The 370,428-nt window shown below is 38.4% G+C and carries 314 protein-coding genes, 3 tRNA genes, 7 pseudogenes and 1 riboswitch; of the genes and pseudogenes, 145 read left to right on the forward strand and 179 right to left on the reverse strand.

Annotated elements, in window-relative coordinates:
• Nucleotides 1–85: 85 nt before the first annotated feature.
• The 4 genes and pseudogenes from PVK71_RS02505 to PVK71_RS02520 form a co-directional block, all read right to left on the reverse strand.
• A complete protein-coding gene (locus PVK71_RS02505) occupies nt 86–772 on the reverse strand; it encodes a hypothetical protein (RefSeq protein ID WP_274417876.1) in 687 nt (228 codons plus the stop codon).
• On the reverse strand, nt 769–2,361 hold the full coding sequence (locus PVK71_RS02510; RefSeq protein WP_338000250.1) for a lipase family protein: 1,593 nt from the start codon (nt 2,359–2,361) through the stop codon (nt 769–771). The genes PVK71_RS02505 and PVK71_RS02510 overlap by 4 nt, the downstream gene beginning before the upstream one ends.
• A gap of 300 nt (nt 2,362–2,661) precedes the next feature.
• A pseudogene (locus tag PVK71_RS02515) lies at nt 2,662–4,665 on the reverse strand (type VI secretion system Vgr family protein); the annotation flags it as partial.
• Between the two features lie 145 nt (nt 4,666–4,810).
• On the reverse strand, nt 4,811–5,329 hold the full coding sequence (locus PVK71_RS02520) for an Hcp family type VI secretion system effector (protein WP_045104268.1): 519 nt from the start codon (nt 5,327–5,329) through the stop codon (nt 4,811–4,813).
• A gap of 382 nt (nt 5,330–5,711) precedes the next feature.
• Here PVK71_RS02520 and PVK71_RS02525 point away from each other — a divergent pair, with 382 nt between their 5' ends.
• The 4 genes from PVK71_RS02525 to PVK71_RS02540 are packed head-to-tail and all read left to right on the forward strand — an operon-like array spanning nt 5,712 to nt 7,985.
• The gene (locus PVK71_RS02525) at nt 5,712–6,428 is read left to right on the forward strand and encodes a DUF1538 family protein (protein WP_443111707.1); all 717 of its coding nucleotides are present in this window, start codon (nt 5,712–5,714) and stop codon (nt 6,426–6,428) included.
• Complete coding sequence (locus tag PVK71_RS02530; protein WP_274417874.1) at nt 6,425–7,216, forward strand: DUF1538 domain-containing protein; 792 nt, start codon at nt 6,425–6,427, stop codon at nt 7,214–7,216. The genes PVK71_RS02525 and PVK71_RS02530 overlap by 4 nt, the downstream gene beginning before the upstream one ends.
• Before the next feature lie 23 nt (nt 7,217–7,239).
• On the forward strand, nt 7,240–7,590 hold the full coding sequence (locus tag PVK71_RS02535) for a P-II family nitrogen regulator (RefSeq protein WP_274417873.1): 351 nt from the start codon (nt 7,240–7,242) through the stop codon (nt 7,588–7,590).
• Nucleotides 7,587–7,985: a CBS domain-containing protein gene (locus tag PVK71_RS02540; RefSeq protein ID WP_274417872.1), complete on the forward strand. Its 399-nt coding sequence runs from the start codon at nt 7,587–7,589 to the stop codon at nt 7,983–7,985. Before PVK71_RS02535 ends, PVK71_RS02540 begins: the two co-directional genes overlap by 4 nt.
• Nucleotides 7,986–8,039: 54 nt before the next feature.
• Here the strand turns inward: PVK71_RS02540 and PVK71_RS02545 are convergent, their stop codons facing one another.
• Nucleotides 8,040–9,176: a DUF3103 domain-containing protein gene (locus tag PVK71_RS02545; RefSeq protein WP_274417871.1), complete on the reverse strand. Its 1,137-nt coding sequence runs from the start codon at nt 9,174–9,176 to the stop codon at nt 8,040–8,042.
• Between the two features lie 234 nt (nt 9,177–9,410).
• Here PVK71_RS02545 and PVK71_RS02550 point away from each other — a divergent pair, with 234 nt between their 5' ends.
• Entirely contained in the window at nt 9,411–9,887 is a 477-nt protein-coding gene (locus PVK71_RS02550; protein ID WP_274417870.1) for a transcriptional regulator, read from the forward strand.
• Between the two features lie 53 nt (nt 9,888–9,940).
• Here the strand turns inward: PVK71_RS02550 and PVK71_RS02555 are convergent, their stop codons facing one another.
• The 7 genes from PVK71_RS02555 to PVK71_RS02585 form a co-directional block, all read right to left on the reverse strand.
• Nucleotides 9,941–11,122 carry a hypothetical protein gene (locus tag PVK71_RS02555; RefSeq protein ID WP_274417869.1) on the reverse strand — a complete coding sequence of 394 codons (1,182 nt, stop codon included), beginning with the start codon at nt 11,120–11,122 and terminating at the stop codon, nt 9,941–9,943.
• Nucleotides 11,119–11,739 carry an energy transducer TonB gene (locus PVK71_RS02560; protein ID WP_274417868.1) on the reverse strand — a complete coding sequence of 207 codons (621 nt, stop codon included), beginning with the start codon at nt 11,737–11,739 and terminating at the stop codon, nt 11,119–11,121. Before PVK71_RS02560 ends, PVK71_RS02555 begins: the two co-directional genes overlap by 4 nt.
• Nucleotides 11,739–12,143 carry an ExbD/TolR family protein gene (locus PVK71_RS02565; RefSeq protein WP_130046686.1) on the reverse strand — a complete coding sequence of 135 codons (405 nt, stop codon included), beginning with the start codon at nt 12,141–12,143 and terminating at the stop codon, nt 11,739–11,741. The genes PVK71_RS02560 and PVK71_RS02565 overlap by 1 nt, the downstream gene beginning before the upstream one ends.
• The gene (locus PVK71_RS02570) at nt 12,140–12,649 is read right to left on the reverse strand and encodes a MotA/TolQ/ExbB proton channel family protein (RefSeq protein WP_130043539.1); all 510 of its coding nucleotides are present in this window, start codon (nt 12,647–12,649) and stop codon (nt 12,140–12,142) included. Before PVK71_RS02570 ends, PVK71_RS02565 begins: the two co-directional genes overlap by 4 nt.
• Entirely contained in the window at nt 12,649–14,004 is a 1,356-nt protein-coding gene (locus PVK71_RS02575) for a MotA/TolQ/ExbB proton channel family protein (protein WP_274417866.1), read from the reverse strand. The genes PVK71_RS02570 and PVK71_RS02575 overlap by 1 nt, the downstream gene beginning before the upstream one ends.
• A 1-nt stretch (nt 14,005) precedes the next feature.
• A complete protein-coding gene (locus PVK71_RS02580) occupies nt 14,006–14,773 on the reverse strand; it encodes a DUF3450 domain-containing protein (RefSeq protein ID WP_274417865.1) in 768 nt (255 codons plus the stop codon).
• A 101-nt stretch (nt 14,774–14,874) separates the two neighbouring features.
• On the reverse strand, nt 14,875–16,974 hold the full coding sequence (locus PVK71_RS02585; RefSeq protein WP_274417864.1) for a TonB-dependent siderophore receptor: 2,100 nt from the start codon (nt 16,972–16,974) through the stop codon (nt 14,875–14,877).
• A gap of 358 nt (nt 16,975–17,332) precedes the next feature.
• Here PVK71_RS02585 and PVK71_RS02590 point away from each other — a divergent pair, with 358 nt between their 5' ends.
• Together PVK71_RS02590 and PVK71_RS02595 are read left to right on the forward strand one after the other, a co-directional pair.
• A complete protein-coding gene (locus tag PVK71_RS02590; RefSeq protein WP_274421740.1) occupies nt 17,333–18,424 on the forward strand; it encodes a NapC/NirT family cytochrome c in 1,092 nt (363 codons plus the stop codon).
• A 10-nt stretch (nt 18,425–18,434) separates the two neighbouring features.
• Nucleotides 18,435–20,888: a molybdopterin guanine dinucleotide-containing S/N-oxide reductase gene (locus PVK71_RS02595; protein WP_274417861.1), complete on the forward strand. Its 2,454-nt coding sequence runs from the start codon at nt 18,435–18,437 to the stop codon at nt 20,886–20,888.
• Nucleotides 20,889–21,020: 132 nt separating this feature from the next.
• Here the strand turns inward: PVK71_RS02595 and PVK71_RS02600 are convergent, their stop codons facing one another.
• The 6 genes from PVK71_RS02600 to PVK71_RS02625 form a co-directional block, all read right to left on the reverse strand.
• Entirely contained in the window at nt 21,021–22,409 is a 1,389-nt protein-coding gene (locus tag PVK71_RS02600) for a sensor histidine kinase (protein WP_274417859.1), read from the reverse strand.
• Nucleotides 22,410–22,422: 13 nt separating this feature from the next.
• A complete protein-coding gene (locus PVK71_RS02605; protein WP_274417858.1) occupies nt 22,423–23,088 on the reverse strand; it encodes a response regulator transcription factor in 666 nt (221 codons plus the stop codon).
• A 91-nt stretch (nt 23,089–23,179) separates the two neighbouring features.
• Complete coding sequence (locus PVK71_RS02610; RefSeq protein WP_274417857.1) at nt 23,180–24,226, reverse strand: potassium channel family protein; 1,047 nt, start codon at nt 24,224–24,226, stop codon at nt 23,180–23,182.
• Nucleotides 24,227–24,276: 50 nt separating this feature from the next.
• Nucleotides 24,277–25,203, reverse strand: coding sequence for an aminoimidazole riboside kinase (locus PVK71_RS02615; RefSeq protein WP_274417888.1), 927 nt, complete (start codon nt 25,201–25,203; stop codon nt 24,277–24,279).
• 84 nt (nt 25,204–25,287) lie between these two features.
• Nucleotides 25,288–26,661, reverse strand: a complete 1,374-nt coding sequence (locus tag PVK71_RS02620) for a PTS transporter subunit EIIC (protein WP_274417855.1) — start codon at nt 26,659–26,661, stop codon at nt 25,288–25,290.
• Between the two features lie 10 nt (nt 26,662–26,671).
• On the reverse strand, nt 26,672–28,132 hold the full coding sequence (locus tag PVK71_RS02625; protein ID WP_274417854.1) for a glycoside hydrolase family 32 protein: 1,461 nt from the start codon (nt 28,130–28,132) through the stop codon (nt 26,672–26,674).
• Between the two features lie 198 nt (nt 28,133–28,330).
• Between PVK71_RS02625 and PVK71_RS02630 the strand changes: the two genes are divergently transcribed.
• Nucleotides 28,331–29,350, forward strand: a complete 1,020-nt coding sequence (locus tag PVK71_RS02630) for a LacI family DNA-binding transcriptional regulator (RefSeq protein ID WP_274417853.1) — start codon at nt 28,331–28,333, stop codon at nt 29,348–29,350.
• A gap of 14 nt (nt 29,351–29,364) precedes the next feature.
• Here the strand turns inward: PVK71_RS02630 and PVK71_RS02635 are convergent, their stop codons facing one another.
• Both PVK71_RS02635 and PVK71_RS02640 read right to left on the reverse strand, forming a co-directional pair.
• Nucleotides 29,365–29,838, reverse strand: coding sequence for a methylated-DNA--[protein]-cysteine S-methyltransferase (locus tag PVK71_RS02635; protein WP_274417851.1), 474 nt, complete (start codon nt 29,836–29,838; stop codon nt 29,365–29,367).
• Between the two features lie 14 nt (nt 29,839–29,852).
• Complete coding sequence (locus tag PVK71_RS02640) at nt 29,853–30,146, reverse strand: ArsR/SmtB family transcription factor (RefSeq protein WP_130086207.1); 294 nt, start codon at nt 30,144–30,146, stop codon at nt 29,853–29,855.
• 106 nt (nt 30,147–30,252) lie between these two features.
• On the opposite strand from PVK71_RS02640, the gene PVK71_RS02645 reads away from it, so the two are divergent.
• The 11 genes from PVK71_RS02645 (at nt 30,253) to PVK71_RS02695 (ending at nt 43,851) form a co-directional block, all read left to right on the forward strand.
• Nucleotides 30,253–31,173, forward strand: a complete 921-nt coding sequence (locus tag PVK71_RS02645) for a permease (protein ID WP_274417849.1) — start codon at nt 30,253–30,255, stop codon at nt 31,171–31,173.
• Between the two features lie 196 nt (nt 31,174–31,369).
• Nucleotides 31,370–31,897 carry a DUF3087 domain-containing protein gene (locus PVK71_RS02650; protein WP_274417848.1) on the forward strand — a complete coding sequence of 176 codons (528 nt, stop codon included), beginning with the start codon at nt 31,370–31,372 and terminating at the stop codon, nt 31,895–31,897.
• A 125-nt stretch (nt 31,898–32,022) separates the two neighbouring features.
• Complete coding sequence (locus tag PVK71_RS02655) at nt 32,023–32,901, forward strand: NAD(P)-dependent oxidoreductase (RefSeq protein WP_274417847.1); 879 nt, start codon at nt 32,023–32,025, stop codon at nt 32,899–32,901.
• A 493-nt stretch (nt 32,902–33,394) separates the two neighbouring features.
• Nucleotides 33,395–34,528 carry a sugar ABC transporter substrate-binding protein gene (locus PVK71_RS02660; RefSeq protein ID WP_130086204.1) on the forward strand — a complete coding sequence of 378 codons (1,134 nt, stop codon included), beginning with the start codon at nt 33,395–33,397 and terminating at the stop codon, nt 34,526–34,528.
• 111 nt (nt 34,529–34,639) lie between these two features.
• Entirely contained in the window at nt 34,640–35,938 is a 1,299-nt protein-coding gene (locus PVK71_RS02665; protein WP_274417844.1) for an ABC transporter permease subunit, read from the forward strand.
• Nucleotides 35,938–36,852 carry a sugar ABC transporter permease gene (locus PVK71_RS02670; protein WP_130046704.1) on the forward strand — a complete coding sequence of 305 codons (915 nt, stop codon included), beginning with the start codon at nt 35,938–35,940 and terminating at the stop codon, nt 36,850–36,852. The genes PVK71_RS02665 and PVK71_RS02670 overlap by 1 nt, the downstream gene beginning before the upstream one ends.
• Nucleotides 36,852–37,988: an ABC transporter ATP-binding protein gene (locus PVK71_RS02675; protein WP_274417843.1), complete on the forward strand. Its 1,137-nt coding sequence runs from the start codon at nt 36,852–36,854 to the stop codon at nt 37,986–37,988. The genes PVK71_RS02670 and PVK71_RS02675 overlap by 1 nt, the downstream gene beginning before the upstream one ends.
• A 91-nt stretch (nt 37,989–38,079) precedes the next feature.
• Complete coding sequence (locus PVK71_RS02680) at nt 38,080–38,703, forward strand: hypothetical protein (protein WP_274417842.1); 624 nt, start codon at nt 38,080–38,082, stop codon at nt 38,701–38,703.
• A gap of 85 nt (nt 38,704–38,788) precedes the next feature.
• Complete coding sequence (locus PVK71_RS02685) at nt 38,789–40,762, forward strand: amylo-alpha-1,6-glucosidase (protein ID WP_274417841.1); 1,974 nt, start codon at nt 38,789–38,791, stop codon at nt 40,760–40,762.
• A gap of 251 nt (nt 40,763–41,013) precedes the next feature.
• Nucleotides 41,014–42,852 carry a glycoside hydrolase family 13 protein gene (locus PVK71_RS02690; protein WP_274417839.1) on the forward strand — a complete coding sequence of 613 codons (1,839 nt, stop codon included), beginning with the start codon at nt 41,014–41,016 and terminating at the stop codon, nt 42,850–42,852.
• 63 nt (nt 42,853–42,915) lie between these two features.
• On the forward strand, nt 42,916–43,851 hold the full coding sequence (locus PVK71_RS02695; RefSeq protein ID WP_274421742.1) for a LysR family transcriptional regulator: 936 nt from the start codon (nt 42,916–42,918) through the stop codon (nt 43,849–43,851).
• 85 nt (nt 43,852–43,936) lie between these two features.
• On the opposite strand, the gene PVK71_RS02700 is transcribed toward PVK71_RS02695, so the two are convergent.
• The 3 genes from PVK71_RS02700 to PVK71_RS02710 all read right to left on the reverse strand — a co-directional run bounded on the left by PVK71_RS02700 (nt 43,937) and on the right by PVK71_RS02710 (nt 47,128).
• The gene (locus tag PVK71_RS02700; RefSeq protein ID WP_274417837.1) at nt 43,937–45,562 is read right to left on the reverse strand and encodes a methyl-accepting chemotaxis protein; all 1,626 of its coding nucleotides are present in this window, start codon (nt 45,560–45,562) and stop codon (nt 43,937–43,939) included.
• Nucleotides 45,563–45,742: 180 nt separating this feature from the next.
• Nucleotides 45,743–46,195, reverse strand: coding sequence for an NfeD family protein (locus PVK71_RS02705; RefSeq protein WP_274417836.1), 453 nt, complete (start codon nt 46,193–46,195; stop codon nt 45,743–45,745).
• Nucleotides 46,196–46,204: 9 nt separating this feature from the next.
• Entirely contained in the window at nt 46,205–47,128 is a 924-nt protein-coding gene (locus PVK71_RS02710; protein WP_130046712.1) for an SPFH domain-containing protein, read from the reverse strand.
• A gap of 468 nt (nt 47,129–47,596) precedes the next feature.
• Here PVK71_RS02710 and dbpA point away from each other — a divergent pair, with 468 nt between their 5' ends.
• Nucleotides 47,597–48,985 (forward strand): ATP-dependent RNA helicase DbpA, encoded by a 1,389-nt coding sequence (gene dbpA / locus PVK71_RS02715; RefSeq protein WP_274417835.1) that lies wholly within the window; start codon nt 47,597–47,599, stop codon nt 48,983–48,985.
• Between the two features lie 83 nt (nt 48,986–49,068).
• Here the strand turns inward: dbpA and emrD are convergent, their stop codons facing one another.
• The 7 genes from emrD to PVK71_RS02750 all read right to left on the reverse strand — a co-directional run bounded on the left by emrD (nt 49,069) and on the right by PVK71_RS02750 (nt 55,284).
• The gene (gene emrD, locus PVK71_RS02720) at nt 49,069–50,271 is read right to left on the reverse strand and encodes a multidrug efflux MFS transporter EmrD (RefSeq protein ID WP_274417834.1); all 1,203 of its coding nucleotides are present in this window, start codon (nt 50,269–50,271) and stop codon (nt 49,069–49,071) included.
• Between the two features lie 265 nt (nt 50,272–50,536).
• Nucleotides 50,537–51,205 carry a GGDEF domain-containing protein gene (locus PVK71_RS02725; RefSeq protein WP_274417832.1) on the reverse strand — a complete coding sequence of 223 codons (669 nt, stop codon included), beginning with the start codon at nt 51,203–51,205 and terminating at the stop codon, nt 50,537–50,539.
• The gene (locus tag PVK71_RS02730) at nt 51,175–51,987 is read right to left on the reverse strand and encodes a PDC sensor domain-containing protein (RefSeq protein WP_274417831.1); all 813 of its coding nucleotides are present in this window, start codon (nt 51,985–51,987) and stop codon (nt 51,175–51,177) included. The genes PVK71_RS02725 and PVK71_RS02730 overlap by 31 nt, the downstream gene beginning before the upstream one ends.
• Before the next feature lie 222 nt (nt 51,988–52,209).
• Complete coding sequence (locus PVK71_RS02735) at nt 52,210–53,736, reverse strand: DEAD/DEAH box helicase (RefSeq protein ID WP_274417830.1); 1,527 nt, start codon at nt 53,734–53,736, stop codon at nt 52,210–52,212.
• Between the two features lie 156 nt (nt 53,737–53,892).
• A complete protein-coding gene (locus PVK71_RS02740; protein WP_130043500.1) occupies nt 53,893–54,615 on the reverse strand; it encodes a YebC/PmpR family DNA-binding transcriptional regulator in 723 nt (240 codons plus the stop codon).
• Between the two features lie 90 nt (nt 54,616–54,705).
• Nucleotides 54,706–54,912, reverse strand: a complete 207-nt coding sequence (locus PVK71_RS02745; protein WP_130043499.1) for a DUF3283 family protein — start codon at nt 54,910–54,912, stop codon at nt 54,706–54,708.
• A 177-nt stretch (nt 54,913–55,089) separates the two neighbouring features.
• Complete coding sequence (locus PVK71_RS02750) at nt 55,090–55,284, reverse strand: PA3496 family putative envelope integrity protein (RefSeq protein WP_130043498.1); 195 nt, start codon at nt 55,282–55,284, stop codon at nt 55,090–55,092.
• Between the two features lie 294 nt (nt 55,285–55,578).
• Here PVK71_RS02750 and PVK71_RS02755 point away from each other — a divergent pair, with 294 nt between their 5' ends.
• Entirely contained in the window at nt 55,579–55,935 is a 357-nt protein-coding gene (locus PVK71_RS02755; protein ID WP_130043497.1) for a YkgJ family cysteine cluster protein, read from the forward strand.
• Between the two features lie 4 nt (nt 55,936–55,939).
• Here PVK71_RS02755 and PVK71_RS02760 read toward each other — a convergent pair whose 3' ends face one another.
• A complete protein-coding gene (locus PVK71_RS02760; protein WP_274417829.1) occupies nt 55,940–56,437 on the reverse strand; it encodes a M48 metallopeptidase family protein in 498 nt (165 codons plus the stop codon).
• A 115-nt stretch (nt 56,438–56,552) separates the two neighbouring features.
• Between PVK71_RS02760 and PVK71_RS02765 the strand changes: the two genes are divergently transcribed.
• Nucleotides 56,553–56,837 (forward strand): hypothetical protein, encoded by a 285-nt coding sequence (locus PVK71_RS02765; protein ID WP_274417828.1) that lies wholly within the window; start codon nt 56,553–56,555, stop codon nt 56,835–56,837.
• A 63-nt stretch (nt 56,838–56,900) separates the two neighbouring features.
• Here PVK71_RS02765 and gbpA read toward each other — a convergent pair whose 3' ends face one another.
• Nucleotides 56,901–58,376 carry an N-acetylglucosamine-binding protein GbpA gene (gbpA, locus tag PVK71_RS02770; RefSeq protein ID WP_274417887.1) on the reverse strand — a complete coding sequence of 492 codons (1,476 nt, stop codon included), beginning with the start codon at nt 58,374–58,376 and terminating at the stop codon, nt 56,901–56,903.
• 509 nt (nt 58,377–58,885) lie between these two features.
• On the opposite strand from gbpA, the gene PVK71_RS02775 reads away from it, so the two are divergent.
• Nucleotides 58,886–60,289, forward strand: a complete 1,404-nt coding sequence (locus PVK71_RS02775; RefSeq protein ID WP_443111703.1) for an SLC13 family permease — start codon at nt 58,886–58,888, stop codon at nt 60,287–60,289.
• Between the two features lie 78 nt (nt 60,290–60,367).
• On the opposite strand, the gene PVK71_RS02780 is transcribed toward PVK71_RS02775, so the two are convergent.
• The gene (locus PVK71_RS02780) at nt 60,368–61,321 is read right to left on the reverse strand and encodes a hypothetical protein (RefSeq protein WP_274417827.1); all 954 of its coding nucleotides are present in this window, start codon (nt 61,319–61,321) and stop codon (nt 60,368–60,370) included.
• A 553-nt stretch (nt 61,322–61,874) separates the two neighbouring features.
• On the opposite strand from PVK71_RS02780, the gene PVK71_RS02785 reads away from it, so the two are divergent.
• Nucleotides 61,875–62,921, forward strand: a complete 1,047-nt coding sequence (locus PVK71_RS02785; protein ID WP_274417826.1) for an alpha/beta hydrolase — start codon at nt 61,875–61,877, stop codon at nt 62,919–62,921.
• A 17-nt stretch (nt 62,922–62,938) separates the two neighbouring features.
• On the opposite strand, the gene PVK71_RS02790 is transcribed toward PVK71_RS02785, so the two are convergent.
• Both PVK71_RS02790 and PVK71_RS02795 read right to left on the reverse strand, forming a co-directional pair.
• Nucleotides 62,939–64,639: a class I SAM-dependent methyltransferase gene (locus tag PVK71_RS02790; RefSeq protein ID WP_274417825.1), complete on the reverse strand. Its 1,701-nt coding sequence runs from the start codon at nt 64,637–64,639 to the stop codon at nt 62,939–62,941.
• 69 nt (nt 64,640–64,708) lie between these two features.
• Nucleotides 64,709–65,836 (reverse strand): HNH endonuclease, encoded by a 1,128-nt coding sequence (locus PVK71_RS02795; protein ID WP_274417824.1) that lies wholly within the window; start codon nt 65,834–65,836, stop codon nt 64,709–64,711.
• Nucleotides 65,837–66,055: 219 nt separating this feature from the next.
• Here PVK71_RS02795 and PVK71_RS02800 point away from each other — a divergent pair, with 219 nt between their 5' ends.
• The gene (locus PVK71_RS02800) at nt 66,056–67,915 is read left to right on the forward strand and encodes a 3'-5' exonuclease (protein ID WP_274417823.1); all 1,860 of its coding nucleotides are present in this window, start codon (nt 66,056–66,058) and stop codon (nt 67,913–67,915) included.
• Between the two features lie 220 nt (nt 67,916–68,135).
• Here the strand turns inward: PVK71_RS02800 and PVK71_RS02805 are convergent, their stop codons facing one another.
• Nucleotides 68,136–68,372 (reverse strand): hypothetical protein, encoded by a 237-nt coding sequence (locus PVK71_RS02805; protein WP_130043487.1) that lies wholly within the window; start codon nt 68,370–68,372, stop codon nt 68,136–68,138.
• 217 nt (nt 68,373–68,589) lie between these two features.
• Here PVK71_RS02805 and PVK71_RS02810 point away from each other — a divergent pair, with 217 nt between their 5' ends.
• Nucleotides 68,590–69,396 carry a crotonase/enoyl-CoA hydratase family protein gene (locus tag PVK71_RS02810; protein ID WP_274417821.1) on the forward strand — a complete coding sequence of 269 codons (807 nt, stop codon included), beginning with the start codon at nt 68,590–68,592 and terminating at the stop codon, nt 69,394–69,396.
• 54 nt (nt 69,397–69,450) lie between these two features.
• On the opposite strand, the gene PVK71_RS02815 is transcribed toward PVK71_RS02810, so the two are convergent.
• The 7 genes and pseudogenes from PVK71_RS02815 to PVK71_RS20480 all read right to left on the reverse strand — a co-directional run.
• Nucleotides 69,451–69,597, reverse strand: a complete 147-nt coding sequence (locus tag PVK71_RS02815; protein WP_165366802.1) for a hypothetical protein — start codon at nt 69,595–69,597, stop codon at nt 69,451–69,453.
• 68 nt (nt 69,598–69,665) lie between these two features.
• Nucleotides 69,666–70,202 (reverse strand): hypothetical protein, encoded by a 537-nt coding sequence (locus PVK71_RS02820; RefSeq protein ID WP_274417819.1) that lies wholly within the window; start codon nt 70,200–70,202, stop codon nt 69,666–69,668.
• A 133-nt stretch (nt 70,203–70,335) separates the two neighbouring features.
• Nucleotides 70,336–70,680 (reverse strand): rhodanese-like domain-containing protein, encoded by a 345-nt coding sequence (locus PVK71_RS02825; RefSeq protein WP_274417817.1) that lies wholly within the window; start codon nt 70,678–70,680, stop codon nt 70,336–70,338.
• Nucleotides 70,681–70,853: 173 nt separating this feature from the next.
• Nucleotides 70,854–72,320: a peptide MFS transporter gene (locus tag PVK71_RS02830; protein ID WP_274417816.1), complete on the reverse strand. Its 1,467-nt coding sequence runs from the start codon at nt 72,318–72,320 to the stop codon at nt 70,854–70,856.
• A 487-nt stretch (nt 72,321–72,807) separates the two neighbouring features.
• Nucleotides 72,808–73,722 carry a hypothetical protein gene (locus tag PVK71_RS02835; protein WP_274417815.1) on the reverse strand — a complete coding sequence of 305 codons (915 nt, stop codon included), beginning with the start codon at nt 73,720–73,722 and terminating at the stop codon, nt 72,808–72,810.
• A gap of 2 nt (nt 73,723–73,724) precedes the next feature.
• Nucleotides 73,725–74,360, reverse strand: a complete 636-nt coding sequence (locus PVK71_RS02840; RefSeq protein WP_443111706.1) for a tetratricopeptide repeat protein — start codon at nt 74,358–74,360, stop codon at nt 73,725–73,727.
• A 15-nt stretch (nt 74,361–74,375) separates the two neighbouring features.
• Nucleotides 74,376–74,614, reverse strand: a pseudogene (locus PVK71_RS20480) (hypothetical protein); the annotation flags it as partial.
• 142 nt (nt 74,615–74,756) lie between these two features.
• Here PVK71_RS20480 and PVK71_RS02845 point away from each other — a divergent pair.
• The gene (locus tag PVK71_RS02845; RefSeq protein WP_274417813.1) at nt 74,757–75,869 is read left to right on the forward strand and encodes an NADH:flavin oxidoreductase; all 1,113 of its coding nucleotides are present in this window, start codon (nt 74,757–74,759) and stop codon (nt 75,867–75,869) included.
• Between the two features lie 84 nt (nt 75,870–75,953).
• Here the strand turns inward: PVK71_RS02845 and PVK71_RS02850 are convergent, their stop codons facing one another.
• From PVK71_RS02850 to PVK71_RS02865, 4 genes are all read right to left on the reverse strand, one after another.
• Nucleotides 75,954–76,403, reverse strand: a complete 450-nt coding sequence (locus tag PVK71_RS02850) for a PTS sugar transporter subunit IIA (protein WP_274417812.1) — start codon at nt 76,401–76,403, stop codon at nt 75,954–75,956.
• Nucleotides 76,400–77,656 (reverse strand): PTS ascorbate transporter subunit IIC, encoded by a 1,257-nt coding sequence (locus PVK71_RS02855; protein ID WP_130086183.1) that lies wholly within the window; start codon nt 77,654–77,656, stop codon nt 76,400–76,402. Before PVK71_RS02855 ends, PVK71_RS02850 begins: the two co-directional genes overlap by 4 nt.
• Nucleotides 77,657–77,668: 12 nt before the next feature.
• Complete coding sequence (locus PVK71_RS02860) at nt 77,669–77,938, reverse strand: PTS sugar transporter subunit IIB (protein ID WP_130043479.1); 270 nt, start codon at nt 77,936–77,938, stop codon at nt 77,669–77,671.
• A gap of 292 nt (nt 77,939–78,230) precedes the next feature.
• The gene (locus PVK71_RS02865) at nt 78,231–78,701 is read right to left on the reverse strand and encodes a hypothetical protein (protein ID WP_274417885.1); all 471 of its coding nucleotides are present in this window, start codon (nt 78,699–78,701) and stop codon (nt 78,231–78,233) included.
• 442 nt (nt 78,702–79,143) lie between these two features.
• On the opposite strand from PVK71_RS02865, the gene PVK71_RS02870 reads away from it, so the two are divergent.
• A complete protein-coding gene (locus tag PVK71_RS02870; RefSeq protein ID WP_274417811.1) occupies nt 79,144–79,803 on the forward strand; it encodes a nitroreductase family protein in 660 nt (219 codons plus the stop codon).
• Between the two features lie 96 nt (nt 79,804–79,899).
• On the opposite strand, the gene PVK71_RS02875 is transcribed toward PVK71_RS02870, so the two are convergent.
• From PVK71_RS02875 to PVK71_RS02895, 5 genes and pseudogenes are all read right to left on the reverse strand, one after another.
• Entirely contained in the window at nt 79,900–80,856 is a 957-nt protein-coding gene (locus tag PVK71_RS02875) for a LysR family transcriptional regulator (RefSeq protein ID WP_274417808.1), read from the reverse strand.
• 93 nt (nt 80,857–80,949) lie between these two features.
• Nucleotides 80,950–81,777 carry a CPBP family intramembrane glutamic endopeptidase gene (locus tag PVK71_RS02880; RefSeq protein ID WP_274417806.1) on the reverse strand — a complete coding sequence of 276 codons (828 nt, stop codon included), beginning with the start codon at nt 81,775–81,777 and terminating at the stop codon, nt 80,950–80,952.
• A 137-nt stretch (nt 81,778–81,914) separates the two neighbouring features.
• Entirely contained in the window at nt 81,915–82,844 is a 930-nt protein-coding gene (locus PVK71_RS02885; protein WP_274417805.1) for a Gfo/Idh/MocA family protein, read from the reverse strand.
• A 112-nt stretch (nt 82,845–82,956) separates the two neighbouring features.
• A complete protein-coding gene (locus PVK71_RS02890; RefSeq protein ID WP_274417804.1) occupies nt 82,957–83,493 on the reverse strand; it encodes a GNAT family N-acetyltransferase in 537 nt (178 codons plus the stop codon).
• A gap of 4 nt (nt 83,494–83,497) precedes the next feature.
• Nucleotides 83,498–84,676: pseudogene (locus PVK71_RS02895) on the reverse strand (MerR family transcriptional regulator).
• 206 nt (nt 84,677–84,882) lie between these two features.
• Here PVK71_RS02895 and PVK71_RS02900 point away from each other — a divergent pair.
• On the forward strand, nt 84,883–86,664 hold the full coding sequence (locus PVK71_RS02900) for a methyl-accepting chemotaxis protein (protein WP_274417803.1): 1,782 nt from the start codon (nt 84,883–84,885) through the stop codon (nt 86,662–86,664).
• 55 nt (nt 86,665–86,719) lie between these two features.
• Here the strand turns inward: PVK71_RS02900 and PVK71_RS02905 are convergent, their stop codons facing one another.
• Nucleotides 86,720–86,842: a hypothetical protein gene (locus PVK71_RS02905; RefSeq protein ID WP_274417802.1), complete on the reverse strand. Its 123-nt coding sequence runs from the start codon at nt 86,840–86,842 to the stop codon at nt 86,720–86,722.
• Nucleotides 86,843–87,296: 454 nt separating this feature from the next.
• On the opposite strand from PVK71_RS02905, the gene PVK71_RS02910 reads away from it, so the two are divergent.
• The gene (locus PVK71_RS02910) at nt 87,297–87,782 is read left to right on the forward strand and encodes a hypothetical protein (RefSeq protein WP_274417801.1); all 486 of its coding nucleotides are present in this window, start codon (nt 87,297–87,299) and stop codon (nt 87,780–87,782) included.
• Here the strand turns inward: PVK71_RS02910 and PVK71_RS02915 are convergent.
• The gene (locus PVK71_RS02915; RefSeq protein WP_274417800.1) at nt 87,774–88,202 is read right to left on the reverse strand and encodes a hypothetical protein; all 429 of its coding nucleotides are present in this window, start codon (nt 88,200–88,202) and stop codon (nt 87,774–87,776) included. The two genes, PVK71_RS02910 and PVK71_RS02915, sit on opposite strands and share 9 nt — an antisense overlap.
• Before the next feature lie 38 nt (nt 88,203–88,240).
• Nucleotides 88,241–88,528: a hypothetical protein gene (locus PVK71_RS02920; protein WP_274417799.1), complete on the reverse strand. Its 288-nt coding sequence runs from the start codon at nt 88,526–88,528 to the stop codon at nt 88,241–88,243.
• Between the two features lie 382 nt (nt 88,529–88,910).
• Between PVK71_RS02920 and PVK71_RS02925 the strand changes: the two genes are divergently transcribed.
• On the forward strand, nt 88,911–91,319 hold the full coding sequence (locus tag PVK71_RS02925; protein ID WP_274417798.1) for a beta-mannosidase: 2,409 nt from the start codon (nt 88,911–88,913) through the stop codon (nt 91,317–91,319).
• A gap of 54 nt (nt 91,320–91,373) precedes the next feature.
• Here PVK71_RS02925 and PVK71_RS02930 read toward each other — a convergent pair whose 3' ends face one another.
• The 3 genes from PVK71_RS02930 to PVK71_RS02940 all read right to left on the reverse strand — a co-directional run bounded on the left by PVK71_RS02930 (nt 91,374) and on the right by PVK71_RS02940 (nt 94,464).
• Nucleotides 91,374–92,048 (reverse strand): nucleoside-diphosphate sugar epimerase, encoded by a 675-nt coding sequence (locus PVK71_RS02930; RefSeq protein WP_274417797.1) that lies wholly within the window; start codon nt 92,046–92,048, stop codon nt 91,374–91,376.
• A 93-nt stretch (nt 92,049–92,141) separates the two neighbouring features.
• The gene (locus PVK71_RS02935; RefSeq protein WP_274417796.1) at nt 92,142–92,759 is read right to left on the reverse strand and encodes a response regulator transcription factor; all 618 of its coding nucleotides are present in this window, start codon (nt 92,757–92,759) and stop codon (nt 92,142–92,144) included.
• A 7-nt stretch (nt 92,760–92,766) separates the two neighbouring features.
• Entirely contained in the window at nt 92,767–94,464 is a 1,698-nt protein-coding gene (locus PVK71_RS02940) for a sensor histidine kinase (RefSeq protein WP_274417884.1), read from the reverse strand.
• A gap of 404 nt (nt 94,465–94,868) precedes the next feature.
• On the opposite strand from PVK71_RS02940, the gene PVK71_RS02945 reads away from it, so the two are divergent.
• The 7 genes from PVK71_RS02945 (at nt 94,869) to PVK71_RS02975 (ending at nt 102,276) form a co-directional block, all read left to right on the forward strand.
• Nucleotides 94,869–95,855, forward strand: a complete 987-nt coding sequence (locus PVK71_RS02945; protein WP_274417795.1) for a sulfurtransferase — start codon at nt 94,869–94,871, stop codon at nt 95,853–95,855.
• A gap of 29 nt (nt 95,856–95,884) precedes the next feature.
• On the forward strand, nt 95,885–97,681 hold the full coding sequence (locus PVK71_RS02950; RefSeq protein WP_274417794.1) for an FAD-dependent oxidoreductase: 1,797 nt from the start codon (nt 95,885–95,887) through the stop codon (nt 97,679–97,681).
• Nucleotides 97,678–98,448 carry a (Fe-S)-binding protein gene (locus tag PVK71_RS02955; protein WP_274417792.1) on the forward strand — a complete coding sequence of 257 codons (771 nt, stop codon included), beginning with the start codon at nt 97,678–97,680 and terminating at the stop codon, nt 98,446–98,448. Before PVK71_RS02950 ends, PVK71_RS02955 begins: the two co-directional genes overlap by 4 nt.
• Nucleotides 98,449–98,464: 16 nt before the next feature.
• Complete coding sequence (locus PVK71_RS02960; protein WP_274417791.1) at nt 98,465–99,142, forward strand: TVP38/TMEM64 family protein; 678 nt, start codon at nt 98,465–98,467, stop codon at nt 99,140–99,142.
• A 210-nt stretch (nt 99,143–99,352) separates the two neighbouring features.
• Nucleotides 99,353–101,014: an ABC transporter permease gene (locus PVK71_RS02965; RefSeq protein ID WP_274417790.1), complete on the forward strand. Its 1,662-nt coding sequence runs from the start codon at nt 99,353–99,355 to the stop codon at nt 101,012–101,014.
• A 13-nt stretch (nt 101,015–101,027) separates the two neighbouring features.
• Nucleotides 101,028–101,675 carry an ATP-binding cassette domain-containing protein gene (locus PVK71_RS02970; RefSeq protein ID WP_274417789.1) on the forward strand — a complete coding sequence of 216 codons (648 nt, stop codon included), beginning with the start codon at nt 101,028–101,030 and terminating at the stop codon, nt 101,673–101,675.
• Nucleotides 101,668–102,276: a CDP-alcohol phosphatidyltransferase family protein gene (locus PVK71_RS02975; protein ID WP_274417788.1), complete on the forward strand. Its 609-nt coding sequence runs from the start codon at nt 101,668–101,670 to the stop codon at nt 102,274–102,276. The genes PVK71_RS02970 and PVK71_RS02975 overlap by 8 nt, the downstream gene beginning before the upstream one ends.
• A gap of 95 nt (nt 102,277–102,371) precedes the next feature.
• Here the strand turns inward: PVK71_RS02975 and PVK71_RS02980 are convergent, their stop codons facing one another.
• Nucleotides 102,372–103,742: an NCS2 family permease gene (locus tag PVK71_RS02980; RefSeq protein WP_274417787.1), complete on the reverse strand. Its 1,371-nt coding sequence runs from the start codon at nt 103,740–103,742 to the stop codon at nt 102,372–102,374.
• Nucleotides 103,743–104,003: 261 nt separating this feature from the next.
• On the opposite strand from PVK71_RS02980, the gene PVK71_RS02985 reads away from it, so the two are divergent.
• Complete coding sequence (locus PVK71_RS02985) at nt 104,004–105,854, forward strand: M3 family metallopeptidase (protein ID WP_274417786.1); 1,851 nt, start codon at nt 104,004–104,006, stop codon at nt 105,852–105,854.
• Between the two features lie 62 nt (nt 105,855–105,916).
• On the opposite strand, the gene PVK71_RS02990 is transcribed toward PVK71_RS02985, so the two are convergent.
• Genes PVK71_RS02990 through PVK71_RS03005 form a run of 4 tightly spaced genes read right to left on the reverse strand, consistent with a single transcriptional unit; the run spans nt 105,917 to nt 108,287 of the window.
• A complete protein-coding gene (locus tag PVK71_RS02990; protein WP_130046755.1) occupies nt 105,917–106,750 on the reverse strand; it encodes a CsgG/HfaB family protein in 834 nt (277 codons plus the stop codon).
• A gap of 22 nt (nt 106,751–106,772) precedes the next feature.
• The gene (locus PVK71_RS02995) at nt 106,773–107,174 is read right to left on the reverse strand and encodes a curli assembly protein CsgF (protein WP_130043464.1); all 402 of its coding nucleotides are present in this window, start codon (nt 107,172–107,174) and stop codon (nt 106,773–106,775) included.
• Nucleotides 107,175–107,184: 10 nt separating this feature from the next.
• A complete protein-coding gene (locus tag PVK71_RS03000; RefSeq protein ID WP_274417785.1) occupies nt 107,185–107,646 on the reverse strand; it encodes a curli production assembly/transport protein CsgE in 462 nt (153 codons plus the stop codon).
• Nucleotides 107,643–108,287, reverse strand: a complete 645-nt coding sequence (locus tag PVK71_RS03005; protein WP_274417784.1) for a LuxR C-terminal-related transcriptional regulator — start codon at nt 108,285–108,287, stop codon at nt 107,643–107,645. Before PVK71_RS03005 ends, PVK71_RS03000 begins: the two co-directional genes overlap by 4 nt.
• A 262-nt stretch (nt 108,288–108,549) precedes the next feature.
• Here PVK71_RS03005 and PVK71_RS03010 point away from each other — a divergent pair, with 262 nt between their 5' ends.
• Together PVK71_RS03010 and PVK71_RS03015 are read left to right on the forward strand one after the other, a co-directional pair.
• Entirely contained in the window at nt 108,550–109,119 is a 570-nt protein-coding gene (locus PVK71_RS03010; protein WP_274417783.1) for a curlin subunit CsgB, read from the forward strand.
• A 21-nt stretch (nt 109,120–109,140) separates the two neighbouring features.
• Nucleotides 109,141–110,157, forward strand: a complete 1,017-nt coding sequence (locus tag PVK71_RS03015) for a curlin associated precursor, CsgA like protein (RefSeq protein WP_274417782.1) — start codon at nt 109,141–109,143, stop codon at nt 110,155–110,157.
• Between the two features lie 80 nt (nt 110,158–110,237).
• On the opposite strand, the gene PVK71_RS03020 is transcribed toward PVK71_RS03015, so the two are convergent.
• On the reverse strand, nt 110,238–111,209 hold the full coding sequence (locus PVK71_RS03020; RefSeq protein WP_274417781.1) for an esterase/lipase family protein: 972 nt from the start codon (nt 111,207–111,209) through the stop codon (nt 110,238–110,240).
• A gap of 427 nt (nt 111,210–111,636) precedes the next feature.
• On the opposite strand from PVK71_RS03020, the gene PVK71_RS03025 reads away from it, so the two are divergent.
• The 7 genes from PVK71_RS03025 to PVK71_RS03055 all read left to right on the forward strand — a co-directional run bounded on the left by PVK71_RS03025 (nt 111,637) and on the right by PVK71_RS03055 (nt 120,977).
• Complete coding sequence (locus tag PVK71_RS03025) at nt 111,637–112,161, forward strand: prepilin-type N-terminal cleavage/methylation domain-containing protein (RefSeq protein WP_274417780.1); 525 nt, start codon at nt 111,637–111,639, stop codon at nt 112,159–112,161.
• Nucleotides 112,151–112,690 carry a type IV pilus modification PilV family protein gene (locus PVK71_RS03030; protein ID WP_274417778.1) on the forward strand — a complete coding sequence of 180 codons (540 nt, stop codon included), beginning with the start codon at nt 112,151–112,153 and terminating at the stop codon, nt 112,688–112,690. The genes PVK71_RS03025 and PVK71_RS03030 overlap by 11 nt, the downstream gene beginning before the upstream one ends.
• A complete protein-coding gene (locus PVK71_RS03035; RefSeq protein WP_274417777.1) occupies nt 112,690–113,484 on the forward strand; it encodes a PulJ/GspJ family protein in 795 nt (264 codons plus the stop codon). The genes PVK71_RS03030 and PVK71_RS03035 overlap by 1 nt, the downstream gene beginning before the upstream one ends.
• Entirely contained in the window at nt 113,456–113,887 is a 432-nt protein-coding gene (locus PVK71_RS03040; RefSeq protein WP_274417776.1) for an MSHA biogenesis protein MshP, read from the forward strand. Before PVK71_RS03035 ends, PVK71_RS03040 begins: the two co-directional genes overlap by 29 nt.
• Nucleotides 113,880–118,280, forward strand: coding sequence for a DUF6701 domain-containing protein (locus tag PVK71_RS03045; protein WP_274417883.1), 4,401 nt, complete (start codon nt 113,880–113,882; stop codon nt 118,278–118,280). The genes PVK71_RS03040 and PVK71_RS03045 overlap by 8 nt, the downstream gene beginning before the upstream one ends.
• 36 nt (nt 118,281–118,316) lie before the next feature.
• The gene (locus tag PVK71_RS03050) at nt 118,317–119,237 is read left to right on the forward strand and encodes a M14 family metallopeptidase (protein WP_274417775.1); all 921 of its coding nucleotides are present in this window, start codon (nt 118,317–118,319) and stop codon (nt 119,235–119,237) included.
• A 264-nt stretch (nt 119,238–119,501) separates the two neighbouring features.
• A complete protein-coding gene (locus PVK71_RS03055) occupies nt 119,502–120,977 on the forward strand; it encodes a peptide MFS transporter (RefSeq protein WP_274417774.1) in 1,476 nt (491 codons plus the stop codon).
• A 68-nt stretch (nt 120,978–121,045) separates the two neighbouring features.
• Here the strand turns inward: PVK71_RS03055 and PVK71_RS03060 are convergent, their stop codons facing one another.
• Complete coding sequence (locus PVK71_RS03060) at nt 121,046–122,782, reverse strand: ATP-binding protein (RefSeq protein ID WP_274417773.1); 1,737 nt, start codon at nt 122,780–122,782, stop codon at nt 121,046–121,048.
• 19 nt (nt 122,783–122,801) lie between these two features.
• Nucleotides 122,802–123,335 (reverse strand): heme NO-binding domain-containing protein, encoded by a 534-nt coding sequence (locus tag PVK71_RS03065; protein WP_274417772.1) that lies wholly within the window; start codon nt 123,333–123,335, stop codon nt 122,802–122,804.
• 240 nt (nt 123,336–123,575) lie between these two features.
• Between PVK71_RS03065 and PVK71_RS03070 the strand changes: the two genes are divergently transcribed.
• The 6 genes from PVK71_RS03070 (at nt 123,576) to PVK71_RS03095 (ending at nt 130,596) form a co-directional block, all read left to right on the forward strand.
• Nucleotides 123,576–124,040 carry a hypothetical protein gene (locus PVK71_RS03070; protein WP_274417771.1) on the forward strand — a complete coding sequence of 155 codons (465 nt, stop codon included), beginning with the start codon at nt 123,576–123,578 and terminating at the stop codon, nt 124,038–124,040.
• A gap of 132 nt (nt 124,041–124,172) precedes the next feature.
• Nucleotides 124,173–124,355 carry a hypothetical protein gene (locus PVK71_RS03075; protein WP_146864443.1) on the forward strand — a complete coding sequence of 61 codons (183 nt, stop codon included), beginning with the start codon at nt 124,173–124,175 and terminating at the stop codon, nt 124,353–124,355.
• Between the two features lie 9 nt (nt 124,356–124,364).
• Nucleotides 124,365–125,573 (forward strand): MFS transporter, encoded by a 1,209-nt coding sequence (locus PVK71_RS03080; protein ID WP_274417769.1) that lies wholly within the window; start codon nt 124,365–124,367, stop codon nt 125,571–125,573.
• Between the two features lie 321 nt (nt 125,574–125,894).
• A complete protein-coding gene (locus tag PVK71_RS03085; protein ID WP_274417768.1) occupies nt 125,895–128,078 on the forward strand; it encodes a TonB-dependent receptor plug domain-containing protein in 2,184 nt (727 codons plus the stop codon).
• Nucleotides 128,079–128,080: 2 nt separating this feature from the next.
• Complete coding sequence (locus PVK71_RS03090; RefSeq protein ID WP_274417767.1) at nt 128,081–128,662, forward strand: YfiR family protein; 582 nt, start codon at nt 128,081–128,083, stop codon at nt 128,660–128,662.
• Entirely contained in the window at nt 128,659–130,596 is a 1,938-nt protein-coding gene (locus tag PVK71_RS03095; RefSeq protein ID WP_274417766.1) for a diguanylate cyclase domain-containing protein, read from the forward strand. Before PVK71_RS03090 ends, PVK71_RS03095 begins: the two co-directional genes overlap by 4 nt.
• 22 nt (nt 130,597–130,618) lie before the next feature.
• Here the strand turns inward: PVK71_RS03095 and PVK71_RS03100 are convergent, their stop codons facing one another.
• Nucleotides 130,619–131,920, reverse strand: coding sequence for a diguanylate cyclase domain-containing protein (locus PVK71_RS03100; protein ID WP_274417765.1), 1,302 nt, complete (start codon nt 131,918–131,920; stop codon nt 130,619–130,621).
• A 146-nt stretch (nt 131,921–132,066) separates the two neighbouring features.
• A complete protein-coding gene (locus tag PVK71_RS03105) occupies nt 132,067–132,957 on the reverse strand; it encodes a LysR family transcriptional regulator (protein ID WP_274417764.1) in 891 nt (296 codons plus the stop codon).
• A gap of 164 nt (nt 132,958–133,121) precedes the next feature.
• Between PVK71_RS03105 and PVK71_RS03110 the strand changes: the two genes are divergently transcribed.
• On the forward strand, nt 133,122–133,841 hold the full coding sequence (locus tag PVK71_RS03110) for an SDR family oxidoreductase (protein ID WP_274417763.1): 720 nt from the start codon (nt 133,122–133,124) through the stop codon (nt 133,839–133,841).
• Between the two features lie 144 nt (nt 133,842–133,985).
• Here PVK71_RS03110 and PVK71_RS03115 read toward each other — a convergent pair whose 3' ends face one another.
• From PVK71_RS03115 to PVK71_RS03130, 4 genes are all read right to left on the reverse strand, one after another.
• A complete protein-coding gene (locus tag PVK71_RS03115) occupies nt 133,986–134,402 on the reverse strand; it encodes a VF530 family DNA-binding protein (RefSeq protein ID WP_130046782.1) in 417 nt (138 codons plus the stop codon).
• A 198-nt stretch (nt 134,403–134,600) separates the two neighbouring features.
• On the reverse strand, nt 134,601–137,663 hold the full coding sequence (locus PVK71_RS03120) for an efflux RND transporter permease subunit (protein WP_274417761.1): 3,063 nt from the start codon (nt 137,661–137,663) through the stop codon (nt 134,601–134,603).
• On the reverse strand, nt 137,663–138,724 hold the full coding sequence (locus PVK71_RS03125) for an efflux RND transporter periplasmic adaptor subunit (RefSeq protein ID WP_274417760.1): 1,062 nt from the start codon (nt 138,722–138,724) through the stop codon (nt 137,663–137,665). Before PVK71_RS03125 ends, PVK71_RS03120 begins: the two co-directional genes overlap by 1 nt.
• Complete coding sequence (locus tag PVK71_RS03130) at nt 138,724–139,797, reverse strand: efflux RND transporter periplasmic adaptor subunit (protein WP_274417759.1); 1,074 nt, start codon at nt 139,795–139,797, stop codon at nt 138,724–138,726. The genes PVK71_RS03125 and PVK71_RS03130 overlap by 1 nt, the downstream gene beginning before the upstream one ends.
• A 242-nt stretch (nt 139,798–140,039) precedes the next feature.
• On the opposite strand from PVK71_RS03130, the gene PVK71_RS03135 reads away from it, so the two are divergent.
• Nucleotides 140,040–140,768: a TetR/AcrR family transcriptional regulator gene (locus tag PVK71_RS03135; protein WP_274417758.1), complete on the forward strand. Its 729-nt coding sequence runs from the start codon at nt 140,040–140,042 to the stop codon at nt 140,766–140,768.
• A 335-nt stretch (nt 140,769–141,103) separates the two neighbouring features.
• Here the strand turns inward: PVK71_RS03135 and PVK71_RS03140 are convergent, their stop codons facing one another.
• A complete protein-coding gene (locus tag PVK71_RS03140) occupies nt 141,104–141,943 on the reverse strand; it encodes a LysR family transcriptional regulator (protein WP_274417756.1) in 840 nt (279 codons plus the stop codon).
• Between the two features lie 255 nt (nt 141,944–142,198).
• On the opposite strand from PVK71_RS03140, the gene PVK71_RS03145 reads away from it, so the two are divergent.
• The gene (locus PVK71_RS03145; RefSeq protein WP_274417755.1) at nt 142,199–143,035 is read left to right on the forward strand and encodes a delta-class carbonic anhydrase; all 837 of its coding nucleotides are present in this window, start codon (nt 142,199–142,201) and stop codon (nt 143,033–143,035) included.
• A gap of 113 nt (nt 143,036–143,148) precedes the next feature.
• Here PVK71_RS03145 and PVK71_RS03150 read toward each other — a convergent pair whose 3' ends face one another.
• Complete coding sequence (locus PVK71_RS03150; RefSeq protein ID WP_274417754.1) at nt 143,149–144,036, reverse strand: helix-turn-helix transcriptional regulator; 888 nt, start codon at nt 144,034–144,036, stop codon at nt 143,149–143,151.
• A gap of 205 nt (nt 144,037–144,241) precedes the next feature.
• Between PVK71_RS03150 and PVK71_RS03155 the strand changes: the two genes are divergently transcribed.
• Nucleotides 144,242–145,444 carry a sugar efflux transporter gene (locus PVK71_RS03155; RefSeq protein ID WP_274417753.1) on the forward strand — a complete coding sequence of 401 codons (1,203 nt, stop codon included), beginning with the start codon at nt 144,242–144,244 and terminating at the stop codon, nt 145,442–145,444.
• 243 nt (nt 145,445–145,687) lie between these two features.
• The gene (locus PVK71_RS03160) at nt 145,688–147,628 is read left to right on the forward strand and encodes a DUF4365 domain-containing protein (RefSeq protein WP_274417752.1); all 1,941 of its coding nucleotides are present in this window, start codon (nt 145,688–145,690) and stop codon (nt 147,626–147,628) included.
• A 220-nt stretch (nt 147,629–147,848) separates the two neighbouring features.
• On the opposite strand, the pseudogene PVK71_RS03165 reads toward PVK71_RS03160, so the two are convergent.
• The 8 genes and pseudogenes from PVK71_RS03165 to PVK71_RS03200 all read right to left on the reverse strand — a co-directional run.
• Nucleotides 147,849–148,187, reverse strand: a pseudogene (locus tag PVK71_RS03165) (alkyl sulfatase C-terminal domain-containing protein); the annotation flags it as partial.
• A gap of 5 nt (nt 148,188–148,192) precedes the next feature.
• Complete coding sequence (ugpC, locus tag PVK71_RS03170; protein ID WP_274417751.1) at nt 148,193–149,275, reverse strand: sn-glycerol-3-phosphate ABC transporter ATP-binding protein UgpC; 1,083 nt, start codon at nt 149,273–149,275, stop codon at nt 148,193–148,195.
• Between the two features lie 60 nt (nt 149,276–149,335).
• Complete coding sequence (gene ugpE, locus PVK71_RS03175; protein ID WP_274417750.1) at nt 149,336–150,178, reverse strand: sn-glycerol-3-phosphate ABC transporter permease UgpE; 843 nt, start codon at nt 150,176–150,178, stop codon at nt 149,336–149,338.
• A 44-nt stretch (nt 150,179–150,222) separates the two neighbouring features.
• The gene (locus PVK71_RS03180; RefSeq protein WP_274417749.1) at nt 150,223–151,104 is read right to left on the reverse strand and encodes an ABC transporter permease subunit; all 882 of its coding nucleotides are present in this window, start codon (nt 151,102–151,104) and stop codon (nt 150,223–150,225) included.
• 71 nt (nt 151,105–151,175) lie between these two features.
• Nucleotides 151,176–152,468 carry an extracellular solute-binding protein gene (locus PVK71_RS03185; RefSeq protein ID WP_274417748.1) on the reverse strand — a complete coding sequence of 431 codons (1,293 nt, stop codon included), beginning with the start codon at nt 152,466–152,468 and terminating at the stop codon, nt 151,176–151,178.
• A 784-nt stretch (nt 152,469–153,252) separates the two neighbouring features.
• Entirely contained in the window at nt 153,253–154,506 is a 1,254-nt protein-coding gene (locus tag PVK71_RS03190; RefSeq protein ID WP_274417747.1) for a hypothetical protein, read from the reverse strand.
• A 400-nt stretch (nt 154,507–154,906) separates the two neighbouring features.
• Complete coding sequence (locus tag PVK71_RS03195) at nt 154,907–155,497, reverse strand: hypothetical protein (protein WP_274417746.1); 591 nt, start codon at nt 155,495–155,497, stop codon at nt 154,907–154,909.
• 218 nt (nt 155,498–155,715) lie between these two features.
• Entirely contained in the window at nt 155,716–155,976 is a 261-nt protein-coding gene (locus PVK71_RS03200) for a hypothetical protein (RefSeq protein WP_274421745.1), read from the reverse strand.
• A 311-nt stretch (nt 155,977–156,287) separates the two neighbouring features.
• On the opposite strand from PVK71_RS03200, the gene PVK71_RS03205 reads away from it, so the two are divergent.
• The 4 genes from PVK71_RS03205 to PVK71_RS03220 all read left to right on the forward strand — a co-directional run bounded on the left by PVK71_RS03205 (nt 156,288) and on the right by PVK71_RS03220 (nt 158,564).
• Nucleotides 156,288–156,644: a LuxR family transcriptional regulator gene (locus PVK71_RS03205; protein WP_274417743.1), complete on the forward strand. Its 357-nt coding sequence runs from the start codon at nt 156,288–156,290 to the stop codon at nt 156,642–156,644.
• 53 nt (nt 156,645–156,697) lie between these two features.
• Nucleotides 156,698–156,898 carry a hypothetical protein gene (locus PVK71_RS03210; RefSeq protein WP_274417742.1) on the forward strand — a complete coding sequence of 67 codons (201 nt, stop codon included), beginning with the start codon at nt 156,698–156,700 and terminating at the stop codon, nt 156,896–156,898.
• A gap of 401 nt (nt 156,899–157,299) precedes the next feature.
• On the forward strand, nt 157,300–157,674 hold the full coding sequence (locus PVK71_RS03215; protein WP_274417741.1) for a hypothetical protein: 375 nt from the start codon (nt 157,300–157,302) through the stop codon (nt 157,672–157,674).
• A 254-nt stretch (nt 157,675–157,928) separates the two neighbouring features.
• Entirely contained in the window at nt 157,929–158,564 is a 636-nt protein-coding gene (locus PVK71_RS03220) for a CatB-related O-acetyltransferase (RefSeq protein WP_274417740.1), read from the forward strand.
• Nucleotides 158,565–158,689: 125 nt separating this feature from the next.
• On the opposite strand, the gene PVK71_RS03225 is transcribed toward PVK71_RS03220, so the two are convergent.
• Nucleotides 158,690–159,223, reverse strand: coding sequence for a peroxiredoxin-like family protein (locus PVK71_RS03225; RefSeq protein WP_274417738.1), 534 nt, complete (start codon nt 159,221–159,223; stop codon nt 158,690–158,692).
• Between the two features lie 163 nt (nt 159,224–159,386).
• On the opposite strand from PVK71_RS03225, the gene PVK71_RS03230 reads away from it, so the two are divergent.
• On the forward strand, nt 159,387–160,274 hold the full coding sequence (locus PVK71_RS03230) for a LysR family transcriptional regulator (protein ID WP_274417737.1): 888 nt from the start codon (nt 159,387–159,389) through the stop codon (nt 160,272–160,274).
• On the opposite strand, the gene PVK71_RS03235 is transcribed toward PVK71_RS03230, so the two are convergent.
• Nucleotides 160,248–160,616 (reverse strand): DoxX family protein, encoded by a 369-nt coding sequence (locus tag PVK71_RS03235; RefSeq protein ID WP_274417736.1) that lies wholly within the window; start codon nt 160,614–160,616, stop codon nt 160,248–160,250. The two genes, PVK71_RS03230 and PVK71_RS03235, sit on opposite strands and share 27 nt — an antisense overlap.
• Nucleotides 160,617–160,715: 99 nt before the next feature.
• On the opposite strand from PVK71_RS03235, the gene PVK71_RS03240 reads away from it, so the two are divergent.
• Nucleotides 160,716–161,597: a LysR family transcriptional regulator gene (locus PVK71_RS03240; protein ID WP_274417735.1), complete on the forward strand. Its 882-nt coding sequence runs from the start codon at nt 160,716–160,718 to the stop codon at nt 161,595–161,597.
• Between the two features lie 155 nt (nt 161,598–161,752).
• Here PVK71_RS03240 and dsdA read toward each other — a convergent pair whose 3' ends face one another.
• Both dsdA and dsdX read right to left on the reverse strand, forming a co-directional pair.
• Complete coding sequence (gene dsdA / locus PVK71_RS03245) at nt 161,753–163,087, reverse strand: D-serine ammonia-lyase (RefSeq protein WP_274417734.1); 1,335 nt, start codon at nt 163,085–163,087, stop codon at nt 161,753–161,755.
• Between the two features lie 15 nt (nt 163,088–163,102).
• A complete protein-coding gene (dsdX, locus tag PVK71_RS03250) occupies nt 163,103–164,440 on the reverse strand; it encodes a D-serine transporter DsdX (RefSeq protein ID WP_274417733.1) in 1,338 nt (445 codons plus the stop codon).
• 222 nt (nt 164,441–164,662) lie between these two features.
• Here dsdX and dsdC point away from each other — a divergent pair, with 222 nt between their 5' ends.
• Entirely contained in the window at nt 164,663–165,622 is a 960-nt protein-coding gene (dsdC, locus tag PVK71_RS03255) for a DNA-binding transcriptional regulator DsdC (protein WP_274417732.1), read from the forward strand.
• Between the two features lie 51 nt (nt 165,623–165,673).
• Here dsdC and PVK71_RS03260 read toward each other — a convergent pair whose 3' ends face one another.
• Nucleotides 165,674–166,585: a DMT family transporter gene (locus PVK71_RS03260; protein WP_274417731.1), complete on the reverse strand. Its 912-nt coding sequence runs from the start codon at nt 166,583–166,585 to the stop codon at nt 165,674–165,676.
• A gap of 240 nt (nt 166,586–166,825) precedes the next feature.
• Between PVK71_RS03260 and PVK71_RS03265 the strand changes: the two genes are divergently transcribed.
• From PVK71_RS03265 to PVK71_RS03275, 3 genes and pseudogenes are all read left to right on the forward strand, one after another.
• The gene (locus PVK71_RS03265) at nt 166,826–167,923 is read left to right on the forward strand and encodes an alkene reductase (protein ID WP_274417730.1); all 1,098 of its coding nucleotides are present in this window, start codon (nt 166,826–166,828) and stop codon (nt 167,921–167,923) included.
• Nucleotides 167,924–168,039: 116 nt separating this feature from the next.
• Nucleotides 168,040–168,610 (forward strand): annotated as a pseudogene (locus tag PVK71_RS03270) (EamA family transporter).
• A gap of 422 nt (nt 168,611–169,032) precedes the next feature.
• Entirely contained in the window at nt 169,033–170,892 is a 1,860-nt protein-coding gene (locus tag PVK71_RS03275; RefSeq protein WP_274417729.1) for a methyl-accepting chemotaxis protein, read from the forward strand.
• A 162-nt stretch (nt 170,893–171,054) separates the two neighbouring features.
• Here the strand turns inward: PVK71_RS03275 and PVK71_RS03280 are convergent, their stop codons facing one another.
• Nucleotides 171,055–172,005, reverse strand: a complete 951-nt coding sequence (locus PVK71_RS03280) for a LysR family transcriptional regulator (RefSeq protein ID WP_274417728.1) — start codon at nt 172,003–172,005, stop codon at nt 171,055–171,057.
• A gap of 179 nt (nt 172,006–172,184) precedes the next feature.
• Between PVK71_RS03280 and PVK71_RS03285 the strand changes: the two genes are divergently transcribed.
• Both PVK71_RS03285 and PVK71_RS03290 read left to right on the forward strand, forming a co-directional pair.
• The gene (locus PVK71_RS03285; RefSeq protein WP_274417727.1) at nt 172,185–172,997 is read left to right on the forward strand and encodes an enoyl-CoA hydratase/isomerase family protein; all 813 of its coding nucleotides are present in this window, start codon (nt 172,185–172,187) and stop codon (nt 172,995–172,997) included.
• 80 nt (nt 172,998–173,077) lie between these two features.
• Nucleotides 173,078–173,722, forward strand: coding sequence for a radical SAM protein (locus PVK71_RS03290; RefSeq protein ID WP_274417726.1), 645 nt, complete (start codon nt 173,078–173,080; stop codon nt 173,720–173,722).
• Nucleotides 173,723–174,021: 299 nt separating this feature from the next.
• On the opposite strand, the gene PVK71_RS03295 is transcribed toward PVK71_RS03290, so the two are convergent.
• The 3 genes from PVK71_RS03295 to PVK71_RS03305 form a co-directional block, all read right to left on the reverse strand.
• Nucleotides 174,022–175,539, reverse strand: coding sequence for a peptide MFS transporter (locus PVK71_RS03295; RefSeq protein ID WP_274417725.1), 1,518 nt, complete (start codon nt 175,537–175,539; stop codon nt 174,022–174,024).
• A gap of 342 nt (nt 175,540–175,881) precedes the next feature.
• Nucleotides 175,882–176,067, reverse strand: coding sequence for a hypothetical protein (locus PVK71_RS03300; protein ID WP_045103419.1), 186 nt, complete (start codon nt 176,065–176,067; stop codon nt 175,882–175,884).
• Nucleotides 176,068–176,321: 254 nt separating this feature from the next.
• The gene (locus tag PVK71_RS03305; protein ID WP_274417724.1) at nt 176,322–177,320 is read right to left on the reverse strand and encodes an NADP-dependent oxidoreductase; all 999 of its coding nucleotides are present in this window, start codon (nt 177,318–177,320) and stop codon (nt 176,322–176,324) included.
• Between the two features lie 117 nt (nt 177,321–177,437).
• Between PVK71_RS03305 and PVK71_RS03310 the strand changes: the two genes are divergently transcribed.
• The 3 genes from PVK71_RS03310 (at nt 177,438) to PVK71_RS03320 (ending at nt 181,082) form a co-directional block, all read left to right on the forward strand.
• On the forward strand, nt 177,438–177,593 hold the full coding sequence (locus tag PVK71_RS03310; protein WP_274417722.1) for a hypothetical protein: 156 nt from the start codon (nt 177,438–177,440) through the stop codon (nt 177,591–177,593).
• 171 nt (nt 177,594–177,764) lie between these two features.
• Nucleotides 177,765–180,605 carry a M66 family metalloprotease gene (locus PVK71_RS03315; protein ID WP_274421747.1) on the forward strand — a complete coding sequence of 947 codons (2,841 nt, stop codon included), beginning with the start codon at nt 177,765–177,767 and terminating at the stop codon, nt 180,603–180,605.
• A gap of 228 nt (nt 180,606–180,833) precedes the next feature.
• Nucleotides 180,834–181,082 carry a D-fructose-6-phosphate amidotransferase gene (locus PVK71_RS03320; RefSeq protein WP_274417720.1) on the forward strand — a complete coding sequence of 83 codons (249 nt, stop codon included), beginning with the start codon at nt 180,834–180,836 and terminating at the stop codon, nt 181,080–181,082.
• Between the two features lie 146 nt (nt 181,083–181,228).
• Here PVK71_RS03320 and PVK71_RS03325 read toward each other — a convergent pair whose 3' ends face one another.
• From PVK71_RS03325 to PVK71_RS03375, 11 genes are all read right to left on the reverse strand, one after another.
• The gene (locus PVK71_RS03325) at nt 181,229–181,480 is read right to left on the reverse strand and encodes a hypothetical protein (protein ID WP_274417718.1); all 252 of its coding nucleotides are present in this window, start codon (nt 181,478–181,480) and stop codon (nt 181,229–181,231) included.
• Between the two features lie 121 nt (nt 181,481–181,601).
• The gene (soxR, locus tag PVK71_RS03330; RefSeq protein WP_274417717.1) at nt 181,602–182,048 is read right to left on the reverse strand and encodes a redox-sensitive transcriptional activator SoxR; all 447 of its coding nucleotides are present in this window, start codon (nt 182,046–182,048) and stop codon (nt 181,602–181,604) included.
• 129 nt (nt 182,049–182,177) lie between these two features.
• Complete coding sequence (locus PVK71_RS03335; RefSeq protein WP_274417716.1) at nt 182,178–182,720, reverse strand: porin family protein; 543 nt, start codon at nt 182,718–182,720, stop codon at nt 182,178–182,180.
• A gap of 81 nt (nt 182,721–182,801) precedes the next feature.
• On the reverse strand, nt 182,802–183,218 hold the full coding sequence (locus tag PVK71_RS03340) for a glycine zipper domain-containing protein (RefSeq protein WP_274417715.1): 417 nt from the start codon (nt 183,216–183,218) through the stop codon (nt 182,802–182,804).
• A gap of 192 nt (nt 183,219–183,410) precedes the next feature.
• The gene (gene rsgA / locus PVK71_RS03345; RefSeq protein WP_274417714.1) at nt 183,411–184,472 is read right to left on the reverse strand and encodes a ribosome small subunit-dependent GTPase A; all 1,062 of its coding nucleotides are present in this window, start codon (nt 184,470–184,472) and stop codon (nt 183,411–183,413) included.
• Nucleotides 184,473–184,891: 419 nt separating this feature from the next.
• Nucleotides 184,892–185,524, reverse strand: a complete 633-nt coding sequence (locus PVK71_RS03350; protein WP_443111705.1) for a 3'-5' exonuclease — start codon at nt 185,522–185,524, stop codon at nt 184,892–184,894.
• A 153-nt stretch (nt 185,525–185,677) separates the two neighbouring features.
• A complete protein-coding gene (locus PVK71_RS03355; protein ID WP_274417712.1) occupies nt 185,678–187,291 on the reverse strand; it encodes an ABC-F family ATPase in 1,614 nt (537 codons plus the stop codon).
• 200 nt (nt 187,292–187,491) lie between these two features.
• On the reverse strand, nt 187,492–189,030 hold the full coding sequence (locus PVK71_RS03360) for a methyl-accepting chemotaxis protein (protein ID WP_274417711.1): 1,539 nt from the start codon (nt 189,028–189,030) through the stop codon (nt 187,492–187,494).
• Nucleotides 189,031–189,275: 245 nt separating this feature from the next.
• Entirely contained in the window at nt 189,276–190,463 is a 1,188-nt protein-coding gene (locus PVK71_RS03365; protein WP_274417710.1) for a lytic polysaccharide monooxygenase, read from the reverse strand.
• A gap of 410 nt (nt 190,464–190,873) precedes the next feature.
• Complete coding sequence (locus PVK71_RS03370; protein WP_130047082.1) at nt 190,874–192,325, reverse strand: catalase; 1,452 nt, start codon at nt 192,323–192,325, stop codon at nt 190,874–190,876.
• 62 nt (nt 192,326–192,387) lie between these two features.
• Nucleotides 192,388–193,260 carry a patatin-like phospholipase family protein gene (locus tag PVK71_RS03375; RefSeq protein WP_274417709.1) on the reverse strand — a complete coding sequence of 291 codons (873 nt, stop codon included), beginning with the start codon at nt 193,258–193,260 and terminating at the stop codon, nt 192,388–192,390.
• A gap of 602 nt (nt 193,261–193,862) precedes the next feature.
• Here PVK71_RS03375 and gfa point away from each other — a divergent pair.
• The gene (gene gfa / locus PVK71_RS03380) at nt 193,863–194,426 is read left to right on the forward strand and encodes an S-(hydroxymethyl)glutathione synthase (protein WP_274417708.1); all 564 of its coding nucleotides are present in this window, start codon (nt 193,863–193,865) and stop codon (nt 194,424–194,426) included.
• 85 nt (nt 194,427–194,511) lie between these two features.
• On the opposite strand, the gene msrB is transcribed toward gfa, so the two are convergent.
• Nucleotides 194,512–195,651 carry a peptide-methionine (R)-S-oxide reductase MsrB gene (gene msrB / locus PVK71_RS03385; protein ID WP_274417706.1) on the reverse strand — a complete coding sequence of 380 codons (1,140 nt, stop codon included), beginning with the start codon at nt 195,649–195,651 and terminating at the stop codon, nt 194,512–194,514.
• A gap of 229 nt (nt 195,652–195,880) precedes the next feature.
• On the opposite strand from msrB, the gene PVK71_RS03390 reads away from it, so the two are divergent.
• On the forward strand, nt 195,881–196,987 hold the full coding sequence (locus PVK71_RS03390) for a M20/M25/M40 family metallo-hydrolase (RefSeq protein WP_274417705.1): 1,107 nt from the start codon (nt 195,881–195,883) through the stop codon (nt 196,985–196,987).
• Nucleotides 196,988–197,060: 73 nt separating this feature from the next.
• Here PVK71_RS03390 and PVK71_RS03395 read toward each other — a convergent pair whose 3' ends face one another.
• Nucleotides 197,061–198,971 carry an amidohydrolase gene (locus tag PVK71_RS03395; RefSeq protein ID WP_274417704.1) on the reverse strand — a complete coding sequence of 637 codons (1,911 nt, stop codon included), beginning with the start codon at nt 198,969–198,971 and terminating at the stop codon, nt 197,061–197,063.
• Nucleotides 198,972–199,112: 141 nt separating this feature from the next.
• Between PVK71_RS03395 and PVK71_RS03400 the strand changes: the two genes are divergently transcribed.
• The gene (locus tag PVK71_RS03400) at nt 199,113–200,003 is read left to right on the forward strand and encodes a LysR family transcriptional regulator (RefSeq protein WP_274417703.1); all 891 of its coding nucleotides are present in this window, start codon (nt 199,113–199,115) and stop codon (nt 200,001–200,003) included.
• A 46-nt stretch (nt 200,004–200,049) separates the two neighbouring features.
• Here PVK71_RS03400 and PVK71_RS03405 read toward each other — a convergent pair whose 3' ends face one another.
• A complete protein-coding gene (locus PVK71_RS03405; protein ID WP_274417702.1) occupies nt 200,050–200,841 on the reverse strand; it encodes a hypothetical protein in 792 nt (263 codons plus the stop codon).
• Nucleotides 200,842–201,063: 222 nt separating this feature from the next.
• Between PVK71_RS03405 and PVK71_RS03410 the strand changes: the two genes are divergently transcribed.
• A complete protein-coding gene (locus PVK71_RS03410; protein WP_274417701.1) occupies nt 201,064–201,234 on the forward strand; it encodes a hypothetical protein in 171 nt (56 codons plus the stop codon).
• Nucleotides 201,235–201,379: 145 nt separating this feature from the next.
• Complete coding sequence (gltS, locus tag PVK71_RS03415; protein WP_274417700.1) at nt 201,380–202,606, forward strand: sodium/glutamate symporter; 1,227 nt, start codon at nt 201,380–201,382, stop codon at nt 202,604–202,606.
• Nucleotides 202,607–202,710: 104 nt separating this feature from the next.
• Here the strand turns inward: gltS and PVK71_RS03420 are convergent, their stop codons facing one another.
• The 3 genes from PVK71_RS03420 to PVK71_RS03430 form a co-directional block, all read right to left on the reverse strand.
• Nucleotides 202,711–204,018: an alpha/beta fold hydrolase gene (locus tag PVK71_RS03420; protein WP_274417699.1), complete on the reverse strand. Its 1,308-nt coding sequence runs from the start codon at nt 204,016–204,018 to the stop codon at nt 202,711–202,713.
• Nucleotides 204,019–204,099: 81 nt separating this feature from the next.
• Nucleotides 204,100–204,447, reverse strand: a complete 348-nt coding sequence (locus PVK71_RS03425) for a RidA family protein (RefSeq protein WP_274417698.1) — start codon at nt 204,445–204,447, stop codon at nt 204,100–204,102.
• A gap of 354 nt (nt 204,448–204,801) precedes the next feature.
• A complete protein-coding gene (locus PVK71_RS03430; protein ID WP_274417697.1) occupies nt 204,802–206,787 on the reverse strand; it encodes a replication initiator protein RctB domain-containing protein in 1,986 nt (661 codons plus the stop codon).
• A gap of 1,080 nt (nt 206,788–207,867) precedes the next feature.
• Here PVK71_RS03430 and PVK71_RS03435 point away from each other — a divergent pair.
• Nucleotides 207,868–209,091, forward strand: a complete 1,224-nt coding sequence (locus tag PVK71_RS03435) for a ParA family protein (RefSeq protein ID WP_130046015.1) — start codon at nt 207,868–207,870, stop codon at nt 209,089–209,091.
• 3 nt (nt 209,092–209,094) lie between these two features.
• Entirely contained in the window at nt 209,095–210,069 is a 975-nt protein-coding gene (locus PVK71_RS03440) for a ParB/RepB/Spo0J family partition protein (protein ID WP_274417696.1), read from the forward strand.
• A 93-nt stretch (nt 210,070–210,162) separates the two neighbouring features.
• Here PVK71_RS03440 and PVK71_RS03445 read toward each other — a convergent pair whose 3' ends face one another.
• Entirely contained in the window at nt 210,163–210,735 is a 573-nt protein-coding gene (locus PVK71_RS03445; protein WP_274417695.1) for an SAM-dependent methyltransferase, read from the reverse strand.
• Between the two features lie 139 nt (nt 210,736–210,874).
• Here PVK71_RS03445 and PVK71_RS03450 point away from each other — a divergent pair, with 139 nt between their 5' ends.
• The 5 genes from PVK71_RS03450 to PVK71_RS03470 all read left to right on the forward strand — a co-directional run bounded on the left by PVK71_RS03450 (nt 210,875) and on the right by PVK71_RS03470 (nt 219,337).
• Nucleotides 210,875–212,995: a GNAT family N-acetyltransferase gene (locus PVK71_RS03450; protein WP_274421750.1), complete on the forward strand. Its 2,121-nt coding sequence runs from the start codon at nt 210,875–210,877 to the stop codon at nt 212,993–212,995.
• Between the two features lie 208 nt (nt 212,996–213,203).
• Nucleotides 213,204–214,595, forward strand: coding sequence for an HlyD family type I secretion periplasmic adaptor subunit (locus PVK71_RS03455; RefSeq protein ID WP_274417693.1), 1,392 nt, complete (start codon nt 213,204–213,206; stop codon nt 214,593–214,595).
• Nucleotides 214,596–214,622: 27 nt separating this feature from the next.
• The gene (locus PVK71_RS03460; protein ID WP_274417692.1) at nt 214,623–215,291 is read left to right on the forward strand and encodes a transglutaminase-like cysteine peptidase; all 669 of its coding nucleotides are present in this window, start codon (nt 214,623–214,625) and stop codon (nt 215,289–215,291) included.
• A gap of 4 nt (nt 215,292–215,295) precedes the next feature.
• Nucleotides 215,296–217,221, forward strand: a complete 1,926-nt coding sequence (locus PVK71_RS03465) for a bifunctional diguanylate cyclase/phosphodiesterase (protein WP_274417691.1) — start codon at nt 215,296–215,298, stop codon at nt 217,219–217,221.
• A 1-nt stretch (nt 217,222) separates the two neighbouring features.
• Nucleotides 217,223–219,337 carry a type I secretion system permease/ATPase gene (locus PVK71_RS03470; RefSeq protein WP_130047068.1) on the forward strand — a complete coding sequence of 705 codons (2,115 nt, stop codon included), beginning with the start codon at nt 217,223–217,225 and terminating at the stop codon, nt 219,335–219,337.
• Nucleotides 219,338–219,431: 94 nt separating this feature from the next.
• On the opposite strand, the gene PVK71_RS03475 is transcribed toward PVK71_RS03470, so the two are convergent.
• Both PVK71_RS03475 and PVK71_RS03480 read right to left on the reverse strand, forming a co-directional pair.
• Nucleotides 219,432–220,037, reverse strand: coding sequence for an OmpA family protein (locus PVK71_RS03475; RefSeq protein WP_274417690.1), 606 nt, complete (start codon nt 220,035–220,037; stop codon nt 219,432–219,434).
• Between the two features lie 2 nt (nt 220,038–220,039).
• Nucleotides 220,040–221,347, reverse strand: coding sequence for a TolC family outer membrane protein (locus PVK71_RS03480; RefSeq protein ID WP_274417882.1), 1,308 nt, complete (start codon nt 221,345–221,347; stop codon nt 220,040–220,042).
• A gap of 548 nt (nt 221,348–221,895) precedes the next feature.
• Here PVK71_RS03480 and PVK71_RS03485 point away from each other — a divergent pair.
• A complete protein-coding gene (locus tag PVK71_RS03485; protein WP_274417689.1) occupies nt 221,896–229,845 on the forward strand; it encodes a tandem-95 repeat protein in 7,950 nt (2,649 codons plus the stop codon).
• A gap of 113 nt (nt 229,846–229,958) precedes the next feature.
• The gene (pdxH, locus tag PVK71_RS03490) at nt 229,959–230,594 is read left to right on the forward strand and encodes a pyridoxamine 5'-phosphate oxidase (protein WP_130044904.1); all 636 of its coding nucleotides are present in this window, start codon (nt 229,959–229,961) and stop codon (nt 230,592–230,594) included.
• Between the two features lie 65 nt (nt 230,595–230,659).
• Here the strand turns inward: pdxH and punR are convergent, their stop codons facing one another.
• Nucleotides 230,660–231,568 carry a DNA-binding transcriptional activator PunR gene (gene punR / locus PVK71_RS03495; RefSeq protein WP_274417688.1) on the reverse strand — a complete coding sequence of 303 codons (909 nt, stop codon included), beginning with the start codon at nt 231,566–231,568 and terminating at the stop codon, nt 230,660–230,662.
• A 130-nt stretch (nt 231,569–231,698) separates the two neighbouring features.
• On the opposite strand from punR, the gene punC reads away from it, so the two are divergent.
• Nucleotides 231,699–232,892 (forward strand): purine nucleoside transporter PunC, encoded by a 1,194-nt coding sequence (punC, locus tag PVK71_RS03500; protein WP_130044902.1) that lies wholly within the window; start codon nt 231,699–231,701, stop codon nt 232,890–232,892.
• Nucleotides 232,893–232,974: 82 nt separating this feature from the next.
• Here punC and PVK71_RS03505 read toward each other — a convergent pair whose 3' ends face one another.
• The 3 genes from PVK71_RS03505 to arfB all read right to left on the reverse strand — a co-directional run bounded on the left by PVK71_RS03505 (nt 232,975) and on the right by arfB (nt 237,059).
• Nucleotides 232,975–234,615 carry a DUF342 domain-containing protein gene (locus PVK71_RS03505; RefSeq protein WP_274417687.1) on the reverse strand — a complete coding sequence of 547 codons (1,641 nt, stop codon included), beginning with the start codon at nt 234,613–234,615 and terminating at the stop codon, nt 232,975–232,977.
• A 111-nt stretch (nt 234,616–234,726) separates the two neighbouring features.
• Nucleotides 234,727–236,646 (reverse strand): RecQ family ATP-dependent DNA helicase, encoded by a 1,920-nt coding sequence (locus PVK71_RS03510; RefSeq protein WP_274417686.1) that lies wholly within the window; start codon nt 236,644–236,646, stop codon nt 234,727–234,729.
• Entirely contained in the window at nt 236,646–237,059 is a 414-nt protein-coding gene (gene arfB / locus PVK71_RS03515; protein WP_130044899.1) for an alternative ribosome rescue aminoacyl-tRNA hydrolase ArfB, read from the reverse strand. The genes PVK71_RS03510 and arfB overlap by 1 nt, the downstream gene beginning before the upstream one ends.
• 86 nt (nt 237,060–237,145) lie before the next feature.
• On the opposite strand from arfB, the gene PVK71_RS03520 reads away from it, so the two are divergent.
• The 5 genes from PVK71_RS03520 to PVK71_RS03540 all read left to right on the forward strand — a co-directional run bounded on the left by PVK71_RS03520 (nt 237,146) and on the right by PVK71_RS03540 (nt 244,216).
• Nucleotides 237,146–237,502 carry a YibL family ribosome-associated protein gene (locus PVK71_RS03520; protein ID WP_130047061.1) on the forward strand — a complete coding sequence of 119 codons (357 nt, stop codon included), beginning with the start codon at nt 237,146–237,148 and terminating at the stop codon, nt 237,500–237,502.
• A 306-nt stretch (nt 237,503–237,808) separates the two neighbouring features.
• A complete protein-coding gene (gene rlmF, locus PVK71_RS03525; RefSeq protein WP_274417685.1) occupies nt 237,809–238,771 on the forward strand; it encodes a 23S rRNA (adenine(1618)-N(6))-methyltransferase RlmF in 963 nt (320 codons plus the stop codon).
• A 177-nt stretch (nt 238,772–238,948) separates the two neighbouring features.
• Nucleotides 238,949–240,067 (forward strand): efflux RND transporter periplasmic adaptor subunit, encoded by a 1,119-nt coding sequence (locus PVK71_RS03530; protein ID WP_274417684.1) that lies wholly within the window; start codon nt 238,949–238,951, stop codon nt 240,065–240,067.
• Nucleotide 240,068: 1 nt separating this feature from the next.
• Nucleotides 240,069–243,221: an efflux RND transporter permease subunit gene (locus PVK71_RS03535; RefSeq protein ID WP_274417683.1), complete on the forward strand. Its 3,153-nt coding sequence runs from the start codon at nt 240,069–240,071 to the stop codon at nt 243,219–243,221.
• Nucleotides 243,222–243,418: 197 nt separating this feature from the next.
• On the forward strand, nt 243,419–244,216 hold the full coding sequence (locus PVK71_RS03540) for a Cof-type HAD-IIB family hydrolase (RefSeq protein ID WP_274417682.1): 798 nt from the start codon (nt 243,419–243,421) through the stop codon (nt 244,214–244,216).
• A 92-nt stretch (nt 244,217–244,308) separates the two neighbouring features.
• Here PVK71_RS03540 and PVK71_RS03545 read toward each other — a convergent pair whose 3' ends face one another.
• Nucleotides 244,309–245,292, reverse strand: a complete 984-nt coding sequence (locus tag PVK71_RS03545; protein WP_443111704.1) for a carbamate kinase — start codon at nt 245,290–245,292, stop codon at nt 244,309–244,311.
• A gap of 518 nt (nt 245,293–245,810) precedes the next feature.
• On the opposite strand from PVK71_RS03545, the gene PVK71_RS03550 reads away from it, so the two are divergent.
• Nucleotides 245,811–246,149 carry a cytosolic protein gene (locus PVK71_RS03550; RefSeq protein WP_274417680.1) on the forward strand — a complete coding sequence of 113 codons (339 nt, stop codon included), beginning with the start codon at nt 245,811–245,813 and terminating at the stop codon, nt 246,147–246,149.
• A gap of 343 nt (nt 246,150–246,492) precedes the next feature.
• Nucleotides 246,493–249,261, forward strand: a complete 2,769-nt coding sequence (locus tag PVK71_RS03555; protein ID WP_274417679.1) for a hypothetical protein — start codon at nt 246,493–246,495, stop codon at nt 249,259–249,261.
• A 160-nt stretch (nt 249,262–249,421) separates the two neighbouring features.
• Here PVK71_RS03555 and PVK71_RS03560 read toward each other — a convergent pair whose 3' ends face one another.
• The gene (locus PVK71_RS03560; RefSeq protein ID WP_274417678.1) at nt 249,422–249,859 is read right to left on the reverse strand and encodes a PACE efflux transporter; all 438 of its coding nucleotides are present in this window, start codon (nt 249,857–249,859) and stop codon (nt 249,422–249,424) included.
• Between the two features lie 139 nt (nt 249,860–249,998).
• On the opposite strand from PVK71_RS03560, the gene PVK71_RS03565 reads away from it, so the two are divergent.
• A complete protein-coding gene (locus PVK71_RS03565; protein ID WP_274417677.1) occupies nt 249,999–250,898 on the forward strand; it encodes a LysR family transcriptional regulator in 900 nt (299 codons plus the stop codon).
• 41 nt (nt 250,899–250,939) lie between these two features.
• Here the strand turns inward: PVK71_RS03565 and PVK71_RS03570 are convergent, their stop codons facing one another.
• The 6 genes from PVK71_RS03570 to PVK71_RS03595 form a co-directional block, all read right to left on the reverse strand.
• Nucleotides 250,940–252,367 (reverse strand): aspartate kinase, encoded by a 1,428-nt coding sequence (locus PVK71_RS03570; protein WP_274417676.1) that lies wholly within the window; start codon nt 252,365–252,367, stop codon nt 250,940–250,942.
• A gap of 102 nt (nt 252,368–252,469) precedes the next feature.
• Entirely contained in the window at nt 252,470–252,856 is a 387-nt protein-coding gene (locus PVK71_RS03575; RefSeq protein ID WP_105055616.1) for an ectoine synthase, read from the reverse strand.
• Nucleotides 252,857–252,870: 14 nt separating this feature from the next.
• Nucleotides 252,871–254,136, reverse strand: coding sequence for a diaminobutyrate--2-oxoglutarate transaminase (gene ectB / locus PVK71_RS03580; RefSeq protein ID WP_274417675.1), 1,266 nt, complete (start codon nt 254,134–254,136; stop codon nt 252,871–252,873).
• 25 nt (nt 254,137–254,161) lie between these two features.
• Nucleotides 254,162–254,695: a diaminobutyrate acetyltransferase gene (gene ectA / locus PVK71_RS03585; protein ID WP_165367175.1), complete on the reverse strand. Its 534-nt coding sequence runs from the start codon at nt 254,693–254,695 to the stop codon at nt 254,162–254,164.
• Between the two features lie 252 nt (nt 254,696–254,947).
• Complete coding sequence (locus PVK71_RS03590) at nt 254,948–255,373, reverse strand: MarR family winged helix-turn-helix transcriptional regulator (RefSeq protein ID WP_274417674.1); 426 nt, start codon at nt 255,371–255,373, stop codon at nt 254,948–254,950.
• A gap of 5 nt (nt 255,374–255,378) precedes the next feature.
• Entirely contained in the window at nt 255,379–256,017 is a 639-nt protein-coding gene (locus tag PVK71_RS03595) for a cytochrome b/b6 domain-containing protein (protein WP_274417673.1), read from the reverse strand.
• Between the two features lie 133 nt (nt 256,018–256,150).
• Between PVK71_RS03595 and PVK71_RS03600 the strand changes: the two genes are divergently transcribed.
• Genes PVK71_RS03600 through PVK71_RS03610 form a run of 3 tightly spaced genes read left to right on the forward strand, consistent with a single transcriptional unit; the run spans nt 256,151 to nt 257,794 of the window.
• Nucleotides 256,151–256,582 (forward strand): c-type cytochrome, encoded by a 432-nt coding sequence (locus tag PVK71_RS03600; RefSeq protein ID WP_274417671.1) that lies wholly within the window; start codon nt 256,151–256,153, stop codon nt 256,580–256,582.
• 53 nt (nt 256,583–256,635) lie between these two features.
• The gene (locus PVK71_RS03605) at nt 256,636–257,310 is read left to right on the forward strand and encodes a hypothetical protein (RefSeq protein WP_274417670.1); all 675 of its coding nucleotides are present in this window, start codon (nt 256,636–256,638) and stop codon (nt 257,308–257,310) included.
• Between the two features lies 1 nt (nt 257,311).
• Nucleotides 257,312–257,794, forward strand: coding sequence for an enoyl-CoA hydratase (locus PVK71_RS03610; RefSeq protein ID WP_274417669.1), 483 nt, complete (start codon nt 257,312–257,314; stop codon nt 257,792–257,794).
• A gap of 67 nt (nt 257,795–257,861) precedes the next feature.
• On the opposite strand, the gene PVK71_RS03615 is transcribed toward PVK71_RS03610, so the two are convergent.
• Both PVK71_RS03615 and PVK71_RS03620 read right to left on the reverse strand, forming a co-directional pair.
• Nucleotides 257,862–258,479 (reverse strand): LysE family translocator, encoded by a 618-nt coding sequence (locus tag PVK71_RS03615; protein ID WP_274417668.1) that lies wholly within the window; start codon nt 258,477–258,479, stop codon nt 257,862–257,864.
• A gap of 104 nt (nt 258,480–258,583) precedes the next feature.
• A complete protein-coding gene (locus PVK71_RS03620; protein ID WP_274417667.1) occupies nt 258,584–259,468 on the reverse strand; it encodes a LysR family transcriptional regulator in 885 nt (294 codons plus the stop codon).
• Nucleotides 259,469–259,608: 140 nt separating this feature from the next.
• On the opposite strand from PVK71_RS03620, the gene PVK71_RS03625 reads away from it, so the two are divergent.
• Entirely contained in the window at nt 259,609–260,292 is a 684-nt protein-coding gene (locus tag PVK71_RS03625; RefSeq protein WP_274417666.1) for a cation transporter, read from the forward strand.
• On the opposite strand, the gene PVK71_RS03630 is transcribed toward PVK71_RS03625, so the two are convergent.
• Nucleotides 260,289–260,732 (reverse strand): Lrp/AsnC family transcriptional regulator, encoded by a 444-nt coding sequence (locus PVK71_RS03630; protein ID WP_012535118.1) that lies wholly within the window; start codon nt 260,730–260,732, stop codon nt 260,289–260,291. The genes PVK71_RS03625 and PVK71_RS03630 overlap by 4 nt on opposite strands.
• Nucleotides 260,733–260,840: 108 nt before the next feature.
• On the opposite strand from PVK71_RS03630, the gene PVK71_RS03635 reads away from it, so the two are divergent.
• Both PVK71_RS03635 and PVK71_RS03640 read left to right on the forward strand, forming a co-directional pair.
• A complete protein-coding gene (locus PVK71_RS03635) occupies nt 260,841–261,428 on the forward strand; it encodes a LysE family translocator (protein ID WP_274417665.1) in 588 nt (195 codons plus the stop codon).
• A 91-nt stretch (nt 261,429–261,519) separates the two neighbouring features.
• Nucleotides 261,520–262,377: a TPR end-of-group domain-containing protein gene (locus PVK71_RS03640; RefSeq protein ID WP_274417881.1), complete on the forward strand. Its 858-nt coding sequence runs from the start codon at nt 261,520–261,522 to the stop codon at nt 262,375–262,377.
• An 11-nt stretch (nt 262,378–262,388) separates the two neighbouring features.
• On the opposite strand, the gene PVK71_RS03645 is transcribed toward PVK71_RS03640, so the two are convergent.
• Complete coding sequence (locus tag PVK71_RS03645; protein WP_274417664.1) at nt 262,389–263,291, reverse strand: LysR family transcriptional regulator; 903 nt, start codon at nt 263,289–263,291, stop codon at nt 262,389–262,391.
• A gap of 178 nt (nt 263,292–263,469) precedes the next feature.
• On the opposite strand from PVK71_RS03645, the gene PVK71_RS03650 reads away from it, so the two are divergent.
• Together PVK71_RS03650 and PVK71_RS03655 are read left to right on the forward strand one after the other, a co-directional pair.
• Complete coding sequence (locus PVK71_RS03650) at nt 263,470–263,991, forward strand: NADPH-dependent FMN reductase (protein WP_274417663.1); 522 nt, start codon at nt 263,470–263,472, stop codon at nt 263,989–263,991.
• Between the two features lie 238 nt (nt 263,992–264,229).
• Nucleotides 264,230–265,834, forward strand: a complete 1,605-nt coding sequence (locus PVK71_RS03655; protein ID WP_274417661.1) for a mechanosensitive ion channel family protein — start codon at nt 264,230–264,232, stop codon at nt 265,832–265,834.
• A 103-nt stretch (nt 265,835–265,937) separates the two neighbouring features.
• Here PVK71_RS03655 and PVK71_RS03660 read toward each other — a convergent pair whose 3' ends face one another.
• Nucleotides 265,938–266,153 (reverse strand): hypothetical protein, encoded by a 216-nt coding sequence (locus PVK71_RS03660; RefSeq protein ID WP_274417660.1) that lies wholly within the window; start codon nt 266,151–266,153, stop codon nt 265,938–265,940.
• Between the two features lie 501 nt (nt 266,154–266,654).
• Here PVK71_RS03660 and cspE point away from each other — a divergent pair.
• Together cspE and PVK71_RS03670 are read left to right on the forward strand one after the other, a co-directional pair.
• Nucleotides 266,655–266,864, forward strand: coding sequence for a transcription antiterminator/RNA stability regulator CspE (cspE, locus tag PVK71_RS03665; RefSeq protein ID WP_012552262.1), 210 nt, complete (start codon nt 266,655–266,657; stop codon nt 266,862–266,864).
• A gap of 240 nt (nt 266,865–267,104) precedes the next feature.
• A complete protein-coding gene (locus PVK71_RS03670; protein ID WP_130044867.1) occupies nt 267,105–267,314 on the forward strand; it encodes a hypothetical protein in 210 nt (69 codons plus the stop codon).
• 453 nt (nt 267,315–267,767) lie between these two features.
• Here PVK71_RS03670 and PVK71_RS03675 read toward each other — a convergent pair whose 3' ends face one another.
• Together PVK71_RS03675 and PVK71_RS03680 are read right to left on the reverse strand one after the other, a co-directional pair.
• A complete protein-coding gene (locus tag PVK71_RS03675; protein WP_274417658.1) occupies nt 267,768–268,307 on the reverse strand; it encodes an NAD(P)H-dependent oxidoreductase in 540 nt (179 codons plus the stop codon).
• An 86-nt stretch (nt 268,308–268,393) separates the two neighbouring features.
• Entirely contained in the window at nt 268,394–268,828 is a 435-nt protein-coding gene (locus PVK71_RS03680; RefSeq protein WP_274417657.1) for a carboxymuconolactone decarboxylase family protein, read from the reverse strand.
• 126 nt (nt 268,829–268,954) lie between these two features.
• Here PVK71_RS03680 and PVK71_RS03685 point away from each other — a divergent pair, with 126 nt between their 5' ends.
• The gene (locus PVK71_RS03685) at nt 268,955–269,851 is read left to right on the forward strand and encodes a LysR family transcriptional regulator (RefSeq protein ID WP_274417656.1); all 897 of its coding nucleotides are present in this window, start codon (nt 268,955–268,957) and stop codon (nt 269,849–269,851) included.
• Nucleotides 269,852–269,857: 6 nt separating this feature from the next.
• Here PVK71_RS03685 and PVK71_RS03690 read toward each other — a convergent pair whose 3' ends face one another.
• Nucleotides 269,858–270,745: a LysR family transcriptional regulator gene (locus PVK71_RS03690; RefSeq protein WP_274417655.1), complete on the reverse strand. Its 888-nt coding sequence runs from the start codon at nt 270,743–270,745 to the stop codon at nt 269,858–269,860.
• 173 nt (nt 270,746–270,918) lie between these two features.
• Between PVK71_RS03690 and PVK71_RS03695 the strand changes: the two genes are divergently transcribed.
• Nucleotides 270,919–271,089: a hypothetical protein gene (locus PVK71_RS03695; RefSeq protein ID WP_274417654.1), complete on the forward strand. Its 171-nt coding sequence runs from the start codon at nt 270,919–270,921 to the stop codon at nt 271,087–271,089.
• 27 nt (nt 271,090–271,116) lie between these two features.
• Here the strand turns inward: PVK71_RS03695 and PVK71_RS03700 are convergent, their stop codons facing one another.
• Nucleotides 271,117–273,003 carry a methyl-accepting chemotaxis protein gene (locus tag PVK71_RS03700; RefSeq protein ID WP_274417653.1) on the reverse strand — a complete coding sequence of 629 codons (1,887 nt, stop codon included), beginning with the start codon at nt 273,001–273,003 and terminating at the stop codon, nt 271,117–271,119.
• Nucleotides 273,004–273,258: 255 nt separating this feature from the next.
• Between PVK71_RS03700 and yddG the strand changes: the two genes are divergently transcribed.
• Nucleotides 273,259–274,146: an aromatic amino acid DMT transporter YddG gene (gene yddG, locus PVK71_RS03705; RefSeq protein ID WP_274417652.1), complete on the forward strand. Its 888-nt coding sequence runs from the start codon at nt 273,259–273,261 to the stop codon at nt 274,144–274,146.
• 132 nt (nt 274,147–274,278) lie between these two features.
• Nucleotides 274,279–274,920, forward strand: coding sequence for an alpha/beta fold hydrolase (locus PVK71_RS03710; RefSeq protein ID WP_274417650.1), 642 nt, complete (start codon nt 274,279–274,281; stop codon nt 274,918–274,920).
• Between the two features lie 50 nt (nt 274,921–274,970).
• Here PVK71_RS03710 and PVK71_RS03715 read toward each other — a convergent pair whose 3' ends face one another.
• Nucleotides 274,971–275,828 carry a PA4780 family RIO1-like protein kinase gene (locus PVK71_RS03715; RefSeq protein WP_274417649.1) on the reverse strand — a complete coding sequence of 286 codons (858 nt, stop codon included), beginning with the start codon at nt 275,826–275,828 and terminating at the stop codon, nt 274,971–274,973.
• A 321-nt stretch (nt 275,829–276,149) separates the two neighbouring features.
• On the opposite strand from PVK71_RS03715, the gene pepE reads away from it, so the two are divergent.
• On the forward strand, nt 276,150–276,887 hold the full coding sequence (pepE, locus tag PVK71_RS03720) for a dipeptidase PepE (RefSeq protein WP_274417647.1): 738 nt from the start codon (nt 276,150–276,152) through the stop codon (nt 276,885–276,887).
• Between the two features lie 68 nt (nt 276,888–276,955).
• On the opposite strand, the gene PVK71_RS03725 is transcribed toward pepE, so the two are convergent.
• Nucleotides 276,956–277,336: an FAD-dependent oxidoreductase gene (locus tag PVK71_RS03725; protein WP_274417646.1), complete on the reverse strand. Its 381-nt coding sequence runs from the start codon at nt 277,334–277,336 to the stop codon at nt 276,956–276,958.
• 10 nt (nt 277,337–277,346) lie between these two features.
• Nucleotides 277,347–278,012: pseudogene (locus tag PVK71_RS20465) on the reverse strand (cupin domain-containing protein); the annotation flags it as partial.
• 107 nt (nt 278,013–278,119) lie between these two features.
• Here PVK71_RS20465 and PVK71_RS03740 point away from each other — a divergent pair.
• Nucleotides 278,120–278,861: pseudogene (locus tag PVK71_RS03740) on the forward strand (LysR substrate-binding domain-containing protein).
• A gap of 33 nt (nt 278,862–278,894) precedes the next feature.
• Here the strand turns inward: PVK71_RS03740 and PVK71_RS03745 are convergent.
• From PVK71_RS03745 to PVK71_RS03755, 3 genes are all read right to left on the reverse strand, one after another.
• Nucleotides 278,895–279,848 carry an AEC family transporter gene (locus PVK71_RS03745; RefSeq protein WP_274417645.1) on the reverse strand — a complete coding sequence of 318 codons (954 nt, stop codon included), beginning with the start codon at nt 279,846–279,848 and terminating at the stop codon, nt 278,895–278,897.
• A 171-nt stretch (nt 279,849–280,019) separates the two neighbouring features.
• On the reverse strand, nt 280,020–280,493 hold the full coding sequence (locus PVK71_RS03750; protein ID WP_130044854.1) for a MarR family winged helix-turn-helix transcriptional regulator: 474 nt from the start codon (nt 280,491–280,493) through the stop codon (nt 280,020–280,022).
• A gap of 148 nt (nt 280,494–280,641) precedes the next feature.
• Nucleotides 280,642–280,839 carry a hypothetical protein gene (locus PVK71_RS03755; RefSeq protein WP_274417644.1) on the reverse strand — a complete coding sequence of 66 codons (198 nt, stop codon included), beginning with the start codon at nt 280,837–280,839 and terminating at the stop codon, nt 280,642–280,644.
• A gap of 257 nt (nt 280,840–281,096) precedes the next feature.
• On the opposite strand from PVK71_RS03755, the gene PVK71_RS03760 reads away from it, so the two are divergent.
• The gene (locus PVK71_RS03760) at nt 281,097–282,959 is read left to right on the forward strand and encodes a PhoX family protein (RefSeq protein WP_274417642.1); all 1,863 of its coding nucleotides are present in this window, start codon (nt 281,097–281,099) and stop codon (nt 282,957–282,959) included.
• A gap of 84 nt (nt 282,960–283,043) precedes the next feature.
• On the opposite strand, the gene PVK71_RS03765 is transcribed toward PVK71_RS03760, so the two are convergent.
• From PVK71_RS03765 to hdfR, 3 genes are all read right to left on the reverse strand, one after another.
• The gene (locus PVK71_RS03765; protein ID WP_274417641.1) at nt 283,044–283,436 is read right to left on the reverse strand and encodes a 3D domain-containing protein; all 393 of its coding nucleotides are present in this window, start codon (nt 283,434–283,436) and stop codon (nt 283,044–283,046) included.
• Nucleotides 283,437–283,711: 275 nt separating this feature from the next.
• Nucleotides 283,712–285,061, reverse strand: coding sequence for a magnesium transporter (locus PVK71_RS03770; RefSeq protein WP_274417640.1), 1,350 nt, complete (start codon nt 285,059–285,061; stop codon nt 283,712–283,714).
• A gap of 163 nt (nt 285,062–285,224) precedes the next feature.
• Nucleotides 285,225–286,085, reverse strand: a complete 861-nt coding sequence (hdfR, locus tag PVK71_RS03775; protein ID WP_167512746.1) for an HTH-type transcriptional regulator HdfR — start codon at nt 286,083–286,085, stop codon at nt 285,225–285,227.
• 130 nt (nt 286,086–286,215) lie between these two features.
• On the opposite strand from hdfR, the gene PVK71_RS03780 reads away from it, so the two are divergent.
• Nucleotides 286,216–286,557 (forward strand): DUF413 domain-containing protein, encoded by a 342-nt coding sequence (locus PVK71_RS03780; protein ID WP_130044846.1) that lies wholly within the window; start codon nt 286,216–286,218, stop codon nt 286,555–286,557.
• A gap of 68 nt (nt 286,558–286,625) precedes the next feature.
• Here PVK71_RS03780 and tesA read toward each other — a convergent pair whose 3' ends face one another.
• Entirely contained in the window at nt 286,626–287,243 is a 618-nt protein-coding gene (gene tesA, locus PVK71_RS03785; RefSeq protein ID WP_274417639.1) for a multifunctional acyl-CoA thioesterase I/protease I/lysophospholipase L1, read from the reverse strand.
• Between the two features lie 171 nt (nt 287,244–287,414).
• On the opposite strand from tesA, the gene PVK71_RS03790 reads away from it, so the two are divergent.
• The 4 genes from PVK71_RS03790 to PVK71_RS03805 all read left to right on the forward strand — a co-directional run bounded on the left by PVK71_RS03790 (nt 287,415) and on the right by PVK71_RS03805 (nt 291,837).
• Nucleotides 287,415–288,095 (forward strand): ABC transporter ATP-binding protein, encoded by a 681-nt coding sequence (locus PVK71_RS03790; protein WP_207215657.1) that lies wholly within the window; start codon nt 287,415–287,417, stop codon nt 288,093–288,095.
• A 1-nt stretch (nt 288,096) separates the two neighbouring features.
• Nucleotides 288,097–290,574, forward strand: coding sequence for an ABC transporter permease (locus tag PVK71_RS03795; protein ID WP_443111702.1), 2,478 nt, complete (start codon nt 288,097–288,099; stop codon nt 290,572–290,574).
• A 356-nt stretch (nt 290,575–290,930) separates the two neighbouring features.
• Nucleotides 290,931–291,302: a YgiW/YdeI family stress tolerance OB fold protein gene (locus PVK71_RS03800; protein WP_274417638.1), complete on the forward strand. Its 372-nt coding sequence runs from the start codon at nt 290,931–290,933 to the stop codon at nt 291,300–291,302.
• Nucleotides 291,303–291,399: 97 nt separating this feature from the next.
• The gene (locus PVK71_RS03805; protein WP_274417637.1) at nt 291,400–291,837 is read left to right on the forward strand and encodes a cytochrome b562; all 438 of its coding nucleotides are present in this window, start codon (nt 291,400–291,402) and stop codon (nt 291,835–291,837) included.
• A gap of 77 nt (nt 291,838–291,914) precedes the next feature.
• Here the strand turns inward: PVK71_RS03805 and PVK71_RS03810 are convergent, their stop codons facing one another.
• The 21 genes from PVK71_RS03810 to PVK71_RS03910 form a co-directional block, all read right to left on the reverse strand.
• Complete coding sequence (locus PVK71_RS03810; RefSeq protein ID WP_012551652.1) at nt 291,915–292,142, reverse strand: glutaredoxin family protein; 228 nt, start codon at nt 292,140–292,142, stop codon at nt 291,915–291,917.
• 41 nt (nt 292,143–292,183) lie between these two features.
• The gene (locus PVK71_RS03815; RefSeq protein ID WP_130047015.1) at nt 292,184–292,732 is read right to left on the reverse strand and encodes a DUF1415 domain-containing protein; all 549 of its coding nucleotides are present in this window, start codon (nt 292,730–292,732) and stop codon (nt 292,184–292,186) included.
• Between the two features lie 86 nt (nt 292,733–292,818).
• A complete protein-coding gene (locus tag PVK71_RS03820) occupies nt 292,819–294,711 on the reverse strand; it encodes a sensor domain-containing phosphodiesterase (protein ID WP_274417632.1) in 1,893 nt (630 codons plus the stop codon).
• A gap of 144 nt (nt 294,712–294,855) precedes the next feature.
• Nucleotides 294,856–295,500 carry a sugar transferase gene (locus tag PVK71_RS03825; RefSeq protein ID WP_274417630.1) on the reverse strand — a complete coding sequence of 215 codons (645 nt, stop codon included), beginning with the start codon at nt 295,498–295,500 and terminating at the stop codon, nt 294,856–294,858.
• Between the two features lie 15 nt (nt 295,501–295,515).
• Nucleotides 295,516–296,700: a glycosyltransferase family 2 protein gene (locus PVK71_RS03830; protein WP_274417628.1), complete on the reverse strand. Its 1,185-nt coding sequence runs from the start codon at nt 296,698–296,700 to the stop codon at nt 295,516–295,518.
• Nucleotides 296,697–297,785 (reverse strand): glycosyltransferase, encoded by a 1,089-nt coding sequence (locus PVK71_RS03835; protein WP_274417626.1) that lies wholly within the window; start codon nt 297,783–297,785, stop codon nt 296,697–296,699. The genes PVK71_RS03830 and PVK71_RS03835 overlap by 4 nt, the downstream gene beginning before the upstream one ends.
• Nucleotides 297,786–297,931: 146 nt before the next feature.
• Nucleotides 297,932–299,431 carry a GumC family protein gene (locus tag PVK71_RS03840; protein WP_274417625.1) on the reverse strand — a complete coding sequence of 500 codons (1,500 nt, stop codon included), beginning with the start codon at nt 299,429–299,431 and terminating at the stop codon, nt 297,932–297,934.
• A complete protein-coding gene (locus PVK71_RS03845) occupies nt 299,428–300,573 on the reverse strand; it encodes a glycosyltransferase (RefSeq protein ID WP_274417624.1) in 1,146 nt (381 codons plus the stop codon). Before PVK71_RS03845 ends, PVK71_RS03840 begins: the two co-directional genes overlap by 4 nt.
• On the reverse strand, nt 300,563–301,330 hold the full coding sequence (locus tag PVK71_RS03850) for an acyltransferase (RefSeq protein WP_274417623.1): 768 nt from the start codon (nt 301,328–301,330) through the stop codon (nt 300,563–300,565). Before PVK71_RS03850 ends, PVK71_RS03845 begins: the two co-directional genes overlap by 11 nt.
• Nucleotides 301,331–301,438: 108 nt before the next feature.
• Nucleotides 301,439–302,863 (reverse strand): O-antigen ligase family protein, encoded by a 1,425-nt coding sequence (locus PVK71_RS03855; protein WP_274417622.1) that lies wholly within the window; start codon nt 302,861–302,863, stop codon nt 301,439–301,441.
• Nucleotides 302,860–304,302: a lipopolysaccharide biosynthesis protein gene (locus tag PVK71_RS03860; protein WP_274417620.1), complete on the reverse strand. Its 1,443-nt coding sequence runs from the start codon at nt 304,300–304,302 to the stop codon at nt 302,860–302,862. The genes PVK71_RS03855 and PVK71_RS03860 overlap by 4 nt, the downstream gene beginning before the upstream one ends.
• The gene (locus PVK71_RS03865; protein WP_274417618.1) at nt 304,299–305,462 is read right to left on the reverse strand and encodes a glycosyltransferase family 4 protein; all 1,164 of its coding nucleotides are present in this window, start codon (nt 305,460–305,462) and stop codon (nt 304,299–304,301) included. The genes PVK71_RS03860 and PVK71_RS03865 overlap by 4 nt, the downstream gene beginning before the upstream one ends.
• Nucleotides 305,459–306,736, reverse strand: coding sequence for a glycosyltransferase family 4 protein (locus tag PVK71_RS03870; protein WP_274417617.1), 1,278 nt, complete (start codon nt 306,734–306,736; stop codon nt 305,459–305,461). Before PVK71_RS03870 ends, PVK71_RS03865 begins: the two co-directional genes overlap by 4 nt.
• 175 nt (nt 306,737–306,911) lie before the next feature.
• On the reverse strand, nt 306,912–307,940 hold the full coding sequence (locus PVK71_RS03875) for a glycosyltransferase family 4 protein (RefSeq protein WP_274417616.1): 1,029 nt from the start codon (nt 307,938–307,940) through the stop codon (nt 306,912–306,914).
• Nucleotides 307,921–309,405 (reverse strand): sigma-54-dependent transcriptional regulator, encoded by a 1,485-nt coding sequence (locus PVK71_RS03880; protein ID WP_274417614.1) that lies wholly within the window; start codon nt 309,403–309,405, stop codon nt 307,921–307,923. Before PVK71_RS03880 ends, PVK71_RS03875 begins: the two co-directional genes overlap by 20 nt.
• A gap of 70 nt (nt 309,406–309,475) precedes the next feature.
• Complete coding sequence (locus PVK71_RS03885) at nt 309,476–311,743, reverse strand: response regulator (RefSeq protein WP_274417613.1); 2,268 nt, start codon at nt 311,741–311,743, stop codon at nt 309,476–309,478.
• Nucleotides 311,744–311,790: 47 nt separating this feature from the next.
• The gene (locus tag PVK71_RS03890; protein ID WP_274417612.1) at nt 311,791–313,329 is read right to left on the reverse strand and encodes a SpoIIE family protein phosphatase; all 1,539 of its coding nucleotides are present in this window, start codon (nt 313,327–313,329) and stop codon (nt 311,791–311,793) included.
• Nucleotides 313,330–313,331: 2 nt separating this feature from the next.
• A complete protein-coding gene (locus PVK71_RS03895; RefSeq protein WP_274417611.1) occupies nt 313,332–314,039 on the reverse strand; it encodes a CpsD/CapB family tyrosine-protein kinase in 708 nt (235 codons plus the stop codon).
• Nucleotides 314,039–316,150: an SLBB domain-containing protein gene (locus PVK71_RS03900; RefSeq protein ID WP_274417610.1), complete on the reverse strand. Its 2,112-nt coding sequence runs from the start codon at nt 316,148–316,150 to the stop codon at nt 314,039–314,041. The genes PVK71_RS03895 and PVK71_RS03900 overlap by 1 nt, the downstream gene beginning before the upstream one ends.
• Nucleotide 316,151: 1 nt before the next feature.
• Nucleotides 316,152–316,985 carry an OmpA family protein gene (locus tag PVK71_RS03905; RefSeq protein WP_274417609.1) on the reverse strand — a complete coding sequence of 278 codons (834 nt, stop codon included), beginning with the start codon at nt 316,983–316,985 and terminating at the stop codon, nt 316,152–316,154.
• A gap of 36 nt (nt 316,986–317,021) precedes the next feature.
• Nucleotides 317,022–317,339: an STAS domain-containing protein gene (locus tag PVK71_RS03910; protein ID WP_274417608.1), complete on the reverse strand. Its 318-nt coding sequence runs from the start codon at nt 317,337–317,339 to the stop codon at nt 317,022–317,024.
• A gap of 414 nt (nt 317,340–317,753) precedes the next feature.
• On the opposite strand from PVK71_RS03910, the gene PVK71_RS03915 reads away from it, so the two are divergent.
• Entirely contained in the window at nt 317,754–319,865 is a 2,112-nt protein-coding gene (locus tag PVK71_RS03915; RefSeq protein WP_274417607.1) for an LruC domain-containing protein, read from the forward strand.
• Nucleotides 319,866–319,880: 15 nt separating this feature from the next.
• Nucleotides 319,881–320,336: a hypothetical protein gene (locus tag PVK71_RS03920; protein WP_274417606.1), complete on the forward strand. Its 456-nt coding sequence runs from the start codon at nt 319,881–319,883 to the stop codon at nt 320,334–320,336.
• A 74-nt stretch (nt 320,337–320,410) separates the two neighbouring features.
• On the opposite strand, the gene PVK71_RS03925 is transcribed toward PVK71_RS03920, so the two are convergent.
• Nucleotides 320,411–322,153, reverse strand: coding sequence for a response regulator (locus PVK71_RS03925; RefSeq protein ID WP_274417605.1), 1,743 nt, complete (start codon nt 322,151–322,153; stop codon nt 320,411–320,413).
• 11 nt (nt 322,154–322,164) lie between these two features.
• Entirely contained in the window at nt 322,165–324,837 is a 2,673-nt protein-coding gene (locus tag PVK71_RS03930; protein WP_274417604.1) for an ATP-binding protein, read from the reverse strand.
• A gap of 490 nt (nt 324,838–325,327) precedes the next feature.
• Between PVK71_RS03930 and PVK71_RS03935 the strand changes: the two genes are divergently transcribed.
• Together PVK71_RS03935 and PVK71_RS03940 are read left to right on the forward strand one after the other, a co-directional pair.
• Complete coding sequence (locus tag PVK71_RS03935) at nt 325,328–326,209, forward strand: sigma-70 family RNA polymerase sigma factor (RefSeq protein WP_274417603.1); 882 nt, start codon at nt 325,328–325,330, stop codon at nt 326,207–326,209.
• Nucleotides 326,210–326,264: 55 nt separating this feature from the next.
• Entirely contained in the window at nt 326,265–327,854 is a 1,590-nt protein-coding gene (locus PVK71_RS03940) for a GGDEF domain-containing phosphodiesterase (protein WP_274417602.1), read from the forward strand.
• Nucleotides 327,855–327,949: 95 nt separating this feature from the next.
• Here PVK71_RS03940 and PVK71_RS03945 read toward each other — a convergent pair whose 3' ends face one another.
• Nucleotides 327,950–328,276 (reverse strand): Hpt domain-containing protein, encoded by a 327-nt coding sequence (locus tag PVK71_RS03945; protein WP_274417601.1) that lies wholly within the window; start codon nt 328,274–328,276, stop codon nt 327,950–327,952.
• Nucleotides 328,277–328,594: 318 nt separating this feature from the next.
• On the opposite strand from PVK71_RS03945, the gene PVK71_RS03950 reads away from it, so the two are divergent.
• The 3 genes from PVK71_RS03950 (at nt 328,595) to PVK71_RS03960 (ending at nt 328,917) form a co-directional block, all read left to right on the forward strand.
• Nucleotides 328,595–328,685 (forward strand) — tRNA-Ser (locus PVK71_RS03950).
• Between the two features lie 50 nt (nt 328,686–328,735).
• A tRNA-Thr gene (locus PVK71_RS03955) sits at nt 328,736–328,811 on the forward strand.
• Between the two features lie 30 nt (nt 328,812–328,841).
• A tRNA-Asn gene (locus PVK71_RS03960) sits at nt 328,842–328,917 on the forward strand.
• Nucleotides 328,918–329,220: 303 nt separating this feature from the next.
• Here the strand turns inward: PVK71_RS03960 and PVK71_RS03965 are convergent.
• Nucleotides 329,221–329,700: a DUF1097 domain-containing protein gene (locus tag PVK71_RS03965; RefSeq protein WP_274417600.1), complete on the reverse strand. Its 480-nt coding sequence runs from the start codon at nt 329,698–329,700 to the stop codon at nt 329,221–329,223.
• Nucleotides 329,701–330,218: 518 nt separating this feature from the next.
• On the opposite strand from PVK71_RS03965, the gene PVK71_RS03970 reads away from it, so the two are divergent.
• From PVK71_RS03970 to PVK71_RS03980, 3 genes are all read left to right on the forward strand, one after another.
• A complete protein-coding gene (locus PVK71_RS03970) occupies nt 330,219–332,864 on the forward strand; it encodes a beta-N-acetylhexosaminidase (protein WP_274417599.1) in 2,646 nt (881 codons plus the stop codon).
• A gap of 327 nt (nt 332,865–333,191) precedes the next feature.
• Entirely contained in the window at nt 333,192–335,852 is a 2,661-nt protein-coding gene (locus PVK71_RS03975) for a molybdopterin-dependent oxidoreductase (protein WP_274417598.1), read from the forward strand.
• Nucleotides 335,853–336,004: 152 nt separating this feature from the next.
• Entirely contained in the window at nt 336,005–337,960 is a 1,956-nt protein-coding gene (locus PVK71_RS03980; RefSeq protein WP_274417597.1) for a CHASE3 domain-containing protein, read from the forward strand.
• A gap of 89 nt (nt 337,961–338,049) precedes the next feature.
• Here PVK71_RS03980 and PVK71_RS03985 read toward each other — a convergent pair whose 3' ends face one another.
• Both PVK71_RS03985 and PVK71_RS03990 read right to left on the reverse strand, forming a co-directional pair.
• Entirely contained in the window at nt 338,050–338,661 is a 612-nt protein-coding gene (locus PVK71_RS03985) for a toxin-antitoxin system YwqK family antitoxin (protein ID WP_274417596.1), read from the reverse strand.
• A 212-nt stretch (nt 338,662–338,873) separates the two neighbouring features.
• On the reverse strand, nt 338,874–339,743 hold the full coding sequence (locus tag PVK71_RS03990) for a LysR family transcriptional regulator (RefSeq protein ID WP_274417595.1): 870 nt from the start codon (nt 339,741–339,743) through the stop codon (nt 338,874–338,876).
• Nucleotides 339,744–339,857: 114 nt separating this feature from the next.
• On the opposite strand from PVK71_RS03990, the gene PVK71_RS03995 reads away from it, so the two are divergent.
• Complete coding sequence (locus PVK71_RS03995; protein ID WP_274417594.1) at nt 339,858–341,051, forward strand: MFS transporter; 1,194 nt, start codon at nt 339,858–339,860, stop codon at nt 341,049–341,051.
• A gap of 42 nt (nt 341,052–341,093) precedes the next feature.
• Here the strand turns inward: PVK71_RS03995 and PVK71_RS04000 are convergent, their stop codons facing one another.
• Both PVK71_RS04000 and PVK71_RS04005 read right to left on the reverse strand, forming a co-directional pair.
• A complete protein-coding gene (locus tag PVK71_RS04000) occupies nt 341,094–342,497 on the reverse strand; it encodes a sensor domain-containing diguanylate cyclase (RefSeq protein WP_274417593.1) in 1,404 nt (467 codons plus the stop codon).
• Between the two features lie 588 nt (nt 342,498–343,085).
• Complete coding sequence (locus tag PVK71_RS04005) at nt 343,086–343,622, reverse strand: cobalamin adenosyltransferase (RefSeq protein WP_274417592.1); 537 nt, start codon at nt 343,620–343,622, stop codon at nt 343,086–343,088.
• A 127-nt stretch (nt 343,623–343,749) separates the two neighbouring features.
• Nucleotides 343,750–343,816: riboswitch (cobalamin riboswitch) on the forward strand.
• Nucleotides 343,817–343,879: 63 nt separating this feature from the next.
• Between PVK71_RS04005 and PVK71_RS04010 the strand changes: the two genes are divergently transcribed.
• From PVK71_RS04010 to PVK71_RS04020, 3 genes are read left to right on the forward strand one after another with little or no spacing between them, the layout of a single operon-like run.
• Complete coding sequence (locus tag PVK71_RS04010) at nt 343,880–344,797, forward strand: ABC transporter substrate-binding protein (RefSeq protein WP_274417591.1); 918 nt, start codon at nt 343,880–343,882, stop codon at nt 344,795–344,797.
• Nucleotides 344,797–345,837 carry a FecCD family ABC transporter permease gene (locus PVK71_RS04015; RefSeq protein ID WP_274417590.1) on the forward strand — a complete coding sequence of 347 codons (1,041 nt, stop codon included), beginning with the start codon at nt 344,797–344,799 and terminating at the stop codon, nt 345,835–345,837. The genes PVK71_RS04010 and PVK71_RS04015 overlap by 1 nt, the downstream gene beginning before the upstream one ends.
• The gene (locus tag PVK71_RS04020) at nt 345,834–346,625 is read left to right on the forward strand and encodes an ABC transporter ATP-binding protein (RefSeq protein ID WP_443111701.1); all 792 of its coding nucleotides are present in this window, start codon (nt 345,834–345,836) and stop codon (nt 346,623–346,625) included. Before PVK71_RS04015 ends, PVK71_RS04020 begins: the two co-directional genes overlap by 4 nt.
• Before the next feature lie 82 nt (nt 346,626–346,707).
• On the opposite strand, the gene PVK71_RS04025 is transcribed toward PVK71_RS04020, so the two are convergent.
• Nucleotides 346,708–348,078: an L-serine ammonia-lyase gene (locus PVK71_RS04025; protein WP_274417589.1), complete on the reverse strand. Its 1,371-nt coding sequence runs from the start codon at nt 348,076–348,078 to the stop codon at nt 346,708–346,710.
• Between the two features lie 218 nt (nt 348,079–348,296).
• On the opposite strand from PVK71_RS04025, the gene PVK71_RS04030 reads away from it, so the two are divergent.
• Entirely contained in the window at nt 348,297–349,208 is a 912-nt protein-coding gene (locus PVK71_RS04030) for a LysR family transcriptional regulator (RefSeq protein WP_274417588.1), read from the forward strand.
• Between the two features lie 99 nt (nt 349,209–349,307).
• A complete protein-coding gene (locus PVK71_RS04035; protein WP_274417587.1) occupies nt 349,308–350,072 on the forward strand; it encodes a class I SAM-dependent methyltransferase in 765 nt (254 codons plus the stop codon).
• A 28-nt stretch (nt 350,073–350,100) separates the two neighbouring features.
• On the opposite strand, the gene PVK71_RS04040 is transcribed toward PVK71_RS04035, so the two are convergent.
• Together PVK71_RS04040 and PVK71_RS04045 are read right to left on the reverse strand one after the other, a co-directional pair.
• Nucleotides 350,101–351,012, reverse strand: a complete 912-nt coding sequence (locus PVK71_RS04040) for a YjjW family glycine radical enzyme activase (protein WP_274417586.1) — start codon at nt 351,010–351,012, stop codon at nt 350,101–350,103.
• 12 nt (nt 351,013–351,024) lie between these two features.
• Nucleotides 351,025–352,551 (reverse strand): YjjI family glycine radical enzyme, encoded by a 1,527-nt coding sequence (locus PVK71_RS04045; protein ID WP_274417585.1) that lies wholly within the window; start codon nt 352,549–352,551, stop codon nt 351,025–351,027.
• Between the two features lie 266 nt (nt 352,552–352,817).
• Here PVK71_RS04045 and PVK71_RS04050 point away from each other — a divergent pair, with 266 nt between their 5' ends.
• The 4 genes from PVK71_RS04050 (at nt 352,818) to PVK71_RS04065 (ending at nt 358,358) form a co-directional block, all read left to right on the forward strand.
• Nucleotides 352,818–353,981, forward strand: a complete 1,164-nt coding sequence (locus PVK71_RS04050; protein ID WP_274417584.1) for a sugar ABC transporter substrate-binding protein — start codon at nt 352,818–352,820, stop codon at nt 353,979–353,981.
• Nucleotides 353,978–355,945, forward strand: coding sequence for a GGDEF domain-containing protein (locus PVK71_RS04055; protein ID WP_274417583.1), 1,968 nt, complete (start codon nt 353,978–353,980; stop codon nt 355,943–355,945). Before PVK71_RS04050 ends, PVK71_RS04055 begins: the two co-directional genes overlap by 4 nt.
• 333 nt (nt 355,946–356,278) lie before the next feature.
• Complete coding sequence (locus tag PVK71_RS04060) at nt 356,279–357,022, forward strand: glycerophosphodiester phosphodiesterase family protein (RefSeq protein WP_274417582.1); 744 nt, start codon at nt 356,279–356,281, stop codon at nt 357,020–357,022.
• 40 nt (nt 357,023–357,062) lie between these two features.
• Nucleotides 357,063–358,358 (forward strand): MFS transporter, encoded by a 1,296-nt coding sequence (locus PVK71_RS04065; protein WP_274417581.1) that lies wholly within the window; start codon nt 357,063–357,065, stop codon nt 358,356–358,358.
• Between the two features lie 93 nt (nt 358,359–358,451).
• Here PVK71_RS04065 and yidA read toward each other — a convergent pair whose 3' ends face one another.
• Nucleotides 358,452–359,261, reverse strand: a complete 810-nt coding sequence (yidA, locus tag PVK71_RS04070; RefSeq protein WP_274417877.1) for a sugar-phosphatase — start codon at nt 359,259–359,261, stop codon at nt 358,452–358,454.
• Between the two features lie 101 nt (nt 359,262–359,362).
• On the opposite strand from yidA, the gene PVK71_RS04075 reads away from it, so the two are divergent.
• Nucleotides 359,363–360,016: a tRNA (adenine(22)-N(1))-methyltransferase gene (locus PVK71_RS04075; protein ID WP_274417580.1), complete on the forward strand. Its 654-nt coding sequence runs from the start codon at nt 359,363–359,365 to the stop codon at nt 360,014–360,016.
• Between the two features lie 57 nt (nt 360,017–360,073).
• Here the strand turns inward: PVK71_RS04075 and PVK71_RS04080 are convergent, their stop codons facing one another.
• On the reverse strand, nt 360,074–360,709 hold the full coding sequence (locus tag PVK71_RS04080) for a hypothetical protein (RefSeq protein ID WP_274417578.1): 636 nt from the start codon (nt 360,707–360,709) through the stop codon (nt 360,074–360,076).
• Nucleotides 360,710–360,825: 116 nt separating this feature from the next.
• The gene (locus PVK71_RS04085) at nt 360,826–361,767 is read right to left on the reverse strand and encodes a YeiH family protein (RefSeq protein ID WP_274417577.1); all 942 of its coding nucleotides are present in this window, start codon (nt 361,765–361,767) and stop codon (nt 360,826–360,828) included.
• Nucleotides 361,768–362,034: 267 nt separating this feature from the next.
• Here PVK71_RS04085 and PVK71_RS04090 point away from each other — a divergent pair, with 267 nt between their 5' ends.
• The 5 genes from PVK71_RS04090 to PVK71_RS04110 all read left to right on the forward strand — a co-directional run bounded on the left by PVK71_RS04090 (nt 362,035) and on the right by PVK71_RS04110 (nt 366,505).
• A complete protein-coding gene (locus PVK71_RS04090; RefSeq protein ID WP_274417576.1) occupies nt 362,035–363,315 on the forward strand; it encodes an MDR family MFS transporter in 1,281 nt (426 codons plus the stop codon).
• A gap of 154 nt (nt 363,316–363,469) precedes the next feature.
• Entirely contained in the window at nt 363,470–363,898 is a 429-nt protein-coding gene (locus PVK71_RS04095; RefSeq protein ID WP_274417575.1) for a MarR family winged helix-turn-helix transcriptional regulator, read from the forward strand.
• 141 nt (nt 363,899–364,039) lie between these two features.
• The gene (locus PVK71_RS04100; RefSeq protein ID WP_274417574.1) at nt 364,040–364,714 is read left to right on the forward strand and encodes a hypothetical protein; all 675 of its coding nucleotides are present in this window, start codon (nt 364,040–364,042) and stop codon (nt 364,712–364,714) included.
• A 194-nt stretch (nt 364,715–364,908) separates the two neighbouring features.
• On the forward strand, nt 364,909–365,970 hold the full coding sequence (locus tag PVK71_RS04105) for a hypothetical protein (RefSeq protein WP_274417572.1): 1,062 nt from the start codon (nt 364,909–364,911) through the stop codon (nt 365,968–365,970).
• The gene (locus tag PVK71_RS04110) at nt 365,963–366,505 is read left to right on the forward strand and encodes a hypothetical protein (RefSeq protein ID WP_274417571.1); all 543 of its coding nucleotides are present in this window, start codon (nt 365,963–365,965) and stop codon (nt 366,503–366,505) included. Before PVK71_RS04105 ends, PVK71_RS04110 begins: the two co-directional genes overlap by 8 nt.
• A 150-nt stretch (nt 366,506–366,655) precedes the next feature.
• On the opposite strand, the gene PVK71_RS04115 is transcribed toward PVK71_RS04110, so the two are convergent.
• Both PVK71_RS04115 and PVK71_RS04120 read right to left on the reverse strand, forming a co-directional pair.
• A complete protein-coding gene (locus PVK71_RS04115) occupies nt 366,656–367,351 on the reverse strand; it encodes a hypothetical protein (RefSeq protein ID WP_274417570.1) in 696 nt (231 codons plus the stop codon).
• A gap of 261 nt (nt 367,352–367,612) precedes the next feature.
• Nucleotides 367,613–370,428, reverse strand: a 2,816-nt coding sequence (locus tag PVK71_RS04120) for an EAL domain-containing protein (RefSeq protein WP_274417569.1), incomplete at its 5' end; no start/stop codon positions are given.

The following is a 370,428-nucleotide window of genomic DNA, read 5'->3' on the forward strand; positions in this document are numbered from 1 at the left end:
AAAGCTGCGCCCACACCTAATATTACAAGGAAAAGTACAGCTAATATGAGTTTTACGAGAAGTTTCATTTCAATAGCCTTAATGATTAAATTCCAGTCTCAGGATCCATAGGCTCTGATCGGTAATCTTTCCCTGCAATAATATCGTAACGAATAACAGTAGAATCATTAAATAAATCAAAATCCATATTTATAGAGTTTTGATCACCTTGTAATTTTTTATTATCAATATAGAAGTCGCACATAATATACCCAGTCCAATGCTCTCTTTTCCGTGATTTACTAATTTTTGCATTACAGTTTCGAGACTCTAAATGAACTGTTGATGGTAATGTCCTATATGAAACCTCAGCCCCCCGAGCAGTTCTAAAGCTTGCAAAAACTTCATCAAATTTATTATTTGCTTTAAAGCTTACTGAATATAATGTCATACCACAGTTTGTATTATAACCTTTATACGGTATGCGTAATTCATAACTATTTTCATTCTCTGAAAAGTCATGTTCGATCTTAATTACGTCTTTAGCAGCTTTCGTTACTTTTCCCGTGTCAGCACTAAAAGTCCAAGAGTTACAGTTTTCTCCCCCACCATAAAAAGTAGCCCAAGCTGTAACGTTAAGATCTTTTGGCTTTGAGCCTTTAATTGTAATGTACTCATCACCTTCATTACTTCCAAAAGGAGCGGGGTTGAATATTTTTGTAAAAAAAATTGCTCCAACGCCTAATATGACAAGAAAAATTACTGCTAATATGAATTTTATGGGTAGTTTCATTTCAATTGTTCCTTAATATCAACGGTAATACTTTCGTTCCCTGCGAGTAATGACTGTACAGAATATTGATTCGGTTTTTGTTGTAATAGCTGTAACTCTTTTCTCACTCTTTCTCTATTGAAGAGTAATTTATTTGTAATACTCATTTCAGTTTTTAATGCCGAGCGCTTTGCGTCCCCAACATGATATGGAATATCTTGACTGTTTTTTAACTCGACTTCTAGCATTTGATAGGTTTTATTTAAACTATTTTCAGCTTTTAATATTTCAGTTACGGCATCTTCATAAGAGTCAAACAGCGAATTACTTAAAAGAAGTTGTAATTGGTTTTGTATGTTAGGTACATATTCTGTCATCTTATGGTCTAAAGCTGAGCTTAAACCATTATGAATATAGCCATTAATTTGAGTCGATTCTTTACTCAACGAATCCGCTAAATAGAATGAGTCATTCTCTCGGTCACTGGCTAAAGTTAAGCTAGTAATATGAGTTTGTTTTGGCGCTAATAGCACTTGATCTACTGATTGAGGTCCATGTTTATTAACACTGTACGTTAATAATTGCACTAAGTTACCATGATGATGGTAGTTGTCGTCATCACTGTCAGTCACTGAATTTATAATATCCTCAACAACACCTGTAAATAACGAACCTTCATTTTCATCAGCAGTATTCATCCATTTCGATGGTATTTGTGGAACAATATCATGGTTATTAACATGGCGATAATGGACAATATCACTGTATGCAGATACAAATGAATGAGTCCCAGCTCTTGGCATACCATAAGTATATAAACGCAGTGATTTAGGTTGATAATCATTATGAATAAATGCACTTATAACCAAAGCCCCTGCGCCACCTAAGCTGTGCCCACAAACATAAATCGACTTATTTGCATGATATGTATCAATTACAGGTTCAATTAATAACCAAAATGCTGCCGCATACTCATAAAACCCTTGATGTACATAACTATTTTTTAAATCACTAACAGGTATTTGTGCGGCATCTAAATCCGTCATAACATCTTTATAGCCTTCAGAGCCAACTGAAGTTTGAGTACCTCTAGCGCCTACAATAGCTATATCTTGATTACTTAAAATGTAGCCCTCTACACCAATATCTTCATTTTCAAAAAAATTAACTTCAAGGTATTGCGAATACGGCACTTCTTTTAATAACCAATCCACTTTTGAAGAAGCGCTATATTCAGGACGTTGTTTCATTTTAAGTTTTGCTAATATTCGATTCAAACCACCTTCAGGTAATTTAGGTTGTTCAGGATTACTTAAATCACCAAATTTGTCATTTGCATAAGCCAACTGCGCCAATAATGCAAACGTATAACTGTTAATTAAACTGAATTCATCTGTATCTACTATCATTGGAATGTAGCTTCGCAGTGCTTTAAGCTCTACAACTACCGTTGAATTTGTTTTAACGTTAAAGCCAGCAATAGCTTCATTTTTCCCACTATCTATCGCTTTATGTTCTTGAGTAAGAAATTCATCTTCAGGCGCGGTATCCCATAAATCACCAATAGAAATATTATGGTATTTTTTCAACTTATTGCCTGACGCATCCATTTCTGAGTTTGCACGTAATTTAACAGGCGATGGCGTATTATCTTTACGACTTTCAAATTGCTCTACAATGAAGATAAGCTGCTCTTGCTTAACCGTTGCTCGCCAATCACCTTCACCTATATCTTCAAATAAAACAGAGCCATTTTGACTTATTTTAGATAATGTTAATCCTGAACTTTGATTCACAATAGTAACTTCTAATCCATCAATTGGCTCATCGTTTTCACTACGAATATCCAGCTCAAGCCAGTGAATAGTTGTCGGTTGCAATGTGTCATTATTAATTTGTTCTTTTAGTAAAATCGTATCTGTATGATAAGTTTTGTTCACCGCAGTATTCAGATTACTCCCTGCTTTTCCCAACTCCTTTCCCATTGGTAACACCGCAACTTTTCCAGCATAACCGCTGCCACTTCCTGCGCTACCGCCTGAGTTTAGGTTAATTGCAGAACCAATAAGATGAACGCCTGCTGGGTCGATTTTTACTACACTGCCACCGGCTTTAATGGTGATTTCAGTTCCAGCCTCTAACACTATTTTTTGCCCTGATTTTAAGTGCAATTCAGAACCAATCTCTTCTAAGCGTTTTTTACCTACTTTGCTATGAACAGAGCCATTAACTTGATGATGAGAATCTCCTTTAATGGTTTCAAACTGACTACCACCAACGGTCGTATTTCTATTGTTTTTTATCTCATTAAATTGATTGTTATGTACAAGCTTATGCTCATCGTTAAAGACTTCTATTGTGTGATCATTTTGGATCTGGCTATCCATGTCTTTTGCTGCATGAATATAAATTTGCTCGGCGTCTTTTTTATCTTCAAAACGCAGTTCATTGAAGTTTTCACCACCTAACGAACTTGAGGTTTTAAAAGTGCTGCGCGTCTTGTGTTCAGGCAATGTATATGGAGGCTTATTATCGCCATTATAAAGAGACCCGGTAATGATAGGTTTATCTGGATCACCATGGATAAAGCTAACAATGACCTCATGCCCTATTCTTGGCAAAATAAACTGTCCATATTGATTGCCCGCCCAGCCTTGAGAAGTTCGTAACCAACAACTGGTCTTTTCATTTCCTTGGCCGTTTCTATCCCAATGAAACTGCACTTTTACACGACCATGCTCATCACAATATATCTCTTCATTTTCAGGACCGGTTACGATTGCGGTGTCGACATTATGGATCAGTGGTTTTGGCTTTTGTATCGTCTTAAAAGGCATCATCCAAGGCGTACAGCTAAATGAGGCGTGGTATTCTGAGCCACCATCGGCTAATTCTTCAAGTACCTGCGGCTGCCTTCCTGAATGCGTCACGTGTGTTAATAACCAGATATCGTTCCATTCTGGATTTGGGTGTTCTTGAATAGGCTGGAAATAGCCAACGGTTAACTGCGCACAATCACTTTCGCCTAATAACTCAACAGTGCCTGTTCTTTGTTGCTTTAACCTTAATGACGCGTACTTTGTGGCTTTTTCTGATGACAGTTGGTTACTAGGGTATTGGTAATGCTCTAACGCTAATTCAGATGCACATTCACCTTGATCATCGTTCTGGCTTTTTCCAATTGGGGAGCGAGTTGGTGTTTCAAAATTATAGTCTTTTACTGAGACCTTACCTGTACTCACTTTTTGTTTTTTTATTAAGGAAGTAATGGTATTACTGTCTTTGGTCATTCCATTATTAGCCACAACACACAATGGCGTTAATTCTGTATGTATTTCTGGTCCATCAGAAATGATCAATTTTGAACCGATATCAGTATGCTCAAAATAACTAATAAGCCCTTCTTCAGACATCAATCGTTGAACAAAATCTAAATCAGATTCACCATATTGAACACAATACTCTCTCGGCTCATGGGCATTAAATAACTCAATATCAAAATGGTTAGTTAAAATTCCGGCTTGTTGATAAATCTCGGCAATAATGTCAGGAACCGTTTTGTGTTGAAATACTTGAAAATTGGTACGATAACTAAGTAATGAAAAAATAGGCACTAACGACAGTCGATAAGTACTATGGCGAAATGAAGTATTAAGCTGTTCAATTGATTCGATGATCCCATGAACATATCTAGGCGTATATTCTATCTTATTTTGGTTATTGTGATGTAAGGTTAAGCAAACAGGTAACTGCAACCACTCCTCTAATTTTAATGCAGGGTCCTCACACACAAAAGTGACATCAAATTGATACAATGAACCAAGTTGTTCATGACCAGAGAACTGATAGACCTGCAATGGAATATCAATGGTAGCGACGGCTATCTCAAATTGAGCTTGGTTTGCATCCTGCATAATGATTCATCCTGATACACACTTATTTAGTAATACCAACTGCTTAACTCATCAATAAATTGGTATCTCTTAAACACAAAAAGGGAGAGTCATCATAAACAGCTAGGGACGTTTATGATATTGACTCTCCCGAAAATGCGAGTGGTTACGCTTTCATTGCTGTACGCCAGTCATCATTACCAGAGGTACCTGCGACTTCGTGCGTCCAATCAATAGCACGATAAGTCATAAATACGTCTTCTAAGTGAGTAAAATGCGCTTGTGCTGGATCTTGACAGTTTGGCATTGAAGCCGTGATATCAACGATAATCGCATCATGCAGAACCGTCGTAAAATAATGCTCTTGCGTACCTGTTGCTGAAGTACGGTACCATTTGATTTCAACTTTTGGCAGCTTCTCACCAGAAGTTAATGCGTTATACATTAATGGTGACGCCTTATCGAATACCTTAGTAATACGTACTGGCTTATGCACACGCTGACCAGTAGGCTGACCTGATTGAGGGTCACGAGGTAATAGAACTTGATGCTCAAAACCTTGAACCAGTACTTCATCTTCATGGCCTTCTTGGTAAATGTTACCTACTGAATCTTCAGTAAATGTACCTGCTGTGATCAATCCTTGTTTTTCGCCTTCGATGCGCATATAAGCTGGAGTTGGCATACTATCTTCCTTTTAAATAAATATGAATTAATGTTCGCTAATCCTATTGCCAAAGGTATGCCATTTTTATTATTCAATTTAATCAATAAGTTAATATTATTATAAATAAAACCTCCTCATTTAAAGTTTGAAAAACAATCAATGAATCTTATATTTCAATCAAACTAAAAGTTGTGCCAATTTAATTCGACACTCATACCAAATAAAGTCTTTTGGATCTGTCTCGCAAAATCCGCCACTCTAACTTAGTTAACATTTTGAAACATTTTCTTTGAAAATAAATTGAAATCTACTTTTGATCACACTCTTATTTTAATTCGTACAGTATAAAGAATATACATACCGAGACTTAAATGGAGAATAAGTGGACGCCATTAAAGCAATGTTGATTGCCATGCTTGGAAGTTTTCGTGACCTTCTACCTATTATTTTAGTCGTCGCCTTCTTCCAATTAGTCGTACTTCAAGAGCCTCTGCCCAACTTAGGCTCTATACTCTTTGGTCTCGTACTCGTCGTTCTTGGGCTTACCTTCTTTATTTTTGGATTAGAAATGGGGTTGTTTCCTATTGGCGAATCAATGGCCCAAGCTTTTGCCAGAAAAGGGAGCGTTGCTTGGCTACTATTATTCGCTTTTTGCCTTGGCTTTGGCACCACCATCGCAGAGCCAGCCCTTACTGCCGTTGCTTCCGAGGCTGCTGAAGTCGCTGCCGAAGGAGGAATGATCCCGCATACAGAAAACGATATGGCTGATTATGCCAACGGGCTACGTTTGACCGTCGCACTCTCGGTTGGTTTTGCCATTGTGATTGGGGTGTTACGTATTTTAAAAGGCTGGCCAATCCATATTATGATTATCGGTGGTTATATTATGGTGGTTATTCTTACATGGTTCGCACCGGAGAACATTATTGGTATTGCTTATGATTCTGGTGGCGTGACGACATCTACCATTACCGTTCCCCTAGTTACCGCTCTTGGCGTTGGTCTTGCTTCTACCATTAAAGGGCGAAATCCTATGCTTGATGGTTTTGGTCTTATCGCTTTTGCTTCGTTACTACCTATGATTTTTGTCATGATCTATGGGATGGTATTAGCATGAACAGCCTGATTCTATTTTTTGAAACCTTCCTATCAACCATTCGTGATGTATTACCGATCATCGTTATTATTTTTGGCTTCCAATTTGCGGTATTGAAAAAACCAATAGCCAATTTACCTAAAGTCATTCTTGGCTTCTTTTACGTAATTTTAGGGCTATCTCTATTTTTAATGGGGTTAGAACTCGCGCTATTTCCACTTGGTGAATCAATGGCAGCTCAATTAACCGCACCTGATTTTATCTATGAAGGGAAAGATTTATTAATCCAAACCTTTGATTGGGTCGATTACTATTGGGTTTATATTTTTGCAGCGACGATTGGTTTTAGTACCACTATTGCTGAGCCATCACTCATTGCTGTTGCTATAAAAGCCAATGCAGTTTCTGGCGGCAGTATAAGTATTAATGGACTACGAATAGCCGTTGCTTTAGGTGTCGCCTTTGGTATCTCGCTAGGAAGTTATCGAATTGTCGTTGGGGACCCAATTCATTATTACATTATGGTGGGCTATGTCATTGTGGTTATTCAAACCTTTTATGCCCCTAAAATGATCATTCCATTGGCTTATGACTCAGGTGGAGTCACCACCTCTACTGTTACCGTTCCTTTAGTTACTGCTCTTGGACTTGGATTAGCTTCTACAGTTCCTGGACGAAATCCCATGATTGATGGCTTTGGATTAATCGCCTTTGCCAGTTTATTTCCCATAATTTCTGTTATGGCTTATGCACAAATTAGTGCTTATAGAGCCAAAACAAAGCCTATATCTCAAGAAAAATCGAATTAATTGATTCACTTAGGAGAAAGCCTATGCGCTTTAAATTGTTACTCGCTTTTGTAGAAGAAGCCAAAACAGATGCAGTCCTTGATGCGGCGCGGAATGCCGGAGCTACTGGTGCGACAGTTATTAATCATGCTCGGGGAGAAGGTCTCAATAAGAAGAAAACCTTTTTTGGCCTAACTCTTGAGGTTCAAAAGGATGTTTTATTGTTTGTCGTTGAGGAACACCTTGCTCGCTCTATTTTAGAAAAAATTAATGAGATAGGAGAATTTGATACTGAATCAGGTCAAGGCATTGCCGTTCAAATTGACATTGAAGATGCCGTCGGCGTTGCGCATCAAGTTGAAACATTAACCAAGGTTGTAGAGGAAAAGCTATGAATAAAGTAAAAGTAGAAAATGTTATGTCCAACACTTATGTCATGGTTGATGGACTAATGACCGTCGCTGAAGGCATTCAATTAGCTAAGCAGAAGCAAGTAAAAGCACTTATCGTAAAAAAACGTCATGATGATGATGAATACGGTATTGTCTTAATGAACGATATCGCCAAAAAAGTACTTGCTCAAAACCGTCCAACAGATCGTACTAATATCTATGAGATCATGACAAAGCCAGCACTTTCAGTATCACCTGACATGAACGTAAAATATTGCGCTCGATTGTTTGAACGTTTTGGAATAAGCCGAGCACCAGTGATTAAGCATGGTGAAATAGTAGGGATGGTGAGTTACAACAATATTGTGTTAAATGGCATGGCAGAACTTAGTCATTAATAAAAAGTGACTTAAAAACGTTAGCCTTTAAGTCACTGTTATTATAATAAATGACTATTCTGTTTTTTGAATAATTAACGGTGCAAAATCCGCGGTTGCGTTGTTTCCTGCACCTGAATGATCAGTATATTCCGTGTCTTTCATTATGGTATAAAACACATCAACAAAATCGTCATCGTTAACGAATAAATCATCAGGAAGTAATGCAATAATTGCACTCGTCATTTGAGGAATTATCAAATACGCTTGTGCTTCTTTATCTGGTATTGTTGCCAAGAAGTCACTGGCTGCTTTTAAGATGGTTTGTGCTAACTGTTTATAATCCGTTTTATCGTCTTGCTCCATTAAAATGATATCAGCAGCCCCCCAACGATAACGATCCCAAAAAACCATGATCTGATTTGCAGGGTATGATTGCTCTGCGTAATCCAAATAAGGCATTTCAATCACATCAATTGTTGGTTCGTCTCTTTCAGGGCTCACACCAGACACAATGGCGTATATCTCAGCCTTACCTGAGATCCAAGGTTCATGGTCATCTTTTAACTGAATTTTCTTTAAGATAGTGGTATTAATTTCAGTTGGTTCCACAGCAGATCTTAACATCGCATAAGGCGCTGGCTTCGTTTGTTGACTTGGCCCACTAGATTGCAATGCTTTAAATTCATCACGCATTAATGCTAGACCAGCTTTCAGCTCTTCACGGTTATTAGTATCAACCACTAATACTGGGCGCTCTGGAATATCGTAAACATCTAAATAGTGAAGATTACCATCAATATCATAAGCTTCAATGTATTGCCATTCGCTCTCTGCTCCTTCAGGTTCAAAAGCAAACAATGGGCTTTGTCCTGCTTGCCAACGAGCCAACATACTTGGATCAGCTAAACGTAACTCAAGCAATTCATCAGTATATTTTTCTAAACCACGCGCTTGGATCTCGCTTTTATTCGCAGTGGTCATTGCAGTCATAAAAGTTCGAACCTGCGGTTGAGGCTTAGTTTGAGTTGATAAATCAGATAATGAAGCGCTCATTTGATACTGATTAATGGTACTTTTTAAATTGTTTTCTAATTGTGGAAAAGCACGGCTTAACTCCTGTGCTAGAGCACGCTTAGATACATCATCTTGCGCCGTAGCCAAAGCTGGAGTCATCAAGCAAAATACGAGTAGCGCTGTTAATTTGTTCATACAGCATTCCTTATTTATAGTTATTGTATTGATTTTGAATCCATTCGAATTTGTCCTTACCCCAACCATACCAAAAATGAGATAAAATTAAAGTCAATACTCTAATTTATCTTTTTAATGAGCGGCATCAAAAATAAGACACCGTAAAATTACGAATACAGAGTGAACTCAACTTGGCATTTTGTACAAAAATAGACCAAACTATTTTATAAGTGCAGATGAAAAGAGGTTGGAATGACATTAAATACGTGGTTAGCTTCAATCTCAGATTGGTATCAAATGGGAAGAACAGGGTCAATAACCATGCTTGAATCACGACTCTATTCAGCTCCTGATTCTGTGTGGGGGCCACATTTGACAGAAAACCAAAGTAAAGCCATTGCTTGTTGGCTAGATGGTTGTTTAAGAGTGTTTGAATATGAAAAATACCAAGATCCAAACAAGGCATATCAAACACTGCAATATATTGCAGCGAAGTTAGAGATGACCGCCTTTTCTCCAACAACAGATATAGAAATAAAAGATTGGGGCTTGAAGCGATTACAACATATCACCGTATTACGTTTAGAGTTTTGTAATCAACAACAAGACCAATCTATTTGGGATAAAGAAGCACACACCTTAATTGATATGCATGTGAAGCTAATGGCAAGCATCTCGTGGAATGAAGCTTATAATGAAGTCAGTCAAGACAACTCAATAAGACACTAAAAAATCTAGATATCTTGTATCTTGACTAAAATTCGCCATCACTTTATCTTTTATCAACTTTCCATTTTTCTCAACTGCGACAGATATTGTATCCACCCTTTTGCTTCATTGGATGGTGTAAAGTCATTGGCTCGTTTTGCATTCACAAGGGCCAATTCTAATTGATTCAATTTATAATAAGCACGAGTTTTCGCTAATGCTACGTCATCGGTTTTATTGTAATCCTTTACTTTATCAAGGCTTTTTAGCCCTTGTTGATAATGACCTTCTTGGATTTGAAGCTGTGCTACCTGCCAATAATATTGATCATCAAACTTTGCTGCTTTTTGCCAAGCAGTAATTGCTTTATCCCACTCTTTTGCTGCCTGCCAATAAGTTGCTTGCGTAACTATGACTTCTTTATCTGTTTCATACTCTGCTAATTGCGCCATCACTTGCGCTGCTTTTTCAGGAATACCACGCTGTGCATACAATTGAGCCAAAATTTTCAACTCTGATTTGCTTAATTCTATTCCCTGTCGCTCTGCAAGAATTAACGTATCTAATGCATGTTTAGGCTGATTTAGTCGTAATTGAATGCTCGATAATTGCTGCCACCAACCCGCTTGATTTGGCTCTAATACGATCAACGCATTTAATGTTGGAATGGCTGATTTCCAATGCTTTAATTGCAGTTGAGCCCCAAGTTTTAAAACCAATAACTGGCGATCATTATTTCGCTCTTTATATTTACCCGTATGTTGATGCTGCTTTAATGCGCTAAGCACCTTTTTCCATTCAGATAATTGATAATGTGTTTGGGCAATTCGAAACCACAAATCCCCTACTTTTTGATTTTCGGGTACTGTTTTCGTTAATTGGTAGTAATGAGGTAATGCCTCTTTAAATCGTTGTTCTGTTAATAGTAAATCCGCCAACATTCGCTGTGTTACCCACGCTTGTTCATCGGCTAATTGCTGGCTGTTGACAGCGGTTGAAAGATATTTTACCGCCGCTTTACTGTTCCCATTTTGCCAATGAAAAACACCTAACATTCGCTGCACATAGGCTTTATCATAAGGCTGTGATGGCGAGAGCCCAGCCAGAACATCAATAGCTTGCATTATTTTATCTTGCTGCTGCAATTGAATGGCCCGCTGTACTTTTGCGGCATTATATTGAGTCAGTTGTTGTGCTTGTGCGAATTCACTAAACATCAAAACAACACTAAAAATAGAGGCTATTAATTTCATCATTTTGCTAACGTAAACTCCAATTTTACGGTTTGTCCAACTTGAGAAATGGCTTTTCCATCCAATACTTTTGGTTGATATTTCCACTTTTTCAATGCCTTAACCGCTTCTCTTTCAAACATTCTTCTAGGTTTTGCGTCCGTTACTTTTACATCGGTAGGGCGACCTTGCTCATCAATGGTAAATGACATCACAACAAAGCCCTCTGCACCTCTTTTCATCGCTTTTGAAGGATAGCGAGGTTCAACACGATACAACGGCATGGCCTGCTGATTACCCTTAAAGTCCGAAAAATTTGGCGCACTGATGGCTAAACCAGAAATACTTGAGTCCAAACCAATTAATGGCATTGAACTTTGCTGCGTCGCCATTGATGTTTGTGTTTGAACTGCCATTGGCGTTGCTTGTGGTGGCGGCTCTGGGCTCTCTGGTTTCTCAGGCACTCGACGTTGACGGCGCTGGACATCTTGTTCTTGCTCTGCTATCACCATATCAAAGCGGATCGTTTCACTGCTCTCTGGCTTACCCTGAACTCCGTTATCCACCATCCACGCCATGAAGGTGAATAAACCAACCGTCATAGATATCGCAATTGGCATGGCTAAAAATAAACGCCACATTAGTGTTTCTCCGCAGCCAACGCGATGCCTTTAACACCAGCGCCTTTCGCAGCATCCATCACTTTCACGACCGTACCGTTATATGCATGCTCATCGGCTTGAATCACTAATGATGCTTCTGGTTGTTCAAGCAATAAATGCTCTAACGTTGCTTGCACACGCTCCGCATCAACCATACGTTTATCAATAAAAATATCGTTGGAAGCTGTGATTGCGACAAATATCCCTGCGTCTTTTTGGCTTGATACGTTACTGGCTTGAGGACGATTTACTTCTACACCAGATTCGCGCACAAATGAGCTAGTAACAATAAAAAAGATCAGCATGATAAATACAATATCTAACATGGATGTTAAATCAATTTGTGCTTCTTCTTGATGTGAAGATCGACGGCCAAGTCTCATGACTGACTCCTTAATGCTTTTTCTAATTGATGTTCTTTACGACGACATACCTTTGCTAAACGGGCATGAACAAACATACCCGCTAACGCCGCAACCATTCCGGCCATCGTCGGTAATGTAGCGAGTGAAATTCCCGATGCCATCAGCTTAGGTTGACTACTGCCTTGGTTTGCCATTACATCAAATACGGAAATCATCCCAGTAACCGTGCCTAACAAACCGAGCATTGGGCATATTGCCACTAGCACCTTGATGAAATTTAAATATTGGTTTAATTGAAGGTGCGCTTCGCTTATCCATCCATCTCTAATGGTTTTTGCATACCAAGATTCATGATCATTACGTTGCTGCCATTTCTCTACCCAGACTTTTTTCTGTGCAGGAAAAGTAAAGGCCAAGAAAAACACACGTTCAACCACCAACAGCCAACACATGGCCACAATGGCAGCCAACCACCATAAAATGGGGCCGCCTTGTGTCATAAAATGTGAAAGAAAAGCCGTCATTACGCTGCCATATCCATTGCGTTAGGTTGCGCTACTTTTTCAGCCTGTTCAGCCACTAGCCCTAACCCTTGCTTTTCAAGAATAGTACGAATGCTTTCAGCTTGTGAGCTTAAGATATTGTGCGTCAATAACAGAGGCATTGCTGCAACCAGACCTAGTACCGTGGTTACTAGAGCCATTGATATACCGCCCGCCATCACTTTTGGATCTCCATTACCAAACTGAGTAATCACTTGGAATGTTTCGATCATGCCAGTAACCGTCCCTAAAAGCCCCAACATTGGTGCTAAAGCAGCTAATAGCTTAAGCATCGACAGGCCTTTTTCTAATCCTTGTTGTTCATCAACAATGGTTTCGAGTAAACGCAATTCCAGAGCTTCTACTGAACGCTGTTTTTCTGCATCATAAACAGCAAGTACACGGCCTAATGGGTTTTTACCCAGTTCTTGTGGCTGTTTTAATTGCTTTCTAATTTGTTGGCGAATAACAAACAATCTCACCCCATTAAAGAGTGAAATAATTAATCCAATCAGTAATAAACCAATAATGATTTTACCAACCACACCACCCGCTTGAAGGCGCTCTTTCATTGTTGGTGTATTAGCTAATTGCTCTAACATAATGCCACGAGACGGATCGCTTGCCATCATGATGGTTTGTTGCCCTTGCATTTCAGACAAAATAGCAAATGTTGGCATAAGTTCTGGCTGTTGAGCGTAGTAAGTAGCAACTTGCTTTTTATTGTCCCACTGCAAGAAACCATCGTCACCAACCAGTGCCATATTACCTAATCGATAAGCATTTATTGATTGACGATGACCAGAACCATTAATCATTGTTACCGTCGTCGATTCTAACTCTGAGCTCGCATTAACTTGTTGAGCCATGGTCTGCCATAAACCTGTTAATTGAGCCATTGAAGGCAAAGACTTAGCCGCAACAATGTCCGAAATTAACTGACGATGATCTACATTCACTGCTCCTGAAACCGAGCTTTTTAGCTCCGAATCCAAATCCTTTGCGGTTTGTCTTACCACACCAAACAACTCGCCTAAACTGCCCATTTCTAAATGCAGTTGCTGCTCTAGCGTCGCGAGTATTTTTTCATTTTTACTAAAGATAGCGCTTAATTCATCACTTTCCTTTTGCAGTTTTTTTCGCTCTGCAATCAATGCATTTCGTTGTGCTTTTAAGTTTTGTTCTGTTTGTTTAAAACCAGACTCTCTTTGTGCGTCATGCTGCTTTTGTGCATGACTTGCTTGTTGTGTCTCTTTCAACAATTCAGAGTTTGCTGTAGCGGCGTTAATAGAAAGACCAAACAGTGAAATCGCTAAAATCAATGGCTTAATAGTCATGTTATTGCACCTCTTTTAGTGATAAAGACACAGGAAGAACCAATAAACTTGGAGCAACTTGCTTATAAGCGACAGAGTAAGCTTTGGCTAACTCATCATTAAATTTAGAATCCAATGATTGCCATTGATGGGTGTACGTATTCCAACTCCAATATTGAGAAGCATCAAGGCGACGAGCGACTAACGAAACACGTCCTAAATGCAGCATATCCGCATCAATTTTCTCATTACTTTCAACCGTAATTTGTGTTTGGTATGTTCCTAACTTTGTACCGTAATCCATTTCTATTTGGTAAGCTTCAAGAAGTCGACGGTACTTTTCGGCATCGCTTACATCTGCTCTTGTCATCATATGTTCAAGCTTTGCAATACGCTGTAAACGCTCTTCTGTTTTAATTGGCTTATCTTGTTCAACTGCCGTGTTCAGACCAGATAACATTTTATACATTAAAGGAACAACGCCTTGTCTTGTCTCTTTAATAGTATCAATTTGGTCATCTAAACTCGTCATTTCTTGTTGCTGACTATTCACTAAACCAGTTAAGTGTTCACGGTATACTGCGAGGTTTTTCACTTCTTCTTGAAGCTGCTCAATCTCTGCTTTATAAGCTAAAGTTACTTCTGAGCTTTTATCAATTTTTGCTTGGCTCACAGCAGAGGCTGTATTCGATTTATTTTCGATAGATCGAGCTTGATCAAGCGTGGTTGCCTGAGCGGTTGTGATCACGGTAGCTAATGCAATACCGATACTGGTTTTTAGAATATTCATATTTATCAATTTCTTAGTTCTTTATTTCTTAAAAGAAAGTTTGTATTTGAATAAACGCACTAAAGGGAGACCGAAGCCTCCCTTATTTTTAATGCGCTAAATTAGTATTTAACTTGTAGTGTCGCCATGTAGTTTCGGCCCTCACCAATAACTACATTCTGTGCACCATTTTTTGCATAATCATCACCAGTTGAACCACCACCACCTAGGTAATCAGTATCAAACAAGTTTTCAACATTGAAACGCGCAACAAACGTTAAATCTTGGTCATATTTAACTGTATGAGATAGACCTAAATCAAAACGTGTGTAGCCGTCTTTCTTAAAGGTATTTGCTGCATCTCCGTAGCGCTCACCCACGTAAATCGCACCTAGGTTTGCATCGGTATTATTTGTGAATGCATAGCGAGACCATACGCTTGCCGAATATTCAGGCACATCTGCAGGACGATTTCCTTGGTAATCTTCATGCACAGTGTATTCTGCATCTAGATAAGTCGCTGAACCGCTCATAGAGAAACGCTCTGTGATAAAGCCTTGAACCGAAAGCTCTGCACCACGGTGAACTTGTTCACCTGCTTGAGTTTTCTCATCCATACCATTACTCAATTTCTTATCTACCGTTGAGTTTTCTTGCGTAATGTCAAACACTGCACCAGAGACAAATAATTGATTATCCATCAACTCCCATTTGGTGCCCAATTCATACAATCTTCCACGTAGCGGATCTAATTGTTGTCCATCATTTACATAATTATTACCTGACACTTCACCTTGCATTTCAAAGCTTTCAGAGTACGTTGCGTAGATAGAACCTGTATCTGCAGGGTGGAAAATTACCGCAAACTTAGGAGATACAGCATCTTCAGCTAACCCTTCTTTAAGTTGACGGTCATAACGAACACCAGCTAACACCTGCCAATAATCATTAAACGTGATCATATCCTGAGCATAGAATCCCCATGCATCGTATTCTGAATGAGTATCCTTAACTTTTTTTGCAGGGTCTATTTCAGGTGCTGGTGTTGAACCACCCACGCTTACTGTTGAGCCTTTCAATGAATACTCTAGACGATCATAGCTATAACCTAACCAGTTGCTACCAAACAACATTTGATGACTTACACCTAACGCATCAAACTCACCAATTAAATCAATGCTTGCTGTTTTAAATACCCAGTTATCTTTACGATCACTGCCACCTTGCTTATACGAACCATTTGAAGAGTCATACGTCTCTTCTTTAGGGAAGCTTTCTACATCATGACGATTAAAATCTTGATGATTAAAGCTAGCATTAACACGCCAGACATCAGTCAAATTGGCAGCAATATCAACACCGACATTTTCTACATCATTTTCGATACTTGACCACTGAGCATCCCAAATGAATTTATCACCACCAATCGTTTTTCCATCTTTAATATAAGCACCTGAATCAACACTGCCATCATCAATCGTACGGTCATAATGGAAAGAAACTGTCACATCTTCTGTTACATCATAATCAAGAAATAAACCACCGACAAAACGCTCTGTTGACGGTACCGTTCCATCACCGTATTGACGCCATGAGTTGTATGTTTGCTTAGATACAACAGCACGACCACGTAATGTTTGTTCATCATTTAACGAACCACTTACATCAGCGGTTGTACGAGAGTTATTATTTGAGCCAAGATCTTGGCTTACGCTAACTTGTGTTTCATAGGTCGGCTTCTTAGCAACCATGTTCACTAAACCGCCAGGTGCAGATTGACCGTAAAGTAACCCTGATGGGCCTTTTAAAATTTCAATACGGTCTAATAATTCAATTGGTTGACGATAATGAGACCAATGTTGTTTTCCATCACGTAAGAAACCAGTACTACTGCTTAATCCAAAACCACGCAAAGTAAATTGCTCACGGTTACGCGTTGTTGCACCAGCGCCAATACTTGCATCATTTTTCAGCACTTCACCAAGCGTGCTTGCGCGCTGCTCGTCAATAAGCTGCTCATCAATAACCGTTACTTGCCCTGGAGTTTCTAACTGAGTCGCTTCCATACGCATGGATGTTGAGTTTGTATCTGCTTTATAACCATAGTCACGGCCAGTAACAACCATGTGCTCATCAGTTGTTGATGCATCTGTCTCAGCGTAAGTAAAAGGCGTTGATAAAACGGCGCTAATAACAAGAGCTAACTGACTTTTAGAAAACATATTCCATTATCTCCAAACATTTATTTAAGGGTGATAAAAATCTGAGATGGAATATAAATGATAATTGTTACCATTTGCATTAAATTTACATTCTTTGCATTCGTAAAGAAAGGTAAAGATGGCGTTACGCATGAAAAAGACTTTTCAACAAAATCAAACTGAAGATTCAACAATTAATGAACAGATTTTCATAGGTATGGCAACGAAATATAAAACAGCTTATTAATAGAACTCTCATTTTTGAGCATTAGATTACATTTTTTGAAATATTTTATTTTTTACTTATATTCCATTAACCCCAAAGTGGTAATATTGCGATTGACCACACAAAGAATGTGGCTAATTAAAGGATCATATTATGAACAAACGCTATATCGCTTTAATCGCTGCCGTTGGTATTGCCATTGGTTGGATAACCTTGGGCGGTACACAAGCCGTACTCCACGCAACATCAACCACTGAATTTTGTGTTTCATGCCACACAATGGAAAAACCATTACATGAATATCAAGGTTCTGTTCATTTCAGTAACCAAAAAGGTATCCGTGCCGAATGTGCTGATTGTCATATTCCAGAAGAACCAATTGATTACCTAATTACGAAAATTCGTGCGTCTAAAGACATCTATCACGAATTTGTTACTGGCAAAATTGATACTGATGAGAAATACGAAGAACATCGTTTAGCGATGGCTGAAACCGTATGGGAACAAATGCGTGCAAACGATTCTGCTACTTGTCGTTCTTGTCACAGCTTTGATGCAATGGAAACTTACGACCAATCAGCAAGCGCACAAAAAATGCATGTTTACGGAAGAGAAAACAACCAAACTTGTATTGATTGTCACAAAGGCGTTGCTCACTTTGCACCACAAGCAACCTTAGATACGTCTGCATTTGACCATCTTTTCGATATGGCGAAAAACACCAAAGCTGATGCTGAAAAAGTTTACCCAATTGAAAGCATCAAAATGGCTGACCTTGCGACAATTAATCCTACCGTTGAACTAACGACTGTTAGTAACGATGAAGGCAAACGCACTGTTACCGTTTCTGGTTACCAAATGAAAGGCGCAGAATCGGTTATCTACATGGGTGAAGGCCAACGTTCAATCATTGCGACTCTTACTGATACTGGCATCAAAGCGCTGACATTAGGTGAAGCAAACACAGATGCTTATGGCAATGAATGGCGCACCGCTGAACTGACTGGCACAATCGAATCTCCTGTTCTTGCCTCTAATCAACCATTATGGGATTACGCAGAAGAGCTAGATAATGTCTACTGTGCAACGTGTCACGCGAAAATTCCGGCAAATCACTTCACAGTTAACTCTTGGGGCCCTGTTGCAAAAAGCATGGGTGCACGTACTGATATCTCTGAGCTAAATCTTGAGATCTTAACTAAATTCTTCCAAAACCACGCAAAAGACGTGGCAACTCATCAATAAGGGAGTGACTATGACTACTATTACTCGTCGCGGCTTTTTAAAAGGCGCAGGAGCATCTGCTGGTGCATTAGCGATCACGTCAATCGCTCCGTTATCTGTGAACGCCTCTACGCTTGGTCGTACAGATTCATTAATTCTAACCGCTGGTCGTATGGGTCCATTACTTTGTGAAGTCAAAGATGGGCAACTTATTTCAACCAAAAGTGGCTTAGCGCAAACCGTACCAAACAGCTTGCAACAAACTGGTCCATCACAGGTTTATACTAAAGCCCGTGTTAAATACCCAATGGTTCGTAAAGGCTATTTAGAGAACCCAAGTAACCCTCAAGGGGTTCGTGGTAGCGATGAGTTTGTGCAAGTATCATGGGATGACGCTTACAAATTAATTCATGAACAACATATGCGTATTCGTGAAAGCTACGGTCCTCAATCGATCTTTGCTGGTTCTTACGGTTGGCGTTCAAGTGGTGTGTTACATAAAGCTCAAACACTACTGCAACGTTACATGAGCATGTCTGGTGGTTATGCAGGTCACCTAGGTGATTACTCAACGGGTGCAGCTCAAGTTATCATGCCGCACGTTGTTGGCTCTATCGAAGTATACGAACAACAAACGACTTACCCGGTGATCTTAGAAAACAGTGAAGTAGTTGTGTTATGGGGCTTAAATCCACTAAACACATTAAAAATTGCTTGGTCTTCAACGGATGGTCAAGGCCTTGAGTTCTTCCATCAGCTGAAAAAATCAGGCAAAACCATCATCATTATTGACCCAATGCGTTCAGAAACGGCTGAATTCTTTGGTGATAAAGCAGAATGGATCGCACCTAACCCGCAATCTGATGTCGCGATGATGATGGGTATTGCTCATCAATTAGTTAAAACACAACAGCATGATTCTGAATTCCTAGCTAAATACACAGTAGGCTTCGAACAATTTGAAGCGTACTTGATGGGTAAAGAAGACGGCATCGAGAAAACCCCACAATGGGCTGAGGCTATCTGTGGCGTTCCTGCAAAACAGATGGAACTGCTGGCTAAGATCTTCAAAGAAAATCGCACCATGCTAATGGGTGGTTGGGGTATGCAGCGTCAACAATACGGCGAGCAACGTCACTGGATGCTTACCGTTTTAGCTTCTATGCTTGGTCAAGTTGGTCTGCCGGGCGGTGGTTTTGGTTACTCATACCACTACTCAAATGGCGGTAACCCAACACGTGATGCAGGCGTACTCCCAGCAATGTCTCCATCGCTAGGTGGAAGCTCGGCTGGTGGTAATGACTGGGCTGTTCAAGGTTCTGTTACGGCTTTCCCTGTTGCTCGCATTGTTGAATGTTTAGAAAAACCGGGAACAGAGTATCAACACAATGGACATACCCTAACTTTCCCAGAGCTGAAAATGATCTGGTGGGCGGGCGGTGCTAACTTTACGCATCACCAAGATACTAACCGTTTGATCAAAGCATGGCAGAAACCAGAGCTGATCGTGATCTCAGAACCGTACTGGACTGCAGCAGCTAAACACGCAGATATCGTTCTACCTATTACGACTTCATTTGAGCGTAATGATATGACGATGACGGGCGACTACTCTAACCAACATCTTGTTCCTATGAAGCAAGTAGTTGAACCACAGCATGAAGCTCGTAATGACCTTGATGTATTTGCAGATATAGCTGAACACCTAAAGCCGGGTGGCCGAAACGTTTATATGGAAAACAAAACGGAGATGGAATGGCTTCGTGATTTCTATAAAACAGCACAACAAGGCGGCCGTAACGCACGTATTCCTATGATGAATTTCTCTAAGTTCTGGGAAGCGAATAAACTTATCGAAATGAAATGGAATGCGAAAAACGCAGAGTTTGTACGTTTTGGTGATTTCCGTAAAGATCCAATCATGAATCCACTAGGTACGCCAAGTGGTAAAATTGAGATCTTCTCTAAAACCATCGAAAGTTACAAACTGGATGATTGTCCTCCACACCCAGTATGGATGGAGCCAACAGAGTGGATGTTTAACTACACTGATGGTGAATTGCAGTTAATGACATCGCACTCTGCGCACCGTTTGCACAGCCAATTTAACTATGCAGACCTTCGTAAAGAGTATGCGATTCAAGATCGTGAGCCTATTACTATTCACCCAGAAGATGCAAAAGCTCGTGGTATTAAAGATGGCGATTTAGTTCGCGCTTATAACCAACGTGGTCAAGTTTTGGTTGGTGCTTTTGTTTCTGATGGCATTAAAAAAGGCAGCGTATGTATCCACGAAGGGGCATGGCCTGATTTAGATCCTAAGACAGGTATGTGTAAAAACGGCGGACCAAACGTACTAACGATGGATATTCCAACCTCTCGTTTAGGTAATGGTAACTGTGGTAACTCTGGTGTTGTGAAAATTGAAAAATACACCGGTGTTGCACCAACATTAACCGCGTTTACACCACCAATGAATGGCTAATATGATTTAGTTCATACCATAAACAACAAACCCGAGCATATGATGTGCTCGGGTTTATTTTTATCTTCACTTCAATATTTCTTATAACTGTCGTAGTAATACCAATCTACATAGTAAAAATTCAAATACATCTTAAACAGAAAACAACAATGAGATCCTCAGTCCACCCTCTTTTCGATTCTCAGCCACCACTTTACCTTTCATCACTGACATGGCTTCTTTAACTATTGCAAGGCCTAATCCATAACCACCCGATTGCTTATCTCTAGCTGACTCTAAGCGGGTAAAAGGTGAGAATATATCTGACAATTGATGTTCAGGAATACCCAATCCATCATCTTCAACGATGACAGCAACATACTCTTTATTTTGATCGCTGTATGGCATAATTATCACCTGAATCATCGCTGTTTCTCCTGCATACTTAATTGCATTGCCAATCAAGTTACTAATAACGCGAGTCACCAAACGTGGGTCTGCCATCACCGTAGGAATAGATTGTGTGGTTGTCATTTCTAAGGTTTGATTAGATTTTAAATCGACACGACGTTGAACTACTTGAGCACTACAGTGACTCTCTAATATAACTGTTTCTAGTTTTGTGGAATAACGTGCGTTTTCTAAACGACTAAACTCTAAAATTTCACCCACTAATTCATTCATCTCATTGGATTCGTTTTCTAACCTATCCAATAAATGATGATGCTCACTGTCTACTTTCTTTCTTAGCAAGTGCAAGGCTAAGTTATGTCGAGCTAATGGCGTTCGTAACTCATGAGAAACATCACGGATCAAGCACTGCTGTTTTTCAGCCAAAGAGTGGATCTCATGCGTCATATTATCGAAATCATGAGCCAATTCGCTAAACTCTCGAACCGAATGCCCAATCTCTTCTCCCACTTTAACTTCAAAATCACCTTGCGCTAATTTATGACTTACTTCGCGTAATTTAGCTAATGGTTGTTGTAAATAGTGAGCAATAACCCAAGAGAATAATCCTAAAATCAGCCCTGAAATAACGAATTTTATAATGCCAAAATAAAGTGGAAAATCTTTTGCGGGATGATACTGATATGGCATTTGAATCACTATCGTCAAACCATCTTTTAATGGAATACCGATAATTGGACGATTTACTTCATTATCTAATTGCGTATCTAATGGACGTAAATATCTGAGTTTGAATGCAAAATGAGGATGCATATCACGGTGAGTGATCGGGCGCTTATTTTCATCAAGAACAAAAAGGTAATACTCTTGTGCTCTTGCCCAATCGGCTAATTCATCCATATCCCCATCTTCAATCATTACGTTTGCTTGGTCAGCCAAATCTAACATCTTAGTTTGTATCGATGCTGGGATACGCAACATTGATTTCATTAGTGCGATTTCAGCCAAGCTTTGTAACGATATGATCAAAAATAAGCTGACTGCGAACGCACTAAATAGACGAAACGCTAATCCATTCTTATGCTTACGAACAAAAGAGGGACAAGCATCAAACCAACGAAACATTTTCATTCAACGTCACCCATCAGCTATTAACCGTTTTGATAAAGCTATATCCACGCCCACGAACGGTTTTAATATGTTGTTTAGATAAACCAGATTGAAGTAATTTACGACGAATATTACTGATGTGCATATCTAGGTTACGATCAAATGGACACAGCTCTTTTTTAAGAATATTAATTTGAAGATCAGATTTAGACACCACAACATCAGCGTTCTTGATCAGATATTGGAGCAATTCAGACTCTGTTTCAGTGAGTGGTAAGCGTAAGAATTGCTCTGCCAGATCTTCGGTTGCACCCACATAGTTTTGACGCTGACGCTCTAAGCCTACACGACGTAAAATAGCGGTAATACGCGCCAATAACTCAGGGACATTGAAAGGTTTAGCGATAAAATGATCGGCACCAGCTTGCAAGCCATCAAGCATAGACGCTTCATCACCTAGAGCAGTGAGCATAAGAATAGGAGTAGCAAAGCGCTGACAAATACGGCGTGCCACCTGATATCCATCAAGCTTAGGAAGCATTACATCTAATAAAACAAGATCAACAGAATGGCTCTGAATAAACTCTAGAGCACTTTCACCACAATACACACAATCAACATCGTAGCCTTCATCTTGTAATACTTCTTGCAATAAATTGCACAACGCTATGTCGTCATCGACCACTAAAATACGGGACACGTTTACTCACCAGTTAAATGAAAATCGTTCGCATTCTAATCTTGAGTAAAGCCTTGTGCAATAGAACTTTTTACAAAACCCTCAGTAACCTTTAATTAAGTATGGTTTTCTGCCAATTTAGATCCACAATGCGCTCATCAGCAATGTAATAAATCACATCACCAGAAGCCAGTTGTGTTGCCAAGCTTGGGTTAACTTTACAGCCTTGTTCTTGCTGCTGAATCGCAATAATCGTCGCTTCATACTGCTTTTTAAACGGCGAATAAACAGATTCAAGAGTAAAATCATTAAGACCACTGGGTACTTTAATCGAATACTGCGTTTGTCCTTCGTGAGCACTAACTAATTCTGAGTGAATAAAGCTTGAGCCCTTATCCATCACTGACTTTGCAACTAATTCTGTTGATAGTGATGAAATACACTCAGAGTTTGGGCAATACTTATGTAATAAATCACGCTTAATCGGGTCTTCAAAATGAGCCACTAAGTGTGCGTCACTGTTTTGCTCGGCAACAAACAAACTGATAGTTAAGGTGGCATCATCCAAATCAGTATCAACAATCACCGCACTGGCTTTCGATAAATTTGAACGTCCCATCTCAGTCGCATCAGTGAATGAATTCACTCGAACAAAATGCACATCAGTATCAAATGGAGACTCTTCATATTCGCAAGAAACCACCACAACTTCACGGCGACCTTGTTCTTCACGCTTTAGCATTTCAATCAAATGAGGGGTTCTGGCACTGTTAATACCAATAACAATAATGTGATTCTCTAAGTTCAAATTTTGTTTCCCTCTTCGGTTTATACGCCAAAAATCAGTAAAAAACACCGCCATTCTACCTACAGACAATGCAAATAATCCCACACCACATGGAATAATAAACAAGGCTGAAAAGAGTCGACCATGATCGGTTGTTGGGCTTAAATCACCATACCCTACGGTACTACTGGTGGTAACGATATAGTAAAAAAAGCTAGCTAGGTTATCTGTTAGGTGAGGTTCATTGGCAACAGTTAATCCTAACCAACTTAACGCGACGTAACTGATAAGAAGAAACATCAGCGTATACATATTAATCGCCATAAAGTGCTTATTAATTAAGTTAGCAATGACTTTTAATATTGCGTGCATTGTTGTTCCTTCATCGTCCATAATTCCGTTCAGTGTAGCGTACTACAAAATTAACGTATACCTTCTAACTTTAATAATGCTTGTTGGGTCGGAAGTGCGGTCATCGCCCCTTTTTGGGTTGTCGCCAAAGCGCCGCAAATATTCCCCCACATCACCGCTTTTTCGATCACCGCTTGCTCTTTCCATTCAGTATGCAAAGAAAGCTGTGCTAAAAGACCACATACAAACGCATCACCGGCACCGGTTGTATCTACAACATCAACAGAGATGCCTGAGATAACTTGTTGCTTACCATCAAATACAACTAATGCGCCTTTAGCCCCTAAAGTGATCGCTACTAAAGGGATCTTCAGTGACTCAATAAACGCTAAACCTTGCTGTAAATCCGTTGTATCAGTTAAAAACAATAACTCTTCTTCAGAGAATTTAACCACATCTGCTAATGCGACCGCTTTCATCACGACATCTTTAATCTCTGATGGATTTTGCCACACTTCATCACGTAAATTAGGATCGAAACTGACAAAGCCACCCGCCGCTTTAATCGAAGACAACGCATATAATGTCGAGCTTCGGCTGGGTTCATTAGCCAGTGAAATTGAACAAGTGTGTAACCACTCACCCGATGAAAATGAAGGCACGTCCGATTTTTCAACAAACTGATCAGCACTCGGTTTTACCATAAAAGTAAAGGTTCTCTCACCTGTGTCATCTAGATCAACCAACACGGTAGAGGTTCGTTGCGCTTTATCAAGCTGAAGATGAGTGACATCTACCCCTTCAGAGCTTAGTGTTTCACGCATAAATCGGCCTAATGGATCTTCTCCAACACGGCCAAAGAAAGCACAATCACCACCTAAGCGAGCAACACCCACCGCCACATTCGCTGGAGCACCACCAGGGCATTTCAAATAGGTATTTGCTGTTTCTGGGATAAGATCCACCACGGCATCACCCGTTAACCAAACTTTATTCATATTCATCTTCACTCGTACAAAAAGGCCCCAACGGCAAACCATCGAGGCAAGTAATAACAGGATTATAAGGGGATTTATAATCTACTATTTTATTCTTCTAATCGGGTTATAAATTCTAGTTAATACGAAGGCAGTAACAAATGCACTCGCAATTACCGTTAAGTATCCTAATACCGCAGTCAGTGAGTGTGAGTACAATAAGATACCTGGAATAAAGGTAATGCCCATACCTGTTGCACTGATATTTAATACATAAGTAACCAAACCACCGACTGCACCACCAACCATCCCGAAGATAAAGACTTTGCCATATTGAAGGTTTACACCAAACAGTAGTGGCTCTGTAATACCAAACAGTGTCGACATTGATGCACCGTACGCATTGCTCTTTTTCTGTTTGTTCTTCAACAGTGTCGCTACCGCAATTGCTGCACCAAATTGACCAGCCATAGACGCTGTACCTAATGGTTGTAACGGGTTCAGTCCTGTGTCATTTAATAAACCAATTTCAATCACACCCAACGCGTGATGTAGGCCGGTGATTACAATCATTTGTTGGAAAGCACCATATAGGATGTAACCAATACCTAATGGAAGATCAAGCGCCAAACGTACCAATGATGTACAACCATGCTCAATACTTTGCAGTAAAGGACCAAAGCCAAACAAGATAACCACAATAGCGATGGTGATGGTCATAAATGGCGTAACAATCAAGTCCATACTCGTTGGAACAAACTTTCTCAGATTACGTTCAAGGTAAGATGTAAACCAACCAGCAAAAATAGCAGGTAAAACTGTGCCCTGATAACCGACTAATGGGAAAGAGAGTCCAAATAAAGTGACCATCATCGGTTCTGCGCCACCACTTGCTACTGCCCATGCGTTAGGCAGTTGCGGTGCAACCATCATCAAGCCAACCACTATCGCAATAACTGGGTTACCACCAAATTTTTTCGAGGCAGAAAAAGCAATCAATACTGGTAAGAAGGCAAAAGCAGTGTCAGTTAACATGCTAAACAGTGCCAATAGCTCAGGTGAGAATTCCACACCTGAATGCAGAAGCATGCCACGCAGCCCCATTAGCAAGCCTGTTGTCACGAGCGCTGGGATTAATGGAACCAAAATATCAGCTAAAGTACGAACCACTTTTTGGCTTGCAGTCATGTCCGAGAAAGCGTCTTGCTTAAAATCACCACCTTCAGCTGTACCACCCAGTCTCTGCTTCAGTACATTGTAAACGTGAGTAACTTTACCTGTGCCAATAATAAACTGGTGCTGGCCTGATTGATAAAAGTAACCGCTGATCTGTTCAATCGCTTTGGCTTCATCAACATTAACTTTATCATTGTCTTTTAAGATTAAACGTAAGCGTGTTGCACAATGCTCTGCGTTTTTTATGTTGTCAATTCCACCGATACTATCGAGTATCTCATTGGTAATAGCGTCATAATTCATAGTGTTATACCTAAATTCCATTCACATATTGTAGGGTTGCTTTTATTTCAGCAGGCTCATCAAAAGTTATTTTTAAGTATTGGTTTCCTTTTGATGGGAAAAACAGTGACGTAAATACATTACGTCCTTGGTCTGAAAATATTTCGATAATACTTTGATCACAAAATAGCGTCAGATTTTTACTTTTTTCAGTTAATGAACAAGATCGAACTGAGCCAAACTCATACTCTTTCTCATTATGATCATAATTTGTTCTATCCAGAATTAATTGTTTATTCTGATTATCAACGGTAAATAAAAATTCATTATTAAAATCGTCAAAAATAATCACTGATATATTTTCAGCTTGACTAAAATCAATATCTAATAAAAAGGACAATGACTCTAATTTGATTATTTTCTCAGTCTTTATATTTTCATTTATTAATACCGAATTCAGTTTACATTCATTAATCGGTTCTAATTCTTGATAAAGTTTATTTTCTTTAATCGACAGTTTTCTTGGTGCAGTTAAACAGTTAATCCAACCGTATTGTTCTGATGGTAAACCATCGTCTGTTCCAGCCCATGCGATCAATGTTGGCTCATTTGGGTTGTTGTTCATTGTTTGCGGAGCATAGAAATCAAATCCACAATCCAGTTCATCCCAATGAATTACAGTAAAGGTTAGTGATCCCCAATCAATGCGACCAATGCAATACACTACGTTATAACGATTATGAAACTTCTCTTGCTTTGGTGAAATACCTTGTGGAGAAAAAATAAGTACATCTTCGCCGTCTACCTTAAGTAAATCAGGACATTCAAACATATAAGCTTCATTAAAATCCGCATCAATATCAATTGATAATTCGCCTTTTAATACCCAATTAACTAAGTTATCAGAGTAATAAACAATGATAGAACCTTTTAAATCAGCCTCTCTTTGAGCCCCAAGTAGCATGTAGTAAACGTCACCGTCTTTAATGATTTTGGGATCTCTTACATGGCCCGTATACCCTTTAGGGAACGACTTTATAATTGGATTGTGCTCTGATTTTATTACTTGATTCTCTTTATCTAAAATAGCGACGCACTGATTTGCATCACGCTCTTCGCCATTTTTCACATTACCCGTATAAAATAAATACGCAGCAGAATCCTCAACAAAAGCCGCACCAGAATAAGCGCCATGTGATTCATAATTTTCTACTGGCGTTATTTTACTTCCGTGTTCATTCCAAGAATATAAATCGTTCGATGTTAAATGCATCCAATGCTTCATGCCATGAAAAGTACCAAATGGATACCACTGATAAAATAAATGATACTCACCATTAAAATAACAAAATCCATTTGGATCATTTAATAATCCATACGGTGGCGTAATATGTAATTGTGGTCGATATACTGTATTGCAACGAATAGCATTAAAATTTTCATTGTCTTGATCCGTTGCAGCGTTAATCGTTTTATATTTATCTAAATCCACGGTGATACCCAATCATTAACTTGTTGAGTTGATAATAGAGTCTCATCTTCACTTTAGAAACTATAAACAAGACCCAATAGATAAGTAAGTTATCATTTACGCATATTGACTAAATTTATGTGATGTAACACAAAAACTTGTTACACAAATAATCGTATGATGAGCGCCACCACCAAATCGCCTTTCAAGAGATAGAAAATGACCATCAGAGACATTGCAAAATATTCAGGCGTTTCTATCGCTACGGTATCAAGAGTGATCAATAACAATGGCAAGGTATCTGACGCCGCACGGCACTCAGTAGAAGCTGCTATTGCTAAATTAAATTACCAAAAACCAGAGCCTAAGAAAAAGAAAGCAACCAAGCTATTTGGTGTGATTGTACGTAATATGAGTAATCCGTTTTTCGCTAAATTGATTGATGTATTAGAAGAGGAAGCTTATAAGCACGGGCGCAGTATTCTATTGTTCAATAGTCGTAATAATTTAAAGCTTGAGCAGACTTTTTTAGAGGAGTGTAAACATCATAATGTGGATGGGGTATTTCTTATTCCTCGCTCGTTAAAAGATCAACATATTCGTCCTCTTCAGAACGCTTCCTTTCCTATTATTCTATTAACGGTAACTTCACCACTCTGCTTGAGCATTGGAACGCACCATAAGCATGGTGGCAACTTAGTAGCTCAACACTTTATCAAACAAGGTCATCAACGCATTGGGTTTATTGGCAGTACCAGCCAACAATCAGACCGATTTATTGGCTTCAAAAACACTTTATTAAGCAAAAATAGAGCGCTGAATGCCGAGTATATTCTTACTCCTTATACGACTGAATCTCTAAAAAATTTCGTACAAGAGCAAATACTGGATTCTGTCACACCATTAGAAGCTATCTTCTGCTCTGATGATATCTCTGCTAGCCATTTATATAGCCTACTCACTAATACTGATATAGGTAAGCTCGTTGAGGTTGTTGGTTTTGATGACACCTTTATTGCACAATCACTCGGCTTTTCTAGTGTTCACCAACCGATGCATCAAATTGCCCTTCGTGGCTTTGAATTAATGCTTGATGCTCTTAAAGGCGAATATATAGAACAGAATGGGGCCAAGAAATCATTAGAGCACTTATTAGAGCCCACATTAGTATTGCGATCTTCTCCAATGATAACGCTACAAGATCGCCCTAATGAGATCCTCAAAGAAGAGACAGAGTAAGTGATCTATTTTATTTACGATTTCGCCTCTAACTCCAATAATGTTTGCTTAATATCAACTCCACCAGCATAGCCCGTTAAGCTACCATTTTTACCAATAACACGATGGCATGGAACAATAATTGAAATTGGATTTTTACCATTAGCGCCGCCAACTGCTTGAGAGGCTTTTGGGTTCCCTACCGCAATAGCAAGATCTTTATAGCACCAGGTTTCACCGTAAGGGATTGTTGTTAATGCTTTCCATACCTTATTTTGAAACTCTGTGCCATTTGCCGCTAATGGAATAGAAAATTCACGACGTTCGCCGTTAAAATATTCCTGCAACTGAAGAACGGTCAATTTCAAAATAGGGTGCTCATCTGCTTGCGTTCCAAAATCACTTAATTCCATCTCATGACTTTCAAACCAAACACCAAGTAAGCCATCATCATTCGCGTTGGCAGTCACAAGACCTAACGGGCTTTCAAATTGAGTATACACATTCATTTCATTATTCCTTTTTAACATTCTTCATCAAAACAACATTCGTCTTGTAAAAAACCAATCACTGAGGTCAGCTTCTCATATTCCGCCACACAAAATAAGGTACGACCCTCACGGCGTTGTGAAATTAGCCCAGCAGACGCTAAACCCGACACATGGTGAGACAGCGTAGAACCCGGAATATCCAATTTTTCTTGAAGTCCGCCAACGGCTATTCCTTGGTATCCAGCTCTCACTACGCTTTTATAAATGGCTAAACGTGTGGGATGGCCTAATTCTTTCAGTGCTTTAGCAACAATCTCTATATCCATGATACGTCCTCATTAAATTTATATTTCGATAATACTAGAAATAACTTGATCACGCTAATCCTTAAGTGCATACTTCGACTATTCCAGAAATATAGAGATTTAAATTATGTTTACAATTACTCAAGATATGGTGATGGACACCTTAAACATGTTCGCGTTTTTAGCGGCAGAATTAACCGTACTGTTCCTATTAATTAGCTACCTTGTTGGTGTATTACAGGAATATATTCCACCAGCAAAGATCCAAAGTATTCTGAGTGGTAAAAATGGCCAAGGCTATATTGTTGCCGGTTTGCTTGGTGCAATTACCCCATTTTGCTCATGCTCAACTATTCCTTTCTTAAAGGGTCTACTACGAGCTAAAGCCGGTTTTGGTACGATGATGGTGTTCTTATTTGCAAGTCCACTATTAAACCCGATCATTATTGGTCTGTTTGCGGTAACGTTTGGCCTTAAAGTGACGGTGTTCTACTTTGCTATTGCAATGGGTGTATCAATTATTGCAGGCTACACGTTAGAAAAACTGGGCTTTGAAAAATACGTAAAAGAAAGCGCGTATATCGCACCTGAACCAAAATGTTGTGGTTCAACCTGTGGCGCTGCGAAAAAAGCACCTCAAAGTAAATGGATGAAAATTTGGAACAGTACTTGGACTGATTTTAAGAAAGTATTGCCTTATTTAATTGGTGGTATTGCTCTTGGCTCAATGATTTATGGTTTTATGCCAACAGAATTCGTTGCTAGCGTGGCAAGTGAAAATAACCCATTTGCGATTCCAGTCGCGGCAGTCATTGGTATTCCTCTTTACATTCGTGCTGAAGCGGTTATTCCACTAAGTGCAGCACTAGCAGCAAAAGGAATGAGTCTTGGCGCAGTAATGGCGTTAATCATTGGCAGTGCAGGAGCAAGTTTAACCGAAGTGATTTTGCTTAAATCTATCTTCAAGAATCAAATGATTGCAGCGTTCTTAGTGGTCATTCTAGGTATGGCAATTGGTGCGGGCTTCTTGTATCAATTTATCTTCTAAAGATTAAGTACCTTAAAAATAATCCGCAATACTAACAAAGCCATATCACTCAATTTGATATGGCTTTTTGTCTTTAACATCATCTATTTCTTGATAAAACTTTGATGACACTAACGGTTACTCTTTCTTAATTCCAATTTCATTTCGTTTTGCACTACACTTCGTCTTCTACTTACTTTAATCGAGAAGATATACCATGAAGATCTTAACTATAGACAAAGACACGTATCGTAAAAAAACTAACTTGGTCATGGTAGGTTTTGTTGGCTGCCTTGCCGTATTAGCCATTTTATTTGGTTCGATTCTTATTGCGTTATTTGGCTCAGAAGGCATTACTGAATCAGGTTCTACTGGCAATTTTCATCTAAATGTTCTTGGTGTTATCTTAGCGGTCATAGCAAGCTCTTTTATCATGAATAAAGTCAAAAGCCATCCCTATTTTGATGAGATAATGTATGTATGGAAATTAAAACAAGTCCATAATCGTATCTATCGTAAGCTGACAAAAATTAAAGAAAAAGCAGCAAGAAATGATCATACTTCCTTGTTAATTCTCGCTTTCTACTACACTACTCAACAACAAGTTTTCACCTTGGATAACAACACCCTTACCATTACAGCAGTTCAAAAAAGCTTAAATGAAGTATATGAACAAGCAACAGAAATGAACTTTACGCTTGATCTTGATGATTTTACTGTCGACTTGCTAAATAAATATCAGTAACAAACACAACGCATCATTAATTAATTTCATAACAAGATTACAAGCAATCTCAATATTGACCTATGTCAAATGGTTACAAGCTGTGTTTTAATCGCTAATAACAACAGCACATAATAAGGAATGACATGGAAATCACTAACGTTAGCTTCATTGGTTTGGGCGTAATGGGCTATCCAATGGCTCGCCATTTAAAAAATGCAGGCTTTTCAACCACGGTATATAACCGCACTGAAGAAAAAGCAAAGCAATGGGCTGCGGAATACCAAGGTCAGTCCGCCGCTACTCCTCGTGAAGCATCAGAAGGCTCAGACATCGTTTTTGTTTGTGTGGGTAATGATGACGATGTTCGTAGCGTGATTTATGGTGACGATGGCGTACTTGCAGGCCTAAAACCTGGCGCTATTTTAGTTGATAACACCACCACATCAGCCACTCTAGCGGTTGAACTGGCGAGAGCGTGTGAAGCACAAGGTAATCAATTTATTGATGCGCCAGTCTCTGGTGGTCAAGCCGGTGCTGAAAACGGTGTATTAACCGTGATGTGTGGCGGTAATGAAGCAGCATTCAATATCGCAAAACCTGTTATCCAAAGCTTTGCTAAAGCGATTACTCTTCTTGGTGAAAATGGTCAAGGGCAACGTTGTAAAATGGCAAACCAAATCTGTATCGCAGGTGTGTTAAAAGGCCTAAGTGAAGCACTAATTCTTGCTGAAAAAGCCAATCTAGATATCGATCTGGTGGTTGATACGCTAAAGCATGGCGCAGCGGGTTCATGGCAAATGGAAAACCGTGCAAGCACTATGGCACAAGATAAATTCGATTTTGGTTTTGCCATTGATTGGATGAGAAAAGATTTAGGCATTTGTCTAGATGAAGCAAAAGATCATGGTATTAAACTGCCATTAACTGAAGAAGTCGATCAAGAATATAAAAACCTGCAAGAACAAGGGTTAGGTCGAATGGATACGTCTGTACTAATCAAAGCGGTTAAAGCAAAAGTATAACCTCATAGAAAACCATAATAACGTAAAGGGTGAAGATAATTATCACCCTTTTTTATTGTAAGTCCGCCACTTAATCTCCCCTTATTTTTCTCTTTTTGTCATTAGCTAACCTGATCTTGTGATCTAAGATTACTTTTGTTTACCCTACTCATTTTTTTCTTTTCCACTCTCTCGTCCTACAGACTGTTATTGCCTTCACGTTTTTCACTTATCAAAGACCATGAATACCTTAGATATCGTTGCGGTAGATAACATTTATCTATGTGATATGCATTTTATCTATGGCTACCTAAGATAAATAGCATTTCACCGTATACCACCAAAGTCCTATGATTATCTCAATGACGTTAGCCTTATAAACAGGTCAACATGTATCGCAGGAAGCACTCTAGAGAGACCGCTTAATACTAAATATAAGCTGTTGATACCATTAAATTATATACCAACGTGATTTTATCGGTTTAAACCTCTACCCCTATTCAGGAGCAATAAAATGATTAAGAAGTTATCGCTTGCCGTTTCAGCTGCCCTATTACTAAGTAACACTGCAATGGCTGCAGAAAACATCGTTATTGGCGTTGAAAAAAGCTATGTCCCTTACTTCACAGAACTTGCAGAGCAGTTCAATAAAGGTAAAGACTTTAAGGTTGAAGTAGCAGCAACAAGCATGTTTGATTTACTGGCAGCGCTACCCACTCAAAAAGGCAACATTGCTGATATTTTCATGATCCCAAATGACCGAATCGGTGAGTTAGCGGATCAACATTTAATTGCTCCAACCAACTTTACCGTTAATGGTTATACCGATGCCGCTACCAATGCATCAATCTACAATGGTCAAACCTACATGCTACCAATGTCTACAGATACAACGTTATTTCTGTATAACAAAGACATGATAAAAGAAGCACCAAAAACACTGAAAGAAATCCCGCCATCAGAGTGGGCGGCAAAATTTACTGATTTCTACTTCACTGGCGGCCTATTTATGTCTAATGGCGGCTACATTTTCAAAGACAATAACCCACAAGATATCGGCTTAAATACGCCAGATGCCATCAAAGCAGGTTTAGCTGCTCAAGGGTTATATAAAAGTGGTGTGAGCCATTGGACTCTAATGCAAGATGATACCGTTGCTTATGACATCATGATGAAATACTTCATGGAAGGAAAAGTAAAAGCCATTATCAACGGTCCATGGGCAATTGCTGATATCGAAAAAGCGGGCGTTAATGTTGGCGCAGCACCTATCCCAAGTTGGGATGGCAGCCACCCATATAAAGCCCTAACAGGTACAAAAGGGATGACCGTTAACGGCTACAGTGACAACAAAGAAGGTGCTCGTGCCTTTATTGAATTCCTAGCAACGCCTGAGAATGCAAACAAATGGTATTCAGACACACGTGAAGTATCACCTAGCCTATCGGTTAATTACAAAGAAGGCTCTCTACACAAAGCTATCTTTGATGCGACCAATATCGGCCAACCTATGCCAAGCATTCCAGAGTTCATGAAAGTATGGGGACCAATGAAAACGGGTCTTGCTCAAATTGCACAAGGTCAAGATGTAAAAGCGGTACTAGATGCAGCCGTTGATACTATCGAAATTGATATCGAAGACATGTAATCCCCTCTTATTCGATTTCAATCTATCTGCACGGTGCCGAGCTACTCAGCATCGTGCAATACAAAGACATGACATATCTACACAACACTAATAAATAAGTAGGTTATTTACATGAGTCAACAGTTTGTATTCTGGCTCTCTATGCTGATTCCAGGTAGTGGACACTTTGCACTACGTCGAATGCGAGAGGCTTTATTTGGGTTCTCTATATTGGCTTTAGAGATATTGGTTTTTATTCAATTCACCCTTCCTAATTTCCGTCTGTTAGCTGTCGAACAACCGAATGGAAAAATCACTATTGGTGCAGAGCGCTTTGTGGATGATTCTTTTCTTATCATGGTGGGTTCAACCGTTGGCGCAATGATGATCTTAGTCTTTTTCGCATTGCACTACGCCTTTGCTCGCGATGCAAAAGACGTGAAACGACAAATAGATGAATCTGGTTTTGCGATTACCTTTACAGAAAAAGTGCGCGGATTATCACACGAAATCGTACCAAATCTAATTACCGCACCTAAATTCATATTGCTGTTTGTTTTTGCTTTATTACCAGCGATTGTTTCTATCGTTGTTGCTTTTACTAACTTCAAACGCCCTGTTTTACCACCAGCATTTCTTATTGAGTGGAAAGGCTTTACCAACTTTGAGCGTTTGTTTACGAACGAACGAACTGCTGCTGCATTCCAAGAAACCTTATCTTGGACATTAACTTGGACATTCTGCGCCTCTGCACTCACTATTGTATTAGGTACAGTTCTAGCGGTTGTCGCTAACAATAAACACATCAGAGGGAAGAAGTTCTTCCGAACTGTGTACATTTTACCTTGGGCAGTTCCTGCTTTCTTAACCATTCTTGTTTTCCAACTGTTCTTCTCAAAAGTTGGTGGCATGAACACCATGGTCATCCCATTTTTCACTGGTAACGAATACGACGTAAGCACAGCAATTGGTTTCTTCCTAAACGCAGATTACGCCAAAATTACCATCATCTTAATTCAAGCGTGGCTAGGATTCCCTTACGTATTTATCTTGGTGACAGGTGTATTACAAACCATTCCTGATGACTTATATGAAGCCAGTGCAATCGATGGTGGTAATGCATGGACAAACTTCTTCGACATCACTCTACCCTTGATATTAATAAGTGTTGCTCCGGTATTTATTACCCAATTTACCTTCAACTTTAACAACGTCACCATCGTATACATGTTGGGTGAAGCGACGGTTCAAACCGTAGGGTCTATCTACAAACCGCTCGATACTATTTCATCCCTTGGTTTCCGATTAATGATGGATGCGAAATACAACGAAGCGGCGGTATATACCTTAATCACCAGTACTGTTGTCGGTGCCGTGGTCTTGTATTCATGGCTAAAAGCGGGTGCCTTTAAAAATGAGGAAGTTATGTAATGGACAGAGCAATTCCTTTAGAACGCCAAATTAAAAAGAAACGTTTAAATCGTCACGTTATCACTAAAAATATGGGTGTTATCTTTAGTTACGCGTTTCTAATTTCAATGTCAGTGATCATTCTATACCCAATATTAGTGACATTAATGAGTGCGTTTAACGTCAGTAACTCACTGTACTCTACGTCGTTCTTCCCTGAAAATTTCAGTTTAACGGAGAACTTTGTTCAACTTTTTAATGATACGCCTTATTTAAGCTGGTACCGAAATACCTTCTTAGTGTCGATAATCACTATGATCCTTTCTACGTTTATCGTAACAATTTCGGGGTTTGTTTACTCTCGTTATCGTTACCAATCTCGTAAGAGTGCATTAATGTCATTATTGATCATTCAAATCATCCCATCAGGCAGTGGCTTAATTGCTCTGTATGCGATTGCGAACTCTATCGGTATTTACAGCTCTGCCAACGCCACACTTTATACGTATATCTTTATGATCCTCATCTACACCACAGGTGGCATCACAATGAATACGATTTTAATGAAAGGCTATTACGATTCGATTCCTCGTGCATTAGATGAATCAGCAAAAATTGATGGTGCAACTCAAATGCAGATCTTCAAAGAGATACTGCTGCCATTAGTTAAACCTATGATCATGGTTATCGCTATCTTCTGTTTCTTAGGTCCAATTGGCGACATCATCATGCCTAAGTTCCTGATTGCAAGTATGGATTCAGAAGCAAAAACGCTGGCAGTTGGCCTTATGGGTCTTATCAATAACATCAAAGAATCAAGCTACAACGTATTCGCAGCAGGCGCGGTCTTAGCAGCAATTCCGCCTGTTATCGTTTTCTATAAATTTCAAGATTATATCGTGGGCGGCTTAACGTCTGGTGGAGTAAAAGGCTAATGAGCAAAATTTCATTAAGAAACATCAATAAAAAATACCCAAATTCTGATACCTGCTCGGTACGTGATTTCAATCTCGATATTGAAGAAGGGGAATTCATTGTTCTTGTCGGCCCATCGGGTTGTGGGAAATCCACCACGCTACGCATGATTGCAGGCTTAGAAGACATTACTGATGGCGAATTCATCATCGATGGTGAAGTGGTAAACGATGTTAGCTCAAAAGATCGTGATATCGCTATGGTATTCCAAAGCTACGCGCTGTACCCACACATGTCGGTACGTGACAACATTGGTTACGGCTTAAAGTTGCGTAATTACCCAAGTGATGAGATCAAAAACTCGGTTGATAATATTTCTGACGATTTATTTTTAAAAGAGTACCTAGAGCGTAAACCAAAAGAGTTGTCAGGTGGACAGCGTCAACGTGTGGCTTTAGGCCGAGCCATGGTTCGCACACCTAAATTGTATCTAATGGATGAGCCGTTAAGTAACTTGGATGCGAAATTACGTACTACAACACGTACTGAAATTTCTCGTATGCACAGAGCTAAGGGCGCAATCACAATTTACGTAACTCATGATCAAGTTGAAGCAATGACCATGGCGGATCGCATCGTATTAATGTCGATGGGTGAAGTTCAGCAAATTGGTTCTCCAAAAGAGTTATTTACCAACCCTAAAAACTGTTTTGTAGCGACTTTCATGGGTATGCCATCAATGAACCTTATTGAAGGAACCTACGAAGGCGGCCAGTTCATGTGTCACTCTTTCACTATTACCTTAAATGAAAGTGACCAACAGATCTTAAACGACGCAGGTTACAACGGAAAATCAGTCACATTGGGCGCACGCTCTAGTGCCATTCGTTCTGGCAAGAAATACCGCGATGCATTCCCTGATTGTTGTTTTGAAGTCACCGCACTTAACAGCGAATACTTAGGCGATGCGATTAACGTATTCTTTAATGCCGCACCAATGAACATGTTTGTAGGCACATTGGGTACCGGCGAACCAGACGTTGATATCGATGAGAAAATCACCTTAGTTATCGATAATACCAAGCTGCATTTCTTTGATACTGAGACGGAAGAATCCATCAAGTACTCAATCAAATCGGCTGAATTTAAGAAATAGAACACAGCCATCTTTATTGCTCTCACCTCATCGAGGGCAATAAGCCATGCCTTATAGAGCATATTTACACCGTAAAGAAAGGAGTCACATTTTGAATTTTCGCGGCCAACTTCAACGCATTCACGACTATATGCTTCATATTGCTGTCGCTGTCGTTATTTTCATTACCGGCTTTATCATTGCTTACAGCAGTCTTCCTAAGCCATCGTTTGACTACTCAACCTTTACTGAGCAGCAGCAAAATTTTAAACAATGTGTGAATAATGATGAGTTATTTACCTCAGCACAACTGTTTGAAAATAACTATTTAAGCCTGCCGCTAGAAACCATTAATACCCAATACAAAGCACTGCGTGATCAGATCCCAAGTGATTGCGGATCGTTTCATGTAGAAAGCAGTTATGAACAACTGCAAGAAATGGCATTACCTGTATTAGCAGAAGCCCAGCGCTTTTATGGCACTCAAAACGTAAAAGCCGTGAATGCCGTGTATACCACGCCTTCTCAATACAACGCGCTGCTTACACAGCCTCAGCCTTATCTGTTTTTCATTTCTGATAATGAGCAAGAACGCATCGCGGCATTCAAAGTAACACCGACCAAAAATGACGTCCAAATTACCTCGCTGTGGGGATACGAAGAGAGCCAAGATCTCGCGTACACCCAAGGTGAAGTGCAAAAACTGTTACTCGTTTATAACGAAATTAAAAGCTAACTATAAACTCCCTCGTTAATTTACCACCTGCAGAGTGGGTAAGCTAAACACGGGATAACATTTGATATTTAATTGTAAGGTTCACATGAAAATCTCTCTTTCTAAAGCAAATTTTCGCGATATGGATCGCCTTGAAGAATCGAACTACCTGCTAACGAATGGACTAGGCGGTTATTCTTCTCTTACCCTTGCAGGCTCTTGCAGTCGAAGTGATCATGCGTTGTTTATGGCAAGCCTTGTTGCACCAAACAATCGCTTTAATTTTGTTCGTCATTTGGATGACCGCATTACATTACCAAGTGGCGAACCTTACCCACTCTCTTCACAGGCCAATGTAAATCCGTATGACACGGTAGACTCAACCCTACTGTTTGATAATTTTACCCAAACTCATCTTCCACAGTTTACTTATCGTATCCGTGGTATTGAAATCACCAAAACCATTGTGATGGCTCAAGGGGTAAACCGTCTTGCGGTTAACTATCAAATATTCAATCCATTGAAACAAGCATTTACATTGAATGTAACACCAAAGTATCACTTCTGTGCAAAAGGACAGAACCTATCAAGACAACAAGAATTTACGCATCAAGAGGGCAAAATCACCAGTAACGGTCAAGCACTTAATTATCGTCACAATGGTGCTGATTCAGCATTGGATACCCCTCGCTATGAGTCTGGTCTGTACTTTTCTTATGATGCTCGCGATGGCCGTCCTGCAACAGATGCTCAAATAGCGCTTCATACCATTGCTTTTGTTGGGACTGAAACGCACGAGCAGTTCTCGATAGTATTTGAAGCACAAGAAGATCGCGCCGTTTCTCTAGAAGCACAGACTGCCGATGAAATGATTAACGCAGAAATTAAGCGCCAACAAGAGTACATCAAGCTCGCTAATCTAAAGAGCTTATTTGGAAAACAATTGGTCCGTGCCAGTGAGCAGTTTGTGGTAGATCGTGACTCAACAGAATCCAAATCAATCATTGCGGGCTACCCATTCTTTGCCGATTGGGGCCGTGACACCATGATTGCCTTATGGGGTTGTAATTTATCAACCAATCAATTTGAAGACGCAAGACAGATCTTCCGTACTTTTATCCGTTACGAACGCCGTGGTGTACTTCCTAATCTTTTCCCTGAAGCTGGGGTTGAGCCAATGTATAACACCATTGATGCATCGCTACTCTTCATTGTTAGCTTATATGAATATTACCAAGCAAGCGGCGATCTGGAGTTTATCCGTGACGAAGCATACGAGTGCATGACTAACATTTATCAGCATTACCGTAACGGTACTGACTTTGAGATTAAGATGCTTGATAACGGCTTGATCAGCGGCGGCAGCGGTTTTGATCAACTTACTTGGATGGATATTCGTTACGGCGATATCGTACCAACCCCAAGACACGGTTGTGCAGTAGAAATTAATGCTCTTTGGTTTAATGCGCTCTCTATTCTTGATTTCTTTAATCAAAAACTGAATAAGCCGATGCCGGAATTACCAGCACTGGTAGAGCAAGTAAAAACCACCTTTAACGATGAGTTTTACAATGATGCTGGGTACTTAAATGATTGGATTAAAGAAGGGGAAGTAAACCAACAAATTCGCCCAAACCAAGCTTATGCCGTTGGCCTTCCTTTCCCAATATTAAGTCAAGAAAGAGCACGTTCGGTCATTCTTACCATTTATAAAGAGTTGTATTCACCGTTGGGTTTACGATCACTAGCAATGAGTGATTCTGAATTTAAAGCAGTATGTACAGGCTCGCATTTTGATCGAGACATGGCCTACCACCAAGGCACAGTTTGGGGCTTTATGATCGGTCAATTCTTAATGGGGATATTACGTCAGTTCCCACAGGATAAAGACTTACTTCGTATTGTTGAACAGTTTATTGAGCATAACCAAGATGGCCTATATGAAGGTTGTATTGGTCAATTGGCTGAAATCTATGATGGTTACGCACCAAGTCAATCTCGTGGTTGTTTCGCCCAAGCGTGGAGCGTCAGTGAAGTATTACGTGTCGTGAAATATTACGAACAAACACACCAAAAATAGAATTTCATATTTAAATATTATACCAATCACAGTAAGTAAGTGAACATAAATAGCACAGGAAAAATGCTTGAGAACAAGGCGAAATTTTTCGATAAGTAGTTATTCTACAATCAAAAATTTCAACACAGTTATCGAGCATTTTAACTAGCTAGGATGATCAGTTATTTACTACGATTGGTATTATCCCAACCTGAGTAACTATTACGTCAGATAGTTATTCGGGTTGGTACTTTCATTAAACGGTATTAATCATGATTACAAAAGCAGCGATCTATCATAGATCTCACTCAAGTTATTCTTATACTTATGATAAAGAAACGCTTCATTTACGCATTCGCACAGCAAAGGGCGAAGTCGATAACGCCACATTACGAATTGGTGACCCATACGATTGGACATCGGGTGGTGGCGGCGGCAACCTAAATGCAGAAGATGCCATGGGTTGGAGTGGCGGCGAAAACTTTGTGATGGAAAAAGAGTGTGAAACAGAATTGTTTGATTACTGGTTCTGCGAAGCACAGCCACGATTTTTCCGTGCTCGTTATGCTTTTATTCTTGAAGGCAAAGAAGACGAAACATTGCTCGTGACTGAAAAACAAATTTTCACCATCACCGATGATGCAGACCCAGTATTAAGCCAATTACTCAATTTTTATTGCTTCCCATACATGAACCCTATTGATGTATTTAGCCCGCCACAGTGGGTAAAAGAGACGGTTTGGTATCAAATATTTCCTGAGCGTTTTGCCAATGGTGATCCCTCAATTTCACCAAGCAATGCACTTCCTTGGGGCTCTGAAGATCCGAAAACCAACAGCTTCTTTGGTGGTGATTTACAAGGCGTTATTGACCACCTTGATTACCTACAAGATCTTGGTATTACTGGTTTATATTTCACCCCAATTACTGAAGGCAAAACGAATCATAAATACGACACCATTGACTATCTAAACGTTGACCCTGCTTTTGGTGACGACGACACGGTAAGAACACTAATTGCAGAAGCTCATAAACGTGGCATGAAAGTCATGTTAGATGCCGTATTCAATCATATTGGTGCCGATTCTCTTCAATGGCAAGATGTCATCAAACACGGCAAAGACTCAAAATACATTGATTGGTTCTATGTTGAGCAATTCCCACTGATAGACGAGTCTAAAAAAGATCAGCACAGTAAAGAGTATCTCAACTATCGCGCCTTTGCCTTTGCGCAAAACATGCCAAAGTTAAATACCGAAAATCCAGAAGTGATGGAATACTTACTTGAAGTTGGTCGCTACTGGGTGCGTAATTTCAATATCGATGCGTGGCGTTTAGATGTCGCCAACGAAGTTGATCAACGCTTCTGGCGACGCTTCCGTGATGAGTTAAAAACAATCAAACCTGAGATCTATATTTTGGGTGAAGCGTGGCATGACTCGATGAACTGGCTTGCTGGAGATCAATTTGATGCCGTAATGAATTACCCATTATCCGATGCAATGATAGGATTTTTTGCTCATGGAAACCTCAATGCAAATCAGTTCAAATATGCGGTAAATGATGTCAATACAAGCTACCCGATTGCGGTTAATGAAGTGGCGTTTTCCTTGTTAGATAGCCATGATACGGCTCGTATTCTTCACCGTTGTAATGGCAATAAAGAAAAGGTGAAACTGGCCTATTTATTCCAATTTACCCACAGTGGTACACCGTGTATTTATTATGGTAGTGAAATTGGCTTAGATGGCGGAGCCGATCCATTAAACCGTAAATGCATGATTTGGGATGAAACTAAGCATGATATGGACATGAAACATCATATTATGCAGATCATCAAATTACGTAAGCAGCACCCCGCACTGTGTGCTCATCGCATTAATTGGTTAATGAGTGATGATGAAAAACAATGTCTTATCTACCAAAAAGTCTTAAAAGACGAGTGTATTACTGTGGTTATGAATAACAGCGCCAACACGGTTGATATTACTCTACCTGATGTATTATCGAATCATAATGTCACTGATATTTATAACGATACTGCTTGCAAATTAGAAGAAACGTTAACATTGGCACCCTTTAGCTTCGCCATGTATCAAAACGAGAACTAATCGCTAGATATCAAATATTAAGCCACATAAAATAGCTCTTTCTTATTCAAGCAAAGAGCTATTATGTTTAAATTAATGATTCAATTCATTCAAGTAGCTAAAACTCAAAACGTCACCCAAGCCGCGAATAACCTCTGTTTAAGTCAACCGACATTGAGCCACAATATGCAGAAGTTAGAAGAGAAGCTGGGCAGTAAATTGTTTAATCGTAACTCAAAAGGGATCACCCTAACCTCTAGTGGCGAGTTACTTTACGAACAAGCAAAAATGATGCAAAACCTCTATGAAAACACCCTCAATAAATTAGAGAAGAATAAACTCAGACATCAAACCGAACTCAAAATTGGTTGTGGTGATGCATGGTGGCAGCTATTCATTAGAGATTGCGTGCAAGAGTTTAGAGAAACTTACCCTCACAGTAATATCTCTGTTGATGTAGGGAATCACCTGCAATTAATGAACTTATTGCTCAGTGATGAAATCAGTATTTTTGTTGGCCATGAGATATTAGGCTTAGCACAATATGAAGACATACTGTTTCATCCTCTTTTTCAATGCAGTGAAGAAGTCTACGTAAGAAAAGGTCACCCTTTACTAGAGATTGTCTGTAGCAATGAAGATATCGCTCGCTTTCCATCGGTTGATTTAGGGGCGGCAAAAAAACGATTTACGCATTTAGTTCAACAACAAAATGAAGAGTTAACCACCTTTCAAAAACGCCACTATTTGCAAGAAAAGGTTATCTACAATACCAACTCACTGTTAACTGCGATTGATTTATTACAAAACAGTGATGCGATCTTGCCTTATCCAATGACGATGAGAGATTACTTTGGTGGTTTTGATATTGTGCCTTTACAGATGAAAGAGTGTTTCAGTAAAGCAACGATTGGGGCTTACTTACATAAAGATGGTCAGCAAAATAAACAAAGTATTGAGCTGTTAGAACAATTCAAGATACTAATTAAAAATAATCCTCAAATTAATGGCGAGTTTTAATTCTAATCCTCATTATTTAAATAAAAAAAAGGAGATCAAATGATCTCCTTTTTTTATTTCTGTTTTTTACAATAACTAAATCAAATTATACTTTAAAGCGAGATAGCGACATTTGCAGTGTTGTTGCTAACTGCGCTAGCTCAACACTTGATTGTGCTGTTTGCTCTGCACCTAGTGCCACTTCACTTGCTGATAAGCTCATGCTTTGAATGTTACGACCAAGCTCTTCTGTTACTGAATCCTGTTGACTACATGCGCTTGCAATTTGAATACTGGTGTCAGTCACCTTCATCATGGTTTCTTCAATCATTTGGATTGATTGACCCGTTCGAACGCTTTGCTCTACACAAACACGGATCTTAGAACAACTTTGATCTGTTGCGGCTTTTGCATGTGTTGCACTTGCTTGCAGTTTCTCAATAATTTCAACAATCTCAGTAGTAGATGATTGAGTACGACCCGCAAGAGAGCGAACTTCATCAGCAACCACCGCAAAACCACGACCTTGCTCACCAGCACGCGCAGCTTCAATTGCCGCGTTTAATGCAAGTAAGTTGGTTTGGTCAGCAATACCGCGAATAACTTCAACCACAACACTGATGTTGTTTGACTCACGCTCTAACTCTTCAACTAGCTCACCCGCTTGCTCAATATCGCGAGATACCGTTTGGATTTGGTCAATATTCGATTGAACGTCACGGTTACCTTGTTTTGCTTCTTCAGATGCTTCTAAAGCAGACGTAGACGCGGTTTCAGTATTATTTGCTACTTCTGCTACCGTTGCTTTCATTTCTTCCATTGCAGCGGCTACCGTTGTAATGTCAGATTGTTGTTGTTGCATGCCACGAGCAGATTGCTCAGAAATCGCGCTCATTTCTTCTACAGCAGCAGAGAGTTGAGTTACTGCTGATATCGTATCTTCAATAAGAACACGTAACTGATCTTGCATTTCAATATTGGTATCGGCTAATTCACCTAACTCATCATTACCAATTTCGTTACGTGCAAGATTGAACGTTAAATCACCAGCAGCAATCGCTTTAGACTGCTCAACCACTAAATTTAATGGGCGACAAATTTGGCGAGCTAAAAAGAAAGTAATAAAGATCATAAAGCCAATAAGCGCAGTAAACGACACTTGAGTCGCTGTAGTTACATTATCAACACTACCCATAATTCTAGTGCGGTTATTAGTAATAAAACCTAGATTAATCTCAAGCAATGCATCCATTGCTGAACCAACTTCTTCAAATTGCTTAAATGAATCCAAAAGTTCAGCTTGTGCTTCTGCCTTAGCGCTGCTGTTTACTTTCTCATTAAAACCATTTAATAAACGTAAGTATTCTTTCCAGCCATTTAAAACACGATCAAACACACGGCGTTCGTTACCACTTGCTACCGTCGCCTCATACTGCGCTAATTTATTATTTATTTGATTTTTTTGTGCCGTTAACGTTGAAAATAAACTTGCTAACTCACTATCTCGATAAGTAAGTGCAGCATATTGATTACGACGATACGCATTCATCTCAAAGTAAATATCTTCAACCGACAATACACTTGGAACCGTCGAATCAGTAAAGTTAATGACCTCTGATTCTACTTTATTTAATTCTTGTAATAGGAAAACAGCAAACGCTATCATCACTAAACTAATCGCCGAAAACACAACGGCAATTTTATTACGTACTGCTAGATTTTTATAACTCATAGCCTTTATAACCCTGTCATACTATATAATAGCTCATCCATGAATAAATCTTGTTATTAAACTAAATAACTACACGCCCTTGTTAACGGCAGAGCAACAGAAAAATAAAGTAAAAAAAGGTGAATTACAAATTGCAATTACACGCAACATATAACTCACCCATGTTAACACAATGTAGGATTACTTTTTAAAAGGCTCAATAGTCAAAATAATACCGTCAACAGATACTACATGAACCAGTGTTCCCTTTGAAATATCTTGTAAACTTTTTGCCGACCATGTTGTGTCTCCGATAATAATACGACAAGGACCAGCAATAATATCCTCTTCCAAACGAGAAACTTGACCGATTAATTGCTTCTCTTTTTGATTTAATTGCCTATTAGAGTCAGATCTTTCATCTTTTTTATGCTGATAACGCCACCAAAGCCACGTCGTAAAAAGAGAAAATACAGCAAAGCTTAGCCACTGCATTTGCCAACTCATTGGTATTAATGCATACAACACACCCACAGCAACAGCTGATAACCCAATCCAAAGAAAGTACCCAGCGGTACCAAGTAACTCACCTGCTAGCAATAGCAAACCAAGCGTTAACCAATGCCAATGATTCATTTGTTCAAAAAATTCCATTATGAACTCCTATTTAGAACCCTCTTTATCTACTTTAAACATCTCCGCGATGCCAGCAACCGATCCCATTAAACCTGTCGCTTCTAACGGCAACATAATAATCTTACCGTTTTCAGCTTGGCCAATGGACTTAATAGCCTCAGTATAACCCTGTGCAATAAAGTAATTAACCGCTTGCATATCACCTTGAGCGATTGCATTTGATACCATTTCAGTCGCTTTTGCTTCTGCCTCTGCCGCACGCTCACGAGCTTCGGCTTGAAGAATTGCAGCTTGCTTATCACCCTCCGCTTTTAGGATCTCCGCTTGCTTGTGACCTTCGGCTTTTAGGATCTCAGCTTGACGAACCCCTTCAGCTTCTAAAACATCGGCACGCTTATTACGTTCTGCTTTCATTTGAGCATTCATCGCTGCGGTTAGATCTGCAGGTGGTTGAACATCTTTTATCTCAATACGAGTAACTTTAACTCCCCACGGATTGGTTGCTGAATCGACGATAGCTAATAACTTCACGTTAATCATATCTCGCTGGCTTAGCATTTCATCTAATTCCATTGAGCCTAACACCGTACGCATATTCGTTAAGGTTAAATTACGAATCGCATGTTGAAGATCACTCACTTCATAAGCGGCTTTTGCTGCATCAACAACTTGCACAAAACACACAGCATCAATGGTTACATTAGCGTTATCTTTTGAAATCACTTCTTGTGCAGGAATATCTAATACCTGCTCCATCATATTGATTTTTTGACCAATACTATCAATAAATGGAATGATTAAATTTAATCCGGGTTTTAATGTGTGTGTATAACGGCCAAATCGCTCTACCGTCCAATTGAAACCTTGGGGAACAGTCTTAACACCTAGTGCTATTAATACCAGAACTAAGAAAACCAGAACACCAATTGTTATTAATGTATCGTATGCCATTATTTGTCATCCTTCTCTAATTGATAATTACCTTAATATATTAAACATTTGTTAACCATCTATTGATTATATATGAATGGCACTCGTTTTTTTTACAAATATATGAACACAACAAACAATTACTCACAAAAGTCATCACAAAAATACAATTTAACTACATTTGACCTTAATTATTCTTAATCCAATTTCGCTCAAATTGTTAAGTATTAAATAATCGTATTTCCAACTAATAAGTTCGTTTTAGGTTCCAAAGAAAATAATTTAAAATTAGAGCTCAAAATTAAAACATCCATAGATTCGAACAAACTCAAATAATAGTTTTATCAATTTAAACATCACAGAGCCTTTAGTTGCTGTTTTTTTAAACAGAAAAAGTGTGATCTTCCTTGCTTTTTAGGCCTCTTCTCTTTACTCTGCTTTCCATTAGGCAAATCTTATTTTGCTTCTACTTGTTTATAGGAAATCACCTTGAGCCAAACATCTTTCTCATCATTAGATCTGAACCCATCTCTTCTTCAAAACCTAGAAACTTTAGGCTATAACGAGATGACTCCAATTCAAGCTCAAAGCTTACCATTCATGCTGAAAGGGAAAGATGTCATTGCCCAAGGAAAAACGGGCTCAGGTAAAACAGCTGCGTTTGGTTTAGGCTTATTGGCTAACCTAGATGTAAAACGTTTTCGTGTTCAATCACTAGTATTGTGTCCAACACGTGAACTTGCTGACCAAGTTGCGGTAGAAATCCGTAAGCTTGCTCGCTCTATCCACAACATCAAAGTTCTGACGTTATGTGGCGGTGTTCCATTTGGTCCACAAATTGGTTCACTTGAGCACGGTGCACACATCATCGTTGGTACACCTGGTCGTGTTGAAGAGCACCTACGTAAAGGTTACTTAAACCTAGACAACCTAAATACATTTGTTCTTGATGAAGCTGACCGTATGTTAGAAATGGGCTTCCAAGACGCGATTGATATGGTATTAGATCACGCACCTACTAAGCGTCAAAACTTACTGTTCAGTGCAACGTTCCCACCACAAATCAAATCTATTGCTGATCGCATCATGAACGATCCAATCATGGCAAAAGCAGAAGACAAAGTAGAAAATACCTCTATCGAGCAGCATTTCTACAAAGTTGATGATTTTGAAGATCGCCTACGTGCACTTCAAATTCTGCTTCTTAAACACCGTCCAGAATCAACCGTTATCTTCTGTAATACAAAACGTGTTACTCAAGAAGTTGCTGATGAATTACGCCACTTTGATTTCAGCGTAACCGCGCTTCATGGTGATTTAGAGCAACGTGACCGTGATAAAGCGTTAGTTCGTTTTGCTAATAAGAGTACATCTATCCTAGTTGCTACTGATGTTGCCGCTCGTGGTCTTGATATCGAATCTCTAGATGCAGTAATCAACTTTGAATTATCTCGTGATCCTGAAGTTCATGTTCACCGCATTGGTCGTACTGGCCGTGCTGGTAATAAAGGCATCGCATTAAGCCTATTTAGCAACAAAGAAACCAATAACATTGCTCAAATCGAAGATTACATGAGCATTACTATTAATGACGAGCCACTACCAAGTGAAGATTACCTAAGCGAGCAGCCACACTACCCAGAAATGGTAACGCTTTGGATTGATGGCGGTAAGAAAAACAAACTACGCCCTGGTGATATCCTTGGTGCATTAACTGGTAAAGATGGCGTTGACGGTAAAAAAGTAGGTAAAATCAACGTGTTTGATTTCCACGCTTACGTTGCCGTTCACAGCTCAATTGCTAAAGCTGCATTAGATAAGATTGCAACAGGTAAAATGAAAGGGCGTACATTCCGTGTAAGCCGTATGCGCGGTTAATAGCGAATACAAAACAAATAATACAAAAAAGGCCGAGTAGATGATTTCTACTCGGCCTTTTTTTGTTGCAATAAGTTTTAGCTTTACACCGCTAATGGCATCTCGCTTGATGGTGGAATTGAGTGCACTTTACGTAAACCATACACCGCAAGTAATGCCATTAAGAACATAATTAACCCTACTGGCATTTGGCTATTAGCAGGGATCATCGATGCCACCATTGTTGCTAAACCCGCGCCCAAATTTTGCATGCCGCCCAATAATGCACCGGCTGTTCCTGCGTGTTGTGGAAATGGTGATAAAGCACCTGTTGTTGCTGCAGGAAATAAAATGCCCGCGCCTAAGAAGTACAATACGGCACCACCTATCAGAGTTGGCGCAGTGGTTAATCCCATAACACCAGGAACCAATACAATCGCCGCACCTAAAACAATAGACACAAGACCTACATCTAACGATTTCTTCTCAGACCAACGCTTTGCAATCACACTTGATAAACCAGCACCTGCTAAATAGCCAGGGATAGGTAGAATAAACAGAATACTTACTGTTGTTGCTGCTAATTTAAGTTTACCACCCAGTAATACCCCTGCTGCCGCCTCAAACACAGCAACACCAGCAAAAGTCGCCACTAAGCAGATCAAATAGCCTTGAAATCGGTGCTCTGATAATACGTGACGGTAACTCTTTAATACGGGCTCTTTACGACGCACTTCTAATGGTAACGTCTCTTTCATTGACGTTGTCATTATGATCAATACAGCAATGCTAAACAGAGCCAAGAATAAGTAGCTTGAACGCCAACCAAATACTTCTGTTAAATAGCCACCTAACACTGGAGCCAAAAGTGGTGAAAACATCATACACATGCTAATGATACTATTGGTTCTGTGTAGTTCATCACCAGAGAAGCAATCACGAGGAAGTGTACGGCACATCACGCCTGCAGCACCAATACCTAGACCTTGCACAAAACAGCCCGCTAAAAATAACGAATAATCATGAGCAAATAACGCCAAAATAGTGCCAGCAATATATAAAGTAAGACCTGATAAGATCACCACACGACGGCCAATACGATCAGAAATTGGGCCGTAGAAAAATTGTGATAGACCATAAGGAATCAAATAAACAGCCATAACTGCTTGTAACGAAGCAGGACTTACTTTGAATTCACTTGCCATGTAGCCAATAGATGGCACATACATAGTTTGGCTCATTTGACCAACAGCAACTAAAATAACGATCAGGAAACTGAACGTCGCAAGTGAATACGACTTTTGCATGACTGCTCTCCGAAAAACAGCAAAGTATTAATAAGATATGTTAAGGGAATTAACGCCTGTTAATATTTAACAACAAAATTGATTAAGCTAACTATGAATATAGCTAAGCCTTTATAGGGCGAGATGATAAGGCGATTATATAAATCAGGCAATCTAATTTGCGCCTATTTCAGGAGAGATTTTTTATACTACTTGGATTAGTTTTCCTAATCCAAATCTAGTGCTTTTATTTCACTATATTTAGAATAATTGTAATGTTCATCCTCTATATAGAAATTGACACTTGGTTTCGCCCTAGCCGCTTTGCTTCATATAAAGCTTCATCAGCTTTATTAAGCAATTTGCATGAATCAAATATCGTATTATTTACCTCAGTAACACCAATGCTACTGGTCACTTTTACATGTTGTTCATTAATACTAATTTCAATATTTCGTATCGTGTTTAATAGGTAATTAAGTCGTAACTCTGCCTCTATTGCATTTGTATTGGCTAATAGCATCACAAACTCATCACCACCTAAACGAGCAAAGTGATCATCAAATGTACATAGCGCTTCACAAGCTTGGCTAAATAAACGTAATACTTCATCACCAGTATCATGCCCATAGGTGTCATTGATTTTCTTAAAGTAATCAATATCAAACAATGCGATAGAAAATGATTTTTGATTCAAATGATACTCTTCAATAAAACCATTAATTTTACTTTCAAAACAGCGACGGTTACACGACCCCGTTAGGTCATCAAATAAAGCTAACTTAGAATAGTGCTCGGCTTTGGTATTTAATTTATAAAAATAAACCGCGTTTTTCGTCAAAAAAAACAATAATGCTAAAAGCAAAGAAAGCACTGTAGCTATCGTGATATAAAGAGGGGTAAACCAATAATTTTTCGCTTTAGTCACCAAAATAATAAAAGGAAAATCAGACACTTTTTAACAAAAACGCCTTGATAAGCACCGTTATATTTTTTATTTGAATCAAACATAAATTCTTGGTTATATTTCAACCCATTGATTTTTTGATAAGGAACATAATCAAAATCCATCGTTTCGCCGATAGGAAAATACTTAGGTACACTGGTTGCAAGCACCGTAAAATCACGACTTAGTATCGTAATTGTCGATCCTTCCGATAAATCCGCGCTACGTAATGCTCTAGTAAAAAATGTAAAGTCCGTTAACAAGCCAACAATACCTGCAAACGCTCCTTTCTTATCCATAATTTTTACCCCTTGAACCATCACATTACGATTAAGTATATCTTTAAAAGGCCCAGTAATTACTGATGTTATCTCTTCATTGTTATTCTGTAATCGCTGACAATATTCACGAGATGAAAGATCAACCCCACCAATTGTTTTGGTTTTTAGTAATACGCACTCTTTATCTACCGCAAATACATGAATAGCATTCATTAAGGTTTGATAGTGTAACTCAAAAACTTCCGCTTGCTCTTGATAATGGTTGTCTGAAAGGGCTAATTGAGCAAAGCCATCTTGAGTTAAATCTTTAGATAATTGAGTTAATACAAAATTGGAATGATTAAACGCAGTTTGAAGCCAAATCGACACAAAATTTGCATTGAACTTTAATTCACTTTCAATAAGTCGACTTTGCTTTTGATGATTTTTCACTACATAAAAAACAGCACACGTTAGAGCGATACTCAGCAATAACAATGAGCCACTCAAAATAATTCGTTTTACCCTCATTTTTCCCCAATACATTCATAGCAGTGTTCAATGATGACACAGTACATGAATACATTTTGTATAAAAATAAATCACTGTTAATTTTAGTAACAGTATTATCAATGAGGCAGCGTCTTTAAATTAATACTTCTATCATCTAAAAAATAGGACAGTGCTGATACAACAAAGCCAGCTAACTTAGCTGGCTTCTTAATGATTTCTAATGAAGGCTAACAATCAAAACTATGATTGTGCCTGAGGCTTACGCGCTGGACGTGGGCCTTGACGACGTGGTTTTGTATTACTTGTTGCAGATGAACCACCTGTCTTTGGTTTGCCTGCCGCTTTTGGCTTACCACCACCAAAATTGCTGCCATTGCCACGGTTTTCACCATTGCCTTTGGTCTTTGGTTTACCGCCTTCCACAGGACGTTTTTTATTATTACCGCCCTCTTTCTTTGCGCCGCCAGCACTGTGTTCCGTGTTGCGTCTTTGGCTTGGTTTTGCACCTTGCTTATGACCATTACGGTTCTCACCAGAACGTTGACCATCTTTATGATCCACACGTGGTGCTTTTGCTTTCTTTGGTTTCTTCGCTTTGATTGGGCGAGTATCCAATTTAGACTCAGGCACTTTTAGTGTAGGTTCAAAACCTTCAAGCGTATGACGAGGTAATACTTTTTGAATTAGACGTTCAATTGCGAATAACTCTTTTGATTCATCTTCACTCACAAAAGAAACCGCTTTACCCGTTGCACCAGCACGACCAGTACGACCAATACGGTGAACGTAATCTTCCGGCACTTTTGGTAAATCAACGTTAATAACTTGAGGCAATTGCTCAATATCTAGACCACGAGCAGCAATATCTGTCGCCACTAACACACGAACTTGACCAGACTTAAAGTTAGCTAACGCTTTAGTACGTGCGCCTTGGCTCTTATTGCCATGAATGGCTGCCGCACTAACGCCTTTCTCTTCTAGCGTTTTAGCTAAACGGTTTGCACCATGCTTAGTTTTACTAAATACTAGTACTTGCTTCCAATCGTTATCTTTAATTAACTTAGTTAGCACGCGTGCTTTTTTCGTCTTATCAACAACGTAAACAGATTGCTCAACCGTCTCTGCTGTTGTATTACGTTGTGCAACCGAGATCTCAACTGGGTTATTCACCAAGCCTTTTGCTAATTGGCGGATCTCATCAGAAAACGTTGCAGAGAACAGTAAGTTTTGACGGTTCTTAGGCAATTTGTTTAAGATTTTTTTAATGTCATGAATAAAGCCCATATCTAACATACGGTCCGCTTCATCCAATACTAGAATTTCTAATTGGTCGAATTTTATCGCGTTTTGGTTCGCAAGATCCAATAAACGACCAGGTGTTGCCACTAAAACATCAACACCTTTACGCAGACGCTGCATTTGTGGGTTTGCTTTAACGCCACCAAATACTACATCAGACGTTAGTGGAAGGTTTACGCTGTATTTTTCAACACTCTCGTGCACCTGTGCAGCTAATTCACGTGTTGGTGTTAATACCAAAGCACGTACTTGGTTAAACTTACGCTTAGGACCATTTGATAAACGCTCAAGAAGAGGCAGTGTAAAGCCTGCTGTTTTACCTGTACCTGTTTGAGCCGCAGCCATAACATCCTTCCCTTCAATTACCGCAGGGATCGCTTGTAATTGGATAGGTGAAGGTGTGCTGTAACCTTGTGCTTCTACAGCTTTTAAAATAGGGGCAGATAAGCCCAAAGAGGTAAAACCCATACTAAAATGTTCTCTATATTGTTCATTAAGCGCAAAACTGCGAGCGCTGTAGCATACAGTAACTTCTAGATTACTCAATCCTAAAGCGCAGTTTAAAACGAAAAAGCCGAGCAACTAAGGCTCGGCTTTGATTCATTCTGTAAAATTAGGACTCTATTAGTCTTCTAATTCTGCGTTGTGATAAACCTGTTGTACGTCATCACAATCGTCTAGTAGATCTAAGAATTTTTGGAATTTCTCAGCATCTTCGCCTGTAACCGCCATTGGGTTTTGAGGTACAAACGTAATTTCTTCCACATCTACAACTAGATCTGGGAACTCAGCAGCCAGTGCTGTTTTCACTTTAAAGAACTCAGTGTGTGGTGCGAATACTGTGATCACGCCATCTTCAAGTTCGATATCAGAAACATCAGCATCTTGCATCATAAGCGCTTCAAGTACTGCTTCTTCGTCGTCGCCTTTAAACTGGAATACAGCTTGGTGATCGAACATGTGAGCACTTGTGCCTGGGCTACCAATTTTAGCACCAGTTTTAACGAAACATTGGCGAACGTCTTGGAAAGTACGGTTACCATTATCAGTTAAACAGTCAACGATTACGCTTGCGCCGCCTGGTGCAAAGCCTTCGTAACGTGCGTGTTGGTAATCTTCACCACCGCCGCCAGTCGCTTTATCAATTGCTTTATCAATGATGTGTGTAGGCACCTGATCTTTTTTCGCTTTCGAAATAAGATGCTTTAGAGACAAGTTCATGTCTGGATCAGGACCGCCATTCTTAGCACACATGTAAATTTCTTTACCGTATTTAGAATAAACTTTGATTTTTGCGCCTTGTGTTTTAGCCATTGAGGCCTTGCGCACTTCAAAACTTCTTCCCATCGGGATTCTCTCTTATGTTTGTGGACTTTAAAATTATCGGCAGATTCTACCAAATTACTTAGGGAATAGGCTAGTAAAGATCAAGGAACCTTACGCTACGCCCATTTTTGACTTGTATTTTTCAATAGATTGCTGAAAAAAGAGACGTTCTGCCTCATCTTCTATCTTCTCAGCCTCTACGATCCAAAGATCGGGACCTGCTTTTGCGTTTTTCACCTTCCACACAAAGAATGCCGCTTGTTTATCAAGTTCAATTTTATTTTTTTCTTTTGGAGGTAATAAGGACAGGTTTTGCATAACAAGCTCATTTAATTAATCACAACGAAAGTCTACTGTGTCACTGAGTTATTTTCTAGCACTGTTTAACAATAGCGAGCAAAGTTTGGGGTGCAGAAACAAAAATGCGCCAAACTGCTGTCTTTAGCAATGGCGCATTAGTAAAACACTTGAAGGTATGAAGGTAGAAATCAAAAATTAATGAATAAGACCCAAGTCTTTCGCTTCTTCTAGGGTGAGACCACTTTCTCTGATCTCACGCATCGCTTCAATACGACGACGCGCTGCTGCTTTTTTCTGACACTCCGTAATGTTTGTTATCACTTCATCGTTTATTTCGTACTTGCCTTTCATGTCGGTGATTTCACCGTGATCAATAGAATTAATAGACATAATAACCTCCTAAATCCATACCCTTCAGACGTATGTTTAGCAAAGCCAATTGAGCTTGTTAAATCTATTTATTCCAGAGTGTGAGCTAAGTTAGATTTGTGATTTATTTTATCAAAAATACTATCTTTAATAGTATCAATTAACTACATTTAAACGTTCAGCTTCAAAGAAAAATCCTGCGTAACATCACTTTTTTATCTCCCTATTTTCTTGCCTCTACGCTTTATTGTTCGTGCTATCTGTTAATGTGCGCTATGCTAGCCTTAAATTATATTGATATAAATAATGATAACTATGACCATCAACAAAATCGACATTACGGTTCATACCGACTCGCCATCATCAGAATCTCTGTTAACAAGTGCTTCATTAACCAAAGATTCAGGTATAACCTGTGACACCTGTCGAGCTTGTTGCTGTCGATTAGAAGTCATGCTTATTACCGATACAGGCGTACCTGAAGAGTTTATCGATACTGATGACTGGGGAAGCGAAGTAATGCTGCGTTTGGATGATGGTTGGTGTGCCGCCGTAGATCGCGACACACTAATGTGCACTATTTATGAGAATCGTCCGTGGATCTGCCGTGAATTTGAAATGGCCTCTTACGAGTGCGAAGTCGAGCGCAAAGAAAACGGCATCGATAAATAAAACATTAAGACGATTGTGTCTCTAAGTAAGTCAAATACAAACGCGCATCAAACTCAAGCTGATGGTAATCTGGCTCCATGTGACAGCACAACGCATAAAATGCCTTGTTGTGCTCCTTCTCTTTGATGTGCGCCAACTCATGCACCACGAGCATACGCAGCAAGGGCTCTGGCGCCTTCCGAAACACACTCGAAATTCTAATCTCATTTTTAGCTTTTAATTTATTGCCATGAATGCGTGACACAAACGTATGCAGGCCAAGTGCATTATTCACAATGTGTATTTTAGGATCATACACGACCTTACTAAGAGGAGATGATTTCTTAATGTACTTGTTCTTTAATGCTTGAGTGTAATCAAACAACGCCTTTTCAGACGTAATATCATGCATAGTCGGGTATTTATTCTTTACCCATTCCGCCAACTTTCCATTGGTTACCATTGGCTCAACTTGTGCCAAAATATGCTCTGGATAGCCTTTTAAATAACGTAACTTAGTCATGCTTTATACTCATGATCTCATTTTACTCATAATGCGCTATTGTACCCTACTTTCTTTATCGCTACTCTACTCTCTCTTCTTTCTTCACTTTTCTATTTTTAACCAAAGAGATTTTATGAACTTTCGTCACTCACTTTCTAACACTATTAATCAAATAAAAGAGACTATTGGTGAAGTCATCGAGTTTCAATCTCGTATCTGGGTGATCAATATTCATGAAGGTACGCTTAACGACGAATCATTCATTATTAATGAAGATAGCTTCCAAGAACCAATGCAGTGGATGGTAAAACGACAATACAGCACTGAAATGATCGAAAAAGTCGATGCGATGAAACGCTCCCAAATAGTGGTACTGACGCATAATAATGTAGAGCATCGATTAATAAGAGTAAAATAAAAAAGGCCTACTCATTACTGAATAGGCCTGATTATTATCTAAGTGATAATGATAGTGAGGTAATTACTTCACTTTATCCCATGCCATTGACCAATCAGAGCCAACGCCAGGTGCAAAACTTGTCGCGGTTTCAGTCCACTGAACACAGTAACCAGAATAAGGGAATGGCTTACATTGGTAGATAGCGCCATCTTCAGCCAGTACTTTTGTACCTGCTGTGTAGTTTTTTACGTTCTCTGGGAACACGAAATCATAATCACCTGCTGGTGGCGGTGTTTGCTCTTCCATCAAATGGAAATCAGATGTAGTTTGCTCAATTAACTCACCCTCTGTATTTTTGATACGAGAAACAAGCATATGATGACCTTTTTCTGATTTAGATAATGTCATTAATACTGACTTAACATCACCATCTTTTAGATCAACAACCGCGTTCGATAACGCTTCTTTTGCATGGTTATAAACCGTTAGCTCTACATTCATATCGCCCACAGCGTATAAGCTAAGATCTAACTCTGTCGCCGTATCACCAATGGTATACATAGACGCTAGGCCTTGAATATCTAACTCATAGCTTGGCTCTGGCGTTTCGATTTGGTAACCAATCTCAACACTCTTTAGACCGCTACCTGCTTTTAAATACACCGGGTTTGAACCAAAGGCTGGGACAAACTCCCCTTTATCATTTAGCTGACCCGCAGCGATGTTTGATTGTTCTTGGTTAATCTTTGCTGCTAATGCGTGTGTCCAGTTATTTGCTTGACCTTGAGTTGCATTTTCAATCGTCACGCTTGTCGACAAACGGCTGTTTTCGCCAGAAGCATCGAACACGCGAGTAAACACACGGTCACCCACATTAAGATCACGCGTAGGGTTAATTTGACCACCTTGAGTCCAAGTTGGGTCAACCACACCACCGTCACCTTCAAATTTCACATCAATAACGTTATAGAATGCCGCAGCCGTATCGCCCACATCCCAAACAGCCAAAATCACTTGGTAGCCTTCACGCTCAGGAACCACACACTCATGAGAGAATGTTTGTGGGTATAGCGGCGGTTTTTCCATGTTGTATTCAAGCTCACAGAACGGCGTCAAATCAAAAGAATCACGCGTTAATACTGCGTTTTGATTCCAGTTCTGTTTTGTCATGTAGTACTTCCACGTTCTTGTTACGTGGTTAGCCGTAAATGTCCATTCAAACGTTTGTGCGCCAGCAGTCATTGGACGCTTAACCCAACGATCAGACGTTTGTTCGTTTAACTCAGAGAACTGAACTAAACCTGCACCTGCGATTTGACCATCTGCTGGGCCATTTTCAGGAAAACCTTCAGGGCCTTCAACACTCTGAGGCTCCCACTGCACAGAGCCACAGTTAGTATTTTTTTCTTGAGTATCAGAGGTTGGGAATTTACATAAAGCAGCACGAGAGCCAGCGATGCCACCGTTTGTTTCAGAAACATAACCGTGGGCAGACACACCAACACTAGTAGCCATTAGCGATAATGCTAATATTGTTTTTGTTGAGCAGTTGTTCATCATTTTTCCTTTAGAATTATAATTTTATTAGCACACAGACTGAAGGTTTACGTCCTATTTTCTCGAATGGTTTATCGATAAAATTGTGCGCGCAGGAATGTAGTTGAAAATAAACATCTAAACGAGAAACATAATGCGTTACTGGAAGTCAAATCACGAAATAAAAAGCGGGTACAAACTTGCTTACAATTGGTTCATAGCTTTATTCATAACTGCATTTTATTTGCTTTATAAAACTAACCAGATTGCAAAAAAAAACATTAAAACACACAGTTAAATAAACGAAAATACAGATAACAATTAACACAAAAACAACAACTTTACGTTCAATTCTGTTTAAAAGGTGAGCACTCACATAATTATGAAATCGTCCAAATGATCAAAACGACACTCTTGATAACCTTTTATTTACTGAGGTTAATATTCTGTAACAATAGTGCGTAGAAAAACCAATAACTACAATAACTATAAAGTTAAGTCTAAAATTCATCGTTAGAATGGAGCTCATCATGCACAAAAATGAAATAGACAAAAACGAACATATTCCATTACCCACCAACACCAAGGAATGGTTCTTAAGTAAAAACAGTTTTATTATTCTCGCCGATATTGTTCTTTTTGCTCTTTTATACAAATTTTTACCCTTTGAGCAAAACGTCGTTCTCGGTTTAAGTATCTTAGTCTTTGTTGCTATTTTATGGTTAACCGAAGCCTTACACGTTAGTGTTACCGCCCTATTGGTTCCCATTTTAGCCGTGGGTTTTGAGATTTTTGATACCACCAAAGCACTGAGTAACTTCGCAAACCCAATCATCTTCTTATTTTTGGGAGGATTTGCATTAGCCGCCGCTTTGCACAGACAAGAGCTTGATAAAGTCATTGCAGATAAAGTATTAATCTTAGCCAATGGTAAAATGAGCACCGCTGTCTATATGCTATTTGGCGTTACCGCAGGCTTATCCATGTGGATCAGTAACACTGCCACTACAGCAATGATGTTGCCATTAGTATTGGGCGTTCTTAGTAAAGTCAACGCGAAAACAGGCCACAATACCTATGTCTTTGTGCTACTTGGTATCGCTTATTGTGCCAGTATTGGCGGGATCTCAACCATTGTTGGTAGCCCACCAAATGCCATTGCAGCAGCAGAAGTTGGGTTAAGCTTTACAGAGTGGATGTTGTTTGGTGTACCAATTACTCTCATTCTTTTACCTGTCACAGTTGGCCTATTATATGTGATGCTAAAACCCAACCTTAACGAGCTATTTGAGCTGAACCACGAGCCTGTTACTTGGGATAAAGGCAAAGTCGTAACCTTAATGATCTTTGGTCTCACCGTTACGCTATGGATTTTCAGTAAACCAATCAATGCCATGTTAGGTGGATTTTCTAAATTTGATACCTTAGTAGCGCTAATGGCCATTGTGCTGCTTGGTTTTGCTCGCGTAGTACAGTGGAAAGACATTGAAAAAACCACCGATTGGGGCGTACTGCTGCTGTTTGGTGGTGGTATCTGTCTAAGTAACATCCTAAAAGCAACAGGCACAAGTAGCTTCTTAGCATACAGCCTGAGTGATATTTTATCGCAAGCAGGGATTATATTTACCATTTTAACGGTTGCCGCGTTCGTTGTGTTTTTAACCGAATTTGCCAGTAACACCGCCAGTGCTGCGCTGCTTATTCCGGTATTTGCCAGTGTCGCCGAGGCATTAGGGATCTCCCCTGTGGTGCTTTCAGCTATGATTGCTATCTCAGCCTCTTGTGCCTTTATGTTGCCAGTAGCCACGCCACCAAACGCGATTGTGTTTGGCTCGGGTCACATAAAACAATCTGAGATGATGCGCGTAGGTATTTATCTAAACCTAGTGTGTATTGTTATCTTAACGGTGTTTGCTTCCATCTTCTGGGCATAAAACGCTATATAAAAAAATACGGCCTCTGTAATTACAGGGGCCGTATCATATCGTTAAATATCAATTGATGATGCAGAGCTAAACTTGACGCCAAAACTCATCATTAGGATCACTCTCTTCACACCATACCGCATCTCGACGCGCCGCCAAATACCACTGTAAACCATCGAACAAGGCAAAGGCCGTAGGTCCACCTAAATGCTCGAACGCATCAAAAAACGCATCTTCTTGCTCAATTAAACTCTCTAATGTAGTGCATGAATGGGTAATCGCCCACTCGATAGCTTCTGGCTGAGCAGTTGCTTCATCCATCACAACAGCCACAAGAGGAAGCGTTGTACTTAGTTTTTCGGCCTCGTTCAATTCACGAAGATCGTCCTTATCTTGCTCTTGGTTTTTTATCTCATCAATAATAGCTAAACGCTCTTTATAAGACACATCGCGGTTTAACTCAGCAATACGCAGCGCATAAGCAAAACGCTCAGAGCCGACAATTTCAATCAAGGTCTCTAGCAACACCAAATCCAACGACATCGCTTTTACATGGTACTCAATACACGCCTGAATACTTAAATAACGCACGCCATTAAATTCGTAACCACAGCTTTCGTCATACCCATCTAAAGGCTCGCCATCTACCGCTAAATCCCACCCTGTGTATTCAACACGCGCTTTAGCAATTTCATACATAGGCCATGCACTTTTACCAAAGCCTTCAAGTATCGCTCCATGAAACTCAGACGCCTCTAGCTCTTCTTTGGTCCATTGCAAACCAATGCCCAGATGCTTAGCGTACTTGTTCATTAACGCGTGTTTAATTTGATCACGGAACGACCAGATAGATTCAGATACCCCAGCCGATGGCAATGCCAAACACTCTTTACATGCAGGCAACTCAATAGGTTGATGGGTTATCTGACGAACTTGATGCGACAATTTAGGAAAAGAGAGGAGATCGAACGAAGGCTCACCACAAAACCAACAGGTATGTCTGAGGTTAAAAGGAATATCGATAAGTGAATAGTGAGACATTAGGGCTTCCGATCTAAAAAAGAAAGCCCTAGTTTAACTGATACTGCGTATTAAGAAATTACTCTTTTTCTCTTAATATACGAAACGTGTGTATTGCCATTGGAATGATGATTACCGCCAACCCTACGATTAAGAATCCCATAAATATCATGAATGAACTCTGCCCACTCAAATTAAGCATTCTGCTACCCTTTCTATTTAATTAAGCCATGTCACCCAGCCCAGTAATACTATTTTGTATTTTTTCTGGGTTATTATTATTATTTTTAAAGTATTGACTCTACCTTCTTTATAAACGGCATTATGCTGTATCACTTTTCAAAATTAAATATTTTACTTACAAATACGCGATCTCAGATCACAAACCCAACCATTTTTTAACCTAATGATATTTATAACAATAAAAATGAATAGGTGACTCTTAAAAATAAGACAATTGCACATTTTATTTCCTCTCAATTAATACTCATTCGCAACTTTTTGTTACCAGACTATCTTGATAAAAGAAAACACCTATTCTGTAACTCCCGATAGAATGCAATAAGGATGTTAAGTGATATTCATATTAAGTACGCGACACATTGAAACCACTCCCACCCAAAAGCGCCATACCAACGAGCCCGGCGATGATCATTATTTGATCTTGCCTGATTATGCCAAAACCCCCGATATTAACAGCCATCAATATTCACAAGCAGAGTGGATAACCAAGCTAACCCAAAACGCCACCAATGGACACCACCCAAGTGAGCACCCACTTGCAGACTTTAAAACTGGCAATATTTTGTTCTTTGCACATGGTTATAACAACAGCCAAGAAGAGGTTATTCAACGTCATAAATTGTTGGATATGCACCTTAAACAGCATGGGTTTACAGGCACTATTGTCAGCTTTGATTGGCCCTGCGCTACTTATACACTTAACTACCTTGAAGACAGAATGGACGCCTACCAAAGCGCACTGAAATTGGTAACGGCTGGTATTACCCCACTGGCGATAAATCAACTTAAAGAGCACCAAAACCAATGTGATATTGATGTGCATTTACTGGGTCACTCGACAGGCGCTTATGTGATACGAGAGGCCTTTTACCAAGCCAGTAAAAACCGCAGCCTACAGCGCATTCACTGGAACGTAAGCCAAGTGTGTTTTATAGGTGGAGACATTGCCAGACAATCACTCAGCCATGATGATAACAAATCAAAACCTCTGTTTGCCCAAGCCAGTCGCATAACCAATTACCAAAGCCCTTTTGATAACGCCTTAAAAATATCAAACATAAAGCGAGCAGGCTTAGCCCCACGCTGCGGACGCGTTGGCCTACCCGATGATGCACCAAGTAATGTGGTTAACGTAAACTGTGGCGACCATTGGCAAGCGTTAATACAACCGAATGAAGATAAGCACATAGGTAACTGGACACACTCTTGGCACTTTCACTGCACGCATTTTGCCGAAGATTTAGCCCACACCCTACAAGGTGATATCGATAGATTAGCCATACCGACAAGAGAGCGAGTAGATGGAGAGCTAAGATTAACAGTAAAGAAGACAGGTATACCCAAGAAGGAAAGACGTAGGATTAAAGAGTGGGAGTAAGTTGCTCCCACTGAGTATTACCATTCTCTAACTAATAAGCGACTCTGAACCCCTTTGATTTGAAATCCCATTGCATCAAATACCTCCTCAAAATCTCTGCATTGAGGGGGGATATTTGGTAATGACAGCGAGGCTTCATTAAAGAATCGTTGCTGATCACTAGGCTCATCCCACGCTTGTTGCCACCATTCTATAATTGCTGGTTTGGCTTTATCTAATCTCGATAACGAAGGGACTCTATCTCGCTTCTCTAAATTTGACTTACTGCATGTCGGTAATAAATTCCAATGATCGTTATTCGGCCAATGAGCAAAAGGCAAACAGTGATCAACATGATACTCACCTTTCAACGCTTGATGACTCCAAACACAATTAATTACCTGGTTATTATTTCTCAGTTTTTCAACCTTAGTGCGCACCCTATTGGTATCATGCTTTTTATCTAACCAAACTAAACAATCATGGTACGTTTGTAGCGTTATATTATTCTCTCTGTTCGCCTCAAATCGCTGCATTTCAGAAATCCACTGATTCACAACTAATGGCTCAATCCAAGAATAATAAAGACGGAAACATTCCCAAAGGTTTTGCTTTAACACAAACGAACCAAAGCTTTCAAAGAAGGTAGAATCAAGCACAATACTGGATTCTATTTGACGTCTTTTAGGTGGCGCAACAGTTAAAAATTCATGCTTTTTGTCTTTTGAAGAGCCCGAATAAATAAAATTAATTGGCCCATCTTTCATGGTTTTTATCGTTGCTTGCATTGCTTTTTGTAAGGCTTTCGCTTCTTCCCCACAAAATACAGCACCAATCGCTAAATCATCAGCCGATAAATGAGCCAGTTTTTTCCATCCATCTTCAGTGATAAATGCTAAGCCTTTTTGGGTATTACTATTTTGTTGGATATTACCGACATCAATTAACCGCTTATACGCTTTAATCCAATACAGTGCGACTAACCCTAATGGAATGGAGACTTCACCATCAGTGCGATCCAACACACAGCCTGAATGAGCATCTGCAATACGCAATAACACACGCAGTAGCGCTAGTTTATAGGTTGAGCTTTTGCTGTCATTAACAATGATACGACGAACTTTATTAAGATCACCAAAACCATCATCAGGTAAACTCATCACAACCGTTTGCCATTTAACCTCGCTACGCTTTAATGCATCAGGCTCAGCTTCGGTAACTAATCGCGTGTGTAAACAAGCATCTTTTGAAAATTGAGCTAACTCATCAATTGAACATGAATACGAACTTCTACCATCAGTGAAATCACCATGACGTAAACTGATCACCAAGCGTCCATTTGGAGCAAGAAGATTTGAGAGTTTTCTAAAAGCGCGAGCACGTGAACTTGGTGGAATGTGCATCCAAACAGCACTAACCAAAATGACATCAAAGCGCATGCCTAATCCGATGGTGTGACTCAATTCAGGTAATGAATCATCCAACCATTGCACTTGTTCACCTGTGTGTTTTTTGCCTAAATCTCGCATTTCCTTTGCGGGTTCTAAAGCAATAACCGTACACTTTTGATCTAAAAACCATTTGGAATCTCGACCAATACCGGCCCCGACATCCAGAATTTTCTCACCAGAAAATGGCCAAAATAACTTCCAACTGGCATGAACTTTCTCAAACGTTACTGATGTGTAATTTTGAAGTAGTTCTTCTGAATGTTGATTATAAAATTGAATGTTTTTCATAAGTGCTATGTACTGCCTTGTTAGCCTATTGAGAGTTTCAATTTGAAAATATTTCTAGTATAGGCTCTATTATCGCCCTTTAAATAAAGTCATTCGATGATGCTTTAAATATTTTTCATGTTCTCGATTTACATGAAAAGACATTCCGTCAGTAATACCTAATATTTCTGGTTTTTCCAAGTGACTAGAAACCATTACTTTTCCTGAATTTTCAAACGAAATAAATCCAAGATCAAAAGCTTTATCTAAATTAGCAAGCAATAACAAACCGTTAAATTTATCTAGCCGTTCATCATTATTAGCGTCTCGCCAAGGTTTAATATGCGACGCAACCAACATCTGTGTATTTTTATATCCAGTTACTGAGCATCCTTTCCACATCTCTATAAGTTGTTTTCTAAATGTTCCCTGTCCCATTCTGGTGTTGACCATTATTGATTTTTCAGTTTGGGTTAATTTTGTATTCTCAAAAATCTCTTGAATATCTGCTTTTACATCTATTTGGGATAAATCAGAAAGAAAATGTTGATATGAGTTTAATGCTGCACTGTACATACTGTTCCCTCTAGCATTAAATTCTTTAAATTTTTCAAGCGAACGAGCACTTTCTGAAAGACGGCAAAACTCTCGAAAAGACTTCACCTCAGTTAATGGCGCATCTATAAGCCCCTCTTGTACCATCCAATTAGAAATAGACCCACGAATCGCTTGAGAGTAATTCTTCGCTGTTTTCTCAGATTTACCAATATCAATAAGCCATTGAATATAAAGCTCAGTTAAGTCTGATAAATTTTCTACTAACGCATCTTTAAAATCATTAACTACTATTGAACTTTTTAAGTAATCAAAAAGCTCACAATCCAAATAAGCATAATCAACTGCTTTATTTGAATACCCTTTAATCAGGGAAACATCAATACCTTCTTGGTAAGATAAATGCCAAAAACCTTCACTTTTTAAATGATAAAAAGGGTTTTCTGGAGTATCTCTATCTTGACCTTGTTTACGTTCATTAAAAAAATATGTGAACCGATTTTTCAAAGTAGTATCAAGTTTAATTTTATTCTCATAGATGTAGCCCGCTTGTATTAAATCCATAACAGCAAGTAACATGCATACTTTATGAGGGCTTTTCTTTCCCTTACTACTATTCATGTTTAAATTACGGAACTTGTCTACATAATACTCAACAGACATACTTCATCCTATAAAGAGATTTAAGTTAGATTAAAAGCATAAGATTAATAATCCTATATATTCTAAACTTATTAATAATGTACTGATTTTATCGTAAATAAACAAAAAAAACATGAAAAGCATCACTAAATCAAAAAGTTACTTTATTTGGTTATTCATCACTTTTCTTAATAGAATATTACCCTATAATCAGGCCAAAATTCTTATTCTGAGTAGTACATGGCTGAGTTAATACCAACATTAAATACCTGTTTATCAAAAATGACATCAGGCGAAAAACGTTTAGCACAACGGCTAGAGAGCTTGTTAGAGGATGATTATATATGTTGGTATGATATTCCTGTAGGGCGTCTGCGTCGCTACCCAGACTTTATCATTTTGCATCCTGCTCGTGGGTTACTATTTCTTGAAGTTAAAGACTGGAAGCTCGATACTATAAAAAGTATTGATGCTGCTCGGGTTGAATTGCTAACTCCTAAAGGCATTGAAACAACCAGTAATCCTATTGAGCAAGTTCGTCAATGCAGCTACCAAGTAATTGATAAACTTAAACGCGATAAATTACTCATTAACCAAGAAGGGAAATACAAAGGCAACTTATGCCTTCCTTACGGTTATGGTGTTGTATTGACCAATATTACTCGAATGCAATTAGACAGAGCTATTCCATTAGAGGCGCAAGACTCGATACTCCCTCATCATTTGGTTATCTGTAAAGATGAAATGATAAGCACAATAGATCCTGAGCTTTTTCAATCGAAGCTGTGGCATATGTTTAATTATCAGTTTGGGAACAAATTAACATTACCTCAAGTAGATCGAATCCGTTGGCACCTTTTCCCTGAAATTCGTATTTCAAGCCCTGAGCAACAAACTCTATTACCTTTAGACAGTGATGACGAATCAGTAAACACCAATGCCTATATTCCCGACATCATTAAAATTATGGATATTCAACAAGAGCAATTGGCTCGAAGTTTAGGCGACGGACACCGTGTTATTCATGGCGTAGCTGGCTCTGGAAAAACACTGATCTTAGGCTACCGCTGTTTACATTTAGCTGAACAGTTAAAAAAGCCAATTCTTGTCCTCTGTTTTAATATTACGTTAGCGGCAAGATTACGCAGTTTCATTGATGAAAAGGGTATTTCAGGACAAGTTCAGGTTTATCATTTTCACGATTGGTGTGGGCAACAGATCAAAACCTATCATTTAGATGTCATTAAAGGTGATGCACCCTATTGGGAACGACAAGTAGAGACCGTTATTAATGGTGTTGAAAAAGGAGATATTCCAAAAGGACAATACGGAGCATTATTAATTGATGAGGGGCATGATTTTGAAGCTGAATGGCTTACGTTAGTTACTCAAATGATTGATCCTGATACTAATTCTCTATTACTGCTTTATGATGATGCTCAATCAATCTATAAAAAGAAAAATAATTTAGATTTTAGCCTAGCAAGCGTTGGTATTCAGGCTCAAGGTCGAACAACTGTACTACGTTTAAATTATCGTAATACAAGAGAGATCCTGTCTTTCTCATATAATTTTGCTAAGCAATATTTTGAAAATTCAGACGCCAAAGAAATCCCATTAATTCACCCCGAATCAGCTGGAATTACTGGTACGCATCCTGTTGTTAAAAAGTTTTCAACAATGGACCAAGAAGTTGAATATGCAATAAAATGTTTAGTCCATTGGCAGAAAAATGGTTATGCGTGGAGTGATATTGCCATTATTTATCCTTGTAAACACATTGGACAAAAAGTATCTGAAGCATTACAAGCTAAAAATATTCCTTATATTTTGCTCGCTAAATCTGAATATAAGAAAAAATACAACCCAAGCACAAATGTTGTTAATGTTCTACCGATACCAAGTAGTAAAGGGCTTGAGTTTAAAACAGTTGTCATTCTAAACTCATCAAATATTCCTAAAAAAAGCAGCGATAGATCAGAAGATATTCGTCGTCTATATGTGGGTATGACCCGCGCAACTCATAATTTATTAACTACTTATCATAAAGAAAATGAGTTAAGTGAAAGCCTTGAGGCTGCCGCTACTATAAATGCATAACCCCTAGCCCTGATTGTGACCCGTAGGGCCAAGACACAGCGAAGCGTTTTGTGGCTTGGTTGAGCCATTGGTGTGTAGCGAAGTATGAGCGTAATGCCAATTCGCGAGATAAAGCAGGTTGCCCGAAGGGTGCTTCTTTGCAAGATGCTTAGATTGAGATAAGAGTTGTGATGGTTAATTTAATGACTAAGAACGAGAGATTGTTTCTTAGTCATTAAGATTAGGCGATATTGTTTAGCGCTCGCTGTTGATCCATGTAAACTTTTAATCGATTAGCTCTGGATTCGATTTCTTTCTCTCTTAATTCTCCACGCTTCATGGCGAAGTTGATGGCTTGTTGATCATACACGCCTTCGTTCTGCATTTTCATGTTACTTATGCTGTTTTTTAGCTCTTCTTGGCTTCTGTCTCTTTCTATTGATTCAGTTTGAATTTTACCAATTGCTTCTACTTTCATATCGCCTCTGACCCCGTATTTATACCAGATGGGCTTTCCTTTTTTCTAAATTTAGTTGTAAGCGCTAATCTGGTCAAGCAATAGTGAAGCAACTTTCACAACTTTATGGCAAAGATCAATGCTTCGTGCTCTATCTCTTATATCTATCACGCTTATCCTGCTCTTTTTGGCTTTTTAACTATACTGGTGGTGGGATTGAAACATTAAAAGGATTTGTATGAACTACCAGCATCTTCAGGTTGAACAAGAGGATAATATTCTGATTGTTCGCTTGCACCGCCCTGAGAAACTAAATGCAGTCAATTATCTTATGTTTGAGGAGTTAATTGATGTTAGCCGCAAAGTTAAGCGTGATCACACCATTAGGGCGGTAATTTTAACCGGCAGTGGTGATAATTTTAGTTCGGGTTTGGATTTTAAGTCGATCATGAAACAAAAATCTCAAGCGATTAAATTACTGTTAAAAGTCTGGCCGGGCAATGCGAATAAGGCACAGCAAGTGAGTGCCAATTGGCGTGGGCTTTCGGTGCCTGTGATTGCGGCGATTGATGGGTATTGTTGGGGTGCTGGGCTTCAAATTGCACTTGGGGCTGATTTTAGAATTGCGTCTTCTCGCGCTAACTTGTCGATTATGGAGTCAAAAATGGGCCTAACCTCTGATATGGCAGGGTCTTTAACGCTTAGGGAGATTATGCCTAAAGACCAAGCAATGAGGCTCAGTATGTGTGCGACGCAGTTAGATGCAAAAACGGCGTTGCATCATGGGCTTATTACTGAGATTAACGACAAACCATTAGAGGCGGCAATTGAGTTAAGTAAACAGTTTGCGCAGACGTCGCCTGATGCGATTGCGGCAATTAAGCATATTTACAACCGTTATTGGACGGCGCCTAGATGGAAGCTTTTGGCTTATGAGACTTATAGCCAAGTGCGTATTTTAGTAGGTAAGAATTTTATGCAGGCGCAATATGCATTAAAGAAAAAAGCGCTGCCTATGTTTAAAAACAGACAACGCTTTTGGTGAGTTAGCTAAACGTAGCATATTTAACTCTCCACATAAGTTTGTATATACATTTAATTATGAGCAAACTACTTGTTGTTTCTTCTCACCAGATAACTCTGGTGCAGAGGTTCTATACTTATCAGACATCAATGTCTTAGCATTTTTTAGGAGTAACTTGCGCATATCCTGAGCAGATAAACGTTTAGTATTTTTTTTGTTCATGGCTCCTCCAGAGAACTTCTATATGGTTATATTATAGCCTAAGTACATTTAGGAATGAAGATTTAAGTTTAGCCTAACAACTCAGTCATTATTCGCTGCTGAGCATCTTGCAAAGATTCATAACTCGCATACATTGCTAAATCTTCACCTGATGTTACTTCAAAACCAAACTGCTCATAGTGTTGAATCAAATCTCTATGTGGTTGGACTACATATACACCAATACTCTCTTCTCTTAATGCTAGAAAGTAAGTTGCTGCAATAACAACTAGAGTTGTCAATCTTCCATTCAAGGGATGCTTTCTATTTTCTCTGACTAGCGATTCAATAAGGAAAATATATAAATGTCCATCTAAAGCAGCATAAACACCAAGCATTGCTCCATCAATTTGCGATTCAGAAACTAATCGAAAACCTAAATGAAAAGAGTCTTTATGTAAGTAATGTCCATGCTTGCCAAGCCAATTAAGTACTGTTCTGTTATCTCGAACAATACTCTCAAAATCATCATCACTTAAAGCTTGTACACTAAGACCCAAATCTACTTGATCAATAAATTGCTGTAAAAATAAAACCGTATCTTGAAGATCTTGCTGTATGTCCACTAACTTTACCCCAAATGTAAAATCTCTTAACAAAATCATCGTACCATACTAAAGGTACAATCTTCATTAAAGAAAAAAGCGCTGCCTATGTTTAAAAACAGACAACGCTTTTGGTGAGGGTGGTAGCTGAGGTTTACGGCTTAGTCGATAACATTTCGTCTAGGCCACCACCATTATATATTTGGGTATAGCCTTCTTGTTGTAAGTAGCTCATCGCTCTACCTGAGCGCGCACCACTGCGGCAATACACCACAATAGGCGTGTCTTTATCGATATTAGCAAAGGCGGTTTCAACGGTGCTTAATGGCAAGTTTGCGGCGTCGGTTAGGTGTCCTTGGCTAAATTCACCTGGGGTGCGTACGTCTATTAATAATGCGCCTTGCTCGATAAGAGCCCACGCTTGTTCACTGCGCTCTGATGCCCAACAGGTAAAAGACAGCATTGATAGTAGTAGACATAATCCCGCTTTAATTTTCATTTATTGTCCTTTTAAAATGCTCAGTAAAATTTGCCTTTATTTTAATCTGGATTGTGTGTTTTCACATAGATTGCTCATCGTATTTATAGGCTAGATCAAAAAAGCCAGCGTATTCTCTTTAATCAAAAGGAATAACACTGGCTTTTATATCCATAGAGTAAAATGGCTATAAGTTACATTGCTGCTTGTTTACGGTGTTTGAAATCCACAATCAAACCTAATACAAATACACCGACAGTCACAAATAGGATACTTTGGAATACGTGGTGGTATTGCGTTGCAGAGACAATCAGATCTAATGCATCTGCGTTAGTGCTTGTGTTGGTTGAAGTGAACTGTGCGATATCTGCTGCTAAGTAGTTGGCCACAGAGCCCCCTGCAAGCATATAGATACCCGCTAATGTGCCTGTTGCGCCTTGTGGATTTAAGCGAGTAATGGCAGCAAGGGCAACTGGGTCAATAAACAGTTCTGCAACACCAATACACAATAAGCCAACCATTAACCAAACAAAGGTTGTCTCGCCGCTTGCCATTGCTAGTTTTGACGACAAGGTAATTAAGCTAAAGCCTGCGGTTAATAACAAAAGGCCCATATTCAATTTAGTGAGCGTTCTTACTGAAATGCTTTTTGAGTCTAATATTTTCCATAACCATGCGACGGCGGTACCACCAATAATCACCGCGACAGGGTTAATGGCTTGGAAGAACGCAGTTGGAATGGTGAAACCGCCAATATTGGTGTTGATGTTGCGCTCGATGAATAAGCTGATTGAGCTACCACCTTGTTGATCAAAGGCCCAAAACACGGTACCAAAGAGCATGAAGTACATGATGGAGTTTAGTTTTTGGCGATCTTCTGCATCACTTTTACGATACAGGCCAATGATATGCAGCACTGACATAAAACAAATCACGAACAAGATGTAGCCTGCCCATAGATTTTTAAGTACAAATACCAAACCTAATGTGGCGACGGCAATGGCGATGATCAGTAAAGACCAGTGCGGAATGCCTGCGCTTTTTTGTTGTAGTGCAGTAAAGTTTGGTTGGCTTACATGGGCAAAGTTTTTATGCCCTGAGATAAATACGCCCAAACCAATAAGCATTCCTACCCCTGCCAATGAAAAGCCGATGTGCCAGCCCCATTTCATGGCGGCAAAACCACATAAGATAGGGGCAATCATTGAGCCGATGTTGCCACCAATATAAGAGATAGAGAAGCCAGCTTCACGTCCGTGCTCTTGTTCTTTGGTTTGGTATAGCTCGCCCAGTAAGCAGCTTGAGTTGGTTTTAAAGAATCCATAGCCACAGATAATTAATGATAGTGCGATATAAAGTGTGGTGTGATCGCCACTTGGAATGCTGAGAACAAAGTGTCCCCCGACCATTAATAAGCCACCTAAGATCACTGACCAATAGTTACCTAAATATTTATCTGCTAAGTAACCACCTATGATTGGCGTTACGTATACCAGTGAGGTATAGGCTCCATATAAGGCGTAAGCATGTTGATCTGACATTAATAGCTTTTCGGTTAAGAAAAGGATCAATAAAGAGCGCATGCCGTAATAGCTGAAAAACTCCCACATTTGTATCGCAATAATGTGGAATAGCCCTTTAGGTTGTTTGATCGTGTTCATCTGCTGCCCTATGACGGTTGCCCAAATAAATATCAATTATTTATCTATTGGTACTTATTCACTAATATTGGCTAAACATACACAGCAACCATAAAAACACCAAGATATTTGCGGCAAATCCCGTGTAACATAAGTTTTCAAATATGATAGTCATGTTGGGACGGAGTTCATATCGAACATTTCGTCCACCTTAACAGCGCAATTTTTCTCTATTGCCTTTAACAGCAGGTTCCTGTTGAGCATCGATGGATGTCTATATGCTTGCCGCTATTATCAGAGCTAGAAATGACTTTTTGTTAATGATGGTACTTATCTTTAGTAAAACAAGAAAATTTTGGAATACTTAACTGAAATTACATTAATGCCGAGGGAGTGTTGGGTATTTGTTATTCAAAAATATAATATTTTAGACTCACTCTCTAATAACATTGATTATTTATATCATCACCCAATGGGGTTACGTTTTTTCAACTCCATCTTTGTACTATTATTTCAGTTCAATCGCTTCAAAATCAAAACCAATTGGTGATAGCTGTCCAGTAGCTTTCGCTTGAGTACCTTGTTTAATGACTTGCCAATAGGCTTTATTTTCTAAACAAATCGATCCTGAAAATGTATCTATACTCACCGAGCCTTTGCAGTTTTTACTGTAGTAATCACGTGCTTTATCGGAAAAAATAATATCAATTTGGGCAGGTTTTGCGTATAAGAAGTGCCAAACATTCGCGCCACCCAACATCAAACTAAGCGTTAGTAATAAATTTCCTATCGTTAAACTAAATATTTGCTTCGGCAAGCCTTGCCCCATCATTCTGGCTCGTTCTCGGGTCTGTTTAGAAAGCATTTTTGGCAGCAACATTACACCACTAATAAGATAAACCAGCGCCACAACTGACCACATTCTGTCTATCACTTCATCATGCCACATTAGATCAGAGAAAAAGAACATCGAACCCACACCGAATATTCCGAAAACAAACAAACTGATGGCCATTACATTAGCCACTTTCTCTAATAACACTACGGGCGGAAAGTATTGCTCAATAAAAGCCCTTTTTCCTAATATCAATACTTGCTCGAGATGTTCTTCAAGCTCACTACGTGTTACTTGTCCGAACTCTTTCTTACGAATTTTCCCCTTACTGTTTTGATAGAAAAGAGTGAGAAGACCACTCTCAGTATCAATAAGATCATAACTGACCTTAATTTTTCCATTACTAACTTTCACCTCTGCTATAAGTAAAGGCAGTACAATTCCCTGCTCACCGATAGCTGAAAAATCAACATCAACGCCTGACAAAAAGTCATTGAGAGCTACTTTTAATTCTCGTTTACTCGTAATAACGCCAGGGTAACATTTTTGGTCATCGTCTACATGTAAGGTTAGAGACTGGATATACATAGTTAAAATTCCCCTTCTAACAAGGCACTGAATGAATTACTGCTTTCGCCCTGCCAAATGTGTTTACTTTTGTTTACATTATATTGCTGTTGGGCAAGCGCTTTTTGCTGAGGAGTCAGGTGTCCTTCAGATTGTTTCACTAAGTCATGTGCTCTTGAGAAGTTGTTATTTCTGGCATAGCTTGCCCAAATAAATGCTTCAGCGTACTGCTGATTATTTGAATACATCACCGCTTGGTTATATTGCGCGACAGGCAAAGATTGATAGGCCGCTTTTTGTTGCCAATACAGTGCAAGTTGAGGGTTCTTAGTGACATAGTCCCCCATATGATACATAAGGCTAAGGTAATACTGCGCTATTGGATGATCTGAATTTTTGCTAAACCATTGATAAGCAATTTTAAAGTGTTGCTCAACAGTCGTATCATAATAATAAAGCGTCGCTAAGGTCACTTGGCTAGGAATATCGCCTTTATTGGCAGCCTGTTCAAAAAACGCTCGCGCTTGGGTATATTGTTTATTCCTTAATAGAGTAAAACCAACTTTCCGAGATTCTTGTGTTGATATTTCTTCTGCATAGCGTTCAATACCAGAAAGCTTAATGCCTTCCGATTTAAATAATGAAAAGAAAAATGCCACGACAAGCGTGCCTACGATGGTTATTCCAGCACTTTTAAGCTTATTTATCATGAGTTCAATAGTCCAAAAGTTTAATGCCTTTCTAGGTTTCGAATAAATCAAAAACTCTGCCTATTTAACCTCTTTTGCAGTTTGGCAAAATAAATACCACAGTTCAGATGCTTAGCTATCTTAGCATGACCCGTAGACTCTCCGCTATTATCACATGTGATTGTTTTGCAAAGCCATTTAAAGGGCTTCATCATGCGATTTATCGCACAAATTGAGACAAACATCTTTCTTCATAAATTATATGCTCACTTCTTAATATAGATTAAGGTTTTGCTCTTTTCTTAGCGCTACTATTGCCGCCCTTTTATCCCAACGACATGACAGAACACTTCTAGAGGATTGCACTTGAGCACTTTGTTTACACAAACCCAGATTGGCAACATGACACTAAAAAACCGCTTTGTTCGAAGTGCAACGTGGGAAAATATGGCGACTGAAGATGGCCATATGACAGACAAACTTTACGATATCTATGAAGAGCTAGCAAAAGGTGAAGTTGGCTTAATAGTGACAGGTTATGCAAATATCGTTGAGGAAGAAAAACCTAACGCAGGCATGATGGGTATGTACAACGACTCTTTTATTACTGAATACCAAAAGCTGACTGAGTTAGTGCATAAGTATGATTCTAAGATTGCGATGCAGCTGGCGTATGGTGGCACAAAGACCACGTATAACGTCGGCGAGCGTGTGATCTTTGCACCAAGTGACGTATGCGAAAGAGGCACGCAAACTCTTGGTAAAGCGATGACTAAAGATGAGATTGATTACATTGTTGATGCCTTTGCTCAAGCAAGCCGTCGAGCGCAAGAATCTGGTTTTGATGGTGTTGAAATTCACGCGGCGCACACTTATTTAATCAATCAATTTTTAAGCCCATATTACAACCGTCGTGAAGATGAATACGGCGGTAGCTTAGAGAACCGCATGAGATTCTTAATTGATATTTATGTCAAAATCAGAGAATTAGTGGGTAATGAATTCCCTATCTTAGTTAAGCTAACGGCCACGGAGTTTTTTGAAGGCGGTTTAACCTTTGATGACACTCGCCTTATCTGTAAAAAACTGGAAGAGATTGGGGTTGATGCCATTATCGTTTCAGGCAATATTCACGGCAATGCGAGCACCATGATTGGCGAATCGTTTGATGGTTATACGTTGCAAGACGAAGGCTATTTCCGTGAATATGGTGCAGTAATCAGTGAAGACATTACTATCCCTGTAATTACTGTGGGTGGTCTTAACGATATTTGTGCGATTGAAGCGATTGCTGAGAACACCAATATTCAATATTTTGCTTTATCACGCCCTTTGCTTGCTGAGCCTCAGTTAATCAAGCGTTGGAAAGAAGGCAGCAGAGCAGAAGTGGATTGTGAACGTTGCTCTAAGTGTCGCACCAAACGCGGTAATTTCTGCGTGGTGTATAAAAAGAGAAAGCCAAAGAAAATGCAAGCGTAAATTTACTTTCTTTAGAGTGACAAATATAAAAACGCCGCAGGTATTAACTGCGGCGTTTTAGTTTGATTTACTAGAGGGGGAATTCTAGTATTTTTTTAGGATCTCAACGATGTCATTTTGGCTATCTGAATTGATGATTGCCTCGATATCTTCATCGTTTTGGAACAACTCAGATAACGCCATAATGGTATTGATGTGGCTGTCTGAATCCATGGCGGCTAATGTCACTGAGAAGTACACATCGCCATTGTCTTCTGACTCTAGGTTCACTCCATTCTTAAACACGGTAATTTGAAGCGCCGCTTCGTTTACACCATCTTCAGGTCTTGCATGTGGCATCGCTATTTTAGGAGCAAGCACATAGTAAGCACCAATTTCATTATGTTTCTGTTTGATGGCTTCTAGGTAACTTGGTTCAATCTTTCCATTTTTTAGCAATACTGAACACGTTAGCGCTAACGCTGAATCGACACTTAAATTGCTTTCAGATGTGATAACAATACCGTCGTCACCAATTAATTCTAATAAACTCATGATACAAACCATCCAAGTAGTAGACCAACCACACCAAAGTCAAAATCAGAGAAGGTTGTTGCTTCTAATCCTAAACCACCAAGTACTGGAAGCAGTAACATTGGTAAGATTGAGATACAGATACCTTGTGTAAATGAACCTAAGATAGCGCCACGTAAACCACCCGTTGCATTACCGTACACACCAGAAGCGCCACCCACGAAGAAGTGAGGAACAACACCAGCAACAATAATCGTCCATCCCATCATGCCTTGTACACCCATCATTAATAGGCCAGCAGAGAATGAAGATAAGAAGCCAATTAATACCGCGTTAGGAGCAACAGGGAATACCATTGGGCAATCTAGTGCAGGTTTTGCACCTGGAACTAATGTGTCTGAAATGCCTTTAAACGCAGGAACAATCTCAGCAATCAACATTTTTACACCTTGAAGTACGATGTAAACACCGCCAGCAAAAGTAAGTGATTGCATAAAGGTGAATACCACCCAGTTTTGTCCACCAGATACGCTCTCAACAAACTCACCACCAGCAAAGCTAGAAGCCAATAAGAAGAACAATGCCATAGTTACCGCAACCGCTACTGGCGTATCACGTAAGAACATTAGGCTTTTTGGTACGTTAATGTCTTCTGTTGATTTTGATGTGTCACCAAACTTGCTGCCAATATAGCCTGAAACCACATAAGAAAGTGTTGAGAAGTGACCCATTGCAAGTTGGTCTGTGCCCATTACTTTTTCAGTATATTTTTGAGCAATCGCTGGCATGATAACCATCAGCGAACCAACAATGATAGAGCCTACTGCAACTAACGTTGTACCTGTAATGTCTGCTGTTGATAAAATTACTGCAACAAGCATCGACATAAACATGGTGTGGTGACCCGTTAAAAATATATATTTTAAAGGAGTAATGCGAGCCAGTACGATATTCACAATAAATGAGAAGAACATAATTAGTGCCATTTCATAACCAAACGCTTCTTGTGCTAATGCCACAATCGCTTCGTTATTTGGAATAACACCACTTACACCAAAGGCTTCTGTAAATACGGTTGAGAAGTTATTTAATGCGCCAACCAAAGCGCCAGCACCAAAACCTAGAATTAAAAATCCCATTACGGTTTTAATAGTGCCTTTTAAAATGGTGGATATATCTGACTTTTGAGCAACAAGGCCAATAAAGGCAATTAAACCTACCATTATTGCTGGCTCTTTTAATAAGCCAAGCATAAATTCAAAGAAATTAACCATAATAATAAAACCTTACATGAATGCTTTTAGTTGCTCTTCAATAGACACTTTATCAAAAATATTTTTAAGACTAATAATATTTTGCTTACCAGCAGCTTCTAATTGAGTGGCTACATCTGTTGCTGCAACCCAAATATCAGCGGTGCTTGATGCTGCTGATGATAAATCTTCGTGATCAACTTCGGCTTCAAAACCAATTTTTTTAGCCACTTCTTTAACTGCCATTTCCATCATTAATGAAGTGCCTAAACCGTTACCACATACAACTAAGATCTTTTTCATTTTATATACTCTCTGTAGGATTAAGTGGAATGTATATTTCATTCCCTAGTAATTATGTTGAGAATCTTAATGGGTAAATTGAAGATTTAAATAGATCTAAATCACAAAGCCAAAATGAGATTGTGATGCAGATCTGCTTAACACGGTCTTATTAATAAAAAGCTTTGTTAATTTTTTCTGAGGAATTTGAAACTGTGATGGGTGTTGTATTTATAAATAGATGAGTTAGAAACTATTCATTTCGCATCTTTTTTAATTCGGTGCGTGAAAATAATCAATAAGTATTAGTCGATTATTTCCCGTAATCTGTCAGCATTTTTTTCAATAGATTATTTACGTCTTTGGTCTTTTTATTTCGTTTTGTTAGCGCGCTTAATGACATTGGCATTTTCGGCTCTTCTTTTTGTATCTCACCTTCACCTGCTTTGAGTTTCATTTTTTGCACAGCAGGTAATAGCATTCGTACTTCGTCACCTTTTTCATCGGTTAAAAGTACAATATTTTCTGACTCCACTTGAACAATGGTGAGTAAGCCATGCTTTACTGACTCTATTTTCTCTCCTACCATTATAGATTCTGGTGGTACTGAACGATCAGCCAATTGCCCACTTCTTAATTTGGCAGCACTAATCGCACGAACGTTCCCTGTATTCTCAAACGCTACAATCACGGTATGCGTATTGTAGTATTCGATCACGGTAACATAGCCGTGCTTTTTGGTTTTAAATTTTGCACCATTTTGCATATCGTGTGGCGCATCCATTTTCTTTGCTAACATCTGTCCTTCCTATCTCACACACTTTAACCAATCAAAGCACACTCTTTTGTACCTAGTTCGGTTTAGCCCGCAGAGAGTATATACATATAAAACATCAAGATAAATCTATCATTTGGGTTACAACTAATACCAATCACAGTAAGTGAGCACTTATTTACTACGATTGGTATAATGCTTATATATAAAGCATAATCTAAAATATTGTATTTATCTTATTCTTAAAAACAGCTCGAATCTTATAGAAAAATACGTGCCCTGATGAACAAGAAACATTACTCTCCCGTTATCATTATGGAACTTTTCTTCCATAGTTATTGGGTAATTACGCTATTTCCCTCTTAGCGAGTTTTGTTTATCTTACTCCCATCAACAGCGCGTGGATTGGATGTTCCTCTACGCTTTTGTTCACCGAATTTAGGAAATAGATATGACTCACCCAATTATTGCTGATTTAAACTCTCGTTACACAGCTAAAAAATACGATGCAACTAAACGTATCTCAGCAGAAGATATGGATGTGATTAAAGAAGCAATCCGCTTATCTGCTTCTTCAATCAACTCTCAACCATGGAAATTCATTGTTCTTGAGAGTGATGAAGCAAAAGAGCGTTTCCACGGTACGTTTGCGAATATGTTCCAGTTTAACCAACCGCACGCAAAAGAAGCGTCTCATACTATTTTATTTGCACACAACCCTAAATTTGATAAAGACCAATACCGTAAAGTGGTTGACGCTGAAGTAAGTTCTGGTCACCTTCCAGCTGAGCGTTACAACGACATGCTTGATGGTGCTTACGGTTTTGTTGAATTGAATACTGATGAAAATGGCTTTAATGGCAACTGGACTAAAGCACAATCTTACATCGCTCTAGGTAACACATTGCATACGCTTGCTCGTATGGGTATTGCTTCTACTTCTATGGAAGGTGTTGATGCTCAATTAATTGGCGAAGAGTTTAAAAACGAACTTGGTGGTTATGTGTGTGATTTTGCACTTGCGCTGGGTTACCACAAAGAAGTTGAAGATTATAACCACGGTCTTCCAAAAGCTCGTTTAGCGATGGAAGATGTGATTACGGTTCTTTAAGAGCTAATACCAATCTACATAAGTATTTGATCATTCTTGCTTGTTAAAACAACCCTGCTCTTTTGAGTGGGGTTGTTTTTATTTATTGAGCTGTTTCTATTTATTGATTTGATACATGGTATCGAAGTTTGGGATATGTTGCTCCCAACGAGGTGGTTCGCCTATATGCTCCTTCACGGCTGCAATAAACTCTCTCACTAACGCGGTCTGCTTTCTATGCGGGTATAAGGCATAAACCGCAAGCCCCTTATTGCAAATGGCATAGTTTGTTAATAATGGTTTTAGATTCATCTCTTCAATTGAACATGCCAAATTAGAAGACGCAATTGCGGCATAACCTAACCCATCTTTTACCCCTTCCAATAGCGTTCTTACGTCATTCACTTTGTAGTTACCCTTCATCTTGTAGTTTTTAAACTGCTTTGAATCAGGGCTTTCACTAAACCTAAGTGTATCCACAGTTAACGTGCCATTGCTATAGATAACAGAAGGCAAACTGACAAGCTCTTCTGGTGTAGTTGGCTCGCCATATTGCTCAATGAATTCATGCGAGGCTAAGACAACAGCACGAATATCTGCTATTTTTTTTGCTATTAAGCTAGAGTCATCTAATTGGCCTAAGCGAAAAGCAACATCGAAGTGATCGGTAATAATATCAGAGCGTTTGTCGTCCATTAGCAGCACAATCTCTACATCTGGGTACGATTTCATGAATTTACTGATCACAGGTTGCAGATATTGTTGCCCAATATGTACGGGAGCGGTGATCCGAATACGACCTTTTGGCTCTGCATGGTAAGAGTCTGCAATGGTTTGTACATGACCGATGGTGTTAACCAGTTGATGAGCTTGCTCTAAGATCTCTTCACCGGCTGGAGTTAAAGAAAAGGAACGGGTCGAACGGTTGAGTAGTTGCACTCCAAGCTCTGTCTCTAATTTTTTGATCTGTTTGGAAAGCGTTGAATTGTCCATATCATGCAGCGCAGCGGCTTTGGTAAACGAGCCTTGTTGTACAACATCAATAAAGAGTGAAAGCTGATTAACCAGAGACATGACGAATCCTTTGTTTAAATAGAGAGGCGTTAACTAATGACATTATAAATCATTAACTAAAGCCTATTATACTGGTCTAAATGTAAGATGATATCAACGCATTAGCGGATAAGTAAAAAACACTAGATGTAAAAAGTTAAACAAGAAGTGGAAGCCGACCGCGACCCATAAACGATTGCTGTAATGAAACGCTAAACCATATCCAACACCAGCTAAGGTAGCAAAAGCAACCAGTAACCAACCACCGCCAATATGGGCTAAGCCAAACAATACACTTGCTACTGCTATACCTAAAACCCAACCAAAACGTTTCCCTAACTCTTGTTGAATAAAACCACGGAAAAAGGCCTCTTCTGCAACACAAGTCAGTAATAAGTTATTTAATGCAAATACCCACCACCAACTTGGGATTGTAAACTCTGGCTTTAATGCTCCTAATCCCCACGCAAGAGGCAGCAAAGCAAATAGGGGAACAGCAATAAGCATTAATGCTTGTTTGTTGAAGGTGTCTTTTTTACCTAATAGAGCAGGATAAGCCAGTAACAATCCAAAAAATATAAGCGGCTTATCTAAATTCAAATACATCGTAAATGGAATACTTAACGGTCCAGAAACGACAGAATCTAAAACTTTAGCATTATTAAAACCGGGGATAAAATGTAGGAATAACGCAATCGACCAAATAAAAATAAAAGCATAAGCGCCATATTGCCACTTACGCTCTAAACTTGGTGTTTTATAAGCAATGACTAAGCCAGCTATCACCCCTGTTAATCCTATAAAATTTAATCTCTGCTCTATAATTGCACCGATTAAACTTATTCCTAGTAAAATAAAGCTCGCTTTCATTTGTTGGACAAAAGCCAGAACAATAGCTAAAGCAAGTGATACCCAGACCCACATCGAAAAATCAAAAACCATAACAATTCCTACAACACAGCAATAACAATTAGTAAGAATAATACAAGGTAATGGAAGCTATAGATAGACAAATGAGTATCATTATCATCAATATATTTAACTATTAATATATGTTTATAATTATCTTTTTCTTTATGCTACTTGTACTTACCAAGGATCTTTTGATAAATGCGTTCTGCCAATTGGTGACTGGCAATATTACGATCTACCGTTGTTGTGGCTAACTTCCCTTTCTCTACAACACTAATCCAATCTTGGATCATATTCTCAAACCCTTTACTGGTAAGCATTGGAGTCCAATCTTTAAGGGAAAGCTTTTGCTCAGTACTGTTATGCCAAATTTTACCTTCAACAAAAGAACCAAACTCGAAAGCTTGATTCTCATAACTTGCAGATACTCGCTCTGTCGTAATACCAAAATGACGATCCATTGAGGCATGCAGTAAAGTTTCTCCAACTTGCCATTGCACATCTAATCTTGCTAGTTGGTTGCCTTGCATTTGATGGGTGATATACAGATCATCTATCGTTGACTGGGCGTTTAGATTGATGCTGTCTAACGGATGGATAAAATCATCAAAAATAAAGGTGCGAAGATCACCCGGTAAAGCATGGCGGTGTTTTTCCCAGCGCAGTGAGCGTAGTTGACCAACTTCTCCGTTTGCCAACTCAGGTAAATATTGATTATATAACGGGATGTGGCGACGATTAAAACCAACATAAAGTGGTTGGTTATGCTTAGCTGCGATAGTGTAAAGTTGCTCAACCTCTTCTGCTGAATCAGCCAACGGCTTATCTACAAAGGTAGGTACTCCGTTTTTAAGAAAAAAGGAGGCGATGTCAAAATGCACGCGAGTGGCCGCATGGATCATTACCGCATCAACCCCCAAGGTTAATAGCTCTTGGTAATTTTCACAATATTGATCCACACGATATTTCTGTGCCAATTGTTTAAGTACCTCTGGATTACGAGTACAAAAAACCGGCTGAACATTTTCAAGCTGCGTGATGATAGGCAGGTACGCTTTTTGAGCAATATCACCCAAACCAATAATTCCAATTTTCATGACGATCCTTGTTTAAACGCGATAGGTATACTGCAACGCTATCACAACTTTATAAGGCTGCCATCATTTATCACATAAGAAAATTAACGCTAACGAATAACAAAAACTACAATCACCAAAGTTCAGGTTTATTAAACGCAGGAACGCATGATGAATCACCATCAATCCCTACTAGCTCTTGACCATTTAGAGACTGTGCTAACCATCCATGAGGGAAACTTAACGTTAGTGGCGCTTTAAATTGCGCTTCTGTTACTGGTTGGAAAGCCACTTTTGTGTAAAAGCTTGGATCACCATAAGTAAACGCTAATTCGACACCCTCTTTTTTCATTTCTTGAAGGCCAAAATTAATCAGTTCCTGACCAAACCCTTTACCTTGATAATCAGTATGAACAGCAACAGGTGCAAGTAAGAAGACAGTGATATCAGCCTCAAATGTCAGCCTAGTGAATAAAATACTGCCTATAATTTTCTCGTTTTCTGTTGCGACAAATACGTATAAGTCTTCTGCTTTAGTAGTTCCAATAAGATCTTCTACTAACTGACCAATTAACTCACCTTCTTTCTCTCCTTCTGAGTCAGAAAAAGTTTTGGTAAATAGTGTTTTAATCTCGTTTGTTTGTGTTGTTGTATATAAAGAATATTTCATTGTCTTATCCTATCTTTGAATTTTTTAATATAAACATTTGGTAATCATACTCACCGGCTCTTTGGTGAAAGATTGCGATTTCGCGCTCGATATCAGCCAACACAGAAGAACCATATAATTCTTCTTTTAGCTCGTTTAATCTTGCTTCTAATGGACGGTAATAAGCTTGCCAAGCTTCTTCACTGAGTGAGAAAGTATCAATCAATTCATAACCCGCATCTTCTGCCTGCTTAATGCGTATTTCTACCGTCGTCATATCTGGATATTCGTTTTGCCAAAATGCTAACGTCTCTTTATGTGGGTTATCTACACTCCACACGGCATCACTTAACACAAGGACTCCGTCTTCTTTCAATAATGGTTTCCACGCTTTTAGTGCCGCTTCAACTCCCATGATATAAGCACTGCCCTCTGACCAAATAAGATCAAAACTTGCAGACTCACAAGGCAGGCTTGTCATGTTGGCGCAAAGAGTAGAGATTCTATTATCCAGCCCTTTTGCTTTCATTTTTTGCATTAACGCGTCTAGGGCAAACTCTTCATTATCTGCCGCTGTAATTGTCGCTTGAGTATTCTCCGCTAATATCTGAGTCGCGATACCTTGTCCGCAACCAATTTCCAGTATGGTATCAATTTGGTTCGGTACTATATTTAATGCTTTCAACCTGTCAGCTTTACTGCCTGGCCCCCACGTTTCTAACGCTTCAAATACCAAGTTAAAATCTTTCATATAACGATCGTGTTCATTCATATCTTTTGATAACTACTTTAATCTCATGGCTTGCTTTTCATCAAACCCTTGTTTTATTAGCCATTCTAAATGCGCTGAAGGCGCTTGTTGTTCAATGGTTTGATGCCACTCTCTCATTGAATTCATACCAAGCATTGAGGATAGAAGCTCTCTCGCTTTTTGTTTCTTTGCTATTTCATCATCCAGTACATCTAATCTATGCAGCAACTTCTCTCTGTCTATTTTGGCTTCTAAACAAGCCTGACACTCCTTTAATGATAAGCCTCCTGCTTGTAGTTGCTGCAATAGCACTAGACGCTGGAGATCGTTTTCTGAATAGCTGCGATAGCCATTGGCTTGTCGCTTGGCTGAAATCAGGCCTAGCTTTTCGTAATACAACAGGGTTGAACGGCTTAACCCTACGTGCTGCGCTAACTCAGAAATACGATACATAGACTCTTTCCTCTTGGTTGATAACAAATACTATAAACTATGAAGCTTTAGACAGGTCAAGTAGAAAAACTCTATCTATTAATTTCCTTTCCCACCCATACACATCAACAAATCTGATTAGTTTAAATCTACCATTCACGCTATTGATAATTCATAAAATAGTCGGTATGGTCGCAAAGTAATCGACATTATGGATAGCAAATTAAATGAAAATTAAACACATACTTTACTCTTTATGCCTAGTCGGCGTACTAGGCATGATCTTTACCCTTGGGTATGCTTACAAGATAAGCCAAGATGCAAACCAATTAAACCAAGCCCGTTTAGATTTAGCAGAATTAGAAATTAATTTGCTTAATATGCGTCGAAATGAAAAAGATTTCATGGCAAGAATGGATTTAAAATACCTTGCTAAATTTGATAAAAACGCTCAAAAATTCATGAAAAAAAGCCAAAATATATCTCAAACATTTGATGAATTTGACATTAAACTTGAGCGTAATGATCTGATAAAAAAAGAGTTAGAAGAGTATCAAACTACTTTTCAGCAGTTAGTGAGCACCTACCAAGTATTGGGGTTAACTCAGCAAGATGGGTTGCTTGCAAATTATCATAAAAATCGAAAGGCATTATTCTCTAAAGCGTTTCGTCAACAAAACATCAGTTTATTAGAAGGGATTCTACGCTTTGATGAAAGTGTTGCTAACGGTAACCCTATTACTTTAAATAATTATACGGGTGAGCTATTTTCATTGGCTTCTAATGCGAACGCTGTTATCCAACAAAAAATCACATTAGGCTTAAAATACGATCAAGGATTAAAAGGCGAAACTCGTACAGAGTCTTCTGAAGTTGAAAGTAATTTCTCTCTGTTAGCTAAAGAGTTAAACGAGAAAGTGAATGAACATATTGCCTATTTAAATTGGCAAAAATACTTTGTATCAGGCCTTTTAATCATCATATTAATTGCTCTGTCTATTTCTCTCTCTTTGATGATTGTTCGCCGTATTTCAAACCAAGCTAATGTCATTAAAGAAATTACTAATACTAATAATATTTCATTACGAGCTCAAAATATGGGCAATGATGAGATCAGCCAAATAGGGTTAAGTTTTAATCAATTATTAGATAAAATTCACTCTCTCGTCGGTGATACACAACTAAAATCAGTTCACTTAGCAGGCAGCGCGTCTGCAATGAGAACTCAATTGGAGGGAGTACTGCGCGATTTTGACCAACAGTCACAACATACAATGATGATGGCTACGGCAGTCAATGAAATGAGCCTAACTGTCGCTGAAATTGCAAACAATACTGAGGCAGCAGCAAGCAACGCTACCCAATCACATCAGCATGCAACAGAAGGCCAAGAGACCTTGCATGCCGCATCGCAAGAGATCACTCAGTTATCGAGCACTCTGATCTTAAGCCAAACAGACATTTCGCGCTTAAGTGGCTTAGTTGGTCAAGTAGGTAGTGTGGTTGAGATGATTCAAAGCATTGCAGAGCAAACTAATCTTCTAGCCCTTAACGCCGCAATTGAAGCGGCTCGTGCAGGTGGACAAGGCCGTGGATTTGCAGTTGTTGCTGACGAAGTTCGTTCTTTAGCAACAAGAACCCAATCATCAACAGAAGAGATAAGATCAATCATTGAATCTATTCAAACTCAAACTGATAAAGTGGTTACTAATATTGAGAAGTGCAGCGAACAAGGTGAAAGCTCTGTCGAGAAAGCCCGTAGTGCAGAAGCAATATTAAATAAGATCATCGTAGATATGTCGACCATTTCTGACTCATCAATTCAAATAGCCTCAGCCATTGAAGAGCAGAACACAACAACCAACGAAGTAAGCCAAACTATCACTGAACTTAATGATTTAACTGACAGTAACATTCACTCAGCACAAGCTTGTTTAACTGAACTGCAACAGGTAGCTGAGCAAGCTGAGGAGATGAAAGAACAAGTGTCACAATTTAAGACCAATTAAAAATTAATTTTAAACTAAAAAAGACAGCCATATATAAATATCGCTGTCTTTTGTTTTATTCTTTCTTATTAAATTCGAGTAATATACCAACAGCCAATACTGCTATCACTATCGTCACGGCATAACTCATCCATATAACAAGCTCTGTTAGCGGGCTTAACCCATCTGAGATAATCATCACTCCTCCTTGAGTAATATCTGTTTCAGAATTCTATTCTACTCTTATTTCTTACATTCAAAATGTGACGTTAGCCAAAAACATGACTAAATACCGAGTATTAATAACTCGTTTTTCAAGCCCTTGCTATTGATAGTTCTGGCAATTACATAAAAACACAAGTTAACTCTAAATGAGTCTCATGAGCTCACCTTTTGATTTGCTAAACTAAAATTTAATTCCATAATTAAATACAAGAATAAAAACAACGAACGAGAAGATGATGGATAAACTAATTTGCCCATGCTGTCGCCAGCAAAAAGAATGGTTTTATAGTGAAACAAGCTGTATTTGGTACTGTATTTGTGGTTATGTCATTTTTATAGCCTGACCCCAATAATTTATAAATAAACAAGAAAAATCAATATTATCAGACTACCATTACATCTTACCCTCTCACTTTTTAGGAGTCTGAATGAAATGGATTTCACTGCCTGGTTTACTTTTTATTTTTGTTACAACAAACGCCTTTTCAACCTCTCTAGAGGTCGCTTTTTTAGGTTACAGTAATCACTATGTTGATAGAGAATATGATTATAATGAAAACCATCAACTGATAGGTTTAAGCATTAATAATGGGTTTAGTGTTGCTCATTTTGTTAATTCTTACCACAACAAATCCACTTTGGTCGGCTGGAAGTTTCGAATGGAAGATGAGATAAAAGTATACGATCTCTCCGTTCATTTAGGGGCTGTCGCTGGTGTAGTTACAGGCTATGAACAAGACCAAATCATCACTTACATCAATGAAGACATTAGCTTGTATTTAATACCTCAGTTAATATTTACTTACCCTATTACCGACACAATCGCCCTTTCTGTTGTAAATGGTATTGTGCCAGATTCAAAAGGCATCATCTTGATGCACCACCTGCAATTGTCTTTTGATGATTTATTTTAACTTTTTTGCTCTTACAAAAGCTGTTAATAATTTATCAAAGTCTAACCGATGAGTACTTTTTCCTATGGTTCCTTTATTTCCATTCATTTTCTCTATCTCTAATGTGTATCCCTTACGAGAAAGGTAACCTAACACGCTAAAAAAGATGAAAACCAATGAAGTAACCGCTTCAACTAAATAATCAGACAACTCATTCCCACTTAACGCATCAAGGATTGGCAATATTAAAAACCAGCCAATAGTATAGAACATGATCACACTGAATATGCCTAGCCCCATTCCATACTTAATACGCTCTTTTCTCCCCCACTGAATTATATTAAGACCTAAAATATTTTCTATTTTTTCCTTGTGCCCTTGATAGGTAAAACTGCTTTCTGTGAGCTGATATTTCTTCGAATCAAATAATACCTTGTCCATGCTTTTTCCTTTTCATGCATTGTTATTATTACGATAAGTTATTTAATCTTTTTAGAAAAAAACATTTTATAGATAGATTGAAGAAAGACGACAAAGCCATAACTAACATCAGCTTTTCCATACTCATCAACTGCATAAATAAAGTTTGATTGGAATTTTTCTACCGCTTCTTTGGAAGAGTCTGCATAGATAACATCATCCTCGACTTCAAAGCCTTGATCTAAGATCGCAGACTTCTCTTGTAAGAACGAACTTGATGCCATATCAAGAAAGGTGTATTGCTTACGATTGCTATTGGGAATGCAAAAGAATTGATATTTAGCCATAGCTAGTTTCCTCTATTAAATAAAACGTCTCAAAAATGATTTAAAATTGGATGTGATATTTTATTATTTAGAGTTAACAAAACTTTATAAAACTCATGAATGAATCTATTTACTTACAGTGAAACAATCAATCAATAAATCAGTAAAAATTGATCTAACTCTCACAATACTCAGTTTATGTATACAAAAATGCCTCCATTAAATCTTATTAACAAATGACATTATTAATAACTATAAAATAATTGTGGTTACACTCTAATTTATAAAAATTAATAATAAAATTTCCATCCTATCCGAGAATATAGTCACATATTTTCTTTTATTACAGACATACACTCCTTGGCATTCTCACTTAATTAATACGGCATCAGAAGGATTTTTTATGTCGCAAGTTTCTCTCAATGGCGATTGGACACTAACCTCTCCCGCGCACCCAACGATTTGTATTCCTATGGTCATTCCTGGTGATAATTATCAAGCGCTTTATTACGCTAATATCATCCCTCACCCTTACCAAGAAACCAATGAACAAGATGTCCAATGGGTAAGTCAATGTGATTGGCACTTATCTCGTACGTTTTCTTTATCTCAATCCAACCTAAACGCCTCTTCGTTACTTTTGAATTTAAGCCGTTTAGATACCCTTGCTGATGTTTTCATTAACGATGAACTCGTATTACGCAGCTCTAATATGTTTCAATTGCATCGTATTGATATCACTCCATTTGCTGTCTTAGGTGAAAATAGGATCTCGATTCATTTACATCGAGTTGATGAAGAAGCAAAGAAACGAGCAGAAAGCTTACCAATGCCAATTCCATGGGCTGTCGGTAATAATCAGATCCCACATATGAATTTAATCCGTAAAACACAATGCCACTCTGGTTGGGATTGGGGGATCTGTTTATTGGTTTCTGGAGTCTATGACCCCATTACGATTGATGTGATTAACTCTATCGCCTTACATTCTGTGCACACAGAACAAATTTGGCATCAAGGCAGTGTCGATATTGTGGTTTCTATTAGGCATGAACCCATTGCAGATCACGAATTGACAATAACTTTTGCAGAACAAACTCAAACGCTACTTAGCAATAGTAGTGGCGAAAGTAGCACGATTTTTCATATTGAAGATCCAAAGCTTTGGTGGCCAGCAGGCTATGGAGAACAACCGCTTTATACACTGAATGTTGAACTTGATAACCAATCCATATCTAAGAAAATTGGGCTTCGTCAATTAGAGTTAAATAATAAAGCCGACCACATTGGTTCTGCGATGGAGTTTGTTATTAATGGGTTTCCTATTAATTCAAAAGGGGCTAATTGGATCCCGATGGATGCAATGCCGGGCCTCGAATCAGAAGATCGCTATCGTGAATTATTAAGCAGCGCAAAAGACGCGAATATGAATATGATCCGCGTGTGGGGTGGTGGGCAATATGAATCGGATATGTTCTATAATATCTGTGATGAGTTAGGGCTAATGATTTGGCAAGACATGATGTTTGCTTGCTCACTATACCCATCAACTGAAACTTTTATAAATGATGTCGAACCCGAGATCCGCCAACAAATTCAGCGTTTAAAAGATCACCCCTCTATTGTGCTTTGGTGTGGCGATAACGAAGTGATTGGTGCCATTGGTTGGTACGATGAATCCAAAAATAACAAAACCACCTACACGGTTAATTATGACCGTCTAAACCGCAATATTGCTCAATGGATTGCTGAAGAAGACCCTAGCCGTCGCTTCTGGACTAGCTCACCTTGCAATGGAGACATGGATTTTGGTGACGCATGGCACAATGATAACCGGGGCGATATGCACTTTTGGGATGTTTGGCACTCTGGTAAATCCTTTAATGCGTATTTAGATATCAAGCCTCGTTTTTGCTCTGAGTTTGGTTTTCAGTCATGGCCTTCTTTTGCGGAAGTAAAACGTTTTGTTCCAGAGCAAGATTGGAATGTCACCTCTCCAACCTTTGAGAGCCATCAAAAGAACGGACGCGGGAATAGCATTATCACCGAAATGTTTACTCGTTATTTTCGCTTCCCATCTAGCTTCGAAAATATGCTGTATTTAAGCCAAGTTCAGCAATCTATTGCGATCAAAACAGGTTGCGAATATTGGAGAGCTATCAGTCCTATATGTCGTGGAATGCTGTATTGGCAACTTAACGACAACTGGCCTGTCAGTTCATGGTCTAGTATTGAATACAGCGGACGATGGAAGCAACTTCATTACCATGCGAAACGTTTTTTCGCACCAACCTATGTGCCTTTTGAAGAAACTGACACAGAATTACGTATTCGAGCAGTTAATGATAGCCGTAATGAAAACCACCTTGATGGCACCGTTTATTGGATGGATTTTAATGGTGAGATATTAGGGCAATGGTCTATCAATTATACTATTGAAGCGGATGGTAACGATGTAATTTGGTCATTATGTAAACAAAAATTCCATGTAAGTGCAACAAATAGCTTTTTCTTTACTGAGATACAAGTAAACGGTGAATATCTTCAAAATACGTGGTTTACAACCTCTCAGCTAAAACAGTTATCGATGAAAAAAGCGAACATTAGCTTCACTCAAGAAGGCTCAATGATTACTCTTAATACTGATAATCCCGCTTTCTTTGTTCATTTAGAACATGACGGCAAAGGACGATTTAGTGATTCTAGCTTTACTTTATTGCCTGAAAAACCAGTAACAATTGAATATCTTGGCGGTGATATTGATACCTTAAAAAATACACTTCGAGTATATGATCTATCAAATAGTTACTAATTAAATCAGTAAATAACCATTCTTAATATGTTTATACCAAAGCCAATGACAGTCTCATTGGCTTTTTTCAAACATCGCTTTTGAAGTATAACGATGAACACCTGATACTTGATGGGTGCTTAACGCTAAATCAAGCATACATTGAGCAACCACTTCACCCTCTATCGGCTTATAATTTAATAAAAAGCCTTTCATTATTGGATTAATAACACTCATGACCCCTTGCAGTAGTACTTCATCTTTTCGTGTTTCACTTCGTTCACCAGACAATGGTCCAGGTTGCATAAAAGTCACACTAGAGAATCCTAACAGCGATACGCTGTCTTCCATTTCTCCTTTGCACTTTAAATAATACGAGAATGCAGAAGAAGACGCTCCAATACACGAAACCACATAAATGTGTCGTACACCAACCTCTCGCATTGATTGGGCAACAGAAACAACAAGATCCGTATCTATCGCTTTTAATGCGGCTTTACTGCCTGCTTTTTTGATGGTTGTACCTAAAGCAATAAAACCAATTTCAGGGGGGCTTTCTTCTATCTGCTGCTTATCTATAGATAAATCATCACTCACCATCTGAACTAATTTTGAACTTGTTTCATCAAGTGCTCGACGAGATAAACTATAAACTCGATCAACAGATTCATTTTTTAATGAGAAATTTAATAAATGGTGGCCAATCAATCCTGTCGAACCTGCGATTATGATCGATGCTGAATCAAACATAACTTACTCCTGAGTATTTTTTCTTATCATTGTAATTTTAGCTTAATAACATAAATGAAGGCATAAGTTGTCCATTAATTATTATTTACTTGTTTAATTACTAATACTATTTCCGTAACGCATGATCAAATCTACCACGCTTTTTACGTCTAATTTTTTCATCAAATTAGAACGATGAACTTCAATGGTACGCAAGGATACACACATTGAATCGGCCATTTGTTGGTTTTTCATTCCTTGAACAATCAATTTAAGCACCTCTTGCTCTCTGGCTGTTAACGTAAAATAGGCTCGATGAACATCTTGGCTTTTATAACGTTTGTCAGAAGCCGCTAATCCATTTTGAATAGCAGTAAATATCACCTCCCCATCAACTGGTTTTTGAAAAAAATCTACCGCGCCAGCTTTTAGGGCATCAACTGCCATTGGAATATCACCATGTCCAGTGAGGAAAATTACACTTAAAGGGCTGCTCTGTTGATTAAGCAATTCATGTACATCTTGACCTCTTAAATCAGGCATTCGGCTGTCTAAAATCACACAACCTGGTGCCAATACATCAACAGAATCTAAAAACGCTCGACCACTACTGAATTCAGACACAGAGAAGCCGTAGCCTTCAAGCATGAAAACTAATGATTCTCGTACTGAGTGTTCATCATCAACCACGTACACTTTTGAAGTACTTAAATCGGTATATTCCGTATCCATTACCTTTTTATCCCTTTTGATAAGGCAAAATCACCTCTACACTGCACCCTCTTGGTTTAACTGAGCTGTATTTCATAATTCCATCATGGTTTTCAATCACATCTCGACAAATCGCTAAACCTAATCCCAAACCGTCTTTTTTAGTGGTATAAAATGCTTGTTCTAACGGTGTTGTTTCGTCTTCAATACCAATTCCATTATCTATGATCATAATACGCACTTGATCAGGCAAATAAATTAACTCAATTCTCACAACAAGAGGGGCTGTTATTTTACCCATTTTGATGCAAGCGTCTTTGGCGTTATTTAGCAGATTAAGCAGTAATTGCTGCAACCCCGTATAATCTGCGGACACCATATTAGGCTCACCATTACTATTAATCTCTATCGTTATATTACTTCTGTGAAAATCAGGTTCAATCAAGCGATAAGTATCATTAACTAGAGTTCCTAACCAAAAGCGTCGCTTCTCTATCGGTTTTTTATGGATAAGATCTCTTAGACGCTGAATGATATCACTGGCAACCGTCACTTGTTGTTGGATCTTTTCCATCACAGGAAGAAGGTCTTCTGACTTATTGCCTTTTTCAATACGTAGCTTGACCCCTTGGCTGTAATTTTTAATCGCTGACAACGGTTGATTTATCTCATGCGCTAAACTACTCCCTAGCTCGCCTACAATCATAATTCGTTGTGCGTGTTCAAGCATGGTGCTTTTTTCTCGCAAATCTTCTAACGTTTTGCGTAACGCCTTTTTACTGCGTTTAAAACGCAACTCAAGCAATACATGGTAGATATTTAACCCGAATAATACTGCGATCAACATTAATGCCAAATACGGATTACGGTGTAGCCAATCTTCCATCTGCTGTGTCCATGGTTTTTGCAATGGGTGCATATCAAAATGTTGGTATACCTTATCTACATTTAAACTGCTCTCTGGAAGAGTCCAGCCTACGTTGTTTGCTGATTCCGCAGCAATAGCATTAGCAGGCATGGCTAATAGGGCTTGAGTTACTTTTTTACCAATTTCATTAGAGGCACGATCCGTCTTTGCAAAGGTCCAATTTGGATACAATGGTGTACTGACAGCGCAAGTGAATCCATCGTGCTCTTGTTGGCCTAAAACACGAAAATCAGAACGATCAATAAATCCTTCTTCTACCATCTCTTCCAACGTACAAGCTGGGGCTATAGCAACATCCAACTCTCCATTGTCTACCAAGCGGATCAAGTTATCTGTTGGTGGGCCAGTGAATTGGATACGATCAAAAAAAGACGAATTAAAATAACCGAGTTTATCCATTTCAAAGTGAAAGGCGATGAAGCCTCCAAACGCTTTTTCTGACACCGCCGCTATTCTTGCATATTCAATATCTTGTAAAGAATTATAAGGCGAATCAGCTCTTACGATCACAGAAGAAGCAATGGCTTTACTCAAAGGAAGTTCATGCTCTTTTTTCTGAGTCGCTAACCAATTAATAGGTAATCGTCTTGCAAATGTGGTTGCTTGCCCTGGACTGGTTAATAAAAAATCTAACTCGCCATTTTGGAATGCATTTTCTAACCCATCAAAATTATAAGAGTGCAATACAAACTTACTGCTTGGGATTTGTGACTCCAACCATTTCATCGTTGGCTCCCACGCAATATTACAGTGGTAATGCCCTCTTAATGCCAATACACCAACATCATATTGCTTTATTTTTACTGAATTCGCATAGCAAACCGTAGGACAAATCAGTAAGACAAATAAACAACTGCATAAAAGAAATGAGAGTCGTTTTTGGTAATGGTTATCACTCAATGAAAAGGGCCTTATACATCACATTTAGGAATGCAGTTATCATCGATTTTCACAATAAATTTATTGTTTTAGATCAAGTCATTATCATTATTGTGGTTTACCACAATAGTGACAATTTAATGAATAACTCAAAATTCCACTACTACCTTAGAGGTAAGTGGGATAACACCCTTTTGTGCCACTTCTAACATCAAACTAAAATAAAAAAGTTAGCAGCCACTTCCTCCAGTTTTAGGTTCAAAAATTCAATCTGTTTTGTTTTTACAAAACACAAAAACTTTAAACTTACTGGAAAATACACAATGAAAAAATCAACGATTGCCATCAGCGTTTTAGTCGCTGCAGTAGCAATAGGGTATCCAACTTACAAATCTATGTTTTCTGCTCCTTCTTTTAAGATCAGCGAACAACACCTAACTGAAAAATTCTCTCATTATGCTCACCCTGAACACTTCATTGCAGCTCAAGATCTAAAAGAAATGATGGATAATGGCGACAATGTTGTGGTTATTGGTGCATTAAATCCAATGAAACCAGACGCACCAATCGAAGGCTCTTTTACCATGTGGCGTGATGGTTACTCAGCAAAAGAAGGCACTTATGAGTTCGATGGCATGAGTAACACAACCGAAGAGATGGAAAAAATTCTAAGCTCTTACGGTGCAACGCCTGAATCAACTATCGTTGTTTATGCAGCAACATCACACCACGATGCAGCTCGTCTGTTTTGGCAAATTGAAGCACTAGGCCACAGCGATATTCGCTACCTAGATGGCGGCTTAAACGCTTGGGTTGGTGCTGATTTACCAACAGGCAATGCAAATCCATCGGTTGAACAAAGTGATTATCAGACATCTCAGCCAGCTCATAAGCACACAGCACTTGCTACGTTAGATATGGTGATTCAAGCACAAAACAGTGACGAGTGGGTCATCATCGATACGCGTGGTAACGACGAATTTAATGGCACAACAACGGTTGGTGGTGCATTTGGCCCAGGAACAATCCCAAACAGTATTCACATTAACTGGACTAAAGCGGTAAACGAAGACACCACACTGAAATCAGCAGAAGAATTACAAGCTTTATACGGCAATGTAATCAAAGGCAAAAAAGTCATTGCCTACTGTCAATCAGGCGTTCGCTCTGCACACACCACAATGATCTTACAAAATGTTCTAGGTGCAGAAGAAGTGTACAACTACGACGGCTCATGGATTGAGTACAGCCACGCTCACTATGAAGAAAAACAGCCGAACGTTACCGTTATCAACGGTCAACAAAGCTAATTCGATCTTAATTTGGAATCATAATAAAAATGAGCAATGTAATTTTTAGTCAAAAACTCTACGACACAGCTCAGCTGATTGTAGATGGCTGTATGGGTGATGCCGACCCGGCATGTCAAACTGCATGCCCAATGCACACGGATGTAAAACAGTATGTACGTTTAGCAGGAGAAGGAAATTATCAAGAAGCCTTAGATTTAATTCGCGGCAAACTTTTCTTACCTCAAACGCTTGGTCGTATTTGTGCTCACCCATGTGAAGCCGCATGTCGTCGTAATGCTGAATTTAACCAACCAATCAGTGTTGCTGGGATCAAACGCTTTGTTGCTGAAAAAATGGATAAGCAAAGCAACTGGGATCTAACCGTTGCCAATGACAGTGGTAAAAAAATCGCTATCGTTGGCGCAGGCCCTGCTGGTGCGCAAGCGGCGATTGAACTTCGTCGTAGCGGTCACCAAGTTACGATCTATGAAAAGCTGAATGTTTACGGTGGCATGATGCGTGTCGGTATTCCTGAATATCGTTTACCACGTGATGTTATCGATTTTGAATACGGCTATTTAGATATGCTGGGCATTGAAACGAAATTCGGTGTAGAAATAGGTAAAGATATCTCTTTTAATGAACTTCGCCTTTCTCATGACGCTATTGTATTAGCTCATGGGGCTCACGTAGGCTCGATTATTCCGCTTCCAGGTCACAAAGCCCAAGGTGTATTCTCTGCAGTTGAGTACTTAAAAGAAGTTTCAGAAACGCGAGACTTCCCTCGTGCGGGTAAACGTATCATGGTTATTGGTGGCGGCGACGTTGCTATGGATTGTGCTCGTTCATCTTGGCGTATCGGTGCTGATGAAGTACACCAATGTTCATTAGAAGAAATGACAAAACTTCCTGCAAGCCAAATTGAAATCGATGAATCTCTAGAAGAAGGTGTGCTATTTAATGCCGGATGGGGACCAATTTCAATTGAAGAAACAGATGGAAAAGTAACTGGAATCGTTCTTAAAAAAGTCATTTCTATTTTTGATGAAAATGGCAACTTTGCACCAAGTTACTCAGATGAAAGCCGCACAATCGCTGTAGATACCGTTATTTTTGCAACAGGACAAGTAGTCGCAGACATCACTGATGGTGCTCTGGAGCAAACTCGCGGCGGTCGTTATGTGGTTGATAAGCAAACCTTAGCGTCTTCCGTTGATGGTGTTTACGTTGCTGGTGATGCTTGTGGTGGCAACATTGTTGTTGAGGCAATGGCACTAGGCCATAAAGCGGCACTTAGTATTGAACGTCAGTTTGCTAAACGTCCTTTAACTGAAGACCGTAATTTCGAACAAGAATACAATTACACTTCTCGTCTTGATGTCCCTTTACCAAAAGGCACAACAGATATTCCTCGCTTACATGGCCAATTACGTGACATTGAAGAGCGTAAACAAGATTTTAAGCAAGTTGACCTTGGTTTTTCTGAAGAACAAATCAAACAAGAAGCCTCTCGCTGCCTGCAGTGTTCTTGTAAATTATGCATGAACGAATGTGTGATGATGAATGACTTTGGAGATTGTCCTAAGACACTGTTTAGTGATTTCATCGACAACAAAACGATGGACCCATTACTGGCTTATTCATGTAATGCCTGTGACCAATGTACGATTGTTTGTCCTAAAGATTATCCAATGAAAGAGATGTTCTTAAGCGCTCGTGTGGATTTTGTTAATGCCAATGGCGGTAACTCTCCAATTCCAGGACACAAAGCAATCAATATGCACCAGAAGCTTGGCTTCTCTAAATTCTTCACTATGGCTAAACGTACGGTGGGTTCAAAATGAGTAAAGTATTTATGCCAGGATGCAGTCTGCCATCCTACTCGCCTGAAGGCGTTGCGAGCATCGCAAAATATCTAAAAGAAGTGTATCCAGACATGGGCGCAGTTCAAAAATGTTGTGGTAAACCAACTTCAGCAATTGGTCAAACGGAACTATTTAAAGAGCGTTACGGCCAACTGCAAGCAGATTTCAATAAGCTTGATGCACAAGAAGTGATTGTGGCTTGTCAAAGCTGCTATGCCGTCATTAAAAAATCGGGTGGCAGTCAAAAACCAGTATCACTATGGAAATTGCTACCTCAAATCGGCCTTCCTGCTAAATTAATTGGTAAAGCAAAAAACAGTGATGTGGTGTTCACCATTCATGATTCTTGTTCTACACGTTATGAAAGTGAGCTTCAAGCTGGTATTCGCTGGATCTTAACTGAGCTTGGTTATCAAATTGCAGAGCCAGAATACACTAAAGAAAACACACGCTGTTGTGGCTTTGGTGGCATGGTGGTTCCTGCAAACCCTGATGTGGCTAAACGTGTTATTCAACGTCGTGTTGAAGAGTTTAAAACAGGTCACGTTGTGGTGTACTGCTCTGCATGTCGCGCTTCAATGATGGGTGTGGGTACTAAAGCATGGCATATCCTTGATTTAATGTTTGGTCCAGTCGTAATGAATGGTGATGAACCACCAGTTAACGTATTGGCAAGTCCTGTTAAATCATGGTTCAACCGCTATAAATCGAAAGCGGGTCTAATCAAGTGTATGTCTGTTAACTAATTTAAAGGGATGTAAAATGAAATTCGTAAAAATTGCTCTTATCATTGCGGTAATTGCACTGGCATTATTCGCCGCTAAACAAACAGGTATTCTTGAGATCATCACGGATATTAAGAGCCTTCAAGAGTGGATTGCAGGCTTTGGTGCGTGGGGCTATGCCGTATTTGTCATCGCATTTGTCTTCGCTTGTGTTTTCTTACTTCCTGGTAGTGCATTTACCATAGTTGCAGGTATTGTGTTTGGCCCTATCAAAGGTGGGATCTTAGCGCTGTTTTCTGCGACATTAGGTGCTGTTGTTGCATTTATCGTTGCTCGTTTTCTACTTCGCAGTACTATTATGAAGAAGTTTGGCGACAATCCAATGTTCAAAAAAATTGATGATGGTGTAGCAAAGAACGGAACAAGTTTCTTAATTTTGACGCGTTTAGTTCCTGTGTTCCCATTTAGCTTACAAAACTATGCTTACGGCTTAACTAGTTTGAACTTAAGCACTTATGCGTTGGTCTCACTTGTAACAATGGCTCCAGGTGCATTCATTTTCGCTTATATGGCTGGTGATATTGCAACTAACGGAGTCTCTGCAATGTTGTTGGTTAAATTTGCAGTTGCAGGTTTAATCCTATTTGGTATGTCTCTTATTCCAAAATACATTGCAAAGAAAAAAGGCATCAACATGGAAGAATTAGCGAAGTAATATCGCTCCATTCTACTAAATTTAACGTTAGATATGTTGATATAGCAGGGATAGTAATTGTTTAAATCTATTATCAAATTAAGATGCATAATAGAGATAGATAACTTACTATCCCTTTATTGTTACTTCGACGTAACAAATTCTTTTTACTGTATGATTACACGGGAAAATTTATGATATACCGCACAAGCCGATCTAAAGTTAATTAAGATGTTACGAGTTCTATATATCCTCATTATTGTAATTTGCATTCTACCAACTTTACCTGGCTTACTGGGTGTGGCACTGTCTGCGTTTGGTTATATTCCTCCGCTTGGTATGCATAATTTTTCCCTTTCAGGCTTTGCTATGGTGTTTGATTGGCAAGGTGTATGGCGATCAATAAGTCTTACGGTTTACTCAGCTATTGCTAGTAGCTATCTCGCATGCTTAATCTCGTTTTCTATTTTACAAGCAACATGGGGTACTCGACTTTGGCGTAAAATCGAACTCTCCCTTTCCCCTTTATTAGCTATGCCACATATCGCTTTTGCAATCGGCTTTGCCTTCTTATTTGCTCCAACCGGCATGGGCATAAGGGCACTGCACAGTTTATTTGGCTATGATCCTGGCATGCAAGGCGTCAATGATGCCGTTCTATTAATTAAAGACCCTCACGCGCTTGGTCTAATTATTATGCTGGCTCTAAAAGAAGTACCATTTTTACTCTTAATGAGCATTTCTATATTAGCGCAACTTAAAGTCACTCAAATAGAGAAAGTCAGTGCTTCATTAGGTTACAGTAAAAACCAAATGTGGTGGAAATGCATCTTGCCACAATGGTTTGCAAAACTTCGCTTTCCAATGTTAGCGGTGATAGCTTATAGCCTATCCGTTGTGGATGTTGCTCTGATCATTGGCCCTACAAATCCACCAACCTTTGCCGTGTTAGTTTGGCAATGGTTTAGTGATCCTGACTTAACTTTATTACCACGAGCTGCTGCTGGAGCTGTGATTCTATTTGCTATTGCTTCGCTCTTAATTGCATTTGCTCGTTTAGTTGAATGGACACTTACCAAAGGAATAAAGTGTTGGCAATTTTCAGGTCGATACGGGATATCACTACCTGGTAAATCTTTATTTATCACCCTAATTTCACTAACCATTTTGATGGTCCCACTGATAATAATGTGGAGCTTTGCACAACGTTGGCGCTTTCCCGATCTTTTACCAAGTAGATATAGCAATCATTTTTGGCAACTCGAATGGGGCAGTATTGTAAGTACGATTAATCAAAGTCTAATTATCGCAGTGGTCACCGCTACGATTACACTGGTACTTGCACTGTTAGCTCATGAATATCGTATCAAATACAAATGGCAAATTCCGGGCTATGTTATTGCGATTCCAATGCTTATTCCGCAGCTTTCCATTTTATTTGGCTTACAAGTCGTTACGCTATACTTAAGCAGTGATTCATATTTACTTTGGGTTTGTTGGGCTCATGTCTTTTTCGCTTTCCCATTTGTTTACCTTGCACTTGATGGACCTTGGCGAAGTTTCGATACAAGGCTTACTCGCGCAGCCCTCAGTCTTGGAAAGTCACCACTGCAAGCGTGGTTAAAAGTTAAAATGCCAATTCTTCTGCCTGCAATCGTATTTGCGTGGGCGGTAGGTGTTAGTGTCAGTCTAGCTCAATATTTACCGACACTTATGCTAGGAGCTGGACGAATTAATACTATAACAACCGAAGCGGTGGCTCTTTCAAGTGGATTTGATCGCAGAGTCACTGCTATTTATGCAATTTGGCAGGCTTTATTACCGTTAATTTTCTTTTCCATTGCGATTATTTTCAGCCGTGTACAAGGCAAATATCGCCGTATTTCAACCTAAAGGTTACTCACAAATGTGTCTTGTTCTCGACAATCTCACTATTACAAAAAACAATAGTGACGCCTTATTTACTTCACTTAACATGAGCGTGAGAAGAGGTGAAATTCTGACTCTTATGGGGCCTAGTGGCTGTGGAAAATCAACCCTGCTAGATGTTATTGCAGGTCATCTTTCTGAAGAATTTTCTTACTCAGGTAGTGTGATGCTCGACAGTGTTGATTTAAGCCAACTACCGGCCCACAAGCGTAATGTAGGAATACTGTTTCAAGATGACTTACTTTTTCCTCACCTATGCGTATGGGAGAACTTGGCTTTTGCTTTACCAAACTCAATTAAAGGCAGTGAGCGAAAAATACAAGCTATGCAAGCGCTAGAACATATCTCTCTCGTTAAACTGGCTGAGTCATTTCCTGATCAAATTTCAGGAGGCCAACGAGCTCGGATTAGCCTTACTCGAATGTTACTTGCTAAGCCCAAAGTCGCTTTACTTGATGAACCATTCAGTAAACTTGATAAAGACTTACGTATTCAATTTAGAGATTGGGTGGTAGAGCAACTTAAAGAGGCCAATATTCCAGCCTTAATGGTAACTCATGACAAAGAAGATGTTCCACAAGGAAGCCGAGTATTAACTTGGCCATGGAAGATGAATCATGCTTGATAGTTTTAGTATAAAAGTGATCCGCTGGCCACTTGCGCAAAGTGCCAAACTGGTTGATAAATTAGGTGTTACTGCCAATCAAACCACCTTATTTGGCTTCTTTTTAGGCTGTTTGGCGTTTCCTGCGCTAATTACAGAGCATTACCTAGTAGCCTTGGTGTTTATTGTACTCAATAGAGTGTGTGATGGATTAGATGGTGCATTAGCGCGGATTCAAGGCATTACTGATGCGGGAGGTTTTTTAGATATTAGCCTCGATTTTCTGTTCTATTCTTTAATTCCTTTTGGTTTCGTATTAGCTAATCCAGAACAAAATGCGGTGGCTGGTGCTTTTTTAATTTTCTCCTTTATTGGTAGCGGCAGTAGTTTTCTTGCTTTTGCAGTTATGGCAAGTAAACAAGGCATTGATAATCCAGTTTATAAGCATAAATCACTTTACTATATGAGTGGCTTAACCGAGGGAACAGAGACTATTGGCTGCTTTATCGCTATTTGTTTGTTCCCTGCTCATTTCGCCATTATTGCTTATATCTTTGGTGCTGCTTGTTGGTTTACTACCTTTACTCGGATCTACTCTGGTTTCCACACCTTGAAATCCTAGTTCAGTAAATATTCTAAAAAAATAATAAAAAACGGATGGTATCACTACCATCCGTTTTTATTTTACTCTGATTTTTAGTGGTGTTTTAACGCAGACTAGATAGCCCAACCACCAACATAAAATACAATCAAAGCAATCGTAATTGAAACAATACCCACGTTTAATTTCTTAAACTCACCTGCAAAAATACGGCCAACAACTAGAGTAGTAAAGCCAATCATAATGCCTGTTACGATGTTTGCTGAAAGAATAATAAATACCGCACAAACTAAGCCAGAAAGCGCATCAACAGAGTCTTCAAAATCTAACTTCGACACGTTACTTAGCATCAGTAAGCCAACGTACATCAATGCAGGTGCCGTTGCGTAAGTAGGTACTAAGTAACTCACTGGCGATAAGAAGATCATCACTAAGAACAACACACCAACAACTGTCGCAGTTAAACCTGTTTTACCGCCCGCAGCCGTGCCAGCTGCTGATTCGATGTAAACTGCCGCAGGTGCACCACCAACAAGACCAGCCACCATTGAGCTTGCAGAGTCTGCCGTCAAAGCTTTACCGCCATCAATGATCTTACCGTCTTTATCTAATAAGTTCGCTTGGCCTGCTAACGCACGAATTGTACCTGTCGCATCAAATACGGCCGTCATAACCAAAGCAATAACAACAGGAAGAATCGCAGGTGTTAATGCTCCCATGATGTCCATAGAACCGATTAATGAGCTGCCATCTGCTGTTTCTAAACTTGGTAGCGCAAAGAACCCGTTGTAGGTTACGCTTGGATCAAAAATCAAACCGATAATTGAGATAGCGACAATCACCAATAAAATACCACCGGGTACACGCTTTTTCTCTAAACCAAAGATAGCAGCAAGACCTAGTACCGACATAATTACAGAGAATGACTTAATATCTCCCAACATGATAGGAAGACCTGCGTGTGCATTTTTAACAATCAGACCAGTACCATCCGCTGCAATAAGCAATAAGAAAAGACCAATACCAATACCTGTACCGTGAGCAATACCTGATGGTAAGTTATTTAGAATCCACTGACGAACACCTGTTACCGTAATAAGCGTAAACAAAGCACCCATAATAAATACAGCACCAAGCGCAACCGGAATACTTACGCCTTGCCCTAATACCAGACTAAACGCAGTAAATGCCGTTAATGAAATAGCACAGCCAATCGCCATTGGAAGATTTACCCATAACCCCATTAGCAATGAACCAAATGCCGCCACTAAACAGGTAGCAACAAATACAGCACCGGTATCAAACCCTGCGGCACCTAACATGCTTGGCACAACGATAACCGAGTAAACCATCGCTAAAAATGTCGTTAGACCTGCGATCATTTCAGTTTTCACGCTGCTTCCACGTTCAGAAATTTTAAAAAAGCCATCAAGTTTTTTATCTAAATTAGATTGTGGTGCCGTACTCTGTACATTGTCCTGCGACATTAGAACATTCCTTAAAATAGGTAACCGTAAGTGGAGTTAATTTTCTGCGCGCATTTTTGCATAAACTGAGAGAAATATAAATAAGCAATCGTTACCGTCTCAGTATTGCAATGAATTCCTGTAAAATATTCTAATTTTTTATAACATCTTAAAATCTGATCCTAACCTTCAAATAAACGAGCTTTTTAAAGCCCACTTATAACTTCTATCTTATCTGTGTCATAATTCATCTCCTACAAGTCTGTATTTAAAGGGAAGAAAATGACTGCTACTGCTTATCTTAATGACTTAAACCAACGTTATTTATCAATTCATCGCACCAAAGAAAACTTCTTTTGGGACACCTATATGGGCCTAAGTGATGATCATCAGGGCTCAACAGAAGCCGAGACTGCATGGACTAAATTTTTAAGTAATGCAGAGCAAATTACTGCAATTAAAGAACAAATCGCTCTTGTTGACACAATAGAAAATATCGAAGAAAAAAAACAAACTCTTATTGGGTTAACGGGGTGGTTAGCAACGTTTGAATCTCATGCAATTGAATCTGAACAAGCTCAAACTCTAAAGTCAGAATTAATTAAGTTTGAAGCTGGGCTGTTTGAGAAAAAACAAAAACACACCATGACGTATGTAAACGAAGAAGGCAAAACGGTTGAAGGCTCTCTTCCTGTGCTCGCTTCTGTTGTTCGCACTAGCTCTGATGAAAATACCCGCCAGTCTGCACACCAAGCGTTTCTTGGCTTAGAGCAATGGCTATTACAAAACGGATTTATTGAATTAATTAAACTTCGTAATCAATTCGCACGATCTCAAGGTTTTAATACTTTTTTTGATTACTCGGTAACCAAAAAAGAAAAAATGAACGCAGATGAATTATTTTCCATCTTAGATGATTTTGAAATCCGAACTCGTGATTGCAACCAAGCCAGCTTAAATCAATTAGCTGCAGATAAAGGCGATAATGCGTTACTGGCTCATAATTTTGTATTCTCGTTTGCTGGCGATGTTATGCGTGAGCTAGATCCTTATGTTCCGTTCTCAAAATCATTACGTCGTTGGGTAGAATCCTTTGGCCGTTTGAACATTGAATTCTCAGACGCAGAGTTAACCCTTGATTTATTGGATCGTAAAGGCAAATACCCAAATGGTTTCTGTCATGGTCCTATCCCTTCTTTTTACGATGAAAAAGGTGAATGGGTTGCTGCAAAAGTTAACTTCACGAGTAACGCTAAACCAGACCAAATAGGCAGTGGTTATGATGGTATGAACACCTTATTCCATGAGGGCGGGCATGCTGCACATTTCTCTAATGTAAAAATGAATGCACCGTGTTTCTCACAAGAGTTTGCACCAACATCAATGGCGTATGCTGAGACGCAATCCATGTTCTGTGACAGCCTACTAGAAGATGCTGATTGGTTAAAGCAATATGCGCTCGATGCCAATGGTAATTCAGTTCCTGATTCAATCATCAAAGCGATGATCGACAGCAAGCAACCTTTCCGAGCATATCAAGAACGCAGCATTCTCGTTGTTCCTTATTTTGAGCGAGCGCTTTATCAATTAACAGATGAAGAGTTAACACCAGAAAACATTACAGCACTGGCTCGTGCAACAGAGAAGAAAATTCTTGGCCTAGCGTGCAGCCCACGCCCATTAATGGCGATCCCACACTTGGTTTCTGATGAAGCCGCTTGTGCGTACCACGGTTACTTACTCGCGCACATGGCGGTATATCAAACTCGTGCTTATTTCACTGAGAAGTTTGGCTACTTAACCGATAACCCTAAGATTGGTCCATTATTAGCAAAACATTATTGGAATGCCGGTAACAGCGTTAGCCATAATGAGTCAATTATTGCTTTAACTGGTGAAGGTTTTAACGCAAAGTATCTCGCTGATAAGTGTAATTTATCGGTTGAAGATGCATGGAAATCGGAGCAAGAGAAGATCGCAGAATTAGCTTCTCGAAGTCAAGCTGAGGTAGCACCACTAAACGCCTCTATCACTATTATTGATGGCGCTAAAACACTAGCAAGTAATACAGATTCAAACGCAAAAATGTGTGATGAATTTGAGGCCTATATTATGGAAACATACGGTCGTTAATATAGATAAGTAATCCGTTTATCATCACATCATGGTAAACGGATTATCTCACAATACCGGCATTATAATACTTGGTGAGTTTCTGAAGCGTATTTAATGAAAATAGGATTGTCTTTACTGTCTTGATTTTCTGGACGCCACAGTCCTTCTTCTATCCCTTTCACAATTAAGTGAATAACAGCAGAATCAATCGCTGACATTAAGGCGATATTTACAGGCTCGTTATTGGTATAACCTAGCTCAACCTCTAACAGCTCTTTGTAATCTACAAATCGAAAAGCACCTGCTGATACTTCATAAGACAATATGGTTTTACTCGTTGTAACACTCGTTAAAATTTTACCACTACGAACATCAACAGCTCGAATATTTACGGTAACTTGATCCGCTCTATATTGTCCTGAACCTCCAATACCTAAGTATCTAGCCCCTGCACCACCTGTTTTTATATTTGAATCATACGCTACGATTCCTCCCTCAATCATGACATTTGCAGATAATAAAGATGGAAGCGTAGAACCATGATTAGAAATAGATTCTTGCTTTTTTTGAGCCGCTCTAATAATTTTCCTTTCCGTTAATAAGTTTTGCAATCCTTGACGTTCTAGCGGATGAAACCATTCAGAATCCAGTAGTGCCATTGTTAAAAGCGCTGTCCCACCTTGCGGTACCGCCGTTGAGAAGTTACTGTTTGGTTGCGGTTTATACTGTCCCGTTTGATCTCTAAAATCATATACGGAGACAAAAATTTTCCCTCTTGGTTTAGGTAAAGAAATAAGATCTACATAGCTTGCACCACGCTGCATTAATGTTGGCGATTCTGACGTTTCAGGCACGTCAATAGAATTAGAACAACCCGAAATAATAAAAAGTAATAATAATATTGAATATTTCATTGCTGATTCCTTAGCTTAGAAATTAATCGGGAGTAAGACCACTCACTTGTATTTCTGAGGTTTCACCGGTTTCTTTGTCTACAATCTGAATCAGTAAAGCGCCAGAGTCATCAACAATGTTTAATATAAAATCATCAGTAATAAGCTGTCCTGTATTACCATTACCTACATCCGCTAATAGCTGACTTATTAAACGAGACTCCAAACTAGAAGTTAGGCGATCTAGCGCCGATTCTTGCTCAAATAATGAATCATCTTGTGGACCTTTATAATCATTAATCGCATTAGCACCAGCAAAAAGGTGCGATGTATTTAATGGATTTCCACCAAAATTAGGATTTACAGGTGTATACACTAATTCACTGGCTTGGCTTAATGGTATAAAACTAGCTATTATGATGAAAAATATATTCCTTATGGCCATGCTTAACCCCTTAGATCTCAGGAAGTTCAAGATCATATGTGTCTCTAAATAATTTCTCGGTTTGCCATTTTATGATGTATTGATTTACGGCCTCTATCGCTTGCTCCGCTTTTTCATCTGCTTGTCTTTGCCCTGGAGAAAGCGCTCCTCTATAAACCACTTTATCAAAATGATAAACCCCTATAATGCTGCCAGATAAGGCCGTTGGCCTCTCTTTTACTGTCAAATTAACATCTATATCGTCATATTTGCTGTTCATTTTCATGGAAAAAGCAAAATAAAAATCTCGGCCTAATCGAGTTAATGTTCGGTCAATGATCAACCCTTCAATCTCAATTAAGTCATCAGACTCATCCACCTTATTGGTTTCTAATGGTGTTTTGGATTCGAGAGTATCTTGATCGTTTGATGCATTAGAAAACAATGACGTAAAGAACAACAACATGATTAAGAATATCGAGAAAAATCTCATAAAAAATCCTCTTTAAAATCAAATCCTTTGGCCCACATCATTGCTTGTAATCTGTTTTTCACATTTAATTTTCTAAATATATTATAAAGGTGTGTTTTAACGGTATTTTCACTAACATAAAGTTCCGTTGCTATATCTATATTTGATGCACCTAATGATAATAATTTTAATATCTCTTTTTCCCGTCCAGTTAAAGATACCGATGTCGCTAATATTCCATTTTGTTTTTCTCGATATGAAAATATAATTTCCTTAGTAATTTCTCTACTAAGCCATATTTCACCGTCCATTATTTTCCTAACACCTTGCGAAATAACATCAATATTATCAGTTTCATAAAAGGCGCCTACCACATTCGGATACTTCATTATATCTTTAGATATATTTGAACTTATCACATTAAAAAGAATTTCTTTAAAATTAAACTTTTTTTGAGAAATAATAGATAAATAATGCTTATATTTTTTATCTGTTTGATTTTTTAAATCTAAGATAATAAAAACATCATCATTAGACTCTTCCATCGTACTTAATTCATCAAAACTTAGCGATACTATATTCATACAAGATGATTTTTCTATTAAATCAACAAGTAATGAGGAATATAAAGTTTGGCATGATGATAGATAATAAAAGTTCATATCTAACCTCCCCGATGAATGTTATTTAAAACTAGTTCTACAGATTAAATATATCCAGTAAATAAGTAGTAAACTAATGATTATTTCCACCACTGTCTCAGTTCTAAGATAACAATAAGAGCAATAAAAGCAGGGGTCCTAATACTTTAGTTTGCTTTTATTTATTCAAAATATCATGAAAAAGTTCATGGTTGTTATTTCTTTAAAACCCATACTTTTTAGGTAACAAAAAATACATTCATAAAAAGAGAGGGATACTGATATGATAAAATTATCAGTAAGTTATCTCTATTTATTACTAGCTGTAAGTAGTTATACCTATGCAAATGGTGATCTAGGAATTAATGAATTTAATGCTCCAGATGAATTGACTCTATTATCTGAACTAAACACTGGTCACGATAATAATGCCATCGTTGAGCTTACCAATTCGACTAATTCTCGGGTAATTATTTTACAGCATAACGTGAATGGAGCAGGAAGTAACAAAGCTAAAGTACAACAAGCAGGTTACAACAATAATGCCAATATAGTACAGCTTGGAAGCAATAACACAGGCCTAATCTCCCAAAATGGAACAAATAATAGTGCTTCTCTTGAGCAATGGGGTACAAACCATGAAGGCGCTATTTTACAAAATGGGAATGACAATATAGCTCATTTAACACAAACGGGTAACGGTAAACAAAATGTAGTAAATCAGACAGGTGATTCAAACATTGCAGCGGCAGTAAATAAAAATAATGGAGCAGGTTTTTCCATTAATCAAACTGGCAATCAAGGAATTATCTTAGTCAATGGTATGGATAGATTTATATCCATCATAAATTAAAGTATTTCAAGGAAGTTTATTATGAAAAATCTAGCTATCGCAATCTCAACCATCTTACTTTCTGGTGCGGTATATGCCGGAAACACTGCCGATGTTGAATTAGTTAACGCTGATGATAACACTGTGAATATTTTCCAAATGTCACCAGCACTAGGTAATGATGCTGACGTATTAATTAAAAACTCAGATGATAATAACGTTGATGTTTATCAAATGGGCCGTCATAACGATGCTGTCGTTAGAGCTCGTAATAACAGTGATGACAATACATTACTTGTCGAACAACAAGGTCGACACAACGATGCTGTAGTAAAAGCTCGTCGTCATAGTGATGACAACAACCTTGCTGTAGAGCAACAAGGTCGTCGTAATTTCGGTAAAATTGAAGCATACGACAGTGATGATAACATGGCACTGATTGACCAAGATGGACGCCATAACGATGCTCTAATTGATATGGATTACTCTGATGGCAATATGGTTAATACTATTGAACAAGATGGTCGTCGAAATGATGCGGCTATTTATCTAGATGGTGCCGATGATAATGCGAGTAATACCATTGTACAAGATGGTCGTCGAAATGATGCAACCATTGGTATTTATGGTGGCTCTAATAATGATTCTCTTGCCATTGTACAAGATGGTCGCCGAAATGACTCAACGATTAGTGTTTATGGTGGTTCAGGGAATACTGCTTTAACTAACATCGATGGTCATGATAACGAGACTTATACTGCCTTTTATGGTGGTGCATCGAATAATGACACTGAAATCCTACTAGAAAATGGAGCACTAGAAAATACAGTTTACGCCGTTGTTGTTGGCGGAAATGATAATGAGGTAGATGTACTGATTGATGCCAGCCACGATAACTTCGCGATGGTTAATCAATGGGGTAATGATTCTGATGCAACCATTAACCTAGTTAATGATTCTAACAGTAACTTCATTATGATTAATCAAACTAACAACGATTCAGCGACTGTTATGGCAGACAATAGTAGTGGTAACGGCGTGTTTATTACACAATTCTAATTCCATGTTGATAAGTTAATATAATTAAAATCCCTATCTATTTTTGATAGGGATTTTTATTGTAGAAGCATTAATGATGTTTAATCCAAATACAATTGGTGAATTAAACGAGCCTGTTCTAATTGATCAATAGTTCCATTATCGGTCAACAATTGCTGCTCTTTTAATATATTAATTAAATCTGCCGGCACAGAATCTCCATTACCAATAATTTCTACGTGACCTGCCTGTACCGTTACCAAATCCGTATTAACACTATTATCTACCTGATTATTTGATTGCTCATTGACGCTGAATACATAATCATCTTCAAGGCAAACACCTTCATCATTGGTTCTTCGGCACGAATTACGTTCATCTGTTTTGATAACTAAATGTTGAGATACAGAAGAGACAAGCTCTCCCGGTTTTTCAATAAAGTCAGCATTAGGTGGGATCTGTTGGTACTTCTCTCCAGTCACTGCATAACATATTAAATCAACAATCCCCAAAGACAAGATCCGTAAAGAAGTCATACCGCAATGCGACGATATTTCAATGCCATTAAATGGGGAAGAGACGGTGGTAAGTTGCAGCTGTTTTGTGATGACTTTTTTCTCATCTTCTCTATCTACTGTAAGTGCTCTACGAGCTACCAATCCACCTTGGCTATGGCCAATAATATGCAGAGGTTGTTCAGGGTTTTCATCTGATAATTGATTTAAAGCAGAAACAAGCTCGCCAGAGGTTTCTTCTAAACTCTTTCTGTCATCATATTCAAAACAGATAGCTTGTTGATCATATAAACCATAAACATCCGCTAAGGTTTTAAATTGGCCAGCAGAAGCGAAACAACCATGAACAATAACCGTTAATGGCTCATCTGGATTCAAGTGAATACTATTATCACTCGTATTGTTACAATGCTTTAAGCCGTCAATCTGTAAGGTTTGTTTGGTCAACATGGTTGATTCTTTAACCCTATCAATATCATTGACTAAAGCTGACGAACAACCAACAAGGCCGAAGAGTACTCCAACGCTGGCACATCGTAAAAAGTCCATTTGATTCATTAAGTTCATCCATAAACACAATATAAAAATATAATAGAGTATTTCTCGTTCCATTATTACCCTTATATAAAGAACATTGACAAACTATTCGACTCCTCTCTCTTGTTATTACCACTGATCCACGCCAATGAAGACCAGCTAATAGCACAACAATTCTAAGTTAGGGTGCTAAAGTCACCCTATTTTTTATTCCCCCTCTTTAAATGATAAATATCCATTGACAGATTGTAAAAAACGAGTATTTTCAGTGAGGTAAATTATTTGAAGTTAATCGCAAATAAATATAGTAGAAACAATACTTTTTTACATTAAAAAGTCATAAATCACACAAAATACCTATTTAACTAGCGCTTATTTCACTTCCATTAAAAACTTTTATCCGTACACTAACCGACCTATTTACAGTTAATGTTTTGTAACATAAAAAATGACTCGAAACCATACATCAGGATTCACTTTAATTGAGCTAATTGCTGTCATTATTTTGCTCTCAATCATATCAATTAGCGCAAGTAGCTATTTCTCTGGAATTAGTAGCGTTTCGGCACACACATTACAAACTGAATTACTACGTTCATTACGCTTAACTCAAACTCGCGCCATGAATAGAAACGGTTACTGTAACCGGTGGCTAATTAATTCAAACCGAGCTCAACAAGTTAGCCTTGATAAAGAAGAACAATGCTCTACATCATTCCCTAATGCTCAAGGTAACACTGAGTATCTTGAAAACGAAGACATCACCTACGTTGCTATTTTAGAAAAACAAAATGCCTACTTCGCCTTACAGATAGGGAATCAATACAATGCACTAGCAACACCTTTTGCTTTTGATTTTGATGTAATGGGACGAGTAATGCAGTGCAAAAACACAACTTGTGAAATTTTCATTAATGCTAAGTCACAAACTAAAATCTGCATTGAAAAAGAAGGATATATTCATGCTTGCTAAACACCAAAAAGGATTTAGCCTGGTTTCAATTGTTCTCTCAATTGTTCTAATGAGTTTTGCCTTAATTATCATAACCACCTCACTCGTTCCTCGTTCACAACATAATGCTGAACTAATGTATTCAACAAAAGCCGCTGAACTTGGTGCTGCGGTAATGGATGAAATTGTAGGTCGCCAATTTGACCAGAATAGTGGCCCTAATGGGGGCTTGCCTGTATGTGAACCTACTACTTCTTGTACCCCTCCAGGCGACCGTCTTGGTGAAGACGGAGATAAAGAAAAAGGCAATCGAACACTCTACAACGATGTTGATGACTTTAACCGCTTAACTGGATCTGTAAAAGATGTGTTAGGCAATGATTTAGCAGGTATCTACCCTAACTTTTCTATTTCTATTGAGGTTTTCTACGACGCTAATTTAGATGGAAAACCGGATGCTATCAGCGGAAACTTAAAGCGTATAGTTGTCGATGTAATAGACCCATCTGGTCAGCATTACGCTTTTTCAGTAATTCGAGGTAATTTTTAATGAAACGCTCCCTTGGATTTACTCTACTTGAAATGATTGTTTCAATTGTCTTATTGGCCGTCGTTGGGCTTTCTCTCAGCGCGATTATTCAGCACAGCATGTCTATTTATGCCGATACCACTACCCGTGAAGAGTTGCTATTACAAGGCCGTTTTGTCACAGAGCGTATGCACAAAGAAATTCGTGATGCCGTACCAAACAGCGTACAAATCAACCAAACAACACAATGCATTGAATGGTTACCAATCACCAATACCGCGGTCTATGAGGCATTACCGTTAGCACCAGAATCTGCAAATACGATGAGAGTATTACCAGAGCATGGTTTTGTTCAATCAGAGCGCGTGGTTATTATGCCAATCAATGCTCAAGACTTACTTGATGATATACCAAGCAATGGCGTAGATCGTGTCGCTGAGATTAAAAATAACATCGACTTTACTCCAGCTCCTGAAGCTACAACCGTAGAAATTGAGTTTACTCAAGAAACCAGTTTTACGGCAAACTCCCCTGCCCATCGCTTATTTGCTTACAAAACCCCTGTGGCTTATTGCTTAGAGGGGAGTCAATTATATCGTTATGCAAATTATCCGCTGTCTCGCAGTGAACTTTCTCCTGCTGAATTAAGCATAGGAGATCGTGAAATAATGGCTGAAAATATCAAAAGTGTGCAATTTGATGTTGAGCAAGCTTCTCTCGTGCGTAATGGCTTAGTAAAACTGCAATTTATCTTTAGTGATAATAATGAAGAAGTGAGGTTGGATCATGATGTCCTTATCGCAAACACGCCTTAGTCGTCATAATGGCTCAGCACTTATTCTTACTATTTTCGTTATCGTTATTGTTGGTTTTCTGGCTCTTATGGCAGCGAAAAACCAACAGAAAATGAGTACGCACATTGTGACTTCTATTATGGGTACGCGAACTAATATGGCGGCACAATCTGGTTCTCAAATTGAAATCAGCCGTTTCTACATGGATAAATCAGGTAGTTGTTTTACTACTGATAATCCAGCAAGTACTTATACATTTAAAGGCGAAGGCTTATCGCAATGTACAGCAAAAGTAAAATGTACACCTATTGGCAAACTAGATTCAGGCAGAGCTGTATATAACCTAACAAGTACAGCAACATGTAAATTTGGAACCACCACCTTACAACGTATTATTGAAGTAGGTATTCGCAGTGATGACTAAACTTTTCTCTCGCTCACTCATTATTTCAGCTTTTAGCTTATGTTTGATGCCACTGAGTGCATTTGCTTTTCCGACCATTAATCCAAATACTTACTTTCCGGGGATTGCACAAGGGCACTCAATGAAATGCTCTAATCCAAAGCAGTTAACCATGTATAACGATGCCAAAATCGAGGGTACTCAAGGCCATAGCTTAGATTTTTGTTCAAGTATTAGTCATTACGAATTACCTGATGATAGTTGCGATAATGGTAATGGAGGCTATCATCAATGCTCAATCACAGGAAACAATGTTCCAGCCCTACCGTTACCTTCTTTTCAATTAGGTAATTCAAAAAAGGATCAAACGTGTGACTCTGGAGTACTGACTCTTAATAATAGAAAATATAGAAATATAACAATCCGAAACACCTGTGATGCCAATATACCAACTCATAGTGGTACAACGTATATCCATAAACTAACGCTTGAAAGTACAACTATTACACTAAATGCTGGTGACTATTGGGTCGAAAATTTATATATGTTTGGATTTGCAAACATTAACGTGACAGGCAATGCACGTTTATTTGTAAAAAATGACATTGAATTAAACAACGATGCAAAAATAACAAAAACAGGAAACGGCTCACTTTTCGTTGTTGGCTATGATGATATTTCCCTCCACGATAATAGCTATATCGAAGGCTATGTTTATGCGAATGATAAACTCACATTAAACAACCAATCTCATATTGATGGTCGAGCTTCTAGCCGAAGTTTATTTATGGAAGGTGATGCCTATATAAATAAAACACTAACGCCTCCACCAACACTTCCATCCGCAGCGTTATCCCTGCGCTTAGACGAAGACTCGTGGAACGGTTCGATTGGCGAAGTGAAAGACAGTTCTGGCAACGGCTATGACGGTATCGCTATCAATAACCTTGTTCCTCAAAAAGGCAACCCCGCCCTGCCTATTGATGTAGCTAAGATGGGAACCTGTGGCTATGGCGCATTTAATAAATCACAGCAACAATACATTGAAGTTCCTAATAACAATAAGCTGTCTAATGAAGATACCATTACGGTCGGCGCATGGATAAACCCAAGCTCATACCCTTCTAGCAATCACCTTAATACCATTGTCTCGAAAAATGGTAACTATGAATTTCATTTAAACTCATATGGCCAAATAAATTGGTATTGGGAGTTAAAAAACTCTCGCTATCCTATGAATCTAACAACGACACAAAGCATTCCAAAAAACCAATGGTCGCATGTTGCTATTCGTTATAACGCTCATGATAGAAATAAAGCCTCGATTTTTATTAATGGCGAAAAAGTAAAATCCATTACTGAAGACATCTCTCCACTAAAGCACTTACAGGTAAATAATCAGCCACTACAGGTAGGTAATGATTATGATTTAACTCGTACTTTTAATGGCTTAATTGATGAAGTAAACGTATTTGATCAAGCCTTATCAGACGACCAAATTGAGCAGTTATATGAACTACGTCATCCATGTCCTGATGTAGTTTTACCTACCTGTTATGAAGATAATTTTAATAACGGTAATTTAGATAGCAATTGGGTAACTAGCTCTAGTAGTGGCAGTTATATTCCTAAAATAATCAATGGTCGATTACAATTAACTCAAGCAAGAAGAGCACAATCAACAGCTTCTTCTTATCAATATTTATACCCTGCTCTTGGTAACAAGATAGAGGTGGAGTTCGATTACATGGCATATGGTGGCAATGGTGCAGATGGCCTTGCTATTGTATTTTCTGATGCTGAAATAACACCACAAGCAGGCGCTTTTGGTGGTCCTCTAGGTTATGGATTTAAGAAAAATTCTGAAGCGGTAAAACCTGGTTTTACTGGTGGTTGGCTTGGTATTGGTTTAGATGAATACGGTAACTATTCAAAAGAAGGTGGTTCAAAAAACCACAACTCTTACTCTACCGCTCAATCCGTTGTACTTCGTGGCTCAGGTCAGCAATATTCGGGCTACAACTACATTGATGGTAATAAGGTCACTCCTGATATTGATAAGAATACAGGAAACAGTAAAACACACCGCTACCGTATTACCATCGATTCAAGGAGTAGTAATACAGCCAATGTAACCGTTGAACGAAGTGTTGAGAATAAAGGAAGTTCTCCTCGGTTTAAAAAAATAATTGGGCCAATCAATATGTTAAGCCCTCAATACAATCAAGATGAAACCCCTGAAAACTTCATCATGTCTTTAACCGGTTCAACAGGGCAGTCGTATAATACTCATGAGATAGATAATTTCAAAGTATGTGCTCTGTATTCAAAACCGATTGGAGAGCAAATTGACCATTTTGAATTTGACCACTCAGGGCAAGGCTCTACTTGCGATGTGTCTAACGTGACATTGCGAGCGTGTGCTGATGCCTCTTGCTCAAGCTTATTTACCGATGAGATTGATGTCACTCTTAATACAAGTAACTTAGGTGCGGATGGTTATTGGCTTGGTGGAAACAATATCACAATGAAAAATGGTATTGCGAACCTGTCCATAGGTAAGCCAACTCAAGGGAATGTGAGATTGAATGTTGATAGCTCATCTCCCTCAACAAAACCATTCAGCAACACCTTATGCAGTATCAATGGTGGTTCATTGAATAGCCAAAACTGTACTATCAATTTCAAATCTGAGGGATTAACCGTTACTGTTCCTGATAAATTAGCCAATAAACCCGTGACAGCAACCATTAAAGGCTGTGGTAATTCCTTCACGGGCACAAAGAACATTCAATTATGGTCTGATTATATTTCACCAAGTAAACAGAATATTATTGGTTCGCCAAGCCTATATGGCCTTGTTAATAATTCATGGAATGAGATAGGAAAACAAGAAGCGTCTCCGACTACATTTACGTTAAATTTTGTCAATAATGAGGCTCAAATTACGTTAAATTATATCGATGCTGGGCAACTGCAACTCAATGCTAAATACGCAAAATCGTATAACCAAGATATTGAAGGCAGCGATCAATTTGTCAGTTTTCCTGTTGGCTTAAGTGCGTCAGTAAGCGATAAAAACAATTCCAGTTCTAACAGTCTTTGTCAATCAGAAGACACGAATTGCTCTATTTTTGCTCATGCGGGTGAAGAGTTTAACTTAAACATTAAGGCTCACGCATGGGAGAAGGATAACGATATCAATTTAACTAATAATCCAGTAACTCCAAACTATGCTCAAAATAATTTAATACTAGAGCACGCACTTATTGCACCAGCCCAAAATATTGGTGGCAATACAGGGAATTTATTGGTTAATACTTATGATCATGCTGCAAAACAAGGCAGCACAAATACGTTTAAGCAAAGTATTAGTGAGGTCGGTGTTTTTGATATATCTGTCACGCCACCACCCGGATATCTAGGCAGTAATGCATACCATATTAAAGCAGCGAATACGGGAACTATTGGTCGATTTATTCCGGCGTATTTTAGCTTATCTGCCGAGCAACCTACCATCAAAAATGCCTGTGGTGACTTTACTTACATGGGACAAACATTTGAGTTTGATACCTTACCAACATTAGAGTTAACGCCACTGTCTTACACTGGCGGTCGTTTACAAAACTACAGTATCGGCCAATGGTGGCGCTATAACAAAGAGTGGGATTTTAGAACCTATTCAACTTCACCCTCCAATATTGAGGTGATAGACAGTGACTCACTCTCTATCCTTGGGCTACGCGCAGGCTTTGCTTCTTCTGGTAATGTCGTTAAATTGCCTCTACAGAATAAGGTACAACTGCAAAATGCCAAACTGCGTTATAACAAACCGTTTGATCCGATATCACCAACCAATGACACCATCACTTTAGCGCTTACTGCTGAAGACATCGAAGATCAAGATGGCGTTTGTTATAAGTTAAATGCCACAGGAAATTGCCTGGAGTATGACTTCCCTGCCACGCCAGAACACCGCCAAGAGTGGGGAAGAATAACAATGGAAGATGCCTATGGCTCAGAGTTAAATGCACTTCAATCGAGAATCGAAACTGAATCTTATATTGGTGGCCGTTTCGTACGTAACAGCGACTCTTGTACAAAGCTTAGCTTGTCTGATTTTAGCTTTGATGTCGGTAAAGATCCAAATGCTCTTCCTGTAGGAAAGGGAACAACAGCTGCAAGTTTAACTAGTACCAATATAAATGATGGACTTACAAGCATGGACTTCACGGCACCTGGAAATGGAAATCAAGGGCAAGTTATTCCTACCTTGTCATTAGTTAACCTGCCTTGGCTACAGCAAGACCAAGACAACAATGATTCTTTTGAAAATTTCATTAAAGCAACCATACATTTTGGGATTTATCGCGGAAGTGATCGTATTATATGGAGCCATGAACAAACCAACTAAGTTCATACAGCTAGCCATAATGAATAAGGAAACATCATGAAAGACGATTACAGCTACCCAATTGGAACAAAAGGCCAACCTTGGGGCGAAGCAGAAAAAGCAGCTTGGCTTGCAAGCATGACAGTAAAACGTTCATACCAAGAAGAAGTAGCAACCAAAATTCATGCGCTTTCTGATCGCTTCGATGTCTCTCAATATGGTGCGCTATCGTATGACGAAACACGCTTTCCATTGCTCTGCATTAAAACTCGCCAATGGGATAATGCTAAACCAACGCTATTAATTAGCGGTGGTGTTCATGGCTATGAAACTTCAGGCGTTCATGGCGCACTGCAATTTGTGGACACCAAAGCTGAGCATTACAGCCAATGGTTTAATATTGTCGTTGCCCCTTGTGTTAGCCCGTGGGGTTATGAAGTGATTAATCGTTGGAACCCAACAGCGACCGATCCAAACCGCTCTTTTTATGCTGATAGCCCAGCAGAAGAATCCGCAGGATTAATGGCATTAGTTGCATCACTTGGAACACCTATTTTTGCGCACATTGATCTGCATGAAACGACAGACAGTGATGAAACAGAATTTCGTCCTGCATTAGCTGCACGCGATGGCCTAGAATATATTGAAGGTTACATTCCTGATGGTTTCTACACGGTAGGTGATACAGAAAAGCCAGCAACGGCATTTCAAACAGCAATCATTGATTCTGTTCGTACCGTGACACACATTGCACCACCAGATGAGAATAACCAGATTATTGGCTCTGATGTGGTTCAAGAAGGCGTAATTGAATACCCAACAAAGAAACTAGGTCTATGCGCTGGTCTAACCGATGCAGATTTTGTATCGACAACAGAAGTGTACCCGGACAGCGACAAAGTAACTGCACAAGAGTGTAATGATGCACAAGTTGCCGCCATTGTTGGTGGTATTGAGTATCTATTAGCCCAAAAGTAATAATCTTCCCTCCTAGTTTAGCAAATAGATGATTCGGATCAAAAAGGACACCTTTTGAATGATTCATCTATTTCCTATCAGAATATCGTACACTTAGTAATCACAAGAAAATTAATATATAGAATTATTAATAAATTGTAATACATCCCACTAAAAAACACCCTTACTTACAATATTTATACGATGTAAAAATAAAAAATTCGTATTTTGTTACATTCTCTTAATGGTAAAATGCTTTAAGTAATTATCTAAAAGAGAATCCTTATGTGGAACAAATTAAATAAGTCCATGATGTTTTGCCAAATGATGTTTGGCTTATCATTTTATGGCGTAATGGTTATATTAACTCGCTTTTTCTTAGAAGAACTAAACTACAGCGAAGCTGATACCATGATGGTAGTCGGTGCATTTTCATCAATAGGCCCTTTGTTTGCTATCGCCGGTGGCTTTATTGCCGATAAATTTTTAGGCGCTTACCGCTCATTAACCATTAGCTACCTTGGTTTCTCTGTGGGTTACGCTTTACTTGTCTTAGGCTCATACACCACCAATGTTCCAATGGCATTATGCGGTATTGCATTAGCAAGTTACGGCCGTGGTTTAATGTCTCCTTCTTATCCAAGTCTTTATAAGCGCACCTTTGATACCCAAGAACATTTTGAAAACTGCTACCCTGTAAACTACTCAGTAAATAATGTAGGTGCACTATTGGGCCAGTACTTATTCCCTATGTTTGTACTAGTGCTTGGTTTCCACGGAAGCTTCATGTTATCTGCTATTCTTGCTTTCTTTGCATTAGCGACATTAGTGATTTTCCGTAAATCACTATTAACAGTTGGTGCGGATATTGACCAGCAACCAGTAAGCTCTAAAAAGTGGGCTGCATTTTTAGTTACCTCTACTGCTATGATTGCATTGGTATTCTTCATGTTCTCAAATATGGACATTGGCCAAAACATTGTTTACGCCATTGGCCTTGCCGCTATTGGTTACTTCATTTTCTTGATGATCAAATCTGAGAAATCAGACGCATTAAAAATGGGGACTATCCTTATTGTTACAGCACTGACCACTGCTTTCTTTGTTTACTACGGTCAAATGATGACATCAATGACCATGGTAACCATCAATACGATGCGTGGTGACCTATTCAACCTAATCCCTATCGCACCAGAAGCGTCAATGGCGATGAATCCATTATGGTGTATTGTCGCTGGCCCAATCATTGCGATGACATTTTCTGCGCTTGAGAAACGTGATATTCATTTCTCAACAGCAACTAAAATTGGATTTGCCTTCATTCTAACAGCGATTGCTTTTGGTATTTTAACCATGGCGGTAATGAGCGTGGGCGAAGATGTAATCATTCGTCCTGAAGTGTTCCTATTAATTCACTTCTTCCAAGCGTTTGCTGAAGTTATCGTAGGCAGCTTAGTGGTTGCATTCATCCTGTCTGTAGCACCAAAACACATCGAAGGCTTTTCTGTCAGTCTATTCTCTGTTGCGATGGCGTTAAGTGGCATTATTGGTGCGGTATTCTCAACCTCTATCGCTCAAGAAAAAGGTCAAGTGATCACTCAAGAGTTTGTGCAAACGGTTTATGGCGGTTATTTCCAACTATTAACCATTCTAGCGGTTGTAATGGTTGCTGTTGCTTTTATTGCTTCATTCATTATTCGTAAGATGCTTGAAAGTAGCAAACATGCTGAAACAGCAGAACTAAAAGAACAAGAAGTATAATCTCACCTCTTTTTGAATATTATGGCCTTACTCTGTTCTTTAATAGAGTAAGGCTTTTTTATATCGAGCTACCTATTCAACAATTGCGGGCCCCATCGTTTCAACATTGCTTGAAGTTCTTTTAATTTATAAGGCTTATTCAACGCATCGTCCATTCCTGCTGTAATACACTGCTCTACTTCCATCGACGTCGTCCCCGCTGTAAGCGCAATGATCGGCTTATTATACCCGCTATCTCTTAATTGTTTTGTCGCTTCAAAGCCATCCATTATTGGCATCCGACAATCCATAAATATAACATCAACTTCATTCTTATTTAAAAAATCAATCGCTTGCTGACCATTATCGGCAAACTCAGGAATAATTCCGATTTTGGCTAACATCATCTTTAAAATCGTCTGATTCATCTTAATATCTTCTACTGCCAAAATAGAAAGTTGCTCAATTGAAAAAGAAGAACCAACCTCGTTATCATTAATCCCTTCTTGAACCACTGACTCCTTCAGGGGGATTAATATCAAAAATTCAGAGCCAACGCCTTCCTCACTTGAAAACGAAATATCCCCATGCATAACCGAGACCAAAAACTGACAAATAGATAATCCAAGACCAGTCCCTTCAAACTGCCTGTTGCTCGAATTATCCACCTGAATAAAAGGATCAAAAAGACTCGTTTGCTTATCTTTAGGGATACCACACCCAGTATCTGAAACAATTATCTGTAAAGAATTATCAACCCAAGCAACCGTTAAGATTATCTTTCCTTCTTTGGTAAATTTAATCGCATTACCAATTAGATTTACAATAATTTGTTGAATTCGATCTATATCACCTTGCAACATTTCAGGGAGATTTGGAGTCACATTTACTTCAAAGGCCAGTCTTTTTTCTTCAATTTGGCGAGTGAAAATTTTCTGAATAGTCGATATAAGTCGGCTTGATGCAAAGTTGTCCACTTTAAGATCTAACATTCCAGCACTCATTTTACTGAAATCAAGTAAGTCATTAATAATAACTCTAAGCATCTCACCAGACTGATGTACTGTCTCAAGCAAAGTGCGCTGATATGGGGTAATAACGGTATCTTCCATTAACTCTGCTGACCCTAGCAATCCATTAAGCGGTGTTCTTAGTTCATGGTTTATCATGGCAACAAAGTCACGAGTTGCTTGTTCTGATTTCTCTGCTCTTTGCTTCTCTTTAAGAGTTTCCTCTAATAATTTTTGCCTTTCAAAAGCGGCACTGAGCATCTCTGAAAACAAACCAAACTGATTCTCAATGGTGTCATACCATGTAGAGCTAGGAGGCAGAGTAAACATAACTTGCAACGATCCACATTGCACATCATCTTGATGAAGGTAAACAATCAACTGAGTACACTCGGCATTCCAATCTAAAGAGTGCTTAGATACAGTGAAATCACTAAATTGAATGCTATTATCGGTATAGAAAACACTAATATCATGCTCTTGCGTCACTAGGCTTGAAGAGAGATGAATTGCTTGTATTGGCTCAATATTAACGAGATCTTCAAGTAACTCTTTCAATAGGCCTTTGGTTAATTTTTCTTGCAGTAATCGCTGGCTATACTCCAAAAAAAGAGCCTCAAGATAGCTTTTAAATTTTAATAGAACTACATCATTTTCTGCCTGCTTTTGCACCATAAGTAACGTATCTTCAACCAACTTTTTGGCGCTATAAAGCTCATTACTTTTCTTTTCAAGTAAGGTTTCTGCGGCTTTACGAGCTTGCTTTTCTCTCTGAATTTTCCGATTTAACAGCTCTATCATTTTCTCGCTATCCATCTTTATCTCCTTAATGAAATTACACTTTCAATAAAGTAAAACGAACTTGAGAACCATCTTGCTGTATCGCTTGCATATGAATATCTATATTTTCATTGAAGTGCTCAGCACACCCTTGGATCAATCCAAAACACACATTAGAAAAACAGCGTGCAGAAATGTAATCCATCACCATTTCTGATTCCGTATTAGAGATAAAAACAAACTCTGGCGGGCTTGCTTGTGCATACAACTTCTTCACTTCAAGATGAATATAACTTTCTACTTGTTTAATAAAATCAAACGTATTGGACGACTTACCTTCCAAACTTGGCATACTGTTATAAAGAGTAAGAAAAACAGACTTTCCATACACTTGTTGTAAATCTTCAATACTAATATTGGTTAATTTGCTTAATGACACAATCAACTTAACTAAGTCTTTATGATCATAAGTACCGACAGCGGTATACACACCCTCATCACAGTTGTCATCCAGCATTTTCTGACAGACTTCTAAGCCAAAAGTATCTTCAACTAACTCTAAAAACTCTGAAAATATAATCCCTTTCATATTTAATCCTATTTACAAACTAGCTTTATCTAAGTGTAGGAAGTAATAACTAAATAAGGTAGGTTTATCTTTGATTAGTAAACGGGAAATCAAACAGGATGTGATAACTACTCCTTCTCTTTTAAATGAATTTTCTGCTTCTGTTTCTACATTTATCAAAATAAAGACACGACATTTATCTTTGAGGCTATACACTAGTCTCAATATTTATAAAAAATTAGTATATAGAGCCCTCCTCTTATGAAGTCAACACTTCCATTAATGTCATTACTTACTCTTCTTAGTGGTTGCCAGTTAGAAACCACTCTAGAACCAGTGGCTATTCAATGCAGTAACAATGAGTTCTTATTGTCATTACCAGAAGACATTCCTGATTATCGTCACGCCATGGCTGAGTTTTCACAAATTGGTGGCGAAAACCCTCTTAATTCAATGAGTTTTGTCAGCCAATGCATACCTAAAACGTCTTTTAAAGACCTTGCCGAGAACAGCGCTAAAGAGATCTTATCTGCGAACTATAAAAGCGCAGGTCAAGTCGTTCATTTTAGAATTAAAAGCAATGTCGCGTACGTAGAGCTCGCCGCCCATACCAACCATTGGGCGGGCTCTTCCGCTGCACTGGCTGCGGTAGATCCTATAATTAAACGTAATCTGTTTTTAAACAGTAAAGTTGAAGACGTTATCGTTGGTGAAATTACCGACTAATTTAGCTAGTACCTTCCTTTATTGATAATACTATGCATAAAAATCATAGAGTCTTTGAAAAATAGTCATTTGCCTCATAGGCAGCCTTTCTCTACTATGCGCGCTCTTCTTTTTTAACCCTAAGAGCGCAGCATGTTTTCACAATCCATTTTCGCTCAATTGGTCAGAATGAGTGTGTTATTAGTTTTATCCCTTATTGCCGTTCATAACTCACCTGCTTTGTTGAATTTATTAGCTCAACAAGCCGTAAATAGTGGATGCCACCAGCAAACAGGTCAAGACGATAGCCATCACCATTCTCATCATCACCATTAAGAGCACATTATGAGTATTTTTCGTTTTCCACCACTAGTATGGCTTGGGATCGGGATTTTAATTATCAGTCTAGGGGTCAGACAATCATTCGGCATTTTCATGATGCCAATATCAGAGCACTTCCAAACAGGTCGTGAGTTTTTCAGTTTTGCTATTGCTCTACAAAACCTTTTGTTTGGTATTTTCCAACCATTTATAGGCATGGCATCTGACAAATGGGGATCTAAACGTATCATTATTATTGGGGCTATCGCTTATGCTGCAGGCCTTGCTTTAACGTCTATAGCAACTGAATCAAGTATGCTTTATGTCTCTCTTGGGGCATTAGTTGGCCTTGGATTAAGTGCGACAAGTTATGTGATCATTTTAGGCGCAGTGGCTAAAGTAGTACCTGCTGAGCACGCAGCCAAAGCCTTTGGCTTAACTACTGCCGCAGGTTCATTTGGTATGTTTGCCATGATCCCAGGCGCACAAACGTTATTGCATGACTTTAACTGGCAAATCGCGATGCAAGTATTTGCGATGTTATGTGCATTGATGGTGGCTTTTGCGCTATTTATGAAAACCGCAAAACCATCATCACAAGGCACGACAGTAGAAGACACTCAAACTCTAACAGAGGCATTAAAAGAAGCCTTTTCACACAAGGGCTACTGGTTAATACACGCCGGTTTCTTTGTGTGTGGTTTTCATGTGATGTTTATTGCAACGCATTTACCGAGTTATTTGGCAGATAAAGACTTACCCACTTCAAGCGCGGCAATGGCATTAGCTTATGTGGGTATTTTTAATATCTTTGGATCTTACTTTTGGGGGGTAATGGGTGACAAATTCAACAAGCGTCATGTGATGTCTGCGTTGTATTTTGTCCGTACCATTGTGATTGGTGCATTCGTCACTTTACCGGTAACAGAACATACAGCGGCTATCTTTGGTGGTGCCATTGGTTTCTGTTGGTTAGGTACTGTGCCATTAACCTCTGGTTTAGTACGCCAAATCTTCGGGGCTCGCTATTTATCGACCTTGTATGGCTTAGTATTCTTTACTCACCAAATTGGCAGCTTCTTAGGTGCTTGGGCTGGTGGTCGTATTTACGATTACTACGGGTCATATGAGCCAATCTGGTGGTCTACCGTTGTGCTTGCTTTCTGTGCTGCATTAATTCATTTGCCTATTAATGATAAGCCTGTAGAAAGACTAAGATTACAAACCGCTTAGATACGCTTTAAGAACAAGTCAACGCTATACAACAAAGTCGATACTCTTCATGTGTATCGGCTTTTTTCTGTCTGTTCACTTCAACGATTAATACAAGCGTTTAAATTTAGAGATCATTGGTTTCCGCTTAACAAGCGGCTTTTTTCTTAACAAGAGAAATCACAATGCAACAAAAAACGAAATAAATTACACAAATATAGAGTTAAGTCGTAAATTTCCTTCTCATTATTATCTTAAATATAAGAATTAAATCAAAATATACGAAATGGGTATTTACTTAGTGCCGTTCATTCATTCTTTATATGTAGTGTGTTAGATATTATGTTGATTCTTCCTAGAGCCTCACTCCTATATGCTGTATGTGTCTTTATGTCTTTTTCCACAGTTGCAAACATAGAGCAAGAATTTGATGAACTTGATGCGCTGTTAAATATGCCTTTAGATTCACTCACTGAAACAAAAGTCGTTACCGCAACCAAAACCTCCTTAAGTTTATCGGATGTCCCTGCATCTGTTCATGTAATTACCTCAAAAGAAATTGAACGCTCTAGTGCACGCTCGATTGCCGATGTCCTTATTCTTGCACCCGGCCTTCATGTCGCTAAATTCTCAGACTATGATTGGACAGTCTCTGCTCGTAGTAAAAACCAAGGTGAAAACAACACACTACTAGTAATGATTGATGGAAGAAGTACCGTCAACCCGATGTACTCTGGTGTTAACTGGGATACCTTGCCTGTAAGCCTAGATAATATTGACCGTATTGAAGTAGTCTTAGGATCAGTGGGCACCATATGGGGAGGAAATGCGGTTAATGGTGTTGTTAATATCATTACAAAAGATGCCGAAAACTCTCCAAAAGCTCAAGTAAGTACAGCGGTAGGTAATTTCGACTATAAAGAATTTAAAGCGCATCACAGTGGCCAGATAAATGACTATGCCCATTTATCTGGCTATATCGAATCTTTACAACACTCTCCTTTTACCGATAAAGATCCTATCTTTAATGAACTTCGTCACTTAAAAGTATTAACTGAACGTTTTGGAATGCGTGCTGACTACCAAAACCAACAAAACACCGTCTCAATGCAATTTGGTGGGATCCGCTCTCGTGAAGATTATCAATGGTTGCAATACACACCTGCTTTTTTAGACCCGGCATCACATCAAAGTGATTACGACGCTTTCTTTACTGAAATGAACTCTCAAGAGGTGTTTGTAGGCTTTCAATATCTACATGACAAGCTGGATGGTGACCAATGGGAAAATCAACTTTGGCTCACTCACAGTGAATCAGACGGCACCAATGAACCCGCCAGTTTTACACGTTTAGATTTAGATACTCGATACACGTTTAATACCCAAGATTTTGGGGCGCTAACTATCGGAGTCAACGCCCGTATTATTGATGAGGAATACGCTCAATTCACAGAAGAAGAACAATACTTTTCACCTTATATACGCACAGTTGAAGATTATGAATTCTTGAACCAAAGTTATGGTATATACGCGAACTGGACGATTAATGTAACCGATACCACCGAAATCACACTGGGAAATCGTATTCAATATGCAAACATTACCGAAGAGTGGTATTCACAACCACAAGTGCGTGCACTGCAAAAATTAACTGATAATCAACGTCTATGGATGGGCTGGGGTCGCGCAGTGATTACGCCTTCTCGCTTAGAGTTAGATACTCAATTTCAAGAAAACAGCTATTGCAGTAGTTGTGCTTATACCGTCAACCCTGATGGCAGTTTGAATTACTATGACTATATGATGTCATATCACTACCTCGGCAACCGCGATCTAAAACTAGAATCTATCGACACTTATGAACTAGGTTACCGCTATTGGCAAGATAACCAGTTCCAGTTAAGTGTGAGCCTCTTCTACAGCCAACATAAGAATGTTCGAGCCTATCAAGGGTTAGGTGGTTATCGCTACTTTACCCCTGAAAGTTCGGGGGGCTCTAACGGCACCATCATTGATGATATGTTCGCGCAGTTAATCGACCCACTCTCCCAAGAAACCATGGGGGGAGAAATCAGCGCTCAGTGGAGACCTATTGATGTGCTGCAAGTTAACGCAAATTACAGCTATAAAACCATAGAAGGAGATTGTTCAGGCTCTATTTGTGGAACAAATAAACTACCTATCGTAGAGCTAGAAAATACTCCAAGCCATTATGCCACTTTGCATATTATGTGGGATATCCATCCAACCGTTTGGGTCTCCTCTGTTGTTAACTATGTTTCAGCATCTGAACCTGATGAAGCACTTATTGAAGCCTATAAAGACTATGGTGATGACTACTTAGTATGGCCAGAGATCATCACTCTTGATATGTCGGTTAACTGGCAACACAAACCAACATGGCCAAGCATAAAAGTCAGCGCAGAAAACCTAGGCAGCGATCAACTAAAAGAATACCCAGAGCAATATGGCCCCTTTGCTAATGGTACCCAATACTACGCTGAAATCAGCTGGAATTTCATATAGCTATGCTAAATACAAAAGCACAGGCAAGTTCATTTAGCTCTTTGTTTTACAGCTTACGTTGTAAAATAATGGGCTGCCTGTTGCTTTTACTTATCGGTTTTCCTCTAAAAGCAAATGATAACAACATTCAAGATCACAACCTAAAAGCGGTTTATTTATTTCGTTTCGCTTTTTTAACCTCTTGGGGTGAGTTTGCACCAGCTAATAAACAATTCAATTTTTGCTCAGCAGCAGAATTAGAGACTAGTAATACCTTACAAACACTCATAGAAAAAAAACCTGAACGAGCAAAATTCACACCGTACATTTCCATAAAAGAACTAGAGAAAGAAACTTGCCATATCATTTATCTTTCAAGTCAAAACTCTAGTGTCATTCAGCAATTAAAAACGACGCAACCACACGCACTGCTTATCGGTGACGGCAAGCCATTTGTTCAATCTGGCGGAATGATTGCATTTATTAAAGTAAACAACAGAATTAAACCTTTGATCAGTTTAAATAATATTAAGCCAACCGGGCTATCTATTCGTTCGCAACTGCTTTCAGTATCAGAAATAGCAACTAATGAGGATAAATTATGATTCATCATTGGTTTAGTGCATTACCGTTGCGTAAAAAAGTCATTTATCCAATTTGGACGTTATTAACACTAAGTAGCCTTATTCTTGGTGCTAGTGTCGCGCATTTTGTTGGTATTACTCATAGTGCTAATTTATATACAAGAACGTCCATTCTTGCCCAGGGGATCGCGAGCAACCTATCTGGTGCTTTAATTTTTAATGATCAAGAAACGGGGTTAGACCAAATGAACGCCCTCTCTTTTGATCCCGAAATTATTGCTGCTCACGTTGAACATATAAATAATGAGCCTTTTGCAAAACTGGATAATTTACCAGAAAGCTGTCAGTGGAAAGATAAGGCTATTCATTGCTCTGACTCTGTTTTCTTTGCAGTGACCCACCCAATTACACTAGATAATGAACACCTTGGAAACCTAACAGTATGGGCATCCAAAGATAATATGTTTAAACAGCGTAATCAGATCATCGTCATTTTCTTAATTACCTCAATAATACTGTCTGTTTTAGCGCTTATTTTTGCTCATGGATTACATCGATTAATTGCCACACCTTTATTGTCTTTATTTCATTCGATGCAAGGTGTTATTAGAAAAGGGGTTACCAATAAACGCCTTGATGTTTTACACCCAGATGAAATAGGTATGGTGACTCTCTGCTTTAATGACATGCTCGATAACCTGAGTCATCGAGATGATTTATTAACTCAAGCATTCCAAAGTTTAGAGGATAGAAATCACTATATTAATCAAGTTCTTGAATCTATAGAGCAAGGTTTATTAGTCATTTCACCAAATAAAGAAATCACCTATTACAACCCAGCTGCCCATCTACTTTTTCCTGAGATTAAAAATCAAAGCAATCATATTGATGGTTCTTCAACGCCTAACTGTGTACTGCATGAGTTTGAACCAAGCGCACGCATTAACGAGCTATTAGAACATATTGAACAGCACAAACGTTTGTTACCCGTTATTATCCGTCATCAAATTACTGGCGTACGCTATCAAATTTCATCATACCCAATTTCAGGTGAACAACACTCATTATTGCATATTGAAGACATCACTACACGCTATGCCGCAGAGCAACGTCAACGATTAGCCGAAACCATTTTTGACCAGAACCCAAGCTCTGTTGTCGTTCTTTTACGCGACATGAGCGTTGAAACAAAAAATACTGCCTTTATTCGTTATTTTGGTGATATCAATAAATTAGACCAATTAGTTGTTCACCACCCTGTTAAATTTTCTTATCGCATCTTAAAGCAATTACTCACTCGTGGTTCTTTTCAAATCAAAACCGATGTGTCTAGCAACGGAGAATGGCTACCTTGCTTAATCACAATTAAAATCATTAAAAATAGCGAAAACAAAGTGGAATCTTTTGTTGTCTCCATTAATGATAAAACACAAGATGTAAAATTAAAGCAATTGAGATTTGAAGCGAATCATGATGCATTAACGCATTTAGCCAATAGGCAGAATGCTCATCAAACTCTTCTTAAATATCAACAAAGTAACACGCCGGTTTATATTTTATTTCTTGATTTAGATGGCTTTAAAGCCGTGAATGATACTTATGGTCACCAGTGTGGTGATGACCTACTTAAGATAATTGCACAACGATTAAAAAATAGTGTCTCTAAAGATGATTTAGTGGCCCGTTTAGCGGGTGATGAATTCTTATTAGCATTTACTTTGACAAATGATGAAGAACAAACGCATAACCACATACATACCGTTTTAAATCGAATTTTGGATGCGATAAATCAACCAATCATAATTGGACATTGTGAACCGGTAATCTCAGCAAGTATTGGGGTGTATTATTGGAAAGCAGATGAAAACGTAAGTGTCAAAGCGGCACTTAATAAAGCAGATAAAGCCATGTATTGCGCAAAAGTATCAGGAAAAAATCGATACCATATCGCTTAATGGTATCGATATCATTGACTCTTTAATCACTCTCTCTTTTAAGCATGGAGGGAGTGAATTCAGAACATGTTGTCCCTTCCTCTTTTTTCGCTTCATACATGGCAATATCTGCGTACTTAATCAGCTCCTCTCCATGCTTCCCATGATCAGGATAAATAGCGACACCAATACTCAATGATATATCCATAGGTTCAGATCCTATAATAACTGGAGAGGCAAACTGGTCTTGTAACTTTGATGATAATCTCTTCACACCAGAATGTTGAGCAATCTCTTGACCTATAATTAAAAACTCATCACCACCTAGTCGATATACATTATCTCTTCGTCTTACCGCTTTAACTAATAATTGTGATGTTTTAACCAAAACTTCATCGCCAACATCATGACCAAGCATATCATTAATGTTTTTAAATTTATTTAAATCAATGAAATAGATAGCAACCTTAGAATGAGTTCGTTCGGCGTGCTGCAACGCATACTGAAGATCTTCATTCACCATTGTTCGATTTTTAAGTCCCGTCAATTCATCATGGTGTGCTTTATAGGTTAACGCTTCAGTCTTTTCATGAACGATTTCATTCATTTTAAAGAAAGCAGATAATAGGTTGCCCATCTCATTTTTTTCAACAATATCGGAAATGTCTAATTTTTCACCTTGTTGCATTTTTTTAGTACTAGAAAGTAATAAATGAAGGGGATCGAACAAATTTCGCTTCATAAAAAAGAGAGTCGCAATGGCTAAAAAAGCCAAAAACACCATTTGTAGTTTAATGAAGGTCACCAACTTACTGCGATTTTCTTTATAATCACCCTTACGCTTTTCTAATAATAAAAGCTCAATATTAATGAACTGAGTTAAGTCTTTTCTCAGATCATCCATATACGCATTGCCTTTGTCTTCTTTGACAATAGCTAATGCTTGAGCCTGTTGGTTATTTTGCACTAATTCAATGGTTGATTTTAACTCATTGAACTTCAATTGCATCACTTCGGAAAGATGATCAAGGGCCGCTTGTTGCTCTTTGTTATCACTCGTTAGTTGATATAAATGATCTAAGATGTTTCGAGCTTCTACTTCTCCAGTATAATAAGGCTTAAGATAGCTAACCTCCTGAGTTAATAAAAATCCCCTTTGACCAGTCTCAGCATCTTTAAGGCAACTGAGTAATCTTTCTGAATTGGTTATCACATCATGAGTATGATTTACCCATTCAAGTTTTTTATTACCATAAGCCTCTAACTTAAATGTCAGAATTGAACTGCTAATAGATACTGAAAACAGCACCAATAAATATAATGCTAACTTTAATCGAACGCTCATATTATCCATAACCTTTTACTGCAACCCACTATAGTGAATAGTAGTCGATATAATAAAAAATGACAAAACTCTTTTTAATAAATGACTCAATATCAATCTTTAGAGGTAATAAATTTATTAATCACTCAGTTAACGCATTAAAGTGACTAAGCTTGACAAGCTTTCGCTATAAACTTAATAAAGGTTCTTAATCGTTTTGGTTGATAGCGATCACGATGATAAAGGGCTGAAAAGTCGACACTTGGTATCCCCCACCCCTCAAATACTTGCTCAAGCTTATTATCATCTAACTCTTGCTGACAATAAATCAATGGAACACGAATAATCCCATTCCCCGCTAACGCACCAGACACCAATACGCGACCATTTTTACACTGTAAATTACCTTTCACGGTAACGTCATAATGCTCTTTATTTTTAAGAGATTGAAAATGCCACTTTCGTACTGACCCCGTTAAACAGTAATGTTGATTCAACTCCTTTGGGTGAACGGGTCTTCCATATTGAGCCAAATAAGAGGGACTTGCTAGCGTTCCCATTTCAATATTCAACAGCTTTTTAGCGACAAATCCTGAATCTTCAAGCGCTCCCATACGAAACGCAATATCAAACTCTTCTTCTATCAAATCGACACGGTTGCTACTAAAATCTAAACTCACCGATACATCAGGGTATTGCTGCATAAAATCATTCACTAACTCAGCTAGAAACACTTCACCTAAATAACCACCAACACAGTTTATCTTTATCTCTCCTTGCACTTTTTCGACATCATCTACAGCAGATAACAAAGCTTGGTCTATAGTATGAAGAGCTTGTTCACATTGATGATAAAAATGCTTTCCGGCCTCTGTTAAACGAAGCGTGCGTGTTGTTCGTATTAATAAGGTCACGCCCATCTGTTTTTCTAAGCTACTTATTTGACGTGATACGTGCGAACGAGAAACATCGAGCGTTTCAGCGGCTTTAGTAAAGTTACCTAAACGAGCAATAAGAACAAACGAGCGAATATCAGTAAGGTTAATGTGATTAATCATAATAGTGGTTCAATAATTATCGATGCCCTATTGTTGCAGTACAACAACAGAGTTTCAAGTAAATGACTATATATCAACAATACAAGTCGTAGTAATATACCTCCATCGCAACGAAGCAGGGCTCTGACTTCGATTGTTCATTGAATTTATTAAGGAAATAGAAGATGAAAAAATTAGTTGTTATTACAGGTGCAAGCTCTGGTATTGGTGAAGCAATCGCACGTCGTTTAAGCGATGAAGGTCATCCTCTGCTGCTTCTTGCTCGTCGTATTGACCATCTTGAAGCGCTTAACTTACCAAACTCTCTATCTGTAAAAGTAGATGTAACAGACAAAGCCTCTTTTGATGCAGCAATCGCTCAGGGTGAAGCAAAATTCGGCCCTGTTGATGCGCTAATAAACAATGCAGGCGCTATGCTTCTTGGTCAAATTGACACACAAGATGCACAAGAGTGGAAGAGAATGTTTGATGTGAACGTTATTGGCCTTCTAAATGGTATGCAAGCGGTTTTAGCACCTATGATGGCGCGTAACACGGGTACTATTATCAATATCAGCTCTATTGCTGGTAAGAAGACATTCCCAAACCATGCGGCTTACTGCGGTACTAAGTTTGCGGTTCACGCTATCTCTGAAAACGTACGTGAAGAAGTGGCTTTATCAAACGTCCGTGTTACAACTATTGCACCGGGTGCAGTTGAAACTGAACTTCTGTCTCACACCTCTTCTCAAGAGATTAAAGACGGCTACGGTGAGTGGAAAGAAAGCATGGGCGGCGTATTAGCTGCTGACGATATCGCACGCGCAGTGTCTTTTGCTTACCAACAGCCTCAAAACGTGTGTATTCGTGAGATTGCTTTAGCACCAACTAAGCAACAACCATAGTAGGTACTGACTTACTCGATACAATAATCATTAAATAATAAGCACAAAAAAGCCAAACTTGGATTACCCAGCTTGGCTTTTTTTATTTTATATCTAATTAGAAATCAACTTAAATTAACAACCGTTTACTTAGCTGTGGTTCTCTTAACGACGGTAGTTACCACCACGGTTAGAAGTACGTTCTTTATGAGCAGATGCTGCTTTTGCTTGCGATTTTAAAATCGAATCAACCGTCAATTCCATAGGCTCTTTTGGCTCAAGACCGTGTGGGAAAGTACGTGAACGTGGCGGCTTATCAAACTCAAGGTTAGACGCACGTGGCATACGCTTAAAACGGTATAAGTAGAAGTTTTCTAGCTTCTCTCTCGCCCATTCTGTTTTCTTTAAGTATTTAACACTACTTGCAATCGACGGGTTGGTGTTAAAGCAATTTAAACGCATTGCTGTATCTAGAATTTCCCAGCCGTAAAAATCAACCAACTCTTGCAGTAAGATTTCTAACTTAAGACCGTGTAATGGGTTGTTTTGTTGCAGTTCAATTCTTTCTTCATCAGTCATCATAACGAATATCCTAAGTGTTAGTTGTTCAAACAGGGTGAATAGGCGGCGGATTATACAGGGTTATCACTCAAAATATAGTATTAAGCAGCGAAATGTAAGTATCTATCTTTAAGGTGATTATAACGTAAAAAACCAACCACAATAACCCTAAGGCCATTGTGATTGGTGAGTAAAAATAAACTCAAAGACAGTGTTAGTTTATACGTGGTTTGGTGTTGGCTTAATCTTAAATAAAATCGCGTACATTACTGGCACTACAATCAAGGTCAGAATGGTCGCAAAACCTAAACCCGCCATGATCGTGATTGCCATCGAACTAAAGAAGGCATCAAACAATAATGGAATAAGCCCTAATATGGTCGTTAACGCCGCCATACTCACAGGACGAACACGGCTGATCGCACTGTCCACTATCGCAATGTACGGATCTTTACCTGATGACAATTCAATGTTGATTTGATCAAGCAATACGATACCGTTTTTCAAAATCATACCGCTTAGACTCAATAAGCCTAAGAACGCGGTAAAGCTAAACGGTATATTGGTACTCAACAAACCAAACGCCACACCAATGATGGATAACGGAACCGTAAACCAAATCACTAACGGCTTTTTAAACGAATTAAACAGCAACATAGTAATGATAAACATGAACAAGTAACCCATTGGCAGCGAACCAAATAGAGACTCTTGTGCATCTTTTGATGATTCATATTCGCCACCCCAAGTAATTTCATACCCTTCTGGTAACGGCATCTCCAACACTTTTGGTTGAACACGCGCTAACAAACTTGCAGGCGTATCATCACTTAATAGATCGTGATCTGCCATTACCGTAATCGTACGTTTTCTGTCGCGACGCTGGATAAGAGGCTCACTCCAATCTAGGTTCACACCATCAATCACTTGATCTACTGGAATGTAGCTTTGCAATGATGGACTCCAGATCTTCACGTTTTGCAGTGATTCAAAATCCACACGTTCTACTTCTGGCAAACGCGCCACAATTGGCAGAGTATGTGTGCCATCACGAAGCATTCCTAATGTGTTACCACCAAATGCCATTTGCAGCGTATTTGATAAGTCTTCTTTTGAGATCCCTAAACGACGCGCTTTTGATTCATTAAATACGGGCGTTAACTCCTTAGTGCGTTCACGCCAATCATGTCGAATGTTTCTTGAACCTGAATCTGTCGCTAGAATGTCTTCAACATCGGTTGCTAAATCACGCAGAATTTGAGGATCAGGCCCTGAAATACGAACTTCGATCTTAGACGCAGGAGAAGGGCCAAATTCCATCATTTTGAACTGAAAGGTCGGCTTCTCAAAACGTTTATCTAATGAGTTGGTTAGATTTTCTAATAAGCTAAACATTGATTCGCGATCCGTGGTTCGGATCTGAAATTGCGCATACGCTTCATAGCTTTTTTCTGGTTGGTAAGTTAGCGCAAAACGCTGCATACCTTGACCAATCGATGCTGATACAAACTCAATATTGTCTTGCTTATTAATATAGCTCTCAACCGCTTCTGATTGCTTAATTGTTTCACGAATATCTGTACCTTCTGGCATCCACATATCGACGTAGAACATTGGCGTGTTTGAGGCTGGGAAGAATTGCTGCTTTACATTACCAAAAGCAATCACAGCCACCACCAGTAAACCTACTAGCGAAACAACCGTTACCCAACGGAAGCGTAACGCTAATTTAAGTGATGAACCAAACGCGGTAAATAAGAACCCTTTGTAAGCGTCTTCTTCTTCACCCGTGTTTTTATCTTCTTCTTTCAATAGCAAGTCAGCTAAGAATGGCGTGATTGTAATAGCCGTTACCCAACTTAAAAACAATGAGTAACACAACACCCAATACAAATCGCCCATGAACTCGCCAGTGGCATCTTCAGACAGACCAATCGGAGCAAATGCGGCAATCGCGATCACTGTTGCGCCCAATAAAGGCCACTGAGTTTGTTTTACAATGTCAGCTGCTGCTTGAACTTTGGTTCGCCCTTTTTTCAGGCCAACTAAAATCCCTTCAACCACTACAATGGCATTATCAACCAGCATCCCTAGCGCAATAATTAATGCACCCAATGAGATACGGTGAAGGTCAATGTTGTTGTAGCTCATTAAGATAAACGTGCCGAATACGGTCAGTAGTAACACCACACCAATAATTAGGCCGCTTCGCATCCCCATAGCAAACAGTAAAACCACAATAACAATCGCAACTGCTTCACCTAAGCTGATGATAAAATCACGAACTGACGTATCAACTTCCTGAGCTTGATTGTAAAAGTAACTTAACTCAAGTCCCGCAGGTTTGATCGATTCTAAATACGCGAGTTCTTCTTGAACACGTTGACCAACTTCGACCACGTTCACACCAGAAGCGAACGATAAACCGATATTTAGCGCATCTTTTCCGTTAAATCGGATCACATTGCTCGGTTTCTCTTGTGTGCCGCGGCTAATCGTTGCTACGTCTTTTAGGCGGATTAAATTGCCCGTATCACGACCATGAATAATCAAATCTTCTAACGATTCAATCGTGGTTAATGTACCGCTTGGACGAATGGTTAAGCTCTCGCCATTCACCAATACTTCACCCGCCTGCACCACGTTATTTTGTTGGTTTAATAGGCCAGCCACGGTGTTCATGTCTAGGTTCAGTGCCGCTAAGCGATCTAGAGAGATCTCAACAAACAGCATTTCTTGTTGATCGCCCGCGATAGAGACTTTACCTACCCCATCAATCAGTTCTAATTCGCGCGTTAATGTATCGGCATAACGTTTTAACTCTACATAGTTATAATCGTCACCCGTCAGCATCATCATTACGCCAAACACGTCACCAAAATCATCAATGATCTGTAAAGATTGAACCCCTTGAGGCAAAGTTGGTTTCAAATCATTAATTTTACGACGCATTTCATCCCAGATCTGTGGCAACTCATCTGGACCGTAATCCATCTTCATACTCACCATTATCTGTGACATTCCATTAGAGGAGGTCGATGTGATTTTATCAATATAAGGTAATTTACGGATCGCTTTTTCTAACGGATACGTTAACTCTTCTTCGACTTCTTTTGAGGTTGCCCCCGGATAAGTCGAGATGATCATCGCATCTTTAATCGTAAAGGCAGGGTCTTCTAAACGGCCTAAATCTAAAAATGAGGTGATACCACCAACGGTTAAAATAACAATGAATAGCCAACTAATGACTTTGTTTTTTATTGAATATTCAGCAATGTTCATTATTGTTGATTCTCCACTAACGTTACCTTTTTGCCTTCACGTAATTTTCGTAAACTTGAGTTGGCAAGAACATCACCTTGAGTAATACCAGAAGCCACAATTGCCCCTTCACCATTAATTTGGCGAATAGACACTGGAACTTTAACCGCTTGTCCATCACGTATGATCCAGACATAAAACAGACCTGCTTTTTGACCCGCTTGCAATACCGTCACGGGTACATGGTAACCATCAATTGAAGTGATCCCTGCTTCTACCATGTCCACATTCACCGTAGCACTGGTACCCGGTAAAATCTCAGTACTCGGTTGAGGCATGGTTAAGTACATCTCGTAAGTTTGAGTTTGTTCACTCGGCTCGCTGGTGTGCTCCAAGTACTCCATAGAATAAGAATCTGATAAACCAAAAAATGTGGTCATTGGATGATAAGAGTCTCGATTGCTTTCAGGATTTATCATGGCTAACACGTTATCTGAAAGATCAATACGTACGTACACTTTATCATTTTGATACAAATTCAGAATGGGCTCGCCTGCTGCTGCACGTTCAAACTGCTCTTTATAAACATCAAGCACTTTGCCGCTAAATGGCGCGATAAGATGGGTATAAGTTAATTGATTATTTGCTGAACGATACGTCGCTTGTGCCAATTCTCTGTTCGCAAATAACTCATCAAGTTCCGCTTTTGAAATCATAGCGCGACGGTTCAATTCTTTACCGCGTTGGTACTGTTTTGACGCTAACGAATACTGTGCTTTAGCATCATTAACCGCTTGTTGTACCTTGCTATCTTCTAGTTTTGCAATGAGTTGACCTTGTTTAACCACATCTCCGGCTTTAACTAAGACCTCTTGGATCTCACCTGTTACTCGAAACGCAATAGGGGTTTGCTCAGCAGGAACCACTTGGCCTTTAAAAGAGCGAAATTGTTGAGTCACAGGCGCATCAACCGTAAAGCCAGAGATATAAAGTGGCTCACTGGTTTCTGTTACTACTTCTTCTTGGCAACCCGTTAACATAAAAAGGCTCAGTACCAATAATGAATATAATGAACGCTTCATTAAATACCTTCCTCACGCTGCCATGCTTTTACTGTTTGACCTTCAACAAGGCTATCAACGCCGGCAATCACAACATAATCATTCGCGTTTAAACCAGATATCACCAACCCTTGCTCGTTTAACGGTAACGTCGCTTTAGTGACGGTGTTTGTTTCTTCATTCATTAACCACACTTGCCCTTGGTTGGTGTTTTTACTTACCCACGCACTTTGGGGAAGTTGCAAATAATCAGAGTTTTTCTGTTTGGGAATATGAACTTGTCCCGTCATGCCCGTTAATAAATTGCGTCCTTCTGGCAAGGCCATCGTTACAATCGCTTCATAACTGTTCGTGTCTAAATTAGGCTGCGTTGAGATCTCTTTAAATCGACCATTAATTTGATTGTTAGGTTCATTATCCATGGTTACCCACATATCACTGCTAATTAATGCCGGAATAGAAACTGAGTCTACGTAGCTAATAGGTAAGGTTACCGACACATCCAATGTTGAGTTATCAATCAGATTTAAAATCTCTTGCTTCTCACCCACAATTTGATGTGGTTTTACGTAGGTATACGAAATAATGCCAGAGAACGGCGCATGAATTTCGGTATAACTTAAATCCGTTTTTGCTTGTTCGTAATTTGCCAATGCTGCTTGATATTGTGTTTCACGCTGATCGTAATCGTTGGTACTAATGAGCTTCTTACTGTACAAACTTTTAGCGCGACTCCATTGTGTCTTCGCTAGTGAGAACTGTGCTTTCGCTGCATCCAATGCCAGTTGTAAATCGTTTGGATCTAATAACGCCAATAACTCACCTTTAGTTACCGCTTGTCCCATTTTAACTTTGATATCAGAGACTTCACCACCCACTTGGAATGACAGTTGTGCTCGATATGTCGCATCAATACGCGCAAGAAACGCATCAGAATCAGCAACAGCGAGATCTTTTACCGATAATAGTTTTACAGGCTTAACTGTCATATCTGTGGTTTCAGATATCGCTTTATTGCATCCCGTCAACATACCCGACAAGCTTAATACAACAACAGCTCCTAGGAATGTGCGCTTTATATTTTGTTTTCGCACAAGTATCTCCACTCATATTATTTACTACACACCTGTGCAGTATAGTTTTAATTTGAAGTAGATCAATATATTTTACACCCGTGCAGTAAAATAGTTGAAAAGTGCATTTTTAAGTACGCGTTAGGCGCTGAACTTGGTATGCTTAAGCCATAAATACGCATTCGGCTGCTCAGAAATCAAAGCGATTAGCAACAATTAATGCGTATATATTGGTAATTAAGAGCACAAACTAAGGGTGAATAATGACAGAGAAAAAGCAGGGAAAAAGAAGTACCGAAGCTGCTGAACAAACAAAATGTCAAATCTTAATGGTTGCGGCAACGATGTTTGGCGAGCTAGGTTACGAGCGTGTATCACTGCGTAACATCAGTGAGAAAGCGGGCGTTTCCCATAGTCTTATTCGTCATCACTTTGGCAGTAAAGATATGATTTGGAAGGAAATAAGTGATGCTTGTGATGCTCACATGCAAAGCTATCTTCATGCGATTATTGCCTCACTTCCAGAAGATAAAACACCCAGCTATCGCATTTATCTTTTCATTGTTAAGTTGTCTGCGTTTACGCTGATGAATCCACAGCCCATCAAAATGATTGCTGATGCCATTCGCCAAGATGACAATGCTCTGCTTGAGTACTTCTTAAAAACCAAATGTGAGTTTGAAGCGATATTTCAAGATCTTTTTGAAGAGTACAATGAAGCCAACCCTGATGGAAAGCTCGATATTTGGGAAACTAAATGGCAAATGCTGATTTTTTCTCATGGCGCATCAAGCTTAACCCCAATGATGTCTGAAACCTGGCCACAATTTGCAGATAACCATGAAAAACTGTTACTGCAACATTGGAATCTATTTAACCAAATCATGGCTTCAAAGTTTTCAGTCGTAAAAGAAGAGATGCTTTGTCCAACTCAACTTAGTGAATTATTACTTGATGTTGAATGTCCGTTAGAGAATAAGATTGAGATTTGATTATTTTGGGAAAGAAAACGCAAAAAAGATAATAAAAAGAAGGTTTTTTATTATCTTAATTCAGAAACAACATCAAATTTATGTCTTACTACGGCTTCCCTCTTACACATTAGGGGCAATAATTAAAACAGCGATAATAGTTGCGATCAGTGTGCGAGGAATAAGAACATCTTTATCAAATTTCATCAAATAACTCCGGTTTACCTATAATTCAAATAAATCTAATTTTTCATTAAAGATGAATGAATTAGACTCTAATCAGGTAATACTATGATGCTTGATAACGAGAAACTATCGGTCACTGACTATTCGATACATAGTTTTTATCTATGCATTTATTGATGCCGTTCACTTAGTCTAGCTTTAATCTGCTCACGTATATATTGATGCGTTTTATTGCTTATATTACGGCGATGATAAATAAGCTTTATCTCATAAGGTTGAAGTGGAAAAGGCGACTCTAATACCTTTAGCCCGAGCTCTTGGGCCAAACCAAACATACTTTCAGCCACAATACAGATCGCATCCGTGTGTCTAACACTTAACAATAGATTAGATGGACCACTCACTTCACGAACAATGTTACGCTCAAATATCTCATCAGGACGGGTTTCAAATGCGCCCATGTTCTCATTTTTCAATTTAAGCATGACATGCTCAGCTTGATTAAATTGCTCTAAACTTAATGAATTCCCAGTAATGGTTGGGTGATCGCATCGACAGGCAAAGGCAATATCCAATTTACCTAAACTCTCACTCACAAAGGTGTAGTCAGTCACAGTAATATCATCAATCAAAATATCAACTTCACCTGAGCGAATTTTATCGAGCATTTGATATTCAACCGCAGGGCTTTCTGTCAGCAACGCATCGTCCATATCAGGCAAAGATTGCAATACGATTTCTGGCGCGCTGATTATCAAACGACGTGGAGATTCCAACGCCACCACCAATTGCTCCATTATCGGACGCACTTGATAGGCTAATGAATGGGCTGCATCGGTTGGCTCTAGAGATCGTCCTATTTTTAGAAATAACGGTTGCCCGTAACTCTCTTCAAATTTTTTAATCGCACTGCTCATTGAAGGCTGAGTAATATTCAAATGATCCGCGGCTTTTGTCACGCTACCAAAGTCATACACCGCTAGAAAATGTTTGATAAAATTTAAGTTCATTTCGCTTCCCTACTCGATATCTCGATTTAATCGACATCAGCACTCTATTAGCATTGGTATTTTTTGTAAGATAATGAACTATTTACAACAAAGTATGTATTTTATATAGAAATATATTTGTAAATAATAGATAACCATCAAATCACTTACATCTGTAACATTGTGTACACCAATGTTACATTCTTTTCGTTTTATAATATCTAATTATTATGTAAATTTATTTTGATAATGTTATCACGATAAGGTATCTATTTTATGAAAGCAAAACTACTGGTTACTTCACTTGTTTTTATGAGCACTACTGCCGCAGCGTTTACAGACACGAATAAAACCGTTAATGATAATATCATTACTGAACAGAGAGCAGCTCTAGCAAAGAATACTGATGGTAAAGGATTTGGTCCTCAATCTCCTAGAGATATCGATAACTTAACTGGCAATAATCAACGTTTATTTGGATTAGCGCCAGAATATACTCAAATGAATTTATGTAATATTCATTTCCATAAAAATGCGGAACATAAAGGTGGCGAATTTACTACCTACGTTGGCAATGGCGATGGAAAAGGCAGCAATACTGGCTATGCGTATAGCGGCAAGCTAAGTAAAGCAGAGCTAAAACCATTTAATCACAAAAATAGTACACTGCAATCTGGTGACACCATTGAAGTGCATTATGTTCATACCACGGCTAACGTTAAGCCAGGCCCAACACTTGGTGCATGTTTATCTGACTCAATTGGCAACCCACAATTACGTGTAGAAACACAAGTGTATGTTTTAGTTAATGATAACTCAGCTCAGGATTTTGAGTATTTAACTGAATACGCTAAAAAGTCGGGGTATTACCAAGCAGTGAACATTCCAGTTAATACAGGAAAGCCAATTCAATACGCAGGTTCAACAACAGGGCCTAGCTATAATGAGCAAGGATCACCTTTACAAGTAACTTGGAGCGTTAGACCGCAAGTAACTAAAGTTAATATTAGTTCTGTCGCTGAATGGTTAACAGAAAATGACTTTAAAGAAGATCACGCACATGGTGTAAGAAACCTAGTGACTAATCCAGATCTACTCTCTTCTGGACACTAACTTTTACCCTATCTATTCAAAGGTCGCTACTTGCGGCCTTTTTTAAATATTAATTTAATCATGCTGAAGATAATCAAGACGCGCCGTTTACCTACTGCGTCCAACGCTCTTATCTAATTAAATCGACGTCGAAACTCGGTTGGCGTCATCATTTTTAACTCTTTAAATTGGCGATTAAAGTTAGATATATTTTTAAATCCCGTTTTTTCTGCCACTAATGCGATAGAAAAGTTAGTACTCGCTAACAGCTCACACGCTTTACCAATACGGTATTGCTTTAGATGATCAGAAAAACTCATTCCATAATGCTTCTCAAACATTCTATAAGCCGAGCTTTCACTCATATGAAGTCGCTTACATAAATCGGAGATCTTAATTGCATCACCATAATACGTTTCTATGTAACGAGTTGCTCGCTCAATTCGATGGTTTAATTCTGAATCATCGGAAAGCGGCTTAATTCGATAAGGCGTGGTTGATAGCTTTTTTGCCTTCGTATCATCAGAAAGACTGACTAATATCTCAATCACTTTTATCGCCTGCAAATGACGCTCTAACGTATTAGCCTGTTTTAATAATTCCGACATCTTTTGTGCGGTTTCTGGGCTAAACGATAAGCCATAAGCAGAATTATCTAATAACCGCTTGAGGTTTCTCGCTTCAGGGATCAGTGTCATTAAGCGCTCAACCCAATGGTGAGCAAACCAAATAATTAAAGTGTGATGTTTTGACTGCTCTAATTTTACGCTTCGTCCCGCCACCATATGAGGTAAGCCTGGCCCATAAAGAAGCAGAGAATTATGATGGATATCGCCAATCGCATCTCCTGCAAAATAACTGCCTTGAAATGCTTCATCAGGGTCTAGATACAACACCAATTCATATTCAGAATGATAATGCCAAGAACACGCAAACTCATTGTCTTCTACACGACAATGAAATTCTCTTACTATCCAATCAAAACTAGGTACATTTTGCACATGTTCTTTAAATGGTTTCATTCTTGGCCTTAACGGTTAACACCACTCGAAATAAGTCACTCTCAGGCTAATCGTGTAAGCGTCACCTGTCAAAGAAAGATAGTAAAATGACTGAATAGTATTAGAGGTAGCTCGAATAACATCACTCCCCCTCCCTTTCATTGAGTAGACTACGCCTAAATAAAACGGTTCAACCACATTCTCTTTCGTACACTGGAGCTTCACTATGCCGCAAAACAAGAAGACATTTTTGTTTATTTTTATCGCCTTTATTACTGGGCTTTGTAGTGCGTTTTTTTACCCACTATCAAGCTTGTTTATTGTAGAGGAGTTGGGCGCATCACCAATGATGTTAAGCCTGTATATGACGCTCGCTGTCAGCAGTTCTGTGATCGTATCTCAGTTTATTGCCAAACGCTCAGACACGCATTGGAACCGTAAAACCATTCTTATTGTCTCTTTAGCAAGTTACTTAATTTTGGTCGCCAGTTTTACCGTTATTCGTGATTATTGGTTAGCGATTACCATGGCAGTGGTCTTTGGTAGCATCAGTGGCGCATCTTTTGGTCAACTGTTTGCTCTAGGTCGAGAATATGGTGACAGACACGTCGCCAACAGCACCAGTTTTTTAGCGAAGATGCGTGCAGGTCTTGCGATTGCGTGGGTATTTGGTCCGCCTGCCGCGTTCATGCTTAAAGCACAATTTGGTTTTAGCGCAGCGTTTGCGGTGTCTGCTATTACTGTCTCTGTCGCAATACTCATCATCGCTAAATTTATTCCTGATAATGTGGTGACAAAAGAAGAACGAACTGCGGCAACAGTTGAGAATAAACCGTTAGGACGTATGGTTGTATTTTATTGCTTTATCATTGTTTGTGCTTTCTCTGCCAACAACTTGTATATCACCAGTATGCCTCTATATCTTTCACAAGAGCTGCAAGTTGATGTGAGTTGGTTGGGGTTAATGTTTGGTATGGCGGCAGCTTGCGAGATCCCAGTGATGCTTGGGGCAGGTAAAATGGCTGACAAACTAGGTACAACCAGAGTAATGACTCTTGGCGTGATATCTGGTGCCATGTTCTTTCTTGTTATGCTATCAACCACCAGTTTTACAGGGATGCTGATTGCCCAAATACTTAATGGATTGTTCATTGGTGTATGTGCCACGCTTGGCATGGTCGCATTGCAAGATATGATGAAAGACCGTTTAGGCACAGCCTCTACCCTGTTCTCTAACATGCTGAACATCAGTGTCTTGGTATCAAGTGTTTTGGTTGGTGTTGTGGGTGAGTTATACAACTACTACAGCGCGCTGTATTTGTGCTTTGTTGGTGCTGTTATAGCTGCTGTGTTGTTGATTGTGTTTGAGATGCTAGAGAAGAAACAGAAGGTAATGATTGAAGGCCAATGCGCGGTAGGAGAGGTGTAGGGTTAACACTATTTAAAGCGCAGGGGTAATAGCTGATTTGCTATTGCCCCATTGTTTGTTAGGTTACTTTTCTACATAACATTCAGTTTGGTTTTTGGCTTACTTTTTTATAACAAATGTTCTAGCTATGTGGCCAGATTTTTAATCCGCTACACGAATTCATCAGTGTGATGTGCTGCATGGCATAAGATACGGTTTGTCTGTACTATAAACTTTATTGAATGATGAGTCGAAAATGCACAGATGCGATTACCGAAAAGAACCAGAGCCCACATATTAGAAGAATTATCTGTAGACAAATTTAAATCTCTACTTCCTCATGAGTGGGTGTACCGCATACCGACACACGACTACGGGATAGATGGAGAAGTTGAAGTCTTTGATAACGATGGCCTTAGTACAGGGATTAAGTTTCTCGTACAACTCAAGGCGACCGATGAGAAAAATAGTATTAAAGCGCTAAAGCTTCGCATGAACATAGAAAAATTAAACTACTTTAAACAACTCGATTGCCCTGTATTGGTTGTACGCTATTTGGCTCATTCGGATACAATTTATAGTCGCTGGTTCCACTCGCTAAATCTAACCACAGATACCCTAGCTGAAAACAGTTTTTGCATGCAGTTCTCTTCTTCGAACGAATGGAAAGAACATTCAACAGAGCTACTTTTCGAAGGGCTGAAAGCTTATAACAACTTCAAAAGTAAAACCCTTCAAAAGCCTATAAAAATAAATGCATCAATAAAATCATACAAGGGATTATCCACACACTCTGCGCTATTAGCTTCTAACCTAATCAATTCAACAAAAGAGAATGAAAACACGTTTACATTCGAATTTAAACCGACCAAATCCTCCCCTTCCATCTTGGAAATTGATGAAAATGACTACTACATAAATCTTGGTGGAGTCGGAAGCAGTCGAGGTTCATTTGACAATTTGAGTAATATTACTGACGCTTTAACGTTAGTTGCCGACATAAACGTAACTATCGGATTGTTACTACAGCACTTGGGGCATACTAAGGAAGCTGAGGTTCATTTCGATAATTACATACAGGCGTCAAAAATAAAAAGCCATGGATTAACTCTCATCAGCTATACGCAGTGCAAAATAGCTACAAGAACACCCTCCGATGCATTGCTCCTTATCGAAAGCATTGTTAATACAACTAATATATTCGAACACGACTTGGTAAATGAAATCCAAGTTTGTTTAAGTTTAATCACTAGCTTATCTATTAAAGCCGATGTAGAAAGCGTAATAAAAACATACAAGTGTATCGACCAATCAATTCCGTCAGACCACAAAGACTTGAAGGCAACTTTACACTACAACCTCGGTAATTTTTTATCTGCAAGAAGTGAACTAAGCAAAGCGATACATCAATACAATAAAGCTGCAAAGATGAACCCAGATTACAAAAAAAGGGCATACTGGCTAAAAGAAGTCGCTGGGTTATTATTCAGCGCAAGTAAGTACACAACAGCCTCCAAGTTTTATACAACCGCTATTGACATCGAAGATACAGCAGAGAATGCGGTGTTACTGGCAGATAGTCTAATCTTTTGTGGACGTTTTGAGGAGGCATCTGATTTGTTCGAAATCTCCATTCCGAAACTTAAAGTAAGAAGCTCTATCTGGTGCCTAAAAAAATGGACTCTTGATCTATTAGTGAATGACTTAGGCATAAAGAAACAACTTATAGGTAAAGTTGCTACTGCTAAGTTTATCGAAAATGCTAACGAAGACGAAATAATAGAATACTTAGTCAAGACAAATGCTACATGTCCAGAATGCTGGTACTCATTGGCTCAAAAGTTTGTTATTGCTCAAGACTACAATAAAGCATGTATTAGCTACTTACTTTCAGCATTTTCAGATGAACGTTACAGAAATACATGGATGAACGCATTGCAGTGTGCCTACAACATCGAAGACCTAACGGCATTTTCTCATTTAATAGAAGTCATTGGTAATAAATTTGGAAGTGAAGTCATTGGTGAGTTCTTCTCTAACTTCCCTGTAGATGCAAATGATGATTTCCATCAAAAATTAAGTGACGCTGCATTACAAGCAATACAGTACTGTGAAGACTATAACAATGAACAAAAAAACAACATTTATGAAATTAGGTTTGGAGATAGCAACTCAATCAATACAGTTGCTTTAAAACGCCATTGATGTAATGGATTAGTATAGTTGGTCTAAGCAAGAAGCTCTGCTTTAACTCTAGTAATTCACGAAATACTAATTTAGCAATATCACTGACTCACTTATGTCCAAAAACAAGCTAACCTAATACTACTTTTATTGAGTCCCCTCTCCACCAAACTAAAAATGCCAGTCAACTTAACTGACTGGCATTGCATTACCCACTGAGGGGAGGTTTTATCATTAAATGTTATTTGCTTGGCATTGGTAGAATCTCAAACATGCCATCAAACTTATCTAGTGAACTAGCCTGTTGATCTAACAGTGATGCATCGCCTTTAACACCCGCTTGACCAGATTTGAATAATGCCTCTAAAGTTGTCTCACCAAAAACCACTTTTGTGAAATCTGCTTTGTTGATAATTAATTCAAAATCAACCTTTGGTAGTTTATCGACTTCAATGTTAGCCATATTCGCATTAGACACTTCACCATAGTAACGCTCTCCAAGGTCTGGGTGGTAAACACCGAAGTTGAAGTCAAGACCTGCGGCTTCCGCTTTTGGTGCGTTCAAACTCACAGCAATAAAGTGAGCTAGCTTGCTTGCGCTAACACATTGGTATCAGCCAATAAGCGCTTCCCCGCCTCATCAAACAAATGCAAGTGCTGTTTTGCTACGTTAAGCGTCAGAGCTTCTTGAGTGGCAAAGTCTAACTCTGGCGTTAACGCGGTAAATGTTTTACCACCCACCAAACCATGCACTAATTGGTTCGGCCCTAACGGTTCAACCGCTTGCACGCTTAATGGAAAACTTAACCCTGTATTTACTGGCTCTAATAAGGCGTGTTCAGGTCTAATTCCAAGCTGTATTGTCTGAGCAGGTAAATGTGCGTATTCAGCCAGAAACACACTTTGCTGATCAAACTTAATCACCCCATTCACAATCTCGGCTTGATGAAAGTTCATCGCAGGGCTGCCAATAAAACTCGCCACAAACGTACTCGCAGGTTGGTGGTACACCTCTGATGGCGTACCTATTTGCTCAATCTCCCCTTGGTTTAACACGATAATGCGATCCGCCAAAGTCATCGCCTCCACTTGATCATGAGTCACATACACACTGGTTACACCTAGCTCACGTTGCAGTTTTTTAATTTCTAAACGCATGTGGGCGCGCAGTGAAGCATCTAGATTAGATAACGGCTCATCAAACAAGAACAACTGTGGATCACGCACAATCGCACGTCCCATTGCAACACGTTGACGCTGCCCACCGGATAACTTTGCAGGCTTTCTGTCGAGATAATCTGCGATCTTGAGGGTTTCTGCGACTTTTTCAATTTTTGCTGCAATGGTTTGCTTATCAACACCACGGTTTTTTAACCCATAAGCCAAGTTGTCATACACTGTCATGTGTGGGTATAGCGCGTAGTTTTGAAACACCATCGCAATATCACGACTGGCTGGTTTTTCTGTATCAATACGACGATGATTTAGCTCAATTTCGCCACCAGTGATCGACTCTAACCCTGCAATAGAGCGCAAGATGGATGATTTACCACAGCCCGACGGACCAACCAATACAATGAACTCACCTTGCTTAATATCAACAGAAACACCTTTTACCGCTTGGTGACCATTGTCGTAGGTTTTTACTAAATTTTTAAGTGCTAACATAGTTCTATCTCTTCACAAATTTGGGATTGGCAATGCGGTTTCATCACCGCGTTTGCACAATTATTTCTCTGTTTCAACAAGGCCTTTAACAAACCAACGCTGAAAAATAATAACTATTAAAATTGGTGGCAACATAGCGAAGATAACCAGAGCAAAGGCTTGGTCGTAACGCGGTTGACTACTTTGGCTTATGTCACTCAATAACTGTTTCACACCCATTACGATAGTGTTGTAACTCTCATCGGTGGTCATCATGATTGGCCATAAATATTGGTTCCAACCCACCACAAACATGATAATGAAAATCGCAGCGATCATGGTTTTAGATAACGGTAATAAAATATCGATAAAAAAGCGAATTGGCCCTGCGTTATCAAGTTGCGCCGCCTCCACCAATTCATTCGGGATGGTTCTAAAAAATTGGCGAAAGAAAAACGTCGCGGTCGCCGAGGCAATCAAAGGTAAAATTAACCCTGAAAAGCTATTCAACATTCCTAAGTTCGCAACCACTTCATAAGAAGGAATGATACGAACTTCTAATGGCAACAATAGCGTGACAAAAATCAGCCAAAACCACAGCGAAGCAAAAGGCATACGAAAATAGACCAACGCATAAGCGGCCATCATCGAAATAATAATCTTGCCAATGGCAAAGCCAAGTCCCATCACCATTGAGTTAATGATCATCGATTTGGCATTCACATCCGTACTAAAACCGACGCTCTTATCCCAGACCTCCCCGTAAACCTCAAAGAAGTTACCGCCCGGCCACCACTGCAATCCATCACTAATAATGGTGTTTGGGTTGTGGGTAGAGCTGGCGAAAATTAGCCAAATAGGGATGATCATAAAAAGCGCCCCTAATATCAGGATGACATGATCGAACCATTGATTCTGTTTCATAATAAAATTCTCATCATTGCTGTGTACCAATACATCTCTTTGAATTAATAGTGCACACGCTTTTCAATAAACTTAAATTGCACCCAAGTCAGCATTAAGACTAAAACCAGTAACACTACCGATTGCGCCGCACTACCACCAATGTCTGTCCCAATGAAGCCATCACGATAAATCTTATAAACCAATGAGGTCGTTCCCCCACCCGGACCGCCTGACGTTAAGGTGTCAATAACGCCGAAGGTTTCAAAAAAGGCATAGGTTAAGTTGATGACTAATAAGAAAAAGCCTGTAGGAGCAAGCAATGGGAAAGTGATGGTCCAGAAGCGACGGCGATCACTCTCACAATCCAACATTGCCGCTTCATTCACCGCAAATGAAATAGACTGTAGTCCTGCAAGAAAGTAGATAAAGTTAACCGAGACTTGCTTCCACACCGAGACTAAAACCAAGGTTAGCGTTGCATCAAAAGGACTGGTGTATAAACTAAAATCCCAACCAAGGCTGGAAAAAATATCGGTAAAAACACCAATATGAGGATTAAAAATAAAGCCGCCCATAATACCAGCCACCGCAGGAGCAACCGCATACACCCAAGTGAGCGTGATTTTATAAGCACTCTTACCATGCAAAATATTATTGGCTTTCACCGCCAATAAAAGAGCAATGGCTAATGATAAAAAAGACACCACAATGGCAAAGCCAACCGTAAAAAAGATCGATCTTAAATACTCTGCCGAGCTAAAAATAATGTCGTAATTCTCTAAACCAACAAAGGTTGATGACAACCCCCAAGGGTCTTCTAGCATAAAGGAGAGATAAACCGCTTCTGCTGCGGGATAGAAAAAGAACACAGCAATAATGGCGATTTGGGGCACTAAAAGCGCATAAGGCAACGCCGAGTGGGTAAATTGTTGTCGTTGTTCCACTGTTATAACCTACTACATTAAAAAGAAAAAAATCACTGTGGCTAACCTAAATCGGCCACAGTGAAACCTTGTTATTGCACCGAGCGTGCGAAACGGTTTAACATTACTTTGCTTTCTTTATCGATATTGGCGAGTGCTTTTTCTACCGTAATTCGGTCTGCAAATACGTTATCAAACTCTCTATGCATTACCTCTTGGATTTGTGAGTAAAAACCTAAACGGTAACCACGCGTCCACTCGCCACCCGGTAAGCTCAACTGTTTTACGCCCACTTCTGCATCTGGCTGTTCTTGGTAGTAGCCTGATTGTTTTGTCATGTCGTAAGCCGCTTTGGTAACCGTCACATAACCGGTCGATTTATGCCAAAACATTTGTGTCTCAGGACTTGTTAAGAAATTAAAGAAAGCAGCAACGGCTTGCTCTTCTTCTTTTGGCTTACCATCAATGGCAAATAAGGCAGCGCCACCAATAAAGGTACGGCCGGCCTCTTTATTGACTGATTTCCAATATGGTAGATAGGTTGTACCTAACTCAAAATCAACACGGTTACGTAACCCACCAAACGAGCCTGATGAGCCTAACCACATTGCTACTTTTTGTTGCTCAAACGGTTGTTGGTTTGCATCCCAATCAGAGCCGTAATACTTGTAGTACCCTTTGTCTGACCACTCTTTTAGCTTGTTAAAGTGCATTGCCATGTCAGGCGTATTAATCATGATATTGGTCGCTGGCGCATCAAAGCCATTGTTTTTGTTAGCAACAGGAAGGTTATGGCGAGACTTGAAGTTTTCGAACATGATCCAAGGCGTTAAAGATTGTGAGAAAGTAGCGTAGCCTTGCGCTTTTAATTTTTGTGCGACTTGTTCTAGCTCTTCGTAGGTTTTAGGCGCTTCTACCCCTGCTTTTGCAAGAATGTCTTTGTTGTAATAAAGCACAGGCGTTGAACTGTTAAATGGCATACCAATCATTTTTCCATTGCTGTCTGCGTAGAAGTTACGAACCCCTGCAATGTAGTCTTTATTATTAAATGAATAGCCAGATTGAACCAGAATATCTTCGACAGGTTTTGCAACCCCTGGGGCATTGATGATGGTTGCTGCCCCCACATCAGCCACTTGCAGAATGTTCGGCGCTTGGTCGGCACGATAAGCAGCAATGCCTGCGGTAAGGGTTTCTACGTATGAGCCTTTAAACACTGGGGTAATTTTGTATTCATCTTGTGACGCATTAAAATCACGAGCAATAGTATTGACTGTTTCGCCTAGCTGACCACTCATTGCATGCCACCAAGTGATGTTGGTTTCAGCCATGGCTGTCGTTGAAAGTAATGACGCTAGAACACCTGTTATCAATTGCTTTTTCATCTTATTCCCTAATGATTTAGTATGAGTAACCGTTTATGTGATGCTCATAGTAGGGATTGAAGATGACAATTATGCTTCAGTTTTATTGTGTTCTTGTGATGATTTGGGGGGAATGTTTTTTGGTGCTCTCGCTTAGAACTACGAGTTAAAGAGAAATTTTGGCATGAAATATCCATTGGTCAAAAGGTTGCATTAACCGCACAAAAAAATGTACTAGGATTATCTGTAGTCGATAAATATGAGCATATTGCAAAAAGTCATAAATAAATAACCTATTCACACTTTATTTAACACCGTATTAATGAACGAATAAGCCTCATCAATCAGGCAGATTTAGTGTAAATCAGCGAGTTTCTCTACGTTGCTAGGTTTCTAGCCATTGAAAATGTTTAGAGTTTTAGATATATCCATAAAAAATCCAAGTGCATAAAATACACTTGGATTTTGACATCTAAAAGGTCCTACCAACCAATCCAATTACCCTTAATGGTCGATATTACTACGGAAGTAAGCTTTTCACTTTTAAACAATTACAGGAAATCAGTAAGACAGTCTTTTATAAATGCTTTTAAAATTGCTCTTTTAAATATCTTACTCTTTACAATCTTAGTAGTTGTATTGATTAAAATATTACTCATATCATTCCTTCTATTGCTTTCTTAAAACCACAAAAAAGGTTACCCTCTCGGATAGCCCTAATTTTATAATTTGTTCTGCTTAAACATCTTTAATTTTCGCTGTTGTATAAAGTACTAACGAACCAAACGAAGGGAACTATTGTTGTTTATTTTAAATAAATGGCCGAAGGAATATAGCCCCCATTATCGGCGATCTCCGCTTTTATTCCTGACGTGATAACACCCCCACTAATTTTAAAAAATGCAAAGAGCATCTCTAACGTTGTAAAAAGGTGCTTCATATTACTTATTCGTACGATCAGCGTTCTCATCGTTAAACCGTTATTTTCTCCCAGCTTTAAATTTACTTCTAAGTAGTATTCGTAGTTTTCAGAAAACAATAAAGCCATACTTACGCTTTTAAACTGCCTTTGTCTGTAAATACCTTCTTCGCTCGATATTGGATCCACGCCCATTTCACCTAGTATGCTCTTTTCAATCCACTTCTCATTCACTTGAAGATGATCAGATGATTGCCATACAACTTTACCCACTATGACATATTCCCGCTGTGGAAAGGCATTTTCAATTAACTCAATTTGATACTCACGCTTCCACGCTTTGGGTGCCTTTACCAGGTGAGAATATCGGCCAGATTCGACTAACGTTTTAACCTTGTTTAATAGATGAAGATGTCGCACTAGCTTTTCTGTCTGGTCTGAATATATGCTAATGCCTCGGCCTTGGTTGACATGTTTCAGTATGTCGTAAATACGTTGCTCTTTCAGAACACGCGAATTGCCAATTTCGATGTCTATTTTGGTTGTTGAGAGTAGGTTTTTAAAATATTGATGTTTAGACGGTATATCTTGAGTTGACACCTCAGAAAGAATGCTTTCGATAACGTCACACCATGCTGAAAAATAAGGGGAGTTAATAAGTGCATTTATTGCCTCCAACTTAAAATCACGCATCAAGCGAGCATTTTTATGCTCTATACCTTTACGCTTGTTTTCATCCACAACATTTTGGGCTTCATAATCAGGAACTAATGAGTCGTGAACATCCAAACTTTCGAGTATAAAAGCTCTGGTCTCTTCGTTATTCCAAGCCTGAATTATCCTAAGTAAATGCAATTCTTTGCTATGAGTATCAAATTTCTTTGTATCTCTCATTTCCTCTGAAGTGAATAACTCGGCTTCTATATAGTAACCTTTGGAGGTTTCCGGCAATCCAAATTCCTGTTGTAAGATGTCCGCCTCTTTGAAAGTTAGCTTACGACGCCCTCCCTTCAATTCACTAACACGTGAAGGTTCTAGCTCCAGTAACTCCCCAACTAAATTGTTTCCCCCAATATTGCATGCGTGGTTCACATATAACATTGACTGTTGTTTATTATATTTCTCGGCTTTCTGGTCCATAGCACTCTCCTTGTTTCAAAAAACAATCTTATTACGGCACACCTTACAAATAAAGCGTAATTGATGCGTAATAATTACACTTCCAGTAAGGAGTAGAGGACCGAATGTTTTTTCTCTGGGCTTTCATCAACCGATAAACCAATTTATTAATGCCGATGGTTGACGCACTTTGTTTGCGCTGTTTGCAAACAAGGTGCGCCGAAAATAGCTGGCACGAAGTGCGAGCGCCCCAAGCGGATAATAGAGAGCAACCCACGCTTTTGCGCCTCTTTGGAATGACGAATAAACAGGGACCATTGCTTTGCAAGCTGTCGCCTGTGTGCTTGCACACGTTATTAGGCGATGGCTGTTTTGCAATGCAATGGTGGTGACGGGAATGGAAAAGTGCCGCAGTGGGTGATTAAGCAAAGAGCTCAGGTCTAAGTTTCCCAATAACTTGCCACACTTTTTTATTATTTGGAGTTCGAGCGATTAACTCTTTCTTAACCAATGCATTTAATGCCTTAGTTGCTTCAGTTTGTTCGAGCTTTACGGTATTGAATAATTCAGTCACAATCATACTTTTTGCTTTTAACGTATTATAAAGCAAAGCAATATTGTTCAAATCTTTAGCTGTATATTCTTGTATCTCCGTGGCCTGTACTAATACTGGTTTAGTATTTACAATTTCACTAGCAATTGAAGCATGTTGACATTGAAATTCAAAAGCTTGGCACAATGGATTGTCGTTTGAATATAATATAAAGGTGAGTTTCTTTTTCTCATCATAACGAACCTGAGATATAGCTTTACTTAAATGAGCAATGAGATAAAAATCTGCTTGATTCTTACCAACTGGATACCCATCCATCACAATAAACATTAAATCATGACATAACGTTTTAATCTGTTCATTATTAGAAAACACAAAAACCTTATCTGTGATCCTTGCATCTATCTCTTGAATCGATGGTAACCCTATATTTTCTGCATCAACAAAAATGATGTTCATAACCTAGCCTTAATATTTTATTTTTATGTAAATATAACTCCAATAGTCATACTCTAAATTTTGAAATTTAATTAGTTCCAATTTAATCAAACTTATATGGATTTTTATTGGGTTCTGAGCAGAGACGTATTGGATGACAGTACGATATCAAATTCAATTATTACATAATGTGAAACAAGTAATGATATTTTCTCTGAACTATTAGCATCATCAGAACTTTATTGCTGAATGCCGATGGTTGACGCACTTTGTTTGCGCTGTTTGCAAACAAGGTGCGCGGTAAAATAGCTGGCACGAAGTGCGAGCGCCCCAAGCTTAGGGAAGGGGTTGGTAATAAAAAGCAACCCACGCTTTTGCGCCTCTTTGGAATGACGAATAAACAGGGACCATTGCTTTGCAAGCTGTGGGTGGCTATCTTGTTTATTGTCAATTTTTACCATAACAGGATGACTTTCACCCGAAATGAATCTAGATTTCATCTTACGAAAATCAACCTAAAATCGTCATAAAATTTCAACCATATTTATGGATATGTTTGTATAATTTACATCTAAAAAACGAGCCTTAAAAGAGCAACTCAGGGCCATAAATCCAGTACTTATTGACCCTCAATCTTTCAAAGCTTCAAGCACTAACTTCCATTAACCAACTAGAGGGACATTTCTATCTGGCTAAAACAAGGACATTTTAAAATGGGATTAACAGAATTGCGGGAATAAAAAATAATTATGTATATGTAGTTGAGTGAGGGTATATTTACGTCTTATATTTTAATTCTAGGGTCGTTGTTATGAACATATTTAATATAAAAAAGTCATTATTTATTGGTTTGCTAATATCTTTATCTACCCCAGCCTTTTCTTCTGAGGTAAAACCAATTGGGGCACTTGTAGGAATTAAACATGTACCTGAGATAGGTTCTAAATACCGTATTGATGAAACGTCTTATGGAGCTGCCCCCGTTACTCTTTCTTGCGAATTAGAGGGTAGATTTAGATCTTTTTCAGCATGTGAGCTAGATGCAAATGTTCGCAGTCTGTATTTAGATATGACAAAAGATAATTTTACTGGTCGTAATGTTTCAGGAAGAACAATTGAGTTTACAGGGATAAAATATGGACAATTATTTTTTAAACTAATGGATTAAATATTGTGACAAATTGGCCACCTATGTCGAAATTTTTTATTTAAAGAGATCATATGTACGAGTTGATAGATGGTATTATTTCAATTTTTGGTGGTGTACTTATATACCTTATTGGTAGTGGTAAAGTACGTATTACTTCAAATCAAGATAAAAATGAATCATTAAAAAATAGGTTTAGAAGTATTTCAAAAGTTGTTACTCCGATACTAATAATTTTTGGGGTGATTCAATTAGGCACTGTATTTTTAACATAACGTCCGTTATCTGCCCTGACAGCTAGCAACACAAAGGTCGCCTATATTGGTGACCTTTTTTATACAGTGATATATCCATTCATTAATTTGATACACTTGTTTAACAATCTTCTTGATCTTCGCTCGATATTGCGTTGGATTTCAAACCTATTCATGACAGATACCCTTTAATTGTGACACTTTCTTGAATGAAAGTGTCACACTTATGGCGCATTTATCCTTTAGTGACAATAAGAGTGTCACAGTAAAATATAGGCATCTTTGGATTAAGGCCCTAGAGATTCACTTACTTATCTTTGATCCACAGAAAATTAGTTTCGGAGTAATAACCGAATTTAAGATAGTATTTTGCCCCAAAATACGCATAATCTTGCTATACAACACTCAAAGAGAAATTACCTATGACTAATTTTCAATATTACTTTCATAAACTGCCTTGTTTTGACTGTAAAAAAACCAAAGTGAACACTGATCTTGGTTGGTTAACAGCGACAATGAAAGACGATGTTCAAGCACAATTGACTGCAATTATCGAGCAAGGTAACGTTGAAGCTGATCTTTCAGTAAACGTGACTTGTACTAAAGCTGAAGCTCGTGATTACTTATTGCTGAATTTCTACGGTTACTCTGAAGAAGAGCTAGAAGGTCAAATTGAAGCTGACGATGAGAAAGAAGTTGCAGATGAAATCGCAGAGTTGCTAAAAGACGGTAGCGATGTAGCGGTATTTGAGCACGAAATCGCTCTACAATGCTGTACTGATTGCGACGTTGAATAAGCGTTAATAAAGTTCAATATACTAATTCTAGGCATTAGCAGAGTTAAATTTGCTAATGCCTTTTTTGTTTTTACTTCTCGATATTTCTAAATATCAGAAGTAACCCATAAAACAACTCAATGTGTTATTATCCCCTCAAACTGTAAGGACAATAATCATGAAGCTTATCCCCCTACTGAAACAGCCTAGAATCCACTGACTTATTTTAAATTAATGCCAACCCCATTATTTTTATATAAGTTTAAAGGTTTATTATGCAAGAAAAGCACTGGTCAAAGTTTCAGTTACTTCATGAAGTTGTAACCAACAAAAACATTCATATTAAAGGCACCCATAGTTATTACAGCGATTGCTGGGATAACGGTTTTGAAGACTCTGTTGTTCGGTATTTACACGGAGATAAAATCAGCCGTCAATGGGAGCCAAGATGGGAAATCGATAAGCTTCATATTGGTGATTACGTCTGTATCGCCGCTGAAGTTATTATCTTAATGGGCGGAAACCATAATCACAGAACAGATTGGTTTTGTTTATACCCATTTATGGACTTTATCGATGACTCTTATGCGAGCAAAGGGGACACTCACATTCATGACGGCGCTTGGTTAGGCATGAGATCAATGATCATGCCCAGCGTAACGATTGGAGAAGGAGCCGTTATTGCCGCAAATAGTGTCGTCACCAAAGATGTAGAGCCATATAGCGTGGTTGCAGGCTCTCCAGCAAAACATGTGAAATATCGCTTTGAGCCTTCCGTGATAGAAGAGCTGTTGTCTTTTAAAGTTTACGATTGGCCTACAGATAAGTTCAATGCACTCAAACCGCATTTATGCAGCCCTGATTTTGAGCAACTAAAGCAAGCAATCGCTTCATATGACGAGCTTAATTAGAGCGTCACTATTAGTGAATATCATCAAGTAATTCTCCCAAATAGTTCAAACGACTCAAAAAAAGGTTAATTGATTGAGTTCAATTAACCTTTTTTGTTTATAAATCTATTACCTGCCGCCAGCGCTTAATTATACATACCACGGATAGGGTAATTGTTTTCTGGATTACGGATAAACTCAAGACCAGAGAGTAATACATTCAAATCAGGGCGCACAAAAGGTCCATTTGAAATATCAATTACTTGTACCTGCCCTTTCTCATTAATAACAAAAAGGCCCGGCTCAGCAAATAAATGGTCAGTTTCTTGCTCAGAACGAGGTTCTGAAATATACAATCCCAACGTTTGCATTTGCTCTACACTCAAGCCATAAGCAATCGGAAAACTCACTGATAATTGTGTCATATGAGTCGTTAATTGGGCTTCACTGTCAGCCGATACTGCAACAATATCCACTCCCAGTTCAAGAAAGCGGCTTTTTAGTGTTTCTAGCTCATTTAAGTAACGAGTACACAACGGACAATGCTTACCACGATAAACCACCACCAATTTCCAATCAGCCCCATTTTGTGGCACAGAAATATCAATAATATTGTTATCTAAAGTAGGTAGTTGGATTGCAGGAAATACATCACCAGCGATAAATTTATGTGTTGTCATGGTTCGCTCCTTGAGCACTATTCTCTTTTAGAATAGTTACTCACAATTAATGTAAATAGATAGGCTTTTATTGCTTGAAAGAGAGTATAGACACAAACAAATCAGACTAGAACCATGCTAAAATGACTACCAAGTATGCGTTTTTGGAATAATTGAGAGACCTATGGATCAGTTAAGTGCAATGAGAGCCTTTGTTCGAGTCGTCGAAACAGGCAGCTTTTCAGCTACAGGTAAAGAGATGAATACCTCTCAAACCACCATAAGTAAAAAAGTCGCTGCGCTTGAAAAACAAATAGGAGTAAAGCTGTTAACTCGAAGCAGCCGAGATCATTCATTAACCTCAGCAGGAAGCGATTATTATGATACTTGCGTTAATATCCTAAGTGAACTTGATGAAGCTGAAGCTAAGGTCCGTACTAAAACAACACAACCTCAAGGAATTATCAGAGTCGCAGCACCCGTTGCCTTTGGTCGCTTTCTTCTGGCTCCTATCGTTGCTGAGTTTTTCCAACAATACCCCGATATAAAGATCGATCTCCTTCTCAATGACAAACACGTCAATCTCATCAGCGAAGGAATTGATGTCGCTATCAGAGTAAAAAAGCTCGAAGATTCCTCTTTAGTTGCCCGTCATCTTTTTGATAATCCTATGTACCTATTCGCTTCACCAGATTACTTAGAACAACATGGTGAACCTGAACATCCAAACGATCTCGCCACACATAACTGCTTAATTTATTCTGGTCTACAAGAAGCACATATATGGAATTTTAATCATGGAGATAAAGAATATTCAGTGCCTGTAAAGGGTAATTTTCAAAGCGATAATGGCGATGTATTATTAGATGTGGCACTTACAGGAGTGGGCATTGTTTCTTTACCGATTTGGATGGCTAAAGCGCACTTAACATCGGGACATTTACGCCAGATAATAACCACGTATTCAGGTCAAAACTTACCCATCAATGCCATCTATCCACAACGTCGTTATACGCCATTAAAAGTCCGTTGTTTTGTTGATTTTTTAAAACAAAAACTGTCTCTCCAATAACGGTAACGCAATAATAAGCGACAACAATAACGTCACCATTGATGGGACTGCATCTTTCCAAGTATCAAATCGAAAATGAAAGAACATCGCCCCAATGGAAGTTAGCGTGATCAAACTAGCACCCATCGCACTTAATACTGGGTTTGCTGTAAACATCCCAACTAACATAACAACAGCACCAGTGGCTTCAATAACACCCACAGCGAACATTGCCGCACGGTTCAGGCCATAACGATGAAAGAAGGCAAGTTGTGGCTCAAATATCGCCTTTACCCAGCCAAACATTTTAATTGAACTAGCAAACAAGAAAATCGCGATTAATAACCCTTGAATAAGCAACATAATTTAACTCCTCTATAAACAATAGAGCCATTAAAGCATTCCAATTAGAATAGAAGGATACTAAGATTAGGCTTATTACTATTCCAAATAGGAATGGCTATGGATAAGTTTGATTGTTTAAAGGTCTTTACTCGTGTTGCTAGCTTAGGCACATTTACCGCAGCTGAAAATGAACTCAATACTACCCAAAGTGCGGTCAGTAAAAAGATTGCATGGCTTGAAAAACAAATAGGCATTACTTTATTTCACCGTCATGCTCGTGCTATTAGCCTAACAACAGGTGGTAAACAATATTTACATTTAGCGCTGAAACTTATTGACGAAATGGGCCTCATTGAATCTCAATTACGGCAGGAACAAACGTCCATCTCTGGTACTTTAAAGCTGTCTGTTCCTAGTGCTTTTAGTGTTCAGAAACTCTCTAAACCGCTCAATGAGTTTCTGAATTTACATCCAGAACTTTCTGTTGATGTGTCGGTTTCAGATAAGTTTGTTGATTTGGTTGAGAGCGACATAGACATCGCTATTCGAGCGGCCTACCTCAAGGATTCAGGGTTAAAAGCAAAATGGTTTATGGATAATGAACTGGTCTATTTTGCGTCGCCAGAATATTTAGCACAGCATCCAAGCATTACAGATGCCCATGCATTAACCCAACACCAATGCTTAACCTACTCATTATTTACCCCATCAAACCTATGGCGTTTTTCAGAGGGTAATACTGAGCTAAAGATTAAAGTGAAAGAGCAACTGCGAAGTGACAGCCCTGAAATGCTCGTTAAAATGGCAACGTTAGGGCAAGGCATTGCGGCGATGCCAAAATGGATGGTGGAACACGAATTAAAATCGGGCTCACTAACGCAAATATTAGAACAATATAAAACGGTGAAGTTACCTATGTATATGGTCTATAAAGATAGTGAGCACCAACCCCAACGCATTCGTGCATTTATTGATTTTATTTCTAATTACTTTTCTTAGGAATAGAATGTAAGGCGATTAATTAAATACAAAAAGGCGAACCATCCGGATCGCCTTTGAATATAAATAGTTACAGTACCAAGTACTAAAATGAGCAAACTACATAATGAAATACCACGTTGATTCCTGTTCAATAGCCATCATGTAGATGCTCGTTATTTAATACCAGACTTCTCCAAGTAAGAATTCATTTCCAACTCTGGCACCATGCCACCGCCAGTAGCCCAAACTAAGTGCGTTGCATTTTTCATTTTCGCATCATCAAACTGCATACGATCTTGGTATTGTTGATCTTTCGATACGATAACAGCACCCATCATACCAGCTAAGGCTGATGGCTCTAGCTTAATGCCTTCTTGTTGATTCAATATACCTAATTGCAGATACATTGCTTCGTCTGTCATCGTGTAATAGCCATCAAGTAAGCGCTCCATTGCTCGCCCCACAAAGCCCGAAGCTCGGCCTACCGCTAACCCATCAGCCGCTGTAATGTTATCAATACCAATATCTTGCACTGAGATTTCATCATGTAAACCTGTATGAACGCCAAGCAACATACATGGAGAATGCGTCGGCTCGGCAAAAATACAGTGAACGTTATCACCAAATGCCATTTTCAAACCGAATGCTACGCCACCAGGGCCACCACCCACACCACACGGTAAATAAACAAACAGTGGATGTTCATCATCAACCAAGATGTTTTTCTCTTCAAATTGTTTCTTTAGACGTTCACCTGCAACCGAGTAACCAAGGAATAACGTTTGAGAATTTTCATCATCGATAAAAAAGCACATCGGATCTTTCTCTGCTTCTTTACGCCCTTGCTCTACAGCTACGCCGTAATCTTGCTCATATTCGACAACATTAACGCCATGAGAACGCAATGTATTTTTCTTCCATTCGCGCGCATCAGCTGACATATGCACTGATACCGAAAAGCCTAGTTTTGCGCTCATGATACCAATAGACATGCCTAGGTTTCCTGTTGATCCTACCGCAATGCTGTATTGACTAAAGAACTGTTTAAAGTCATCACTCATCAACTTGCTATAATCATCTGACTCGTTTAATAATCCCGCTTCTATCGCAAGTTTTTCAGCATGAGTTAACACCTCATAAATGCCCCCTCTCGCTTTAATAGATCCTGAAATCGGCAAGTGGCTATCTTTTTTCAACATTAGTCGACCTAAAATTGGTGTTGAAAATTGCTGTTCTAAACTCGCTTTCATTTTTTCAATCTCGAATACTTCTGATTCGATAATCCCTTTCATCGCGGCGGTTTCAGGAAAAGCTTCGACCAAATACGGAGCAAAACGACTCAAACGCTGACTTGCATCTTCAATATTTTTCGCACCAAGACCAACATAAGGCAACGCTTCTTCTAGGCTTGTTATCTTTGGGTTAAACCAACTAATTTCTTCTAGCGCGATCAATTTATTTACTAATGGGAAATCAGTTTTTAATTTTTGTATATTTAATGTAGTCATTTTTAATTACCTTGTTTAAATCATGTACGACAGAAGAAATGTGCCTGCTAGCGCAACGAATGAAGCAATGAAGGTTGCCGTTGTATAATACTTAAACGTTTCACTCATCGACGCCCCGCAATATTGCTTCACTAACCAAAAGAGGGAATCAGTTACGATGGTGCAACCAATGGCACCAGAGCCAATTGCTAATGTAATAATTTCAGGGCTAACGTCTGGATAAAGTGGCATCAGTGGAGCAACAATAGCTGTCGCGCCCATCATAGCAACCGTTGCAGAGCCCACCGCAGCATGTAAAATAATAGCGACAAGCCATGCTAATAAAATTGGGTGCATATCTAAGTTAGATAAAAGTTGAGCCAATACATCCGCTAAACCACTTCCTTTTAAAACACCGTTAAATGCACCGCCAGCACCGATAATCAGTAGGATATTAGCGATAGATGCAAATGCGCCTTCTGTTTTTTCAAGCAGGGTTGCCATTCCCATATTTTGCTTAATACCCAGCATGTAGTACGCAACAAATGCAGCAATAAACATCGCAGTTATTGGGTTACCAATAAATTCCAACGTGGTATACAGCGCGCTACCGTGATCCATATTTAGCTCAGCAGTTGTCTTTAACAACATTAAGCCAATTGGTAATAGTACCGTAAATAACGTTGCAGCCAGTGACGGTAGATCTGCTTCATTTTTCACTTCAAGTGAAGTAAATTCATGTGGCACCGATTTAAACGGTAAGCGCGATCCAATTACTTTAAGGAAAAGTGGCCCACCCACTAGCGATGCCGTTAGGCCAATCAATAAGCCATAAAAAATAACTGAACCAATATCTGCACCTAATTCATTCGTTACAAAAAGTGCGGCAGGGTGTGGTGGCACGATACAGTGCACTGCCATCAAAGCAGTACACAGAGGAATAGCTAGATTAAGTAATGATGTATTTGTTTTCTTCGCAATAGAAAAAGCCAGAGGGATAAGCAGTACAACACCCACTTCGACAAAAAGGGTAATACCACAAACCAAACCAATCAAAACCATAATCACTTCTGGTGATAACCAACGGATTTTTTGCAGTGTTAAACCAATACGTTCAGCGGCACCAGAAACTTCCATCATTTTGCCTAGGATCGTACCAAGACCTATCACTACGGCAAGAAAACCAAGCGTACCGCCGATGCCCCCTTCAATAGCACTAACCATTTCCAAAGGTTGCATACCCATCATGCCACCAACGTAGAAGCTCGCCATCAGCAAAGCTAAAAATGGATGCAATTTAAATTTCACGATCGAAAATACGATCAGTAGGATACTTGTAAGTAACGTCGTTATAACCCAGATTTGTGATTCCATGTTCAAACCTAATATAATTGTTTTAATTGCGTTAATTAAACGAGGAATCACCTCGGCTGACAAACGATTAATACTCACCTTCACATGAGCTAAATTAAAACAAGTACGTGATCTAAACGTGATAATTTAAATTTAACAGCTTATGATTAATTAAATTTCATCCAAAGAATCTATAATACCAAGTTCTACTACTCTCCAACCTCACTAGTCAGAACAAAAATAATGTATACAAAAGATAATATCTTCACTCGAAACAAGCGAATAAATAGCTTTCAACTATCAAAATTACATACTTTTGAAGTGGCAGCTCGTCATTCTTCCTTCTCATTAGCGGCTGATGAATTATCAATAACGCCAAGTGCCGTCTCTCATAGAATCAACAAACTTGAATTGGATCTTGGAATAGAGTTATTTCATCGAACACATAGAAAAATAACATTAACTGAAGAAGGGGAACGAATTTTTCACTCATTAACACGTAGTTTGAATGAAATTAATCAAGAAATATTAGATGTGAAAAGTGGCGATATATCTGGAAGCTTAACCATTTATTCTCGCCCTTCATTTGCACAATGCTGGCTAGTGCCTAGATTGTACGAATTTAACCAACGCTACCCATTCATTGAGTTAAAATTACTCACAGGCAACGAAAATATTAACTTCCAAGGCTACGGAATTGATGCCGCCATTTATTTTGATGAAGGAAAACCAGATAATCTCTGGAGCCAAGAAATAATGACCGAAACAAATATTCCCGTCTGCACTAAACAATATGTTAAACAACATGATTTATTCAATAAACCTGAAAACCTCGTCAATACAACATTATTGCATGACAACCAAGCATGGGATTACAACTCACACCATGATGAATGGGAAGTATGGGCAAGAGCAAATCAATTGCCGTCTATTGATCATATTTCAAGTATTGCTTTTGATAGATCTGACTTAGCGGTCATCGCTGCAATGAATCATGCAGGAATCGCAATGGGACGCTATAACTTGATCAAAAAAAGATTAGATTCAGGTGAGTTAGTAGCTCCATTTCCAAATACAGAAGTCACATGCCAACAAAAATACTATTTAGTTACGCCAAATAAAAAACACTCTCGAAAATTAGCACTATTTATTGATTGGTTAATGGAGGGGATAAACATCGATATGCCAAAAATGAATATATGAACAAAAAATCTAGCAAATTAATTCATATTTGACCGGTACAAATAGCCCCGTTTAGTTAAGTGAACTATTTTTCTTAGGAATAGAGACTAATTGCTTGCCAAATACGTTAATGAGCGCACCTGTCACAATCAAACCACCACCGATATAAGTCCACATTGATGGGATCTCATTAAATATCCAAACACCTAATAACGCAGAAAAGACGATCTGTACATAAGAGTAAGCAGAGGCTTTACCTGCCGCTTGAGTTTGCATGGCTTTGGTTAGTCCATATTGTCCAATTTGCGTGAAGATGCCGATTAAAATCAAGATCATGGTAAGGAACAGACTTGGCCATACAAAGTTATTCCAAATCAGTACGCTTGAGATAGGTAATGCCACTAATGGGAAATAAAAGATAATCACAGAGCTGTCTTCTGTTTGGCTAAGTTTTCTTACTATCACATAGGCAATCGAACTTCCTAATGCACCACACAACGCAACAAGGATACTAAAAATAGGCAATTCACTTGTACTACCACTGTTCATACTTGGTTGAACCATAACAAACAAGCCAACAAGGCAAAACACAATGCATATCATGGTTGATTTTTGAATGTGCTCTTTAAGAAACAGGACGCCGAGCAATGCAGTAAAGATAGGATGGACATATTGTAAGATAGTGGCTTCAGCCAAAGGTAAGGTCGTCACTGCGTAGTAAACACACATCAGCGCTGCGGTACCTACTGCCCCACGGGCAAGAAGTAAGGGCTTGTTGTTTCCCCATATCGAAATGCCTTTTCGCTTCACATCGGCATAGCTAATGATCAAAGAGACTAATGCCCTTGCTGCAACAATTTCAAATACTGGAATGCCGTAATTGCTCACGTATTTTACGCACGCCGACATGAGCGCAAATCCAAGCGCAGAAAGAAACATAAACCTAACCCCTGTCGGGATCAGTGAAAAAGAAAAAGTAGGCATGACAACATCAACCAAGTTTAGAAGGTAATGAATGATAGCCTAATTTACTCGCAGCCCACAAAGCTCTTGTATTAATCACATCGACATTCAGGCTCTATTCCAAATATCTGCTCTCCCCACAATGTATTATTACACTTTGTTATTAAAATAATAAATAATCATAATTTCATGTAACTCTCTTTTTTGTATATATTACTCCCATACAAAATAACAACAGTTAGTTAGGCAAGGGGAAGTACCATGACAAATGCACTATTTCAACCAATGCAACTGGGTAACCTTACGCTTAAAAACCGTATTGTTATGCCACCAATGACTCGCTCTCGTGCTACCCAACCAGGTAACTTGGCAAACGACATGATGGCACAATATTACGCACAACGAGCAAGTGCGGGGCTTATCATTGCAGAGGGTACTCAAATTTCAGAGATGGGCCAAGGTTATGCATGGACTCCGGGTATTTACTCTCAAGAACAAATTGCAGATTGGAAAAAAGTCACTGACGCTGTACACGCAAAAGACGGTGCTATTTTTGCTCAGCTTTGGCACGTTGGCCGTGTTACTCACCCTGATAATATTGGTGGGCAACAGCCTATTTCATCGTCTGCACTAAAAGCAGAAAACGTAAAAGTATTTATTGATAATGGCACTGACGCACCGGGCTTTGTAGATGTAGTTGAGCCTCGTGAAATGACAAAACAAGACATTACTGATGTTGTTGCAGAGTATCGTCAAGCGGCACTAAATGCAGTAGAAGCCGGTTTTGATGGCATTGAGCTTCATGCTGCAAATGGCTATTTAATTAACCAATTTATTGATTCTGAAGCCAATAATCGTACCGATGAATATGGTGGCTCTATCGAAAATCGTCTGCGCTTTTTAGGCGAAGTGGTTGAGGCAATGACTGACGCTATTGGTCATGACCGTGTCGGCGTTCGTCTTGCTCCGTTTACCTCATTAAATGGTACGGTTGATAAGACGCCAACAGAAACCTACACCGCTGCCGCTGTGTTGTTAAATAAACTCAATGTGGTTTATATGCACATTGCTGAAGTCGATTGGGACGATGCACCAGATACACCTGCAGAATTTAAAGAAGCGATTCGTGATGCGTTTAAAGGCACTATTATTTATGCCGGTCGTTACAATACAGAGAAAGCAGAGCACGCATTAACCAGCGGTTTAGCAAATATGGTCAGCTTTGGCCGTCCATTTATTTCTAATCCTGATTTACCGGCTCGCATTAAACACGGTTACCCTCTAGCACAACATGATCCAAATACCTTATTTGGCGGTGCAGAGCAAGGCTTAACAGATTACCCTGAGTATCAAGCGTAATTGCCTTACTATTGAAGCACCAAAAATAAATTATATAACCCTGCTTATTTAAGTGGGGTTATTTTTTATATCACGTAATATTGCCTTTCTTCTTTTTATATTCAGAGTATACGTCTATGCGTGGAGTCCTTTATCTGGTTATCGCTACCATTCTTGCCGCTATTGGTTGGGGTGCATCAAAAATGGTCGTCATGACGATTCCCGGCGATATTTTTATTGGCACACGATTTCTGCTCGCAAGTTTGGTGCTATCGCTTGCGCTGCAAGTCTGGGTGTATGCTCTCTTCTCTTTTATTGTCATTACACTTTGTATTAAACAAGCGTGTTATTGGTTCTATCACACCGTTATTATCTATTTGCGTTCAAATGTTTGTTGTGGGAATTAGCGGCTGTTTATATGCATCATTCAATTCACATGCGCCATTTGAACTCACAGAGCATGCTATTTTTTGGTTTTTAATCTCAACCATTGTGGCAACGGCCATTCGTTACCTAGCTCAAACCCTTGGGCAATTTTCGGTAGAGATAGAAACCGCCTCTCTGATTATGATCTTAGAGCCTATCTGGACATTACTGATCAGTGTTACCTTACTTAATGAAGTGCTAGAAACGCAAAAAATGCTCGGTTGTGGTGCCATTATTTTATCTCTGTTGCTTTATATCAAACTGTCACGAAGGCTCAGGTAGGTGATTCATTGATAATTTATCGATGAATTGACCAGCAGCGATATGCGGTGGTACTGCCACAAGCGTGCATCATTAAAGAACCAAACCCTAAAGATAAACGTAGTCACAATACCGATAATAATGAGTACAGTTGAAATAATATATCGTACTCTTTAATAAGTCCGTTAATAATATCAATTAATCCATATTCTTGTTATCTACGTAATACTCTCTAAATACACCTTTTAGTGTCAAAAAATGGTGTGTTTATCAATTTTTTGTCGTGTTGATTTTGTGATTTCGATCTCAAATATATAATTATCCCATTCTATATTAATTTAGTTTCTTTGTTCATAAAAAGCAGGTATGCTCCGCGCGCTAAAAATCGAACTAACCAATACGGTTTTTAAGTAGTTATATTTAATTTGGAATAAACATAAATCATGATAAAAAAAATTGTTGCTCTATTCTTTGTTATTATTAGCATTTTGCTTGCTTTTACTTTAGTTATTTCTAAACCATTTTTGGATGACTTTAAAAAAGATAATATGGATCACGCCAATGTATTAGCGTTGAATGTGATCACCGCCAGTTACAACACCATCACGGAGGGGTTAATTAATGGTTTAAAATCATTATCTTACTCTGTATACACAGACCCAAATAAAGGGTTTGATGAAGAACACATTCTGCGTGATTTAAAAAATATTGTTGCTACTAACTCCGCTTATAAAGACATCATCATCACAACTCTTGATGGTCGTGCATTTGCTGCATCAAGTAATGGATGGAACAAAGGATTCAACGCTCGCACGAGTCAAAGAGAATGGTTTACTGCTATCATTGATGGCAAAAAAAGTGCTCATATTGCTCAGCCTTATAGATCCAATACTGGTGAATATGATTTCACCGTTAGTGCGCCTATTTTATTAGATGGTAAAGTCGTTGGTGTTTTAGCTATTGTTGCAAACCTAAATGTATTAATGCCAAAAAATGGGGTTGAATTTGGTATTACCACGCAAGATGGTTATGTGGTTGCTATCGACGAGAGTTCACAAGATTGGTTAGGCCAAAACCTATTTGAAGTAAGACCAACGTATAAAAACATCAGCAATGAGCCAACCTTACTGGTTTCACCATCAGGCAGTACATACAGTTTATTTAAAACACCATTAAATCATGGCTTAGTCGGTTACATTTTTACCAACCAAAATAAAACCGTTGATAACGCTGATATGATCCGAAACGCATTAATTATCGTATTAGTCGTAATTGGTACCGTATTAACTACTGCTCAATTTATTGTGGTTCGTGGTGAATTATCACAAATTGATACGGTTGTGAATAGTATTAAACAGATGGCAGATGGTAACTTCCAAACGGTCAATATTCCAAAAACGGGCAATGAAATTGATTTAATTTCAACATCATTACACCAATTGCAACAACGTATTTGGAGCGTAATGTCCTCCACAACAGACATTATGTCTCAATTGTCTGCTCACCAACAAAGTATTACATCAAGCACAGCAAATAATATTAAGAGCTCTGAATCTGAGCTGAATCATATTGATTTAGTCTCTATTGAGATCAATGACATGGCTACAACGGCTAATGAAATTGCAACCAATGCTCAATCAGCAGAAGAGAATACAAGTTCTACATTAATGCTTTCATCAAGCAGCTTAGCGACGCTACAACAATCATCAACGATTGTGGATCAAGTTACGGATTCGGTACAAGAATCGGCATCTATCTTTGGTGAGTTGAAAACATTATCTGACAACATCAGTTCGGTTGTAGATGTGATTGGTAATATTTCAGATCAAACCAACCTACTGGCATTAAATGCGGCAATTGAAGCGGCACGAGCTGGTGAACAAGGACGAGGCTTCTCTGTGGTTGCAGATGAAGTTCGAGCACTTGCGGTAAAAACTCAAGATTCCACAGCAGATATCCAACGCATTATTGTGACGCTTCAAGCGGGTGTAACAAAAGCAACGAATGCGATGGGGACCAACTTACAGTTGACCGAGAAGCTATCGGTTATTTCACAAGATATTGAACAAGCCTTTACGGATATTTCTGAAAAAGTGTCTTTACTTTCTGATATCAATTCCTTTGTTGCAACGTCATCAGAGGCACAGTTTGTAGTGAACCAGAGAGTGACGCAAAATATTGACGAAATAAAGAAAATGGTAAGTGATAATGTTTCTGGTGTGCGGAATACCATTGATGCTAACCGTGAAATGACTTTATTGGTTAATAATTTAAATGAAGAAATTCGCTTCTTTAAAATATAAATAAAACAAATAGAGTAAATAACATATACCGCTCCGATGATTATTCGAGAGCGGTACTTTATCCATCAGGCAACTTTATAATGGATAAGTAATCAAATAGTTTATTAACAAAGCGTCACTCTACTTCCCTTTCGCGTTACTCTTAAAGCTCTACATAAACGTTTATTTCTTACTAGAATACATAACCTCAAAGTTCGGTATATTTTTCTCCCAAACCGGGGAATCCTCTCCAATAATTGATTTTAAAACATCGATAAATAACTTAGTTTTGATGGGCGCATCTCGGTGTGGGTACACAGCATAAAAAGTGCCAAAATCTTCAAGATTCAAATGCGTCATTATTGGGATAAGCTTTCCTTCAATAATTTCATTCTCAATCATTTGGGCTGTTACCACTGCAAGCGTATTACCTGCTACCGCGCTTTTTACTACCATCTCAACATCATTTACTTTATACACAACATTCAAATGGAACTGCTGTTCAACCTTGTTTTCATCAAGGTAAGTAAATTTATCAATAAATAAACCGGGAGCCGCATAAATCGTCGCTGGCAGTGATTCTAATTTTTCAATCGTCTCTATTTTACCATGCTGTTGAATGAAATCAGGCGATGTGACAATTAACAAACGACTTCGGGCAATCTTACGAGAGATCAAACTGGAGTTCTTTGGTCTGCCAATACGAAAACCAATATCAAAGCCTTCCTGCACAATATCAACCACTCTGTCTTCTAATCTCAGCTCGCATTTCACATCAGGATATTGCTTCTGAAAAACAGAGATCGCATCTTGAACGAACTGACGACCAAACATCATAGAACTCGTAATTCGTAATATCCCTCTTGGCTCTGAATGGTAGTTCTGCGCTAAACGATGGGTGTTATTCAATAAGTCACGTAACAGTTTTGCTTGGCTCACCATTTCATTACCTGCTGCTGTTAATGATAACGAGCGCGTGGTGCGGTTAAGTAAGCGAACCCCTAACTCTTCTTCTAAGCGACTGATCTGCTTTGATATGACAGAGCGATCTAGGTTCTTTTGCTCGGCAACATTAGTAAAAGAGCCAAGTTCAGTAACTTCTAGCAATAAAAGTAATCGATTAGAAAAATCCATTTGAACCTCATGAGAATAAATAAAAACAGTATTGGTGCAATATTAGCATCAATCTTATGCCATTAACGGTATTTTTTCTCACCTAATGGATTGCTTATAGTTATCTCACTGACGGAGAGGACACCTTCTCAACGTAGCTATATTTAACTAGCCAATAGGCGATTTAGAGGAAGTACATTATGAAAACATTATTAATCACTAATCAAAATGGTATCGCAACAGTTGCTATTAACAACCCACCAGTGAATGTATTAACCATTAATCTAATCAACGAAATTAATGAATATGTACTTTCTTTAAAAGATGACCGAGAAACTAAAGTGGTGGTGTTTAAATCACTGCATGAAACCTTCTTTTTAGCGCATCTTGATCTGAACGTGATTAACGGCACGCAAGGCGGTCAAGCAGCGTCTATTGAGTTCAACCACATGATCATGAACATCAAGGCGATGAAACAAGTGTCTGTTGCTTTGGTTGATGGCGTGGCTCGTGGGGGCGGTAATGAGTTTGTTATGGCGTGTGACCTTGCTTACGGCACTGAGAATGCAGCGTTTGCTCAACCAGAAGTTCACGTAAATATTCCTACGGGTGGTCAAGGTGCTGTTCAGTTCGCAAGAAGAATGGGTAAAAACAAAGCATTACAGGCTCTACTATTGGGTAACGATTTTACAGCGCAACAAGCTGAGAATTTAAACATCATTACCCAATTTGTACCTAAAGCAGAAATGGATAACTTTTTAGCGATGACTTTAGGTGTGATTAGTACATTAGAAGTGCGTGATATTGTGATGTACAAAGAGATCATTGCCGCTTCAATTAAAGATGAAGACGCTGGTGCAGAGTTAGAATTACGTTACTTTTTAGAGCGTGCTAAAGAGCAAAAAACAGCCGCTATTATCTCTGCATTTTTAAAACATGGCGGACAAACAGAGCGCGAAGCAAAAGACATCCAAGGTATTTTTGTTGATACCGCGGCTGAGCTGTCTAAATAAAATTAAATCACCCCATAATTAGCCGTCGTATTGACGGCTAATTGTAGATGACCACTAAAATAATACTGTGAAGGTAACTCATGAGATACGAAGGTGATATTTATCGTCCGCCGCCAGAGGCTGACGCTTATATTTTGCAATGTACGATTGGTTGTTCTTACAATAAATGTACCTATTGCTCAATGTACAAAGATGTTCGTTATAGAGTTCGTCCTATTGAGGACTTAAAAGAAGATATCCGTATGGCGAAAGCGGCATTCGGGAATAAAGTCGAAAAAGTATTCTTAAGTGATGGTGATGCAATTTCATTACCTACCGAGATGCTGTTAGAGATTTTATCTGAACTTTATACGAGTTTTCCAAAGTTGACGCATGTTAGTACTTACGCAGGGCCACAAAGCACGCTTGATAAAACACTGAATGAATTCAAACAACTGAAAAAAGCAGGGTTAAGCATGACTTACCTTGGCGTTGAATCGGGCTCTGATGAAGTTTTAAAAGCGGTACGTAAAGGGGTTAACTCGGAAGAAATGCTCGCAGCAGGTCAGAATATTGTAGATGCAGGTATTAAACTTGTGGCTATGGTGATGATTGGTCTTGGTGGTAGTTCAGAACTATCTAAACGTCATGCGCAAGAAACGGCTCAGTTAATTAACCAAATGAACCCGTATTTATTAGGTTTATTAACCACTGTGCCAATGGAAGGAACAGCACTGTTTAGATAAGTCACTAAGGGTGATTTCAAGTTACTCGACCCTTATGAGGTACTTGAGGAACTTAAAATTCTGTTAGATAATTTAGACAATGATAATTTGTTGATTGATAGCACTCACGGTTCAAATTTATTATCTATAAAAGGAACCTTGAGCGAGGTTAAATCAAGTACCTTAGATCATATTAATCGTCATTTACTAACGAAAGATAATGATCTTATTGGCAAGGCGTACCTTGGTCAATTTTAATGGTAAATAAAAAGGGCGACACTCGCCCTTTTCAATTATAAATATCTATGTCGTGAGTTACATTAACTTTGAACTTCTGGTTTCATTGACACTTCTTCTTTCTCTTCAGCTTCTAATGCTTCACCGCGAGCGATGAGATTTTGAATCACTTTAGATAAACCTAAGGTCAATACCGCCATAAATGCAGCCACTTGCGCTAGCATATAGAAATAGCTGGTATATACCGTTTCAACAACTTCTGGTGTAAATACAATATCTTTAGGTAAAGCGATTTTGGTTGCTATGACCGCAGCTAGAATCCCGCTTAACGAAATAGCGACAGCACGTAAACCAATTGAAAATGCAGCAAGGTAACGTGGCACCATTTCAAAAATAAACCCAGCACCTAATGCTCCAACGATAAGCTCAGCGCCTGATTGGAAAAAGTGAACAAATAAAATCCAATCCGCTGAAATTTTTCCATTTTCTCCCATTGTACCCGCCGAAAATCCCAATAAACCAAATGCAATAGTAGTGAGCATAAATGCCCCTGCAATTTTGGTTGGGATGGTTGGTGAGTAGCCTTTACGATCTAACCATGCATACAATTGGATCATTGGCCCACCAAGCACAAAGCACCATAGCGGGTTAAATGCCATGTTCGATTCAGGATGAATAGGAATAAAGCCAAGTAAGGTATCGTCCATTAGGTTAATAGCGTACATGTTCATAGAGGTAAACATTTGACCATAAAAGAAATAGAACACGATTAAAATACAAACGGTGATCAGCACTGCGACCATTTTGTATTGGAAAGCACGCGTTGCTTTTGTTATTTCATAAATGAAGTAGCCAATAGCACCAAAACCTAGTGCATAAAGAATGTATTTACCCGTTTCAAGATTTGAGAAAATCCAGAATATTAAAGCAAGCATTGCTGCTGAACCGGCAAAGAATGATCCCCATGTTTTTAGTGATAATGGTGCTTTATCTAAATCATTACCCACACTTGCCAGCTCTTTACGATACTTATAAAAGAGAACCAAGTTGATCGCCATTAATATTGCCGAGACAAAGAAAACACCTTGGTATGCCAGATAAGTGATTAAAAAAGGAAAAAGGTATTTAGCAGAGAAAGAACCAAGATTATTAATTGAATAGTTCACCGTAAGACCTTGTTGGAAAGCCTCGCGGTTCGTCTCTGAATATGAGTTTCCAAACAGTACTGTTGGACACGTCGCGGATAAACCACGAGCAAAACCAATTAATGCGATAGATAAAATACTCATTGGGATATTAAGCTGGCTTGCTCCAATACCGAGTAATAAGAAACCGACTAAGTAAGTGGCATAACCAATGTAAACAGCACGAAACGCACCGATAAATTTATCCGCTAAAAAACCGCCTACCGCCGAGAATACTGGGCCAACCGCACCAAAGGCGCCCATCATCATAATGGTATCGGCTTCACTATAATTAAGATCATTAAGAAAAAACTTAGTCAAAAGAACAAAGGCACCATAAAAGGCGGCACCCCATAAAAACTGTCTAAGAATGAGAATTTTTGCTATCGTGGGAAATCGTGCATTACTGTCTTGCATACTACTACTCCAGAATCATAATGACATAATTAACACCTACTTTTTGTAGGTGTATTTTTGCCTTTATATCATCTGTTTACTTCACCATTTGATACGCAAGTCCCAAACTTAAGTGTCAATTGATTCTCTTTTGTAGAATGAGAACTCGCTCTTGATTCTATTTATTTATAACTGTTAATAGTATTAATTAAAGATATTCTAATTAAATTTAATTCAGTTAATGGTTTTATTAACTAATAATAAAAATCCATTTAGATTTTTATATTTAAACTTTTATCAAAAAAAAGGACAACCATTAAATGTATGATTGTCCTTACGTTTGCAACACTGTATTTCTTGTTTTTACTCAACAGGCAGTAATTCAATAGAATCCTGATTAAGAGATTGCCTAAAGAAGTCAGGCATGGATTCCATCGTAAATACAACCGCATCTTCAAAAATGGTTGTGGAGCCGCTAAGTGTCCAATAAGAACTTCCTTTATGAGTGTTCACTTTCACCTTAAAACGCGTTGGAGTGGTCGTAACCATTTTTCTATTCCTTAAATAACATACTAGATCATGCTACCACTTCCATTTTATGAAACCAGACTTTTACCTTATAAATAGTAAGGTTTTTCCGTTTGTAATCATAGTGAAAACTCAACCACATCAAGTTGTTAATTCATTGTTCATTGATTGTATTGAATTTCACTTATTCTTCTATATTTACGTTTATATCGCTATAAAAAATCCGAGAGCATGATCACTCTCGGATTTTTTATTCAAACAAGATAACCGTTGCCTTACAGCTTAACGAGCAACTTGCCTTTGTTTTCACCAGTAAAGAACATATTCAAACCAGACATTGCGCTTTCTAAGCCATCCAATTGGTGAATTCGGTATTTCACTTTTCCTTGCATTACATACGGAGTTAACTTTTCTAATAACGCAGGAACATTACCTAGATGATCTGGCATAGCGAAGCCTTGGATCATCACGCGTTTCTTAATTAGGTTAATCCAGTTTGGTCCTAGTGCCGGCTCTGCTGCGGTGTAATCCGCTATCATGCCACATACAACGATTCGCCCGTGCGTGTTCATGCGATTAAAAATATGATGCTGAATTGGTCCGCCTGTATTTTCAAAGAACACATCTACACCCTCTGGCGTAAGTTCTGCCAATTTTACTTCTAAATCATCTGTTTTGTAGTTGATAGCGCCATCAAAACCGAGTTCATTCACTACCCAATCGGCTTTTTCATCACTGCCTACGACACCAATAACACGTAAACCATCGGCTTTGGCTAATTGACCAACAATAGAGCCAACAGACCCCGCAGCACCAGTAACAACGAGGGTTTCACCTGCTTGTGGCTTAGCAATATTAAACAAGCCTTGTGTTGCGGTTAAACCCGGAAGTGCAAACACGGCCAGTGCCATTTCTGCGCTTACGCCAGCTTGAACTTTATTGATGCCTTGACCATTAGAGACTAGATATTCAGTCCACCCCATCATACCCATCACTGAGTCTCCAACCACAAAATCAGGATGGTTTGATTCTACGACTTCACCGAAACCGCTTGAACGCATCACTTGACCTAACTCAACACGTGGAATGTAACTATTGGTGTCAGGGCTCATCCACCCCATCATGGCAGGGTCAAGTGACATATAGGTTTGCTTAATCAAAATTTGTCCTGGGCCAGCGGTTGGGATCTCTTTTTTTACCACCTCAAACAGCTGTGGGCCGATTGGGTTTCCATCTGGACGTTGGCTCAATTGAATCTCAGTGTACTGACTCATAACATTTCCTTTTTATTATCTGTATTCGTGCAAGTCATTACAGTATTACTTATGTTTTCCATTAGATATAGAGGGGAGTATAAGAAAGTCTATTGTTAAAAAGGCAATAATAAAATTATGGATCAATTACGATCGTTAAAATATTTTACAGCAATGGTAGAGGTAGAGGACTTCTCTTCAGCAGTCAAAGATTATCAAACAACCCCAACAGGCACGCTTAAAATAAGTTCTATGGTTGGTTTTATTGTGGCCAAAATTAAAGGTGGAAAATAGCGATATTACTGCCTAAATTTTCTTTTACCGCACTTACATATGGAATAAATATCTCACTTTAAAAACATTTGAATATCTTATTTTTACCTTTGAATTATAAGTCTCACAAATAATAAGAGAGTGTAAAACCACTCTTACTTATTAATCAAAAATAATCAAAAATCGAGAGTTATGATGAAAAAGAAAATATTGGGCCTGATCATAGGGACAACCTTAGCCACCAATGCATATGCAGTAAATCATCCATTAGAAGATGCAAGTACCCAAGTAATGAATAAAATGGCAGAGCTTGCCATGCTGGCAAGTAATCCTGAAAATGTAATCCAAGATGGTGAACAAAAATATCTTGAATACAAAGGAAAAAAACTAAGAATTAATTTTGATGGCAACGTGAAATTTGGGATCTCCGATTTCCAATCCGAATTTGAAACCGTATTCGATTTTCTTCCGACTAAATGGGAAAAATATTGGTACGACGGCGGTTTTGATATTTATCCAGAAACCTTTGATGTTGCTGAAAAATGTATCTTCAGTCTTTATGCTGCAGCAAGAGGCTCTAAAGACAACGAAGGCAATTATATTTGGGAACGCGATATGTCGACCGAAATCGACACTTCAGAATGTGCCTCTGTTATTGAAAAACCAGCGATGTTCTTCAATACCAATCAATTAGAAAATGTATTAGCTGGCGATCTTTCTGGTGGCGTATTATTTGCTCAGGCACATATCATTCCAGCAAAAGCGACTGAACAAGAAAAACGCATGCACCTTGTTGCTCAACGTGCAACAAAAGTTATGTTTAAGCCAACAGAAGCCTTTGCTTCATACGCAGAAGTTGCTCTAACAGCAATGGATAGTAATGGTAAAACATTAGGTACGTTAGAGATGAAACGTCCTGATGCGCTGGCTCAAAATGTAATGGCTATTCCTGAAATCACTAATCCGAATATTGATTTTAGCTACGACGAAACTGCTGCATTCAATGTGCGTGAAGTATCAAGTGAAGCCATTTCTGCGGCACTAGCTGATCACAATGTAGTAAAACTAAGTACATGGAATGGTCATTGGATCCGAGACATTGTACTTGAGAAAAACAACCCTAAATTAGATGGTAAAACCTTCGTATTTACTTCAAGCGCAGGTTATAACTCAAACGTAAGTTACTATCCTGAACGTTCTAAAACAATTGTTAACGGCACAACTACCGTGTTTAAAAACGTTAATGGTGCATGGGTACTAGAAGACGATTTGATTTTTAATGAAATCGGCTATGCTGATGGTTTTTGGTCTGCTGAGCTACCAAAAGAGTGGCTTAATACAGGTCTTCAATTGTCATTTGAAAACCAAGGTAAAAAAGGCACATTAGCTCAAATTAAAGTAGGCGCTCCAACTGAGCTACTGCTTCATACCATTGATGTAGGTATGCTTGTTGAGCCTCGTGGTGCTTTCCATTTCCAAACCGACAAAGCGGCACAGCGCGAATATTTCGAAACTGCTCCAATCAGTAAAATGGTGGTAAATGAATATGAACCGGTACACTTTACTGAAGTAATGCTGCCAGATGGCACGCTATTAACAGATCTTGACCCAAGTGACGGCGGCTGGCACTCAGGTACGATGCGTCAACGTATTGGTAAAGAGTTAATCTCTATCGGTATCAACAACGCAAACTACGGTATTAACTCAAGCGTAGGTGTTGGTGAAAGTGAAAATCCTTATGTAGCAGCTCAATTAACTGCTCATAACACTCGTGGTAACTACAACAATGGCGTACAAACTCACGGTGGTTCTGGTGGCGCAGGGATGGTGACACTTGATAGCTCTATCGGTAATGAGTTTAGTCATGAAGTGGGTCATAATTACGGTTTAGGCCACTACCCTGGTGGATTTGAAGGGTCTATTCATAAACCAGCCAACATGACTAACTCTACATGGGGTTGGGATTCTTCACGTGATGTATTTATTCCAAACTTTTCACCATCAAACAATGGTGGTCAAAGCTGTCTTGATGATCAATGTGTTGAACCATTTAAGGGCATGTTCAGCTTTGGTTCTGATTCTATGGCGGGTGGCTGGGCAATGTATGGCGCACAACGATTTACGCTGTACACGCCGTATTCAATGCACTTTATCCAGAAGAATTTAGAAAGCAAAATTGTATTTGATGAAACCTCATCAACAGGCTTTAAAAAGTGGGATGAAGCAACAGAGAGCATGGTTGAGTACACACATTCAATCGATGATTTAGAAACAACATCAGTTAACCCATGGGACGCTAATGCAAGCCATATCGCTACGCTATTAACTGATTTCGATAAAGTAGACCTTTCAACTTGGAATGGTCATTGGGCACGAGACATGTCTGTTCCTGCTGCATCTACAATAAACAAAGGTAAAGTATTCACCTTTAATTCTGATGCTGGTTACAACTCTAATCTTGAAATAAATGGTGAACATATTACCGTTAACTACGGTAGTCGTTTAACGTTTGTATCTGATGGTCAAACATGGATTCAAGATGGCGAATATGAGCAAAACAGAGTGATCCGCCCAACGTCATTTGGTATTCCTGTTACAACATTAGTGGGTTACTACGATCCTCAAGGAAAACTGGATAGCTATATCTTCCCTGCACTGCACGGCTCTTATGGTTATGTTTATCCTGATGATTCAGCAAACTTAACAGTAAGTGAGTGTGCATTAGAAGTCAGCATGAAAAATGGCGATGTTCAGAAGTTTGCACTGAAGAATAACCGTCGTAACGCGGATAATATGAACAAGTTCCATGTAAACGTGGCACGTTCTGAAAATCCAACATCAGCCTCTGTTATCTGTGATGGAAAAGTACTGAATTCAACGGTAATTAGCAGTCCAAAACTTGAACCTGTATATACAGTACAAGGGGGCAATAAAGCAGTACGTTCAGTATCAATGCCAACAAATAATACGCCAAGAGTTCTAGCTGAACGCTATGAGCCCAAACATTGTGACAATGCTGAGCACAATCACTAATTAAGGTTCTACAGGTGTCTTAACGATTTCTGTATAGATAAAAATAAAAAGGGTTAAGGTCTTTCTTAGTAAAGCACCTTAACCCTTTTACTCTTAAATACTCTTTATTTATCAAATAATAAATCTTATTTCTCATACTCAAAAAACTATTATTTGATACAACTCAAAAAAACATCGAACAACTAGGCGTAAGTTGGATCGACATTACCATTTTTTGAGGGAATAAAAATGACGATAACAAGTGTTTACCGTAGAGATATTCTAGGTTTAGTTTTACTCATTTCCATTGTTTTAGCCACGCTTTATCTTCTTTTGGATCTGTTGGCTTTGTTTGCTTACCTAAACCATGAGAAAGAAATCGCATCAATCTTCTTTCATCAATCCTTTTATTTTCTGGTGTTTTTCATCCCACCATATTTTATCGCTAAGTACATCAAACAAATGGATATCACAACACGACAACTGATCACAGGCTAATGGACAGAAAAATTAAAATGCTTGGTTAGGATGACAAAGAATAGATTGTGGAGGATATAACATTTACTTTTTTTATTTGCATGATACTTATCTCTATTGTTTCTAATTGCCTTTAAGCACTAATTAGAACAATAGAGATAATATAATTAATGCGTGGTACGGCTTGACCCATTACGCACTAAATCTTGACCCGTTTGGAACACTTCTTCCGTTACCCAACGAGACAATAATAATTGGTGCTTATCATCTAATACTGCAACAAAACGACGACCATCTTTATTATTTGTTGCCATGGCAATACCAGCAACATTAGTTAATCCGAAACCACCATTTTCAGCAGCAACGATAAATGTTTCTAGATCTTCTAGATTCGAGATCATCTCTAATTCTTGGCTCATATGACTATTCTCTTGTAAGCTAAATCGTTAATCGCAGAATGGTACGGTTTTTATCTTATCAAGGCAATAATTGCTGCTACACGAATGTATTCTTTTCTATTGAAAATACCTCAAATGTCCTTTATTCCATTACAATTCGTTGAGCTCCACAGCCCTCTTCGTGCAAAATATCATCGGGATTTAATAGCTGACACTTATCCATGCTTAAACAGCCACAACCAATGCAACCTGTAAGGTTCTCTTTCAAGGATTGGATCTGGTGTAATTTAGCATCGAGATCTTTTTGCCATTTACTAGCTACCTTTTCCCAATCACGTTTAGTGGCCGTCTTTTGCATTGGTAAGTCTTCAAGCTCTTTGGTTATTTCTTCTAATGTGAAACCAACAAGTTGTGCCACTTGAATCAAAGCAATTCGGCGGAGCATTGAGGGGTGATAACGACGTTGATTTCCAGAAGTACGAATAGATGCGATCAGCTCCTTTGTCTCATAAAAACGCAATGCAGAATGGGCGACTCCGCTACGCTCAGAAAGCATACCTATAGTCAGTAACGTTTTTTCATTTAGCATTTGTCACTCCCTGACTTGCCATAAAGATAATGTTAACTTTACGTTTATACACACTATTACAGATAAAAAAACAGCCCTTACTAAAAAGTAAGAGCTGCTTCTAATCAAAAACTAGAGGATCTATGCTAACTAAAAACGGTAACCTACAGTAAGAGATAGCTGATCTTGGTCTTGATGATCTACATTGAAGAAGTCATAGCGTAAATCCGTATATAGTCCTATATCTAAATTAGCACGAACCCCCATACCACCCATCAGTGACATTTCTTTAAAAGAGTCGCTATAGCCATCATATGATACTTTTTCATTAACTCTAGCTAAGCCAACCGCACCATATGGTTTTACCGACCACTCTTCAAACTGAAATGTATAACCGATATCAGAATCTACTTTTAAAGTACTACCATCAAGGTCAATACCATGTTTGCTACCGTTATTATTCTGATATGAGGCATTGATACCGACGATTTGGTTAATGTCATAACCATACTCTAACTTAATACCATCCCCCCAATCTAAAGCTCGGTTATCAAGAATCAAATCGGTATTCGAATAACCACCACCGACACGGTGACCACTAAACTCATTGGCTTCAAAAATAGAAGCAGATACAGAAGGAGTTAATGCTAAAGTAAATAGGCTGGCTAATAACAATTTAGGTGTGTTGTTCATAATAAATCTCACTTAATTGGTCATCGAATCCATTCAATAAATTGGTTTAAATTAATTATTTTTAAATTGGATAAGATAAAATTAGCTATCTTCATTATCTTGTTTGTTTTGCTCTTCTAGATCCGCAAGTTGTTGCTCTAACTCACGAATTTTAATTTCGGCTTCAAGCTCTGCTAGGCGTTTTTCAGCATCACTACGATTATCTTGAGAATGCCCATCCGCTAAAACTTGAGTATCTTTACTGTTACGGGAATCTTCCAGATCTTTCATTGAGCCTGCAACTCCGCCTGTTACACCACCAACAGCTGCACCTTTCGCTGCAAGTCTTGCATCACCTGTTAATGCACCTAAGGTTACACCAACTAACGCTCCGCCAACTGCACCTCGGTTTCTTGCTGCATTTTCATTTTCTGCATCCATCGCTGGTGACGCACATCCTGTGACAACAAATGTAGAGGCAATCAGTACTGCTTTTAATTTATTGTTGAGGAAGAACATAAATAAACTCTCTCTGTTTTGTGGGGACAGGAGAATAATAAGAGAGATCGAGATGATTGAGAATTGAACATTAGTTATAGCGCTGATAACCACCGTTTATCACGCTATGATCTTTACCAAAAAATAAGCACAAAAAAACCGCCAATCAAAGATGGGCGGTTTATTAGATAAACTTGATGTTATATCGCCAAATTAGTAGGCGTTTAAGTCATAATCTTTTTTACGAGAACGAGCATCAGCAATAGCGCCATGCACCATTTTGCCAAATGCTTTGTCTTTTGCACGTTGTTCTGCCAGAGTTGCTCCATTAATCGCCTGCTCACGCATCAATTTTTGGTAGCTCACTAAACGACGTTCTTCAAGTTCCCCTGACTCAACCGCTTTTAGTACGGCACAACCTGGCTCTGAAATATGAGTACAATCACCAAAACGACACTTTTCAGCAAGATCGGTAATCTCACTGAATGTAGCACTTACGCCTTGCTCGCAATCACTTAACTGAAGCTCACGCATTCCAGGAGTGTCCATTAACAGGCCACCTTGCGGCATTAACTTAAGCGCTCGATACGTTGTTGTATGACGACCTTTACTGTCGTCTTCACGTATATCTCCAGTCTCTTGAGCTTCAAAGCCAAGTAAACCATTTACCAATGTTGATTTACCAACACCAGATGAACCAAGGAAAGCGATAGTCTGTCCATTTTTACAGTAGCTATGTAGAGCAACTAAATCATTCGAATCAAGTGCATTTACACTGTAAACACTCATCATTCGATTCAGCTTTTGAACTTGATCTTGCTTGTCATCTGCATCATCACATAAGTCAGCTTTAGTTAGTACCACAACTGGCTCTACTTCGGCTTCTTTTGCAATAGCAAGGTAACGTTCTATACGACTTAGATTAAAGTCATTATTTAACGAACACACGATCATGACGCTATCTACGTTTGCTGCGATTAATTGTGTTGCAACTTTTGATCCCGGCGCTTTACGATCAAACAAAGATTGTCTATCTAGTACGCGTTGAATTCGTAGATTTTCATCAAACAATACCCAATCACCGACACAAACACGATCATCCCCTGATGGTGGTAATAAGCTTGCTTGGCCTTGCTCACTCAAAACAATAATACTGCTTCGATGCTGCTCAATAACTCGACCTGTCTGAAGGTCTGTTAAGTCATCTAGAGTCAGTTGCTGTTGAAAATAAGGACGCCAGCCTAGTTGTGATAGTGTGAGAATTTGCTCACTCATTTGTTGCTCCATACATATGGTAGATTGTTTACCATTGATAACCGTTAACACATCAATGGTAAACACTCTTAAACTGTAAATTAACGCTGTTTTAAGTGGCTTTTAACGAAACGAATAGTAGCACCATACATTTAAAAAAGAGCAATAATACTTTTTCTATTAATGCTTATTTTCATCATTTTAAGATCTTGGTAGCAATTATTTGACTTAACTTCTATTACCTCAATGCGTTTACTATTATTATCGAATACTCAACGCCATAAAATATGGTCCTATCCCTCGCTGATGTAAAACAAGTTAGCCTTGTCATTACGATAAAAATAATTAATGAACCATATAGTCATTTATAACAAAAAAACCCCATTGAATATTTTCATTCAATGGGGCTTGGTCACTTTTAAAACAGACCGGTAATCTTCTTAGTAAGCGTGCTTTTTAAAGAAATTCTCAATAGAAGCTTTTGGCGTTTTTCCGATTTTCATCATTAAATCAAAGCTTGGATTTATAATGCCATGATCACGCTCTAACGCTTCTAGCTGTACTAACCATAGTGAAGCGGTCACCTCGGCATCGGCTAATGCTCGGTGAAACACGCCTTCGTTTTCAATTTGATGATACGCGACTAAGTCACCCAATTTATGTGATGGGGCCTCTTGAGTGAGTCGTCTTGATACTAGTAATGAACAAGCAAAATCACCATCGTAACTGCGCTGGATTAGATCTAATTCACCATCTAAAAAACGCTTATCGAATGAGGCGTTATGTGCGACTAAATTACAGCCTTGAATAAAATCAGCAAACTCACTCATTACGACATCACAACTTGCAGCATCGACTAACATTCGATTTGAAATACCGGTGTAATTTTCGATGAATGAACTCACTCTAAAACCCGGGTTCATTAGACCTTGAAAGCGATCAACCACCACCCCATTTTCTAATTTAACCGCACCAATCTCAATGGCACGATCGCCTTGGTTAGGTGATAAGCCTGTGGTTTCAAAATCGAGTACAACGACGGTATTTGCTGGGGCGGTTTTGTTAGCGCTAATTACTGACACAAATGATTTCCAAATAATAAATAAAAAGTGAAAGAGAGATTAATCGTAATGGAACAAAAGCATATAGAATTCGATCAAAAAACGCGAGCTGATATCCAGTCTCGCGTTTTTATCTATGCTTAATTCTACCGAGTTAAAATACGCTTATTTAGCAATATTAACCTGTAGCATTTTAACTTGGTGGTCTAAATACTCGTCATAAGTACCTTGGAAACTCACTAGTTTTTTCTCATTAATATCAATAATATGAGTTGCTAGTGATGATACGAACTCACGGTCGTGACTTACGAAAATTAAAGTACCTGTGTACACTTTTAATGCTTCGTTAAGTGCTTCAATCGCTTCCATATCCATGTGGTTGGTTGGTTCATCCATAACAAGTACGTTGATGTCTTGCATCATTAACTTGCCAAACAATAGACGGTTTTTCTCACCACCTGAGCAGCTTTTCGCTTTTTTATTTGCGTCGTCAGCAGTAAACAGTAAACGACCCAAAATACCACGAACCATCAAGTCATCGTGCTTAACGGTACGCCACTGAGAAATCCAATCAAAGATGCTTAAATCGTTGTCAAAATCAGCCGTGCTGTCTTGTGGGCAGTAACCAAAAGACGCATTTTCAGACCACTTAACAATACCTTCGTTTTGTTGTAAGTCTTGAACTAAGCAACGTAGGAAAGTTGTTTTACCTACACCATTCTCACCAATAACAGCTAAGCGAGTGCCCGCTTCTAGTAATAAATTACCACCTTCAAACAGAACTTCACCATCAAAGCCGTGGCCTAGGTTTTCAAGCTCTAGTGCTTGACGGTGCAGTTTTTTACCTTCACCAAAGTTAATTGATGGGCTCATACGACTTGATGATTTCACTTCATCTAGCGTGATTTTATCCATTTTCTTTGCACGAGAACTTGCTTGTTTCGCTTTCGATGCGTTAGCACCAAAACGGTTTACGAAGTCTTGTAATTCACTGATCTCTGCTTCTTTTTTCGCGTTACCCGCTAATAGTTGTTCACGGATCAAGCTTGATGCTTCTAAGAAGTACTCGTAGTTACCTGGGTAAATACGTAATTCACCGTAGTCGATATCAACCATGTGCGTACATACAGAGTTTAAGAAGTGTCTGTCGTGCGAGATAATGATCATGGTACATTTACGCTTGTTTAGCTCTTCTGCTAACCAGTTAATCGTATGAATGTCCAAGTTGTTGGTTGGTTCATCAAGTAACAAGATATCTGGGTTTGCAAACAGTGCCTGTGCTAATAACACACGCAATTTCCAGCCCGGAGCCACTTGTTGCATTAAACCAAAATGAAGCGCTTCATCAATACCAGCTTGGATTAAGATATCACCCGCGCGGCTCTCTGCACTGTAACCGTCCATTTCTGCGAATTCACTTTCAAGCTCGGCGACTTTCATGCCATCTTCTTCACTCATTTCTGGCAATGAATAGATGCGGTCACGTTCTTGTTTGATTTCCCATAGTTTTTTGTCACCCATGATCACAACATCAATTACGTTATATTGTTCAAACGCAAACTGATCTTGGCTTAATACACCTAATTTTTGTCCCGGCGTCATTGATACGTTGCCAGAACTAGGAGTTAATGCACCACTAAGAATCTTCATGAACGTTGATTTTCCGCAACCATTTGCGCCGATTAAACCATAACGGTTACCGTTACCAAATTTTGCTGAAATGTTTTCAAATAAAGGCTCTGCGCCAAATTGCATTGTGATATTGTTTGATTGTATCAACGAAATAATTCCTAGGGTTTACTGACAAGTCATGATTTGGCTATAGAGAGCCACAAGATGAAGGACGAAAGTATGATGAATGAGAAAATCTAGGCGCGGATTATACAGAGATCTTGATCACAATGTCGAGGAATATGATGTTTTAATACACAATAAAAAAGCCTTAACTCTCATTAAGGCTTTAGCTTATTAGTCTGTTATTACTTCTCTTCAAAACGCTGCGCTAATTGATAAAATTCATTCACTTGATTTTTTAGCTTCTTAGATGTGCTATTTACCGAATAAGTGGTCTTTAAATTTTGCTCTGCCGTTGAAGCAATAGATTGAATATAAGTATTCACATCACCAGACAGTTGACGTTGTTGGTCTGCTACATTTTCTATTGACGTCATTAATTGATTCATTGATTGCATCATTGAATCAACTTCAGATAATCGTTGCATGCTCACCTCTCCCATGTCATTGCATAGTTCAGTTTGCTGTCGGTTAGACATAATCTCTAATTGCCAAGATTCAATCATCAAAAGCATGGCAGCGACACTCTCTTTTATCTGAATTGTTGCATTAGAAGTACGGCTAGATAATGCTCTAACTTCATCGGCAACGACTGCGAAACCCCTTCCTTGCTCTCCCGACCTTGCTGATTCAATCGCTGCATTTAACGCGAGAAGGTTAGTTTGATTAGCAATACTACCTATCTCTTCCATAAGTTGATTGACTTCTTTTGCTTGTGTACTCAATTGCTCAGTCATTTGTGTGGCAGATTTCGCTTGGATCGTTAATTGTTCTAAATTTACATTGGTTTGAGTAATACTCTCTTTTGTTAATCCGCATGACTTAATCGTCATATTAATGAGCTCATGTGCCTCATTAGTACTAAGTGATACATCATCAGCAGACGATTTAACCCGCTCTGTTGCTATGCGAACGTGATGAATATCTTTTGTTTGCTGTTCTAATTCCTGCGTTACCAATATTGCCGTTGAGCTTAAATTATCAGCCAATTCTTGAAGCGGTTTTGCTGAGTCCGTCATTCTGCCTAAGACGGTTCTAATCCGAGATGAGGATAATTTCAAATGAAAATCAGCAATTGAAAACTTATTATTACCAGAAAAAATAAGACGGCTAACACTGTCATATTTCACATGTAATTTTTTTAATTGACGCGGTGTATCAATGAGTTCTTGGCGAAAAAGTAGGATTACGACACACATAGGAAGAGCGCTACATAACAATGCCATCACTCCATTTAAATTGAATAATGTCGATAAAACGGGAACGGTCAATGCCACTAGTAATAACAAATAACGAAAAGTATCATTTATTGAAAATGACCACCCTTGTCCACTGTTCTCTGCTTTTAAAAGATCCGCGTAAGCTTTTTCAGCAATAACAACCCATTCACGTTTAGGTTTCACACGTACAGACTGATAACCAATTACAGTATCATGTTCATAAATAGGCGTAACGTAGGCATCTACCCAATAAAATCGACCTGATTTTGCTTTATTTTTTACTATTCCTCGCCATGCTTTTCCCTGTTGTAAGTTTCTCCACATGTCTGCAAACGCTGCTTTAGGCATTACTTCATGACGAATTATATTATGATTTTTACCTTCAAGCTCTTCCTTGCTGTATTCCGCAATACGACAGAACGCTTCATTACAATAAGTAATAACACCTTTAAGATCAGTAGTAGATACAAGCTGCTCGTCATCACTTAAAAAAGTTTCAATCATTTTTGCCTACAATATAAAAAAGAAATTAATAAATTTCCTTTATCATAGATGCATTTCACTATTTACCACAATAAAAACCACATTTAATGACGAAAAGAAGGTATTTATTTATCCAAACCACTGTTCAGATCATTGCATTATAATTGATTTCATAATACTGACCTGTGTTAATATTTCTTTAAGCCCTAAATGAACTTTAGAACTTTAGAGCTTAAAAGATAACACGTTTTTAATATGCCTCTATATTAACGCCAGACCCCCCACTCTCCAGTCGTTCCCGGTTCTTCCCCTTTTGTCCACCACTGTGCTGTCCACTCTTTACTGTTATAGCTAACAACATCCCCTGTGTTATAAATTAAACCTGCTTGCCATGTGTTTGTTGGCTCAACTGGCGGCTCTACCGGTGGTGTTGTATCTGCTTTAATTAAAGAAAGTTGGTAACTTAAATCAGCACTTGGTGCAAACACTCGGTTAGCGTAAATATTAGTAGTGTCATACATATAATGATTCATTTCTTGGTGCCAAATACCAATAAACCATTCTTTATTTTTCAATTGGTTAAATTGTCCTGCCAGTTCCGCTGACCATGTCGCCGTATTGTTCACAGTAATGGCTAAACTGATGTCTGTTGTTTCTGCACCTGTCGCATCAAACGTTCTGAATCGAACCGTATCGCCTGATTCTACTGGCCCAAATCCTTGGCTAATGTAATACCCTAAATCAGAATATGATGGCAGTGGGTCGACTGGATCTGTCGGTCCTGGAGGTGTCGTTCCCGTTCCGTCAAATGAAATATCGCTGCAGTTATAAAAGCCTTCACCAGCGGCATCTTCACGCTGCCAACGAGTATAAAGGACGGCCGAATCAACTCTATCCGCAGGAAGAGTAATATTAATACGGTATTTCTTATCCTCACCTACAGGCACATTGCCCGCGGTATCAATTAGATCTAAGTCACCCCATGTTAGTGGAACGGTTGGATCGTAATTAGAATTAGATAAATAGAACTGCCAGTAAGAAGGGTTGTGAGGTGCAGTGGCATTAAAGATAAGTTCAATCTGGCTATTATTATCTAAGGTAACTGCCGTTTTTTGCCAATGAGAAGAACCTACGTTTAAGCCTGTTTTTGCATTATCGCCCGCTGAACATAAGTTACCATCACGAACAATGGCTTGAACATGTGCCATGTCTTTATAGTTTGGTACATTGGCAGCAACCTCATTACGTTGAACAAAAGGAAACGCTCCTGATTCATCATATGCTGCCTGACATGCCTGATTGGGAATGGTATTATCCCAAAAACCACCATCTAAATAACAGGTGTTTTGTCTTGCGCTAGGGTACTCAACCCAACCATGAGCTTGCGCTCCCATTGATGATAGTGCACCAATAAAAGCAATACTGAGCGAACTGATTTTTATTTTATTTGTCATGATTTCATCCTTGTTTATAAACAATAAAAGCGAGACGTTAACGCCTCACTTTTGTTTATAAAACTAGCAAGAATTCATAAATTGGCGATAAGTTCGGGGATAAATCGATGCTTTATTTACGCATTTGTTATCTACCTTGCATCTAAGAATGAGCAAAATGAAAGCGTATTATATTCTTTCGAGTCAGTTCATTCTTTATGGCTCACATCTGCATAAAGTGCGGTTTACTTCTTTTATTGGCCAGCTGCACTTGCTTTTCACACTCACGGAAATGAGACTTTTGCTTATCACTGTGCTGAACAATACATTTAAAATAACAAGAGAACTAGAATTTACAATGTAAACAGACATAAAAAAAGCGTTAAATATAATACTCAACGCTTTGATTTATAGTTACTTAATAGAATAAATTACGAGTTAAATTCACTCACATCTATATCAAGTAATTTACCGATGCCTTCACCATAAGCAGGATCGGCTTTATAACAATGTCTTAAGTGACGTAGTTGAATCTCTTTTGGCACACCATTTAAATTACGCGCGGTGTTGTCAAACAAGATCGCTTGTTTCTCAGCGGTCATTAGACGGAATAGATCGCCCGGTTGTGAGAAGTAATCTTCATCTTCACGGTGATCCCAATGTGCTGCTGCGCCATCTAAGTTTAGTGGTGGCTCAGAAAAATCTGGCTGCTCTGCCCATTGGCCTTCGTTGTTTGGCTCATAGCCTAATGTGCTACCGAAGTTTCCATCAACACGCATTGCGCCATCACGGTGGTAACTATGCACAGGACAACGAGGTGCGTTTACAGGGATATGCTGGTGGTTTACACCTAAACGGTAGCGTTGTGCATCACCATATGCAAATAAACGGCCTTGTAACATCTTATCTGGAGAGAAGCTGATACCCGGAACCACGTTTGCAGGGTTAAATGCCGACTGCTCTACTTCTGCGAAGAAGTTTTGTGGGTTACGGTTTAGCTCAAATTCACCCACTTCAATTAATGGGTAATCTTTGTGTGGCCATACTTTGGTTAGATCAAACGGGTTATAAGAAACCGTCGCCGCTTCTGCTTCTGGCATGATCTGAACTTTCAATGTCCATTTAGGGAAATCTTGGTTATCAATGCTTTCTAGCAAATCACGTTGATGACTTTCACGATCATTACCAATCACTGCACCCGCTTCAGCATCAGACAAGTTTTTAATGCCTTGCTGAGATACAAAGTGGAATTTCACCCAGTAACGCTCGTTATCACTATTGATAAAGCTAAACGTGTGGCTACCAAAACCATGCATATGACGGTAAGTAGCAGGAATACCACGATCACTCATTACGATCGTTACTTGGTGAAGCGCTTCAGGTAATGATGTCCAAAAATCCCAGTTGTTTTTCGCGCTTCGCATATTTGTGCGAGGATCGCGTTTAACCGCGTGGTTTAAATCAGGGAATTTTAGAGGATCACGTAAGAAGAATACAGGTGTGTTGTTACCCACTAAATCCCAGTTACCTTCTTCTGTGTAGAATTTTAGCGCAAAACCACGGATATCACGCTCTGCATCTGCTGCACCACGCTCACCAGCTACGGTAGTAAAACGTGCAAATAGCTCAGTTTGTTTACCAATTTCAGAGAACAATTTTGCTTTTGTGTACTTTGTGATGTCATGAGTAACCGTAAATGTACCGTAAGCACCAGACCCTTTTGCGTGCATGCGACGCTCAGGGATCACTTCACGATCAAAATGCGCCAGTTTTTCTAAAAACCACACATCTTGCAATAATTGAGGACCACGTTTACCCGCAGTTTGAACATTTTGGTTATGTGCAACAGGACAACCTGCCGCTGTGGTTAGCTTTTTAGTCATGTTTATTAATCCTTTAGTGCAATGGTTAAGCGATAAAATGTAAATAAAAACTGTTAAAAGTATTAAACGCAAAAATGACAGTTTTCAGTATTTAAACCAAAGGTTCCATCACGGCTAGATAAATGATTTAAGCCAGATGATTCCCCCATTTTGTAACCTTCAATGAGTGTAGTCGATTTCATCGTAAGTCGTTTTACTGCAAAGTCTTCTGGTGGTGCTATCACTCGAATCGTCGTTCCTTCAGGCGGATTACGAATAAATTCCAATGACTGATTATAGTTCTCAGCACGAACAAGCATGGCTTGCGCTATTTGTGGGTAACGAGCTAATATTTTAGTCATTAACCAAGGCGATCGTGCTGGTTTCATTTCATAACTTAAAGGGTGAGACAAAATTACGGTAATGTCTCTCGCCCCTCGACGGTATGCTTCTTTTACTGGTATTGAATCAGCTACTCCACCATCGGTATAACAACCACCAGAAAAGCAAGGTGTTGATTTATAAGCGATAGGTAAAGCAGTTGTTGCTTCAAGAACATTATTTAAATTACTTTCTTTTACTTGATAATAGTCAGCGTTACCACTATCAATATTAGTTACTGCCGCATACATAGGAATAGAAGAAAATAAACGTTCAGAATCTAAGGGATGTCTTCTGTTCGACTCCTCAATTAACCATTTCACATCAACAAGATCACCGCCGCGAGCAAATCGTGTGGGATTAAAAAAGCGCTTGTGGGTTGCAAGTTTCGTAATGACATCAAAGCTACGTTGAGGTGCATAAGAAAGATACCCTATTAGATTCGATGCTCCGGCAGAGACTCCAATGGCGAAATCATAAGGCATAAATTCTTTCTTCATAAAAGTGTCCAAAACACCGCTAGCAAAAATGCCACGCATTGCTCCACCTTCTACGACTAATGCACTCTTGACCATACTCTCTATTTAACCCCTAAAATACTGTGGGGATAGAATAAACACTTTAGAGAATAAGAGATAATCGCTTGTAGTTATAGCTGTGATTCGTAAAACCTATCAAAAATTAGATTTACATCATGAACTCGATTTATAACTTACCTTTCAGCAAAGAATAGATTGAACCTTTAAATTAAAAGGTTTAATAAACATAAAATTATAGTATTTATTCTAAATGAAATAACTTTCTTCCTATTCACCTTCATTTAATGAAATGCATTTCGCTGCAAGATCTATTTTTTATTCTCCTTTTCTTTCCTGTTCTCTCAGCATAAAAACTACACATTTACTATTTTTATCATTAAATATTAATAAGTTACCAAATAATTCAACCTGATTTACGATTACATAAAACACAATTAAGCACTAAATTAAAACAGGATTATTACAATACAGTAATAATCATTTACTGTTTTTAGTATTGTTTGAAGAGCAAGAAAGGCGAAAAATGCCTCCCATCGTTTGAGCAATCAAATCATCAAACTAATTAAGAGATCTCCATGGCTACAAGCTGTTTGAATAAACAAATAACAAAAATATTAAAATTAATTAAGAGAGATAAAATGACTATTACAAAACTACACCCAGCTATTGATAACGGCTTTGCGGCAACTGACGAAAACTTCCAAGGCGGAACATTACACTGCCAATGTAAAGAGAATAAAGTAGCAGTAAAACTTACGGCGCAAACAGCTCATAACCATGCTTGTGGCTGTTCTAAATGTTGGAAACCTAAAGGAGCTATCTTCTCTCAAGTAGCGGTAATTTCACGTGATAACGTTGAAGTCATTGCGAACGCAGATAAATTAGTGGTTATCGATGAAGCGGCAACAATCAAACGTCACGCTTGTAAAGAGTGTGGTACTCACATGTACGGCCGTATTGATAACCAAGATCACCCATTCTTTGGTTTAGATTTCGTTCACACTGAATTGTCTGAAGATGCAGGTTTCTCTGCGCCACAATTCGCTGCATTTGTTTCATCTATTATCGAAACGGGTACTGATCCTAAAGACATGGATGCTATCCGTGCTCGCTTTGTTGAACTAGGTCTTCCAACTTACGATTGCCTATCTCCTGCGTTAATGGATGCAATTGCAACTCACATTGCTGCACAAAATAAATAAGTTTATTGCTATTTATAATTGATAAATAAAAAATCCGGATCACCCACTGAATGATCCGGATTTTTATTACTATTTTATGTATTTATTAAGACTCAAATAATGAAAGATATTCACCATAACCTTCTTTCTCTAAATCCGCTTTTGGAACAAAACGCATTGCAGCTGAGTTCATACAGTAACGTAATCCTGTAGGCTTAGGTCCATCACTAAATACATGACCTAAATGTGAATCTGCAAATTTACTGCGGATCTCGGTACGTTTACTGAATAATGAAAAATCATCTTCTTCAGTTATATATGCTTTATTGATTGGTTTGGTAAAACTTGGCCAACCCGTTCCTGATTTGTATTTGTCTGTTGATGAGAATAACGGCTCACCACTGACGATATCAACATAAATCCCCTCCGCTTTATTATCCCAATACGCGTTGTCAAATGGACGTTCAGTGCCTTCTTTTTGTGTTACGTAATATTGTTGCTCAGTCAGCATCTTCTTAATGTCTGATTCTGATGGCTTAGCATACGGCTTAACATTTTGAGCCATTTTTTGCTCATCAATGTACTGACGTAGCGTTTTCGGCTTTTCTTCTCTATCTTCACCAAATACCGAATCTAAGTATTTATCACGACCTGAACCATTACGGTAATACTTATAACGAATTGGATTACGTTTGTAATAATCTTGATGATAATCTTCTGCTGGCCAAAACTGTTTAAATTCAATTAACTCTGTCGCTAATGGTTTTGGATAGATCTTAGCAGCATCAATCTCATTCATGAACTCTTGAGCAATCACTTGCTGCTCTTCATTATGGAAAAAGATAGCAGGACGATACTGTGGACCTCTATCAACAAATGAGCCTTTGCTATCCGTTGGGTCGATATGTCTAAACAGCTGATCAAGCACTTGCTCATAACTTACGATCTTTGGATCAAACGTCACTTGGATCACTTCTATATGACCTGACTTTCCTGATGACACTTGCTTATAGGTTGGATTTTCAAGATCTCCCCCTGAATAGCCTGAAATGACATCCACCACTCCATCTAATTTTTCTAAATCAGATTCAGTGCACCAAAAGCATCCTCCTGCGAGAGTGGCTACCTCATAGTCCCCTTCCATGGGCTTACTCATATCTTCAGCGGTAGAAAAGAAACTTGTTATAACAGCAAAAAATGAAGCGAACAGTAGAGCAACTGTTGTGATTTTTAATCGTGATTTCATGGTAACCTCTTTATGGTTTCTTATTAATATAGTTATCAGAGTGATATGAATCTAGAAAGTTGCAAAATGTTATCAACTATTAATTATGTGTTATAACTTTTAATTATTAAGATATAACGCATGGCTATGCTAGATAAGTCGGACGATTTATTGATTCAGTGCATCTTTTTCTGCACTTTCTTTCGTTAGAGTGATCTTATTATTCCCTATCAATGAAAGAAGAGAAGTCATGACTCAAGTAAATCAAGAACGTTTAGTAAATCACTTCCTAGATATTATTCAGATCGACAGTGAATCAAAAAATGAAAAAGCGATTGCAGAAGCATTAGCAGAGCAGTTGGGAGAGCTAGGCTTTACGGTATCAAAACTACCTGTACCTGAGCATGTATCAAATGGCTTTAATATTTACGCAAAATTAGAAGGTTCATTAGAGGGCAGCATTGTATTTAGCTCTCACATGGACACTGTAACTCCGGGTAATGGTATTGAGCCAATTATTGAAGATGGTGTGATCCGCTCTAAAGGTAACACTATCCTTGGCGGTGATGATAAATCAGGTATTGCTGCTGTAATGGAAGCGGTACGTGTGATTAAAGAAAACAATCAAGCACACAAAACACTAGAACTTGCGTTTACAGTTTATGAAGAAGGAGGTTTACACGGCTCTAAAAACTTTGATATGAGCTACATTCAATCTAACCACGCTATCGTATTAGATTCAGGTGGCCCTATCGGGACTATCATTACTTCTGCTCCTGGCCAACAAAACCTAAAAGTAACTATTACTGGCCGTCCAGCACACGCAGGTTTAGCGCCAGAAGAAGGCATCAATGCCCTAACAGTTGCTGCAGACGCCATTACTAATATGACACTGTCTCGCATTGACGAAGAAACAACAGCTAACATAGGTGTTGTCCGTGGTGGTCAAGCAACAAACATTGTAATGCCAGAGTTGTACATTGAAGGTGAAGCTCGCTCTCTAGATGATGAAAAGTTAGCGAAACAAGTTGAGCATATGGAATCAACCTTTAAAGCGGCAGCTGATAAGCACGGTGCTGAAATCGAGATTATCTCAACGCGTGCTTATAATGCTTACAAAATTTCAGACGACAATGCACACGTAGCGAGTATTAAAGAAGCGTTTGAAAGCATTAACATTAGCCCATTCACTAAACCAACGGGTGGTGGCTCTGATGCAAACGTATTTAATGAAAAAGGCTTAACAACGGTTAATCTTTCTACAGGTATGTCTAAAGTACACACCACTGAAGAGTTTATTAAAGTCTCTGACATGGTTGATATTACGCGCTTTGTTGCGGCGTATTTAACTCGTTAATCTGAATTCGTTTTAATTCAACATAAATAAAAAGAGCCACTCTAATTAAGGTGGCTCTTTTCTATATATGATTTTATTTCCCAGTCATTATTTGTTGGAACAACAAGCTGGTTTCACAAATATCATGATCATGCGAATGCCCTTCATGTTGGTTCAAATAATTCATTACCACTTGGCTTTTCGCCGTTAGTTGCATCCCAACATTACCATTATCAATCATTTTTGGTACGCCTCGATATACTGTGGCTGCAATATTGATATCATTAATTACTTCAGGTTTTACGGTGTAAGGATTCTCATCTAGCACAGTGAAATCTGCAAATTTACCGATTTCAATCGATCCTACCGTCTCTTCTAGTCTGGCAGTATAAGCAGCGTTAATAGTGATTGCTTTCATCGCTTCATCAACCGTAATGCGCTCTTGCGGGCCTTGAACCGTTTCACCTGATAAACCAATACGATTCACGGCAGCCCACACTAAACTTAATGGTTGAGCTGGTGCCATCGGTGCATCTGAATGTAAAGATAACACCCCTCCAGCATCAATAAATGAGCGTCCTCTCGACATCACTTCTGCTCGCTCTTTACCGATCCCTTTCTCGCTATATAACTCAGCCAAAATATGGGTGTAATACGGATTAACACTAAAGTTTGATCCCGTTTCAACCGCTCTTGGGATATCATCTTTATCTGTAATACCTAGATGATGAAACCCCGTTCTATGATCGCAACGCGGCACCTCCGAATTTAATGTTTCAACAATATCAACAGCGGTTTCAAATCCAACATCACCATTCGCGTGTATTACAACCGTATAACCATCTTTCCAATAGGGGCGCATGCTGTCTTCAAGCTCTTGTGGGGTTTGTAACCACTCACCTTCATGTCCATCAATATAACCCTCTTTTAAATGCATCAATTGGCTATACATCGCACCATCCGTAAATAACTTAACGTATTTTGGTAACCAACGGATTTGTTCATTCTCACTGTAAGTTTGAGTTTGACTCTCTGCAATTACTTTGCCTTTTTCTGCGTCATATCCTCCCATGGCATAAGTAAAGTTACCCGCAGGGATCAACCAATAATCCAAAGCAAGCGTATCTTCCATTAGGATATCAATCATTTGATCATACATTTCAGGAGTAACAACCACACCGGGATCAATAGCTGTTGTGATCCCCCCCGCCTGAACATAATCACGAGTACGCTCCATACCTGTGGCAAATAAACCACTTTCCACCATAAACTCTAACACGTCATTCAAGATTACTTTGGCACCATTTTCATAGGCATGCCCTTTATCCCAATCCAATTGCGCGTAACCTTGTCCTTCCCCCGTCCATGAGACTTCACTCCAGCCAAACATTTCCATTGCTGCGTCATTAAAATACAACTCGTGAAAACTTCGGTGCCAAACAATTATTGGTCGAGTATCAGAGATCGCATTCAATTTCTCTTTACTCATTTCACTGCCATGAAAGTAATTATGGTAACCCCATGTCAATAAAGAAGTTTCTTTATCTTTCATTTCAGATTCGATTTCTGTTAAGCGAGCGAAATAAGCATCATTACCTTGTGTCCCTTCAACATCTCCCCATGGAAAATTCCAATCTGCAGGCGTAATAAATTCAGAACCTAATAAAATAGCACTGAGCCATAAATGAATGTGTGGCTCAACAAAACCGGGGGTGATTACTTTATCTTCAAATTGATCATCAATCGTAAAGCTTGGATGCGATTGATATTTTGTAATCAATGTTTCTTTTTCTCCTAAATCAACAATTTTGCCCTCTTGAACCACCACAGAATTTGCACCTATTGGCGTCTTGTCTGACATGGTAAGTAATTCATTTGAAGAATAGAGAATTATCGGATTTTGACTAACAGCAGAAGCATCATAAGTCGGTGTATTCGTTTGTGTGCAACCGACCAGAGCAGAGAGCGCAATGGCAATAGAAGAAACTTTAAATAATCGATTCATAATTTTTGCCTTTCATAATAAATTTCAACTTGTGAGCCACGGCATACTTCAGCGTGATGCTCTGTAATAAAGCCATATTACTTATGAATCGACGTTCTAAATAATGCATTATGATGGGAGATACCCAACATTGGAGTGACTATGTTTTCTTATGAACACCTAACCTCATTTTGCGCTACGGTTGAAGAGGGAAGCTATAGCCAAGCGGCTCGAAAACTAGGAAAAGATCGCACAACGATTAGAGAACAAATCAAAGCATTAGAAGATAGCTATGCAATTGAATTGTTTGATATTCAAGGAAAAAAAGCCATTGCTTCACCGGCAGGACTTGCTATCTATAAGCAAGCAAAATTATTGGTTAAAAACAGTGAAAAACTCAATTTACGTATGATGAATAATTACCAACAACCGATCACTCAGTTGGATATATTTCACGATATTATTGTACCGAATTCTTTAATTTTATTAGTGGAAGAATTTATAACCAATGCATTCCCTCATATTAAAATTCATTGGCTTCACCGTAACAGAGATCAGGCGTTGGCATCTCTGGTTGAAGGTAAGCATCAGTTAGCTATCATGCAAAATAAACCATCGAATGAAACACAATTCCCAATTGGTTTTTTGAATTTAGGTACACATAGTTTCTCAGCTTACTGCAACCCCATGCATCCTATAACTCAGTTATCAAACTTATCATTATATGATTTGCAGCTAGAAAAACAGTATATTAGTGAAAATCATTACAACACCATGCCTGAAATTTTTGCAGTATCCACCGATTTACGTTTGGTCAGCAACAATGATGTCCTACTTAAGCTTGTTAGACATGATGGCTGGGCATTAATGAGTAAAGGGTTAGCTCAACCTTATATTGATAACAAGGAGTTGATTGAAATTAAGATCAAAGAACTATCAAATGATCTTCAAATTGGCATTTCTTTTTTTTACCCTCTTACGCTTGAACTAAATGACGAAATACAGCAGTTAATGACATTTTTACGTCAATATGCTCAACAGCATTTAAATTAAAAAAGCCCCCTTATCATTATTGATAAGAGGGCTAATTTTCAGAGACCTAAAAGAACCATTTCACACCAATCTCTGCTTTAAGCTCTGCATCACCTTCTATCGCATATCCATTTGGTAAAACGACATCTGCACTGCCATATTCTAACTTTGTCATTAGCCACTGAGTTCGATTCGATTTCATTGGGGCATTGAACATGACATTAAACGAACTTGATTCCATCTCCACCACATCACCCGTTGCTTTAAAGTATTCCGGCCATAGTTGTAAAAAGGCACCGCTATCACCAACGGGTTGAGTCACAAACATATTAATCATATAACCATCGGCAGATTCATCAAACACGTCACCCACAGTATAAGCAAGGTTTGGAAACACCATTGTCCCTGCTGTGTAAGCGGGGTTAATCAAAGCGATAGCTCCTAATGAAAGCAGCGTTGTGTCTTTTAACCCTTCTCCTTTCGTGGTTCCAGTATTACCATTTTGATGAATTAAATCGGCTGAAAAACCAACCCGTGGCATTAATGGATTATCCATCGCATGAACTTGAAAGTATTGTGCTCGGCCCCGTTGGTAATCAAACCCAAATTGATCTTTTCCTTCTTGTTTGGCTTTATCGTTACCAAAAACACCTTCTACAAAACCCGCAAATTGTATGTCTTCACTCCATGCCCCAGTAAACATCGATGACACCCTAACATCAGCATCAGATGTGACAAACATAGCCGCTTGGGTATAAACACGAGTTAAATCGGATGGGTCAATCACTTCATTCTCTTCAGCCAACACAAAATTTGGAAACATCATCAATACGGAAATACTAGCCACTATTTTTTTCATGCAATCACCCGCCGTTACTTATTCGATATCAGCAACTATAAGTCCAATAAATCAAACTAAAAAAGGCATTATGAGGGGAGAATTCAATCATATGAAACAGGAGTAAATGATAAAAATAAGATGTTGGATTTATCCCATCATGATGCATTAGTAAATAAACCATAATTATACTATGGTTATTTCAGCGGTCATTATCATTGTTTTTTAATAAGGTGGTGCAGCATGAACATATCAACTAATGGCATTATTTATGTCGTCGCATTTGTTCTTATTTTGGTTGTTGGTTTTCGAATCTATACGATTAAACAACAATTAATCCAAATAAATGAACACGTCCCTACCCAATTAGAAGCAACTCATATCTATGACTATTTACTCTTTAATCAACGTTAATGTATTTATTCATTGGATGATGATTACAATTAAAGACCAAGATAAAAATTAGAAACAGTTCACGGAATTACCTCATAGAAGAAAAGCCGTTATCAAACCCAGTTATGATGAGTTTTTACGATATTTTCATATTAAAGGATTATTTATGAACTTCGTTGACGGTGTATTACACATCGAGTCGTTTCTTGCTATTACACTTGGGATAATTGTTCTTTTCTTAGGTCGTCGACTAACACAGATGAGCTACTGGCTAAAAGAATTTAGCATTCCAGAACCCGTTTCTGGCGGTATTCTTGTTTCTGTTCTTTTCGCCATTCTCCACTACGTAACGCAGATTGATGTCTCTTTTGATTTAGCTACTCGAGATCTTCTACTGGTTTACTTCTTCACTACTATTGGCATTAACGCTAGTCTGAAAGATCTCTTTAAAGGTGGCAAACCTCTCATCATTTTATTAACCATCACCATCGGGTACATGTTTATTCAAAACCTCACAGGGATAGGGTTTGCTTTGATGCTTGATCAACCCGCTGTTTTTGGTTTGTTAAGTGGCTCAGTCTCTTTAATTGGAGGTCATGGAACCGCTATCGCATGGGCACCAAAGATTGGAGAGCAGTTCGATTTAAACACCGCCATGGAGATAGGCATAGCAAGTGCAACCTTTGGACTTATTCTTGCCAGTTTAATGGGTGGACCAATCGCAAAATACTTAATTAATAAACACAATTTAAAAGCGACTGAAGGCGAAAAGGTTGATGTTGGAACTCAGCAAGATTCTAAACAAACTCACATTACTTCTTATGATTTCTTAGATGCTATACTCGCGATTCACATCTGTATTATCTTAGGAGCTATCTTAAATGAAGTTGTGTCTGGGCTTGGGTTAGATCTTCCTTTGTTCGTAAGTTGCTTGTTTGCTGGTATTTTAATTTCTAATCTAATTCCTAGCTCTTACCCTCGTTTAACCGGTACTCGTTGGCCTGCACGTAAACCTGCGGTTGCTCTGATAGCAGATATGGCTTTAGGGGCGTTTTTATCGATGTCTTTAATGAGTATGCAATTATGGGCTTTAGTGGATTTAGCTGGCCCTATCTTTATTATTTTGGCTGCTCAGTTCTTTATTGCTATATGTATTGCCATCTTTGTTGTCTTCCCTCTTATGGGAAAAACGTACGATGCTGCGGTCGTGTGTGCAGGGTTTGGAGGTATATCACTAGGGTCGACCCCAACAGCGATGGCAAATATGTCAGCAGTGGCGCAGAAGTATGGTAATTCACATCAAGCTTTTATTATCGTGCCTTTAGTTTGTGCCTTTTTTATCGATCTCGCTAACGCGCTGATTATCCCTTATTTTATTAAAATAATCGGATAGCCGCATATCTAGAAAGCGCTTCACTGAAAAATAGATCTCAAAAACAGAAGCATGATCAAGAGGCCAAATCCTTCTTGATCATGCTTCTGGATCAACAAATAATCTTATTGAATTGCTTTAATATCTTCAGTCATTGATATTAGGGTTGATAAGATCTTCTCCCCATCCACTCGTAAACCATTATGCTCATACTCACTGGTCATCCATGCTCTAGAGTTAGGAATAGATGTTAGCGTTTCACGAGAGAAATCAAACTCAACAAACATATCATTGACATACGTTACTGCCGCCACGGGAACCGTATTCTTTGCTAATTGTTCAGTATTGTATAAATTTGGCCAATCAGACTTTTCCGCCAAAAGCTCTGCAGCAGATTTTAAAGGCTTTAACGTTTCAAGTTGGTCAAAGAACCATGGATAAACCATTTCACCGGTAAAACGCAATGGAGCGCCTTTCTGATGGTTAAATTGAGGGTAACTCTCCCTAACACGGTGTGCAGACCACTTTGAAGCGTTATGTTGACAATAAATCGACTCATGTAAAATCGCATAAAGTGGATTAGTTAAGTGCGCTTGTTGTGAAAGTACATAATTCAAAAAGCCATAACCTAACTCTTGTTGGCCATTTACATCTACAAAAGCTGTTTCTAATTGAAAATAGAGCTCTTCTGGTCCACCCGCCATACCAAAACAGATCCCCATTTGTTGAAACTGCTCAACGGTAAAGATCTGGCCATTAGGCAAAGTAACCGAGTGATCTAGTAAGCTGTTCGCAATGCGATCACACAGCTCTTGCGCTCGTGGGAATCGAGCAAAGAATTCATTATTTTTATCTAGTGTTCGCTTGTATGTCGCATGGTAAACATCATCTATATTGCGTGAGATAGAAGGAATTCCACCAGTAATATACGAAGCCAGTAAGCTTTCCGGAAACAATGATAAGTAAGTAAGTGAACAGAACCCACCAAAACTCTGGCCAATGATGGCCCATTTATCAACGCTAAAATGCTTTCTAATCGCTTCAGCATCACGAACAATATTATCTGCTCGAAAGTGGCTTAAATATTCTGCTTGTTTTATCGGATCTAAGTGTTGGATCGTTTGAGTTGTGATCGGAGAGCTTAATCCTGTACCACGCTGATCCAATAAGATCACACGATATTGATCTAAGGCACGCTTTAACCAACCAGAATTACTGAGTGGACGAGCAGCAGGGAAACCTGGTCCACCTTGAAAATAAACTAAATATGGAAGATCAAGATCGCTGTTTTCTGCTTTTACTAATTCTCGAACATAAACGGAAACATGATCAGGGGTAGATGTGTAATCATCGTAATTAAGTGGCAAAGTAAAATGATGAGATTGATACTTTACACCATCAAGATAAAAAGCGGGTTCAGAATAATTGAGCATGACACTTCCTTATATCAAAGTTACCTAACAAACCAGAGATAATATTGCTAAGTAAGTTATTATTTTAGTTATCTATTTTTATTATTTTTCAGCCGCGACTACTGATATTTCAACAAGCAGTGCTTCACGAGCCATACTTGCTTCAATACATGCGCGTGCAGGAGCGTGACCTTCCGGTACCCATGCATCCCAAATCGCATTCATTTCAGCAAAGTCTTTCATATCTTTAATGTAGATCGTGGCTGATAACATGTGCTCACGAGAGCTGCCTGCTTGATCTAGTAGTAGATCTACTTTATCAAGCATGGTTTGCGTTTGCTCTGCTATGCCTTTGGTTGCATCAGCACAAACTTGACCACACAGATAAACCGTTCCGTTATGCTTAACGATACGACTCATGCGCTGTTTTGTTTCTTGACGTTCAATCATGCTTACCTACTTCTAAAATATTAAGGTGGAATTTAGAGTATTAGGGTAATAAAAAATGAAAGAAAATACGAGGACTCTTCGCGTTAAAGCCTTATTTCATAATGGAAGAATGATCATGGCCTCATAAGATACGGGGAATGTGATGAGGATTTATTGATAGATAAAAAAACGGCGAGCACTAGGCTCGCCAATACGATTATTGAAACCAATAAAAGTAAGATGTGTAACAATATGAGCCAATCTTTCGATTGGTAAAGGACAAAGGTTGTCTATTCGTTAGAGATAATAACCTTCAGCCACATTCATTTGTCATCACTATGTCAGAGTAAAGCTATAACGTTGTCAATGATTTAATTACCCTGCCATTTCATCTAAAGCACGCAATACATCTTGATCATAGTTCTGTAGAAAAACCAATTTACAGATCTTTCTTCGAACAGCAAGTCCAGCGATCAGGTTTTCAATAGATAAGTGTTTACCTTGATCTTGGCTATTATAAAACTCGATCGTTTTACTCAAGGTTTCGTAGGGTAGAACTTCACCAGCAACGTGTAAATAATCTAGCTTTTCAAGCAGTTCTTTACATTCTTCAGAAATAGACGAAGAACTGTGTCCTGTCATTGCTGATAATGCAGTAATACTTCTCTCTAAAGCCTGTTCTGAGGTGTATTTCGTTAATGTTATCGTTAATTCATCCGCATTGATTTCTGCTGAATGTTTACGAAGTTTAACTCTTCGTCCTAAACGGCCAGATTTATTTGGGCTATTTCGTTTAATTGGGGCAAATTCACCATCTATAATTGTGGAAAGCTGATCAAGCTCTTGCTTAGGCATGATCTCATTACGTAATGGATTAGGCATTGTTGGAGCCATGTTACGTTTGCCTGCATTTGTGGTTCGTGCTCGAGAATAACGGATCACTTCCTCTGGATCACAACGAATATCAACTTGATAATCAGGCAATTTTTCATTGTTATCTAGCATAGAGATCGTCAAATGATACCCCCATAAATTCACAATAAATAATTCATCCGTTACTTTATCTTTCGCTAATTTCTTTAGTTCACGAATCAGATCTAGAGAAAAACGTCTCCAATCGACGTTACGAGCGAGTTTTTGATTTATTTCGCTTAGGAGTAGGTTATCTGTCATTCGGCGCGCTAGACGGCTTCTGAAGAAGCTATAGAGCTGAAATACCAAGGTGTGTTGCTTTAAAATCTCAGGTGGAAACAAAAAGAAGTAATCTTTGGTCAGTAATTCATCATAAAACGAAGGTTCCCATACCAAGATATACAAATTAGGCTTGATCTTAATTTCACCATCTTTGCCTTCTTTTGGTGCTTCATCAGACGCTGTAATGGTTCTTGCTAGGAAACGAAAGCGATCACTTTTAAATCCTTTAGGCATATTTTCACTTAACCAACGTCCAGTTAATTCATGTAACTGAAAGTCAGTAAATTCAATACGATCAATACTTTCACGAATAGAATCACGGGCTGGTCCGGAGTCTTTTTTACCACGTAAAGTTAAAATATCCGTAATATAAATTGGAGTTTTATTCCCCATGGTTTTAGTTTGGATATGGTAGTCGTCTTGGTTATGATCGTGGTATTGAACGGTCAACGTAAACAGAGCGAACAGTGTCATAAGATCATCCACTGTCATTATGTTTTTTGATGATCTAGTTTCAATGATCGCTTTGGTTCCAGAGATCGCAACCATTGCTTTTTGATAATTTTTACGCGTACGTGGTGGCGCTAAAGCTTGATCTATAATACCTGCCCAATTTGTTGGTGATACGACAAATTGATCGGCTTCATCACGCATACTTGGTGGAATGCTTAATCCATGCTCTGTTAAAAATTGGCGATTAACTTGTGTTTGAGCTAGAGCTTTTGAACGTTTTTGTTTTTCTTGTTCATGACTTTGTTCAGATTTTAAGCTTGTAATTCCTAAAGTAGAAATTAAATGAGATGGATTGATAAATTTATGAAGCATGGTTTTTCCAGCAAGCCCTTGTTCAAATCGAACAGGGGATTGTTCGAATAAACCAATACTTACTGCTGTTCTTAATCGTTGTTGAATAGCCGCTCTGGTTAAATGTCCATCTGTTGCTTCAATGATTTCAGTTGTGGAAACTAAACCGTCAGGTGAAGAAAAACCTTTTAATGAAATTAGATTCATTAATTCTAAGATACTTTTTGTGACACCTTTAAAATGTTGGTATTGGGCGATCCAATCAACTAGATTTGTTGGTATTTCAAATAAGTGCCCCCCCTTGTGATCTCTAGGAAGAGGGATATAGATCTTTTTGTTATCTGTTGTTTTTATATGATTCATTTTCAACTGACATTCATTGTATTTTAATCATTCTTTCGCATAGATTAAATGAATTGGATCTTTAAAGAAAGAAAAAATTATTATTCTTTTAAACTGATCTTTATGATTATTATTGATCTATATGATTATATTGATCTATGATCTGGTCAGTAAATTGCTCGCAAGTTACTGTTTATAAACGAGTAAAAAAATACAAACTTGAAAGCATGATCAAGACTTTAATGAAAGCATGATCAATATATGAATGGATCAATGATCATTAAAAGATAAAAGCATGATCATAGTGTTTCTGAATCAATGATCATCTATTTTACTGAAGAATGATCATGAACTAATCACAAGTTATCCACAGTTATAGCGCTTATAAGCTGATTTTGCCTTTAAAAAAGAAGATAAATTATTTTTTGATCTTGAATTAGATCTAAATGAGCTGTTATTTGGTTTTTTTATTAAATCACCTGTTGTAAATATCCATTTTTTTAATTGCAGTTGGTTTATTTTAGATCCAGAAGAATGATCAAGTTGGTTTATTTGTTTGATCTACTTTTATTTCGATGTCTCGATCTTCTATGAAGCCTTATTGAATATACATTCCATGTAAGTTAAGTGTCCCATTTCATGCTTCCGTTATCTTGAAGTTCTTGATCATGCTTCTTATTATAGGTTTTCAATTTACAGTCAATATTACCGTTATTATTGCTATTTTTACCCTTGATCATGCTTTAATTTGTATATTTTGTATTGAACCATGTGTTAATTATTGAGCGCATTTTTCTTATTTTATTTTTGCTTTTTTTTATTGAAAGTACATAAGCCGTAATTTAGCTATTTAATATCACGCTTCCGTAAAATTTACACTGTAAATTACCAGTTAGTGACGCTGTAACACTTTTTATGATTAGTTTATTCTTGGTAATTATCGCTGTAAATTGGTATTTAAATTTAACATAAATGACAGCTTTGTTAGTTATTTTTTCTTTTTAATGAATATCACATAATTAAATATATGTTCAGCAATTTGTTGATATAAACCTTTATTGCTGTACAATTCTTTTTATAGTTACATTACTGGCGAATATTATGAATAGAGAAAAAACCATTGCCAATTTGGCTGCATTGGCCGAGCAGACGCAACAAGTTCAGTCTGATCGTATTGAATTGGTTCTTGAAGAAAGAAATAACGAACATTTCCCTCCAATGTCGAAAGCTATGATGGAAACTCGTTCTGGGTTAACAAGAAGAAAATTGGATGAAGCAATTACTCGATTAGAATCTGAGGGACACCAATTTACTAAAAATAATGCTAACCATTATTCTATCTCATTAACAGAAGCGCATATGTTGATGGATGCAGCTGGAATGCCTGCGTTTCATGAACAGAAAAAAAATGCAGGTAATAAGCCTTGGGTTGTAAATGTTCAAAACCAAAAAGGTGGTACTGGTAAGTCAATGAGTGCAGTACATCTTGCTGCTTGTTTGGCGCTAAATTTGGAAAAGCGTTACCGTATTTGTTTAATCGATTTGGATCCTCAAGGGTCACTACGTCTTTTCTTAAACCCTCAAATTAGCGTTTCAGAGCAAGATACCATCTATTCAGCTGTTGATATTATGCTGGATAATGTTCCTGAAAATGAAGTTATTGATGGTCAGTTTATGGCTAAAAATGTACTTCTAAATACACAATATCCAAACTTAAAAACCATTTCTGCATTTCCAGAAGATGCGATGTTTAACGCAGAAGCGTGGCAGGATCTATCAACAAATGGTTCATTAGATATTGTTAAGTTATTAAAAGAAAAGGTTATAGACCCAATTGCAGATCAGTTTGATGTGATCATGATTGACACTGGTCCACATGTTGACCCATTAGTTTGGAATGCAATGTATGCATCGAATTCACTGTTAATTCCATGTGCAGCAAAGCGTTTAGACTGGGCATCGACAGTTAACTTTTTCCAACATCTACCAACTGTATATGAAATGTTCCCTGAAGATTGGCATGGACTAGAATTTGTTCGCCTAATGCCAACGATGTTTGAAGATGATAATAAAAAACAAGTTTCGGTTTTAACTGAAATGAATTATTTATTGGCGGATCAAGTGATGATGGCGACAATTCCAAGAAGTCGTGCATTTGAAATTTGTGCAGATACTTACAGTACTGTTTTTGATTTAACCGCGGCTGACTTTGAAGGTGGTAAGAAAACGTTAGCTGTTGCTCAAGATGCAGTGAAGAAAAGTGCATTAGAGTTTGAGCGCGTCCTTCATAGTCACTGGAATTCGTTGAATAAAGGGGAGTACTAATCCATGGCAATTAAAACTTCTGATCTAAACGCAAAGCTGTTTGGTAAAACAAATAAACGCCGAGCAACAACACCAGTTGAAGCACAAAAAGCAGCAAAATCTCAAGCTCAAGTAATTGAACTTGCGGTTGCTGGTGAAGATATGGTGACATTTGAATTACGTAAAATTCCAGCAAAAGATGTGCGTGATTCTACGGTTGTTTTTGCTGAAAATGCTCGTGAGCAATCATTTCTAACTGAGCATGCTTTATCAGATATTTTAACTACACTTCGTGATCGTGGTCAGCAATATCCAGCTGTGGGCCGTATTGTCGAAGGTGGAAAAATTGAAGTTCTTGACGGTAGTCGTCGTCGTATGTCATGTATTTTGGCAGAGCAGGACTTCTTAATTTATGTTGCTGAAGGCATTAATACTAAGCATGCTAAGTTTCTTTCTGATGTAGCCAATGCGCATAAACCGTTATCATTGTATGAGCGCGGTAAAGAGATGCATGCAATGCTTTCTCGAGGCGATGTTGCTGATCAAAAAGAGCTAGCAAAAGTATGTCAGTGTAGTGAAGCATTAGTGAGTGGGGCATTAAAGGCCGCAACATTACCGTTAGAGCTTCTTCAAGCGTATCCAAGTGTTAGCGAAATTGGTCGCCCTACCGTAGTTAAGCTTCATAAGCTCTATAATACGCTCTCTGAAGAAGATAAAAAAACCTTACTTGAGCAATGTGCTGGTGAGCAAGGGGCTGTTTGGACACGTTCTGCGGCGCTTGGCGTTAGTAGAATGACTAAAGAAGTGACAGAACTTATTGAGGTTTGGGTTGAAGACTTATTGCCAAAAAGAGAAGTGGCTAAGCCATTAAGCACTGAATTGGTAAAAGGTCGTGCATCATATAAGCGTAAAGGCTCTGCTTTAACACTTAACCTGAAAAAAGTTGATGACGCATTGATGGAAGACATCCTTGCCTATATCAGCCAAAAAGTATCTTAATAGTTTTTATTCGCTATTAATTGTTTAATAAAAAACGCCGGATTTAGTTAACTAAGTCCGGCGTTTTTTTATATTTGAATCTTTAGTTTCAAATTAAACTAATGGCGCAAGATCCGCTGGACGGTAGTTTACTGATTTTAAAACCTTACCCTGCTTAATTACTTTGCTGTCTAGCTCTACATTTTTTGCACATTTAGCAATGATAAATCCGCCTTTTTCAGTCGACATCAATTCAATTCCTTGCTCTGCGTAGAATGCTTTTGTTGCCTGGTATTCATCTTCTGTTTTGCATACTTTGCTCATGTTGCTTGAATGAACTTCATCCCAACACGGTACAAAATCGATATTTAAGTTTTTTGCTACGTTTAATAGAAGATCAATTAAGTATGAGATACTTAAATTATCTTCAAGATCCTTAGTTCCTAAATGTACAGCACGACCCATTAATACATAAACCGTATCGACAATCGCATCAGCTTGTTCAATCTTACTGTCTGCTTCTGCTAATTCGGTCAGTTCTTCAATTGCTAAAGAGGTATGCAGAAGATCATTTTTTTCATCTAATGATTCAGGTGCTTCTACTGCTAAGTCAAAGGTACTTCTAAATTGTTCGATATCTTGATATAGCTTTTGGTAAATTGGTTGAGTAAGTTGACTTAAATGCATGGTCATTCCTAAATGATGAAGGCTTAAATATAGCAAGCATTATACCTTTTCTCGATTTGTATCGTCATACTTTCTTTTCTTAATAGATAGAAAATATTCATCTCATGCTACAATTTACGCATAATATCTTCTTATGTTAATGGACTTTTCTGCAATGCTTTCTGCGCTGTCATTTCTAAATACACTATCTTCTTATGCTGCGAATGGTTATATCCGTTATCCCATTTTGCTTGAAGGTTCAAAGCAATGGTGTGAATCATTACTAGACTCTTTTTTTATTCAGCAAAGTTCTCGATTTACCAAAATTGAATTGTACGGTGATTTGACTATTTCGAAGTATGCGGCTTTTCCTATTAAGTCAGCGTTAAAGAAGTTAGGACAAGAAACCGATTGTTTGGTGATTGATATTTCCCATGAGTTTAATGCGAATGCGATTAACGCAGTTTGTGGAACCGTCATTGGTGGAGGACTAGTTTTTTTCATTCGTACTGACGATTCTTCGCTTCCTACTGTTGTTGATCAATGGTTTTCCCAATATATAGAGCAAATGGTAAGTTTAAAGGAAACAGAAACTAGTTATGAATTACCTTTAATTCCGCGCTTAAAAGATGAAGCGTTTAAATCTGATGCAGGTATTCACCGCTCATCAGATCAAGAACGCGCAGTAAAAGCCATTCAAAAAGTGGTTACTGGCCATTCAAAACGACCGCTTGTTATAACTGCCGATCGTGGAAGAGGTAAGTCGTCAGCCATTGGTATTGCAATTGCAGAGTTAGCGATGGAGCGCTCTTTAATCATTGGTGTGACAGCACCACTACGAAACAGTATTGATGAAATATTTAAACATGCAGAGCGTGTTGCGTCTCTTAATGGTTTAAAAGTAGAGAGTCAAAAAAATCAGTTAATGATTAATGAGTCTCAGATCATTTATATTGCTCCAGATGAATTACTTAGAAACCCACAAGCTTTAGATTTATTGTGCGTAGATGAAGCCGCGGCAATTCCTGCTCCTATGCTACTTTCATTCGTAGACCAATATTCACGTATGGTTTTTTCTACTACGATTAATGGTTATGAAGGGACGGGACGTGGTTTTGAAGTTAAATTTAAAAAACAGCTTTACAAGAAAAGACCAAACACTCGTTCGCTTGAAATGAAACATCCAATTCGTTGGAGTAATAATGATCCACTAGAAGCATGGCTTTCTTCTGTTTTTCTACTTAATCACGAGGAACAGTCAAACTCTTTATCAATCGATACGCCAATGACTACTATTGATTATCGTTGCATATCGGTGTCTCAATTAGTGAATCAAGATGATCTTGCTCAATCTCTCTTTTCTCTTTTAGTATCGGCTCATTATCAAACCTCTCCAAATGATTGGATTTCATTATTAACCGATCCCACGTTGCGTTGTTGGATTGGAATAGAAAAGTCGACTAATAAGTTAGTTTGTTGCGCCTTGCTTTCTAAAGAGGGAGAGTTAGACCTTGATATTATTAATGCAGCTCAACTTGGTAAGCGACGTCCAAAAGGTCATTTAGCAGCAATATCATTAACTCAAACATTATGTATTGATGAACCAGCATTTCAATCGAGTATTCGTGTTATGCGTATTGCTGTCGACCCGAGTTATCAGCAGCGTGGTATTGGGTCCAAATTTATTAATGCGATAGAAAATAATTACAAAGCCAAAGGTGTCGATTATCTTAGCACTAGTTTTGGCTCTACTGCGGAGTTAAACCATTTTTGGTATAAACTAAATTTTCATTTTGTACGTTTAGGAATATCGAAAGATAAAGCAAGTGGCACCCATTCCTTATTAGCAATAAAACCATTAAGCCATCGTGCATTTTCTTGGGTATCTATAGGAAATGATTATTTTACTACTTCGTTTCCTGAACAATTAATGTCGACATTTTCAAGTCTTGATTATAACGACGTTCTTAGTCTTTTGAAGGGCGTATCATTTAAAGAGAAATTTTCGCCTCTTATTAATAAAAGACTGGAGATTTTTGCTTTAGGTGGGCTTGGGTATGAGTTACTACAATATGAGCTTCGTTATTTCATTTTAAGTCATCTATCTGCTCTTGCTCTTTTATCTGAGGCACAGAAGAAGCTTGCGGTAACTAAGATTCTTCAAGTTAAACAGTGGTCAGTAGTTATAGAAGAGTGCAACTTAATAGGAAAGAAAAACGCAGAGTTACAACTAAGAGAACTCGTTAAATCTTTGCTAACCAATTTACAGTGTAAATCGTAAACCCTCTATATCCTATTACTATGATTTACAGTGTAAATTGAAGATGTCATCTCTACTCAATTTACACTGTAAATTCACAGCACCGAATACCTCATAATGCTTTAGACTTCAAAATATAATTAATAAACCTTAGTGACTTGCGATGAAATACGATATTCTAATGTAATCGAAATGTTATTCATTGACGTTGTAATCTAGGGAATTGGAAATGAATGAGAAGGGATTAAACCGCCTTAATAAAGAAGAGCTTGAGTTCGTTGATGATAAAACAGCTGCGCTACTTCTTAATACCCCAACAAACGCTAAAGTTATCTTATGGATTATTGTTGTTTTCTTTTGCATCGCAGTTGCTTGGGCTTCTTGGGCAGAAATAGATAAGGTCACTGTTGGCCAAGGAAAAGTTATCCCATCATCTCAGTTGCAAGTAGTTCAAAACCTCGAAGGTGGGTTAGTCAAAGAGATGTTGGTTAAAGAAGGTGATCAAGTTACCAAAGGTCAACAGTTATTATTAATTGATGATACTCGTTTTCGTTCTGATTTTAGAGAAAGAAAAAAACAGCTGATTAACCTTACTGCAAGTGCGATGCAATTATCTGCATCAATGGACAGTATTTTAATTCAAGAAGTGAACAGTAAAAAGCGTTGGAAAGACTCTGTAATTATAACTACAGACAAATTAAAGTTTGATGATGCGTTTGCAAAAGAAAATCCAATTGTAGTCAGACGTCAAATCGCTGAATACAAAGCGGATATGAATAACTTAAAAAACCGTATTTATGTATTCGATCAACAAGTAAATCAAAAGCAACAAGATTTAGTCGAAATTAAAGCTCGTACGAGAAATTTGCAAGCAAGCTATGGACTGGCAAAAAAAGAGTTAGATATTACTAAACCACTCGCTGATGAAGGGGTTGTTCCTCGTATTGAGTTATTGAAACTTCAAAGACAAGTGAACGATACCAAACGTGAGTTAACTTCTACGCAATTAAAAATTCCAGTTTTAACATCCGCGATTCAAGAGGCAGTATTAAATCGTATTGATGCAGCACTTAAGTTTCGTTCAGAGCAACAAGAAAAATTAAATACGACTCAAGATAAATTGTCAGCATTAACTGAATCTCAAGTTGGGTTAAAAGATAAAGTGAATCGAACGGTTGTGCTGTCTCCTGTAACGGGAACGATTAAAAAAATATACATCAATACGGTGGGGGGAGTGATTCAGCCTGGTATGGATCTCATTGAAATAGTACCAACCGAAGATACTCTTTTAATTGAAGCTAAAATTGCACCACAAGATATTGCTTTTTTAAGACCTGGATTACCGGCGATTGTAAAATTCAGTGCGTATGATTTTACTCGTTATGGTGGATTAAAGGGGACATTAGAACACATCAGTGCAGATACGATTCAAGATGAAGAAGGCAATAGCTTTTATTTAGTTCGTGTTAGAACATCACAAGAAGACTTAGCAAAGAAAACTCAGTTTTATATTATTCCTGGAATGACAACTACGGTTGATATTATTACAGGAAAACGAACAATTTTGGATTATTTAGTAAAACCAATAGTTCAAGTTAAAGGTTCAGCGCTAAAAGAGTAATGTGCAACATAGGGAGTGTACGAAATAGTGAAAACAAGATGGTTATTCATTATTCCTTTTGCCATATTTTCTCTAACTTCTATTGCTTTAACAAAACAAGATAATATTTGGATTAAAGCAGTAAAAAAAGAATATGGCGACAGGGCAGCAAGGCGAGTGAATGCATGGCGTGAACTCATTTCAGAATTAGATGGAAAAAAAGAAAAAAAGCAATTAGCTGAAGTTAATCAGTTTTTTAATCAATTGTATTTTGTTAATGATATTGATTTATGGGGAAAGGCTGATTACTGGGCAACGCCTCTTGAATTCTTAGGAAGTAACGCGGGTGATTGTGAAGATTTTACGATAGCAAAATATTTTTCGCTTTTAGAGTTAGGTGTACCAGATAAAAAATTGCGATTGATTTATCTTAAAGCATTGGAGCTTAATCAGTTTCACATGGTACTGGCATATTATCCAACCCCCTCATCAGTACCGTTGATCTTAGATAATATCGACAAAGAAATTAAACCAGCGACAGAACGAACCGATCTATTACCTATTTATAGTTTTAATGGTCAGCATCTATGGCTAATGAAAGGTAAAGGAAACGGGCAACAGGCAGGAGAATCATCTCGATTAAGTTTATGGAATGATTTAAGAGCAAGAAATAAAGGCCTGAGATTAAACCACCCAATTATAAATTATGATGAGTAGTGATATGACATTATATAAACAGCTAGTTTCATGGATGACAGCCGTCTTTTTACTATTGATGATTTCTGTCTTTGCAATAGAGTTTAGCAATACACAAACATTTTTAGAAAATCAACAGCGTTCGGAGGTGAACAATACTATAAATACAGTTGGCTTAGCTCTTGCTCCATATCTAGAAAATGAAGATAAAGTAGCTGCTGAGTCGGTAATTAATGCTTTATTTGATGGCAGCTATTATTCAGCAGTACGTTTAACTTTATTTAATACTGATGACGAAATAGTTCGTGTTTACCCTATCACTATAGACAGTGTACCTAAGTGGTTTTCAGACTTACACTTATTTAGAACCATTTCAGAAAGTCGTATTATCACGAGTGGTTGGTTACAATTAGCTGAAGTCGAGATTGTGACTCACCCTGGTTATGCGTATCAACAACTCTGGAATGCGTTAACGCAATTAGCGACGACCTTTCTTATCGTTATTGCCTTAGGGATTATTATTATTTCTATTGTTGTAAAGCGAGCGTTATCACCTTTGCAATCTATCATCATTAAAATGAAACAGGTTGCTGAAAATAATTTTAGTGGCGAATTACAACAACCGAAAACAAAAGATCTTGAAGCTGTTATTAATGGTATTAATTCAATGTCTGCCCAAATAGCACAAAGCTTTCAATCACAAGCAAAAGAAGCTGAAAAATTAAGAGACAAGGTCTACCTTGATCCTATCTCTGGATTAGGTAACCGTGCTTTTTTTATGGCTCAATTAAATACATGGTTATCAGAGTCTGCTGAAGGTGGTGTTGCGTTATTTCGAGTAAACTTTATTCATAAAGTTTATGAAGAAGAAGGTTATGAAGCGGGTGATGCTAAAGTTAAAGAACTGTCTGATTTGTTAAAAGCTACTTTACCATCAAAAAATGTGATTCTTACTCGATTAAACACTTGCGAGTTCGCTTTTATCTTTCCAAGCATAGAGGAAGAAGAATTAAAAGTAGCGGCAGATAATATTATTGCTTATACACAAGACATAAAGGGAGATCCAACCGCAACTGCGCCTATTGATGCTGATTTAGGGGTTGTTTTTAATGAATCAAGAAAGACAACAACCGAGATATTATCTTTAGCAGATAATGCATTAACTCAAGCACATTCACATCCTGAGTTATCTTACGGCTATATTGCTGATGAAAGTGCACATGAACTAATGGGTAAGCAGCAATGGAAACAGTTTGTCGATGAAGCGATTAATGAACATTTGTTTGATTTCACATTGCAACTAGCGACAACTCATCTTGGGGTCGTTTTTCATCAAGAAGTTTTTTCTGCTATCGAGAAAGACAACCAACGTTACTCGGCTAATCAATATCTCCTTGCTTTAGATCAACTGAACGAGACAACGCCGTTTGATCAATTTGTCATTAGAACCATGATTGAACGAATTCTTGCAGAAGAGATCACACAACCTGTTGCAATAAACTTAGCGAATAGAAGTATAGAGAATCCAAGTTTTGTTCGTTGGTTAACGAATACGTTAAGAAAAAATAAATCGATTGCTTCTTTATTACATTTTGAAATTCAAGAAATGTCTTTTATCGAAAATGAAGATCATACGGCGTTGCTATGTAATGTTATTCGCTCTTTTGGTGCCGAATTTGGTGTTGATAACTTTGGTCGAAATTTTGAATCACTTGAATATCTTAAAGTATTTAGACCTAAATATGTGAAGTTAGATTACTTATTTACTCATCAGTTAAATGATGAAAAACAACGTTACATTTTAGCGTCAATTTCAAGAACAGCGCAAAATTTAGGAATTACTACAATAGCATCACGAGTTGAAAATAAAGAGCAATTAGAATTGCTTTCAGAGCATAACGTAGATGTTTTCCAAGGCTTTTTTATCAATGAAAAAGTAAAAGGTAAATAGAATGAAAGATCCCTTGCTGCATTCATTGTGCTATGTCGGCCGTTATTACGGCCAAGTTAACTCACCAGAAGCCTTGATTAATGGTTTACCTTTGCAAGACGGTAAGCTAACGCCTTTTCTCTTTTCTCGAGCAGCAGAGAGAGCGGGTTTAGTTGCGAAAGAGAATCAAGCAGAATTACTGAGAATACCTAAGCTTGTATTGCCTGCAGTACTTTTGCTTAAAGGAGGTGAGTCTTGTGTTTTGATTGGGTTTGATGCTGAAAACACTCAAGCTGAAATTATCTCTGCAAATTCAGACATGATGCCTATCTCTATTTCTACTGAAGAATTAGAGTCTCAATATATTGGGCGTTATTTCTTACTAAAAAAGCAATTTAGATATGATGCTCGTTCACCGGAGATCTTAAAAAAACGCGAAGGACATTGGTTCTGGAGTACACTATTTGAGTCGAAACATATTTATCGAGATGTGTTTATAGCATCTATCCTGATTAATATATTTGCTATCGCGACACCTATGTTTACCCGTCTAGTATACGATAAAGTGGTGCCAAATTTGGCATTTGAATCACTATGGGTTTTAGCTTCTGGTATTTTTGTCGTTTTTGTTTTTGACTTCATATTAAAGTATGTACGAGGCTACTTTATTGATGTCGCCGGGAAAAAGTCCGATGTATTGATCTCTGCTAAGTTGTTTCAAAAAGTACTGGGGATCCGAATGGAGGCAAGACCTCCCTCTGTAGGAGCCTTTGCAAGGCATCTTCAAGAGTTTGAATCAATAAGGGAGTTTTTTACGTCCGCTACAATAGCGTCATTGATTGATTTACCCTTTGCGTTGCTCTTTTTATTCGTTATTTACTTAGTAGCAGGTCCAATTGTTTTGGTTCCTATTGTTGGTATTGTTTTATTACTTATTCATGCCGCAATCATACAAGGACCATTAAAGAAAACAATTGAAGAAGGCTCAAGACTGGCATCCCAGAAATACGCGAATTTAATTGAAAGTTTAGTAGGTCTAGAAACATTAAAGCTATTTAATGCACAAAGTCAGTTTCAGTATCGATGGGAAGAAGCCGTCACTCATATTTCTAATTGGAGTATCAAAAGTCGTCGTATTACAGATTCAATTCAAAATATGGCTGGCTTTGTACAACAAGCAGTAAATATAGGGATGATTATCGTTGGTGTTTATCTTATTGCTAATGGTGATTTAACGATGGGTGCTTTAATTGCTTCAACAATGTTGAGTGGTAAGGCAATAGGACCATTAGTGCAAATATCTTTGCTATCAACAAGATACAACCAAGCTAAATCGTCAATGACTATCATCGAAGAGCTAATGGCTATGCCTGATGAGCAAGAAGAAGATAAGCGTTATATCCATCGGCCTGTTTTACAAGGGAAGATTGAACTTGATAAAGTGAGTTTTAATTATCCAGAATCACAGGTAGCTGCAGTTCGAGATATAAGCCTTACGATTAATCCGGGAGAGAAAGTTGCAATCATAGGAAGAATTGGCTCAGGAAAAACAACATTAGAACGTCTCATAATGGGCCTATATCAAGCGACAGCAGGTTCTGTTCGAATAGATGATACAGATATCTCCCAACTTCACCACGTGGACGTGAGACGTAATATAGGCTGTGTGCCGCAAGATATTACTCTGTTTTATGGTTCCATCAGAGATAATATTACGTTGGGCCGTGAGCTGTCCGATGATGCTGAAATGATGGATGCAGCCAACCGTGCTGGAGTAACAGCATTTACTCAACAAGACCCTGCGGGATTAGAGCGTCAGGTGGGTGAGGGTGGTTTATTATTATCTGGTGGCCAGCGTCAATCGGTAGCTATTGCTCGAGCGTTAATAGGTCGCCCTCCTGTGCTATTAATGGATGAACCGACGAGCAGTATGGATAATCGCTCAGAAATGCTGTTTAAAAACCAGTTGTCACATTTGAAGCCATCAGAAACCTTGATACTGATAACACATAAAACATCAATGCTAGATATTGTTGATCGTATTATTGTTATGGAGAAGGGGCATATTATTGCTGATGGGCCTAAAAATCAGGTTCTAAATGAATTGAAAACAGGCAAAGTAAAAGCAGCAAGTTGATAGTATTTATTTTTTAATGAAAAGGCAGCCAGTGAAATGGCTGCCTTTTTTCTATTTAATCAAAAATTTATTCAGATGAGTATGAACCGTAATATTATTTTTTCTTACGAGTGAATATGTTCCATTCGTTAATTACATCCCCTTTAAATCCCACAACGCTAGCAATAACACGGCGATTTAGAGCGTGGCTTACTGCTGAATCTCCTTTTGCCGTTAATTGTGTATCACCAAAACCGACAGTTTCAATTCTATCTGGGTCGACACCGTATTCGATTAACGCGATACGTACAGCAGAAGCGCGTAATTTTGATAAGTGGATATTATATTCGGCGTTTCCTTGTTGACTCGCAAAGCCCTGTAGCTGAATTGAGGTATCAGGATACTCACCGAGAAATTCAGCCATGGTTCTGATCTCTGTTTTAAAGATCGGAGAGATCTCTGAGGAGTCATTCGCAAACAGGATTTTAAGATCTTTCTTATTTGAATGCTCTACATACTCAGCACAGCCATCATTATCAATCTGAGCACCAACGGGGGTCCCTGGACAAATATCTCGAGCATTAATAACACCATCATAATCATCATCTCTAAGATCTGCGATTTGATCTGATTTTGGTGTTTCCATGTAATCTTTATCACCTGATACGCAGGCTGTTAAGAAAAGGCTTGCAATAAGTACGGGGTAAATTGAAGTTTTCATGCTTATTTGTCCTCTTCTTCAGATTGTTTAGAGTCCCATTCTTTTGGTGTATCTATGAGTAATGAAGGTAGAAGCGTTCCTGTTGCATGCAATACTCTATATTTAGCGAATTGTTCTGCGTAGTGAGCATCTAAATAAGACTTACGTGCTTCAAATAATTCGTTCTCTGTGTTTAATAGATCAAGTAACGTTCGCTTACCGATTCGGTATTGCTTCTCATACGCTATGACAGTATCTGAGGCAGCATCAACGTGATCGGCTAAAAATTCTTTTTGTTGTAACGTAAGATCAAGCGCGCTCCATGAAAGACGGAATCCTTCTTCTACATTACGATAAGCACTATCTCTAAGATCTTTTGCCATATTTAGTTGGTAAGCACTTTTATCAGACTGAGCACTATCGCTTCCGCCATTATATAAGTTATAGCGCATACGTATCATGGCAGAGAACTCATCACTATTGCCCTCTATACCGCCAGCATCATCCCGCCATGTTTGAGCCGCTTCAAAAGAGAATGTTGGATAATTGGTGCTTTTAGATTGAGCGTATTGATATTTTGCCGCTTTAATATCAGATTGAGCAGTCAAGATCACTGGGTGATATTCAAAAGCACGTTCGATACCTTCTTGCTGACTTAAAGGCAGCGTATTAGCATCTGCTCTTGGGTAGATTAGAGCTTGAGGAGGTGAACCTACAATTTGGGTAAACACTGTGTGTGTATCAAACAGGTTGTTTTGAGCAGCAAGTAAATTGCCATGTGCTCGAGCGATACGAGCTTCTACTTGAGATACATCGGCTGTTGAGCCGATACCTGATGCAGCTCTTTTTTTAATGTCTTTATATATCTTTTTATGGATAGCTAAATTGCTTTCTGACAGTGCTAAGATTTCAGTGGCTTTTACTGCATCTAAATATACTTGTGATACATCAAGTGCTTTATTTTCAGCTAGAGACATAAGTTGTAAACGCGCAGATTCTGATTCAGCTTCTGTTCGGTCCATGTCATTAATTGTATTAGAACCATCCCAAATTAATTGGGTTAAGGATAGGGTCGCATCTTTACGCGTGAGATCAGTATCATTTCCATCCGCAGGGTTGATCTGTTCATAACCGATGCCGGCATCTAAATCAATCGATGGTAGGTAATTACCTGACACACTCTCGCTATCAGCAACAAAACTTAAATATGAGTTATATGCTTTTTTTACTTCTGGGTTTGTTGTTAGTGTTTGAGATATGGCTTGCTCTAAGGTTTGAGCTTGAGTCGATACGCTCAAAACAAGCAAGCTACTGTAAGTTGCCAGTTTCATCCATTTCAAAGTTGTTCTCCTTGTTATCGTACTCTTATAAACCACAAATTAAGACGATATGTAATTGTATAAACAATTTAACGATAACGAAATGTCATGGGTTTGTGGCGTTGTTGTTTATTTGCTGGAAATGCTACGTTATTAAAATATAAAAAGCAAAAATTAACCTATTGAAATATGGCAAATAACACTCTGTCATAAGTTAAATAAAAAAAAATTGACGAGCTTTGAAAAATGAAAATAAAAAAGCAAACATATACCGTCTCATAAGTGAGATTAATTTAAGTTTATTTTTATAAAAAAATTTTTTTGTTGTTTTTTGTCGATTATATTTACAAATTTTATGGAATGAGTATCACATTTGTGATTCGGTGCATAAAAATGAAAACAAATAAGGAATAGGACAATTTTGTTACGTCATTTTCACGTTTTTCGTTGCTTTCGCATTGTGGTGATATTGTTATTAATGTGATAAATTTACTGCAATATATTACTGATTGTTACGTAATGGGTAATCAGTGTGAATAAATGGATTTGGAGATTTTGTCATGGCTGAAAATACATCAATAAACGCAGAGCAGATAATTGTTATTGATAAAAATGGTAACTTAAAGCTAATTACTCCAGGTGAAAAGGTGCCACCCGGCGAAATCGTTGTTGAAGGTTCTTCTGGTAGCTTAGTGGTTAACAGTATTGATTTACCAGAAGAAAGTGATGACATTGATGCAATACTAAGTGCAATTGTTGATGGCCAAGATCCTAGTCTTATCGCAGATGCTCCCGCTGCTGGTGAAGATAACGGTTCAAGTTTGACTACATCAACAGAGATTGAACGTATTGGAAAAAGTACTATTGCTGAAACAAGTTTTGATACTTCTTCATTAGAGTCTCTTGGGCTATCGAAAACACAAAGTTTAACATTATTAGAACAATATAAAGTATATAGAGAGACTGGAGAGTTTCAAATTCCGGATCCAAGCAATGGCTTAATTAAAACCGCGCCGACGTTATTCATTCAAGAAATCGATGAAAACGGTGTTATTAATGAAGAACGCGCAGAAAACGGCATTCAAGTAGAGGTAACTCTACCAATAGGCACAGAAGAAGGTGACAAAGTTGAGTTACGCGATGGTGATGGTGAGGTAGTTGGTGAGCATCTAATTACTGAAGATGATATTACAAATGGCAAGGTAGAAATCACTGTACCAACACCTACGCCAGATGGAAGTTATGAATACGTAGCCGATATTACAGATCCAAGTGGTGATAAGGGCCCAAGCTCTAATGAAGTGGAGTTTGAGCTTGATACGACGGCGCCTGGTGATGGCGAAGGCGACAACGGCAGTGATGTTGCACCAACGGTTCTTATCGATTCTGGCGAAGATGACATAATCAATGCAGCGGAAAAAGACGCGGGTGTTACGGCGAGTATTGAGCTACCTGAAGGTACAGATCTGACCACAGATAGCCTAGTTATTTCAATTAATGGCGGTGAGCCACAAACAATCAAACTGTCGGATGCGACGTTTGATGAGAGTGGTAAAGTTGTGGTTTCTATTCCAGCAAGTGCCATTGTAGATGGTACGCCAGTGAAGGTTGACGCGATTGCTGTTGATGTCGCTGGTAATGAATCAGCTACGGGCAGCGATACGGCAGACGCGGATTTGGTGGCGCCTGGTGATGGTGAAGGTGACAACGGCAGTAACGCAGCACCAACGGTCGTGATTAACTCAGGCGATGATGACACCATTAACGCTGATGAAAAAGACGCGGGTGTTACGGCGAGTATTGAGCTACCTGAAGGTACAGATCTGACCGCAGATAGCCTAGTTATTTCAATTAATGGCGGTGAGCCACAAACAATCAAACTGTCGGATGCGACGTTTGATGAGAGTGGTAAAGTTGTGGTTTCTATTCCAGCAAGTGCCATCGTAGATAGTACGCCAGTGAAGGTTGACGCGATTGCTGTTGATGTCGCTGGCAATGAATCAGCTACGGGCAGCGATACGGCAGACGTTGATTTGGTGGCGCCTGGTGATGGCGAAGGCGACAACGGCGGTGATGTAGCACCAACAGTCGTGATTAACTCAGGCGATGATGACATCATCAATGCCGATGAAAAAGACGCGGGTATTACGGCAACAATTACGCTGCCAGAAGGTACGAACATTGCAGAAGACAGTGTGGTTGTAACCTTCTCAGATGGCACAACAGAGACTATTAAACTGTCAGAGATTGCCGTCACCGACGGTAAGTTCAGCGTAGCGATCCCAGCGGCAGCGATAGTGGATGGTCAAACAACAGAAGTGAGTGCGATCGTTGTTGATGGGGCAGACAATAAGTCGGCTACAGGCAGCGATACGGCGAGCGTGGATTTGGTGGCGCCTGGTGATGGCGAAGGCGACAACGGCAGTAACGCAGCACCAACAGTCGTGATTAACTCAGGCGATGATGACACCATTAACGCTGATGAAAAAGACGCGGGTGTTACGGCGAGTATTGAGCTACCTGAAGGTACAGATCTGACCGCAGACAGCCTCATTATTTCAATTAATGGTGGTGATCCACAAACAATCAAACTGTCGGATGCGACGTTCGATGAGAGTGGTAAAGTTGTGGTTTCTATTCCAGCAAGTGCCATCGTAGATGGTACGCCAGTGAAGGTTGACGCGATTGCTGTTGATGTCGCTGGCAATGAATCAGCTACGGGCAGCGATACGGCGAGCGTGGATTTGGTGGCGCCTGGTGATGGCGAAGGCGACAACGGCGGTGATGTAGCACCAACAGTCGTGATTAACTCAGGCGATGATGACACCATTAACGCTGATGAAAAAGACGCGGGTGTTACGGCAACAATCACGCTACCAGAAGGTACGAACATTGCCGAAGACAGTGTGGTTGTAACCTTCTCAGATGGCACAACAGACACCATTAAACTGTCAGAGATTACCGTCACCGACGGTAAGTTCAGCGTAGCGATCCCAGCGGCAGCGATAGTGGATGGTCAAACAACAGAAGTGAGTGCGATCGTTGTTGACGCGGCAGGTAATAAGTCGGTTACAGGCAGCGATACGGCAGGCGTTGATTTGGTGGCACCAGGTGATGGCGAAGGCGACAACGGCAGTGATGTTGCACCAACGGTCGTGATTAACTCAGGCGATGATGACATCATCAATGCGGCGGAAAAAGACGCGGGTGTTACGGCGAGTATTGAGCTACCTGAAGGTACAGATCTGACCACAGATAGCCTAGTTATTTCAATTAATGGCGGTGAGCCACAAACAATCAAACTGTCGGATGCGACGTTCGATGAGAGTGGCAAAGTTGTGGTTTCTATCCCAGCAAGTGCCATCGTAGATGGTACGCCAGTGAAGGTTGACGCGATTGTTGTTGATGTAGCTGGCAATAAGTCAGCGACGGGCAGCGATACGGCAGGCGTTGATTTGGTGGCGCCTGGTGATGGCGAAGGCGACAACGGCAGTGATGTTGCACCAACGGTCGTGATTAACTCAGGCGATGATGACACCATTAACGCTGATGAAAAAGACGTGGGTGTTACGGCGAGTATTGAGCTGCCAGAAGGCACAGATCTGACCGCAGATAGCCTCGTTATTTCAATTAATGGCGGTGAGCCACAAACAATCAAACTGTCGGATGCGACGTTCGATGAGAGTGGCAAAGTTGTGGTTTCTATCCCAGCAAGTGCCATCGTAGATGGTACGCCAGTGAAGGTTGACGCGATTGTTGTTGATGCCGCTGGCAATGAGTCAGCGACGGGCAGCGATACGGCAGACGTTGATTTGGTGGCGCCTGGTGATGGCGAAGGTGACAACGGCGGTGATGTTGCTCCAACAGTTCTTATCGATTCTGGCGAAGATGACATCATCAATGCAGCGGAGAAAGACGCGGGTGTTACGGCAACAATTACGCTGCCAGAAGGTACGAACATTGCAGAAGACAGTGTGGTTGTAACCTTCTCAGATGGCACAATAGACACCATTAAACTGTCAGAGATTACCGTCACCGACGGTAAGTTCAGCGTAGCGATCCCAGTAGCAGCGATAGTGGATGGCCAAACAACAGAAGTGAGTGCGATCGTTGTTGACGCGGCAGGCAATGAGTCAGCGACGGGTAGCGATACTGCGGGCGTGGATTTGGTGGCGCCTGGTGATGGTGAAGGTGACAACGGCAGTGATGTTGCTCCAACAGTTCTTATCGATTCTGGCGAAGATGACATCATCAATGCAGCGGAGAAAGACGCGGGTGTTACGGCAACAATCACGCTGCCAGAAGGTACGAACATTACAGAAGACAGTGTGGTTGTAACCTTCTCAGATGGCACAACAGACACCATTAAACTGTCAGAGATTACCGTCACCGACGGTAAGTTCAGCGTAACTATCCCAGTAGCAGCGATAGTGGATGGCCAAACAACAGAAGTGAGTGCGATCGTTGTTGACGCAGCAGGCAATGAGTCCGTGGAAGGTTCAGACCGTGCTGAGGTTGATACGACTTATGGTGAAGAGACTGATGAGCCAGATAATGGGATCATTCAACCAACGGTGAGCATCTCGGACAATACGGATGATCAGGCAGAGCTCATCAGTGGCACAGAAAACGCAGACATCACGGTGAGCTTCGGTGAGGGCGTGAGTTCAGGCACAGCGCAAGTGGTTATTAGTGATGAAGATGGAGACACTGCAAACGACATCACGTTGAATGTGACGTTGAACAGTAATGGCACGGCCACGGTCGATGGTGGTTATACGGTGACGCAGAACGACGATGGCACTTACACTATTAATGACGTAGACGTGAAAACGCTGGCGGATGGCACCTTAACGGCAAATGCGACATTCACCGACAGCGATGGCAACGTGGCGACCGCGAAAGATGATGTGGTGAAAGATACAGTCGCCCCAAACCCTCCAGCAATCACAAACATAACCGACGACTCAGCAGAGAGTGATTACTCAACGGTGACATTACACGGTACTGGTGAGCCGGGAGCAACAATTACTATTTATGATGAAGATAATAACGTTGTCAATTCTTCTACAGCTATAACCGTAGATAGTGATGGTAACTGGACATTTGATATTTCTGACTTATCAGAAACCCCAGTCGGTGATAATGAATTCTTTAGCGTCACGCAAACAGATGAGAATGGTAATGTAAGCCTTCCTTCTGAACAAACTCATTATGCTCACGGTGAATTTAGTGGTACAGATGATTATGATGATTACGTATTACTAGGTAAGGGAGATGACACTTTCAATTTAAACGATGATGATAAAAATGATCGAGTGGTTGTTGATGGTGGTGCAGGAACAGATACCGCTGTACTAGATTCGAATTTATCTGATTGTAAAGTTAGCCTTAATGAAAACGGTGAAATTGTTATTGTTGATAAAGAGGGAGATACAAACATCTTCCGCGACTTCGAACAATTTGAATTTAAAGATAAAGAAGATCCTCAGTCTGTATCAGATTTATTCAAACCAGTAGTTACAATTATTGATGATAAAAACAATGATGGCGTGATTAATAAATCAGAGCTAGAAGGAAAAGTAACCGCAACATTTACTTTGCCTCCAGCAGCTGTAGCTGGAATGATTTTATTGATCACTATTGATGGTAATGCAGAACCTTACGCGTTAACGGAAGCTGACATAGAGTTAGGTACTGTAACACGTGACGTTGATGTGCCAGAACATGGAGAAAGCATTAACGCAGATGCAAGCATGAGCTATGAGGGACAAAGTTTCTCGGACTCTGATAATGCAGTTATGGATTCAAACTCAGCCCCAGATGCAGTAAATGACACCCTTATTTTTGATGGTTTAGCTGGAAGTTACTATGGTTATAACGACAGAGGACCTGATAAAGATGGTAATGATTTATCATCAATAGAACAGGTACTTGAGTTTATTAATGGTAATGATCCTGATGCCAGTTTTATAGCGAAAGAATTAGATTATGAGCGTGAAGCTAATGATCTTGGCGAAGATGATACATTGCAAGATTTCTTAGGTGATGATGCTGACTCTTTATCGAGTGATCCAGGCGATTCTACTGATGCAATTTTGCATATTGAAGGTCAAGTCGAACTAGAGCCAGGAAGATATGGCTTTAAAGTAACTGCAGATGATGGTTATTTAATTAAAATCGATGGCGTTATTGTTGCTCAGTATGATGGAAATCAAAGTTCTTCAACAACAACTCCTGGAGAAGATGGTCATATTTATTTTGACATAGATACTCCTGGATTCCATGAGATTGAAATTGTTTATTGGGATCACGGTGGTGCTTGTGAGCTTTCTATTGAGCTAGGAAAGTTTGATGAAAATAATCAATTAATCGAATATAAAGATTTAGGTGATTATCCGTTATCACATCAAGGTAGTTTGGCAACAGAAGATAACATTGTCACTATTACGCCAGAAGACTTATTAGGAAATGATACCGATGTTGATGGAGACGAATTAACAATCGTAGGTGTATCAAACCCAACTAATGGGACGGTTTCGATTAATGATGATGGTGAAATTGAATTTAAGCCATCAGAAAACTTTAGCGGTGAAGTTACTTTTGATTACACCATCAGTGATGGAAATGGTGGCACAGATACAGCAACAGTAACAATTAATATTGATGCTGTTGCTGATGTTCCTGAGTTAACAGTTATATCTAAAACAGAGACTATATTTACTTCAAGCTTTGAGGACCAAGCTCAAGATGATAAGAAACAATTCTCATTAGAAGTTGATGGATGGACTCCGATAAATGGCGAAGAAGCGATTGAAACTTGGGAGAGTGGTGTAGATATGAGTGATGGAGGTACCGTTCATGCGAGTGATGGTAATCAATTTATCGAACTAAACTCAGCTTCTCATTTTGAATCAGCTAAAGGGGTAGAAAGAGAGATAAATACTGAAGAGGGAACTCTTTATACTCTTACTTTAGATGTTGCACCAAGACCTGGCTTTGGCGAAGAATATAACTCATTTGATATTGTTGTTGATGGGGTTGTTGTTGGTTCGTGGAGCGGTTCTAGTCCGAAAGATCAAGGCTTAGATTGGAACTCAATTGAAGTGAATTTTTATGGTTCATCAGAACCGCAGAATATTCAGTTAGTATCGACAGGTACACATCATAATTCCGGTCGAGGTGTATTAGTTGATAATCTAGTTATTGAAGAAGTTAATGGTATTGAGCTTGGTAATAATGGATTTGTTACAGATATCATATTAAGCGAATACATTGGTGGCGAGCTAACAGATACAGATAGCTCAGAGACATTAAGTTATGAATTATCAAACCTACCATCGGATGCGGTGATCTTAGTGGGTGACGAACTAATTCCAATTAATAATGGAATAGTAGAGCTAACAGCAGATCAATTATCAACAGCTAAAATCCAATTGCCATTGAGTTATACCGGTAAGCTTTCGGTGTCAATTGTTGCTATTTCTACAGAGGCGAGTAATGGAGACCAAGCTAGAAGTGAAGCTCAAATCATTGACTGGGTAGTAACAGATATTCCAAATGTTGATGAAGACGTCAACTCAGAAGGTGATTTAGTTGACTCTGTTCAAGTTGTTCATGCTGGGACGGAACATGAATATACCATATGGGCTTCTTCAGGGTCAGGGAAGCCAAATGTAATGTTTGACAAAAATGACACACAGTCTGGATTAATTGTAGACGCTGGTGCTGCTGGTGATGATATATACTTAGGCTCTGGTGACGATACAATTTACCTAGGAGATAGTCATGCAGGGGGATTTGATGTTAACCCTGATGATCCTAAGCTTATAAATGCTCAAAATGTAGTTGAAAATATTTTTAGTAAAGGGAGTGATTTAAATCATCTTCAGGATGGGGTTGAATCAGGATCATTTAAAAACATATCTGCTGACAGTAATGCTTATCTTGATCTTGGGCATGGTGGTGACGGTAATGACAAGATCTTTGGTCAAAATGGCGTTGATATTATGTTTGGTGGTAAAGGCGACGATTACCTAAGCGGAGGTAATGATAATGATGGTCTTCGCGGTGGTAGCGGTAATGATATTCTTGACGGTGGCTCAGGCAACGATATCTTAATAGGTGGACTTGGTGATGATATTCTTACTGGTGGAACAGGGGAAGATATCTTTAAGTGGGTTGATCAAGGTGTCGATAATAGTTTAGATAACGGTACAGACACCATCAAAGACTTTGTTGTAGGTGAGGACTTAATTGATTTAACTGAAATTATCGGTGGCGATGATGATGTTATAAATATGGGTGATTTACTCTCTCATATTAGAGTATCAGAGGATGGGGACGATTTAACATTATCGATTACAGATGACAGTGGAAATGAGCATGACATCGTAGTTGAAGGAGCTGTGACTTCATTTGGTCTTGAGAATGCAGATTTCTCTAATCAATCAGAAGTACTAACAAAACTATTGAACGATCAGATGTTTAAATTAGATGATATTACTTAATTAGTGGATCTAACCTTCAATTAAGGGCCTATTTTAGGCCCTTTTTATTTTTCCCTTGTTTAAGGGCGCTCAAAAGAGCACAATTTCAACAAACAAGTCGAAGTGAGATTTACATGGAATTAGAAGATATTCGTCGTGATTATAGCCTTGGAGGCTTACGTAGAGCTGATTTACCACAAGAGCCAGTAGATCTATTTGAACTCTGGTTAAAACAAGCGGTAGAAGCAAAATTGACTGATCCAACCGCGATGACCGTTGCTACTGTGGATAAAAATGGACAACCATTTCAACGTATCGTGTTATTGAAGCATTTTGATAAGACAGGGTTTGTTTTTTATACCAACCTTGCATCTCGTAAAGCACAGCATTTGGAAGACCATAGTAAAATTTCTCTGCACTTTCCTTGGCACACTCTTGAACGTCAAGTTCACATTACAGGGACGGCTGAGAAACTAAGCGCACTTGAGAATATGAAATATTTCACCTCAAGGCCAAAAGAAAGTCAAATCGCAGCATGGGCAAGTAAACAAAGCAGCCGCTTAACGGCACGTTCAGCCCTTGAAGGTAAATATCTAGAGCTTAAACAGAAGTTTGCTAAAGGGGAGATCCCTGTTCCTAAGTTTTGGGGAGGCTTTAGAGTGAATATTGAATCAATTGAATTTTGGCAAGGTGGAGATCACCGACTTCATGATCGATTCCTATACAGTAAAGATCAAGATAACTGGGAGATCGACCGATTAGCGCCATGATCTTGGCTTGATCTTAATGAATAAATAAAAATGAAATGCCGATGATTATAAGATCATCGGCATTTTTATGTCTCTTTTAGCCACTCAGTATTAAGTTTCTCTGTATCACCGAGATAATCTAACAACCACTGAATGGCTATAGATTGATTATTATTATTCCAAGCAAGGCAACATGGACTCGGGTCAATATGGTTTTCTATCTTCTTACTAATTACTTGACCGGTTTCTAATAATCTTTTGGCTCTATGAGCTGGCATAACACCAACGCCTAAACCATCAATAAAACACTGTTCAGCACTGTGCCAATTGGGAACGATAAGGCGACGTTGATTATCTAACTGCCATGTCGAGCGTTTTGGTAATATCTGAGAGGTGTCTTCCAAGCAAATTACTGGATATTTAATTAACTCGGAATGTGGGATTTGGTCTTCATAACCCGCTAATGGATGATTAAGGCCAACCACAAATTCCCAGGCGAGTTCTCCCATAGGACGGTATGAGAAATCGCCACCAATCGGAATGGTTGCAGTTGCACCAATACCAATATCGGCACGACCCGTCATTAAGGCATCCCACACACCGTTAAACACTTCCATGGTTAGTTGAAGCTCAATGTCGGGAAAGGTGGCGTAAAAGTCTCGAACGAGCTGGTTTACCCCATTTTCACGAACGACATTATCTAAAGCTACTGACACACTTTGTTGCCAGCCGTTTGCCACTCGTTGAGTGTTGAATCGAATGTCTTCCATTTCTTTAAGGAGTTTTCTTGTTTGCTCGACAAAATAGGTTCCGGCGGCAGTCAGTTCGACTTTACGGTGTAAGCGAGTAAATAAGCATACATTTAAACGCTCTTCTACAGACTTAATGGTGTAGCTGATCGCGCTAGGTACTTTATGTAACTCATCTGCAGCATGGCTAAAACTGCCTAATCGTGCAACGGACTCAATCGTGATTAATTCATGGTATGAAAACATAAAAGACCTGATGTTTATTTATTCACATCAAATTATTTGATGTAAAGTGCAAATTATATCGTTTCACAAGAGTAGCAACTAGCACATAGAATGCAACGAATTTTAAAAATGTTCAGCTTTGGAGAAGAACATGGAAAACAAAAAACAATCTATCCCGTACATTTGGCTAGCGGGCTTAAGTATGCTGGGCTTCTTAGCTACTGATATGTATTTACCTGCATTCGATATTATTCGTGGCGATTTAGCAACAACAGAAAATATGATTGGATTAACCCTAAGTATTTTCTTGTTAGGTATGGCGATTGGTCAACTTTTTTACGGACGATTGACTCAAAAGTTAGGAACGAAAAAATCACTGATCATTGGTTTAAGCATTTTTGCAGTCAGTAGTTTAGCTGCTTCATTTTCAACCAGTGTCGAAATGCTATTAGTTGCCCGTTTCTTCCAAGCGCTGGGTGCTTGTAGTGCTAATGTTATTTGGCAAGCAATGGTTATTCAGCGTTACGATGCGAAAACATCACAGCGTATTTTTGCGACAATTATGCCATTAGTTGCTCTTTCTCCTGCATTGGCTCCTTTATTAGGTGCTGCGATTGAAAAGTTCTACGGTTGGTCAATGATATTCGTAACATTAACAATTATTGGTGTTGGCTTAGCAGTAAGAACGTTTGCAGATAAAGAACCAAAACAAGAGCAAGCAACATCAGGAAAAACCATTACTTTTCGTGATGTTATCAAGTCAAAAAAATTCACAGGAAATATGTTAATTTACGCAGCAAGCTCAGCGATCTTCTTTGCGTGGTTAACGGGGTCACCGTTTGTAATGACTCAAATGGGCTATTCAGGTTCTGATATCGGTTTAAGTTATGTTCCACAAACTATTGCCTTTATCGTTGGTGGTTACGGTTGTCGTTGGGCATTAGAACGCTTTAATGCACAGCAAGTACTGCCATGGATTTTAAAATTATCTATCGCGAGTGTGGTTACGGTTTTCTTAGTGTCATGGAGAATGGATGTATCATCAATCATTCCAATGCTCATTCCGTTCTGCTTCTTAGCGGCGGCAAATGGTGCGGTGTACCCAATTGTAGTGAATAACGCATTAATTGATTTTAAAGAAGGCAGTGCTGTTGCTTCTGGTCTACTTAATTTCTTACAGATGCTTTTCTGTGTAGCGGCAAGTGCAATGGTATCGAGCATTAGTTACATGGGCGCAATCTCTATGGGGAGCATCATGTTATTGCAATTAGTTTTCTTATTCATCGGTGCAGTCATGGTGTTTAAAGCGAACAAAGAAGAAAATATGGAATTAGCAGAGCAATAATCTGTATAAAATGATGTGATAAAAATAGCATTGAGCGTAACTGCCAATGCTATTTTTTTGCTTATAAGAAACAAAAATCCATTTATTTTTTCTTTATCAGTACAGGTTCAATATCGATCTCATAACCAGAATAAAAAACCTTACTTGGACTGTATTCTCTTTTTGTCACTAAATGTTCCGTATTAAATTGAATATCAACTCGTGGAAAAATTTTATTAGTCACAAATATATGATTTTGTTTAAGGTTTAAATTAAACGTGATTTGTTCTTTTTTTAGTGTCGCTTTTAAAGTGAGTAAATCTTGGTTAGATTTCTCTTTTGAGCGAAGGATTTTTTCAGCTAATTCAGGTGATTGTCGTTCAATATTTATCTGCTCAATTTTAATGATTTGTGCATTGATATCATCACAGTGCTTTTGTAGTGAGTGAAGTGTTTCTTTTTGATTACTGAAATCGTGAAAAGCGTGAACTTTTGTATAAGCGCCTCCTTCAATACCGAGATTCGCTGTTTTAATTAGGCCATTTGCCGTAGCGCTTCCGCCACTAATTGTTCCGTGTTTTTCTGATTTATCGATAACAAAAATAGAGCCTAGAGATTCAAGTTCGCAGTGATTTGAATGCAATGCAATATGAATATCGTTGTGTGCCATTATATGTGCATTTTGAGCGAGTTTTGTGGTCACTCTACCTTCTGCTGTTATGCGGCAAATTAAGGCTTCTCCATCAGCGACAGGGCGTCCAATGATCCCGTTCATCACAGTGACATCTCCCTTAGCATTGACTTCTGCATTCTCGATAAAGCCACCAACGGTAATATTTCCTTCTGCTGATACTTTCATACCCGGTTCAATGTTTTCTTGAACAAAAATACTGCCATTAAATGAAACGTGACCTGATGTCGCATTCACATTTTTTAGGGCTAGAAGATTATCAACCGTAACGCCAGAAGAATGAATTAAAGGCGAACCATCGATATCGGCAATCAATATATTTGAATCAGAAGAAGAGATTGAAGAGCCTGGGTAAAGCTGAAAATCAGAATCAATGCCAGAAGCTGCAATGATACTTTTCCCTGTTATAGTAAGGCCGTTTGTTCCTGGTGTAGCAGGGATTTTTTCCATCAATGGTGTATTTTTTTTAACACTAATTACTTCCCCTAGATCTCGCATATCAACATGGCCATCATCCATTTCTTGTGGCTGTAATACACGCTCTAGAATATTAGGTACAAGAGATTTGAACTGCGCATCTTGTCCTGCTATTGGTTCTTGACCAACAGCAATGATATTTGAAATTGTTTCCCCAGGCTTAAGAACTTGGCTTTTTAACAATAGATTTTTAAGGTTATCTTTATTTATACCCTTCAAAATATGTTTATTTGTTAATGCTTCTATTATTAATGGGCCGCGTAATGGTATGCCGCCATAAGCACCTGTTACTGTCATGGTCGCAGTCATTTCATCTTCTTGCATATTGATAGATAACTGCGCATCTAAGCGTTGTGAAATGAGAGTGCCATTTAACTCAGACACACTTCCTTTTTTTATCGATGTGACAATATTTTCTATTTCATTATCAAATAGATAGTATTTTTCGGCCCCAATTTTTTTTAAAGCTTGATGGATATGATGCACTTCAATTAGGTGGGGTAATTCGATGTTTTCAGGAATAACAAAATGTACGGTATATTTGTCATCTGATAAGATTAAGAACTGCTCAATCATATTCTCTCCAAAGAAACTTTTTATAGCATATTGGAGAGGATATTATCACTTATAGCGTATAGGGTTTACATTAAGTGTTGTAAGTGTAAACCGATTCACAATTATATAAAATTATCCATTAAGTTTTCCAACTAATTCAAGAACTTCAAAATAAGGTTGGGATTCAAATTTGGCAAAACCAGCCATTTTGTTGGCTTTTATTTTTGTGGTTAATGGTGTGGGAATACCACATAAAAAACGAGCAAAAACGGCGTTGGCTAACGGTTCTTTACTGTTATTTTGTAGCTCTTGGCACCACCATTTTACTTGTTCATCATCTGCAATGAAATGCGTATAGCCTCTTGGTAAGACTGCCGCTTCAGAGCGACAAGCTGAACAGTGGCCACATTTCTCTGGTGCATTAAAATCGGCAAAATAGCCTGCTAACTCATGGCTAAGGCAAGTTTTTGTTTCAAAGAAATCGAGCATTGCATGAATTCTGTTTATCTCATTCAGCTCTTTATTTTTAAACAGTTGGTGCTGTTCTTGAGCTAAAACATGGGTGCTTTCTACCTTGTCTAGAATTTGATAAACCTCTGTAACTTGTTTACTTTCAAGTTCAATCCAACCTTGCTCATGAAAATAATCCAATGCCGCAACGACACGTTTACGTTCACCTCGATAACCCATCCACAATGCATCAAAATCAACCGTGTGCCATGTTTTGGCTTTTGGAGAGCATTGAAAAATTGTAGATACAAATTGCTGACGCTCAGTTTGAAATTTAGCAATAATGTCATTAATAGAGATTAGTGTTTTAAAGCGATAATCAGCATAGTAGCTGTATTTGGCTTGAATGATGTGTTTTAGCTCTAAGTACACCAGTAAGGTTTTTAAAGGCAATTGACGAACATTGCTGTCTTTAGATAAACGTAGTAATTGAGTCTCCCACGTTTCTGATGACTTATAGATGTCGTCCAACACATATTGAATCGCTTCTCTATCAGGGGTATCACCATAAACAAAGTTTTCTAATACATTTAAACCTGAGGTATTGGCAAGAACGGTACAAAATGAGAGCTTGCCATCTCGCCCGGCACGACCAATTTCTTGCGAGTAGTTTTCAATGGATTTAGGTAAATCAAAGTGAATGACTTGGCGAATATCTGATTTATCTACCCCCATACCAAAAGCAATGGTAGCGACAATACAGTTAATGTCGCCATTCATAAATTGGTGCTGTATCGTCTCTCTGATATCGTGTTTTAGTCCGGCATGATAGGCTTTTGCTTCAATACCATTAGATTGTAACCATTGAGCCACGTTTTCAGCCGTTTGCTGAAGAGTAACGTAAACAATACTTGCCTGATCTGGCTTTTGTTTTAAGGTGGCAAACAGTGCTGAACGTTTCTGCTCTTCTTCTACAGGTATAATTGAGATATCTAAGTTGGAGCGATAGAAGCCTGTGATAACCACATTTTCTTTTGTAATGTTAAACTTTTTGCCCATGTCTTCAATAACCGTTGGTGTTGCTGTTGCGGTTAATAGGAGTACTTGAGGTATATTCAGCTCTTTACAATCTTGTGGCAACTTTAAATAATCAGGTCGAAAGTTATGGCCCCACTCTGAAATACAGTGTGCCTCATCGACAACAAGTAAAGATATATTGATTTGAGCGATAAACTGGCGGAAGCGTTCGTTTTTTAATCGCTCAACAGAGATCATTAAAATCTTAATCTCCCCATTTCTTACCCCTTGTAAGATCGCTTGAGTCTCTTCACGAGTTTGAGTTGAATCAATCGATGCAGCAGCAATGCCTTTGCTTTTAAGAAACGTAATTTGGTCTTTCATTAAGGCAAGCAAAGGGGAAATTACGAGGGTTAGATTAGGCAATAAAAGAGCAGGCAGCTGATAGCATAATGATTTACCTGAACCGGTAGGAAAAATAGCCGCAGACGAGTGGCCATCGAGCACCTTCTCGATAACTTGTTGTTGACCACCTCTTAGAGAGTCAAAGCCAAATACCTCTTTTAATGTCTGCTGATAATTCATTAATAATCTACCTTTTTTCTCATGCTTTTAGTTTGGCCACGTTGGGTTTTGTTATCCACTCGTTTGCGTTGGGAGCTGCGTGTTGGTTTTGTTTCTCGGCGCGCTTTTTGAGTTTCTGCTGCTGATAATATTAACGCTTTTAGACGCTCAAGCGCATCATCTCGATTTTTTTCTTGAGTTCTAAATTGTTGTGCTTTGAGAACGATAATACCTTCTTTAGTGATACGGCTATCTTTCATTTTTAATAGACGCTCTTTATAGAAGGCAGGTAACGTTGATTTTGCAATATCAAAACGAAGATGAATGGCACTTGAGACCTTATTCACATTCTGTCCACCCGCACCTTGAGCTCGAATCGCAGTCAGTTCAATTTCCCAATCGGCTAATTGGACTTGGTTTGAAATGGTTAGCATGTAATAAACCTATGATCGTTGTTCTAATAGAGGGTATACTATCAGTTAGCGTCAATGCGCACCATTTTCAATACAAAGGTAATTTCATGAGTGTAAAAGAAGAACTGCAAAAAATTCATCACCGTCTAGATCGTTGTAAGAACCGTTTAGCGGCAGCAGAAAAGCGCGATGATAAGCCTGTCGTTAAGCAATTCTTGCAGGAAATTCAAACACTAGAAAAGAAAATCACTAAGCTAAAAGGTAAGCAGCAATACGAAATGGGCAACAAGGGTACTGAAGTTCGTAACCTTGAGTTCAAGCGTGCTATTACTAAAGCTGAGCAAGCTGATATGGGTAAACTGAAAAAATCGGTTCGCGGTTTAGTCGTTGTTCACCCAATGACAGCGCTTGGCAAAGAGCTAGGACTTAAAGAAATGACAGGATTCGCACCACAAGCGTTCTAAGAATACCAATCGTAGTAAATAACTGATCATCCTAGCTGGTTAAAATGCTCGATAACTGTGTTGAAATTTTTGATTGTAGAATAACTACTTATCGAAAAATTTCGCCTTGTTCTCAAGCATTTCTCCTGCGCTATTTCTGTTCACTTACTTACTGTGATTGGTATAACTTTTCATTTCAAACTAAAAACACAAGTACGTGTTGAAATATAAATAGCCATGATATCGATAAGAGCATGGCTATTTTTTTAAGTAATTCATTCATACATCAGCTATGATGTCCGCTATTATTCATTATCAGAAAATCACATGACACACTCTAAATCTGCTCCTACGAAAACACCGATGCACCCTCGCAATAAACATAATGAAAATTATGATTTTCCTGCGTTGATCGCAACGTCGCCTGAACTGAAAGCATTTGTTGAAACGAATCAATATGGTAATGAATCAATCAACTTTTCAGATCCTCTTGCTGTTAAAGCGCTAAACAAAGCATTATTAGCACATTTCTATGATGTACCATTTTGGGATATTCCAGAAGGTTACTTATGCCCACCAATTCCAGGTCGTGCAGATTACATTCATAACATTGCTGATTTACTTGCAATCACTAATGACGGTGAGATCCCAACAGGTAAAAACGTGCGTGGTTTAGATATCGGTGTGGGTGCTAACTGTGTGTACCCAATCATTGGTCATCGTGAATATAAGTGGAATTTCGTTGGTTCTGATATTGATCTTCAAGCGCTTAAAATGGCGTCGTTTATTGCAAACAATAACCCAAGTCTGAAGAAGGGTATTGAGTGTCGTCAGCAGAAAAATGAAGAGAATATCTTTAGAGGTATTATCAAGCCACAAGATGAATTTGCGTTCACCATGTGTAACCCTCCGTTCCATGCATCAGAAGCAGAAGCAACAGCAGGATCTGAGCGTAAACAACAGAATCTAGCGACAAATAAATCGAAGAAAGGTCACGCTTACAATGAATTAAAAGGCGTGAAAAAACTGAATTTCGGTGGCCAAAAAGCAGAGCTTTGGTGTGAAGGTGGTGAATTAGCATTCATTACTAAAATGGCAAAAGAGAGTTGTGAATTTGCACTGCAAGTTCAATGGTTTACGACATTGATTTCTAAGAAAGAAAACGTAGAAGCTTTACATCAAGAGCTTGCACGATTAGGTGTTAAAACGATTAAGACAGTTGATATGGCTCAAGGTCAGAAAATCAGCCGTTTTGTGGCATGGACATTCCAAGCTAATGTAAATTTGTAAGCTTTTAGATACTGATTTTATTCTTTAGCTATCAATGGGTTAGTTATAAAATGTTTCTAAATTTGACTAAACGTAAATTACAGACACATTCAGTAACAATCTCTGCGATTTAACATTAATAATTTCAATCATTTAGCTGTCAGAATACACAGAATTCGACAGTTAAATGGTTATTTTATGAAATCAAAAACTCTTCTTGCTTCTTTAATTAGTGCAGCCTTCCTTGTCGGTTGCAGTGATGAAGCGGCGACAAAAACAGCACCTCCTGCTCCTCTTGTAGCAACCCATACCGTAGAGTCTATTCAATACCAACAAGGTAAAACTTATATTGGCCGTATTGAAGCGATGGAAGATGCGTCTATTGTTGCTCATGTTTCTGGTTATATTCAGTCTCGTTCATTTAAAGAAGGCCAAATGGTTGAGAAAGGCGATGTACTTTTTCAGATCGATCCTTCTACCTTTGAAGCGCAAGTAGCCAATGCCAAAGCGGGCATCACTCAAGCGAATGCAGCATTAAAAAAAGCACAACTTGATTTCCAGCGTGGTAAAAACCTACTTCCTAAAGGCAACATTAGCCAAGCTGAATTTGATGGCTTAACCGCACAATTATTAAGTGGTGAAGCACAAGTTGAGTCGGCTCAAGCGCAATTAAAATTGGCGGAAGTTAACCTTTCTTACACTACTATTACCGCCCCATTTTCAGGACGTATTAGCGACAGTAAAGTCAGTCTTGGTGATTTGGTTTCACCGGCTTCAGGTGTATTGACTACTTTGGTGAGTTTAAACCCAATTCACACCCGTTTTACCATTAGTGAGCGCGAACGTTTATTAATGGGGATCGATCAAGTAAAAGGCGATGGTGATGGTGCATCAAGCCAAGTTGAAGTCGTTCTAAATCTTGAGAATGGTAAAGAATATAATCATCTAGGTAAGATAGATTACATTGGTAACCGTATCGACCAAACCACAGGTACGTTAACGCTTCGTGCATTGGTTCAAAATCCTGATTTCACCTTGCTTCCGGGTCAGCATATCAACGTAAATCTACGAGAAAAGAAACCAACGGACGTTATTGTTACGCCTCGTCGTGCGGTGCAAAGTGACTTAGAAGGCAGCTTTGTGATGGTACTGACGGAAGGAAATATTGTTGAACGACGCAATGTTACCTTGGGTAAGCAATTGCCAGAAGGGGTGATTATCAGCTCTGGTCTAGAAGCGAATGAGCAAGTGCTAGTGAAAGGATTACAACGTGTAAGAAATGGCGTTCAGGTTCGTCTAGAGAACGCGGAGTCTTAATATGCTAAGTCGATTTTTTATACAGCGTCCAAAGTTTGCTCTGGTTATTTCTATTATTCTCACTCTTGCCGGAGCCATTTCTTTAGCGATTCTTCCTGTGGCGGAATACCCTAAAATAAGCCCACCTTCAGTAAGCGTTAATGCGTACTACACAGGGGCGAGTGCAGAGGTTGTTGAGCAAGCCATTGCCGATCCAATAGAGACCTCGGTCAATGGGGTTGAGGATATGATTTATATGTCCTCAAAAAGTGCCAATGATGGCTCGTATTCATTGAACGTTACCTTTGATGTGGGCACCGATCCTGACATGGCTCAGGTTAACGTTCAGAACCGGGTTGCGCAAATAGAATCTAAACTGCCACAAGAAGTACGCATGGTAGGTGTCACCGTTAAAAAGCGCTCTCCTGATCTTTTGATGGTACTGAACTTCTACTCGCCTGATGGTAAGTATGATGACCAATTTTTAATTAACTATGTAAACCTAAACATTAAAGATCAGCTGGCTCGTGTCACGGGTATTAGTGAAGTTGGTGTACTTGGTGGTGGTGAATATGCAATGCGTGTTTGGCTCGACCCAGATAAAATGACCAACTTAGGGTTAACTACCTCTGATGTTCATGCCGCATTAGCTGAACAAAACGTACAAGTTGCAGCAGGTAAAATTGGTGCAGCACCATACGCCAGCGCGCAAGATGTGCAGTTTAACCTAGTAACTAAAGGACGTTTAGAGTCGGTTGAAGAGTTTGAAAATGTGGTGCTTCGTGCAAATAACGATGGGTCATCAGTTTATCTAAAAGACATTGCGCGTGTTGAGTTAGGTAAGAAATTCTACGACGGTAATGGCCAATTTAGAGGAAAAGACGCCTCTATCGTAACGCTGTCTCTGCAATCGGATGCCAACGCATTAGAGAGTGGAAAAGCAGTAATGGAGATGCTTGAAAAGCTCAGTGCGACTTTCCCTGAAGGCTTGGCGTATGAAACCAGTTATGACACCACATTGTTTGTTGCAGAATCCATTAAAGGGGTAGTAAAAACCTTAATTGAAGCAATTTTATTGGTAATCGCGGTAACGTATCTGTTCTTAGGCAGTGCGCGTGCAACGTTAATTCCAGTTGTCGCAATTCCAGTATCGTTAATTGGTACCTTTGCTGTCATGCTGATGACCGGGTTTACCATTAATACCGTAACCTTGTTTGGCCTTATCTTGGCCATTGGTATCGTGGTGGATGACGCCATTTTGGTTATCGAAAACGTCGATACAATTATGAAGCGTGATCCGTCATTAAGCCCAAGAAAAGCCACGTTAATTGCGATGAAAGAAGTAACAGGCCCAATCATTACCTCTACTTTGGTTCTGCTTGCGGTGTTTATTCCTGTTGCAATGCTTCCGGGTATTACTGGAATCATGTATCGCCAGTTCGCATTAACCATTTGTATTGCGGTAATTATCTCATCAATTAATGCGTTAACGCTTTCTCCTGCATTGTGTTCTTTGGTGCTAAAGCAAGGGGGAGATAATACGGCTCGTTGGTTTAAAGCCTTCAACCGTGGTTTAGATAAAGTTACTAATAAATACGGTGAAATTGCAGGCTTCTTTGTTCGAAAAACAACGATCTTGATGGTATTTTTTGCCGTAGCGCTTGGCTCGGTGACTTACCTTGCGAAAAATACGTCAACGGCATTCGTTCCTCAAGAAGATAAAGGGATCTTGCTGGTTAACGTGCAGTTGCCAGATTCAGCATCACTTTCTCGTACTGAAGAAGTGTCAGCCAAAGTGCTTGAGATCTTGAATCAAGAGCAAGGTGTTGATGGCGTTACTATTGCCAACGGTTATGCGTTTTTAACAGGGGCGGCAGCTTCTAACGGCGCGTCATTGTTTGTGAAATTAAAACCTTGGGATGTTCGTAATGAGATGGAGGGTGATAACTCGTCATTCGCCATTACTAATCGCATTAATGGCCGTGCTGCAATGGAATTACCAGAAGCGGTGATTTTCGCGATGGGTGCGCCAGCGGTTCCGGGTATGGGCGCAGCCTCTGGTTTTGAATTTGTATTAGAAGACACGCTAGGTCGTAATCGCACAGATTTAGCAAATGTGATGAACCAAGTGATTCAAACGGCAAATCAGCAGCCTGAAATCCAATATACATTCAGTACGTTCCGTGCCAATGTTCCGCACTACTATGTGGATATTGACCGTGAAAAAGCCAAACAACTGGGTGTATCGCTTGGCTCTATTTTCCAAACGCTGCAAGGCAACTTGGGCTCGATGTACGTGAATGATTTCACCATGTTTGGTAAGAACTTCCGCGTAACCATGCAAGCGGATGGTCAGTATCGTAGCAGTATGGATGATTTGGATAAATTCCACGTTCGTGCAAACTCTGGTCAAATGGTGCCACTAAGTACACTGGTGACTTATGACACGGTATTTGAGCCTGATGTAGCGTGGCGTTACAACATGTATCGTTCAGCCGTTATTCAAGGTCAACCTGCTGCAGGCTATTCAAGTGGTGATGCGATTGCTGCCATGGAACGTGTTGCAGCCGAAGTGCTTCCTCATGGTTACCAATACGAGTGGACAGGCATGGCTTACCAAGAAGTGAAAGCGGGTAACCAAGCGATTTATGCGTTTGCTTTAGCGCTGATCTTTATTTATCTATTCATGGTGGCACAGTACGAGAGTTGGAGTATTCCTCTGGCGATTATCCTTGTGGTTCCTGTGGCGACATTAGGCTCCTTTGTGGCCTTAAATTTAGCCGGAATGCCATTGAATCTATACGCTCAAATTGGTTTGGTTCTCTTAATCGCACTGGCCGCAAAAAATGCCATCTTGATTGTAGAGTTTGCGAAAAACGAACGTGAAGAGAAAGAGACAGATTTAGATAACGCATCGGTGAATGGTGGTCGTTTACGATTCCGCGCGGTAAACATGACATCGTGGTCATTCATCTTAGGTATTTTGCCATTGGTGTTTGCATCAGGTGCCGGTTACATCAGCCAAAACTCTCTGGGTGTGTCACTGATTGGCGGTTTACTGTGTGTGTTATTGGTAGGTACATTACTTATCCCTGGTTTCTATGCCATGGTGCAACGTCGTCGTGAGAAACTGCACGGTGGAAGTACCAAGCTTGTTCACATTGATGATGAGTGATTGACAAGAAGCTAATACGTTAAGCAATTTAACTAAAAGGAGCCTTCGTGGCTCCTTTTTTATTTACAAAAAGAGTGACATTAACCTCTCATTTTGTACTAGAGTGGTTCGGATCCCATAATGCTAAGGTATATACTCTTTTGTCATTACCACGCTTCAGCGCATTCAATTTTCCAATTTATTCTGAGTATTAATCAATGCAAAAACACAACGTAAAATTTATTGCTGCCGATATGGATGGCACATTACTTAATGAGCACAGCCAGTTAGACCCAAGTTTTTTTGATCTTTATCAGCAACTAGAAGACAAAGGTATCATGTTTGCCGCGGCGTCTGGACGTCAGTACTACAGCTTATTAGAAACGTTTGAACCAGTGAAAGATCGCATGATGTTCATTGCAGAGAATGGCACGTTAGTGATGCATAAAGGCCAAGAGCTTTACAGTTGCACGATAGATACACCATCAATCAAAAACATTATTCAAACCGCGCGTTCTATAGATGGAGCACACATTGTATTGTGCGGAAAACAATCGGCTTATATTGAAACTCAAGACCCACAAGCATTAGCCGAGTTCTCTAAATATTATCAACGTTGCCAATACGTAGAAGATTTATTAGCAGTGAATGATGAGTTCATTAAAGTCGCTCTTTGTCATTTTTCTGGTTCAGCAGAGCATATTAATCCTGTAATAAATGCAGAGTTTGGTTATACACATCAAGTGGTGGTCAGTGCTAAGATCTGGCTCGATGTAATGAATGCCGTCGCTTCTAAAGGGGCGGCGATCAAACATCTACAAAACACGCTTGGCTTTAGCTTCGAAGAGACGATGAGCTTTGGTGATTACTTAAATGATTTAGAAATGCTGCAAGAGAGCTACTACTCTTACGCGATGGAAAACGCACATCAGCAGGTGAAAGAGACAGCTCGTTTTATCGCGCCAAGTAATAAAGAAGCAGGGGTATTTACCGTGATTAAAGAGCAAGTATTATAAAATTATCACGTATCATTTGATATTAAAAAGCCCTAACAGCGCGTTAGGGCTTTTGTTTTTCTAGTGCATTGAAATAGCATTAGAGCGGTTGGTTAAGCAGGGGTTAACTCGCCATCATTTTGTTGGTGAGGAACAGAATCCACATAGAACTTATCTTTTACGATTTTTGTACCTGCGGTGCCATTAAGCGCATCTAAAGCCAAATGCAAATCGGTAATGATACCAATTGAAATATCGACATTTTCAACATAATTAATCATCGCATCAATTTTTGGCTGCATAGAGCCTTTATCAAACGCATAGCCTTTTAATTCTTCGGTTGTCGCAATGTCTAATTTGATTTGGTTTGGCTTACCGTAATGGAAGAATACCCCATCACCATCGGTCAAAATTAAGAAAAAGTCGGCTGAAATTTGTTGAGAAAGTAATGATGCCGTTGAGTCTTTATCAATAACACAATCAATATTTGAAGTGATGCCATTCTCATCAGTGCAAACTGGAATGCCGCCACCGCCACAACAAATAACGATGTTATCGTGCTGCAAAGCTAATGAGATCAATTCACTTTCACGAATATTTTTAGGAGCAGGAGAAGCAACAACGCGTCTAAAGTAGTCTCCATCTTGGCGAATAGACCAATTAAACTCTTCAGCAAGCGCTTTGGCTTCTGCTTCTGAATAGACTTGACCAATAAACTTCATCGGATCGTTAAATGCAGGATCGGCTTTATCAACATCAACATGAGTAAGAATTGTTGATACGTTACAATCAACGCGATTACGTAATTCTTGTGCAAGCATGGTTGCTATCATCCCTTGAGACTCGGCAACTAAACAACTAAGAGGATAAGAAGGAACAGCATCAAAGGCATCATTTTGTTGGCTTAATAAACCAACTTGTGGGCCATTTCCATGAACAATAGCAATACGGTAATCTTCACTTAATTTAGCAATAGATTCTGCCGCTACCTTTACGTTTTCAAGTTGATTTTCATAAGAAAGAACCTGACCACGACGCAATAGTGCATTGCCGCCTAGGGCAATAACAATTGTTGGTTTCATTGTTGTACGACTCATTTTAAATTTTATCAATGCCACATCAGTGCTGTTATCACCAAATAGAGATTCATTTTTCTCTGTATTTAGCCAGCGTCTATTTATCACAAATCTACCGTGTTCAGCATCACCTTATTTAGAAAGCAAGGGCTGCGAAGACATAGACTGGACATTGAGCGGGGATTCTATACTGGAAATATCAGCAACGCACCGTATTTATTTTATAAATAGAGAATATATGTAAGTAGGTGTTTCTTTGTATATAACTTATCATCTGATGTTAAATTAGTGTAATGAGCTAAAGTGAGGGCCTCTGGAGAGATATATTCTATTGTGTTTTTTGAAAGTAGAGTTCTTGTGCGAGGGAGTTTGAGGATATAAGGAGTGATGTCGAAAATAAGTGATTGGTTTAGGAAATGAACAAAACGCATTTCAAGTTGGATCTAATGAATCTTAGGAAATAATTTAACAACTAAATATCTACTACGCTCTCCCCTAATAGTGATAAAATCTCCGCACTAGAATAACCGAGAAACGCTATGTTTATCCATCATGTTAACGATATCGACTGGCTGGTGATTACCGCTTTTGAAGAACTTAAAACGATGTTTATCGAAGAAGCCGGTGCGATCCCCTCTTGCTTTTCTATTGCCAGCGAATTGAGCTTGATTGATCAAGCTAAGCGCACTTATGGGTATTTGCCTACATTCAGCGGTGTAATCACGGATACTGGCACGTTTCAAAGTCAGGATAACGAAGAAGATTTGCTTCCACAGCTTGCTTGCCTAGTTGAGGGGCGTGGTCGAGTGTTTATCTATCACGGTAGCTTTGTGGCTTTTGTGGATGACGAGCAAACCTTTATTACCAGAATGGATTGAAAATTATTCAGTATGATTACGCGATTAAATTCTGGCGTGATGTAGAGGGCACTTACTCTACAGAGAATTATATTAAATAAGGCGACCAAGAAGACACATTAGGCGACCCATAATGGGGTATGGTGACAAGACAGTGTTTTGGTCACGAGTAAGGCGTCACTAGAAGTAAGCAAGTGCCATAGGTGAATCTTAACTTATGACATGTCTTTTTGTGAATTTTTATTGCGTAAGTTATTGTTTTGATGTTGCTTCTAGTGTTTAGAGATACTTTACTTTCGGTGTCTTTTAATGGACTATAATTATTGATTTAGTTAAAATTAAAAAAAATAATGTGGCTTTGACTATGGAAGATAACCAGAAAGATAAATATTTTTTAGCAATGCAAGCGTATAAAGAAGATGATTTTACAAAAGAAATTTTAACTCCTTTATTTAAGTCTATGGGTTATGATCGTGTAGAGTTTCATGGTGGGCCGAGTGAACGAGGTAGAGATTTGATTGCGACAGCTATATTACCTCCACCGAAACGCGGTGAATATGTAGTATATATTCAAGCAAAAAAGCTTAATAAAAATAAAATGTTAGCTAGAAATGATTTATCTCGACTTTGTAGGCAATTAAGACAGGCAAAATCTAAAGGTTTTACAAAGGGAAACGGAGATCGAGTCAAGCCAGATCATATCTACATAGCAACACCGCATGCAATAACTCAACGATTTATAGAAGATCTGGAAGATGAGTTGTTTGATGATGGTTACCGTGGTTGGCTAGAGTTGTACGATTGTGTGCGGATTTTGAAGGATATTGAAGAGTTTTGCCCTGACCTTTTAGAAAAACTAGAACCATTTGAAGAAAAAATTTGGAATGCTAAAAGTGAAAATATTGTTGACAGAAATCATGAGCTATTAGGGGCACTTTGCTCAGTTCGTGATTCTATTGATATTAGTAAATTTTATAGTGATTTATCATTCTTTGTAGGGTCAATTGACAGTAGAGTTCTTGTTACATATAAAGCACATATAACAAAAAAACGTTTTAGGCTCATTAATAAAAAGCAATGGGAAAGTCTTAAATTAGAGCGTGAAAAAATCATTGATTTGGTTGGTTTAGATATTTTAAAAGAAGATACAAAAGTTAGCGAAGATAGATATAAAGAGCATTACAATCAATATAACTCAAAAGAGAATAAAGCTAACCAATTAGCTTATAATTCATCTGTTTCGCATTTATCTTCTCTTGTTGAAGAATTTGACTCAAGGGCGTTTTTACTTTTAGGGCGACTAGAATTTGAAGCGAAAAAACAGTCTCGCTCTAATAAACTTACGTTGGAACTTATTACGGATAAATTGAGAAATGTTCGCTCAAAAGTTAAAAATGATAATTTTAAATTGGAGAGGTCCTGTCGTGGGTTTGATACATCAGAATTGAGCAAAGAATCTGTTGATTTAGCTGAAAAGGCTTTTGAGCTTATTAATGACTTTTCAAGCAAAATTGTAGAACAACAAAGATATGTGAAATTATTAAAAGAGGATATCATTCCTGAGCCCTACTACGATGTGTGTTTAAATTCTTCTCAACTTGAAAAAGAAATTTCACAACGTGTAGAAGAATATCGTTCTTGTGTTAAATTTTTAAATAGTGATGATCGCCCAAATATGGCAGGCGTTCGTCGCTTGCTTGATTCAGTTGAAATTAGCCTTAGATTTTTTGGATGTATTTATACTGATGAATCGGTTCTTAGTTCTATAATTGAATTGAAAGAGTTAGAAGCTTGTTCTGATAGAGTGTCAATATCTGCACATGATGTATTTTATACCGGCAAGGATGTTGCTATTTATGGTGGTGCTGGTGTAGGTAAGACTACCACACTAGAAATGTTTTTTAAGTCTTACGAAGAAACTATTAATGGAAGAAAAATAATATTTTGTAGCTTGAATCGAGTCGTTCAAGGTTTATCCAACTTAGGTATAGAAAAGAGAAATACGAAAGACACTAAATCAACTTATTTGGATAAGGTAATCTATTCAATTATTTTATTATCGTATGGACTAGCAGTTAATTCTGATAATATTGATAGAATTAAACCATATTTAGATGATGGAGTAGTACTTGTTTTTGATGGATTGGACGAAATAATAACTGAGTATCCTATTGTTTTAGATGCTATGAATAATTTCAAAAAAAACTATGAAAAAATTCAATGGATTATTTCAAGTAGGGATTGTGTTAGCTATCTTAAGGAAATAAATTTTTTAGGAATTACGTTGTTGCCGTTTACGCCTGAACAGCTTCGAAGCTTCATTTGTGGTTGGTTTAATGATGAATGCATAGGAATGAAGCTTTGGAATGAAATTTCAGGGACGGAACTTCATGAAAACCTCTTAACTCCATTAGTCGCGACAATTCTTTGTACATTGGTTGAAAAAGGAATAAAAGCCCCTTCTAATGAATCTGAAATATATAGCGAGCGTTTAAGTCTTTTGCTTGGTAAGTATGATACAAATAAAAGAATACGACGACAGGAACAGGGCAGCGAAGAATTATTTTCCTGTGCTAAAGCTCTTGCTTGGAGCATGCATTCTCAGGGTATCCGTAATATAAGTTATAGAGAAGCTATTCAAAACTTACAAATTAAAGTCGGATCGAAGTATACGACAAGACTTATTTCAAAGTGCGTAAAAGAGTTAGAAGATCCATGCACTGTATTGGTTCGAGACAAAGTATCAGGAAAGCTGTCATTTGGTCACTTTAGATTTCAAGAACATCTTGCATCATTAGAGTTGAGAGATAATAGGTCGATTGATCTTAGTACTATTATTATTCGCGACTGGTGGCGAGGAGCATTTAGTTTGTTTGCTCAAAGTTTAGATGATATTGAGTCTACAATAGAAGAATTAATTAGAGGTGATAAGTTGATTTCTGAGGATGCCTTCACGACATTATATACAATGTGTGATGTGTTGAGTTCTAAAAAGAGGGGAAATATGAGGTTATTGCTCGATCATCTGAAACAGGATAATTTTTATTGTTATGAAACTGATAATTATGATTTTTCAGATAATTATGATGGTGATTATCATAGCTATGCTCCAGTTTTAAGGACCGATTGGTGAGCTATACAATTATAAAAATGAAGAAATATATGATGACTTCAGTATCTCACTACCAGTGAATAAATAATTCAATTTGTAATAGATTATAAATATCTCTAATAAACAACCCGCCAATCAGCGGGTTGTTTACTATCAGGGGCTCTATATTATATCTAATGCATTACGCAGCAACCGACTTATCTCTCGCCATTCTTCTTACCAATATCGCTCGCACATTGTCGTATACCCAGTTAAAGGTAAATGCGTAAATGGTGATAAAGATAGTCACGCCAATATCCATCACAAACGCTTCCCAGATGCCTACGTTTAATAAGTAAGCCATCACAGGTACAGTTACGAACAGTAACCCTAATTCAAACAAAACAACGTGGAAAATGCGTAATGAAAGGGTGCGCTGTGTTTTCTCGCCAGTGAAGAATTGATCGAAAATCCAATTATAAATAAAATTCCAGATCATCGCGATAGTGGCAACGACTATCATGGTTCCTGATAGGGCAGTAACATCGTGATTAGTAAAAATAGTTAACCCAAGAATAGACAGTGATACCGCCAATACCTCAAATAATACGGCGTGGAAAATACGTTCAGTGGTTTTCATAGCGATGACTCTTAATGATTATTGATACATTTAAAAATAATGAATCAGCAATTATAGAGAGGGAATAAAAGAGATAAAGTTAACAGCTATCACAAATCGTGATAGTTTGGGTGTTTAATCCAATAACTAAACCAATGCCATGTACAGTTTTGAGCAATTAAAAATCTTTGTCACCGTGTGTGAGTGCGGTTCATTCTCTGCCGCAGCTCGTCAGTTAAAGCGCGCTCAATCAGGCGTGAGTCAGGCCATTGCCAATTTAGAGATCTCAATTAACCAAGAGCTGTTTAATCGAGAGAAAAATACGCCAGTACTAACAGAGAAAGGCAAAGCGTTATTGCCGATTGCTCAATCTATTTTGCATCAACAAAAGTACTTTGATCAAAAGGTCGAATCGTTAGAGAGAGAGCATGAATATGAGTTAGTCATCGCCATTGATGAGAGCTTAATGAATGACGATGTATTACAAATATTGGCGGCATTGGCAGATAAGTTTCCTGTGACGGATTTTGAGATCATCACAACCTCAACGTTTGATGTTGAAGAGTTAGTAAAAAAAGGCAAAGCCCAAGTAGGGATTGTCTATGCAGATGGCGAGCTAAAAGTAGATATGGATTTCTTTACTCTAGGCCATGTGCGCTTTCTGACCGTTGTGTCTCCAGAGCATGAGTTAGCCAGTTTGCCTGTTGTGAATGATGCCGCATTGAAAGGGCACAGACAGTTAGTTCATCGCAGCTCAAAGCGTAAAGAGTTGTGGTTCAGCTATGGGATAAGTTCAAAGTTGTGGTACGCCAATACGCATCAAACCTTGATGGATCTTGCTTGTAAAGGAGTGGGTTGGACAATAGTGCCTGAGCATAGTGTAGTGAGCTTATTAGAGCAGAATAAACTTGTGGCACTGCCTATTGCGCATGAATTTGATGGCTGGCTTACCCCAATGGGCTGTTTGGTATCGCGTAGCCATGTTTTTGGCCCTGTATTAGAAGAGTTATTGTCCTCTTTACAAACGATTAGCCAAAAAAAACCGCTAGCTCATCATTAATGAACTAACGGTTGATGGTTTATTTACACTGTAAAACGGAACTAAGCGACCTGTTCAGTTTTTGCTTGTGTGGTGGCTGTATTTTCACAAAACTCGTGGTGTAGCGCTCGAATAGCGTTTTGATAGTCTTGATCGCTTACTACAAATTGCACGTTTACGTTACGCATAGACGCATGCAGAGCAACAGGGGTGACGTCATTATTCATCAATGATAAAACCCCTTTTGCCAATGCTTTGTTGGTATCAATCTGCGAGCCAATCACCGAAATTAATGCCACCATACGACCTTTAATAGAGGCGTTTGGATAGCGTTTTTCTGCTTTATATAACAGTTTATTAAGATTTTCAGTACTGCCACCAAGGTAATAAGTAATTGAATTAGCGTTCATTTCTTTACCAATTAAACTCACTTGGGCGTCTGAGATAATTTCCATTAACTCATAGCCGACGTTATCCACTTGGCCTACCATTGCTTGATCAAATAGATGTAAGGCAAACACTTTTTCTTTGCCTGCAATGATCTCGACTTTATTAGTTTCTGGCTGGTAATCTGATGAGATTAACGTGCCTTTGTGTTCTGGCTCAAAAGTGTTTTTAATCTGGATTTCAATGTCACTTTCACGAAGCCCTGCCGCAGCATTAGGGTGAATCGCTTCCATTCCTAAGCTTGCTAATTGGTCAGCAACATCGTAATTAGTACGTCCAATCGGGAATACCTTATCGGTGCCTACAACACGCGGATCAGCTGAGCTTAGGTGATATTCTTTATGGATAATCGCTAAATCAGCATGAGTAAGTGATGCGATGCGGCTAAAGGTCATTTCACTGTAACCACGATCATACGTACCCATTAGACCTTCTTTGCAATATGCATAGCCAGTAACAATTGGCAGCTCTGTGGTGACATCTATATCTTTAAATACATCAGTAATAGTTTCATCTAATGTTCTTGGAGTTTGGTTGTCCCAACCAGAAAGATCGACGAATTTTGCGTTAATTCCAACGGTTTTTAGCTTTAATGCCGTGTTAAAGGCGCTGTGTGCTTCACCAATAGAAGATAGAAATTCACGCACTTGAGGTAAATAACGACGCAGTGAAAACTGGCCGTATTGACAGGTTTCAAGAATATTAGAAATACAGGTTTTGGCTTCATCAATTCGTGAGCAAATGAACTTATCTGCTCTTAAACGATTTAAAGGATCAATAAAGAGGTGTTCATTGGTTAATAGCATGCGATTTTTCACATACTCTAATGCTTCATCCCAACTGTCATCACGCTTAGCGATAAGTTTATAAACACCCGGTTTGCCTGTTTTTTTACACTCAAGCAGTGAGTCGGTAATTCCGCCATAGGCAGATACCACAAAAACACGATTATATGGGTTTTTAGGGCGAAGAAATATGTTGTCTAAAACAGCATCAAACGCCGTCATAGAAGTACCGCCGATTTTTTCTACGGTATAAGTCATGGGTAAATCCTTTTTGACTTTGAGAGGGAGAATCCACTAGAGTCACCTTGAACCCAAGTGGATTTACTACTAACTTAAATAAGCACTAGGGGGAATGAGTGTTTAATCTAAGATAGGGTAGACACCGTTTTCATCATGAACTTCGGCACCTGTGATTGGTGGATTGAACACGCACGCCATCACCATTTCTTTATCTTTATAAGCACGCAAGTAGTGTTCATCATGCTTATCAAGAATGTACAAGGTGCCCGGTTTGATTGGGTAGGTTTCACCGCCAATGACTTCAATTTCACCTTCGCCACTCATGCAATAGACTGACTCTAGGTGGTTCTTGTAGTGAATATGCGTTTCTGTATCTTGGTAAATTGTGGTGATGTGGAAAGAGAAGCCCATATTGTCATCTTTCAACAACATTCTTACGCTTTCCCATGTTTCAGATGCTACGCGTCGTTCGCTATCACGACATTCGTCTAGTGTTCTAACAATCATTGTATCGTCCCTGATTAAGATGCTTTTTTGAAGTGTTTTTCTGCAATATTATCAATTGCGTTTTCAAAGATGGTTAGGCCTTCTTCTAGCTCAGATTCTGTGATCGTTAACGGACAGAAGAATTTCACTACTTCATCAGATGGACCTGCGGTTTCAATGATCATACCGTTTTTAAAACAATCTTTAGCGATATCACTTGAGATAATGCCATCTTTACACTCAATACCAATCATCATGCCGCGACCTTTTTGCTGAACAAACAGTTTAGGGTAGCGTTTTACTGCACGAAGAATGACATCACTGACTTTCTGAGAGGTCTGTTTAATATGCTCTTCAAAGTTAGTATTTGACCAGTAGATCTCAAGTGCTTTTGCTGCAGTAACGAAAGCGTGATTGTTACCACGGAAAGTACCGTTGTGCTCACCCGGTTTCCATTCATCTAATTCTGGTTTTAGTAAGACAACCGCCATTGGTAAGCCGTAGCCACCAATGGATTTAGATAATGTAACCATATCTGGTTTAATACCTGATGGTTCAAAACTGAAGAATGTACCAGTGCGACCACAGCCTGCTTGGATATCATCAACAATCATTAGAATGTCGTTGGCTTTACAAATTTTGTTTAAACGCTGTAGCCATTCATTGGACGCAACATTTAAACCACCTTCGCCTTGTACGGTTTCTAAAAGTACCGCAGCTGGTTTATCTAAACCGCTTGAATTATCAGATAGCATGGTTTCAAACAGATTAAGACCATCGATGTCGGCATAACCTTCAAAAGGAATGCGAGTGATGTTGTTTAAACTAAAACCTGCACCTTGGCGGTGGTGTTGATTACCTGTTGCTGCAAGTGCACCAGCAGTACAACCGTGGAAGCCATTAGTGAAGGCGACAATGTTAGTTCGGTTAGTGACTTTACGTGCCAGTTTTAAAGCGGCCTCAACGGCATTGGTTCCGGTAGGACCGGTAAATTGAACTTTATAATCTAGATCTCTAGGTTCTAGGATGTAATTATTCAATGCATTCAAGAAAGTGGCTTTTGCACTTGAGTGCATATCTAAGCCATGCGTAATGCCATCATTTTCGATGTATTCAAGTAAAGCTTGCTTTAAGACTGGGTTGTTGTGACCGTAGTTGAGTGATCCGGCTCCAGCAAGGAAGTCTAGGTAACGTTCGCCGCTTTCGGTTTCTAGCCAACATCCTTTTGCTTTTTGGAAGACAACTGGAAAACTGTTTGAGTATGAACGTACTTGTGATTCTTGCTTCTTGAAAATATTCATGATGAGTCCGTTTATGATTCCTATTTTATTTTAGAGCGATACGATACAAATATTCAGTATCGTGTTTGCCTTTGAAATGGGCTTCTTTGTCTAGAAACGTGGTTACCTTACCTTGGTCACCATGTTCGGCATCCAGCTTTTTAAATAGCGACCATGAAGCGGTATTGGCTTTGGTGATGGTTGTTTCTACGAATTCGGTATGTTTGATGTTTTTGCGCTGTAAAAGCTCATTTAGCATTGAGTAAGCTAAACCTTTACCTCGGTAGCGAGGAGAGACAGCGACTTGCCAGATGAATAATGTTTTTGGGTCATCAGGCTTATGGTAACCAGAGATAAAACCAGCAAGGTTGCCGTCTTTCTCTGCTAAAACGCAGGTCTTACTGAAATGGGTAGATTGGAGAAAATTGCAGTATGAAGAGTTGATATCAAGAGGAGGACACTCGGTGATCAATGCGTAAACATCGTCACCGTCTGTCCTTGAAGGTTCTCTAAATGTCCATTTTTTGCTGGGTTCAATATCCATGCTTGAACACAAGATTCTGGGCGCTGCAATAGTCATATGTAAATACATATCCTTTGTACTCTAATTAAATTCCTCTTTATTATTGGCATTTATAGAGACCTAAAGGCAAGTTAATCACAAAAAAAGAGCATTTCTTAGCCATTTAATGCGACATTGATCTCGTTTTTATGCTTTTATTTAGTTAGGGTTCTATGCATTTAGTTGTGTGAAATAGAACAATTACATGTTTTTTTTATAAAAAAATAGCCCATTCTAGTGGGCTATTTTTTGTGTTCTTTTAGAGATAATTTATACAGCAGCGACCATTTTCTGTAGTAGTCGAATCATCTCTTTTTGCTCGTTTAGATCAAGAGAGCTAAGCGCTTCTTTATTCACCTTCATTGGGATCGGTAAAAGTGTTTCTTTTAATGCTCGACCTTCATCTGTGAGGTAAATTCGAAATGAACGACGACTATTGGGATCCGCTTGTCGCTCAACAAGGCCTAACTTTTCTAATTTGTCTAATGTTCTTGTGGTAGTGGAGTTTTCCACTTTTGATTTTTCAGCAATATCACGTTGAGTTATTCCTTCCCCTTCCCATAAACACATTAAGGTCGGCCACAGCGCAACGGTTAAACCATGCTGTTTTAATTCAGCTTCGAAACTTTTTGATGCTTTATTAGCAATAACGTTCATCATCCAACCAAAGCTGCTTTGACGATCAAATTCTTCCATTGTGTTCAAACTCCTGCGCTTACAACTATTGCAATGGTAACTAATCCAGTTGCAATTAGCACCACTAATGCACGTTTATTTGATACAAACATCAGGTTCGATGATGTTTGATTTTCTGTGAGTTTCTTTTGTATACCAGTAACCATTGCCCAAACAAGCGGCTTTGAGCGTAATTTATAAAAAAGAATGGCAACTAAATGCAGTATGACTAATACCGGTAACAAACGTGCACATATTCCATGCAGGGTAACGAAAATATCGAAGACATCATCATTTAAGACGATATCAGAGTAAGGGATGTGATCGAATAACCCTGCTAACGCGATACCGGTAATACATTGAATAAATAAAGTGAAAATTAACCCGATAACCATCCAAGATCCTGCTGGATTATGGCCCGCTTTTGATGGTTCTTTTCCTAATAAATAACGAATGGTACGTTTTGGGGAAGCAATAAATTTTTTAAAACGGCTCGTATCACTGCCAATAAATCCCCATACAATGCGCCACATAATAAGAGTAAACAGGATTAAACCTAAGTAGATATGCGGTCCTTCTCCATTAAAGCCACTTGCGGCTAATCCGATAAAAAGCAGTGCTTGAAGCCAGTGATATAAACGTGTTGGTAAATCCCAAATCTTCATTTTATTGTTCCTAATTGATAAATTGTTTAACTAACCGAGAAATGATTTACATCACAACAGTTGCATATGCAACAGTTGTGATGTAAATTAAATGCAACTTGAAGTGAGTCAGACATTAATCAGAGAGACACCAATGAAAAAATTAGTACTTAGCTTATGTGTTTTATTACCAAATATTGTATTTGCTCAATCGAGTGCTGAGCTAATTAACGCAAGACAACAGGCCTTTGTGAATATTGAAAATCAATTAGAGCAAGTCGAAGACATGATTGATGAAGATGCACCTAATTGGAACGAAATTGAATTGATCAGTCATGAGCTTTCTAAACATAGCCAATTACTAACCACAGCATTTCCTGAAGGTAGCCAAGACGGCAGTAAAGCAAAAGAAGCAGTATGGAATAAACCTGAAAAGTTTAATCAATTGATGCAAGAGATGGATAGTGGCTTTGTTCAACTTTATCAAGCAAGCCAACAACAAGATAAAGAATTAGCAGAAGCAGGTTTAGAGCAAGCAAAAGATACGTGTAACGCGTGTCACCGCTCTTATCGTTCACGTTTTTAAGTAACCCCTGATTAGAACAATACAAAAATAATTAAATTAGAGAGAATAACGTCATGAAAAAATTAATTAAATCAACATTATTGATCGCATCACTATTTGGATTTTCAACGCTAACACAAGCAGCTGATTATGGTGTTTCATTAAATTGGAATACTAATAATGCTGAAAAAGTACTGGAGTTAATGAATGCTCAACGTTCAGCGTTTGGAGAATTAATTAAGCAAAAAGAAATTAAAGATATGTTTATTTCTGAAAGTGATATTGACGGAAAACCAATGGGTATCCTTCGATTTGTTATCCAAGCGGATAGTGAAAAAGAGGTTGAAAATAAACTAGCATCACTTCCTTTTTATAAAGAAAACATAGTTAAAATTTCTAATATCCAATTGTTAGGCGGTAAGTGGTTGGATAATACACCGATAAATAAAAATTATGCATTGATGTTTAAGTGGGATGCAGATATTGATGTAATGGAAATGGATCGTGTTATTGGAGTTGACTTACAGCGCGTGGTTTCTTTGAATGCATCGGGATTAGTGACGTCATCGTATATTAATACTCAAACAGTGAAAGATGGTTCTACTCGTCCAACTTATTCTGTATCTATCATGGCAAAAGATGAAGCACATGCTCGAGAGTTAAGCCAGCAGTTTGAAGTTGTAGCATTAGGATACGCAAAGGTGGACGTTATGTACTTAGGTCATAAAATTAATATGGCAGGGCTATAAGATGAAAGTATCAAAAGAGAATATGACTAATTTAATGTTTCTGGTTGGTGTTATTATGTATGTTGGTGGGATTTTATCTCACATTGTGATTGGAAATGTATTTAATCATGATGATATGCATGCTCTTTATTATATGTCGGTATATAAAGAACAAAGTGCTTATATTTTGATTGTGCCAGGTTTGATTTTAAAATTGTTAGCTACTTTTATGGAATCTAAGCAGTATAAAGTTAAGCCTGTTTGGTTAAAAGTCCAATATGCTTGCATGACATTTTTAGCCATAAATGCACTTGTATTTTTAGTTCCTATGATGCCCGAGTTAACGGCACTTTCTGCACAAAACATTGCTCTTGGACAGATAACAAGTATCTATCAAGAAACCGCACATAGAGAAATGTTGATCGGTATATCAAATGCATTACCTTTGCTAATCATGGTGGTTTTAAGTGGATTAAGCCTTAAAGATAACGATGATAGAAAGTAGATATTAAAAATAGAAAAAAGGGTTGAAGACATGCTCATTTCAACCCTTTTAACGTTTTATAACGGTATTAGTTAGTCATTGCTAACTTAGCGCCAAAGCCCATTAATAAAGAGCTTAATCCGTATTTTAGTAGATTAGAAAAAGCTTTGCTTTCTGCGATTACAGTTCTGAATTTTCCTGCAAAAATAGCAATACAAATAAACCATAGCAAAGCGATAATAGCGGTTGTGATACCAAGCATTCCGAGCATTAAAGGTGATGAGGTCTCTGGAGTTAAAAATTGAGGAATAAAGGCAACAAAAGTCAAACACACTTTTGGGTTGAGGGCATTGGTCAAAATACCTTGACGGAAAACTTTTATATCAGATGTACGATTGGTGGTTTCTACTTGGCCAAAACCCCCTTTTGCTGTGAACATTTTAAATCCGATATAACACAGGTAAGCGGCACCGATGTATTTAATTACCATAAAAGCGGTTGCAGAAGAGAGTAATAGTGCACTTAAACCAACGACAGCTAAAAAGGTATGAAAAAGAACACCAGTAGCGATACCCACTGCGGCATAAATTCCTGTTTTTGCACCACCGCCTAAGGCTTTTGAAAGAACGTAAAAGAAATCAGCGCCAGGCATCGCACAAAAGGCGAACATTCCAGCGATAAAAAGAAGGTAAGTTTCAATGCTCATAAATAATTCCATGTACTGCTGCATTTGATATTAAGGACTATGATTAAGCCCTTTTCATATGGGATTAGGAGTAATTTACTGTTTATTTTGAACGAAAGAAATCATTATTCTGAGACTTCTAATAAATAGTCTTCAACTTGTTCAGATAGCCAGTCAATAATAACGCCGCGAGGCATGTTCGTTTTGGTCATTTCTGCGAAAGATTGCCAGTTCATCGCTCGATTATGTTTAAGAACCTTTAAGGTGCCATCGCGTAAATGCTCATTGATTAATAATGCGGGAACGGATGACCAGCCTGTTTTATCCAAAACAGCATCACGCAGGTGCTCATAGAAAGTAAGTGCAATGTATTTACTGGATGTTGGTTCAAACACCATCAATTCATCATCATCAATGTAGTTCAGAATGATTTCAGTGTGGCTTTCTAGATCTGTTGGGCTTACTTTTCTTAGCTGACTTAATGGGTGTTCTCTATGTGCGACCGACATCATACGAATTTGGCCTAACTCATTTTGTTGAACATGCAGAAGTTGGCTATTAATAGGTAATATTCCATACGCTACATCAACGACATTTTGTTCTACCATTTCTTCAAGTTCTGGCGATGGAGCAACATAAATAGAGATGCTGGTGTTTGGAAATTTTCGACTCATGCGAGTTAAAATATCACGCCAAATGGGTTCAGGCAGTGAGTCATCTCGAACCACGCGAATGGTTGAAGCTATGCCTTCGTTATATTGTAAGCACTTACTAACAATGTCATTACTAATGACCATCATACGTTGGCAATCATTCACAATCGACTCGCCAATTTCTGTTGGAGTAATACGGTTACCTGTGCGGACCAATAAAGTCACTCCAAGTTCATCTTCAAGCGTACTTAACGCAGCACTGACGGTGGTTCGACTTTTTTGAAGTTTACGAGCTGCTTCTGCAATAGAACCCAATTCAACCGTATATAAGAGCATTTCAATTTGACTGGTTTTCATGATCTTTTTCTCGTTAATTTATGTCGTTTAATCTTAAGCGACGAATTAGTTGACGCTGACTGATTATCCTATCACCAATTTTCTCTATATGATGATCTGTATACATAAAAAAGACGAAAAATAAGTCGATGGAGGAAAATATGTCGTATTCAATTAGAAAAGAAAGGCAATTATTACTGGTTTCAACGTTTTCAGCTTTACTGTTTGCAATGTTAGGTATTGTATTAGGTACGCTGATTCATTCATTAGTTATTATTTTTGATGGTGTTTACTCATTAGTGAGTTTAGGTCTAACCCTAGTTTCGCTAGTGGCAGTGCTGTACATTCGAAAAGAAGATGTTTCGAAGAATATCAAGCGTGTTAAGGTAATTGAGTCTTCAGTAATTTTGCTTAAAGGGATCGCAATTACCTTAATGTGTGTACTTTCATTTGTTGCTGCTGTTCAAGCAATAATGGAAGGTGGCCGAGAAGTGAATACCGGTATTGCATTAGCCTTTGGTGTTTTTAGCATGATAGGTTGTTATACAAGTTATTGGGTCATGAAAACCCAAGGTCGTGAAGTCAACTCGGCTCTTGTTGATGCAGAAGCAAAACAATGGTTAATGGATACCGTAATTAGTGCTGCTGTATTTGTAGGCTTTATGATTGCAAAAGTATTGCTACTAACATCATATGCGCATTATGCACAACTTGCTGACCCAATTATGGTTGTAATGGCATCTATCTATTTTATTATTGTGCCAGTTAAAATGATCATTAGTTCATCAAAACAGTTACACCAATTAAATCGAGATGGTGTTTTAGCAAAGTATTCACACGCCTAAGTTCTTTCATCTTTAGGCGTGTCCATCACCACTAAGGTGCCAATTGAGTTGACCTGAGAGATCTCTCCAAGTACGTTTGAATGAAACTGCTTATATGAGGATAGACTCTCAGTCTCAACCCGCAATAGATACTCATTCGCTCCCGTAATATTGTGGCATTCTGTTACTTCATTTGATTCCATTATCTGTGCTTCGAAATCTTTTTGTGATTTTTTACTGTGATCCGATAATCCGATCGTCACATAAGCAACAAATCCTATTCCACACTTATTTGGATTTAATACCGCACGATAGCCTTGAATCGTTCCATTCCGCTCTAATTCTTGTACACGACGTAATGTTGCTGAAGGTGATAATCCAATGCGTTCAGATAACTCAACATTGGTTAATCGTCCATTTAATTTCAGTTCTTGCAATATTCTTTCGTCAAACCTATCCATAGTGACAATACCTTGCGAATTATTTTAATTTTAAACAAATATAGACAGAAAATTTACTCAGTCTCGCATTAAGATACAAGCAGAATTTATTTTTATAAGATACTTATTATGGACTACACCTATTTACTTGCTTTAACCACATTTGCTTTTGTTGGAGCGTTTACGCCAGGGCCAAATAACATTATGTTGATGACTTCAGGAGCGAACGTTGGTTTTGTTCGTACTATTCCACACATGCTTGGGGTGATATTTGGTTTTGCATTTATGTTGGTGTTAGTTGGGTTTGGTTTAGTTCAAATTTTTCATACCTACCCTAAATTAGAAATGGCATTGCAGATCATCAGTGCGGTGTATTTACTTTATCTGGCGTATAAAATTGCGAGCAGTAAACCCGTTGATAATATTAATGGTGACTACAAACCGATGTCGTTCCTACAAGCTGCGAGCTTTCAATGGGTTAACCCAAAAGGGTGGTCAATGGCATTATCGGTTATGAGTATTTACGCGACCAGTGCAGATATATTTAGTGTGCTTCTAATCGCATTGGTCTTTATTTGTATTAATGTTCCGACTGTGAGTTTTTGGACGGTTGCAGGTAAAGAATTACAAAAGAGATTAAAAACACCGAAGCATTTAAAGTTTTTTAACTACAGTATGGCAGGTTTACTTGTCGGCTCTATGGTGATGGGATTTTAATTGGTTTTCTTTGTTAATCGGGTGTTGCTGTCTTGGATGTGTTATCTTTATGTATATCACTTCTAAATACACGATTAACAAGGGTATCCCTATGTATCGACACTTCTTTTTGCTTCTCATCACTCTTTTTACTTCACTGTCATTACACGCAGAGGAAGTGACCTATTCAGAACAAGAGTATTTAGATCGTCCATTAATGGAACGTTATATTTTAGATGAGCTGAAGGCTTTGCGTACCGAACAACAAGACCTAGAGCGACGTTTAACTATTCAAATTACCGACCGTGAGTTAGCGGTTGCAGATAAATCATTAAATTATTCTAATACAACGGTAACGTACTTTTTCTATGTCATTGCGGCGGTGGCTTCTTTGATTGCATTGATTGGTTGGCAATCATTAAGAGAAATGAAACAAAACACCAAAGAAATGGCAGACAAGCAACTCAATAAAATCGCCCAAGATTATGAGAAAAAATTTGTAGCATTAGAGCGTGATTTAAAACGTAAAACGCGAATTATTACTGAGAATAACCGTGAAATCGAGATCATCAATGAAGTGCATAATTTGTGGCTTCGAGCTCAAAGTGTACAAACGCCTGAGCAAAAAATGGATATTTATGATGAGATTTTAAAAGTAAGACCGGGTGATTTAGAAGCGTTAACGTATAAAGCGGATGCAGCAATGGAGATGCGTGAATTCCATTGGGCACTGAATTTATGTAATCGTGTTTTAGAAGTGGATGATCAAAATGCACACGCACTATTCCAACGTGCTTGTGCGTATGCGCAATTAGGGGCTGAAGTGCAAGCCATTGATGACTTGCAACGTTCTATTGAGGCAAGTACTTCTATGCGTGAACTTGTATTAGAAGAGACAGACTTTGACCCATTAAGAGGTTTAGAGCGTTTTGAAACACTATTAGAAGAATATGCCAATAACGTATCTTAAATAAGTATCATTTATTCGCCAAGGTGCTCGAAAATAAAATCCATAAAGCAACGTACCTTGGCTGACATATGTTTACGACTAGGATAAACCATAAATATATCAATGGTTAATTTTGGGTAGTCCGCAAACAACTCAACTAACTTACCGGTTTCTAATTCATCTGTTAAATGAAAGTGAGGGATGCGTGTTATCCCTTGCCCTGCCAAACATAACGATAACTCCATAAATGAATTGTTAGTGATGACCTGACACTGCAATGGTACAGCAATAGGGTGATTGTCTTTATCTACAAAATCCCAAACAGCGCCTTGTTTTACATACGCATAACCAATGGTTTTATGTTCTGAGAGTTCATTAGGATGCAATGGTGCCCCGTATTTTTTTAAATAGTCTGGTGACGCAATAGTGATGGCTCTTGACCGTAAAAATCGACGGCTGATCAAGCTAGAATCTTCAAGTTGATGTGATGCACGGAGCGCCATATCAAACCCTTCTGCAACGATATCAATTTTTCTGTCATTTAAGTCTAACTCAAGTGTGATGTCTGGGTATAAATCCGTAAATTTACCAAGAATTGGACGTAAGCGTGAAAGTGCAAAGCCAACAGGACAGCTGACTTTTAATCGACCTTTAGGTTTTTCTTGTTGTCTTGTAATCGAATTTTCAGCCATTTGAGCATCTTCAATGAGTTGTTGGCATTGCTGAAAATAAAGTTCGCCTTCAGGGGTTAGACGTAGCGTTCGAGTTGTGCGGTGAAGAAGGCGAACACCCAAACGCTCTTCTAATTTTCCGATCTCTTTACTGATATAAGAAGTTGAGTGGCCACTATTAAGAGCAGCTTGCGTAAAACTGCCACTAGTGACGACCTCAACAAAAATTACCATCCCATCAAATAACGTTGAACTAAAGGCCATAATCTACTTCTTTACACTTCTATTGCGAGTCATATGGAAATAATCATTGCACATTTAGGCTATTAATCAATATTCGTGAATGAATTATAGTTATTCCATCGCAAACAAGAACAATAAATTTGAAAAGAGCAGAGCATTAACTACTCTTTCTACTTAAATAGAATATGAAGGTATCCCTATGAAAATTTTAGCATTAGCAGCAAGCAGTAGTTCAACATCAATTAACAAGCGCTTAGCAACGTATGCAGCAGGCCTTGCGGCAAATGCTGAAGTTGAGGTTCTTGATTTAAATAATTTTGAAATGCCTATCTTCAATGAAGACAAAGAAAAAGAGTTAGGACAGCCAGAGCAAGCAAAGCGTTTTTTCCAAAAAATTGGTGAAGCCGATGCTGTTGTTATTTCTTATGCTGAACACAATGGCTCTTATGCTGCAGCATTTAAAAACGTATTTGATTGGACTTCTCGTATCGATATGAAAGTCTACCAAGGTAAACCTGTTGTAATGCTAGCTACGTCTCCTGGCCCTGGTGGTGCAGCAACGGTATTAGCAGCGGCTACTGGTTCTGCTCCTTACTTTGCAGCAGATGTTAAGGGCTCACTTTCTGTACCTAGTTTTTATGATAACTTTGATATGGAAAAAGGTGAGTTACGTAACGAAGAGTTGAATGCTGAACTAAAAACGATCATGTCGGCATTATAAAATTTCAGAGAAAGACAGAGGCGTATTCACTTTGTGGCTGCGCCTTTTTTTATACAATAAATTCTCAGAGTAAAAACAAAAAAGTGAATATATAAAATCAAGCAGATACTTTTTATGTCACAAATCCTCAACAAATGAGCAAGCTTTCATCATTCAATACTATTATTTGCAATTGTTATGAATGAGAATGGATAGGCATCAATTATTATATGGTCATGATTTATATAGGACGTTTTTTATGATTAAGAAGTATTTTGCCGCTTTGTTATTAATGATGAGTATGATGGCTTCAGCCTACGCTCAATCAGTTGATAGCATGGTTACAGTTCAACAAGAGTTAAAAGAAAGATTAGTACAGTTATCTACCGCTGATCCTGCCGATAAATTGTTTTTTGAAGATGTATTACGTCGTAAAAATGACAAAGTTCGAGCGGATATTGAATTACAGCTGCAAGAAAATCCAAGTGCTAAAGGACTTGATGGTGTTGTTCGTTCTGAAATGCTCCTTATGGGCGAGTTATTGCAACTGAGTCATCAAAATTTGGTTGAATTGACTAAAGCTGTTCGTAAAGCGAAAGGCGATGAAAAAGACGATTTAGAATTTGCTGCGCAAAAACGTCTTGGCATCATGGATATGTATTATGAAGAAGCGTTCAAAACATTATCATGGGGTGAAACACTAAATATTGATTTCACCAAAGAAAAAACAGCCATTTTAAAAGAACTAACAAATCGTGCTGATTTATTGGCAAACATTATTCATTATCTTGAATCACAAAAATCAGATATTGCAAAACGTATGCAATATGCGTCAGTAGAGAAGAAAGATCTGCTAACGCAAGATGCGACGAACTTGTCTGAACGAGTTTCATTAATGATTGCGAGTTTAGAAGTAACAACGGCATTAATGGAGCAAAACAATATTGATATTACAGAGTATAAACAGCTTATTTTCTCTGTAACTGGCGATATCAACAGCGATGTATTGGACATCGGCGTTGCTTATGGTTTAACAGAAGAGTGGGTTACTCGTTTTAAAGATTGGGCGGTAGAGAATGCGCCATCAATTATTGTTAAATTAGTTATTTTCTCGCTTATTCTTTGGGTGACAAGTTTCCTTTCTCGACTTGCTAAAACAGCAATTAAGAAAAGTGTTTCTCACTCTAAAATGAAGTTCAGTAAGTTAATGCAAGAGTTCTTTGTGTCTATGGGCTCAAAGTTCATCATGATGATCGGTATCTTGATTGCGTTATCTCAAATTGGCATTAATTTGGGTCCACTGTTAACTGGTTTTGGTGTTGCAGGTGTGGTTATTGGTTTTGCATTAAAAGACACGCTATCTAACTTTGCTTCTGGCATGATGATTCTGATTTATCGTCCATTTGATGTGGGTGATTTGGTTGATCTTGGTGGTATCGTAGGTAAAGTTAACCGAATGAATCTTGTATCTACTACAATCAAAACGGTAGATAACCAGAACTTAATTTTCCCAAACAATAAGATTTGGGGTGATGTGATTAAGAACGTAACTATCGAAACTGAGCGTCGTGTAGATATGGTATTTGGTATTGGTTATCAAGATGATATTGAAAAAGCAAAAGCCATCTTTACTGATATCCTAGAAAGCCACCCATCGGTACTAAAAACACCAGAACCTATGGTGAAATTGCATACATTAAATGAATCGTCAGTGGACTTCATTGTTCGCCCTTGGGTTAAAACAGATGATTACTGGGATGTATACTGGGAAGTAACTGAAACGGTTAAGAAACGTTTAGATGCAGAAGGTGTGAGTATTCCATTCCCACAACGTGATGTGCATATTTATAAGCATGAAGCGTAATACCAATCTACATAAGTATTTGAACAACTACTTATCCAGAATGGTATAAGTAGAAAACGGTGAATGTAAAAGAGTGACTTAAATGGTCACTCTTTTTTTTGCATTAATTTATGTCGTCTTCAGATTTTATCGCTATTGGGGTAGGTTTCTTAAACTTTTTAATAATCAATGACACAATAAAACAGAGTGCGCCTACAATAAGTGCAGAACGTAAAATAGTGAAGCTATCATGTTCTAACTGTTGAATATGAGGGCCGACAGAAGCAAATAAACGCAAGCTAAAAAAGGCGAGAAGGATGAATGGGACAATTTTTTTCATGCGTAAATACTCCGTGAAATAGGATTATAATGACTAATTAATAACATCATCATATCTAAAGAGAGTCCCAGTTTAATCGCTTTTATCCGTAATGTTAGATTACGATTATAAGAGTATCTAGGCATTATGTGGCAATACGAAGACAGCTAGATGGCAGTGAATGGGCGAGTAAATTGGAACTATGATCTTTGATATAAATGATGCTAATCAAGTTGATAGTTTAATTTATTTATCTAAAAGTGTGGCTGGTACCTCTTTGTTTGTATAAATTTTGACCAATTTATAAAGAAATACCTTTACAATGCTCGGTTCTAGGGTATTATCTCTCTCGCTCTGTTGCTCAGAGTTGTTAATGAACATCAAGTAAAGTAAGCCTTAGTATTTCTTCGTAATGTCGTTATTCTCAGTGTTTCCCTTATCTTTTCGTCACATTTAATAATTCAAGCTCTAAGCGTATCGCATTATGCGATTTTTTATGAATTTAAATATAAGGGACATTACATGTCTAAAACAACTGGTATCGTTAAGTGGTTTAACGAAGAAAAAGGTTTCGGTTTTATCACTCAAGATAACGGCGGCGCTGACGTATTCGTACATTTCCGTGCTATCGCTTCAGAGGGTTTCAAAACTCTTGCTGAAGGCCAAAAAGTTTCTTTTGAAGTTGAGCAAGGCCAAAAAGGCCCTCAAGCTGCTAACGTTGTAGCTGCTTAATTTCAAATAAGTTGCGCAAAGGGTATTCGTACCGTTTGCGCTACTTTTAAATGTTTTATTAATACTCGATTTAGTTCTACTTTGTAAGATATCAACATTTCAAACATCTGCTCCTGTTTTGTACTTGTCATAACATCTCTTAGTTACCTCTACCATCCTAGTTTTAATCCAATCATTTTTCTGTAACATTAATCTATTACTCTATCTATAAATAATTTTTATAAAACTTAAAGGTACTTAATGAAAGTAAATTTTACTATTTTCAAAAATAATGTTTCATGGGACGCGTTAATTCACCAACTAAACAGTGATGTTTTATTACGTAACATACTAATGAAAGGTGAGCTAGACTCACTTGATATTGATTTTTCATATTGTGAAGAGACAGGGAAAGGAAGTATTACCAATAGTTATAATCAGCGCATTGGTGATTTTTCAATTTCGTTTTAATTTGTATCACGCTTTTTAAACATAAATATTATTGGCTTTCCCCCTAAGACATCGGCCAATTTTTTCTTTGCTCAGACCTCACTAGATAACGAATAACTATAAAAATGTTACTTATCTCATAAAAATTAAGTAAAAACACGAAGTACGTTTAAATATTCGTGATCTTGATCCTCGCAAATATCTCGCCTCTACTATAGATTGAATAGGTCATTAAGAATTATGACTGCAGCTCAAAGATGAGCGAGTGATTTAAGGAAGTATCTTATGAAAAGAACAAGAAAAGCCCAATTGCAACGTGCGCGAATTCAATATTGGAAAGACACTGCAAAAGACACGGCTAAAAAGTGGTAAAAATAGAAAACTCCTGACTGTCAGGAGTTTTTTGGTTTTAGGGCGTTGTAAGGTATTAGTGCACTGCTGAAATACCCACACTCGATACAATAAACCTTTCTTTTATTCTTCAGACAACAACGCATTTATTTTATCCATACAATAAGTAACGTGAGGGGCTAATCGATCTTCTTCTACTGCTGTTCTTGAACCGTACAGCGTAATTGGTTCGAGATAATTTAGCCCGGTATCTTGAGCCATTTTTTCAATAGGCATTAATAAGGCTTTCATGATTGACTCTTGGCTGTCATCTGCTTGATAAGCTGAAAGCGGACTGCCAGTACTTGTCATGCATAATAACGTTTTACCGTGAAGCTTATTGCCTTTAGACCCATAAGCAAACCCATATTCTAAAACGCAATCTTGCCACTCTTTTAATAAAGACGGACTAGAGTACCAATAGATTGGGAATACAAACACGATAATGTCATGACAAAGCAGCAATTCCTTCTCTTTCTCAGCATCAATCTGGAAATCTGGATAGGTTTGGTACAAGTTATGTGTTGTCACTTGTTCATGTTTAGATAATGCTTCTACCAGCGCGCGGTTAATCGTAGAGCTTTCAATTAAAGGGTGGGCAAGTAAGACTAAAATACGTTTCATTATGTTCTCATTTTGTGGTGAAAAAGCTAGCCATGTTCATTGTAATAGCTAACGAGGATGGCTAGAAAGGCAGTTAATGTGGCTGATTAGTGCGTCATTTGTGTTGCTAATGCAAAGCGGTTCCAAGCATTAATCATGATCACTTGCATCATTGCTTGTGCTAGTTGTTCTTCACCCAGAACCTCTAAAGCTTCTTGATAGACTGTATCTGAAACACCATCATGAGCGATTAATGTCATGTCATCGGTTAATGCCAATACAGCACGCTCTGTTGCACTGAATAGTGGTGACTCCTTCCATGCGGCTAGAGCAAACAGTTTTTGTGCTTCTACACCTGCTTTTTCTGCCTCTGGCACATGCATTTGAATACAGTAAGCACACTTGTTGATCATTGAAGCGCGGATCTTAATTAGCTCTTTTAATTCAACAGATAGCGTTACACCTGATAGGTAAGATTCAATAGAAAGCATTGCATTTAGGGCTTTTGGTTGGATTTTTGCAATATCAATACGTGAAGTCATAATTAATCTCTCTTTATGTTTTTTGTTAGCGCTTTATTGCGATGTGTGCATTGTGCATAATTCGATAAAGAGAGAGAATAACCATTAAAGCTGAAATAATTTTGCATAAAACGCAAAGGTGGGAGTGTGTTAGACTTAATTCGAATATTTGACCAGGTGGTAGAGTCAGGTAGTTTTTCTCAAGCCGGCCATGCGTTACATATGGCGCCATCATCGGTTGCGAGAAACATAGATAACCTTGAAAACAAAGTGCAGACGACATTATTTAAAAGAAGTACACGCCAGTTAATTTTGACTGAGGAGGGACTTTATTTTCACCAACAATCAATTAAGTTGCTGCAAGAGAGTGATAAGTTATTGAGTGAAATGAAGGGCCATAATGAAGAGCCTGAAGGCATGTTACGTATCTCGGTCTTTGAAAGTTTTGGTAATTTAATTTTAGCGTCTTTAATTCCTGAGTTTTTAGCTTTATACCCAAAAATAAAGATAGAGTTAGAGCTTGATAATAATGTGGTGGATCTTAATAGTGAAAATATCGATATAGCGATACGTATTGGAACACCTCAAGACAGCTGTTTAAAAGCTCGTAAATTAATGCTGAATAACACCTCTTTAGTTGCTTCTTCTGATTATCTAGCGAGTCATGAGAAAATTGAGAAACCAGATGATTTGGTTCATCATAATTGCTTGCTTATTAGTCATGAACGACAGAGAAACCACTGGTACTTTAAAAAGGGAAATGTGGCGAAAAAGGTGTCAGTCTCTGGGAATTTAATTTCAAAAGGAGGCTCACCACTATTGAACGCGGCCCTGAAAGGCTCTGGGGTACTGCTGCTCTCCGATTGGATGACGGCAGAATATATTGAAAGTGGCCTATTAACTCCTGTGTTACCTAAGTGGACTGCGACTCATGGTGAAAACGGCAGTGGTGAGATTTTTGCGATTTATAAAAGCACTCAATACCCTAAACCATATATTCGTGCTTTTTTGGACTTTATTATTGAAAAAATGAAAGAAAACTAATTCAATTTATCTCAGTGTTTCTTTAAGATTTTTAATCAGAGTTTGATATCTCTGCGGCAAATCTCTATTTCTTTTTTGAACTAAAAACAAACTCTCATACACAGGATTTTTTGGTTTATGTATGTGTAGTTCGTGTTTATAAGGAAAGGCATCAATAGCGCTTTGTGGAAGCACGGTGAAGCCAATTCCTTGGGCGATAGGCAGTAAAATTTGGCTTAATTGATTAATGTAACTTGCCGTAGGAACATCATTAGCATTGCCTTTTTCTAGGGCTGCATCTTGGCAAAGATCAAAATAAAGTGACAGGTAATGCTCTGCATCAGGGTGCTTTATTAACCCTAATTCGGTTAACGTATCCCTAGTTATGGATGTTTTTTTATAGTGTTTCGGTAACACTAGGCAGAGTGATTCTTTGGTGATCTCTTCACTACGAAATAGGTTCGGTGCTGGTTGGTGAGTCACTATCCCTATATCAATATTTCCTCGTTGGATGTCTTCTAATATCTTATGGTTTGGTGCAACCTCTACGTGAGTCACTAAATTAGGGTGTTTTTTTTGCAAGGTAATACATTCTGGATAGAGAGATAAAGCTAACGCTCCAGAGCAGGCGAATTTACATAAGCCTTTGTATGGGTCATCAAAACTTAATGCTTCATTAAGGCTATCCGCATTGCGTTGTTGTTGCTTGGCATAATCATAGACTATCCGGCCTTGCTCGGTGAGTTCGACACTTTTTCCTTCCCGCTTTAATAAATCATACCCACACGCCAGTTCTAATTTTTTAATGTGTTGGCTGACTCCTGGTTGAGTCATAAAAAGTTTTTCAGCTGTGTGAGTAAAGTGGCCGACATCAACAAGAGTACAAAACGTATTGAGCCATAGAGGGTTAAGCATAAATCACCAAGAAAAAATGAACCTAAGAAGAGATAACAAAAGATTACTAGATGAAGAGTAATTGATAATTTCTTGTTTGATAAGGGGGTGGTGCGATTTATTTTTCCTGCGAGATGATGACTTTTGCTTTTAGGTTATTTACACTCGCCGAAAATAGTTAATAGGAATAAAAAATGGACTGTCCAAGTTGTGAAGAACATATTGGTTGGGAATGGATTGATGATGAAGCTATTGAACCCAATGAGATCTTTGAGTGTCCAGAGTGTGAAGAATCACTACGTTACTTGATTGATGAAGGTACGTATTTAGGCCCTCAACATAAAACAGTGGAGGTAGTGGACTAAACACCACCTCCACTATAATTATAGATATTATGATAGTTTAAATGTCGCTACTTTTTCACTTAAATCAAGAGCTTGTTCTTTGAGTGCGTTAGATTGAGTTAAGCTGTCTGTTGAATCAATCACAAGTAAATCTGTCACATCTTTAATTGATGTGACATTTTGAGTTATTTCTCCTGTAACATGAGTTTGCTCTTCAGCGGCGGTCGCAATTTGAGTCGCCATATCGCTGATTAAAGTGACTGATGAACTAATCTCTTCTAGTGCCAGTGTTGCTCTGTCTACGTCTTCTACTGAGCTATTTGCTAGCTCAGAGCTGCTTTGCATTAAGTTAACGGCACGACTTGTTGTTTGTTGAAGGATATCAATCGTTGATTTAATCTCTTCAGTTGAAGTATGAGTGCGTTGGGATAACACACGAACTTCATCGGCAACAACAGCAAAGCCTCGCCCTTGCTCTCCTGCTCGTGCTGCTTCAATAGCGGCATTTAGTGCTAATAAATTCGTTTGTTCAGCAATACCTTGAATCGTTGCCAATACGGTATTGATCTCTTGAGAGTGCTGCTGAAGCTCACTGATTACCATGCTTGCTTCATTCACTTCATTCGCTAGATTATTGATTGATGCTTTTGTTTCAATAACAAGAGAATGGCCTTTTTGAGTACTGCTCGATGAGTTTTGAGCTGCTTCTGCAGTCAGCTCTGCATGAGAGGCTATTTCACGAGTGGCTGATGCCATTTCAGTTACTGCGGTCGCAACCATAGTAATTTCTTGTTGTTGCATGTTTAATTCTTTCACTGAATTATTAGCACGGTTAGTACTTTGTTCTGATCCGGCTGTAAGTTGTTGTGATTGTTGGCGTATATGCTGAATGAGCTGCTGTAAACTATCTACAAAAGTATTGAAGTTATTCGCTAGTTCGCCCACTTCATCTTTATTTTCAACATGGATTCGTTGAGTTAAATCACCACTGCCATTTGCAATTTGTGCAAGTGCTTGAGATACATTGTTTAACGGGCGGAATAAGATATTACACAGTAAGTTGAATAATAACGTACAGATAATGACAACAATCGCGGTTACTAGAACCTGTCCTGATACGGCATCAAATAGAGGGGCAACTAGCGAGTCATAATTAATGACGCTCACTGTAATTAAACTCGTACCATCAATTTTTTGAGCATACATAATGTATTTCTCACCATCTAATTCAATAGATATGTCAGAGTTACTGTTTGTTGCTTGCTGGATTGTTGAAAAATCTAAGCCTAAAGTGGAGACTGATTTATTCAGCAGCTTTGTATTTGGATGAGTAAAAATATTGCCTTTATTATTAGCAATAAACATAAATCCGTCACCTGGAATAATCACTTTTTCCATACTGTTTAGGATATCGGTGATCTCAACATCTGCGCCAAGAACCACTTGTTGGCCATGAAGGTTCAATGCTTTACCTAAAGAGACAACATTTGCCCCTGTTGCTGCAGCAACGGTTGGATTGTCCATAAATACTTTTGAAGGAGCCGCAACTGCATTTGTGTACCACCCCCATTTTCTTGGGTCATCATTACCAGGTGGAAGGATCACACCATTTGCATTAGCTTGGGAACCGTCTGGGTAAGCAAGGAAGACATTATCAAATTTTGCAGAGTCGCGAACTTGTTTTAAGTGAACAACGATAGCATCTGCATTTGCTTCTTGAGGCAATGAGGTTAGTGCTCGTTCTTTAGATAAAATCCAATCAGTAACGTATTGATTATATGATGCTGTCGTACTTTCTAAGCGTTGCTCTATTTCTGTATCTAAGCGCCCTAAAGAGGCATTAAACGATAAGGCTTCCACTAATACTCCCCCGAGTATAATTGCAGCGCTAGCTGATATTGCTAGTTTGTTTTTAAGCGATAAATTTTTTAGCATGCGGGTCCATTTTTTAGTTATGTAATGATGATTTGGTGAATAGTAATATTCAAACGTTATCATGATAATTTTAAGTTCCGAAATAAATCATGCCATAAATATTACATTGAAGATAATAATAGGGATGAAAGAAGTATTTGACTTGTGCGTTTATTAAGCATTATCCATGCTGTTTTTTATCTATATTATGAATATAATTTATTATTTAAATGATAAAATAGTGCAGCTGCTTTTTATTGTTAGGAAACGCTTAAATTGAACACCTCATATAAATATACGATCGCTGGTTGTGCTGCCATTTTACTCTGGAGCTTAATTGTTGGGCTTATCCGTAACGTAACTGAACAATTAGGCCCGATTGGTGGCGCTGCAATGATATACAGTGTTGGCTCACTGTTTCTGATTATAGTGGTTGGGTTGCCAAAACTACGTTTATTTTCAATTCGTTATTTATTAATTGGTGGTGGGTTGTTCGTCACTTATGAAATATGCCTATCGTTAGCGCTTGGGATGGCAAACAGCCGTAATCAAGCGGTTGAAATGAGTATTATTAATTATCTATGGCCTTCATTGACGGTTCTTTTTGCTGTGCTTGCTAGTAATAAGCCTGTAAGTAAGGTGATTTACCCTGCAATACTCTTGTCCTTTTTTGGTGTTGCATGGACATTGAGTGGGGATGAAGGTCTTTCTATTTCTCAGCTAATGGATAATGCAGCAACTAACCCTATTAGTTATTTATTGGCATTTACTGGGGCGTTTCTTTGGGCTATTTATTGTAATGTCACCAAAAAATTAGCTAATGGTAAAAATGCAATTACTTGGTTTTTTATCGCCACTGCTATATCGCTATGGGGTAAATATACAATTAGTGATGAAGCGTCGATAGTGATGACCAGTGATGCAGTAATCGATTTATTGCTGGCTGGGATAGTGATGGGTAGTGGCTATGCCTTATGGAATATCGGAATTATTGGCGGCAACATGGTATTGCTTGCGACGTTTTCTTATTTTACACCGATCTTTTCAACTTTCTTTTCTGCATGGATTTTAGATATTGAGCTAACCATGCAGTTTTGGCAAGGGGTTATAATGGTGACATTAGCCTCACTGATATGTTGGTGGTTCACTCGAGAAAAAGAGTAAATATAAACTATACATTGATGATCACAGTTATCTGTATGATTTATTGTTAATTGTAATAAATCATATTTATAGACTATGAGAACTATTTCCTCCTGATATAGTCTTATAAAGAGTGAATTTTAGGAGTAGATAATGGCGAATATAGTGGTATTGCATGGGTTATATATGCATGGCGTGGTAATGAAGCCTCTTGCTGACCGATTAAAAAAGAAAGGTCATACGGTACAAGTCATTAGCTATAATTCACTTCGTATTAATGAAATAGTCCTTTTTAAGCGCATTCATAGCTGTTTATCTGTATCTAAAAAAAATGTCGTTCTTGGGCATAGTTTAGGTGGCATTTTAGCCGTACATTTTGCTAATTATCACCAAGATATTAATACACCAATAGATTCCATTGTGACGATTGGATCTCCGCTTCAAGGTGCTTCTATTGCTAAAGAACTTCAAAGTAAAAAATTGGGTTTTATATTAGGAAGCTCAAAGACACAGGGATTGGTCGATGTTGCTAAATTAACAGCTAATTATCCTATTGGTTCTATTGCAGGGACATTACCGATTGGTTTACGTCCACCAATGATTCGAGATCATCAACCTTCAGATGGAACCGTAACGGTTAAAGAAACCCTACTGCCAGAGCTGACAGATCACTTGTGTTTAAACTATTCCCACACGAGTTTGCTTTATGCGACAGAAACAGCAAAGCAAGTGGATTACTTTATTGAGAATCATAAGTTTAAAAAAGAAGATAAATCAGAGGAAGAGGTGGTATAAGAAAGTAGATAGTCCGTTATCTACTTCTATAATGTTTGATAAAGTATGGATTAATCCAATTCTTGATCTTCAAGTAGGCGTTCTTTACGTAATCGAGCTTCTTCCATTACGGCGTTGATTTCAGCCATTAAGCCATCAACATCGGCATCTTTGCCATCATCAATAAATACACCTGTAAGCTTTGTATTTGGTGTTAATTCACCACTTTCATACAGTGCCCACATTTCTTTTGCGTATTCTGAACCAAGCAGTTCAGGAGCATATTGACCGTAGTAAGTAGTCATGTTGTTTACATCACGCTCAAGCATCCATTTTGCATTGTTATTTGCCGAAGCATCTACTGCTTGAGGTAAATCAATAATTACAGGACCGAGATGATCGACCAATACGTTAAATTCAGATAAATCCCCATGTACAATACCGGCACACAGCATGCGAGTGACATATTGGATCATTAAATCATGATCTCGCATTGCTTGTTCTTTGGTTAAAGTTACGTCATTTAAACGAGGTGCGACAGAGCCCTCATCATTGGTAACCAACTCCATGAGTAAGACACCATCAAAGCAACCATAAGGGGTCGGTACACGAACATCAGCTTCTGATAGCTTATATAACGCATCAATCTCTGCGTTTTGCCATACTTTCTCTTGTTCGTCACGGCCAAATTTAGAGCCTTTTTCCATCGCACGGGCACGACGACTATTTTTTACTTTTCGCCCTTCACGATACGCTACCGCTTGTTTAAAGCTACGTTGTTCAATCTCTTTGTAAACTTTGGCACACTGAATATTATCGCCACTACGTACAATGTAGACCGAGGCTTCTTTACCACTCATTAATTGGGTTAGAACTTCATCTATTAAACCATCTTCAACTAATGGTAGTAATCTGTTTGGTATTTTCATTGCACCTCATATGAGCGTAGATAGACGTCGAAAAGAATGACGTTTTTTTGAGCTGTGTATAAATTTATGTAGGGCATTATGCCTATATTTTCCTTGGTCACAAGTTTTGATGAACAGTTATTTTCTGCCTTGTTTGTAATGATGCTGAGATTTCTTTTTGTTTTGCCATAATTTATAGACTATAGATTCGATCTAACACAAGTTTTTAGCCAATCATTTCTGATATGTTTTTATCTCTTTCGTTATCGTATTGCTTAATTTTCTTTAAATAAGAGAAGAGAGCTATAACGATGTGTTCAATAGACATAAGGCAGTAAGAAGATGGATATTTTATTATTAAGTAATGGCAAGATTGCAGGTAACAATTTTTTGATGGAATTTGCAAGTGAAGCGATTGTTGAGCAAATTCAACGAACAAAAGCCAAGAATCTGGTGCTTATTCCTTATGCGGTTATTCGCTCTAGCCATGATGATCGTGTTGCCTTGGTTCAACAAACCTTTGATCATCTTGGGTTAGATTGTAAAGTTACCGGTCTACATCGCTCAGAAGATCCTGTAAAAACTATTCAAGAAGCGGATGGTATTTTGGTGAGTGGCGGTAATACCTGGGTGTTAAATAAAACACTGCATGATTTAGGCTTAGTTGGTCCTATTCGTAAAGCGGTATTAGATAATGGAGTTCCATATATAGGTTGGAGTGCGGGTACGAACATCGGTTGTCCAACTATTCGTACCACCAATGATATGCCTATTGTTACGGGGGCAATTCTGCCTTCGTTAAATTTGGTACCATTCCAAATCAATCCGCATTATCTAGAAGCATCAGTTGAAGGGCATTTTGGTGAAACGCGTGATGAGCGCATTCAAGAGTTTTTAGAAGTGAATAAACATGAGCCAGTGGTAGGGATCCCAGAAGGCACATGGTTGCATGTTCTTGATGGTAAGTTGAGCTACTATACAGCCAATGAGAAACCACTTAAGTTGTTCTCTCACGGTAAAGACCCTGTTTATTATACTGCTGAAGACGATGTACAGTTCTTAATGGAACACAGCTGCTAAGTAATGAGCTTATAGAGTGATAAATTAAGAGGAGGCCAAGTTATCAAATGACTTGGCCTTTGTATTTTTTAGCTGTCACGGAGACTTGCAAGTACCACATCGGCTGCCTCTAATGCACCTTCTAAATAGCCACCATTTTCTCGTGCGGCTTCTGTTCCTACAAAATACCAATGAAATTTATTTAATGCTTTTGCTGATGCCGGTAATCCATTGTGAGGGTGAGCGCTAGGAGCTTGGTGATCAGCTTCTGCTGCCGTTAATGCTTCTTGGCTCCAATCTAACAGTTTTATATCAATAGGAGAGTTCACTTTCTCACCAAAGATCCTCGTTAGTTGCTCAATGGCTGCTTGTTTGATTAATGCCTCACCTGCTTTTGCACGAGTCGCAGCATCAATGCCGACAAAGCCAAATAAAGCACCAACGCCAACAATAAGGTTTTTGGTTTTCATTATTCGTCTCCTACGCTTGTTGCTGATGTAAGTGGTGACCTGTTTTTATCCATACGAAACACTCTGTTTGAGCAGTCGTAGCATTTAATGAATCTCCAATAGGTAGACGTAACCAATCAAATTTTTGATAGCGAATACCTTGATGAGTAAATTCGCCCTCTACGACAAGAATTTCTATTCCACCGTGGTTTTCTAGCACAATACTTTGGTCCTCTTTCCATTTTTCAAGGCGAATGCTCTCTTGCTTAAAGTGGTGCAGTAGCTGAAATAATACTCCTAGACGATTATCATCTTTAACAAACTCTTGTTCTTGAGTTTTGATATGTACCGGTGTGATATCACCTTCTTGATATTGACCTAGTTTTACTAAAATCATGCAGCCATCTTTTACTATTGGCGCGTGAGACGTGCCGATAGGGTTACGCATATAAGTACCAACAGGATAGCTGCCATGTTCGTCAGCAAATATCCCCTCAAGTACTAAAAATTCTTCACCGCCAGTATGGATGTGTGATGAGAAATAGCTGTTTGGTTCGTAATTTACCAAGGTTGTTGCGGTTGCAATTTCACCGCCATCACGCTCTAACATTTTTCGTGATACTTCTTTAATAGGTGATGGGACCCATGTTGATTCCGTGAAAAAAGCATTCGCTTGTAGCGATAAGTCAGTATGTAATTATCATGATAAACCTGCGTGAATGGCGAGTAATGAAGTCTATTGTGTAATGTTTATCTAGGCGTAACAAATCAGAACTTCTATACTATTAATAAAGTTTTTCTTTAGTGGCGAAAGAGTTGAATGTCACTCCTGCTGCAATAGGGCAACAAGTGAAATTACTAGAAGAGTGGCTTGAAATCTCTTTGTTTGAACGACGTTCCTCTGGGGTATCTCGCTTAGTATTAACTAAAGAAGCGCTTCAAGGTTTACCTGATATTACTCGTGGATTTGAGTCTTTATCGCAAGGACTCAATCGGTTAAAACCTGTAGATCTTAATCCTATTTTAACAGTAGCTGTTAGTCCTGCCTTTGCTGCTAAATGGCTATTAATGCGTATTGATGACTTTCAAACATCACACCCTGAATGGGATCTCCGGTTAGATACCAATATTCGAACGCTTGATTACCTTGCTGAGAGCATCGATATTGGCGTCCGATATGGAAAAGGGAATTGGGAAGGGTTAGAAAAATCATTACTAATGACGGAATCTGTCTTTACCCAAAGATAGTGGGTTTCCTTCTTGGTCGAGTTGGGCGAAGCAGAATAATATCCATAATATAAATACAGAAAAGGGATTAAAAATTAATAATTCGGCGTCTGTTATTCAAGCGGCGATTAGTGGCCAAGGCGTGGCATTAGGCCGAAGTGTATTAGTGCAAGAGGATTTAGATTGTGGCCGATTGGTTAAGCCATTTCCTGATTTGAAATGTCATATAGAATTGGCGTATTACATTGTCTGGAAACCAAATGGACTTGAACATGAAAAAATCAAGGCGTTTAAAGATTGGTTGCAGTATCTACAATGAAAAGGAATAAAACCAAAGCACGGACATGTAGAGTTAGATCAAACCAAACGAAGATAAAATGAAGATCCCAAGCGTACAAGTGACTAAGGATGCTACTGTCGTTTGAGCTATGATGTTTGCAGCCAGTGTAGCGTTACCACCCATTGCGCGTGCCATTACATAACTTGCAGCAGCGGTTGGCGCCGCACTCATAAAGAATAAAAGTCCTAAATCTAGCCCTCTAAAGCCTAACAATATACCTCCAATGGTAATAAATACTGGACTTAATATCAGTTTGTAACTAGTCGCAAACCATGTAGCTAGATTATCTTTTTTCATTGAAGTTAGGTTGAGTGATCCTCCTGCGCATAATAGTGCTAATGGTAAGGTCATATTAGCGAAATATTGTCCCGCTTGAGTAATAATTTTAGGAATTGGGACAGAGAGAGAAGAACAAGCTATCCCTAATATAATTGAAATGATTAATGGGTTCTTAGTCAGTGTTTTCACTATTACGCCAAATGCTTGTTTGTCATTATCATCTTTCGGAGTTAGTGCGATCACAGCTTGAATATTATATAAAATGGTTGTGGCTGCGACATAAATAGCTGCCAATGCAACACCTGCGTTTCCATAGGCATTTGCCACATAAGCCAAAGCAATGATTGCCGTGTTGGATCTAAATCCCCCTTGAATAATGACACCGTGATCTTGTTTATTTTTAAAGGTAAACCGAGTGGAGTAAATAGTAAAAATAAAGAACAAGAAGTTAGCGACAAGTCCGTAAATAATTAAATGGCTGCTAGATGCGAAATCATGGTTAGCATTTACGATACTTAAAAAAAGCATTGCAGGTAATGTGACTTGGAAAACAAGTTTAGAAGAGACTTCAATAAAGTTATCATTGATTAGATGAGTGCGTTTAAGTAAAACGCCCAAAAATAGCATTAAGCAGATTGGGCCAGTAATTGAAGCGGAGAACAGCAATTGAGTAATGAAATTATCCATTGTGATTTTCTTATAAGTCTTCCCTATGTAGGTGCCTATTTTACACAATAAACTAAATTACAGTTATGGATTGATGCATATAGTATTAATGTTATTCAATTAAATACGTAGTAATAGAACAAGCCTCTAATGGTTAGAGGCTTTTATTTGAAATAGGCAATATAAAAAGGTTTAAATCTTTGCAATGCTTTCGAGTTGTAAAACAGGCGCGGCATCAATGTCTTCCGCATTCATCATAGAAGATACACGCTGCATTGAAGATAACAGCAAGCTTTGTTCCCATGATTCTAATTTATGGAATTTGTTGACAAAGTTATCTTGCAAAGAAAGGGGCGCATTATTGAGGAGTTCTTCCCCTCTCTCAGTTAAATGCGCGTGAACCTTACGGCGATCGGATTCACTTCTAATGCGCTGAACGTAACCATTATGCTCTAAGCGGTCAATGATAGTTGTGGTGGTTGCTTGGCTTACATTGGTGTGATTTGATAGCTCTTTGATCGTTACGTTATGCATACTTTGAATCGCACGCATTAAAATGAGTTGAGGGCCCGTTAATCCATATTCTTTATTCAGTTTTTTCGATTGTAAATCGATAGCTCGAATTATCTGACGAATAGCGACTAAAACTTCTTCATGTTTATCCACGTAACAGGCCTTTGTATAAATGCAAAATTGAATGGTTTACAACGTTGTTGATTTTGCATTGTACTGATGTTGGCACTATTCTCAATCTTTTATCTAAAGGATAGGTTGTTAACGTTAAAAATTTCTTTAAATTGAGCTATGAAAGGGATTATGGCTCATTTGCCCACTCTCCTTTATCTAATTCTGCTTTAACTGATTTAGCCGCATCTCGCGAAGCGTGCCCAATAGCTGTGGTAACATCACGTGTAGTATGTCCGATGGTTCTGCCTGCATCTTTAAGATCAGCACAACCGTTTGTTATAAATAATGAACTTAAAAATAAACATAATAGAGTTTGTTTTAGCATGATTTTCCTTGATATCTACGTTAGATGAATCGATACAGACTGAAATAATGGCTAAGCGTTATATCAGATAAACCATAAAGAAAGAATTAGCGCCATAACGAATGTTGTCATTCTGGGATGAGTGCCTAGATTTTGATTTTAATACGCGCAATAAAACCGTCATAAGCCTTCAATAATTTTGTCATAAAACCCCTTTACGCTACTTCTGATTATATAAAAAGTAGTTATAAAAATAACAATTTCAAAAGGGAAGTAGGATGAGCAATTTTGTAGAGAAAGAATCAGATTTTAGCAATATGGTGAGTGCACGTTTATCTCGTCGAGGTTTTTTGATGGGAGCAGCGGCTGCAGGTGCCGGCGCTTTTTTAGCGTTAAACCCAGTAGCAAAAGCCATTGCTGGTAGTATGGATAGCTCATTATTAAACTTTGAGTCTATCCCAACATCTACTAGTGATTCCATTATTCTTCCTAAAGGTTATAGCTCTAGTTCGTTGATGTCGTGGGGCGATCCTATCTTTGTTAACGCACCGCAATTTAATCCAGATGGAAAGCAGAATTCAAAAGCACAGGCGCTGCAATTTGGAGATAATACTGATGGTATGAGTATATTCCCTTTATCAAAAGATCGTGCCATTCTTGCGGTCAATAATGAATACACCAATTATGAGTACTTGTTTGCGCATCAAGGTAAAGCGATGACCGCAGATGATGTTGTCAAAGCACAAGCCGCTGTTGGTATTACGATAGTTGAGATAGTGAAGGAAAATGGCCATTGGATTATGGATGTTAATGGTGGAGCAAATCGCCGTATTACCGCAAATACAGAAATGGAAGTGACTGGTCCTGCTGCTGGTCATGATTTATTGAAAACCAAGGCAGATCCAACAGGTAAGAAAGTATTAGGAACATTCAATAACTGCGCAAATGGAGAAACACCATGGGGTACTTATCTAACTTGCGAAGAAAACTTTAATGACTTTTTTGGCTCAGAAACGAAAGCTGCATTAACGGCAGATGATAAACGTTATGGAATTGAAGCTGAACAAAGTGATTATCAATGGCATAATTTTGATGAGCGTTTTGATATTTCGAAGAATCCCAATGAACCAAATCGTTTTGGTTGGGTGGTTGAAATTGATCCGAATGATCCAACCTCAATCCCATTAAAAAGAACCGCATTAGGTCGATTTAAACATGAAAATGCCGCGTTAGTCGTAAACGATGATGGCCATGTAGTGGTGTATCTTGGTGATGATGAGCGTGGCGAGCATCTTTATAAGTTCGTATCAAAAAACAAATACCAAGAAGACAATAACGCTGCCAATCGCAATCTTCTTGAAGAAGGCACCTTGTACGTTGCTAAATTTGCAATGAAAGACGATAAGTTAGAAGGCGATGGTCAGTGGCTAGAACTTACTTATGGTAAGAATGGATTAACCAAAGAAAATGGGTTTAACAGCCAAGCTGAAGTGATGATTTTTGCTCGTCGTGCAGCAACACAAGTGGGCGCAACCACAATGGACAGACCTGAATGGGTAGCCATTCATCCTGATAAAAAGCACGTATTTTGTACACTAACCAATAATAAATATCGTGGGGTTAAAGAAGGGCAAGATGTCGATGGCGTTAACCCACGAGCTGAAAACCATTACGGTCAAATCGTGCGTTGGGAGCCTACAAATGGCGATCATGTGAGTGATACATTCCAATGGGACTTGTACCTAATAGCAGGGAATCCAATGGTTCATAAAGGCAATTTGTACGCAGGTAGTGACAACATCAATAAAGACAATATGTTTAATAGCCCTGATGGTATTGGTTTTGATAAAGCAGGACGCCTATGGATTCAAACCGATGGCAATTACTCAAACAAAGGGGACTTTGCAGGGCAAGGTAATAATCAAATGTTATGTGGTGATCCTAAGACTGGAGAAGTACGTCGTTTCTTAACTGGGCCGATTGGCTGTGAAATTACCGGACTTACTTTTTCTGAAGATCAAAAAACCATGTTTGTTGGTGTGCAGCATCCATCGGGGCATTTTCCACAAGGGGGGAATCACAAACCTCGCTCAACAATTGTGATGGTAACTAAAGATAATGGTGGCGTGATCGGCAGTTAGGATCGCTATATTTAGATACAAAAAAAGTGGCTTTATAATGAGGCCACTTTAATTGAAAGTGTTGAAGTGATAGTTATTAAGTGTCTACTTATTTTCTTCTTCTACAGTCCAATGGATAACGACTTCTTTTTTACCCCACTGTCTTGCTTTCTCAACATCTTCACCCATGTAAATATCAATCTTCTTTTTCCAGCGCTTATTCATCTTATCTAGCACTAGGTATGTGCCATCAAGTCCTTCGATTCTTACTTCTTGGTTATGCGTAAGCCCCATATCGATAAGATCTCTTGATACGGCAATGGATTTCATTCCTGGTTTAAGGGTATCACCCCAAGCAGCAAGGTTTGGTGTGTCATCGGTTTCACCAACATTTGATGTGTATGCACTTGCGGTTACTTTTAGAGATTGTTCTCCTCCCCCACAGCCAAAAAGTGATGTCATAGTGAGTGCTGCAAGAAGATAAAAACGAATTTTCATAATTTTTTCCTTTGGATATAAAGGGTTAATGCGTGATAAATGTATCCGTACATAATACCTTTTTCTTTGGTTGGTGCTTTGCTAAATATTGAGACAACACATGATTCAATAAATAAAATGAAGTGTATAGGTCGATAACTAGGCTAATGCCCTTTCAATTGCATCAATTGCCATTCTTACACTAATCGATGCTTTTTAGGTTGCGCGATAAGCGAAAGGTTTAGCAAAAGAAGCGCATTGAGCTATTGAGTTAGCTCAGTGCTTGAAGAGGAAGTTTACATCATCACCAAACTCGCCGTTCCTAAGAACGCAAAGAAGCCGACCACATCAGTTACAGTAGTTAAAATAACAGAACCAGCAAGCGCAGGATCTAACTTAAACTTATCTAGCGTGATAGGAATAAGCACTCCAAACAGAGCCGCCGTAATAATGTTTACAATAATCGCGAGTGAAATTGTGGCGCCTAAAGCTAATGATTGGAACCAAGCTCCAGCAATACCGCCGATGATTAATGACCATAACAAACCATTGATTGAACCAATCCCTAATTCATTTTTTAATAACGCAAAGCGGTTACCAGGGGTGATTTGATTGAGAGCCATCGCACGAACCATTAAGGTTAATGTTTGGCTACCAGCAATACCACCCATAGAAGCCACAATCGGCATTAATACTGCCAGTGCAACCACTTGCGTGATCACATCTTCAAATAAGCCAATTGTCACAGAGGCTAGGATAGCAGTAAGTAAATTAATCCCAAGCCAAACCCCACGTTTTTTCGAACTCTTAATGATAGGAGAGAAAAGATCGTCCCCTTCATCCATACCAGTACCGGCCATCAAGCGAGTTTCGTAAATTTCACGTTGAGTATTAATAGCAAACTGCCAATCTAATTGACCAATTAAGATATTTTCGTCATCAACGATTGCAACACTAGGTACGGCAGAATGCTCAATCGCCTCAATACTTTCATTTAATGGCTGATGAACATTTAACACTAAGCAATCTTCTAGTTTTAGAGTATTAATCTTAACAGAATCATCAGCGGTCAAAATATCTGTGTATTGCACGATACCGTGAAACTTATGCGCTCGGTTAATTAAGTGCATGTATTGATGTGATTGAAATAAATTGGTTTTTAAGAGTTTTTTAGCTCGCCCAACACTGACATTAAAAGGTAATGTTGCAATTTTACGGTCAGCCCAGTGACCGACTTCATCATCTTCGTATTGTTTTGCATCATCATATAAATCTAACTCATCACGGCTGATAAGTTGTAAAGCGAGGCTGAATATTTCATCAGGCAGAGACTCCGCCCACTCGATTAACGATAAGTTATCCAGTTTTGCTAAGGTGAAGTTTAATTCTGCCTCTGACAGTTCTTCTAGAATTGCCACACGAGCATCAGCACGCATTTCAGTTAATACTTCAATGTGCATTTCTAATGGCAAGTGTCGCCATAATTGCACACGGTCATCAACGGGGAAAGATTCTAAAATACGCGCAATAGAACCCGTATCTAACCCATTTTCTACAAATTCACCCAGTAAGCTTATTTGTTGCTGTTGGTCGTCGGCATTGAATAGCGTTTCGAGTTGGAATGATAAATCTTGATGTTCGTTCAATGTCGTACTCCATAGATGGAAGCCTGTTTTCAAAAGGATATATGATTATAGTAATTAGATTTATTTTATTAAACCCTTTAATACAATGATTTATCTGAATGGCTGATAAAATTAAGGACTCCTTAGAGCCCCTAATTGTGTTGTTGTATTTTATAGCGAGAAATTAGACGCTTTTCGTTACCATATTAGGGTTAATTGCCGTGATTTGTTCAATAAGATCGGCTTTGTCGCTTTTTTCTTGCCACACTAAATATAGGGCTTGCTCCATAATTGGTGCGTTTTCAACCACATAAAGCTCACCATTTTCAACACTTTGATTAATCACAGGTGCAGGTAAATAGCCAACGCTTGGGTGGGCTATTAAATAATCTAGTGCCATTCTTGATGAATGAGTGTGCAGAATAGGTGTTTTCTGCAATTCATTTATTTTACTGTGTTGAATAGAAAAACGTGCTCCCCAATCTAAATAAACTAAAGGAAGAGGCTGAATACTGCTAATAGTACAATCGATTTGATTGGAGACTAATTGCAATTGATAATCACGAATTTTACATACACGGATACCATCAATTTTTGGTGGTTCACTGGTAATAAAAAGATCGACACTTTTATCAAGTAATGATTTAGCAAGTTCTTGTCGAGGTATGGATTCTAATCGAAGAGCCAATCCTTGAACGGCATCGTAAATACCGTTTATCCAATCAGAAATGCCATCAAATTCCCAAATGAGCGCACTTGCTCCAATAGTGATCTGAGAGTTGTATTCTTCGGTTAATGCAACATCCTGCTTTGCTCGGCCCCATGTTTGTAAAATAGCTTCAGCATAAGGAAGAAGGCGCTCACCCGCAGCCGTTAATTGAACATTATGGCGCTGGCGAGTAAATAAAGGATTCCCTAGCTGTGATTCTAACTGACGCACACGGAAGCTCACGGCAGATTGTGTAAGAAATAAATGCTCTGCAGCACGTCCAAAATGACGCGTTTTTGTGACTTCTAAGAAGGTTTTAAGCAGATCAGTATCCAATGTTTTCATCTCTTTGATGGTGGTATTGGCCACAATAAAATATTTTAATTGAAAGCGCTAATATTTTTTGTTTTACAAGAGCCTCACTCTGATTTACATATACGTTTTTTGTGGTCACGAAGAAGCATCAATGAGAATAACAGCGAAATTTTATGATGATAAAAACTTCAAGAGAGGTTTTAGCCGTAGTGGTTTTACAATCCGTGAAGCAACGATTCTAGAAACGTATGGTCGAACCATGCAATCTTTGCTAAACGGTGTGTTTACGCCTGAATCAGACGCTGAGCACCGCTTTGTTGAACAGGTAAAGGATCAACCTACGGAGATCTCTGAATTTGCTCAGTGTTGGTTAAAGTATCAAAACAAGATTAACTTTAAACCGAAATTCTATACATTATGTGGTACACAGCGTTCGTCAGGAGACAATTCTGATGATAGTTCTGATGATTCACCATCAGATGATCTTGATTAAGTAACGCTTCAAAACACAATAAAAAAACCGGATATGTTGTATCCGGTTTTTTTGTAACTGAATTTTTCCTATTTCAAGTAAGGCAATAACTCTTTCGCCATAAACGTTGCAATCCATGGTTGCGCTTCAGGTTTTGGATGCAGCCCATCTTTCATCATCCATTCTGGTTTTATGATCACTTCTTCTAAGAAAAACGGCAGAAGAGGAATGTCATGTTTCTCACTTAATGCGGGGTATAGTGATCCAAATGCTTGGCTATAGCGTTTTCCATAGTTAGGTGGCACTTGAATTTGCATGAGTAACGGTTTTGCATTGGCTGCGTTAATTTGAGTAAACATACTCTCTAAATTGGCGTTAATTCTTTGTGGTGGAAAACCTCTCAAGCCATCATTAGCGCCCAATTCGATTAGGACGTAGTTAGGCTGATGCTGCTTCAGAAGGGTAGGTAATCGATCTAAGCCATTTCCTGTTGTATCACCTGAAATACTACCATTAACAACCTTGGTTATTTTACCTAGTTTTTCTAGTTGTAGAGGCAGCAGTGAAGGCCAACTTTGCTCAATTGGCATGTTATAGCCAGCACTCAAGCTATCACCAAGGATAAGTAAGGTTTCGCTATAGGCTTGCTTAACAATAAATAATTGACTGCTCAGTAGAGCAATGAAAAGAGTGAGGATTTTACGCATGTTCAACCTTTAATTAATCGAGTCACAATAGAATAACAGAGTTCACGATTTTGACGTATAAGGATTAGTTAAAGAAGTGTAAAGGAAATTGATGATCGCGAGTCTATTGGGTATACAATACGCGTAATAGCATAAGAACTTAGATAGTAAGAACAACTTCAAAAGGAAAGGATAATGACCACAGCCATAAAAGTGAGTTCAGTAGGAAAATCAGTGATTTCAAATGATGCAGAACTCATCATTTTAAAAAATATCTCTTTTGACGTTCAGTCAGGTCAAAGTGTGGCGATTGTTGGTACATCTGGTGCCGGAAAATCAACCTTAATGACTTTGCTTGCAGGGCTAGATGTTCCGAGCTCTGGTGATATTGAGTTACTAGGACAAAGTTTATCTCAATTGGATGATGAGGCCCGCGCTCAAATTCGCAGTGAATCGATTGGTTTTGTTTTCCAAAGTTTCTTACTTATCCCTTCTTTAACTGCTCTTGAAAATGTCACCTTACCCGCAATTTTGCGTGGTGAAGGCGAGGACATTAACAAAGCAAAACAGTTACTTGCTTCTGTTGGACTTTCTGGACGAGAAACGCATTTGCCATCTCAACTTTCAGGCGGAGAGCAACAACGTGTGGCACTAGCGAGAGCGTTCATGACTCAGCCTCGTATTCTTTTTGCAGATGAACCAACAGGTAACTTAGATCAATCCACTGCGGAACATATTATTGAACTCTTATTTGAGATGAACCAAAAACATGGCACCACATTGGTTCTTATCACTCATGATCCCAAATTGGCAGAGCGATGTGAGCGAACACTTACCATCAATGCAGGGCAGATCCACGAAGAGGTGAAGTGAAATGAAGGAAAAATCATTAGCGCCAAGCTCTTCTCGAAATAGAAAGTCTTCGGGGAAAAATCGAGCGTCTGGCAACAAAATGATATTACGTTGGAGTTGGCGTGAGATCTGGCAAGGACAGTTGTGGCCTGTAATGGCAGCATTAACCTTGATCGTTGCTTGTGTTGTCGCCTTGTCTGCATTAGCGATTCGAGTAGAAAAAGTCATGACAGACCAAGGTCGCTCCATGATGGCGGCAGATCTGGTGTTTAGTTCAGCTAATCCAATCCCTGAACTGATTTTGCAACAAGCGCATGACCAAAATTTAGTGTTATCTTCTCAAGTGCGTTTTCAAACCATGGCATTCAGTGATTCAGGAATGCAGTTGGTGAGTGTAAAATCGGTAGAGAGTAATTACCCACTTCGCGGTGAACTCTTATTAAATGGGGCTGATAACCAAATCCATAGCCAAGTTAAACCGGGAGAAGTGTGGATAGCTGATCGCCTTTTATCGTTACTTGAACTCAATATTGGTGATGTTATTGCCATTGGTGATGCTGAACTGCCAATAAGCGGTGTGATTGAATCAGAACCTGAGTTAGCGTTTAACCCATTTCGTACCATGCCAAGTGTGTTTATTCATCAGGCAGATTTAGATAAAACAGGCGCTATTCAACTGGGCAGTCGTGTTAAATATCGCACCTTATTTAAAGGTAGTGATAGTGCGATATCATTATTGCAAAGTGACTATGAGTTGCAAGCAGGAGAGCGTTGGATAAGCGAAGAGACTCAAGGTCGAACCGCTGATCTAATGCAAAAAGCCAAACAGTATTTGTCACTGACTATCTTGATGGTGATATTAATGGCTTCCGTCACCTTGGTATTAACGTGTCAGCATTATGCGACCAGTCGTGCCAATACGGTAGCAATGTTAAAAAGCATGGGCGCAAGCAAGCAGTGGTTGAAACGTTGGTTATTAAGCCAAGTGGGTTTAATGTTCTTTACTGGTGTGGTTGCAGGCTCGTTAATTGGTCTGGGACTAGAGTTATTATTGCGTATTCCACTGGCAGGGATCTTACCTGAGAATCTACCAAGTTACGGTTGGCAGCCATTTGCGTTTGGTTCTGTCGTTGCGCTGCTTATTGGTTTACCTGCTTTAGGCATCCCACTACTGCGCTTATTAGACACTCCTGCGATAGCGGTACTCCAATCTCAAATAACCGCACCGTCTAAAAAAGGCTTATGGCTAATTGCGGTGCCAGTAGTCGCTTTCTTATTTATGTACGGAAATAACAGCCTAGTCTGGATGGTATCAGTTGGTTTAGTCGTACTGTTTGTCTTACTTGCTGGTATTAGCTATGGTTTAGTGCATCTGTTTGGACGCTTTAAATGGGGTGCAGCGATGACCTTAGCGCTTAGTCGCATTAAACGTTCTCCAAAAAACAGCATGATGCAATTAGCCGCATTGTCGGGTTCATTGATGTTAGTTGCCGTGATCTGGCTAGTAAGAACCGATTTATTGGGCGATTGGCAACAAACGCTTCCACCTGATGCTCCGAATGTATTTGCGATGAACATTGCGCCTTATGAGCAACAAGAATACTTACAAGCATTAGATAATGAAAAGCTAGATAGGTCGGATGGTTATCCAATTATTCGTGGGCGTTTAACTGAAATTAACGGTGAAAGTACTAAAGAGAAAATGAAAGGCGAAGGCCAAGGCTCAGATGCATTACGTCGTGAAATAAACTTCACTTGGCGTGATGAATTGCCTGTTCACAACGAAGTCACAGCAGGTGCATGGACGAAAGAAAATGGAGTATCTGTTGAGCAAGACGTTGCTAATGATTTAGATATTCAAATTGGCGATACGTTGAGTTTTTCGGTAAACAGCCAACTCTTTTCTGCTGAGGTGAACTCTATTCGTGTTGTGGATTGGCAGAGCATGAAACCGAACTTCTATTTTATCTTTACGCCTGATGTGATTGCTGATTTACCTGCCACTTGGTTAGTGAGCTTTAAAGTCGATGGCAACGAAAATACACTATTAAATCAATTAGCCCGTGATTATCCAACCGTGAGTTTGTTGGATTTTAGAACCATGGGTGGAAAAATCCAAGCGATGCTTGCTCAAATCACGTGGTCATTGAGCGTTTTAGCTGGTTTAGGTGTGGTTAGTGGCGTGTTGTTAATATTCACTTTACTGCGTTTGAGTTTGTATCAGCGTCAACGTGAAATTACCCTTTATAGAACCCTTGGAGCAAGCCGTCAGCGTATTAGCCAGACATTATGGAGTGAATATGGGGTCATGGCATTAGCCGCAGGCTTTGTTGCGGTAATGGGCGCAGAGGCAATCGTATTTAGCTTAGTGAAATTGGGCTTTAAACTTGAGCCAACATTGCACATAGGTATGTGGATTGTGTTGCCATTACTTGCCATGATGATTGTATTTATGAGTTTGGTCAGTGTGATAAAACAGTTACTAAAACCGTTAAAGTGAGTATTTATTTCAAGTTATCATATTCAGGTTTTAATTTATATTAAAGCCTGAATTTATTCTTTTATTATGTTTGATTTTTTAAGTGAATCTTTAAATTAATATATACGTAATACCCATCATGTTAATTAAGGCGTTAATGGTTGCGTATTTATTGGTTGCAGTAATGTTTTTTTGTGATAAATTAAAAATAAATCTAGGGGTTGATATAACTAAAAACTAGGCGTAATCTCTAAATGGAAGTTTATTAAACCTACTATATATTTATAACTTTTTTTGAAGTTAGTAATAAAATAAAGTTACAAATATTAATGTAGTTTAAATTTCCATTGGTCTAATTACATTAAAGGTATTTAATTATGAAAAAGAGACATTTTCTATTTACACTAATATTAGCTTGTTCATCAACTTTTGCATTGGCTAACGATCAAGCAGCGAATTATCAAGATGAGTTTTCAAAACCTGTTGATGGGATAAATACGGTAGAGTCAGTATTGAATGCCAGTACTGTTCTTGATGATACGCCAATCTTACTTACAGGGTATTTAGTGGAGTCTTTAGGAAAAGAAGTCTATGTATTTAAAGATGATACTGGTACATTAAATGTCAAAATTGATGGTGATAAAATGCCAACCTTACAAGTGAAACCAAACGACAAAGTGACGCTTAAAGGCGAGATAAATAAAGAACAGAATTACATTATTTATGTAGATAGCATTACTGTTGATTAATAAAAATATGGGCCATTATGGTATTGAAACATATTAGTCCTGTGAGTATGAGAGGCAATACATTACACTGCCTCTCTTGCTTATTTAAAGGATTATTATGAAAACTTTATTTTTAACACTAGCCCTGACTTTTTCTGCGGGCGTTGCTGCAAATACAACGACTGAACCAACGAATATGATTGATGACCAATCAACGGTTGCAAGCACACCTGTAGATATGAAAGCCGTCATGAAAGAGATGAGATTAGAGTATAAGTTAGGTGAGCGAGCGACCTCTATTGAGGAGATGGCTAAAGCCGTTTCTAAATTAGAAGCGTTGATCAAACAGTTAAAGCAAGGCGAATATACCCCAGAAAAACAAGCGATGTACCAAGAAGGGTTTAATAAGTTATCGGCTTCTGTTGCGTTAGTTAAAACAGAGTTAGATGCGGGTGATTTAGAGAAAGCACAAGCGGCACTTGAGCAAGTTGATGAGCTGCGAGTTGAGTATCACAAAAAGCGTAACCCAAGTATTTGGAGTAAGATATTTGGGTAGAAAAGCACTCTTGTGAGTAAAAAAATGGAGCTAATCAGCTCCATTTTTGTTATTTACTATTCTGCGAGATAGAGCGACTAACTATTATACATCTTATCGAAATTCTTCTGATTCCAACCAACCATCACTTGATCACCAATCTTAAGAACAGGGATAGAACGAGCACCCATAGCTTGTAATTCCTTGCGCCCTCGTTGCATTTTTGCATTGGTCAATCTATATGCAATTTTTTTAGAATCAAGGTAACGCTGCGCATCTTTGCAATGCGGGCATTTGTCAGCGACATATAAAACAATGCGTTTCATTATAATCTCTCAGTTAAATCTAGTGATATAAATAGCGTAGCTTACACAAATAGGTATGGGAAGAGTTTACGTCGCTCTTCTGCTGTTAACGCTTCTACTCGTGCAATGTTTGTATCTGGAATAGCTTCAGGGTTAGGGTAGTGTTTTAATACCTTTTCCATGCTCTCTTCACGAATAAGGTGAAGAACTGGATATGGAGAGCGATTTGTTAAATTCTCATCATCTTCAGGTTCAGCACCGCCAAAGCAGTAATCAGGGTGGAAAGTGGCGATTTGGTAAATACCTTCCCATTCTTGTTGTTTGATAAGCGCATCAACCCAATCTAAGAAGAAGTTATAATCCATAAAATCTTGCAGCATATTAGGGATAGCAACTAGGGTTGTTTCTAACTCTTCAGCAGTTTTAGAATCTAAGTTCATCAGTTCTTGTAGAATATCTTCAAGCAAGACCTCTTCTGTTGTTGCCTCAGATACAAAAATTTTGATTTGTTTATTACGGTTTGGTTTTGCGGCAAAAGGACAAAGATTAAGGCCGATAACCACATCTTCCAACCATTGTTGAACGTCTTGCTCGATTTTTTGAATACTCATATCTGACTTATTACTACTCTTGTTATTTTCAGCAAGAATAACAGATTATTCATTTATTTTCTGTAATTAGAAAGACTAAAATTTATCTACATAAATCGAAAATAAGGAGTTCCAATTGAGGTTTGATTGAATAAACCTTCCTCAAATTTATCTGCAGTGATTGGTTTTGAATATAGGTAACCTTGAATTGAGTCGACACCTTCAAGCGTCACAAATCGTTCTTGATTATGATTTTCAATACCTTCAACAACCACTTTTAGCTTCAGTTTTTTAGCAATATTAATCATCGCACACACAATATTTTGATCGTTAGCGCAATACTCAACATTTTCAATAAAACTCTTGTCAATCTTGAGTGTATCAAAAGGGTATTTTTTAAGGTATTGAAATGAGGCATAACCTGTCCCAAAATCATCAAGTGCGATAGATACACCCATATTATGAAGTTGAGTTAATGTCTCAATAGCCAAAGCTTCGTCGGCAATTAATCCGCTTTCCGTGACTTCTAATTCAAGGTTTTTAGGTGGTAATTTATAAAGGTTTAATAATTGTTTAACGTGTTGTACAAAATGGGGATCTTTTAGTTGAACGGCAGAAATGTTCACTGCGGTTACTAAATTTGGAGAATGCAAAACCCATTCTGAAGTTTGTTGAATCGCGTTTCTTAATGCAAAGTTACCGAGCTCATAAATGAGGCCATTTCGTTCAGCAAGTTGAATTAATACTTCATTAGAAATGGCCCCTAATTGAGGATGATTCCAACGTAATAAGGCCTCACTACCTACCCAACGTTTTGTATAGGGACACACTTTTGGCTGGTAGCTCAAAAAGAGATCATTATTACGTACTGCTTCTAGCAGATAGGTTTCAATTTTATGCTCAGATAAACTTGATTTAATAGGCAAAGAACGGTCTGAAATAGTAAATGTTTTACCTAAACTTTGGCATTCAATAACCGTATTGTAGGCACATTTAAGCAAGTCGTTTCTAGACGTATTCTCTTTAGAGTGAACCGCACCGATATAACTTTGTAAATGTATTTTAGCCTCATTATTTGAAAAGCAAGCTTTACCAATTTCGGACAGATGTTGACAAAGTTTCGGTAACTTTTTCTTATCAGCATGGATAATTAACAGAATGTCTGAAGAGTCCAAACGGCCAGTGACTGAGGTGTCTGTTATCTTGGTTAATTTAGAACGATATTCTGTCAATAAGTGATCAAATGTAGAGTGCCCATGCTCTTGTTGTATCGTTCTGCTGTTCGCAAAGTGGATATGTAATAAAACAAATTTTTGATTATTGTTAATGAGTTTATCTATATGGCGGTATAAAGCGAAAGCATTAAGGAAACCAGTCCCAACATCATGATTTTTATGGTATTTGACTTTTTGCTCAGCCGCTCGTCGGCAATCAATTTCATTCGCAAGTTGGCTATTTATTTCATTGATGCGTTTATTGTTCTCTGTAATTTCTAGTTGCAGTTTCTTATGGTTATGCAGAAGTTCAGTATGTTGGAATAAAATATTGAGTTGAGCTTCAATGGATTTTTGATAGGTTTCTAATAAATTTTGATACTCAGGAGCAAATGTATTTTCTTTGCTATCAAGGATACAGATGGTGCCAAAAGGCGTATCGTCAGGCCAAAAAAGAGGCAAGCCACAATACGCAATCATGTTTAATGCTAAGTCAGGGTTATTATCCCAATTAGGGTCGTTAAGTGCATTAGGAATGATCAGCTTTTGTCTGTGCTCCAAAACATGTTTGCAGTATAAGTTTTGATGTAATGCTTCTTTATCACCGACTGAATATGGGTTTTCTAACGACGCATTGGCTGCGAATACTTCAATTTCCTGTTCATGAATACGCATAACAAGAGCAACAGGTACCTGAGCAAGTTCAGCAAGAACATTTAGCATGGTTTGCCAATCTTGCTGAATTTTTTCAGGAATAATAATCGAAGACGTTAAAGGCTTCTGCATTGTCTAAGGTACCTAGCAACCAGTAAATAATATAGTGTTCATATTATCAGCTAACGATAGGCTCTGTAGGTCTCATTTTTAATACTGTGATCTCTTACATTTATTGTCATTCTTAATTGATGTGATTATTCAGCCAACTTAACATCATTGACCACGAGCAAAAAACATCACTTTTACAGTCATTAGTAGGATATACATGTCTGATTTTATCCAACTGGAAATTGAGCTAAGAGAAAGTGCATAGCTATGATCAAATCCCACTTTAGATCGTACATCTTCTATGCATGTATCATAACCCTGGTTTACTTGGGCAAGCCCTGTAATTCCAGGTAAAACGCCATAGGTACGTTCACTAAAATAAGGGATTTCTTGCTCAAGTTTATTATAAAATGTCGGTCTTTCTGGCCTTGGCCCAACAAGAGACATGTCACCATTTAATACATTAAAAAACTGTGGCAATTCATCTAACCGTGTTTTTCTTAAAAATTTACCAACGAGAGTTACTCTTGCGTCCCCTTTAGTTGCTAATGTTGCTCCTGTTACTACTTCGGCATCCTGGATCATGCTTCTGAATTTAATCATTTCAAACACATCCACTTGGTCTGGCATTGCTTTGCCAACTCGTAATTGGCGGTAAAATACGGGGCCTTTTGAATTTAGTTTGATAGCCAAGGCAATAAAAGGAAATAAAGGAAGAGTAAGTAATAATCCAATCAGCGATAAACTCACATCAAAAATGCGTTTAGCGCGAATAATCGGTTGGTTAACTGTGTAATAAGAATCCATCATGATCAGCTCCTTTTATTATTTGCGTACACGAGTCCAAGAAGATTTTGGTTTATTGAACAGATAGTTAAGACCGCCAAGAAAATTAGCAGTATGGCCAATGACAAAATAAGTTAAGGTTTGGCAATATTTATTGGAGAAAATACGAGGGAATATAAAGCCCATAAGAGCGATACCATACCCAAGAGTTTGCCCAATAAATGCGATAAAAAATAGTGGATTGGATAATAGCAAGACTGAACCAATATAGGCTGATACCATAAAGTAAGGCATGGTAAATCGAAGCCCTTTGCCTGAGAAAAAGGTAAAGGCAGTCCCCTTATATTTTGGGCTAAGTAAAGGAAATAAACGCAATAGTTGTTGAAAATTTCCTGCTGATATTCTTAGTCGTCGCGCAAAGTCTTCTTCTTGCATTACATGCTCAAGTTCTAATGCTCGAATACTCGGTTCGTAAATCGCACGGTAACCTTGTTCTACGATTTTCATTGGTAAAATAAAGTCATCATTAATCGTATCGTCATCTAAAGTGACAAATAATTCAGATCTAAAGAGATAAAATGCGCCGTGTGATCCTAGACTTGAGCCTAGTGTCGCCTCTTGTTGTTTAATTCTGGTTTGGTATTCCCAATAATTCTTTTCGCCTTCAGAACTTGGAACCAGTAAATGATAGGTTGGGTTAACCACACCAACGCTTGGGTTTTCAAAGTGTGTTGCTGCAATTAATAGTGCGTCGTAAGAAAGCAGTGCAGAAACATCACTGAGCGCAATAATATCGCTACTGTATTGAGGAATTAATTGGTTAAGTAATGCCACTTTTCCTTGGTTATTTTCAAATGATAATATTTCGATATGCACATCCGAACAAATAGCCTCTTGTATCGTATTTTGAGCAATAGATACTGTATTATCTGTACAACCATCACAAGCAATAATAATGGTGAGCTTGCTGGATGGGTAATCGATGCATGCGATGTTTCTAATTTTATCGGCTATCCATTCTTGCTCATTGTAGGCAGGAATAATCATCGTAATTGTTGGCAGTATGCGATCTTTATTCGATTGATGAAACCCTCTTGGCGTTATTTTTACACGGTTATGTGGGTGCTTTTTTGAAAACCAATATAAGAATACTGGATACAAAGCATGATGATATATAACAGCAATAATACTGATAGAGGTTACGATGATAAGAAAGTTATTCATATAGTCGCTCCTGGAAAGTAAAGGGCTTCATACGCACTTGCCATAGATTTTGCATTGTTATGTTTGAGAATAAATTCTCGTGGGCTGCCCTGGAAAGCTCTTTTGGTTATATCATTGATAGCGCAAGTTAAAGTTATAGGTAAATTACTGTTTACTAATTGGCTGTGTTGGGGGCATAGAGTTTCAGATACTCCACCGACATTATTGGCCACGCAAGGAATGCCACAGGATTGCGCTTCTAAGGTTGATAGTGGAAAGCCTTCGTTATTTGAAGGTAGGCAAAATAGATCTAATGCTTGATAGAAGGTTGGCATATGGTCTATATGACCAAGAAAATGAACTCTGTCTTCTAGTTTGTACTGTATGACTAAATTGTGTAAATATTCTTTTTCCCCTCCTGAGCCAGCAAGAAGTAAATGATATTTTTTATCAAGAAAAGCCATAGCCTCAATGAGGTTTGATTGCCCTTTAATTAATTCTAAACGAGCGGCATTACCCACAACAATAGCGTTACTTGGTAGGTATACACCTAGTGCTTTCCGTGCTTCTATTTTATTTCCAATATTGAATTTATAAGGGTCAATTCCGTTTTTTATCGTATAAATAGGGTAGCTTTGGAAGACAGTGTTTAAGGTTTTTTTTACAAAATCAGCATCAGCGACCAATGTCGGTTTAGACAAAAAGAGAATTAGCTTTTGTATGTAACGATCTTTTTTTTCATTTAAATGCCAAGCATCATGTTCTGTATGAATATGTTGAACTTTAGTATTTAGTTTCGCTGCCAAGCCAGAATATAGCATAGGGCCAATATGGTGAGAATGGACTACATCGACATTATATCGAGTAAAAATACGGACGAGTTGTTTTATTACTTTTACTGATATACCTGGAGCTTTATCTAAACAGATTATCTGCTCTTGATATTGAACCAATCTTGGCCAGCGTTTAATTGTGCTAAGGAGTTCACCTTCTAAGCTCACTACCATAATGCGGTAATTTGGATTAGTAAATGCCAACATATCTAACACCATAGTTTCTAGCCCTCCAGGGGAAAGATGCTGAACAACATGAACAATTGTTTTCATAGTAAGCTCCTTATTCTTATTTGTTTTAATAGAATTGCAGAGTTTGTGCCATAAGTTTTAGTGTTAATTTTCAATCTGTTATGTGTTTATTTTTATTGATTTGCAAATTGAGAATGAATATAGAAATCGTTTTGATGAAATTACAATTAATTTGAAAATGGACGTGACGTATAGTTGCTATTGAGTGTCGGCTGTTTATCTTTGAATAGGTGAAAGCATTTAACTGGTTGAGGTGGAATACGACTTAAGACAGGTGCATCACTTAACTTCTGTATTTCATCTCTTCTTCGTATTGTGGTATCACATAGTTCAGCAATAACGGCCATTCCTATGCCAAGGCCAATACCTCCAATTAACCCAGCAATAGCAAAGAGAATATTAGGTAAGTTTGACGGACTGTTTGGTTTATAGGGCCTATCTATTATTTTTACCCGCTTTTCTTGCTCAAAGACACCAAGAGACCGAGTGAGTTTTGCCATCTCAAATCGTTCTACTAAGTCGTTGTATAGTTCTCGCTTTAAAACAAGATCTCGTTGTAACTGATATAACTCTTTTTCATTCTCACCAAATTGCGAGGCTTGTTCTTCAATATCCTTGATCATGCTTTCAAGAACTCGTGTTTCTTCACTTAAGGCATCGACTTTACTAGTGGCTTTTTGTAGCTCCTCAAGTTGAGAGAGTAAAATGGGTGGCGCTTTGGCTAGATCTTCAACGCTGTTGCTGCTGGCGATATCCCACAGCTGTTCGCTACTTAAACCGGGTTGAGTTTGAGAGAGTAGACGAGCTCGTTCTTCTTCTAATCGATTTAGGTTTCTTAGTTTTCCTTGAACTTTACTGTGTTGAGGCGTGTATTTGGCTTGAAGTAGTGTTAACTCTCCACGAATTCGAATGATTTGTTCTTCTATTTTCCCAATAACTGGATTGGTTTTTGATAATTGTAAGTCAATAGAGCCTAAACGTTTTTCTGCACCAGCAAGTTCTGCTTTGCGTTCATATAAACGCTGTTTTAGTTTAGTTAAGCGATCTAAACTGGTGATTTGCATTTCAGGAAGAATGGTATTTTCTCGGCTCTTAAATTCCGCTAATCTTCCTTCTGCAAGGTCTAATTCTGCTCGGCGTTGATTTATATTGTCTGATAGGAATTGACTTGAGTCTGCCATAGATGATCGCTCTGGCGCTAATAATTGCTCGGTAAAATGACGACTTACGGCTTCTAAGGTCTCTTTCATACCTTCAGGGTGGTTAGATTGATAATCAATGCGAATTAAATCCTTCCCCGCCATGTTGACCGATAAGCTATTAGATAGGCGAGCAATGGCATTATCAATGGCTTGAGGTGACATTGATTCATGAACGTAGCCTCTTTCTTTAGCGACGAGTCCTAAAATATGTCGACTATGCAATAAGGTTTGTAGTGAGCTTAAACGTTCTTTTAACATGGTTGATACTGCTAAATCCTCAAGAAAAGGATTCATTTTTGCGGTTTCTTGAATAAGCATACTGGTGTGAGAGTCGTAGTATTTTGGCGCTAATTTACCAATGACGAATCCGATGAGTGGCATCAATAAAATAGGAATAGCGATCAGATAGCGACGACGCCATGCTGATTCAAACATAATAAGAAAACGTTGGCTTAATGTGATCATAATGCCTCCAACCAAGTCTCAAGTTGCTTAGCTTTTGCTTGCCATGTATGTAACTTGATGAGCTGAGCTTGCTGTTGTATTTGTTTGCTACGTGCCTCTGTATTGTATTTTAACCATTCTTGCTGAATTGAATTTAATGCTAAGTTGAATTCAGCCACCGAATTTACAGTGTGAATCGCTGATTTATAAGGGCGTAACGCCGGAAAATCAGTACTGATAATGGGTGTTCCTGTTGCTAGATATTCTAATAATTTTAATGGATTACAGGCTCTTATTTGCTCGTTATCGACAAATGGCAATAGACTCACTTGCCAATGTTGGCTGTAACGTGGCAATTGGCTATGAGGTTTTGGTCCCATAAGATGTACATTTTCACGTAGTGTTATTGGGTTATAAGCTAATTCATTTTGCCCTATAAAAACAAAGTGCCAATCTGGATTAATTTCAGTGACTTGGTTAATTAACTCATAGTCGAGCCACTTTGATAAGCTGCCATAAAATCCAGCAATGGGTCTGCTATCTTTAGGTAAGTCTTTTGCTCGAAAAACGGGTTGGTTAAATAAAGTAAAATCGACACCATGAGGTAAGAATTGTACTTTTTCTTCAGGAAATTTATGGCATAGCGTTGGGCTCGCCGCGAGAATTAGGTCTGATTTTTGTATGAGTTTTTGTTCATGTTGAAGAACAATGTCATGATCAACACCAGCCAATGCACCAAAATCATCTCCGCAGTAATAGACAATGCCTGATTCCCCTAAACTGCCACAAACATCAGCAACAGTAGGAAGAGAAGTCCATAAGATTGGACGGTGAAGCTGGGCTTTTTTTATGATCGGTTTTAATTGTTTAACGATTAATTTTTTGGCTACCCATCGAGCAAACTTTCCTTTTGGTGCTGGAATGGTTTTGATATTAATCGTTTGAAATGGCGCAGAATGAGTTTCTTCTTCAGTATTTGTGCTCGCTTGTGTCAGTTTAGTCCAGACACGTTTAATATCATGTAAAGACCAATTAGGTTGACGCAACCCAATGGAGTTTATCCAAATCACTTTACGAGTCAGTGACAGTTGTTTAATTAAATGTTGGGTACTAGAGGGTAATCCCCCCCAATCTTCGCCAAAAACAATAAGATCACGCTTCATAATTAACTTCCTCTTTGTTAGTACTTGAGGTTGTTATTGACGAGCTTATATCTAGAGGTTTAATGACTTTTGCCGGATTTCCTCCAGCTAACACAAAGGGGGGAAGACTTTTGGTTACCACGCTGCCAGAGGCAACAATGGTACCTTCACCCACCGTCACATTACCAATGATGCTAACTCGAGAACCAAGCCAGACGTCTTTTTCTAAAATAATGTCACCGACTTGGCTGTCTAAATCGGCTTTACCACGTGCTCGTTCTATAGGATCAATAGGGTGACCTGGGTATCCACATAGGAAACCTTGTCCTGCAATACGTACATTATCGCCAATCACCACTTTATTGCCAACCGCAATGGTGGTTTGCCAACAAATATCGACATTATTACCTACGGTGAGAGTGGGGTTAGCTGAGTTTGTACGACCACTAAAGGTAGTTTGCCCTGAGATGCGGCAATCATTACCAATGCTCATGGTGAGAGGACCACTAAAAAATGGTAGACCGCCGTATAGCAGAGTTCGTTTACCATAGCTATTTAATCGCCCTTTAAATGCAGGAACATAAAATACCAGATGAGTAAAAGCTTGCCATTGAGTAATGATGGTTTTATGTAGCCCATAAAAGAGCTTATTAAGTATTTGAGGCGTTGGTAGCTCAAAGTGACGAATGGCTTTAGCAATGTGAAATAGCGTTGTTGCTAATGGACTCTCACCATTTTTTAGCCATTGCTTTAGGCGATAGACAGATAATGTACTCATAATGGCATTCCTTTTTTTGATAACTCTTATTAAGAGTGTTTCATGGATTGTGCCAATTATTTTTTTATTGTTTTTCAGTGCCTTATCAGTTTGTTCTTTTGATTTTTCTCATTTTGAGAATCGTTTTGATGTATTAATTTTTTCCTGTTTTGATTCTATTTTTGTTAGCGCTATTTCACTGGTTTTTGTCACAGCAACCACTAGGGCTGCGAGGATATAAATAGGCCAATTAAAACCTTGAGTTAAAAATGTCCCTGATACAATAGTGCCAATTAAACCTGCAAATATAGCTTGAGCACTGGCGTAAATGGCTGGATTTATTTCATTTTTTACCGCTTTTACTGTTTGAAGTGTACGGTTAGCACTCTTAATCAAGACGACAATTAAACTAACAAAGACAGAAAGACCAAGAAAACCTGTTTCAGCAAGTACGCCAAACCAAGTACTATGAACTGCATGATTTAAGCCATCCCAATGAGGGCTGTAATAAAAGTAGTTAGAGTAAAAATTATCTAATCCAACTCCTGTAAAAGGATTGCTCACTGCCATTTTAAAAGCGGCTTCCCATGCGTATAAACGTCCCATTGCAGATGCATCAACCCCTGCTTCTGCTGCACCTCCAGATGCTCTATCTGAGATCCCAGCAACCACAAATAAAATTCCACCAGCAATCACAGCTATCGTCATTAATAGCACTTTTGATTTGATTCTTTGTAATCCATAGATCCCAAAGACAGCAATCATGCCTAATAATCCACCTCGACTTTGCGTGGCTATGATGGCCCAAAAGAGAATAGGGATAGCGATAAAGCCGATTATACGTTGACGCCAAGGCAACTGATGAGTCACTAATAAACCAACAGCAAATGAGGTAGGGAACATCAATACAAGAGCAAGATCATTGGGGTCACCAAGCATAGAGCCAAACTCTCGTCCAATAGTGACACGAGTTCCCTCTACTAGTCCAATACCTCCAAGTTTGTTTTGAATAGCAACGATACCAACTAATGCTCCTGCAATGGTGATGGCTTTTAAGGTGAATGCAATTTGTTGTGGCGTTCTTACTAATATAGCGATAGCAAATGTCATTAATATAATCTTCCAATAGATATTTTTAAAATACTCAATGGCAAGAGGGCGATTGCTAGAAAATACGACACCAACAATAACTATTAATAAGAAGAAAGTAAGAAAAGTGAACTCTTTACACCAAAACAGTTTAATTTGACGAGTGACTCCAACTTGCCAGATAAGAGCTGTGAGTGATCCGAGTGAAAGAAATAATGGGATCTTTAAAGAGTAAAGCTGTGGAAAAACTTCATGTATGCGGAAAAAAGAAAAAATCACAAAAAAAAGCACAATAATAAATGGACGATTAAGAGTGTAAAGTGCGGCAAGTGCAAGGATACTTAAACTAATAATCCAAGAAGGATGAGGATAAAAGTACCATATCCCCCCTATAAGTAGTGAGCAGACAATTGCTGCAAACCATTGTAGAGGTTTTGATTGAAGTGGTGCGTCATTTATATTCATAAGTATTTTTCGCTTTCTTCACATTCAGCCAGTGTAATTAACTTCAATTGAGAAGCAAAAATGACAATAGATGCTGTGCATAAGACTGCCATCATTAGCTGAATACCAACAGAGAACGAAGAAAGACTAAGTGCAATGGACACGCTGGTAATCAGCAATAACACGCTTAATTTTCCCAATGAGTAAGGTAATGGATGAGCGCTCTGAGAGAGTATAAAGGTGAGGATTACTCGTATCGTTTGAGCTAAGATTAGGGAGGTAATGACGCCACTCACGCCGTAAATAGGAGTAAGAATTAGAATAGCAATCATGCCAAGCCCTGTGGCTAAACTATTAATCCATAATAATTTTTTAGTCTGTTTTTCAGCTAATGCACCAAGGTTGATTAATTCGTTTAATTCCTTAATTGCTGAAACGATGATCAAGGCAACGGCGATAGTTTTGGCTTGTTGGTAGCTTGCTGGCATTAACGACTCAATTAATATTGGAGCTAGGTAGCAAACTAAAACGGTTAATCCACACAGTAAAACAAGGCTGCTTTGGGTCATTTTAGCGGTAATTGCTTTTCCGCGTGATTGTAAATAGTCAAAACGTTTAGGCATCCACCACATACAAAAGGGCTGCATTAATAAGGTTAATGCTAAGGCAAATTTTAGGGCAACAGCATACAGAGCAAGCTCAGAAAGGCTTGTGTTCTCAGCTAACACCCATCGTTCAAATCCATTTAATCCAAAAGCGACTAAGCCACTGGTCATCAGAGGTAAGCAGTAAGGAATACAAAGAGTCATCATTTCTTTGTTAAATAGATAAGCAGTATTATGTACTTTTTTGTTCTGTTTGGTTTGTAGATAGACAAGTACAACGACTTGCATAGCAGCACTGATAAAACCAGCGAATAGAATAGCAGTAACGCCATAACCCTGATAAAGCACAATTACGGTTAATGCAGCTTGAAGCAAAGCTCGGCCAGTGGTTAAGTAAAAGAACAGTTTGGCTTTTTCTCGCATTCTAAATGAAGCAAGTACAACGGCAACCATGCCTTCAAAAGCCAATGGCATTAATAACAACTCTAACTCAATGGTATCGGCGTATTCTGGTTTCCATTCACTGATAAAGGGGCTAAATAACCAAATGATAGGTAAAGCAATTGCACCGACAATCATAGTAAGGGTAAATATTTCACCTGTGATCCGTCGTTTTTGATGTGGATCTTGCTCTGCACCAGCAAAGCGATACAGTGCTTCATGTAGCGATAATCCTAAAACTACGCTTAATATCATTGCAAAGGTTGATAATAACTCTAAGCGTCCTAGCTCATGTTGAGATATGTGATTAGCAATATAAGGCAGCATAAAAAGAGAAACCCCTTTCATTAATACAATGCTGCTGCCATAAAGTGCCATGTTCTTTAATGCGGGTGATAAAGAAAGTAATTTCATTGTTTCACCTCATTTAAAGCCAGTGAGGTAATCGAGCGTTTTTCCATGGCTAATTTAATTGGTAAATAGCACTTTTCTGCTTGATAGCCTTGAGATAGGTGTGCACCTGATTGACCTAATTGTGTAATGAGATTTAGATTACCATTTGCTATTGATAGCTGATGCTGTAAGGAGCTCATGTCATTAGGTTTGTATTTAAGGCAATTTTTATTGTGAGTTAATATTAAATCCCAAAACGCACCATCAGAAGGAATTACCACACACATCCCAGCCATAAGCGCCTCTAAAATTGAAAGTCCAAAAGGTTCTTGATGACTGGTAGAGACAAATATATTGGCCTCAGAGCGTAAGGTGTCTAAGTTTGTTGGTTGGTGGTGCCAAGTTATTCCTTCTATATCTCTTGGTGCTTGAGTTGTCGGTAGTGCGTTGTTTTCAGGAATTAAATAACAAATAGTGGTTGGAGCGCGCAGTTCAAGGTTTGTGGCTTCTATCGTGTCTAATAGCAAATCTAACCCTTTCCATTTTAAAAGGGATGCGGCCCAAAATAGCTGTGGTGATTGATACTGGCATGGTGTAGGACGGTTTTTCTCACTTATCCCATTCACAAAGGGCTCAAAGTGATGGGTCGCCAGTAATTGTTCTTGTTTTTCTATTTGGACTGATGCGATCTCTTTTCGCCATACCTGCTTAAGTGCAGCAAGCAAAGAGGGATAAGCACTCTGAAGATAAAAAACGTGTTCAGCATGACAAAGGCATAACCCAATGGAGCGAGATAACCCTACCGGGCCATGAACAAGTTGAGTAACTTGATAACCAAAAAACCACTTCATCATGTAAATAGGCATATCAATACCAGGGCCAGACGCACCGACAGCAACATCAATTTTTCCACAAAATAAACGGATGTAGAGTAACCACAAACAGAAATACAATTGTCGGAACCAGTAGCTTTTTCCATATTCAGAAATCGGTAGCCAACTAGGGTGTCGCATCTTAATAATGTTTACATTTCTTAATAACCAAGAGCTTGGGTTTGCTGTTAGTATTGTGATCTTATTATTGTTACGATCAAGCAAATCTAGCATCTCACGGGTGGCGATTTTTGATCCCCCGGTATAAGTAATTGGGTCAAGGACTAAAATATGATTCGATTTATTCATGATTTATCTCCTTGTTTAGGAAGATCTTTAGAACTTGAACTTGAAGAGAAGACCTTACCAATTAATAGGTTAGATATATAAGCTAGATTTGAGAATACAGGGTGAAGCGCTTGTGTTAATGGATGTGCATAGTGGGTAGTTGCCGTTGTGCTTAGTTGTTCTTCATACACAGCTTCAAATTGTTTGGTGTATTGTGAGAGAGAAAAATAGCGGTAAACGGTTTCTTTTCCTTTTCTGCCCATCTGCTCAGCAAGGTGAGGGTTATGAATAAACACCATAATCGCTTTGGCAAAAGAATCACTGGCTTCTGGTTGGGTTAGTAACCCGGTTTCATAGTGGCTGATTACCTCTGGAATTCCACCAACCATAGGTGCAATAACGGGTAATTGAGCTAATGAGGCCTCCACTAACGCTAAGCCAAAAGCTTCATCTCTTGCCCCACTTATGTAGGCGTTAATGTTGCTTTTTAATAGGCCGACTACATTGCATTGTTCCCCTAAGAAATGCACATTGTTGTTTAAATTCAGTTGTTTTACTTGATCTTCAAGTTGGGTTCTTTCTTCCCCTTCGCCAATAATAACGAGATGGATGTTAAGCATAACAGCATCAATTTTATTTAGGCTTTCAATAATTAAATCAACACCTTTTCTATGAATTAGTGACCCTGAAGTTGCAAGCACAAAGGCACTCTTATCAATATTTAATTGGTCACGTAATAATGTGGGTTGTTGAGTATTTAGCTTGTTGGTATTTATGCCATTTGGGATTGTCGTTATTCCATTTTTATCATAGCCATCTTGTAATAAACTCTGACCAATCGCATCGCTGACAGTTACCAATTTAGGGCTAAGATGAATGCCTAAACTTAGGCGGTCACGCAATGGATATTGAGTGTGAAGGTGGGTAACTAATGGCGTTTTAGTATGACGAGCGACCATATTCATCCACTGACATGGAGCTGCGCTATTACAGTGAATTAAGTCGACCTGATGGTGCTTAATTATCTCTTTTCCTTGTTGATAGAAATCGTGCCAGTTTAAGAAAGAGAAACGAGGGGCTTGCCATCCAAGTAATAAAGTAAAGGGAGTTACATAACTCGCACTTAATTGCTTTTCAACCTGATCAACAAGGCGCTGGTGGTTACACCATAAAATACACTCATATTTTTGGTGATTAATGCTTTTAATTAGATTAATTAAGCAGACTTCAGAACCACGGATCCAATCATCACCATAATGAACAAACAGTAAGGTTGTTTTTGTTGTATTTTCCATAGCACACCTTCCTCGCATTCTCTCTGATATAGGAGATAGAGCAAGGGCAGTGCCAGATTGTAATTGTTTTTATTTTATTGATCTTTAAAGGGAATTGTTTGATGTGCAAACCAGTGTTCTCAAATTGAGAATCTATTTATCAATTTGAGAAAAGAGTTAAGAAAGAATTTGATAGCTATACGTCATATACTTCTAATATTTGTGGTATGACAGCGTTGCTAGAAAATTGTAGTGCAATGGTTTGCTTGGCGGCGTGTTGGATTTCAACTTTATTAATTGGTGATAACTCAAACCAATGAGAGAGTGTTTTAGGTAAGTCTTCTGGCTCGACGATCCATCCATTCATTTCTGGCTGTATTAGTTTACTTATATTACCCACAGGGGTTGATATAACGGGTATGCCTCTGCCCATCGCCTCTAATGCCGTCATGGGTAGCCCCTCGTAGCGAGAGCAGATAATCAGTAAGCCAATATCATTCCAAATGGTGTCCATTGAACCTTGATGCCCATGAAAAATTACGTTGTTTGGAAGGTGTTTTGTCAGTTCTTGCTCCATCGGACCTGAACCATAAATATGAAAAGGGTAATCAGGGTATTGTTTTGCTAATTCGATGAATCTATCGGGGGCTTTTTCATGGCTTAGACGTCCCACAAACGCAATTTGATTGCCTGATGATTGGTTGAGCCCTTCGGTATAAATAAAGTTATTTAATACAGTGGTTTGACTAGGTACTCGTTGGTTTATCAGTTCACTGACCGCAAAATTATGATGACTAAAGGGCGCACTCCATCTATCAATGGTGTCATATAAAGCCAGTTTTCCTTTGCCAATTTCACCAGCATGAAAGGTATTAATAAATCGTATTTTTTGATGAGATGTCAGTAAGGATAAGCGCAGTAATCGAGAATATATTGCGGCCTTGTAACCATGAGAATGAATAACACTAGGGCAATGATGTCGAGTGTAATCTAATAGATCACGTAATGTACCATCTAAAAAACGATACGAAATATTCGCATTGTTTAATACTATGGTGAGTGGGTGAGTTTGTTCATATTTACAAAGAAAGATAACCCGTACAGAGCGTTGAAATTGCTTTAACCCCTGTGCAAGTTGCAAGATGTGGGACTCAATCCCCCCCACACCTCGGCTATCTAGAAGTAACCAGATTTCGTCTTTTTGATTATGAGTCTGGCTCTTCATAAGCTTCCCACGCTTGTTTTTTTCGATATAAAGTCGATGGACTTAGTTCAAGTAATACTGCGGCGTTAAGGACATTACCATCACAATGGTCAATTGCATTTTGAATGACTTCTCTTTCTATATCAGCCATTGGGCGAATTGAATTGGTATTCATCGTGTCATGTTGCATAGAACTAGGAGTATCAACAGAATCAAATGGTTGAGTATTTACCGTTTGCTCTGGAACCCGTTGAGGCTGTGTTGTTACTGGTTGCGGAATGCTTGTTAACTGAGGTTTAGCTGACGGTTTTGTGCTTGGTTGATTCAGTGGTGGTGGAAGGTGCTCTATCATTACATGGGTTTCATTATGCAGAACCACGATATTACGGATAATATTTTGTAATTGACGAACATTACCAGGCCATGGGTAATTGCAAAGCATCAGTTCTACATCTCGTTTTATGGCTGTAAATTTTTTCTTATCTTCTTTGGCGTATTTTTTTAAGAAGAAAGTGGCAATGTCAATGATGTCTGTTCCACGCTCACGCAGTGGGGGCATTTGAATTGGAACAACATGAACACGGTAGTATAAATCTTCTCTAAACCGTCCTTCGTTTACCTCGGTTAATGGGTCTCGGTTAGTTGCACAAATGATGCGTAAATCGGTACTGAGTTCTTTGCTTCCACCTAGTGGGGTGAATCGACCGGTTTGTAAAAAACGCAGTAATTTTTTCTGCATTTCTAATTCCATTTCACAGAGCTCATCTAAAAAGAGTGTTCCCCCATTGGCAAGCATGGCGGCTCCTTTTCGATCGGTTGTTGCGCCAGTAAATGCTCCTTTAACATGACCGAAGATTTCACTTTCCATCAGATCACGAGGAATAGCACCACAGTTAATGGCAACAAAAGGCTTATCATGACGCTGACTCTGATAATGAATAGCTTCAGCACAAACTTCTTTACCTGTGCCACTTTCGCCATAAATAAAAACGCTGGCAGTGGTTGGGGCAACGGCATCAATGATTTTATAGACAGCTTGCATTGGAAGACTTGAGCCAATAAACCCTTGGTATTTTTTACGATTAAAGGTGTTTTGTAAATCTTCCACCAAACCTTCTAATTTAGCGCGTTTAAGATGGTTTCTAATGGAGGTTTTTAGTCGGTCGGCTTGAATCGGTTTTTCTATAAAATCATCTGCGCCACTTTGCAATAAATTCACAGCAATATTAATGGTGCCGTGAGCTGTTGCGACGATAACAGCGGTAGGTAATTGATTTTCTTTCATCCATGCAAGTACATCTTGCCCTGACATATCCGGCAATTTTAGATCAAGAATCACCAGTTGTGGTGGATTCTTTTTCATAAACTTGATGGCTTCTCCTCCTGTAGTGACGTGAAAGAAGTCATAAGGTTCATCTTTCACGTACTGTTTATAGAGAATAGCCAGAGACGTTGAATCTTCAACTAATAGTACTTTTTGTAGCATAAGCAACATCCTGTTTTACCTAGCAATTTTGTAACAGTTATATTTATTACATTGTACTGTTATCTTAATTTTATTTTGTGAAGCCTTGCGCGTTTCGTTCTTCCAGTGCTAAAAACGATTTCATTGCAATATTTGGCAATAATTCTGATTTTTCAAAGGCTTCATCAAACTGTTGTTGTATACAATGTAGCTCAATTTCACGAGCAATTGCAGATAAAGCAATGTTTCCGAGAGTTAGCGCACTACTTCCTAGAGTGTGAGTTTCAAATTCAAGCGCATAAAGGTCTTTTTCTTTTCCTGCTTTGCTTATAGTATCTACTCGAACTTTTGATTCAATAATATAAAATTCAATCAATTCAGGCATGACACTCGCATCAGTATCCCGAATAATTTGTTGAATGATCTCTTCATCGATGTATTGTGGCTCTTGATTATCGACTATATTTTCTTTATTTTGCACAGGTGATCCTTTTTCTGTTGAATCATGTTTAGGGCGTGATAAGTAGTGATTGATGCACTCTAATAGTTTGGTTCTATTAAATGGTTTTGACAAATAATTTGTCATTCCAGCATCAATAAATCGTTCTTTATCCCCAGAAAGTGCGTGAGCTGTTAAAGCAATGATAGGCATTTTTTTGTGTATTTTCGAGAGTGATCTGATATTTTTTGTGGCGGTTATTCCATCCATCCCTGGCATAGAAATATCCATAAATATCAAGTCATAGGTTTTTTCTTGGTTCATAGAGATCGCCTCTTTCCCATTATTTGCTATATCGATCTCGTATCCAGCATAATTTAATGTATTTTTTATAACAATTTGGTTGGCATGGTTATCTTCCACAACAAGGATCTGAGTTTGTTTTTTTGTGCTTTTAGGGATCAAGGTATGTGGTAGTTGTTTATGCGTTTGTATTATTTCTATTTCTTCTGCTGTTGAGAGATCAAGCATAAGTTGGAATGTAAACTCACTGCCTTTTTGATGTTCACTTTTTACCTTGATATCACCATCCATCAAGTTAACGAGTCGCTTGGTTATGGCTAAGCCTAATCCTGACCCTTCGTGAAAACGAGCAAAGCTATTGTCTGCCATGGTGAATTCTTCAAATAGATATTCTAACTGTTCTGCTTTAATACCTACGCCTGAGTCTTTAACGGTACAAGTGAGTTGAAGTCGGTCATTTATAGGGTGGACATCAACCGTAACAAGAATGAAGCCACTGTCGGTAAATTTTAAGCTATTTCCAACGAGATTAAGTATTATTTGACGTAAGCGATTTATATCACCGCTCACATATTCAGGGACACTATCAGATAATGATAACGACAGTTGCAGCTGTTTTTTATCTGCTTGGGTTTGAAAACTATGTAGAGCTTGCTGCAAACATTCATGGATATTGAAGGCATTATTGTTCAAATAAAAGGTGTTCGCTTCCATTCGAGAAAAGTCTAAAATATCATTAATTATCGATAAAAGAAGTTCACTAGAGTCGGTGGCAGTTTCAACCAGTTCTTGCTGGTTTGGCTTTAGCTTACTTTCTTTTAAAATGGCAAGTATACCGAGTACTGAGTTCATTGGTGTTCGGATCTCATGACTCATTGATGCTAAGAAGCGACTTTTACTTTCATTGGCTGTTTCAGCTTCTTGTCTTGCTTTTTGTAAGTCATCGTAACCTTGTTCAAGATTGTAAGACATAGAATTAAAGGCTTGAGCTATTTCTTCTAAGTCACTGCTTGACCTAATATCGACCTGTGTTCCTGGACCTTTATCTTTTACCGTATTTACGGCAGTTTTTAGTTTTTGTAGATTACGAGTCAGCAGATTACCAAGTAAAAAAGAGAGACCAATAACGAAGATTAGCTCAATAGATGCAATCGTATATATCCATGATTTTGCTCTCATTAAAAAAGTATTCATGCCATGAGTACCAAAACCTATTTCAACCGTACCTAAAGGGGTATCAGCATTTTTGATGATAGTTTGAATATCATAGCTACCGTCTGATGCATTATGCAAAATAGGGCTGTTGGGGTTTGGGATCTCATGCAACTTAGGCCCTCCTTCTGTAATAAGTGTTCCGTTCGCATTGTAAATTTTCACATAGCAGATTTTACCAAGAGCGATAAGGTCGTTCATTAATGTTGTAATCGCTTGTTTATCATTGGTTAGCAGTGGTGTTTGAATTGCAGTTGTGAACATATGCAGAGTGGCAGATGATCGGGTAAGTAATTGTTGCTCACTAGAATCAGAGAGAAATTTGATAGAGCTCAAGACTAAAACCAGCAACATAAGGCTCTGGATAATCGTAATACTAATGATGGTTTTAAGTCTGAATGTCATAATAAGCTCCTTTGGGTATTACGTGTTTACAATGAGCACATACCAAATTATTGCTTTTCAATGATAAGTAATAAAGCGTCATCGTTGGGGGGGGTACCTGCCAGTGAATCGAAAGTCTGCATGATGGTTTCAATAGCGGCCTCTAAAGGTAAATTAATCGTATTTATAAGCTGTTCTTTAATCGCTTTTTCTAGTGTTTCACGCTCTGATACTGAGTTACCTGATTCAAATAACCCATCGGTAAATAGAGCAAGCCGTTCCCCTTTTTGTAGGGTCACTTTTGTTTCTTTGTATTGGGTATGAGGCAATAAACCAAGCAAGGTCCCTTCGGTTGATATTGTGATTAGGCTAGCTTGAGATGTTGGGTCTGATTTTTTAATATGAAGTGGAGCAGGGTGCCCAGCACTGCTTATTTTCACGATGGATTCGTTAGTTAAACTGACACAACAACTGGTCAACATAGTTTGAGATAACAGTTGATCGTTAAAGGCGTTATCTGACAACATTGAGAGTAATTGAGCTGGTTGAGTTCGTTTGGTGCTTTGCATTAAACCTCGAATATAACCGGCATAAGCGTAAGCAAAAAATTTAGCACTTTCATCATGGCCCATGACATCGGCCAGCAGCAATTGAGTGGTGTTTTCGTCGCTCATTGATAATACAAAATCGCCACCACCATGGCCTGTATTTCTTTGTCTTATTGCTAGGTCCCAGTAGGACGAATTAAGCGTTACTTGCGGTAATAACGTGTGTGTTATTTTTTGATTTACTTGCTGTGAAAGTGAACGATACACTTGGTTAAATCGAGCAAGTACTCGTGATATTGATCGGACTAAGGTTTCTTTTTTAATCGGTTTTTCTAGATAATCATCAATACCAAGTTCAGCAGCGTCCATTAAAGTATTGTTATCTTGTAAGCGAGATAAAAAGATGAAGGGAATAGAAAAGGCATTTTCTGATTCTAAGCGTTGTCTTAACTCTAATCCACCCATTTTTGGCATTTGAATGTCTGAAATTATCAAATCAACTGTTTCATTTTTGAGGAAGTTTAGGGCTTCTTCCCCATTAGCTTTAATAACGACATGAAACTGATCGCGCAGGTAAACCTGATATAATGAGCTTTGGATGGCATCATCTTCTACGATAAGAAGGCGAGGTCGTCTTTGCTCTCCTTCGCGAGTCCATCTCATGGTAAATACATTTTCTTTTTTAGTGCTGTAGTAACTAATATTATCTGTTTGGCTTTGAATGATATCAATGCCACGATCATTGCATTTTAATGAAAACTCCCCAATGTCATTCTGTTTTTCTTTTAAGGTTGGGTCCCAAGGTTCGCCATCATCTTTGACACTCAGGTGCCAATGAGTTTTGGCTTTTTTTAAGGCGACAGTGAGGTATAGACTTGGTTTATCAGGATGAAGCACAAGGTTAGTACTCCACTCAGAAAAACAAAGTAAGCATTGGTGTTTGAATGTTTGTTGTAGATCTAATTGATCAAGTATTTTAGACAGCGATTGACGCAGCACTCTAACTGACTCTAGTGAGGTTGGTTGGGTATTTTCAAAAAGTAGAATAGCGTCAGTCATAATTACACCACTGTAGATAAGAATCGATTATTTTGAATAAAAGCGATTAGCTTGTTGGTTATTGCATTTGGAAGAAAGTGTAGCCGCTCAATTTCTCTGCAAATTTCATTTTTTAATCGAGGTTGGTATTTATCATTAAAAACGTGACCGATGAGGTTCGCATGATGATTCTCTAATGATTTTAATGCTTCTTTTAATTCGGTCTGTAATGTTTGGCCTGATAACACCACCATGATGGTGCCATCACAGCAACCTGCAATACTTTGTGCAGGTATGTTATTGGCATTTAATTGAGAGAGAGCAGAGCTGTCGATGATGATTTTATCGAACTCTTCACGCCATTTTTTTATTTGTTCACTTAATTTTTTTGGCTGACGTAACTCAACTATTTGTGCTTTGTTTTGTGGCACAGGAACGCCAAGAATGACTTGAGAATTATGCTCGATATAATTTAAACAATGTGATCTATCCGTCTCACTATTATTAATTGTATTCTCTAAAGATAAGGCGGTTAAACTCGGGTTTTGTAAGTTTAAATCAACTAAAAGTGTACGATAACCTGCAAGTAAGTGCCTTTCAGTTAAGGCTTGAGCAAGAGAGCTTACCCCCTCGCCAGGGTTCGTTGAAGTGATGCACAGTGAGTGGCATTCGTGCTTTTCTAATTGTAAAAACACCTGCTCTATTTCCATATGGCACGAAGGAATTCTCATTATAGTGCTCCTATTAAGGCGATGGTTGCGACAACTTGGAAAACATCTTTCATTACAACACGTACTTGCTCCATTGTGCTTTCGTCTTTGTTGGGAATATAGACGGTATCCCCCGCTCTGAGTACGGGAATGCTTCTAAAGTCGGCTGTACGGCTAAATTTAACAAGATCAAAGGTTCTTGCTTGCCCTTCATCTAAAGCGTGATTTACAACACTGATCTTTTCAAGGTAAGCCACATCACTAGGACCTCCAGCTTCCGCTAATAGATCAAGTAATGTCATTGAATCATTAAAACGGTAACGGCCGGGTTTATTAATAGCACCCAGTACTCGGATGGTGCTCTCTTTGCTTTCATCAACCCAAATACGGTTTTTTTCTGGGATGTAAATGGTATCGCCTGTTTTAACTTTTGGTAGTAGAGACTCATCACCGGTTTCAAAATATAAAGCTAGGTTTAATTTACTTACTCGTGCGTAGCTCTTATCTCTGTGGGTAATACGAATATTATGAATATCGGCATCCATTGTTGGTCCATCTGCTGCTGATAAAATATCTAAAAAGTGCATGTCGTTGGTAAAGCGGTAACGACCTGCGGCATTGACCTGACCAAAAACATAAATTGAGCTATCAGAGCTTTGACGTACCCATTGTGATTTATTGTCTGATGGATCTTGTGGTAAATCGTGAACTCGAATGGTCGCTCCGGCACGAATAGTGGGTAGGGTCGAATCCGGTTTTCCTTTTGAAATAAATGAGTCTAGATTAAAAGTGTAGACTTGGTTTGTTCCACTTGCATCAGGGGTCACAATTTCAATTCGAGTGGTATCGCCACGTAAAGTAGGACCGCCTACATGTGCCAGTAAATCTAAAAATGACATTTCATCTGACCATTCAATACGGCCAGGGTGTTGTACTTCACCTAGCACTCGTACAGCACGGCTTGGTGCAATTTTTAACCATGATTTTTCGTTCATGTCGGTTTTTTCAGGAACAAAGATAGCGTCTCCTGCTGCAATCGCTGGGGGGCGCATATAATTCGTTCCTTCGGTATATCCAGATAAATCAAAATTAATCACAGCTCCGTTGGCTTTAATTACACGGATCTGGCGAGATTCAGCGAAACGTGTTGGACCACCAGCATTGGCTAAAATGTCCATAAAAGTTGCGCCTTTTTTACCTTCAAAAGCGCCGGGTTTTGCTACTTCACCCATGACATACACCATGTTTGAACCCGATTTAATTTCTTCTTCTTGTTTTGGTACAAAGATAGTGGAGCCAACTTCGAGTGGGGGTAATAAACTAGAGTCCCCTGTATCTAAATAGCGTTTAAGGTTAAATAAAGCGGGTTGGTTTTTAGATATCACTCGAATTTGCTCTACACCGGCATAACGAGTAACGCCACCTGCTCTCATAAGAACATCAACCAGATTGGTCCCTGATTTATATGAGAATGTCCCCGGTGAATTCACCTCACCAAATACTTTGATGGCTTTTTTTCCATCCGCAGCATCACCGGCTTGAGAGAGTTTTGCAGGATCAAACTCTTGTTCAATATTACCTACCATAGGGGATGCGGGGATAAATAGGGTATCCAATGATTGAAGCGTAGGCAGAAGAGATTGGTTACCCGAATCTAAAAAGGCTTTGTAGTTAAAGGTAGTGACTTTATCTGCTCGGCGAAGTTGTAAACGGTTTAATTGAGCACCAGATCGTAGACCGCCGGCAGCATAAAGAGCGAGTTGAACAGAGTCACCATCCACTAAGGTGTACTCCCCCGGCTGTTTTACGTACCCTTGAATATTGATTATTAGCTGACGTTTACTAACAAAGACCTGAAGATTAGTGAGATCTTGTAATATGGTTTTAAGACTTAATGTGATGCTAGATACCATTTGGGCTTCTGTTTTTCCTGCTACAAAAATAGGACCGACTTCTGGTAAAATAACGCGTCCCTGCTTATCGACTTGAAACTCTTTATTTAGAGAGTCCTCACCTGGTAGCATTATTGAGATGACATCACCCACCCTGACATTATTGTTAGCCTCATTGGCAACCGTTAGGAAAGAGGTACTTAATGTTAAAATGAATAAAATTATTTGAAAAATACGCATTTTAATTCCCTCCATTAGAGTGGTTGCTTTCTAACATTAATGGTTGATCTAATTGCAGTAATTCAATGGTAACTCGGCGGTTGGTGAGTCTAACGTGAGGTTCTGTGCCTGCTAGGTATGGATCATTTGAGCCAACAGAATCGACATGTATGCGATCAGAAGATAACCCAAAAATACTTAAGTAGCGTTTTACCTGTTTGGCTCTATTAAGAGCAAGATCTTGATTAGAGTTTTCTTTACCAATAGCGTCCGCATGGCCAGTGACTAATAATTTGAAGTCTTGATGCTTATTAAGAAGTTGTGAGGCCTCTGATAAATTTACTACGTATTTAGGGTTTAATTCAGCGGAGTTAAATGCGAACTGGTTGTCTCTATTTAGTAAGTCATAAATAGTTTGTGCTAACGCAATATCTGAATTCCCATTGTTGGAATCTGAGGGTGGTGTGCACGTTTCTTGGCGTTTTACGTAATCTAACTGTCGTTCTAAACGCTTTAATAGGTTACGTTGAATGACTAAATCATTCGCGGCATCCAGTTGTAAACCTCCTTCTAGCTCTCGAGCGATTCGTGCCTCATTTTGCTTGGCTTGATGCACGGTTGCAGGAAAACACCATTCCGCTTTTTCTAGAATTAAAATATCCAAGTGACGAGCGGCTAATTCCCAATCAAAACGTAAACCGTGCTCTGGGCCTAAAGGCTGATCTGGCATTACGGGAGAAAATGCTGCTTGTGGGTAGTTTTCTGCTTCGCCACCTTTTCCAGGTTCTGCAAATGAAGTACAACCAGACAGTGCAAGTAGTCCTAAGCTAAGGCCGAATAAGTGTCGTTTATTCATGATGATGCTCCCTGTCCAATCGTTCATTTTTAGTAATTAATGAGTTGTGTTGTTTACTGGAATGGCATTTTCAATACGCAATAGCTTTAGTAATTCTAAAGGTTGTCCGTGCGCATTTTGAATTTGCATCGTGCGTTCTTTTTCAATAAGGCGTTTATAGAGATAAACAATTGCTCCAATGCCTGATGAATCAAGAAAGGCGACTTGAGCAAGATCGATTTGAACTTGGTGGTGCTCTTGTTGAAGCACTTCGTCAATCGTAGGTTGGATATCTCGGCAGCCAATCGCATCCATATCACCTTGAATAGCTAAAACAAGCGTTTCTGTATTTGATTCAAATTGATGTAGTTCCATAATAAGCTCCTAAGGAAATGTCCTTCTGTGTTTGTATTATGAATAGAGCAGTAACTATGCCAGTTTTTTTTATTAATATATTCATGTGCTTATGGTTTTTTTATATTTTTAAATTTCAATAGTAAAGTAGATTCTCAAATTGCAATGCAGTTTGCATAATGAGAAGTTACTAATGAATAAAGAACAGTAAGGAAATAAAATAATATGGAATAAATAGAAGGATAAATAAAAAATTCAGAAGGAAGAACTTTCCTTAAATAAAGGCATTTAATATATATATTGATATTCAAAATGAATTTCATTTTGATAATTAAATAAGCTATAAATATAAATTCATTAAAAATCAATAACTTAAAGTTGGCGCATCTTTTGCTTGGTTAGCAGGTAGAGAAAAAATAACAAAAGGAAGATGCTATGTCTCAATTTATAAGAATACTATTTTTAGTCTCTTTATTTTTCAGCTCTAAGTTGTTGGCTGATCCATTTGATACTTGTCCAAGTAAGGCTTATTTATTTCAAGGTAACCCAGTAGGCGTTTATGGTGTGAATTTAGTGACTGGTTCATACAGTGTTTTGCAAAGTGACACTGGTTTGAATGCCAATATTAATGGGGTTGGCTTTGACGAAGAAGATCGTTATATATACGGATTTGATACCACTAACTATAATGTTGTTCGATTGGGGGAAAACTTTCAAGCAACCACATTGTCTGTAAGTGGCCTTCCTGCAAGCACCACATTTTATATTGGTGATGTTTATGAACATTACTATTATATCTATAGGAAAGGCACTGGCTTTTATAAAATAGACTTATCGCCATTAGATTCAAATGTATCAGCTGCATTAACGGCAGAGCTTATTACTTCAACCACCAGTGTTAGTTTAACTGACTTTGCTTTCCACCCTGATAATGATCACCTTTATGGGGTAGATAATGGGTCTGGCTGGTTATATGAGTTTGATATCAATACGGGGGTTTCTACTTATATTGGTGACACTGGAGAACTGGGCACTTTTGGTGCGATGTATTTTGATGTTGATGGGTATTTGTATTTATCTCGTAACCAGGATGGTCAGGTTTATCGAGTTGATTTATCAACCCAAGCGATCATTGACTCTGGTGTGGTTCCTGCTGTGAAGTTTGCTGATGGTCCATTTTCAAGTCAAAACGATGGTGCTCGTTGTGCTAATGCTCCCTTAATTGATACCGATGAGCCAGCAACGATTGATTTTGGTGATGCACCGGATAGTTATGGAACGACTCTAAATTCTAATGGGGCTCGTCATGAAATGGATGAGGTGACTTGGTTAGGTAGTAGTGTGGATGGTGATTACTATGCAGCACAATCTCCTGATTCTGATGATTCAATAACCAGTGATGATGAGGATGGCGTAGGCTTTGTTACAGCACTAGAGCCGGGCTTAGATTCGGTGATCGCAATTACTGCATCGACTTCGGGATATTTGTCAGCGTGGTTTGATTGGAATGATGATGGTGATTTTGCTGATGAGGGCGAACAAGTTATCACAGATAGAGCATTAGTGGCTGGGATTAACTCGGTAATAATTACAGTACCATTCGGTGCAACCGTAGGTGATACTTGGTCTCGATTCCGTTTTAGTCAACAAACGGGGTTAGCTTATTATGGTGGTTCAACCTCGGGTGAGGTGGAAGATCATGTGGCAACGATTGTGGCTGCAAATACGAGTCAACGTCATTTCCCATCAGTTAGTGGTTACGTAACCCTTGCTTATGAAGATAATTGGCCAGAAACCGCAGACTACGATATGAATGACTTGGTATTGAGATATCGAATTACAGAAGTACTAAAAGATGGTTTAGTCGCTAAAGTGACTATTTCAGGCCAATTAGTAGCCGTAGGTGCAAGTTATCATAGTGGTTTTGCCGTTCGTTTATCTGGAATTAATGACGAGTTAATTGATTCTACGAAAACACAGCTTTACCACAATGCAGCATTACAAGGGAGTGCTCCTCAAGAATCAGATATGAGTGAGGCCAGTTTCATCCTTATTAATGATGCCATCGATGTTTCTAGCTATGAGTGTTCTTACTTTAGAACTCAGAATGATTGTCGTGAAAATGTAGGATTAGAGTTTGAGCTTAACTTTAGCTTTACAGCTCCTATAGCAACAGCAAGTATGCCTGCAATGCCTTATGACCCATTCTTGTTTGCTACTCCTGGCTATTATCATGGACCAAGCTTTGCTCAAGCACCAGGGCGAAGCTATGAGGTGCATTTAGCTGATCAAGCACCAACAGAATCCTTTGATACTAACTTCTTTACTTTAGCTCAAGATACAAGTGATCCAAGCAGCGATCGTTATTTTAAAACGATAAATAATATGCCATGGGCGTTATTGATTTACGATGAATGGCAATGGCCAAGAGAGCGTGTTGATTTAACGACGGCTTACCCTGACTTTGCTGATTACACGACTTCTGGCGGTTTCAGTAATACAGATTGGTACGATAATAGCAATGCTGTTGATAATAAATATTACTAAGAAGAGGACGTCACAATGAAAAATAAAATACTAGTAGTAATAGCGTCACTGTTCTTAATGGCATGTAGTGACAGTAGTGGCTCTGGCAGTTCCGGTGGTACAGGAGGTGGAGCATCACCAGCGGCTGTACCACAACCTGAACCAGTTAAAACACAGGATTTGGTTGCTCCTGAGGGGTTTACATTTAATCCTGTTACCACTCATACACTTGAGATTAATCTAAGCGGTTCTTTACCTGAAAGGAGCCATTTATCGGTTTATTCTATTTATATAGAAGGGGCTAATGAACAATATATTGTTGATTATGACAGTAAAATTATCGATTCTGCAGTGAGCAATGGAATATTAACTATTGAATTCTTACTGGCAGAAAAGCAATCAACTATTGTTGCAGAAATATGGTCATACGATGGAAGTCTACCCTTACAGAAAGAGTTTACTATTGATAATAACCTACTGGTATGGAATTGAGTATAAATAAGCCCCCCGCTTTTTTATGTTGAAAACGGGGGGCTTGATAGGGATTTTTAGTTGATGAGGGGGTACTAAAGTAACAACTTTGTAGCGGACTTATGCGGGAAATTTAGTATTTCTTTATCTTTTTTCATGTATGAATTGGGAAGTTTTGAGCTTCCTTTTTCTTTGATATACCCTTCATGAGCATGTAAGGCTTTAAATATAGCTTCTCTTCGAATCATCAATTTATCTGATAATGGCATGTTTTGAATAGCGGCAACCATCGAACTGATTGTTGCGGGATTATCTATACTTAGAGAGATATAACACTCGAGTAAACTGATACATAATTCCGATGAGTATGGATATTGAGTTAAGGCATTTTGATACTGATGTTGCTTTAGTTCTAGATCATCAGTGGTTAAATTTGCAGTTTTTATTTTATTACTTTCGTTTAGCGTACTAGAGAGCATTTTTAATGATTCATTTAACTCTTGATCGTGCTTTAATATATGTAAGGCATCGAGACAATAATCATTAAATTGATGCTTTGTTTTTATCACAGCATTTACCCTTTCAAGTAGCCAAAGCTCCCCATAAAATGAAAGAAGGTATAATAATTCAACTAGAATTACTGAGTTTAGCTGATGTAAATCATCAAAAAAGGGTTTGCTCGCTTTCAACATGATTCGTTTAGCTGTAATGAGATCTCCTTTTTTAATCATTCGTTTACATTCACTGAAACTAAAAAGAATGGTTAATTGTTTCTTTTGTATTGCGGTTAAGCGGTATTCTGAGCGCCTAACGAAGTTTTTCTGTTCAAGAATAAATTGCTTTTTATCACGTACAGATTCGCAGTTTTGAATGTATTCACCATAGTAATTAAATGCCTTTGCAACATAAGTACACCAATCTTGATCTGCAATAGGCAAATGATTTGCAAGTAAATGAGAGGCTTTAAGGAAGTAATGTTTATTATTACAAACAAGAGCCAGCTTCAGTGTATGTAATGCTCTTAATGGAACGCTAGGAGTAAGACCTAATGCATTGTATGCTGATGTTAAAGCTTCTTCATAGTGTGATTGTTGTAAATGAAGTTGACTTAAAAAATCAAAGGCAGGAGCGAATAAAGGGTGCTGTTGGCATAAGGTTTCAGCTTGTTTAATTAATAACTGTGGAGTATTACGATAAAGTGTATTTTCAAGATGTAATCGAGTATGTATATAGTTTCTTCTATTTGAAAATTCAGGTTGTTTACATAGCGCGATAAGTTCCTCTCCTTCATTTGATGAAAAAAGTTTAAATAGAAGCTGATCTAATTCATTGATGTTTTTATTTTTAGCAACAGAAATAGCATACTCTTTGAGTTTTTCGTGATCGCCTTTTTTCTCAATGGTATATAGTTTTTTAAATAAATGAAATTCTTGATAAGCATTTTTCATCTTATGACTAAGAATAGACTTGCTTATTGGTTTACAAAGATAATCACCATTACCTTTTGAAAGAGTACTAAGAACGGTTTGTGTTGTGTTATCTCCTGAAACCGTAATAACTCGTGTATAAGGCTCAATAAATCCTTTCATTTTTAATAAGTCATAAAGTTCCGAACCATTTAAAACTTGCTCTAAATGGTAATCAATAAATAATAAAGAGTAACGTTTCTTTGAGCAAGATTTAATCGCTTGTTGGTATGTTTTGACATGATCGATAGAGTTAAAACCTAAAAGTGCAAGTAACTTAGAAAGGTATAGAGAAGAGACTAAGCAATCATCAACTATTAAGATAGAAAATTGTTTTACATTATGTTTATTTTGGTTTTTTAATGCATTCATAGTGACTATACCTATCTCATCTTAACTATTTTTTCTAATAAAGTTTCTTTTCTAAATGGTTTAGCAACGTAATCATCCATTCCAGATTCATAGCATTTTGAAATATCTTGATCGAGAATGCTTGCTGTTAGTGCAATAATAGGTATTTTTTTTCTGCGCAGTTTTTTCTCGACGGTTCTTATTTCTTTTGTGGCAGAAAAGCCATCTTTTACTGGCATCATACAATCCATTAGAATTAGTTGGTAATCTTCACTTTCCGTGAATTTATCAATAGCTTCTTGTCCATTATTTGCGATGTCAAATGTGTAACCCGATCGACTTAAAAACAAAGATGCTACTTTTTGATTAACGAGATTATCTTCTACTATGAGAATATGTTGTTTTTCTTTTGTCGTTTTCCTTGACTGAAATAAATGGGATGTAAATTCATCTGTAGTTTTGATTATATTATTTGATTTATTTTCAAAATGGAAAATCAAAGAGTTAGCTAGGGTTTTAGCAAAGCGATGCCCAAGTAATGGGTAGGTGATTAAACCATCAATAATAGATTCATAGTTAGTCGCGCTATTTTTATGTTTTTGTATTAAAACAATAGGGATGTTTGGGTATTTTTCTCTAAGATTTATAAGGTTGTTTCTACCATTTTTTTCCATGCAATTACTTATACAATAAAGGATAATCGCTTTTTCATCATCCATTAGATTTATGTCATTAGGTGAGTTTGTTTTTATGACATTGAGTAAATTATGATACTGACACTCGTTCACAATATCCTGTTCAAAATCACCTCCATTATTTAATAAGATAATAGAGGTATTATCCAATTCTTTAAGTAATAGTCGTTTTTCAGTAACTATTGATGTTTTTATAGAAAAAGAGAAGGTGCTGCCATGTCCTTTTTTAGATTCTAGTATTAATTTTCCTCCCATGAGTTCGATAAGCTGTTGTGTAATGGAAAGACCTAACCCTGTTCCTCCATACTGACGGGTTATAGAGCTATCTTCTTGTATGAAAGGTTCAAATATTTTTGTTTGGGCTTCTTTTTCAATTCCGATACCTGTATCTGAAACAGAGATATTGATATAACCATTTCTACCTTCTGTAGGAATAAAGTCTGCAGAGATAGTAATACTGCCTTTATGAGTAAATTTAATAGCATTAGAGGTTAGGTTCATTAAAATTTGTCTAATTCTATGGTCATCAAGCAATAAATAATCAGGAAGATTAGTTGATATTTTAATAGTTAGTTCAAGATTTTTTTCTGTTGCTTTAGGAATACCAATTGAAACTATATCGAATATAATTTCCCTCAAGTTACAGTTATGTGTATGGAGCGCTAAATTTCCGGCTTCTATTTTTGATATATCCAGAATATCACTAATTAGAATCAATAAAGTCTGTGAAGAAGTCTCTATTGTGTTTAAATAATCATGTTGTATTGGTGATAGCCTAGTTTCCGATAGAATACCTGATATACCAATAATACCATTGAGTGGTGTTCTTATTTCATGAGACATATTAGCGAGAAAAGAACTTTTAGTTAGGTTAGCTTGCTCGGCTTTATTTTTAGCTAATATGATTTTATTCTCATTTTTAGCCCGCTCAAATACTAGGGAATTAATGTTTTGAGAGAATAAAGCCAATTCATCTTTACCATCCACTTGGATTTGAATACTGTAGTCGTGGTTCTTCTCAATTAAATCCATTGTTTTTGTAATGTTTTTTAAATAAGTAATGATACGTTTTGATAGTGATATACCGAGATAAGAGATAGCAGCCAGTGATAAAATAAGCAGACTTATAAATAATAAAATCGTAATATATGTATTTTTAAATTGAGTTTTTACGTTTTGTTTGAGATCGGTTGCTATTTTTTGTGTTACTGATTTTATTAATACAAGTCGATGATTTAATGCTTGAGTAGCTGAATTGTTATCAATTTTTGAGTAATCTTTCGCCTTGTTTTTGAGTACATCATTACGAAATTTCATGCTTAATGCAAAACTGTCATTACTAAATTTTTTTAGCAATAAATCGATATGAGATGCGTTAGCATCCATCGAAATGAACTGTTTAATGTACAGTTCTTGGCGATAAAATAAAGAGTTAAGCTCATCGTGATATTGAATTTTTGGACGATTTAGATCGAGATTAATGTACCAATTTTCTTCAGTGGCCCAATAATTGAGCCATTGAAGTTGAGTAATAACACGCAATTTCTGATTTATGGTGCTTGAAAGGAATAGAGGTTCTTTTGGGCTTTCGATTTCATGTATCTTGTTTAATATGTATGAAATCCTATGAGACCACTCTTCGATATCTATAGCCGAGAAGTTGTTTATTTCTGCATTAGTAACGATCAAATCATTAACTGCATTGTATAAACTTGGTTTTGTTGCTTCATCAACTTGAGAGCGTAAAAAAGTTAGAGTTATTTTTGATGAAGATTTATCAACATCATTATCATTAGAATATAAAGCATTTAAACGCAGATTATGCATTGCAGTAACGTAATTTGAAATCGTTTCATTTAACAGTAGGCGGTCATTTAAAGAATTAAGAGTATTTAACTTCAGTAGCTGCGTTTGGATTTCCCTTCCTGCAAGCACACATAATATAACCATAGGAAAAACGACTAAAGTAAGTAATCTTGATTTAACAGAAAACTGGTTCATTAATGACATAGCACACTATCCTTGTTGGAAAAAATCATCCAAATTGACCTATCTTATGATCATAGGATATTAAATTTAAAAGGGTAGTGGGTTACGTTATTTTTTTAAAACAACACTAGAGTATTAGCTCTTATTTAAGATATGAACTTACATCTAAAGAGTTAATAAATACTGAATAATAGGTGATGAAATTAAAGGTGATTCAGAAGATAATCGACTACACATTTGAGAGAGGATAAAACCACGTTCATAATCTTTACTGTTAATTTTGTATTTAATTTCGTCAATATTTTGAAATTAAACGCGCCAACATATTGGCGTCTCAGTAATGATATTTTTAACCTTCCAATTGTGATGTTTCCCACAGATTTATTATTCACATATGCTGTTTTATCATATGGAATTGCGTATTGCCGCTATGTGTCTCATAGTTAATTTAACCTTCTGAACATACAGAAGGACAAAAAAATGATTAGTTCGCTAGGTGCAAGGATGTATTATGGAACGCTCAAAGAAAGAAATGAAGCCGATGGTTACTGATGCATTAGACAGTTACGCCATATATTTAAAAGATATAAATAGGTATCAATTACTTACAGCAAAAGAGGAGCTTGATTATAGCCGTTTATATAAATCTGGTTGTATAAAATCCAGAGACAAATTAATTGAATCTAATTTACGCCTTGTTGTTAAAATTGCCAATAAATATAGAAGCCGAAATCAAAAGGAATTGACACCTTTAGATATGATCGAGGAAGGAAATATAGGTTTAATCAAAGCTATTGATAAATTTGATCCTGAATTAGGCTACCGTTTCTCTACTTACGCGGTATGGTGGATTAAGGAATCCATTGAAAGTGCATTGTATAATCACTCAAGAACAGTACGCTTACCAGTACATATAACCAAAGAGTTGAATACTTACCTTAGGGCTGCTCGCGAGTTAACAAAATCACTTAAAAAAGAGCCGTCGATTCGTGATATATCTGAATATTGTGAAAAAGATGCCATTAAAGTAAATAAAATAATGGGGTTAACTTCTTGTTCTTCAACGAATAGAACTGCATTAATCGAAGATCATTCGCCTCTTCATGTTGAATTATGTGAAAATAACAATGTGAATAACCCTGATGATTTTTTATCAAAGAATAACCTTGAAGATAATCTGTCATTATGGATAGGTACACTTCATTGTAGAGAGAAACAAATTATTATTAATCGATATGGACTTTTTGGTAGTGAGGTAAAAACATTAGAAGAATTAGGAGGAGACTTAAATCTGTCAAAAGAGAGAGTTAGGCAAATACAATCAGAAACCTTAATAAAGTTGAACACTATATTTAAAACAAACAAGTTAAATCTAGAAGTCGCTCTTGGATAGAGAGGAGGCTTAGGCTTTTCTGTAATGTGATTAGTATGATTTATAGGTGGTTTGTATGGATATAAATGTCTTATTTAAGATGCTCACAGTTCTTAATTTTTTAGCTCTGTTTGGTTCAATTTTTTTCATGTATAAAATTGGAAAGCTAGGTTCTCAAACATTAAGAACATATTTATCAATAATTACTGTTGTTTACGTAGTTGGTTTTTTATATTCAGAATATTACTTTATAAACCATGGTTTTTTTAATGAGTCAGATTCCTTTGCTCTTATTGTAGTGACGGTGTCAATACAGATGTTAGTTATTGTGTTATATATAATAACTCAATTTATACGCAACTTTTCACAGGAGGATGAAAAGAATAATATATTTGAGTCAAATTATAATAACGCTACCTATAAAAAAGCAATTTTAAGTAAGATAGAACTTGGTACCCCATTTAACATTATTAAAGTTAAGATCATTAACCATAGGAAGCTTATTGATGTCTCATCAGAGAGTCAGTTTAGTAAGATGTTGTCACTTTCTGTTTTAGAGCTAAAAAAAACATTGAAGGATTCGCATTTAGAGTTTTACTCTAATTCTAGAGAAATTATTATTATTGGTTATTCAACAGATAGAGAAGAAATTAAGCGTTTGGCTTATATGGTATATGAGGCATTAATTCTTCCAATACAAATGAAAAAACAGAATATTCTACTTCAACCAGTGATTGGTTGTGTTATTTCATCATCTGATGTTGAAAGTAGTGAAGTACTTTTAAAGCAAGCAGACATTGCATGCTATAAAGCCAAAAAACTAGGGGTAAGTCTTGATTTTTATCGAAGTACTTACTCTGAATCTATTTACGAAGAGGCTTACATTTTAAATAGATTAATAAATGCGGTCCCAAATAATGAGTTTAAGCTTTATTATCAACCTATTGTAAACAGTATCGATCAAACCGTGCATGGTTATGAAGCGCTTATTCGCTGGCCCCAGAGTGATGGGAGTATGATCCCCCCTGATAAATTTATTTCTATTGCTGAAACAAATAATTATATAAAGGGGATAACTCAATGGGTAGTGAAGCAAGTTTCCCATGATATTGCGGCGTTTAAAAGAGAAAATATACACCCATTAGTTCATGTGAATGTATCAACTCTCGACCTTCATGATGAGGATCTTTATAAGCTCCTATTTACATTAGTCACGAATAAACAGTTAGAACCATCAGATGTGATCTTAGAGGTGACAGAAAGTGCGCTAATGTCTGATGTTGATACTGCTTATCTTATGTTATCAAAATTATCTGAATTGGGCTTTTATATCAGTATTGATGATTTTGGTACGGGTTATTCATCGTTATCATTGCTTAGAGTACTGTCATTTAATCAGATCAAAATAGATCAATCATTTATTCGAAATATGGCTATTGGTAATAGTGATTATGCTATTGTGGCCTCAACAATTTACCTTGCACATAGTTTAGGTTGCAATGTTGTAGCAGAAGGTGTTGAAGATTTTAATTTGTTTGATGAACTTAAAGAGCTAGGATGTGATTATATCCAAGGTTATTGCATTAGTAAGCCAAAAGAGTTTACTGAGATACTTCACTGGTCTTTAAAACAAGTTGAGATGAACAAACAAACAGCGATAGCATAACGTATGGTTCATAAGTCCCCCAGAGATCATCAGATTAACGTGGGGGGATTATGTTTGTTACTTTATTTAAGTAGAAGAGGATTGATTTTTCTCTTTTAAGAAAGGTACTGATTCATTTGGTCTGAAATATTTTTTAGCTCAGAGATAACTGACTCTATGATTTCAGCGTCCGGCTTAGTATCGCTTTTTGATAGTCTTTCAATTTCTTTTATTTGAGAAATAGTATCTATTTCAAATAAGTTCCCTAAAGCTCCAGAAAGAGTGTGTGTGGTATTGTAAAGTGCGATTAGATTATCGCTATCATACTCTAGGCGTATTTTTTGAATGATGCATGCATTTTCATTAAGGTATAGCGAAAATAACTCTTGTATAATCGCCTCGTCTCCTTCAAACATATCTTCTAACGCTGGGATGTTAATCATAGATGGTTCTCGTATCAATAAACTATATGCTTAATATAGGATATAAATTTTTTTAATCAAAAAGACACCAGATAGTTCTTATTGAATATTCTTGCTAAAAGATTTAGTAGAGAGTTTTATAAAGTGAAAAATAAATAGATAGATACTATAGCCATCAATGATTAGTTGTTTTTTTATTCAAAAGTAATAAAAATCAATCAACTAGGTTTACTTTTAATCAAGCAGACATTTTTTTTCAAAAAAGGCTTGCGCCTGATCTCATTTTCTCTATAATGCGCGACATCACTTGATGAGGCGAATGCTTCAGAAGAGTCCCGTGGAGGGATGGCTGAGTGGTCGAAAGCACCGGTCTTGAAAACCGGCAACCGTTAATAGCGGTTCTAGGGTTCAAATCCCTATCCCTCCACCACAATCCTATTGTTGAGCTAAATTAGCTTGATGATGAAAAAGATATAGTGTGCCGACTTAGCTCAGTAGGTAGAGCAACTGACTTGTAATCAGTAGGTCACCAGTTCGACTCCGGTAGTCGGCACCATATTTTCTCTTTATGAGATGCAATACCTGTTCCCTTTTAGTTCAGTTGGTAGAACGGCGGACTGTTAATCCGTATGTCGCTGGTTCAAGTCCAGCAAAGGGAGCCACCTTTAAGAACGCCGCTTGATAGCAATATCAAGCGGCGTTTTTGTATTTGCAGATTATGAAATGATAAGTCTTTATTTCGAATATATTTACGTGTTTGTCTCATAAGTTGTTGTTTTTCTAATTATAGAATGTGCTTTAATTCGTTTCGTCACTTTACAACACTAGAAAGCCCAGCACTGCATTCAAGGATGAATAATACCAATCCCAGTAATTAATTGCGTTGGTATAAAAAAGCCTCTGACTAATATTATTAGTCAGAGGCTTTTTTTGAATAACGTCTATATTATCCTGAAACGTGCTCTTTAGTTTCTTCTGACTTCAATCAACTTACTCGCTTCTAATTTTTCTTTTAGCCACAAACCAGATGTCTTCATCGCATAAGCAAAGACACTTCCCAAGATTAGTGAAGGAATAACTAACTGCCAGTTACCATTTGAAGCAAAAGTGGCACATGAACCAATGAAAGTTCCTGGAATAAAGCTTAACCAGCTCTTCTTTGCTTGTGCACACATAAAGAAAGCAACAATAGCTGTAATAACATAACCAATGATTTCTAGGTTTACCATTGAAGAAAGTTTGATGATGACCATAGCCCAAAATACACCACTAAGATTAGTAGCAATACTTAACCCTATGCCTTTTATACCATCAGTAGGAGAGGCAAAGTAGGTAGTACAACCAAGAAAACCAGCCCAACTTAATAGGCCTAAGCTAACAGCTACCCAGCCCCAAAGACCAGAAAGAATACCTGTAGTAATAGCAATGGCAATTAGTGTACTCATGGTTATACCTATAATCGATTATTTGTTAATTACTTATCATAATGTCTTTAATTACGATTTTTAGTGATTTAAATCTCCTTAATTAACTATTGTTACATTGCTCTCTTTAGAAATTGAGAGTGCAATCGATTACATGTATGTAAGGTGAAAATGTAAATAGAAAAATAAAGTTTTAAGAAAATACACGCATACATGTAAAACTTTATTTCACTGTGAATTAAGTATCTTGGGGTTGTAATATGTATTGTTAGTCTTAAATTTTTATTTTGCACCTCAGTTGGTTGGGGGTTATTGTGGGTTACCTCACATAATGATAATTATATTTTTAGTGAAATAACTAGTATTCCGTTCTGTTATAAGTTGATGTAACTCTCATTATTTTAATTTATACCGTGAAATATAGGATTAAGTGTGATTCAAAGCATAAATTGGATTTATCTTAATTTGTAAAGTTAAAAAACTTTTGTATTGTAATTCCAGATTTGAATTTTAATTACTTTATTTTTAGGAATGGAATCATGTTGAAAAGAACCCTTCTTTCTACTGTTATTATGGCAAGCTTAGCGGCTTGTTCTTCTACTTCTTCTGAGCAATCAACAGTTAACCAACTGGCTGAAAACCTAGATATTAACTACACAGTGATTACTAACCAAGGTGCTGATGACGGCCTTGCTTGTAAAGAACTTCAGGCTGAATGGGCATCATGTAACAAAGTAAACATGACAATCACCAACACTGGTGAAGCGGTTGATTCTGCTGATTGGACAATTTATTTTCACAGCATTCGTTTAATTTTAGATGTAGAGAACGACCAATTTAAAATTACTCGTGTAACGGGTGACTTACACAAACTTGAACCAACAGATAAATTTGATGGTTTTGCTGCTGGCGAAGAAGTGGTTCTTCCACTGGTAGCTGAGTATTGGCAGTTATTTGAAACTGACTTCATGCCAGGTGCATTCGTAACGGCTCCAGGAGCAGAAGCTCGTAATATCATTTCTTTGGATACTGAAGACACTGGAGAATACGTAGATGAAATCATCGGTGTTCAACTAAAACGCACTCTTGCTGATAATAACGTTGTAGCAACAGCAAACACTCGTTTTGAGAAAAACGCAGATGTAGCTGAAGTAGATGCGTCTTCTCATATTATTCCAACACCGTTAAAAACGACACTAACTAATAAAACCGTTGATTTAGCAAAAGGTATCTCAATTACTGCAAACGGTATTGATGCAGACCAACTTGCGGCATTAAACCAACGTGCTGAACTTCTAGGTCTTGAAACTTCTGGTGAATATCCAGTGTCTGTTTCTGTAGATAAGAAGCAATTCAAAGATGGCGTATCTGGCGCATATAAATTAGATGTGACAGAAGATAAAACAACGGTTGTTGCATTTGATCAAGCGGGTGCATTCTACGGCGTGCAATCTTTACTTGCTCTAGTAAGCTTAGATAGCTCAGAAATCCCAACGCTAAACGTAGAAGATGCTCCACGTTTTGAATACCGTGGCGTAATGGTTGATGTTGCTCGTAACTTCCACTCAAAAGAAGCGATTCTTGCGACAGTTGACCAAATGGCAGCATACAAACTTAACAAACTACATCTTCACCTAACAGATGATGAAGGTTGGCGTTTAGAGATCCCTGGTCTTCCTGAGCTAACGGATATCGGTGGTAACCGTTGTTTTGATGAGTCAGAAACTTCTTGTTTACTGCCTCAACTAGGTTCAGGTGCAGATTCAGATAACTTTGGTTCTGGTTTCTTCACAACAGAAGACTACTTAGAAATCCTAACGTATGCGAAAAACCGTAACATTGAAGTGATCCCAGAAATTGATATGCCAGCTCACTCACGTGCAGCTGTTATGTCAATGGAAGCTCGTTACGCACGTCTTGCTGCTGAAGGCAAAATGGAAGAAGCGAACCAATACCGTCTGATGGATCCAAAAGATGAATCAAACGTAACAACAGTTCAGTTCTACAATAAACAAAGCTTTATCAACCCATGTTTAGATTCATCTTCAACGTTTGTAGATAAAGTGATCACTGAAGTTGCAGCAATGCACAAAGCGGCTGGTGTTCCTCTATCAACATGGCACTTCGGTGGTGATGAAGCGAAAAACATCAAACTTCACGCTGGTTTCCAAGACATCAATGATGAAGAAAAAATCGCATGGAAAGGTGACTTAGATTTATCTAAGCAAGACTTCCCATTTGAAAAATCACCACAATGTCAGTCTCTGATTGCAAGCGGTGAAGTTGCAGATTTCGAACATCTACCAAGCCATTTTGCAGAGCAAGTATCTAAAATTGTTGCAGCTAAAGGCATTCCACACTTCCAAGCGTGGCAAGATGGTCTGAAATATTCTGAAGGTGCTAATGCATTCGCAACTGAATCAGTACGTGCAAACTTCTGGGATACTCTATACTGGGGCGGTGGTGCTTCTGCGTACGAGTGGGCTGATAAAGGTTACGACGTAGTTATCTCTAATCCAGATTACGTTTACATGGATTTCCCATACGAAGTTGATGCGAAAGAGCGCGGCTACTACTGGGCGACTCGTGCAACAGATACGCGTAAGATGTTCGGTTTCGCACCAGAAAACCTACCTCAAAATGCGGAAACATCGGTTGACCGTGACGGTAACGGCTTTGAAAGTGCAGGTACAGTAACACCGAAGAAACCATTCTACGGTCTGTCTGCGCAACTTTGGTCTGAAACAGTACGTACTGATGAGCAATATGAGTACATGGTATTCCCGCGTGTTATCGCAGCAGCAGAGCGTGCATGGCATGAAGCGTCTTGGGAAAATGAATACAAAGCAGGTGTTAAATATTCTCTAGAAACAAATCTAGTGAATAAGAAAGCACAGCTTACTGATTGGACGAACTTTGCAAACACTATGGGTCAACGTGAATTAGCGAAGCTTGAAAGAGCGGGTATTGATTACCGTCTACCAATCCCAGGTGCAGAAATTGCAAACGGCGAGCTAAGCATGAACATTTCATTCCCAGGTGTAACGCTACAATACTCTGTAGATGGCGGTAAAACATGGGCTGCATATGATAATGCGAACAAACCAAAAGTAACCGGTGATGTTCAAATTCGTTCAGCATCATTTACTGGCGAGCGTGTTAGCCGAGTAACTAGCGTTAAATAATTAAGTTAGAAATACATTAGAAACAGTCATTAAATAATCAAACGGCACTTCTTTTATAAGAGGTGCCGTTTTTTATGAAATAAACTTCATACATCAAAAATGGAATCATTCTTTTATTTTTTGGTTAAGTGTTTTTTATGGTCGTAACATCGTCTAACTTCGTTATAGCTGGCTCTAAAATCATTTAAATGTCCATTAGTTAATACGTAGCATGTTCACTCATTTATAAATGTGCATTTAAAATGAACCTTTAAGGGTTTATTATATTCCTTATGAATGACTTATCGGAATCAGTATTGATAAGTAACTAAAACTACGGAATGTATTATGGCTATTTCTCGACGTACCTTTTTAAAAACATCCATTGCTACAGCAGTTGTTGCTGGTGGTGGTTTAATGGTTTATCCGGCTTCGAAATTCTTTGATGATGAAGATATTGAGGTGATCCCACACGCCAGTCATTGGGGGCCATTTAATGCGATAGTCAAAGCAGGCGTACTTGTTGGTATTCAACCGCGTAAAGAATTAGACGCAATGCCAACTGAAATGCTGACTGAAGGGTTAATTGATCGAGTCTACGATAAAACTCGCGTTAAATATCCAATGGTTCGAGTATCTTACCTTGCCGATCCTAAAGGTGATAGCAAACCACATCTACGCGGAAAAGAACCCTTTGTAAGAGTGAGTTGGGAAACCGCTTTGTCTTTGCTTGCCGATGCTATTCAAACGACAGCGACAGAGCATGGTAATGAGGCTATTTTTAGTAGCTCTTATGGTGGCTGGTCTCATGCTGGTTTAATGAGACCGCAAGTACTACAAGGTCGATTTTTTAATCTTATTGGTGGACAAAGTACCACAACGGGTGACTATTCAGGAGGGGCCTCTCAGGTGATCCTTCCTCATGTTATTGGTGATATGGAAGTGTATTCACCACAAACAGCGTGGCCTGTAATAAAAGAGAATACAGAAATATTTGTATTGATTGGCTGTGATCCTTGGAAAAATAACCGTATTGAGTTTCGAGTTGCCGATCATCAGATGTACCCACATTGGAAGCAGTTTGCCGAAGATGGGATCAAATTCATCTCAATTAATCCACAACGTACCCGTACTGATGATGAGTTAGATGCTGAATGGGTGAAAATTGTACCTAATACAGATACCGCCTTATTTTTAGCTATGGCACAGCATGTGTATGTAAATGATCTTCATAATACTTCCTACTTAGATCGTTATACCGTAGGGGCTGATAAATACATTGACCATTTAATGGGTAAAACTGATGGGGTGGTTAAATCTCCGGAATGGGCAGCGAAGATCACAGGGATATCGGTAGAAGATATTCAAGCAATGGCGATTAAATTTGCAACCAGTAAAACTCAGTTTGCGGCAGGTTGGTCATTACAAAGAGCCGATCATGGTGAAATGATCCATTGGGCAATTATTAACTTTGCAGCCATGTTAGGAAAGATTGGTAAACCGGGTGAAGGGGTTGGTTTTAGTTGGCATTATGGCAATGGTGGTATGCCACAATCAGGGAAAACATTACCAATAGGTTTATCTCAAGGGAAAAATCCAGTCAGTGCTATTTGTCCTGCATCTCGTATCTCTGAAATGTTAATGAACCCAGGAAAAACCTTTACAAGAGATGGCATTGAATACACCTATCCTGATGTCAAAATGGTATATAACGCTGGTAATAATCTATTATCACATCAACAAGATACCAACCAACTGATTGCTGCGCTTAATGAAAAAGTAGAGACCTTTGTATGCCAAGATCCTTGGTGGTGCGCATCGTCACGTTATGCAGATATTGTATTGCCAGCAACTAGTACATTAGAGCGAGATGATCTCTCCTCTGGTGGGACTTACAGTAACGATAAAATCTATGCGATGCGTCAGGTTATTCAGCCTTATGGGGAAAGTTTAGATGACTTCGAAATTTTCCGAAGATTAGCTGAAATATTTAACGTTGAAGATAAATTTACGGAAGGGTTACCGTTTGATGAGATATTAAAACGAGCCTATAAAGCGTCTTCTGCTACATTACCGTTTGATGAGTTTTGGAAAAATGGCGTCGCTTTATTACCAGTGCCACAAGAAGCAAACCAATGGGTAAGACATGGAGATTTTTATCAAGATCCAGAGAAGAACCCACTGCATACGACATCAGGAAAAATAGAACTGTATTGCCAAGATATCGCCAATTTTGATGTGAAAAACTGCCCGCCAATGCCGACATTCTTAGAACCGTTTGAGTATCTTGGTAATGCAAAGCCTAATGAAGTTCATGTTGTTAGCCCGCATCCTTACATGCGATTACATTCACAATTGGCCAATACAGAAGTTCGTAAATACGAAAGTGTTCAAGGTCGTCAATACGTATTAATTAATGATAAAGACGCCGAGAAACATGGTATTCGCTCTGGTCAATTAATGGAAATATATAATGAGCGTGGCCGAGTTATCGCAGGAGCTAAAGTGTCAGATCAAATCATGCCTGGTGTAATTAGCTTAGAAGAAGGAGCATGGTTGCAATTTGATAGCCTAGGTCGCTGTAATAGTGGTTCAATCAATGTATTAACCTCTGGTAAAGCATCAAGTGATTTAAGCCAAGCGACTACTGCAAATACGTGTTTAGCTTATATTCAACGTTGTCGAGATCCAGAATCATCTAATTTGGCTTTTGAACCGCCAAGAATAGTCACAGTAGATACTGATATCCGTATTGATAAAGTGAATACTACTTTGGGTGATAGCAGTGGGTTAGGCCGTGAGACAAAGCAAAGCGTAGGTGAAGCGTTATTTTATCAGCGTTGTACTATGTGCCATTCGGCAAAAGATCCTAAGCAGTATACTAAGGCTCAATGGCGTGGGATCACTCAAAGTATGTTTCCTCGGGCTGGCTTAAATCCATTGGAACGTGAAGAAGTAATGAGCTTTCTTGAAGCAAACGCGAAAGATTCAAGCAATAGTTATAAATAGTAAATATAACAGTTAGTTATTAAGTAACCATTATTTATATACTCAAACGGCACTTCTTCGGAAGTGTCTTTTTTTATTCTATTTTCTGGTTTTAATTGATCTCTGTCCTATGCTTGTTACTTAAGTGTTAAAAATAAGATTGGGTGAGATAAATGGATTTAGCTAATGTATCAATTAAAGGGCGACTATTAGGCAGTAATATTGTGATTTGTTTTTTAATAATTGCATTAAATATTGTGGTGTTTCAATCAATTTCGACGATGGAAAAAGCCTCTGAATGGGTAGAGCATACCGAAGAGGTTATCGCAAATAGTAAAGGTCTTGTTAATTCAATGGTCAATCAAGAAACTGGCTTGCGAGGATTTGCTATTGCCGGTCAAGAAGATTATTTAGAACCTTATATAGCAGGTAAAGCTGATTTTAAAACCTATTTGCAAAAATCAAAATCGTTAACATCGGATAATCCAGCACAACAGGTACGTTTTGATGAGGTTTCTACTCAGGCTCAGAATTGGTCAAACTATGCAGAATCAATTATTGAGCTAAGAAGAAATATTAGGCAAGGAGAGGGTGTAAATAATCAGCTAACGGAATTAATTCAATCGGGTATTGGCAAAAATAAAATGGATGGGTTGCGTGCAGAAGTCGATACACGAAGCTTTGGAATGGTTGGGAATATTATCATCAATGCGATGGTCAATATGGAAACAGGCTTAAGAGGTTATATTCTTAATCGTGAAGAACAATATTTAGAACCGTATTATACGGGACTAGAAGTGATCAAAAAACAGAATCAATTTATAGAAGGAACGGCACTATCTAAGCATGTAAATGGATGGATAAATGATTATAGTGAAAAAGCCATTCTCCTTGTAAAAAAATCAACTGACTATAAAACAATGTCAGATCTTTATGCTGAATTAAATAAGAAGAAGGGCAAAATCTATATGGATGATCTTCGTAAGAAGGTTTCGACAATTATAGATATTGAAGCGGGTTTGATGGACCAAAGAAAAATTGAATCAAGTAACGTGGCAACAATAGCAAATAATGTCATTATTTTTGGTAGTGTAATTGTTGTTATATTAGCGCTTCTTTTCTCATACTTTACAGCTATGAGTATTACAAAACCAATTCAAAAAGCGGTTGATTATGCCAAGCAATTAGCCGCTGGTGATTTGAATATCAATGTTGGTAAACAAGGAGGCAGTGAGGCAGGAACACTGTTACTTGCCATTCAAACGGTATCAAATAATCTAAAAGAAGTGATTGGTCAAATAGCAGATACCAGTAATAAGTTGAATGAATCATCAAGTTATCTGAGCAATGCACTGGATAAAACAGGTAATGGCGCTAAAGAACAACTAAGTCGAACAGAGCAAATTTCAGACGCAATGCAACAGCTGTCTATTGCTGTTCAAGAAGTATCTCAAAATACGGTTAATGCAGCACATGTTGCGACGAATGCAGATGAAGAGGCACAAGCAGGATTTAGTGTAATTCAAAATACTATTCAGCATATTGGGCAATTGGATGAAGAGATAAAACAGACTGCTTCTCAAATTACAAATCTAGCAGAAGAAACCAATAATATTGGTAAGATCTTAGAGGTTATTGGGGGCATTGCAGAGCAAACTAACCTGCTTGCACTAAATGCAGCGATAGAAGCAGCAAGAGCCGGTGAACAAGGTAGAGGCTTTGCAGTCGTTGCCGATGAGGTGAGAGTTCTTGCTAAACGAACTCAAGAATCAACAACTGAAATTCATACCCTGATTGATCGAATTCAAAGTGGAACAAATGGTGTTGTAACCAGCATGGAGCAGAGTACTAGTTTATTAACTTCAAGTATCGACTCTGCTAATAAATCAGGTGATGCGTTTTCTGCGATTACAGAATCAATTACTAAAATAAATGATATGAACACGCAAAGTGCAAGTGCATCAGAAGAGCAGAGTGTTGCTACTGAGCAGGTGAATGAGAGTATGCAAGCGGTGAATGGTATTTCTCAAGAAAATCATAATATTATGATGGAAACCGTTAAGTCTTGCGAAGACCTTGCTAAGTTATCTATTGTTTTAAATGATACAGTTAAGCAATTTAAGATGTAGTTATTGAGTTGGTTATTATTCAATAAAGTAAACCCTCAGTAAATAAGATTACTGAGGGTTTTTATCTATTTTGATAGTCTTTTTTATTATTAACTCTCAGGTAACCATGTTTGTTCAGAAACGACTTTTTGATTTTTGAAGGTTAATTGTTCTACCTTATCGCCATGATTGTTCCAATGGGTTAATGAACCATCTTTGATTTTACCATCGTCATAATTGGCTTGGGTCGCTTTCTTACCATTAGCATAATAGCTGGTGTATTGGCCGTCTTTTTTACCATCATCGTAGCTGATGGTTAAATTCTTCTCGCCATTGTCATACCAACGAGTCGCTTGACCATCTAGCTGGTTATTCTTGTAAGTAAATTCTGTTTTCTTTTGGCCGTTTGCATACCAAGTTTGCATTTGGCCATTTAGCTTGCCATCTTTATAATTAAGTTTTGAGGCCATTTGACCATTTGGATACCAATTACTTTCGGTGCCGACTTCCAATCCTTTGTTGAATTGCGCTTTGGTCGAGATTTGTCCATTATCGTATTTTTGAACGAACGCTCCTGTATATGGACTTTCTTGGTTCACTTGATAAGCTACACCATTACGCATTTGTAAGTAATCAACAGAACTGTCTTTTGGTGCTGCTGCTGCGTAACTGGCACCAGACACTGTACTTAGAGCAAGTAAAACTGGGATATATTTCTTCATTGTGATACCTCATTTTTCGCGAATATTTCACATTGAATGGCTATGTTGTTTTTTACTTATATCGCTTTCATCATTTTTATTTTTTGATGTGAAGCTAAGCTGATATTCAATATTCCACTTATTTTTATTAATGTCAGTACCGAATTTTGTAGTCATACTTTTCATTTATGAGGTGTCAATTTAGGGAACTTTTCGTATTTCTTAAGGTAGCTTTAATGATTATTTTTCACAAACTCTAAGAAAGTCCGGTCAGCTTTTGATAGATAACCATTTTTTCGCCATGCAATTGAAATATCTAAAAAGATAGGTTCACTAAAGGGAATTGAGACAATGTCTGGCTCGCTCTCGGTGGCGAGTTCTAACAAGGCACTAATGGCAAAGTCTCGTTTTACAATTTTTAGTATTACTGGTAATAGATTGGTTTCAAAAGAGAAATTAGCGGTCAGTTTTTGTTGTTGGCAAATAGCGTCTAACCTTTCTCTATGAAAATAGCCTTGTTTAAACATGACTAATTCTTGAGAGAAAAATTCTTTAAATGACAAAGTGTCTTTGGTTGCAAACTCATGCTCAGGACTCACCACTGCAACCATTTGAGATCGTAATAAATGGTCAGAATCCAGCGCGTCAGGTAAGTTTCTTACTTGAGTAATTCCAAGATCAATCTCCCCATCAAGCAACATTTTTTGAATTGATTGAGCGCCTGCTTCTACCATAGTGAGTTTTAATTTTGGATAGCGACTTTTAAAGGCCATCAGTACATCGGGAAAATAATAGGTTCCCATTATGCTTGGAACGCCTAATCGAACTTCGCCTTTTTCTAATCCCCTTAGTTCCTTCATAGCTAAAGTCGCATCATCCAACTGTTGTAAGATAAGTTTGGCGTGTTTAAGTAGGGCTTCTCCCTCATGAGTAAGGGTTATTCTGCGTTCATGACGACGGAAGAGTTCCAGTTCTAGCTGACTTTCAAGTTTTTTGATGGCAACGCTTAGTGCTGGCTGAGCAATGTGCAACGCATTCGCCGCATGAGTAATGTTTTGGTGCTCGGCAACTGCAACAAAATACTTTAGTAATCTTGTGTCCATCTTAAAAATTCACCATAACTAAAAACTATCAAATCAATAATTATTATATATTTTCACTATTTCAATGAACTTGCTACTGTTTTGATATTGTTTTTCCTGATGATGATCACTGAGATGATTGAATTTCGTAGTAAGGCGTATTACCAAGTGAGTGCCGCATTGGCTTTTGGATCATTTTTGGTCTTTTGTAATTTGTATTTGTTTCAACCTATGTTGCCAGTATTGGCTGATCATTTTATGGTGTCTGCGACTCAAATCAATTGGTTGTTGGCTGCAGGGACATTAATGCTGGCTCTGAGTTTATTGCCATGGGCGATAGCGTCTGATTTCATTGGTCGACGCAAAGTGATTTTATTGAGCTTATTCATGCTTCCTGTCATTGGAGTGACCTCATTATTAACCGATAGCCTTATTGTTCTTATTTTAAGTCGTGCAGCAATGGGTATCGCACTTGCTGGTTTTGCGGCTGTTGCAGTCGCTTATATGGCAGATGCGTTTACTGCTCAAGCGTTTAGTTATGCCATTGGTGCTTATATTAGTGCTAACTCGTTAGGAGGGATTTCTGGACGACTATTTGGCGGTGTTATAACAGATCATTTTAGTTGGCAAATGGCAGTGATCTTGATGGCTCTAATAAGTGCAATTGGTGCCATTATCGTTGCTCTAATTTTGCCAAAAGACACAGCTCAGCAAACTGAAAAACGGTCAGTCTCTGATTATCATCGTGTACTTGTTCAGCATTTAAGAAACAAGCAACTCTTTTTGGCTATGCTGATTGGAGGGGTTAATTTTGCTTTGTTTGTTAACTTATACTCCGTTACTGGTTTTCGTTTAATTGTTAAACCTTATTCGTTGCCTTTAAGCGTGACTTCTATGATCTTTCTTTGCTACTTATCAGGCACAGTGAGTTCCCGTTTAGTTGGATTATGGTGTCAGCATTTTAATGCGGTATCGGGTATGTTAGCAGGAACATTGTTGAGTTTAATTGGAATGGGGATCGCCAGTTTTGAATCATTGACTGCGATTGTTATTGGCTTGAATATATTGAGTTTTGGTGCTTTTTTTACGCATTCACTCGCTTATGGTTGGGTGAGCCAAAAAGCAGAGACGGCGAAATCGACGGCAACCGCATTATACCTAGTACACTACTATGTCAGTGGTAGTTTAGGTGGGTTCTATTTGATGTATTGTTGGCAACATGGCGGGTGGGAGAGTGTTGTTCTTGGAGCTGCAGTGCTTTATATCGTTATTTTTGGATTATGCTGGCGTTTATATAACTATGCCCATACCAAGGAGGTATGGGCATAGTCGCAGTACGTTATTGTATTTTTATTTTAATGTTTTTAGATTCTATAATTCAAAAATCTTAAAGCCATTTTTTCCTGAATGTTTTATATCATACATGGCAGCATCGGCATTGTGCATAACTTCATTAATGCAGCCTCCATGCTCAGGGAAGAACGCAATACCAATACTTGTACTTAGGTGATAAGAAATGTCCTCTAGTATTAATGGTTCATTGTTGTTTTTAATAAATTTCTCTACTTGTTCAATCACTGTTTGGTGAGTTGTGAGATCGTAAATAAGTATGGCAAATTCGTCTCCACCAAGACGGGCAACATAAGCGTTATCCGAAAAGACATTGTGTAGATTCTTAGCAATTGCTTTTAAGGCTAAGTCGCCAGCACTGTGACCAAAATTATCATTAAGATCTTTAAAAGCATCTAAGTCGATATAGATTAATGCTAATTTAGTATTGTCCTTTCGGGCACTTTGCATTTTCCAGTGGAATAATTTGTTAAAATAACCACGATTTATTAATCCAGTTAAACCATCATGATGTGCTAACTTATTGATTTCATTGTTGTTCATTATCTTTTTAAGTTGTAGTTGTGCTATAAGTAAAGAAATGATTACAGAGAAAATTAGTAAGCTAATCACGATGAGTAATTCATTTCCCTTCATTTCACTTAAACTCCATAGAGGAACACTTGGAACAAAGGTAATGAGTCGCCAACAGGTATCTTGATTGATAATAGATACATATTTGTCTGATTTTAGATTTTCAGGGTATGAAAAAACAGAATCAAACGTGAGTATTCCAGAACCAATACTATATTGTCCTTGTTGACGATTTTTGAAACATTTGTAAGTCTTAGGATAAATAGCAGAATATTTTTTATCTTTATTTTCGCCAAACATAAATGCAAATTCTAACTCTGGTCTTTTATCATAAATTAGAAAGTAATTATCACTATTAATAAGCATATGATGATTTTTTTGCTCTAATGAGAAAAGCTTCAAGCCATCAATTAAATATTCTGCGAGGTAGTTTAGTATTACTACTCCACGTTTTTCCCCATACTCATCAAAGATAGGGGTGACTAGACGAATCATTGGTTTGTATGGCTGTTCTATTTTTCCATGTTCAATATTTAAATCTAGGATAGATATGTAGATCTCTCCATCTTTTAATTTCAGACTATCCTGAAAATAATATCTGTCCTGTTTGTTTTGTAACTGATTTTTAGGAACAATAGTAGGAATGCCATTATTATAATTAATACGGATAACTTCATTACCATCAAGGTCAAGGTAGCGTAATTGGTCATAAAGCCCCTTTCTAAAGCTTAACGCAAGTGTATTTAGCTCTGCTCGTTTAATCAGTTTTTTATCATCACTTCCATAGGCTTTATTGATTTCAATAAAGTCAGACAGTAAGAGAAGATCTTTCCCTATGTTGTCGAGGGCCATCGCAATATATTGTTTCTGAGCGGAGACGAGGGATCTCTGTTCTGTTTTTATTTGATTAATTTTTATTTCACTTTCCGAGTGTTTATAGAAGTAAAAAATATAAAAGAAAATAAACACAGAAATAAAATGATAAAGCGTGACCAAAAAAATAGATTATTGGACTTATTAAATGTAATCACTTCATTTACTCAACTTAAAATCAACAAAACAAACAATTTCACAGCACTTGTTTTTGCGTGAAGTATTATTTATGGGTGTTATAGGTCGACGAACTTTATAGTATATGAATAATTCTATCAATGGGAAAATCGTAGAAAATGGAATAAAAATTGACCTAAATCGTATTATTTTTAGGAATTAATTTTAACCATAGTGCTCAGGCATTGTTTGTTATTAATTATCTTTCTATATGAGGGAAGGATATTACAATTAATTAGCAAAATCATTGTTTTTTGGTTAACTTTTGTTTTTTTGTTGAAGGTATGGAGCGAATGAAATGAAAATAGAGAGCGTAAGTATTGGGTTTATTTAAAAGACTTTAAATTCAATAGTTTAATCTCTCTAGTTTTTAGGGCGGAGTGTGAGAGGTTAACTAGGTTTAAGGTAATTAATACTAACGTATTCAGGCTCTTCTATCCCTGCATCTTGGTTTAATACTCGAGTCAATACAAAGTAGTAGTTTGCTAATATATTGGCAAAGCGAGGGAGTGTTTCTGGGATTTTCTTTGTGGTTAATTTATCCACTTGAACTAACGCTCGCACCACTTTTTTACTTAAACTACGGCATTGATGAAGTTGAATAACTGGGCCTGTGCCACGAGGAAGAACAAAGCGTTTTTCTTTATCTTCGACTTGTGCTTTAAAGGCGAACATTTCTGCGAGTAGTTCTTGGACATCTTCTTCAAAAATACCGCACTTTCCACGTATTGAACCATTTAAATGAAATATTTTAGGTTGTAAACGTTCTAAGGATTCTCGAACTTCTTGGTTTGATATTTGAGAAAGAGCCAAACCAGTATAGGCGCATAACTCATCGGTTAAGATCTCAAAATCACACAGTGGACTGTCTTCAAAAATGAAAGGGTATGAAAGTTCACCAACCACGCCTGATGCTTTTAGTGTCATAGTTACATTACTTATTAGTGGGTTATGAAGAAATACACTTTACCATGAGCTAAGAAAACATAGCGAGATAATCTGAGTTTAATAGATAGAATATATTATCGCAGCGACGTACAATATCGACCACTTCGGAATACGGTGAGAATCCGTAACGGACGCGCCACTGTGAAAGTCTCAACGGGATTTGAGTCAGATACGAAGTGCTTAATTTTATGCTCTATTACTCAGAGCTATAATGTACGCGATTTACAGGAGTTTTCATGCGCTGGCCTGCGTTAAAATCATTTATTATTGCCTCTTCTTTTTTGTTTTCTTTTTCATCGATGGCAGAGACTATTTATCCGTTAAGCGTAGTTGATGGCTTAGGGAACTCTGTCGTTATTGAACAAGAGCCTAAGAAAATCTCATCTAAAACCCTATTTACTGATGCTGTGTTATTAGAATTGGTGGATGATAGTTCACTCTCCAGTTTGACTGATTTAGCCAATAACCCTAATTACTCAGCGGTAAAAGACATTCTTCCAAAATCAGTGCCTTTATTGGCGTTGAATGTAGAAATGATTATTGCTAATCGTCCTGATATTGTGTTTGCTGCGAACTGGAGTGACGCATCAAAGTTAGCGATTATTGAAAGTGCGGGCATTCCGGTTTATCGAATTCAAACACCTAAAACGATCGCAGAGATCGAAGCTGAGATCTTACATGTTGGTGAAATAGTTAACAAAAGCGAAGCGGCTAAAAAAGTCGTTGCTAAAATGAAAGCACGATTAACTCAAAATGTGATTAAGCCAAAACAAAGATTAACAGCGTTAGATTACAACCCTTGGGGAACCTCTAGTGGACAAGACTCCACATGGGATGAAGTATTAAAGCAAGCAGATCTAGATAATGCGATTGAAGGATTAGTCAGTGATAAATACGGCCAAGTGCCAGTATCAAAAGAAATGGTGATTGTGCTTAATCCGGATGTGTTGTTTATTCCTGCTTGGGTTTATGGCGATGACAATGGAGCAGAGCAGTTCAAGCAAGATTTAATGTCTGATCCTTCTTTGCAATCAGTCACTGCTATTAAAGAAGGGCGTGTGTATCAAATGCCTCATGTATTAAGAAGCGTTTATAGTCAGTACATTATTGATGCTGTTCTTTTTGTTAATCATTCTGCGTATAAGAGACCTTAATGCCTTTTTATCGTTTAACGTCATTTCAAATTATTATCTCAGCCAGCCTTTTTATTGGTTTGTTTTTGGCGTATCTAAGCCTTGGTGCGGTGCATATCCCAGTTCTCGATATATTGGCGATGTTTAAGAGTTACCTGATTAATGGTAGCGAATTCGCAGCAAAGGAATACCCATTAGCCTCTGCGATTGTTATGCACATTCGATTACCTAGAGCGTGCGCCGCTATTCTTGCTGGTGGTGCATTGGCCTTGGCTGGGGCATGTACTCAAGGTTTATTTAAAAATCCATTAGCAAGTCCAGATGTGTTGGGAGTGAGTTCTGGCAGTAGTTTTGGTGCGGTAATTGCGATAGTCACGGGCTTTTCATTTATGAACCCGATGTGGCTACCGATTTTTACTACAGTGGGGGCATTGGCGGCGTCAGCATTTATCTATGTATTGGCTTCTCGCAGTTCTTCTTCGCAGATCTTGTTTTTGATCTTAACGGGCTTGGCGCTTTCTAGTTTATTGGGTGGCGCTCGCATGGGGCTATTATTAATGGCTCAGCAATATGAAGTCAGTCAGTTTGTCTTTTGGGCAATGGGTGGTTTGGATGGGCGTATGTGGCAACATTTATTGTGGCCAACACCTGTCATTATTATTGTTTCAATTCTGCTATTAAAAGAAAGTCGAGCCTTAAATTTATTAGCATTAGGTGAAGAAAGTGCACACGGAATGGGGCTTAATGTAAAACAGACTCGATTCAAGCTATTGATGTTTGCTACCTTGCTTACTGCGATGTCGATAGCGATTGCCGGACCTATAGGCTTTATTGGCTTGATGGTGCCGCATTTGGTGCGTTTATTAGTGGGCCCTGCACATGAAAAACTGTTGCCGTTCTCTGCCATTTTTGGTGTTATTTTCTTGCTTTTATGTGATTTGTTAGGTCGTTGGATTATCGCACCAAATGAATTGAAAGCAGGGATAATTACCTCGTTTATTGGCGGCTGTTACTTTATAGGCTTAATTATTCGATTCCAAAGAAAAGGGCGTTTAGCATGATGAATTCAACAGCGGCGTTACTAAACGTATCAAACCTAAGTTATCAAGTTGGTTCAAAAGCGCTATTAAAAGATATTTCTTTTTCTGTGAATGCGGGTGAGTTAGTTGGTGTTATTGGCCCTAATGGTGCTGGTAAAAGTACCTTGATGAAATGCATCAGTGGTTTTCAAGCCTATTCTCAGGGGGAGATATCAATTAAAGGCGAATCGCTATCGAGTCTTTCTCATATTGAACGTGCATTAAGTATGAGTTATTTACCTCAATACAGTGAAGCCGCATTTCCATTTAGCGTGATGGAAACCATTGGTTTTGGATTTCATGCACGTCAGCAACAAGAAGTAATTTCAACAGACCTGATTAAAGAGCAAAGCAAAGCTGCATTAGAGAGAGTTGGAATAGGGCATTTACATAATCGAACAGTGACTGATTTATCTGGTGGTGAAAAACAGTTAGTACACTTTGCGCGATCATTAGTGCAAGGAACGTCATTAATGTTGCTTGATGAGCCAACGGCCAGTTTGGATATTGGTCATGAATCGCAGTTAATGAATGTGCTTTATCAAGAATGCCAAAACGGAAAGTCTGCCTTGGTTGCTATTCATAATTTAAACACTGCGGCAGAATTTTGTGATCGACTCATCTTGATTAACCAAGGTGAAGTGATGGCAGAAGGTAAGCCAAATGAGGTGTTGAGTGAAGAGAATATTCAAACTTTGTATCAAGATCTAGTCATGGTGTCGCATCATACGGTGACAGGGAATACAATAGTGTCGCCGTATAAAAAGTAATTCAATATTTAGATAGTAACTATAAAAAATCCAGAGCCCCGCTAGAGTGGCTCTAGATTTTTTGTTTATTGGTTAGATGAAATTATTCACACGGTGGTGCCATGTGAATTAATGCCAAACCACCAAGTGATGTCTCACGGTATTTACGGTTCATGTCTTTACCTGTTTGATACATGGTATCGATCACTTTATCGAGTGAAATAAGACATTTACTAGTGCGCTTTAACGCCATGCGAGAGGCGTTAATTGCTTTCATTGAACCCATTGCATTACGCTCGATACAAGGCACCTGAACAAGGCCACCAATAGGATCACACGTCATACCTAACGAATGCTCCATAGCAATTTCAGCCGCCATACAAATTTGTTCATTACTGCCGCCGCGAAGTGCGGTTAGCCCTGCTGCTGCCATCGATGATGAAACGCCGACTTCACCCTGACACCCTACCTCAGCGCCAGAAATGGAAGCATTAGTTTTGTATAAAATACCAATTGCACCAGATACCGCTAAGAAGTCTTTTAGTTGCTTTGTATCAAGCTCTTTAATGAAACGATGGTAATACATCAATACACCAGGAATAACACCGGCTGCGCCATTGGTTGGAGAAGTAACAACTTGTCCGCCTGCTGCATTTTCTTCACTTACTGCAAAAGCAAATAAGTTAATCCAATCCATGATCTCCATTGGATCGTTTTCAATAGAGGCGTTTGCTTCTAGTTTTTTCAATAACGCAGGGGCACGACGAACCACGTTTAAGCCACCATCAAGAATGCCTTCAGTTTGAAAACCACGTTCCATACACAATGACATGACTTTCCAGATTTGGTCGGCTTTCGCATCAATCGCTTCCATTGGTTGAAAGGCGACTTCGTTTCGTAATACTAGGCCTCCTAAACTTAACCCATATTTTTCTGCTTTTTCTAACATCTCATCAGCAGACTTAAATGGAAATTCAACGTTAACATCAGTGGTGCTTTTACCATTGATTAATTCATCAGCAGTTGCAATAAAACCGCCACCAACAGAGTAGTAGGTTTCGATGGCAAGTTGTTGTCCTGCGGCATCAAAAATTGAAATAGTCATGCCATTTTCATGCAATGGTAAGTTGGTTTGATGAAAAAGCATGTCCGTTTCATAATCAAAGGTGATTTCATACTCACCTGCGATATGAAGCACTTTATCGTCAATGGCTTTTTTCATGGCTAAATTAGCACTGGTAATCTTAATGGTGTCAGGGCGGTTACCCAGTAGGCCTAAAATGGTCGCTCGGTCAGTATGGTGGCCGATCCCCGTCAGTGAGAGCGAACCATATAAATCAACTTGAACACGAGTGACTTGTGCTAAATAGGGTTGGAGAAGCTGGGTGAAATTGTACCCAGCGATCATAGGACCATTCGTGTGTGAGCTCGATGGTCCAACGCCAATTTTATAGATATCAAAGATAGACAGCATAGACATTACCTATTTAAATGCAGCAAAACCGAAACCATAAATGAGTGAGTATCGTTTACTGGTTTTACTATTATAATAATTAAGTTTAGTTGTTTTGTGGATTTTAGGAGGCGGAATTAACATTAATTACTGAAAACGAACACTCAGAAAAAGAGGATAAAGAGTAGCGTTCTATTATATTATGGACTGAATTATATATTTTTACTCGATGGGCAATAATGGATCTTATTCAACTCTCTCGCATTAGCTTTAAGCATCTTACTGCTCTGCATGTCATGCTCTCTACACACAGCGTAACGCAAAGTGCTGAGATATTATGCATGAGCCCATCAAGTATGAGTAAAACCTTATCTCAATTACGACAATTATTGAGTGATGAGCTGTTTTATCGTGACGGTACGAAATTAATCCCAACCTCTTATGCGTTAAAAATTGGGCCAGTATTGCATCAAATTTTAAATAATATGAATGGCTTGCTGAATCAGTCCACATTTAAACCTAAAGATTTCTCTGGTAAGTACTCACTCTCAATGCGAGAAAGTACTTTTGAGATATTTGCGCCAATCATTAGCGATATTCTGTCTACTCAAGCACCTAATTCTCATATAGATATTCACTCAAAAGAGCAATTGGGTTTTGATGCCTTATTAAATGGGCAAGTCGATGTGATTTTACTGCCACATGATAGAAGTCAGCCGCCAACAACTGAACAACAATTGGTATGGACAACGGTGATCGAAGATGAAATGGTTTGTCTTATGAGTGCCGATCACCCCTTAGTTGATAAAGAGTTAACGGTTGAGGGGTATTTAGCTTATAAGCATATTGGTATTTTTGATAAGGAATTAAATGTTCCTTATTTTGAGCAATGTTTAGCTCAGCAATACCAACCAAGGGACGTCGCGATTTCAGTCGCTGATTTTGGTAGTGCTGCAACCTTATGCCATCACACGGAGTTTTTATTTACTAGTTCTAAAAAATGGGCAGAAATGGCAAGCCAAGCAAAGGGGTTAGTGATAAAACCTATGCCGTTTGATTATGGGCAAGTGGCATATAGTATGGTTTACAATAAATTAAGTATCAATGATCAGGCCGTAAGCTGGCTGTGTGATCGCATTAAAGAAAAATAAGACATTCTGCTTAGGTAATTAATGTTACTATTTTTGGAGAAATATTAGCGTCACATTTTATGTGATGTTTTATAACCAATTGTTTATCAAGGCAGTAAAATGGATTTACCACAAGAACAGATCACCGCAGAGCACTCTTTAGAACGCATATACCCAAAACAGTTGAACCAAGATGATAAAGGTCATCAAGATGTGTTGGATATACACTTAGAGCGTTATCAATTTGCCTCAGAACAGCTACGCGGTACGCAGATTTTAGATATTGCTTGTGGCTGTGGTTATGGCACTGCATTAATGGCAGAGGCTCATCCTGATAAACAATTTATTGGTGCAGATGTTGATCCAATGGCTGTTAACTATGCCAGAGAGCATTATCAAGCGGATAACTTACATTATGTATGCGGTAACGGTATGGATTTTCAATTAACTAGCAAAGAGGGCGGCTTTCAGTACTTTGATACTATCATTAGCTTAGAAACCATAGAGCATGTGCCTGAGCCTCAAAAAATGGTAACGCACTTATTAACTCAGTTGAATGAACAGGGGGTTATGATCGCATCGGTTCCGACCACACCAACGGTTGATGGGAATCCTCACCATTTGCATGATTTTACCGTCGCCTCTTTTTATCGTCTATTTTCAGCTTCAAATTACCAACCAGGTGAGACCTTTGAGCAGATCCAATATTGGGAATTTAAAGGATTGTTTTCGAAAAAAGAATCTAAAGAAAATCGCTCACAAGGGGTGGGGCGGAATATTGTGAAGCACTATATTAAAAAACCGAGCGCGTTGTTTTATCGAATGCGCTCAATAGTGACTAAAGGACTTAATAATCGCTATTTAACGGCGGTTTTCTTTAAGTAATTATTTATTATTCTTGTTTTATAAAACATTAAGTATAAATCGATGGGGTGATCACTGAACGCCCCAATCGAGTTACTAACTTGGCTTCAAACTCTTCCATCTGTACTTTACTGCATTTATCCCATCCTAGCGCTTCACCAATTACGCCATGATATTGGAATGCATTTAAACGGATAGTGATATTTTCGGCTAATGTCTTTAAATACTCACTAATAGCATCGATTTCACACAATAAATCGGTTTTATTTGGAATGTACAACAGCCGAACTTCGTGCAATTTATCGTGTTTAGCTAATAGATTGATCGAGTGTAATACGCGATGATTCTCTCTACCGACTAACCATAGATGCGTGTCATTTTGCCATGCTTTTAAGTCAATCATAGCCCCATCTAAATAGGGTAGAACTTTATTCCATCCTTGCTCAGATAAACTGCCATTGCTGTCAATAAAACAGGTAAGGTGGCCTAATGATTTTTCTGACTTGATGGCTTTAAAGTATTCAATAATGAAGGGTAATTGTAGAGTCGCTTCACCTCCAGAAATCGTAACACCACTTAAAAATGGCGCGTGTTTTTTGGTGAACTCAATTAGCTTTCCTACCGTATACGTTGTTATTTTTGGATTGGATTTACTTGGGCAGAGATCAATGCATTTATCACATTGAGTGCACAGCGCTTCATCCCATATAACTTTCTTGTTTGGTGAATCATCAAAGGTTAATGCACCTGTTGGGCATGGCTCTACGCAATCACCACAATGATCACAGTGATTAATTGTGTGAGGGTTATGACAAGTTATACAATCGTAATTACAGCCTTGTAAGAAGATCACAAGGCGGTTTCCTGGGCCATCAACACAAGAAAAGGTCAGTATTTTACTGACCAATCCTGTTTTGTTGTCGTTGATGTTATCGCCAGAAAAAAGATCAGCGTTAACCATAGTAATAATTTCTTATTCTACGTACGCAGGTGTCATTTCTAGCGCTACAACACGAGGTGTTCGGTTCAATACTTCCGTGTTTTTCGCCGCTTCTGCTCCTAAAAACGTAGTATTGGTTCGAGAGCCTTCAGCGTCGTACTTAGCGATATCAGACAGTTTTACCATGTAACCTGTAATGCGAACTAAATCGTTAGAAGCAACATTGGCGGTAAACTCACGATAGCCTAATTGCAGTGCGCCTTTTGCTAAGTTAAACATTGCTTCAGGGTTTGATTTAACCGTTTCATCAATGGTCAAAATATCACTGACACCAGAGGTGTAATATTGGTGGTGTTCAGCAGTGGCTTGCACATAAGATACTGGATCTGGCTCTGTGCCATAAGGGATGCGAACACCTGGAGTCACATCAAGATCTAAGCTAATGCCACCTTGTGCATGAAGCAGTGCTTTTCCGTGATAGCCGTGTTTTACCTCGGTTGCATCAACGATCTCTGAGAGTTGTTTTGAAATAGCATGGCCCAATTGGTTTGCCATTTCATCATGACCGTATTTTGCTGCAATGCCTTCTTTTTCCATAAGAATATCGACGGCTTCAGCCATGCCGTAAATGCCAAACATTGGTGCGAATCGGTCTTCACTAATTAATCCTTCTTTGGTTAAAAAACCTTCAAAGAAATTTGATTTTTCATGCAAGAATGAACTTCTTGTATTAATTAAGCCAAACATAACGTTGCAGTAATTAGGCAGCACGTTATTAACAAAGTCCGCTTTATTTTGGGCTTTTTTAGCCACTTCTTTTAAATTCATGCGGACAAGAGTATTAGAGCCACCCGCTAACGGTAGCGAGTTGTAGCAACTGACGATGCCAAAGCCGGTGTTATTGTACGCTTTTGCATGTACTGGGTAATTTGCAATGTGAGGTTTACTGCACTCACAAATATTTGCAGCCGCTTGACGAAGCAGATCATCTGGTGTGATTTCAGCGTCGTACATAAAGGTTAAGTTAGGAGCAATTTGCTTTAATTCAGCATCAACACGTAAGATTGTACGACAAATAATATTATCTGTAGGGCCAATGTTTACGTGCATGAAGGCATCAGGTAGTGTGCGATCAAGCATTATCCAAAAACGTTTTATTTTTTGGTAAATTTCTTCATCGCTAAGGGTACCAACAAAAGGCATAAGCACAGTATCAAGTTGGCCAAGATAAACAGGGATAGAAGTAACAGAAGGGACATGATGATAAATTATAGTGAGTAAATTTAATGCAGCATCAAAATCTTCGGCCGCAGATAGCTCTAGGTATTTTGAACCTTGAGATAAAAACTTTGCGTAATCAGGCAATACATAACGAGGTTTAAAAGGGGCGTGGCCCTCAAACATATCACACAGAATGCCATCATCCAGTGCTTGTTGAGTATCAGAGTCAATCTCCATATAAGGCAAGCTAGCCTCAGCTTCTAAGGCTAAATATTGTGATTTCTGTTTTGGAGAAAGGTTTGCATCGGTAATGATGCTATAGAAACGTTCTTGACTCATGATAAAACCCTTTTTATTAGTATGGGTTTATTCTAATGGAATAGCGCAATTTCTTTTAGTGAAAGTATAGGAACTACTTATTTCTATTTCGGAAATGTAAAGATGTTAGTAGTACTGAGGCGCTTTTATTTTCAGCAAGACGCTTAATAGCGGTTATCCATAAAGCCAGGTAAAACAATCACTGATTTAGCGCTGAACTATGCTAAAATAAACGCATTATATGTATCGCCGTTTATTTAAATTTTACCTAAAGTACCCTTATTGTTATGCCAAAATTGCTTATATTAATTAGTTTCCTATTTTCATTCTCTTCACAGGCCGGAATGCTTGAGTTTTGGAGTGCATTTGGTGACAACGTCGATCAAAAACTTGCGAAAGAATTTGAAGCGAGAACAGGCAATCAATTAATGATTCGTAAGTTCTCCATTGATGAAATGAAAGCTGAGTTATTATTGGCATCAAGATCGAAAAATTATATGCCAGATGTAGCATGGGTTCCGTCTGATTTTTTAGGCTTGCATAAATTCATAGGAATTACGCCTATTCCTAAAGTATGGATAAAACAAGAGCAATTAGAACCAGCAGCAAAACAGAGTGCAATGGTTGGTGACAGCTATATGGGATTACCTTTGTTTCTTGGTAATCACCTAATGCTTTTTTATGATAAGAGCAAGATTACTACACCGATTGCGACATGGGAACAACTGCAAGTATTGTCTGAAAAAGAACCGGATAAAATACATATTAGCTATAGCGTAAGAGATATGTATTTCTTCTCAGCGTTTTTCAGTCTGTTTCATCCCAATATACCTTTAGATCAGCTTCAGTTTGATGATGATAAATGCTCAGAAGCACTTGCGTTTTATTATAATTTAGCACAGCTTAATCACCTGAATAATGAGTGTAATAGTTTATGTAGTCGTCAATTATTTATTGATCATAAAGCATCGTATTTAATCGATGGTGATTGGGCTGTGAGTAACTTAATTGAAGAATTTGGATCTGATTTAGGAATTACTTCCTTACCTAGCTATCAAGGGATCCCAATGCAGTCATTATCTGGTGGTAAAGTATTAATAATGACAAAAGCCAGTTTTCAGGACCCTGAAAAAAGAGTCATGATTAAACAGTTAATGGAATTGGCTCAAGATAAAGAGTTTTTAACTAGATTAATTAATGAGCATCAATATATATCAGCGTCAACAGAAGTGAATCAAACAGTCATAGTACCTAATAAAAAAATAATGAATGCTGTCTATCAACAATACTTACAATCTCAACCTATGCCAACGAGTTTACGAGTCTCCTTTGTGTGGGAGGCGCTAGCTAGAGGTGCCTCACGTCATTCTGATGGCATGCCTGAAAAAGAAACGATGAAGTACATAAGAAATCTCATTGATCGATTTACAACGAAAGTGGAAGGATTATGATTTCTCGTCCTTATTTTAGCTTACGTAAAGCATTTACTTATGTTTTACTTATCGCCTCACTTGCGCCATTGATCTTTATTAGTCAATTTTTGACTAGTCGTATTAGCGACCAATTACTAAGCCAAAAAGAGCATCAAATTCAAAATGCTGTATCGACCATTGCTCAAGAGATAGTTGTGGAGCTTGATCGGATTCAACAAAGCTTAAATTGGTTATCTCGAGATCGATTTAATATCCAAGCATTAGATAATATTTTATATTCCAGCGTTGTGACGCATAATCTCGTTCGTTTTAGTGAACTATCAGGATTGATTAATAGTGTTTATATTTTGAATGATAAATGGGAACCTTTATATGATCTTAATGGTCGTCCTTATCATTTTGAAAATAGCCAATTATTAAGAGAAATAAGTGTCGATAAATCGATATATGAACAAGGTTTAACAAAGGCTCACTTCTATACAGAATCCAATTTAATTAAAGGGATACATACAGCCAAAGGCATTGCTTTAGTTACCCCTATGCTAGCTTATAATTTAGAGGGGTCTGGCCGTTATCGTGCTTCTGGTTATGTAGTTGTTTTGATTTCATTTGATACGATTGAGCAGAGTTTTCAGCATTTCTTATTAAAAGACGAAAGCTTTAATTTAAGTCAGCATTTAGATACGCATGAAAATGTAAAATCTGAGATGACAGAAAGTGGTATTTTAGAGCGAATTTTCGTATTGAATAATTCGTCATTTTCATCGCCATTAGCACTTGATATTACCTATCAGTTTTCGGATATGGAGCGCCTTAAAGAGATTAAATCTTCTTTACTGGCCTTATTTACTGTTATTGGGTGGACTTTTGTTACCGTTCTTTTTATTGCAATGGGGATCACTCGCTGGATATCTAAAGAGTTTGTTGGCATGGAAGATACGATTGTCAGTTATGCTTCAAATAAAGAAGTTAAGGATAGGACATTTCAATTCTCAGAATTTGATCGAATGGCATTAGTATTAAGTAAAATGAGCATCACTATTCGAAATCAATTGAATGAACTTAAAAATAAAAATGATGAATTAAATAATTCTAAAAAAGTTATTGAGCGAAGCAATAGAAAGCTCTCTAATTTTAATCAAGAACTTGAAGTTCAAGTATCAAAACAAACAGCTCAGCTTAGCGATGCATTATGTAGAGAGGAACTGAATAAGAACAATCTAGCAGCAGTAATAGAATTTGGTTCAATATATAAAACATTGAGCTATCGCGAGCTTCCTCAGAAGGTTGAATGTCAATTACAGCATTTGTTTTCTGATACTCAGTGGCAGCTACGATTTAAACCGTTAGGAGATAAAAAAGGGATTCAAATACTGTCTAGTAAGGATAAGTTTTTAGCTAGCTTGAGGTTTGAATCTAGTCCTCAATTAGAAGCAAATCAATTAGTATTTAAGCTGTTTGTTAAGCAGCTTTCCTCATGGTTAGAGTTAGTTGATATCGCAAGAAGTGATGCATTAGTGCAATGCGGTAATCGAAAGGCTTTCGATGAAGATTTAGCTCATTATCAAAAACGCTATAGAGATTCAAAAGCAGAATGGAATTTTGGATTATTCATATTAGATGTAAATGGACTCAAAGCAATTAATGATCAATACGGCCATGACTTAGGTGATGAGTTAATCAGAACAAGTAGTTATCACATTTCAGCATTATTAAGTGAAAATGATTCTTTTTATCGAATCGGTGGTGATGAGTTTGCCCTTTTAACTAAAGGAATGACTAGAAAAGAATGCACACACTTGGCTGAACAATTACAAGCAAGTCAAGAGAGCTTAAAATTCTTTGATAAAGAAGGAAAAGCATATGATGCGCATTACTCTATTGGTTGGTCATGCTCAGATAATACTGATTTGTTTAAAATGTTCACAATTGCTGATGAATCTATGTATCAAGATAAGAGAGAATATTACTTACATTTATAATGGAGTAGCACGTTTTTATTATGTAATTGTCTTTATTCTTACTGGTGATCTACACTCTACATTAACCGCTATTTCTTTTAAGAAGTAGCGGTTTTTTGTATCTGATAGATGCTCATGGTTACTTATTTTGTTTATTTTGCGGGCTATGACTAGTTTAGCTCTACGTTATCAGTACCTTACCGTAATTAATAATGTTAACTGTTAGACAAAAAAACAGATAAAGCTCTAATTCGAACGTTCGAATGCGCATTATGTTCGTTTGTGTCACATTTATGTCATGCTCTTCGAGTTATTATCCTTTCTATCTTTTAGGACGCAAAAAATAGGTTAACAATGAAAACACTTATAGCACATCGTGGTATGTCCTCTCTGGCTCCAGAAAATACCCTTTCAGCTTTCTCATTATGTAAAGACCATGGTGTTCAATGGTTTGAATGTGATGTGGATATTCTTCAAGACGGCACGGTAATTATTTCTCATGATGATACGTTAGATCGTTGTACAGATAAAAGTGGTCGCTTATGTGACATTAGTAGCGCTGATCTATCTTCTATTGATGCGGGGAGTTGGTTTAGTGATGATTATATTGATGAGCGTTTACCTACTGTTCAACAACTAATCGCAATGGCGAACGAAAAAGAACTGAATCTAAACATTGAAATTAAGTCGTGTTCAGCCAGTGCGAAGCTAAGTCATCTGTTGATTGATAATTTGATCATTGCTCTTAAAGAGTTAGCACCAGAAAGAGAGCTGATTATTTCAAGTTTTAACCACCTTGTATTATCAGAGTTTAAGCGTAAAAGTCCTCAAACTAAAATTGCGTGTTTGTTTGAAAGTCATAACTTGTGGGATGACTGGAACTCAATTATTGAATGGTGTGAAGCAGATTATATTCACCCTGAAGAGAAAGGCCTTACTCGTGATATGGTACAAAAATTTAAAGCGTCTGGCATTAAAGTCAATGTTTGGACGGTTAATGATTTAGCGCGTGCCAATGAACTGTTTAACTGGGGAGTTGATGGTATTTGTACCGATATCGCGCATAAATTCCCTTCGAAATACAAAGCTCAAAAATAATAATTAAAAAATAAAACAATAACGTGAAAGGATTACCTCTATGAACTTATTTGAAAAAATAGGCTTTACTAGCCGAAATCAATTATTCGGTTTCTTCTCTGTCGTGATGTCAGGCCAAATTATTTATTCGGCTTTTGAAGCCTTTAAAGGCACATTTTATAACTTACTTTTAGAAGTCTTGCAGATAGATAATACCCAAATGGGGATATTATTTACGCTGATTGGTTCGGCGATGTTCTTCTATATTCCTGCGGGCTGGGTCAATAACCGTTTTTCTGTAAAATCCATTTTAATGACCAGTTTGAGTATTCGATTTATAAGTATGATGGTCATCATCTTCTTACAACCCGGTTTTAGTGTATTAGTGGTTATCGCTGGTATTTGGGGCCTAGTTGATGCGGCTTTCTGGCCATCGGTTGTTAATGGTGTGACGTTAATGTCAGGTGATAGAAACAAAGGGATGGCATTTGGCTTGTTAGAATCTGTACGACGTGCAGCAGAAATGAGTATGAATGCGGTGATCGTTGGTATCATGGCACTGGTTGGAGGCTCTATTCTTGTATTCCAAGGTGCGATTGTTTTCTACACGCTACTTATCCTCCCTATGATTTTCTGCGTATGGAAATTTGTACCAGATAATCATATGGAAATTAAACAAGGTGAAAGTAAAAACAAAGAAGCCTTAAAAGGTTTATTCCATGTATTGAAAATGCCAACGGTATGGTTAGCGGCAATAACTTCTCTAACGGTATATTGGATCTATATCACTCTGATCTACACGGTTCCTTACCTACAAGCGGTATTTGGATTATCAACAGCACAAGCGGCTATCTTCGGTATTATTAATACAGGTGCAATGGGCGTAGTTGCTGGTTTAGTTGCGGGTTCGATTGCTGATTTCGTATTTAAATCGTCGATCAAAATGATGTTCTTTGCATTAGGCTTAACCGCGGTTTGTTTAGGTGTGACAATCGCACTACCTAAAACAGAAGGCATGCTGATGATGAACATGGTGCTACTAATGTGCTTCTCATTCAGTATCTTCTTAGCAAAAGGAATTATCTTAGCGCCAGTAGCTGAAGCTGGCGTACCAAAGGATTACAGTGGTTCTGCAATGAGTGTAGGTTCGTTTGCGGCTTACGCTTCTGTGTTCTGGGCTTATGCATTAAATGGCTGGATTATCGATACTTATCCTGCGATTGAAGCCTATCAAATGATCTTTGGTATTGGTTTAACGGTAGCGGTACTTGGCATGGTATGTTCACTTATCTTGATTTCACTGAAGAAGAAAAACGAGGGTGATAAAGAGGGCAAGTTGGTTGAATCAGAAGCTTAATTATCTACTGAATTAAATAAAACCCCCAGAGTGTTAAAATGCTCTGGGGTTTTGTTTGTTAGCTGTGTTGAGTTATCAGCATAACGTAAATGATTAAGCGTTCAGTACAAACTCTTCAATCACTTTAGCGACACCGTGGTCGTTATTACTAACGGTAATATGGTTCGCAATCTCTTTGATATCATCAGTCGCGTTCGCCATTGCAACGCCAAGGCCAGCGTATTTGATCATATGCCAGTCATTACCCGCATCGCCCATGCAAATAACTTCATCCGCAGTAATACCAAGGTGATCAGCTAATGCTTTTACGCCGACCCCTTTATTGCTGTTTGGGTTTAAAAACTCTAAGAAGAAAGGTGCACTTTGTACAATAGTAAATTGCTCATATAGTGCTGCGGGCAGTTGTTTGATGGCAGCTGAAAGTAGTTCTGGCTTATCAATCATCATCGCTTTCATGATTTGTTCGTCATCAGCCAGTTCTTCAAAATCAATAACTGTAATTGGCATACCTGTGATGCTAGATTCATGCTCAGTGTAATGATTTAATTGTGGGGTAATTAAGCCCTTTTCTTGAGAGAAAGCATGAACATGAACACCAAGCTTTTTAGCCAGCTTAGCAATGGCTTTTGCATCAACGCCCGTAATGATTTGGCTGCGGATCACTTCTTCACTTTTTACTTTTTGAACCAGTGAAGCATTGTAGCTAAGAACATAGTCGTCCTCAGTAGTCATTCCTAATTCTTCAAGTTGTGACTTCATTCCGTTGATTGGGCGACCTGAAGCTAATACAACCACAACGCCTTTTTCACGAGCAGCAGCAATCGCTGCTTTGTTTTCAGCTGAGATTTGTTTATCTGAATTAAGCAGAGTGCCATCCATATCCAGTGCGATTAATTTATACATCATAGTTACCATTGGATTAAAAATACTATTAGCTAGCTTACCTGAATTTTATGAAAAAAATACTATATACTGTCGCTGATTTTTACTACTGATACAGGCTAATGAAGTTAAGTTCTCGGTTAGATACCATAAAAAATAAAGTTACCGATCACTATGATCATATTTGGGATTGCTGTTGTGATCATGGACAGTTGGGGGTAGGCTTATTAGCCTCTCACCCTAAGAGTGTGATCCACTTTGTTGATGTCGTGGATGAGTTAATGATTGACCTTGAAAGTCAGCTTCAAAAACACGCATCAGCAATTCAGTCTCAGTGGCAAGTGCATTGTATGGATGTAGCGAAACTACCGTTAATAAAAGGGAAAAAGAACCTGATTATTATTGCAGGCGTTGGTGGGGACTTATTGATTGAGTTGGTGCGTTCTATTCAGTTACGTAATAGTGATATTGAGCTGGAGTTTATTCTTTGCCCTGTATTACATAACTATATGGTCAGATGTGAGTTGATAGAGATGGGCTTTGGTCTGATATCAGAAACTCTAGTCAAAGAGAACAAACGCTTTTATGAAGTGCTGCATATTAGTAATCAAGCAGCAAAACCGATTGCGCCTGTTGGGAATGATATGTGGAACTTATCAGATAGTGATCATCAAGAATATCTAAATAAGACAGTTTCACATTATCAACGAATGGAAGCGAATCCTAAATGTACGAGTAGGGTAAGTGAGCAGTATCAAGAGCTTGTAGGTAAGTAAGTGTTTGGTGAGTAAAAGCTAACGCAATTGATTCATCGTTAGCTTTGTTCGCCTTAATTAATGCTTTTGAAGGCGATGAACCTCTATACCAAACCCTAAAGCACTGTAAGCCAATAAAGAGTAACCAAGTAACTCGGTGCCTTCTTCAGCTAAGTTTTTTATGGTTCGAATATAGTGCCCATCAAGCAATGTTTGCCATAAATAGTTCATTCCTGCTAATCGAGAGAAAACAAGAATAATCACCAATGCACAACTGAGAGTGTAAAAATAGCGGCTATCAAAAAATCTTGCTGACGTAGACAATAGGCCTTTTCTATTTTTAAACGCAAAGATAATACAAATGAATGCAACGACTAAGGCTGGAACTAGCCAGAAACCGTGATAAACCTTGTCCAGAACACCGTCAGACTCCCTTATAAACATACAACTAAAAAAACCAATGATCAGCGTAGCAAAGGCTCGTGCTTTTTTGTTTACTACAGCGATGTAAGTAAAAGATACGATCACAACGAGTAGTAAAAATTGCTGATAATACTCTGTTAATGAGTTTTCACTAAGTCCATTATTTAAAACGATAATATCAGTACGAATAACAAGATAAGCAATAGCGGCGACAATGCATTGGATAAAAAATTGCAGCAATCCTTTTTGGATTTTTTGAATATCTGGGTGTGTTGAGTAGGAAAGAAACATGACAGCCTCAAGTGTTATTGACTAATTCATCACTATAGAGACTGTGAAGCAACCTGTATGTACCCATTTTTAAAAAATAGGATTCCATATCAAGAGGCTACCATGTTGTAAAGTATTTATGAAGCGTAATTCATAATATACAGTAGAGAGGTTGTTGATATCACAACCCATAAGCTAATACCAAAGATCAACGGCTTTGCGCCCGCCGCTTTGATTTTTTCAATTGATATACCACACCCGATAAAGAATAAGCACAGAACTAATAGCTTTTTCGATACATCAAAAATACCTTCATAAACTAGATTGAACTGCGGTAGGTTATCGCTGATTAAAATAGCTAAACAGTAGAAAAGGATAAAGTAAGGGATCGTAATTTTTTTACTGTTGCTACGAAAAAGCAAAGCACTAATAAAGGCAACAGGAACAATCCATAATGCACGCGCTAATTTAAGCGTTGTTGCGGTTTTTAACGCTTCTTCACCGTATGCAGAAGCGGCACCAACCACGGATGAAGTATCGTGAATCGCAATAGCTGCCCAAGTACCAAAGGCGTGTTGGCTTAGCTCTAATGCATGGCCAATGACAGGGAAGATGAATAGCGCAATTGAGTTCAATACAAATACCGTAGCTAAAGCAAGACCTGTAGATTCTTCATCAGCATTAATCGCAGGAGCAACCGCAGCAATAGCGCTACCGCCACAAATAGCAGTACCCGATGCGATCAGATGGCCTGTCACTTTATCCAGTTTCATCAATCGTGCTAGTAACCAACCTAGAACGAGTGTGCCTACAATGGTTGATAAAATAATACCAATTCCATTTGAAGTTGCTTCTATTGCTTCATTCAGCTGAATACCAAACCCTAAGCCAACAATAGAGTAAGCTAATAATTTTTTAGTGACTTTTCCCAATGCAAAAGTCGTGGGTACAAAACCAAAGCTTGCTAAAGCAAAACCCATAACTAAAGCGGTAGGTGAACTAACCCAAGGGGTGAGCGTTAATAGTGCAGCAAGATAAAAAGGAAAATAATGTTGTAAGTGGGATTTATTAAAAGTCATGTTCATTATTCGTAGGCATAGATAAAACAAAGATATCACTTTTATTCTGTTTAGTAAGTTTAATAATTCAATATATTAGGTTAAATAAACCTTAACATATGTAAGGGTTTTGAAAATGATTCGTAGTGCAGCGCAATAGACTGGATCTCTTAAAAATAAAAGCAAATTTAAGAGAGTTACACTCTTATAAATTCAAGGTTAATCGGTATACTTTTTAAACAGAACAAAATAAAAAATGAGCTAGGTAGAAGATCCCAAGGAGGGAGTATGGAAGAAACAAAAACAGCAGATGGAAATAGTGGCGTAGAAGAAACGGAAGAAAGCGGAAGCGTATTACAATGGGGTCGTCTTTCTCGTTTTAATCATATTATTTGGACGGTATTAGTTGGCACGCTTCTCGCTCGAACTACGTATTTTATGGCTTGGCCATTTCTCATCGTTATTCTTTATCAAGACTTTAATGCCAGTGCAGTTATGGTTGGATCTATTTTAGCTGGTTCAGCGGTGGTGGGCTCATTTACGGGACTATATTCAGGTTGGCTATCTGATAAATTTGGCCGTAAGTGGGTGATGGTTTCTGGGTGTATTACTGCTGCATTTTCGTATTCAGGGATTGGCATTGCGAACTCTATTTTTCAACTGTTTATCTTAGTCGCTATGTGCGGCTTAATGCGACCAATGATAGAAGCCCCGGCAAAGGCGGTGATTGGAGATAACCTAGACGATGAAAAAGACAGAGAGCTCGCGCTTAATGTTCGTTATTTTTTGATTAATGTAGGTGGAGCAATTGGCCCTCTAATCGGTATTACTTTAGGTTTAGCTCATCCAAAGATATTGTTCTTAGTCACAGGAATTACCTATTTGGTTTTTGGTCTCTTTTTGTTTATCTCTTTTGCTAAAAGTAAGAGCGAAACTTTACTTTCTAAAGCAACGGCAGATGTAACATCGTTTTTATCAACGGTTCGAATTATTAGTAGAGACAGGTTGTTTATTAAGTTAATTGCGGCGAATTTGATCATGATGTTTGTTTATGGCCAATACGAATCGTCAATCCCTCAAGTTATTGTTCGTACCGATATTGTCGATGCGGCTAAGTTTATTAGTGGCTTGGTGTTAGTGAATACATTAACAATTGCGGTGTTGCAGTTCCCAATGCTCAAGTTGCTTGAAAATGTTCCCCTATTTACACGTACCCGTATTGGTATGGCGATGATGGCCTTGGCACAAATTGCTTTCTTAATGGTGCCGATTGATTTTCCGGTTGGCTGGCTAATGGCGTGCTTTATTTTAAGCGTGGGAGAAGTGATAGCTTTTCCAACCTTAAATGTGCAAATAGACCAATTAGCACCTAAACATTTGCGAGGAAGCTACTTCGGTGCAGCGGCCATTTATGGACTCGGTTTTGCGCTTGCTCCACTCGTTGGAGGAGTGCTTATTCAACTTGGTGGTGCAACCCCTCTGTTTATTGCTTGTTTTGTTCTTTCTTTACTAATGATTGGTTTATATAAGTGGGCGGAGAAGGAAATTACACCCTCATCAGAGAGCTAAAAAATAACGATAAAAAGTAAAATTACAGCCGTACGGTAGTTTATATACGGCTTTTTTTGATGCTTTTATTTGTAGTAAGGTTTTGTAAGCTAGTGTAAGCTATCTCGTTTCGTTATAAACACTGTTAGAAAGTAAGTTAAAGGGTTTATTCTTTATGGATATTCAATCAGGTCTTGGTTCACTTTGTCGATTAATCTCGATGAAATCGACAAAACGTTTTCATGCATGGTTAGCCGAACGAGGTGTCGTTATCACACCAGAGCAGGCATATATTATTGCGAGTATTGCAAAGTCAGATGAATTTCATCAAAGTGAATTGATGTCTTTAACATTTTTAGCAAGTGATAAATCTAAGATTAGCCGCATTGTGCAAAGTCTTGTTACTGCTGGCTATTTAAGCCGTAGTGACGATGAGGTTGATCGTCGTTCAAAAATTTTGCGCCTGACTCCAGAAGGTGTAAAAGTGGCGTTATTACTAAAAGAAGCGGCGAATATTAACGTTGAACTTTACAATGAACTCTTTACTGAAGATGAATTAAAAGCACTTCAAACGTCCTTAGTTAAGGTACTTAACGCGCTTTAACTTTCCCCATCATAAATGCTTAATTCTTGTCAAGTTGCTCAGTATTTTCGAGTGCTTAGCAGCTTACAAAAATACACTTGAGACAATTATCACTCGTCCGTAAGCTTTCTTTTCCTGTTTATTACATGTATGAGAAAGCCAATGAAGAAGATCATATTAAGTGCGTTTGTCGGTATATTGTTGACTGCGTGTGGTTCTGATAATGATTCAAAACCTACCCCTCCTGCAGCAAATGTTATCGATGTAAGAAACCCTGCTGATGTACAAAAACTCGGTCAGTCTTATGAACTATTACTTCATATTAAAAAAGCGACTCATGCAGCCAGTGGTGAAACGGATCGTTTAGCAACTAATGCGGTAATATTTTCAAAACCAATTCCTACAGTAAATCCTACCTTCGCGCAACATCATGGCGTGCCATTATTAAATATGAAAATGCAAGGGGCGATGACGGTTGAGTTAGCTGCTACTGCTATTGTTAATAATGTGGAATATGATCTAAAGAACTTTGATATCTTCTACCAACCAACAAGTACGTGGAGTGAACCAGACCTATCAATATATAAAGTTGAAAATGACATTAATAATGTGACGTTTTGGAAACGTGGAACATCGTTTGATTTTAATTCATCACTATTAAATGATCACGATAAGATCGATATGGAAAATGGCTTACCTCTTAATATTTACGTTAAATTGGGTAATAAGCTTAGCAATGGCATTCAAATCTATGGTGAACAGCCAGAGTATATGCAGTATAAAAGTGTAAGACCATTTAATGATAATGGTACATATGCTATGACATTAATGCAGTAAGTCATCTTACATAAGAATTTAGCTCATTCACTGACAGCGAACTGCAAGTGAATGAACCAGAGATGGTGACATTTTTTGAAACCTATTTCCCTACAAGAGCAGAGTTTGCTGCATTTAAAGCGAGCTTATAATATTAATTAGATAAAACGAAAAGGCTGAATATAAAATATTCGGCCTTTTTTATTAAGGTTATTATGTTTGATCAATATTCCTTTATTTCCATAATGTCACTGGCTATTACTGTCATTATTTTTATTCTAAAAAAGAAAAAACCACATATTAAAAATATGCTTATTTGCGCATTATTATCAGTGCTCATTCCCGCGAAATACGTAGATATTATAAAATACAGTGCGATTTCAGATACTGAGATCCTCAATGGCTATGTAAAAAGTAAAGCGAAAGAAAAGGTGCAGTGTGAGCACTATCGAGAAGTGTGTACCACGAGTAATAATGTGAAAACCTGTGAGAAATATTATGATCATAAGTTTGATATAGACTGGACGGTTCGTACCACAGCTGGGACAGTTTATATTAATCGAATTGACCAGCAAGGACTTAAGGAACCAAGGCGCTTTAGAGAAGTGGTAATTAATGAACCAGCCTCCATAGAAAAGCATTATGAAAATTACTTATTGGCTAATGAAGACTCTCTTTTCTCTCATTACAGCAGTGAATTAAAGCGCTTTGGTAAATACCTACCGTCGTATCCCAAAGTATATGATTATTATCGAATAAATCGCGTGATTTATGCTGATGATGAGTTTAAATCTATAGCACTAGATTGGAATGAGAAACTAAATAATACCCTGAAAAAATTAGGCAGGAAAAAGCAGGTTAATCTTATTGTTGTATTAACGAAACAACCGCCAGAATTCTTTTATGCTTTACAAGCTAAATGGAAAAGCGGGAAGAAAAACGATGTAATTTTGGTATATGGAGTAGAAAACCAGCGTGTAAAGTGGTTCTCATCCACCTCTTTTCTTGATGGCTATTTAAATAATGATATGCACAGTAAATTGCGATTGACTAGCCTAGAGCAGTCGCTAAATAACAAGGTGTTAGATAAAGCCATTGCTATTATTGATGATGACTTTACTCGTTATGAAATGAGTAATGAAGAAGCCCAAAAAGAAGCCTTCCGTATGCCGTGGTATCACTTATTGCTCGCCTTAGTGCTTGGTCAATTACCTAGCATTATTATGTTATTACATTTCCACTTAATTGTTATCCCTACTAGGAGTTTCCGTGTATAAATTAGTGTTTATTATATTTGTGGTTTTTTGTACGTTAGCAGCAAGCTTGTTTACGAGCTTTGTCGGTTATCATGATAAAGCCGTTCGTTTCGAAGCTAATATTGAAAAGTTATACAAAAGCAGTCAATCGATGTTTTCTAATGGAACATTAGCCATATTGGATAAAGCAAAGATACAACAGAATTACGCAAAAGATTTTAAAGAAGTTTTAGAGAAGAGTATTGGTGCGCGAAGCCAATCAGAATCAGGCCTGGTGATGAAGTGGGTTAAAGAAATGAATCCAACACTAGACTCTCAAGTTTATCTGGATTTATCTTCATACGTTGAAGGAATGAGACGTGATTTCCACCTTTCGCAAAATCGCTTAATGGATGCTTGTGCCAGTTATGAAATCGCAAGAAGGAGCGCTATTTCAGGGTTGTTTATGAGAATGAATGGTTTTCCTACCATTGATTTGAATAAACGCTGCACAGTATTAAGTGATTCGATTACTAATGAAGCCTTTGATACGGGTATTCAAAAACCATTGTTATAATGTGGAATAACACTATAAATGGCTAATATAATGTACCTCTTTTTGTTTTTCCTAAGAGGTATTTTTATGTCTTGTAAAATTTAGTTATAAAAAAGCCATCACAGAGTAGTGATGGCTGCTTTTGTTTACAAAGAGAACACTATCTCCTAATTACTCTTCTGGGCGCCAGCTAAGGGCACTTGCAACTGAACCTATAACTAAGATATCTTTTTGATCTTCTGTTAGCTCAGGTAGCATTTGGAGAGTCATGATTCCGTTGGTTTGAAGCGCGGCAACTTCAGTGGTGTTATGTTTGAAGCTATAGCCTAGTGGGTGTTCTATTGGCATTATTAAACTGTCGCTTGTATGAATAGTTTCAACCGTATAAGTATTGTTATTAACGGTTATTTCACCTGCTTCTTTCTTTTCAACACCAAAGTCAATTACTCCTGCTTTTGGAGAAATATGGTAGTTGCCCACTTGTTGATTACCGGTCGCAATTGAGCATTTATATGGCGAATTACCACCAAAGCTAATACCGCCAACATTGACAGAAGTGCCACCGCCAGAACAAACCAATTGCCATACTCTGTTATTATCAAGACGTTCAATTTCTACTCCCATTTCACCTTTTTTAAATGATACAGTTCCAAACCAAGAGCTTCCCGATGAATCTCGAGAATAAGCCCCTTTATATAGTCCGCCAATAGTGAATTCCCCCGTTGAACCAAGGCCAAATAATTCACCATTTGTTTTGATGGGTAACTCTGGTTGAGCATTTACCGCGGCTGATTTATCCATAATCGCGACTGAACCACAGGCAGTTAATGTGACGCTAGAAAGTAATAGGAGTAGTTTTTTATTCATGAATAGACTCGTATTGATAGTTGTAATGGTTGTCTCTTATTTATTTTGGAGGAGAATATATGAACAATATTTAGTTGTAAAGTGAGAGTTATTCATTTAAAAACTGTATCCAGTTAAGAGTATGATGTGTTAAAAAATGATGTAAATTATTGTTATTAAATTGTTTTTGTTTATTTGTTTTTTTGCTCCATTTAAGTTGGTTAATTTCAGATTGTGTAAATATAAGTCTTGTTGTGTCAGCTTAATGGTCATTAGGTTTGGTCATGCACTTATAGCCCTCTTTTTTTGTAAGGCGAAATTATATTCGGATAAATATTCTGGTTCATGGATATAGAACCCCTGCAGGTAATCAAAACCAAGCTCAATACAGCGGTCGTACAGAATTTGGTCGGAAATAAACTCTCCAACAACAGGTACGTTTAATTTTTGAGCAATTTCAATCATTGACATCACCCAGGTTTCACCGATTTCATCGTCCTTTAAAGATTTAATGATGTCGCCATCTACTTTGAGCGAGTCAAAAGGGAGATTCCGTAAGTAGTGATAGTTCGCATAACCAGAGCCAAAATCATCAATTGAAATATTGACACCAAGTTGTTTTAGTTGAACAAGAAAATTGGCAACATCTCGTAAATTGGTAATCGCAATGGTTTCAGTTATCTCAAAACAGAGTTTTGAAGCGGGAATATATTTTTGCTGCTTTAAGATAAGCAGTAAACGTTGCCTAAAGCTTTTATCAATTAAGGACTGTCCAGATAGGTTAATACCAATCATGGTAACAGCGCGAATAAATGAAGGGTTGTTTTTAGAAAAATTAATGACTTGGTTTACCATATACAGATCAATATCTGGCATTAATTGATAACGCTCAGCGGTTGAGATGAAATGGAATGGACTAATTAATTTTCCTTGCTCATTTTCAAGTCGAGCTAAGATCTCCAAGTAAATATTATTAGGCTCAGAGACTTTTAAGATCTGTTGGCAAAACAAGTGAATTTTGTGATTGTTAATGGCATTTTTAAGTCGTACTGAGTCCAACATATCACTTCGAAATGTCAGAACATCACTCTGATTCATATCAATAGTATAGAAACCATTTCTGCCACGATCTTTTGCTGAATAACAAGCATGGTCAGAAATGGACATAATGTCTGATTCTTTTGTATTTTTAGTATCAAATAAGACAATTCCTATACTGGCACTCACATCAAAAATTTGTCCAGAATGACTCACTTTTAACTTAGACAAATGGGTAAGAATGCAGTTAGCTAAGTCTTCAGCCTCTGATTTAGAAGCAAATGGCATTAACACACAAAATTCATCTCCTCCCATTCGAGCTACGGTAATATCAGAAGAGGAAAGAGTGCATTTACAGGTATTGAGTTGTTGGGCTATTTGCTTGAGTAGTTCATCACCAGCAGAGTGTCCTGCGATATCATTCAGTAATTTAAAGTGGTCTAAGTCTAAAAAAAGCAGAGCATTATGAGGAACCTCTCCTTTTAAAAGTTGGTTTAGTTTTTTAGTTAAATAACGTCGATTATAGAGTTCAGTCGTTGAATCAGTTGTTGCTAAATATTCAAGGTGCTCTCTATGTGTTGCTTCTTGGGTTATATCTTCTAAGGTAATTTCAAGGTGATGTGTTGTTTGAGATTGTTGAATATAATACTTTAGATAAAGTCCTTGAAACTGTAATTCATCTTTAATGCCATTATATAAATTGGTTCTTTTTGCATCCCATGCGTGATTAATAATTGATTGAGACAAACATTCTAGTAGCATCGGTTTTTGCGTTGTTATGTGTTCGAATGCGGCGTTTTGCTGAATAATATGACCATTCAAACTCATGGTACAAAGGCCTTCTTTAGAGTTGTCATACAGATCTTTATATAAAGTTAATTGCTTTGATAGCTCAACTTGCATTCGATTACGTTGATTAATAGTGTCGTTAATACTTCGAGCATGAAGCATAGAGATAATGCAAATACTCAACATAGGGCTAATGGCATAAAGCATTTCAAATTGGTGTATAGATAAACCAATTTGCTTGGATGAGATTAATCCCATAATTTGTAGGTTAGCGATTGCATTTACGAGAGTAAAAATAAACCAAGAGCCAAAGAACCAAAGCGCCTTGTTATTACCACTTATTCCTTCTTTTAAGCATATATAAACAAGATATAGGGTTGCTACTGTGCCTAATAGCAGTTCTGTACTAAGAAGCATTGAGTTGCTATAAAAGCCTGAGATAAGGATCAAACTAAGGTAGCTAAATATAACAACCTTTAGTTTTTTCTTGGATGGTGATGATAAATTACAACTGCATATCGCAAATATGATGGATGTGATTATCCCTAAAGGAATATTAATTATATGGATGTATTTATTGATTATGGGATAATTAGCAGTGAAATGATAGCTAATAAAACCAAATCGATAGAGTGTTGCGATTGCGATATTGATCAACAGCATAGAATAAGTTACCGCTGAAAGCATATTCTTTCTACGAGTCATACAGCATGATATTAAAATGCACAAAAAAATCGCACCAAGAATACCAGCCCCTAGAAATGATTGCTGATGAAACTCAGATTTTATTTCGTGTTTTGAGGCAAATAATAAAGGGACAGTGTTGAGCGGTAAGCTGCTTTTTAACTTAATGTAAACCCAACCAGAAGAGTCAAATCGTTGTTTTATCGCTATGCAATAATAATAAGAGCTAAAATCTTCGTGGAAGACACTTTCTCGATTATCTCCTCCTTTAGTATGGTTATAAATAACACTGCCAGTATCGTTAGTATGCCAGAAATCAATGTAGTTAATGTAAGCATCATTATATTTTAATAATGCTTCTTTTTCTGAAAAAGAGCTCGATTTAGGTACTTTTACTTTTAGCCATACATTATTATTGAGTTCTTTTTCTGGTGAGTTTATTTTCCAATGAGTAAATGAAATAGCATCGTTTAAGGTCTTGATACCAGTGTTATTAGTGTAATAAAAATCTGAAATGTACTCTTTAGATAGTACATTATGGTGAGTTAATGAAAAAAGTAAAATAGTAATAATTTTTAGTAGCTTAA

Origin of the sequence: Aliivibrio sp. S4MY1, from assembly GCF_028765545.1 — a bacterium.
Taxonomy (GTDB): Bacteria; Pseudomonadota; Gammaproteobacteria; order Enterobacterales; family Vibrionaceae; genus Aliivibrio.

Excerpts from the sequence above, each read along its gene's own strand:
- PVK71_RS03875 (WP_274417616.1), bottom strand. The coding sequence starts at position 307,940 with ATGAAGAGCCAGACTCATAATCAAAAAGACGAAATCTGGTTACTTCTA.
- PVK71_RS03700 (WP_274417653.1), bottom strand. The coding sequence starts at position 273,003 with ATGCTAAAAAATTTATCGCTTAAAAACAAACTAGCAATATCAGCTAGC.
- PVK71_RS03195 (WP_274417746.1), bottom strand. The coding sequence starts at position 155,497 with ATGAACATCATTTTTGTTGATGCAGAAAATATAGGGTTACCATCGATT.
- PVK71_RS02850 (WP_274417812.1), bottom strand. The coding sequence starts at position 76,403 with ATGAGTTTATTAGAATTAATTGGTGACGACGGTATTGTTATCACATCT.
- PVK71_RS02765 (WP_274417828.1), top strand. The coding sequence starts at position 56,553 with ATGAACTTTCGTCACTCACTTTCTAACACTATTAATCAAATAAAAGAG.
- PVK71_RS03285 (WP_274417727.1), top strand. The coding sequence starts at position 172,185 with ATGAAAACATTATTAATCACTAATCAAAATGGTATCGCAACAGTTGCT.
- dsdX (WP_274417733.1), bottom strand. The coding sequence starts at position 164,440 with ATGGAATCACAAATCTGGGTTATAACGACGTTACTTACAAGTATCCTA.
- pdxH (WP_130044904.1), top strand. The coding sequence starts at position 229,959 with ATGGAATTAGAAGATATTCGTCGTGATTATAGCCTTGGAGGCTTACGT.
- PVK71_RS03820 (WP_274417632.1), bottom strand. The coding sequence starts at position 294,711 with ATGCAGAAGCCTTTAACGTCTTCGATTATTATTCCTGAAAAAATTCAG.
- PVK71_RS03150 (WP_274417754.1), bottom strand. The coding sequence starts at position 144,036 with ATGAAACCATTTAAAGAACATGTGCAAAATGTACCTAGTTTTGATTGG.
- arfB (WP_130044899.1), bottom strand. The coding sequence starts at position 237,059 with ATGCTAACCATTTCAAACCAAGTCCAATTAGCCGATTGGGAAATTGAA.
- PVK71_RS02745 (WP_130043499.1), bottom strand. The coding sequence starts at position 54,912 with ATGCAAAACCTGTCCTTATTACCTCCAAAAGAAAAAAATAAAATTGAA.
- pepE (WP_274417647.1), top strand. The coding sequence starts at position 276,150 with ATGGATATTTTATTATTAAGTAATGGCAAGATTGCAGGTAACAATTTT.
- PVK71_RS02775 (WP_443111703.1), top strand. The coding sequence starts at position 58,886 with ATGCACAAAAATGAAATAGACAAAAACGAACATATTCCATTACCCACC.
- PVK71_RS02980 (WP_274417787.1), bottom strand. The coding sequence starts at position 103,742 with ATGTCGCAGGACAATGTACAGAGTACGGCACCACAATCTAATTTAGAT.
- PVK71_RS03120 (WP_274417761.1), bottom strand. The coding sequence starts at position 137,663 with ATGAACATTGCTGAATATTCAATAAAAAACAAAGTCATTAGTTGGCTA.
- PVK71_RS02685 (WP_274417841.1), top strand. The coding sequence starts at position 38,789 with ATGAAAATCTCTCTTTCTAAAGCAAATTTTCGCGATATGGATCGCCTT.
- PVK71_RS03890 (WP_274417612.1), bottom strand. The coding sequence starts at position 313,329 with ATGACTGACGCTATTCTACTTTTTGAAAATACCCAACCAACCTCACTA.
- PVK71_RS03210 (WP_274417742.1), top strand. The coding sequence starts at position 156,698 with ATGTACGAGTTGATAGATGGTATTATTTCAATTTTTGGTGGTGTACTT.
- PVK71_RS03620 (WP_274417667.1), bottom strand. The coding sequence starts at position 259,468 with ATGAAAACCAGTCAAATTGAAATGCTCTTATATACGGTTGAATTGGGT.
- PVK71_RS03445 (WP_274417695.1), bottom strand. The coding sequence starts at position 210,735 with ATGCATTTAAGTCAACTTACTCAACCAATTTACCAAAAGCTATATCAA.
- PVK71_RS04020 (WP_443111701.1), top strand. The coding sequence starts at position 345,834 with ATGATGAATTCAACAGCGGCGTTACTAAACGTATCAAACCTAAGTTAT.
- PVK71_RS03280 (WP_274417728.1), bottom strand. The coding sequence starts at position 172,005 with ATGGATTTTTCTAATCGATTACTTTTATTGCTAGAAGTTACTGAACTT.
- PVK71_RS02665 (WP_274417844.1), top strand. The coding sequence starts at position 34,640 with ATGAGTCAACAGTTTGTATTCTGGCTCTCTATGCTGATTCCAGGTAGT.
- PVK71_RS03275 (WP_274417729.1), top strand. The coding sequence starts at position 169,033 with ATGATAAAAAAAATTGTTGCTCTATTCTTTGTTATTATTAGCATTTTG.
- PVK71_RS03555 (WP_274417679.1), top strand. The coding sequence starts at position 246,493 with ATGGAAGATAACCAGAAAGATAAATATTTTTTAGCAATGCAAGCGTAT.
- PVK71_RS02660 (WP_130086204.1), top strand. The coding sequence starts at position 33,395 with ATGATTAAGAAGTTATCGCTTGCCGTTTCAGCTGCCCTATTACTAAGT.
- PVK71_RS03995 (WP_274417594.1), top strand. The coding sequence starts at position 339,858 with ATGATTGAATTTCGTAGTAAGGCGTATTACCAAGTGAGTGCCGCATTG.
- PVK71_RS03830 (WP_274417628.1), bottom strand. The coding sequence starts at position 296,700 with ATGAATAACTTTCTTATCATCGTAACCTCTATCAGTATTATTGCTGTT.
- PVK71_RS03590 (WP_274417674.1), bottom strand. The coding sequence starts at position 255,373 with ATGGAAGAATTTGATCGTCAAAGCAGCTTTGGTTGGATGATGAACGTT.
- PVK71_RS03405 (WP_274417702.1), bottom strand. The coding sequence starts at position 200,841 with ATGAAAAAAATAGTGGCTAGTATTTCCGTATTGATGATGTTTCCAAAT.
- PVK71_RS03000 (WP_274417785.1), bottom strand. The coding sequence starts at position 107,646 with ATGAGATTTTTCTCGATATTCTTAATCATGTTGTTGTTCTTTACGTCA.
- PVK71_RS02630 (WP_274417853.1), top strand. The coding sequence starts at position 28,331 with ATGACCATCAGAGACATTGCAAAATATTCAGGCGTTTCTATCGCTACG.
- PVK71_RS03840 (WP_274417625.1), bottom strand. The coding sequence starts at position 299,431 with ATGATCACATTAAGCCAACGTTTTCTTATTATGTTTGAATCAGCATGG.
- dsdA (WP_274417734.1), bottom strand. The coding sequence starts at position 163,087 with ATGACTACATTAAATATACAAAAATTAAAAACTGATTTCCCATTAGTA.
- PVK71_RS03605 (WP_274417670.1), top strand. The coding sequence starts at position 256,636 with ATGAAAAAATTAATTAAATCAACATTATTGATCGCATCACTATTTGGA.
- PVK71_RS03095 (WP_274417766.1), top strand. The coding sequence starts at position 128,659 with ATGATTCATCATTGGTTTAGTGCATTACCGTTGCGTAAAAAAGTCATT.
- PVK71_RS02885 (WP_274417805.1), bottom strand. The coding sequence starts at position 82,844 with ATGAAAATTGGAATTATTGGTTTGGGTGATATTGCTCAAAAAGCGTAC.
- PVK71_RS04045 (WP_274417585.1), bottom strand. The coding sequence starts at position 352,551 with ATGAGTCAAGAACGTTTCTATAGCATCATTACCGATGCAAACCTTTCT.
- PVK71_RS02865 (WP_274417885.1), bottom strand. The coding sequence starts at position 78,701 with ATGGATGCGCCACACGATATGCAAAATGGTGCAAAATTTAAAACCAAA.
- PVK71_RS03390 (WP_274417705.1), top strand. The coding sequence starts at position 195,881 with ATGACTCAAGTAAATCAAGAACGTTTAGTAAATCACTTCCTAGATATT.
- PVK71_RS03185 (WP_274417748.1), bottom strand. The coding sequence starts at position 152,468 with ATGAAAAAGCAATTGATAACAGGTGTTCTAGCGTCATTACTTTCAACG.
- PVK71_RS02900 (WP_274417803.1), top strand. The coding sequence starts at position 84,883 with ATGAAAATTAAACACATACTTTACTCTTTATGCCTAGTCGGCGTACTA.
- PVK71_RS02915 (WP_274417800.1), bottom strand. The coding sequence starts at position 88,202 with ATGGACAAGGTATTATTTGATTCGAAGAAATATCAGCTCACAGAAAGC.
- PVK71_RS02920 (WP_274417799.1), bottom strand. The coding sequence starts at position 88,528 with ATGGCTAAATATCAATTCTTTTGCATTCCCAATAGCAATCGTAAGCAA.
- PVK71_RS03975 (WP_274417598.1), top strand. The coding sequence starts at position 333,192 with ATGGCTATTTCTCGACGTACCTTTTTAAAAACATCCATTGCTACAGCA.
- PVK71_RS02560 (WP_274417868.1), bottom strand. The coding sequence starts at position 11,739 with ATGTGGCGTTTATTTTTAGCCATGCCAATTGCGATATCTATGACGGTT.
- PVK71_RS02930 (WP_274417797.1), bottom strand. The coding sequence starts at position 92,048 with ATGTTTGATTCAGCATCGATCATAATCGCAGGTTCGACAGGATTGATT.
- PVK71_RS03435 (WP_130046015.1), top strand. The coding sequence starts at position 207,868 with ATGAATAGAGAAAAAACCATTGCCAATTTGGCTGCATTGGCCGAGCAG.
- PVK71_RS04095 (WP_274417575.1), top strand. The coding sequence starts at position 363,470 with ATGGATATTCAATCAGGTCTTGGTTCACTTTGTCGATTAATCTCGATG.
- PVK71_RS02525 (WP_443111707.1), top strand. The coding sequence starts at position 5,712 with ATGTTGATTGCCATGCTTGGAAGTTTTCGTGACCTTCTACCTATTATT.
- PVK71_RS04025 (WP_274417589.1), bottom strand. The coding sequence starts at position 348,078 with ATGCTGTCTATCTTTGATATCTATAAAATTGGCGTTGGACCATCGAGC.
- PVK71_RS03465 (WP_274417691.1), top strand. The coding sequence starts at position 215,296 with ATGACATTATATAAACAGCTAGTTTCATGGATGACAGCCGTCTTTTTA.
- PVK71_RS03480 (WP_274417882.1), bottom strand. The coding sequence starts at position 221,347 with ATGAAACTGGCAACTTACAGTAGCTTGCTTGTTTTGAGCGTATCGACT.
- PVK71_RS03865 (WP_274417618.1), bottom strand. The coding sequence starts at position 305,462 with ATGAATAAATCGAATCATATTTTAGTCCTTGACCCAATTACTTATACC.
- PVK71_RS04050 (WP_274417584.1), top strand. The coding sequence starts at position 352,818 with ATGCCAAAATTGCTTATATTAATTAGTTTCCTATTTTCATTCTCTTCA.
- PVK71_RS02790 (WP_274417825.1), bottom strand. The coding sequence starts at position 64,639 with ATGAAAAACATTCAATTTTATAATCAACATTCAGAAGAACTACTTCAA.
- PVK71_RS02705 (WP_274417836.1), bottom strand. The coding sequence starts at position 46,195 with ATGGAATTTTTTGAACAAATGAATCATTGGCATTGGTTAACGCTTGGT.
- PVK71_RS03990 (WP_274417595.1), bottom strand. The coding sequence starts at position 339,743 with ATGGACACAAGATTACTAAAGTATTTTGTTGCAGTTGCCGAGCACCAA.
- PVK71_RS03125 (WP_274417760.1), bottom strand. The coding sequence starts at position 138,724 with ATGAAGCGTTCATTATATTCATTATTGGTACTGAGCCTTTTTATGTTA.
- PVK71_RS02640 (WP_130086207.1), bottom strand. The coding sequence starts at position 30,146 with ATGGATATAGAGATTGTTGCTAAAGCACTGAAAGAATTAGGCCATCCC.
- PVK71_RS03360 (WP_274417711.1), bottom strand. The coding sequence starts at position 189,030 with ATGATTGAAACTTTTTTAAGTGATGACGAGCAGCTTGTATCTACTACT.
- PVK71_RS02795 (WP_274417824.1), bottom strand. The coding sequence starts at position 65,836 with ATGTCTGTTGAGTATTATGTAGACAAGTTCCGTAATTTAAACATGAAT.
- PVK71_RS04065 (WP_274417581.1), top strand. The coding sequence starts at position 357,063 with ATGAACTTATTTGAAAAAATAGGCTTTACTAGCCGAAATCAATTATTC.
- PVK71_RS03110 (WP_274417763.1), top strand. The coding sequence starts at position 133,122 with ATGAAAAAATTAGTTGTTATTACAGGTGCAAGCTCTGGTATTGGTGAA.
- PVK71_RS03505 (WP_274417687.1), bottom strand. The coding sequence starts at position 234,615 with ATGATTGAGCAGTTCTTAATCTTATCAGATGACAAATATACCGTACAT.
- PVK71_RS03745 (WP_274417645.1), bottom strand. The coding sequence starts at position 279,848 with ATGGATAATTTCATTACTCAATTGCTGTTCTCCGCTTCAATTACTGGC.
- PVK71_RS03970 (WP_274417599.1), top strand. The coding sequence starts at position 330,219 with ATGTTGAAAAGAACCCTTCTTTCTACTGTTATTATGGCAAGCTTAGCG.
- punR (WP_274417688.1), bottom strand. The coding sequence starts at position 231,568 with ATGTTTTCATACCATGAATTAATCACGATTGAGTCCGTTGCACGATTA.
- PVK71_RS03395 (WP_274417704.1), bottom strand. The coding sequence starts at position 198,971 with ATGAATCGATTATTTAAAGTTTCTTCTATTGCCATTGCGCTCTCTGCT.
- PVK71_RS02610 (WP_274417857.1), bottom strand. The coding sequence starts at position 24,226 with ATGCACGCAATATTAAAAGTCATTGCTAACTTAATTAATAAGCACTTT.
- rsgA (WP_274417714.1), bottom strand. The coding sequence starts at position 184,472 with ATGAGTGAGCAAATTCTCACACTATCACAACTAGGCTGGCGTCCTTAT.
- PVK71_RS02905 (WP_274417802.1), bottom strand. The coding sequence starts at position 86,842 with ATGATTATCTCAGATGGGTTAAGCCCGCTAACAGAGCTTGTTATATGG.
- PVK71_RS03715 (WP_274417649.1), bottom strand. The coding sequence starts at position 275,828 with ATGAAAATACCAAACAGATTACTACCATTAGTTGAAGATGGTTTAATA.
- PVK71_RS02965 (WP_274417790.1), top strand. The coding sequence starts at position 99,353 with ATGTTACGAGTTCTATATATCCTCATTATTGTAATTTGCATTCTACCA.
- PVK71_RS03160 (WP_274417752.1), top strand. The coding sequence starts at position 145,688 with ATGCGATTACCGAAAAGAACCAGAGCCCACATATTAGAAGAATTATCT.
- PVK71_RS03630 (WP_012535118.1), bottom strand. The coding sequence starts at position 260,732 with ATGGATAGGTTTGACGAAAGAATATTGCAAGAACTGAAATTAAATGGA.
- PVK71_RS03905 (WP_274417609.1), bottom strand. The coding sequence starts at position 316,985 with ATGAATAAACGACACTTATTCGGCCTTAGCTTAGGACTACTTGCACTG.
- PVK71_RS03520 (WP_130047061.1), top strand. The coding sequence starts at position 237,146 with ATGAGTGTAAAAGAAGAACTGCAAAAAATTCATCACCGTCTAGATCGT.
- PVK71_RS03690 (WP_274417655.1), bottom strand. The coding sequence starts at position 270,745 with ATGCTTAACCCTCTATGGCTCAATACGTTTTGTACTCTTGTTGATGTC.
- PVK71_RS04015 (WP_274417590.1), top strand. The coding sequence starts at position 344,797 with ATGCCTTTTTATCGTTTAACGTCATTTCAAATTATTATCTCAGCCAGC.
- PVK71_RS03535 (WP_274417683.1), top strand. The coding sequence starts at position 240,069 with ATGCTAAGTCGATTTTTTATACAGCGTCCAAAGTTTGCTCTGGTTATT.
- PVK71_RS03810 (WP_012551652.1), bottom strand. The coding sequence starts at position 292,142 with ATGAAACGCATTGTTTTATATGTCGCTGACAAATGCCCGCATTGCAAA.
- PVK71_RS02700 (WP_274417837.1), bottom strand. The coding sequence starts at position 45,562 with ATGAGTTATAAAAATCTAGCAGTACGTAATAAAATTGCCGTTGTGTTT.
- PVK71_RS02645 (WP_274417849.1), top strand. The coding sequence starts at position 30,253 with ATGTTTACAATTACTCAAGATATGGTGATGGACACCTTAAACATGTTC.
- PVK71_RS04040 (WP_274417586.1), bottom strand. The coding sequence starts at position 351,012 with ATGGTTAACGCTGATCTTTTTTCTGGCGATAACATCAACGACAACAAA.
- PVK71_RS03410 (WP_274417701.1), top strand. The coding sequence starts at position 201,064 with ATGAACATATCAACTAATGGCATTATTTATGTCGTCGCATTTGTTCTT.
- PVK71_RS04080 (WP_274417578.1), bottom strand. The coding sequence starts at position 360,709 with ATGTTTCTTTCCTACTCAACACACCCAGATATTCAAAAAATCCAAAAA.
- PVK71_RS03710 (WP_274417650.1), top strand. The coding sequence starts at position 274,279 with ATGGCGAATATAGTGGTATTGCATGGGTTATATATGCATGGCGTGGTA.
- PVK71_RS03985 (WP_274417596.1), bottom strand. The coding sequence starts at position 338,661 with ATGAAGAAATATATCCCAGTTTTACTTGCTCTAAGTACAGTGTCTGGT.
- PVK71_RS02910 (WP_274417801.1), top strand. The coding sequence starts at position 87,297 with ATGAAATGGATTTCACTGCCTGGTTTACTTTTTATTTTTGTTACAACA.
- PVK71_RS04010 (WP_274417591.1), top strand. The coding sequence starts at position 343,880 with ATGCGCTGGCCTGCGTTAAAATCATTTATTATTGCCTCTTCTTTTTTG.
- PVK71_RS03615 (WP_274417668.1), bottom strand. The coding sequence starts at position 258,479 with ATGAGCATTGAAACTTACCTTCTTTTTATCGCTGGAATGTTCGCCTTT.
- ugpE (WP_274417750.1), bottom strand. The coding sequence starts at position 150,178 with ATGAAACAGAATCAATGGTTCGATCATGTCATCCTGATATTAGGGGCG.
- PVK71_RS03675 (WP_274417658.1), bottom strand. The coding sequence starts at position 268,307 with ATGAAACGTATTTTAGTCTTACTTGCCCACCCTTTAATTGAAAGCTCT.
- PVK71_RS03010 (WP_274417783.1), top strand. The coding sequence starts at position 108,550 with ATGATAAAATTATCAGTAAGTTATCTCTATTTATTACTAGCTGTAAGT.
- PVK71_RS03030 (WP_274417778.1), top strand. The coding sequence starts at position 112,151 with ATGCTTGCTAAACACCAAAAAGGATTTAGCCTGGTTTCAATTGTTCTC.
- PVK71_RS03140 (WP_274417756.1), bottom strand. The coding sequence starts at position 141,943 with ATGAACTTAAATTTTATCAAACATTTTCTAGCGGTGTATGACTTTGGT.
- PVK71_RS03040 (WP_274417776.1), top strand. The coding sequence starts at position 113,456 with ATGATGTCCTTATCGCAAACACGCCTTAGTCGTCATAATGGCTCAGCA.
- PVK71_RS03530 (WP_274417684.1), top strand. The coding sequence starts at position 238,949 with ATGAAATCAAAAACTCTTCTTGCTTCTTTAATTAGTGCAGCCTTCCTT.
- PVK71_RS04055 (WP_274417583.1), top strand. The coding sequence starts at position 353,978 with ATGATTTCTCGTCCTTATTTTAGCTTACGTAAAGCATTTACTTATGTT.
- PVK71_RS03485 (WP_274417689.1), top strand. The coding sequence starts at position 221,896 with ATGGCTGAAAATACATCAATAAACGCAGAGCAGATAATTGTTATTGAT.
- PVK71_RS02735 (WP_274417830.1), bottom strand. The coding sequence starts at position 53,736 with ATGGGTTTTACCTCTTTGGGCTTATCTGCCCCTATTTTAAAAGCTGTA.
- PVK71_RS03025 (WP_274417780.1), top strand. The coding sequence starts at position 111,637 with ATGACTCGAAACCATACATCAGGATTCACTTTAATTGAGCTAATTGCT.
- PVK71_RS03070 (WP_274417771.1), top strand. The coding sequence starts at position 123,576 with ATGAAGTCAACACTTCCATTAATGTCATTACTTACTCTTCTTAGTGGT.
- PVK71_RS03800 (WP_274417638.1), top strand. The coding sequence starts at position 290,931 with ATGAAAAAGAGACATTTTCTATTTACACTAATATTAGCTTGTTCATCA.
- ectB (WP_274417675.1), bottom strand. The coding sequence starts at position 254,136 with ATGAATATTTTCAAGAAGCAAGAATCACAAGTACGTTCATACTCAAAC.
- PVK71_RS03725 (WP_274417646.1), bottom strand. The coding sequence starts at position 277,336 with ATGAAAACCAAAAACCTTATTGTTGGCGTTGGTGCTTTATTTGGCTTT.
- PVK71_RS03325 (WP_274417718.1), bottom strand. The coding sequence starts at position 181,480 with ATGAGCCAAGAATTAGAGATGATCTCGAATCTAGAAGATCTAGAAACA.
- msrB (WP_274417706.1), bottom strand. The coding sequence starts at position 195,651 with ATGAAATCACGATTAAAAATCACAACAGTTGCTCTACTGTTCGCTTCA.
- PVK71_RS02975 (WP_274417788.1), top strand. The coding sequence starts at position 101,668 with ATGCTTGATAGTTTTAGTATAAAAGTGATCCGCTGGCCACTTGCGCAA.
- PVK71_RS02935 (WP_274417796.1), bottom strand. The coding sequence starts at position 92,759 with ATGGATACGGAATATACCGATTTAAGTACTTCAAAAGTGTACGTGGTT.
- PVK71_RS03220 (WP_274417740.1), top strand. The coding sequence starts at position 157,929 with ATGCAAGAAAAGCACTGGTCAAAGTTTCAGTTACTTCATGAAGTTGTA.
- PVK71_RS03610 (WP_274417669.1), top strand. The coding sequence starts at position 257,312 with ATGAAAGTATCAAAAGAGAATATGACTAATTTAATGTTTCTGGTTGGT.
- PVK71_RS03670 (WP_130044867.1), top strand. The coding sequence starts at position 267,105 with ATGAAAGTAAATTTTACTATTTTCAAAAATAATGTTTCATGGGACGCG.
- PVK71_RS03545 (WP_443111704.1), bottom strand. The coding sequence starts at position 245,292 with ATGAGTCGTACAACAATGAAACCAACAATTGTTATTGCCCTAGGCGGC.
- PVK71_RS03650 (WP_274417663.1), top strand. The coding sequence starts at position 263,470 with ATGAAAATTTTAGCATTAGCAGCAAGCAGTAGTTCAACATCAATTAAC.
- PVK71_RS03295 (WP_274417725.1), bottom strand. The coding sequence starts at position 175,539 with ATGCAAGACAGTAATGCACGATTTCCCACGATAGCAAAAATTCTCATT.
- PVK71_RS03035 (WP_274417777.1), top strand. The coding sequence starts at position 112,690 with ATGAAACGCTCCCTTGGATTTACTCTACTTGAAATGATTGTTTCAATT.
- PVK71_RS04000 (WP_274417593.1), bottom strand. The coding sequence starts at position 342,497 with ATGGCCCTCGACAACATAGGGAAAGATCTTCTCTTACTGTCTGACTTT.
- PVK71_RS03450 (WP_274421750.1), top strand. The coding sequence starts at position 210,875 with ATGGACTTTTCTGCAATGCTTTCTGCGCTGTCATTTCTAAATACACTA.
- PVK71_RS03200 (WP_274421745.1), bottom strand. The coding sequence starts at position 155,976 with ATGAAATCTAGATTCATTTCGGGTGAAAGTCATCCTGTTATGGTAAAA.
- PVK71_RS02590 (WP_274421740.1), top strand. The coding sequence starts at position 17,333 with ATGAACAAACGCTATATCGCTTTAATCGCTGCCGTTGGTATTGCCATT.
- PVK71_RS03560 (WP_274417678.1), bottom strand. The coding sequence starts at position 249,859 with ATGAAAACCACTGAACGTATTTTCCACGCCGTATTATTTGAGGTATTG.
- PVK71_RS03680 (WP_274417657.1), bottom strand. The coding sequence starts at position 268,828 with ATGACTTCACGTATTGATATTGCAAAAATCCAACCAAAAGCCCTAAAT.
- PVK71_RS02650 (WP_274417848.1), top strand. The coding sequence starts at position 31,370 with ATGAAGATCTTAACTATAGACAAAGACACGTATCGTAAAAAAACTAAC.
- PVK71_RS03470 (WP_130047068.1), top strand. The coding sequence starts at position 217,223 with ATGAAAGATCCCTTGCTGCATTCATTGTGCTATGTCGGCCGTTATTAC.
- PVK71_RS03930 (WP_274417604.1), bottom strand. The coding sequence starts at position 324,837 with ATGTCATTAATGAACCAGTTTTCTGTTAAATCAAGATTACTTACTTTA.
- PVK71_RS04085 (WP_274417577.1), bottom strand. The coding sequence starts at position 361,767 with ATGACTTTTAATAAATCCCACTTACAACATTATTTTCCTTTTTATCTT.
- PVK71_RS03920 (WP_274417606.1), top strand. The coding sequence starts at position 319,881 with ATGAAAAATAAAATACTAGTAGTAATAGCGTCACTGTTCTTAATGGCA.
- PVK71_RS02690 (WP_274417839.1), top strand. The coding sequence starts at position 41,014 with ATGATTACAAAAGCAGCGATCTATCATAGATCTCACTCAAGTTATTCT.
- PVK71_RS03135 (WP_274417758.1), top strand. The coding sequence starts at position 140,040 with ATGACAGAGAAAAAGCAGGGAAAAAGAAGTACCGAAGCTGCTGAACAA.
- PVK71_RS03050 (WP_274417775.1), top strand. The coding sequence starts at position 118,317 with ATGAAAGACGATTACAGCTACCCAATTGGAACAAAAGGCCAACCTTGG.
- PVK71_RS04075 (WP_274417580.1), top strand. The coding sequence starts at position 359,363 with ATGAAGTTAAGTTCTCGGTTAGATACCATAAAAAATAAAGTTACCGAT.
- PVK71_RS03895 (WP_274417611.1), bottom strand. The coding sequence starts at position 314,039 with ATGAGAATTCCTTCGTGCCATATGGAAATAGAGCAGGTGTTTTTACAA.
- PVK71_RS03020 (WP_274417781.1), bottom strand. The coding sequence starts at position 111,209 with ATGAATCAAATGGACTTTTTACGATGTGCCAGCGTTGGAGTACTCTTC.
- PVK71_RS02555 (WP_274417869.1), bottom strand. The coding sequence starts at position 11,122 with ATGATGAAATTAATAGCCTCTATTTTTAGTGTTGTTTTGATGTTTAGT.
- ugpC (WP_274417751.1), bottom strand. The coding sequence starts at position 149,275 with ATGTTAGCACTTAAAAATTTAGTAAAAACCTACGACAATGGTCACCAA.
- PVK71_RS03400 (WP_274417703.1), top strand. The coding sequence starts at position 199,113 with ATGTTTTCTTATGAACACCTAACCTCATTTTGCGCTACGGTTGAAGAG.
- PVK71_RS03310 (WP_274417722.1), top strand. The coding sequence starts at position 177,438 with ATGGATCAATTACGATCGTTAAAATATTTTACAGCAATGGTAGAGGTA.
- PVK71_RS03795 (WP_443111702.1), top strand. The coding sequence starts at position 288,097 with ATGAAGGAAAAATCATTAGCGCCAAGCTCTTCTCGAAATAGAAAGTCT.
- PVK71_RS03640 (WP_274417881.1), top strand. The coding sequence starts at position 261,520 with ATGTATCGACACTTCTTTTTGCTTCTCATCACTCTTTTTACTTCACTG.
- PVK71_RS03090 (WP_274417767.1), top strand. The coding sequence starts at position 128,081 with ATGCTAAATACAAAAGCACAGGCAAGTTCATTTAGCTCTTTGTTTTAC.
- PVK71_RS03860 (WP_274417620.1), bottom strand. The coding sequence starts at position 304,302 with ATGAAATTACTTTCTTTATCACCCGCATTAAAGAACATGGCACTTTAT.
- PVK71_RS02740 (WP_130043500.1), bottom strand. The coding sequence starts at position 54,615 with ATGGGAAGAAGTTTTGAAGTGCGCAAGGCCTCAATGGCTAAAACACAA.
- PVK71_RS02600 (WP_274417859.1), bottom strand. The coding sequence starts at position 22,409 with ATGAAAATGTTTCGTTGGTTTGATGCTTGTCCCTCTTTTGTTCGTAAG.
- PVK71_RS03635 (WP_274417665.1), top strand. The coding sequence starts at position 260,841 with ATGGACTACACCTATTTACTTGCTTTAACCACATTTGCTTTTGTTGGA.
- PVK71_RS03850 (WP_274417623.1), bottom strand. The coding sequence starts at position 301,330 with ATGAGTACATTATCTGTCTATCGCCTAAAGCAATGGCTAAAAAATGGT.
- PVK71_RS02995 (WP_130043464.1), bottom strand. The coding sequence starts at position 107,174 with ATGGCCATAAGGAATATATTTTTCATCATAATAGCTAGTTTTATACCA.
- PVK71_RS02985 (WP_274417786.1), top strand. The coding sequence starts at position 104,004 with ATGACTGCTACTGCTTATCTTAATGACTTAAACCAACGTTATTTATCA.
- PVK71_RS03965 (WP_274417600.1), bottom strand. The coding sequence starts at position 329,700 with ATGAGTACACTAATTGCCATTGCTATTACTACAGGTATTCTTTCTGGT.
- PVK71_RS02830 (WP_274417816.1), bottom strand. The coding sequence starts at position 72,320 with ATGAACACGATCAAACAACCTAAAGGGCTATTCCACATTATTGCGATA.
- PVK71_RS02925 (WP_274417798.1), top strand. The coding sequence starts at position 88,911 with ATGTCGCAAGTTTCTCTCAATGGCGATTGGACACTAACCTCTCCCGCG.
- PVK71_RS04100 (WP_274417574.1), top strand. The coding sequence starts at position 364,040 with ATGAAGAAGATCATATTAAGTGCGTTTGTCGGTATATTGTTGACTGCG.
- PVK71_RS03980 (WP_274417597.1), top strand. The coding sequence starts at position 336,005 with ATGGATTTAGCTAATGTATCAATTAAAGGGCGACTATTAGGCAGTAAT.
- PVK71_RS03655 (WP_274417661.1), top strand. The coding sequence starts at position 264,230 with ATGATTAAGAAGTATTTTGCCGCTTTGTTATTAATGATGAGTATGATG.
- PVK71_RS03855 (WP_274417622.1), bottom strand. The coding sequence starts at position 302,863 with ATGAATATAAATGACGCACCACTTCAATCAAAACCTCTACAATGGTTT.
- PVK71_RS03375 (WP_274417709.1), bottom strand. The coding sequence starts at position 193,260 with ATGGTCAAGAGTGCATTAGTCGTAGAAGGTGGAGCAATGCGTGGCATT.
- PVK71_RS02960 (WP_274417791.1), top strand. The coding sequence starts at position 98,465 with ATGAAATTCGTAAAAATTGCTCTTATCATTGCGGTAATTGCACTGGCA.
- PVK71_RS02990 (WP_130046755.1), bottom strand. The coding sequence starts at position 106,750 with ATGAAATATTCAATATTATTATTACTTTTTATTATTTCGGGTTGTTCT.
- PVK71_RS02505 (WP_274417876.1), bottom strand. The coding sequence starts at position 772 with ATGAAACTACCCATAAAATTCATATTAGCAGTAATTTTTCTTGTCATA.
- PVK71_RS03510 (WP_274417686.1), bottom strand. The coding sequence starts at position 236,646 with ATGAATTATCAGCAGACATTAAAAGAGGTATTTGGCTTTGACTCTCTA.
- PVK71_RS03945 (WP_274417601.1), bottom strand. The coding sequence starts at position 328,276 with ATGATTAACATCCCAGCGTTAGAAGATATGTTTGAAGGAGACGAGGCG.
- PVK71_RS02755 (WP_130043497.1), top strand. The coding sequence starts at position 55,579 with ATGACCATCAACAAAATCGACATTACGGTTCATACCGACTCGCCATCA.
- PVK71_RS03005 (WP_274417784.1), bottom strand. The coding sequence starts at position 108,287 with ATGAACTTTTATTATCTATCATCATGCCAAACTTTATATTCCTCATTA.
- PVK71_RS02620 (WP_274417855.1), bottom strand. The coding sequence starts at position 26,661 with ATGAATTATGACGCTATTACCAATGAGATACTCGATAGTATCGGTGGA.
- PVK71_RS03595 (WP_274417673.1), bottom strand. The coding sequence starts at position 256,017 with ATGAAGATTTGGGATTTACCAACACGTTTATATCACTGGCTTCAAGCA.
- PVK71_RS02635 (WP_274417851.1), bottom strand. The coding sequence starts at position 29,838 with ATGAATGTGTATACTCAATTTGAAAGCCCGTTAGGTCTTGTGACTGCC.
- PVK71_RS03825 (WP_274417630.1), bottom strand. The coding sequence starts at position 295,500 with ATGATGGATTCTTATTACACAGTTAACCAACCGATTATTCGCGCTAAA.
- PVK71_RS02760 (WP_274417829.1), bottom strand. The coding sequence starts at position 56,437 with ATGACTAAGTTACGTTATTTAAAAGGCTATCCAGAGCATATTTTGGCA.
- PVK71_RS02890 (WP_274417804.1), bottom strand. The coding sequence starts at position 83,493 with ATGAAATATTCTTTATATACAACAACACAAACAAACGAGATTAAAACA.
- PVK71_RS02595 (WP_274417861.1), top strand. The coding sequence starts at position 18,435 with ATGACTACTATTACTCGTCGCGGCTTTTTAAAAGGCGCAGGAGCATCT.
- PVK71_RS02585 (WP_274417864.1), bottom strand. The coding sequence starts at position 16,974 with ATGTTTTCTAAAAGTCAGTTAGCTCTTGTTATTAGCGCCGTTTTATCA.
- PVK71_RS03205 (WP_274417743.1), top strand. The coding sequence starts at position 156,288 with ATGAACATATTTAATATAAAAAAGTCATTATTTATTGGTTTGCTAATA.
- PVK71_RS03075 (WP_146864443.1), top strand. The coding sequence starts at position 124,173 with ATGTTTTCACAATCCATTTTCGCTCAATTGGTCAGAATGAGTGTGTTA.
- PVK71_RS03065 (WP_274417772.1), bottom strand. The coding sequence starts at position 123,335 with ATGAAAGGGATTATATTTTCAGAGTTTTTAGAGTTAGTTGAAGATACT.
- PVK71_RS03940 (WP_274417602.1), top strand. The coding sequence starts at position 326,265 with ATGGATATAAATGTCTTATTTAAGATGCTCACAGTTCTTAATTTTTTA.
- PVK71_RS04105 (WP_274417572.1), top strand. The coding sequence starts at position 364,909 with ATGTTTGATCAATATTCCTTTATTTCCATAATGTCACTGGCTATTACT.
- PVK71_RS02800 (WP_274417823.1), top strand. The coding sequence starts at position 66,056 with ATGGCTGAGTTAATACCAACATTAAATACCTGTTTATCAAAAATGACA.
- PVK71_RS02520 (WP_045104268.1), bottom strand. The coding sequence starts at position 5,329 with ATGCCAACTCCAGCTTATATGCGCATCGAAGGCGAAAAACAAGGATTG.
- gltS (WP_274417700.1), top strand. The coding sequence starts at position 201,380 with ATGAACTTCGTTGACGGTGTATTACACATCGAGTCGTTTCTTGCTATT.
- PVK71_RS03570 (WP_274417676.1), bottom strand. The coding sequence starts at position 252,367 with ATGACTTATACCGTAGAAAAAATCGGCGGTACTTCTATGACGGCGTTT.
- PVK71_RS03815 (WP_130047015.1), bottom strand. The coding sequence starts at position 292,732 with ATGAGTATTCAAAAAATCGAGCAAGACGTTCAACAATGGTTGGAAGAT.
- PVK71_RS03430 (WP_274417697.1), bottom strand. The coding sequence starts at position 206,787 with ATGAATCATATAAAAACAACAGATAACAAAAAGATCTATATCCCTCTT.
- PVK71_RS02710 (WP_130046712.1), bottom strand. The coding sequence starts at position 47,128 with ATGGCATACGATACATTAATAACAATTGGTGTTCTGGTTTTCTTAGTT.
- PVK71_RS03805 (WP_274417637.1), top strand. The coding sequence starts at position 291,400 with ATGAAAACTTTATTTTTAACACTAGCCCTGACTTTTTCTGCGGGCGTT.
- cspE (WP_012552262.1), top strand. The coding sequence starts at position 266,655 with ATGTCTAAAACAACTGGTATCGTTAAGTGGTTTAACGAAGAAAAAGGT.
- PVK71_RS03060 (WP_274417773.1), bottom strand. The coding sequence starts at position 122,782 with ATGGATAGCGAGAAAATGATAGAGCTGTTAAATCGGAAAATTCAGAGA.
- PVK71_RS03900 (WP_274417610.1), bottom strand. The coding sequence starts at position 316,150 with ATGCGTATTTTTCAAATAATTTTATTCATTTTAACATTAAGTACCTCT.
- tesA (WP_274417639.1), bottom strand. The coding sequence starts at position 287,243 with ATGCGTAAAATCCTCACTCTTTTCATTGCTCTACTGAGCAGTCAATTA.
- PVK71_RS03080 (WP_274417769.1), top strand. The coding sequence starts at position 124,365 with ATGAGTATTTTTCGTTTTCCACCACTAGTATGGCTTGGGATCGGGATT.
- PVK71_RS02945 (WP_274417795.1), top strand. The coding sequence starts at position 94,869 with ATGAAAAAATCAACGATTGCCATCAGCGTTTTAGTCGCTGCAGTAGCA.
- PVK71_RS03550 (WP_274417680.1), top strand. The coding sequence starts at position 245,811 with ATGTTTATCCATCATGTTAACGATATCGACTGGCTGGTGATTACCGCT.
- PVK71_RS03540 (WP_274417682.1), top strand. The coding sequence starts at position 243,419 with ATGCAAAAACACAACGTAAAATTTATTGCTGCCGATATGGATGGCACA.
- PVK71_RS03455 (WP_274417693.1), top strand. The coding sequence starts at position 213,204 with ATGAATGAGAAGGGATTAAACCGCCTTAATAAAGAAGAGCTTGAGTTC.
- PVK71_RS03755 (WP_274417644.1), bottom strand. The coding sequence starts at position 280,839 with ATGCTAAAACAAACTCTATTATGTTTATTTTTAAGTTCATTATTTATA.
- PVK71_RS03340 (WP_274417715.1), bottom strand. The coding sequence starts at position 183,218 with ATGTTCTTCCTCAACAATAAATTAAAAGCAGTACTGATTGCCTCTACA.
- PVK71_RS03290 (WP_274417726.1), top strand. The coding sequence starts at position 173,078 with ATGAGATACGAAGGTGATATTTATCGTCCGCCGCCAGAGGCTGACGCT.
- PVK71_RS02815 (WP_165366802.1), bottom strand. The coding sequence starts at position 69,597 with ATGAACAAAAAAAATACTAAACGTTTATCTGCTCAGGATATGCGCAAG.
- PVK71_RS03880 (WP_274417614.1), bottom strand. The coding sequence starts at position 309,405 with ATGCTACAAAAAGTACTATTAGTTGAAGATTCAACGTCTCTGGCTATT.
- dsdC (WP_274417732.1), top strand. The coding sequence starts at position 164,663 with ATGTATACAAAAGATAATATCTTCACTCGAAACAAGCGAATAAATAGC.
- PVK71_RS02570 (WP_130043539.1), bottom strand. The coding sequence starts at position 12,649 with ATGACGGCTTTTCTTTCACATTTTATGACACAAGGCGGCCCCATTTTA.
- PVK71_RS03695 (WP_274417654.1), top strand. The coding sequence starts at position 270,919 with ATGGACTGTCCAAGTTGTGAAGAACATATTGGTTGGGAATGGATTGAT.
- PVK71_RS02670 (WP_130046704.1), top strand. The coding sequence starts at position 35,938 with ATGGACAGAGCAATTCCTTTAGAACGCCAAATTAAAAAGAAACGTTTA.
- PVK71_RS03230 (WP_274417737.1), top strand. The coding sequence starts at position 159,387 with ATGGATCAGTTAAGTGCAATGAGAGCCTTTGTTCGAGTCGTCGAAACA.
- PVK71_RS03765 (WP_274417641.1), bottom strand. The coding sequence starts at position 283,436 with ATGAAAATTCGTTTTTATCTTCTTGCAGCACTCACTATGACATCACTT.
- PVK71_RS03440 (WP_274417696.1), top strand. The coding sequence starts at position 209,095 with ATGGCAATTAAAACTTCTGATCTAAACGCAAAGCTGTTTGGTAAAACA.
- PVK71_RS02870 (WP_274417811.1), top strand. The coding sequence starts at position 79,144 with ATGACTCACCCAATTATTGCTGATTTAAACTCTCGTTACACAGCTAAA.
- PVK71_RS03910 (WP_274417608.1), bottom strand. The coding sequence starts at position 317,339 with ATGGAACTACATCAATTTGAATCAAATACAGAAACGCTTGTTTTAGCT.
- PVK71_RS03565 (WP_274417677.1), top strand. The coding sequence starts at position 249,999 with ATGTACAGTTTTGAGCAATTAAAAATCTTTGTCACCGTGTGTGAGTGC.
- PVK71_RS02970 (WP_274417789.1), top strand. The coding sequence starts at position 101,028 with ATGTGTCTTGTTCTCGACAATCTCACTATTACAAAAAACAATAGTGAC.
- PVK71_RS02730 (WP_274417831.1), bottom strand. The coding sequence starts at position 51,987 with ATGAGGGTAAAACGAATTATTTTGAGTGGCTCATTGTTATTGCTGAGT.
- PVK71_RS03420 (WP_274417699.1), bottom strand. The coding sequence starts at position 204,018 with ATGCTCAATTATTCTGAACCCGCTTTTTATCTTGATGGTGTAAAGTAT.
- PVK71_RS03645 (WP_274417664.1), bottom strand. The coding sequence starts at position 263,291 with ATGGCCTTTAGTTCAACGTTATTTGATGGGATGGTAATTTTTGTTGAG.
- PVK71_RS02510 (WP_338000250.1), bottom strand. The coding sequence starts at position 2,361 with ATGGATGCGTCAGGCAATAAGTTGAAAAAATACCATAATATTTCTATT.
- PVK71_RS02550 (WP_274417870.1), top strand. The coding sequence starts at position 9,411 with ATGACATTAAATACGTGGTTAGCTTCAATCTCAGATTGGTATCAAATG.
- PVK71_RS03870 (WP_274417617.1), bottom strand. The coding sequence starts at position 306,736 with ATGGAAAATACAACAAAAACAACCTTACTGTTTGTTCATTATGGTGAT.
- PVK71_RS03115 (WP_130046782.1), bottom strand. The coding sequence starts at position 134,402 with ATGATGACTGATGAAGAAAGAATTGAACTGCAACAAAACAACCCATTA.
- PVK71_RS03425 (WP_274417698.1), bottom strand. The coding sequence starts at position 204,447 with ATGATTGAACGTCAAGAAACAAAACAGCGCATGAGTCGTATCGTTAAG.
- PVK71_RS04035 (WP_274417587.1), top strand. The coding sequence starts at position 349,308 with ATGGATTTACCACAAGAACAGATCACCGCAGAGCACTCTTTAGAACGC.
- PVK71_RS02810 (WP_274417821.1), top strand. The coding sequence starts at position 68,590 with ATGAACTACCAGCATCTTCAGGTTGAACAAGAGGATAATATTCTGATT.
- PVK71_RS02575 (WP_274417866.1), bottom strand. The coding sequence starts at position 14,004 with ATGACTATTAAGCCATTGATTTTAGCGATTTCACTGTTTGGTCTTTCT.
- PVK71_RS03760 (WP_274417642.1), top strand. The coding sequence starts at position 281,097 with ATGAGCAATTTTGTAGAGAAAGAATCAGATTTTAGCAATATGGTGAGT.
- gfa (WP_274417708.1), top strand. The coding sequence starts at position 193,863 with ATGACTATTACAAAACTACACCCAGCTATTGATAACGGCTTTGCGGCA.
- PVK71_RS04060 (WP_274417582.1), top strand. The coding sequence starts at position 356,279 with ATGAAAACACTTATAGCACATCGTGGTATGTCCTCTCTGGCTCCAGAA.
- PVK71_RS04115 (WP_274417570.1), bottom strand. The coding sequence starts at position 367,351 with ATGAATAAAAAACTACTCCTATTACTTTCTAGCGTCACATTAACTGCC.
- rlmF (WP_274417685.1), top strand. The coding sequence starts at position 237,809 with ATGACACACTCTAAATCTGCTCCTACGAAAACACCGATGCACCCTCGC.
- PVK71_RS04090 (WP_274417576.1), top strand. The coding sequence starts at position 362,035 with ATGGAAGAAACAAAAACAGCAGATGGAAATAGTGGCGTAGAAGAAACG.
- PVK71_RS03335 (WP_274417716.1), bottom strand. The coding sequence starts at position 182,720 with ATGAACAACACACCTAAATTGTTATTAGCCAGCCTATTTACTTTAGCA.
- PVK71_RS03190 (WP_274417747.1), bottom strand. The coding sequence starts at position 154,506 with ATGGACCAGAAAGCCGAGAAATATAATAAACAACAGTCAATGTTATAT.
- PVK71_RS02655 (WP_274417847.1), top strand. The coding sequence starts at position 32,023 with ATGGAAATCACTAACGTTAGCTTCATTGGTTTGGGCGTAATGGGCTAT.
- PVK71_RS03475 (WP_274417690.1), bottom strand. The coding sequence starts at position 220,037 with ATGAAAACTTCAATTTACCCCGTACTTATTGCAAGCCTTTTCTTAACA.
- PVK71_RS03145 (WP_274417755.1), top strand. The coding sequence starts at position 142,199 with ATGAAAGCAAAACTACTGGTTACTTCACTTGTTTTTATGAGCACTACT.
- PVK71_RS03105 (WP_274417764.1), bottom strand. The coding sequence starts at position 132,957 with ATGATTAATCACATTAACCTTACTGATATTCGCTCGTTTGTTCTTATT.
- PVK71_RS03300 (WP_045103419.1), bottom strand. The coding sequence starts at position 176,067 with ATGGTTACGACCACTCCAACGCGTTTTAAGGTGAAAGTGAACACTCAT.
- PVK71_RS03055 (WP_274417774.1), top strand. The coding sequence starts at position 119,502 with ATGTGGAACAAATTAAATAAGTCCATGATGTTTTGCCAAATGATGTTT.
- PVK71_RS03305 (WP_274417724.1), bottom strand. The coding sequence starts at position 177,320 with ATGAGTCAGTACACTGAGATTCAATTGAGCCAACGTCCAGATGGAAAC.
- PVK71_RS02530 (WP_274417874.1), top strand. The coding sequence starts at position 6,425 with ATGAACAGCCTGATTCTATTTTTTGAAACCTTCCTATCAACCATTCGT.
- PVK71_RS03660 (WP_274417660.1), bottom strand. The coding sequence starts at position 266,153 with ATGAAAAAAATTGTCCCATTCATCCTTCTCGCCTTTTTTAGCTTGCGT.
- PVK71_RS03915 (WP_274417607.1), top strand. The coding sequence starts at position 317,754 with ATGTCTCAATTTATAAGAATACTATTTTTAGTCTCTTTATTTTTCAGC.
- PVK71_RS02695 (WP_274421742.1), top strand. The coding sequence starts at position 42,916 with ATGTTTAAATTAATGATTCAATTCATTCAAGTAGCTAAAACTCAAAAC.
- PVK71_RS02540 (WP_274417872.1), top strand. The coding sequence starts at position 7,587 with ATGAATAAAGTAAAAGTAGAAAATGTTATGTCCAACACTTATGTCATG.
- PVK71_RS03265 (WP_274417730.1), top strand. The coding sequence starts at position 166,826 with ATGACAAATGCACTATTTCAACCAATGCAACTGGGTAACCTTACGCTT.
- ectA (WP_165367175.1), bottom strand. The coding sequence starts at position 254,695 with ATGACTATTGCAGCGCCCAGAATCTTGTGTTCAAGCATGGATATTGAA.
- PVK71_RS02615 (WP_274417888.1), bottom strand. The coding sequence starts at position 25,203 with ATGAATAAAGTTTGGTTAACGGGTGATGCCGTGGTGGATCTTATCCCA.
- PVK71_RS02825 (WP_274417817.1), bottom strand. The coding sequence starts at position 70,680 with ATGAAAATTAAAGCGGGATTATGTCTACTACTATCAATGCTGTCTTTT.
- PVK71_RS03225 (WP_274417738.1), bottom strand. The coding sequence starts at position 159,223 with ATGACAACACATAAATTTATCGCTGGTGATGTATTTCCTGCAATCCAA.
- PVK71_RS04005 (WP_274417592.1), bottom strand. The coding sequence starts at position 343,622 with ATGACACTAAAAGCATCAGGCGTGGTTGGTGAACTTTCATACCCTTTC.
- PVK71_RS02805 (WP_130043487.1), bottom strand. The coding sequence starts at position 68,372 with ATGAAAGTAGAAGCAATTGGTAAAATTCAAACTGAATCAATAGAAAGA.
- PVK71_RS02780 (WP_274417827.1), bottom strand. The coding sequence starts at position 61,321 with ATGTCTCACTATTCACTTATCGATATTCCTTTTAACCTCAGACATACC.
- PVK71_RS04030 (WP_274417588.1), top strand. The coding sequence starts at position 348,297 with ATGGATCTTATTCAACTCTCTCGCATTAGCTTTAAGCATCTTACTGCT.
- PVK71_RS03315 (WP_274421747.1), top strand. The coding sequence starts at position 177,765 with ATGATGAAAAAGAAAATATTGGGCCTGATCATAGGGACAACCTTAGCC.
- PVK71_RS03320 (WP_274417720.1), top strand. The coding sequence starts at position 180,834 with ATGACGATAACAAGTGTTTACCGTAGAGATATTCTAGGTTTAGTTTTA.
- PVK71_RS03235 (WP_274417736.1), bottom strand. The coding sequence starts at position 160,616 with ATGTTGCTTATTCAAGGGTTATTAATCGCGATTTTCTTGTTTGCTAGT.
- yidA (WP_274417877.1), bottom strand. The coding sequence starts at position 359,261 with ATGTATAAATTAATCGCACTGGATATGGATGGCACTCTGCTTAATTCA.
- PVK71_RS03085 (WP_274417768.1), top strand. The coding sequence starts at position 125,895 with ATGTTGATTCTTCCTAGAGCCTCACTCCTATATGCTGTATGTGTCTTT.
- PVK71_RS03365 (WP_274417710.1), bottom strand. The coding sequence starts at position 190,463 with ATGACAAATAAAATAAAAATCAGTTCGCTCAGTATTGCTTTTATTGGT.
- PVK71_RS02580 (WP_274417865.1), bottom strand. The coding sequence starts at position 14,773 with ATGAATATTCTAAAAACCAGTATCGGTATTGCATTAGCTACCGTGATC.
- PVK71_RS02880 (WP_274417806.1), bottom strand. The coding sequence starts at position 81,777 with ATGGTTTTTGATTTTTCGATGTGGGTCTGGGTATCACTTGCTTTAGCT.
- PVK71_RS03370 (WP_130047082.1), bottom strand. The coding sequence starts at position 192,325 with ATGACTAAAAAGCTAACCACAGCGGCAGGTTGTCCTGTTGCACATAAC.
- PVK71_RS02565 (WP_130046686.1), bottom strand. The coding sequence starts at position 12,143 with ATGAGACTTGGCCGTCGATCTTCACATCAAGAAGAAGCACAAATTGAT.
- PVK71_RS03015 (WP_274417782.1), top strand. The coding sequence starts at position 109,141 with ATGAAAAATCTAGCTATCGCAATCTCAACCATCTTACTTTCTGGTGCG.
- gbpA (WP_274417887.1), bottom strand. The coding sequence starts at position 58,376 with ATGAACAACTGCTCAACAAAAACAATATTAGCATTATCGCTAATGGCT.
- PVK71_RS03925 (WP_274417605.1), bottom strand. The coding sequence starts at position 322,153 with ATGAATGCATTAAAAAACCAAAATAAACATAATGTAAAACAATTTTCT.
- PVK71_RS03575 (WP_105055616.1), bottom strand. The coding sequence starts at position 252,856 with ATGATTGTTAGAACACTAGACGAATGTCGTGATAGCGAACGACGCGTA.
- PVK71_RS03780 (WP_130044846.1), top strand. The coding sequence starts at position 286,216 with ATGAGAATAACAGCGAAATTTTATGATGATAAAAACTTCAAGAGAGGT.
- PVK71_RS02535 (WP_274417873.1), top strand. The coding sequence starts at position 7,240 with ATGCGCTTTAAATTGTTACTCGCTTTTGTAGAAGAAGCCAAAACAGAT.
- PVK71_RS03935 (WP_274417603.1), top strand. The coding sequence starts at position 325,328 with ATGGAACGCTCAAAGAAAGAAATGAAGCCGATGGTTACTGATGCATTA.
- PVK71_RS03835 (WP_274417626.1), bottom strand. The coding sequence starts at position 297,785 with ATGAAAACAATTGTTCATGTTGTTCAGCATCTTTCCCCTGGAGGGCTA.
- PVK71_RS03155 (WP_274417753.1), top strand. The coding sequence starts at position 144,242 with ATGCCGCAAAACAAGAAGACATTTTTGTTTATTTTTATCGCCTTTATT.
- PVK71_RS03600 (WP_274417671.1), top strand. The coding sequence starts at position 256,151 with ATGAAAAAATTAGTACTTAGCTTATGTGTTTTATTACCAAATATTGTA.
- PVK71_RS02955 (WP_274417792.1), top strand. The coding sequence starts at position 97,678 with ATGAGTAAAGTATTTATGCCAGGATGCAGTCTGCCATCCTACTCGCCT.
- PVK71_RS03885 (WP_274417613.1), bottom strand. The coding sequence starts at position 311,743 with ATGACATTCAGACTTAAAACCATCATTAGTATTACGATTATCCAGAGC.
- PVK71_RS02835 (WP_274417815.1), bottom strand. The coding sequence starts at position 73,722 with ATGTATATCCAGTCTCTAACCTTACATGTAGACGATGACCAAAAATGT.
- PVK71_RS03260 (WP_274417731.1), bottom strand. The coding sequence starts at position 166,585 with ATGCCTACTTTTTCTTTTTCACTGATCCCGACAGGGGTTAGGTTTATG.
- PVK71_RS02855 (WP_130086183.1), bottom strand. The coding sequence starts at position 77,656 with ATGGTTAATTTCTTTGAATTTATGCTTGGCTTATTAAAAGAGCCAGCA.
- PVK71_RS03100 (WP_274417765.1), bottom strand. The coding sequence starts at position 131,920 with ATGAGCGTTCGATTAAAGTTAGCATTATATTTATTGGTGCTGTTTTCA.
- punC (WP_130044902.1), top strand. The coding sequence starts at position 231,699 with ATGGAAAACAAAAAACAATCTATCCCGTACATTTGGCTAGCGGGCTTA.
- PVK71_RS02750 (WP_130043498.1), bottom strand. The coding sequence starts at position 55,284 with ATGTCTATTAATTCTATTGATCACGGTGAAATCACCGACATGAAAGGC.
- PVK71_RS02545 (WP_274417871.1), bottom strand. The coding sequence starts at position 9,176 with ATGAACAAATTAACAGCGCTACTCGTATTTTGCTTGATGACTCCAGCT.
- PVK71_RS03215 (WP_274417741.1), top strand. The coding sequence starts at position 157,300 with ATGACTAATTTTCAATATTACTTTCATAAACTGCCTTGTTTTGACTGT.
- PVK71_RS03625 (WP_274417666.1), top strand. The coding sequence starts at position 259,609 with ATGTCGTATTCAATTAGAAAAGAAAGGCAATTATTACTGGTTTCAACG.
- PVK71_RS02875 (WP_274417808.1), bottom strand. The coding sequence starts at position 80,856 with ATGTCTCTGGTTAATCAGCTTTCACTCTTTATTGATGTTGTACAACAA.
- PVK71_RS03845 (WP_274417624.1), bottom strand. The coding sequence starts at position 300,573 with ATGAAGCGTGATCTTATTGTTTTTGGCGAAGATTGGGGGGGATTACCC.
- PVK71_RS02675 (WP_274417843.1), top strand. The coding sequence starts at position 36,852 with ATGAGCAAAATTTCATTAAGAAACATCAATAAAAAATACCCAAATTCT.
- soxR (WP_274417717.1), bottom strand. The coding sequence starts at position 182,048 with ATGCTAAATGAAAAAACGTTACTGACTATAGGTATGCTTTCTGAGCGT.
- PVK71_RS02860 (WP_130043479.1), bottom strand. The coding sequence starts at position 77,938 with ATGAAAAAGATCTTAGTTGTATGTGGTAACGGTTTAGGCACTTCATTA.
- PVK71_RS03045 (WP_274417883.1), top strand. The coding sequence starts at position 113,880 with ATGACTAAACTTTTCTCTCGCTCACTCATTATTTCAGCTTTTAGCTTA.
- emrD (WP_274417834.1), bottom strand. The coding sequence starts at position 50,271 with ATGCAAAAGTCGTATTCACTTGCGACGTTCAGTTTCCTGATCGTTATT.
- PVK71_RS02950 (WP_274417794.1), top strand. The coding sequence starts at position 95,885 with ATGAGCAATGTAATTTTTAGTCAAAAACTCTACGACACAGCTCAGCTG.
- PVK71_RS03240 (WP_274417735.1), top strand. The coding sequence starts at position 160,716 with ATGGATAAGTTTGATTGTTTAAAGGTCTTTACTCGTGTTGCTAGCTTA.